Below are 461,373 nucleotides of genomic sequence, written 5' to 3'. Positions count from 1 at the left end.
CGCGTGACCTGGCTGGCAGTCAACGTTGCCGCCGGGCTGCTGCTGGCGCTGCTCCTGCATGGTCTATTCGGTCCAGTGTTGCGTGCCAGCGCCCTCCTGACGCAGAACCCGGCGACGGTCGGCGGCCTCTTGCGCGCTCTCCACTCTCCAACAACCTTGAGCGGCATGGTCTCGCTATTGCCAATGCTTCTGCTGACCAGTAGTAGTGTGGGTTCGCAGGCCCTCGGGGTGACCGGCTGGCAGCTGCGTTCACAGCGCGGACGCGATTTCTGGCGCGGCTTCTTCCGCGAGCTGCAGCTGGGCACCGCTGGCGGAGTACTGGCCAGTGTCTGCGTGGCCGCTCTAAGCTGGACCCTCTTCGGATCACCCCTGCTGGCGCTGGCAATGGGGATCGGTCTGGGCCTGACGCTTCTGCTGGCGGCAATCCTGGGCCTGGTGCTGCCTACGCTCTTCTATCGCCTCCATCTACGCGGTAGCTTGCTCAATGCACCGTTACTGGACCCGCTGATCGCCGTGCTGAGCGTGTGCGCCTTTCTGGGCATCACGCTGCCGTTGCTGACGGGTCCGCTCTATACAGGCTAAGCCCTGCTACAGGGATGGCGGGCCGCCAACGAGTAAGAGCGCGGCCCGTCCCTGCCCAACTGGTTGACCTGCCCTCCTTCCGACCTTCCTGGCTTGACATCTCGGCAATTCCTTCCCTATACTCAATTTGTGAATACTCAAAAATAGAGTTTTCACCGCTATTTCAAGAGCGCTCATCGCTAGAGAGCAGGGAGAAGAAGGAGGCCCACCATGTCCACTGTCCCCGCGCGAACAGCCTATTTCTCAACCTTGCCGCGCCACCAGGCCCGCTGGCGGCTCTGGCCCAGCGCCCTCATGCTGGTTCTGGCCCTGGCCCTGGGGCTGGCCGCCTGTGGCAACAGCAGTGGAAGCACCAGTAGCGGCGGGAGTGCCAGCGCCCCGGCGGTCACGCTCAACGTTTTCGCCGCCGCCTCCCTTAAGAATGCCTTTCAGGACATTGCCAACCAATACCACAAGGCCCACCCCAACGTCAGCTTCAAGTTCAACTTCGCCGGCTCGCAGGTCCTGGAGCAGCAACTGGCCAACGGCGCCCCAGCGGATGTCTTTGCCTCAGCCGACCTGGACAACATGAACAAAGCCAGTCAGGCTGGCCTGGTTAACAATTCCCAGGTCTTCGCCAAGAATCGGCTGGTCATCATTGTGCCCTCCTCCAATCCCGCGGGCATCAACGGGCTGCAAGATCTGTCCAAGAAGGGGCTGAAGTTTGACATCGCCGCCTCTACGGTGCCTGCGGGCAAATACTGCCGCCAGGCTTTCGACAAGATGGCGCAATCCTCGACCTACGGCCCCCAGTTTGAGAAGGCCCTGCTGAGCAACGTCATCTCTCAGGAGGACAATGTGACGGCGGTACTGCAGAAGGTTGAGCTGGGCGAGGCCGATGCCGGCTGCGTCTATCAGACGGATGCCGCCAGCGCTCAGGGCAAAGTCAAGATCATCCCTATCCCGGACGAGTTTAACGTCATCGCCCAATACCCGATTGCGGTTGTCAAGACCTCGGCGCACGCTTCCGAGGCCCAGAGCTTCGTCGACTATGTACTTGGGCCGCAAGGACAAGCGACCCTGGAGAAGTATCAGTTCATTCCGAAGAATGGTTGATGTACAGCAGGCGCCGGCCCCCCGCGCAACCAGGCCGCGAGGCCGGCGTCCCTGGCTTTCAGCCGCGCGGGGCCGTACCCTGATGGCGATCCTGGTCGGGTTGCTGGCCGCCAGTTTTCTGCTCTTTCTGGGCATTCCCCTGGCGGCCCTGCTATTGCACGAGCCACCACAGCAGCTATGGAACGCATTGACGCAGCCCGACACTTTTACGGCCCTGCAGTTGAGCCTGGTAACCACCACCGCCAGTACGGCGCTCAGCGTGCTCTTCGGTCTGCCAGTGGCCTGGGTGCTGGCGCGCGCGCGTCTGCCAGGCCGGCGGCTGCTAGAGACCCTGGTGACGATGCCAACGGTGCTGCCGCCGGTGGTGGCCGGCGTGGCGCTGCTGCTGACCTTCGGTCGCTTTGGGCTGCTAGGTCGCTATTTGAGCGCCCTGGGCATCAGCCTGCCCTTTACAACAGTGGCTGTGGTCATGGCCCAGACCTTTGTTTCGGCCCCTTTCTTCATCAACAGCGCCCGCGCCGGCCTGGAGCAACTCGATCCTCGCTATGAGCAAGCGGCCTACACGCTGCGCGCCTCCCCTTTCTATGCCTTTCGCCGCGTGGTGCTACCCCTGATCCGCCCGGCCCTCCTGAGCGGCATGGGTCTGACCTGGGCACGCGCCCTGGGCGAGTTTGGCGCTACCATCACCTTTGCAGGCAACTTCCCCGGCACCACGCAAACCATGCCGATCGCTATCTATATCGCGGCGGAAACCAACCTCGACGCAGCGGTAGCACTCTCGGTGCTGGTCCTGGCGGTCTCGTTCGCTCTGCTGCTGGCACTCCGCCTGGGGCGCGAGGGCTGAAGGAAGAGATACAGACGGGCAGGCGCCCCTCTCCCAGATCTCTCCCGGCCCTTGCTGATGCAGGGAGCGGAACAGCCCGAGGGCCGGCTCATCCTCCTGACGGGGCCAGCCCGGCCTGATCCGTTCCCTTTCTCAAGGAAGTAGCTAGCAGCGGCTCTGGCTCTTCGGGACCAGGACCAGCGACGGAGAGAGGCAGGGAGACAGACGGTCAGACAGGCAGCCGGTGAGTGGGGAGCCGGCAAGGGGCAGGAAAAGCTGTTCCTAGTTGCGTCAGCTCTTCCCATTTGTTACAATGTAGGTGCCACTTGCAACACGCGCGGTCATGCTGTCAGTACATCCTTTACACCCGCCCGGCGACGGATCGGTTCGATCAGAAAGGTACGGAAGTAACCAGTGTCGAAAGTCTACGCAATCGCCAACCAGAAGGGCGGTGTGGGCAAAACCACCACCGCTATCAACCTTGCAACCTATCTGGCAGCCGCGGGTCGCAAAGTGCTCCTGGTTGACATGGACCCGCAGGCCAATACGACCAGCGGCATTGGCGTTGCTCCGAAGGTGCGCGAACACACTGTCTATGACCTGCTGGTCAGGCAGGACGAAGGTGTCACGATTTTTGATGTCATCGTACCGACCAAGCGCCGCGAGCTAGTAGTGGCGCCCTGTACCGTCGATCTGGCCGCGGCGGAGATCGAGCTGGTCAGTGCCCTGGCCCGCGAGCAGCGCCTGCGCCAGGCACTTGAGCCTATTCGGCGCCGCTGTGACTATATCTTGATCGATTGTCCGCCCTCGCTCGGCCTGCTGACCGTCAATGCGCTGGTGGCTGCCGATGGTGTCATTATTCCGATCCAGTGCGAATATTTGGCCCTGGAGGGCCTCACCAAGTTACTGAATACGATCCAGCTCGTGAAGAATAAATTGAACCCCGACCTCTACATCGCTGGCGTCCTGTTGACGATGTACGATCCCCGTACGCGGCTGGCCGGCGAGATCGTCCGTGAGGTCCGCGGGCATTTTCCGAACGAGGTCTTTAATACGATCGTGAATCGCAATGTGCGCCTCAGCGAGGCCCCCAGCTTCGGGCAGCCGATTCTGGACTACGATCCTGATTCGCCCGGCGCCCTCGCCTATCGCGCGCTGGCAGAGGAGGTAATGGCCCGTGGTTAATAAGAAGTCTCCGATCGGGCGCGGTCTCGATGTTCTTTTCTCTGGCTCGGGCGCCTCTCCTGCCCCTGCCGTGGAGACCCCCGCCGCGCGCCAGCCGGTGCCGCGAGCGGATGCCGAGGGCGCAATTCAGTTGGTTCCTATTGAGAGTATCTTGCCGAACCCACGCCAGCCGCGGCGCATCTGCCGCGACGACGACCCTGCTCTACTGGAGCTGAGCGCCTCTATTAAAGAGCACGGTCTGCTCCAGCCCCTGATTGTGACGCGCCTGGAAGAGGAGAGCACTGCCTCCCCCGACCCCTGGGCCAGCGCTCCTGATGACGATCCCTGGGCCGCTCCCGCTCCTGCTTCGGAGGCGCGAGCCAGCACTTCTTACGTTCCTCCACTCCGCTATCAGCTGATCGCCGGTGAGCGTCGCTGGCGAGCTGCACGCCTGGCCGGCCTCGCACAGGTGCCGGTGATTGTCAAGGAGGCCAGCCCTCAGCAGATGCTGGAGCTGGCGTTGATCGAGAACGTTCAGCGGGCCGATCTCAATCCAATCGAGGAGGCTCTGGCTTACCAGACCCTGGCTCAGGAGTTTGGCCTGACCCATGAGCAGATCGCCGAGCGCGTCGGCAAGCAGCGAACAACGATCACGAATACGCTACGCTTGTTGAATCTGGCGCCCGCTGTCCGCGAGAGACTCCTTAACCCAGGCGAACACTTTACCGAAGGCCATGCGCGAGCAATCGCTGGTCTGTCGAGCTATGAAGACCAGGAGGAGGCGCTGCACCAGGTGCTCTCTCGCCGCCTGACGGTGCGCGAGACGGAGGAGCTGGTGCGCGGCTGGAAAAGCCTGGAGCAGCCCGCTCGCCCCACTCCCAGCCGCTCAACTCCTGTGCGCTCCCCCGACCTGGAGGAGTTAGAGACCCAGTTTCGCAATTCGCTGATGGTAAAGGTCGATCTGCGCTGCAATGCCAGGGGCAAGGGCACAATAGTGCTGCATTTCAATAATCAGGAGGAGCTGGAGCGACTCTACGCCCGCCTGGTCAAAAACGAAGTGGAGTAGTTGCGGGAGGCTGCGATGGCTACCCTGGAAGATCCTTTCGGGAAGGTGCGCCCGAAGTTAGTAGCGGCACGCACCGAGTTTCTGGCCGAGTTAGCTCGCTTTCAGGCCGCCGAGCTGGAGCGACGCCCCTCACCCGAGGACTGGTCGGCTCTGGAAGTGGCTTATCATCTCTATGTAGTCGATGGGCTGACGCTGCAGGAGATGCGACGCGTGCAGGAAGAGGACAATCCTGAGCTGCCGGCACTGGAAACAGAGGGGCCGCGGGTGACGCGCGAGACGGCTCGCGATCTCTCTCTGGACGCGGTGCTGGCCGGCATGGCAGCCCGCCGCGAGGAGATTCTGCAGTTCCTGGCTGAGCTGCCCCCGGCAGCCTGGGAGCGCCCCTGTCATCACCACGCCTGGGGCGCGTTGAAATTCTACCAGCTGGTGAATGTCCTGGCTCAGCATGATCGGCAGCACGCCCGCCAGTTGGTGGAGATCCGTGAGCGCCTTCGCCCCAGCGGTAGCGGGACGTCACCGGCCGCTTCGGCGAATTCCTCGCTTTCTTCCTCTTGAATTTCTACCAGCCGAGCCGCCCCTGTTCTTGTGCTGCGGTTCTGCCGCTGTGGTTCTACACAGATTAGCAGCGGCTCAGCCCCGCAACTCCGGTCGGACTCCCCCCCTTCCCCGCTCCGCCGACGGCCAGCGGCTCAGCTTGGCAGTTCAGAGAAAGAAAAAGAACAGGAAAGAGCAGGCAGGAAACCCTACCTGCTCTTGTTTCGTTTCTGTACTTCAGAACGTATAAACAAATAAGTAGGAAAGAACAGCTCACCGTCGATCGCGGCTTATCCGCTCAGCTTGACCTGACTGCTGGCCAGCGGAACCGACCCTGCTCCTGGCCTTGGGGAGGGCCGGCACTGCCTTCACCCAGGGCGGGTAGCGCACACAGTCCGGCTCAGGATAGCAGAGGGAACCAGACTGCGCTTGCTTGCGCCTGGCTCCCTGCCAATACCTACCCGCCGTCAATCAGTTCTGCTGCTCTGAGACCGAGTCGCGGGGCGACTCGCCCAGGAGCTTGTCAAGCGTCGTGCGCTTGATCCGGTAGCCATGCCGCTTGCTCTCCTTCTCGTGATGGGGGAGGAGAATGGCCTCTAGCATGCCGTTCTTAATCCAGCGCCTAACGGTGGTGGTCTCAACGCGCAAGAGGCGGGCAACTTCGCTGACGGTTAACAATTCTTCCATGTATGGTCACTCCTTTCCAGGTACAGAGGGATAGGAAACGGAAGACGGGCTTCACGCATCGTGACCGCCTCCCTCCTGAGCCATATAATTACTGATGACGGTATGAACGTATGTATGTATCTCATTGATATGTGCCTATCATATGCGATCACGTTTTCTTTTTCAAGGGTTTGCGACAGAAATAGCCATGAAGGGGAGTCTTCGCGCTGACAGCGAAGCTAAAAGTGTCGCACAGAGTGAACATGAGCTGACTCTCAAACACATCGCATGTTCGCTACAATGCAGAGCGCTATGTTAGTAGGAGAGCGCAGGAGAGCGCAGGGAGCACCGAAGAGCAAACAAGCAGACAAGAAGATGGCAGACAGGAGAAAGGACCAGTACCTAATAGCCAAGAGGAAGGAGAGCCTGGGACCTCAATCCGAGCCGCTCAGCGCAGCACCTCCCTCAGCAGACTGCACTGAGCCAGCCAGGAGCGCTGGCCCCACCCATCGCGAGCGAAGGCGATCGGATCAACCGCCCTATTAGAGTGGGGCCATGGCCACGCCAGGCCAGCGCTAGAGACGCAGAGAACGTGAAAGTAGATCAGCGGTTGCACCGGGCCCGCTCATTGCTCCACCTGGCGCTTGCAGCCGTCCTGACGGTTCGCTGCCGGCGCTCCCCGCCTCCACCGTTTCGAACTGGAAGCCAACCAGGCTGCTGCGCATCTCCTGGATCACTGCCGCTAGCTGTTGAGCCAGTGTACTGACTTCGCTGGCAAAGGCCAGAGAGAGACGCATCACCTCGCTACTCTCTCCCCCACCCGCTGTCCCCCCCGCACCGCCTATGGCCGCCCCGCCGGCGGCGTTGAGCACCACCCGCAGCCGGTTGATCTCTTGCCCAACGGCTAGCAGCTCTCGATCGACATCCTTCAATGAAGATTCCAGCTGGCGCTGGAGGGCACCTAGCCCCTGCTCCAGTTGCTGGAGCAGAGGAGAGGGGATATGCAGCTCGCGACGAATGCCCTGAGCGTTGGCCGTCCAGCGGGAAGGACGGGCGGCTTCCTCCTCAATCTGGCGCAGCAGCGCACTCAGGCGTTGCAGCTGTTCGACGGTCGTCGCATCGAGCAGCCCCTGCAGACGTTCACGGCTGCGTCGCAGGCGACCTTTCAGCTCACTTAGTTCGCGCTCCAACCTTTCCCCCAGGCCCTTGCTAGCAGCGGTGGATGTCGTCAACGCGCCCGAGGGAGCGCGCCCCCTCTCAGGGCCGCTTCCCAGGCCCGGCATCTGACTCTCGGGCCGCGCTGGGACCTGCAGGAGATGCAAACTCTGGGTGAGCGCTTCGGCATGCTCCTGCTCTTGGCGAGTGATTACTTCCAGTTGTTGAATTGCCACTTGCACACGCAAGACAAAGCGCCGGAAGCGCCCAACGGTGAAGTTGAAGGCGTTGGCGAGCAGGCCGATGGGATCATCGCTCACCGGGGCATTAATGCGCAGATCACCAGCGCTGACGACGCGCATGTCGCTGAAGAGATGCTCGGCAGCGTTGGTCAGGGCATCGCGCTGGCGGCGGGTTTCTTCCAGCAGGTTGAGCAGGGTCTCCAGCATGGCGTTAAAGGCCGCCGAGACCTCAGCAATCTCGTCACGCCCGATGACGGTGACGCGCGCCCCCAATTGCCCGCTTTCGATGGCACGCGTCACTTGCTGCAAGTGGCGCAGACGACGTACCAGCGTCCCTGAGATGAACCAGCCAACGAGGACGATGGCCAGCGAGGCGACAATGGCTCCGATGACACTGGTGATGAGCTGGTTCCGCTCCTCGACGGCTGCCGCCTGCTGCACGGCGGCGGCGAGGCGCTGGTTCAGCTGAATGAGCGCCCGCAGAGCGCTGAGCGCGTCAGCGTTGGTCGGCTCGGCCTGGAAGCGTAGCAGGTTCTGAGCATCGCTGAGATTACCCTGTGCAATGTCCTGTAAAACCTGGTCCTGGGCGGAGCGATAGAGGTGCCAGGTACGCAAGGCACTGGCCAGCAGCGTTTGTTGCTGGCCTTGCTGACCACTCTGACCGGCCTCGGCAAGCAGGGCCATCTCATCGGGATGATTATTCAACAGGTCCTGAGCGACGTAGGCCGATAGAATGTTATCATAGCGGGTCGCCAGTCCCGCGATGGCCTGACGGTCCAGAGTAATCGTTTCCTGGGATGGCGCCGGGGCACTGGCAGCGGCCAGGAGATTGTGCACCTCTGTGTTCATGAGTTGGAGATAGTCGGCGCCGGTGGTGAGCGAGGTATTGATGCTGAGCAGTTTCTGATAAAAGCTCGACTGCCGACTGAGGGATTGAGAGCGCAAGACCCCGATCAGGCCGGCGGCGATCGCCGCGATGAGAGCAGCCAGTAGAAAGCCTAGTGTGAGACGCTTGCCAATGGAGAGATTGAGAAGCAGGTTACCGCTGCGCCGTGAGCGGGGACGAATGCGAAGACTGGGGCTGTTGCTGGAGGCTGCACCTGTCTGCGGCAGCGACGGCGTCGCCAGCGAGGGTAGTTGCATCTGACCTCTTTTCCGAGCTGGCTGCTGCATCCTTTACCCCTCCTCTCCGCGGCTGAAGGCGCGATCTTGTTCTGGCCTAGTCACCATGGCCAGGGAGAGCACACTGGCACCCTCTCTGCTGCTCCCGTTGAGGTTCATGGCGGCAATAGGAATATAACCCATCTCCTGCGCCTTCTGTTGCACTGGTGCGCTGAGCATGAAGTCAAGAAAGGCGCTCAGCAAGGGATTGTCGTCGCCCAGCGTATACATATGTTCATAGCTCCAGAAAATATAGCGACCGGCCACAATGTCAGTGAGCGTGGGCCTGGCTCCTTCGATGGCCAGAACGCGCACAGCCGGGGTCAGCACAGAAAGCCCGAGATAGCCAATGGCCCCCGGCGTGTGAGCCACGGTCTCGCGCACAGTCACGGAAGAGTCAGTCTGCAGGAGCTTCCCCTTCTCGTCGCGCCCCCCCAAAATGTACTTGCGGAAGGTGTCGCGCGTGCCCGAGGTTTGGGGACGCACGACCGGCACAATGGGCAGGTCAGGGCCACCGACCTGGCTCCAGTTGCGGATGCTCCCGGTGGAAAAAATATCGATGATCTGCTGACGCGTTAGCGAGGTGACAGTGACATCGGGATTGACGACCATTGCAAAGGGGATGACGCAGACGATATGATCGGTCAAATTGGGATCGGGATAGATGGCCGGGTCGGCATAGATATCTGAGTCGCCAATGTCCGCCTGGTGACTGGTGACAGCCGCCAGGCCGGCTCGACTGCCCCCGCCATCCACTTGAATATGCACCTGGGGATGCTGGCGTTCAAAGAGGCTGGCAGCAGCGCTGACCAAGGGCTGCAAGGCGGTCGAGCCAGCAATGTGGAGCCGCCCACTGAGAACACTCTGCGAGTCTGCTACTTCCCCGCATCCCGCCAGGAGGATGAGCACAATCAGACCAAGACCGATCAGGACAGTGTTGATTTCTCTCCGTTTTTTTCTGCTGACCATTTTTATCAATCGCTACCAATGATTGAAAAATACGTGCTTGAAGAAGACAGCCAGATCTACATGTTCGCTCAGCACTCTGCACGCCTGGGCCAGTCAGCCTACAGGCCAGCAGAGCCTCGGATACCTCCCTCACATCTTATGCAAGACAATGTTTAAGCTGTCATTAATCGCCAGTGAAGGAAAGTTGATCACAATGTTAAATCTCCCCCAGCCTCATGGGGGGAGGACACCCACGACGGCAGGGAAAGAGCCGCTGCTCTGTTAAGCAAGGCAGCGTATTAAGGCGAAGGACAAAGCATCAGGCACGCTTTTTTGCTTGCTCGTTCGCTCTGGCTCCACTGCTTGACTGCCTGGTATAATCTAACCAGGAAGACACACCTTGAGAGGAGAGCAGGCTTTTCTCTCGAAAAGGAGTATGGAGCCGTCTGGCGAAAGGTAAGCAAGCTATGCCCCAGCAGCGTAAAAAGCAACGTTCCTCTAGCTATAGTAGTAATAGCCAATCACGTACTGCAGCGCCCATCTTGAGAATCGCCTCAGGAGCAGGAGCGACCAGCGTTCTACCACCCACGGCCTCAGCTCCTATCGCTACAGCTGAGGCAAGCGCTGTCTCGTCTTCCACCAGGCCAGCGGAGAAGGTGGCTGCGGAACATTCGGCGGAGCGGAGCGTGATCCGTATTGTGCTGGCCGATGACCATACGCTGATGCGCGAGGGTTTGCGCCATTTGCTCGAACTTGAGCCGGACCTGAAGGTTGTTGGCGAGGCCGCCGATGGCCAGGAGGCCCTGCGTGTCATTCGCCAACTCAGTCCTGATGTGGTCCTGCTCGACATCAGTATGCCGCAGCTGGATGGTTTGGCGCTGACACGCCAGCTGACCGAAGAGCAGCCCCAGGTTGCCATCATCATCCTGACCATGCACCGCCAGCATCCCCAGGTATTGCGAGCCATTAAGAACGGCGCCCGCGGCTACCTCCTCAAAAGTGCCTCTTCGCAGGAACTGATCCGCGCGATCCGTACAGTGCACGCTGGCGGGGCCTTGATTGAGCCGGAATTGACCGGCACCGTGCTCGCCGAACTGCGCCGCCTCTCTCAGCAACCAGGTGCGCCAGGCGCTCCAACCCTGAACGACCTGACGGAAAAGGAAATAGAGATCATCCGCTATGTGGCGCGGGGCATGAGCAACCGCGAAATTGCTACTCAGCTTTCCTACTCCGAGAAGACTGTCAAAAATTATCTCTCGGTCATCTTCCAGAAGCTCGGCATTCGCGATCGCACGCAGGCGGCCATCTTCGGTCTGCGTCAAGGCCTGTTGTCTGATGAGGGGCTGTGAGCTGAGAGTCAGCGAGCCAGGGCGCTGACGCTGGCCCACTAGTGAGAGTGCGGGCCGAGGCAGCGAAAGAGCCGGCCCCGCGCCCGACGATCGAGAGGGAGGCGAGAACGGGCACCATAGACCCTGCCGCGCCATTCGACGCCGCGCCCTGTTAGCCTGTACCAGCATGCCTGGGCTAGCATCCCCATGAAGAGCAGACCAGCCAGCGGGTGGGTCAGGGCCTGGTACCAGGGCAAGCCAAGAGACTTATCGAGCGAGCGGCGATAGGCAAGGAGGGGGAGCAGGGTAAGGCCCGTAACGAGCGCAGCCTCGCCCGTGCCGACCCCTTGCTGGCGCCACCAGCTCCGTCCCAACCAGAGCAGCAGGGGTAACAGGAAGGGTACGACTACGACGAGCGGCAGCCCGAGCAGGGCGGCCACCATAAAGGGGAGTCCTCCACTGCCGACAAAGATAGTCTTGCGCCAGCCACGCCAGAGAGCCGGCAGTCCCCGATACATCTGGACATGCACCAGCCCTCGTCCATCGCCGAGGGCGAGACGATAGCCAAGACGCTTCACAACGGCGGCCAGGTCGCGATCATCGAGCGGCGAGCCGCGCAGTTCAGGGCGGGCATAGCCACCGAGAGCCTCGTACACAGAACGGCGTAGCAGGATATACTGCCCATTGGCTGTAGCCAGAGGAGAGCAGGGGAGATTGACAAGGGGGGGAGGAAACTGGAGGCTCATGCCCATAAGGGCCAGGGGGAGCGTGAGCCGATTCCAGCCATCGACCAGCACCTGCTCGGGCACCAGGGAGAGCAGATCGAGATCGCGGGCCAGGGCTTCGCTCAGGGTCAGACGCAAAGTCTGCGGTGCCCAGAAGCTGTCAGCATCGGTAAAGACCAGCCAGGTGCCACGGGCTTGACAGGTGCCGGCGTGCAGAGCATGTGGCTTGCCCGCCCAGCCCGGGGGAAGTTCCTCTCTGAGAGAGACAAGGTGCAGACGGCCCGCCGCGGCTGGCTCCGACGCCAGGCGCTCCAGAATGGCCCGCGTATGGTCGGTCGAGCCATCGTCGACTACAATCACCTCGTAGTCTCCGGGATAGTCCTGGAGAAGAAGCGAACGCACACAGCGCCAGATATTGGCTTCTTCGTTGCGCGCCGGCACGATGATCGAGACGACAGGCAGCTCTTCGGCTCCTGCCCCGGGCTGCTGATGCCGCAGAGCAATGCTCCGTCGGTAAGGGTGAGCAATCCAGTGTAGAAAGAGATAGAAGGCCGCTGTCACGAAGGCGTAGCAGCGGAGCACCAGGCGCCCGGTCCGAGGGGGTTGCTCTGACGCCAGGACAACCTGTTTGAGCAGCTTCCGGCTCATAGTCTCATTATAGCAGCTCCGGGCAGAAGCTTGAAATATTGCGACCGCGCCCCCGCTGATGTACAATCACGAAGAGTGAAGCATTCTCGCTTGTTACAGGCCGAGCTGGCACAGAGGCGTGCCGTCCCGCTGCGGCGGTGTATGCTCCCGCGACAGCGGTCTGGCGCCCCACAAAGGCCGAAAGGCCCGAGTGCCCAGGACCGCATCCCCAGCACAGGCAGAAGAAGAGAGGAGGCTTATCCTATCCACCCCATCTTTTCGCCAGGCTGTGGAAAGGCGAGTTCGGCCAGAGAAGAGAGCAGAAAAGGGTACGGGCGCGAGCAGGGCTTGCCCCCAAGTGTGAAGAGATCAGCCAGCCCGCTCGCCTGTGAGTCGGTAGTATAGAGGAATAGCATGCGGTATGGACGGTATGGACGATACCCCAGGCTGGCACTGAGCGCGCTTTTCATCGCGGCGATCATCTTGCTTCATGCCTGGTCCCCCCTGACGCCGGCTCCGGCAGTACAGGCGCACGCTTTTGTGATCGGCTCAGAGCCGATCGACGGTTCAACGGTGACAACGCCGCCAAGGGTGGTGCGGATCTTCTTTAATGGCCCCATCAGCTCCGCCAGCAAGGCTCTGGTTTTTGATCCCAATGAGCGCGTTGTAAACGCCGCCGCCAGCTATATCCCGCCGAACCAGCCGCGGGAGCTGGATACGCCGCTGCAGCCAAATTTAAGCGAAGGGAGCTATCTGGTTCGCTGGATAGCACTGGCGGTCAATGACGGGCGCACGACGCAGGGGGCCATCGGCTTTAATATCGGCCACTCCAGTACTGGCCTGCCCGGGCAGACCATCCTTGGTCCGAGCACCAGTAATTACTTGCCAACGCTCGATCTGCTTGGCATCCTCTCAGTAGCCTGGGAATGGCTGGTCTTGACGGCCCTGACCTTCTGGGTCGGCTTGCTGGTTATGGAGCAGCTGGTTATGGAGCGCCGGGCACGTTCGCTGGACCTGCTCATGCGAGCGCGCGCTCGGGCCCGTCCCTTGCAATGGCTCTGCCTGACCGCCCTGCTGGTCGGCGAGGTGATTACCTTGATTCTGCGCTCGGCCAGCCTCAGCCAGGCTTCGGCAAGCGGCGGCATCGATTGGCAGGCTCTGCGGGCTGTCCTTGTCACAACTTCTTATGGCCCGCTCTGGCTGGCGCGTCTGGCACTGATCGGCCTGGCCCTGCTCTGGCTAGGGGTAACTGGCCGCCGACGCACGCCCAAAGCAGCCACCGCCGGCGTGGCTCGCGTGCTCCAGCGCGGCGGTGGATCACGCTTCGGGCAACTCAGGCGCCAGGTGACGCAGGAGTACCGCGTGACGAAGGATCTGGTAACAACTGAGGAAATGTCTCCCGGCAGCAGTAGCCTCCCGCTGTCGCCCTGGGATACGGTTCTCTGGCTGACCTTGGCCGCCCTCTACCTGCTCGCCTGGACATTGACCAGCGATGAGGTGCAACAAGCCTCGCTCCACGTCAGCGCTATCGTGCTCTCCTGGTTGGCCTTGCTGGCTCAGGCTGTCTGGCTCGGGGGCCTGGCTTACCTGGGCTACGTTTTGCTGCCTTTGCTCGCTGTCATCGAGCCGGATCACCACGCCGATCTGTTGGTGACCCTGACCCGCCGCCTGACCCCCCTGCTTCTGATGGCAATGGCCGTGCTGCTGGTCGGTCAGCTCTTCCTGGCGGAAAGCGTTTTCTCCGATCTCCAGGCGCTGCTGACCACCGCCTATGGCCGCACGCTGCTGGTGCGCCTGGTCTTAACTGCTCTGCTCCTGGTCCTGACGCTCTTCATGCTCTTCCGTATCACACCAAGGCTGGCGCGCCAGACGCTGCTCTTGCCAGTGGTCGATTCCGAGCTGCCCGCTCGCCGCACACGCCGCGAGGCCCTTCTGCAAACAGAGCGCCAGCTTGGACGCCTGCTGAAGGTGCAGTCCTGGGTTGGCATGGCAATCTTGCTCTGCGCCGCCCTGATGAGCTTCTTCGCTCCCCCTATCGCTTTCCCTCAGATCAACTACGCGCAGGCAGTCCAGAACCAGACCGGCCAGACAACGGCTCCCAATGCACCGCCGGCCACGGTGCAACAGGTCGGCGATCTGACGGTCTCGCTCCTGATAACACCAGGCCGTGTCAATAGGCCCAACACGGTCGTGATTCTGCTCACGGATAGCCACGGTCAGCCCGTGACCAACGCCCGCTTGAACCTGACCATCAATATGGTGCTGATGGATATGGGTACAGTCCAGCAGACGCTGAGTCAGGGGCAACCAGCCTATGTGGCGACCTTCCCTCCGCGCGCGACCTTCGATATGGAAGGGTTGTGGAAACTTGAGCTGACCATCGAGCGCCCCGGTCAGGCACCGCTGCAGACGACCTTTGAATTTACACTCAGCTGAGCCAATCGACGGCCATAGGCCCTGGCCTGGATAGCTGGTAGATCGCACAGTCCGCCAGCTATCCAGACATGCAGGCAGAAGTGCCAGCTACGCCTCTTTCTTTCTTCCCTGGCCTAGAGGTTGGGGAGCGGCTCCTCTCGATAGCCGGCCTCACGCAGCGCCTCGCGATGACGAGCCGCACGCTCAACATAGCGCTGAGCGCTGCCACGGATATGCTCGATCTCCTCCGGCGTAAGGCTGCGTACGACACGCGCCGGCAACCCAAAGGCAAGCACACCTCCCGGGATTACTTTGCCCTCGCCCACTAGAGCACAGGCCCCAATCATGGTCTCTTCTCCAATGCGCGCATGGTTGAGAACGACGGCTTTCATGCCCAGAAGGACGCGGTCGCCCAGGGTCGCACCGTGGATCACACAGCCATGACCAATGGTGCAGTCCTCGCCGATGGTCAGGGGAGCATCGGCATCCAGATGCAGCACACAGTTGTCTTGAATGTTGGTGCGCCTCCCAATAAGGATGGGTCCCGTGTCTCCGCGAATCACGCTGTTGTACCAGATGCTCGCGCCCTCACCAATAGTAACGTCGCCTATGACATAGGCTCCAGGGGCGATAAAGACATTGTTAGCAATACGCGGCCATATTCCATTAAAGGGTAAAACAGGCATGTGTTTCCTCTCAGCAGGACATCTTGAGCGGGCTGGTCTTCACAGCGTCGGCCAGTTCCCTGACCGGCACGCTTACCCGCTCCCTCACATAGTACTCGCAGCCACGCTCGCTCGACAATGCCTCCCTTGACTCTTGCCCGACTTCTTATATATACATATATCTATATTTTAGATATAAAAGACGTTTTTCCTTCTTGACGTGGTAGCTATCGTAGTTTACTATAGAAGCGTTATATTGACACACTGTCTGTCAGGCGGTAGCAGTGCAGGAAGGGTAGAAACGATGTCAGGTCTATCGACCGGTTGGAAGAGTGAGAGACCATCGCTACATGGCACAGGGCGCACCTTGCGTCATGGCGAATATCGCATTGAAGGAGCGTTAAGCTATGGAGGAGCCGGGCGTCTCTTCCTGGCGTCGCACGTGACCCTGGACACCCCGCTGGCCCTCAAGCAGCTGCCGGGCGACCGGCCTCTACCGGAGAGCGTTGTTGAGGAGCTGGACCTGGCCTTGACACACCGGCAGAAGAGAGCGCCGTTGTCTCGGGGGCAGGAAGAGTTTCCCCTCAGCGGCGGCTCATACACCGATCGCTTTGTGCGCGAAGCGCTGCTCCTGGTGCGCCTGCGTCACTCGGCCATACCGGTGCTCTACGATTATTTCTTCGAAGATGGCTACTGGTATCTCGTCTTGGAATACTGTGCTGGGCCAACGCTAGCCAGTTATCTGCGTCAGCAAGGGCCGCTGCCGCCGCTGGAGGCTCTCAGCTATGCCATGCAGATCTGCGATCTCTTCGACTATCTGCACTCTCAGACGCCTCCGGTGATCTACCGCGGTCTGCGCCCCGCCAGCGTGATTCTGACCTCGGGTGGGCGGCTGGTCTTCTTTGACTTCGGCTGCGCCTGCTACCTTCGCAACGGTCAGCTTTACGCCGACTTCGAGCCGGGCCTTCCGGGCTATGCTGCTCCCGAGCAGTACCAGCGCGGTGGCCAGTGCGACGAGCGCTCAGACCTTTTCAGCCTGGGTGTCCTGCTCCACGAAATGGTTACCGGCCAGAACCCGCTTGGCAAAAACGGGCGCCTGGAGCCGGTGGCGCGGCTCAATCCCGGTCTCTCTCCAGCGCTTAGCGCCTTGATTACCATCGCCACGCGGGCGGACCCACTCTATCGCTTCCAGTCGGCGCGGGCCTTCTTTCACGCACTCGAACGGATCGTCTCTCTGGAAGAGCGGCGGGCCTATCAGAGGCTGATGCGCCTGCACCTGAGCCGTGGATCGGCCCCTGCCGGCCCTGGCCCGATCCAGGCTTCGGCGGCGCCCGCCGCCATCACCCTCAAAGCGCTGGCACCCGGCGGCGCCCAGCCAGCTCCCCCAACCTGCTCGCCCGAAGAGTTCGCCGCTGAGCCAACGATGGCGATCCCCGCTGAGCAGATCAAAGTCGCCACCTCCCCATCTGAGCAGACCGCTCAGATGCCGGCGATTACTCCCCAGACCCAGGAGCGCCCTCTTCGTCCCTCACAGCAGTTCAAGCGCCGCCACAGGCGGCTTGTTTTTTTCCTCGTCTTGCTCGCGCTCCTGCTGCTGGGTATCTTCGGCCTGAGCCTTTACCTGCTCAGCCAGCTTCAGGATGCCCCTTTCTGGCTGGGCGTCAGAATCTCATAGATCAGCGGGCCGCTTTGGACTGGGTTCTCGCTCCAGCGATAACAGGCAAGCAGCTCTTGACGAAGAACTGCGCACTCCTCCTCGCTGCGCGCGTGAATCTCGACCAGAGGATCACCCGCCTGGAGATAGTCACCGACCTTGGCCTGGAGCAGCAGGCCGGTGCGGTGATCGATGGGATCGCCCTTCCTGAAGCGGCCCGCTCCCAGGCGCATCGCAGCCAGCCCGACGCGCTCAGCATGGATAGCGGCAATATAGCCGCTGCGTGGGGCAGTCAGCATACTGATCACTGGTGCTCGCGGCAGACGCTCTGGCTGCTCTATCTGCTGCGGGTCGCCCCCTTGGGCCTCGCAGACCTCCGCTAGCTTGGCCAGAGCGCGCCCACTCTTGATGGCCTCCTGCACCCGTCGCTCAGCCTCCTCGTGCGACGGTGCGGCCCCGGTCATGACCAGCAGCTCAGCAGCCTCGTGGCGACAGAGCTGGCTGACATCCGCCGGCCCCTCACCGCGCAGGATGGCAACGGCCTCGGCCACTTCCAGAGCATTGCCTACGGCCCTCCCTAGCGGCTGCTCCATGGCAGTGACCGCGGCTTCAGTGTAGAGGCCAGCACGCTGACCAATCTCCACCATGATACGCGCCAGCTCGTGGGCCGCCTCGCGCGTCTTCATGAAGGCACCCGCCCCGACCTTGACGTCCAGCAGCAGATGCGAGGCTCCCACGGCCAGCTTCTTGCTCATAATGCTGGCCGCGATCAGGGGAATGCTCTCGACCGTTGCCGTGACATCGCGCAGCGCATACATCTTGCCATCGGCTGGCGCCAGCTCTGCCGATTGACCCGCGAGCACCAGGCCATGCTCCTGCAAGATGCTCAGAAATTCCTCACGTGTCAGGGCCGTGCGCAGTCCGCTGATGGACTCCAGCTTGTCGACGGTGCCCCCAGTATGGCCCAGGCCGCGCCCGGTCATTTTGGCCACCGCCACGCCACAGGCGGCTACCAGTGGCGCTACCGCCAGGGTGACCTTGTCTCCTACGCCACCGGTACTGTGCTTGTCTACAACCGGCATCAACCGCTCGCATACATGCAGCTGCTCGCCCGAGCGCGCCATCGCCAGGGTCAGATCGCTCGTCTCGCGGTCATCCATCCCTCGCCAGCAGACCGCCATTAACCAGGCAGCCATCTGGTAGTCAGGAATGTCCTCGTGAGTGTACTGCTCCACTAACCAGTTAATTTCTTCAGTTGCGAGCGCTTCCCCGTTTCGCTTCTTCCTTATAATTTCAACGGCTTGCATGCTATTCTGCTCTTTCTTCGCCCAATTATCGTTGCTGGCTAAGTGCGCCGCTGCTCCGCGGGCCATTCCTCTGTGAGCACAATGCGCAGCGAGTCGACCTCGAAGCCGCGATGAGTCTCAATCAGATAGCGCCTGATGAGCTGTCCCCCCAGGCGCGCCCGCCGGTCAAAGGTAAGCCGCCCATTGTTGAAGGCAAGGCTCAGATCGCTCTCTTCGCGGAAGCCACGAATGACTACGCTATCGTAGCGCTCTTCATCGTGCTCAGAGAGAGCCTTGTAGAGCGTGGCAACCTGCTGCCAGGCGGGGCAAGAGGGATAAATGATGTCGACGACTTTTTTGTTGCCAGCCTCTCGTTTGCTGCTCCCCACCGTGTAGGCGAGGGCTGCCGTCGCCAATTCTTGCAATTGAGTCAGCGTCTTTGGCGGAAAGCCCGCTGGCGGGCCAGGGACGGCCACTGGCTCCCCCGGCGGTGCCGTGGCCGCGGGCTGAGCTGTAGCTTCAACGATGCCTGGACCTGGCAGACGGGCAGGCTGACCCCGCCCCCCTGGTCTAGACCCCGTCGGCGGCGGCGGGACGGCTGGCGCTATCTGGGGCCGCATCGACAGGGGTGGCTGCTGCACCGTGCCGATGGCTCGTCCACAGCGCAGGCAATAGCGTGTGGCGTCCGTATTGACCTGACCGCAATAGGGGCAACGCATAGCTCTCTCCCTTCCTCTGCTCCTTCAGAGTGGCCGGCTCCTGATCAGCAATCAGCCAGTTCAGTATATCACGGCAGGATCATCCGTCCGGCCCGGCTTTAGCATCCCTCCCATCACCCCATTTGTGACTTTTGTCATAGGCATAAACGCATGTGCAGCCGCAGTTCAAAATAGATCCTTCGATCCTTCCTTACCAGCCTGGCTGTTCTTTATACTACCCTCACAAGCCAAAACCAGGCAACGGTGACAGGGTACTGGAGACGCCAACCAGTAGCAATACAGGATAGAAGGCGTCCCATGCTCTCAGATCCATCAGGCTTATACATACAGGTACTACCTTTTTTTAAGCAAAGAGACATTGTTACCTCAGCAGAGAGGAGAGGAGGTATCAAGGAGTGACAGATGAGCAAGAGACACGTTCCAGGGCAGAGACGCGTACCACGCCTGCAGCGACAGCCGGCTCTGAGGCTGGTCCCCTTGTTGAGGTGCGCAACCTCGTCAAGCGCTTCGGCAAACTAGAGGCTGTCAAGGGCGTCTCCTTTAGTATCAAGGAAGGTGAGATTTTCGGTCTGCTCGGACCGAACGGGGCTGGCAAGAGCACGATCATCAATATCCTGTGTGGTTACCTGCCACCAGACGAGGGCGAGGTCGTGGTCTGTGGCTACTCTATAAGACGAGAGACCCAGGCCGTCAAGCGTCTGCTGGGGGTGGTACCCCAGGAGATCGCTCTCTATCGCGATCTCAATGCCTTGGAGAACCTCGATTTCTTCGCCTCGCTCTATGGCGTGCCGGCCCATGAGCACCAGGCCCGGGCCGAGGAAGTGCTTCAATTTGTCGGCCTCTACGAGCGCCGCAAGGAGCCATTGAAGAACTTTTCTGGTGGGATGCTGCGTCGACTCAACTTCGCCGTGGCCCTGATGAATCGCCCGCGGGTCTTGCTGCTGGATGAGCCAACCGTCGGCGTTGATCCTCAGTCGCGCGAGCACATCTTCGAGAACATCGAAAAGCTGGCCGCCAGCGGCACTACTGTCCTCTATACCACCCACTATATGGAGGAGGCCGAGCGACTCTGTCGGCGTATCGCCATCATGGACGAGGGGCGCATCATCGCATTGGGGACGCTGGAGCAGCTTCTGGCCATGCGCGATCAGACACGCGCCGTCTATCGTCCCCACGGACTACAAGAACTGTTCATCCAGTTGACCGGCAAAACCTTGCGCGATCTCTAGCCCGGTCGACCCAGCCTTGCCCAGGATGGCGCTCACCTGAGAGGCGCCATCCTCAGACCTCAGACATGCGGCCAGATTAGGAGATGGAGCGGCTATGCGAGCTATGTTCTCAATTATGAAAAAAGACTGCTTACAAATGATGAAGGACCGATGGTCCTTCATCTGGATGCTGCTGGTTCCACTGGTACTCGTTGCGACAGTCGGCTTCGCCCTCAACGGCGTCTATGGGACTGGCCAGAACACCATCACGATCCAGGTGGCAGTCAGCGACCAGGATCACGGTCTGGTTGGTCAGACGGTTTTGAAGGCCCTGGACCAGCATAGTCAGCAGCTCACGATCAATTTGACACGCTATGGCGACGCCGCTGGCGTCAAAAAAGCCGTCGCCGACGGACAGGGTGCCGTGACCGGCGTGGTCATTCCAGCGGGAACGACCGCTATGCTGCAACAGGCTGCCGCACGCGGTGAGCCAACGCAGAACCTGGTTCAGATCTATTCCATTCCGAGCAGCAACGACCCGAGCAGCGCTATCGTACAGAACCTGGTCTCGAGCGCCGTCGGGCAGCTCGCCACGGCCACCTTTGCCGGTAGCGCCGCCATTCAGGAGGTTGAACGTCTCTGTCAGCAGCCCGGCAATCATTGCGAGCCGGGCAGCGTTAACCCGCAGAGCATCGCCAGCACTGTGGGCGCAGCCAGCTTCCAGGAGCTGCCCGCTGCCCAGGTGGCCAGCCTCCACGCCGGCAATGTGCCGCCCCAGGTCAACGTTTTCGACGTGGCCTTGCCCGGTTACGCCATTCTTTTCGCTCTCTTTGGCCTGCAGTCGGTGGCGGGCAGCATTCTGGAGGAGCGCGAGAGCGGTACCTTGCGCCGCCTGCTGATCGCACCGGTGCAGCGCTATGCCCTGCTCGGCGGCAAGCTGCTCACACAGTTCCTGGTGACCATGTTACAGCTTCTGATCCTCTTCGCGATCGGCAGCTTCGTCTTCAAGCTGCACGTCAGCAACTGGCCTGGGGTGATCATCCTGCTGGTGGTTTCCAGCTTCGCCATGACCGGCTTCGGCATCCTGCTGGTCTCGCTGGTGCGAACGCGCCGCCAGCTCGCCCCGGTGCTGACCATCGTCACCCTGACGACCTCGGCCATCGGCGGGGCCTGGTGGCCACTCTGGCTGGAGCCTCAATGGCTGCAGGCCGTGGCCCACGTGGGTATTGTGGCCTGGGCTATGGAGGCGCTCAACGGCCTGATGATCAGCGGGCGCACGCTGGCCGAGGTGCTGCCGAACATCCTCGCTTTGGTCATCTACGGTCTTCTCTGCTTTGCTCTCGGCCTGGTCCTCTTCCGCTTCCAGCCGAGAACAGGGAACGCCTGACATAGCAACAGCAGGAAGCGAATGGCTCGTCCACACCTCCCTCAGCGGTGACGGGTCCAGGGACACCACAGTGTGGCTTACATCCCTGGACCCGCCGCGCTCAACTCAAGCCATGCCCGGCTCGCACCATCGAGCACGCCGGTCCAGCCGCCAGGAGCGCGTCGCCGGATTGAGCATTAGCAGATCAGACCAGCCCTGGCCTCTTGCCTCAAGAGCAGCTCAAAGAAACGATCCAGGCGCTGTAAAAATAGTTGCAAAGTTTCGTTATTGTCACAAATTTCTATAGTCTGATTCAAGGAAAAATCCTTTTTAATCAGAGAGAGCTGGTCGACAAAGCCATCATCGCGGTAATAGCTGCGGAGAATCTGCTCCGAGACAAGCTGACAACCAGTCTGGCAGTAGCGTTGACGCACGCGCTGAATGGCCGTCTCCACATCGATGCGAAAGTAGAGCAGCCGGGCATCGCGCAGAAAGCGGGGGCTGAACAGGTGGAGGGCATGGAGGTAATCGTCGCGCGCGAATTCGAGCATGGCCAGACCGTTGTCAGGATAGCGGGCAAGATGCTGCTCAACGCGGACCTCAGCCTCCAGAAGAACCTCATCCATGACTCTGAAGTCCAGCACATCGAAGCCACAGTAGCGACCATTCACGATCAATGGTCGAAAACGACGCTGCTCTGCATCGGCCTGGCATTTCTCTTCCAGCAGATCGTAGTCGTCGACATGCGTGGCCCGCAGACCGGCCACGGCAGCACGCTGGAGAAAATAGTGAGCGGCTGTCGTCTTGCCGCTTCCCGGCCTCCCGAGGAGCAATACTTTGAGCGCCATCATACCAACTCCTTTCCAACCTCACGGGGTTCCCGCGCCCTTTCCACAGTCGTCTTGTATAACGAAGTGAAGGATCAAGCACGGGCTTCTTGTGTTACAGCCTTTGCCTTTAAATAGCACTTTCACATGAGTATAACGTCTCAGGAGGAGAACTTTTCGCCGTCAATCGCAGCAGGAAGCGATTGCGGTACCGTTATCAGAGCGGGAAGCCAAAAAACTCGTTGTCGACGAGGGATAGATGGCAGGGGGGAGGGAGGACTGTAGGCAATGCTCGCGCGGGACGGCCAGAGAGAGCAAAGGAGCAGACGGGCGAGCCGGGATGAATGGGCAGCGTGGCCCGCCCGTCAGACAGAGGAGCCTGGCAGGTTACAAGCCGTTGGGGGAGGCCAGGCGGATAAAGCGTCGAACATGGGGGCCACGGTCCTCAGCCTGGGGGTCCCAGCTGATCACGCAATCGCCGCCCTCCTCCTGACCCAGATTGAGGGCCTGATCAAGGTCGCCGACAATCAGGCTGCGCACCTCAGCCAGGGTCGAGGTTGGAGCAGCGGCATAGCGCTGGAGCAGCTCGATCAGCTTCGTCCGCAGATAGAGCGTTACTCCGAGGCGCACGCTCACATCCAGCAGTTCCACGCTGGTCTCGGGCGGCTCCAACTGCCAGACCGACTGTTGCAGAAGTTCGACTCGATAGGGACGCCGCAGGGCCTGGCGTAGGGTTTGCGCGATCTGCCGCGCCCGTTCTAAAGAAATATTCTTGAGGAGCAGATAAAAGCGTCCACCATAGATATGGTAGAGGCGGCAATCGACGAGCTGCCGCTGAATGCGCTGGCCGATGGCCTGAGTCAGATTGCGCAGGGCCAGCTCCCCATAGCGACGGACTATCTGGCTCTGGTTGTCAATATCGAGGGCAATAATCGAAAGGGTCTCCAATTCGCCCGCTTCGCGTAGCGGAAAGAGATAGAGCAACTCAGCGGCTCCAGGGTCCACTGCGGATGGAGAACCCTTCGACACAGCAGTAGACAAGCGCTCTCCCTGTCGCTCATGATTCGCTTCCGCTCCGGCCCTCACGGCCCCATCCCCAGCCAGAGCACTCTCTTGCTGCAAGTGTGCCAGCAAGATCTCCAGATCACGGATAAACTCATTCTCAGAGAGGAAATTGATAAAGGAGTCATTCACGACCTCGGGCGCCTTCACCAGCTGCTCCAGACCTTGCATGGCATCGAGTCTGGCCCGATAGAGCAAGAGCAGGTCTTCCACGATCAAGCCCATGAGGCGCAGCAAGCGCAGATCATCCTCAGAAAAAGCCTCCTGAGTCATCGCGAAGACATAGAGGACCCCAAGAGCAGGTCCAGATTGACAGCCAATGGGGATGGCCACAGCAGAGCCACCGCCGCCAAAGTGCTCAGGCCATTGCGAGAGACCCGCGCTGTCGCGGATTGCCAGGTGAGGGCGATAGAGGAGATAGGGGCAGCGCAACGCGCGGAAATAAACATGGCTTTCATTGGGGAAGATACGCGATTGGCCTGCCCGATGGGGCGAATTGCGGCTGCAGGCCATTACCATCAGGACCTGCTGTCCTGGAGGGGCCGCTGGATCTTCAGGCATCATCAGGCAACAACAATGCCAGCGATCATCACCCGCAGGCGTCTGCCCTCCCAAGGCAATAATCAGATCCATCAGGCCATTGAGCACGGTATCAGAGGGATCTATGCCCCTGGGAAAGGCACGCGCGGGATAGAGCCAGTTGCGCAGATCAGGTGCGAAATAGGTTGTCCATTGAGCGGCACAGGCATAGAGCGGGGCTAGCAAGCGGCGCACAAGATGGACGACCGGGCGCTGCAGGTTCAACGAGTGCATCTGGCGTGGAACAACCAGCAGTGTAGGGTCGGCGGGCCAGGTTTCTCCCTCGGCGAGCAGGGGCTGAACGCGGAAATCGCTGGGATACTCGAAGGCGGGGGCTGCCTCAAGAAAGAGGTGCAGGGAGCGACCATGACTGAGCCAGCCGATCAGGGACTCACCCAGTCGAGCCAGCTCCTCGGGCAGGCGCGGTTGCCCAAGTCGACCATCGTCGGGAGCGTGACGCGGCAAAAGAATCGCCGCATGGCTGCGAGAGAGATCCTCACAGAGTAACAGCAAAGCATGATGAAGAGCCTGACTGGCAAAATAGCGCCAGAGGAGGGCGCTGTCCGTCTGAGCCACGCGCCGATCAAGCGGCACAGAGGCGGCAGCCGCTTGGCCACCAGCGCCAGCCCCGGCATTGCCTCCTCCATTGAAGCTGGCAGGCCCGAGCGAATGCCAGAGTTCCGCAATATTGAGGGGAATAGCCCCAGGCGGGTAGCCAGCATTGATCAGATCGCGAATGATCGCCAGCTTCTCCAGCTCGGTGGGCGGATAGCGCCGCTGGCCAGTATTCGGGCGAGAGCGCAGAGGACGAAGCAGACCTCGCTCTTCCCAGTCGCGCAGCTGGTTTTCTGTAAAATCGAAGAGCTGGGCTGCCTCACCGATCGTCACCGTCAACTTCTCGCTGACGAGCTGCAGATAGCCCCGAATCCTCTCCCAGGTCTCTGGCTGCTGCAGATGCTTGCGAATACTCTGGAGCACGCGATCATCCATCCTGTCCTCCTCTCCTGGTTCACCAGGCAAAGCGTCCTTCCTTCTCCAACAGCGGCAAGCGAGCTAGTAAGCAAGCAGAAGAGCAGATACGCCCGCTTGCACACGCTTGAACTGACAACGGGATACGCGCGAGGGCAACCACCTCGCCCCCTCTCCACCTACAATGCGCTGTGCAAGTGCTGCAAACGTCGTAACAATGACAAACATTCTACCGTCCCTATGCTCCCATGTCTCTATTATAACGAAACCTTAGCTCTATGTCAACTTTTATGACTTTTAAGGAAGACTCCTCTTGACAGAAAGAAGTTTTCTGCTGTATACTACTGATGCATACTAAGATTATCTTTGACCTTTCCCAGATTTCTTTATATTCAGCTCCTTCTCCTGGTTCAGGGAGCGTTGCTCGCTGGCGTGGCAGGGATCAAGAGGGGAAGGCGCTCAGCGCCTCCGGGTCACCGCGGCGCACTCGCCTGGCTCGCTTCGGCTTGCTCCAGAGCGGCTCGCTGGCTTCTCCCGGAGGCCCTCTTCGCGATTCTTGTGCGTAGACCAACCTCTGCTGGTCAGAGGCGAAAGGAAGCGCTTATGACTCTGCGTTCGGTTTCTTCCTGCCGCAGCTCTCCCGAGGTCTTTGGCAGCGACATGCCCTGGGAACAGCTCTACTGCATCCTACGCCCCAGAGTGGCTCACTGGGTCCACTCTTCCTCTCTCTCTTCCTGGTCAAGGCAGCGCGATGAGATCGTGACCGACATCGTCCAGGAGACAATGATGCGCCTGCTGAACTACGCACGACGAGCTGAACGAGGAGAGGTGGCACCTATCGATTCGCTAGAGCACCTGGGCCTGATCGTGGCCTACAATTGTTTCCGCGATCTCTGGCGCCGTGACCATTGTCTCATCTATATTATACAGCGAGATTACGCCGCTCAGCGCGCCAGTTCACTCTCCTCCGACCCCGATCAGTTCGAGGCTGTCCTCGATCATGTCTTCGAGGAATGGCTGTTCTCTTTCCTGGCGCACGAGATTGTCAACTTTCCTGAGAAGCAGCGCACCGCTCTTCTCATGGACCTGGCCAACCGCATGCATTTTGGTCCGCAGCCCACGGCGCTCCAGCGTGCCTTTCTGGAGGTCGGTATCGATCTGCGGCAGTACCAGCGCGAGCTGCCCGCCGACCCGGCGGAGCGCGGACGCCATGCTTCTCTGCTGAGTCTGGCCTATAAGCGCCTTGCTCGCATTGTTCAGGGCCAGCTGCGCGCTCAGGCCGCTTAAGGTGGTGCGGCGCTTCCACCTGCCTGCCTCGACTGACTGCTCTTGCTCCTGCCTGGCTGCCTGTATCTTCGCTCTTCTCCAGAAACAGGCCCGCCTGGACCCGGCCCAGGTAAGGTCTCCTCGCTCTCTTCTCTCTTCGCCTACCCCCTCGCACTCGTGGCTCGTGTCGATGCCCTCACCTCGGCATGACGCTCTCCCTGGCAACCGGTGCCCTCCCGGCGACGCCTCTTCCCCGCTCGATCTGACTCATCTGGCTTGCAGCCGCTCCGCTGTGGACGATACAATAAGAGCAACTGAACTGCGCGGCGCCTCTCGCGCTATTCTCTCTCGCTGCGGCCAGTTCGGTTCCCGTCTCTGGCCCTGGTTCACGTGAACAGGTACTATGTCAGTCACATTCTCGCAAGCCTACCTCACGGCCCTGCAGCACTATGAGGAGGAGATGCTGCAGCGGCTGGCCCTGCTGGTCAATATCGATTCGGGTACTGGCCAGGTCGAGGGGGTCACACGCATTATGGGCTACCTCCGCTCCTGGTTGGAAGCGCTCGGTTGTTCGGTGACTCTCCACGACGGTGGCCAGTATGGACCCCATCTGGTGGCCCGCCTCCGCGGAAGCCGCCCCGGCGAGGGTAGGCGCTTCCTGCTGGTGGGCCATGTCGACACTGTCTATGCTCCAGGCTCCGCGCTGGCCTGCCCTTTCCGCCGCGATGGCGAGCTGGCTTTCGGTCCCGGTGTGATTGATATGAAGTCGGGCGTCATCATGGCTCTCTATAGCCTGCGCGCTCTGCTGGAGTCGCACTTTGCGGACTTCGGGGAGATCTGCCTGGTCTTCAACGGCGATGAGGAGATGGGATCTCCATCGAGCGCTCCGCTCCTTCGGGAGCTGGCTCGCCAGGCTGACATCGGCCTGGTGCTGGAGCCTACACGCTCGCCAGAGATCATTACGGAGGCACGCAAGGGCGCTGACCGCTATCTGCTGGAGATCAGTGGCCGGGCAGCCCACTCGGGAGCTGAGCCACATCGGGGCCGCTCGGCGGTCATTGAGCTGGCCCATAAGATTGTGGCAATCGATCACCTGCATACGCTTCTACCAGGGGTGACCTTTAATGTAACGCGGCTCGGGAGCAGTGAGCTGCTCAATGTGGTGCCCGAGATGGCCCGTTGCTGGATTTCAGTGCGTGCCTATACTCAAGAGGGACTGGAGGCCGCCGCCGAGGCACTGGAGCAGATCGCTGCTTGCTCCAGTGTGCCAGGCACACGGGCTTACCTGACACGCACTCGGGGCCGGGTTCCTTACCAGGCAACTCCCCAGGTGCGGGCTTTGGTGGCAGTGGCACGTCTGGAGGCGCAGGCTCTCGGCCTGGAGCTGGTGGCTGAGGCCAAGGGGGGAGTCTCGGATGCCAATCTCTTGATGCAGACCGGCCTTCCAACCCTGGATAGCCTTGGACCAGTGGGAGGGAAGATGCATGTGTTGCGCGAGGAATTTTTGCGCGTTCCTTCGCTGGTGCTGCGCGGGGCCTTGTTGGCGGGCTTGATCCGTCAACTGGCGTTCCAGGCTCCAAACCCGCTAGGGGGCGAGGAGACACCCGCCAGATCCTGAGCGAGGGAACGTCTCCATCCGCTCCAGGATTGCTGAGCGCGGCACCCGCCTATGTTAGCTCGTTGAGGTGAGGGAGAGCATGCCTTTCTCTGCAGCAGCAGCTGCTGCTGATCGTTATCTATCGCTTGCGCCCACGGTGCGCGACGCTTTGGTCGAGGGTCGCCCGCTGGTGGCCCTGGAATCCACGGTCATTGCTCACGGTCTGCCATATCCCACCAACATAGAGACAGCCCTGGCTATGGAGGAGGCCGTTCGTGAGGAGGGGGCCGTGCCGGCGACAATTGCCATCCGCGCCGGACGGATTATGGTCGGCCTTGATAGAGCGGCCCTTGAGGAGCTGGCAACGGCTCAGGATGTGCTGAAGGTGAGTCGACGCGATCTGGCTTTTGCGCTGGCGAGTCGGCGGCTGGGGGCGACGACGGTCTCCGGGACGATGCTCTGCGCCCATCTGGCCGGTATCCGCTTTTTTGCCACTGGCGGTATCGGAGGCGTGCATCGCGGAGGTGAGAGTACGCTGGATATCTCCGCCGATCTGATGGAGCTGAGTCGAACGCCGGTGCTGGTGGTCTGCGCCGGGGCTAAGGCAATTCTGGACCTGCCCCGTACGTTGGAGTATTTGGAGACGCAAGGGGTGCCAGTCCTCGGTTGGCAAACGGATGAGTTTCCAGCTTTCTATACGCCGCGCAGCGGTCTGCGCTTGCAGCAGCGCGTCGACGATGAGGTGCAGGCGGCCACCATTGCCCGCACACATTGGGAGTGTGGCTTAGCTGGTTTGCTCGTCTGCTCGCCGGTGCCGGCGGAGGCAGCCCTGCCCGCCGAGCAGGTGGAGGCGGCTATCGCGGCGGCGCTGGCCAGGGCAGAGGCCCAGGGAATTAGCGGGGCCGCCCTGACGCCTTTCTTGCTGGGCCAGGTTGCTGAGACCACGGGAGGCGCTAGCCTGCGGGCTAATTGCGCGCTACTGCTCAATAATGCTCGTGTGGCTGCTCGCATTGCACGCGCTTACTGCGCCGTCAGTGGGCGGTCCTGAGTCTACCTGGATGGCAGGGTGGCCACCAGAGGTCGGTTCCTGTTGATTTCTCGTCGGCTAAGGACTACAATAGGAAGTCGGAAAGCACGTGCCAGAAAGGAGACGTGCCTTGAGATCCCGGGCAACGACGCTGTTCGCGTGGCAGGTCGGGCCTGATACTTGACCTCGCCGCGGACCCCCTGGGTACTCCGCGAAAGGAGCTTTGTCACGTGATTTCTGTTGCACCAAAGGGCAAAGTCATCGGCAGCATTATTCTGACGATCCTCTGGATCTGCTGCTTTCTTTTCATAAAGCCGACGCTGGTCTTCGACTTCGGCGGCGGGGTGATGATTAACCTGCTCCTGCTGGCGGCAATCATCGGTCTGCTGGTGCTGGTGCTCTATCATATTTTCTACCCGTCCCCGCCGATTATTACGAAGCTGAGCCTGACGGTTGTCCTGACACTGGTCTGGCTTGCCCTGATCATTTTCTATCCCTTCAAGGACCCGAACAATACAGCGGCGGGTGCCGTCGGCTTCTTTACGCTGATCGGTGGCCTCGCTGTGGCGATTCTTTGGGTCTACTTCTTCTGCGATGAGCTAATTTGAGGGTCTCGCTGTTGTCGGGACCGTACCTACCTTATGCCGCAGATACCTGGCAGCCGCTCCTCGAAAATGGGGAGCGGCTGCTCTTGTGTTTTGGCACTTCGGGAAGAAGATCTCCAGGCAGCTGGAGAGAGGATAGCGCCCGCTTAGTGACGGAAGTGTCGCCTGCCGGTGAAGATCATAGCGATGGCGTGCTGGTTGGCGACACGGATAGAGTCCTCGTCACGAATGGAGCCGCCAGGCTGGATGATGGCCGTCACCCCGGCCTTGGCGGCAGCTTCGACACCGTCAGCAAAGGGGAAGAAAGCGTCTGAAGCCAGAACAGCCCCGCGAGCACGCTCTCCCGCCTTCTCGACGGCCAGCTGCACGCTGGTGACGCGGTTCATCTGGCCAGCTCCCACGCCCACGACCGCCAGCTTATGCGCCAGAACGATGGCGTTCGATTTGACGTGGCGTACGACCTTCCAGGCGAACATGAGGTCGGTCATTTCTTCCAGCGTTGGTTTGCGCTCGGTGACAACGCGATATTCCAGTTCGTGCTCGCCAATGAAGTCGGCTGTCTGCAGGAGGAGACCGCCGCTGACGCTGCGGATGTCAAAGCGCCCGGATTTGAAGATCTGGGCGTTGAGGGTCGAAGGATCAATAGGGGCATGCGTGGCAAGCAGGCGGATGTTCTTTTTCTGGCGGAGGATGGCCAGGGCCTCGGGTGTGAACTCGGGCGCGATGACGGCCTCATAGAAGAGTTGGTGAATTTCTTGAGCCACGTCAGCCTCTACGGGCCGGTTGCAGCCGATGATACCGCCATAGGCCGAGACCGGATCACCGGCATGGGCTTTGCGATAGGCTTCAAGCAGGGTATCGCCGCAGGCCAGACCACAGGGGTTGGTATGCTTGATGATGGCGACTGTGGGAGCGGAGAAACTGCCAGCGGCAGCCAGGGCTGCGTCAAGGTCCAGCAGGTTGTTGAAAGAAAGCTCTTTGCCGTGCAGCACTTCGGCAGTGGCCACCGCCGGTCGATAGTCCTTGACGGTCGAGAGTCCTCCCCAGCGATAGAAGGCGGCACGCTGGTGGGGATTCTCGCCGTAGCGCAAGGTCTGAATGCGCTGCAACGGCAGGGTAAGTTCTTCGGGGAAGTAGTCGGTGTCCCGGCTGCGCAAATATTCGGCGATAGCGGTATCATAGCTGGCCGTATACTGGAAGGCGATGGCGGCCAGCCGTCGCCGCGTCTCCTGGCTGACCTCGCCGCGCTCCTGCCATTCCTGCAGGACAGGCTCGTAGTCCTGAGGACGCACCAGGACGAGGACATCCTGGAAATTCTTGGCGGCGGCGCGGATGAGGGCAACGCCTCCAATGTCGATCTGCTCCTGGGCTTCTTCCAGGCTCACGTCTTCACGGGCAACGGTTTCGATGAAAGGATAGAGATTGACAGCCACCAGATCGATGGGGGCAATGCCATGTGCTTCTAGTTCACGCATGTGGGCCGGATCAGAGCGCCGCGCCAGGATGCCCCCGTAAATGTGGGGGTGCAGCGTTTTGACACGCCCCCCCAGGATCTCGGGGAACTGGATGAGACTGCTGACCGGTTGAACCGCTACGCCAGCGCTTTCCAGAGCCGCCGCGGTTCCTCCAGTGGCAAAAATGGTCACCTGGCGCTCTGCCAGGGCATGGCCTAGCTCGTCTAGATGCTCGCGATTGGCTACGCTGATGATTGCTCGCATGCTGTTTCGTTCCTTTCGCTTGGCTGGGCTGCGAGTAGAGCCACTTTCCACGTTTGTTGCTGAGCAAGCATATTTGCTCGCCTTCGTACCTGCCCCGCCCGCGCTCACATGGCCTCACGAGCTGAGTGGCCGCCACGACACCCGCTCTCGGCGGGGCCAGCGCTCCGACCTGCGCCTCTTGCCGGGCGGAAGACGGTCCTTCCTCCCACTGTCTGCCTTGCCTCTTCTTCTTCTTCACTTATGCTTGCAAGAAGAGAAAGCCGCCGCAGACGGTTCACCTGCAGCGCTTCCTCTACTCCTCTGAAGGAGCTTCCTGACTGCCAGTGCATCAGGAAGGCAGAACAGCCCGCTACCTGGCTGGCCCGCTGGCCGGATGAGAAGAAATTTCAATGCATAGTATAGCAAAAAGGAGAGGCCCTTCGACTAGCACCCGGTCCTCCGCCCAAGGCTGGAGTCTGACCCTGCCTCTTTTCGGCATATTGCCGCTTCTCTGCTCGCGCTCGCCATCTTAACCGCCTGATGGTACTTTCCTGCCAACTTCTGGCAGAAGTCTCAGAATCGGCAGGGACTCAAGGTATTATCTCATCCAGATCGCATTGATCAACATGCATTATTCAATGCAGGATTCTTTCACCGCATTTCAGCAGGATGCAAGAGGGTACCAGTCAGCACGCCAGCAGACTGGCGCCCTCAAGGGGGTCTGAAATTCAATGAAGTCACTGCTCAAAGAGGCCGCCAAGCCGGCTGTCGCCGGCCTGGGGTCCGAACGCCGACGAAGGCGTCGACGTTTCTCTCCGCTGATGCTGGTGGGGATCGCGGTGCCGCTGGTTCTGGCTCTCACGGGCGGCGCTCTCTACCTGGCTCCACGACTCACCGGTTCACACGCCGCCGCGCCCGCCAATACCGATTGTACGCTGATTGTGCCGTTCCACCCGCTCACGGCGCGCGGTCTGGCCACGCCCTATCAGCTCGTGGCCACTGATCCGGCCCGCGGTCCCTGCCACGAGGCCAATCCTGATCAGGCGGCCTTTGTCCAGGCAGCGGTGATTGATCCAGCAACGGGACGAATCGCTATTTACAATCCCCTGGTGGTTGATCGGGGTCAGAAGCAGGCGCTTGTCCCTGTAGTGCCGCAACTGCCCGCAGGGGGTATTGTGGCACTTTGGTTCGGCTTCAACGGCGAGAATTTGACGCTGCGCAGCAGCGGTGGTAATAGTCTGGCCGAAGGCCACTGCGTGAATGGCATCCGTGGCTCGCTCTTTGGTCAGTTCGCCTATTGCAATGCGCCCGCTTTCTTTGCTGCCGCCAACCAGGCCATCCGTGCTGGTAAGCTGAAGCCGCCACCGCTAGGACGGGCACGCGACGGCCTTCCCTGCCCCAGCGTGCGTGATTTTGCGCTGGTAGACCAGGACCAGAGCGATAATGTGACGACGGCCTATCTGGTTACCAGGGATGGGCGCACGGCTCAGATGACACGCCATGCCATCGCCGTCCTACAGCATGCCCAGCCCCAGGTGAATGGCAGTGATAACCGTCTGCTGGCGCTCGGGCTGGATGGCGCTCTGGGCTGCACACCCTGGATGGCTCCCGATCTGGCTGATCCAGGCCAGATGACAACTGCCCTGCCACTCAACGAGTTACAGGCCGCTGTCTGGCAGCGGGCCCCCGTCGCCCTGGTTCCTAATGGTGACCCGATGGTGACCGTTGCCGGTCACCCTAACCTTGCCAAGCTCAACGCCTACCGCGCTGGCGTCGACCAGCCCCAGGTACGCGATCAGGTCTTTGCCAGCACAACCCTGTACTGCGCCAACCTGCTGGCCATCGCCCCGCTACGCCTGCTCGTCGATGCTTCGCTCACGAAAACACGCCCTTCGCCCGATCCAGCGGCGGCTAACTCACTCTTCACCTTCCTGGCACAGCGCTTCATTACAACCTTCGAAGCTGATGGCCTCAATTGTACCAGGCTGCTGCATGTCCCTGATCCCGTGCAGGTTCAGCGCACGCCACAGGGCGTAGCCATCGCTGCTACGATCAACGGTGAGGTCATCAACACACCGCTCGACTGTAACGTCAATGGCACGCTGGTAGTAGGCTGCAATGGCACAGCGACCATTAACGGCCAGACCTGTAGCCTGATGAGTGACCGGCGAACACATCAGATCGTGGTAACCTGTCCGGCCAATACTCGCCAGTGAGTGAGGCCCTGGCAGGCCACCAGCGAGCATAGTGGCCGGGTCGGGCCGGGCCGGCTATGGCATGGATGTCATAGCCTGGTCCCCGCAACAAAAGAGAGAGAGCAGGCAGACGATTGGCCTGACCTGCTCTCTCTGCGTCTGCTGAGTACTAACCTGTCCTGCCCTGGCAGCCCCTGGCTCGGGACAGCGATCGCCAAGCCGGCACTGGCCAGCGTAAGCGGTTGGAGTGCTGCGCTATCGCTATCTTTTGCTCCCCGCTCAGGTAGAGAAAGGCAGCTAGCTCCCAGCCTCAAGCTGAGCCTGAGCCTGAGCCACCAACTCCTCAACAGAGGGCCGCCCGGGGAAGGTTGGATAGACGCTAACCTTGCGCTGAGTGCGCGAGGCATGACCAAACTTCACATACCCATCGATGAGCGCAAACAGCGTGTAATCGCGCCCGACACCCACATTATCGCCGGGCTTGATCTTCGTACCGCGCTGGCGTACGATAATGGTCCCGGCGGATACAAGTTGACCATCGTAGCGCTTCACACCCAGGCGCTTCGCCTTGCTATCGCGACCATTGCGCGAGCTACCAACACCTTTTTTATGCGCCATAGCTGGTAAACCTCACGATCTCTACTCTACTCTTCACTTGAGGCTTGAGAAGCTTCACCCTCCTGGGGCCGTACGCGACGACGGCGACGAGTCCTGGCCTGCCCCTCCTCCTCGGAGGCGCCAGCAGGAGTCTCGGCGGCAGCTCCCTGCTCCTCAGCCGCGGGTTGCAGAGCCGCCCCCGACAGCGGCGTACCCTGCTCAGCTGCCGTGGAGGTCTGGCCGGTTACGAGGCTCACTCCGTCGAGCAGGATGTCATCGATGGTCAGGATGCTAATCTCCTGGCGATGACCTTGGCGACGACGATAGCGCTTCTTCGACTTATACTTGAAAACGACAATTTTATCACCCCGTGCATGCTTCCTGACGGTGGCCAGGACGCTGGCGTTTTCCACGAGTGGGCGCCCGATCACAGTGCGATTAGCGTCTGCGAGCAGCAGGACCTCGCTAATGTGGATCTGGGTGCCCTCCTGCACGGGGAGGCGATTGACCTCTAGGGTCTCGCCTACCTCAACTTTGAATTGTCTTCCACCACTTTTAATAACTGCGAACATCGCTTCTGTTCGGCTCCTTTACCTCTACCTCCGCTCATCAACGCTGTGCGGCAACCACCTTCTCCAGGCGTCAATCGCTACTCTGTCTCGCTGCCTGCTCTGAGCCACCAGCCAGGACGAGTCACTGCAGGCACGCAGATCTGCGAACGGGATACGTCGAAGGCGTGGGTGGAGGCCTTCGGCACAGTTCCCGGGCCGTGCACACAATGATACTCGCTTACCTCCATCGTTGATCGAGCGCTGGACAGCACCGAGCCGGTAAAGTGGCGCCTGCTGCTCCAAAGAGAAGGAGCGGCACGGCGCGTCCTCGCTCGGGGAGGAGCAGCCTCAGCCTGTTCTGCCTCTCTATCTGCCTGCCTGCCTGCAGCCCCTGAGCTGTCCCTCAGCGAGCAAGCCTGTCTGGCAGAACAGCTTGCACACGGCCAGTCGCAATCTGGTAAGGTCTCAGTTAGGGCCTGGAGAGGGGCGCGTCTCTTTCCTTGTACCAGGCCAGGCACGTTAATCTCAGCCGCGACCTTCGACCAGACAGACCGTCTGGTGCGGGGCAAATCCTGGCCTGATTGACCTGACACGCCCTGCCGTCACGGGCGGTCTTGCCGCCCACGCCTGGGCGGGAGCGGATGCTTCTTTGAAGTGCGCGGTCAGCGCGACATTTACAGGGCCAGACCGCGACACCTGAGAGCGATACTTTAGATGCTTTGTCATGATAGCAAGCCCACAAGCGCTTTGTCAAGCATGAGTCCGCTCGCTCCTTCCGCCTGACAAGCAGAGCGGGGAGGGAGTACTCTCTAGAGATAGACCCTATAGGCCATATGGTAGGCGGTGCCAGCCCGACCAAACATGTGGTCGGTTCGTGCTATGATATGCTATAGTTGTGGTAGTCAGCGGCATCGACCGCCCGGCCAAGCCGCTCGCCAGGCCAGATCGGAGCGCGTTGCAGTGATGGATAGAAAAAGCGGGCATATCGAACGGCCCGAGCTGGAGCGCTATTCAGACAGCCCCCTCTTCAATACCAAAGCCGTCGTCCAGCAGACTGGAGTGCCGGCGCCCACGCTGCGGGCCTGGGAGAGTCGCTACGCCATTCTCTCACCGGAGCGAGCTACTAACGCCTATCGTCTCTATTCTGAGCGTGATATTGCCCTCATTCGCTGGCTGAAAGAGCGCGTTGACAGCGGTATGGCCATCAGCCAGGCCGTGGCCCTCTGGCGCCACCTGGAGGAAGAATATCAGAAAGCGCGCCAGCTCCAGCAGATGGCCACCGAGTTGCCAGACGAGCGACGTCCGGCCTTTCACGTCGCCCTGCCGCTGGCAGCGCCAACCTGTCCCGAAGGAGGCAGCAGTCCCCAAACAACGACAGAGCCACAGCTCCTGAGCAGCGCCAGCCCGGCTGCCATCAGCAACCGCCCCTCCGGTCTCCCTTCCACCTTGTACAATATTCGCAGAGTACAGGAGGAGCTGATCGATGCCTTTAAGTGCCTGGATGACATCCGGGCCCAGCGTCTCCTGGCCTCGCTGCTGGCCCTCTATCCGGTTGAGCAGGTCTGTGCCGAGGTCGTGACGCCAGTGCTCTGGCAGGTCGGTCACCTCTGGGAGACAGGTCGGCTCAGCGTGGCCATCGAGCATTTTGCCAGTAACTTCCTGCGTGGCTTCCTCACAAACCTCCTCTATATTTCGGTGAACGAGAATCGTGGGCCGCTGATCATCTGCGGCTGCGCGCCGGGCGAACCTCACGAACTGGCCCCGCTGATGCTCGCCTTGCTCCTGCGCCGCGCCGGTATGCGTACAATCTATCTCGGCCAGAGCATCGAGACCAGCAGCCTGCTGGAAGTGGTGCGCGAGATGCAGCCGGTCATGCTCTGCATCTCGGTTACAATGCCGGCCTATGTGGCGACTCTGATCGACCTGGCGCGCCGTCTGCAGGAGCTGTCTGAGCCGCGTCCGCTGCTAGTTTTCGGGGGTCAGGCTTTTCTCTACCACAGCGAGCTAGCCCACCATGTGCCCGGAGGCCTCTACCTGAGCGGCCCTCTCCAGCAGATCGTTCACGAGCTGCGTCAGGTGCTCCAGGATTACCTGGCCGGTGGTTCCGCACACTCACGCGAGCCGCAGAGAACTCCCGACCCTGATGTTCAAGGCTCCCCGGGCGGCGCCTTGCCTTCCATCTCACCGCCATCCCATCCTGCCCCCTAGCACGATGACTTGACAGGCTCTTGCTCCTTCCGCTTAACTGTCTGTATGGCGATGGCGCGGGCTGGCGCAGACCTTCGCTTCGGCAGCGACGCGCCCTCGCTCGCTCTCTACCCGGCTGGATAGTTGCCAGCCAGGCCAGGCAGGAGCCTGCTCCCGCTATGCCAGCGCCCTCCCATGCCGCCGCACGCTATACAGGCAACAGGCAACGGGACAGCTTAGACAGGCTTAAAGCGAAAGGGAAGAATGATTATGGAAGCAGCTCTCTCCGATGTCCTCGTCATCGATCTCTCGCGCGTTTTGGCTGGCCCCTATTGCACAATGATTCTCGGCGATCTGGGGGCCACGGTGATCAAAGTTGAACAGCCAGGCAAAGGCGACGATACACGCCAGTTTGGTCCGCCCTACATCGCCGGCGAAAGCGCCTACTATTTGGGACTCAACCGCAACAAGCTGAGCATTACCCTGGATTTCACACGCGAAGACGACCGCCAACGCCTCTTAGAGCTGATTAAGAAGGCGACCGTTCTGGTGGAGAATTTCCGCCCCGGTACGCTAGCCCGCTACGGTCTGGGCTATGAGGATCTGCGCGCGCTCAATCCCGGCCTGATCTATTGCTCGATCAGCGGCTATGGCCAGACTGGCCCTTATGCCCAGCGCGCCGGCTATGACTTTGTTGCACAGGCTGAGTCAGGCATCATGGCGGTGACCGGCGAGGTCGATGGAGAGCCGATGCGTGTGGGCACACCCGTCGGCGACCTGACTGCCGGCACTTTCGCCTGTATCGCTATTCTGACGGCTTTGCGCGTGCGCGATCGCACAGGCCGCGGGCAGTATATCGATATCTCTCTGCTGGAAGCCACAATTACGCTGCTGGGTAATGTGGCCTCTAATCACCTGATCTCAGGCGAGGAAGCCCAGCGCTATGGCAATGGACACCCCAATATCGTGCCCTATCAGGCCTTCCGCACCCGCGATGGCTATATTGTGATCACCTGCGGCAACGATCGTCTCTTCCGCTCGCTGTGCCGCCTGCTCGGTCGCGAGGAGCTGGCCGATGACCCGCGCTTCGCTACGAATCCTCAGCGCGTACGCAACCGCGAGGCGCTGATTCCGATATTGCAGGAGCTGCTGCTCACGAAGGATAGCGAGAGCTGGCTGCATGAGCTGCGCGAGGCCGGCATCCCCTGCGGAGCGATCAACAAGGTAAGCGAAGTCTTCAGTGATCCACATATTCAGGCCCGCGGCTTCGTCTGGGAGTGCGAGCATCCAACGGCGGGTACGATCAAGCTGGTCGGCTCACCACTGCGCCTCTCTGAGACCCCGGCCCGGCTCTATAAGGCGCCCCCTCTGCTCGGCGAGGATAATGATAAGGTCTGATCTGCCCTGCATATGGCAGCCAGGAATGCCAGGAGTGCCACCAGGCTGCCACCTATCCACCTATCCGTTCCCTCGCTGGCCCCTGAGAATGATCAAAACAGAACCCATTGCAATGGACAGTGAATGGCAAGGGAGAGGGCTGGATGCTCTCTGCTCGCCACTCGCAAGGGCGGTCAGGAGCTTGAGGGCAGGCCTGTCCCCGAGCGGAACGTGCCAGGCCGCAAGCATAGCGACAAAAGGGCTTGACTGTTGTAGCCCTCGACCCCATAGGATATACTAATCGAGGACATAATGGTGTATCTGGAGGAAGAACGTGAAATTCACTTGTAAGCAGCAGGATTTGAGCCGTGGTCTCTCGGTGGTAAGCCACGCCGTCTCAAGCCGCAGCACCCTACCGATCCTGGCCAATGTGCTGCTGAGCGCAGAGCAGGGGCGGCTGAAGTTGGCAGCGACCAACTTGGAGATCGGTATCAATTGCTGGGTTGAGGCCCAGATCGACGAGGAGGGAACAACGACCGTTCCGGCCCGCCTCTTCACGGAGCTGGTCAATAGCCTGCCCCAGGGATCGGTCCAGGTGACGGCCCAGCCGGATACCCACGTGGTCAATCTGCAGTGTCTGGGCCTGGGCATCAATACTAACGTCAAGGGCATGGACCCCTCCGAGTTTCCGCTGATTCCAACTGCCGAGGGGGGCGAGCCGCCGATTCTGTTGGAGGCTCCCCTGCTCAAGGAGATGATCAGCCAGGTGGCCTTTGCTGCAGCGAAGGATGAGTCGCGTCCCGTCTTTACAGGCGTGCTGGTGCAGGTCCGTGAAGAGAAGGTGACCTTTGTGGCCGCCGATGCTTTCCGCCTGGCAACACGGACGGCCCCGCTACCAGGGGCGACCGAGCCGCGCGAGGATATCTTGATTCCAGCCCGCACGTTGACAGAGCTGGCGCGCATCTTGCCCAACGAGGGCCCGGTCGAGATGATCGTTACCCCCAACCATCGCCAGGTGCTCTTCCATACGGAGCAGATCGACCTGGTCTCTCGCCTGCTCGACGGGACCTTCCCGAACTATCGCGCCATTATCCCCCTGGAGTATAAGACGCGTGCGGTGCTGGAGACAAAGGCACTGACTGAGCGTGTGAAGGCCGCCGCTCTCTTCGCGCGCAATAGTTCGAATATTACGCGCCTGAAGATCTCGCCACAAGGCGCCAACGGCTCGGAGACTGGCACAGTGACGATTGAGGCGACCGCTGAGGATTTGGGTGATACGACCAGTACGCTCAATGCCGCCGTTGACGGCGAGGAGATCCAGATTATTTTCAATGTGGATTATCTGGTCGATGTGCTCAACGTCCTGGATGCGCCAGAGGTGGCTCTGGAGGTCACTTCGCCGATGCGCCCCGGAGTGCTGCGTCCGGTAGATGCCACCGAGTATACGTATGTCATTATGCCGATGCACACGAATCGCAGCTGATTGGCGGGCCTGCTCGCCCCGCTTGGGTCTCGCCTCGGACAGGTGAGGGCATCCGCTAGCTCTCCGAGCATGCTCATCAGAGGCCAGGCGGCGGCGGCACCTGGGAGCGGAGCGGGGCCAGGCAGGCCAGCCGGATTGTCTGTCTGCCCTGCCTGCCGCACGGCAAGGCAGCACCTCTTTTTATTGGAGACAGGTAGGTAGATGGAGCGTCGATGCACCTCGTACATCTCGCGCTGACCGATTTTCGCAACTATAGACAGCTGGATCTGTCGCTGGGGCCGGGCCTTTTTCTCTTCTGCGGAGAAAATGCTCAGGGCAAGACGAACTTGCTCGAAGCCGTTTCGATGATCGCAACCAGTACTTCTTTTCATGCCTCGGCAGATCGCGAGGTGGTCAACTGGTATGCGCCCGACCATCTGGCCCGCCTCGATGCGCGCATCCGGCGGCGCGACGGCGAGTTGCACGTGGAAATCGTCATTTTCGACCCGACCCCCCCACTGCTGGGCAGCGGCGAGCAGGCTACTCGCCCGCCTCACTGGCCCGGCGGCACGCAGCGCAAGCGCATCAAGATCAACGAGGTGCCACGTCGGGCACTCGACCTCATCGGCAGCATGACCAACGTGCTCTTTGCGCCCGCCGATCTCCATCTGGTCGATGGCTCGCCCGACGAGCGCCGACGCTTTATCGACCGCAGTCTATGTCAGGTGCGGCCCCGCTATTGCCAGGCGCTGCAGCAGTACCGGAAGATCATTATGCAGCGTGCCGCTCTGCTCAAGCGTATTCGCGACTACCATGAAGATCCCCGCCTGCTGGACTACCTCGATGAGCGCCTGACGCTGCTGGCGACGATGATTATGTTCGAGCGCGAGCGCATGCTGTCAGCTCTCAACGAGCTGGCGGCCCCATTTCAGGAGCAACTGAGCGGGGGACGCGAGCAGCTGCAGATTGTCTATCGCCCTTCCTTTCAGCCTCATCCGCAGCACTCGCTCACCGAGGCCCAGGAGCATTATCTGAGACAGCTCCACACCGTGCGCCAAAAGGAGATTCAACAGGGAGTCTGCTTACTGGGGCCACACCGCGACGATCTGGAGTTTTTGGTCAATGGTATGAGTGTGATCACCTACGGCTCGCGCGGGCAGCAACGGACGGTGGCCCTGGCAACGAAGTTCGCCGAGCTGGCCTATATGCGGGCCGCGACCGGCGATGAGCCGGTGCTCTTGCTGGACGATGTCTTCAGCGAGCTAGACCAGCGACGGCGGGAGCAACTCCTGCAGGCCATCCTCGACCATGAACAGGTGCTGCTGACTACCACCGATGCGAGCCATTTTCCTCCAGAGGTGCTGGAGCGAGCCTATAAGTTCCAGGTGGTCAACGGTCAGCTTCATCCCTGGTAAGGCTGCCAATTCGGTCACGGTGAACAGCCACGCTAGTCCGGGTTACCTGGCTACCTGGGTCTTCACTCGCGCCCTTTCCTCAGTACTCGCCCTCGGAGTCGGAGGAAGCCGTAGAACGCTCGTGAGCCTCGCCGGCGGTCCACAGCTCGGGGCCACCGCTGACGGCAGGACCCTGAGCGGCAGGAGAGCGTCCACCCAGGCCAGGTGCTGGAGGATTCAGGCCGAGGTGCTCATAGGCCAGGCGGGTGGCGACGCGCCCGCGCGGGGTACGGGCAATAAAGCCGAGCTGGAGCAGGTACGGCTCGTAGACATCCTCGATAGTCTCCGGGTCCTCGCTCGTGCTGGCCGCCAGCGTCTCGAGGCCGACAGGTCCTCCATCGAACTTGTGAATAATGGTTAGCAAGAGATGGCGGTCGGTCAGGTCCAGGCCAATGTGATCGATCTCCAGGGCATCGAGAGCGGCGCGGGCAATCTCGCGCGTGATGACGCCGTCGGCCTTGACCTGAGCATAATCGCGCACACGCCGCAACAAGCGATTCACGATGCGCGGCGTGCCCCGGGCACGGGCGGCAATTTCTTCGATGCCATCCTCATCGGCGGGCACGCGTAGGATGCGCGCCGAACGGCGTAGAATCTGCTTGAGAGCCTCGACACTGTAATACTCCAGGCGATAGATGGCCCCGAAACGATCACGCAGCGGGGCAGAGAGGGCCCCAACGCGCGTCGTTGCGCCGACTACTGTGAAAGGAGGCAAAGAGATCCGCAGCGAGCGTGCGCCCGGCCCCTTCCCAATGACGACATCGATGGCAAAATCCTCCATCGCCGAATAGAGGCGCTCCTCCACGGCCCGTGAGAGTCGATGAATCTCATCAATAAAGAGCACCTCGCCCTCCTGCAGCGAAGTCAGAATAGAGGCGAGATCGCCGGCATGCTCGATGGCCGGACCCGAGGTCGTTTTCAGATTGACCCCCATCTCGGCGGCAATAATGTTACAGAGCGTGGTCTTGCCCAGGCCAGGCGGCCCATATAACAGGACATGATCCACAGGCTCATTCCTGCGCCGGGCCGCTTCCAACAAAATAGCCAGATTCTCCTTAATTCGCTCCTGACCGATATATTCGGATAAGCGGCGCGGGCGCAGGCTGCTCTCGATAATCTCCTCTTCCTGACTCACGCGCGGCGAGACGAGCCGGTCGCTCATAGTTCTCTCCTGCTGCTGATCTCTCCTGATCTGATCAGGCAATGGTCGGGGCTGGCCTCACTTCCTCCCCATCTCAGCCGAGGAAGCCTCTCCTCGACTTGAGGTATCCCTACCCTTTCTTTTCTTTTCTTTCCCTACATTATAGCAGCGGAAGCTCCGAGGGAGAAAGCGCCAGGCTGGCGCTGATGGGGCCGCCCGCGGCAGGGCCCTGGTCACTGGGGGCTGGCGACAAGCTGAGCAGTGAGAAATGGCAGGGAACAAGGGAGCGAAGAGCATCTGGTCATGCAAAAGTACCATTCCAGCGAGGCACCTTGACACCGGTACGTTGCTCTCCTACAATCGATCCACGAAATACCCAGCGAGAGGATAAGGAAGGAAGGAAGAAGAGGATCGAGGATGATCAACCGCTCCAGCCGCTACGCCGTCGCTCAGCCTTCTCGCCCACCTTCACGAGTCTGGCTCTTCGCCCGAGCGAACGCAGCCGCCGCAACTGGCGGACACAGCGGCAATAGTGCAGCGACAGCGACAGCAGCAAAAGCAGCGACGGGGGTCCTGACCGTGCCCACACCTGGAACGACGCTTTATGTTTACCGCGACCATCGCAACTGGGTGCGTACTCTGGACTGGTCGCCCGATGGGACATGTATCGCTTCTGCCAGTATGGACGGCACTGTGCAGGTTTGGGAGGCCGCCACAGGCAGCGAGCGTTTTACCTATACTGGTCACCGGGGCCAGGTCCTGACTCTGGCCTGGTCGCCCAATGGGGCCTATGTGGCAACAGGTGGTAACGATCGGACCATGCAGATATGGAACGCCGCCGATGGTGAGCGGCTGCTCTCGCGCCGTGACCACGCGCGCTACATTCTGGCTCTGGCCTGGTCGCCGGTGGGGGCAAAGCTGGCCTCTGGCAGCGAAGATGGCCTGGTAGAAATTTGGAGTTTGAAGGACGGCGATATTATCTTCACCTATGGCGGTCACAGCCATAAGGTGCTGGCCCTGGCCTGGTCGCCAGAGGGACGGTCTATCGCCTCCGTCTCCTGGGACGGCACCCTCCAGGTCTGGGAGGCGAGCAACGGCCATCAGCTCTTTGCTCCTCTGCAGCATGACACTCCTTTGGGAGCCTTAGCCTGGTCGCCCGACGGTCAGTATGTGGCCTGCGGCGGCTTCGGCGGCCAGGTCTATTTATGGAATGCCTCCACGGGCGAGGCTGTCGCTAGCTACGCGGCCCATCCCGGCTGGGTTAACACCCTGGCCTGGTCCCCTGACGGGCGCTTTCTGGCCTCCGGCGGGGACGATGGCCAGGTGCATCTCTGGGAGCTGGCCGCACGCTCGATCACCTTTACTTATACGGGTCACAGCGATCAAGTCAACGCCCTGGCCTGGTCGCCCGACGGAAGCTGTATCGCCTCCGCGGGCGACGACCAGACCGTGCAAGTCTGGTTCACTCCCTGATCGCCTGCACAACGATCAGCGGCATTAAGCCGCCTCCTTCATCCCGTCTGGAGGCGACGCGCAGCCCGGCCTTGGCGAGCGTTGTGAGCGTGGGGCGATTCCAGTGACAGTTGCCCGCACAGCGTCTCATCAGGGGCGTCAGTAGGTCTTGCAGCCGCGCCGTCACGGGGCTGGCTGCGCGTACGTGCTCCACCAGGAGCAAGAGACCCCCCGGCTTGAGCACGCGCCGAATCTCGGCGAAGCCCAGCGCCGGCTCCTCAACCGAGCAAAAGACTAGCGTGGCAACCGCACTATCGAACGTTTCGTCGGCAAAGGGCAGCTTCTCTACACGCGCCTGATGGAGCAGAACCGGCACCGGAGCCTCCTGCTGGCGTCGCTGGGCATAGCGCAGCATAGCCGGGTCCGGTTCGACAGCATCGACCCCCTCAACCCGCTGAGGGTCATAATAGGCGAAATTTAGCCCCGTACCAGCCCCGACCTCCAGTACACGGCCCTGCGCCATCCCTACTACTTCCCTTCTCAGGGCCTTCTCCCACTCACCCCCGGCACGGCTCAGTCGCTCGTAAACGGCGGCAAAAAGCGGATGATGAATACTCTGCATGGTGTTTGACAGCTTTCTTTAGATAATGTTACTATAGCTGAGAGCGCGAGCCGACTCTCCTACACCGGCAACCTGCGCGCCTCAGCCAACGTGTAAAGCACTGAAGCACGCAACGCCATGCAAAGCAAGGCAACGACGACCGGAGACCGTGGCCCCAGTCTCTGTCTGCGTCCTGGCCGGCCCGGCTCCTCTCTCAACGGAGTAACGTAACGGATGTACAACGACGATGCTACTCCCATCTATTGCGATCGCTGCGGCCAGGCAAACCGCCCACAGGCCCGCTTCTGCTTCCACTGTGGGCAGCCCTTGCCAGAGCGCCCTCTCTCTGCAACACCCGGGATCGAGAGAGAAACCGCTTCCGATTTGAGCACCAGCACCGGCAAGCTTCCGATCAATCATTTGCTGCGGCAGCGCTACCGCATCGTGGCCCTGCTCGGCAAGGGCGGCATGGGAGCCGTCTATCGCGCCCAGGATACTCAGTTTGGTGACCGCACTGTGGCAATCAAAGAGATGAGCCAGAGCGGTCTCGGCCCGGAAGAGATCGCGGAAGCAACGGCGGCTTTCAAACAGGAGGCCCTGCTGCTAGCAAACCTGATGCATCCTAATCTGCCGCGCATCTACGACCACTTCTCGGAAGAAGGACAGTGGTATCTGGTGATGGATTTCATCGAAGGAGAGTCGCTGGAGCAGTATCTGCTGCACTGGCAGCGGGAACATCCAAACGGTCCGCCCGGACTCCCAATTGCCGAGGTGCTGGATATCGGCATTCAGCTCAGCTCGGTGCTCAGCTACCTCCATAGCCGCCAGCCTCCCATCATTTTCCGCGATCTGAAGCCGAGCAATGTGATGCGCACCGCCGAGGGTCATCTCTACCTGATTGACTTTGGCATCGCGCGCCACTTTAAGCCAGGTCAGGTACGCGATACCCGCGCCTTCGCCTCGTGGGGCTACGCCGCCCCCGAACAGTACGGCAAGGCACAGACGACGCCGCGCTCCGATGTCTACAGCCTGGGCGCAACCCTGCACCATCTACTGACCGGCCAGAGTCCTACGCAGTCCCCCTTCCGTTTTACGGCGATGCATTCGTACACACAGCCGCTGGAGTACGAGCTGGAGAAGCTGATTATGCTGATGGTGAGCCTCGATGAGCAGCAGCGCCCAGCCTCAATGGCGGCCATTAAGCAGGAGCTGCAGCGCATCGCCGCCATGCAGACGAGTAGCCAGCTCATTAATCAGTCGCAAACCTTGCCTTCGTTGACGGCGGCCTCCCCAGAGACGCCCGCCCTCGCTTCGCCAGTGACTCCCGTCGGAGCCGGAAGCACGCCCGAGATCATCTCGATGCCGACGCCAGCGCCAGGCGCTTCTTCTATTACTCCACGCCTGGAGGTGTCTCCGTCAACACCAATGCCTGGCAGGCGCCTCTATACCTACAGCGGCCACAACGAGCGCGTCTTTGCCCTGGCCTGGTCCCCTGACGGGCGCCGGGTGGTCTCTGGCGGCTACGATCACACTCTCCAGGTCTGGGACGCCACCACGGGACGGGAGATCTTTGCTTACCGCGGCCATCAAGAGCCGGTGCGCACCGCCGCCTGGTCGCCCGATGGCACCTACATTGCTTCAGGCAGCAACGACCACACGGCCCATGTCTGGGAGGCCGCCAGTGGACGCCGCGTGACAACCTTCCGCGGCCACCAGGATTCCGTGATCTCTCTGAGCTGGTCACCCGATGGTCGCCTGATCGTCTCCGCCAGTTTGAGCAAGCAGGCTCTCGTCTGGGAGGCCATGACGGGCAAGCGCGTGGCGACTTTGCGCGGTCATACGAGCCTGGTGAGCGCCGTGGCCTGGTCTCCCGATGGGTCCCGCATCGCCTCCGCTAGCCTGGATAAGACTGTTCGCATCTATGACATCAGCTCCTGGGAGGTCATTTTCGTCTATCAGGGCCACTCCGACAGCGTGACTACCCTGGTCTGGTCACCTGACAGCACACGCCTGGCCTCCGCCGGCGAAGATAAGACTGTCCAGGTCTGGGACGCCACCAATGGGCATCACATTCTGACTTATACCAATCACAGCGATGAGGTAACCACCCTGGCCTGGTCTCCCGATGGGGCACGCCTGGCCTCCGCCGGCGAAGACAAGACCGTCCAGGTCTGGGACGCCACCAGCGGCGACCACCTCCTGACCTACAGCGAGCATCCCGAGGACGTCAACGTCGTGGCCTGGTCCCCCGACAGCACGCGCCTGGCCTCCGCTGGCGACGACGGCCAGATCCACGTCTGGCAGGTAGTCTGATGAGCCAGGCACCCGGGCCGCCGGTCCAAGGCCAGTCACTCGCTTGCTCGTAGCAGCGCCCGTGTTCTTCCCCCCTTTCAGCGGCAGAGAAGACATGGGCGTTTCGTTTCTACTTGCTGACCGCTTTTCACTCACTCAGGCTTCCAGAAGTCGAGCAGATACTCGAAGGTGGTGCCCATTGTAATGTAATTGCTGGGCCAGCCGAAGATCCCTACACGATTGACAATATTCGTACGGTCCCAGATGATGATGTTGCGCAACTCGTAGCCGGCCAGGCGCAGGGCCTCGATCACGGCCAGGTGGATGGTGATGCGTTGGTTCTCCCACCACATGTCGGTGACGTTGACGACGCAATGAGCACGCTTCTTGAGCAGGGGTAGTAGCCCAGAGAAGATTTCACGCATAGCCTCGGCATAGGCTCCCAGCTCTAGCGTGCCCAGGTCTTCAGGCAGCTGGCTGTACTGCTCAACACGATGGTACTGATCGTTTTTACGCGCCTGACCGCGTCGGCTTTTGTTAAGGCGCGCACGGTTGAGCAGGTTAGCGTAGGGTGGCGAGGTGACGATACAGGCCACGCTCTCGGGGTCCAGATACAAAGGAATGTTGCGCGCATCATCCTGAAGGGCAAGCTGACGAGTCTGGGCCGCCAGGGGATCACTGGGCACTGGCTCACACCTGAGCCGTTCCTCCGCCAGGGCGACGTAGTCAGGATGGATGTCGAAGCCGACAGCATTGCGCCCGACGTCGCGGGCAGCGATCAGAGTGGTGCCGCTCCCCATGAAGGGATCAAGCACCAGCTCGCCACGATGGGTGAAGAGTTCAATGCAGCGCCGCGCCAGGGCAATGGGGAAGGCCGCCGGATGCCTCTGCTTGTCGCGAATGTCGCGTTTCTCGTAGGAGAACTGCCAGACGCCCAACTGGCATTTGATCCATTCTTTGGGCGTCAGGCAGTTGAGATGGGAGGGATCACAGTGGCAGGTACGCTGGCCACTAATCATGAGTTTCTTCGATTGGGCTTCCATGAGATGGCTGTCCCTCCCTTCCCGCACTCCCGCTCGCTTGGAGACAGGCAGGGTGGAGTTTGGCGATTGCAACAGAGACATGGACCAGGGACCAAGGACTAAGAGCCGTCAATCCGATTGGATTGCCTCTGGCTAACCAGATCGATCTATCTACCTACTCTATTATTCTACCCTCCTCATACTACGTTCTCTTGCGCCCAACAATAATCTGCCTGGTACCTTTACCAAAGGGCCGCCGCTCGTAATCACCATAGATGGCCTCTACGGCGAAACCGCTGGCGAGAAAGAGTAGCTGTAACTCACGCGGAAAGTATATGTGTAGATCGAGCTGGGTGAGATAGCGCTCGTTCTCCCCTTGCTCAGAGAAGCGCTCGTGAATCCAGACCATGTGCTCAAGCTGCTCACATGGATCGTAGCGACGGCTGCTGTAGATGAGCAGGGTACTTTCGCTGGCGGGGTCGCCGATTTCGTCTTCCAGATAGAGCTGTGTGGGACGATTAAGGGCGGCGCTCAGATAATCGAGGTTGGGAAGCAGCACATCGATAACAAAGCGCCCTCCAGGCGCCAGATGATCATATGTGCAATGGAAGGTCGCTAACTGCTCTTCTATAGTATAGAGATGGCCTGCCGAGTTGAAAGGCAAGAAAATCAAGTCAAAGTCGCCGCAGGCGGGCAAGTGATAGTTGCGCATGTCGCTCTCATGGAGGATGACCCGGCGCTGAACCTCCAGCGGCTCGCCACCGAGCTTGCGCCGGTAGGCGGCGAGCATCTGGGGCGAGCTATCCAGGCCCTCAATGAGGAGTTCGGGGAAACTGCGCGCCAGGGGCAGGCCAATGCGCCCGCTGCCGCAGGCCAGCTCCAGCACATGCCGAGGCCGATATTCTTCGATCAATCCATGCCAGAAAGGAACATCTTGTTCGCTCTGGCTTTGATATTCCAGATCGTAATCCTCAGCTCGCTCGTAATACTCACCAACACAATAGGTCATACTGGTCCTCACCAGCCAGACATCAACACAAGACGGTGCGTAGAGAGCAGGTCCGGTACCGGTCGCAGAACAGGCTTACTACGCACAAAGGCCCCTTTTACAGGGGCAGTAGCAGAGACAGGGGAAACGGTTAGAGAAGGAAAACGATGGAGGAGAACGGTAGAGGAACCGCTCTCACCATCTATAGTAGAGTTTAACATATGGCAGACCTGGTGCGCAAGGGCCTGTCTGGACCTTCCTCGGTTAGCGCCTTTATCCTCTTTGGCTGATCCCGCTCTCCCCCTCCTTCAGCCCACGTGATATATTACGGTTGACCCACGACTATGCCTGGCGACGTGGACGGCGCCGGCAGCAAACGGCTCCTATCAGGAGAGCAGCCGATGCTTCGCGCTGTCCTTTCCTGGTGGATAGCTGCAACCTATTCGTGAGCAAAACAACACTAAGTTTTTTCTAGTGAGTGACAGAGGGACATAAGGAGCATTCTTATGAAAATCAGTGGGAAAATTGTGGCGACCGGCCTCATTGCCAGTGGCGTGCTGGGGACGGTGGCGGTGGTCAACAAGGTTACCGAAGCACTGGCCGGCGAGCTGAGTCCCGGCCTTGCCGGAGAGGGGCGCCGCTATCCCTGGAAATATGGTGATGTCTTCTACACCATGCAGGGAGCGCGCGAAGCGAAGCCTCTGGTGCTCGTGCACGGCCTTGGGCCTGGCGCCTCGTCCTATGAGTGGCGACGCAATATTGAGGCTCTGGCCCAAGACTTTCGCATCTATGCCCTGGACCTGCTTGGCTTTGGCCTCTCCGACCGTCCGGCCATTGCCTATGAGCCGCAGATCTTCAGTGATCTGCTCAGCGATTTCCTGCGCGAGGCGGTGCGCGCACCGGCTCTCGTTGTGGCGCGCGGACTGAGTGGGGCCTACGCCATCGCCGACGCCTACCGCCATCCGGGCAGCTACGAGCGGCTGGTACTGGTTTCGCCCCCAGAGACGATGCTCGAAGAGCCTTCTCCAAGTCCGCTGCGAGTTGCCATGCGCTTCGGTTTGCGTCTGCCGCTCGCCGGTCAGTTTGCCTACAATTTACTGACGACCCGGCGCGCCATCCGTAATTACTACGAAGAGCGGGCCTACTACGACCCCTCTCTCATCAGCGATGAGCTGATCGAATATACCTATATCAGCGCTCATCAGCCCGATGCGCGCTTCCCGGTGGCCGATCTCCTGGCTGGCAAACTGCATGCCGACGTCAGTGAACCGCTTGCGCGCCTGACTGTACCGGTGATGGCGCTCTGGGGACGCAACGGCGCTGGCGTCAGCGCCGCCTTCAAACGCGTCAATCCTCAGCTTGAAACGCACGTCCTTGAACGCTGCGGTGAGCATCCGCACGAGGAACAGCCGGAGACCTTCCATTCGCTGCTCCGCTCCTTTGTTGGCAGCGCCGTCTAAGCGATCTTGTGAGATGTGAGACTCTCAGGCAGCCCCTGCGGGTATCTGAGTTTGAGAAGTAACGCACACAAGAAGCCGCAGCCTCGTCTGAGGCTGCGGCTTTGTTGTCTCTTGCCTGAGTCGGCTCGCGCCCTCTCCCTCTCGCAGGCTCATGAGCGATGGGGCGGCAGATGAGGCCGAAACTGCAGCTCCTGGGTTTTTCGGAGGCGACTGAGGGCCTGATCCACTGCCGCGGCCTGGCGATCCATCTGCAGGCGATAGAAGACACGTAGAGCCGCCCGGTAGCAGTTGCGCGCCTGCTCCAGGTAGCCACTCCTGCTGCGAGGATCGCGTCCCAGCTGGCTGTAGGTCTTGCCACGCTCAAATTGTAGCTGGGCCCATTCAACAGGGAAAGCCTCGCGCGTGTAGACCTGCAGGGCCTGATCGTAGCAGGCCAGGGCCTGGCGCAGCGCTACCTGACGGCTCCTGCCTCGGGCTGGCAGGCGACGGTAGGCCCCACCCAACGCCTGTACGGTGGCCGCCCAGAGGGTGGGAGTGCCGTCGGACCGGTAGACCTCCAGGGCCGCCGTATAGCAGGCTATGGCCTGCCGCAGATGACGGTAGCGATTGCCCTCGCGCAGGCTGCTCCAGGCATCGCCCAGAGCGCGCTGGAGCTGGGCCCATTCTTCGGGATGGCCTTCGCGTGTCAAGACCTGCAACGCTGCCTGATAACAGCGCATCGCCTGGCGCAGCAGACCAGGCTGGTGACCTGCCAGTTGCTGAAGAGCTACACCCAGGTTGTGCTGCACTCTGGCCCATTCATATGGGAAAGCTTCGCGTGTGTAGACCTGCAGCGCTGCCCGATAGGCCGCAATGGCCTTGTGCAAGAAGGTGTAGCGCGCCGGCCCCAGACAGTCGGCATAGGCGTTACCGAGATTGCTCTGCGTCAGCGCCCACTCGACGGGATGGCTGCTCCGGCTATAGATACGCAGGGCAGCCCGATAGCAGTCGATGGCCCGCGCCAGATATTCCTGACGCTTGCGCCCGGGCAGACTGCGGTAGACATTGCCCAGGTTGAGCTGCGTCGCCGCCCAGTCGAGCGGCGCCGTCTCAGACGTGCGTATCTCTAGCGCAGCCTGGAGGCAAATCAACGCCCGCTCCAAATAGGAATGCCGCTCCTGCTCCTCTCCTACGCTGGCCAGCTCGGCATAGGCAATGCCGAGATTGTTCTGGAGCCGCGCCCACTCCCACGGATAGGCATCGCGGGTAAAGACTCGTCGGGCGGCCTGGTAGCACATGATGGCGCGCTCGATAGTGACGCGACGTGGCTGACCAGGCAGCTGAAGATAGGCATTGCCGCGATTCTGTTGCACCGTCGCCCACTCGTAGGGATGGGTGACATGGGTATATATCTGCAGGGCGGCCTCGTAGCAGGCAATAGCGCGTTCCAGCTGCGGGCGACGATCGCGCGCGGGCAGGCTCAGATAGGCCGTGCCCAGATTGTTCTGGAGCCGTGCCCACTCCAGAGGATGCTCCTGGCGATCGCAGAGGCGGAGGGCCGCCTTGTAGCAGGCTATGGCTCTTTCCAGGTTACGATGACGCCCTCCAGTTGGCAGATCCCCCCAGGCATTACCCAGGTTCTGCAGGGTGATCGCACGCTGGAAGGCAAACTGTTCGCCGCGGAAGACGCTGAGGGCCGCTTTATAGCAGGCTATGGCCCGCCTCAGCTGCTCGCCTCGTTCTCTGCCCGGCAGCTGGCTGTAGACGGTGCCCAGATTGTGCTGAAGCTGCGCCCACTCGCGCGGATACTCCTCCCGCCTGTAGACCTGCAACGCCGCCTCGTAGCAAGCTATGGCTCGCCTCAGATTCGCTTCGCGCTCGCCTGCGGCCAGTTGGGCCAGAGCATCACCCAGCCCTTTCTGGGCACTGGCCCACTCACGCGGATACTCTTCCCGCCTGTAGACCTGTAACGCCGCCTCGTAGCAGGCTATGGCCTCACTCAGCTGTTGTTGCCGATCGCCAGTGGACAGCTTCGCGAGGAGATGGCCACGCTCAAGCTGTGCCGCGGCCCACTCGGCATCTTGTCGCATATCATGATGGTCAATCATACCAGAACTCAGCCCCCTGCTGGATTACTTCGTCCCTACTGGAACAATCGGCTTGTTCCAGCCTTCGCTTGAGATGCTCGTCCTCCAAAGCCGCTGGCCCTCTCTGACTGCCCTTACTCCTGGATGAGCAAGGCAACGGCTACCGACAAGTCAGCGGCGGACAACAGGGGCAGATTGGTTGATGAGTTATTGCGAGAGACGACGAGCGATGGGTTGATCTGGCTGACACTTTTAGCTTAGAAAACGAAGCCATTTCTGTCAAGCAGTCAAGCAGACAGGCCAGATCGGGGAACGGACCAGGTCGCCCCCGTGCAAACAGGCAGATAAAGACCTGCGGCTGGTCAACAAGCAAGGACGCGCTATCGTTGGTCTGCGCCCTCACCAGCATCTGTCAGCAGGGGCAGAGTAAACCAGAAGGTTGATCCAGCTCCAGGCTGGCTGGAGACACCGACGCTCCCCTGATGACGCTCAATAATGGTTTTGCAGATGTGCAGGCCCAGGCCAAGACCAGGGCTGGCGCTCCCTTGGGCCTGGACGCCAGGAACGCGATAGAAGCGCTCCCAGATGCGCCGCTGTTCGGCGAGAGGAAGACCCGGCCCCTGATCACGTACAGAGACGCGAGCCTGGCATGCTTCACGCTCAATTGAGACTTCGATCGGGCTCTCGCGCGGCGAGTACTTAATGGCGTTGGTGAGATAATTGGTGACAACGAGGCCGATGCTCTCAGCATCAGCCAGCACCATGATGGGCGCTGGCTCGTTCTCTAGCCCCAGCTCCTGGCCAGCCACCAGCAGACGAATACGCCGCTGAGTCGCTGTCGACTGCAGATCACTCACCGTCTGACGGACAATGGACAGCAGATTCTCAGGCCGACGCTGCACCACAAGGCGATCAGCCTGAGCCCGCGAGGATTCCAGTAAGTCGCGCACCAGGCGCGTGAGCAGACCGGTCTGGCGGTCTGTTCGCTCCAGCAGCTCCTGGACAATGGCCAGTTTTTCACGCAGCTCAGCGGTCAGGGGCAGGCGCTGCAGATGGCGCCGGGCAAGCTGGACATTGCCCTTGATGGTGGTCAGCGGGGTCCTGAATTCGTGACTGGCGATACTGAGAAACTCATCCATACGACGGTTGCTCTCACGGAGAGCCAGCTCATTGGCGCGCGCTTCCGCTCGCTCGTGCAAGAGACGCTCGTGCTCAGTGACCAGGGCCGCCAAACGGGCGACGGCCCTGACGAGTGCCATCTCTTCGGCACTATATTCGTGCTCACGCTCGGCCTGCTGAATGCGGATCAGACCAATTAGCTGCTGGTCAATGAGCATCGGGGCAATGACTGCCGCATAACGCTCACCAACCTCGATCGGGACAACCCTGCCGTCAGCGACGCACTGACCAAGCAAGCGATCGGCCCTTAAGGCGGCAACAGCCTCGGGGGAGAAACAGAGAGTGAGCTGGGGATCAGTGGAACAATCTCCAGGCAGCCAGTGTTGCCAGCGCTCGCCAGGACCTTCATCACCGGCATAGGCCAGCAGCTGGAGCATTTCGCTCTCCGGCGCCAGGTGCAGGATCACCACCTGATGGCAGTTCAAGACCTGACAGATCAGTCGCGCAAGGCGGTGCGTAATTTCGTGCCTCTGTTGCGTGCAGGACCCGTCTGCCTCGGCGGATGGGGCGCCTGCCTGTTGAGGCAGCGAGCCAGCCAGGTCGCGGGGGATCTCCACCAGGGCCTCGGCCAGAGCAAGCAAGGCCTCCAGAGCCTCGTGGGTACGGCGCTCTAGCAGATAGCGCTCGGTAACATCGCGCCCAATGGCCACAGCCCCGATGACACAGCCGCGGTCATCGCGTACCGGCGAGCCGCTCACGCTGATCCTTCGCTCGCAACCGCTGGGCAGATGCAAGAGGAGATCGCTCAGAGGGGCATCGGCCAGCACCTCACCCCGTAGCAGGCGCTGCGATGGCCACTGATCACGTGGCAGCGGCTGCCCTGTGGCATCGCGCAGGTCAAGCAGGGCCAGATAGTCATCGATGGTCATCTCTTTGTCAGGGAGCGGCGCCACACGGCTCAAGAAGCGGCGGGCCGCGGCATTAACGCTGAGAATCTGCCCTTCGCAGTCAAAGATAAAGACTGCATCGGTCATGGCCTCGAAGGTCGCCTCTAGCTGATTGGCGCGTAGAGTCGCCTCGTAGGCCGTCTGAACCAGCTCGTCTTCAAGCCGCTTGCGGTCAGTGATGTCCGTGCAGGTGCCCACCCATTCGCGAATGCTACCGTCAGCTTCACGGACGGGAACACCGCGTACCCAGAAGGTGCGATAGACACCGTCGTAGCGCCGAATGCGATACTCGATCTCGTAAAAGCCACCGCTGGCCAGTGCCTGTGACCAGACGTGCAGCGTCCCAGGCCGGTCGTCAGGGTGGACAGCCTCTAACCAACCCAACCCCAGGACCTCCTCAAAGCTCTGCCCGGTATAGGCTCGCCAGGACGGCGAGTCCTCTTCGACCAGTCCCTGGGCATTGGCCACCCAGACGATCTGAGCTGTGGCCGCTACCAGTGAGCGATAGCGCTCTTCACTGCGCCGAAGGCGCTCTTCAATGCCGGCGGCTTCACCCGGCAACGGAGGAAACGCTTCCCCAGAGGGAGCCGGTGGTAATTCTGGGAATGTGCTCATGGCGCTCCTGCTCTTTTCTTGATCGCCGTTCCCGCTTTCGGCTCAGAGACGCATTCGGGGAAGTTCCATCAATATGGGTATTTTCCTTGTAATTGATATATCAATATGTTTTGTGGCAACAGTCTAAGTGTAGCAGAGATAGCGGGAGTGCGTCAAGTTTTTGCAGGCAGGCTCGCATCCACCTCTACTGAGAGCCAGAAGATTACCACCAGCTTTACCGCCAGGTCGTAGAACAACGGCCCGCCGCCAGTTGAAGCCGGGCACGTACTCCCGACAACACCAGGAGGCAGGCCATTATAGAACAGCGGCAATACCGCTCGCTTGTTGATCAGCAAAGCTGCAGTGGCGGATTGCCCTTGCCAGCCGCTTAGCTAACCACCGCGCGGCGGAAGGTATAGATGCCCAGCCCGAGAAAGGCGACGAAGGTCACGCCCAAGCCCAGCAGCACCCAGCCGATGCCCAGCGTTGGCAAGGTGTAGCCGTGGACAGGAGGCACCATTGCATAGCGCAGTCCTTCACAGGCATAAGTCAAAGGATTGAAGAGGGTGATCACCTGGAACCAGCGAATCCCATCGAGCTGACTCCAGGGATAGTAGGTGCAGCCAGTGAAGATGAGAGGCGTAAAGATCAGGGCGAACATCAGACCGATTTGCTCAGGCTTCACCAGCGTGCCGATGGTCAGTCCAAGAGTAGCCCCAGCCAGAGCCGTCAGGACCATAATGCCGATGATGACCCCGATGGCATCGGTGCGCACACTATAATTGCTGCCCAGTACCCAATAGGCTAAGGGGAAGATGATGGCACCGGCGATCAGCCCGCGCAGGGCCGCAAACAGGATCTTTTCGAGCGCCACCAGGCTGACTGGCAGAGGTGCTAAGAGGCGATCATCAATCTCACGTCCAAAGCCCAGATCCAGGACCAGGGGCAGGGTCACACCCTGCAGGGCTGTCGTGACTACCGTGAGGCCGACGATGCCAGGCAGCAGCAGCGAGGCATAGCTCTGCTGGGCGGCCCCAATCGAGGGCAGCACCTTGCCAAAGATGAAGAGAAAGAAGAGAGGCTGAAGCAGCACCTGAATCAGGAAGGGGATAAACTCCCGTCCCGTCACCACCAGGTCGCGGCGTAAGATGGCCAGAAAAGCCACCAGGATCATTGCCAGCCGGTTGCGAGGTCGTCTTTCTCTCGCTCCCTTTTCAATAAAAATTGCATCTATCGATGTTTCAACGCTCATGAACGGAGATTCCTTCCTGTCAGGAAAATGAAGACATCTTCGAGGCTTGGGCGAGCCACATGGAGATCGCGCAGCTCGGCTCCGCTGGCGCTCACAACGCGCATGGCCTCGACCGCCAGCTCGCCCGCTTCCTCGCCATAGAGACGGAAGGAGCGTATGTCATGATGCTCCTGCCCGTCATCGGCGGGCAACTCTTCGACGCGCGGGCGTCCCGGTAACTGTTCTAGCAGAGCGCGCAGGTTATCGGATGAGACGGCCCCGTCTCCTCTGGAGGCCTCTACCTTCTGAGGAAGACGCAGGCGCAGCTCCAGGCGCGTCCCGCCAGGCACCAGCTTCTTCAGATTATCGGGAGTATCAAGCACCAGGATATGGCCATGATCCATAATAGCAATGCGCTCGCAGAGCTGTTCGGCCTCCTCCATATCGTGCGTTGTCAGGAGAATCGTCACGCCGCGCTCGTGCATCGCGCGAATACGGTCCCACAAGAAGAGCCGAGACTGTGGATCAAGGCTGTTCGTCGGCTCATCGAGGAAGAGGACATCAGGAGAATGCATGAGAGCACGCGCCAGCATCAACCGTTGTGCCATACCGCCCGAGTAGCGTCTGATCTTTTCGTGGCCACGCCCTTCCAGGCCCAGTTCTTTGAGCAGGGCCTCGGCTCGTGCCTCGCGCTCGGCGCGTGGTACGCCATGATAGGCAGCGTGAAAGGTCAGAATCTCGCGCGCACGCAGGCTCTGGTCGAGGTTGCTGCGCTGGGGCACTACCGAGATGTGCTGCTTGACCCCGATTGGATCGCCTACCACATCAACCCCCATGATCCGCACCATGCCGCTGGTGGGCAAGACACTAGTTGTAAGGATACCGATCGTCGTGGTCTTACCCGCCCCATTGGGGCCGAGTAGGCCGAAGATCTCGCCGCGTCGCACGCTGAAGGAAATGCCATCAACGGCGTTGATCTTGCTCCGCGGATAACGCTTGACCAGATCGCGCACCTCAATGGCCAGCTCTTCCGTCGTCTCTGTCTGCATCGATGTTCTTCTCTCCAGGTCTGTTTGAGTCATCTTCTACTCTCTTTGCTCACTTTCTACAGCTTCAGCAGCTGTGATAGACCTGCAAGCAGACGCAGCCCGGCAACAGTGAGGTCTCCGCTCAAGCTGGCGTGTTCGCCTGGACACCGTCCCACTCCTATCCACAGCAGCTGGTTACCCACGCCGTTGCCGATCAGGAGCAGACCGGCTCCTGACTAATCTCCCCCGGGTTCTGACAGCGCACCAGCGCAGCGATCCTTGCAGCGAGGCTCTCACGCCCACGGGCTACTTCCGTAAGGAAGTAAGCGCAGCCAGCAGCATGCTGGTCGCGCTTACTGTCCCTGCGGTGCGTCCTGGCACAGCATAATTCGCCATCAAGGTAGCTATTTATGCCATAGTCTTTGCCATTTTATCGCATAGCTATAAAAAAATCAATGTCTCTTAGTCCAGAATACCAAGACAGTGGAGAGATGCACTACTGCCCTGCCATGCTGCCTGCTAGATATCTAGAAACTCCACACCGTCTTCCTGCTGGTCGGCTTTCATGACCTGACAGACAGCCTCATAGAGTTCCACTGGTAGATGAGTGCGCAGCTCCTCCAGAGAGTCGTAGATCTCCAGCCGATAGTCGTAGTCCTGGGGCCAGCAGGCCCACTCACGGCGCAGCCAGGTCTGTTGTGACCAATACCGCCAGTCGCTCCAATCCGGTCCTTCTCGGAGGTGGACAGCAAACTTGCCTTTGGGTGTCTGATAGATGCGGTAGATCATTTCACGGCTTCTTTCTGGCTGGCGCGAGAGGCCGCGAGCCAGCAAGCGTCCCCAAAAGCGTTTATAGACGTGGGCTATCTTGCCTACCCTGACCGTCACTTCCTCAAAACCTGCGCGTCGTGCCTCCTCTCGCTCCACAAAACGGCGAAGGGCCGCCGCAATGGTAGCTGAAAGGTTGCCGCCTGCCAGCTGCTGAGCTTTCTCAAAGATTGGCAGATCAGCGTCTGCTACATAGATGGTGCGATTTGGCAAAGTCGGTACCTCCTGTACACGCTTCGCTGCACTTTGCTCTTCAGCCAGGCGCAAAGAGCGCTCAGCTTTAGCCTTGTCACACAGTCCCGCCTCGCCCTCTGCCTGGTTTCGGCGAGGCAGGCTATCCGTATATTTCTACGTATATGTAGCCTATGTATGGCAAGGGTAACATACATATACGTATATTGTCAAGGGAGAGAAAAAGACGCAGCTATCACAGCACTAGAGCGCTTCGCCGTGGCAGTGGAGTGACGGCCTGCCACGGCGCCAAGTCAAAGCCAGCTAGGAGCAGTCCCAGAGCACATCGACGTAGTTCGCCGGTCCGCTGAAGCGCAGGAGGTAGCTGCTGGGGCAACCTGTTCCCTGAGAGAAATCCCGCACGATCACGCGCACCTGCTGTACTCCCTGGGGATGAATCTGCCCGCTTGCCGGGAGCAGATAGATATCGCTGCGGCCACCTTCGCCTGCAGGGACCGGCCAGAGGTTGCTATTGCCGCCAGGGCCGGCGATGCTCGTGGACCAGGGCAGGTTTTGCTGAGCTGCGCCCCGGCTGCTCAGGGTCAGGCTGCAGGACCAGCCCGGGTAGCCGCTGTTATCAACCGCCGGCAATGTGTAGACGCAGTCGCTGCTGCTGGCGCCGGGGTGAGCTTGCAGGCTGGTTTTATCGGCCAACAGCAGAGGCTGAGCTGCCTGGGCTGTGGCGGTAGCAGCGAGCTGAGCCTGAGCCTGGGCTTGAGCAGCGGCAGTAGCCTGAACCTGGGCACGTTGCTGTGCCTGGACGGTAGCGGTGACCTCTTGTTGAGCGTGTGCCGTGGCGGTGGCATCTTGCAGAGCGCTCGTCGGCGCCGCGCTGACCCGCGTCTCGGTCCGGCTCTCTTCGCCGGGCCCCTGTGCTGCCCTGGCTGTGGCCATACGCTGTGCGGGGCTTTCGTTCTGGCTTCCTCCTTGTAGGACAGCAGGCTGACTAGTGATCAGGAAGTAGGCCAGGAGGCCGCTGCTAGCAAAGAGTAGGACCAGGACCAGGAGCACGGTCACGATCTGAGCGGCGCTGCGTCGCGGCGGGCGGGCCAGCCGGCGCAGTTCGGTCGTGCTCTGGCTCCTCGGCGGGGGCATCGCCATTGGACTCGATGCTGCCGGCGTTGGTAAGGCTTCAAAGGTGGCCCGGCACTCGCCCGTTGCCCCCGAGCGGCCTGATAGAGGATGAGGCTGCGTGGCACCGAAAGCTGGTGTCGGCGCTGGGGCAGTCATCGCAGGGAAGGTCCCGCTCAGGGCCGTTCCCTGTCCCAGCTCGCTTCGGCCTGGCCACTCTACCCAAGGCTCGCCCTGGAGCAGCGGTGAGGGCGGGGGAAAAGGTAACTGCGGTACCTCGAAGGCACCGGACGACAGCGGAGTGCTCGCTGCTACTGTGACAGGCATAGCCGCCGCCCCGGAGCCGCTGCCCTCCACTGCGCTGGCCAGCAGCTCGTCGGGCACCACATCAAGCTTGAGCAAGAGGTCCGGCAAGGCTTCCTCAGCCGACATCGACCAGTCTGCCCCGTGACGGCGCCAGCCAGTGACCCGCAGCGTCTGCCCATCGACCACACCCGGCCCAATCTCAACCTCGACCTCTTCGCCCGCTACGTTCAAACGCCGGCGTGTTCCATGCCGCGCTTCGCTCCGGCTAATGGCCAGTCGCACCTCGATCAGTCCATCCTCTCCCGGCCAACCAGATTCGTGCTCCGCTTGTTCAGAGTCCGACAGCAGGGCATTGCCGGTCACGGCCTGCTCCAGGGCTTTGGCAAAAGCGGCCACTGAGCCAAAACGCTCCTCGGGACGTTTGGCAAGAGCCTGCAGCAGCACACGATCGATGGCCGGAGAGAGAGCCGAATTCTGGCTGCTGGGCGGCGGCGGCGCCTTTTGCAAATGCTGGAACATCAGCGGCCCCGGCCCACCTTGAAAGGGAGGCTGACCGACAAGCATTTCATAGGCCATGATTGCCAGGGCGTACTGGTCGGTGGCGCAGGTCGGCTGGCCTTCCCATTGCTCGGGCGCCATGTAGATCGGTGTCCCGCGGATAATCTGACCCGTGGTCAGGCTGGCCTCTGCAATACGAGCAATGCTGAAGTCGCTCAGCAAGAGATGCAGACGCCGCGGTTGCCTCGGATGGAGCTGTATCAGCAGGTTGGAGGGTTTGACATTGCGATGAATGATCTGATGATCATGAGCATGCTGCAGAGCATCGGCGGCCTGACTGATGAGATCACAGACCTCCTGGGGACTTAACGGCCCAAACTGCGAGCGCAGGCGTAGCCAGCCCGCCAGCGAGCCTTCGGGTCGATAGGGCATGACCATGTAGAGTAGCAGCAAGCGCTGCCAGGACTCCTCACCGTAGTCGTACAGGTCCAGAATGTGAGGATGATCTAGCCGGGCAATGGCTTTCAGTTCACGCTCAATATATCGTCTCGCCTGCGAGGCGGCGCTGCCTTCGACGCAGGTCGTAGCTTCGGCGGTGATGATTTTGATGGCTACCCGGCGCCGCATATGGAGGTCATCGGCCAGGTAGACCTCGCCCAGGCTTCCGCTGCCTAGTGAGCGCACTAGACGATAGCGACCCTGAGCTAGCTGTGTACCCTCACGTAGCATTACCTTCCCCGCTTTCTCCAGCCCAGTATTTCTTCTGCTATTGCAAATATATATGGACATACACTACAAAAATGTACTATGTCGGCTATGCTTAACTATAGCATATTCTTGCAGCAAGAAGAAACAGCTGGGATATTGCTCCCGGGGGAATAGGGGACAAGAAGATCAGCAATGAGCGTTCCACTCTGTCCCCCATTCAGGTCAGGGAGAAGACGAGAAAGAGAAGAAGGTCGCCTTAGAAATGCTGTTCCTGATGCAACCAGCGCCAGAAACCAAAACTTGAAGCGAAGAAGTTCATGGTGAAGCTGCTAAGGAGCTCCTGATGGATGCCAGCTTCCAGATCGATGTGCTCCTCCAGGCACAATTCCCCGTAGGCTGCACCATTCTCTCCGAAGCTACGCAGATAGCTCTTGGGCCAGCGTCGCTCCCGATTCCAGGTATTGCTCAGCACCAGAGCGCGCTCCCACTCCTCCGTTCCAAAACGCCGGTCGGAACGGCAGAACAGGGTGTAGATCTCTTGCTTTTCTCCCTGAGCCATGAGATAGAAGGTTAGCTCACAGGCACAGTCGGGATCGTAACGAAACTGGACGACGATATCGTTCTCCTCATCACGGAGGAAGCGTATTTTATGATCACGAAGGCAAGTTTCTATCATAATATATGAAAATTTCTTCACTTCAGACATTTTGCTTCACTCCTCCCATTACAGGGACATAGATGCAGAGACAGAATCTTTCTGGTTCGCCGACTGAACCGGGACCGCCACTAGCCTGGCGAGTAAGAAAGAGACACCCGTCAGACCGCCGCTGCTTCAAGGCCACTGGAGAGAACCGCGCTCGCGGCGCGGTGGAGAGTGAGCGCGGAAGCAGACGCAGTACGGGCGCTCTCCATTTAGAAACGCCACGCCCTTCGACTTCTAGCGCATCTTTTTGCTGTCCTGCTTGCAGAGAGGGGCTGGGCCGCCTCTTTCCAGTCCCAGCGCTGCCTGCCGGCCCGCGGAGTTGTGCGACAGGAGCGTCTTTCATACTGACGATCGCCTCAGTGTCGCTAGAATATGCTATGATAGCAATAGTCAACCAGAGAGAGCCAGGCCGGCCCGCCCAGCTTTTTACCTGTGCCATTGAGCGCATGGATAAGTGAGCAAGGGATGCCTGCCCTGACCTGGACTCTGGTTTACTTTCCAGGGTAGCTCGGCTATCCGCGTTTCATCTAATCTATGGCAAGGCCCCCCGCGGAGGCCACCAGGCTGAGATTGACCATCAAACCGCCCGGTCGCTACAATAGGGCTGGACGCCAGGAGCAGGTAGACCGGAGCGCTTTCTTGCCAAGAATCAAGGAGGGTTAATGCGTATTCGCAAAGCCGTATTGCCAGTGGCGGGACTAGGCACGCGCATCCTGCCTGCAACGAAAGTTATCCCGAAAGAGATGTTGCCGCTGGTCGACAAGCCAACCTTGCAATATATCGTCGAAGAGGCCGTGGCCTGCGGCATCGAGGAGATCATTTTCGTCACCAGCAGGAGCAAGCGCAGCATTGAGGATCATTTCGATGCCTTTCCCGAGCTGGAGCAGCTGTTGGAGCAGCGTGGCAAGTTGCAGGAATTGGAGGAGCTACGGCGTGTACAGCAGATGGCGCATTACAGCGCTGTGCGTCAGCCGGAGCCACTGGGGCTCGGGCATGCCATTCTCTGTGCACGGACCCTGGTAGGAGATGAGCCGTTTGTGGTCATGCTGGGCGATGTGCTGGTCGCTGAGGAAACGCCTTGTTTGCCCCAACTGATGGCGATCCATGAGCGCTACGGCGGCTCGGTGGTCGCGCTTGCCCCCGTGCCAGATGAACTGATTCCTAGCTACGGCATCGCTGCTGTGGAGGAGCTAGGGGAGCAAGCCTTGCGGATCACCCACCTGGTGGAGAAACCGCCACGGGAACAAGCGCCCTCCAATTTGGCTGTGATGGGGCGCTATCTGTTGACTCCCGACATCTTTCCGCTGCTGGAAGAGACACCACCTGGCTCCGGTGGAGAAATTCAGGTAACTGATGCGCTCGAGCACCAGGCACGCGAGGGGCGCTGTTACGGTTTGCGTTTCACTGGCACCTACTATGATACTGGTACGCGTTTGGGTCTGCTGACCACGACGATCACCTATGCGCTCAAGCGCCCCGACCTGGCCCCCGATCTGCGAGCCTTTTTGCGTCAGGCCCTTCAGGAAGCGGAGGGCTAGCCTCGCCTCGCTTCGCCTCGCTCGCAACGGTCGTCCGTCAGTCAGTCAGGCAGAGAGAGCCGGGAATGAGGAAGAGCACCACAGGTCATCCAACGCTGTGTTCGCCTCTCCCCTCTCCCCGGCTCCTTGTTGATCACATCGCTGCCTTGTGCCAGAAGAGCAGCTTTATAATGAGATAAATTATTCCTGTGCCTCCGCTTTCTTCCGACGCCGGGCTGCCCCTCCCAACTTACCGATCCGGCTGTAAAAGTCAGGGTCTTGTCGCGCCTTGGTTGCATTGCCACCCTTCTTCCCCATCTCAGAAAAGTGGGCCGGACCATACTTCGTGACGTTGGCCTGGCCACCTTTCTGGGCAATCTGGCGGTAGTACTCGCTCCCGCGCTTCTCTTTGAGAGCTGTACCCCCCTTCTTGCCTATCTGGCGATAATACTCCCCACCATATTTGTCGCGGACAACACTCCCCCCTTTACGACCGGCCTCGACCGTTGACATCGGCGCCGGCTTCTCCTCTTCTCTGGTAGCCATCACCATTCCCTTTGCTCGGGCAAGCTCCCAAGCCAAAACAAAATATACAGGCTCCTCGCCTGTGGCGAAGAGTATACTGAAATCCCCCATTCTTGTCAATGAAACGGGCATCCTTAGTCATTCCGGTACCGGGCCGGCACGGGTCCCCGCTCCTCCGCTCTTCATACCCATTCCTGATAATCCTGGCTTGCCGCCAGCCTGGCCGCCCCGGCTTCAAGCTGGCTAACCCAAGGTGTTCATAGCGTTTGCCATTCCCTGGACAAATCCTTTTCCAGACACTATACTCTTCCTCAGAGTCCCTTACTCTGGTTATGAGTCTAGCTGGTACATACCTGTAAACATCGCAGTGCGTTGGTCTCGTCCATTTTGCCACGTGCTTGCTAGAGGGACACGTCAAGGAGCTACAGACCGCATGGAAGAGCGAAGGTTTGAGAAGCGCCCGCGATCTTTGATCCTGGCTCCGGTTTTTGTCCGCGTAGATGAGCGGTGCCGTGTGCCATCCCCTCTCTCTCGCCCAAGCTGGCAGGAGCTTGTTGCTGGCTGGTTGCGTTACCAGGCGACTCAGCTCCGCTGGGACATCGAGCGTAGCCTTGCTCGTCTATTCCACCGCTCCTGGATCGATCTGCGGCGCGCGCAAGGGGAGCGCCGTGGGGGCGAGAGTAATCACCAGCTGCGCTAGGAAGGTAGCGATGGACGTCTGAGACGCAAGGCTCGTCGAGCCTGCTCCCGCAGCTGACGCGCCAGTGCAAACTCTGAGGCCAGACGTTGATAGAGCGCTTCCCATTGACCAAGGACGCGCTCACGGTCGTGTTGTGCAATGATCTCCAGGCTCTTGTTGCCCATCTGTCTGCGCAGCTCAGGACGCTCCAGCAGATAGTCGATGGTCTGCGCTAATTCCGTGCTATTCCCCGGCTCAAATAGCAGGCCATTCTCGCCATGATGCACCAGCTCGGGAAGGGCATAGGCATTGGCCGCCACAACGGGTAAGCCACAGGCCATCGCCTCCATTGTGGCCAGGCTCTGCAGGTCAGCCTCCGACGGGATGACAAAAAGGTCGGCCATGCGACGAATCGCCAGGAGATCACGATCGGCTACGAAGCCAAGAAAAGCCACGCGCTCCTCAATCTGCAGACGTGTGGCCTGCGCCCGCAGCTCAGCCTCCGCCGGTCCTGTTCCCGCTAGCACAATGTAAGCCTGACTCCTTAGTTGGGCCACGGCCTCTAATAGGACATTGACTCGCTTTTCCTCGCTGAGGCGATTGACGTGCAACACCAGCGGACGATCAGCCGGCAGGTGATAGCGCAGACGCACTTCCTCATCGGCGGGCCCCGGCCTGAATTTCTTGAGATCAACCCCATTGGAGATGACCCCCGCTGGCGCGCGCAGCCCATGCTCATAAAGAAGGCGCAGAGCTGTATGGGTCGGGGTTGTCACATATTCACAGCGGTTGTAGAAGTGGATCAGATAGCTATAGCTGAGCGTATCGAAATGTCTGCTGAAGCGCTGATCACTGGCCAGGGTGCGGCTAATGTTGATCGGCAGATAGTGGTTAGTGGCAATGACCGGTTTGCGCAGCCCTCCGGCCAGCAGCTGGGCGATGTTCCCCAAGACGATCGGCGAGTGGATATGGATAATGTCAGGATTACCCTGCTTCAGCAGGCGCCGAATAGGCAGGATGGGCAGGAAGGGAATGCGCATGTCACGATAAGTGGGCCACTCGAAGGATGTAAAGCGATAGACATGTACTCCTTCTTCGATACGGTGGACGTCGCGTGCACCCTGGCAAGGAGCGACTACCCAGACCTGATGGCCACGGGCAGCCAGGCCGACGGCCAGATCGTGGGTGACGACAGGCACGCCCCCTACCATCGGCGGATACTGGTCAGTCACAATCATAATACGCATGTCTATCGCTCGCTTCTTGGCATAGTATTTGCAGGCAGCCAGGCACAGGAGATAGCGACCGGCAGGCACCGATGTTGGGACAGAGAGCTGCCACCACGTGGCCAGCGCCTGCGCGATCCGACTTCCTGGACAGGCAAGCAGGCAGACAGGCAGGAGTAGCGGCGCTCTCTGAGTGAGCCTTACCCCTGCCTGCGCTATAAGCACGCAGCTCAGCCTTCTTTTGCAGCACTCTCGCCAGTTTGCGACTGGGCAGACGTAGCAGCAGAAGCAGGTTGAGCCGCGGGAGTGGCCTCTCCGGCCTCCTCGACTTCGACGGTGGGCAGCTCCACCTTCACCACCGGCTCGTGTGGATCGGTCAGAAGGCGCACATTGGGCGGCAGCTTGATCTCACCGGCATGGAGAATCTGGTCTACCTCAACAAGCGGCGAGACGTCGACCTCGATCGTTTCGGGGATCTCGGTGGCACGGCAGGCCACTTCAAGCGCATCGAGGAGACGCAGCAACGTGCCACCGCTCTCCTTCACTGCCGGCGAGTCACCGACCAGATGCAGCGGCACTTTCACCTCGACCTCCTCCTCCTGACTCACGCGGTAGAAATCCACATGGAGAATCTTACCAGTGCAGGGATCGCGCTGAATGCTGTGGACCAGGGCCGTCTCCGTTAATGAGTCTCCCGGAATACGCAGGGTGACCAGGCTGGCGGCCTTATGCTGGCGGCGAAAGCGCTCGAAAGCCGCGGCCTCCAGCTGGATGGCCAGAGAGGGTTCCTTGTGGCCGAAGATATTGGCGGGGATGATCCCCTGGCGGCGTAGCCGCCTGGTCGCTTTGCCCAGGACCTGGCGGCGCTGAACCTCCAGTTCTGCCATTGGTGCCATAACAGGATACCTCCTTTAGCGTGATGCTTTCCTGCGCTGCAAGAGGGCTACCAGCTCCTCCAACGGGCGCGTGTTAAGCACATCGGCGGCGGAGAGCCAGCCCTTGCGGGCAATGCCGACGCCATAGTGCATGTCAGCGAGGCCCGCAATGGAGTGAGCATCGGGATCGATCGGGATCAGAATGCCTCGATCGCGCGCCTTGCGCACATAGCGCCAGTCGAGATCAAGGCGCTGCGGGCTGGCGTTGATCTCAATAAAGACGCCATGCCGCGCAGCGGCCTCGATCACCGCCTCTATATCCAGAGTATAGCCCGGGCGTTCAAGCAAGAGACGCCCTGTCGGATGCCCGATGATGGTGACATACGGGTTGGCGATGGCACGCAGCATACGCTCGGTCTGCTCCTGTGGAGAGAGCGTAAAATGGCTGTGAATGGAGGCTATGACAAAGTCGAAGCGCGCCAGGACCTCATCGGGATAGTCGAGCGAGCCATCTTTGAGGATGTCGCACTCGGTCCCTTTTAAAATGACGAGGCGACCGGCGAACTCGGCGTTGAGGCGGTCGATCTCTTCCCACTGGCGCTGCAGGTTCTCAACGCTGAGGCCGTTGGCGTAGCCGACACTCTGGCTGTGATCGGTAATGCCCAGATAGCTGAGGCCACGCTCACAGCAAGCCTCGGCCAGCTCACGAATAGTATTTTTTCCATCGCTCCAGACAGAATGGACGTGCAGGACCCCACGCAGGTCACGCTCTTCGACCAGGGTTGGCAGCTCACCACGCTCCGCAGCCTCGATCTCGCCCATGTCTTCGCGCAGCTCAGGCTCGATATAGGCCAGACCCAGGGCGGCGTAAAACTCAACCTCGTCTTTACAGGGCACCAGCTCTAGATCAGGCTCTTTGCCCCGGAAGAGACCATACTCGTTGATGGTCATGTTCATGCTAAGAGCCCGCCGCCGTAGGGGAATATGGTGCTCTTTGGCCCCAGTGAAGTGATGAAGGGCATAGGGAAACTGGCGGTCGGTCACGAGGCGCAGGTCCATCTGGATGCCGCTCGCTAGAATGATGCTGGAGCGCGTCTCCCCTTTGCTGACGATCTGCCGGACGCCCGGCTGACCGGTGAAGAAGTTCATGACGCGCTGACGAATGGCGCTGTCAGCGTCGTCAGCAACACTGGCCACGATATCGATGTCTTTGACGGTCTCGCGCCGCCGACGCAGACTACCCGCTACCTGGACGCGCACAATTTCGGGCCGGGAGGCCAGCGCCTCGCGCATGCGCAGCCCTTCAGCCTCCGCAACGGGGTAGAGATAGCGGTGACCATGCTCGGCCAGAAAGGCCAGCCCCTGCAAGATTTTCTCCTGTGTCTTCTTGCCAAAGCCGGGTAGGGCGGCAACGCGATCTTCTTTGCAGGCCCGTTCCAGATCTTCGAGGCTGGCGATGTGCAGCTGGTCCACAATGGCATTGATGCGCCGCGGCCCGAGACCTTGAATACGCAGCAGCTCTAGCTTGATGGAGGGCGTGGCCGCGCGCAGCTCCTCTAAGAAGGAAAGACGCCCGGAGGTCACCAGCTCCTCGATGCGCCGCGTGATGGTCGGCCCAAGGCCAGGAATGCCTTTGAGCCGTCCCTCCTTGACCAGCCGCTCAATGTCGTCATCCAGCGCGCTGATGGTGCGCGCGGCATTCTCGTAGGCCCGCACCTCAAACGGGCTGGCATCTTTCTTGAGTTGCAGTAAGGTGGCAACTTCTTCCAGGGCCTGAGCCACTTGATTCTTATCCATCGGCGTTGCCTCCCCTCTACTGACCTTCGCTCTCCGTCAGGCGGAGGTCGAACATTTCCGGCTCGCGTAATTCGACTTCGAAGGGGTTGCGCCCCTTGAGGTCGCGCCCCAGATAGCGCTTACAGTCGAAGTGGACCACAAGCCAGCAGTGCCAATCAGCACTGACGAAAACGGCATCCCAGGGATGGCCTGACGTATTGTCCAGCACTTTGTTACAGACGAAACAGCGCGCGCGCCCGGCAGCAACGGCCCCTTCGAACCAGCGCAGAATAAACCAGTGAAAATCGTCCAGCGTCATGAGTTCCAGACAGGACTCTGGATAGCCAAAGGCGACCGGATCAGGGCATTCGCGAAAGTCTTCGCGCCCATGCCCCAGGGCGACAATGGGCGCACGCACAATAACTTTGACTTCGTCGTGTTCAGGATCTTCTGAGCCAGTTGTAATATTTTGTAACAGTAGCCCTTCTTGTGCAAACCAGGCGAGTAATTCCTGTCTCATGATGCCTGCTGGCAGCACTGCATCGTCTCACGCATCGGGCACAGCGTCAGTCTGCTCTTTGGCGCGGCGCCAGAGGACGCGCAGCTCCTCCCGGCTGCGCTCCTCCAGGGGTCGCCCTTCGCTGCGCGCGAGTTCTTCCATACGGCGGAAGCGGCGGCGGAATTTGCGGTTGGCCTGCCGCAGGGCGGCCTCCGCATCGATGTTGAGTTCGCCGGCGGCGCGCGCAACCATAAAGAGTAGATCCCCCAGTTCTTCGCGACGCTCTTCATCGCTGCGGGCCTGAGCCAGCTCGCGCAGCTCCTCAGCCAATTTATCAAGCACGCCGTTCATATCAGCATAGGTGAAGCCCACTCTGGCGGCCCGCTTCTGGTATTCCTGGGCCACCGTGAGGGCCGGCGAGGCCAGCGGCACGCGATCAAGGACGCTTTCTTCGTGAACCGGCAGACCCGCCGCCTGGCGCTCGGCTCGCTTGATAGCCTCCCAGTTCTGGACAACCTGCCCCGCGCTGCTCACTTTGACGTCCCCAAAGACATGAGGGTGGCGCCGGATGAGCTTGGCATTGATCTGCTCGAAGACGTCGCCGAGGGCAAAGTGCCCCTCCTGACGGGCAATCTCGGCATGCAGATAAACCTGGAGAAGAAGATCGCCCAGTTCTTCGGCCAGCTTAGCCATGTCGTTCTCCTCCAGGGCCTCCACTACTTCGTACGTTTCTTCCAGAACAAAAGGGACGAGCGTCTGATGAGTCTGCTGGCGATCCCAGGGGCAGCCATCGGGATCGCGCCGCAGGCGTTTGGTAATATAGCGAAGGGTGTCAGGGTGGCGCAGAGCGGCCAGGGCTTCTACCGGCGGTACGTAGAGTGTCGTCAGATGGTCCACCAGCGGCTGGCGGTCCAGCTCGTAGAGGGCCAGGCGCTGCAACCGGGCCGCTTCCTGGGCCTGATCGCTGAGGCGAACCAGCGTTACCTGCCATTCGTCGGGATAGCATTCGCTAAGGGCCAGTTTCACGGCACTGGCCAGACGACGGTTATAGAGATGAGGCACCAGCAGGGGCGTGGTCGGTACGACTCTTCCGGCCACTTCGTCTCCAGGTAAGGCCGCCAGGGAAACGGCATCGATGATCTGGAGACCAGCCTCTAGCGGATCTAGCCCCAGAGCCGTGCAGACCGGCTCGATGAAGGAGAGGCCAGCGACGAGGCGCAGCTCCAGCCCGCGCTCCCTGGCCAGATGGAGCAGCAGCTGCACGCTGGTGTCTCCGACCAGAGGGTGACCCGGCACGGCGTAGAGTACAGGACCGCCCTCAGCAGTGGCAGCCGCACAGATGGTCTCCGCCATGCGCTGATAGAGAGTCTCCCAGTCCTGGGCAGCATCATAGAGTGCGTCAAACGATTGCAGCGCCAGACCAGGAAAAGCCTGACGCAGGGGTTCTACAATGGGATGAATCAGGGTACGGAAGTAGATCGGCTGCCCGCGCTCTACTGCCTTAGCCAACACTTCGTAGGCTTCGCGCGTCAGCAGCTCCCACGGTCCTGGCCCCAACCCCAGGATCGTAATTTGCGGCTCCGACATACTCTTTCTATCCTCTCTGCGGCGCTTTCGCTGTTCTTGGAACAGTGTAGCGTCTGATAGAAGCGCTGTCAAAGGGGGAGCAAAGGACCTCGAGGCCAGGCTGGGCCGGCTAGCTTGTTTGCCTGTTGCTCCACAGCAGGGATTGTCGCCGAGGACTGGAAAATGTTATGCTTTTCTGTAGTACTATTCAGGTTAGCTCTTCAGAGAATCGAGCGCTATCCAACAATGAGGAGGTTATAGACTCACAATGGCGTCCGATCAATCCCGGCAGCAGCAGGGACAGACCGCGAAACCGCTCTGCCCACGCTGCCATAAGGAAGATCTGGTCAAGACCTCGCTGGAGGCTTACCGCAGCGGCATTAGCCGGTTGGCGCCTCCCCCCATGCCTGGTCGGCAGATTCACATGATTAATCTGGTGGGGCCTGCCGTGGTCCTGGTTGGGCTAGCAATCTTCTTTATCTTTGTGGTGCTCGGAGAGGGCGTCTCCGGCTTGGGCGGCCCGGGCCTGGTTGCCCAGGTGATTATTACGTTGCTCATCATTGTCGCCGCCCTGGTCGTTTCCTTTATTGCTTTCCAACGCGTGGTCAAAAGCGATGCGGAGGCGACACTGCGCTACCCCGCCTGGGACCGCGCCCTGGAGAATTGGCGTCACCTGTATTATTGCTCGCGCGATGACCTGATCTTCGATGGCCAACAGGGCAAGGTGGTTTCAGAAGAGGCCCTCAAGGCCCTTCTGCGCGTCGAGGCTGAGCCTCAGCAGGTTGCCCAGCAGTCGCGCTCGGCGGCTGCCCCTTCCCACTCGTAAGCGAGCCAACGCGTGAGCGATGGCGAGGTCCGGCCTTTACCGCCCTGGAGTCAGCAAGTTGGTCTGCGGCACGGCACGATCCGCCTGCGACGCGCTCGGGGGAGGATTCTGTGCCTCGGCCCTCTCCGTCTTGCCCGCCAGCCACTGCCGCACGACGATCAGCGCCTGATTCCGCTCTGCTCTTCTTCACTATTTTTCGGTTCGCACGCTTTCTTTGTTGACCTGAAGGGGTATCGGGTGCTCTTCACGGTGAGCGGCGAGAGCGGTGAGCCAGCTCGATGGGCCTCGCCACCCTCTTGCCTGTCCTGACCCTCGCCCTCGCTGAGACGAGCACCTGTCTGTCTTCCCTCGTTATACCCCTCGATCTATTGTCGTTCTCTGATCCTTATGTCCGTATTGTCATTCTTTGGCTATTGTACCTCCTATTGAGTGCCCACCTATAATCCTCTTGCGACTGGGAAAGATTGCCGCTATCATAGGGCAAGAAGGTAGTGGACCAACCAATTAACCTGGCTAGCAGGGATCTGTCCGATTCCGCTCTTCCGGCGCGGCCTCAGTTGCCTCGCACAGGGCCAGCCTATTCTACCCCTACCATGCGGCTGGTTCAGGCGCTCCAACCAGGCGTCAGTCAGGAGAAGAGAGTGAGCAGTGGCAGTTCCTTGCGAGCGCAAGGAGAAGGAAGGGCAATGGGAAGTATCTGGCCCACGGTCGTGGCCGATCTGATCAATTGGGGCTGGCTGCGCATCGGTCCGCCCTATATCTATATCAATATCGATCCGGTCATTGTGCACCTTGGCCCGCTGGCGCTCCACTGGTATGGCCTGATGTACGTGGTGGCCATCGTAGTGGCTCTCTGGGGTATCCAGGGCTACATCCGGCGCAAGGGTCTCAACGAGGAGATCGTCTATCGTCTGCTCTGGTGGTGTATCATCGCCGGCTTAATCGGTGGCCGATTGTACTTTGTGATTCAGCAGCCGGATCTGGTTCAGGACTACTTGCTCCAGCCCTGGCGCATTCTGGCGACCTGGGAGGGCGGAATGGCCTTCTACGGGGCGATCTTCCTGGTGGTGCCAGTGCTCTTTTGGCGCGCGCGTGTCGAGGGGATCAATCCTTTCGTCGCCCTCGATGGCGGCGTGCTCTTCGCCTCGATCGGCCAGATCTTCGGTCGCATCGGCAATCTGATTAATGGCGATATTATCGGCTACCCCAGCACTTTACCCTGGTCGACGGTCTACCAGCATCCCGCCAGCTTCGCCTGCCTGCAGGGGTATTGCAATGTACCAGTGCAGCCTGCCGCGGCCTACGAGATGCTCTGCAACCTCGTGCTGCTGGCAGTGCTTTACCTCCTGTCACGTCGCCTGCGTCGCCCTGGCGTGCTGACACTTGTTTATCTCTATGGCTACGCGATTACGCAGTTTGTTGTTTTCTTCTGGCGTGCCAATGTCGTGGTCAGCTTTCTGGGCCTGAACTGGGGCCTGAAGCAGGCACAGTGGACCTCGCTGGTGGTGCTGATTCTGCTGCTGCCCGTGAGCTACCTGGTACTGCGCTCGCGTTACGCGCGCCCGGTGCCGCCCGGGGAGGCAGCGGCTTTCTATGGTATGCCCCCGCGTCCAGGAAGCCAGGCCACCGTGGCTGCAGCGAATCCTCCGGAGGGGACATCTGCGGAGCATGAGCAGGCAGTCGCCGCCTCTACACCACCTGCTCATGCTGAGCGACGGGTAGATGAGGAGCCAGCTGCCAGCCGCCGTGAGCCTCCTGCAGAGGGCCAGCCAGAACCGTCCTGAGAACGCTCGCCCCCCACTCAGCAGAGGAAGGCTCTACCTGGCTGCCTGCTATCGCCGGATAGTACTAATGATCAGGACGGCGCAACCGGCAGGACGGTGCAGTGATCCAGAGTAGTCTTCCGGTACCTATGGGAAGCCGTAGCGGGCGCAAGGCGCGCTCAGGAGAGGGAGATTCTGCCCTCTGCCGGGGCCTTATCTCAGCCAGGCCAGTCAGCCGCCCCAGGCCTGGCAATGTGCTATAATAAAGCAAATCTTTCCCCGCACTGTGGTGGAAACGAAGCGAAGTTCTTTGCTGGACGTGGGAGCCTCCCTGTTATGAGTGAACGAGCTGACGCCAGGCCACTGGTTGCAACGGTCGTCGTCGGATTCCTCGAAGAGAATTGCTATCTCTATGCCTGCCCGCAGACCCGCGAGGCAGTGATTATCGATCCTGGCGATGAGCCGGAACGCATTCTGAAGCGCATCGAAGAGCTGGCGCTGATCCCTCGCTATATCATCAATACGCATGGCCATTTCGACCACATCTGCGCCATCGATGCGGTTAGCGTCGTCTATCCTGTGCCGCTGGCGATTCACCCCGCCGACCTTCCTTACTATACCGACGCCAGCGCCGCCCGAGCCGCTGGACGCGAGCCACCCCTGGTGCGGCGCAAGCCCGATATCTTGCTCCAGGATGGACAGGTGATCACCTTCGGTACGCTGTCGCTGGAGGTACGGCATACACCCGGACATACGCCCGGCGGCGTTTGCCTGGTGAGCCGCCCATACTGCGTCTTCAGTGGCGATACGCTCTTTCAGCGCGGCATTGGACGCACTGACCTGCCCGGCGGCAATTATGAGCAGCTGGTGCACTCGATTCGCGAGAAGCTCTACACCCTGGAGGATGACCTGGTCGTCTTTCCCGGCCACGGCGCGCCCACAACCATCGGCGAAGAAAAATATGAAAATCCCTTCGTGAGCCTGGCCTGAGCAGAGCCAGCCAGCTAGCCAGCAGCAGCAAGAAGAAGAGACGTGTAGAGGAGCAGGAAAGAGCAATGTCGAAGATCTGCGTCATCGGCACAGGCTATGTCGGGCTGGTAACCGGCACCTGTTTCGCCGATATGGGGAATGATGTCACCTGTGTGGATATCGTCGAGGAGAAAATCGCCCGGCTGAAGCGTGGCGAGGTTCCGATTTATGAGCCGGGCCTGGCGGAAATGATCGCGCGCAATGTCCGCGCTGGACGTCTCCATTTCACAACCAGCTACCGTGAGGGCCTCGCTGACAGCGAGTTTATTTTCATTGCGGTCAATACTCCCACCGGCAGCACTCAGGGCAGTGCCGATATGCGCTACGTCGAGATGGCGGCGCGCATGATCGCTGAGGAGCTGGACCACTACGCCGTCATTATCAATAAGAGCACCGTGCCCGTCGGCAGCGGCGACGTGGTGACGCGCATCATTCGCACCCATCTGGCGCGCCCCGATGTTTCTTTCGCGGTGGTCTCGAACCCCGAGTTTCTGCGCGAAGGGGCCGCGATCCAGGATTTCTTGAACCCCGATCGTGTCGTACTTGGCTCGTCCGATATGGAGGCGGCCCACCGTGTGGCTGCTCTCTATCTGCCGCTGCGTGCCCCCATTATCATGACTGATATCTACACAGCGGAAATGATTAAGTACGCTTCTAACGCCTTCCTGGCAACGAAGATCTCCTTCATTAATGAGATCGCCCAGATCTGCGAGCGCCTGGGGGCCGATGTGAAAGAGGTGGCTGTCGGGATGGGCTACGATAAACGGATCGGGCGTGCCTTCCTCGATGCCGGCCTCGGCTACGGCGGCTCCTGCTTCCCCAAGGACGTGCGTGCCCTGGCCCACATGGCCGACGAGGCCGGACTGCATCCGCAGCTGCTACATGCGGTGATGGAGATCAATCAGGACCAGCGGCGCCTGGTGGTGGATAAGCTGGTTTCAATTCTAGGCTCGCTGCGCAATGCCACCATTGGTATTCTGGGCCTGGCTTTCAAGGCCAATACCGATGATATGCGCGAGGCCCCCTCTCTAGACATCATTCGCTGGGTCACCGGTCAGGGAGCACTGGTCCGCGCCTATGACCCGGTCGCCCGCGAGACAGCGCGCCAGGCAATGGAGCGCGAAGGCATCCGACTCGATCTGGTAACCTTCTGCTCCAACGCCTATGAAGTGGCCGAGCAGGCCGATGCCATCATTATTGTCACCGATTGGAATGAGTTTAAGTCGCTTGATATGGTCCAGATTCGCAATCTGATGCGCCGTCCCGTGCTGATCGATGGACGCAATATTTACGAACCGCGCGAGATGGTGAGCCTGGGCTTCACCTACCGCGGCATTGGACGGGGCACAGGGCCAGCTGCGACGGTCTTGCCGGCCAGCGATAGTACAACGCTGCCGCCAGCCCCAACCTGCGAGCGGACCTTGATTGGTGAGGGCGATGAGTATCGCTGACGATGAGGCCAGGAGAGGTTTGCCCTCCGCCTCTTCTGACTCGCCTGCAGATGGGGCGGAGGCTCCTCCGTTGCTGTTCACGCCCCTGGTGAGTCGACCAGATACGCCGCCACCCGCCTGGCTCTTTGGTCCAGGAGGCCTTGGCGCACTTCCGGCTCCGCTCCTGCCCACCCAAGGGGTCAATGTGGCTGTGGGCATCGATATCATTGAGGTGGCGCGTGTGGCTCACGCCTATGCCCACCATGGCGAGCGCTTCCTGCAGCGCGTCTTTACAGAGGCAGAGGTGCTGCAGTGCCGTGGTCGGCGCGCGCTCAGCGGCGTATCGCCTCTGCCAGAGCCAAAACCGGCCCGTTTGGCGGGGCGCTTCGCTGCCAAGGAAGCGATCAGTAAAGCCCTGGGCACGGGTCTGCGCGGCGTGGCCTGGCGTGAGATGGAAATTGTCCAGCTGCGCAGTGGCCGCCCTTCGGTGCGCCTGTATGGCCGCGCCCGCCGGCGAGCTGAGGAGCTGGGTCTCAGTGCCCTTGACGTCAGCATCGCCGATCTGCAGGGCTTCGCCATCGCTGTGGCCGTCGCAGTCCAAACAACCGGTCAGGGCGAGAATTCCCGCCAGAACCGCTGAGGGCCTGATCCGCTACTGCTACACCAGAGGGCTTTGCACGGCTTCATTCGTCTGCCCAGACTTGAGTGGCTGGCTGGTCCAGCTCTTTACTTTACTACTCGCTACTCGTTAGTCATGCGGCTACGACGATCGCCCGCTAGCCAGATGGCCCGATGCAGAAATCGGGAGAGAGTCGGCTGGCAGGACTATCTGCTGCGATGGTGGAGGAAGGTGCTGTCTGTCTGTCGTGATGTTGTCTTGCTCCTTGCTTGCAGCCCCGGCGGGCTAGAAAGGCTTTTCCCTCATGGAGACTGCTAACCCTGATCGTCTCTGCCCCATCTGTGGCAGGCACCTCGGGCCTTATGAGCTTTTCTGCAGCGACTGCGGCACGTATGTAGCTTCTGCCCCTGTATCAGCAGCTTCGCTGCTCTCTGGTCTGGGAGAGAGCAGCGGGGTTCCCACAGCTGTTTCTGTCTCTGAGCAGCCTGACCAGCAGCCTGTCTGGCCCGCCAGCTCGTGGTCAGCAGCGACCCCGTCCTCGCCCCCTTCCTGGCCAACCTCCTCCAGTGACGCTGGCGTTGGCGAAAGGGCAGGCCCTTTCCTTCCTTCTCCCCCGCCCTGGACCGCAGCGGCCCCACCGACCAGGCAGCCAGCTTCGCCGGGACAGCGACTCCCCGTGCTCGTGGTGGTCATCGGTAGCATACTCGCGCTGGTACTGGTCGGCAGCGCGCTGGTTCTCACTCTCAGCCTATACAGGCAGCCTGCAACCAGTCGCAGCCATGTGGCGGCCAGCGCCAGTCCCAGCCCTTCGCCCGACGTGCTGATACAGGCACACCCCGCAGTGACACCGCTATTCAGCGATAATTTTGCCAACAATAGCAAGGGCTGGGATACCACCGGTGGCCCCGGCTTCAGTAAGACGATCGCCAACCATGCTCTGACGATGACCGACCGCAACCATCGCATTCTGGTGGCCCCCCTGCCCGTGCAACGGACGTTCAGCGATTTCCAGATTACGGTAGATATGACCCTGGAGAGCGGCGATAGCAACGACAGCACGGGCATTTACATGCGCGGCGATGATCAGCTGGCCAACGATTATCGCGTGGACATCTTCGGCGACGCCACCTACGCGATCTCCAAGGAAGTGACTGGCCTCGACGGCAATACTCAGGTACGTATCCTGTCGGGGATACTTGCAAATAAGGCCATTAAGCCTCTGGGACAGCAGAACGAGGTGACAGTGATTATTAAGGGCAATCACATTGTTCTGGGAGTGAACGGCCACCTGATTGCGAGCGTGACCGATAGCTCCTATACCAGCGGCATGATCGCGCTCTTTGTGAGCAATGGCACCTCATCGCCCGCGGCCACAGCGGCTATCACCAGCGTGACAGTTTATCCAGCCCCCGCCCAACTCCCTTAAGTAAGCAAGAGAGAAAAACTATCGGCAGAAGGCAAAAAAAGTGCACAAGGCAGAGAGAAGGAAAACTTCAGGAGGCTTATGAGAGCACTACTGCAACGTGTCAGCTACGCCCGGGTTCGGGTAGCGAATGAAGTAGTAGCGGAAATCGGGCCTGGCCTGCTGGTCTTGTTGGGAGTGGCTCAGGGAGATGGTGAGGCCGAGGCTAAAATCCTGGCAGAGAAAATTGTTCACTTGCGAATCTTTGAGGATGAGGCCGGCAAGATGAACCGCTCATTGCTGGAATGCGGCGGGGAGATGCTGGTTGTTTCCCAGTTTACGCTCTATGCGGATGCCCGCAAGGGACGGCGCCCGAGCTTTACAGAGGCGGCCCCGCCAGCCCAGGCCGAGCCGCTGATTCACTCTCTTCAGGAGCTTGTGCGCAGCTATGGGGTGCGCGTTAGCAGCGGGGTCTTTGGCGCCCACATGGTGGTCGAGCTGGCTAACGATGGCCCGGTCACGATCTGGCTGGATAGCGCTGATTTACCACGCCGCTAGCCCCTAGCGCCTGAGGCCAGGGCCGGCTCAGGCACAGAGGCAGAAGCCGCCAAGCTGGCACCGCGGAGCGGTCGCTCCTGCGCACTCAACTGTTCGGCAAGGCGTTGATAATGACTGTCTGATTGTCAGAGACGTTCACCGCCGCTGAACCGCTGTATTGTTTGCCCTGGCTATCGCTACCAGTGGCTGTCAGGGTATAGCTGCCCAGTGGCACATTGTCAAAGCGGTAGTTGCCCATGCTATCGCAGGTAGTAGTAGCAATCTGTGCTGCGCCAGCATAGAGCGTTACACTGGCCCCCGCCAGCGGCACGGCGCTGCTACAGCTGCTATCGGCGCAGGCCTGGACGCTGCCACTGATAGTGTAGCCAGTGACGGTGAGACGCACGGGTACGACCTGTACGTTATTCTGAATACCTCCGCTGCTGCTGGCCGTGATGGTGATCTGACTATTGTAGACACCGGGGGCCAGACCTGCCGCATTGACTGCGACCTGCAGGCTGCCACCGCTGCCATTATCGCTGCCGCTGCTGACGGTCAGCCAGGCACTACCCGCGTCCGGCGAGGCGGAGACTGCGATGGGATAGCGGCAGGTACCAGTACTGCTGAAGGTAATGGCCTGCGTGGGTGGAGGCCCCTGGCCCTGAACAGTGCTGAAGAAGAGGCTAGAGGTGCCTACCTGGAAGACGCAGGGGGGCAGCACGGTCAGCGTTACACTGAAGAGCTGCGGGCTGCCCGCAATAGGAGCACCGCTACTGTCAAGGACCTTGACGATGACCTGGGTGCTGTAGCTGCCAACAGTCAGGCCCGCACTGCTGACAGCCAGCCTGATACTAGCTGTCTGACCGTTGACCAGGCTGGTACTGGAGTCGCTTAACCTGAGCCAGGAAGCGGCACTGGTCAGGCTCGTGCTCCAACTCAGGGGCCAACTGCAGGTTCCAGAGACCTCCAGCGTAATCGTCTGAGGACCAGGGTCTGCTCCACCAGCGATGGTACTGAAGGCCACAGAGTGCATCGACGGCTGGTCGAGAGTACAGGGTGGCAGCACCTGAAGTGTAATCTGCAGCGTCTGCGGCGTACCAGCGGCCCCAGCGCCATCGCTCCCCCGGCCCAAGAGGAGAATCTGGCCGCTATAGGTACCCGCAGTCAGGCCCCTGGTATTCACCCCAACAAGGATCTGACTACTGCTACCAGGGGCCAGGCTGCCGCTTGTCGGGCTAACCGCGAGCCAGTCACTGGTGAGGGCTGTGGCCTGCGTCTGCCAGTAAAGGGTACTACCGCCGGTATTAGTGATCACGACCGTTTGCGGCGGCGTGCCCTGCCCTTGGATAGCGCTGAAGTTGAGGCTGAGCGGTGTGATACTCATCACCGGCTGCTGGGGCGAAGGTGCAGGTTGCACGACCAGAAGCACAGGCAGGGTCTGCGATCCGTGCCCGGCGGTAAAGGTGATCAGGCTTGTATAGCGTCCTGGGGGCAGGCCCAGAGCATTGACCCCAATGGCGATTACGCTGCTGCCCGCGCCATGTAGCTCGCCGCTGCTTGGCGTTACGCTCACCCAGGAGGCATCACTGCTGGCCTGCCAGGTCAGATCATCCAGGCAGCCGGCGCGCTCGCTGAGAGTGACGGCCTGATTCGGCGGGTTGCTGCGCCCGGCCACCGTCACAAAGCTCAGGCTGGAGGCGTTGACCATGATGCCGCAACGTGGGAGCACAGTCAATGACACAACCACACTCTGCGGGGTATCGATGACGCTTTGCGGCGAGGCAAAGCTCAGCAGGGCGGTATAGACACCCGGCAGGAGGCTGCGGCTCTGGACGGCCACGGTCACGCTTTGGGTGCCGCCGGGGGCGACTGTGCTACCGCGCTGGTTGATCGAGAGCCAATCGGCCAGGGGTCCAAGGGAATGCGCGTAGGGCGTCTGATCAGGTGCCGTCAGCGATGTGCTGCCATTAAGCAGCCAGGCCAATGGCTTGTTGCCCGGATTACTGATCGTCAGGGTCTGGGGCACTGGGGTTGTCCCCCCATCGGTGGCAATGAAGGAGAGGGCCGCCGGCGTCACCTGCAGAACAGGCCCGGGATTCGCCGGTAGCGGGCGTACCACCATCTTGACCTGTACGCTTTGCTGGCCTCCTACATCGGAGGTAAAGGTCAGGAGGCCGCTATACTCGCCAGGTTTCAGATGGGCGCGCTGAACGGCCACCCAGACCGTCTGGCTGCCGCTAAAGAGACCCTGCGAGGGCGAAAGGAGCAGCCAGGGCTGATTGCTGCTGCCCTGCCAATTGATGATACCCCCGCCCGAGTTCCGCAGCGTCAAGGGCATAATCGTATTGGCCCCCTGGTAATCCTCGCCCATGAGCAGGGGACCGCTGCTATCGATGACCAGATGGGGAGGGCTGGTCAGACCCTGGCCCGCCACCTGTAGCGTGGCGCTGGCTGTATAGCGTGTCGTCACATCCTCGGCTTCGACCAAATGCAGGCCCGGCCCCCAGCTGGCGTCAATCTGGACGGTGAGCACGAGGCTGCCAGAGGCGCTGACTTGCACGAGCGAGGAGCCATTGCGGCCTACCGGCACCGGCTCCTGCAGATCGTGACTGAGCAGCACCTGGGTAGAAGGAGAGAAGCGCTCTAAGGTCAGCTTGACACGCTGACCTACTTCGATCACATTTGGCGTCAGCGTCAGGCGCGGCGGACCAGCAGCCGTCGTGGCTGGTGGCTGCTGACGCGTGAGCACCAGGAGCACCAGCAGGCTGTCGCCAAGCAGCGCTAACAGGGCCACGATCAACAAGGCGAGGAAGAGCAGTCGCAGACGCCTGGGATAGAGCGCTAGCCAGGAGAGCAGGCGACCTCGTGGCCGGCTCCAGGGCTGCGCCGGCAAAGGACTGGTTGCCCAGGCTGCCGCTTGAGCGCGTCTGATATCTTCAGCCTCGATGGCCGCCGCCTCAGCGCTTGTGGGAAGACGGCGCGAGAGGAGAGGATCGGTGCGCTGCAGCCAAATAGCATCTCCCTCATCCTCATCGGCATCCTGAATCCAGGGCCAGAGATCGGGCAGACGCTGCTGCAGGTCATCCAAAGCACCAGGCTCATTGTGGGCTGCCGGACCTCCCCCGGCCAGGGGTGAGATCTGACCGTGGCCCGACTGTGGTCTCACAAGGGGAGTATTCTGACGCTGGATCTCAAGGGAAGAGAGATCAGGCTCCACCAACGGGGTCAGACGTGAAGGGCGGGGGAGTCTGAGCGCGCCTGGATCGCTCTCGCTGATGAACTCCGCAGCTTCGCTCATCTCCAGCGCCGGATCGCCCACGACCTCGTTACTGCTGGAGGGGGGCATCAGCTGGGAGAGCAAGAAATCGGGCGGCACCTCCGGGGGTGGGGTTACTGGCCCTTGCTGGGTGGGCACTTGCGCCTCGGGATCAGTCTGGCGCTCCCGATGCGGAGGCTCTCCGTCCGCCTCCTCTTGACCGGCAGCAGCATCTCTCTCGGCGGCAGAAGCTACCGACGTACCGCTCCGTTCGCGCCCTGCGCCCCGGTCAGTGGGCTGTCCCGCCTGCAGCAGGCGCGCCCGGCATTCTTCACACAAGCTCGTATCTGCTGTGCATGGCTTGCCGCAACGCAAACACTGACTCATAGACTTACTCTGTTTTCCCCAGCCTTGCCGGTACTCAACGCACGGATGCGCCACCAACAAAAGCCACCACTTTTCACGACCCTCAGCACAAGACCTGCTCCCTACCACGTCAGTCGCAAAGTTACTGCCCTCGCTCCATGCTCATCCAGAAAGCGCTTTGTAAGCTTCAGCCCCCAGGTCGGTCGACACTCTTTCCTCCACCCGCTGGCTTCACACTCTAGACCCTCACCTCGCTCGGCCTGCTCGCTCACTGCTCTGACCAGGCGGTACGCGCCAGGAAGCGGTCAGGGTTTCAGAGCAAGCGGAGACAGCAGTTCTCTACCTGACCTGATGCCGGCAAGCCCCTTTCAGTGAGTCAGGTGCAGCCGGAAAAATGATCAGCCACGTTTACCTACTATATCACCTTTAAAGAAGGATTGCCAGAGGGAAGCGATCGGTACCAGAGAGCGCCTAACTGAGCGTCTGCCGTGGCAGCCAGAAAGCACGAGGCGGGTAAGAGCCACCGACTTTCAGACTGATGACTGCTTACCCGCCTCCTCTCTGCTGAAAGCAGGAAGAACGCGCTTCTTTGAGGTTGGCCGAGCAGCGGCCAGGCAACGGCTATCTGCCTCGCGCGCTAGCTCCGCAGGACAGCCCCGAATTCCTCGCCCAGGGCCGCCACAATGCGCTCCTGGAGAGCATTCGCCTCGGCATCAGTGAGGGTACGATCCCGAGCCTGGTAAAGCAATGTATAGGTCAGGCTTTTCTTGCCTGGCGGGATCGGTGTCCCAGTATAGACATCAAAGAGAGCCACCGTACGCAGCAGTTCACCGCCGTGGCGCTCGATCGCCTCTTGCACCGCACGCGCTGGTACCTGCTGATCAACTACCACGGCCAGGTCGCGAGTCAGTTCCTGATGACGTGAAATGGGAGCATAGTTCAGGCGCTCGGGAACCGCGGCGTAGAGGGTCTCCAGGTCCAGCTCGCATAGATAGGCGCGGTGAGGCAGATCGTAGCGCTGCTGCACCAGCGGGTGAACCTCGCCCAGGAAGCCAACCGGTGTGAAACGCTCGCCGTTGTCCATGCCTGGCCGCCCGACCTCCAGCACAGCGCAGCGCCCAGGGTGAAAGGTCGGATGCTGGGCCGCCGAGAAGCGATAGCGCCGGATGTGCAGGCGCTCCAGCAGCGTTTCGACAATACCCTTCAGATCGTAGAAGTCTGCCGGGCGCGCCAGCTCTGGCACCCAGGAAATGGCCGCCGGCCCACAGAGAGCAAGGCCTGCACAGCGTCGCTCCTCGGGCAGCTCACCCGCTCCACGCGGCAAGTAGCGCCGCCCAATCTCGAAGAGGCGCAAGCCCGCCCGATTGCGCTTGCTATTCTCCTGCAGTGTCTCCATCAAGCCGCTCAGCAGCGTCAGGCGCATGCACTCCAGTTCGTTGCTCAGCGGGTTAGCAATGGTGACTGCAGGCAGGGAGCGAGCATCGAAAGGTTTCCTGCCGTCTGAGGCAAGGTCATCCTCAGAGCCAGCCCTTTCCTGCGCGCTGGCAATGACCCAGCCCGCTTGACCATCATCCGCTGGCTTCTGCAGGAGCACCTGCGCCGTCTGGGCGTTGACCTCGGCGAGCAGATTGAGCATGCGCTGGCGGCTGGTCATCGCATAGGTAAGAATCTCATGCAGGCCAAGCCCGATCAGGATCTCGCGTATCTCATACTCGCGCTCAAACCAGTGGTCGCCCTGCGGCTCCGGCAGTGGTCCCTCGGGCACAGTCGCCGGCAATTGATCGTAGCCGATCATACGCAGGACTTCCTCGACCAGGTCGGCCCCTTCCTCGATATCGCCGCGGAACGTTGGTATGGTGACGCGCAGCAACTGCTCACCGCCAGCAGCGTCAGCAGCAGCGGAGACCTCTTCGACCTTGAATTCGAGGGCACTGAGGGCCTCGTGCACCTGACGTGAGGTCACCTTCAGGCCCGTCAGCCACTCCACCTCGGCAGGTGAGAAGAGAATGGAGCGCGCTTCTACGGGCTGCGGGTAGACATCGACGATGCCGGGATGCACCTGGCCGCCAGCCAGCTCGGCCATGAGCTGGGCTGCGCGGTTAGCCCCGAAGATGGTCAGCTCGGGATCAAGGCCCTTCTCAAAGCGGCTGGATGACTCTGTACGCAGACCCAGAGCCACCGCTGTCCGTCGGATGCTGGCCGGCTTGAAGTTCGCCGACTCCAGCAGGATGCGCGTGGTCCCTTCGTTGACCTCGCTAATGGCTGAACCCATCACGCCAGCGATGGCCGTCGGCCCCTGTGGATCAGTGATGAGCAGCATATCGTTGCGCAGGCGCCGCGGGACGCCGTCGAGCGTGGTAATTTCTTCACCGTCGCGGGAGCGGCGGACAATAATATGATGCTCACGCACCAGGTCGTAGTCGAAGGCATGCAGCGGCTGGCCTACCTCCAGCATGACATAGTTGGTGATGTCAACAATGAGATTGATTGGACGCATGCCGGCCATCAGCAGGCGCCGTGCCATCCAGTCGGGCGAGGGGCCAATTTTAACGCCGCTGATCACTCGCGCACTGTAGCGTGGGCACAGCTCCCTATCCTCGACCGTCACTTTGACCAGCTCCGCCGCAGGCTGCCCCTGCTCGTTGAAGCGCGGCTCCGGCAGGCGCAGGGGCTTGTGGGTCAGGGCCGCTACTTCGCGCGCAATGCCGATGATCGAAGAGAGGTCGCCGCGATGGGCTTTGATGGCGAACTCCAGCACCACATCGGAGAGCAGGTCAGCAAGCTTGACCCCCAGCGGCGTCTCCGGGTCGAGAATGTAGATGCCCGAGTGATCGCTGCCCAGACCCAGCTCGCGCGGCGAGCACAGCATACCTTCTGAGACATAGCCCATCTTGCGCGCGACCCCGATGGTGAGGTCGCCGATGCGCGCCCCCGGCAGGGCCAACGGCACCTTGTCCCCCTCTTTGATGTTAGGAGCGCCGCAGATAACCCCGATCTCTCCGCTCCCAGTGTTGATACGCGTGTAGCTCAGGTGATCAGAGCCAGGCACCTTCTCAAGATGCGTAATTTGAGCAGTGATAATGAGATCTCCCCAGTCGGCCCCGATGTAGTCCAGCGTCTCAACCTCTAGCCCTGCCATTGTCAAAGTATGAGCCAGCTCTTGTGGCGACTGGGTAATCTCGACATATTCCTTCAACCAGCTTAGTGGCACTCTCATCGCTGGTAACTCCTCACAGATTTCCTTCCTTCCTACTGACCTCTCGCCTCGCCCGTCTATCGTCTTGGCTCTCGCCCCAACCGTTATACGCTACTTCTGCTCTATGAGGCTATGAATCTGCGGAACAAGTGACGGGTATCATTAGAACTGGCGCAAAAAGCGCAGGTCATTGCCTGAGAAGAGGCGGATCTCGCCAATGGCGTACTTGAGCATGGCGATGCGCTCAACGCCCATGCCGAAGGCATAGCCCCGATATTTGCGGGGATCGTAGCCAACCTCGCGCAGCACGCGTGGATGCACCATGCCGGAGCCGAGGATCTCCAGCCAGCCACTGTACTTGCAGAGGCGGCAACCGCTGCCTTTGCACAGAATGCAGTCGATATCAACCTCTGCGCTGGGTTCGGTGAATGGGAAGTAGCTACCTCGGAAGCGAACACGCCGATCTTCACCGAACATCTCACGCGCAAAGCGGGCCAGACTTCCTTTGAGGTCGGCCATCGTGCAGCGCTCATCGACGAGCAGACCTTCGATCTGGTGAAACATGGCCTCATGGGAGGCGTCTATGGCTTCGTGACGGAAGACCTTGCCAGGCACGATGACGCGCACGGGTGGCCGTGTTGCCTGCATGACGCGAATCTGCATCGGCGAGGTCTGCGTGCGCAGCAAGATCTCGCCGGGCACGACCCAAAAGGTATCTTGCATATCGCGGGCCGGATGATCCACCGGGATATTGAGCGCCTGGAAGTTGTAGTAGTCGGTTTCGACCTCGGGTCCCTGCACAACCTGGAAGCCCATACGGGTGAAGATGCGCGCCACCTCCAGAATTGTGCGCGAAATGGGATGCATATGGCCGGCCGGCAAGGCTCGACCCGGCAGAGTCACATCGAGGCGCTCGCGCTCCAGTGCCTCGCGCAGCTCTCGGTCACGCAGCTCCTGACGGCGGGCCTCCAGTGCACTTTCAAGCTTCTCCTTGACTGCGTTGATCTTTTGCCCAATGACCGGGCGCTCCGCCTTGCCCAGCTTCGGAATGAGGGTTGAGAAGTTTTTTAGCTCGCCGCGATGGCGCCCCAGATAGCGAACATCCCAGTCTTCCAGTTCCGCCAGGCTATTGATCGCCTCTAGCTCACGGAGCGCCCGCTCCTGTAAAGCATCGAGCTGAGCCAACAATGCATCAAGCTGTTCAATCATTGCCGTCCATCCTTCTCTCAGCAGCACACACAAGGTCAGCGAGAGGAGGGCGAGCACCCTCCTTGCGGCAGACCAGCAGCTGGACCGCGCCCTGGCAGGCTGACAGGCCGGCGTGCTGGCCAGACCTGGAAAGCAGGCACGCCGGTCCTCGCATCTCCTTCCGCCGGCAGAGGGTCCAGACAGACAGATTGCCGAATCAAAAAAACCGGCACATTCGTCAACTGGGACGAAGCTTGCCGGTCTTGCCAGTCCTGCTGGTCTACCACGACAAGACCATGCTCTCATCTTCCGCTGCGCTGTAGCGCTTCTCCTGCTCTCTCTGCGAGAGATGTCGCGGCGTGACAGCCACAGCCGAGAGGAACATGCCTGCCGTGTTGCATGACTCCGCGGTACCACCCGTTTTGGATTGCCTTACTCCACTCCACCCGCTCGCCAACACCAGGCAGCAGCCCAGGTGCTTGCCTGGCGCGTCAGGCCGGGGCTGAATGTTTAGCAATCCCACTCGGTTCGTCCATTAACGGGGACGAGCCGGGACTGCCTACTGGGGCCGGGCTTGACTTGCTTGCCCTCCTCTGTAAGAGTGTCAGATGTAACAGCGTCAGACCCCTTCAGCAGCCAGCTCCGGGGTGAACTTCCGCGCAGCGGATCGGCGAAAAGGCTCGCAGCCACTGGCCTTTTCTCTCTGCCGCATCTCCGCCGCTTGTTTACCACGGCGGAGCGCTTCTCCTACCTTCCAGTGTGCGCGTACTCTCCCCTTCAACGCCTTTCTCTCTGACCTCGTCGCCTTTGTATAGGCTGATGCCTCCCAAACTGAAGGCAAGTTCACCTGGCTTCCCCCAGGCATGATCTCGCCATGCCCGGCAGCCAGAGCGAACCTTCCCTTGTAGTTCTTCTGCCTGTAAGTGCTCAAGCTATAGTATGCCAGATCTGGCGTCGAAAGTCTAGCCGGTAGTCTCGCCCCGCTCCCGGCTCCGCCTGTACTGTACTGTCAGCCGAGCCAGCTCGGTTGCCCCCCTCTATGGAGCGCGAGAGTCCAGGCAAGCTGGAGACGAGGAACGTAATATCCCCTACCTCTGAGTAGATTGCCTCACCCGCAGACGCCGACTTCCCCAAAGAAACCCCGCCGATGACCAGGATGTCAGCCATCGGCGGGTTCAAGAACAGCCAGCAGCTGCGATAGCTGAAGCTATAACTGGCAACTGAGCCGGACCCCCTCTGACCGCCTCTCAGGCACCGTCAGCAGAGCAAGAGGCCTGGCCAGATGAGCTGCGGCGATAGACAGAGAGGTAGCGAGCGGTGCACCGCCTAGAGCGAGCCGCCGCCGGTGACCTCCAGGACGTGACCAGAGACATAGTTAGAGAGCGGAGAGGCCAGGAAAAGCAAGGCTCCCGCCGCCTCCTCGGGCGTTCCCGGGCGGCCCAGCGGGATCAGCATCGTGGCCATCTGGCGCAACTGGCCAGGAATACCCAGCTCAACTTCATCACCCTCACGCTGAATCTTCTCACCACTCTCCTTGGGCGCCGTCAATCGCGTCTCAATGAAACCGAAACAGGCGCAATTGACCTGCACATTGTAGCGCCCCCACTCCTTGGCCAGCGTCTTCGTCAGACCGACAATGCCCGCCTTGGCCGTCGCATAATTCACCTGGCCTGCGTTGCCATGCAGCCCCGAGACCGAGCAGACATTGACCACCTTACGCGGATTGGCGCGCCCGTTGGCCTCCTGCTCACGCTTGGCCGCTTCCCGAATAAAATGGGCAGCCTCCCGCAGGATGCGGAAGGGAGCTGTATTGTGCACCTCAAGCATGGCGTACCACTGCTTATCGGTCATCTTGTGAATGACGCCATCCCAGGTGTAGCCGGCATTATTGACGATAATGTCGAGGCCGCCAAAGGTGTCGAGGGTGGTTTTGATCAGCTGAGCCGGGAAGGCTGGATCAGTCACGTCGCCGGCTACAGCGATAGCCTTGCCACCGGCATTGCGAATAGCTGCTACCGTCTCGTCAGCGGGACCCTGATCAAGATCGCTCACCACAACAGCGGCGCCCTCCGCCGCAAAGAGCTTCGCGGCAGCCGCTCCGATGCCGCGTCCAGAGCCGGTGATAATGGCGATTTTACCGTCAAGCAAACCCATTGCCTTGACTCTTCCTTTCTTCACTCACATCGTTATGGATATACAACCGAGCAGCGCCACCTTACGAGCGTCGCTGCTCGCCTTGATACTTGCGTTCGCTGTGCTCATTCCTGCTCTCTCATACGCTTCTCTGCGGAGCAGACAGGAACGGACAGGATGGAAGCAGCAGGAGAAGAGCAGGGCCAGTCTGCCCCGCCTACTCGCCACCGCGCTTGGGCAGGGCCGCCACAAAGGTCCCACTGGCCTTGACATCGCCGTTCTGATCCACCGCCTGGATCTTGCCAGCAATGCGCGCCTCGCCGTCTGCCTCGTATTTCTCAGTGATCGTTCCGCTGCAGGTAATCACGTCGTCAAGACGGGTCATGCTCTTGAAGCGCACGCCAAACTTGCGCAGGGCCGTCGGCCCCACATAGTCGCTGAGCAGCTGCCCGAGAAAGCCCATGATCAGCATGCCATGCGCAATAATGCCACCAATGCCGAGCATTTCACCGATTTTGGGATCGGTATGGAGCGGATTGAAGTCTCCTGACGCGCCAGCGTAGCGCACAAGCTGCAGATGCGTGACTGGAGCCTTGACCAGCCGGGGAATCTCATCGCCGACCTGGACATCTTCGAAATAGCGCTTCGTGGGAAGTTTGGCTTCCGTTGTCATCAATGAACTCCTTTGGTCGCTCTCTCGACTCTCGTCTCGCTAGCGAACGATCAGAACCTGACGCGCCTTTAGGACTTCCTGCCCGTTTTGATTGGTATAGCGAGTCTCCAGCGTCAGAATATCCATCGAAGAGCCATCCTTGCTCTGACGTGATTTGCCATCGACAAGTGTGGTCACACCGGTCAGGACATCTCCAGCGTAGATCGGCGCCAGATACTCGTATTCCTCTTCACCGTGGATGATACGCATCACATTGACACCGATCGCCACCAGATGCTTGACAAAGTCGGGATTACCCCAGAACTGGAAGGTCGTCGGCGTCGTCGGTGAGGCCGGGACATCAGGGTAGCCCGCTGCTTGGGCCGCCTCTTTGCTATGATAGATCGGGTTTTCATCACCGATCGCCAGATTCAGCTCATGAATCTTGCAGCGCTCCACCTGATAGGTGAACGAGGGGAAACTCTGCCCGATCTTGCTCTGGTCAAACATCAGACACCTCTTTTTCGGCAGTACGGCAGGTAGCCAGAAATAGTATATAATGATGGACGAAACGACGGCAACTGAGCTGCGGCCTCGCAGCACGTCGCCGAGGAGCAGATCGCAGCCGCACCCGGGGAGCGGTTCCCTCTTCATGCCACTTCACCGGCGGCACGGCGCGCTTTGCTGTTGACCTGCGGTTCTGGCCAACGCTGGCATTGCCTGCTTTGCAGGGTATTGTAATTGTACCCGCACCAGAGCTGCAAAAACAACGCACGTACAGAGGAAAGCCATAGATGGAACTGTCGAGCCAGGAAATCGTTGAGCGCCTCAATGGCACTCGGGCCGGTACCCTGTGGGAGGCCCTGGATATCTCGCTGGTCAGCGCCGACAAGGAGCGTGTCGTTCTGAGCATGCCGATTGGGCCGCGCCATAAGCAGCAGGCCGGTTACTTGCACGGCGGCATCTCGGTTCTGCTGGCCGAGACGGCGGCCTCCATCGGCACAGCCCTCAACATCAACATGGAGGAGCAGATGGCCCTGGGCCTGGAAATCAATGCCAATCACCTGCGTCCCAAGCGCGAAGGCCGTCTCACCGCCATCGCTACCCCCATTCACCGCGGACGCAGCACCCAGGTCTGGGACATCCGCATTCAGGACGAACAGGAGAAGCTGGTCTGTGTCTCGCGCTGTACCCTCGCCGTGGTACCGCGCCCGCCCGAGGCCATTAACCCACTCATGGCCTCATCCCAGACGTCTGAGTGATTCATCTACAGGTCTTGACAGCCTCTGCTCCAGCAGGTACCCTACCTACCAGTAAGGATACTGGCGTCTTTTATTCAGCACAGTGGGCCGTCTGGCCCCACTTCACAGGTATTGACAGGCAGGAAGGCTTGCTTGCATCGGCTGCGGGAACAGGAGAGCGGGCGGGCGCGAGGTGGACTGACAATCAGGCAGACAGAGAGGTCCTCTTCACGTCCCCGCCCCAGTTCTGTTCCTGCTAGTGTCCCCTAGGAGCAGACGCTATGGGCCTGACCACCGCTGGTCTCTCCCACTGGCAGGGCGAGCCTGCCGAAATTCCCCTCCTGAACATGACCATCGGCGACCTTCTGGATCATCGCGCCGAGGAGCTGCCCTCAAGTGAGGCCGTCGTCTATAGTGGCTATCCCGAGTATGGTGGAGCACTCGATCTGCGTTGGACTTATCGTGACCTACGCGAGCGCGCCGAGGCGGTGGCGCGCGGCCTCCTGGCTCTGGGCTTGCACAAGGGCGAGCATATCGCGGTCTGGGCGGCGAATCTCCCCGAGTGGCTGCTGCTAGAGATGGCGGCGGCCAAGGCCGGGCTGGTGCTCGTGACCGTGAATCCCGTTCTGCGCGCGCGTGAGTTGGAGTACGTGCTCCGCCAGGGCGACGTCGCAGCCCTCTTCTTTATGGCACGCATCCGCGATCACGACTGTCTGGAGACGGTACGTCGGCTGACGACTCCCGCCGGCCCTCCTGGTGTTGTGCGCAGTGAAGCTTTGCCCTGTCTGCGCTACGTTTGTCTGATTGGCCCACAGCCCGCAGCCCTGGCTCAGGAGCGCGACTGGCGGCCCGCCTTCTTCCGCGAGCTAGTGGCTGCCGGGACAGCGATCCCCCCAGAGGCCCTACGTGAGCGCCAGCGCAGTACTTCACCCGCTGATGTCGTCCAGATTCAGTACACCTCTGGCACAACTGGCTTCCCCAAAGGGGCCATGCTCACCCACCGTAATGTCCTCAACAACGCTATGCTCTTCGTGCGCCGCTCCAACGGCACACCCGCAGACCGCGTGTGTAACCCGATGCCCTTCTTCCATACCGCAGGTTGCGTGTTGGCAGTGCTGGGCTGCCTCTATATGGGCACTACGCTGGTGCCTATGCTAGCCTTCGATCCGCTCAAGACATTGCAGATCGTCAGCCGCGAGCGCTGCACGCTGTTAGGAGCCGTGCCGACCATGCTGCTGGCCCTGCTCCAGCACCCCGATTTTGGCCGCTACGACCTCTCGACGCTGCGGGCAGTGACCTCTGGAGGGGCGCCGGTACCGCTTACACTCATGCAGCAGGTCAAAGAGCAGATCGGGGCCGATATCACCATCGTCTATGGATTGACGGAATCGTCACCGGTGATCACTCAGACCTTGCCGGAGGACAGCTTCGAGCTGAAGGCCAGCACGGTCGGAGTACCGCTACCCTACACGGATGTCAAAATCGTGGACCCGGCCAGCGGTGCAGTGGTACCCTGCGGCACGCCCGGCGAACTCTGCTGTCGCGGCTACCTGGTGATGAAGGGCTACTACAAGATGCCGGAAAAGACGGCGGAGACGATCGACGGTGAGGGCTGGCTCCATACCGGTGACCTGGCAACGATGGACGACCAGGGCTATGTACGCATTGTGGGCCGCTTGAAGGAAATGATCATTCGCGGCGGGGAGAACATCTATCCAGCAGAAATTGAGGACTTCCTGCTGCAACATCCGCACGTGGCCGAAGCCCAGGTGATCGGCGTGCCGGACCCCTTTTTCGGCGAGGAGATCGCCGCCGTGATCCGCCCGCGTGAGGGCGCCCAGGTCAGCGCTGAGGAGCTGCGCGCTTTCTGCCAGGGTCAGATCAGCCACCAGAAGATACCGCGCTATTTCCTGTTCACAGAGAGCTTCCCGATGACGGCCAGCGGCAAGGTTCAGAAGTTCTTGCTCCGCGAGCAAGCCGTCAAAGAGCTGGGGCTACAGGAAGCCAGGCCCTAGTCAGCAAGCCAGAACAGCAGAACAGTCGGCGGAGTGCACTCTCAGCATGGCAGCCAGCGGATGCCGCCACCGCTGGGGGTGTACCCTCCTCGTCCCCAGCCTGACGCCCCCCCGGTCAAGGTCAAGGCCCGCGTCGGGTCCCCAGGCTCGAGCGGGAATCTTCCTCTTTGACGTTCCTCTCTCCGAGCGACAGGAAAAAAGTACCAGCCCAGGTGCGCGCCTGGCTCTCGCTCGTTCCCGCAGCCAGAAGAGGTATAGAGGGCGGGTCTCAGGACCGGCCTCGCGTACAAAGGCCAAGCCACATGAGAAAAAATCAACGCTATTGCGTGCTTGTACTGCTTCTCTTCTTGCTAAGCGGCAATGCCTGCAGCGCTGGTACCAGCATCAGCTCGACTGGTAGCGGGCAGATCACTCCCACAACCAGGGTTACGGCGACAGTCCGGCCTGGCCAGACCCTGCCCACCGTGGTCCCATCCACGGCCACTCCCACGATCGATGAGCTTGCCCGCGGTATCGTGCGCAACCTGACCCTCGACCAAAAGCTCGGCCAGATGATCATCGTCGAATTCTACGGCGCCACCTACAACGCCGACCTGCAGCAGATGATCGAGAAGAGCCAGATCTCAGGCGTGCTCATCGAGAACAACAACGGCAACGTCGAAAGCAGTACCCAACTCACCACCCTCAACGCCACCCTGCAAGCACACGCGCATATTCCCCTCTTCATCAGCACCGATTTTGAGGGTGGCTACGTCAACGAACTGCGCCGCATCACCGGCGAGCGTCCCTCAGAGGCCGCCATCGGCGCTAGTGGCAGCACCCAATACGCCTACGATCAAGGGCTGGCCGCCGCCCACACCCTCACAGCCCTCGGCCTCAATGTCAACTTCATGCCGATCGTTGACGTTCTCACCAATCCTAACAACCCTGGCCTGCCCCAGCGGACCTTCGGCTCCGACCCAACGCTGGTCACCAATATGGGACGCGCCTATCTCAAAGGTTTAACCGACGGTGGCGTCATTGGCTGCCTCAAGCACTTTCCGGGACTTGGCGCAGCCAGTGTCGACCCTCACCGCTCGCTGCCCACCGATAACCGCAGCCTGTCCCAACTGGCCAGTATCGACCTCGTTCCCTATCGCACTCTCATCAGCGAGGGCATCGTGCCGATGGTCATGACTACCCATCTGCTCAATCCTCAGCTTGACCCTCGCCTGCCTACCTCGCTCTCTCCAGCGGTGGTGACCGACCTCTTGCGCAATCGCCTCCATTTCGAGGGCGTGACCATCAGCGACACCCTCTGGATGGGTGGCATCAGCAATACCTACAGCCTCGCTCAGGCGGCGGTGCTGGCCGTCAAAGCCGGGGAGGACCTCCTGCTCGGTCCACGTGGGCTAAGCGAGACACGCAGCACACTGGCCGCACTGAAACAGGCTGTCCTCACAGGAGAACTGCCCGCCAGCCAGATCAATGCTGCCGTCGAGCGCATCCTGACCCTCAAGCTACGCTACGGCATCCTCAGCCAGACGCGCGCCCTGCAACTGCTGGCACCTCCTGGCAATGACCAGGCCCCCACAGCCCGGGCCCCCTTCTACGCCAGCGAGGTCATTGCGGACCTGCGCCGCCCACGCCCACTCTGGCAGAGAGCAGCCTGACTGCCGCTCTTGGCAACGCTGCCAGAGCCAGCAGTCAGCCTCTGCGTCTTGTCATCATTCTCCTCCGGGCCTGTCTCTAGCTACCTCCGGACCCTCCAAAGCAGCTCTGCCCGCCTCGGCTTTGAGACGCCGCAGCTCAGCCACAATCTCAGCACTCTTCATGATCGAGACGCCGATGGAGCGCAGCTCCTGCTTGCCTTGTTCATACAGACCGGAGACGGCATCTTCCACCAAGACCAGGCGGAAATCGCGCTCGCTTGCCTCGTAGAGAGTCGCCCGTGGACAGTTGGGAAAGTTGCAGCCACAGATGATCAGCGTCGAAACATGGGCACGATGCAGATAGTCCTCCAGCGGCGTGCAATAGAAGGCTCCCCAGCGCGGCTTGTAAATGACCACCTCATGGGGCCAGAGATACTGAATCTGACCAGCCAGCAGGCGAGCCGTTTCCAGGCGCGAGAAGCGATCAGGCAGCAGCTCTGGCACGATTTCGCAGCCCGGGGAATCAGCCAGGACCCAGCTAGCTCCACGCTCCACCGCTGCCCGGCGGCAGAGATCCACGTTTGAGCCATCAGCCAGGTAGATGCGCACAACATGGATAATCGGACGTTCCGCCTCCCGAAAGGCCTGCAGGAGGCGCACAATGCGCGGCACAATTGCCACGGTTCCTGCCACTCCCGCCGGCTGGCCATCGAGAAAGTCTCTTTGCATGTCAATTACAATGAGAGCAACAGCAGTAAAATCAGGAGCGATGTAGTGATCCATAAAGCTCACCAGAGACAGCTCTTGGCTCATACCAATCAGCACTTTGTGGCCATTGTATCACCATTGAGCCGCTGGAGTCGCAGAAAGCGAAGGAGAGAGCTGGTGAGCAAACACTGGTCCTGGCACTTTCTTACCAGGGAAAATCAAACCAGAGCCATCAAACGTTGTGAGATTTTTTTCCCTGGAGACGTAGTACTGAAGGGGTCAATGAGGAGAGAATCGCACCCGTGACAGGGTGCTGCTGGTGCCAGGATTCTCTTTCTTGCTCGTTGCTACCCCTAGTGCTGCATTACCAGCAAGTGTCACTGATCAAATATCCACCGAGGACGCTTCTCCTTCAGCCATCAGACAGCGAACTGTGGGAATGACATATTCGAATGGTGCGGGAAGGAGTTTCAGACACATGAGGAAGCAGAAGGTAACCACAGGCGTTTTTCACTTGCTGCTTCTGGTGGGACTGGCCCTCTTTGTTGCCGCCTGCGGCAGCGGCGGACAGAGCGGGACCACCACTAAGGCCAAAGCGCCGGCCAGTCAGCAGAAGTTTATCTTCACCAACGCCGGTGTACAGGACATCGAGACCTTCGACCCGGCGATGGTGACCGACCTACCCTCGTCGACCGCCATTAACCTGGTCTTCACCGGATTAGTGACGCTGGACGAGAACCTCAACGTACAGCCGGAGATTGCCTCTTCGTGGGACATCTCTTCGGACGGTCTCACCTATACTTTCCATCTGAAGACGAATGTCAAGTTCAGCGATGGCACACCTGTCACCTCGGCAGATGTGGCCTACAGTATTGACCGAGCCCTGCAGCCGGCCACGAAGTCGCCGGTCGCTGGTAGCTATTTGAGCTTGATCAAGGACTCCGACCAGCTGGGCGCCGGTAAGATCAAGACCATCATTGGCGACAGCCTGAAGACCCCTGATCCACAGACGATCAGCATCACGCTCAACAAGAAAGCTGCTTACTTCCTGGATGCTCTGGCTTACCCCACCTCCTACGTGGTGGAGAAGAGCCTCATTGAGAAGTACGGCAAGAGCTGGACCGACCATCTTGAGGAGGGGGGCGGTACCGGTCCCTTCAAGGTGCAGTCCTACCAGCACAACAAGCAGATCGTCTTTGTGCCCAACCCCTACTATTATGGGCCAAAGCCGCAGCTGCAGCAGATTATCATGCCCTTCTACCAGGACGTGAAGACGGCTTACCAGGTCTACGAGACTGGCCAGGTCGATATCACGCCGATCCCTATCACCAACATCCAGCAGGCGCGTGCTAAGACCGCCGAGTACAGCGAGACGCCGCAGCTCTCGATCGACTATCTGGGCATGAACTATCTGGTCAAGCCCTATGATAACATCCACTTCCGCCAGGCGCTCTCGCTGGCCATCAACCGTGACCAGATCATGGCGGCCATCTGGAAGAACACTCGCCTGCCGACATACCACATCGTGCCGAAGGGCATGCCGGGCTATAACGCCAGCCTGACTGGCCCGGCGGGCGTCACCTCAACAGCGGGCGACAAGACCAAGGCCAAGCAGCTCCTGCAGCAGGCCCTCCAGGAAATGGGCCTCTCCAGCCCATCCCAGTTGCCCCCCCTGCAGCTCTACTACCCCACTGGCTCACAGGACGTGACCAACGAGATCACGACTCTGACCAGCCAGTGGCAGAGCGTGCTCGGGATCACTGTGAAACCTGTGGCCACCGACTTTAACAAGCTGCTGGAGGACTTGAACGCGGCTCCGGGGAACCCCAAAGGTATCGGCTTCTGGTCGATCGCCTGGATCGCCGACTACCCCGATCCGCAGGACTGGCTGACCCTCCAGTTCGACAAGGGTTCTCCCAACAACCAGGTCAACTACGGCCAGAACAATTCCAGCGACGCTGCTCAGCAGCAGCAGGTTCAGCAGAACCTGGAGCAGGCTGACGCGATGGACAACGGCCCGGCCCGCTACCAGGCTTACAACCAGGCAGAGCAGCAGCTGGTTAACGACGTTGCCTGGCTCTCGCTTGATCAGCGCATCGGTGTGCGCCTGCTCAAGCCGTATGTGATCGGCATGAAGTTCAACGCTGAGGGTCTCTTCCCGCCTGAGCTGTGGGCTGATGTCTACATCGCTCAGCACTAGTCTGACCAGTCCCTGAGCACAGCACAGAAGCTCCCGGAGGAGGTCCAGGTAGACACGCGCTGGTAAAGCACCAAGCCGGCTGCCAGCCGCCGCGATCCCGCTCGATCGGATCGCTCGCTCAGCGGCTGCGCACGCCGGCTTTTTTCGCCTATTTCATTCGCTTCAGCAGGCGAGGCGGTGGCTCGGCAAACGGCCCTACGCCGTAGAAGGCATCGCGATTCCACAGTGCCTGAAAGATCGCCGCCGTGGAGGCCAGTAACAGCCAGAGAAAGAGCGTGGCGAGCGAAAGCGCGACGAGCGTATCGCGTAGACGGAGCAGGGCCACAAGCACGCTCGCCACCGTCAGACCCAGCATGCAGAGCGTCAACAAGAGCGCGTTCAGTGGTGAGCGCAGGCCAAAATAGGCCGCGCTGAAGATGATGTAATCGAGCCACGAGGCAGCCTGCAGGACCAGATAGGCTGTGCGCCCCTTGCTGTTGACCGGCTTGTTGAGAACACGTAGCAGCCCCCAGATGGCCGACAGGTTGTTGATCGTCCAGGCGGGACCAAAGACCCAGGCCGGGGGTGCAAAGATCGATTGCCTCAATGCTTCGAAATAGGAGACATCTCCGAGGAGCTGCCCCGGACTGCTGATTCTCCGCCCCTGCCAGCGATTGACAAGACCGCTCAGGGCAAAGGTTAGTCCCTGGACGAGCAAATAGAAGAGCAATCCATGATACCAGCGCCAGGGTCGGCCCGCTTCGCGCATCCATAGCTCTCTTCCCAGGCTCCACCAGCCTCCGCCTCTCTCCAGCCTGTCTTCGGCCCGTTTGAGCAGCCGCTCCATAGGCGTCTCCTCCTTCCTGGTCTGTTTGGGCAGGGGTGAGTTCTCCCAGCACCTTTGTATATCTGCCTCTGCCTGCTATTGTACCCCTGCAAGCAAGCGAGCAGCCATTGAAGGAAGCTCCACCCTTGCTTGCAGGGCAGCAGGCCCGGCAGGAGAGGCAGGGACCTGCCCCCGGCAAGGCAGGCAGAAGGAGGGGAGGGAGAGAGACAGACAGGCAGCGGTGGGCAGCCCAGCCGGCCACGGCCAGGCCAGGTGGAACAGCTCCAACGCCCGCGCATCTCCACCCTGGTTAGTGAGAGAGGGAGCTGAGGCTCGCACCAGGGAGAGGAGCGAGCACAGCAAAGCGGCAGGTGAGGAGCAGGCGGTCAGCGGGCGGGGAAACGGCCTGAGGTCAGACCGAAGGTGACAGACCGACCGACAGACAGACAGACAGGCAAGCAGCCCATCATCCGGCTGTCACAACGTCTGAACGAAGCTGGCAATGATGGTCTGCACTTCATCCAGCCGTCCCTGGAAGAAGTGGTCCGCTCCCTCAACCGCGATCATCGTCTTGGGAGCCGGCAACTGCTCAAACCAGCGAACTGTCAGAGCATAGGGTGCAACTTCGTCCCGCGTCCCGTGGATGATCAGCTTGGGCTTGGTACAGCCCTGCAATGTGTCGCCATCGAAACTGCGCGCAGGCACACCCAGGCCGATGAGTGCCCGCACCCTGCCATCGATGGCCCCCACCCGCAGGCCCACATAGGCGCCAAAAGAGAAACCAGCAAGAATGACGGGGAGGCCCGGATAGCGATGACTGAGGAAATCCAGCGCATAGCGCACATCATCCATTTCCCCCCTCCCTTCATCATAGCTACCCGAACTTCTCCCTACCCCCCGAAAGTTGAAGCGCAGCGCCGGTATCTGCAAGGCCTGAAGAATCTGGGCCACCTTGAAGACGACCTTGTTGTCCATCGTCCCCCCATACAACGGATGTGGGTGACAGACCAGGGAGACATAGTGCGGTTTGACACCCGCTTCCTCGGGCTTCAGAATGCCCTCAAGACGGCCCAGAGGTGACGGTATATCAACGTGTAAGATCTGTGCGATAACATCCCCCGCCTTTCTAGTCTGAAAATAAAGAGCTACCCATAGCAAGAGTCGTCACTCTCATAGTATAGCACGAATCTTTTGTCCGCTACAGATATGCTACTTTATGCACTGTGCAGATTGATAGTGCCAGTGCCGACATCGAGGCGCAAGAGCGCCGCTGGCATTGGCCCACTCCCTGGTACTAGAGGTCCATAGTAGGTAGCTGAGCCGGCATTAGTACTGACCTGGATTGGGAAGGCGCTCACGATCTTGCCGCTGTTCACATAGGCGTCCACCACGACAGCGGTAGAGGCAGGCAGGGTAACATTGAGTTGGCCAACCTCACTATGAATCTGAAAGAGCGGTCGCCCGCCCGCAACGGGACGGGTATCGAGCGTTCCATTGAAGGTGACCTGGCCATTGACCGTGCGCAGGCTACTGCCATTGGTCAAGGTCGTCCTCTCAACGGTGATATTGCCCGCCTCATTCTCGACCACCAGCATGCCATTGAGGCCCTGGATGTGGACATCGCCCACAGCCAGCTCGACATTCAGCTCGAAAGGGGTAGCTCCCTGATTGACCTGAGTCGGCAGTTTGAAGCGCAAATTGACGGTGTCGTTGGGGCCATTCAAGCCCTCACTCTGCGGCAACGTTGTCGTAACCTGCAAGCTGGTTAGTCCCGGCTGTATCTGAACGCTGATACGTTTGAACTCTTCATCGGCCTCGGCCTGGCCCCCCACTCTCACCTGTTTGATGACCGTCAGCTCCGGGGTAGACAGGCTGGAATCGACAGCGATGTCTACGCTGCCGATCTGGCTGCTAACCTTGAGCTGCTGCAAGTTGTTAATAGGGATCGTCTGCTGACTTGTCTGAGTATAGGTGTTGACAGCCGGCCCCAGGATCGGCAAAGGACTGCTGCCGGTGACGCTGCGCAGGGCAGCAAAGACGGCCACGACGATCCCGAGCAGTAGCAGAAGGATGGCCGCGCTGCATCCGCCGAGAAACCAGAGCCAGGGGTGGCCGTGGCGCTTGTGTCGTCGGCGGTAGTCTGCCTGGTGTCCTCTCCGATAGCTCGCAGGCTCCTCTTCCTCCTCGACAAACAGGAGATTCTCCCGTCCTCCTCCCATTGCAACCCCTTCCACCACCTCCTCCTCAGCGCCCTCCTCCTCCCACCGAGAGGCCCTTCTGCGCCTCAGCGGCTCCTCCGCTGGCTGCCAGCGAGCGGCCTCGGGGCCGCTGGGACGAGAGCGACGCTGCGCTCGGCGGCCCGGAGGAAGGAATTCTTCATAGGCAGGCCAACTGTCTTCTCCTGGCTCCTCGGACCAGCGAGGTCCTTTGCTCTCTCTGCTCATAGCTGCTCCCCTTCTCTTGGATCTGGTGCCGGAACGGCTTCGCCCTCGGTCTGGCTTGGCCGAACCACGCCAGTCACTACTGGGGCAGATTCCTGCTCCTCTTTTGGAATACGCTTGAAGAAGGCCACAGGTTGGCTCTCGCGAAAGGCTAAAGCTGGAATAACGGCCAGCAGACAGAGTACACCCGCTACCAGGAAGATCGTGGTATAGACGGTATGGGCAGCGGCGACCAGATAGGCTGTATAGGCGTCCAGGTAAGCAGAGCTGAAGGGAGTGACCCCAGGCGGGGGGACAAAAGCAGCAGCCAGAGCGCGAAAATAGCCCAGGCCCCAGGAAGTGAGCGCCGCCAGGCCGAGAATCATCCCTACCATGCGCAGCATCGTGACGAGAGCCGCCGCCAGGCCACCCCGCTGCTCACGTGCCGCATCCAGGGCAATCACCCCAATGGGGGCAATGACCAGGCCAAAGCCCCAGCCTCCCAGCATAGTGCTCAGCGTGATCTGATTCCAGTCCACGCGTAGCGGCCACCAATGCATCAACCAGAACGCCGCCGCGGCGCACAGTAGCCCGGCGATAGCCACTGGACGGCTTCCCAGACGCTCGCAGAGCCAGCCACCGACCAGCGCCCCGACGGGAATCATCGCCGTCAGCCGCAGCAAGGCAAGGCCACTGGAGATGGCCGTCTCGCCTAGCACAGTGGCGACGAAGATCGGAATGTCTACCATCGCAATGATCAGGGCCGCTCCCACGAGCAGGCTGACCACAGCCGCCGCTACAAAGGAGAGGCGGCGAAAGAGGCGCAGGTCGAGCACGGGCGCGCCGCGACCAGGCAACCTCAGGCGAGACCAGCGCCCTCGCCCACCAGGACCGGCCTCGCCTTCTTTTGGTGGCTCCCCCCGCTGTAGGCGCAGCTCCACTATGACGAGCAGGACGAGCAGAAGCAGTGCCAACCCGAGCAAGACGGGATTGCCGTGCGCGCTGGCACTCTCTAGCGCACCCCGAGCCTGGAGGTCGCCGGGTTGCCCTGCTGTCAAGAGCGCAGCCTCCTGCGCCAGACCGAGGCTGAGGCAGAGCAGGACAGCCCCCAACAGAGCAGCACCAACCAGATCGACGCCAGGCCGCTTCTCCTTCCTTGGCATTGAAACCTGCACTGACTCGCGCAGCGAGAAGGCCAGCGGCACCATGAGGGCGGCCACCAGAGGCAGGTTGAGCAGGAAGATCGCGCTCCAGCCTAACGTCTGCGTAATCCAGGCTCCGTAGAGGGGGCCGAGCACGCCCCCGGCCTCGGTGACCATCCCGATCAGCCCAAGAGCCGGGCCTAAACCGCGCGCTCCATAGTAGTCGCCAACAATCGCCATCGCGATCGGTACAACAGCGCCCCCGCCCGCCGCCTGCAGCACACGCGCCCCCACTAACCAGACCAGACCGGGCGATTGCACATCCACGCCAAGCATCTGCAAGAAACTCAAATCATTCTGCGACCCAAGCCAGGGAGCCAGTCCGCAAACCAGCGAGGCGCAGGCAAACAAGGCCAGACACAAAAGCAGCAGGCGCCGCCGCCCATAGCGATCAGCCAGCTGACCCAGCAGCGGCATGGCAATCACATACCCCAGCAAGTAGCCGCTGATAATCCAGGAGGCGCGGTCGAGCTGCAAGATCGGTATCTGCAGATCGGCAACGATCTGGGGTAGCGCCGTGACCACCACCGTTTGATCAAGGGCCGTTAAGAAGACTGCCGCACAGACAAAGATCAGGGCCAGGAGGGATCGCTGCCCACGTATCTCAGCCTGGCGACGCCCCGTGACATGAGCAAGAGAGCGCACCTCTCACCTCCAGCGGCAGAGAGACCAGCAGCTCTGGCAGGGATCAAACAGCTGGCGCACTAATCGTAATCGTTTCGTTGAACTTCGAGAGCTTCAACGTGCGGACCGTCTGGCTCGTATCGCCATCGGCAGCCACCCCCGTCAGGCGTATCTGGTGGGGCAGCTGATCGTTCTTGCCGATCCAGACAGCGGCATCGAGCAGCGAGCCAGCCCGCGTCTGATCGCCCAGCAAACCGCGTAGATAAGCGGCATCGAGCTTGCCGGTGATGTTCCAGCAGGCAACGCCATCGATGCTGCTCTCGCCGGGTGTAGACGGATTGCGAATCTGCCCCAAAAGGGCGGCGATCCCAGTGCGCGAGTCAGAGAGCACGCGGGGATCAGGCAGTCCGTTGATGGTCTGCCAGCGTCCCGTAATGGGATCGGTCATATATTGCTGTCCGCCCACCACAATGATCTTGACCTGCACCAGCGAGCCAAGGACCAGGGCCCCAGCATCGGCTTGCAAGCGATCGGGAACCAGCAGATCACCATCGGCGCTTTGGATGACCAGGGTGGCGCCGCTGCCAGGGTGCTCAACCTCGAGATTGAAATGATAGGAGTGAACCTTTTGCATGGCCGCCTGGGACGCGGCGAGCAATTGCCGCGCATCAGGGGCTGAGCTGCCGCCGCAGGCAGCCAGCATGAGCAGAGCGCTCAGGGCCACCACCGCCGATAACCATCCGCCTCGGCCCAACCCGGTATGCCTCGCTCTCCTTTCATACGACACGCTTCTTGCTGTATTCATATGTTTCAACACCTGCGTCTTCTGATGGTGCATGCTCCGCCTCGTCCTATGCTTCTGCTAAGGATTGTACCAGTTATGAGGGCTGAAGGTAAGGCAGCGGTCTCTCTCCTTCCCCAGGGTCCACGCGCGATCGATGGATGACTCCGGCCTGCTACCGCTGGCCTTGCTGGTTAAGCTGCCCTGCCGCTCGAGAAGAGCAGCCCTTTTCAAGGAGAGCAGCGCAAGCTATAATTACCATGCAACGACAGGCAATACGTCAGCAGGCACGAAGGAGCAACTGATGGCTGAGAAGCCGCGTTTCCGTGTTCGCTTCTGGGGCGTGCGCGGCAGCTACCCGGTACCAGGAACACAGACGCTGCGCTACGGTGGCAATACCGCTTGCGTCGAGGTGGATGCCAGCGGGCGTACGCTGGTGCTGGACGCCGGCAGCGGCATTATCGCCCTGGGCGATTCGCTGCTGCGGCGCAGCAACGGCAATGCGCTCCACATCGCTCTGCTGATCACTCACGCTCATGGCGACCACCTGCTCGGACTGCCTTTCTTTGCTCCTCTCTATGAACCAACGGTCAGCATCGACTTCTTTGGTCCCCGCCTTGCTGGACGTGATGTCGAAGGGCTTGTTGTACCCGTCATGTCGCCACCCTACTTTCCCGTCGATATTCGTCAGCTACCATCGCAGCGAGCCTTCTACACTCTGGAAGATAACATGTGGATCATCTGGAAACCAGGTTGCAAGCAGCCGCTCTTGCTGCAAGAAAATCAAGCTGCCTGGGAGCCGCCTCCTTTACCGACGGAGGTCCGCGTTCATGCCCGGTTTACGACCCTCCATCCACAGAACGGCTCGCTGCTTTACGCCATCGAACACGCCGGGCGGCGCTTGATTTACGCCACTGATCTAGAATGGGGAGAGGAGTACCAGAGCGAGATGCTGGCTTTCCTGGAACGGGCCGATCTCCTCATCCACGATGCTCAGTATACTCCCGAAGATTATCAGCAATCGCGGCGCGGCTTCGGCCATAGTACTTACGAGATGGCGGCGACAGTGGCGCAATTGGCCAGGGTACGCGAGCTGGTTCTCTTTCACCACGAGCCAACCTACGATGACCAGAAGCTGGAACGCATCGAGTCCGCTACTCGCCGGCAGTTCAGTCGGTCGCGCCTGGCCCGAGAAGCGATGGAGATCGACTTGCTGGTCAGCCCATAAAAGCCATGTCAGTCCGTCACCCGAGAGAGGCTGAGCACCTGAAGCAGATGCACCAGGCCGGCCACTCATCAACTCACAGGACGATCTCCCTGGCCAGAAGCGCCTGGAGTTAAACGCCAGCCTCTACGGAGCCTGCACAGAGATCCGATATCGACAACGAGGAAAGCGATGGAGACGAAAATCAATGTGGTTTTGGCGTTGATGATCGTCGTTTCATTTTTGATCGCCATCCTGCTGCACGAGTTTGCTCATGCCCAAATGGCGATCTGGCTCGGCGATCCAACGCCCCGGGTCGAGGGACGCTATACATTGCGCCTGCGCCGCCATCTCGATCCGCTTGGGACGCTGCTGTGCCTGATTCTGGCCTTTATGCCCATTGCCTTTGGGCCGGTTGGCCTGGGCTGGGGCCAGCCAGTGAAGACTGATCCCTGGAAGCTGCGCGGCGGACGTACCAGCGGTCCCTTGTTGGTTGCTCTGGCTGGCCCGATTTTTAGTCTGCTAGTGGGCCTGGTCTTTGCTGTAATCGCGCGCCTCGTCTACCCGCTGGTCTCGGAGAACGCAGTGCTGCTGCGCATACCGCAATTCCTGATGGTCTTCAGCTGCACTAATCTGGCCCTGACCATCCTGAATCTCCTGCCAGTCTACCCGCTTGACGGCTACCAGATTGTCTATATTCTGCTGCCAACACGCCAGGCCCTGCAGTTTGCACGCTCTGGCCCCTGGGGTCCCCTGATCATCCTGGCGCTTTTCTTCATCGTCCCCTTCATCGCCGAGCTTGCCCAGATGCCCGGCTTTTTCCTGGCCCATATTCCCGACTATATCCGTGAAGGGGCCTTTTTCCTGGCTGGCCTGGTGACCAATCTGAGCGCAACCAATGTCGCGCAAATCTACAGCTTCTGAGCAGAAAGATAAGATGGGTGTAGCGCCAATAGAGAAAGAAGAGCGCCAGGAGAGCGCGAGAGTCAGGCCACAGCGACCATATGCTCTGTCGCGATTTGGACGTATCAGCTATCGCCTCAAGCAGGTTTGGGCCCAGCTTGCTCCCAGTCGTCCTCTGAGCAGCGCCGAGCGCGCTGAGCTGGCAGCCATCCTGCCTCCTGCCGCGCTTGCTCTTTTTGAGAGCATGTCGCGCGCAGACCAGGCCCATTGCCTGCGCGTCTACCGCGGCCTGCTGGCGAGCGGCAGCCATGACCAGGAGCTGCTGATCGCCGCGCTCCTGCACGATGTGGGCAAGGGCGATGGGCGCGTGCCTTTCTGGACACGGCCCGTGATTGTGCTCGGTAAACACTTCGCTCCCCGCCTGCTGGCGCGTATGGCAGTCTATCCGCGGCCAGAGCTGCCTCGTTGGCGGCAGGCGCTCGGCTACGCCTGGTGGCATGCAGACATTGGGGCCACTCTTGCAGCTCAGGCTGGCCTCTCCGAACGCACGGTACTCTATATCCGTACGCACCACCAGCCCGATGGACCCGCCGCCGAGCTGCACCGGGTTGATGAGCAATCCTAGCCAGCCGGGCGAGATAGAATGCTGGCTAACTGGCCAGGAGAAGGAATTGACCGCCCTTCTCTCTCCTTCTATACTGACCTTGCCCAGGTCCCTGCGGGCCAGCACGCACAGTTCAACTCACTTTCTTTCGTCCCGCTGTGATCAGCCCTGGCGCTGCACAGTGCTGGACGTGGGCAGCCAGCTATACTATAGGCCACCCATCACAGACGAGGTTTGTCGGCATGACACAGGACAAGGAGCGCAACAGCCAGGCGCAGACGGCGGCCATTTCCTCTCTTCCTCTCTCCCACACAGCGGCGCCCAGGCCCCGCCATGCCCAGACCCAAAGCCAAGGGGAGGAGCCAGAGCAGGCAGGGGAGAGCGAGGAGAGGGCCACCCAGTTTCCTCTCCAGGGAGCCTCTGAACTGTGGGGATTGCCCCAGACCGGTTACATCGTGCGCCTGCCGGTCTTCGAGGGGCCCCTGGAGCTTCTGCTCTACCTGATCGAGAAACGCCAGATGGAGATCACCACCATCTCCCTGGTGGCCGTCACAGATCAATACCTGGCCTATCTGCGCCGCTGGCACGAGGAGGAGTTGCCCCTTGCGAACATGGCCGCCTTCGTCGCTATCGCCGCTCGTTTGCTCTTTATCAAATCGCAAAGCCTCTTGCCGCGTAACCCGCGCCAGGAGATCTCGGAGGAGACCCGCCAGGCCGAGGAAATGGCTGCCGAGCTGGAACGCCATCTGAAGGAATATAAGATCGCCAAAGAGATCGCCTCAGTCCTGCGCCAGCGAGCGGAGGCGGGCCTCCAGACGTACGGACGTTCCAGCCTGCTGGCTGGTATCGAGGCCCAATTGGCCTGGACTCCTCCAACCTTAGTCGGCCTGGAGGTCGAGGCGCTCGCTCGCAGCTTTCGCCGTCTGCTTGAGACTCGCAGCCGCGCCGAGGCAGAGGCCAACGGGGGCCTGGTGCTCCCCGTGGCACGCGTGCGCGTAAGCGAGCGCATAGCAGTCATCACCGCTCGTCTGCGTACGACCTCGCGCCTCTGGCTGAGTGACCTGCTAGAACCAGGCGCTTCGCGCTTGCTGATCGTGGTGACTTTTCTGGCCATGCTCGACCTGTGGAAACACGAGCGCATCAGCGTTCGCCAGGAAACCCTTTTTGGGCCGATTCTGCTCGAACGCGGACCACGCTGGCAGGAGAACGAGACAGAGCAGGAGGAAGCGACCCAGATGCTGGCAGAGAGCGACTAACCGCTCTTCCTGCCTCAGACTCGCCCCTGCCTCTGCTTTTTCTCGCCTCTCTCTGCCCCCTTAGCGGCCAAGTGACAATGGGACTGGTTGCTGGTTCGCTCTCGTCATAACTTGACAGGAGCAGGCTCAAAATTTATACTAAAACAATAGTAAATCCCCTGGAGAGAGCGCTTGCTCCAGAGCAAGCGTGCAAAACGAGAGAGGACCGCTGGCGGGGTGCGGCTTAGAGCTGCGCCCTGTGCCATTCTAGATAGACTCAAGACGTATGCACGAGGGGAGTGTTGTTATGACGGACGAACCCAGGGAAACTACCGAGAGGCCGCAGCCTGAGCCAACGCCCCAGGGCCAGGAACTGGCGGCTGAGACGCCCCAAAAGGAGCAGCCGGAAGCCACTGCCGCCGCAGCGCCAGCCGAGTCTGCAGAGACGCCCGCTGCCACCGCTGAGGAGCAGCCCAGCCCCACGCCAGAGGAGCGCATCGCTCAGCTGGAGGCCCAGCTTGCTGATCTGGCGGCCCAGCTCGCCCAGGCTCGCCAGGAAGCTCGTGAGAACTGGGACAAGTTTGTCCGCGAGCGTGCTGATCTGGAAAACTTCCGCAAGCGGCGTGAGCGCGAGATTGCCGATCGCGTCCTGCAGCAGAAGAAGGCTCTACTGAATAAGTTGCTTGAGGTGATGGATAACCTGGATCGCGCGCTGGCCTATCAGGATAGCCTGGATCGCCAGGGCCTGCAGCAAACTTTGCGCCTGGTGGCCTGGCAGATGAATGAGCTGATTCGCAGTGAGGGCCTGACCCCAGTGCCTACCGTGGGCGAGCAGTTCAACCCCTATATCCATGAGGCGGTCGAGGCCGTCGAGGACAGCGAGAAGCCGGAGGGCATCGTCGTGGAGGAGGTCCGTAAAGGCTATAAGTTGAGCGATGAAACGCTGCGCCCTGCCCGCGTTAAAGTGACGGTGGCCGCTAGCAATAAGGAGCGCGAACAACAGGGAGAGGCCTGAGTCGGCGACCACCAGGGGAAGGCTCAATCCAAAGCTATGCAACTCACGCCAGCCGAGCCTGACTATCAGGGTCCTCGGGACACGACGCAAGCAGCCAGCAGGCGAGCTGTCTCAGCACATATCGCTCCTTCTCGCCCAGGCAGGCAGGCAGGCAGACAGACAGACAGACAGGAGGCCTTTCCCTGCACTGCGGTTTCGACTACAGGCCGGCGATGGTCACAGGCCGGTGGCAACGTGGTAGGGTTCCCCAAAGCTGATAGACCCGTAGTGGCTCCGCAAGCAAGCGCGCTGGCAGAAGCTGGCAAGCTAGCCATCAGAGCCAGCAGCTCTCAACGTACAAAGGGGCGGGCAGATGGAATATAAAGACTACTACAAGATCCTCGGCGTTGCTCGCGGGGCCAGCGCCGATGAGATTAAGAAGGCATTTCGCAAGCTGGCCCGCAAATATCACCCCGACGTGAACCCGGGTGACCGCTTCGCCGAGGAGAAGTTTAAGGAGATTAATGAGGCGTACGAGGTGCTCTCTGACCCGGAGAAGCGGCGCAAGTACGATGCGCTCGGCCCCAATTGGCAGGATCAGTTCGCCGGTTTCTCGGGCTTTCGGCGTTCCTATCCCTATGGCAGTGGCCGCTCCTCAACGCTCGATTTCGAGAGCAACAGTGGCTTCTCCGACTTCTTCGAGGCGCTTTTCGGGCGTAGCGCCCGCACGCCACGCCAGGAGTTCCGGCGGCGCGCCGGGGACAATATCGAGCAGCCGGTCGAGGTGACACTGCGTGAAGCCTATACCGGTGGCACGCGCACCTTCAACATCCAGTCGACCGAGATTTGCCCTGTCTGCCAGGGCATCGGCGAGGTGCATGGACGGGCCTGCGCGACCTGCGGCGCCCAGGGCACGGTCGTGCGCAGCAAGAAAATCCAGGTCAAGATCCCTGCTGGCGTAGATAATGGCTCGCGCATCCGCGTTGCTGGTGAGGGCCAGCCCGGCATCGGCGGTGGGCCACGCGGCGATCTCTACCTGATCATTAGCGTCAAGCCCGATCCAGTCTTTGAACGCCGCGGTGATGATCTCTATCTGGATATCGATGTTGATCTCTATAAGGCCCTGCTGGGCGGAGAAGCGCTCGTTCCTCTCCCCGACGGGCGGAAGCTGATGCTGACCATTCCACCGGAGACCCAGAACGGGCGGCTTTTCCGCCTGGCGGGCAAAGGCATGCCCCGCCTGCGGAGCGAGGGTCAGGGCAATCTCTACGCGCGCGTGCGGGTAGTGCTGCCCATGCACCTCACTGATGAGGAGCGCCAGCTCTTCGAACAGCTGGCCCGCACGCGCAACGTCGAGGTTCGTTCGGCTACTTGATCAGCCGGTGCTCGCCCTGACTCATCTCGCCTGATCGCTCCAACCTATCAACCGGCAGTCAGCCAGCAGCTCTACAGATCGCTCGCTTACGGCCTGATGCGCCCGGAGCGGGGCGACACCTATCCGCCCGGTTTGATCGCTGGCCCCATAGGCTGACGATGACCTGATGATCATCCTGCTCGTCTGCAGTGATCGCTCGCAAGCTCGCGCGATCACCCGTCTGCACCGAGCGAGTTGACCGACACGCTCATGCGTTCACGTAGCATGGCAGGCTGGCCAGACAGCTTTGCTCGCCCGCCGCTCTCCTGTCTGCTCGGCTCATGCTCAAGTAGACTGAGAGAGAGCAGGCCGGGCAGCGGCCAGGCACGGCCTGAGCACTAGGAAGGAAGGAGGGAGGTACCGTGCCGGAGCGTGAGGATGGTGCCTGGTATATCATTAGCGTCGCCGCGGAGAAGGCCCAGGTGCATGAACAAACTCTACGCCACTATGAGCGCCTCGGGCTGATCTCTCCTGCCCGGAAAGGCAATAGCCCCCATAGCCCACGCCTCTATTCCGATAAGGATATCGAGCGCGTGATCCACATCCGCCGGCTCATGCGCGATCTGGGGGTCAACCTGGCTGGCGTAGAGGCGATCCTCCATATGAAAGATCGCATGGAGCAAATGCAGCAGGAGATGGAACAGGAGATCGCCCGGCTGCGTGAGCAGCACGAGGCAGAGACGCGTCGCCTCAAGGAGATTATTCAGCGTCTACAGCAGGGGCTGTCTTCGCCTTCTTCGTCGTCGTCCTCGTCTTCCTCATGAGGCGAGGCAGGCACCCCTGCTAGAGCCGCTCTCTTCCACCCAGGCCTGTGGGGCTTCCAGGGGTGGAGCAGGAACAGGCAAAGTCTGTCTGTCCGCCTGCCTCGCTGTGAGACTGCCGTGCCTCCGTTGTTCGCGGAGCGTCTCCCACGGCCTTCTCGCGCTCCTCCCTCCTGTCAGGCAGTGGGCGGCGTAGGCTGGGTCGGCTTCTTCATGAAGAGGCCCGCCAGGCGCTCCGCGTAATCCCCGACCACTGGCAACTTGAAGTAGGAGCCACGATAGGCCATCAGCATCAGCAAGAGCCAGGAGAGCCCTCCAACCACCACGATCACGCCAGTGGCACAGCTGATGGGCAGGGCAAGAATGAACGTACCCAGTACCGGGATAAGCCCGATAGCCTTCACCAGGGCGAAGAGGAGGGTTAGTCCTCCAAACCAGAGGATCGATTGCGCGGCGTGAAGACGCACAAAGCGATTCTTGCGCTCCACCAGAAAGATAATGATGCCAGTGAAAAACCAGAACAGGTAGCTCAGAAGCGCCTCACTTTTAGCATCCATCTTCAGCGTGGTGGGATCAAAGACACTGGCGGCACGTGTGACGCTGGAGGGCGGTTGATAGGTGTAATATTGCTGTTGCTGCTGTTGTTGTTGCTGCTGCTGACCGTAGGGAGTGTAGCTATAGGGAGGGCTGCCCGAGCCAGGCTGGTAACTACCGTATCCCCGATATCCCCCATAGCCGGGGCCTGGCTGCTGCGGTTGCGGTGATTCTGGCCCCTGCGCTGGCTGCTGGTTTGGATTCCAACTCATAGTCAATCATTACTCCTGCTCTCTGGCCTGCTCTGCATTCAGGGAAGCGGGTACATTCCTGGAGAGGGAAAACGGCAGATCCGCGCCCCTCCCCAGGAGGGCACCGCTCTCGATAGCGATAGAGAGAGGACGCCACGACCAGGCCAGGTGAGGTCTCTCTTTCCTCAGCCAAGCCCATCAACTCAGAGTCCTCTACCTGTCTTCCATATTACGTGGGACAGCAGAGAAGGGTTGTACTCCTGGCTGGGCTGGCGCGGTGCTCAACCGTCACGCTGCGGGCAGCCCCTCCGCCAGTCAGCAGATCGTGAAGAGGGCTGGCTGGCTGGCTGGTCATTGCTGCCCGTGAGCCGTTTCTGCCCCCACGCTCACCTCTCAAAAGCCGGGGCCAGCCGGGCCGCTGTAACGCTCGGCATAGTCGCCAATGATGGGCAAGCGTATATGGCGTCCCAGAAAGGTCAGGACGATTAACGCAGCCCAGCCAAGAGTAGCCAGCAGCTGAATCAGCGCGCTCAGAAAACCAGCCAGAGCGCCAATCACAGGAATGAAGCCTATAAACCGTAAGGCTAAGACGACAACAGTGACCAGTCCAAAGAGGATCAATGACTGCATGGCATGGAAGCGCACAAAGCGATTGCGCTTCTCGGTCGCAAAGACGATCAGCCCGCTCAGCCAGAAGAGCAGGTAGCCGAGAGCCGCTGCTACATTGGCAGGCAAGCCAGAGGAAGTCGGTGCATTGGCCTCGGCGGCAATGGCTGCGTTCTCGGTAAACGAGTAACCCGGTCTGCCCCACTGGCCATAGCGGTACTGCTGCTGTTGCTGCTGACCATACTGACTATATTGACCGTAGCCGCCACTATAGTGCTGACCATACTGGTAGCCCTGATAGGGCTGTTGAGGGTCTTCATAGGGAGGCGGTGTCGGTTCTTGTGGATTTGGATTCCAGCTCATCCCTCTGCACTCACTCTCTGATAATGACAATGCCTCTGTTTATTACTCTCCTTATGTTATTACGCACAGGGAACGGCCAGAGTTGTAGGGGGCTTAGAGAGGGCTGGATCAGAGAGCGAGCGGCATCTGACAGGAGAGCAGCCGCGCGGGAAGGAGAAAGCCAGTCAGCCAGCATCTCTTGAGAAGAGAGAGCGCTGTAACGGAGAGAAGGAAAGCGCCAGGGCGCTCTCCTTCTCCCTTGAAGGGTTCATCAGTGTAGCACTGAGCAGACTGGCTTAGAGACCGCTACCAGCGGGCACCGTATTAGCATAGCGCTCAGCGTAGTCGCCGATGATGGGCAACTTGAAGTACTTCCCCTGGAAGGCCATAATCAACAGAACGATCCAGGAAACAAAACCGACCAGGCCCACCAGCCCACTCAAGCAGAAGGTCAAGAGTCCTACGAAGGGGATCATCCCCAAGACGTCCAGGGCCACTATAAGGATGGTTAAAGCCGCGAACCAGATGATCGATTGCATGGCGTGGAAGCGCACAAAGCGATTCTGCTTTTCTGAGAGGTAGAAGATCAACCCAGTGATCCAACCCACCAGATAGCTAAGGCCGGCAGCCATGTTGGCCTCCATTCCCATTGAGGTGGGACCGAGAGTGCCTGCTGCTCCACTCATTCCATAAGGCTGCTGACCGTACTGGGCCTGCCCATAGCCGGCCCCAGAGGGCGAACCGCCATAGGAAGGATTATTGGGGGGGGGACCATAGGCCCCGCCCGGCTGCGAGGAGTATCCTTCGTACTGACCACTAGCCGGCTGATTGGGGTCCTGCCCAGGAGTAGGATTCCAGCTCATTGTCAATGCCCCTCTTTCTTCTCTCTTCAAGAGAGAACTGTAATCTCAGGAAACTCTGCGCTATCACCATAGGAGCGAGTGTGCAATCACAGGATCTTCGAATCCCCAGGAGATCAGGCAGCCCGGCCCACTGCAGCTCTGGCTAGTTGCTCGCCCTAGACGACTTCTTCACCTGTTTACTGGCCGGTTATTCCCCCTTCTGCTACTCTTCTCCTTCCACTCTCCCTTTACGGCACTTCACTCTTCACCTTGATCCGATTAGAGGTGAAGTGGCTCGCTAAACAGGCGCAGCAGGGTAATCAGGGCAATCTACATTCCAGTACAATCATCAGGATATGGGTGCAATAGGAACACGATGGGCAGCCATCCTTCTTTGCTCAGACGACTTAGCGTCGCACAGAGATCCTATATAGAGTAAACGTCCTACAGAGCGATTCCTCAAGGATGAAGATAAGGGCTGGTGGTCAGGTGGTCAGGTCAGGAAGTAGGGCGGGAAGAAGGGAGAGCAGCGCTCAAGCCTCCCCTTCAGGCCGTTCATCCAAAGCACGGGCCCCAAGCTGAGCCTGTGGCACATCGGCGGCCTGATCCTCCTGCACGGGGAGAATCAGCGCTGGCTGCTCCTGGGTCTCTTCTCCCTGATGGACCTGCTCTTCACCGCGCCGGTTCTCAATCGCTGCGTGACGCGAGCGCGAGCGTCCACGTGAAGCAGGTAGACGCTCATCGACATGTAAAGGACGCGGCTGCGGCTCGGCCAGCGTATGGCTGTCATTGTCGGCTTCAGCCTCGCCAGCGGAAGACTCGGCCAGAGCTGTGGCAATTACCTGGTCCATCGTCTCCACCAGCGTAAAGCGCATCTGCTGCCGGATACGGGCCGGGATCTCCATCAGGTCCTTTTTATTCTCCACAGGCACCACAATATGGCGTAGGCCGGCCTGGTGGGCAGCCAGGATCTTCTCTTTCAGGCCACCAACGCCAAGCACCCGGCCCCGGAGGGTAATCTCGCCGGTCATGGCCACATCGCCGCGTACCGGGCGGCGAGTCAGGGCCGAAATCAGAGCTGTGGCGATTGTGATCCCTGCAGATGGGCCATCCTTGGGGATGGCGTTCTCCGGCAGGTGAATATGCAAATCCGTGACGTCCTGGAAATTGGGATCGATGTTTAGCTCAGTGGCTCGGGAGCGGATGTACGAGAGGGCCGCAATGGCCGATTCGCGCATCACATCGCCAAGCTGGCCCGTAATCAGCAGGTCGCCCTTACCCGCCATCGTCACCACCTCCACTGGCAAGAGAATGCCCCCATTCTCGGTCACAGCCAGACCCATCGCCGCGCCAACCTGCATGCGCATACTCAGCGGCGGTGTCGAATAGCGGGGCATACCCAGGTAGTGCTCTAGCGAGGAAGTGGTCAGGCGCAGGTGAGTGGAGGGGCGAGCAATGATACGGCGCGCAGCTTTGCGACAGATCGTAGCCAGCTGTCGCTCCAGATTGCGCACACCAGCCTCGCGCGTATAGTCCGTCACGATGCGCTCCATTACCGAGCGCGGGATCTTGAGCTGCTCCGGAGTCAGGCCATGCTCTGCCAGGACCTTCGGCAGCAGGTGGCGCAGGCCGATATTGACCTTCTCCTCCAGCATGTAGCCGGGAACGTCAATAATATCCATGCGGTCAGCCAGCGGGCGCGGGATCTGGTACTTGACGTTGCCGGTACAGATAAAGAAGACTTCGGAGAGATCGTACGGGACCTCCAGATAATGGTCCACGAACTGTGAATTCTGCTCGGGATCAAGTACCTCTAGCAAGGCCGCCGCTGGGTCGCCGCGATACTCAGACGAGAGCTTGTCGATCTCATCGAGCAGAAAGACCGGATTGCGCACCCCTGCGGACTTCATCGACTGGATGATTCGCCCGGGCAGAGCGCCAACGTAGGTGCGGCGATGACCCCGGATCTCAGCCTCATCATGCACCCCTCCCAGGGCAATGCGCACGAACTTGCGTCCCAGGGCGCGGGCAATCGACTGCCCCAAGGAGGTCTTGCCGACGCCGGGAGGGCCAATGAAGCAGAGAATCTGCCCCTGGCTGCCACGCTGGGGCTGGCCCTGCTCACTGGCGCGCTGCAGGCGCAGCTGGCGCACCGCCAGAAACTCAATGATGCGCTCCTTAATGTTCTCCAGGCCGTAGTGGTCCTCATCCAGAATGCGGCGCGTGCGCTCCAGATCGAAGCTATCCACCGTGCGCTCGTTCCAGGGCAAGGCAAGCATCCAGTCGATATATGAGCGGACAACGGCGATCTCTGCCGACTGCGGAGGCATATGCTCCAATCGATCGATCTCCTTGCGCACCTTGGCCGCCGCCTCGGGAGGCAGATTCTTCTGGCGCAAGCGCTCACGCAGCTCGTCGGCCTCCGACGGCGTCTCCATGCCCAGCTCCTCTTGAATCGCCCGCAACTGCTCGCGCAGATAGAACTCCTTCTGCGAGCGGTCGACCTGGGAGCGCACGCGATTGCGGATCACCGACTCCAGCTCCAGAATCTCGATCTCGTTGCCGATAAAGACGCAGACCTTCTCTAAACGCGCCAGGGGATCGAAGGTCTCCAGAAGATCCTGCTGCTGGACTGCATCGCTCACCACATGGGCGGCCAGCATATCGGCAAGACGAGCCGGCGACTTAATAGCCACAATCGAATTGATATCTTCGACCGAGAAGCGGCGATTGAGCTGGGCATAATGCTCGAAGAGGTTAGTGGCATGACGCACCAGAGCATCAGCCTGGGGACCCTGCACCTGCGGCTCAGGAGGCACCTCCACGCTCACCCGCATGAACGGCTCCAGATCCTGAAACTCCAACAGGCGCACACGGCGCAGGCCATTGAGCAGCACCTGCAGGCTCCCATCGGCCTGACGATGAACGGTGACAATTTCAACCAGAGCACCACAGCCATAGAGGTCCGCAGGCTGGGGATCTTCAATCTCCGACGAACGCTGCGCAACCGTGACCAGCATGCGGTCAGCACGTAACAGCGCCTCCTCGACAGCCCGCACCGACTTCTCGCGCGCAATCGCCAGGGACATACGCGTGCGCGGGAAGACAACCATGTTTTTGAGCGCTACCAGCGGATAGACCTCTATCGTCTCTGGCTCCACCGATGGGCGTTGCTGCTCATTCATGAGTTCCGCCTATCTACTATCTATTATTTCTCTTCTCTATATAGACTATAACAGGATAATTGGTGATTTTTGCGAGAGCTTTCTCACAGAAGAGAAGCAAGCGGCTCAGTACTCAGACACATGGCAGCGAGCAGCAGGCGGGCAGGAATGGGCGGGCAGGCTGCGAGACATCCCCAGAGGGGTCTCTACCGCTTACCGGCTGCTTCCATTGCAGGCAGCCACTCCTGACAACTCCCACCATCGGCACAGCAGTCGGAGCGAGCGGGAGCGGCAACCAGAAGAGGCTACGCTCCAGCATCTCACCTCAGGCTTCAGGTCAGGGGTAGGCCTTTCTTCTCCTGCCGCTATCCCTTTCCACCGCTTCCCTACAATGCCACTCTGGCCTTCTCCCTGTGCTTGACCGAGCCACCGCTCACCATCAGGCAGACAGTTCGTCAAAGTTAGAGAAAAACAGATGAGTCTGCGTTATGCAGACTCATCCTCAGAATAGGCCGCAGAGCGCTCGCTGCGCGTCACCAGCAGCGGTTTATGCCGCTGGGCAATAACATCGCCGTTAATGATCACCTTTTTGACATCGGCGCGCGAAGGGATCTCGTACATCACATCAAGGAGTACATCCTCGATAATGCTGCGCAGGCCACGCGCACCGGTTTTACGCTTCAGTGCACACTCTGCGGCAGCTTCGAGCGCATCTGGAGTAAAGACCAACTCGACGCGGTCGAGCTGGAAGATCTTCTGATACTGCTTTACAATCGCATTCTTCGGCTCTGTCAGGATGCGGATCAGGGCCTCCTTATCCAGGTTATCGAGGGCCACCACCACGGGGAGGCGTCCGATAAACTCTGGGATCAGGCCGTACTTGAGCAGGTCTTCTGGAATGACCTGGGCAAGTACAGACTCCTGAGCGCGCTGCTCAGGCTCGGCCACCGTTTTCTTGAAGCCGATGGTGCGGTTGCTGCCCAGACGCTGCTCGACGATCTTGTCGAGGCCCTCGAAGGCGCCGCCGCAGATAAAGAGAATATTCGAAGTATTGATCTGAATAAAGTCCTGATGCGGGTGCTTACGGCCACCCTGGGGGGGCACATTAGCAATGGTGCCCTCGATAATCTTCAGGAGGGCCTGCTGCACACCTTCGCCGGAGACATCGCGCGTGATCGAGGGATTGTCAGACTTGCGGGCAATCTTGTCGATCTCATCGATGTAGACGATACCGCGTTCGGCCCGCGCTACATCGAAATCGGCAGCCTGGATCAGGCGCAGCAGAATGTTTTCCACATCCTCGCCCACGTAGCCAGCCTCTGTGAGGGCCGTGGCATCAGCGATGCAGAAGGGCACATCGAGGATTTTGGCCAGCGTCTGCGCCAGCAGGGTTTTACCGCAGCCGGTGGGGCCGATGAGCAGAATATTGCTCTTCCCCAGCTCCACGTCATCGATCTGCATGCCCACGCTAATGCGCTTATAGTGGTTATAGACGGCCACTGCCAGCGTCTTCTTGGCTCGTTCCTGCCCGATCACATACTGGCTCAATTGCTCATAGATCTTCTTCGGGGTAGGGATTTTCCCGGTCTGAAGACGCGGCTTGCTAAAGGTGGCCTGCTCCTCCTCGATGATCTCCCGGCACAGGTCAATGCATTCGTCGCAGATATAGACCCCTGACGGGCCGGCAATCAGCCGCTGAACCTGATCCTGGCTCTTGCCGCAAAAAGAGCAGCGATAGGTTGTACGAATATTCTTAGAGTTTGCCACGTCCGTTGTTACCTTTCCCTCAATTACGACGCTTGAGTCTTGGCTGGAGTCTTACGGCTGGCCCGCGGAGTCAGCCGGCGCCCCCGCGTCTTCTACTACTATTGTAGCAGGAGAGGAAGACGTCGCCTCGTCAGTCGGCCCAGCCTCCGGCTCCGACGCGGTGGCCTCTGCCTGAGCTGTGGTGGCCTCACTCTGCTGCGTCTCCTCTGACTGCTGCGCTTGCTCTCCACTCTCCCCACCTTGCTGCTGCTCCGTTTCTTCCGCCGGACGTGTCGCCAGCTCTACCAGGCGCGAAAGCGCTTTTTCGCGCCGCAGCGTGATGATCAGTGCCCGCACCTGGGCCTCGCTGCGCTGCAGCGGCTGCCCCGCCTGGGCATACATGCGGAAAACGCCCTCCACTTCTTCCGGCGTAACCTCGATCCCCTCCTGCCTGGCAATCTCATCCAGGACCAGCTGCTGCTTGACGCGTCTCTCCGCGTCCGGCTCCAGCTCCTTCATGTACTCCTCGCGGCTCTTGCGCATCAGCAGGAGATACTGATCGAGCGACATGCGCTGTCTCTCCAACATATGGGACAGCTCATGCAGCATGTCCTCGACCTCCTCCTTGACCAGGACTGGGTGGAGGACAATGTTGGACTGAGCCACAACGGCCTCCAGCACCTTATCGCGCAGCTCCTGGCGCTTCTGTCGCTCTTTGCGATCCTGGATGGCATCGCTAATGACCTTGCGCAGGTCCTCCAGGGTCTCGTACTGGCCGACGCGGGCGGCGAAGGCGTCGTCCAACTCGGGCAGCACCTTCTCCTCGACCTGATGAAGAGTCAGCTCATAGTGGGCCTCCTTGCCGGCCAGCTCCTCATTGCCATAGTCGGAGGGGATGGTCAGAGTGAAGCTCTTGCTCTCGCCGACCTGCATGCCAACAATTTGCTCATCCATGCCGGCAAAGAGACCGGGCCGATTCTCGGTCAACTCGAAGGGATTCTCCTTGTAGTCGGAGATGGTGCGCCCCTCGACCGTCAACTTGAGATCGACCGTGACGCGGTCCCCAATCTGGGCAGGGCGCTCGACCTTCTGCCAGCTAGCATACTGGTTGCGCAGCGCCTCCAGTTCCCGCTCAACCTCCTCCGATGTCACTATCACCTCTTCATCCTCAAAGTGCAACGAGCGGTAGTCACCCAACTCCACGGGAGTCAGGATGGGAACCTTCAGGCGGAAATGGTAAGGCTGCCCCATTTCAAACATGGGGGCATCCAGCTCCGGCTGCGCAAGCGGGGTAAGTTGGTGCTCCTGGAGCGCCTGGCGGTAGGCCTCGCTGATCAGGTCGTCAAGACCTTCCTGATAAATGTACTCCTTGCCCAACTTACGCTCAAGCAAGGAGCGGGGAGCTTTGCCCCGACGAAACCCTTGAATATCAACCTGCTGCACCAGCTTACGATAAGCCTTATCCGAAGCCTTCTCCACCTCTTCCCAGGTGAGATCTACATCGAGGATGGCTTCGCTGGTCGGTAATTTCTCAACTGTGACCTTCACTGTTCCTCCAACACAAGCATCATCATCGTACGTACGTGCCGCCTGGCATGTCGCCTACTTGCCTGCCTCATTGACTGGCTGAGCGGTGTGTTCTGATGTGACGACACAGGGCATAACAGAACAAGGCGCGTCAGACAAATCTGGTCTTACAACGATCGGCGCAGGACTATCCCGCTATGCCACTCCGCGTCTGCATCCAGCGGGCCGCTGAGCAGGCTACTTGCTCGACACGCTCGCTTCTCAAGCTTCGGCGAGCTGTGTTCTCTGACCAACCTGCCCCTTCTTCTTTCCGGCAACCTCCGCCCGCCACCTGGAATGCAGCCTGCTTCGCTTCTTCACCCCCCAGGACGACAAAACGGGAACCGCAGCGGGAAGTGGCGCTCAGGGGAGCCTGATGGTAGCTTGTTGTCTTGCGCGGGCCTGCTAAGTAGGCAAGCTCGTTGGACTGATCAGCCACCCGGCCTCTACTGAGAGAGTTCCCTCTCCTCTACCCTCGGGCCTGAGATAAAGCTTGCCTATCCGTCAGCCCTCATGCCGTTTGCTTGCTTTGCCTTGTCCTGTCCGTGCCACCGCAAGCAGGCGCTCCGCTCCGCTGGCGAATGGAAGGAGCCACCCCCGCTGCAGGTGACTCCGGGACCTTTGCGATGGTGGGCGGTGAGAGACTCGAACTCTCACGGTTTGCACCAACGGATCCTAAGTCCGTCCTGTCTACCAGTTTCAGCAACCGCCCATGTTGGCCTTGCAGCGTTTCCGCGCTGCCAGCCGTCGTGCTTCAGGGGTGCTGCTCCTCGCGCCCACACCCCTGCTGTCTGGTAAGGGGATGAAACGCTCTCACCTGAGTGATGATACATCAGGGGGGCTATCAGTGTCAAGGTGAGCACTCCCTCCGGCCAAAGAGGGGGAGCGCTGGGTTAGTCAGGGCAGGGGCGTGAAGGCCGTGGCACGTCAGGATCTTGCTCTCTCGCTGGACAATGCGTGCTATCATAAAGCTAAGGAGACGCCTGCCAGGCTAAGGTGCAGAGGTCAGCTGAAGAGAGCATGGAGCAGCCGCCGCATTCCCCATCTACCTCGTCCTCGATGGACCTGGAACGACCCGATCTCTATATCAATCGCGAGTTGAGTTGGATCGAGTTTAATCGTCGCGTCTTTGAGGAGGCCCAGGATAGTCGCCATCCTCTGCTGGAGCGGGTAAAGTTTTTGTCTATTTTTGATACGAATCTCGATGAGTTCATGATGATCCGCGTGGCAGGGCTGAAGGATAAGGTAGCCGCCCGCGCGACAACCCCCAGTCCCGACGGGCTGAGCGCTGAGGAGCAGCTGCGCGAGGTGCGTCGGCGTCTGGCCCCTCTGGTGCAGGAGGTGCGTCGCTACTGGCGTCAGGAGTTGCTGCCACGTCTGGCAGAGCAACATATCTATATTCTTGATTATGAGCAGCTCGACGAGGAGCAGCGCGCCGCCCTGGCCGAGTATTTCGAGTATGAGATCTTTCCGGTGCTGACGCCGCTGGCGGTCGATCCCGGCCATCCTTTCCCCCATATCTCGAACCGCAGTCTGAATCTGGCCGTGGTCATTAACGATGCCGTTCACGGCGAGCGCTTCGCGCGTGTAAAGGTCCCTCCGCGCCTCCCTCGCTTTATTCAGGTGCCGTTGCCGCTGCACGCCCGGACGGCGCCAGGGGTGCAACCGGTGGCCTTTGTCTGGATCGAGCAGGTCATTGCCGCTCACTTGAGCCGCCTCTTCCCTGGAATCGATGTCTGGGAGTCGTACCCGTTCCGCGTCTTGCGCGATGCCGATATCGAGCTGCAGGAGGACGAGGCCTCGGATTTGTTAGAGGATGTGGAGAAGAGTGTCCGTGAGCGCCGCTTTGGGTCGGTGGTCGATCTGGCGGTCAATCCGTCGATGCCGCCGCGCATCCGCAGCCTGTTGCTCGATAATCTGGAGATCGATGCCTCGGATCTGACGGTGATCGATGGCCCGCTCGGCATGGGCGATCTGATGGAGTTGCACGCACTCAATCGTCCCGACCTGAAAGATCCACCTTTTACTCCGCGTGTGCCTCGCTTGCTCTCGAAGTATTGTGGCGACCTTTTTGCGGCGATCCGTGAGCAGGATCTGCTGCTGCATCGCCCCTACGATAGCTTCGGAGTGGTGGTGGACTTTATCCGCGCCGCGGCCACTGATCCCCAGGTATTGGCCATTAAGCAGACGCTCTATCGCGTGGGGACGAATTCGCCTGTGGTGCATGCTTTGCTGGAGGCGGTTGAGCATGGGAAGCAGGTGGCCACGCTGGTGGAGCTGAAGGCGCGTTTCGATGAGGAGAATAATATTGAGTGGGCGCGGGCGCTGGAGCGGGCCGGTGTTCATGTGGTCTATGGCTTGATCGGTTTGAAGACGCATGCGAAGGTGGCGCTGGTGGTGCGCCGCGAACCCGATGGGCTGCGCCGCTATGTTCACCTGAGTACGGGAAACTATAACGCCCTGACGGCCCGTACTTACGAGGATTTCTGCTTGCTGACTTGCGACCCGGTGATTGGGGCCGATGTCTCGGATCTCTTCAATTCGTTGACGGGCTATTCGCGTCTGAATGCCTACCGTAAGTTACTGGTGGCGCCCGTCAGTCTGCGCCGCGGCATCCTGGAGCGCATCGAACGGGAGATTCGTCTGCGACGCGAGTACGGCTACGGCTTGCTGATCTTTAAGTTGAATGCCCTGGTCGATCCGGAGATCATTTACAAGCTCTATGAGGCTTCTCAGGCCGGGGTGCAGATAGAGCTGATTGTGCGGGGTATCTGCTGCCTGCGGCCTGGCATCCCGGGGATCAGCGAGAATATTCGTGTGCGCAGCATCGTAGGCCGCTTTCTGGAACATAGTCGGATCTTCTACTTCTACAATGGCGGGGCTGAGGAGTTGTTTCTCGGCAGCGCCGATATGATGCAGCGCAATTTGAATAATCGGGTAGAGACGCTCTTTCCTATTGAAGATCCCCATCTGCGTCAGGCCATTCGCGAGCGGGTACTGGAGATATTGCTGGCCGATACGGTCAATGCCCGCGAGCTGCTACCGGATGGGACCTACGCCCGGCTTCGCCCACAGCCGGGGGAGCCGCCGCTGGATTGTCAGGCCTGGTTTCTGCGCCATCCTCTGCTGGAGGAGGACGATAACGATGAGGCTGGCCCGACAATTAGTGCGCTGCCTTCGGGCGCGTAGCTCCGTTCTGCAGCGCCGGCGCTTCCATCTTCCCTTGCCTCTTTCCCGTTTCGCTGGCTTGTTCTTCCCCGCCACTGGATTCACTCCGCCTGACGCCTCCCATAGGCTGAGATGATGACGCCCCACCCGCAGAGGTCGGGGGCCTGCAGCTCACGCTCAGCCTGCTCAAGCAGGGTCGCCAGCTCTGGCGGGCTGATCAGTCCCTGTTGAATGATCAGCGGAGCCGCCAGGCGGACTTCGGTCAGGCTTTGTTGCAGGAAAAGAGCGCTGATCGTTCCAGCAGGATCGGCGCCTTCGGCCTCGCCGTCCTGCATTGTGCCTGGCTGCCGCCCCAGGTCAGCGATATGGACATCGTAGGCTACCTCCTGCAGGCCCGCCGCGAGGAGCATGCCATAGAGGCGGCTGGCAACGCCGAAGCTGAGTCCGCTTTCGTCCAGGGCATGGCCAAGCCGGTACCAGCAGCGGTTGAAGAGCTGACGCAGCTTGAGAAAAGCGCTGCTGCTACTGTCGCAGAGTTCAATCTCGACCAGGGTGAGCCAACCGCGGGGGCGCAGGACACGCCGACATTCCGCCAGGAGGGCCGGCCAGGCACTGGCAGTCACAAAGCGGGCACAGGCGCGCATGTGCAGGAAGTCAAAGGAGCTTTCGGCCAGAGGAAAGGGACGGGTGAAGTCCATCTGACGAAATTCAAGCTGGCTGAGACCAGCACGGTTGCGCCGGGCCTGCGCCCGCTGCAGCAGGCGCCGATCGAGATCAACTCCACAGATGAAGAGCTGCGGATAGCGCCGGGCCAGGGCAAAGACCCACTCACCGCTGCCACAGCCCAGATCAAGGACCCGCTCTACGCCCTCGATGTCAATACTCTCGGGAAAGAGACGTCCGCCTAGCATTTGCAGCAGATAGCGATGAAGAATGCTTTCTTCGTACACTTCCACAGGAAGGTCAGCAGGAACCGCGGGAGCGGATGCCCGCCGGCGCCTAGTACCGCTCTGCCGCGTCCGCCGCTCTTGGAGGCCACTTGGCTGGCCTTTGTCCATAAATGACTGGCTCATGACAGCTCTATCGCTTTCGCGCTGTCACCGAGATGAGGGCGCCAGAGGCACAGAAGGCTTCGGCGTCGAGATCGCGCTCCGCCTCGGTGAGGAGCATGGCATAGGTGACCTCATCACAGCCGCCCTGCGCCAGGACGAGGGCCTTTTGCAGGGCCAGATCTTGAAGCAGGCGCCGAGAGCAGGCCCGGCCCGTAGGATTGTTCCAGCCGCCGAGGTCCACAGGATAGAGCCGATAGCGCACCTGCCCAAATCCTTGCTGCCGCAGGAGATGGCACAGGTGAACGCCGCAGTCGACGAACAGACCCCCACCCCCTCCCTCGACGCTGGCAAAACTGTAGCCCAGCGCTTGCCAGGCGGCAGCGGCCAGGGAACGGAGCGACTGGTAGGCGGCGCTGGAAGAGGGGCCAATGAGAACGGCTACAATGTTGATCTGACCACGGGGGCGCAGCACGCGTCGACACTCGTGCAATAAGGCTGGCCAGGCTGCAGGATGCAACAGCGGCCCCATGAGGAAGAGATGCACCAGATCAAAGAAGTCGGCGGAGAAGGGAATGGCTCCGCCGAGATCAATCTCAGCGATGCTCAGCCGTCGCAGGGTGGCCAGATCAAGCTGTTGCCAGCAAGCGGCCAGCGCCTGGGGACTGGCAAAGAGGGCCACAACACTGATGGACGGGTGGGCACGCGCCAGCGCCGGCGCCCAGGCCAGATCACCGTAGCTCAGGTGCAGGACCCGCTTGAGACGCCTGACATCGATCTCCGGTGGCAAGAGACCGTGTTGTGCGCGATACAGATGCTGCAGCTCCTCCGGTTCTGGAATACTGTATGAGAGTTGTTCCCCAGCGTGGGTGCGATCCATCACGTACTGTCCTCTGCCCCAACCAGTGCGCACTCGGTAGCTTATCACGCCGTCCGTGAGCAAGTCCGGCCCGCTCGCCGTGACGTTACGCTCTCTTGCTTTCTTTGGTCTCTGGCACGAGTTCGGTCGCCTCTCAGGCCGCTTTCGGGCTGGCTGACGGCCCGAACAAGGGTCTGGTGGCGCAGCGCGCTCATCCCTGTTCAACCGGCAGCTGAACAATAATGTACTTTATAAATATGCATTGATAATGACGAGCGAGCCATTCCTCAGTAACAGGGGGTCAGCGCTGGAGGAGCGAGCGAATTTGCTGCTCGGCAGAGGTTGACAGGCTGGCTCACGGGGGCTATATGGTTAGAAGATGCACTTTCAATGAAGCTTCCGCATCGCTACCACGGGCAAGGACAAGGAGCATAGCCATGCAGATCATTCGTTACCGCGCCGCGGACGGTCGCGAGCGTGTGGGGCTGCTCACTGATGAGGGCACAGTGCGGGCCTTTCCCGATGTCGGGCAGCGTCTCTCTGACCTCTGGACCCTACGCACCACCGAGCTGCGCGCCCTCCTGAGCGCGGTAGCTGCGCGCGCTGAGCCAGTAGAGGCCAGGCCGCCCTGGCTCGCACCGATTGACGGGGAGAGCGAAGTCTGGGCGGCAGGGGTCACTTACAAACGCTCCGAGGAGGCGAGGCGCGAAGAGAGCGTCACGCCTGACATCTATGCGCGTGTCTACACAGCAGTGCGTCCCGAGTTATTCTTCAAGGCCAACCCGCGGCGGGTAGTTGGTCCCGAGGCGGCCATCGCCGTGCGCGCCGATTCCGAGTGGGATGTACCCGAGCCGGAGCTAACACTCGTCATCAATGCCCACGGAGAGATCGTCGGCTATACCATCGGCAACGATGTCAGTTCCCGCAGCATCGAAGGCGAGAACCCCCTTTATCTTCCCCAGGCCAAGGTCTATGCCGGCAGCTGTGCCCTTGGTCCGGCCATCGTCCCGGCCTGGGAGATCCCCGACCCTTACTCCTTGAGTATCGAGCTGACCATTGAGCGCAACGGTCAGCTCTGCTGGCAGGGACGCAGCTCGACCGCCGACCTGCGGCGCCGCCTGGAAGAGCTAGTTGCCTATCTTTTCCGCGAGGATGAGTTTCCCGCCGGCGTCTTTCTCTGCAGCGGCACTGCGCTGGTGCCAGAGCGACCATTTAGCTTGCAGGCCGGTGATGTGGTCAGCATCGCGATCACTGGTCTTGGAAGGCTGCGCAATCGGGTAGTGCGTGGCAAACTGGCCCTGAAAGCGGCGAGCGGAGGCCAGTGCTGCTGATCCTCCAGGAGTGCCTGGCAGTGAGGTGGGCGAGGGAGGCGCCGATCTCACTCCGGCCCTGGCCGTCGCTGCCCAGAGACCAGTGTTACTGGCGAAACAGGCCTAGGGTTCTGTGCTTGTCTTGATGAGCAGAGATAGAGGAAGGAGTGGACTTTCTATGACCGTTGAACTGCGCTCGTATATCGGCGGCGCCTGGCGCGATGGCGTGCGCTTGAGTGACGATCTTAACCCGGCCCACCCAAGCGAGGTGGTGGCGCGGACTTCGCTGGCAGGGGCAGAGCTGGCGGCTGAGGCGGTGCAGGCTGCGCGCTCGGCCTTTGCCGCCTGGCGGGCAACACCAGCGCCGGCGCGGGGCGACATCCTGCGCAAGGCCGCTGAGCTGCTGGAGGAGCGCGTCGAGAGCGTTGGGCGCGACCTGACACGCGAGGAGGGCAAGACGCTGGCTGAGGCCATTGGCGAAACCAGGCGCGCGGTCTCTATTCTGCGCTACTATGCGGGGCAGACCCTGGAGCCAGATGGTGAGACCTATCCGAGCAGCTCGCGCGTGACTTTTCTCTTCGCCCGCCGCGAGCCGGTCGGGGTGGTCAGCGTGATTACGCCCTGGAACTTCCCGATTGCCATCCCTGCCTGGAAGATCGCCCCGGCCCTGGCCTATGGCAACACCGTGGTTTGGAAGCCCGCCGAATTGGTACCCCTGACGGCGGTGCACCTGGTCCAGGCTTTGCTCGATGCTGGCCTGCCGCCTGGTGTGCTCAACCTGGTTCTTGGCAAAGGCTCAGAAGTGGGCGATATCCTGGTGACCCACCCAGAGGTCGATGCCATCACCTTCACCGGCTCTAATGTCGTTGGTCGAGCCTTGCAGCATAAGGCCATCGAGCACGGCAAAAAAGTACAACTGGAGATGGGTGGAAAGAATCCGGCGGTGGTGCTGGCAGACGCCAATCTCGACGTCGCTGTCGAGCAGGTCGCACGCGGCGCGTTTCTGAGCGCGGGACAAAAGTGCACGGCTACCAGCCGTGTGATCGTTGAGCGGGCCATCCTGCCAGAGTTTCAGGAGCGTCTTGCCGCCCTGGCCCAGAGCTGGAAACTTGGCGATCCGCTGGAGCCAGACACGCGCGTCGGTCCCCTGGTCTCCGAGGACCAGCTGCAGAAGGTCAGCAGCTATCTGCAGCTAGCACGCCGCGAAGGTGGGCGTTTCCTGGCTGGCGGCGAGGCCACAACGATCAACGGCGAGGGCTATTACGTGCGGCCCAGCATTGTCACCGACCTCGATCAGGGCAGTCATGTCGCCCAGGAGGAGATCTTCGGCCCTGTGGCCGCCCTCCTGCCCGCCGCCTCTTTCGAGGAGGCAGTGGCCCTGGCGAACGCCACGCCCTTCGGTCTATCGGCCAGTCTCTTTACTAACAACCTTTCGCTGGCGCTGCGCTTCGCCTCTGAGATCCAGGCCGGCGTTGTCAAGATCAATCAGGAGTCGGCGGGCCTGGAGTTCCAGGTGCCCTTCGGCGGAATGAAAGATAGCTCATCCGGTTCTCGTGAGCAGGGGAAAGCGGCACGCGAGTTCTTCACACAGTGGAAGACCGTCTATATCGACCAGCTGCCCTGAGCTTTCTCTCCTGAGCAGAGTGGGCCTCGACCGCCATCTCCAACCAGTCGGTATGGCCCGCTCGCTCAGGTTAGCGCCAGGAGGGATCACCCTGCAGGGTGATCAGGCCACGCTGAGCGGCCAGGGCCACAGCCTCGGTGCGATTGGTAGCCCCCAGCTTGTTCATAATCGAACTGACGTGAAACTTGGCGGTGCGTTCGCTAATAACGAGGCGGGCGGCGATCTCTTTGTTGGGCATGCCCTGGGCCAGCAAGCGCAAGACCTCCAACTCACGTTCGGTCAGCGGCTCGTAGGGATAAGAAGCTATCTGCGATCCACCACCTTGCTGGCCAATCTGACGCAGCAATTTTGAGGCGACCACTGGCTGTAGGAGAGAGCCGCCCTCCATTGTCACGCGAATGGCCTGGAAAATCTCCTCGCGCGGCGCCCCTTTGAGCAGATAGCCTCGGGCCCCGGCCCGCACGGCGTGCAGAATCCGCTCATCATTATCGAAAGCCGTAAAGACGATCACGCGCGGCTTCGGTTCTAACTCAAGCAAGTGGCGAATAGCCTCGACGCCGTCCAATACCGGCATTTCAAGATCAAGCAGGACGATGTCCGGGTGCGTTTCACGGGCCTGGGCGATTGTCTCCTCACCGTTGGCGGCTTCGGCCACCACAGTTAGATCCGGCTGTGTCTCCAGCACAGCCCGCAAGCCCTCACGCACAATCGGATGGTCATCAGCAAGCAAGATGCGAATCGTCATAGCCAGGGGGACCTTTCTTGCTCCTGCCCTTGGTAGGGGAGATAGACGCTAATGGAGGTGCCAGCGCCCGGCAGGCTTTCAATGGAGATCCGGGCCCCGAGTAAGCGAGCCCGCTCGCTCATGCCAGTCAGACCGAAATGACCCTCGCGCGTATACTCGCGGGCGCGGTCGGGATCAAAGCCGCACCCATCATCCTGTACCTGGAGCATAATCATCTTATCACGCACCGCCAGAGTGAGCGTAATCTGCTCAGCGGCGGCATGTCTCAGCGCGTTGGAGAGAGCCTCCTGAGCGATGCGATAGAGACCGGCCTCGCAATGAGGTGAGAGCGGAGGGAAGCGGCCAGGCTCCTCGCCTGGTCCCGACGGCGGCTCATAGCGATACTGCAGCCGGGTCTCGCTCTCGGCCTGCAAGCGCTTGACCAACAGAGCGAGAGCCTCGGGCAGGGTATGATCCTGCAGTGGGGCGGCCCGCAGATCCATTACCGAGCGGCGGGCCTCCTCCAGATTGCTGCGCGCCAGGGCCAGGGCGCGGCGAATGGCCGTCTGGGCCCGTTCGGGCTGCGTAGGGAGCAAAGCATCGGCAGTCTCTAACTGCAAAGCGATTGCCGCCAGGCCCTGAGCCAGCGTATCGTGAATCTCCCGTGCCAGGCGGTTACGTTCCTCGATAGTGGCCAGGCGGGCTGCGGCGCGCGTATGCTCGGCAGAGAGGCGTGCACGCTGAATAGCCAGACCAATCTGATCGCCGATAATATGTAACAATTGCAGCTCTGACGAATGCAGCTCGCGCCAGTCCTCGCTGGCCACATTCAGCACCCCCAGCGGCACCTCTCCAACATGGATTGGGACGCTGGCATGGAAGCGCAGGCCCCAGGAAGAGGGATCGCCCTCGCGCTCAGCGTTGCGCAAGCGACTGCAGCGCAGCACATTGATATTGGCCGCGCTGGCCAGATTGCCGCCTAGAAAGGTATCCAGACAGAGGCAGCGCCCGGTCATCCGCTCGGGATGGTCAGCCAGATAAGGGGGCAAGGACTGCGCAGCGGCAAGAAACGGTCGCCCCTCCCTGTCAAGCAGCCAGACCCAGCCTGTCTTAAGGCCCAGCAGACGAGTGACCTGACTTAAGACCTCCTGCAAAGCCTCACGCACGTCCACTTTGCGATTGAGCTGGCCAGCAATGGTGTAGAGGATTGCCAGCTCGCGGTTACTGCCAAGCAAAGAGGCAGCCTCTTCCTGGCCCTCATCCGCTGCGGCAAGATCTCCATTGGCTGGAGCGTGGTATCGTTCAGAATCCATCATGCTTTCACTTGACCGGCTGATGCAGCACAGACCACCGCCCTGTCCAGTCGCGAGCAGCGTGGGCCTGCCGCTGTACGGCGGCGTGCTTGGCCCCTCCATCCACAGACAAGCAAGTATAAATAAATCACTGAGGACCAGACGCTCTTTTTTAGTATAGCACACCACACCGCTTCAGCGCGGGGCAGATTGAGCAGCCGAGAGAGAAGGCTCACGCGCGCGTGCACGCCCGCAAAAGGCACGCCGGCCTGTTGCCACGTGCTCCTCTTCCAGGGGTAGGGAAAAGGGGCCGCAACAGCAGGCCGGCGTCGGGGTTGCCAGGGAAAGGTGTCTAGTGTCACGCGGCCCTGCTTCAAGCCGCCCCGACCGGTAAGGACAGGGCGCGCTGAGGCTGAGGCACTGCTTCGCGAAGACCACAAGCCTGGACGAAAGCCGAGAAAACACGCGCACAGGCCGGAACCTGACGATAGATCTCCTCGGGATGGCACTGCAAGGCCACGACGAAGCGCCTGGTCGGCACCTCAATCGCCTCTACCACACCATCCTCAGCGCGCGCAGCGACCTGCACTCCCTTGCCAGGCTCCTTGACCGCTTGATGGTGAATGCTATTGGCCCAAAACTCACGCTCACCCGTGATGGCCGCCAGGCAAGTACCCGGCTCGATGAGCACCCGATGGACCACCTGGCTGCGGGGCCGATCCTGATTCATATGACGCAGACTGCCTGCATATTGGCTCTCTAAATCCTGATAGAGCGTCCCCCCCAGAGCCACATTGAGCAATTGCATCCCGCGACAAATGCCCAAAATCGGCTTCTCCTCCTGCAGCGCCCAATGGGCCAGCGTCAGCTCAAACTCATCGAGGGAGGGATCAGTGTCGCCGAGGCGCGGATGCGGCTCCTCGCCATAGCGACGAGGCTGAATATCCTGTCCCCCGGGCAGGAGTAATCCGTCGAGGTGAGCCAGCAGCGCTTCCAGAGCGGAGAGATCATGAACAAGCGGGATAAGCACAGGAACGCCCCCGGCATCCTCAATGGCATGGACATATGCCCGGTTATTGCCGTAGATCGGGCGTTGAGAGCCATGCCGATAAGCCGGATGGCACGGAATGCCGATCAAAGGACGCATGGTCTTAACAGCCTTTCATATAAGATTTCGCGTATGAATAATGAGCGCTATAAAAACAGAAGAAGCGGAACGCTTGTGATGCGTTCCGCTTCAGAGGAGATGCCAGATACTACACAACGAAACGCATCGCTGCGCAACCAAGCTTACGAAGCCCCAGCGTTACACGCTGAAGCCCGCTAATAAGCATAAGCATCTCCATAAGGCCCATAAATGCACAAAAAGTCCGCGAAGCAAAAGCTAGAGAACGCGGACACTGCGGGTAGGAGACGCTCACGTGGTCGCCAGCGATAGCACGTTTCACGTTGTCTACCTCAAAAGACTAACAATGTTGTAGGCTTGTTACTGATGATAGTCTATTCTTATTATAGGCAAGACGTCAAGCCTGTTGCGTCATGCTATTACTTCTATGCTATCGGACTATGGCATCTGGTAGCCTGGACCGCAGAGGCAGCCCGGGCTACCAGATGCCCGCTTCGCTTGAGCCGCGCTTTTGCTGGACTCAGCTCGGGGGCAGCAGAGCGAGATTGAGCACCGCGCGCACCTCACCACTAACTGCCGAAGAGGATCGCCCACCACTGGGACCAGAAGCCGCCGCTGGAAGCGGGTGGCGCTGGACGTGGCCTGGTTGGCGGCTGGCTGGGCGGTGGACTGACAATCACCACACGATGTTCGCCGGGCCGCACATATCCCAGACTCTGACGCGCCTCGCTTTCAATGACGAAGGGGTCCTTGTAGTAGTCGACCAACTTCTGCAGCTGATCATGGCGGGCCAGCGTCTGCTCATACTGAGCGCGGGCGGCGGCCTCCTGCTCCAGCAAGCGACTATTCGACCAGGCCTGGGCGATCGAGCCGAGCAGGAGCGAGAGACTGATCAGGGCGGTGACCCAGATCAGACCACGCGTGAAGAGCACGTTTCGTCGCGCCCGGTTGGCTCCACTTCCCCCGCCGAAGCCAACCGCCGCTGTCACACTGGAACCGCTGCCATCTTGTCGGGGCATCAGTCGTCTTCTTCTCCTTGGTGTGTACTGCATGATTGCCTACCTTCTTTCCGGACGGCTGCCTGGAAAGTTGCTTATTGCCTCATAACGAGACGCATCTGCAGTGATGCTCTCTGGCAAAAAACTGCTGACGATGCTCGGGCCAGAAGGTATGCTATGTAGAAATAATACATGATCTTACGCTCACGCGCCTCCCAGGGAGGAAGAATCAGGAGACAGGCCACGCGAACATCCAGGCGAGCGGGTCTGGGATCTGACAGGCCGGCCCGGCCATTGGGAGTACCCTGCTATACTGGACACACAAGCAGAATCATATCGTCGAGGAGGATCAGCGGCCATGCTGCTATCTGCACTAGCCCCCGGAGAGCAGGCCCCCGCCCGCGCCCGTTCGCTTGCCGAAGTCTCGCCGCAGCGCGATCTGCCTCCTTGCCTGGACTACATCTGGCAGACCTACTTTGCCGATATTCCGCGCGTCAATGAAGTGCAGATCGCCTATTGCCAGCCCTGGAAGCGCCGCCTGGGGCTGATCCGTCTCTCGGAAGAGAGCGGCATCACCTTTATTGGCATCAATCTCCTCTTACAGCATGAGCTTGTCCCAGAGCAGGTCTTGCTCATTACCATCGCCCACGAGCTGGCTCACTACGCTCACGGCTTTGGTTCGCCCCTACCACGTCGCTATCGCCATCCACATGCCTATAATGTGGTAAACGATGAATTGGATCGGCGCGGCCTGCATGAAGCGCGTCGCCTCTGCGATGAGTGGATTGACAACCAGTGGTTTGCGTTTTATGATATGGTCCAACAATCGGGTTGGATAGAGGCCCGGGGCAGGCCTCAACGGCGCTAAGCCTCAGCGGGCCTGACTGCCCCCGCCGCCGACTCCGATCAAGCAATCGATCGATTAAGGGCATGTGAAGCGAGCCGGATCGCTCTGACCCACGAGGCGCTTGCCTTCGTGGGGGGTTAACCGTTCCTATCTGTTGGCTTTCTTTGCTTGCTTGCCCAGCTCACGCGTTGACGCACGCGCTCGCCAGTGAGCTAGCTAGCCAGCCAGCCAACGAACAGGTGCGCCTCGTCCGCTTCAGCGGCAGCTCTCACTGACTCACTTGCAGGCAGGCCCGTCCGCTACTCTGCTCTGATCCCGCCTCCGGTCGGCCCCCAGCCAGGAGAGGCAGGCCCCAGGCCAGCCAGGCGGGCAAAGAGGGACAGAAGCGGACTGCAGCGGGCAAAAACCAGGGTTAGGGCAGTTGACATTGCTTTGCGCCTGTGGTATAGTGAAGCTGACTCCCCGGACCAGAACCTCCCGGGTCGTCGATCCGTTTCCGGGTCCTGCAACCAAACCAAGCAAGCATTACTTCAGCACAGCAAGCGTACGGTCACCACCTGTTCACGGGTTTCAGAGACGGAAGCCTGTTATGTACCTGTTCCCACCAGCAGCCTTTATGAAATCTAGGTTCAACCAGAAAGGAGAGGGGGCGTGTTCTTTCCCAAAAGGACATAATTCGCCCAACGCAACGTGAACATCGCTGAGCTAGAGACCAAAACGATCGCAGAGTTGCGCGAGATCGCTCGCGACCTCGAACTTTCCGGCTACACAACCCTCAAAAAACAAGACCTCATTTTCCGGCTTCTTCAGCAGCATACCGAGCAGCAGGGCAACATCTTTAGCGCCGGCGTGCTCGAAATTGTGGAGGATGGCTTCGGCTTCCTGCGCCAGGAGCGCTTCCTGCCGGGAAACATGGACGTCTATGTTTCCCAGTCGCAGATCCGCCGCTTCGGCCTGCGCACCGGCGATATGGTGACCGGTCAGGTGCGCCCGCCGAAGGATAACGAGAAGTACTACGGCCTGCTGCGCGTGGAGGCGATCAATGGCATGAACCCGGAAGATGCGAAACGGCGTCCCCACTTCGATAACCTGACGCCCATCTTCCCCCGCGAGATGTTCGATCTGGAAACCGGTCCAACGAACATCGCCGGTCGCCTCATCAACCTGGTCGCCCCCATCGGTCGCGGTCAGCGTGGTCTGATCGTCTCTCCTCCCAAAGCCGGCAAAACGATGCTCCTGAAGGCCATCGCCAACTCGATCACCGAGAAGTACGACGATGTCCATCTGATGGTGGCCCTCATCGGTGAGCGCCCTGAAGAGGTAACGGATATGAAGCGCTCGGTGAAGGCCGAGGTGATCAGCTCAACCTTCGATGAGCCAACTGAGGCCCATACCCGCGTGGCCGAAATGGTTCTGGAGCGCGCTAAACGCCTGGTCGAGGGCGGGCGCGATGTGGTGGTCTTGCTCGACAGCATCACTCGCCTCAGCCGCGCCTATAACCTGGCTGTTCAGCCCAGTGGTCGTACGCTCACCGGCGGACTCGATCCCAGCGCCCTTTTCCCGCCCAAGCGCTTCTTCGGCGCCGCTCGTAAGGTCGAGGAGGGTGGTAGCCTGACAATTATCGCTACGGCTTTGATCGATACCGGCAGCCGCATGGACGATGTGATCTATGAGGAGTTCAAGGGCACCGGTAATATGGAGCTGATCCTCAATCGTAAACTGGCTGAGCGACGGGTCTTCCCAGCCATCGATATCAGTCTCTCCGGCACGCGCCGCGAGGATCTCCTGCTCGATGAGAAGACGCTGCGCGCCGTCGTGCTGATGCGCAGAATGTTCTCAACGTTGGCGGAGCAGCGCGGTCTGGAGGCGATGGAGGCTCTGCTACAGCATATGGCTAAGACGCAGAATAATATGGAGTTCCTGGCTACTCTGAATAAGAGTATCTTGTAGAGAAGCTCGATCAGAGATTGGCGTTCACGTTCCTGCTTCTCTCTGCCGGCTGGTCACTTCAGCTTCGTCGGCTTTCGTTCGCCTGTCCGCTTCGTTAGCGTCGCTACGGCGTTGCGCTGTGGCAGTGTGGGCAGTGTGGGCACTGTGGGCACTGTGGTGCTGTCGCATCGTCGCACGGCTTGGCTCCTGGCCCCCTCAACAGTGTCCCTTCTGTTCTGACTGGGCCGCCCGGTCGGTCTCTTTTCTCCACTCCTTTTCCTTCGCCCGCGACGAAGCGAGGCCGCTCGACAGCTAGGTTCGACCCCGGCAGGCAGGCTTCGGCTGGTAGTCGCAGCCCCTCGTAGGCGCTCACATCACGGGGCGGGGCCTTCTCTCGGCTCTCGATTGGCCCCTACCAGGGCCGCCTTTCCACCCATCGTCTCTTGCTCTCCGCTCGCCAGCAAGCGGGCGGCAGCAGAATGAGCAACGAAGGTGAGCGCAGATGCGGCTCCTAACGGAAGAAGACGTGAACAGGCCAGGTGCTCCTTCCGCTCGTCCGCTGACAGGTGGCTCCGGCTTCGAGACTAAGGGAGCGCAACTAAGAATCAGGCCAGTAAGGCTGCTCCCAGGTTGCCCGCGGTCTGTACCGCAGAATCAGGGCGCCGCTGGTTGCCGATTGAGCCGTTGAGGACGATGCTCGTGATGCCTCAGAGAGGAGGCTGGCCTCGCTTACTCAGGCGGGTTCGCCGCCGCGCCGGCTGTTCGCGGCTGCTACGCGCCAGTCCGGCTCGGTCAGCTCAACCCACGATCAGCCTGGCTTGCTCCAAGCAGTGAGCCAATAGGAGGCCCTCCTCTGCAGAAGATGGCCATCTTGTTCGAGGTCGCTGTGTCTGCTTGCTTTCTTTGCCTATGCTTTTGTTGGCTGATGGTGACAGGGAACCACCGACTCCTGGCCCTACAAGCGCAAGCGCTCCGCTCCTTCGGGAGGGCAGCGCTCCGAGCTGTTCGCGGGCGGTAGCGCCCTCTCTGTGGCAACGCTACCAGGGGCACCTGGCTCTCGGGCCTGCAACTGCTGACTACGACCAGCCAGCGAGTGCCAGGCCAGGATCAAGCAAGGGGTGGTTGTATCTCTCCTATGAACAGGGAGCTGACCGTGGCAGAAAAAAAGCGCGGCGGGCTGCTTTTCCCGCGCAGCGCTCTTTTTTTGTCCCCTCGTTTGGCGGCTGTGAGCGAGACCGGGGGTTCTCCTCTGGTCAAGCTGCGAGGGCATCTGTTCCCAGCACTTGCCAATAGTTTCCTGTACCTGGCTGCCGATCCTGCTCTGCTTCTGCCCTCGCCCGGCGCACGGGAATGGATGGGCGAGAGAGGAGCCGCTAGAGGGTTACCCGTCGACCACCCGCCGGCATTGTGAAGCGCAGGAAGCCGCCTTGAGCCAGGCGCGAGCAGACCACGGCGACGGTGTAGAGCGCCAGCAGGGCGACAGCGGTGCGCAGCTCATAGAGGCCGAACTCACTCAGGCTGAGATGCGCCTCACCGCTGGCGAAGAAGCGCCAGAGAGCTGGACCTTGCTGCACTCCTCCCAGAGCGTTGACGGCCAGCCCGAGCGTGAGCGAGATCACCAGGTCGATCAGGAAACAGAGGCCTGCCAGGAGCGGCCCAAGCAGCCAGAAACGCCGGCTCATACGCTCACGCCTGGTCGACTGGATGCGATAGGTTGCCCAGATAGGGCCACCCAGGTACTGCAGGAAGAGAAAGAGGAGGGGCAGCAGCACAAACAACCAGTCCGGGAAGACCTGCGGGCTGATCAAGGCCCCCAGGCGTCCAAGCGTGTAGATCACTACCGCTTCGATGATGCCGCGTCGATAGCTGGTCTTGAAGAAGAGACGCGACTCCTTCTTCTGCGGCCTCTGCTGAGTTGGAGAAGAGGTGTCAGTGGCAGCCACAGCTCCCACCACCACAGCTGCAGCTCCCGCCAGCGCCGGCGGAGAACTCCTCCAGGCCTACAGCCGATGCCGCCCCGACGCGCTGCGTGGCGAAGACCGAGAGCAGGCGCCTGACGTTCTCGCTCCCGCACTGGGCACAGGCCACGTCGTCGGCCCGCTCATGGCTGACCAGGAGTTCGAAGCGGGATTTGCAATCACTGCAGCGATATTCGTACAATGGCATGAGAAGCGACCTCCACGTTGTTGCACAAAGAGAGAGGAGCAATCAAGGATGCCACTCCTAATTGTAAGGGAGGGTTGAATAAGCGTCAAGAATAGCTGGTCAGGAGGGGTTTGTTCGCTATGGCTCTGAGAATAGGCATCGTCGGTCTGCCTCAGAGTGGCAAGACGTCGCTTTTTAACGCTCTGACGGGCGCCCAGGCGCCTATTAGTGGCTATGCGACCAGGACGGTGCAGGCCAATACGGCTGTGGTTCAGGTGCCCGATCCGCGTTTGAAGCCGCTGGCGGAGATTTTTAAGCCTAAGAAGGTAACCTATGCCACGGTGGAGTTTGTGGATGTGGCCGGTATGGGTCAGCAGGATGAGGAGGCCCGTAAGGGAGGTCTGAGCGCTGAATTTCTAGGACATATCCGCAATGCCGACGCACTGGCCATTGTGTTGCGCACCTTTGCTAATGAAAATGTGCCCCACCCGCTCGGAAGCATCGATCCGCTGCGCGATCTGGAGCAGCTCGATAACGAGCTGGCCCTGACCGATCTGGCGACTGTCGAGCGCCGCAGCGAGCGCACGGCCAAGGCGGCCAAATCAGGTGAGAAGAAATATCAGCAAGAGCTGGATCTGCTGGCTCGCTTGCAGGAGGCGCTGAGCAATGGGATACCGGTGCGCCGTCTGGAGCTGAATGCGCAGGAAGAGGCTCTGGTCAAGGAGTTGTTCCTGTTGACGATGAAGCCGCGCATGTATGTGCTGAACGTGAGCGAGGATGTGCTCGCCGAGGCTGCGACCTTGCTGGAGCAGATCCACCAGGGGGTTGAGCCAGCACTGGAAAGCCTGGCCGGCGAGCTGCATGGTGTGGCGGCAGTAGCGCTACGAGCACGCTCTGAGGAGGCTGAGACGGTGGCGGTCTCCGCCCGCCTGGAGGCGGAGCTAAGCGAGCTGGCGCCCGAGGAGGCTGCCGAGTATCTGGCTTCGCTCGGCCTGCCAAAGCTGGGAGCGGAGCGCGTGATTCAGGTCGGCTATCGCTTGTTGAATTTGATTACGTTCCTGACGGTCGGCGAGGATGAGGTGCGCGCCTGGACGGTGACGAAAGGGGCGAAGGCCCCCGAGGCCGCTGGCAAGATCCATTCGGATATCGAGCGCGGCTTTATTCGCGCCGAGATTACCCATTTCGATGACTTTATGGCCTGCGGTGGCTCTTTCGCCGCAGCGGCTCGTAAGGGCCTGCAGCGGCTCGAAGGCAAGGATTATGTGATACAGGACGGCGATATCGCTCACTTCCGCTTCAATGTGGGACGCTGAAGTGAGCGCTGGCCTGACCCGGCTCTGCTCCACCGCTCGCAGGCTCTATCAGTTCTTCTGCCTGGAGGAAGAGTATGGCTTCTGCTGAGCAAGATACTTTGAAATCGGAAATCGATGAGATGGTGCCGGATATCGTGGCCCTGCGGCGCGATCTGCACCAGCATCCTGAGCTGGCCTTTGAGGAGGTGCGCACCTCCGAGATTGTGGCAGGCCGCCTGCGCGCGCTCGGGTTGGAGGTGCAGACCGGTATTGCTCAGACCGGCGTGGTCGGCCTGCTACGCGGGACCGCCGGTGAAGGCGGGCGCACGCTGGCAATCCGCGCCGATATGGACGCGCTGCCTATTCATGAATTGAACGAGGTCGACTATCGCTCAACGGTCGACGGCAAGATGCACGCCTGCGGCCACGACGGGCATGTCTCGATTGCGCTGGCGGTGGCGACGCTCTTGAGCCGACACCGCGATCAACTGAAGGGAGCGGTCAAGTTTGTCTTTCAGCCGGCTGAGGAGGTAATCGGGGGGGCCGCGCCAATGGTGCAGGCCGGGGTGATGGAGGGCGTGGATGGGGTGATTGGTTTGCACCTCTTCAGCGGCCACCCGGTCGGGCGCGTGGGAGTGCGTAGCGGTCCGATCTTTGCCGCCGCCGACCGCCTGGAGCTGCGCGTCAAGGGCAAGGGCGGTCATGCCGCGATGCCCGAGGGAACGATCGATCCAGTGGTGACCGCCGCTCAGATTATTCTAGCGCTCCAGACCTTGATCAGCCGGGAGACCTCGCCCTTTGAGCGGGCGGTCTTGACCATTGCCAGTGTTCACGCTGGTTCGGCTTTCAATATCATTCCCGAGGAGGTGGTGTTACAGGGGACACTGCGTACCTTCGACGAGGGATATCGCCAGCACATCATTGCCCGCTTGCGCGAGATGGCGCAGAACATTGCCGCCGCTCATCGAGCAACCTGCGAGGTCGAGGTCGCCGATGGCTGCCTGGCCTGTGTCAACGATCCGGCGATGACCGAGGTGGTGCGCCGGGCAGCGGAGGCCGCCGCCGGACCGGAGCGCGTCGATAGCGACGAGCGCGTGATGACGACTGGCAGCGATGATATGGCCTATTTTCTGCATGCCGTGCCTGGCTGCTACTTTATCGTCGGAGCCCGCAATGAGGCTAAAGGCGCTGTCTACCCTCACCATCATCCGCGCTTCAACATCGATGAGGAGGCCCTGCCGGTGGCTGTGGAGGTACTGACACGTGCAGCACTCGACTATCTGCATCCCTGACACATTGAGGTGAGTCGCTCTCGGGAGCATCACCTTCACTCAACGTAGCGCTTTCAGTACCTGGTAGCGTGCAGGCAGCCGAGCGCTGGTCGAGCCGAGCAGGCTAGTGAGCTGGCTCGCCGCCGCTCAGCAGCTCTGCACGCTTCTCGCGCAGGTAGTGTGCCAGAACGACGGGGTCCTCTTTCTGCAAAGCGCGCTCCTTCAGCTCGGCCAGCACCTGCCCCCAGGCTTCTTTCGCCGGTAGATAGCGGCTGTCCTGCCCGAGTAGCTCGGCAAAGATGCGCCGTTCAAGTTCATGCCAGGTGGAGCGATCACGCCCGTCCAGTCCTTCGCCGTCGAGCAGATAGTCTCGGTCGCTGGTGTTGTTCTCGACGCGGGCATGCAGGGGCTGAAAAGAGGAGCGCAGCAGTTCCTCCAGGCGCTGAAGATCGAGGGCATCGGCGTCAAAAGCCAGGGTTCCCACAAGCTGGACTTGCACGACGGGGCGCTGGCGCTGGTCGGCCCCTGCGTAACGCGGCCCTTCGCGCTGACAAAACTCGGCGAGCCGGGCGTAGATGGCTTCGGGGGTCACCAGGCCGTCGACGCGCAGGTCATAGCGGACAAAGGGGCGGCGGCTGTTGACCAGATGAGTGGCCCGATGATAGCAGGGGCGCTCTGCTGTCCCGCCTGGCTGGGCCTTGCCAGTGTCGATTTCGACAAAGTAGTAGCCTCGTTCCTGCCACTGAGCCTCTTCGGCGCTCCAGGTCTCGGGTGAGCCGGGGTTATAGATCCAGCTTTCAAATTCGTAGGGCTTGTGGATGTGCCCCAGAGCCACGTAATCAATGTAGGGGCGCAGGCGCTGAAAGTGGCTCAGCGAGGGCAGTCCCTGCAGACGTGGTACTACTCCTTCGATGCCGGTGTGCATTACGAGCAGGCGATATTCAACGCCAGCAGCCTCTTCGTGGGCATGCTCGGCAGCCAGGGCTTCGGCCAGCCCCTCCAAACAGCGCAGGGTCGCAGAGCCTTGCCAGGGCAAACCGTAGACCCGCAGTCGTCCCTCTAGCAGATCGACATGCGAGCCAAGCATGGTTTGCCTGCTCCAGGGAGCAATGACCGGCGCGCCTCCACGCATCTGCGGCGCCAGCAGGGTTAAATAGCCTTGATGACAGAGGAATTGCAGCCAGGAGACACCATCGCGGTAGTAGCTGCGGTCGTGATTGCCTTCGACAGCAATCACCGGTATCTCGCGCTCGCGCAGACGCCGCAGCCCCTCGATGGCTTGGAGCAGGGTGCGGGCATCGATGGAGCGCTTATTGAAGAGATCGCCCGCAATCACGACAAAATCAACCTGACGCCGAACCGCCTCGTCCATGATCTCCCAAAAAGCTCGGGCAAAGTCGTTGAAGCGCTCGCCGACGCCGTATTGCTCGTATCCTAGATGAATATCGGCGACATGAATGAAAGATGCTCGCACGCTGATGACTCCTCCCCAGTCTGCTCGCTTTCTGTGTCGTTGCCCCTCCCTCACCAGGTGGTCCTGAAGAAACGCAGCCTCAGGCCAGATCAGGCAGGTCCGGTCATCATGGCTCGAATGGCCGCCGCGACGAGCACGAGGGTGGCAATGCTGAAGATGAGCACATCGCGCCGGACGTTTTTGCCGCTGGAGCTATAGGTGAGGGCCACAGGTAGGATGAAGACGACAATGGCTCCATAGACATAATGGAGCCAGTAGAGGCCCGTGCCAGTTCCAGGACGCAGCCCCATGATGACCATGATGATTCCGAGCAAGCCCTGCAGGGCCGCGATGCAGCCCGTCACAATCAGGGCAATACGCCAGGCCGGATTGAGGGTCTCGGTTCTCTTCGTGAAGAAGAGGATAAAGCCCCAGATGGTTGTGATAGCGCCTGTCGCCAGGACCAGAAACTGGTTCCAATAGTGGAGTGTGATGAAAACCTGTGCCATTGTATGCCTAGCGCAACCGTTGGGTCACCACACCAGGCTCTGCGGCGCCGGGGGTCGGGCCGGCCAGCCTGACGAAGCCACCGGTGGTTGCATCCTTTCAATAAGCTTCTTGTTGTGATAGTGCAAAGTGGATGGGGAGACTCAACTCGCCCTAACTATAGCGCGCCTGGCCCGGGAAAAACAAGAGCGAAGCTGAGTCTGAGCCGACGATGGGAACTTCTGAGTGGCGCCTGCGTCTCTTTGGTAGCAGGGACCCTGTCCCTCCCTGCCGACGAGCGACTAGGAAAAGATGGGGGGACCTCCCCCGAGGGGGCCATTTTATGTAAATAGGGTAGCCAAGGAGGTTATGGAGGATGGTAAGCGTCCAAAGCCCAAACAAGAGATCTTTGCCAGCCAGAGCCTGGTCAACCAGGCTCCGCCGTCTGGGCTGGGCCGTGTTGCTGCTGCTGCTCGCTGCTTGCACCAGCACGGCCCAGGCTACCGATGGGACTGCCAGCAATGGGCCACCCCAGAACCAGCCGGGCAGACCGGCAACTTCTGCCGCTTCGACTCCCCAGACATCACAGTCTCTCAATTGCGGCAGCATTCACGGCGTCGGCCCCCAGGGCAGCAGCCCGCGTGGCGAGAACCCGCTTCCCGCAGAGGCCTGCTTGCTCCAGGCTTTCCTTCACTGCCAGCCGGCCCGGCTGGACTATACCCGCATCGAGGTGGACAGCGGCTTCATCCATCATTTTCGCCTTGAGCGCCAGCAGGGGCACTGCCTGCTCAGCGACGCGACAGCCATTTTTATCGCTCCCTCGCCCCCACGCCCGGCGGCCAGCTATAGCTGCCGCGCGGTAACAATGGAGCGCGGTCGCTATCGCGTTGTCGGCTGCGGCGCTGAGGGGGATATTCTCCTGCCCATGCGCTCAGCCTCAGCGACGAGCGTAGAGAGCTGAAGCCGCTTCACTGCTGAGCGGGCAGCAGCGAGGCGAGCGCCCGGGCATAGGCTCTACAAGCCTCTTCTCCGTAGAGCACCAGCATGACGCGCTTGAGCGAGGTCGGCTTCAGCACATGAGTAATGATGGTGCGCAGGGCAATGGGCGCGGCCTCGTCCAGTGGATAGCCGTAGGCGCCGGTGCTGAGCGAGGGAAAGGCGATACTCTGCAGGCCATACTGTTCGGCCAGGTCGAGGCAGCGCTGATAAGCACTGGCTAACAGGCGAGGGGCCTCGCGATCGACTCCATAGATGGGGCCAACGGCGTGAAAGACGTATTTCGCGCGCAGTCGCCCTGCCGTGGTCACCACAGCGCTTCCGGTGGGGCAGCCGCCAATCTTGCGGCATTCCGCCATGATCTGTGGGCCACCGGCGCGATGAATGGCCCCATCGACTCCGCCGCCTCCGGCCAGGGCCGAGTTGGCAGCGTTCACAATGGCATCCGCTTCTACCTCGACGATATTGCCCTGCATCAGGGCAAGTGTCACTCCGTTGATGATCCGCGTTTCACGTTGCTCTAGCATGCGGTCACCCCTTCTCTTGTGCTGCCAGTGGACGAGAGTTTTGGTCGATCAGATCTGGTAACAGGCCGGCCTTGTCTTGCCAGGAGAGGAGCACGCTCCAACTCTGCATTGCGTCGCCTGGCCGGGCCTCCCTTATCCATTGTGGCGGATGCCAGCCAGCCTTGACAAGCACTGGTACAGTGGTCCGGCCAGGCAGCTAGAGCACTTACTGAAGCGGCCTGGAAGGGTCGACTGCCTGCGCTTCTCTCTTAGCCAGCGAGTCGAGGAGCTTACAAGACTGGCATCGGTCCAGGGCCGCCGGCCAGGAGCTGCAGACGCTCCTGGTTGAGAATGTGTACACGCCCCTGCCGAACGGAGATCGCCCCGGCAGCCTCTAGCTCTCTGAGGGCGCGCCCAACGACCTCGCGTGCCGTGCCCGCGATGGCGGCCATCTCCTGCTGGGTCAGGCGGCGTGCTTGACGGCCCTCAGCCAGGGCCTGCTCTTGTTCTAAGAGGATGCGCGCTACCCGTGCCGTGACGTGGCGGAACGAGAGGTCCTCAACCAGGCCCACCAGGTGGCGTAGAGCCAGCGCCAGGGCGGCAATTACCCCCTCTGCCACCGCAGGCCGCTCTCTGATCAGTCGACGTAGTTCTTCGCGGCTAATGCTATAGACGGTGCTCGGTTCCAGGGCGGCTACACTCGCGGGATTGGGACCGCCGTCCAGTGCTGGCACATCGTTGAAGGTAGAACCAGCGCTGATCAGGCGCAATACCTGCTCTTTGCCTTCGGGCGAGAGCTTGAAAACCTTAACCAGCCCGCTCTGTACATAATACAGCGCGCCGCCGCGCTCTCCTTCCATGATGATCAACTCACCGCGTTCGTAGCGCCGCTCTCTGGTGACCGTGGCCACGCGCTCCAGCTCCTCACTTCCCAACGCGGCGAACATTGGTATGCGGCGTACCGCCTCAATATCGATTGCCATCTTCTTCTCACCATTCGCTGCCAGCCAAAGAAAGCCAACTCTGTGCTGTGTTTGCCAGATGCGACAAAAGTTACGGTGACAGCCTATCCCGAGCTGTACACTCAGAATTGTAGCGCCGATTGACGAGGCAAGTAAATGTAAGATGCCCGGCAATCCTACCGGGCAGGAAAGGAGGCTTCTGGACATGGACCTGGAACAGGTCCAGATCTGGCGCGAGCAGGCGACAGCCCTGCTGGACGTGCGCCCTGATTTGGAACGCGGCGATGAACCTTTTGTGCGGATCATGGAGGCGGCTACGCCGCTGAAGAGAGGTGAAACGCTGGTGATTGTGGCCCCCTTTGAGCCAGTACCGCTCTACGGCGTGCTCGGCGGACGCGGCTTCAGCCACGAGACGCTCTGTCTGGCTCCCAATGAATGGGTGGTCCGCTTCACACGCCAGGAGATCCCCACAGGACAATAATAAGCACGTAGCAAGGCAGGTGATAACGATGATGCCAATGGCCGGCGGACCCCCTGGAGCAGATGCCCGCCTGCGCGCCTTCAGGATTACCGACCAGCAGGCCGGCGGGTTGTCCAGGATGATGGGACGGCGCGGTGTGCCGCTCGGAATACCCCTGCCCTTTCTGGTTACAGGTATCTGTCTGGCCGCTCTGGCCGGCCTCTTGTTGCCATTCGTATTGCCCGAGGCTCTCATCAACCGCGGTCAGCCCCACGTCCTGGCCCTTGTCCACACGATAACGCTCGGCTGGCTGACGATGACCATTCTGGGAGCCTCGCAGCAGCTCACGCCAGTGATTGCCGTCACGCCCCTGCGTATCAAAGCTCTGACTCCAGTGGTCTACCCCCTCTACCTGGCCGGGGTGTTGGCATTGCTGGGCGGCTTCTGGTTCTTTCTTCCCGGGCTGCTCGTGCTCGGGGGTTCACTGGTCATCATGGCAGTGCTCTGCTATGTGGCCATCCTGGCTACAACCTTGCTCCAGGCCAGCAAGCGCCCGCTGACAGTCTTCTACCTCTTCGCCGCCTTGCTCTACCTTGGCCTGGTCGTTGCGCTCGGCCTGACAGCAGCGCTCAATTTCATCTACGGTTTTCTAGGCCTGGGGGCGCTGCTGGTCCTGCCAATTCACGTCACCCTGGGTGTGGCCGGCTGGCTGACGAATATGCTGGTAGGTGTCTCCTACACGCTGGTGCCTCTCTTCGCGCTGGCGCACGATCACAATGATCGTTTGGGCTGGGTCGTGCTGGGGTTGTTGAATCTGGGGATCATTGGGCTGGCCCTCGGCCTGCTGGGGCAGGCGAGCTGGCTGACATTACTGGGGGCGATGCTGCTCACATTCAGCGTCTGGCTCTTTGGCTGGGATTACTGGCGCCTGCTGCGCCGGCGGCGGCGACGTCCACTGGACGTGACCCAGTATCACAGTAGTGCAGCCCTCTTCTGGCTGCTGGCTGCGGCAACAGCCCTGCCCATCTTGATCGCGATCGGGGGCGCATTGCCTGCCTGGCCCGTGGCCCTCGTGTTCTGCCTGCTCGTCGGCTGGAGCGGGCAGAGCATAGTCGGCTATCTCTACAAGATCGTTCCCTTTCTCGTCTGGCACAGTCGCTATGGACCACTGGTCGGCCATCAGAAGGTGCCGCTGATGCGCGAGCTGGTCCACGAGCGCCTGGCCTGGGTCTGCTTCTGGCTGCTCAACGGGGGGCTGGTATTGTTGTTGCCCGCTGTGTTCCTCGGCTGGGATGGCCTGCTGCGCCTGGGCGCAGTTCTGGTCGGGGTGAGCCTGGTGGGAGCAGCCGTCAATGTACTCGGCGTGGTGCGCCACCTGGAATGGAAGCTGAGTACGTTGCTCAGCTAGCCCTCGACAGGCACGCCTGTTGGAACCAGCCTGGCCCCTCAACCGGTCAGGCCAGTCCCAGCAGGCGTCTTCCTTCGGGGGTCAGGCGCTCGGGTGTCCAGCGCGGTTCCCAGACCAGTTCGATCTCGCCGCCTGTCAGCTCAGGAATATGGGCCAGCGCCGCCCCGACGCCGTCCGCCAGCGACTCATGCATGGGACAGCCGGGCGTGGTGAGCGTCATGCGGATCGTCACAAAGCCGTCCGGCGTCAACTGAATGCCGTAGATCAAACCGAGATCGACCAGATTGACCCCCAGCTCGGGATCATCCACGCTGCGCAGTGCTTCGTAAATCTCCCGCCTGACCCGTTCAATTGTCTTCTCATCAAGCATTGTTGCCATCAGCCCCTTTCTTGCTCAGCTCTGCTAGCAGGGAGAGCGTTTACAGAGAGGGCGCTGCTCTGCCTCCCCCACAGGACGAGGCCAGCCCAGGAAAGAGGCAGAGCAGCAGTGGCTCACCGTCACCTCACGGGCAAGTATAGCGTGCAGGAGGACAGCTAAGCTGCGACAAAAGTCACGGTATTTTCGTGGCCAGGCTGCCATACTTAGAGGCAGCAGAGAGAGGATAGCCTGTTCGGCCAGGGGGCATAGTCCCTCAGTCTGGATGATCCCGGCAGGACAGCTAGCCTTCTGTCTCCCAAGGACGAGCTTCTGCTACTGGCCGGACGAGTACCCCCGTCTCTGGCTCGTGATAGCGAGAGCGATTGTCGCCTTTTTGTAGATACATCAGGAGGAAGAAGTTCAAGCATGAGTGACAACGTTGCCGAAACGCTCGATGTGCGCACGATCATACCACGTGAGCGTCATCCGCTTATCTTCAACCGCCTGGAGGCGCTCCAACCAGGCAGCGCACTGCGCCTGATCAATGACCACGATCCCGCCCCTTTGCGCTATCAATTGATGGCGGAATATCCAGAGGCTTTCGACTGGATACCGGAGCAACAGGGGCCAGAGGAGTGGATCATTCGCATTGTCAAGCGTGCTGGCTGATCTCCCACTGAAAATTACCGATTGACAGCAGAGACGGTCACCGGGAGGATAGTTTAAGCAAGAGAAGGAGGCACCCAGACAGGATGGAGCAGCAGGAGCAGGCCAACACCAGCCAGGCCAGTCGCGCTGCCGAGGAGCCAGAGGCCGTCAGCCATTTCAGAGTCTTCGATCTGGCCTCCTCAGCAACTTTCCGCAGCGAGGGACCAGCGGTGCGAGTGCTCTGGGAAAGCACCACGGCGCGCCTGCTGCTGCTCGCCCTGCAGGAGGGGCAGCAGCTAGACGAGCACCGCACGAGCTATCAAGCCTTTATTCAGGTCATTAAAGGACATCTCATGTTCAAGCTGGAGCACGAGCGCATCAGTATGCGAGCGGGAACACTGCTCCATCTGGAGCCGCGCGTGGCTCATAGCGTTGAAGCGCTACAGGATAGCGTCTTCCTGATCACCCTGGTCGCGGCCAGCAGAGCAGGCACGACAGCCCAGGCCGTCGCACCTGCTGCCGAGGGGCCAGCCAGCGAGCCGCAGCGCAGGCCAGGAGGAGGTGAGGGCTGATGTCAGCGGCAGGGGCTACCTCTTCGGCGGGTGCAGCTAATGCCGGCAGAGAGCGCGAGCGAGCGCAGGAGCCGTTCAAACTTGTCTCTCCGGTGTTACGCGCCTCCCTCCTCATCGGCAGCGGCGGCGGGTTCTTGCTGGCTGCCGTACTCACGGTGACCCAGGCCCTGCATCTCGCAATCGCGACTTGGTGGAGCGCCCTGGTGCAGGCGCATGGCCATCTCCAGCTCTATGGCTGGGCGGCGCTCTTTGTCATCGGCGTCTCCTTCCACTTCCTGCCACGTCTGCGCGGCACGGCCCTCCCGCTACCGCGGCTGGTGCCCTGGATTCTCGGTCTGCAGATTGGTGGCCTGCTCCTGCGCGCTCTGGCTCAGCCGCTGCTTACCCTGACCGGTCCCGTCCCTCTCCTCTGGAGGCTGGCGCTTGTGGTGAGCGGCGGCAGCGAGGGACTGGCATTGTTGCTGGTCGCTGCTGAATACCTCCTACTCTTGCGGCATGGTCCGGCTTTGAGCACGCGCAAAGCCTTTTTAGGGATCGCTCCTTTTATCAGCCTGGCCGCGCTCGCCCTGGCGGTGGCGGCCATCCTGAATCTGGTCAATATGCTGCAGGCGGCCACCCAGAGCGGCCTCGCGCCCCAGCCTGGCGACGACCTTAACGTCAGCCTCGGCCTCTTTGGCTTCCTCATCTCCTTTGCCCTGGCCGTCTCTGCTCAGTCGCTTCCCATGTACGCCGGGTTGGAAGCATTTCCGCGACCTATCCTCTGGCCGCTGGCCGGCGGCTATGGGCTTGGCCTGCTCCTCTTCTGCCTGGGCCTGAGTCTCGCCAACGGAGCCGAGGTGACTGTCGCTTCGACCGCCTGGCCACTTCGTTTCCTCGAAGGGCCTGGCCTGTTGCTGCTGGGCGGCGTCATCGCCGGCTTTGTTACTATCTTTATCAGCATGATGCGCCGACGCGGACGGCTACCGGCCCACGTCGCGGCCCTTTCCCCGTCACCAGAAGCCCTGGCGCGCACCTATCGCCGCCACACCGCCCAGCAAAGCCAGGCTTACGGCCCCTTCGTCGTCCTGATCGCCAGTGCCTATCTATGGGCCTTCTTCTCTGCTCTCCTGCTGATCAGCGCGGGTCTCATCCTGCTCTGGGGCAGCCCGCTCCCCTTCAGCCTTGACGTGCCGCGCCACGGCCTGGCAATGGGCTTCATCACCCTGCTCATCTGCGGCATCGCTCCGCGCATGGTCCCGGGTTTCTCCGGCGGCACGATCACCTCGCCCCGGCTGGTGGCGGCCACTCTCTGGCTCGGCAACCTGGCCACCGCCCTGCGTGTTCTTCCCCTGCTCCTGGCCTCACCGTTGGGGAGCCTCTGGTCCGGTAGCACCCTGCTCCTGAACCTGCTCTTCGCCCTGTCGGGTCCATCAGGACTGGCTACAGTTGTCTGCCTGGCCTGCAACCTCTGGCCAGCTCTGCGCAGCAGGGGAGGGAAGAGTTGAACGCCGCTTGTCTAGCGACGATGAAGGGAAACAGGGGCGGAGAGAGCAAGATTAGCCAGCGGAGCAGGGAGCGAGTCAGGGCATAAGCCTGAGTTAGGCAAAGGGGATGGAAGGGGAGGCATGGCTCACAGCGGAGAAAGGTAGGGCCGCGAGCGAACGAGCGATCATCAGTCAAGTGAGTAAACAGCAGCCCCGTGGCCTGCACGAGGAGGAGCAAGGTCGATTGGGGCGATAGGCGCTCTCGCTCACCCCTCTCCCTGCTCCAGCGAGGGCGTGCCAGGGGCTAGGGACCCAGTGGCAGTGAGGAGAAGAGACGCACTACGAGCGACTACAGCTATTTCTTGCTCTGTACAGCTTCGTTCAGCTCCTTACCGGCGGAGAAGCGCACACGGTTCTTTGCAGGCACCTGAATGGTCTTACCATCGCGCGGATTGACGCCCTTGCGCGGCGCACTCTTGCGTACCTTAAAGGAGCCGAAGCCAACCAGGCGGACCTCATCGCCGGACTTGAGAGCGTCGCGAATCACGTCCAGCGTCGTTTCCAGAATGATACCCGCCTGCTTCTGAGAGATATCGGCCTTCTGAGCGATGCGCTTGGCCAATTCCTGACGGCCAATCGTCGCAACTTCCTTCTTCTTCGCTGTTGCCATGGAGACCTCCTTACAACACAACTGTCGATGCAAGGCCGCTCCCGGTCTCGGCCCCGAAGACGCCGGGCCAGTCAAGCGGCATGACAACCTCACTGCCAAATAGAATATAGCACGCACTTTTCCGAAATACAAGCGGCTCGTCAAGCTTCAGAGCTAGGTTGTGAGGCTGAATCAGCCTGGGAAGCCAATTCATAGCGAGCGAACAAGTAAAAAATTGGCTTCCCAGGCGGGTTGACAGCTCTACCATAGCCAAAATTTTTAAACAGCAGCGTACAGAATCAAGCCATCATCTGTACGCTCCTGCCTGACATATCCCCCAAGACGCAGGTGCTCTAAGTGAGAGAGGATCTCGGCCACCGCCATCCGACGCGACTCGTCGTTCTTCAGACGGGAGCCAAAAACCTGCTCGGCGAGCTGATAGGCGTGCTGGGGACGCCGACCGAGCAGCGACAAAATCTCCAGTTCGCGCTGAGCGTGATGCCTGATCAGCTCGCGTACGCGGCGTGCCAGATGGCGGAATGGCTCGCCATGACCCGGAAGTACCAGGCTCGCCGGGAGATGACGCACCTTCTCCAGCGACTGAATGTAGTCCCCCAGTGGATTGGCCCGATTGTACTCCGAATAGAGGCCGATATTGGGCGTGATGCGCGGCAGTACATGGTCGGCGGCCAGTAAGAGGCCATCGCGCTCGCGGAAGAGCACAATATGACCGTCCGAATGACCGGGCGTCCAGATGACGCGGTAGTGCTCCCCAACCAGGGTAATTTCAGCTCCATCTTCGACGTGGGTAATGGCCTCCGCCGGAGGGACGCGAATGACAAAGTTCATCACCTCCGGTGGCAGCTGCGAGCTGACTGTCGGTTCCAGCGGCGGCATTCCATGCGGCCTGAAAAACTGATTCGCCAGAGCGAAGGAGCGCTGATGGCCACTACGATCGCTCTGGCCATCCCGCCACATCGCCTGCATAATGGCGGCATCGATGGGATGCATATAGACGGCGGCGCCGCTCTGCTCCTGCAATTCTGCCGACAGGCCAATATGGTCGGGATGATGGTGCGAGAGCACTAAAGCCCGCAACTCCCGTAGCTGCAAGCCGGCACGCTCCAGCCCCTCAGTCAGGACGGCGCGGGCCTCGGGCGTTCCCATCGCTGCATCGACCAGGGCCCAGCCATCACGGCCCACCAGAGCATAGACATTGACCGTGCGCAGAGGAAAAGGAATGGGCAGAGTGATCTTCCAGACGCCACTCACAACCTCCTGGGCTCCCGGCGTTAGCTCGGCGGGATGCTTGGGGCGCTCATCAGCCGTGGCACGGTTCTTCTTATCGTCACTCAAGAGAGTCACCTTCACTCGCTACTCTCTCCAGCCGGGCAGATCGCTAGCAGCTTCACACCCTCGCTTGTCCTCCATAACCCTCCCCTGCTTCTTCTGGCCTCTGCCCCACGACCGGAGACTTGAATAGAGGGACAAACAGAGACAGAAACGCTCAATTCTCATGAGAAAGCGCCCACCGGCTGGCCAGGATCAGAGGCTCGCCGGAGCGCCAGTCTGCCTGGCGGGCCATTGCTCACGCCGGTGGCCTTATTTGTGATTGTAGGCGCCGCCTTACGGTTGTGTCAACCGAAAACCAGAGGCGTCTCGCCAGGAAGAGCGCGCACGTCCCTGCATTGCTCGCTAGATGTGCGTGCTCGGCGCTGCTCCATCAGAGCTGCCGTAGAGGTGTAGCAGTTCGGAGCGTGACATCCAGACCTCCTGGGGATAGCGGCCATAGGTGGTGCCGCGTGCGAGACGGGCTCGCCCCTGCGGATGATAGAGCAGCAACAGGCCGGTCATAAAAATGCGATCAGCCCGGCTCCACAGATTACGCGGTCTCTCTCGCAAGCTGAAGCCCAGGCGAGGGGCCGCCTGGCCTAAGAGAGTCACTCCATAGACCGCGCGTACCTCCGCACAGGCCGGCGTCTGCAACCAGGCTGCCAGGGCGCGCAGATCGGCGCGCATCATGCGCAGCAGCTCCCAGGGAGAACTCCGCAGAGCGGCATCGCGCAGGTGACGATTGGCCAAGTGTAGCTCCATCAGCCGATCGCCGCGGTCGATGCGCGTCCCATCAGACAGAACAAGGGGGCGCCGACCATGATAGCGCGTGAGACGGGCATGAAACAGACCATAGGGGGCAGCAGGCACTGGCTGAATCCTCAGCACAGCGAGCGACAGCTTCTCCCAAAATGTCCAGAAGCGCATGATTCCCCGCGCCTCGCCAGCGTGCGTCTCACGCGCCAGCGACCAGAGGGGATTGACACGCTTCCGTCGCCGCTGACCCTGCCGGATGGGATGCGTCCCCGCTGAGATGGCAGCCGTGGATAGAGCCGGCGTCGACGCCCTGAGCATTCTCTCTGCTCCGCCAGGTGCCCGCTCCTCAGCCCCTCCATCCTGCGGCTCCGCCAGGCGCCGCTGCTGACGCTGCTCGCGCACACGCAGCACCAGGATTGCCCCGAGCAGGAGAAAGACAGCGGCCAGAGCGAAGACCAGGCGATAGCCCAGGGCTGTCTGATCCTGACTAGCGGCCATACTGATGACCAGGCTACCAAGCAAGGGAGCCAGCGTCAAAGGCAGGTTCGATGAGGCGCCCCATAGACCCAGATCCTTGGCGGCCACCTCCAACGAAGGCAGGGCATCGATCGCCAGGGCCCAGTCAACGCTGGTATAGGCGCCATAGCCGAGACCAAAGAGCAGGCCCAACGGCCAGAGCGGCAGTGCTGCTGGCGCCACCACGAAGGCCAGGGCTGGCAGCCCCATTACCAATGTCGCCAGGCAAACGAGCGGCGCCCGGCGAAAGCGATCCGAGAGCATACCCAGACCCAGCGTACTGAGCAAGGCACCCACCAGAGCCAGCGTGGCCACAGCAGCCGTCTGCTGAACAAAATTGGAGACATGCGCCACATTCGCAAAATAGTACTCGATGAAGGTCATGAACAAGTACAGGCCCATCATGACGCAGAAGCGCGTCAAGAAGACAATGGTAAAATTGGAGCTGTGCCAGGGCGTGATCCAGTTGCTGACCAGCCAGTGGCGCAGCTCCTCCCAGGAGCGCAGTCGGCTTTTGGCCCGGGCCGCCGGATGATAGGACATCTCATGCACCCCAAAGGCAGTCACCAGAATACCAAGCAGCATAACCAGGTCGGTTACCACGTAATAAATCAGCGCTCCTCGCACAATCAGAGGAGCGCCGAGCGATCCCAGGCTCACCCCTCCGAGGAGCCAGGCCGCCAGACCCAGGCTGCCGACATTGCCCAAAATGGTCATCAGGCCCATGTAGCCAGATGCCTCGCCGCGCTGGTCCTCTGGCACCAGATCGGGCAGTAAGCCCTGATAGGCCGCCCAGACAACGTTGCTGGCGAACTGGAAGAGTGCCAGCCCAACCACCAACAGAGCCACATTTATGGCGCCCGCTAACAGGAGGGCACTCACCAGCGTCAACACCCCGCCGACCACGATATAGGGCCGCCGTCTGCCAAAGGGACTGCTGGTGTGATCAGAAAGCAGGCCCACAATGGGCGGCACAATCAACGAAAAAAAAGCCCCCATCGCCGACAGCCAGCCCAGAAAGGTCGCCTGCTCAGCGCTGCCAACCTGGCCCGGAGCGACAAACAGGAGAATCTGCGTCGGGATCACAATCGGCAAGAGGGCGGCTGATTGGATGTTGAGTCCGAGCCAGAGGAAGCTGAGGACCAGTTGCTCACGAACTGTCAGATGATGCTGAGAGATACGTGCATCCATACAGAAGACCGCCTTTATGTCCTGCTGCACCGCTGCGAGGAGAGCGGTTCGTGCTTTTATTATACTACCTGGCCGCCTGCCTGCGTTCAGCAAGGGACCCTCCCCCATCCCTACCGGGTTGAAGTTACGGACAATACTCTCAAGCTACTGATCAACGGCAGCCAGGACCTGGCGGTTACCAATAATCGCTATCTCGCCGCCTTACAAGCTGGCCTATGGTACTATGGCTTCCAGCTCATCATCACCAGTTTCAAGGTGCTCAGCCTGTGAATCAACCCGTGAACACTAAAGGGCCGGCAGCCAGCTCGACCTGCCCGGAGTGCCCGGAGGCGCCGGCCAGGCCGGGAGCAAAGACAGCAAGCAGGCAAGCAAGACTAGCTAGAGAGTGCCACAGCAGAGGACAGGCCCGTCTGGACCGAGTCACTCACTCATGGACTCTAGCGCTCTCCCAGCGGCAGTCAGCGGGCTTCAGCTGCTGTACAAGGGCCGCCAGCCCATCAAGATCATCAACGTCGTCGCGGTAGACCACCCAGGCCCGTACCGGCTGGCCGGCGTTCTCCCCCTGGCCGTCAGTGCTCGGACGGCGATAAAGCGCCAGGCTAATACGCGTTCCATTGGGGAAAAACTCCTCCTTGACGCGCGCCAGCTCCTCCCAGCGCAGCACCACCGTCTCGCCGCGCTGGCCGCGCTTCACGATCTCCTCCGCGCTCACGGTGATCGTAAAGGGCTGCGGAGCAATAATCCAGAGATAATAGATAAAACCAGCAATAAAGAGCAAAGCCGCAATAGTACTGCCGATTGCCGACAGGCCCTCGTGCAAAGCAATCAGCAGTACCGCCAGCGTAATCGCCAGCAAGGCCACGATTGTGACTGCTCGTTTCATAGGGCTGAGGCCTCGCCCAACAAAGGTGCGCGGCTCAGCCAGCGAAGATGAGACCATCGCCCTCCCTCGCAGATTGCCGAAATGCTGAGGCCGGCATCATCCCCCAGCCTTGCTGCTGGCAGCTGATGCCCATCCAGATTCTGGACCAATTGTAGCGGTCAGTCTCCCCCTGATGCAAGCAAGAGGTCAGGCAGCTGTCATAGTAAGCAGGCGTCTCAGAAGGCCAAGAAGGGCTGGCCAGCTGAGGTGAGACAGCCATCCTAACGTACTTTGCGTGAGGCATTTCTTATGATATACTGAAGCCGCTGTCTCGTTCATCTAGAGAGCACTGCCTGTAACAAGGGAGTAATCTAATCAGAATTCCTGGAATGGCCCACCCCGCTGGCGGGCAGGGCGAGGCAGCGCCAGGGCGTGAGTAGGAAAGCAACGGGAGCAGGACAGCAACAGTGCAGGTGATCTGCCCAGTGCGGTCTAGCCCAACCCAACCTGGGAGAGGCAAGCGCCGAAGTAGAAACCGACCAATCCTCTCTGTCTTGCTTTGTGCTGTTCTGTTTTGTGCTTGCCCTGCCCACACCGGCAGCACCAGGCAAGCCCGCAAGAGGAGACAGGAGCGTGTCTACAGAACGCAGCAGCCAGACGCCACGGTCCACCGGTAAGCTGTTGGCCACCCAGGGCTATGTAGTGGGTATTGAGATCAGCGGTAGCGGCACGCGACAATCAGTGGCCCTGGCCGATCTGGACGGCAACATTCTCTACCAGCTGCGCCGCCCTCTGGAGTATATTCCCGATACGACAACCCTGCTCCAGCTGCTGGAGGCCATGCTGGGAGAGGTGTTGGACCCCGAACATCTGCGCGATGGGCGCGTGCTGCGCGTAGGTGTCGCCGTTGGCGGGCCAGTCGACGCTTCACAAGGGATCGTGCGGACGCTCTACCATGCGCATGGTTGGGATAACTTTCCGCTGCAGGACTACCTGGCCGAACGCCTGAACGTCCCTTGCATCATCGACAATAACGCCAATGCTGCCGCTCTGGCAGAGGTGCTTTACGGGGCCGGCATTGGGGAGCGAGTGGCCCTCTACGTCGGGTTGGGTCGTGGAATTGGCGGTGGCCTCATCGTCAATGGCCGGATCTACCACGGCGTGACCTCGACGGCGGGCGAGATCGGCCATTTGCTCGTGATGCAGAATGGGCCGAAATGCTCGTGCGGCGGCTACGGCCACCTGGAAGCCATCGCCTCCGCTCAGGCGATCGTTCGCACGATGATCGGTCGTGCCGTCGAGCATCCTGCAACATTAGCGGCCATCCACCGCCTTACCGAGGGAAGGGCCGAGCGCATCACAGTGGGGCAGATCTTCCAACTGGCCACAGAGGGCGATGAGGTGGCTCGCTGCCTGATCGACGAGGTGCTGACCTACCTGGCCTTCGCTCTGGCCAATATCGTTCATCTTGTCAATCCCGGTATGATCATCTTAGGCGGGTCGGTTGCGCTCGTGGGGGAACCCCTGATCGCCCCCCTGCGCGAGCGTCTGCGCGCGCTCTGTCTGCCCGCAGCCAGCCAGCATCTGCGCATCGTTCAGGGCAAGCTGGGCCCCCAGGCGAGCCTTGTCGGAGCGGTGACGCTGGCTCTCCAGGATCTGTAATCGCTTTGATTGATAAAGAGGCATCGATTGTGGAAACAGGCCGGGTCATTTGCAGGCGTTACCTGCTGCGACGCTTGATTAAGCAGGGACCTTTTTGCACCGTCTATCAGGGCCTGGACCAGGTCCTGCAGCGCCCTGTCGCTGTCAAGGCGGTGCCCCCGTCGCAGGTGTCTGTCTATCGCACCGCCCTGCGCATGACAGCTCAGTTTTCCCACCCGCATATTGTGGGCCTCTATGATCTCGTTGGCGAGGGCGACCAGTTCTATGTGGTCCAGGAGTACGTCGAGGGTGAGGATTTCGCCGCCCTTCTGCAACGCCAGCTCTCTCCTCTTGAGGTGATCGAGCTTGGCAGCCAGCTCTGCCAGGCCCTGGTCTATGCTGCCAGCGGTACCCGCCGCGTCTGCCACGGCGACCTGACCCCCTCCGCCATTCTGCGCGATCGGCAGGGCTTTCTGCGCGTCAATAATTTCGCCCTTCCCAGCGATCTCGCCTATTTCAACGCCTGGAGCGTGGTCGGCGCTGCTGGCATCGTGCTCTCCGACCAGGAATTGCCTTGGGGCCAGGCAAGTGAGGGCCGCCTCGACGATGATACCCGCGCCGTCGGCCTCTTGCTTTATCAGTTGCTGGCAGGACGACCCGCCGGCGCTACCAGCGTCGAGCCGCCTCCCGATGGGCGCCTGCGCTTCCTGCGCGCCATTCCTCCAGAGCTGTGCGATCTCGTCGCCCGCGCAGTCATGCGTGACCATCCTCAGCATATCAATAGACCCGAAGCTCTCTATATGGAGCTGAAAGCACTGGGCGAGGCTCTGGAAACCGCCGTACCTGCCTCGGTCGCGGTAGGCGCACCGGCGGTGGAAGAGGGCGCCGTCGCCCGCCCCTTCACTCCCGCTCCGCTGCTGCCGGAAACTGACGGCCAGTCCCTCTCGTCGCTACCCGGCGGTGAAGGTGGGCGTCGCCTCTCCTCCTTTGCTTCCCCTACGCCTTCCGCTGGCCTCCAGCCGGGTTCTGCCCTGGAGCTGTCACCAGCTTCGCCAACCGTCGCCGACAGCTCGCTGAAGGTGACCCCTGCTCAGCCCCAAGCTCCCCTCTACCCTTACACCGGCACGCCACCTTCAACCCACTTCAGGCCAGAGGGGGAACCAGGCCAGGAACAACAACAGATCCCCTTCTTGCTGCTGCTGGTCTGCGGTCTGGTGATCTTTGCCTGCTTCTTTGCCCTGGGCTTCTTCTTAAGCACACTCCTGCTGCACTAGAGACGACCAAGAAAGCGCTCCTGACGGCGGGGCGAGCGGGCGAGCCAGGATTACGGGGAGAGTATGGAGAAGGCGAGGTGGTGTCCCAGGCTGCCGCCCTTTGGTCTCGCCCCGGCTGGTCAGCCAGCCGAGGCCGGCCAGCCGGCTCTGGAGAGGGCGAGACGTTTCGCGCGTTCGTCTACTCTTAACCTACTTGTTTGCTGGCTTAAACCCCACAAACTGGTTGATCCATCCCAGAACAGCGATAGGCATAGGCCATCTGCGGACTGTTGTGGGCCAGCCCAACCTGTCCCGCCGCATCGACAATGATTAAGCCCCCTTTACCGCTGGCTTTGGCACTCAAGACAGAGATGGCCGCCTGAGCTGCAGCCTCGGCGCTGGCCCCCAGGGCGACAAAGTCGGCAGCGCGCCGCGCCAGCAACAGGCGTACGAAGTCTTCACCCTGACCGGTGCAGGAGACCGCCGCATGCTCATCGGCGTAGAAGCCGCAGCCGACGAGGGGGGTATCACCGACGCGCCCGGGATACTTTTGAAAGATGCCACCCGTAGAGGTGGCCGCAGCCAACAGCCCTGACTCATCGAGAGCCACCGCTCCCACCGTTCCATGTCGCTCTTCGTCTACGTGGATGCTGGTCGCGCCGACCTGGAGGCGATAATAGGGAGGCTCCCCCTCGTCTGAGGCAAACATCGTTGTGGCTACTTCCAAACGGTAGAAAGGCGGCTCATCCTCGTCATCTTCAGCCGCCTGGCTCGCGACACCCCGTTGCCCCTCGCGCCAGCGGCGATACTGATAGTCAGTCAACAGCTCTTCAGTACGGCAGAGCGGAATTCCCTGTTCCAGCGCAAACTGCTGGGCTCCATGCCCAACAAGCAGAACATGCGGACTCTCCAGCACACGCCGCGCCAGCGTGATCGGATTCTTGACGCCTTCAACAGCAGCTACAGCTCCCACCTGCAGGGTGCGCCCTTCCATGATGCCCGCATCTAGCTCAATCCGGCCATCTTGCGTCAGGGTGGCTCCCGTGCCAGCATTGTAGACCGGATTATCTTCCAGGGCACGCACTGCCGCCTCAACCGCATCGAGAGCCGAGCCTCCTTGCTTCAGAATGCGCCATCCCAGCTCTGCTGCTTCCTGGCAGCCGGCTTGGGCGAGCGCTGCCCGCTCCTCGGGGATCGAGCCGGCTCCTCCATGAACAACAATGGCGATAGGCATCTACTCCTGTGCTCCTCATTTCCAACAGATTCATGGCTCTGAGTGCATTGTATCACGCAGCGCCCTTCAGCTTCGCATCCCCAGGCCGCAGGGGCTATGTATGTCACGGCTAGCCAGACAGCCACCGACAAAGGAAGAGGTAGAGGATTGACAGCACTGACTAATCCTGCTATAACATAGCGAACACTGTCGCTCATCAATCGTTCCCAGCCGACAGGACAGACAGCGTTTGTCAAGCAACCTGGACGGACCAGGAGTTCCCACACTGCAGTAAGGAGAGCAGGCATGACCCAGCCTCTGAGCGGCATCCGTGTACTTGACCTCTCCCGTCTCTTGCCTGGAGGCTACGCCTCGCAATTGTTGGCCGACTTTGGGGCCGATGTCATCAAGGTCGAAGAGCCAGGCAGCGGCGACTATGGACGGCACATGCCCCCCTACGGTCCCAGCGGTATGGGCCTGGCCTTTCTAGCGGTCAATCGCAACAAGCGCAGCCTGACACTTAATCTCAAATCCGAGGAGGGCCGGTCTATTTTCCTGCGCCTGGTACGCAGCGCCGATGTCCTGCTGGAGAGCTTCCGTCCCGGCGTTATGGCGCGTCTGGGCCTGGGCTACGAGCAGCTACGCGAGATCCGCCCCGAGCTGATCTACTGCGCCATTAGCGGCTACGGCCAGGACGGCCCCTATAGCCAGCGCGCTGGCCACGATCTGAATTATCTTGGCTATGCCGGGCTGCTGCACTACAACCGCGATCAGCAGGGAAGGCCGGTCATGCCCCCGACCCAGCTGGCTGATCTGGCCGGCGGTGGCCTGATGGCGGTGATCGGCATCCTCACAGCCCTCATCGGGCGCAGCCAGACCGGCCAGGGACGCCTGATCGATGTCTCCATGACAGAGGGAGCAATGGCGCTGCTGCCCCTGGCCATGAGCAGCTATCTGACAACGGGTCAGGCCCCCCAACCGGGACACTCTCCCCTCGACGGTGGCCTGCCCTGCTACAATATTTATGAGACAAGAGATGGTGGCTATATTACCCTGGCCGCCCTCGAACCGAAATTCTGGCACGCCTTCTGCACTCGCATCGGCCATCTGGAGCTACTGCCTTTCCATACTCCTGTCGGACCCGAGGAGCGCAAACAGGCGATCGCCATTCTACAAAGCATATTCAAAACCAGGACGCGCGATGAGTGGCTGGCTGAGCTGGCCGATCTCGACGCCTGCGTCGGGCCGGTCTACTCCCTAGAAGAGGCGCTCAGTGACCCCCACGCACAGGCTCGCGGCGTCGCCCACTTGAGCGCAATCGCCGGTGAAACGCTCGGCACCCTGCGCCCCTTCCCGCGTCTCTCCGACACGTCCCCGGAAGAGCGCTACCAGCCCCCACAACTGGGTGAGCACAGCGCCGCAATCCTGAGCGAACTGGGCTACAGCCAGGAAGAGATCGCTGCCTTCCGCGCACGGGGTATCATCTGAGGATCAACAGCTAGCACTCCCAGACCCTGGTTCCCCCGAAGGAGGCAATGAGCAGCCAGGAGAGAGACCGAGGCGGGCGGCAGTGAGTAAGCTACCAGACAGGCAAGCAGGCAGGCAGTGGACAGACAGCCCGGTCCATGTGATACAATAAGGGAGTCAGAGAACAGTAGATATGCAACAAGGGATCTCAGAGGGAAGAGAGGAGCCAGGCCAGCGCCTTTGGCAGCGCCTGCCGCCTAATCCCCTCGCCGAGCTACGCCAGGTCGCTGAGGAACAAGAGCGGGCAGGTCAGGCACTGCTCCGCCTAGAGATCGGCGAGCCGAGCTTCCGCACTCCGCCGCACATCATCGCAGCCGCCCTCGCCTCCCTGCAGGAAGAAGCCCAAACTTACGGGCCATCCTGCGGTTGGCCGTGGCTGCGCGAGCTACTGGCGGAGAAGATCAGGCGCGTCAATGGCTACGAGGTCTCACCGGCCAATATCGGAGTGACCGTCGGCGGAACGGGGGCGGTCCAGTTAGCCTTACTGGCGACCGTAGGCGAGGGTGACGAGGTACTGCTGCCCAATCCCGGCTGGCCCCACTACTATCGCCAGCTGGCCATTACAGGCGCCAGGCCCGTGCCCTACCCACTTGATCCGGCAAGCGGCTGGCTACCGGACTTGCCCGAGCTGGAGCGCCGAGTCAGCGCACGCACGCGCCTGCTGATTGTCAACAGCCCTGGCAACCCCACCGGGGCCGTCTTCCCCCGGGAAGTAGTGGCCGCTCTCCTGGACTTCGCCCGGCGTCATCGATTGTTGCTGCTCTCAGATGAATGCTACGATGAGCTTGTTTTTGAAGGAGAGCATGTCAGCCCCGCTACGCTGCTGACACCAGCGGAGCGCGAGCGGGAAATATTCATCGGCGTCTATAGCTTTTCAAAAACATATGCCATGACTGGCTGGCGCATCGGCTATCTGGTCGCGAGCCAGACTCTCATGCGCAGCCTCAGTCAGGTGCTTGACGCCAGCTATACCAGCCTGCCGCTGGCAACCCAGCGCGCCGCGGCAGCAGCCTTGAGTGGACCACAGGACTGCGTCGCTCAGATGCGCTCCGCCTACCGCCAGCGCCGCGATCGCGCGGTTGCTCTGCTCAAGCGCTACGGGCGCTACGAATACACGCCACATGGCGCCTTCTATATCCTGGTCAATATCGCCAGCAAGGGAAACGGCAGGCAGCACAGCAACAGCCGCGACAGCGCGCAGTCCAGCGCCTTCGCCCTGGAACTGCTCCGCCGCCGGAACGTGCTGGTCGTGCCAGGAGGCCTCTTCGGCACCAGGACCGTGAACCACGTACGCGTCTCACTGGGAGCAGAGGAGGAGACCATCGAGCAGGGCCTCAGCACCATCTGTGAGCTGTGCGAGGAGGAGGAGCACGCGCCAGGAGTCGGCGAGGCGCGCGAGCACAGCGAGGAGTTGGGACAACACTCAGCAAGAGAGAATCAGAGCGCATTGGGGTCCGGTGGGTAGCCTGCCTCCTCAGCCTTACTTATAGGCCACCACGCCAAACGCCTCCTGACGCGGCAACACCCGCGCAAAGCCAGCTTCCTGCAAACGGCGGGTCACTCCCCGTAAGGTGCTGCTACCCGCACGGCTCTGCAGGTCGCCAACATAGTGGAAGAGGCGCCCCCCTCCGCGGAGCACCCGATACAGCTCGCGATAAAAGGCACCCGAGTAGAGTTCGCCAGCCAGATCGAAGGCCGGCGGATCATGGATAATTCGCGAAAAATACTGATCGGGGAAGGTCGGCACCAGCTCGCTGGCATCGCCAAGCATGCGGCGGATCTTCGGATGATGGAAGAGATCCTGTGACCAGGGATTAAAGCGAGCCACCTCCTGAACCGCAGGATCAAGCTCGATGGTAATCACTTCGTCAGCATGGCGGGCCGCTTCGATGGCGGTATAACCCAGGCCAGTGGCTGTGTCCAGCACGCGCCCGCCGATGGGCGCCAGCGTGCGCATCTTGAGGCGCGTGTCCTCCAGCGGATCGACCTCCTTGACACGGTGCATGACAAAGCCAGCGATCAGCAGGCTGGGCGCCCCCTGCGTCGGATAGAGACTACAGGGGCGATTGGTCACCGACGAGAAGGTCTGGATGGCCCGCACGGAACCATGCTCCAGCAGAAAACAGCTATTGAGAGCAGATGCGATGCGCTCAACATCATCCCAACGCAACAGTTCGCCCGAAGGGAAAAGCACCCCCTCTTCGGTGAGGGCAACCGTCACTTGGGAGAGGCCCAGGTCCGGCGAGAGCTCCCACTGCCGCCTCCCCTCCCGACGAGCCTGCAAAAGAGGGGCAACCTGGACGTGTGATAAGACAACGTGTAGGCTGGTGACCACAGGTCGCAGTTCCTCGATTTTGAATGGTAGGTGTTAGCGCGAAGATTATATATGGGAGCAAGCTTCAATGCAAGGGGGCCATTTTGACTAACTAAGAGTCTTACTTCGAGGGGCATTTATTGCCATCCGGGTAGACAGCGAGTATAATATCTTTCAACATTTATTGTACCTGCATCGGTAATCGCCGTCTGCTAGCAGGCTCCCCACCAGGCCGTGCAGGTGGTAAATGCACAGCAATAAATCGATAAAAGATGGAAACATAACAAGGGAAAACGTATGAGTGGGCAACTCAGCATCATTCTGGTGCCACATACCCATTGGGACCGCGAGTGGTATCTGACCTTCCAGCAGTTTCGCATCCGACTGGTGCAAACCATAGACAAACTGCTGAATATCATGGAACATGACGCAGCATTCAAGCACTTCATGCTCGATGGGCAAACAATCGTGCTTGAAGACTACCTGGAAGTGCGACCGGAGCAGGAGGAGCGTCTCAAGCAATACATTGCCGAGGGGCGCATTCTCATCGGTCCCTGGTATCTCCAGCCCGATGAGTTTCTGGTCAGTGGCGAGTCGCTGATTCGCAATCTGCAGACGGGTCTTAAGCAAGCTGCGCGCTTTGGGGAGCCTATGCGCGTTGGCTACTTGCCTGATTGCTTCGGTCATATTGCCCAGATGCCACAGATTCTGCAGGGCTTCGGTATTGACAGCGCGGTTCTCTGGCGAGGTGTGGGCGATGAGGTCAGAGAAAGTGAATTCTACTGGGAGGCGCCAGATGGCACCAGGGTTCTGGTGATCTACCTGCCCGAAGGCTACGGCAATGCGCGCCTGATGCCCCTGACTCCTGATGCCTTCATCACGCGGCTGGAGATGGTGGTCTCGCAGCTACTCGACCGTACCCCGACCACGACGGACACGCTGCTCTTGATGAATGGCTCCGACCATTTGGAGCCGCAGCAGGGCCTGCCGGCAACCATTGAGGCAGCCAACAAGCTCCTGGGGAACGCCTCGCGCTCGGCTCACAGCAATCATCATCAGTATGAAGGTATTCATATTCAGATTGGGACGATTCCCCAGTACATCGAGCAGGTGCGTCGGCGCATCGAGCAGCAGCAGCGCCAGCTTCGCCTCCTCCAGGGTGAGCTGCGCAGCAGCCGCTATGCTCATCTGCTCCCTGCTGTCCTTTCGACACGTATGTGGATCAAGCAGCAGAACACCGCGCAGGAGCATCTGCTGCAGCACTGGGTTGAGCCACTGACGCTCTGGGCCTGGAAGCTCGGCGATGACTACCCGCGTGGTCTGGTGAACCTGGCCTGGAAATACCTGCTGCAGAACCAGCCGCACGATAGCATCTGTGGCTGCAGCATCGATCAGGTCCATCGCGAGAATAGTGTTCGCTTTGCGCAGTGTCAGCAGATCGGTGAGGCCCTGGTTAGCCGGGCCTTGCAGCGGGTCACTGAGAGCATGCGGACGCTGCCGCCGCAGCCGCTGGCTGGTCACGGGCAGACGTCTTTCCCGATCGTGGTCTTTAATATGGGGCCCGGGCCACGCAATGCGGCGGCCTCCGTCGAGATCCATATCGCTGAGTCGTTGCAGCGCGCAGTCCTCGTTGATGAGCACGGGCGGGCTTTGCCTTTCCGGGTGCTGGGCGAGCATCGTCGGCGCATCGGCAGCCAGACGATTCAACGTCAGGCGCTGGCCCGGATGCAAGCTGTGGGCACCTTTGACCGCCCTGGCCAGTTCCTGGCGCTGACCCATGATACTATCAGGATTGCGATGGGCATCCCCGACGACCCCGATGAGATCGTTGATCTGCGCGTGCTGCCTGCCGCTACTCCTGACCTGCGCCGCATCGAAATCGCCCTTGCGCCCTCCAATCTGCTCAAAGGCGACCGTGAGCGCTTGCTCGCCAGCGAGCAGGAGGTGCTGCAGCTGCTTCAGCGCGAAGAGATCAAGGCGCTGGAGTTCGAGGTCTTTGAGCTGGAACAGCAGAAGGTCGAGTTCCTGGCCAGCGAGCTGCCGCCTTACGGGGCGAAAACCTACTGGCTCTATCCGGCGGTCCAGCCCGACCAGGTTCCGCCGCTGGAGCATGCCACGCTGCACTGCTCTCCCCAGTCGATCGAGAATGAGTTTTATCGCGTCGAGGTGGATGGCGAGCTTGGTACGCTGACAGTGACCGACAAGGAGACGGGCGCTGTCTTCCGCGGCCTGCATCGCTTTGTCGACGGCGGCGACGTTGGTGACCTGTATACCTACTGCCCGCCCACACACGATACGCTGATCAGCACGCCGGCCCAGCCACCCCGTATTGAGTTGCTGAGCGCTGGTCCGGTGCGCGCCGCTCTGCGTATCAGCTCGATCTGGCGCCTGCCGGCGACCTGCAGCGATAGCCGCGATAGGCGCGGCGAGGGCTTCGTCGACTGCCCGATCACCAGCGAGATCTCGCTCTACCCCGGGGTGCGCCGCATCGATATCCACACGACAGTGGAGAACAATGCACGCGATCATCGTCTGCGAGTGCTATTCCCGATCCCTTATACAATAGAAAGGGTAGCCGCCGAGGGAACGTTTGAGGTGCGTCTGCGTCCGGTGACAGCTCCTCGCCCGGAGAACGTCAGCGAGTGGGCCGAGACACCCGTCAATACCTTCCCGCAGAAGCGCTTCGTCGACCTCAGCGATGGCCAGATTGGCCTGGCGGTCCTCAACCGCGGCCTGCCGGAATATGAGGTTGTGCAGGGGGGGCCGGGCCTGGCGCCGGGTCAGATGGCGCTGGCCCTGACCTTGCTGCGCTGCGTTGAGTGGCTCTCGCGCGACGATCTCTCAACGCGCCAGGGTCCCGCCGGCCCTATGTACTATACACCGGAGGCTCAGTGTCCTGGACGCCACGAATTCGACTACGCGCTGGTGCCCCATCGCGGCACGTGGGAAGCCGAGGATGGCCTGGTGGTACGCGAAGCCCAGGCCCTCAATCTGCCCGTCCGCGCCACGGTGACCAGCCAGCACGACGGCCAGCTTCCGGCCAGCACCTCGCTGGTCGAGGTCTCGCCCCCCGAGCTGGTGGTCAGCGCCATTAAACGCTCGCTCGATGACCAGGGCTGGGTGGTGCGCGTCTACAATCCGCTCGACCACGAGGTCGAGGCGACTTTCCAGCCCGGCCTTGCCGCCAGTCAGGCATTTGTGGCAAACTTACTGGAGGAACCGCACGAGCAGCTTGGATGGCAGGGGAGTCAGGATAGCTCATCGCTGCAGGACACACCTCCTATCCGGCGACAGCTGCGCGCCGGGGAGATCGTGACGCTGCTGTTCCGTTAGATCGTTCTTCTGTGAGTCTTTACTCAGCATCGATAACATGTTAGCTCTTCCAGACCCAGGCCCCGCTGAGGGTGAGGCTGCTTCTCGCTGGGGCCTCGTCTTGCTCAGGCTCCTATCCTGCCCTCTGCTCTTCTGAGGCAACGGTCGATGGCTGAGCAAGGCCTGTCAAGCTCCAAGGCAAGGTGTAACGGGAAAGACTGTGACGGGGCGGACCGGACCCGGAGACAGCGCCGCGCTGATCAGTGCACGCGCGACCACTTCCGCCCCGCCACGCCCCGCTACGCCACGGGAGCCTTGCCTCGCCGGCAGGCCAGCCAGGGGAGGGGGGTACTGGAAGTCCTGGAAGGAGCAACATTCAACCGGGGATGTCCGTTGTAATTGTGTGTACTGAGCTATGTCTATTCTGAAAGGGGCCTTCATCCTGTGAACGCGCAATCTCTTAGCCTTATTCTCGGAGCTACGCCCAGTGGGGGCGGCCTGCTAACAACCCTGCAGAACGCATTGGGGCTTATTATTAGTTTTTTTCTTGCTTTCTTCTTCGTTTTCTGGATAAGCTTGATCATCTGGACATTCCGCGATATTCGCTCCCGCTCCCAAGACCTGGCCACGCAGGTTATCGCCACTCTGTTGGTAGCGGTCTTTAACGTGGGCGGGTTGTTGATCTACCTGATCCTGCGCCCTCGCCAGACGCTGGCAGAGATCTACGAGCGCCAGCTGGAAGAGGAGTCGCTGCTGGCCGAGATGACAGAGCGTCAGACATGCACGAATTGCCACGCTCGCGTGGAGTCGGACTTTCAGATCTGTCCTTCCTGTGGACAGAAGCTTAAGCGGCCTTGTCCCAAGTGCGAGCGTCTCCTTGAGTTGCGCTGGTCGTTCTGCCCTTACTGCGCTACTAATCTGATGGGCATGCCGATGCAGGGTATGCCTAGCGTTCCCGGCGTCTCCGGTGTGCCCGGCGTTCCGTCGATGCCAGGCGTAGCCGGGATGCCCGCCAATCAGCCACCAGGCGTTCCGATGAGCGGGCCGCTCGGCGGTAATCGCTTCTAGCTAGCCTTGGCTCTTAGGCTCTTAGCTTCCGCAACTTGCTCACTCTGTCTTGCTGGCTGTTTTGGCTGACTGAGTGGGTGAGCCAGTGAATACGTGATAGAGCGCATGAGTAAGCAACTGGCCGACTGTAACAGCTGAGAAGACGATGGATTGGCCTGGCTTTGGCCGCCCGGCTATGTTATTCTGTCGTCTTTCTGCGCTGTCTGGCACCTTTCCCCTTGCACGGTGAGCGCTGCGCTGGCTCCCAGGCACTAGCTCGGTATTCTCTGCTCTGTTGCAGGACACAGTGACCGGCGATGAGCCGCCTGTCCGGTTCGCTGACCTGGTCAGACGGCTCTTGTCTTGTCTCTTTCAATCCTCTCTGAATCGCTGACCGGTCTGCTGCCTGGCTTGCACAAATAGCAGGGAGATATGAGCTGGCTGCTCGCTGTGTGCTTTTTCTCTTGTCGGATCGTTCGCTTCGCCCAAATGCATGCCTTCCTGCCCGGACCCGCAGATGCTGACTGTTGCCCGGTCCAGGCCAGGTATGGCGCTTGGAAAGAGGTGACGCCTCTCGTCACCGACGCCAGGCAATCTATATAGAGGATGAGCGTTTGAGCTGGCTGGCTGGTTGAGATGACAGGCCGATAGAGAGACAGGGCAGATCGGCGCAGCGACAGACGACACCCGCTCTAGCTCTACCAGTGGTCAATCTGTCCGTCTTTGATTGGCCCAAAGGTCTGCATGTGATATAATAAGAGAGACACCAAAGGGTAACTTCGTTACCACATTGGCTTCTCTCTTTCAGAAAGAATAGATAAGCAGCATAGCAGCTGAGACCTTTTCCTCACAGAGCCTGTCTCCTCGCCCTGGTCAGCACGAAGGTGCTTGAGACCGCCAGGCGCACGTATTCCAGACGATGCGCAATCGAGGGATGGATGGCACTGGCCGCGCCTTAGCCCGGTAGACCAGAGAGGAGCGGGAGTAAGGCAGCAAATCAAGCGAAGCGAGCAGTAAGGTTTTTGACGAGTGTTGCCTGTCCGTCTCTCTGTCCAGCCTGCGTGGAAACCGCCAGTCAGTCTGACTGCGGCTTTGGCGAGCGAGCAAGCGAGCAAGCAAGTGTCATGGCAAGGAGAGGCTGGGCGCCTTGGTTCTGAGGCTGTAGCCAGGCCGCTCAGGCAGACCGACAAGACTGACAGACAAGCAAGCGGACAGACGAAGAGACAGGCACAGGCCACGAGCATAGACCAGCCCGCCCTTGCGCTGGTGACCTGGGCTGAGGTGGTCAGGTCTGTCAGGGGAGAACTCGGCGCCGGCCAGCTACACGCCGGCTCGCGCGAGTCCACAGGCTGCGATAGCTACGAGGGCGAGAGCGGCCTCTTCGCTCTTTTTCTATAAATAGAAGGCTGTTAGCGCTAAAGGAACGTGCAGACCCTATGGCAAAAGCAAGAGAATCTCTGGCAGTAACGGCTGAGCAGGTAGCTGGTGATGGCGCTCTTCCGAAGGAGAAGCTCAACGGCTCCACGGTAGCGCCGCGTGGCAATGCCAGCAATGGGGAGTATAGCGAGCAGCATATCCAGATTCTGGAGGGCCTGGAGGCGGTGCGCGTCCGACCTGGCATGTACATCGGGTCGACAGATCAGCGCGGCCTTCACCACCTGATCTATGAGGTGGTCGACAACAGCGTCGATGAGGCAATGGCCGGCTTCGCCGATACGGTAACGGTCACGATCCACGCTGACCAGTCGGTGACGATCGAAGACAATGGGCGCGGTATTCCTGTGGAAAAACATCACCAGCGCCCGGATATGTCGACGCTGGAAGTGGTGATGACCATCCTGCACGCCGGAGGCAAGTTCGGCAGCGGAGTCTATCAGTTCAGCAGCGGCCTGCACGGCGTGGGTGTCTCGGTGGTCAATGCGCTTTCAGAATGGTGCGAGGTGGAGGTAAAGCGCGATGGACATCGCTATCGCCAGCGCTACGAGCGCGGCGTCGCTGTCACTCCTGTCGAGGACCTGGGACCGGCTGAGGGCCACGGCACCAAGACCACTTTCCTCCCCGATCTCCAGGTGATGGAGACTCGCGACTATAACTTCGATATCCTGGCCCAGCGCTTCCGCGAGATCGCTTATCTCAACCGCGGCCTGACGATCTCTCTCCGCGACGAGCGCAACGATCGCGAGGTCACTTTCTACTTCGAAGGAGGCCTCGTCTCGTTTGTTCGCTACCTCAATAAGAACCGCAACTGCCTGCAAAGCCGCCCCGTCAGCATCGTGCGCGAGGTCGACCAGGTGAAGGTCGAGATCGCGCTCCAGTACAACGATAGCTGGAATACAACGGAGTTCTCTTTCGCTAACGGCATCAACACGGTGGACGGGGGTATGCACATCACTGGCTTCCGCAGCGCCTTGACGCGCACGCTCAACGACTATGCCCGTAAGATGGGCTTCCTTAAGGAGAAGGAGAGCAATCTGACTGGCGAGGATGTGCGCCAGGGCCTGACAGCGGTGGTCAGCGTGAAGCTGCCGAACCCCCAGTTCGAGGCACAGACAAAGGCCAAGCTGAATAACGCTGAGGTGCGCCCGATCGTCGAAGCGGTGACCGCCGAAATGCTCTCGGTCTACCTGGAAGAGACACCCTCGGAGGCACGCGCGATCATCGAGAAGTGCTTGACCTCGGCGCGCGCCCGTGAGGCAGCTCGCGCAGCCCGCGAGCTGGTTCAGCGTAAGAATGCTCTCGATACGACTCTTCCCGGGAAACTGGCCGACTGTACTGAGCGCCGCCCCGATCGCTGTGAGCTGTACCTTGTGGAGGGCGATTCCGCCGGCGGCTCCGCTAAGCAAGGCCGCGATCGCCATTTCCAGGCCATCCTCCCCCTGCGCGGCAAAATTCTCAATGTGGAGCGTGCCCGCCTGCAGAAGATGCTCGAAAACGAGGAGGTGAAGAATATTATCACCGCCATCGGCGTGGGTATCGGCGAATCTTTCGATAAGTCGAAGCTGCGCTATGGACGCATTGTGATTATGTGCGATGCCGATGTCGATGGCGCCCATATTCGCACACTCCTCCTGACCTTCTTCTTCCGCTATATGGAACCGCTGATTACGGACGGTCATCTCTACATCGCTCAGCCACCTCTTTATCACGTGAAGATGGGTAAGGAGGTGCGTTACGCCTATTCCGACGAGGAGCGGGATGCTCTGATCGCTGAATATAAGGCAAAGCATAACGGGAAAGAGCCAGAGGTCGGGCGCTACAAAGGTTTGGGCGAGATGAATCCCGAGACGCTCTGGGAGACGACGATGGACCCGGCCCGCCGCACAATTCTGAAGGTGACGATCGAGGAGGCGGTGGAGGCCGATCGCGTCTTCAATATGCTGATGGGCGATGAAGTGGCTCCCCGTAAGCGCTTTATCGAAAGCCACGCGAAGAATGCTGAGCTGGATATCTAGCGTTTAGGAACCTACCGGACAGATGACACCCAATCGGTGCCTTGCTCTCTCCCTCGCTGACCAGCCTCTTCCGGCTGGCGAGGGAGAGGCATGAACTCGCAGCCCGCACTCCTGTTATTTTCCTCCCTCTTCTCCTGTCAACGCCTTGCCCTCTCTCCTTCCTCCTAGCCAGGCGCTCCTGAGCGTTTCTCCCTGTTGAGGCTGTCAGCAAGCTCAGCCGATGGCAGAGAAGCACCTGTCTCTCGTCCCCGAGTAAGCAGCGATTTCTAGCAGGCAGATCACCCGCCCCTCTCGTCTGGCGAGGGAGAGGCAGCAGCTCCAGCTCCACGGCGGTGCGGCCAGGCCAAAAAGAAAGAAAGAGGAGACCAGCGTCAGGCTGGTCTCCTCGCTTTAAGGTCTCTCTACTCTACCCCAGGCAGTGCTGTGCCTGGTGACTAGTGGGCGGCTATGGCCTCGGTGCGTTCGCCGCCTCCAGTGGTGGGCGGCGCTGGCCGCCTGGTGAAGTGCTCCTTGATATCCTCAACCAGTACATAGAGGGTAGGAACAAGGAGCAGGGTAAGCATAGTTGAGGAAGTCAGGCCGCCAATGACGACGATGGCAAGGTCGCCTGAGATGAGCAGGCTGTCGCCGCCTCCAATGCCCAGAGCCATCGGGATTAAGGCCATGATCGTGGCCAGCGCTGTCATCAAGATGGGACGCAGGCGTCGCCGTCCACCCTCCACGACTGCTGCGCGCGCATCCAGCCCTCGTGCCCGATATTGGTTCACCAAGTCGATCAAGACGATGGCGTTAGTGACCACGATACCGATCAGCATGAGGAAGCCAAAGAGGGAGGAGATACCGATCGGCGTGCGCGTAATGGCTGCTAGGATCAGCGAGCCAACGCCCGCAAAGGGAATGGAGATCAGCAGGATCAGCGGCTGCACCAGGCTGCGGAAGGTAGCCACCATGACGATGTAGACCAGAGGAATGGCTACCAGCAGGACAAAGTAGAACTGCTGCAGAGCCTGATTTTGCAGCGAGGTATTGGTGCCCAGGCTGGCACTGGCCCCATTCGGCAAATGGAGGCTGTTGATGCGCTGCTCGACATCGTGAGTCACGGCTCCCACATTATCGATGGTGGCGGTCAGGGTAATGGTGGCCGTGCGCGTGCCGTTCAGATGCGAGATCTGGGTCGGCCCATTGACCTGGCTGACGGTGGCAATATCCCCGAGACGAATGCTGCCCGAGCCGGTCGGCAGCTGGAGATCACGTAGCTGCTGCAGGCTAGTTGGCGCTGTCCCCAGCTTGAGGTCGACATCCTGTTGTACCCCGTTGAGCGTCACATGGGTGACCGTGGTGCCATTATAGACCATCTGCAACAGCTGCCCCACCTGGACCGCGGTGAGACCGTGAGCCAGAGCCTTCGTGGGATCGACATGAACGTCAATCAGGGGGACCGCCGAGGAGAGGTCGCTGCTGACATCGGTGGTGTTGGGCGTATTGGCGACTGCATCGTAGACCTGCTGGGCCGCCTGGCGCAGCGTGGTCTCGTCAGGAGCCTGGACGGTGATATCGACGATGTTACTGTTGCTGGTCTGCAGGAAGGTAAAGGTGCCAACCCCCTGCAGTGTCTTGAGACGGTCACGGACGGTCTGCTGCACCTGATTGAGATCAGCGCTCGATTTGACGGTGACGGTATAGGTGGCACTACTGCCATTGGAGGCCCCAGGACCGAGGTTGAGCAGGGGGTTGTCACCCCCGCCGATGGTCACCTGATAGGCCTGGATATCAGGGATGGTGCTGAGCATGTTTTCAACAGGCCGCGCCGCCGCATCGAGGCGGGCCAGGCTGGCTGTCGGCTCCAGCTTCTGGCTAAAGCGGAAGGAGGTCGCTCCCTGGTTACCGAAGACGTTGACCGGTAGCAGCGGGAAGAGCGCGCAGCTGCCAAGGAAGAGCAGCAGGGCCACCACGAGTGTAATGGCCCGGTGATGGGTGACCCAGCGCACCAGCGGGACATAGCCCCGCTCCAGGAAGCTCGGCTTTTCCTGGGGGAGTGCACGCTCGCTCTTAGCCTTCTCCGCGGGACTCTTGAGGAACCAGTAGGCCAGCACCGGGATAATGGTCAGGGCCACCAGCAGCGAGGCCAGGAGAGCCACAGTGACCGAGAAGGCCAGTGGGTGGGCATACTCGCCAACGATGTCACCGATAAAGGCCAGCGGCAGAAAAACACAGACGGTGGTCAGGGTCGAGGCCGTGACAGCAGTCGCAACCTCTTTGACTCCGGCGAGAACAGCCGTGCGCTTGTCTTCTCCTCCTCGCAGATGGCGATAGATATTTTCAAGAACAACAATGGAGTCGTCGACAACTCGCCCGACAGCAATGGTCAAGCCCGAGAGAGTCAGCAGGTTGAGCGAGTAGTTTCCCACCCAGAGGCCGATCAGAGCGATCACAATCGAGAGCGGGATCGAGATCGCCGTGACCAGGGTGGAGCGCACGGAGAGCAGGAAGATGAGAATGACGACGATGGCAAAGAGCGCACCGAGCAGCCCTTCGCGCGCCAGGTCGCGGACCGACTCCTGAATGTAGGGGGCCTGGTCGCTAACGACGGTAATACGAGCATTATAGCCTAGCTTGCGCTCCAGGTCAGGGATCTGGTTGTTGACTTCTTGCGAGATGGAGACCGCGTTGCCGTCGTTGGTCTTGGTGATCGAGATGCCCAGGCTGGGCTGGCCATTCGTACGCGTGAGGGTAGTCGAGGGCGCGAGATCTTCTTTGACCGTGGCCACATCGCCAAGCTTGATCGGCTTCAGGGTGACACCCGCCGCGGCGGCAGCGCTGGCACTGCTGCTGGCATTGATCTGTTGTTGCTGCAGAGCAGCGACACTGCTGGCGCTGGCCGCTGCAGAGCTGCTCGGGAACTGACCCTGTGGCAGGACCGCCTGCTCACCTACAACCAGGTTCTTGAGGTCATCTAGCGAGCCAAGGGTGTTCCCCACTCGCACTGCGAGCGTTTGATCGTTGGTGGTTTGCTGGCCCGCCGGCAGCGTGATGTTGTTGGCCTGCAGCACCTGCTCAACCTGATTGACGGTGAGATTGTGCTGCTGCAGCTTCTTGGGGTCGAGCGTGATGCTGACAATCTGCTGGCGTACACCAGTGATGCTGACATTCGCCACACCATTGATCCCCTGCAACGCTGGCACTACAATCTGTTTGAGGCGCACAGCAAGGTCCTGCTGGTTCTGATCCGAACTGACGGCCAGGATGATGATGGGCACATCAGCAAAGTCATACTGCTGGACCTGCGGGGTGACGTTGGATGGCAGACTGGACTGGGCCTTGTTGATCTCTTCGCTGATGGTCTGCTGGGCCCGGTCAAGGTCGGTCCCGAAGTTGTAGTAGATGGTGATGACAGATAGCCCCTGGCTGGATTGCGAGGTGATCCGCTGCACATTAGAGTTGCCCTGGAAGTTGCTCTCTAGCGGATCAGTGACGTCTTGCTCTACCTGCGCCGGGGCAGCGCCTGGATAGGCGGTGATAACCGAAATAGCTGGATAGACGAGTGGAGGAAGAAGCTCTTGTTTCAACAACGGGATGATATATCCTCCTAACAGGAGCACGGCAATAGTGGCTAAGGCCACTATGCTCCTGTTAGCCATGCTCAGTTTCGCAAGGCGATGCATACTGTTCTCTCGTACCCTTTCTGGTCTGGTTCTAGATAGATCTAGAACGGTGCAGTTTCGAAATGTTTTTACGAATGGCCCCGGCTATTGGTTACAATCAGGGGCGAAAAAACTGTCCGAGAGGGTGACCAGAAAGAAAAGGCTAGCCCAGGGCTTTTCTCTCACTCTTCTCTCTTACAATGAATGAAGCAAACGGCTTTTAGTATTAGTAGTAGCGAGGCAGAGGATGGAGGCAGAAAAGCTGGCGGCGAGAGATCGGCAGGGCAGGCGCTGGGGGATAGCCGTTGACCGACGCCAGCAGTTATCGACACTTCGCAATCCCTGGGAGTGCAAGGGCGAAGGAGGCAATCTTCATGCCCTGCACTTTCTGTGGCACAGCCCTGCTACCGGAGGCGCGTCGCTGTTTTCGCTGTGGCCAGATGGCCACCGCTGCAGAGGACGAGCGGTCTCGGTCTGGTGGACAGCCTGATCCAATGACTTCCAGCTGGCGGCTCAGCTCTCCTCTCTCTACTTCTCTTCCTGGATCATTGGTTTCTTCTCCTTCGACCCTGCCTCCTCCGGGCTTTACTACTCCACTGCCGCCTGCGACGAAGGCAAACATCAGAGGCCCGCGGCTCCTGGCCTGGCGCCGCTTCCTGGCCTGGTCTCCTGACAGCCAGCTCCTGGCCTCGGTTGGCAAGGACGGCACCGTTCAGCTCTGGGAGGCGGCCAGCGGGCAAGGGCTGCTGACTTATCACGGACACAGCGGTACCGTTCTGGCCAGCAGTTACTCCACTAACGCGTGATCAACCCTATTTTAGCAACGGGGCACTCCGCCGCAGGCCAGGAGCACCAGACTGGCCAGATCCGGCCAACTTATGCCAGACGCACGAGCAGCGCCATGCAGGCAGTAAAGCCGTGAAGGAAGGGACGGCCATCAACAGGTCCAATTTCGCCGCTGCAGAAGAGGCCAACGAGCGGGAGGGGACCAAGATAGTGTTCAACCGCCTCAGCATCGTGATTGGGGGTATCGAAAAGATTCATGCCACGTCCATTACAGGTGCAGAGGATGGCGGCCACCGGTTCGCGGTCATGCAGCTCCTCACGTGCCCGCTCTAACGCATCGCGCAGATCCATATCGGCAGTGCTAGCATCGCGCATCTGAAACTGAATCGTCTGGCCCACACGCGGCATCGCCCCAATAGCCAGCCCCCCACTGAGCCGATCGACTCCAATCAGGGGTCGCACCAGGAAACTACCACGTCCAAAGCTCTCACGGTACTCATTGGCCGCCAGACCCACTAGCAAGTTATGGCGAGCACGGCGCTGCATAAAGGGCGGTAGTTCCTGTAAGGTCTCTAGCAGAAGCTCATAGGCGGGACGATTAGAAATCGTTTCGACGAGATTGCCACGTACGCTGGTGATGGTCCAGGGTTCGCCGATCGGCTCACATCCCTGAGAGACAAGCGGCAGGATAGTGTAAGGGCCGCCGAGGGCCAGGCCGACGCCCCCCTCGCCAAAGACATTGCCATTGCGAAAGACAAAAGTCCGCTGCAGCAAGGGGTGAGCCGAGGCTAGGCCACCCACGATCGGGCAATGGGGGTAGGCCCGTGCCAGCCCTTCTAGCAGGGCCTCGCTATCCAGACGGAAAGGATCAGCCAGGATCAGCCAGGCGTTGACCTCTTCAGGCGACAGCCCCAGGCGCGTATGCCACTCCTCGGCACGCTCGCACTCTTCGACCAGGGCCTGCGTAAAGCGCACCACCCGCAGCCTTGCCCCCGGCAATTGCAGCGTCATCAAAGCCAGAGCTGCTGTCTCCTCCAGCTCTTCGCCCTGGCCGATCACTCCCTGGCCGGAGCAGCCGATGAGCAGCCGCACCCCACTTTCCTCATAAGCACGATGCACGAGTTCAGGCAGCGATTCTGCGTAGAGGCCACTGGCGAAGAGAATGGCCAGATCGGTGGGACCTTTGACGCGCGCCAGGGCGCGGGCCAGGGCCCGCTCCCAGCGTGCATCTTCGACCAGTGCCACCCGTACCAGGGGCTGCTCTTCAGCCGCATTCATACCTGTTTTTCGACGCTCTATCTCTTCTGCGCTTACCCGCTCGTTCTCCATGACAGGCCCTCAACTGGCACTGGCCCGGCAGATGAACTCCACTTCATTGCCATCAGGATCATCCACATACATGGTACGGCTGGCCAGCACGGGATGCTTGCCGCCGCGTGGCTGGTAGCCGGCCTGCACTAGAGCTGCGTACTGCGCATCAAAGGCTTCCTCGGGCAGCTCCAATGCCAGATGATGAAGCTGGTAGCCCGCAGGTTTGGCTTTGACTTCCTCAGTCTTGGGCACCAGGACAATCATCTGGGGGATACCGGCTTTCCCCTCGCCAACTTTTAAAAAGACGTTCGGCAGGCTCGGAGGAGAGATCACCTCTAAGCCCAGGAGGTCGCGATAGAAGTGGAGAGCCTTTTCCTTGTCCGCCGTCCAAAGCACAATCTCCGAAATCCCGACGATGTGTTTCATCTGGAACACCTGTGTATCGGCTGCTCCCCTTCTTGCTTCTCCTCTACCAAGCGCATAGAGTACGGAAGAGTTATCACCACGGCGCAGAGAGCCACAGAAGGGGTAGCGCTCTACTTTCTGCTCCTCATTATGATAGTATCGCACACGCAAGAAGGCTCTGGCAACAGCAAGAAAGGCACAGACGAGCAGAGAAGCAAGCCCTGCCCAGGCCGGCAGCCAAGGCAGGAACCCGCGGCGGCCCGCACTGCGGATCGGATCGCTGGCGGTTCCTGCCCTCGCTGCCAGGCAGACCTCACTCACCCTCTCATCAGGCCAGAGGGCGAGTCGCAGTGCTCCACTGCTCCGCTCCTGGTTCTCGTTCTAGGCGAGGAATGTGCAGGGATTGCTCGGCAGCACCTGACGAAAATCGTTATAGCGCTGCAAGGTTGCTCCACCGCCGCCGAAAGCCAGGTAAGTCAGCTTCAACAGAGAGCCAAACTCACTCGTCTTCCCGAAATCGTTGGTCGTCAGCCCCGGCACATCGTTTCCAATCAGCCAGAGGCAGCTTGGCCCGTGGTGGGCAATGCTGAAGAAAGGATAGAAGTCCGCTGGCACCCCATCATCCGTATTGGGCACAATGGCACAACCAGCGCCAGTATCCCGATTGCACTGTCCATTGAAGTCCGCCGCCTCAATCCGCGGCGTGTCTGATTCGAAGGCCACTCGACTGTAGTTCTGCTGATCACCCGGGCCCGTGCGAGGGCTGCTGAAGAGAATCGGCGTCGGATGGAGTCGCGTATTGCCGTCTGGCCAGACCGGCTTGTAAGAGGTGCCGTCGAAGCCCACATTGGTACCGTAGCAGCCCGAGACCTGGATGCGCAGCGAGGCTGTTGCCGCAAAGCAGGCAGTATCATCGCTATCAGCCGGCTCAAGATCGCTGCCTGTGCCCTCGCTGCCGCGACAGATACCGCTGGCGTCAATGGGGCCAGTACAATAGTCGAAATGGCCGATCTCGTCAGCAAAGGCAATATTATAGGAGTGAGCCGCCCAGATGACGCGCGTCGCCTCGGAGGAGGTGCTGTACATCGGGTGGAAATCGTAGGGAATGTTGGTGCATTCAGTCGAAGGGGCAGGCGCGAACTTGACCTGTCCAAAGCCGTTAGCGGCACTGGCCGTCATTGCTCCATGCTGGCCCGTTGTCAGATCAAAGAGATCGACCCGCAGCCCATGTGGCGTATCGCCCAGCTTGACCAGGACGAAGTCGCCGGAGTTCATAAAGAGATCGCGCCGCGGATCAGGGGTGAACGTGGCCAGTGTCGACTGCACCGGGTTGGCCGGCGCTTGCGCCCGCCCATCGCGTGTAATAAAGGCGAAGTTGACGTACTCCAGCCCAGTCTGCGCCGCACAGGTTGGGTTGAGCACTGTGCCATGTACAGGGTCCTCCGACAGGCTGTCTATGGTCAGGGCCGCACACCACTGGCGCGCGTCGCAGCTATTGCCCTGCGGCCAGGATACAAAGCCAGGCGGGTAAAATTGCAGCTCCATGTAGGCCGTGCCGGGATGATTGGGGCTGACCGCCGGATCAACGATGTTGCGATCGCTGTCCGGTGTACACGTGCTCACCTGGAGGGGATAGGACTGGGTGTCGCAGAGGGCCATGCCAAACCAGAAGGTGATATGTAACTGGAAGTTGAAGGCTTTGTTCCCTCCAGCGCTCAAACCCGGTGGGTCGGTTGGTAGACGGAGCAAATAGGTCATGTGGTTGCCCGATCCGGGCAAAGCGGAGTAGAACAAGACTGAAGGCTCGTCATGTCCCACATAGTAGCCTTCCCCAAAGACCTCTTCAGGGTCTTGTACCTCGGTGCAGGCTGTGCCTGGACGGGAACAGTCGATGTGCCAGTGCGTCTGTAAGAGCACGGCAGCCTGCGCTCGACTGGCACCCCCCAGGCTGAAGCCGGTTGCCAGCAGTAAGACCAAACCGAGGGTACCAGCAAGCAGACAGAGTCGATGGCTGAACAGTTTCATGGGGAGCCTCCCGCAAAATCCTTGCTCACAGGTGACCATCCGCGTTGATGCACGCTCCGCACTCCAGCGTGCAGAGGAAAGCTTGCACCCCGGAGATCTGATTATCTCATCACACTCTACCTCCTTCCTTTGTTAATACATTTTTACCTTCTTGATGTAAAGAAAGACTATATATCATCCTTCATTGGCTTGCTCCTCATATCTTCTGACACCCTTAGACTCCCTTATGCACCCTTATAAGGCGACTGCTTCCCCAGGCGAGTGGGACAAGGAGGCCACAAATCCATCTCATTGTGTACCATATTTTTTCAGCGGTGTGAAGTCTGTGTAGGGAAGAAGGTCAGCTTCTTCGGTCAAGCCCGGCAACGGGTGAGAGAGTGCCAGAGAAGCGGAATGAGGAGGGTCAGGGTGCCCCAGCGTGGGTCGCGGCCTCACGGGCACAGCTAGCTTAGCGAAACCCTCATGATAAGGGGGGTCAGACACAGAGGAGAGGGAGCAACAAGCTGTCAGGCGTTTCGAGAGGCCAGGAGCGCACCACAGCCGTGTCCTTCTTGTCTGGAGGAACAGGCTGCAGCACGCTCAGGTGATCAGGTCAGCATCGGCTCAATTCCGGCGAGGATTGCGTGGACGATAATCCAGCGCTCCCTCAAAGGTCACCATAGTCACAAGAGAGGCATCGGAGAGGCGCGAGCGAATGCGCTCATCGATGGCCTGTAGGCCGCGTGGATTGGCCGTGATTACCGTTGGATAGCGCAAATTATAACGATAGTTTAGCAACTGGAAGAGCTTCTCATTAGCCCAGGGAGAGCTTTGCTGTGCTCCCAGATCGTCGAGTACGAGCAGCTCCGCCTCGCGCATGCGTGCGAAGAGTTGATCATAGACCTCGGGTGCCTCGGGAGCGAAGGCGGCGCGCAGATGGTCGAGCAGATCGGGCACGGTAGCGAAGAGCACAAGCGAGCCATTTTCGAGGCAGAGATTGGCAATTGCCGCCGCCAAGTGAGTTTTGCCGCAGCCGTTAGGTCCCACCAGCAGCAGCCAGCCATCAGGCTCACGCGCATACTCCAGCGCTGCCTGGTAAGCCTGCCGCACACCAGGCACCGTATAGTTAAAGTTCTTGAAGCTCTTATCGCGGAAGGCTTCGAGGTTCGACATACTGCGGAGCTGTTGGCGCCGGCGCTCCTTGAGATCGGCCTCTTTGCACTCGCAGGGAATGGGTTTGCCGAAATGCGGATGGCCAAAGGGCACATCCAGGCGCAGGTAGCCTGCCCCCTTGCACTTTGGGCAGACAGGGCGCTGGGAGCCAAAGGGGGCCGGCAAGGTCGACTCGCTGGAGCCGATCGCTCCCAGCGGTCCCCCTCCTCCGGCTTGCCGCTCGTGTCCTGGCGTTTGGCGAGCCTGACGCTGCCGCAGGCCCTCCTGCAGCTGCGCGAAGGCGGGGTTGGCGAGAGCATTGGGGCGCAGGGGCTGAGTAACCCGTTGCTGGCGCGCAGGGCCAGGCACGCCAGTGGGCGGAAGAGCCAGTCGATCACGCGCTAGTCCTGGGGACGAGAGCGACCCCTCTGTCCGACGATGTAGTGCAACGCTCTCACTGGGCATAGGCGAGCGCCTCGGCGAGGGCAGTCTGCTGGCCACAGTCGAGCGGGATAGAGCCGGGCGGGAAGTGGCCTCCAGCAACTCCTGTTCGTCTTCCCAATCGCCGTAACGCATCCCGCCCTCATCGTCGTCATCGTCCTCCTCCCACTCGTCGTCGGAGAGGGTATCTCCTCGCAAGACTGGTAGATAATCATCGGCCCGATAGTAGTAGTCGCGCGCGCGCCGCGGCAGAGACGACGCCGGGACTTCCCGCTGCGCGCCATAGAGGTGATCGGTCTGCCGACCAGGCCGTCGGCTCGGGCGTGAGAGCGGCTCACCGCCCTCCAGTGTCAGCGTATCGGCCAAGACATCGGCCCCAGGCACCTCCGTCACTTCGACGCGCCCGCGGGGCGAGTGCCCAGGACGTGAGAAAGCCTGATCCAGACGAGCGGTTTGCTCGGGCAGAGGCAGGCGCGTCGTCTGCTCCCCGCGCGCTCGTGGCAGCGTTCCAGCCTGGCGAGCGCGCTGCTGAAGCAGTTGCTGCCGCCGTTGTTTGAGCATAATCTCATTCAAGCGTTCCATAGGTTATCTGCCTTCCGTTTCCCAGCGCCTCAAGATCGCGCGAATATAACGCCAGTTACGTTTATTATGTTCTACTGCCTCGCGAAAAGCTGCCTCGATCCACTCAGGAGGATAGCGTTCAGCGGCATCGCGCAGCTCATCGGCGATCAGCGGAGAAAGAAGCCCTATATTTTGTTCGTACAAGACAAATATATTCGGACGCTCAATCTCAATGTGTAAATGCTGAGTTTGGCTGCGCCCAACGCGCGCCAGCGCCGCGGCAGCGGGAGCGGGCGAAGAGACGCTCTCCTGGCTCTGGCTCTGGCTCTGGCGCAGTCCGTGCTCTGGTGCGGGACGCTGTTGCCCGACATCGAGCAGGCGGACCGGGATCAGCTCACTGCCCTGCAGCTCAGCCACGACGCGCCGGCTGCGGGCCGTATTGAAGAAATACCAGCCAATGACCTCATCTTCAGAGCCATCATCACCGAGCACCTTGAGGTAGACGCGGAGAATCGTGCCGCGTGCTACCGCCTTTTCCAGGCCCTGGCGTACTCGTTCTTCAGGAGGGCGCGGATCACCGCGCCGCTTCAGGCTCTTGAGCAACACGCGATCGCCCAACAGCTCCGGTTCGCTCACACAGCGCGGCTCACCGCGCTTCTGGGCCAGGAGCCAGAAGAGGTGCAGCGTCACTTTCAATTCCGCCACATCCTCTATCTCTGGCAGGAGCGACCTGAAGAAGACCTCCGGCACAGGGACATAGGGATTCTTGCCCGAAGGGAAGCCAGCAAAGGACGTCATAGCCATCCATCCAGAGATTACTCAGGAGGCGGAGAAAGCTCTAGATCACAGAAGCGGGTATGACTCGCCTGGAAGTAGAGGCTTACCTCGCCGACAGGACCATTGCGATGCTTGGCGACGATAATGTCCGCGATATTTTTACGCTCCGAGTCCGGGTTATAGACATCATCTCGATAAATAAACATCACCACATCGGCATCTTGCTCAATGCTGTTGTGGACGACGAGGTCAGCGGCCACAAAATTGTGCAGGCCAGCCACTGTCAGATCATAGACCTCAGCCTCACCGGCGGGCACAATGGCCTCCACGCGGTCCCAGATGACATCACCCTCACCGGCCTCCGCCGTTTGCAGAGCATGACCAGGGCCAGACCAGACTGCCGAGGGCAGGGCGCGCGGGAGAGCCACCGCCTGCCCGGCGCCCAGCCTATCCAGACGCAGCCAGCCGCTACGGGTCAGAAAGCGATGATTGGCCGTCGCACGCACCTGCTGGCCCCCCGCGGTCATGAGGCGATAGACAGGCCGGCGCCCCGTTGCAAAAGCGCGCGTTACTGGCGTGGCCTCCAGACGCTGGGTCACCGGATTCAGCGCCAGTACGCGGAAGCCCTGCCGCCCCATCAGTCGCTCGATCGGACAGCAGACCCCCTCGTCGGCCAGATAGACCGCGGTCTCCCCCGCCAGACAGCCACTCTCGCGCAGATCCGAGAGCTGGGGCACCTTCGACTGACGCGTTTCCACGGCTCGCGAGAGCTGGGCGAGCGCCAACACCGGCACATTCAGCTCGCGTGCCAGCGCTTTCAGCGTGCGGCTGATCTCCGAAATCTCCTGGACACGGTTCTCGTTGCGTCGGGCGCTGCCGCTGGTCGTCTGCATCAACTGCAGATAGTCGACAATAATCAGGTCGACGCCCTGCTCCGCCTGCAGGCGCCGTGCCTTACTGCGCATCTCTGCCGTGGAAATGCTGGCTGTATCATCGATCCAGATCGGCGCCTCTGCCAGACGCTGCGTCGCCAGCATAATGCGCTCCCACTCCTCATCATCGATCCAACCGGTGCGCAGGCGCTGCTGATCAACCCCAGCCTCCATTGAGAGCAAACGCTGCACTAGCTGCTCTTTGCTCATCTCCAGACTGAAGATGGCGACTGTCTGCTGGAAGCGCACAGCGGCGTTATGGGCCATGCTCAGGGCCAGCGAGGTCTTACCGAGCGAGGGGCGCGCTGCCAGAATGATCAGGTCCGAGCGCTGTAGTCCGCCGGTGAGGCGGTCGAGGTCGGAGAAGCCGGTAGGGACACCAACGATCGCCCCACGTCGCTCATGAAGCTGATCCAACTTGTTCAAATACTCGGAAAGGATTTCGCTCAGGAGCGAGAAGTCCGAGCGCAGGCGCCGCCGTCCGATTTCAAAGATCAGGCGTTCGGCCTTATCGAGCGCCACATCGGCATCGCCCTCTTCGTAGGCAATGGCGGCGATCTGCCCAGCGGCATGGATCAGACGACGCAGGACCGCCGTGCGCTCTACAATGCGCCCATAGTATTCGATATTGCCGCTGGTGGGCACCTGATTGACCAGAGACGTGATGTAACTGGCGCCGCCAACCTCCTCCAGCTTCCCCTGACGCTCCAGCTCATCACAGAGCGTAATAAAGTCCGCCGGCTCATGCCGCTCGTAGAGCTGGAGCATCACCTCATAGATGGCGCGATGGGCGTCGCGATAAAAGTCCTCCGGGCGCAAAAAGTCAGCGACCTGGATGATCGCCTCTGGATCAATCAGGATGCTGCCCAGGACGCCACACTCGGCCTCGATGTTCTGCGGTAAGAGCTTCTCCACGTCCTGTCTCCAGCGTTCTTACTGAATCTCAGCAGCCTGTCACCAGGCGGTTTATGAACAACAGCAAAAGCGAATTAACAGACTAAAAAGATTATATCATACAATTTCGACTTATCACGCGGTAGGCTCGATACATGCTCGGCGCGGCGGCTGGCCAGCCGGATCACAGACGCCTCCCCCTGATCTGCACTGCAGCAGAAGGACCAGCCAAGCAACTGACGCGCCCTGAACCGACGTCTGCCCCCACCCAGGGTCAAGATTAGCGGGAGGGGAATCCCGTGTGTCTAAACAGTGTAGCGAATCTTGTGCCCGAAAGCAAACAGCAGGCAGACAGTGGCTCTGTGGATATGTGGATATCCTCGGGGATATCTCACGCTTGCGATCTCCATATATAGCTGAGTTAATAAGCAGTTATCCCACAGTTATCCACCGTCCAAGGGGAGTTATCCACAGTTATCCACCGCTATCCACAAACTTATCCACAGACTTATCCACATGGCCAGGTGGGCGAATCTTCCTATTCCCCAGGGGAAAGCTCGCCCCGCGCTACCCTCCCTGGGGGAGGCTGGAAAGGGCTTGACCCACAAGGGCCTGCAGGGTATCATAGCACCCAGAAATCAGCGCTCTTTATCCTGGCTGGTTGCTTGTCCGTCAGACAGCCCTGCCTGCTCAAACCGGTACAGGACAGGGAAGTGCTACCCTGTCAGTCAGTCAGCCAGCCAGCCGCGTCCAGCGCTGCCGCCGTCAACAGAACAGCCCCACAGCAAGGAAGCAGCTGCGCTGTTGACTTGGGCCTCTGTGATTCTCAGCAAGCAAACAAGCAGCAAGATCTGAAAAAGGAGCAGTATTCAGACCCCATGCCAAAGACGAGCAAGCGCGCAGCCACGAGAAGAGCGGAAAAGATCGCCCGCGCGCACGCGACCAGGCTGCCAGAAGCGCCTGCCCCCAAGAAGAAGGAGAAGCGCGGCCCTGGCTATACGCCTCCCAAGCGGGGCCTGGCTCGCTACCCCTGGGCTATCACCCTGACGATCCTGATCATCGCTGCCGCCATCGGCGCTATGTACTATTACAAGGTTGGTCCCTTCGCCCCACCGAAGCCACAGCCGAAGACCGCCGCCGTCTCGCCCTGCCTGAAGGTGGTCAAGCAGCTGACCGATAGCTCACCGGCGCCGACCGGGGCGGCGTTTAACAAGATCCAGCATACGTATAAAGCTCCGCCGGCAATGTCGATCAATACCAACAAGATTTATTGCGCCGGTATCAATACCAATCGCGGCCTGATCGTGGTGGAGCTTGATCCGAAGCTGGCCCCCGAGACAGTCAATAACTTCGTCTTTTTGGCCCAGCACCACTTCTACGATGGGCTGAAGTTCCACCGCGTGGTGCCGAATTACATCATCCAGACCGGCGACCCCAAGGGCGATGGCAGCGGGGGACCAGGCTATACGCTGCCCGCAGAGCCGGTGAAAGGCAACTATACCGCCGGAGCGGTGGCCATGGCCAAGCCCGCCAGCGGCACCGCCAATAACGGCAGCCAGTTCTTTATCTGCGTCTCCGACCAACCGGCGAAGGAGCTGACGAAATCGTATAATCTCTTTGGCCATGTGGTCCAGGGCATGGATGTCGTGAAGAAGATCCAGGGTCCGGGCGATCAACCTTCTCAGAAGAATATCACGCCTGATGTCATCACCCATCTGATAGTGGTGACTGCTCCCTAAAGCAGGCTCTCCAAAGGCAGGCGGGCTGAGATGAGAGGGCTGGCCGTCTTTGAGGCGATCTGCCAGCCTCTGGCCAGCCCGCTTCGCTCTTGCACCACTCGCCAGGCGCTTTCTTTGCCCGGCACGGGCCAGGACTGCTGCGGCTGAGGGAGCGAGTTGGGAGCCTGGTGGCATGCTATGAGTAGCTGCCCGGTAGCCGGCAGCGGCTCCTTGAGCAAGTGAAAGTGAGGATCTGCCAACAATGCCAGCAAAACGACGCTATAGTGCTCCGCCCGCTATGCAGATCGATCCGCATAAGACCTACTATGCGACGATCAGCACGACCAAGGGCGATATCCGCCTCCAGCTCTTTGCTTCCGAGGCCCCTTTGACAGTGAATAACTTCGTGTCTCTGGCCCGCGATGGCTTCTACGATGGGTTGACTTTTCATCGCGTCGTGCCCGGGTTCGTCATTCAGGGGGGTGACCCCCTCGGCAATGGCACCGGCGGCCCAGGCTATATGTTCCCGGATGAGCCGGTACGTCGCCCCTATAAGGCCGGTACTCTGGCTATGGCGAACGCTGGCCCCAATACGAATGGAAGCCAGTTCTTTATCTGTCTGGAGGACCAGCCACGCCTCCCTCCAAACTACACGATTTTCGGAGAGACAATCGCCGGCCTCGACGTGGTTCGTCGTATCCAGGTGGGGGACATGATGCAGCGCGTGACGATCGAAGAGGCTTAGTCTCTCTCGCCTAGACACGCGCTCGCCTCTGCTTCGCCATCCATCCGTCTTCGTCCCCAGACAGACAGGGCTGGCCGAACTCCGATCCGCGAGCCTGTGGCCTGTGATCACCCTGGTATGGGACACCCCTCTCTACGGGTTGCCCAGGCTACGCTGTGCGGCTGGGTCAGCCCTCACTCTTGCTGCGACCGTGAGACGGCTGACTCCCTTCCCCCTTCACTACTTGCTGCCCGTTCTCCACCACCTCCGCCAGATCACGTTCCTCTCTTGATCAGTAGTTTTACCGATCTCTCAGATTCCAGCTCTATCTGGCCTTCTGCCTCTTGACAGCCAATGTTAGCATGCCCTAATATCTTAGCAACGTACTAGGATATTAGGCAGACCTAATATCAAAGGGACATGAGGGCGGGCGGGACGCTCTCCTCGCTTTCGCCGTTAGAGGAGTATGACCGGATGAGCAGACAGACTGAAGTGAGGCAGCCAGAACGAAGTTGGCTGGCGCTGCTGGCCTGGAACACACGCGATATTTTGATTTTGGCGGCGATCAGCGTTGTCTTCGGCATCTTGCTGGGCGCCTTGCTTTATCCATACATGCTATCGGTGGTGCTTGGCCCAATCGTGGCCTGGGCTTGGATTGGGCTCTACATTCTGCCGGGCTTCTTCATCGCCTATGCCCTGCGCAGGCCGGGAGCGGCCTTTTTGATCGCTCTGCTTTACTGCTTTGTGACGCTGCCCATCTCGCCCTATGGGCCATCGATCATGATTACAGGGATTCTCTACGCCTGTTCAGGCGAGATGAGCGTAGCACTTGGGACGCGCTACCGCCATTTCAGCCTGCCCTCGATGGCCCTGACAGGCTTTCTCGGCGGGCTTGTGATGCTGATTATCTATGCAATCTTCTATCCATCGTCCTTCCAGCTCGCGCTCCCTGTGCTGATGGGGGTGATCGCCATTACACTCGTGAGTAGCACGCTGAGTGGCATTCTGGCCAAGTATCTGGGTGATGCCTCAGCTCGCACCGGCGTGCTGGCCGACACGATCCGCCGGGGACAAGATGAAATCTGATGCTCCGCTCCGGCCCAGGTGGAAAGATTGTAGGTAGCCTTTGGCTCTCTCTGTTGCGCCCAATCAGCGCTACCTCAGCCTCTCGCAGGGGTTGGTCAATGTCGACCAGCCCCTGTCTCCACCCCAGTTGTGGCTGGTCGAAAAAGCCGCCAGAGAGGTAGGAGAGACGCTGAGAGAGGAGAACGGTAATAATGAGTGAGACAAGGACGGCTCTCATTGAGATCGAAGATCTGACGGTCAAGTATCCTGGACGGCGTGTGCCGGCTCTGGAGCACCTTCAGCTCCAACTGCGCGCCGGGGAGACGGCGCTGCTGCTGGGTCCCTCGGGTAGTGGCAAGAGCACACTGGCGCTCACGTTCAACGGACTGATTCCTCACAGTATCGGCAAGCTGCAGAGCGGTCACGTGCGTGTGACCGGCCTCGATACGCGGCAGACGACGGTTGCTACTCTGGCGCAGCGGGTGGGCATTCTTTTCCAGGACCCAGAGGCCCAGTTTGTGATGTTTACGGTGGAGGATGAGATCGCTTTCGGCCTGGAAAATCTTTGCTTCTCGCCCGACGAGATGGAGCGGCGTATCAGCGAGAGTCTGCGACTGGTAGGATTGACAGAGCTGCGCTATCGCCGCGTTGAGCAGCTCTCAGGTGGGGAGAAGCAGCGGGTAGCGCTGGCGGCTCTGCTGGCGCTTGAGCCGGAAATCCTGGTTTTCGATGAGCCGACGGCGAATCTTGATCCCCAGGGCACACGAGAGGTTTTTAATCTGCTGCGCCGCTGCAAGGAGACAGGTCGCTATACGATTGTATTGATTGAGCATCGCCTCGACGAGCTAATGGATCTGGTGGAGCGTATGGTCGTGCTGGGCAAACGAGGCGAGGTGATCATCAATGGGGAGCCGCGCGAGGTCTTGCGCACCCACCTGTCAACGCTCCAGGAGCTGGGGGTCTGGGTGCCCCAGGTAGCCAGGCTTGCCCATGCTCTCCAGCATCATGGCTGCTCACTTGAGCCGTTCCCGCTCACCTTGAGCGAGGCCGTCGAGGCCTTGAAGGGAAGGCGAGCGCTCAGCGCTGGCCAGCAGGAGCCATCGGCTCCCACAACCAGCACCGCCGTTCACAACGATGGCCACCAGAGATTCTCAGCCTCGCCTCCGACCAGGTCTGAGCCTGACCAGGGGGAGGCGGCAATCGAGGTCTGTTCCCTTTCCTACCGTGCCGCCGGACGACAGGTGCTGCAGGACATCTCGCTGGCGATTCCGCGTGGGGCCTTGCTGGCGCTGGTCGGGGCCAATGGCGCTGGCAAGACCACCCTGGCGCAGCACCTGATCGGGGTTCTGCAGCCACCTCGGGGCCGCGTCCGCTTGCTGGGCCGTGATATTACAACGATTTCCGCCCGCGAGCTGACGCGCCATGTTGGCTATGTCTTCCAGAATCCCGAACACCAGTTTATTACCGAGGCGGTCGAGGATGAGGTGGCCTATGGGCTGCGCGTTATGGGCCTGCCAGCGACGGAGGTTCAGGAGCGTACACGCGCGCTGCTGGAACGCTTCAACCTGCTCTCTCTGGCACGGGCCAGCCCTTTTACGCTGAGCCACGGCGAGAAGCGGCGTCTGAGCGTGGCCACCATGCTGGCAATGGGGCAGGAGATCTTGATTCTTGATGAGCCAACTTTCGGTCAGGACGAGTACAGCGCGACCGCCCTGCTGGAGTTGCTCTGGCAGCTTCATGATGATTACGCACGATATGTCCCTGGTAGCCACTTACGCCCAGTATGTGGCCGTCATGAATCATGGCAGGCTGCTCTTCTACGGGACGCCAGCAGTCCTCTTCGCTCACGAGGAGCTGCTGGCCGAGGCGCGTCTGATGCTGCCCCCGCTGGCTCAGCTAGCGCGCCGGCTTGGCTGGTCAGATCTGCTCACCCTGGAGGAGCTATGTGAGCGCTGTCTCCAGGACAGCGCTCGAGGACCGGCGGAGCCGTTGGCCCCTACCGATGGAGCAGCCCGCGTGGAAGGGGGTAGACCATGCAAGTGATCTATCAAGAGGGCGAGTCGCTGCTGCACCGCTTGAACCCGCTGAGTAAGGTTGTAGCTGTGGTGCCTGTGCTGCTTTTCGTGGCGCTCACCACCGATCCCTGGCTGCCGCTGGCCTTCACTGCGCTGGCCAGCGCAGTGATCGTGGGACCGGCACGTATCTCTCCAGGGACTTTCTGGCGCCTTCAGGCCCCTCTCACTATCAGTTTGCTGGTCTTTCTGATCCTTTATCCCTTTATGGTACGCGCCGAGCTGTTTGATCACACGCCAGTGGTGCTGCGGCTAGGTCCGCTGGCGCTTTACCAGGGGGCCGTGCTGGCCGGGATGGCTGCCGTCCTGCGTGTCTATGCCATGTTCTTGCTCTCGCTGATCTTCATGCTCACCACCGAGATCAGCGACTTTATCCGGGCAATGGTTCAGCAGTGGCGCTTTCCCTACCGGCTTGGCTACGGTATCCTGGCCGCCTTTCACTTTATGCCCCTCCTCCAGGAAGAATTTCGCCTGATTCAGGCGGCGCATCGCATCCGCGGAATCGAGACACACGGCGGGGTCAGGGTCCATATCGAGCGCCTGCGCCGCTATTTGATTCCGCTATTAACCAGCGCCATCCGGCGGGCAGAGCGGACCGCGCTAGCGATGGAGAGCCGGGCCTTTGGCGCACTGAAACAGCGCTCCTACTTCCGGCGTTTTCGCTTCAGTCGCGCCGACTACCTGTTCATTCTCTGCTTCTGGCTGCTCTGTCTGCTGGTCATCGCCCTGTTCTTGCTGAATGGCTGGATGGGGCCGCTCTCCTTTACGAAGGAGCTATAAGCCACGAGCAACATCAGGACAGTGAGGAGTATCAGGTGTGGTAGAACATATCTTCTGTGCCCAGCTCTCAGAGGAGCGCCAGGTACCCTTTCACGGTCTGGCGCCACTGGCAAGGATCTGGGTGCTGGTGGAATATACAGGAGCCTGGGAACGATCAGCAGTGCTCTTTAATGATCTGCCAGAGCCGGCCCGGCGCTGGCTGGCCGAGCTTGCCCTCAGCTATGACACCAGGCTGAGTATGGCGGTCTTTATCAGACGCGGACCACGCAGCAGCGGTCCGCTGCGCTGCTTCGTGGCGATTACCCGGCCCGAGCGCCAGGCGCTCTACGCTTTTCAGCTCACCAGCTACCAGGAGCTGCCACAGCTTCCGCTGGCCGAGCTAGAGCAGGGAGCGCCCGCCTACGACAGCTACCTGAGCGCCGAGCCGCTCTATCTGGTCTGCACCCACGGCAAACACGATCAATGCTGCGCCAAATTCGGCATGCCCATCTATCGGGAAGCGGCCCGTCTGGCCAGGGAACAGGTCTGGCAATGCAGCCACATCGGGGGCGACCAGTTTGCCGCCAATCTGGTCTGTCTGCCGCACGGCATCTACTATAGCCGCGTCAAGGTGCCCGAGGTGGCGGCCATTCTGGAGGCCGACCGCCAGGGAAAGCTCTACCTGGAGAAATGCCGAGGGCGCGTAGTCTATCCTCAACCTGCCCAGGCCGCCGAGCATTACCTGCGGCAGCGCACGGGCCACCAGGAGCTAGAGGCGTTTGTCCTTTTAAAGGCGCGTCAGGATGGAGCTTGTCATCGGGTGCTTTTCCGTTCACGCATTGATGGCACCTTGCATAGCCTGCGCCTGGTGGAGCAGAACCATCCACTCGCCGCCGTCGAGGGCTGCCGCTGCAATCTGAGCGGCAAACTGCAGCGGCAAGAGTACTGCCTGCTTGAGCACCGGATCTATGTGCCGCAGGCGTCGCAGGCAGTCGTCAGCTAATCAGCCAGACAACTGCACTCCCTCTCTCACTCAGCTCTCTCGGAACTCCTCCTTCCCTTCCCTCGCCACCGGCCTGGGACAGGCCCAGTGGCCGAGGGGAGAGAGGGAGGGGAGAGAACGCGAAGAGAGTACACGCCCACCTGGCGGAACCAAGCAATGAGGCTGGCCCTTTCCCTCTGACCTGACAGGGCCAGCCTCACAGCCTCTTTTTGGCCATTCAAACTGTTCTTCTCTTCCCAGGTCAGGCTTCAAGGCATCTTAGCTATAGCCCACGTAGTAAGGATGACGGCGCGTTGCCAACCAGGCGCCAAAGAGAGCGGCCAGTCCCTCCAGTAGGCCGAGCAAGAGCATAAAGACGATGGTGACCACAATTCCGCCAATGACGCCCCCAAGGGTCACATTGCCACTGGCGGGGGCATTGCTGGGGAAACCAGGAATATAGCGCGGCAAGAAGATCGCTCCTAGATAGTAGAGCACGCCAGCCACCAGACCCGCCAGAAAGCCCAGGCTTCGCTGGACTGCTAGCTTGCCAACGATAAAGCCCGCTACGGCGCAGATCACCAGGCTGATAAAAATGACCAGGCCGCAGAGCGTCGTGATCGAGATCGCCAGCTGATAGGCATTCTGACTGGCAAGTCGCTCCGCATTGGCGAAGAGCGGGGCATTCAACAGCACAAGGGCGATATTCGCGGCGGCACAGAGGATTCCGGCCACCACTCCCACGATCAGAGTTGGCAGCAGACGGCCCCTGGGCAGCTCCGGCTCGCTCGGCTCCTCGCGCTGGTGCAGGCGACGGCGCTCCTCACGCTCCTCATCATCTTCTTCACTCTGATCTGGCAAAGGTGCGATATGATGGCGACGCCGACTGTGACGCTCCCCTTCCTCATCCCGATCCCACTCATCACTCTCGTGTTGGTGTAAAGGATAGCGCTGCTCCGACTCGTTCATTGACGGCCTACTCCCTTTTTGACTGATCGATCCTCATTTGCTGGTTGTTTGAGGGCTGACATCGGGAATGTGGGCAAAGACTGCCGGATAGGTATTGATCACCTGCCACCTGTTCATGGGCCAGTAGACTGCAATGGCCTTGCCAACGATATAATTGCGTGGGACTACACCCCAATTGCGCGAATCGTCGCTGTCGGGGCGGTTATCGCCCATCACAAAGTACTGATCTTTGCCCAACCTCCAGATATTGGCGATGGTATTGTAGGGGGCCTTGATATACGGTTCATTGAGCAGGACGCCATTGACCCAGACATGGGTACTATCCGTCCGAATGACATCACCGGGAATGCCAATAATGCGCTTGATAAAGTCCTGGCGTGTATCCAGTGGCCAATGGAAGACAATCACATCCCCACGCTCGGGCGGATGAAAGAGATAGGCCAGCTTGTTGACAATGACATTTTCGCCATCAACCAGCGTAGGCTGCATGCTCACATTTTCCACGCGGTAGTTCTGGATGGCAAGGCGCGTTGCCAGGAAGAGGATCAGCGCCAGGGCAATGACCTCTAGAATATCTCGGGCAAGATGTGCTCGTTTCAAGACCGTTACCTCGCCTGTTCCGATCACTGCATGCAGGAGAAACCAGCGCCGGCTCTTGCGCTCGCTCGTCGCGCGCTTGCCTGGTCAGACGCCTCGGTCAGCTAAGCCGGCACCAGGCCAGGCCGGTTTGGTTCCCCGGCAGAAGCTGGCTCCTGTACTTTATCACTCTGTCTGGGCACATTATAGCGAAAGATCGGCAGCGGCCCTCACCTTACCCCTTGACCAGAGGAGAAAGCAGCCCAATGGTACCAGCTTGCTCGTCTGCCAGAAACCCACCAGGGCCGCCGACAGGCCACATCACCGTTGTACCCGCCTCACGCCTGCCCCCACACACCCAGGACCGGGCCTATCACTCAAACACACTGCAGCGCAGGGCAAGGAGCCTGACCTGACCTCTAAGCCTCACTCTGGCCTGACAGAGCCTCTATCCCGCTCTCTGCCGCAGACAGCGCCTCTGCCAAGATCTCGCTGGCCGGCTGCGCGAAGGAGAGAGCAGATAGACACGGCAGACTCCTCCCCTGCTCTTACTGAGAAGCGGGCTAAACTGGGATCAGCGAGGCGCCTCCACTGGCTCGACTATCCTCCCTGCCTGGTTAGCCTGCGCTCTTCAGCCTTCCTATGATAGCACGGGTTGCAGACTCTTACCAGCTGCGCACAATGAGGTGCCCGGCGGCTACAGCATGGACAATATCGGCGCGGCTCACAATACCAACCAGACGGCCATTTTCAACGACGGGGACACGCTTGATCTTGCGTTCGGAGAGCAAAGCGGCAATCTCTTCCAGGGGAGTTTCCTCGGAGACAACGATTAGCTCATGGCTCATGATGTCGGCGACGCGCAAGCCCTCGCGATTGACCTTGCTGATGATATCGGCTTCTGTGACCATACCAATCAGCCTGCCGTCTCCATCGACAACTGGTGCGCCACTGATGCGCTTCTGATCCAGCAGCCGGGCTGCTTCCTGAGCGCTCGCCTCGGGTCGAATGGTGTAGACCGTGCGAGTCATGATGTCTCTGGCGATCATTGAGCACTCTCCTCTGCTGCTCTGCTGACAAAACGATGCACACGAACGGGAAGACGCCCCCTCGCCTAACTCAGAAGGAGGGCGGCGATACCACAACGTATCAGCGTCTCCCCTCACTACCCTGTGATGACAAGCCGAGATGCTGACGCGATGCAAACAAAAGGCCGAGTAGCAGCAAGGTCCTTTTGCCCACCACACTGGCGGCAAGACAAACGAGCACCACACAACGGCTCCTGACAGGCAGGAAGCAGAGCTGAGACGGCCTGGCCAGACTCTCTTCCACGGCGAGCGTAGCCCAGGTCGACACGGACAGCGCCCTGAAGCCAGGCGAACGCCAGTGGCGGAGACAGCCCGCTCCCTCTGTCTCGCCTGGCTTGCTGGACGAATCATGAGGCTGAGGCCCAGGCCCAGACCGAATCTGTCGACCTGGCCGTTGGGCTTGATTGACAGCCCGCCATAGCTCGATGAGCCGGGTCAGTCGGCCTCGTTGTTGTCTGCGCCCTACCTGGACCTGGTTCCCCTGGCAGCTCCCCCGCTTGATACATTACCATACCAGGTGGCAGGGAAGCGAGGGTCTCTGCACCCACCCCCGGGCGGGCAGACCCTGATAGCTGTCAGGCGGCTACCAGCGAAAGCCCTCATAGAGCTTTACGAGACGCCGGGCGTAGTCGCTCCAGCCAGCGACAGCCTCCAGCTGCGGTTCGGCACAGGCAGCACGCAGCAGATCCTGGACCACGCCCGAACGTACCTCCCCCAGCGCCCGCTCCAGGTCAGCTTCATCAGCGGCATGGTAGAAAACCACGGCCTGTGAGGCCGGTAGATCGGCGAAAGAGGGGAGCGCGGGGGCTACGACAGCTCGACCATAGGAGAGGGCCAGCAGTGCCAACTCAACATTGCCGGCCCGCAAATGAGAGCGCTGTGGCAGAACCACGGCATCGGCAGCTCCCAGATAGAGCGGAATATCTTCATCGAGCGGTGGCCGGAGAAAGAGATGTAACATGGACATACGCGCCGCCAGCCGTAACAGGCGCGTGGGGCGAGAACGATCAGCCGGGGTTCCAACAAGGAGCAGGTGTGGCCCCTGAGAGACATCGCCTGGCACGGGCATGAGCTTTTCCCAGAGGCGGCGAAAGCTCTCACAGAGGCTGAGAACCTCCTCCTCACTGTGCCAGGCAGCAAAGCAGAGATAGACATAGGGAACGGAGGCCGGAATCCCAAGACGACGATAGGCTTCGACCCGCGGCAGAGGCGCGGCATAGTAGCCGCGAAAGCCAGCCGGGGGAAGGCCCTTGGTCCGCTCCTGGAGAGACCGCTCAGGATAGAAGTCTTCGATGCGCCGGGTGGGAACCAGGATGGCCTGAGCCTGATGCAGCAGATAGCGCTCCAGCCAGCGCCGCAGCAGCGGGCGGAGACCGCGCGCGCTATGCCACCAGCCCCCACTGTCAGCAATGACCAGCGGTAACCCCAGGCGGCGCGCGAGCCAGAGACGCAGCAGTAGATTGAGACCGCGCCGCAATGGCAGGCACCAGGCCCCTGGACGCTGCAACTGCACGATGCCACAAGCCTGGCCATCCAGGCCGCGGTGACGCCAGAGCCAGGTCAGAGAGAGATTGGCCCGCTCGACCTGACAGGCCAAACCCTCACGCCGCAGTGCCTGCGCTAACAAGAGGGTGGCCGCTTCATACTGCGGCGCCATGACCAGCAATACCGCCAGGCTGCCTTCTTGGGGTAGCGGACGCCAGAGCAAGCTCAGGCGCTGCAGGAAGCGCCCCCAGCAGCGCAGGCTCTCCATCGTCAGATACAGGTGCTGCGCCGATGTACCACGCGCGATCAGCAGATGGGGCTGCTCCCAAAGCCAGAGGCGCGCGAGATGCCTTAGATCAGTCAGCAAGGCCTTCCAGGAAAGACAGGCGTTGCGCTCCTCGGCCCGCTGCCCGAGAGCGGCGCTCAGTTCCATGAGCACCTCGGAACGACCTTGCCAGTAGGCATGGCCAATAAAAAAGGTGCGGCAGAGGCGCGCAGCATGGGCCCGGTGGGCCACCAGGGCCCGCGGCTCATACCAGAGCGCATAGCCGGCAGCATGGAGCCGCCGGCAGAGATCTTCTACGCCCAGTCGCGTCGGAACCGCCAGACGCTTGTCGAGCAGCGGCGAGAAGCCTCCAACCGCTCGCAGGGCGGCAACCTTCACAGAAAAGCTGCAGCTGCCCAAACTCTGGGGGTCCCTCAGCTGCTGGCGCTCGCCCGCAGGAGCAAAATAGCCGAGCACGGGCAGTAGCTCATCGGTCAGCCAGTAGGGACGAGGCGCCTCCCAATAGAGTTCAATCCGCCCGCCGACGGCATCGGCGCCGGTCTCGGCATAAGCCTGCAGCAGATACTCCAGGAAGCGCGGCGAGGCGAGGGCGTCGTCGTCAAGGAAAACGGCAATCTCTCCTCGCGCGACCTGGAGCCCCGCATTGCGCGCATAGGCCAGACCATTGCGCCGCTCGATCAGACAGCGCACCTGCCAGTCGCGCTCATCTGGCGCCCGCGCCTGCAGGTAGCGCTGCAACACAGCAGGTGTGCCATCCCGCGAGCCATTGTCGACCACAATCACCTCGTAGAGATGGCGCGCCAGCGTCTGACGCCGCAGGCTGGCCAGCGCCGAGAGCACGAGGTTGCATCGGTTATAGGTACAAAGAATGACGCTCAGCTGAGGGGAGCGACCCTTGCCACGCTCGTTCCCTCCCACTTGCTTATGCATAGCCTCCTCCCTCTTGCCTGGTCCTGGAGGCCAAGCCTCTGCGCTTGCCCTCTGCTCTGCTCACTTCAAGCTGAAGGAGAACAATGGAGAAGAGACAGCGATGGACCCACAACCAGCCAGGCACGGGCGATGCGCCGCTCGCCCGTCCGCCCAGCCCGGCATAGTCAGGCCCGCTCTCCTGCTCCTGCAATGATTGCCTCAATATGACAACAAACCTGCTCTATCCACTCCGGTTCCAGGGCAATCTCTCCCTCGCACGGCTCACCTGTTTCCCAGAGGCTGCTCACGAAGACAGGCTCAGCGCTCTCTTCGTTGCGCGCCAGGCTCTGAGCGGCCTCCTCGCTGATCACGGGCTCCGGCTGGCAGGTCGCCAGCTCGCCCTCTTCGACTCGCGCAAAGACGGTGGCATCGGGAACCATGCCCTGATCGGGGGCTAGCATTGGACTCCAGCGAATTCTCCACCCAATGAGATAATCATTCATGCTCCCTGCTACCTCCCAGCAGCATCTTCTCGCCTGCTTCCTTAGCTTTAACTTTGCTACCTGCCGGCCTCACGCTGGTTTGCCGCAGGCGCGGGCCTGGCTTAGGAAGGGGCGGCCATGATCAGCTCAGCCTGTGAGCGTTCGTTCGCACGCAAGGGGAGAAAGGGAAGCTCTGACCTGGCCGCCGTATACCTGCCACAGTATGGCATGCCCCCTGCAGTCTTGAGAAGAGAAGTTTAGTTGTGATCAGGTAATATCTTATGCTTCCCGGTTAACAATAGAAAACAGGAAATACATATTTTTCTTTACTTTAAGGAAATTATTTTAACTGCTCCTCTACCAGAATAGATAACCACTATTTTCACGAAAATAGTATACTACATACGCGGCATGTATCGCATGCTTAGCCCCGTCGTAGACGGGCAGGCGCGTGGCAGGAAGCTGGCGCCTGTAGAGGAGGATAATGTGAAGGACGAGGAGCACACAGGATCGCGAGATCGAGAGGCCACCCTCACATCGGCAGCGGCCAACCCAGGCGAGACGACGGAGGAAGAGCCATTTGCCCTGATCCATCTTCAGGCAAGCGAGCAGTCAGCAGCGGCACTGGAGCGAGCCGTGCGGCGTATCCGGCAGCAGATTCGCGCCCGAGACCAGATTTTCTCTCTAGAGGGCGAGTGTGTCCTGCTGCTACGTTCAGCCACGCTGGCGGGAGCGGAGGCTGTTATGCAGCGTCTGCGTCCGCTGCTGGCCGATGTCGAGCACAGCGCACGCTGTCTTGCCGGAGAGGCTGCGCGTCAATTTTTAGGCGAGCTACAACGGCGACAGCCACGCCTGATCGAAGGAGATCGAGACCCGCAGAGCTTCAGCCAGACCAGGCCGAGCGAGGAAGCGGCAGTACCCGAGGAGGATCAAGATCAGGCCGAAAGTCAGCTGCCTTACCTCGCCTTCCTCTCCAGCTATCCCTCGCTGCGCCTGCTCCATCTGCTGCCCTATGAGCTGGCGCAGCGGTACCGCTGTGTCCCCATTGGGGCCGAGCGAGGGACCCTGACCCTGGCCACGGCACGGCGGCTTGATCGTGCCATTCTGGATCATTTGCAAACAGTGACGCAGCGCGCCATTTTTCAGGTGCGTTGCGAGCCAGAGATGATCAGCGAGATTCTCCACTACTGGGAGCAACAGCAGCGGCGACTCTTAGCCGACCAGCCACAAGAGAACCCGGCCCGATGATGACCGGGCCAAGCATCTCGGCGAGAGAGAGAAGGTGAAAAGCTATGACACAAGTGGTTATCCTGGGATTCGATGGCCTGGACGCAGACCTGCTACGAGTCTATGGTCCAGCCCTGCCTCATCTGCGGCGCCTCATGCTGGAGTCGCCTTTCCTCGAACTCACCTCTAGTATCCCGCCGGACACTTATCCGGCCTGGGGCAGTCTCTACACCGGCCTGAACCCCGCCAACCACGGCCTGCTCTCTCTTCCTATCAGCGGCCTGGAGCCGGCAGGTCACGACGCCGAAGAGCCGCTCGCTCTCACCTGCGGCACCACCTTTTGGGATCTGGCCAGCGCCAGCGGCAAGCGGATCTGCGTGCTCAACCCCTATCTAGCTTATCCCGCCTGGCCTGTCAACGGTGTCATGCTGGCACTCTCGCCACACGATGGCAGCATGAGCATTACCCCCGAAGAGTACGAGCTAAGCCTTGCCTTTCCTGCCCTGCCACGGCTGGCTGAACAGGCTGCGCGGCGCGAGCAGTTGCGGACCTTTTACCACGAGCTGGTGAGCTGCACCCTCCAACAGGCCGCCCTTGGCCTGGAACTACTGCAACAGGAGCGCTGGGATCTCTTCTTTCTGCAGCTCAATGCGCTGGACGTGGTCCAGCACCTTTTCTGGCACTACAGCGATCTCAGTGATCCTGCCTACCCAGGGCAGAGTGAGCATCTAACACGCATCCAAAGCTTCTATCGTCTCTGTGATCACATCGTAGGCGAAGTACGGGCAGCGCTGCCAGCCGAGAGCATACTGCTCGTTGTCAGCGCCTATGGTCACGGGCGCCGCAGCCACCAACGGGTACATCTCAACGAGTGGCTACGGAGACAAGGCCTGCTCGTGGTCCAGCGCCGTAGCCCACGACTGCTAGAGCGCCCTCTTCCGGCACGCTTGCGCGGCTACCTGGCCTCCGACGAGTTGCTGACTCACGTCGGTCTTGCGGTGCGCGAACATCAGCCGCCAGCCCGCTCGCGGTCCCACCTCATCGATGAAGAGCACTCTCTGGCACGCGCCTTTAGCCTGGGAGGCGATGGGCCTTTCGGCGGTGTGACCCTCAATCGTCAGGGCCTCGAAGAACAAGGTCGAGACTACGAGGAGGTGCGCACGAGTTTGCAGAAAGAGATCCAGGATCTACGCTCGCGCGGTCGCCCGTTGCTCCGCTGGGTACGCAAACGCGAGGAAGTCTATCAGGGCAGATATTTGGAGCGGCTGCCGGATCTTCTGTTCGAACTCCAGAGCGATTTCGCGATCGGTGACGACTTATATGTGCCGCTGCTGACAACGCAGGCGGCGAGGCGTGCTATCTCGGGGACCCATCGCAAGGATGGCGTTTTACTCATCGGTAACCTCCTCCACCATGAGCCAAAAGTGAACGACATGCACGAGATTACTGTGATGGACGTCGCTCCTACGGTGCTCAGTCTGCTCGGGATCAACAACGCAGTACGCTTCGATGGCCAGCCGCTCCTTGCGCTCAGGACCGCCGAGTCGCTGTCGTGAAATAGCGCTCCGAGAGCGGACGAGAAGCGACCACATGGTCACTCGCATCGCTCACGAGGGCCTGACGCAGATTGGAGAGGGCGCTCTGGATACGCTTCTTCAGCGTATTCTCGGAGATGTGCAAGGCCCGAGCCATTTCCGGTAAGGTCATACCGCTATAGTAGTGCAAGACAATAGCGACGCGTTGCTTGGTAGGCAACTCCTCGACGGCCCGCGCCAGATCCCAACTGCGCTCAATCGAGCCTTTGTGCAGCTCGGCGGTGCGGGCCAGCAGGTCCGTCTCCAGATCGCAGAGTGCCTGGCGCAGGAAGGCGCTGGAGCGCGCCAGACGACGCTTGAAGCTGATGCATTGATTCACCACAATACGCACCAGCCAGGGGCGCAAAGCTCCGGCTTCACGCAGATCAGCGAGGTGATGCCATGCTTGAATGAGCGCGTCTTGTACGATGTCCTCAGCAGCGTCTCGATCACCCACGATCATGAAGGCCGTTCGCAACATCAGCGAGCTGTACTGCAGGGCAATGTCGCTGAAGGCGTCTCCATCACCACGCAGCACTCGTGTAATGAGTAGCTGCTGCTGGTCAGCCTGCTCCTCTCGCTCACTGCTTGCTGGCTCTTCTACGGGGAAACCTTGCGCGGGCGCAGACAACAGCGGCCCCACAGCGCGCCCCATCGCCGCAGGTCCCGCTGTGGCAAGCTGGCATTCTTGATACACCGTGAGTGAGAGCATGGTCTATTTAACCTCCTGCGTATGCAAACCACATACAGATATATAACATAGTATATACAATAAAGCAAGGGATGCATACCTATAATTGTCTGTATAGAAAACCTTTGTATAAAGTTGAGCATACTTTTTGTGTTCATCGTGTAGACAATCACCCGACAGCCCGCTCGGCGGTCCATCAGCATCCTTGACACACCAGGGAAACAAGAAGCGACAACAGACGCCATTCCCCGTCAGGCGTCAGTGCCCGCTCTCTCCGGTGAGCGCCAGAACCACCTCACGCGATGGCAGGTCACGCTGCGCTTCCCCGGAGTCGCTTTTATCGCCGACGGCGAGGAAAGCTGCTGAGCAGGGGAAACGACAACAGGCGGAGCAAAGTCTTGAGGAAGCCCAAAGGCAGGCAGCAGCGGCGACATGAGAGGTGATCTTACTAAGGAGGTTCGTTGTTCCTACAACGGGAGAGAGCCACGGGCGGCGGCCAGCACTGCCGCGCGGCCCTGTTGCTGTTCCAGCGTTAAAAAGCGTTGGAGACCTTGGCCATAGAGATCTCGACGACGCAGCAAGCGCCGGGCCATGCGCTCCTCACCGAGGGCTTGCAAGACATGGTAGGCCGTCCACTCAGCAAAGCCTTCACCTACCATCAGCGGCAGCCCCTCCAGGCCCTGCCAGGCTTGCCAGGCATGAGCCAGCTCATGGGCTACTACCGCTTGAAAGAGATCGCGCGGCAAATAGTGCTCGATGTAGATATCCTGCTCCCGGCCCTGTTGCAAAAAAATGCCAAGCAAGTGTGGGTCGCCGACCCCCCCTTCCTCACCAGGCTGCAAGCTGTTCTGACGCTGCTGATGCAGCTCCTGCAGCAGCGCGCGCTCGCACAGGTGAAGACGGGGGAGAGCAGGTAGCGTCAGCCCCGGTTCTTGCGGCAGCAGGAGAAAGATGCGCTGATAGAGTGGCGCCGCCTCATCCGGGCTATGCACAGCCTCAGCCCAACAGGCGGCGCAGCGGCGTGATGCGCCATGTCGCCCAGGCAGCAAGCGCCCCTGCTCATTTAAAGGCGCCTGGCAGACATCGCAGCGGGGGCGCTCCTCCAGGCAGCGCTGGCAATACCGGAGCGGCGAGTCTCCGATCACATAAGCGGCCTGCAGCAAGGCCCGACCGCAACAGGCACAGAAGGCTACCTGGGCACGGCACGTGGGGCAGAGGAGCGCTCCGCCCACCTGCTCCAGATGCCGCCCTGGTAGACCACAACGCTGACAGCGCGGCGCCGTGCCTTCGCAGGCCGGGCAGATGACCAGCCCGTTGGGATAAATCAGATATCGCCCTACCAGCGCCAGCGGGGTTCCACAGAGGTGGCAAAAGCGGGGGTACCTGCGGCTCATGACGCTTCGGTTTCACTGTATAGCACTTCAGAGTTAGAGCAGGTGATCCGAGGCTGAGGGAGTCGGTGGCACCTCCACAGAGTCTTGAATGCTGGTGGCCTGATGACGATCATCCTCTCTATCTTCTCCACCGCTGGTCCTCACCAGCCTTTCCATTGATTTCCCTCCATCGGCACCGCTGGCCCTGCTCGCCTCCCCGGGTCCCTCCGTCATCGACGGAGTTGGCGCGCCCGGCCCGGTCGCTTCCGCTTTCACGGGAAAGGAAGTCAGCGCTGGCAGCGGCACTGGCGGCTCCTCAAATTGCTCAGGATTCAGGCTGCGCCACTCTTGCCAGACAGCCACCAGCAGCGTCTGCAACACGCCCGCCAGGGGCGCAGCAAAAATGGCTCCGATCACTCCGAATAGCTCGGCCCCCGCCAATAGGGCAAAGAGCGAAACCACTGGGTGCAGACCAACGGCGCGCCCGACAATGCGCGGTCCGATGACATCCCCTTCGATGATATGCACCCCGATGAAGTAGGCCAGCACCAGCACCGCCGTTAGCCAGCCCTGGCTAAGGGCGATGAGCACACAGATCGCTCCCGAGGTGAGTGTCCCTAAGACCGGAATAAACTCCAGCAGGAAGGCCAGTACGCCTAATAAGACCGCATAGGGAACCTGCAGGATGAACATCCCCAGGCCGACCAGCACTCCGACCAGCGTCGAGAGCAGCAGCTGACCACGGATATAGCCCCCAACCACTCGCTCGACTGTATCCAGAAAGAAACGGGTCCGCGCCCGCTGCCGCGCCGGTACGCCGCGCCGCAACCAGCGCACCGCATGCTCGCCATCGATAAGCAGATAGATGCTCAGCACCATCACAATGACGATGTCGAGAACCCCTTCGAAGACGCCGGTGACAATTGGCAGGGCGCTGGTGGCCACGTTCTCTAGCTGGTTAAAGAGCTGCTGGCGCAAATCGCTCAATTGGCTGGTGCTAATGCCAAAGCGGTTGAGGATCTCCTCTAGCGGAGTTACTGAGCCACCAGGTCGAGGAGTCAGCATTTGCTGCACATAATGTGCTAGTGAGACGATCTGTTCAATAGTGGTTTCAATTACAAAGTAGAGGATAACACTTAGCCCGCCAAGCACTACAAGATACACTAGTAGAATAGCCACAAACCGAGGCACAAAGCGGTCCAATAAGCGCACCGCAGGAGCAATCGCATAGGCCAGTAAAGCGGCGATCACCAGCATGAGCAGCGAGTGCGCAATATGGCTGATGCCCCAGAGGGCCAGGGCGGCGAGGGCCATCCAGGCCAGAATCGCCAGCGGGATATCACGCCGGCGCGTCCAGCGCGCGGCGGAGCGCATTTCTTCTTCTAGCGATGTTTTGCCGGCTGGTTCGAACGTTGCTCTAGCGGTAGGATCACTGCTTGCGCCAGTCGACATCGATGGTGATGCCCCTTTCTTTACATTCTTGCTTGCTTGACAGGATCAGTCGACTACTCCCCCACCAATCTGAAGGCAGGAGCTTCTCGGAAACGCTCTCCGCTCTAGTCAGGCTCTGTGGATCTCAACCACAATCAGTCTTTCTAAGAGTATTCCAACTCTGTGGAGCTTGATACCACAATACAGGCTCGGGGAAGACTCACACCAGATAGAAAACGTATCTACTTGGTATACGACAGAGCCAGCCAATCGTTTCGGACGTTTTTCTCGCGGTAATCCACCACTTTCGGGTTGTGCGTTCTGCCTGCTCCTTCTCGTCTTCTGGAACCAGGTTCCTCAGTCTATTGTTCCTCACCGCCGGCCAGAAGGCAAACAAAAAAGGAGAGGCGATCTTGCCTCTCCGACTGGCTGGGGTGCAGGGATTCGAACCCCGATTGGCCGATCCAGAGTCGGCAGTCCTACCGTTGAACGACACCCCAACAGGCTGGTTTGCCAGGCAGCATCAGTACAGCGTTGACCGTGCTTGCGTATGCATATTACCGCAGCCACAAGGATTTGTCAAGCCCCTGGCGGAAGGCTGAGCAGCGCGCCGCGCTGCCAGGCACAGGCGAAGAGGGGCCGCGCCACCGCCGCGACTGCAGGCTCTTCCTCCAGACGTTGGGCCAGGGCGTGCTCCAAGGCGGCATAAGGGAGCAGGCCCGTGGCGCTGCAACAGACGGCTAGCATGAAGAGAGAGAGCAAGCCGGGAGGAACCTCCTCGCTCTTCGGTTCCTCTTCCCCGGCACGCGACCAACCACAACAGCGGGGTTCCACAAAGATTCCCGTCACTCCGCCTCTCCGCAAAGCGGCGGCAAGGGCTTCCTGATCGGGATAGGGCTGGCCTTGCAGGCCCGCCGCCAGCGGGGGTCGGCGCCAGGTAGAGATAAAGGCCAGGGCACCGGCACGCGCCAGGGGCAGTACGCGCAGCACTTCGCTCATCTCCAAGACGATCAGCAGGTCGGCCTGCCCGGGCGCGATGCGTGGTGTAGGGACCGGGCCGAAGCGCAGATGACAGCAAGCGCTGCCAGCCAGCCGGGCCAGGCTCAGGGGGGCAAAGGTCTGCAGCGTCAGGCCAACTTCGTCGGCAGCCAGCGCCAACACCTCCAGAGTAGTCTGCAACCCCTGGCCACCGACTCCGGCCAGAACCAGAGCTTGCCAGCGCAGATCACGCTCAGGAGACTCGGGCATAAGCACTTTACTCCTGCACCAGAAGAGATGGCCATGCAGAAGCCATCTCCTTCTGCTCATTGTGATCGCTCTCTGCCGCTGCTAGCGGTCTGATGGCCTTGAACGGGCAGGCAGCGGCACACAGTCCGCAGGCCACACAGCTCAGAGGATCAATGCGCACCCGTAGCTCACTCCTGGCCTTCAGTCCCTCCTTGGCGCCCTCCTCTGCTGGCATCAGTACTATTGAGGGACAACCGACTTCATAATAACAGGGCAGCTCGTCGCAACCACGTCCAGCACAACAGCGCGCCTCATCGATCTGAAACGGCGCCTCCTGGCCGGGTAACAAGCGACCTGGGACCGTACATGGTGCGCGCGCAATGACTACTGCCACTCCTGGGAAGGCCAGGGCTTCGCGCAGCGTCGCCACCGTTGCTTCCAGCTCATAAGGATTGACTTCGCGCACAAAGGTTACGCCGCAGCCGCGCACAATTGTCTCAATATCAGCCCGCGGCTTCGCCATTGGTCCGGTACCAGCCTGCCACGATCCCGGATTTGGCTGCTGCCCGGTCATCGCCGTCAGGCCATTATCCAGCAAAAGCAAGGTCAGGTGCACTCCCGCCTGAACAGCGTTCAGCAGCCCGGCGATGCCTCCATGAAAGAAGGTGCTATCGCCCATCGCCGCCAGCACTGGACGCTCGATGCCAGCGTACTTCAGCCCCTGAGCAATCCCCAGACTGGCCCCCATCGAGACCTCGGTCCAGCAGACCGAGAGCGGGGCATGCATGCCCAGGATAGTACAGCCGATGTCACCGGTTGTGATCACCTCATCGGGCTGGTAGCCAGCGGTCTGCAGTGCCCGTTTGAGCGCGTAATACGTCATCCGGTGTGGACAGCCGGGACAGAATTCCAGGGTACGCGGCAAAGGAGCCAAAAAGCCGCCCGGCTCGGGCAGAGCCGACAACTGTGCGGCCAGAGCCTGCGCTTCAGCGGCGCTCTCACGATAGCCAGCCGTCTCGAACAAGGCGGCCAGCGCCCGCGCTACCTGCGCCTGGTTGTACTCGCCTACGCGCGGCAGTAGCCCGCTACGCTTGCCCAGCAAGTGGACCCGTAGATTGTGCTCCGCGATCAGGGCCGCCATCTGGGTTTCGATCAGCGGCTCCAGCTCCTCCAGAACCAGCACCGCCTCCAGCGGAGCCAGGAAAGCTTCTAGTTCCTCGCGAGGCAGGGGATGAATCAGGCCCAGCTTGAAGACCGCCAGCGGGGGTGCCGCATGCAGACGAGCCTGTACCTCGGCCAGATAAGCCGCACTTACCCCGGCTACCACTACACCGATATTCCTCCCCCGAGGGAGAGGCGCCTGCGCTGAGGCGGTCGGTTCCTCTCGTCCATTGACCTCACTCAGCAGCGCGCCGGCCTGCTTCAGGCGCGCCAGGGCTGCGGCATGTTGCTCGCGACACCACTGAGGGACAGCCTTTGTAAAGCGTGCCACATCGCGCTGGAAGCTGGCTGGCTCCTCAACGGCGGGGCGCTTCAGAGGTGCCACCCTGATCCATGACTGAGAGGCCGCCACCACCGTCGTTCCAAGCAGCAGCACCGGCGCCCCAGTCTGGGCCGAAGCCCGGAAAGCCAGAAGAGTCATCGCATAGGCTTCCTCGGGGCTGGCTGGCATCAACAGCGGCACGCTCGCCAGGAGCGCATAGTAGCGCGAATCCTGCTCAACCATTCCATAGAAGACCCCGACATCATCCACAGCATAGATCACCAGCGCTCCATTGACGCCGCTGTGAGCGATTGAGAGCAACGAATCTGCCAGCACATTGAGGCCCGACATCTTCATCGTCACCAGGCTCTTTCTGCCAGCCCAGGCGGCTCCCGCGGCTACTTCCAGCGCCACCTTTTCATTGACGCTCCACTCGGCGGCCAGGCCAAAACGCGCCGCCAGCGGCAAGAGCGCCGCCAGCGCCCCCCCGCCAGGATTGCCTGGATAGCCAGTCACCACATGGACGCCAGCCTCCAGAGCGGCCCGCGCCACCGCCTCATCGCCGCTTAAAAACAGCCGCTTGCCCGGAGCAGTCAGACGATTCAACTCCAGACACACTCCTCTCGTTCTTGGCTCTCGTACCGTCGGCCTCATCCACAGCCGGCCAGGGATCAGGATCAGGATTGCAAGCCGTTGCAGCTCGCCAGGTTCGTTCGCAAGTCCATCGAGGTCACGACCAGAACGGGCCTGGCTCCCCAGACGATGACAGGATACATAGAAGTAAACGGCTCCCTTGGCGCCAGCCAGCGATCATAAGCGAGCAGGTGGTAGTCAGTCGGCAGCTCTCAGCCGCTCACCAGCGCCAGTGAGGGCCAGAGGGGAGGCGGTCCCGGTCCAGCCACACCCAGCCGGCTCACCATCTGAACAACAGCGCCGGCCTACCCGGTCACCATTTTCCGATACCGGGCGGAGGCTGTCAACAAACGCCTGTTAGAGCAGAGAGCCAGCCAGCGCCGCTGCAGCTGGCGCTCAAACCCAGGGTCCCGAGTGGAGGTCACACGGTTCTCGCTTAGACCATTGGAATATGCTCAGGAGGAGAGGAGCGCATCTGCTCCTGACTACGCTGCAGCAAGAGACGTTTCAGCACTATGCCAAGGCGACGGATGCCCTCCTCGATCTGCGCTTCCTGGGGATAGGCATAGCTCAGGCGGACATACTGCTGGCCACCCCCATCGACATGAAAAGGCTCGCCATTGAGGAGAGCCACCCCTTCAGCCGCCGCCTCACGCAGGAGGGTACGCGCCCGCAGACCGGCGGGGAGACGGCACCAGAGATGAAAGCCCCCTCCCGGCGGAGTCACCCGTATCTCACGGGGCCAGTAGTGCTCAATAGCCTGGAGCATAAGATCCCGCTTGCGTCGATAGGCAGCGCTGAGGCGCCGCAGATGCCCATCCAACCAGCCACGCCGCAATACCTCAGCAACCAGCCACTGACCAAAGGCGTTGGTATTCAGGTCAAAGACCTGCTTATGCAACGAGAGGCGTTCAATCATCGGCACCGGCCCGGCCAGCCAGGCCACCCGCAGGCCCGGCGCCAGCATTTTCGAGAAGGTGCTCAGGTAGATTACCTGCTCGTTGCTATCAAGGGCCTTCAGCGGCGGAGGCGGTGGCGTATCAAAATACAGCTCACCGTAGGCATCGTCCTCCAACACTGGTACCTGATAGCGCCGACAGAGCAGCAGCAAGCGCCGGCGACGCTCAGGCGACATCACCACGCCTGTCGGATTCTGAAAGGTCGGCAGCGTATAGATCAGTCGCGGGCGGTGGCGCCCCAGTACGCTCTCCAAAAGATCCAGGCGCAGTCCTTCGCTATCCAGCGGGATGCCAATGACTCGCGCCCCCAAGGCCCGAAAAGCCTGGATGGCCCCGATATAGGTTGGGACCTCGACCACGACCTCATCTCCGGGGCGCAGCAGAAAGCGCCCAACAAGGCCGATACCCTGTGTCGAGCCAGACAGAATCAAAATATGCCCGGCATCCACGGGCACGCCCCGCCGACGCATGCGCAGGGCCACCTGTTGACGCAGGCTCTGCAAGCCCTCCACCGGGCAATAACCAAGCGCCTCCTGACGGGCAGAGAGAAGCGAATCCTGACAGATCTCGCGGAACAGCTCTGCCGGCAGCAAGGCCGGCTCTGGCATGGCACTGGCAAAGGAGATCATCCCGCCATACTCAGCCAGCGCCATCAGCTCACTGAGCACGCGCGCGTCAGGCCCAAGCACCTCACTCTCACCGGCGGCCAGTCCCAGCAGCCAGGAAGGCATAGCAGGTTCGCACTCCTCGTCTTCCAGAGCGAGCAGGCTGCGCCGGACCAGCGTCCCACGCCCAACATGTCCCTCGATGAGGCCCTCGCTCGCCAACTCGTTGTAAGCATTCATGACCGTTGTACGATTGACTCCCAGCTCGCGCGCTAAAGCTCGCTCTGTGGGCAGGCGGGCCCCTTCGGGCAAGGCCCCGGAGAGTATCGCCTCACGCAACTGCTGATAGATCTGCCGATAGAGCGGCACACTGCTACTGCGATCGAGCCGAACAAAGACGGAGGCAGCAGGAGCAGCGGACCACGAGCGCGAGCGGTGCTCAAATGGGCGTGAGTGTCGCATGTTTTTCCCCCTCCAGCATTGGCTCATACCAATACACTAGCAGTGTAGTGCACCAGGCAGCGAATCACAAGAGCCAATGCAGACGGCAAAAACCGAACCAATCAGAGCTGACCTGGCCCAGAAACAGGACCATGAGAGGCCCTGAGAGGGACCTCGCCATGCAAAGCCAGTCCTTCTGACCCTTTGCACGTCTCGAGGGAGAGCGCGATAATAACTAGTAATGGCAGCGACCTGGCCCGAAAGCCAAGATCCAACTACGAAGGGAGAGAAGCATGAATAAGCTTCAGGAGCGCATTGAGGCTGTACGCAATGACCGCGAACATGGCTCACGTTGGCTGGTGGGCGAGACAATTGCCATCCTGGAAGAGCTGGCACGCGCTCCTCATGGCTCGTCAGAAGAAGAGAGACTGGCCCAGATCCGTGCCGCGGGTGAGGAGCTGAGGCAGGCCCGCCCGGCGATGGCCGCTATCGCCGGCGCGGTCCGGCGTATCCTCCAGGCCCCGGGGGGACTGGCTGGCATGGCTCAGGAGGCAGCGCGTTTGCGCGAAGAGTATGAGCGCGCGCCGCAAGCGATCATCGCTCATGCTCGCCCGCTGCTGGCCGGCACCTTGATGACGCATAGCCTCTCGGGGACTGTCCTGGAGGCCCTGCACGCCTGTGCTTCCCAGATTAAACGGGTTATCGTCCTGGAGGGTCGCCCCCGCTATGAAGGTCGAGAGGTGGCTCGCCGCCTGCAGAATCTGAACCTCGCCGTCACGCTCATTACTGACGCCGAGGCCGCCATCTTTCTTCCAGACTGCACCGCCGTAGTGGTCGGCGCCGACAGCGTCCTCGCCAACGGCGATGTCATCAATAAAGCCGGTACCGCACTCCTGGCCTGGGCCAGCCGTGGCTACGGCATCCCTTTCTACGTCCTATGCGAATCGCTGAAAATCTCCTCCCAGCCCTGGACCGGTGACCTCTCCCTACTGGAAGAGAAAGAGCCTGAAGAGGTGCTGGAAGAGCCAATCCCCGGCATCGAGGTGCGCAACTTCTATTTCGATCGCACCCCCGGCGAGCTGGTCACCGCTATTGTGACCGAGCGCGGCTTTTTCAATAAGGAGCCGCTCAGTGACTCTCACTAGCCACAGGTCCTGCAGACTTGGCGAAAGCGATTCAAATGTGTATCCTATCAATTGCAGTAGTGAAACCACCTCTTACAGCATCTCCGCATTATGCTCGCTTGCTTTGGGTAGAGCGCGTAGAGCCAGGCAGAGGGAGGCCAGGGCAGGGGCGCCACGGGGTGCATAGCATCACAGCGCAGAGTCGGGACTACCGGCCAGGGGAGGAGAAGACTGGGGCACCTCCGTCCGGCTCCCGGCCTCGTCTGCAGAGGGGACTGATGGCCTGGCAGGTAACGACGGGCAACGGCAGCGCAGGCCAGAGCAGAGCGGAGCAGCGGAGTGTAAGCAGGGAGGGAACGGCCAGCGGAGCGGGGCAGGCGTGGGACGGGACAATCTTGCGATCCGCCAGGCTGGCCGGGCACGGGCTGATGTGGAAATGAGGGTCGACGCCAGGTCATGACCAGGCATGATACGGAACGGCGCGGCGCACTGCCGCAGTCAGGGGCGATGGCAAGGTCTGGGGCGGGGGAGAAGGGTCAGGCACCGCGCCTGGAGTTGGAAGGGGGAAGTGATATGCACGGTGATGCTGAGCAGCCAGTTCAGGGAGAGCGGCAGGAGAGTCAGTCAGGCGAGGCACAGCCAGCACGCGAACACGAGAGGGAGCGCGAGGCTCCGATCGAGAGAGAGCGAAGGGAGAGAAGAGAGATGCGTGAGGGGCGTGAGGGACGCGAGGGACGTGGAGAGAAGCGCCGACGAGGCGACGACTTTGTGGCGCCAGGCGTGCCCATTGTGCGCAGCAGTACGCCACGCCCGCCTTCGCTGGCGCTGGGCGAGACGGGGAGCGTCTTTGGCCCCCGTCTGACGGATGGAGGTGCGCCGTTCCCCGAGGAGGCCCCGGCTGCGCCTCCTGTCCCCGAAGAATACAGTTCACTGGAAGAGACGCCACTTCCTGTTGCCAGCCAGGTAGCGGAGAAGGAGGAGGTGGTCGCCTCAACGCAGCTGGGACAGGAGCGCAATGAATTCCTCTGGCTGTTTGAGTACGGCCCAGAGATGGATACAGTGGTACTGAACAGTCCGCAATTGCTGGACGGGCTGGCCCTGCCTTACGGGCCGGGCATGCTCAAAGGCTATGAGCTAGGTTTCGGCACGGTGCGCACGGCTACGGGCGACGTTGTCGCCTCGATCTTGCCGAGTAGCGACCCGGCTGCCGCGGTCTGGGGCATGCTCTATCGCGTGCCACGCCGGTTGGCCTTGCCAGCCGAGGACGGCGTGGTTCCCCTCGATAAGGTCCATGATGCGGTCCCTCCAATCGGCCTCTTCGAGCCACTGACGGTGGTAGTCCATGAGCCTTTACGCCAGCGCGAGATTACCTGCACAACCTACATCGCTTCGGCAACGGTCCGCAAGTATTTCCACCTACGCCTACCCGAGCGCTACGCAGGTGATCCCTATGTGCGGCACCTGCTGGAAAGCGCCCGCCGCCAGAAGCTACCGGAGAGCTATCTGCTGGACCTGGAAGGCCGGGCCAGCACGTCCGCCGAGTCATCAGGGGAAAGGGCCAGGCAAGGTTCCGCCAGCGGGCCTGGAGGACTGGCAGGCTCGCACTCTCCAGCGGAGAGCGATGAGCTGGATACAGAGCCGATTGTGGCAGTCTCAGGCAAAGATGAACGGGAGCGCGCCAGTCCAGCTTCTCTCAGCCAGGCGCCGGTCGCCGCAACCTCACCCGAGCCAGTAGCGTCATCTCCTGCGCCATCGCCAGGCGCGCCAGAGCCATCTTCCACCCCTACTGCCATCCGTCCTGCTCCACAGGGCTGGCTATTGGCATTGGCCGTCTACCATGCCCTCCTCCTCCTGGCCGTGCTGGCCCTGGCCATTGGCGAGGGACTGGGCTTCGGGCAGGAGGTCTTTACACCAGATTTCGCCCCGTTCGGTGTGCCCTGGCTGGTCCTGGCCTACGGCCTGCTCGGGGGTTGCGTGAGTTGCCTGGTCTCTCTGCGCCAGTCCACCTCACGAGGCCAACCCCTCTTCTTGCTGATCACCTGGTTCGTGCGCCCCTATCTTGGGATGGTGTTGGCCATGCTGGCCTACCTCTTGCTCGATAGTGGCCTGGTTGTCCTTGGCTCGCTGCCTGGACACACCAATGCCCTCTTCTCGCTAGTGGGCATGCTGGCCGGCTACTGCGAACATCGCTTCTTCTTCCAGCGTCCCTCAGCCTGAAAGAGAGACAGCTGGAGAATTACTGGTTAAGAAAGGATTGACAGGCTGGCAGTAGAGCTTGTGAAAGTGCAACTGGGAATGTACAATTGCAACAGAAGGCTGACCCCGTAGCGCTCTATCTTGAGTTGAAGACCTGTCAAGGGCGAGGAGGTCCTTCAATGCCAACCTACATCAGTCTGGTCAATCTAACCGAGCAAGGGATCAGGGAAGCCAAGAATGCCCCCGAACGTCTTCAGATGTTCGAGAAGGCGCTCCAGGAAGCAGGAGGCAGGCTTATCGGCTTCTATCTTGTCATGGGCCAGTACGACTATGTCATCATTACCGAGGCTCCTGACGATCAGACTGCCGCGCGCTTGATTCTTGGCATCATCGCTCAAGGCAGCCTACGAAGCCAGACCATGCGAGCGTTCCCACGTGAGGAGTTCGAGCAGATCGCCCGCACCTTACCGTAGCAGGAAGAAGGCGCCAGCACGCGCTCAGCCGGCTGGTGAAGGATGGGAGACACGAGGAATCGAGCAGCAAGCCAGACCCCAGTAGTCGCAGCTCCTCGTTTTCTTCCTTCCCCAGTTGAGGGCGCAGGCGAGAGCGCTGGCCACCAGACGAGGCGAGGCCGCTCATCCGCTTGCAGCTGCCTGCAGCGCTGGCCTCGCTTCGCGTCTAAGGTAGGCTCCTCTGCTGGTGTTCTGGCGGGCGATCAGCTGATCTTACGGCAGACCGCTACACTACCGGCCCGCGCCTGACCGGCCCGGCCTTCAAAACGCGGCCCCAGCCCCAGCGGTGACCGACAGCCGCCGCTCGGCCCGAAGACAGAGAGAGGCCAACTGCAAGCAAAAGCGGCAAGGCCGGAAGAGAGAGCAAGGCAGGCTGGAGCTAGAAGGGATCAGATGGGAAAATAGCCCTCACCAGACGCTCGGGATCATGGCGAGCCAACATGTCATCTTCGAGATTGAAATGACCGATGACGACGTTTGGCACGAGCTTCGCTAAACGGGCGCGGTCGACGGCCACCGGCTCGCTCTTCTCCTCGGCATAGGTGCGGAGCACTTCGGGAGGGAATGGGCCATCATTGACGATCACCCGGTCGACACGGCCTCCCAGGTAGCGATGGATCTCGCTGACAAAATCGGAGGCTTTGTAGCCGTCAGTCTCTCCGTGCTTGGTCATGAGATTGCAGACATAGACCTTCTCAGCCTCGGACTCACGCACGGCGCGCGCAATGTCCTTGACGAGGAGATTAGGAATGAGACTCGTGTAGAGATCGCCCGGGCCAATGATGATGACATCAGCCCGGCGGATGGCGCGAATGGCCTGGGGACAGGCCGGAGCATCCTCGGGCACCATACGCAGGCGGACAATGGGCGATAGTGGCCCCAGGTTCTTTTTGCCACGCGTGTCAATCTCGGTTTCGCCACAAATAGTGGTGCCATCCTCCAGGTCGGCGCAGATGGTCGTCTGCGTCAGGGTGACTGGCAGCACCCGCCCGGCAGTATTGAGCAGCTCTTGCGCATCCTCAATGGCCAGCATGAGGTCGCCATTGTTGATATCCTGGAGACCCTTGAGAATGAGATTCCCCAGACTGTGGCCACCAACTCCTCCTTTCCCCTCTCCCTGTTCATCTGTGCTCTCAAAGCGGTGCATAAAGACCTCACGCCACAGCGCGCCATTGCGCGCCAGGGCCACAAGCGACATCCGCAGGTCCCCCAGCGGTAATTGACGCCGAAATTCATCCATGAGGCGACGCGAACTCCCTCCGCTGTCCGACATGGTGACGATGGCACTGATGTTATACGGGTACTTTTTGAGATGCGAAAGGAGGGCGAAGGTTCCAGAGCCTCCGCCAATGGTGACGACTCGCTTTCCGACGTGCCGCTCTCCTGGGCGATAATACTGTTCTGGCACCTCACATCTCCTGTGGCTGATTCCAGTCTTAACTGACAAACGACGTCTACCTCTCTTCAGATTTCCCTAACCTAAGAGAAACTATACACGGTCGGTGAATGCTGTCGACAAGTCTCTCGGCTCTCTACCGTCGCGGGGTATGTTTGGCTGCTGTCTACGCTGCACTGGCTGGTGAGCTGGCTCTCCCTCTGCTCCCTTTTCGTCAATTTATCCTATCACGCCTCCCTCCCTTCTGCAAGCAGGCAGCTTCGGGCCCTTGACATGGATACGATATATCGTTATACTGAGCACAGTGGTTTTCGATATATCGTTATCTCGGGCGCCGTAGTCAGCCCTGCGAGCGTAGAGATCCCTCGCAAAGGCCCAGCGCTGGAGATCGCGAAGAGAAAGGAGTACAGTTTCATGTTTGGCCGACGCTTTGCCTGGCAGTACTACGGCTGGGATGAAGGTGGCCCCTTCCCCTGGCAGCGCCCTCCTACCCCACCTTTTCCTCCTTTTTGGCAGGCGCGCCGCGGGCGGCCCCCATTCGGCCCCCATGGCCCCGGCCCACATGGCCGGGGCCCTCACGGCCCCGCTGCTTTCTTTGAGCGGCTGCGGGTCTTCGGACGCGGCGATCTGAAATATGTCTTGCTGGAGCTGCTCCAAGAGCGCCCCATGCACGGCTACGAGATGATGAAGGTGCTGGAAGAACGGGCCGGCGGCTTTTATACACCTAGTCCTGGCTCGATCTATCCAACTCTACAAATGCTGGAGGATCGCGGCTTCATTACCTCTAGCGAGGTCGAGGGGCGCAAGGTCTATACGATCACCGAAGCTGGACGCGCTTTTCTGGCCGAGCATCAGCGCGAGGCGGAACGTCCTGATCCAGGCTGGCCACTGCGTGCCCTGGGCCGCTCCTGGTCGCCGGAGCTGCAGGCACTGCGCCAGGAGGCCGGCGAGGTGGCCCGCCTCTTCATGATCGCCGGACGCTCCTCCGTAGGTGACCCTAACCGACTGGCGCGCCTGCGTAGCATCCTTGAGCGCACGCATAAGGATCTGACCGACCTGATCTACGGCGCCTCTTCGTCGACAGCCAGCAGTAGCCCCGCCAGTCCTTCCGGCGAGAGCAGCCACGAGGAGAAAGGCCCGTCTTCCTCGACAGGCGCCAGCGACGAGCCGCCCGCTTAAGCTTAGGTCCACGATCCGAGGCCGGCCCGCTGGGAGGCGACGCGAGAGACGCAGCAAACTGGCGGGTCGGTCCCACTTCGCTCCCTCCCCAGGAAACGCGAGACGGGAATGGGCGACAATTGCTCCTCAGCGAACCGGGACAGATCCCTGAGACCGCTGGACACTTTTGTGCAGTTACGCTCAAAAGCTCTGCCTTATTCACTCAGGCTCCCAAGGCTCTCGTGCCGAGTGTTGTGAGTGCAGCTCTTCCTTGCAACACGAGGGGCAGAGAACCAGGGGTACCTTATATCCAATCTCTCCTATATATCTTGTGTTACAAGAGGCATTTAGGTTATACTGTAGGGGACGGGAGTCGCTCTACCACTCTGTGGGCGCGGTGGTGGGGATTCAGATATCCCGTTTCTTTCTTTTTTTGGGGAGAGGCAGGGAGGAGAGCAGGAGAGCGAGAGGACTGCGTTAGCCTGAGCGGCGACCCGCCCTCCAGCGTCAGGAGGCAGGCGCGGGTCGCAGCCGTACCAGGATGAGGCCCAGCCATAAAGTCCAGAGAGCGAAGAGCAGGAAAGCCGGTGTCGTCAAAAACGCCTGACCGCTGGACGGTGCCAGAGCCACCTGCACGGCACTACCAATCAGGAAGAGCGCCAGCAGAATCGCCACATAGCCCAAGGCCACCCAGAGCGGCGGCCAGAGCTGCAGGCCACTACGCACAATAACGAACCCGAACAGCAGCGTTGCCAGCGCCAGGAGCAGCCCGCCAGCCGTATTGCTTACGAGCGTGCATATCTCCACCACCAGCGCAAAACTCGGAGTCAGTGCTGCCTCAGCCGTGAAAGTGCGCGCCACTCCTATCTGGTAGACCGTACTGGCCAGATTACCTAAGACCAGCAAGAGAATACCCAACATGCCGCTCCAGGCCGCGATGACCGCGAAGCCTTTCCCGCGCCAAGGCACGGCCAGCAGTTCCTCGGCTGTCTGCGGCAACGGCTTCTCGCCGGCAGCAACATCAGTCTGTGGGCCATCAGCGATCTCCATCTCTGCGGCAGGGAGGGCTTCCTCTTCCTCGCCTGTTGCCACACCGGCCCCCTCCTCGTCGCGTCCCAAGACCTCCTGGGCAACAATGATGCGAAAGAGCGTGAAAGGCAGGCTGAGAGTGAGAGCAAAGGCCACCATCTGGAGCAGGCGATAGAAAGCGAAAGACCACACATGGAGATGAAGCCAGAGGACATAGACCGCCAACTGACCACGGTTGGCGGCAGCCAGGGCCTCCCCATAGCCGTGCGGCAGCAGCCAGAGCCACTGATAGAGCGGTGCGCCGAGCAGCAACAGGAGTCCCCCAAGCACATAATAGGAGCCATTGATCCGCAGGCGTGTCAGAAACGTACGTCTCATCCGGGACCTCATTCGCCTAAAAACAAGCTGTCGTCTATATCATAGCAAGAGAAGCCGAGTCCCGGCACGGCCTGGGCCATCTGGCCTGCAGTTCAGCCTCCCGAGGTCAGTCCAAAGAGAGCGAGGCCGGTTGGAGGAGTCATCGGGAGGGACCGGCCTCGCCCACTGCCAACTCAATGCAGGAGAAAAGCTGGCAGGCCCTGCTCATGGAGGATGTGCAGCGGACCACTGGTATAGAAGTTGCCCAGAATGTTCAGCACCGTCACCAGCAGAAAGACGGTCATGGCCAGGGCCATCAGCAGGCGATCAACTGGGCGGGTCTGCAGCTCTGTCAGCCAGGTGCGTCTCCCCACGCCAAAGCAACGCAGCTCCATAGCATTAACAATATCTTCCGCCCCCACCACCGAGCCGATCACAATAGGCACTACCAGGGGGGCCAGGCGGGCAATCCTCCCAAAGATGCCGCCGCGCAGCTTATCCAGCTCGAAGCCCCGCGCGCGCTGAGCATCCAGCGTCACGCTGAAATCGCGCGCCAGCGTTGGCAGAAAGCGGAACGAAAGATCGATCGCGTAGGCGAACTGGTCCGGCAGGCCCAGCTGCTTGAAAGCCACCCCAATGTGGCCAGGATTAGTGGTATAGGGGATCGCCACCGCCAGGAAGGCAATGCTGAAGTTGCGCAGGCCCATCGTCAGCATGTAGGTTATGCTCTCCACGCTGAAGACCAGTGGCTTCGGGCCAATGTAGGGAGGATGGTTCAGAAAGCCGAGAAACGGCAGCGAGAACAACTGATGCTGATGGCTCAGGTCGATGCCCTGCACAATGGCCCCGCCGGAGAGAAAGTAGTTGCCAAAGACAAGGATCACATTGAGGAAAATAATGAAAAGCCAGGCTCGTCTTGTCTCTGACCACTTAAGACGCGCCAGTCCATAGTAGCAGGCAGCCCCCACAAAGCCGGCCAGAATCAGCCAGACATTCGACGTCTGAGCCGCCGCCAGGCCATAGGCCAGCAGCAAGAGCAGCTTGGCCCGAGGGTCAAGGCGGTGAATAGGCGTATCACGCTTGACATAAGGGAGTGTTATCAACATAGCACGTCCTTCCTTCTACCACACCTCAATCAGAGAGAACCAAGGAGAGGAGAGAGGCAGCGACAGGAGGCGAACCGAGGCGCATGGCCATCATCTCTGTCGCTGCTCCCTCCCTTGCCTCCTAGAACAGGACCCAACTGATCAGACCTCTGCCGAAAGCCAGGGTCTTCAGCTCTCCTCTCCTGACGATTACGGGAGTCTCTAAGCTGAGGCCGCCAGGTGGCAGACCACTAGCGCCCGAAGCGGGCCACCGCCGCCCGGTAGGCCAGCAGTAAAATAGGCAGGAGGATCAGGCCATTGATCAGGTCGGAAAGGCCCGCTGGCAGAAAATAGCCAGTCGTAGCGGTCACGAAAGTCAGCTTTGAGAGCCAGATCTCCGTATAGGAGGCGAAGCCAATCCCGATGATCACGCCCAGGGCGGCGAAGACCTCCGCCAGCACAATAGAGCGCGAATGGCGGTAGATGCCCCAGGTCAAGTAGACCACCAGGCCAGCGATGAAGCCGATCAGAGCATTGCCCACATCCCAGTTCCAGTAGACCCCATAGCCCGAGATGTAGTCGCCCAAGAGATTGCCCACCCCACCGGAGAAGAGGCCCACCCAGGGACCAAAGACGGCCCCGAAAAAGAGGGGGATGACGATGGCCGGGCGGAACGAGACATTGCCCGCGCTGGGCAGCTGGAGAATATTGGTGAAGTAGCTGAAAATGCCATAGAGCGCCGCCCCGAGCGCCATGTAGACAATGTGCCGGACTCCAATACCCCAGACCCGGCTTGTGACCTCGCGCTCACGCAGGTTCTCTTTCTCGGTCGTAGCCATAAAAACAATGAACTCCTTTCTGAATGATCGCGATGATCGCAGATCCTTGGGATCACACAGACATCACACAGACCAGGGACGACAGTCACAGGAAGAATCAAATCAGTGGAGAAGAGCGGACAGCTCTACTCACCTTCGCCCCTCACGCCAGGCTGCGGCTACCTTCCGTCAGCAGGTAGCGCAAGAGCGAAGTAGGGCGCAAGTTACAGCTTTCCAGCAGGGTCTGATCGGCCAGCACCTCTAGCGGTGCTCCATCAGCCACCAGATGGCCATCCTTGAGGAGAAGAACGCGCTGAGTATAACGCAGCGCCAGATCGAGATCATGCGTAATGAAGAGGAGAGCATCCAGCTCAGGAAGCTCCCGCAGATGCTCCATAAAGGAGATATAAGAACGATAATCCTGGCCCGCCGTCGGCTCGTCCAGCAACAGGATACGGCTCTCCATCGCCAGCACTGAAGCGATGCTGACCCGTTTCTGCTGTCCGAAGCTGAGCGAAAGAGGCGAGCGCTCAGCAAAACGGGCTACATCCAGGGCCTCGGCTGCCCGCTGAACAGCGCGTTGGAGCCGCTCAGGAGGGAAGCGTAGATTCTCGGGGCCGAAGCTCAGCTCCTTCTGAACTGTAGGGGCGAAGAGCATGGCGCTTGGACTTTGGAAGACGTAGCCGATACGCGCCGCCAGCTGCGCCACGCTGAGTTTGCGCGTATCCTCTCCATAGAGAAAGACCGCGCCTGCCGTCGGACGCAGCAATCCCAGTGCCTGCTTCACCAGGGTGGTCTTACCGGCCCCATTCGGCCCAAGCAGGGCAATCGTCTCGCCGCGGCGCACCTCAAACGAGATACCGTGCAGGATCTCCTCGCCGTCGGCCTCATAGCGATAGTGGACATCCTGGAAGACCAGCACCGGCCCGTCCGTACCAGCCTCCGTCGTCGCCGCGCGCCTGGTAACAATCGGGCGCACAAGCTGCTCTACCACCTGACGCGGCTCGGCGGCTCGGCGTAGCGTTGCCTCGATCGGCAGCTTCACCTGCTCCGGATCAGCCACTTCCAGGAAAGACTGCCCATCGCCCAGGAAGACCTGTCGCCCGTCCCGCATTAAGAGCACCTTATCGGGGCGCAGCTTGAGGGTCTCCTCCACGCGATGTTCCACAATAATGACGGCCCGCCCCTCGGCACGCAGTCCATTGATCAGCTCTTCCAGCTCATCGATAGCACGCGCATCCAGATTAGCAAACGGCTCATCAAAGAGAAAGATCGAAGGCTGCATCACCAGGACCCCAGCCGCTGCTACCTGTTGGCGCTGCCCGCCTGAGAGGGCAAAGGTCGCCTCTTGACGGTAGGCCTCCAGATGGAGACGCTGCAGGACAGCCTCGATTCGCCGACGAATCTCAGCGCGTGGCACATTCAGGTTTTCCAGGCCGAAAGCGACCTCCTGCTCAACCGTGCTGCCGACAATCTGCTTCTCAGGGTCCTGCAACATCGTGCCGATGTAACGCGCCCGCTCACGCAGGCTCATGCTCGCGGCAGAACGCCCTTCGATCAAAATCTCCCCACTCAGCTCACCACGGAAAGTATGGGGGATGAGACCATTGAGGCACTTGAGCAGCGTACTCTTGCCACAGCCACTCGGCCCGGCAATGAGCAAAAGCTCCCCATGCGCGAGCGAGAAGGAAATATCCCGAATGGCATACTGCGGCTCCACCTCCGCCCCGGCAGCAGAGGAGTCAGGGACAGCTCTTCTGGTCTTCTTCGCAGGGGGCGACTCTTCATCGAGGGCGCGATAACGAAAGCTCAATCCCTTGACAGCAACAGCCGGAGGTGCGTCCTGCGATGCATCTCTCGTGTTGTCGGGATGAGTAACCATCTATACCTGTTACCTGCTGCTTCCAGTGAACGCAGACGACTTCACGAACAGTGGAAGCCCTCTAATCAGATAGGATTGACTCTCTTCTAATTGTACCGAGCGACAGGAGAAGCTGTCAATCTTGTCGAGTCTTGCTGGAACAGCTACTACAGAGATACCGCAATTGCTGTAATCTCATCAATACCAAGGAAGGTACGCAAGCCGGGGTGAAGCTAGCTGTCATCTCACTGACTGGCATCTGCTTTCTATCTGCTCTGGCCATTGCCGCGACGTCTGCCTATACTGCTCTCAGGCAGACAGTGCAGAGCACCAGCCTTCCCCGGCAGAGGAAAGTGGAAGGAGCCAGATAAGGAGCGCAGGCCGGGCCTCGTTTACTCAGTACGGCGCGCTCGCCTCCAGGTGGTTGGTTACGCGCTGGCGATCTGCGCGCGTTGTGGTGATCGGCCTGTCTGTCTTCACCGTGAGCTGGCCAGCGACCAGCTAGCAAGCGGGCGGAAGGCAGCGCGCTGACTATACAGGACGAGACACGAGTGAGCGAGTCAAGGATGATACCCAGGAGAGTCTTGAAAGGAGTCAGACCGTGTCTACCCGCATCTCGCGGCGCGAACTGCTGCAGCAATCGCGCAATTTGCTGGTAGCGCTGCCGCTAGGTTCTCTGGGAGCAGCACTTGCGGGCGTTGACAGCAGCCTGAGAGCCAGCGCTGCTCCCACTCCCCAGTACAACCTGGCAGCAGCCTTGCAGATGTCGATCTACTTTTATGACGCCCAGAAATCCGGGCCAGGCGTTACTGGTGGTCTCCTACCCTGGCGTGGTGACTGTGATCTCTCCGACACCGCTGTCCCCCTGCAGCCCAAAAACAGCAACAACGTCGGGACCAACATGTCAGCCTCCTTTATCGCAGCCCATCAGCAAGTGCTTGATCCGGCAGGCAAAGGCACCGTCGATGTCAGCGGCGGCTTCCACGACGCTGGCGATCATGTCAAATTCGGCCTTCCCCAGGGCTATGCCATCTCGACGCTGGGCTGGGGCTTCTACGAATTCCGCCAGGCCTTCGTCTCCACCGGGCAGGACGCCCACATGATGGCCATCCTGCGCTGGGGCTGCGACTACCTGATGCGCTGCACCTTCCGTGACAGCAGCGGCAATGTGGTAGCATTCTGTTACCAGGTTGGTGAAGGCTCCATCGATCATACAGTCTGGGCGCCGCCCGAAGTCGAGAATCTGGCCCGTCCGGCCTACTTCGCCACCTCCGAGACACCTGCCAGCGACATGTGCGCGGAGGCCGCCGCCGCCTTGGCCATCATGTACCTCAACAGCCAGAGCAGCGACGCCACCTACGCCGCCAAGTGCTTGGACTACGCCCAGGCCCTCTACCGCTTTGCCGTTGCCAACCGCGGACTCGGCTACTCCGGCGGCTTCTACAATTCCAGCGGCGACAGCGACGACCTGGCCTGGGCCGCTATCTGGCTCTACATTGCTACCGGCCAGCAGTCCTATCTGAACGACATTATCGCCACCGACTCCAGCGGCCACTATACTGGCTACCTCAAGGCCATCATGAACAGCACCCAGGATAACTGGCAGAATACCTGGGTACACTGCTGGGATGCTGTCTGGGGGGGCATGTTCCTCAAGCTTGCGCCCATTACCAACGATCCCAAGCACTGGTACATCGCCCGTTGGAACCTCGAATACTGGTCCAACGTGCCGCATCAGGACCCCAACGATCAGAATTTCTTGAAGCCCACGCCCGGCGGCTTTATGGTCATCAATACCTGGGGGTCCTGCCGCTACAACGCCGCCGCCCAGCTCTGCGCTCTGGTCTATCGCAAATACACCGGTGACTCACGCTTCTCGGATTGGGCTTTGGGGCAGATGAACTATATCTTGGGCAGCAATCCCATGAACCGCTGCTACATGGTGGGCTTTGCCTCCAATTCGGCCAAACATCCCCACCATCGCGCGGCCCACGGCTCCTTCACTAACAGCATGTCTGATCCCCCCAACCACCGCCACACGCTGTGGGGCGGCCTGGTCGGCGGTCCAGACACCAGCGACTACCACGACGATGCCACCAACGACTTCGTCTACAACGAGGTGGCGGTCGATTACAGCGCGGCCTTCGTTGGGGCGCTGGCGGGCCACTACTACTACTATGGTTCCGGTCAACAACCCAATCCCAATTTCTCGACCGCAGAAACACCGGTCAATCCTTTCTTCGTCGAAGCGCTGGTCAATCAGGACAGCAACCAGAGCACGCAGATCACCCTGACGCTCCACAGCGACACCACCCAGCCGCCGCAGTTCGTCACCGGCCTCAAGGTGCGCTACTTCTTCAATATCAGCGAGTTGCTAGCCATCGGTCAGTCGATCAACTCGGTCTCAGTGGCCATCTACTACGACCAGAACCAGTACCTGCCCAATGGAGGCCCGGTCGCTGTACACGGCCCCTACGCCTGGGGGAACTCCACCACGGTCTACTACTACGAATTCGACTGGTCAGCTTACCCGCTCTGGTATACGCGCGATCTCGAATTCGCGCTGATCGTGGCCATCGGCAGTGACTACAAGTACCATTGGGACTCATCGAACGACTGGAGCCGCCAGGGTCTGACTTCGACCAAGGCCGTCACCCAGTACATACCCGTCTACCGCAACGGCACGCTGGTCTTTGGGCAGGAGCCGCCAAAGTCATAACTTCCGCGGCGGCCTCCTGCCCAATGGGGAGGCAAGACGGGCAGTCAGTCAAGTCATCAAGCAGACAAAGGCAGCAGGAACTGATGGGCCTGCTCTCAGGGATGAGATAGCCGCAACATATGAGGAGGGAACGCTCGTGAAGAAAGCCCTGTCCTGCGGTCTGCCAGCGCTCTTCGCCCTACTGGCACTAGCACTGGCAGGTCTGATCTGGTACGCGCCTCAGCATGCGCAACGTGCCCAGGCCGCCGTCTCCTACAGCGGCCTGCACGTTTCGGGCAACCAGCTCCTCAACGGCGCCGGCCAGCCGGTTCGCCCGCTGGGAGTGGATCGCTCTGGCACCGAGTATATGTGCGACGCCTCCGGCGATACCACCGTCTTCGACGGACCGAGCGACGCCGCTTCGGTGGCCGCCATGATGAGCTGGCACATTAACGCCGTGCGCCTCCCACTCAACGAGGATTGCTGGCTCGGGATCAATGGCTACCCCGCCGCCCAGTATACCGCGGCCCAGTACCGGCAGGCCATCATCGATTACGTCAATCTGCTGACCGCGAATAACCTGATCACGATTCTGGACCTGCACTGGAGCGCCCCCGGCACCCAGCAAGCTAACAAACAGCTTGCCATGCCCGACCTGGACCACGCTCCAGCCTTCTGGACCTCGGTGGCCAATACCTTCAAGAGCAATTCATCGGTGATCTTCGATCTATATAACGAGCCTTTCACCACGAGTTGGGATTGCTGGCTCAACGGCAGCACGGCAGCTAACGCCAGCCCCTGCACGGACGTGCCTTTTGCCGTGGCAGGCATGCAGACGCTGGTCAACACAGTGCGCGCCACCGGGGCCACCAATGTGATCATGCTCGGCGGCCTGGCCTATGCCAACGACCTGTCAGGCTGGCTCTCCCATAAGCCAAACGATCCGTTGAATAACCTGGCCGCCTCTTTCCACCTCTACAATTTCAATACATGTAACTACGTCAATTGCTGGGTTCTGACGGTAGCACCGGTTGCCGCCCAGGTGCCGGTGATTGCTGGCGAGATCGGCGAGAACGACTGTGCCCACGGCTTCATCGATATGGCGATGGCCTGGCTGGATCAGAACAACATCGGCTATCTGGCCTGGGCCTGGGACACCTACAACTGCTGGAGCTTCCCGTCGCTCATCAGCGACTACAACGGCACTCCCACGCCCTATGGGCAAGGACTCTTGAACCATCTGACGGACCTTGCTAATGGCGTCACGCCCACGCCGACGCCCACACCCGTGCCTGGCCACTATTGCGCGGTCCACTACAGCGCCAGCTACTGGACCGGTGGCATGACGGCCAATATTACGATCAGCAACATCAGCAACGCCTCCATTGTTGGCTGGACCCTGGTCTTTACCTTCCCTGGCGACCAGCAGATCACGGCAGGCTGGAGCGCCACCTGGAGTCAGCAGGGTCAGCAAGTCACGGCTCGCGATATCGGCTACAACGATGTCATTGCCGCCGGTAGCTCGGTCTCCATCGGTTTCAATGGCACCTGGACAAGCAACCACACTGATCCAACGGTCTTCACCCTCAACGGCGTAACCTGCAACACGGTCTAGCCGCGGGTTGGCCCACTGTGGAACTGTGCTGCGGACGGTGGTGACAAGCCATGACTTGCACTTCTTAACTTGCAGGTGACGAGCGCTGAGCTGGGACCAGGTCTGGTCTTCAACGCGCCAGCAGTGATGAAGGCCAGGTAGCCTGGCTCAGCCTGGCGCCCGTTCACATAAATCTCTTCACTCACACCAACTTACCTAAACAACTGACCAAACAACAAGGAGAGTCCTCAGGAGAAAGGAAGACAGGCTATGCTCAGGAAACAGCTCAAAACCCTGTGCGCTGGCCTGGCGCTTATGGCGCTGATCTGCGCCCTGACACTCAGCATTGCTGTCCAAGGGCGCCCGGCCTACGCAGCCTCAAGCGTCACCATTGACGGCGCCACGACCTATCAGACGATCGACGGCTTTGGCGCATCCGAAGCCTTCGGGCAGGCCGATGCCATTATCAACGCTGGTCCCACGCTGGAGAAGCAGATGCTGGACCTGCTCTTCAGCCCGACGACGGGAGCCGGGTTGACCATTCTGCGCAACCTGATCCCCTCCGACAGCAACCATACGATTGAGCCGAACAGCCCGGGCAGCCCGACGGCCACGCCTCAGTATGTGCCCATCGGGACCGACTGGGGCCAGTTGCCTCTGACCCAGCAAGTGGTTCAGAACTATGGCGTGACGCGCATCTATGCCGACGCCTGGAGCGCCCCGGGTTTCATGAAGACCAACGGCTCCGAGAGCAACGGTGGCACGCTGTGCGGTGCACCTGGTGCTGCTACTTGCAGCACGGGTGACTGGCGTCAGGCTTACGCCAATTACCTCGTGCAGTATATTAAGGATTATCAGGCGGCAGGCGTGACCATCACCAACATCGGCTTCGTCAACGAGCCGAATCTGTCCACCTCCTACTCCAGCATGGTGATGAACCCGACACAAACCGCCGACTTCGCCAAGGTCCTGGGGCCGACCCTGGCGAATGCTGGCCTGTCAACGCAGATTGTCTGCTGCGATGCCGAGGGCTGGGACCTGGCTCCGAGCTACACCAGCGCCATCGTCAACGATGCAACGGCCAATTCCTACGTCAAGGTCATCTCCAGCCACGGCTATACCGCCGCTCCGACTTCGCCGCTCAGCTCCAACGGCAAGCCGGTGTGGGAGACTGAGTGGTCGACCTTCGATAGCTTTGATGCTGCCTGGGATGATGGCAGCGATGCCTCCGGCCTGACCTGGGCTCAGCATATCCATGTCGGGTTGACTTCGGCCAACCTGAGCGCCTTCCTCTACTGGTGGGGCGTGGACAGCACCTCTGTCTCGACCGATAACCAGGGCCTGATCCAGCTTAATGGCTCGACTATCACGCCGTCGAAGCGCCTGTGGGCCTTCGCCAACTACAGCCGCTTCATCCGGCCCGGCGCGGTGCGCATTGGCGCCAGTAGCTCGGATAGCAACCTGCTGGTTTCGGCCTATCGCAACACCAACGGCACGCTGGCCATCGTGGTCATCAATCTGGCAACCAGCGATACAGCGACGACCTTCTCGCTGCAGAACACCAATGTGGCTAATGGGGCTACGGTGACCCCCTATCTGACCAACAATAACAACAACACAGCGGCTCAGGCGACGCTGTCGGTGAGCAACGGCTCCTTCAGTGCGACCGTGCCGGCGCGCTCGCTGGTGACCTACGTCATCCCGGCTGGCACCGGAGGCGGTACACCGACCCCCACACCAGCACCGACCAGCACACCGACACCGGCACCGTCTCCCAGCCCCAGCCCGACGGCGACCCCCTCACCAACACCGGCACCGACCAGCACGCCAACTCCGGGCGCTTCCTGTCAGGTGCACTATAGCGTTGTCAGCCAGTGGCCGGGTGGCTTCCAGGGGAGCATCACTATTACGAACACAGGCAGCAGCCCCATCAATGGCTGGACCTTGAGCTTCAGTTTCACGGCTGGTCAGCAGATCACCCAGCTCTGGAACGGAAGCTATACGCAGCAAGGGGCCCAGGTGACGATCACCAACGCCTCCTACAACGCCCAGATCCCGGCAGGCGCCACTCTGGGTGCATCACCAGGCTTCCTGGCTAGCTGGAACGGGAGCAATCCCGCGCCAACTTCGTTCACGCTCAATGGAGCGACCTGTAGCGTCGTCTAGACTGGGATGATCTGAGGGAGATCGGAGGAGCAGGGATCTTTCCCCTCCGATCTCCCTCAGCGACACCAGGCATTTCCCTTAAGGAAAGGAGGCAAGAACCGCCCACCGAGCTGAAGCTAGAGCAGCAGTGCTCGTCGGAGCTAGCGCCCTGTCCAATGCACGTGAGAGCGGCACGGCGAGAGGGTCGACGCTCCACGGGCCCCCGCTCCACGCATCTTCTCTGCTGACAACGTGAGGCCTTTTCTTCTAATAAAGAGACACCGGATAGGTCCTTCATCGACCTGCCCGGTGCCTCCTTCTTTTGGCTGCAGCACGGCACGAGGTCTTGACAAAGACCCACGCCTCTCCCATAGTTTCCCCAGAGGGCTATGAAACCCTCGATTGGCCCGTCCCGCAGCCAGGCAGCAAGAGAGAGCGCGAGCCAGGATCTCTGCCCGCCGAGCGCCAGGATCGGAGTAAGCGACAAAGAGTTTCTGTCAGCTACACAGCGAGGCCTATGCCCAACCTCGCCCTGCAAGGTATCATAGATGAGAAAAGACGAGGGAGGAGAAGCCTACAACCACTATGGAAACTCATCAATTATCTTGGTTCGGGGAGTCGTCGGCTCCTGATTGCGTTGAGCACTTCGACAGCCAGCAGCGGATCGTCGTTCATCTGGGCGATGCGCTGGGCTTCCTGAAGACGCTGCCCTCAGAAAGCATTGCCCTGGTCATTACTTCTCCACCTTACAACCTGGGCAAGGAGTATGAGACGCGCAAAGATGTCCTGGCATACTTGCAAGAGCAAGAAGCCGTCATCGATGAAATCGTTCGGGTGACCAGTCCAGAGGGCAGTATCTGCTGGCAGGTCGGGAACTTTGTTGAAGATGGTGAGGTATTTCCTCTAGATATCTTCTATTATGACATTTTTAAGAGAAAAGGCTTGAAGCTAAGGAACAGAATAATATGGCGTTATAGTCATGGAATGCACATGTCTCGTCGTTTTTCAGGGCGCTACGAAACGATTCTGTGGTTCACCAGAGGAGATCACTATACCTTTCATCTGGACCCCGTGCGTGTTCCATCCAAGTATCCCGGCAAGCGGCATTACAAGGGACCCCGTAAGGGGGCGCCATCGGGGAACCCTCTAGGGAAAAATCCCTCAGATTTTTGGGAGGTAGTGGCCCAGGATTGGGAAGAGGAGGTCTGGTATATCCCCAATGTGAAAGCGGCGCATCCCGAGAAGACGAGCCATCCATGCCAGTACCCTGTAGAGTTAGCCGAGCGCTGTGTGTTAGCACTCACGAATGAAGATGAATGGGTGCTTGATCCCTACTGCGGCGCTGGCTCGTCCCTCATTGCAGGGATCAAGCACGGTCGGCGCGTAGCAGGATGCGACAAGGAAGAAGCCTACATCAACATCACACGCGAGCGCATCCGAGCTTTTTTCGAGGGGCGCCTGCCGCTCAGGCCATTGGGACGCGAGCTTTATCGGCCAAGCGGCAAGGTCGCGCGCGTTCCCATCGAATGGGAACAGGGAGCCATCCCTCACGCCTATGGAAATGCCAGGGCAGAGCTTACATAAGTGCTCTGCCATCGGTTCCTTTCTCGATGCGCGGCACTGACTTGCTTACCGCATCTTGCTCAATGGCAACTACCCAGAGCACACCCCTCGCTACAAAAGTAGCAAGAGCTTCCCAGAGAGGGAAATAAGGCTCTACTTCTTCAAAATTGCCAATACGATCGGTCAGATAGCGATACATGTTCCGGGATGGTAAAATCAGCACGCCACCGATCAAAGCACCTTTGAGCATGGCCAGTACCATCTTGTTGAGCGCCCGATGAGTAGATGACACGTTCCCCGTCTCCCACTCCAGAGCGAAATGCTGCCCATCCACTGGAGCACATCCCTCTGAATGTGCCGCCATAGCTGGCTCGCTGAGACGCCGCCTTTGTCTATGAGCATCTTCGATCTCACGATCTTCATATCACTCTTATAGACGATGCTGCTCAGCTCACCTCAAAACTGTTCAGGAGCAAGCTGCTACCAGTAGCCCGGTGACCCCCTTGACATCTTTGCAACCTTGTAGTATCATGAAGACGCCGACGCGGGGTGGAGCAGCGGTAGCTCGTTGGGCTCATAACCCAAAGGTCGCAGGTTCGAATCCTGCCCCCGCAATCCAGCCAGTGTCTCCCCTGTCTCTCTTCCTTATGAGATGAGGTGCAGGCACGCTGGCAGGGTAAAATTCAGTGCTTTCAGCACTATGCCTTTCTCATTACTTGCCAACGACGCGGGGTGGAGCAGCGGTAGCTCGTTGGGCTCATAACCCAAAGGTCGCAGGTTCGAATCCTGCCCCCGCAATTCTTCTCTTGCCTCCGTTAAGGCACGCTCTAGTGACAACGCGTACTTCGCCTCACTCGTCTCTGCGAGTGAGGCTTTTTCTCGTCCATTTCCTGGTCCTCTCCCTGACCCTCGCTCTCGCGCGGCTTCTCCCAAAGATGGCCTTCTCCCTCTTGACAGGATGTGGTAAGATAAAAGTCGAAATCACTAGCAAGGCAGCTCTGCCAGCCGGAGCCGCAACCTCCGGCAAGGTGCTGGCTCCCCCCAGGAGCATCCTTTCTCAACAGCAGCGCTGCCCCTAGCCAGTCCGTTCGATGGCGGCGTAGCTCAGTCGGTAGAGCAGGGGACTCATAAGCCCTGGGTCGTAGGTTCGAGTCCTACCGCCGCTACCAGGTAGCGCCGAAGATAGAGGCGCTCGTCACAGACCAACAGGTAGACTGATTGAAAGAAGATAGGCCTCGTGTGGTCTATCTTTTCTTTTTGCGTAATGGCTTGGGGAACAAACGTGTAGTCAGGGAGATAACACTGACTCACAGAGGTTTCCAGCAGTCGATCGCTCGTGGCTGCCTGCGCAGCCAGTCAGAGAGGCCATCCTCGCGAGAGGGAGCAGTCTCATATCCACTGCGACAGCGCTCCCCTGCAACTCTGCTGCCTCAGCTACAGGGGAGGCCATCCACCAGCGCTCGCCTTAGTTAGAAACAGCTACCTTGTCGCCCCGTCGTCAGGCCAGCACCAGGTTCGCGCGAAGAAAGAAGGCTATTTTCCCAGCCTCTTACCTCTGCTCTCTACTGGAATAGCTCCGTCACCGAGCGGTTCTCATGGATACGGCTGATCGCTCCAGCGAACAGTTCCGCCACCGACAGAATCGTCATATTGGGTAAGCGCTTCTCTTCCGGCAGAGGAATGGTGTCCGTCACCACGATCTCCTTGATCTCGGCCTCGCGCAGCCGCTCAATCGCCGGACCCGAGAAGACGCCATGTGAGGCACAGCAATAGACCTCACGCGCTCCATGTTCACGCACGACCCGCACCGCCTGCGTGATTGAGCTGGCCGTGTCGATCTCCTCATCGACAATCAGGGCATGGCGTCCCTCCACATTGCCGATCACGTTCTTGGCCTCTGTCACCCCGTCATTGCCTAAACGGCGCTTCTCGACAATAGCCAGCGGAGCATTCAGGCGGTCGGCAAGTTGACGTGCTTTCTTGGCAAATCCTTCATCGGCAGAGACAACGGTAAAGTTCTCCAGCCCCTTATCCCGGAAATAGCGCGCCTGCAGGGTCTGAGCGGTCAGCTCATCAACTGGTATATTGAAGAAGCCCTGAATCTGACCAGCATGCAGGTCCATTGTTAACACACGATGGGCCCCGGCTACCGTGATGCAATCAGCTAGCAGTCTGGCCGTGATGGGGACCCGCGGCTGATCCTTCTTATCGGTGCGACCATAGGCATAGTAGGGAATGACCGCCGTGATGCGCTGCGCCGAGGCTCGCTTGAGGGCATCGATCATGATCAGCAGCTCCATGATCGAGCGATTGACCGGCGAGCTGAAAGGCTGGATGACGAAAACGTCGTTTCCCCGAACGTTTTCGTTGATCTTAACAAAAATGTTTTCGTTGCTAAACTGGAAGACTTCGGCCTTTCCCAGCTCGATCCCCAGGTGACGGCAGATGGCAGCAGCCAGCACGGGATTGGCGTTACCTGTGAAAACACTGAGCTTGTTCATAGCACCTCCGGCCTGCCTGCGCCCAGTATAGCACAAGGCTGTCTCCATGTAAACTATGGATGACTTAAAAAGAACCCACTCAGATTTTAGCGAGAAATAATGGCGCTACGTGCTTGGAGAAAGCAAGTTGGCAGGATAAGACCAGACAACAGCAGGAGTAAAGCAGGCTTAGCCGCCCCTCATTCAGACAACAACGCCCGATTCTGGCCAGGGCTGGAGCGATGGAGAGGCCAGGCCCAGCACCAGACCACATAAGAGATCATAGCCTGAACTGGCCCCCAGGGCAAGCACAGCCTGCGCTCGCGCAAGCAGGCGCTCCTCATCTTCCTCAGCCAGACTTTCCAGCAACTCAAGCAGTGGTAGAGCAAAGCAGCCACGCGCCGCCCACGAGAGCCAGGTGCGACTCAGCAGATGGGTCCGCGGTCCAGCCACCGCCACCAGCTGCGCGCAGGTCTCCAGGAAGGCTGCATCAGCGCCACGGAGCCACCAGCCAGCGGCCAGCCAGCCAGTAAGCAGATCATCGCCCGAGGGAGTAAGGCCCGGCCCGCGTCCGGCCAGCAGCTCAGCCAGCGCCTGCGGCTCCTCTGGCAGCCAGCGCTCCCCGTTGAGCGCAGCGCTCATGGCCGTCAGTAAGGGGTGACCCTCCTTCTGGCGCATCCGCAGCAGTTCAGGGGCCAGCAGCATCCTGCGCAGGCGCTCACGGTTCCGCTCCAACATCGTCGCATCAAGCCGCGGCGGGCGCCTGAGCTGTGTCCGCCAGCGCGGGCAACTACTCAGGTCAACTGACCAATGAAGATCTTCTATATAGAGACGCCAGGCCCCCAGCAGCACCGGCATACCGGGCCGCAGGGCGCTGAATGGAAAGGCTCCTCGTGCGGCTCTCAGACGAATACCATTCGGCACAGCTGGGCCATCTTGTGCATTCAGCGACAGGACGAACTCAGGCGGGAAGAGCAGATTAGCTGCTGCTGAGAAAACGCTGTGCACCTCTCCACGCTGCACCGCGCCGGCGATGGTCTCCGCAATCGCCTCGCTATAACCCAGCGCCGGGCAGATGAAAGCCACCAGAGGACCAGGGGCCAGGCCCGTCATTACTCAGCTGTCTCCTTCGGAGTCGAGATCAGCAGGCGCAGGAAACTGGTAATGGCCAGGAAAATCAGGGCGTAGACGGCCATAGCGATCAAAGTCGGCCACTCAAAGGCCCAATTATGCAGCGATGGGGTTTTGACAATGCCATTGAAGGGCAGCAGAATAATCCCGGTCAGAGCGTAGAGCAGGCCAGCAAAGGCATTGCTGGGGTCAGCCGCAATGAGGCGGAAGATAAAGCGGAGCAGCAAAGCCACCTCCAACACCGCCAGAAACCACCAGAGAAAGTCCTTAAACTTACCAATCGCAAAGACCAGCGTGCGAGCTTCGCTCTCCCGATTGACCATCTCTAGCTCAGCCATCGGCGGCGGGGGTGCCGCTGGAGCTGGCATCGGCTCGTACGGCGGCGGGGGCGCCTGCTTCGGCTGCAGCTCCTCCATCGGAGGTAATGCGCCTGGTGGCGGCACTCTGCCAGGTTCGACGCTGGTCGGATCGCTGTAAAATGGGTCCCCGTGCATAGCACCTCTCCTCTGTTCATCAACTGTCCACAGGAGCGAATAAAGCAGAGAGTCTCACCTGCAAGGATTATAACATACTATGTCCTACTGTGAACTATTGCGTTTGAGTAAAACGACCCCCTCGGCGCGCGCAATCAGACGAAACTGCCCGGAAGCCGTCAAGCGATTGAGAATCTCGATCGTGCTGGCACGATCCTCGGGGAAGACCGCGTTGAGATCAACAATGATGTAGTCAACCGTATACTGCTTACCATCAATTGTACCGGTAAACGATGGAAAGACCGCTAAACGCTGTCTCTCACTTAGATGAGGATTCAGATTATCTCCTGCAGAAACAGAGGCATCAGGTGGGATCATCGCCAGAAGCTGCTCGATGTGTTGCTCACGCGGCCCCGGCTCGTGATCAGCCCAGAAGCTATTGAGGACTGGTGCCTCAGCGACATAATTGACGCCTATGAGCAGCAATATCCATAGCATGGCGTACCACTGCAGACGCGTCAGGTTGATCTGCCGAGCCAGAGGTATCATACGCGCACAGAAGCGCTGCCAGTGCCTGCTCCACCAGGCCGGCTGGAGCAGGCGCAGCGCCAGCTTTCGCAGACGCAGGTACCAGTTTCGTCCCCAGGCTTGCAGCACCTGACCGCGCTCTGTCGACAAGAAGCGCGCCAACCAGACTGGCCAGGCGTGCTTCCCGGCTGCTGCGCTCTCCTCCTCAGATGTTCCGCTTTGCCCGTCTCGCACCGCTTCCTGTTTCCGCTCCGGCACCATCAGTTCCAGCGAGGGCAGCGGCTCCCCGCGCCACCCTGCCCAGAGGGCCAGAAAGCGTCGCAGACCGATGATCCCCGCCATCACCGCAAAAGGAATGATCGAGGCATTATAGTGGTAGACGCCGCTATAGAGGGCCGGATCGGTATTCAGAACATTGACCGCCAGGCTTGGCAAGGTCGGAATCAGCCATTCGGGAGCGAGCAGAGCGAGAAAGCCCGTGTTCCTGATCAGGCTGGCCAGATAGTAGAAGCGCTCCACCGTCAAAAAGGTGGTGAAGAGCAGCCAGGGATGCAGTAACAAATTAACTATAGCGGCGCCGGGCGAGCTGCCTAGCGTCTCGTAGCGGTACCAGAAGTTGTTGGCCTGCTGACCTGGGAAAAAGTGGGGAATGATCACCCCAAAAGCTAGAGCTGACCAGAGGAAGCCGCCAATGAAGAGCGCCAGGCCCAGGCGCGGCAGGCGATAGCGCCAGATCATCAAGAGGCCCAGCAAGCCGACCGCCAGCGGCACATCCTCCTTACAGGAAGCCGCCAGGAAACAACAGAGTACCAGCAGCACGTAGCGGCGATAGGTGAGGGCCAGCAAAGCGTAGAGCAGCAAGGGCGTGGCCAGACTCACAGCATGGAAATCAAAGATGTTGAGGCCCAGCAAGGCCGGTGCGAGCAGATAGGCTATCACGCAGAGGGCGGCCAACAATGGCCAGCGCGGCAGATAGTAGCGGGCTAGCAGAAAGACGGGGAAGGCCCCCAGAGCCAGCACCAGCGTCTGAAATACAAGCAGGGTGCGAGGATCGGAGCGAATCAGATAGAGGAGAGCGAGCAGCAACAGAATGGGTTCAAAATGCACCCCCAGGCGTGTAGGGGGACCATACCAATCGATCGCCTGGTTCGTGAACTGGAAAGGCCGGCCATGCAAGGTGTTCCAGATGGCCTGATCGTAGTTACCAAGGTCGAAGGCCGTCGCCTTGAACGTATCGTAGCGGAGCACGGCCTGATGACTCATCTCCAGGAAATATATCACTGTTGCCAGCACAACCAGGCCCCAGGCTAGCCATGTCTGGGCCCGCAGATTGAATAGCTTCATAGCTCCTCTGCGCTACTCTTTTTTCTCTTCAGGCCTTCCCCCCGGCGCCCTGCCACCTCACCTCGCTATCTCCCACGCCCGGCTCCGTTCCCCTTTCCTCCATCGGCCCCCTTATATATAAATGACATTCTGCCAGATACCGATGCCTACCAGGACGATAAAGGACCAGACAATGACATACTCCGGCCACGTGCCTGTGCGGAAGCGCCACTTCGGATTAGGTGGAAAGCCAAAGCGCTTCGGGTTAGGCCAGAGTAAGGGCACACCACCCTCGGTAAGGGCATCGCAGAGAATATGGACGACGCAGCCGAAGAGCACAGCAAAGAAGATCATATGGGTCGCATTCATGAGGTTGGCCGGCGCGCTCAGACCGCGCATCGCGAGCAAGGAGAGAGCCAGTTGCTGGGCCCCCAGCGCGAGCAGGGAGCCGAGCAGCAGACCAAGCAGACTGTGAAAAAGGGTACGATGGCCTGCTATGTGCTGGATCTCACGGCTGATCCAGCCGAATTTGCGCCCAAGTGTGCTATGAGCGTTATCGATATCCGGCAGTAACGCGCCAAAGCCCACAGCCACATAGTAGATTGCCTTAGCCACGACGAGCTTGAGCGGGACACTGGGAGCCAGGGTAATCGGGGGTCCACTCAGGTGAACCAGGCTGTCCAGAACAACACCTGCCGTGAGGCCAATAAGAAGATGTGACCTGCCTACCATAACAGCGTTTTCTCCATCCGCAGCAAAGATTGAGCTTCGTCCTTGAGCGAAGGTTTCACGCGGCTATTGTAGGGGGTCTTCAGTGACTGCGCAAGAGGATTTCCACGCAGAATCAGCATCCCAGGGCGATGCGATGGCCCGCTCCCCAGAGAAAAGACCAGCCTCTTTGGTCTCCCTCCTGCTCGCTCGCACCCGGCCATCTCTCTGCTGAGACCGGGGTTGGTCAAAAAGCTCTAAGCAAGTGAGTGTCGGACCAGCGCAAGAGGCGCCTGGCTCCAGCACGAACCTTCATGAACTGACCGGTCAGCTTATTGCCGAGATTGAAACTCAATCGGGAGGAAGAGCAACCTTAATCAGGCCGTCCTCAACACGCACGGGATAGAGCACCAGGTCCTGACGGGCAGGACCACGCAGGACTTTGCCCGTGCGAAGGTCGAACTGGGCTCCGTGGACAGGGCAGGTGAGCACGCTCCCCTGCAGCTCTCCCTCGTAAAGGCGCCCACCAACGTGGGTACATTCACCATTACAGGCATAGACCACACCGTCGATCTTAGCCAGACAGATCGGCTCACCATCGACCTCTACTCCCAGCAGCTCCCCCTCTCCCAGCTCATCCCAGCGTGCAACGGCGAGAAACTCACTCATGGCAGCTCCATTTCCCCTCGCGAGCTTCGATTTGTTTATACCCGTTGTAGCCACTGTAGCGCTTGCCCGGGCGCAGGACGCCGCTGCTGGCCTGTGTGTGGCAAGCCAGCAGATGGACTTCGCAGAGCGCTCAGCCTTCAGGCCGTTCAGATGCCGCGTCCCTGGACAGGGATAATGGCCCCAGTGACACCATCGCTGGCAGCGGTAGCTAGAAAGATGGCCACCTCGGCAATCTCACGCGGACTGACCCATCTGGCGCGCAGCTCCTCGGGAGAGGGATGCAGCTCGTCGAGGTTGGACTGCGTCGCAATCAGACCCGGGGCAATCGCGTTTACATAGATCCCGACCGCCTTGCCTGCCTGAGCAAAAGTGCGGGTCAGGGCATCCACCCCAGCCTTGGCACAGTTATAGGCCAACGTCTGCGCCCCCGCATTCTGAATGCTGTAGGCCCGACTAAAGTTGATAATCTTGCCCCCGCCCTGGGCCAGCATCACCGGCCAAACTGCGCGCGTGCAGAGAAAGGCCGTGCGCAGGTTATTATTCAGCTCCTTCTCCCAGTCCTGCAGTGAATACTCGTGAGGGGGACCATACTTCGTCAGCCCACCAGCCAGATTGACCAGCACATCGATGCGGCCCTGCCAGGCCACCGCCTCCTCAACCAGGCGCTGCGCTCCCTGCTCGCTGGTCAGATCGACAGCCACCCCCTTGACCCTGGCGCCTCGCGTCTGCAGCTCGGCAACCCGGGCCGCTACGCGTTCCGCACTGCGCGAGGCGATCACCAGCGTCGCCCCCTCCTCAGCAAAAAAGCCGGCCAGGGCGAAGCCCATCTGGCCCGGATGACTCACGCCGGTAATCACCGCAACTTTTCCTTCCAGGCGCATCGTTCAGGCGGCTCCTTTCCGTCACTACATGCATCCGCGACCTCACATCGCCAGGCCCCATCAACCAGACTCACAGCCCATCATCGTGCTCATCGGCATGCTCCGGGCGCTCCAGGCCAGCCAGGACCAGGCTTTTATGGAGAACACGCAGCCCTAAGAAGGCACACTTCATCCGCGCAGGACTGATTGGAATACCCAGCGCCTCCAGGATGTCATCTTTGCCCAGACGCACCACTTCCTGGACACTCTTGCCCTGCACCATCTCTGTCAGCATCGAAGTGGCCGCCTGGCTGATCGCACAGCCCCGGCCCTGAAAGCGCACCGCCGTAACATGATCGCCTTCCACCAGGAGATCCATGCTCACCTGATCGCCACAGAGCGGATTGGAATCCTCCACGTGCACCGTTGGATTCTCCAGCCGCCCATAGTTGCGCGGATCACGGTAATGGTCCAGAATATACTCGCGATAATCCATCGACATAGCGCTGCCTCCCAGGTAAGGAATCAACCAGGCGGCAAGATAGCCTGGAGAGACCTGCCACAGCCACCCTTCCCTCTTCTTTTGGCTTCTGCCTCTCTCTCCTCCCCTGTCTACCTCACCGCACCCGGTTCCCGTGCTTTATGGCCCGGCGCAGGCGCGGCCAGCCAGTCAGCGCAGCAGCGACAGTTTTGCAGGCAGCCAAGCAGGCAGCGTAAAGCGGCCAGGCACGGGATATAGTATAGACCTAGACTTGAAAAATCTCCAGCGCCCGCCGCAGTCCCTGCACCAGCACATCGATCTCCTCTGGCAGCGTATAGACATAGAAGCTGGCGCGGGCCGTGGCCACCAGGCCCAGCTGCTCCATCAGAGGCTGTGCGCAATGATGGCCAGCGCGAATCGCTACCCCGAACTCCTGATCGAGAATGGAGGCCAGATCGTGGGGATGGATATCAGCCAGCGAGAAAGAAACCACGCCGCCGCGCAGCTCATCCGTGAGCGGCCCATAGATCTGCAGCTGAGGAACCGACTGCAAGCGCTCCAGGGCATAGGCCGTAATCGAGCGCTCATGCTGGCGGACCCAATCCATACCGAGCGTGCTCAAATAATCGACAGCCGCCCCCAGACCCACAGCCTCGGCGATGGCCGGCGTTCCCGCCTCAAACTTCCAGGGCAGATCGTTCCAGGTTGAGGAGCACAGACTGACACTACGGATCATATCACCGCCGCCGAGAAAAGGCGGCATGGCCTCTAGCAGCTCGCGCTTGCCGTAGAGCACGCCGATCCCTGTCGGACCCAGCATCTTATGGCCACTGAAGCAAACAAAATCAGCATCCAGCTCCTGGACATCCAGCGGCAAATGAGGCGCGCTCTGAGCGGCATCTACCAGGGCCACGGCCCCAGCAGCGTGGGCCTGAGCGATCATCTCCTTCACAGGATTAATCGTCCCCAGGACATTGGACATTTGAGTAAAAGCCACCAGCTTCGGCCCTTGCTCCAGCAGCCGGGCGTAGACATCCAGCTGCAGCAGCCCCTCGGGCGTCAACGGCACAAACTCCAGCCGCGCCCCACTGCGCTGAGCCAGCAGCTGCCAGGGGACCAGATTGCTGTGATGCTCCATTGTTGTCAGCACGATCAGGTCGCCGGCCTTGACATTCGCCCAACCCCAGCTATAGGCCACCAGATTAATGCTCTCGGTCGTATTGCGCGTAAAAATGACCTGCTTGCTCTGGCGCGCGTTGATAAAGCGCGCCACCTTCGTCCGCGCGCGCTCCAGGGCCTCTGTGGCCTCCTCGCTGATCTCATAGACGCCACGGTGCACATTGGCATGAGAGCTGCGATAGTAGGCATTCATGGCCTCAATGACCGCCAGCGGCTTCTGCGAACTGGCCGCGCTATCCAGATAGACCAGCGGCTTGCCATGAACCTGCCGCGACAGGATCGGGAAATCGCCTCGGATCTCCTCCACACTGCGCGGCTCGCGGCGCACCTCAACAACGTCCTGCATAGTATTCCCTGATTTCTTTCTCTCAACAATGCGCTCGTCGGATGGGGCCACATCTCCCGTCCAGTATCAGGCAAGCAAGGAGGAAGGAAGAGCGATGGCCCAGATCCTTCCTCGCGCCCCCAGGCGAGCACAACAGCAGCCAACAGCCAGTCAGAAAGCAAAGAAAGAGAGGAGGAGCAGCGAGCAAGGCTCGCATCCTCCGCCCCTGGCCAGACGGGGGCAGTGGGCACCACTCCCCGGGCCTATTCTGGCAGCAGACGGATCTCCTCCTCTTCCGACGAAGGACGATCAAAGCTCACCGCGCCCTCATCGACGCCTTCGATCTCCCAGCGCTCTTGAGCCTCGATCCAGTCGGCTTCCGACTCATGGCCGCCCCGCATGCGGCGCACAATATTACGGCGCAGGCGCGAGCGCAGACTATCGAGCGTAATACGCTGCAGGACCGGCTCAAAGAAGCCCTGGACAATGATCCGCTCGGCCTCGTCCTTGGGAAGGCCCCGAGCCATCAAGTAGAAGAGCTGCTCCTCATCAACCTGGCCGGTCGTTGCGCCGTGGCTGGCGCTCACCTCGTTGGCGCCGATCTCCAGACCAGGAATGGCCTCCGCACGGCAATGCTTGCTCAACAGCAGATTATGCTCCGACAAGAAGGAAGCCGTCTGCTGAGCTCCTGGCTGCACGCGGATCATCCCATCGAACTCCACACGCGACTCATCGGCCAGCGCTCCATGCACCAGGGTCTCAGCGTTCGTCGACAGGCCCACGTGATTCGAGAGGCTCTTAATGACAAAGCGCTGATCCTGGTCGCTGAAGAAGACACCCACCAGCTCGGTGGCGCTGCCATTACCGATCAGATTCGAGCCGATATTGGAGAACGTCAGGCGGCTGCCCAGATCGGCCATTACCCACGAGACGCTGCTATCGGCCTCGTGGATCGAATTCTTATGCATCACGCTCCAGACATTGCGCCCCAGGTCCTGGAGGCTGGTGTACTCGATGCGGGCCCCATTCTTCGTAAAGACCTCGACCACCGCGCTTAGCAGGGAAGGCTGCTCGCCCTCGAAAGCCGAGGCATATTCCTCCACATAGCGAGCGCTGCTCAGCTCATCAGCGATAATCAAGGTGTGGGCGAAGGCCGCCGCCGCCGGGGCATCGAGCCAGATCTGAGCCAGGATCGGCTCCTCGATCTCCACGCCACTGGGAATGTAGAGAAAGATGCCACCACTCCAGAAGGCCGCGTGGAGAGCCGTATACTTATCGGTGGCCAAGGGCACAGCCTGGGTCATAAAGTAGCGCTGCACCAGATCGCCGTGCTCGCGCACCGCCGTATCAAGGTCGGTGAGAATCACGCCGCGGCTCTTCAGCTCCTCAGACAGCTCGACACGTACCACCGAGCTGTTGCGCTGCAGCACCAGGCCCGAGCGCTCAGCAGCGCCGACAAGAGCATCGCGCAGCCCTTCCTCGATGGAAGCCGGTAGCGCCCCATCGCCATCGGCAGGCAGATAGGGACGCAGCTCCTGGAAATGGAAGCGCGCCAGCCGCTGCAGCGTTCCAAGGTCGCCGCGCCGTCCCAGAGGAGCCGGCGTCTGCTCATAGATCTCCCAGGCCTCCAGCCGCTTCTGCAGCATCCACTCAGGCTCACCCTTGCGACGCGAGAGTGCGATCACCGCCTCACGAGAAAAGCCGGTTGTAGCCAGAGCCTCAGTCATTGACAGCCACCTCGCTCCCCTCGGGACGGAGCCACTCGTAACCCCTCTCCTCCAGCTCCAGGGCCAGCTCTTTGCCGCCGGAGCGCACAATACGACCGTCGAACATTACATGCACAAAGTCAGGTACAATGTAATTGAGGATGCGCTGATAGTGCGTAATCACCAGCAGGCCCAGTTTAGGACCGCGGAGGGCATTGACGCTATCGGAGACGATCTTAAGGGCGTCGATATCGAGGCCCGAGTCGGTCTCATCCATCATGGCGATCTCCGGCTCCAGCAAGGCCATCTGCAGGATCTCTGCACGCTTCTTCTCGCCGCCGGAGAAGCCATCGTTGATCGAGCGGTTAATGAAGCTGTTATCGACCTTCAGCAGCTTCATCTTTTCGCGCAGCAGATTGCGGAACTCAGAGGGAGGGATCGTCTTGCGCGGGGCAGGTCTGCCGCTGGGGTTCTCCTCACCAATGGGCCGGGGTCCCTCGCGTACAGCCTCCAGCGCGCGGCGCAGGAAGTTGGCCACACTCACTCCTGGGATTGCCATCGGATATTGGAACGCCAGGAAGAGGCCCATGCGAGCACGACGATCCGGCGAATATTCGAGAATATTCTCCCCCTTAAACCAGATTTCGCCGTCGGTGACCTCGTACTTGGGGTTGCCCATAATGACGTTAGCGAGCGTACTCTTGCCGGAGCCATTGGGACCCATCAGGGCATGAACCTCGCCCTGACGCACCACCAGGTCGACGCCACGCAAAATGGGTTTGCCCTCGATGCTGGCGTGAAGATTCTTAATGACCAATTCTGAAGCCATTAGCGAAAACCATCCTCCTTGGAAGAGCTTGAGATACGATTACACACTACCTCAGCCTGACAGCCATCGCTTCCCGTCCTCTGCGGCCTTGCACAGGCAGGACCGGAACAGAGCCGCAAACAGAGGCGGAGCGAGCTGGTTAGTTAGGTCGTTGACAGGCTGGCTGCCTGGGTGCTATACCGAGCTGAGCAGGAAAGCAAAGAGCTGTTCGCTCATCAGCCTGTCAGTCTGTCTGCCTGTCTATGTCACTATACCTAAAACCGGGAGTCTGCCGCGGCCCTTGAATCGAGCCGAGTCTTCAGCTCTCCTCGCGGTCATTTTGCGACTACTTTAGCCAACCAACGCCAACCCAACCATCCCTCGCCCCATCGGCAGGCCCCACCGGCCTCTCCCCGGCCCACCGGCCCCAGCCGTCTCGGCTCAGCTCAGTCCAGCTCACAGCGCCGAAGACGGAGCCACACGGATGTCCGAGATGGAGATAAAGTGCGTTGGAGCGTTCTGCGTCTCCTGCTCGGAGGCGCCCACCAGATCGGCGAGAGTGATCGAATCCAGCGTCTGAGCAACAGCATCGCGTACCCTGGCCCAGAGGAACTTGGTCTTGCAGGAGTCAAGCAGACTGCAGATCTGCGTCATCTCCCCCTCCGTCGCACAGATCATGGGTGCAATCGGCCCCTCCAGGACTCGCACAATCTCCCCCATCGTGATCTCCTCCGGCGGGCGGCTCAGCCGATAACCGCCGTGCGCCCCTCGTGTGCTGGCCACCAGCGGCGGCTCAGCCTCGCGTAGAAGCTTCACCAGCTGCTCCAGGTACGCTAGAGACAACTGCTCGGCCTGTGCAATATCGGTCAATGACCGCGGGCGCGAGCTGTAGTAGTGGCGAGCCAGATCAACCATGAGGCGTACACCATACTCGCCTTTTGTGGAGACTCTCAAAATCATGGCTCGCTCCTTTCTCGCCCCGTGGGGAATGCTGATTCCTCGCTTTCATCGCTCCTACGCAGGTTACTCTTAATCCGACCTGCTCACTAGGATATATTCTAGCACTTCCGGCGGGAGAGCGTCAACCTCGCTCTGTGGCGGCTCGCCGCCGCCAGGCTGCTCCGCCATAGTGATACACGCTACGACCAGCCTGGAAGCCACCAGAACTGGCCGCCGAGACCGACCGATCATTCCATTGGCATGATATCAATCCTATCTTCAAAGAAGAGCGAAAAACGGCTACTATAGAGGGAGAGCTGTAATGCGACTGAGAGGACTCCACAGCAAGGGGAGTAGACAGTGAACAGCAAGGAGCTAGATGATGGAAGAAGAAGGGAAGCTCATTAAGAAGAGCCTCTGGCTCTTTGAATACAACCGGGGCGACTCCGCCCTTTACCTCCAGCAATTTTATGCCATCGACGAGAACGACGTGCGCCGTCAGATCGAGGAGTTCATCCGCCGTGCCGACTTCCCGGTCTATTGGGAGCGGCTGCGCCACGTACCCGGCGGCTTTACCATCGGCTATTCCTCCCTCAAGGGGACCATCTATGAGCGACCCGACGGGAGCCTGATAGAGGAGGCCGAGGAGAAAGCCCAGCTTCAGCCGCCTGAAGCAGCGGTCACGGCTCCCGCGTCTGGCGAGAGCACGCCAGAGACAGCCAGCGACCCTTCCAGTGAGGCCGCACCCGGCTAACAGCTCAGCAACCTCTCCCTTTTCTCTCGTCTACCCTATTGCCAAGCCAAGACCGCCTGTGCTATACTATGCAACGACAAGAGGCATGCGAGAACGCCTGCGCCCGCAGGCCGCTCGTCAAGAGCCACAGGCGTAGCGACTGCCTGCAACGCAACGTTTTCGCCCAGCCTCACCACCAGCTCAGCCTGAGCTGGTGATGTTCTCGTAGGATGTTCGTTTCGCCTCATCGATTGCACAGAAGGGGAATAACTGAGCAGGGCAAACGAGCGAGACCGGCGAAGAACTTGCACGAGTCGGTTTAGCGGGGTGTAGCGCAGTGGCTAGCGCGCAGCGTTCGGGACGCTGAGGTCGGAGGTTCGAGTCCTCTCACCCCGACCAAGTTGGCACTTTCTCTTCCTGGAGCTCATCTCTCGTTGGTTTGTTACCTGGCCGGCCCACCAGCCGGCTAGCTTGACGGTCGGCTGAGGTTAGGTCAGGCTCGACTACCGGTCCGATCCGCTGGAGCAGGGAGCATTGGATTACGGTGCAGCACCGCTTGAGCAAAGTAGAAGGTATGATGGATAGAGTCTCGGCTTCTCACACCCTCTATCCACTTCTCAGCAGCTCACTGGCGGTTCACCAGCTCCTCAGCGCTCAGATCGGTGGTCTGTCCAACCCCTGCCTGATCGTGCAATGTCAACGCCCGTCTCCCTGGCCAATCGGTGAGCAACGCAGGCGGCGATGAGAAGCTGACGAGAGGTGAGGCCCCGGCCTCTCTCCTCCTCTAGCCCCAGTTCGGCTTCCTCCTCGCTGTCTGCCCGGTGGTTCAGCTCTGACAGAGAGGAAGGAAAGCCATTCATGCCTGTCTTAGTTCTGAACTCTTCCTTTCAGCCTCTCTCGGTCATCTCAGAGCGTCGTCTGGTCGTCCTGCTGTCGAAGAAAAAGGTGACTTTCCTGGACGACGAGGTTCGCAAGGCTATTGAGGAGAATATTCAGGCCCGCCGCCTCGACCACGAGCGGCCCGTGATCGTGCAATTGCTCGCCAACGTCCGTGTTCCGCGCGTCGCCCTCCAGCCCACGCGCGCCAATATCTTCCTGCGCGACGAGGAAACCTGTCAGTACTGCGGCAAGCGGACCCGCGAGCTAACGCTCGACCATGTGATCCCGCGCTCGCGTGGCGGCAAGAGCACCTGGGAAAACCTGGTGACTTCCTGCAAAGCCTGCAATAGCAAGAAGGGCAATCGCCTCCTTAAAGAGGCCAATATGCGTCTGATCCGCCAGCCTCGTCCGCTAACGCAGGAGTACGCCGGCGTCTTTCTGCTGCGTTACCCGAAGCTCCGTCAGGCTTACGAGGAGTTCTTGATGAGTACGCAGTCGCGCTCGGCCTGAGCCGGGCAAGCTACCGGGCCACCGGGCCACCGACCCTGCGCGACGACAGACACGCTAGCCAGCGACAGCTATAGCTGGGCCAGGGTCAGCTGGGTTACGGCTGCTGCGATACGCTGAGTGGAACGCGCTTCTCTCTGCGTGCGTATATCTTATATGCCACAGGTTGGCTGAGTTGTGCGCAGAGAGAAGCGCCGCAGGTAGAGGCCGGGGTTGGTTGCGCAGCAGCTAACTCTGTGAGCAGGTGAGAAGGTTCATTTGTCTATGCTTGAACAGCAAGCGGTGAGCGAGACTGCAACGCCCGGCGCTGCGCCTCTCTTCCTCTGCCTCCACGGGCACTTCTACCAGCCCCCGCGCGAGGACCCTTTCACTGGCGCTATTCCCGCCGAGGCCGAAGCCGCTCCCTTTGCCAATTTCAATGAGAAGATTACGGCGGAATGTTACCGCCCCAATGCCGAGGCCGGCAATTTCGAGCTGATCAGCTATGATCTGGGGCCAACGCTGGCCTCCTGGCTGGCCGATCATTATCCTGGCGTTCATCAGACCATCATTGAGGCTGACCGGCAACACCGCCTGCGCTACGGCAGCGGCAACGCCCTGGCTCATCCCTACCATCATGTGATCCTCCCCCTGGCCAATAGCCGCGATAAGTATACGCAGATCGTCTGGGGCCTGCAGGATTTCCGCCAGCGCTACGGTCGCGAGGCTGTAGGGATGTGGCTGCCGGAGACGGCGGTGGATATGGAGACGCTCGATCTGCTGGCGCGCTGTGGCGTCACCTTTACAGTGCTGGCTCCCTGGCAAGCCGCCACCCCGGTGGATGTGACGGAGCCGTATCTGGTGCGCCTGCCCGCCAATCGCAGCATGACGGTCTTCTTCTACCATGCTCCGCTCTCAGGAGCAGTCTCATTCGACGGCAACGTGACGGTGAACGCCGACCACTTTGCTTCGACGATCTTGCCCTCTCATCTGGTGCCGGAAAAATTGGAGCGAGGTGAGCCGCAGCTGATTGTGATCGCCACCGACGGCGAGCTGTACGGCCACCATTGGATCTGGCGCGATAAGTTCCTGACGCGCCTGGTGCGCTATAGCGCTGAGGCGGCAGGTTTCCAGCTCTGTACCCTGGAGCGCTATCTGCGCTTGCATCCACCGCGTCGTGAGGTGACGCTACGCACGCCAACATCCTGGAGCTGCTTTCATGGCATCGATCGCTGGGCCCGCGGCTGCGCCTGTACCGAAGGACGCAGCGACTGGAAAGGGGCCTTGCGCCAGGCCCTGAACCGTCTAGCTGCCCGCGGCGATCAACTCTTTGAACGCTTCGCAGCAGAGGTGCTATGCGACCCCTGGGCGGCCCGCAATGGCTATCTGGCTCTGCGCAATGGCTGGCGCTCGCCTGAAAGCTTCTGGGAGGAGTTCGCCAGACCCGTTGGTTTCACGGGGAAAGCCGCCCTCGCTGAGAAACGTCGGCGTGCCCTGTTGCTGTTGGAGGCCGAGTACTACCTGCTGTGCAGTTTCACCAGCTGCGCCTTTTTCTTCGAGGACCTGGACCGTATTGAGCCGCGCAACGCCCTGGCCTTCGCCCGACGCGCCATCAGCCTCTTCTGGCAGGCCCTGGGCGTTGATCTACAACGGGATTTTCTGCAGGACCTGCGTGCGGCCCGCAGTTGGCGTCGTCCCCTGAGTGGGGCAGATCTCTACCTGCACCTGCCACGGGTGCCTGCCGATCTGCTGCCTCCCTTGTCCACTCCCCAGGAGCTGGTACCGAACAGCAAAGGCGAGGATGTGGCCTGACTGCCCGGCCTGCCACCTTCCTCAGCCGATCACGCTCTCCGCCCCGCCCGGCCAGGCGCCAGCCCTCCTCTCCCACAAAGCGGGCGCTGCTCTGTGTGAGGGAGCAGCGCCCGTGCGCTTGTCGCGGCAACCATTACGGTCAGGTGCTCAGTAGATCACGATCACGGTGTTCCAGTCAGTGTGGCCATAGAGCCAGGCCATCTGATCCTCCTGAACGTTTACACAGCCGTGGCTGCCGTTTCCTGCAAAGCTCTCGTCGCCTCCACTGTCATAGTGGGGGAACTGAGTGCCAGGCCCAAAGTTGACACGCCACCAGGCATCATGGACGAAGAACCCACCCCAGTGATAGAGGATGGCATAGTTGATGTGGGTGGGAGGATAGTAGTAGGGGGAACCCGGAGGATCGCTCGACTTGAATTCCGTCGGCGATTCACGGTTCTGCGTCGGCCAGACGCCGGGCAGGGCCGGACGCTCGACCCGACCTGTGGTGACCTGGAAGGCGTTGACCAGCTTACCGTGATCGTAGACGCGCATGGCCTGCTCGGTGAAGGAGACCATCAGTACCTGAGAACTGCGCAAGTGATAGTGATCGAGGATTTGCAGGTCGGTCTGGTGGACCTTGTTATATGGCGTGTGGTCGTTGTAGTTCTGCTCCATCATATGGAGATTGAATAGCTCGTTCTGCTCCTCATCGACTACCGCCTGGTAGTCCTCCGTGGTATAGGTCCAGCTCAGCTCTCGATTGAGCCAGTAACCAATACCGTCAAGGGTATAGCCAGCATCGAGGATGTAATTGTTCCCATCAAATTTATCATGATAGAGATTGGCTTGGCCCCAGCTACGAGCCTGGCGATCGATCTCATTCACCAGCCAGTAGGCTTCTCCGCGGACGAGATCGGGATACATGGCGGCCATGTCGGCATCGATCTGACGCGAGACCGCCAGATACTGCTCCAGGGTCGTGGCCTTCTCCATTGCCGCCTTGTCAGCATTGTAGCGCTGCTGATAGCTACTGGCATCAACGCCATACTTCTTCAGATCGTCGAGCTGAGCCTTAAACATATTCAGCTTGGCGCTGCCAACATAGGGTACGGCCTGAATAGAATTGACCACCGCTAGCTCGTATTGGGCATTAATCAGGTTCTGCAAATGCTGAAAATCCGTGGGCTTGACGGCCTGGTTGAAGGTCTGCACATCATCTTGATATTGGGCCTGCATGGCCGTTACATCAATGTTAGCCTTCTGGAGCTGCTTGATCGTACTCTGCAAGGCCGTCAGACGATCATGCGTCGCTTTCATCAGATCTAAAGCCTGGGTGTTGGTCTGGGCCTCATTACTGATAGCAGCATAATCCCGCGGATAGCGCGCAGTTGCCATCAGATTCTGATCACGTTGATATTGCTGCGTAAAAAATTGCAGGTTGCCAAAACCATCGACGCGGCGCGCCGTCAAAGCATCTTGAAAATTCTGCATATCCTGCTGGACCCGCGCCTGAAATTGCTCAGTAGTCGTATTAATGACTTGTTTAGTTTGTTCTTGCAAATGCTTGTATTGATTGGTCAAATGAGTATAGTAGGTGGTGACTGGCCGATCGTCGAATGGGGAAAACGGAGGGGAGCCACTGCTGAGAGTCGTCTCCTGCTTTTGAATCGGTTGCAGTAGCGTAGCAGGCACACCAATAGAGAGCGCGTAGCGCAGCAGCTGATCGAGCTGATCTTTGCTCTGGCTGGCCTGCTGGCGGGCCTGGGAATCGCCGCCGCAGGCGCTCATGAGCAGTAAGAGCAGCATCAGACTCAGCAAGAGCAGCGCAGCAGGCGCGGGCGGGCGAGCGCGGGGCTGAGGTCTGGCCGGCATGGGGATTACCTCCTCTTTTTCTGCTTGGCCTTTTGCTTTTTTCGTTCTTTACGGGCAGCCTTGCCGGTCTTCTTAGGCTCTCCGCTGTTCAACTGAGGCAGGCTCGGAGCGGCTGGCATACCGGGCAGGCCAGTCGCCAGGCCGCCACCATCGCTGGCGTACTGGCGCAGCAAGCGGGCCCAGGGACCTTTGCCGCTGGCGAGTTGGCGCAGCATGGCGCGCGTCTCATTGAACTGGGTGAGGAGCTGATTGATCTCCTGCACGCTGGTGCCGCTGCCGCGTGCAATGCGCCGGCGTCGGCTGCCATTAATAATATCTGGATTGTGCCTCTCTTCGGGAGTCATCGAGAGAATGATCGCCTCGATATGCTTCAGAGGATCGCCCTCCAAGGCCTCATCCATCTCGGGCAGGGCGGCCAGCTTGTTAAAGCCAGGTAACATCTCCAGAATGGAGCGCAGCGGCCCCATGCGCTTGAGCTGGCGCATCGCCTTGAGGAAGTCCTCCAGATCAAACTGCCCCTGCTGCAGGCGGGCCTGCGTCTGGAGCGCCTCCTGCTGATCAATGGCTTCCTGCGCCCGCTCGATGAGGGTCAGGACATCGCCCATTCCCAGTATACGCGAGGCCAAACGGTCGGGATAAAACGGCTCCAGAGCATCCGTCTTTTCTCCGACGCCCAGGAACTTCACAGGCACTCCCGTGACCGCCCGGATCGAGAGCGCTGCGCCACCACGAGCATCGCCATCCATCTTGGTCAGAATCATCCCCGTTAGAGCCACGGCCTGGTTGAAGTCGCTGGCCACGCGTACCGCCTCCTGACCAGTCATAGCGTCGGCGACGAGGAGCACCTCGCGCGGCTGCACGCGCTTGCGAATGGCGATGACCTCCTGCATCATTTGCTCGTCTATGTTGAGACGCCCGGCAGTATCCAGAATAACGACAGAGGCAGCCTGCTCGCGAGCGTAGTCAACAGCATGGACGCAGATGTCGACTGGGTTGGCTCCCATCGGCTCAGCGTAAACAGGAATCGAGAGCTGCTTGCCCAGCGTCTGGAGCTGGCGCACAGCCGCTGGCCGATACATGTCGGCGGCCACGAGTAGCGGACGCTGGCCCTCCTTGCGCAGATAGTTGGCCAGCTTCGCCGCAGTGGTAGTCTTGCCTGAGCCTTGCAACCCAACCAGCATGATGACATTGGGTGGCGGGCCTCCCAGGTCCAGCCGGTTCTGACTCCCTTCGCCACCCAGCATGTCTATGAGTTCTTCATGCACGATCTGCAGCACTTGCTGAGCCGGCGAGAAGCTCCCCAAGACCTCGGCTCCAATGGCTTTGGCCCGCACGCGCTCGACAAACTGGCGCACAACGCGCAGGTTGACATCCGCTTCCAGCAGGGCCAGGCGCACCTCACGCATGGCCTCGTTGACGTCGGCCTCGGTCAGTTTCCCCTTGCCACTCAGCCCGCTGAAGATACCTTCAAGGCGCTTTGAGAGACTTTCAAACATAGCCATAGGAACAGGTTCCTCTCTCCACCAATCGCGTAATCAGTCGCCCTATTATACCATCTTTCCCGGCTCTGTTTGCACTCGTTGTAAGGATACTCCCTTTTCTGTATAACTCTCCGACGAAAAGCGACCATTCCTATTACTATATAATCGATGAGCATCGCTTATGGTCTCATTAGAGAGAGGACTGGTATGCTTATGATAAAACGCTGGCAAAAAAGGATTTTTGCCAATGTTCACTCTTCTCAGTGGCAAGCGCAGCTGACAATGGCGCGCTGTGATTATGTGGAGGCGGTTGTGGCGCGCCTTTATGGGGGCCCAGCTCTGGGACAAGAGGAGATCCTGATTGTGGGCTGTGGTCAAGGCCAGCTCTGTGAGGAGCTGGCGCGGCGTGGGGCCATCATCCTGGGCCTTGACGATTCACCACTGGTTCTGGAGCAGGCGCAGCGCCATGCGCGGGAGAGAGTCCTGGGCCACGTGATCGCCTATCTATGTGGGCAGGCTGAGGCCCTGCCCTTCGCCAGCGGCTCTTTCTCAATGGTAGTCTGTTTGCAGGAGTTGGCGCAGGTCAGGGATCTGCGGGCGGCTATTGCCGAGATGGCACGCGTGCTGGCGCCAGGCGGCCTGCTGGTCTTTGAGGCCCTCAATGGCAGCTGGCCGTCTCGCCTGCTGTTGAGCTGGCTGGGGGAGCGTCTGCCACTGGCCTTCGGATTGGAGGGCGCTGCCCGTCCTCGGAGCCTCATTCGTCCTCGCGAGCTGGCTTTCCTGCTGACCGCCTACGGCCTACAACCAGCAGAGATCGGTAGCTTGCCCTCCGGCGGCCCCACCAACGGCGGCATCCTCTGGAGCCTATGCCGCCTCACGAGGCTTCATTACCTCGGCTATGCGGTGCGCCTGCCTGCCCCGCAGCAAGGCAGCCCGCTCCGCTCAGAGTCTCGCTGGCGAGCAAGTCAGGGAAGTAAGAGGACAGGCTGAGAGCAAGGCGCCGAGGTCACTCCTCTAACCAGGCGCGCTTCTCCTGCTCGCTCATATCGCTGCGGGCAATAGCCTCGGCAAAGCTTTGTCTGACGGGTGTCTCCTGACGTTGTCGCCGAGCCGCCTCGCCAGTCTGCCGGCGATTGAGGGCGAGAGTTGGCTGACTATGGCGCAGCAGTTCGGCGAACTCTTGCGGACTAATGTCAAAGAAGCTGGCCAGCCGCTCAAGCTGGCGTGCGCTGAGACTGAGTAGATCGATCAGACCCTCTTCGAACTTTTTCCAGACATCGACGCCCAGGCGCAGGCCACGCGCCGCCTCAGTCAGACTGAGCCGACGTCGCTGGCGCAGCTCACGCAGCGTCTTAACGGTAGCAAGCGAGGCCGCCGAGGCTTCGGGCCGGGCCTGAGCACTGGCATCACTGCTTTGGCTGAGGCCGAAGACGCGCGCCAGTGCTCGCTGACGAGCGCGTTCCGTCAGGGGCAGCAGCTGGATTTCTTGAGGCGAGGCGAGCGCGCCATGTTCCTGTTCTAGCGCCGTAGCGTGGTAGGCGGCGATAAAGTCGATGAGAGCCTCCTGAGCTTCTGGATGCGCGCGCAAGAGTGCCATTTGAGCCTGCTTATCGCCGCGTTCCTCGGCGGCCAGCCAGGCCATCTTCAGCTGCTGGATTGTCTGGCTGTCGATGCTTGCCATGATTGACGCCTCCTCACCTTTGCTGGTTTTGCCCATGAGTGGTGGGCACATGCTGGGCTGGTTGTCGCTGATGCTGCTGACGCATCTGCGCGGCTTCCGACTCCTCTCGCTCGCGATCAAGGCAGGCGCGCAGATAAGCCCGGGCCTTTTCATAGCGTAGACGCACTGTGCGCTCGGTCCGCTGACAAAGCTGCGCGATATCGTCCCACTTCAACCCCTGGAAGACGCGCAGCACCATAATCTTGCGATCGAGTGGGTCCGAGAGATAGGTTAGAATGCGCCTGCTCTCTTCAAGAGCGTGCAGACGCTCATAGGCATCCTGGGGATCAGCCACGTCGGCGCCGGGCGATCCTTCTTCCTCGGAGAAGCCAGTCTGGAGCGATTCCATTAAAGATCGCGGGATGTGCTGCGGCTGCCCCGCTGGGCGCCCCTCGCTGTCACGTCGGTAGCGCAACCCCTCCTGACGCAGGACGCGCATGAACTCATCCGCGCAGAGACAGCGCAAATAGTGGGGGAAGTTTTGGGTCATGAACACCTCCTGCGGATTGAGAGCCTCGCGCAGAAGATGCTCGAACATGTTGGCAATCGCTTCCTCGCGCAGATCGGGTCGATGACGTAAGCCCTGAGTGCGCCGCTGAAATTCTGGCGCGCAGCGCTCGACCAGCACCTCGCCGATGAGCTGGACACGCTCGCTGTCTCCCTGTGCATCACAAGCACGGATCGCCAGCACCAGCTCGGCCTCGCTAACCAGATAGCGGCCTTCCGGGGTCTTGCGCCGTAGTTGCTCCCTGAGCGCGGGGTCCTGCAGGTTGATCATGCCTATGCTCTCCCCTTGTCTTGTTTCAGCTGATCCGGTTTCCCCAGGCATGGCAGTAAGCGCGTTTCCTTAAGGGTGACTCGCTATTATCTCTTTCTTGCTGCGGCTGGCCAAAACGGAAAAGCCAGCCTGGCCTGCGCCTTCACTCAGTGACAAATGGTCCCGTCCCTCTGTCTTTGCCCGGCAGCATAGCAGAAAGATCCTCCTTAAGCAAGCTGACAGCCTTGCTACCTTCGCCAGCCGGGGCGACCTGGTCTACTCACTCCTAGTAGCTAAATAGCTGAGCAAGACAGCGCGACAACGCTATGGACTAGGCGCCCGCTTTGCGTTATCATCTAGCTGGATGACCTGTTTCCTCTTCCTTAATACAGGTTTTCAGCTGTAGTGAGGACTGATCTTCAGCGTAGAGAGCGCACTCCGCTCATTATATCTTCCTACGCTGCTACGCTTTTTGAGACCGTGAGCCAAGAGAAAGAAGGTGGTCAATAGAGATGGAGCTGGAAAAGGTAACGCCGTCACAAGTACCGACCGTCGCACCGAAGTATCCACAGTGGCCAACGTCGCGCCCCGGGCCACAGGCCACGGAGCCGCCCCCGGGCTATCGTCCGGTTCCTGTGCGCAGCGACCAGGTCATTGAGCTGGCCGCTGGCGTCACGTGGAGTGAAACGGGGATTCGCTTCCTGGAGCAGATGGGGCTGAGGGCCCAGGGACAGAACAGCCAGGAAGAGCTGCCTAAAGAGAAGGGCTGGCTCCGGCTGCGCAAGTCACGCCCCGATCTTCCCCGCTGAGTGGGGGGCCAGCCTCAGTCTGGTCCGGTCTGGAGCCTGCCGGACTCAGGGCCAGGCTGGGCAGGAACGAAACTGGCGCGGCGGGGCCAAACAAATTCCACACGCCGCAATGAGCAGGTAGCCTGCTCGCGGCGGCGTTTCAGCAGTGCCAGGGCACGCTCAGCTGCCGGTTAGTCCAGGAGAAGATGAGTTTTCCCGAGGCCGGACAGGTTGCAGGGAGATAAATGATCACTTGTTGCTGTTGCCCTGGCTCAATGCTGCCATTGGCGGGGCTGAAGCGGGCGGCTACACCCTGGGACCAGGCTTGCCAGCGCACACTGCCCGCCGGCCCGCTAGCCATGAGTGTTGCTGTACAGCGATAACCGTTATCGGGAAGACAGTTGGCTGGGCTGAAGCTCTGGGGAAAGAGGGCCAGCTCGATGGCCGTGCTACCCTGTCCACGCTGCGCCCCCGTCAGCTTGCCGCTGGCAGTCGCCGGGAGAAGCGAGGCCGGAGAGAGACCCTCACGTGCCGCCAATACCCCTAAAAGATAGACCAGGAGACTGACGCTTACCAGGAGCAAAAGCAAAGAGGCGATGAGCGTTCCTATCCAGAGTTTCTTGAAAGAGGGGCCGCCCGCCCTTCCTTGAGCGGCTCGCTGGCGCGGTCCTGGCCAGGGTTGGCCCTGGCGGCCTTGGGGCCAGCGCTGGGACTGCCGAGCGGTATAGGGCGGCTCCTGTGGTAGTACTGGTAGCGTCGGCGCGCTATGGAAAGCAGCCTGCGGCCCTGCGCTGCCCTGGGCAGGGCGCTCTAACGGAAGAGTATCTTCACTGTGATCAGCTGTTGTAGCGCCCAGCGATGCTACCACCAGTGCCTCCTGCCCCTGCCGTGGAACAGCAACGGCCTGACGCTCCTGCGTGGCTTCAGCTGCAGCGACAGTTTCAACCGCCTCCATCTCAGCAGCGTCCACCTGTGGCCGCTGTCTATGAACCTTAGCAGCTGTCAAGGCTGTCCGCGATAGCACCTCTTCCTCTACCCTCTCTTTCTTCTCCGTAGGTGTCTCTCCCTCTCCGGCGGCGGCGAGGTTGCGCGGCCTCAGCCCGTCCGCACCTTCCTCGCCAGGTCGCGACTCCCGAAGCCACGGTTTTTCCAGTGAGCCTGTCATAGCACATCTCTCCTTCCTCATCTGGGTGAGGCAGCTGACCACCCACCCGCCTGCTGCTCTTCTTTTCCTCTTCCTTTTTCAGTATACGAGCGGCCTGGCAGGAAAGTGACGCAGTCACCGTGGTGGCGAGCCTTTCTCTTCGAGAGCGGCTTTACAGCAAGAGGAGAGCGCGAAGGAGGGCCGGTCTGCCGCTAACGATGATTCCACGCATAAGCAAGCGAGCAGACAAAGAAACGCCATATGTTTAGATTTCTTAAGCTAGATCTTTACTTTCTATCAACCTGTTCCTCTTTAAAAAAAGCAGGAAGACCATGTATACTATAAGCGGGTGCCATTCCTATTCCCCTCTATCCGCACCAGGCACGAGTTTTCTCTACTGTCTTAAGGCACTATGTTTTGAAAAAGGGGGTCAGACATTGATGAACGATCTAGCTCTCGTCCGTCGGCTCTCGCGCCTGCTCATCACCGCAGTAGCGGTCTGCGCTATGCTGGTGCTCAGTCTTGGCCTGAGCGGAGGAGCGAGCGCGGCGACACTGACGACTCGCGGCGTGCACGGCTTCGCCGTGGTGCGTCCGCAGTACGAGTACGTAGGTGTTGCTCGCAGCGATACAACCTTCCGCTGTCAGACGACCACGCCGCCCAACTGCTACGGCCCCAAGCAGATTCGCGAAGCATATGAGATCACACCGATCCTGAATAAAGGGATTACAGGAAAAGGACGCTCGATCGTTATTATTGACGCCTACCAGAGTCCCACTATCACCCACGACCTGCAGACGTTTGACTCTATCTTCGGGCTGCCCGATCCACCCTTCACCATCGTCGCACCGGACGGATTGACTCCCTTCGATCCAAACGATGCGAACCAGGTAAGCTGGGCGGGCGAGATTACGCTTGATGTAGAGTGGGCCCACGCCATCGCCCCTGATGCCCACATCGTGCTGGTGCTGGCCAAGTCCAATCAGGATACAGACATCCTCAGCGCGACCCGCTATGCGATTCGCCATAATCTGGGCGATGTGATCTCCCAGAGCTTTGGCGAGGGCGAGAGCTGCGTCGATCCAAAGCTGCTGCGCCAGGAGCACGAGCTGTTCCTGGAGGCCACGCTGAAGGGTATTACGCTCTTCGCTTCTTCGGGCGACCAGGGGGCGGCTCAGTATACCTGCGACGGCAATTCCTATTTCCTCAGCGTTAGCTCCCCGGCCAGTGACCCGCTGGTGACGGGCGTCGGAGGAACGAAGCTGATCGCCGATGGCCAGACTGGCGCCTACCAGAGTGAGACGGCCTGGAATGAGCCACAGTACGAAGCGGCCAGCGGTGGCGGCTTCAGCACCATCTATCCGAAGCCGTTCTACCAGTTCGGCACCGCCGGCATCGGTCGCTACCGTGGTGTGCCCGATGTGGCCTACAACGCTGCAGTCGACGGCGGCGTGCTGGCCGTGTGGAGTTCGTCTGGCCTGGGCCAGGACCTGGTCTTCCGCTTTGGCGGTACGAGCGCTGGCTCACCCCAGTGGGCTGGCATTACAGCCCTGGCCGATCAGTTGGGCCATCACCGCGTTGGCTTCCTCAATCCCGCCTTCTACCTGATCGGTCATTCGCCGCTCTATGCGCAGGCTTTCCACGACATTACGACGGGGAACAATACCTTTACGGGCACCGACGCCAATGGCAACTCGGTGACGATTAACGGCTACTCCGCCTCTAAGGGCTGGGACCCCGTGACCGGCTGGGGAACGCCTCGCGTGGCCCATCTTCTGCCGCTGCTGGTGGCTTTCGGCTGCGGTACGTCGGGCCGCGATTTGGCGCGCGCTCGCTCTCTGTAAGACAACTTCTGGCTAACCAGCTAGCAAACCAGAGATTTGACTGACCGCAAGTCAGGCTGGGAAGAGAAGAGGCAAGGTCGGCCCTCACCCGCGTCGCCCGGCCTCTCTCTCCCCAGTCTATTTCTCTAGTCGCCCCTTCCCCCTGCCTTAGCTTCTCTCCCCTATCTCCCATTCCTTCTATTTTTTCAGCATTTTAATCTATATATTCCTATTTCTGTACCTCTCAAACATTTACTGGATTATCGTTATCTTTAACCATGTTTTAACTGATTTTATCTATTCAAAAGCGGTTGTATCCTCCTACACTAAGATCGATGGGGTGCCGCAAGGTATCGATCGCGGCGCACATTGTCCCGTTTAGCTCACAAGGAGGTCACAATTCTCATGGAGAGAACCCCCATTACGCGCTGGCTGCCGCACCTGGTAGCCACCGCCATCGTCCTGTGTGGCTTACTGGTAGGGACACTGATCCACTTCTATGCCAATCAGATCGTCCAAGCGGCCAAACCGCACTACGTGATCAATCGGCCCGAGTACATCTACGCTGGCGCGGTCAACAAGGACCGCACCTTCCCATGCCAGACGACGAATCCGGCGACCTGCTTCGGGCCGAAGCAGATTCAGGCCGCCTATGAGATTGCCCCTGTCCTGGCCAAGGGGATCACCGGGAAGGGGCACACCATCGTGATCATCGATGCCTACCAGAGTCCGACGATCCGTCATGACCTGCACACCTTCGACACGCTCTTCGGTTTGCCAGACCCGCCCAGCTTCAATATTGTCGCACCCGATGGCCTGCCGCCATTCAATGCCTTCGACAGCAACCAGGTCGGCTGGGCTGCTGAGATCAGCCTTGATGTAGAATGGGCGCACGCCATCGCGCCGGATGCGGCCATCACTCTAGTGCTGGCCAAGTCCAACCAGGATATCGACGTGTTGAGCGCGATGCGCTACGCGGTCGAGCACAATCTGGGCGATATCATCTCACAGAGCTTTGGCGAGGGTGAGAGCTGTGTTGATCCCCAGTTGCTCAAGCAGGAGCATGAGCTGTTCGCCAAAGCGGTGGCACAAGGGATGACGCTCTTTGCCGCCTCGGGCGATCAGGGCGCGGCTCAGTATACCTGTGATGGCAACTCCTACTTCCTGAGTGTCTCTTCGCCGGCCAGCGATCCGCTGGTCACAGCAGTTGGCGGGACGCTGCTAGAGGCGAACGGCACGCAGGGAAGCTATCAGGGCGAGGAAGCCTGGGATGAGCCACAGTATCAGGCGGCCAGCGGTGGGGGCTTTAGTACCATCTATTCGCGGCCCGATTACCAGAATGGGGTGGCCCAGATCGGCGGCTACCGCGGTCTGCCGGACGTGGCCTTCAACGCCGGCATCGATAGCGGCGTGCTGGTGGTCTGGAGTTCATCAGGCGAGGGCGAGGATCTGGTCTTCCGCTTCGGCGGTACAAGCGCCGGCTCGCCTCAGTGGGCCGGGATCGCCGCTCTGGCCGATCAACTGGCCGGTCATCGCCTGGGCAACCTGAACCCCGCTCTCTATGCGATCGGACGCTCGAATCTCTATACGCAGGCTTTCCACGACATTACCTCGGGCGATAATACCTTTGTCGGCCAGGATGGGCTGGGCAACACCGTCGCCATCCAGGGCTACAGCGCCAGCCCCGGCTGGGACGCCGTGACCGGCCTGGGAACGCCACGGGTGGCCAAGCTGCTTCCTTTGCTGATCCAACCTCCTTCGTCCGCCCCAATGCGTCCCTTGCTTTCTCACTTCCGTTAAGGAACTCCCCCTTTTCTAGAGCCGGCGAGCAATAGGCCCGGCGATGCATCGATCCAGGCTGGTGCTGTTCCTGACGCCTGCCAGGAACAGCACCATTTTCTTATTTACTCTTGCTTTTCAATGGTAATTCAGCTGATCTTCTTCTTATTGATCAGATGACAAAGATATAGCTCCTCTCTATGCTATCCATAAGAATAGCGAATAGTTCCATTTAGCGGAATTATTTTGACAGAGAACAAACTAACAACTATCCTCTTTTCTAGGATGCAGAGAGGCCACGGGGTACAGGGTGCCCCAGCGCCTCCAGACGGAGTTGTCCCAGGACCATCCTTCTTCCTCCGACATACTCCTTGCAGCGTCGCGCACGAGCCTGCTGGTACAAGGTAGTAGAGCTTCTCAGGAGAGGGTTGAGGCTGTAGCCAGCGGCTCCCGGTCTGGGGCTTGGGCCAGCTTTGCATCCTCCTATCTTTGCCTCTCTTCCCCCTATGGTGGCGGGCGGCAAGAGAGGCTTGAGCGCAGAGCACTACCGCCTTGTTCTCTTCGCCCGCCACGCCAGCACCGGGGGGAAACGAAGGTGGTGATCTGTTCGATGTGCTTGATATTGACCAAGGCTTACTCCAGGCTCACAGTTCTCCGCTCGCGGCAGTCTGTATTCGCATGCAGCGCGCGCAAGCCAAGAAACGAGGACGGTATGTGTACCCGCTCTCTTCGTCTTCTGGCAACGATGGGCACAATGATTCTGGCCCAGACGCTCTTCGGCTGGGTTATCGTTGCTCCACGTGTGCTCTCCTCTGGCTGGCCTGAACAGCCAGTAGCCGCTCGAACGGCGCCAGGGCTGATGGTGATGGCTCTGCTCGCTGGCCCTCCCAGTAGCAGTGCATGGTGGGAAAATACACCGATCGTGGTGGCTTTCATCTCTCTGGTGGGGGCCGTGCTGGCCGCAGCCATCCCTGCCTCTGTTAATCTCTATCTGGGGCGCTTGCGCGCCTCCCAGAGCGAAGATGAGGCGAATGCCTGGCGTCAGCGCCTCTCCGTTCGCTGCCTGCGCCAGGCGCTTGAGCAGTATCAGGCAGGGCTGCGTGTCGATCCTCGCTTGACTCATCTTCAGATTCTTGATATGAATCTTCCTATCAATCTGCTCGATCTCTATATCCGTGTGCGTCTGCATGAGGAGACTCGCCCGGGCTACCAGCTCGATGAGGAGCGCTACGGACGACAGTTAAGCGGCGATCTCGTCGACCTCTGCCGCAGCGGCCATCGCTATTGCGATAGCCAGGCTGCCTCGACACTCGACCCGGATGAGGCCATTCGCCGCTATCGCCGCAGCGTGGTGCTGGGAGACCCGGGCGCCGGCAAGACAACCCTCCTGAAATATCTGGCGTTGCGCTCGCTCTCTGGCCAGCTAGAGGGCCTGCCTGACCTCCCTATCTTCGTTGAGCTGAATACCTTTGTCTCTGCCAGCCCTATCGCTACGCCTCATAACATCGATATTATTCAATTTGCCGCGCGGACATGGGAGGAGCGCTATCGCATCCCTCGGACTACGGCCCTGGCGCTGATGCACTCCCGTTTACAGGAGGGGCGCGCTCTCCTGCTGCTCGACGCGCTCGATGAGACACTGACCGGTGCCAGTAAGGATGAGGCTGAGTCAACCTATCGTTCTGTCGTCATGATGATTGTAGAGCTGGCAACGCGCTATCCCCAGGTGCCGATCGTGGTGACGGCGCGTAAGGCCGGCTACCATCAGCGCAGCCGCTTGACTGGCTTCCGCGAGCTGGAGGTCCTCGATTTCCGGCCCGAGGATATTCGTCAGTTCATCCAGCGCTGGCTGGCACTGACCGGCTCTCAGCTGGGTTCCGAGGCTGCGAACGATCTGATCTATCGTCTCGAGCGCAGCCCTCGTGTCCAGGCCCTGGCCGGCAATCCCCTGCTGCTCTCGCTGATCGTTCTTCTCTATGAAGAGCAGCTGGACCTGCCAGATCGACGTGTGGAACTCTATCGACGCTGCGTGGAGACGCTGCTGACACGTTGGGATAGCAGCCGTGACATTCATCGTCACAGTCAATTTTTGCCCCAGCACAAGCTCCAGTTGCTGGAGGCAATCGCCTGGCATTTCCACTTGCGCGGCCAGCGCTACTTTCCCGAGGATGAGGTGTTGCAGGAAATCGCTCGCTTCTTGCCCACTATCGGCCTCGATGCCGAGCAGAGTCAGGAGATCTTTAGCGAGATCATTGGGCAGCACACCCTCTTGAAGGAGCAGGCTCGTGGTTGGTATGGTTTCCTTCATTTGACGTTACAGGAGTATCTGACTGCTCTCTATGCTGTCGATCATGGAAAGTTACTAGAGTTGATTAAACGGCGTGGCAATCCCTGGTGGGAAGAGGTGATTCTGCTCTACGCGGGGCGAGTCAGCGATATCAGCCCACTGCTTCAGCACCTGCTTGGCAGTGGCGGGCGACGACGCTCCAGCGACGATCTCTTCCATACGAATCTGCTGTTGGCGGGACGCTGTCTGGCCATGCGTCCGACGATGCGCGAGAGCGGTCTGCGCCAGGAGGTCATCAGCCGTCTCTTTGCCCTGCTAACAGCGACGCCCTATCCTTTGGACCGGCGCAATAGTGCTGAGGTGTTGGCTGAGATCGGCGGCGAGTGGGTCAATATGGGCCTCTTGCATCTGCTGGCCGATGAGGGGGTTGACGTCCAGGTTCGCGATGCCATCGCTGATGCCCTGGGTCGTCTTGGGGAGCGTTCGCTAGCGCTGCCGCTTGTCCACCTTCTGGTCGATGAGCAGCTCGATGCCTCGGTGCGCTATGCCATTGCCAATGCCCTGGGTCGGATCGGGGAGCGCTCCATTGTGCCGCATCTACTGCGTTTGCTCTCCGATGAGGGAATCGATCCCTCGGTACGCTACGCCATTGCCCATGCTCTGGGCTACCTGGGGGAGCGCTCCATTGCGCCCCAGCTGCTGCGCCTGCTGACGGATGAAACGGTTGACCCCTCGGTACGTGATGCGATTGCGGCGACGCTGGGTCAACTCGGCGAGCGCTCCATCGTCCCCCAGTTACTGGCCCTGCTGATCGATGAGCGTCTCCCGTTGTCGCTGCGCCATACGCTAGCGGCGGCCCTGGGCCAGCTGGGCGAGCGCTCCGTCGCCCCTCAGCTGCTGCGCTTGCTCGCTGATGAGCGCTTGCCGCTGCCACTGCGCCATGCGATCGCGGCGGCTTTGGCCCGCTTGGGTGAGCGCAGCCTGATTCCGCAGCTCTTGGGCCTGCTTGACAACGAATATATTGATCGCTCGGTACGGTATGCCACCGCGGTGGCCTTGGGCTACCTGGGGGAGCGTTCGGTCATTCCCTTGCTGCTGGAGCTGCTGGCCGATGAAGAGGTCGAGCTGCCGGTGCGCGAGGCAATTGCGGGGGCTTTGGGCCATCTGGGCGAGCGCTGGGTGGTGCCGCAACTGTTGACGCTGCTGGCCGACCGGCGGCGCGGCTCCTGGATGCGGGAAGCGATTGCTCGTACGCTGGGCAATTTGGGCGAGCGCAGCGTGGGGCCATACTTACTGGCCCTGCTGAGCGACGAGGAGGTTGAGCTGCCGGTGCGCTGCACCATCGCCCATACCCTTGGTCAGCTCGGCGAGCGCTCGATTGTGCCTCAGCTGCTGCATCTGCTTTGTCGCGAGGAGGAAGACAAGTACTTGCGCCGTGCCCTGGCGGAGGCGCTCGGGCAGCTCGCTCAGGACCAGGAGACCCTGCAGACGTTGACGGGGCTGCTCCAGGACACGGATATCGCCGATGCCATCTATGAGGCGCTCTGGAGGATCAGCCGCCGTCTAGGCGTGCGCCTGATGCCTGGCCAGGGATGCGTACGGATTGAGGCTATCCCCTAGCGATTGACCTGGGTGGGATGGCTTTTCCATTTACATGGTGCTCACCGGGTCGATGTCGACGTGCCAGCCCGGGGGGATGGTGATGGCGCGTAGCAGAGGACGCAGATCGGGACCGCGTGCAATCATTTGCCAGCGGAATTCGTCGCGGATGCGTTCCATTACTGCCGGGGCCGGTCCCACGATGTCGGTCTCCTCTAACCCCAGCTCGGCAATAGCGCGATCGAGCTGCTCGCGCAGGAGAAGGGCCTCATTCTGGGCACGGCGCCGGTTGGTATGGCTATAGGTGAACTTGACAAATTGGCGGAAAGGGGGATAGCCGTAGCGCTGGCGCAGGGTGATCTCAGCAGCGTAGAACTCGTGGTAGGCGTGGCGCGAGGCGGTTTCAATGGCAAAGTGCTCCGGGTTGAAGGTTTGGATGATGACAAGCCCAGACTCGCTACCGCGCCCGGCTCGACCCGCCACCTGGGTGAGGAGCGTAAAGGCGCGCTCGGTGGCGGCGAAGTCCGGCAGCATGAGGGCGATGTCGGCGGCAACCACACCCACCAGGGTTACGCCGGGCAGATCGAGACCCTTGGCGATCATCTGGGTGCCGATCAGTATGTCGGCTTCATGATTGGCAAAGCGGTCCAGGAGCTGCTCATGGGCGCGCCGCGTGCGGGCCGTGTCGCGGTCCCAGCGCAGCAGCCGGGCGTTGGGGAAGGTCTGCTGGAGCGCCTGCTCGACTTTCTCGGTGCCGACGCCGAAGTAGCGCAGACTGTGATGGTCACAGTGGGGGCAGCGTGTCAAGACGGGACGCTGAAGATTGCAGTAGTGGCAGAGGAGGATGCGCTCGGTGGCGTGATAGGTCAACGGCACGTCGCAGTGTTCGCACATGGCTACATAGCCGCACTCGCGACAGAGGACGCAGCTGGCAGCTCCGCGGCGGTTGAGATAGAGAATGGCCTGCTGGCGCTGGGCGAGGACGCGCTCCAGCTCGCTACGCAGGCGACGACTGAGGATGCTGGTGTTACCGGCGTGCAGCTCGCTACGCAGGTCGACGATCTCCACCGGGGGCAGAGGGGCCCCAATGCGCTCGGGCAGCTCCACGAGCTGATAGGCCCCTTGCTGGGCACGATAGAAGCTGGTCACGGAAGGGGTTGCGCTGCCGAGAACGACGGGAATATAAAGGAGCCGCCCCAAGGTGCAGGCTACCTCACGAGCGTGGTAGGTGGGCCGGCGCTCCTCCTGCTTGTAGGCCGTCTCGTGCTCTTCGTCAAGGATGATGATGCCCAGGTCGGGTAAGGGGACAAAGAGGGCGGAGCGTGAGCCGAGGACGACATCAACCTGACCGGCCCGAATGCGCCGCCATTCATCGTAGCGCTCACCCGGGCTGAGGGCGCTGTGGATAATGGCTACCCGTCCCGGGAAGCGCCCAGCAACACGCTGGATGGCCTGGGCAGTGATGGCAATCTCAGGGACCAGCACGAGACCCTTCTTGCCGCGAGCAATGAGGGCCGCCAGGGCTTGCAGGTAGACCTCGGTTTTGCCACTACCGGTGACGCCATGCAGTAGCAAGGGACGCTGAGCGGCTTCGGGGGCAAGAATGGCGCGCAAGGCCGCCTCCTGAGCAGGCGTCAGCGGCAGTGGGGCGCCAGGCGCAATGCGCCGATCGCGCAGCGGGTCGCGCCGGACTTCCACGTTCTCGTCGATCGCCAGAACACCCTCAGCGATGAGCTGCTGCAGCTGAGCCTGGGTGAGTCCACTGGCGCGCGCCAGGCGGCTCGGCGTCCAGGTGACATCGGGCGGGCTGTGTTCCAGTAAGTCGACAGCAGCCAGGGCGCGCAGAGCGCGCAGGCCCTCCTGACCTGGGCCCCCATTGGCTGCCGCGGCAGGAGCTTTGACCGTAGGCCCTCCAGGCGACAAGGGGGCTGCCGAGGATGGACGTCGGCGCAGAGGAGGAGAGAAATGCAGCAGCTCGATGGTTGAGGCAGGAGCGACATCGGGCACCAGATTCTGCGGCAGGCTTTCTTGCAGGCGCCGCTTCCAGGCAGCCAGCTCCTCGCCGCTCAGACAGAGTCGCACAGCGCGCTGTAGCCGCGGACGCAGACGCGGCTCCGCCAGGCGTGGCACGCGCTCGATCAGGCCACTGGCCACGGCTTCCTTGAGCAGAAGGCGGGCGCGCGTAGGACCCAGCATGCTCCGCAGGCGGGCAACATCGATCTCGCCCTCATCCAGGAGCAGACCGATCAGAGCCTGGAGCGGTAGCGAGGCCGTCTCACGCGGCTCTGCATTGACGAGAGTCAGCACAGCGCGCGACCCCTGCAGCAAGCCTGGCGGGAGCATCAGCTGTACAACCAGAGCCAGCGAGGTCACATAGTAATCGGCCATCCACTCCGCCAGGGCACGTTGATGGGGTAGCAGCACCGGCTGTGGGTCAAGCAGAGCATGCAGGGGGCGCAGCGCTTCTGGCGCGCTGTGCTCGCAGGACTCCGCCAGCTGCCAGATGATACCTTCGACCAGCCGTTCGCCATAGGGGACGGCCACCAGCTGGCCCGGCTGAAGTTGTCCGGCCAGCTCCCCCGGTATTTGATAAGTCAACAGGGGTCGCTCGCCCTGCCAGCTAGCGGCCACGGTTAGCACCTCGGCAAACACTAGCGCCTCCCGAATTCGCGTTCTAGAGCCGCAGCGCTGAAATGGATCGTCGTCGGTCGACCATGACAACAGCTAAAAGGCGCGCGCGTGCGGGCCAGCTGATCGATCAGTTCGCGCATCTCGCTGCTGGTTAGAAAATAGTTGGCTTTAATGGCGGCCTTACAAGCGATGTTGGCGAGGGCATGCTCCTCCCAGGTCTGGCTGTAGCCATCGTGCTCGGGGGCCGTCAGCTCCCTGAGCAGCTCCTGCAGCGAACGCGCGCTGAGCTGCCTGGCAAGTACAGATGGGACGGCACGCGCCAGCACCTGGCCGTGATCAAGCATCTCCAGCTCGAAGCCCAAACTGCGCAGATCGTCGAGGCGCTCCTCGATGGCCTCCAACTCAGCAGGCGAGAGGTCAAGGCGCAAAGGGGTCAGAAGCATCTGGGCGAGCGAGGTCTGCCCCTGACGTGCGGCCAGCATACGCTCCAGGACAATGCGCTCGTGAGCAGCATGTTGATCAATCAAGTAAAGGCCATCGCGCCCCTCGGCCACGATATAGCTCTGAAGCAACTGTCCGATGACACGCAGCTCAGGAAAACGACTGTGCTCCTGACGAGGTCCGGGCTGCGCAGCGACCAAGACCTCCTCTGGAGTCAGTGGAGCAGCCAGAGAAGGCAGCTCTTCTTTCGCTGGAGCAGCCTGTCTCCGCTCTGCCTCTACTTCGCCCTGCACAGGTTCCACGGACGCGGGAGGAATGGCTTTCAGAGGACGGCGCCCGCGCGTGGGTTCACCTTGCTGCGGACGGAGATGACTCTGCCAAAGACGGGACTGCAGCGCAGCTCGCTCTCCACGTTCCTCCTCGCTGACTGTCAGCCAGGGATTATCAAGAGGGAAAGCATGCCGCAACCCGAGGCTACTGCCGCTCTCAGGACCTTTGCGCGGCGCAGGATCAGCCAGCGGGGTGGAAGCCTCCCTTGACTGCTCCTGTACAGTCGCGCCCGGGGCCAAGGCTGCCGCCTGCTCCTCTGCGACAGTCTCCTCGTCTAGGGGCTGGGGCGACGACGCAGCTTCCGGGGAAGCCAATACCGTATCGGTACTGGCAGTAGCCGCGGAGACCGACCGCTGGGCCGGCTGCCAGCTTGGCACCTCCGCCTCCTCCAGGACAGCGCGCCGTACCGCACGCATCAGTTCGGCATAGACCCGCCGCTCGCGCAGAAAGCGGATCTCCGTCTTGGCAGGGTGCACATTGACATCGATCTGGGATGGGTCTACCTGGATATTAATGACCGCCAGCGGATGACGTCCGCTGAGCAGCAGGGTTCGATAGGCCTCTTCAACAGCGGCAATCAGCAGGCGGCTGTGGACCCAACGGCGATTGACAAAGAACGAGAGATACTGGCGCGTACTCTTATAACAGGCAGGCCGGCTGACATAGCCACTGATCACTGGGCGTTCGGGATCATCGGCAGACTGGCCACTGAGCGGCACCATCTGCCTGGCCACCGCCGGGCCGTACATCTGCACCAGCACCGTAGCCAGTTGACCATCGCCAGGGGTCGCAAAGACCTCGCGCCCTTCGCTAGTGACCGTGAAGCGAATCTCAGGGTACGCCAGGGCGTACTGCTGGAGCAAATGCAAACAATGACTGACTTCTGTCTGACGGCTCTTCAGAAACTTCAGACGCGCCGGTACAGCGCTGAAGAGGTTGCGCACTGTGACAATGGTACCTTCGGGCGAAGCGGCTGGACTGACTGCTGAAATTTGCCCATTGCAAGCGCTGATCTGAGCACTATGCAAGGCGCCACGGGGACGGCTGATCAAGGCAACCTCCGCTACCGCAGCGATGCTCGCCAGCGCCTCCCCGCGAAAACCCAGCGAGCGAATGCTCTCCAGATCCTCAACAGTGCTGACTTTGCTCGTGGCATGGCGCGCCAGGGCTAACGGCAGTTCCTCCGCCGGAATACCGCAGCCATTGTCGCTCACCCGTATCAGCTGCAGGCCGCCGCGGATGAGGTCGACGCGGATCTGCGAGGCACCGGCATCAATGCTGTTCTCGATTAATTCTTTAACAACCGAGGCGGGGCGCTCCACCACCTCGCCAGCGGCGATTTTGGCTGCGACCTCCGGGGCCAGTTGGCGAATCGGCATAGGGCAGACTCTTCCTTCGCTGCTGAAGCGAGCAGGGAGAAACACGCTACTCCACGCTGCTCCCGCCCTCGCTCCACTCCTCAGATTAGCTTCGCTCGGCCTTGACCTCCTCCTCCTCAGCGGAACCAGGCAGGGCAAGAACGAGTGTTCGTACTGACTGATTATACCATAGAATGGTCCCTTGTGCGGCCTGCAATCCACGCTTCGCGCTCGACTGATAGCGGGTTCGCTCGCGAGGGCTTTTCCCGGGCAGGATGGGCCGCAGTAGCCTTTTTGGGGCCTCACATGCCACTTGCCCTCGGCCTGACTGCTCTCTACGAAGAGATATAACTATTTATCTATGCTGAGCGTAGATAAAAGATGTATTGCTCATAATTTTAACGGAATTTTAATGGCCGAGGTCGGAGGAGCGTGCTATAGTTAGGTGAGGAGCGGTGTGTAGCTATTGAGAGGGTCCAAGGAAGGAAGAATGTACGAGCCTCAACGATGGAATGAATTTCTAAGCAGCATCGAAGACAATCCTCAAGAGCAAATGCACTTGTTAGAAGCAGCAGGTATCTCCTCCACGACCCTGGCACGCTGGGCCGCCGGCGAAGAGTCTCCCTGTCCTTATGCACTCTATCGTCTCTTCTGTGCATTGCCACACCATCATCAAGGGCTGCTGGAGCTGGTAGCACAGGAATTTGCCCTACTGAGCCGGAGTGACCAGAGTGCCTCTCTCTGCAGTGAGGCTCAGGAGATCGCTCCTGTTTTCTATGACCGTGTCTTGAATGCTGCGCTGAGGGTGCCGATGCCGCTACGCACCTGGGCGATCAGCAATCTTGTGCTACAGCAAGCCACCATTCATCTTGATCCACGGCGGCAGGGGCTGAGCTTAATCATTGTGCGCTGTATGCCGCCCTCACGCGATGGATATGTGCGCAGTCTGCGTACGGCGCTGGTCAACGACAGTCGGCGCTGGCAGCTCAGTTCGCAGAGCGAAGCCTGCTTTTACGGCAGCGAGTCCCTGGCCGGTCACGCGGTCTCCATGGCCCGCACAGTCATCTTTCAGGTACCAGCGCGGGCTCCGCTGAGGTTTCCGACCCCTGGATTGGAGCCACTGGTGCAGGATGAGGCTCTGAGTGCTGTGGCCTGCCCGATTGTTCGTGCTCGCCGCGTTGCCGGCTGCCTGCTGGCGGTGAGTAGCCGGCTGCAGCTGCAGGCTCAGGAGTGGCTCTCTCTACTGCACAAATACAGGAATCTGCTGCTGCTCGCCTTTGAACCTGATGAATTCTATCCTATCGATCTGATTCGCCTTTACAGGTTGCCACCGCTGGAAGTGCAAAAGCCCTTACTTGCCAACCTGCGCCGTCATGTAGCCCAGATGATGAGCGAGGCCACGCGCCAGCACCAGCCGCTCGACGTCAGCCAGGCCGAAGCCCTGGCCTGGCGCCAATTGGAAGAGGAGCTACTCGCGCAGGTAGCTCCCACGAGCGAGTGCGACGAGTTGTAAGCCGCTCCCAGGGACCTGCGAGGGCTGTGGTGCCTATAGTGCATCCCTCGCATCCCCTGTTATCCTCATTCAGGGGCTGATCCTCTCTCACTCCTTGCGATACTCTCCCTGTTGTCTGCCCTTGCAGTGCACATTGTCTGCTCCCTTTCAGCGCCGCCAGTCTAGAGAGAGCCTGCCTTCAGCTACTGTTGTGCCCATGTTGAAAAATTATGATACACTATGATCGGTCCTGCTTCTCCCCTGGATGTCAGGCCAGGTCTGACGTCTATCTCAGAAGAGAGCATGCGAGCAGTTCCCTCCCCAACAGTCCGGCCTCAGTCTGGTTGAGAGCCGGAGTAACCAGCCATGAGGTGGGCTGGTCTAGCCGGTCAGGTCAGCCGTTCAGCCGTGCTCATGAGCAGCAAGGTCAGAGAGTGGGACACACCAATGCAGACCAAGCGTTGTCATTATTGTCATAAACCAGTGCCTGCTTATGCCCAGGTGTGCCGTCACTGTGGGCGTCCCCTTGGGCTTTCTTCTGTGCTGAAGAAAAAAGGTAGACCGCGGAGACGCTCTATTCCCCCGGCCTCGCCTCAGCCAATCGGCTATCATGCTGGACTGCACCCAGAGGACCAGCCTTATCTTTCCAGCCCGTTTTCGGTGCCGCCGTCCGCCATTTGGGAGGAACCTGCGCCTCAGCAGCCGGCTTCCCCTGCCGCCAGCGCTGACGCCGCAGAACCGCAGCCGATGCTCTTGCAGCGCCAGGAAGTTTTGCCCTCACCTGCGCATATCCAGCGTGGGGGGAGCGCCAGCGCCCACGAGATAGCGCCTTCAGGCTCTTTTTCTCAGCGACGCGATCTCTTGCTGCGCGCGCTGCTGGTACTGTTCCTGGTAGCGCTGGCCATGAGTGCAGCTCTTACCTATCTGTTCTTCACCCGCCGCTGGCCGGTCGCGACACTGGCGCCCTCGCTGACGGTAATTCCGCGCCAGCTGCATTTCAACGAGAGTCTAACCTTGGTCGGCAAAGGATTCGGGGCAGGAGACCTGCTCATTTTGCGGCGTGATGGAATGATCCCCTTACGAGATGCCCACGGTCAGCCGCTGCGCGTGCAGGCCAATGCGATTGGCGCCTTTGCTATTCAGGTGACTGTAACTCCGGACTGGCAGCCTGGCGAGCATCAGCTGCTGGTTGTCGATGAAACCCAGCTGCTGAGCATTGCGACGACCATCACGGTGCTGTCGTCGCCATCGACACCGGCGCAGCTGAGGCTCTCTGATTACACCGTTGATCTGGGGGCCGATCTTCCTGGGACAACGACGCGGCTGGCGATTACCCTGCTCAACGCTGGCGATGGTCAGCTAAACTGGCGGGCTAGCTGCGATCGTTCCTGGCTAGGAGTAGATCCGGCCAGCGGCAGCTTTATCGGGAGCGAGGTGGTTACCCTGGTGGCCCAGCGCGGGGATCTGGCAGCCGGCAGCTATACAGCCCATGTGACCTTCCTCCAGCAGGCAGGTGGACAGGGAAGACCTGCACAAGTCTTGACTGTCACCATGACAGTCCTGGGACCCTCGGCCACTTTGAGTATCGCGCCCGCCAGCTTGAGCTATACGGCGAGCAGCGACGCCCAGGCCCCACTGAGGCAGACGGTGGCTTTGCAGAACCATAGCCAGCAGGCGCTCGACTGGAGCAGTCATGTGACTACCAACGCCGGCGGGGACTGGCTCCAGGTCACGCCAAGCGCTGGTCACCTGGCGGCCGAAGCTAGTATCACGCTCAGCGTGACGGTTTCACCGGCTTCGCTCTCTGTGGGGGACTATCAAGGGACGGTGCACTTTGAGAGCGTCGGCGGGGCAGGAGAGGGACCGCAGTTGCTGGTTAGCTTGCATGTGGTGGCATCGGGTCAGCTTGTCTTGACACCGTCTGCTCTTAGCTTCACAACGACTCAGGGCCAGAATCCTCCGCCGCAGTCGCTGACATTGTATAACAATGGCGGCCTCACGGTGGGCTGGTCCTTGACAAGCAGCACCAGCGATAATGGACCCTGGCTAGGGGCCACGCCAACGTCAGGAACGCTGGCCCCCGGGGCGCGTGTCACGGTGAAGGTGCAGATCAATGTGGCTGGCCTGGCCCCAGGAAGTTATCAGGGGAGCCTGATCTTCAGCGCCGGCGCGCTCAAACAGGAAATCACTGTCACTTTAACAGTGCAGACGCTGGCTTTGCCTACGATTAGCGTTGAGCCAGCGATCCTCATCTTCGATGTGCCACACGGTACGACGCCGGCGGCTGAAACCGTGACCATTACCAATGGAGGCAATGCACCGCTCAACTGGATCATTACCGCAGATCAGAGCGACCCACCTCTGAAGATCACGCCCGAGAGTGGTGGCCCGCTGGCGCCTGGACAAGATGTGACTGTTAGCATTGTCCCCATGCTCTCTCAGGTGCCTGCCAATACGTCGCTGAGCCTGACGCTGACGGTAGCAGAGCGTGATCAGAACCTGGCTTCTCTGGTGTCCCCGCAGCAGGTGCTCGTTCTCATCGCTGTCATCTAAGGCTCAGGCCAGGCTAGACGGCTCTGTATCCCGGCTCCCCCTGCCCTTGCTAGCCCTGGTGCTCTATGCTACACTCTCACCAGGCACAGCAGCAACAGACCTCCGACGCGCCTGACACAGTATAGGTACAAGGTCAACTGGTTAGAGGTCAGCGTGTGGAGGAAACGAGGGGCCAGATCGAGGCCAGGTGAGACTGGGCCGGCGCTCTCTCACCAGCCTGGTCAGGTTCTGTCTGTTTTGCTGACTGGCTGGCTGGTCCCCGGCAAAGGAGCATTCAAAGAGAGCCAGCACCATTCCTGCGGAGGAATTCATCGTGCCAACGATTACGTTTGTACGTGAAAAGGTCAAGGTTGAGGTTCCTGAAGGCGACAACGTGCGCTATCCAGCGCTTGAGCATGATGTGCCTGTTTACTGCGGCATGTGGAAATTCGCCAACTGTCATGGCAATGGACTCTGTGGCACGGATCGCGTAGCGGTCTACCCCGCCAGCAATACGAATGAGCTGACCTTCATGGAAAAGTTCTGGCTGCGCAACGATCTCAAGAAGAATCCAAATGTGCGTCTGGCCTGCCAGGTCCGCGTCTACGGTGACGTGAACGTTGAGACGTTGTGCAAGAGGCGCGGGGAAGAAGCCTAGCCTCGGATAGAGGCAGAGAAGGAGCGGGGCAGTGCCTGCATCTGTGGCCGCCCTTGCCTCCTTCCTCCCTTTGTGTTTGGAGGGTCCCATTGACAGGGTCCGCTCCAGGCCACTAGCGCAGCACGGTGACCAGCCTTGCTTGCATATTGTCAGGTTGCCGGGCTAGGGACGCACAACGAAGTAGAGGCGAATGGCCAGCTGGGGCTGTTTCCCCGTATCGTTCCAGTAGAGTTCGATCATGCCTTCGAGCGGCTGAGTAAAGCGCATCATAGAAACGCCCGTCCAAGAGCCGCCTTTTGGGTCCGGAGTGGCTTTCGAGAGCACCTGGTAGAGCAGGCCATTGGTGTACCACTTGACGGTGACCGTGCCGGCTTTTTTGGCGTGGACGCTATAGGTCAGGTAAACGGTCTGGCCGGGTTTAAAGACCTGACTGGGCTGGAGCGCGATGCCGGTCTTGGGGTCGACGCTGGGCGCGGTTGTAGCCGAGCTAATGATCCCGTAGGCCGGGCCATTCTCGCTGGCTTTGGGGTCGGGCAGGTTAGGCACCGGTGTCGCCACCACGTTAGGCGGAGTGACGCCTACCAGTTGCCCCAGGAAGGCCAGCTTACCAGTCACTTTGGCGTAATAGGTTGCTCCGCTGCACAGTAAGAGAATAACGATCATGAAGCTGAGGAAGCCACTAATAGCGCGGTAACGTGGGATGATCGGCCTCGGCTTCGTATACATTGGCGGGATGTAGAGCGCCTCCTCTTCCGTCGGGATGCCGGCAATCGGAGGACCCGGCATCTGCTGGCCGAACGGCAAGAGGGCACCGGTGTTGATTCCCTGGCCCTGGGCCTGTGGAATGAGGATCAGCGACTGCGTAGAAGGATTGGCCGGGTCCTGATAGAGCACAGGCAGCATGGCCATCGTCTGCTGACCCTGGCCCTGAGACAGAGGCTGGGGACCAGTCTGTTGCTGGGCCAGCATCCCCTCGATGCCCGGGTAAGTACCAGGAAATTGCTGCTGGCCTGGCGGGAAAGGTTCCTGGGAAACGGCCTCGGTTGCCCCACCCGGTTGCGGCGGTTGATTCTGGCCCCAGAGGGGGGCAGAGAAACTTTCAGCTCCATTGACCGCCGGGGGGACACTGAAACCAGGAGTGCTCAAGGCTGGATAGCTGACATCGGGGCCGCCAGGACCGGCGGTCGGATAGTTGATCGCCGAGCTTCCCCCGCCCTCTCCATTGCCCAGCCCCTGCTGATAGCTCTGATACGGCTGATAGCTCGACAGTGATTGTGCCTGCCACTCTGTTCCTGTTCCAGCTCCTGCCCCAGAGCCAGCACCAAAGGAGGAACCCAGCGGTGGCATGGCGACTGTCGTGTGGCCACTGCCAGTGGAGAAGAAGCCGCTGCCGTCGCTGCCATTGGCGCCATGAGCCGGCCAGGCCGACGCAGGCCCGCCGCAATAGGGACAGGGACCCTCGCCCTCCGGTCGATACGTATTACAGTGGACACAGAGCATCATCACAATCACCTTCGCTATATACCGGAAGTTATCTATCAAGCATTGATCTCCTTTCTGACAGTAGCATTGTTGCCTGATGCGGTCAAGAGTGAGCGGGCGCTTTAGGGCAAAATGGCTATGTCCAACGTATACAAATCTGTTTCAGAGTGTATCTCTCCCACAGGCCCAGCCAGGCTACGGGCGCCCTTGCGCCGCCGGGAGCGGCCATGATAGCATTACCTTGATGAAGGGGTGCAAGGCCGACAGATGTAGCCCGGCCTACTTTTTCGCTGATTGGCTGGTTGGCTGCACCACCGGCGATTGCTCACTTGCAGCTTGTTGGTCTTGATCTGACTGCCTACTGAGCGGGTGCCTATGGCAGAGTCACAGGAGCAATGGTATCAGCGTCAGGCGGTAGAGCATCTGGCGCAGCATATTCCTTTTGAGCAGGATGTTGCTTCAAAGGCGGAGCAGATCGAGATGCTGCGCAGCCTGGTCCTCCGTCATGGCCGCGAGATGGACCCCGAGCAGTTCGGCTTTGAGGCCCGATGTGAGCTGATCCGCCTGGGCCTCTGGGATCGCATCGGGCCTGGTCCGCGCCCTGAAGATCAGGAGGGCGAGGAGCTTTTCTAATCTCTCGTCAGCGGCAGAGCGACAGAGAGGAAGGAGAGGAACAGAGAGCAACATGAGTAAGACGGCAGGGAATGCGACCATTGTAATTACAGGTTGTTCCAGCGGCTTCGGTCGGGTTACGACCCTCCACCTGGCGCGACGTGGCTGGCAGGTCTTTGCGACAGTGCGACGCGAAGCAGACGCGGAGCAGTTGCTGGCAGAGGCCAAGACACTCGGCCTCAATGGGAACCTGACGCCGCTCTTGTGTGATATTACAGATGCTGCTCAGGTGAAGGCCATGAGCGAGCAGGTGGCGGCAGCGACGCCAGCCTTAACCGCTCTCCTCAATAATGCGGGCACGGCTTTCGCCGGTCCCCTGGAACTGATCGACCTCGACGATCTGCGTGAGCAGTTTGAGATCAATACGATTGCCCATGTCGGGGTGACGCAGGCGCTGCTACCTCTGCTGAAGGAGGCGCGCGGGACGATTATTAATGTGAGCAGCGTGAATGGCCGTATTCCCTTGCCGGCTCTGGGTCCCTATGGAGCGAGCAAGTTCGCGTTGGAGGCTCTCAGCGATAGTTTGCGGGTGGAGCTGGCTCCCTTCGGTGTGCGGGTGGTGGTGATCGAGCCGACCTCTAGCCCGACAGGGATCTGGCGTACGAGTATGGAACGGGCGCGTGCTAAGTTGGAGCAGTATCGCGGCCAGGGGAGTCCATACGAACGCCTGCTGACAGTGATGGAGAAGAGTGCGACACGCCTGGCCGCTGGCAGGGGAGGGTTCCCGCCGGAGCTGTTTGCCCAGACAGTTGAGAAGATTCTGCAGAGTCCTCGCCCGCGCACGCGTTACGCCGTTCCACCCAGTATGGCCTGGGCGATGCGTCTGCGCTATTGGCTACCCGATCGCTTCTGGGACTGGCAGATTCGCCGCTCGCTGCGCTGGTAGCCTTGCGCTGACGCAAAGCGGCCCGAGCGAGCCGGTCAGAGCCAGGGAACAGGCGGTCTCTCTGGTATGACCATGCTCATTTGCTCACTCAGGTCGCTCTCTCTAGCGATCTGGCTCGACTGTTCTGAGGAGCGCTGGGCTGCTCTGGAACCCGCTGGCAAGGGGAGCCAGAGCGGCTATTTTTGTGCTATCATAGGGGCAGGAAAGCTTAGCAAGACAGGCCTATGCTAATGCTTCACCACTTCGATTTTCTCATCGGTCAGAGGGGGCGCTGATGCTCAGAGATACACTGCTGTATCTATCGCAGCATGATGGGCTGCGCAACTTTGCGCTGTCGAACCGGACAGCGCGCAATTTCTCTCATCGCTTCGTGGCTGGCGAGCAGCTGAGCGACAGTATCGAGGTAACTCGCACGCTCAATCAGCAGGGGCTGAGCGTGGCTCTGGACCACCTCGGGGAGAACGTCACTGACGCGCGCGAGGCGCGGGCGGCGACCGAGGATTACATCCGCGCTCTGGAGTGCATTAAGGAGAGCGGCCTGGATGCCAATATCTCGATCAAGTTGACGGCGCTGGGCCTGGATATTGCTCAGGAGCTGTGCGAGGAGAATCTCCGCCGCTTGTTGTCGGAGGCTGGTCGTCTGGGAATCTTTGTCTGCATCGATATGGAAAGCTCGGCCTATACCGAGCGGACGATCGATCTAACGCTGCGCCTGCACCGCGAGTTTGCCCAGGTTGGGACGGTGATCCAGGCTTATCTGTATCGCAGCAAGGATGATCTGGAGCGTCTGCTGCAAGAAGGGGTACGGGTGCGGCTGGTGAAGGGAGCCTACAAGGAGCCGCCGGATCTGGCTTTTCCGCAGAAGGCGGAGGTTGATGCGAATTATGTGCGCTTGATGGGGATGTTGCTGGCACGTGGGAACTTTCCAGCTATTGCCACGCATGATGAGGCGATGATTACCGCGGCCTGTCGCTTTGCGCGCGATCACGGCATTAGCCGCGATGCGTTCGAGTTTCAGATGCTGTATGGTATCCGGCGCGACCTTCAGGAGCGGCTGGCACGCGAGGGCTACCATGTGCGGGTCTATGTGCCCTATGGTTCACAGTGGTATCCGTATCTGATGCGCCGCCTGGCGGAGCGTCCGGCCAATCTGATGTTTGTCTTGAGTAATCTGTGGCGCTGAGCGTTCTTTAGCGCACGGGCGCCTGACGTTTCTCTCAGGCAATGGAGGAGTAAGCGCTGTGATGACGACGAAGCTGGTGGTGGCGGTGCCGGTGGCTGATGTGCGACGCGAGCCGGATGCGGCTTCAGAGCTGGTGACACAGGCGCTGCTGAACCGCGAGGTGGTAGTTGATGGGGAGCAGGGCGAGTGGCTACATGGGCAGCTTTCGGATTACAGTGGCTGGCTGCACGAGGCCAATCTGGAGGAGCCGATTGTGACGGGCTTCTGCCGAGTTGGGGAGGGCTGTGGAACGGCACTGCCGCTGGTGGCAGTGGTGCAGAGGCCGCGAACCTGGCTCTTTGCGGGGGCGGAGAACGATGAGACGCTGGAACCGGTCTATTTGTCGACAGTGCTGCCGGTGACCGATCTGCGTTTTGCCTCTCGGGTGGAGGTGGCTCTGCCAGGCGAGCGCCGTGGCTGGTTGGAGCGCGAGGCGGTGGCAGTACAGCTGGCCCACGAGGCTTTTCCGCGCCGCCCCGTGACGGTGGCTTTGGGGTATGCCCGCGAGCTGCTGGGTACGCCCTACCTATGGGGCGGGACAACCTGCGAGGGAATCGACTGTAGCGGCCTGGTGCAGTTGTGTTATCGGATGGCGGGCTATGTGTTGCCGCGCGATGCGGATCAGCAGTATGCTTTTCTGAGGCGCTCGGTGCCGCTGACGGAGCTGCGCGCCGGCGACTTGCTCTTTTTTGGGCGCGAGCGGATTACGCATGTGGCGCTGGCTCTGGATGGGCGGCGCTTTGTGCATGCGGAGGGGGTGGAGTATCATCGCGTGGTGATCAATAGTCTGGAGCCGGGCGACGAGGACTATAACGAGCGGCTGGCGGGTTGCGTGTGGGGGGTGAAGCGCGTGGCGACGGAGGATGAACAGGCGGAAGGCCGCCAGCCCAGGCTTGAGTGAGTGCGTGAGGCTGGGCCTGGCCAGCGGTCGCATCTGCTGCGTTATGAGGAGATGGAGACGGGGCCTAGGAGAGGTTAGGCAGGCCGTCGGCAGGACTGGAGCCGCGGCGCGGGAGCAGGACGTAGCGCTGGCTGCCGCGCGGGCGTTCGACGACCAGCAGGCCAGCCCGCCGCGTGACGTGCCAGAGCGCTTCGAAAAGGCAATCAACTACCCAGTAGCCGACCGGAAGGTTGGAATCTATCACTGCCTTTTGAAAGAGGGCGAGCAGGCGCCTGGCGACTTCGGGCGTTTCGCCGAGCTGGCTGATCACCTGTATAATGCTCTGGAGCTTTGCGCCTCTGAGGCTAATCAGTGCCGCCTTCATCGATGAGTGCTCCAAGACGTCGAGCAGCACAGGCACCAGGTCGCGACGTTCAGCGGCCTCTATTGCCTCTATCAACGAGAGTGAGAGCTGTCCCCTCGCAAACCTACTCCTCCTCAGCAAGTGCCCCAGCGTCTCCGCCCCGCTATGCCTTACCAGATACTCAGGTAAATGGGATTCCCATAGGGCACTCTCTGAAGAGGAAAGCCTATCAGGATGGCCCTGGAGAGCCAGCTCCTCAGCCTCTGCCAGAACGCTCAGATCCAGATCATCGAGGCATACCAGGGCCAACAGCAGGGTGCGTTTGAGTCTCTCATCTTGCTCACGCTGCCAACAGACGCGCAGGGGAGCAGCAAGGGTGCGATTTTCACTTTGCCCCAAAGCAAGAGCCAGAGCAGCACGCACTTCGCTGTGCAGACTGAGATTGGCCAGCGCAGCTAGCGCTTCCGTCTGCGCTAGCGGGACCTCTTTGGCCAGGTGGCCCAGCTCCTCGACACAGACCAGGCGTAACACTATCGCTAGCCGCTCGTCCCTCACCAATGACAGCAGAACCTCTATCGCCTCACCATCGCCACGACCGCCCAGTACCTTCGCCAAGCCTTCTACACATTTTTGACGCATATCTATAGACGCATTCCTATTTCTCACCAAAGAGATTATAAAATCTATCACTTTTTTATTATAACTTTTTCTTAATATACTAGTCAATGCTCCTATACAATTGCAGCGCATCTTTTCAGGTAACTTCTCATCCTTCACCAGCGACAGGAGGATCTTTATCGCCTTCTCATCGCCGTAGCTCCCTAGCATCCCAGCCAACAGCATGACACAATCAGAGCGAAACCTGGCAGTCAGCCCTTCAGTTCTTACTAATGTCAACAAAAACTCTATTTTCTTATTGATGTTATAAAGCTGTCTCATTTTACTTAACAAATTTATCATTACTTTCTCATCAATATTTTGCTTTTCTAGTCTTTGTATCAGAAGTTCCAGTTTTCTATCTTGAGATGGATGTCTTCCTATTCTTAGTTGTTTTACAGATTTATCATTAATGATCATATTATCATCGTCATCGATCTCTTCATGGCAATTATCAATAATATTACCAAGATAATCTGTCAGAGTGAAATTTCTAACTTTATTATCTTTCTGTCGGAAAAAATTTTTTACCATATTCATCAGAAACAAATTTCTATATTTTAGTATATCCAGTAATCTATTCTTAATAGTTTCATCACCTGACCCCAAGACAGGTTCGCCATAGACACGCCCCAGCATGGCTAATATCTCGACAAGTTTTTTCTCCATCAGCCTATAGGGAGTGCGCTCTAGCTCATCAAGGAGGCGCTTCGGCAATTCGTACCGCAGCTTTGGCCGGTCACGCAGCAGAGGCTGCGCCAGTAGGCAGCGTCCTGCCAGCAGCAGCTTGCTGTGAAAGAGATCCTCTGGTGGTGCCTTCTTGCTGCCATTAAGCAGTGCGCGAAAGAGCGGCGTCGCATCGTTGACTGCTCCCGCATAGAGCAGCGTCACCTCTTCCCACCACGGATCACCCAGGTAGGGAAGCAGCAGCTCAACGCTGCCGCTCTCACTGACGTAACAGGCTGCGCAATACTCCTGCAGCGTCAGATGCAGAAAACCATAGAGATCCTGACCTTGCTCCCGCAACAGCCCGCTATCATCGCTGAGTGCCTCCAGCACCTGCCTCGCCAGGTCTGGCCCGCCGGTCTGCCAGAGGCGCGGCAAAAACTCGGCGATCCACTCCTCCAGCGCCGCGCGTGGTGCATAGCGCCAGCCGCGAGCGTGCATATGCCAGGCCAGCTCATAGAGCAAATGGCGATGGTGATCGGGGCGCAGATGCACAGGACTGCCCATTCTTCGGATATCGCGCTCACGATCCCAGCGCTCCAACAGGAGCGTCACACACTCCCGATAGAGCGCCGCGCGCCGCGCCGGCAGCTCACCGCTCTCCTCATAGAGGAGGACGATCAGCGTCAGCAGTAGCGGATTGGCCGCCAGCGTCAACAGATGCGGCTGTTGGAGCAACTCATCCAGCAGGCGCTTACCCTCAGCTCGCGCTTCGGGCCTACCGTTCCCCTCCTGGGCAAACCAGCGCTGGACAAACTGCTCAATCTCCTGCTGGCGAAAATCGAGCACATCCAGCTCATCGAAGCCAGTCAGACGGCGATGCAAGCGATAGCCGGCGCGACGGGCCGTCACCACCACCGCCGAGCGATTGGCCAGCCGCTGCACCGCCTCCACCACCCGGCGATAGCTCTGCCCGGCCTCCTCTGGCGACTCACCAATCAGGGTCTCATCCAGCGCATCCAACAAAAAGAGCGTCTTGCCCTCCTCCAGGCGCGTGCGCAGATAGAGGGCTACCTCCTCCTCCTCAAGTCCGTAGTCTCGGTAATCGCGCGTCAGGCGCCAGACTGCATAAGTTAACAAATTCTCCTGACCCGAGGCCGCAAAAGCATTCAGGCTCAGATAGATTGGAACCGGAGGCAAAGCCGGAGCCTCGCCGCGCAGAATGCAGATCGCCAGATGGCGCAGCAGCGTCGTCTTACCAGCCCCTGGGTCGCCCAGTATCACGCAGCGCGAATGGCGGTGGACCGCCTCCTGTGGCTCCAAAGCCTCCCCGAAACGCCGCTCCAGCCGCCGTCGTTGGCGTCGCCGCACATGCAGATGATCAAACTGTTCCCCTTGCTCCTCGGGACCGAGATAGCGGATCTCCGGCTTCTCGTGCAGACGCAGACGGATATAAATCCGCTCGATCGGGAAAGCCGTACGCATCCCCAGCACCTGCAGCAGGGTCAGACTGCGGTCCCCCAGCAGCGCCCGTCGATAACGCTCCTCCACGCGGGTGCAGAGCGCCTCAAGCCCCTCCTTGCCCATCTCTCTGGCAGCTTCGGCCTGCCCTTCCTCGTCCGCCTCCAGCACCGCACAGATCGCTTTCACCACCCTGACCCAGAGCTGGTCGCGTTCAGCCCGCCTCAGCTCCGCGCAGCTCTTTTCATTCATAAATTTCAACTTTTCGAGAGGCGTCCCCTCTAGAGGACAGGCCCGTGCCCGCACGGGAATCAGAAGAAGTCCCCCCATCTGTCCCCGTCGCCAAAGCACATTAAGCTCCTTCTGCTCCTCGTTCCGCCCACTCAACAGCTCTGCACTCACCAGCACCACTGCCACCTGAGCCTGCCGGGCAGCCTGCCCCACCTCCTGGGAGGGCACCCGTCCGGCGGGCACATCGAGCGAGGCGAAGCAACGCAGGCGCGAGCGCAGAGCGGGTGTCTGCAAATGATTTCTCAATTCCTCCACGAAGCGCCTATCGCGAGCCGCAGCACACAGAAAGACCAGAGCCGTCTTCGTCTCAGCCGCCGTCATAGCCGATCGATCACCTGCCTCGAGTCTGGAGATTCATCCTATCAACTCCTCATCGCATGATACTCGTCTATTTTAGCATAAGAACGGCCAACATCAATGGATTGCTCTAGAAGAAACTGGCGGCCAATCCAGTACTCAACGGTCATCTTGATGATTATAGACAAGAGCAGCTATATTGGCGCCAGTCGGTGGGACCACCCAGAGAAGAGACGCCAGGAACAGGCGAAGAGATCGGAGCAGCTGAAAGAGAGAAGATAGGAAGCTGACACGAGCTATAATGAAGAAAGTGGGGCCGAGAGGAATCGAACCTCCGACACGCGACTTAGGAGGTCGCTGCTCTATCCACTGAGCTACGGCCCCTTCTTGCTTGATCGGTGATGTAGATGCAGGAACGGCAATGTAAGCCAACGGCCTGCGCTGGTCAGAGGCAAAGCGCACACGCTACCAGTCATAGGCCAGAGAACAGACTGGTTTCATCCTAGCATGCTCTTGGGGTCCTGTCAAGCGCCAGGCGCGGTGCCCGTAACAGCCTGAAAGCGGGGGATGGCAGAGCGCAATGAACCATTGCCAGCGCAGCCCGAGGGGCGAGGCCCCTCTCCCTCTATTTGACAGCCGCTCTTGGCAGGGGCTATCATGCTAGAAAAAAGAACATATGAGGCTCCTGTTCACGCGGAGGAAGAGAGCATGACAGATTCTATCACCGTTGGTCGGGACATCTTCCACACCCATCGCCTCAGCAACGGCCTGCAGATCGTGGGTCAAAGCATGCCCGACTTCGAATCGGTCTCCATTGCCTACTACGTGCGCACTGGCTCGCGCGACGAGCACGATCCCGCTATCGAGGGCGTCTCACACTTCCTCGAACACATGGTCTTTAAAGGCACCCAGCATCTCGACTGGCAGCAAATCACCCTTGAATTCAACAAAATCGGCGCCGAGTTAAACGCCTTCACCTCGCACGAAGCCACCATGTATTTCGCGCGTGTCCTCGGCGAATACAGCGAGCGCGCCCTCGAACTTCTCAGCGACATGATGTATCCACGTCTGGCCGAAAGCGACTTCGAAACCGAAAAAGAAGTGATCATCAACGAGATCGCCCGCTCCGAAGACCAGCCCTACAACCTGGCCTTTCGCCGCCTGGCCCAAACTTATTTCAACGGCCATCCCCTGGGCCACGACGTTCTTGGCTCGCGCGAAAGCATCCGCAACATGCGCATCGAGCAGATGCGCGACTACTGGCAGCGCCGCTACGGCGCCAACAACATGATCCTGGCTGTCGCCGGCAATTTCGACTGGGAGCGCTTCGTCGCGCGAGCCGAGCGGCTGTGCAGCGACTGGCGCACCGGTGAGAGTGGACGCGAGCCACAGCCCTATGCACCAGCGCACGCCATCAACAACGTCATCGTCGACCCGCGCCTCAGACAGCAAATCATCCTGTTGGCCATGCCCTGTGTTAGCATCCAGGACCCCGACTATTACGCCGCCGCTCTCGGGGGCAGCATCCTTGGCGATACCGACGGCTCGCGCATCTACTGGAACATCCATCAAAAGGGCCTGGCTGAATCGGCCAGCGCTGGCCTCTGGGCCCTCGAAGACACCGGCATGCTCCTGCTCGAAGCCAACTCTACCCCCGAAGAGGCCCCCCGTGTCCTGCGTCTCCTGCGCGCTGAGCTTGAGAGCCTGCTAGCGGACGGCATTTACGAGGATGAACTGCGCCGCGCCAAGGATAAATGGATCAGCAGCATCGTCCTCAGCAGCGAATCGACCTTCACTCGCATGCGCACCCTGGCCTCAGACTGGGTCACCGAAGGCCGACTGATCAGCATCGACGAAGAAATCGAGCGCGTTGAGCGCGTCACCACCGACGACATCATGCGCACCTTGCAGCGCTTCCCCCTGCGCGAAAAACAGGTCCTGGTCGCCCTCGGTCCCCTGAGCGAAGAGCAGCTTCTCAACTAAACAGGCTGGCGCCGGCTCACCCAGCGCGACGCCCGACGTCACCACCATCGGCCAGCGAGCAAGCGCAGGCGAGAGGGCAAGAAGCAGGAAAGGATAGAGAGAGCAGACAGAGCAAGACAAAAAACAGGCATCGCGGCCAAGTCACCTGAACCGCCCTAAGCACAAGCGAAGGCCAGGAGGGAGGAGAGAAGACAAGCAAGAGCAGGAGCAAGCAACGAGCCGGACTCAACCGGACAGGCGGGCCAGCTTATAGCCCACATCCGGCACCGTCAGAATATAGCGCGGATGGCGCGGGTCCGGCTCAATCTTGCGCCGCAAACGACTGATATAGACCCAAACAAAATCTATCTCGCGACTATACTCCGGTCCCCAAACCTTTTCGAGGAGCAGCTCATGCGTCATCACCATGCCGGCATGCTGCGCCAACGTACTCAACAGGCGATACTCTGTGCGACTCAACTGCACCGGCTGCCCATTGACAAAGACCTGATGCTGCGCATAATCGATCACCAAATCTCCGGTACGGAAGACACGCTGATACCTCGCCTCCGCAGCACTCTCCCGACCACGCCGACGCAGGCGACAGCGCACCCGAGCCAGTAGCTCTCGCAGATGAAAAGGCTTGTAGACTAGATCATCCGCGCCAGCATCGAGCAGACGAACCCCTTCCTCCTCATGACCAGCAGTACAGAGAGCAATCACCGGCGTCTCGGCGAACTCGCGCAGACGGCGCAGCAGCTCCAAAGCCGTAATATCAGCCAGATCAGCCAACAAGATCAGATCCGGCTCCTGCAGATCGAGCAAGCGGAAGAACTGAGCGCTATGGGTTGCCAGCTGTACCTGGCAGCCCTGCTCTTCCAAATGGGCACGCAGGTAACGAGCGATGCGCGCATCTTGCTCAGCCAGCAAGACGGACGCCAGACGCTCGCGGCGCAGGGTCGGCCCCTGACTGTGAGCCGGAGCATTCGCCGAAGTCAAGGCCGGCAGCGGCTCCGCTGTCGGACCAGGAGCCAGAAGCTCCCCCGTTGCCTGCAGTGGCAGCGTGAACGAGAACGTCGCCCCCTGGCCCGGGCCAGGCGAATCGGCCCAGATCCGCCCACCATGCGCCTCAATGGTCGCCCGCGCTACCGCCAGTCCGAGGCCGCTGCCCTCCTCTTCGCCCTCAGCCTCTTCGCGCGGCAAGCGATAGAAGCGCTGAAAGATATGCTCCAGATGCTCCCGCGGAATCCCCAAGCCCTGATCAGTAATACTCACGCGCAATTCAGCGCCCTCGGCCTCCACCTCCAGGCGAATCGTTCCCCCACCAGGCGAATAGCGAACTGCATTATCTAGTAAATGATTGAGTGTTTGCTCTATGCGCAATGGATCGCACGGCACTGGAGGTAAAGAAGGAGGCAGGCGCAGAATAAAGCGATGGCCGGGAGCTGAACGCTCGCGCTGTTCCACCAGGCGACGCAGCAACTCCTCAAACTGCACTTGCGCCAGATGCAGCGTCTGCGTTCCACTATCGAGCCGCCACACATCTACAAGAGTATTGAGAATCTCATACAAGCGATCGGCCTGGGTATCGATCATCTCCAGCATTTCACGTTGCACAGCCGCATCCCAGCGGCGCGACGAACCGAGCAGGGTTGTCGCACACCCCTTAATAATCGCCAGGGGAGTTTTCAGCTCATGAGCTGCCAGGGCCAGAGCCTCCGAGCGGGCCTGAGCAGCCTCACGTTCCAGGGTAATATCCTCTAGGAGGAGGCCCCGCCCCAGTAAGCGACCTTCAGCGCCGTGGATAGGAAAACTGTGCACACGCAGCCAGCGGATCGCCGCATCCACCAGAGCCAGATCTGTCGACATCTCCTGCTCAGAGTGTTCCCAGAGACGATCAAGGGCCTCCCGAGCGCGTTGGGGATCGGCCGCCCGCGCCAACAAACGTGCGCGTACATCCACTGTTGACTCGCCAACCAGCTCATGGGCTTCACAGCCTAGCAACTCGCCTGCCCGTCTATTCGCGCAGGCCAACCGCTCCTGCTGGTTCAAAAGCAGCAAGCCACTATGTAGATTTTCCGCCACTGCTGCCAGGATCGCCTGCGCGGTAGAGGGCATCAGCGCAGCGGTGGTCGATGCCCAAGGGAGAGCAGTATCAGAGGCCGTGCAGGCAAGGAACGTCATATACTCTGCAGAGCGACGGTCAACGCTGGCCATGTCCGCCCCATCTCTGGCGGCGCGCTCCATGAAACGAACACCTTTCCGCATTGCTGGCACGATCGATGAGTACTCATGAATATTCTAGCAAGGCGGTCAAGGTTCAAGACGGCCTGCCCACTTGAAGGGCAGCGTCGCTGCCAGAAGCGAGAGCACGAGCAGAGCAGACTAGTGCAGACTGGCCAGCCCCACAATCAATAGAAGATGCAAAAGCATGCCGATGATCAGCGTCCATGCAATAAACATAATGGCGCGATGATCATGGACAAAACGACGAATATGAGGAGCTGACGAAGCAGAAGGCGGGCGACGCTCAGCGGCGACCAGACCCAGCGCAATGCGCAGACGCAGGGGTGAACGCACCGGCGAGCGACTCATCTCAGCGAGCAGCGCACGATAGCAATCACGACACAACACCCAGGACTGGCGCGGCTCGGGCGCACCTTCGGGCTCCGTGACCGCAATGGCCTCCAGCGGAATGCGCTGAGTACAGACCGAGCAATTGCGGATAATGCGCTTTCTCGCCCGTGGTGACTGCGTACCCGCGTCGATGCTGTGCGAAGACAAGCTGCCGCTATGCTTAACCTCTCCCATGAGTGGCGATTCCTTTCCAAAGCTCGCCGGTCCAATCAGTACGTCGCTAACGATCGGGAGACGATCGTGGGCGGGCATCTTTCGCCCCACGTCTCTAATTGTATCACATCATCGGAAGGGTTACGCATCAAGCAAGCAAGGGCGTTCTCAGCGGGGTTCCCAAGTCGCCAGAACGCCCTTGCTCATCAGCCTGCTCAACGCTGCCGACGCCTCGCTCGGGTCGGCCTGGCCCGATCCCGCCATGAGCCAGCCAGCAAGCCAGCCCAGGCCGCGAGCATCATCGTCGCAGCTTGTCTGCCGTTCTCCGCTAACCGCGCAACAGTGGGAGCAGGTAGACTATGCTAAAGACAAAGATCCAGACCGCATCAACGAAGTGCCAGTACATCTCGCCGGCCTGGAAAGCGAAATGCCGCTCCTTCGTAAAGTGACCGTTCAAAGCCCGCACGAAGACGATCAGCAAGAAGATCAGCCCAACGGTCACGTGCAAGCCGTGGAAGCCAGTCAGCGTAAAGAAGGCCGATCCGAAGAGCTGGCTCTGCGGCGTGAAGCCCTGGCTGATGAGCGAGCTATACTCATAGACCTGGCCTCCCAGGAAAATAGCACCCATTACTATTGTTGCCAACAAGCCCCAGATCAGGCGTCGCTGGCTGCCCTTCTCGATGCCCCTGGCAGCGATATAGTGAATGGGCGCACTACTTCCCAGTAGAATGATCGTATTGATGAGCGGATACCAGATCTCACTAGGCAGGCGCCAGCCGTGGCCACCCTGGCGAATCTCCAGATAGAGATAGGCGGCTATCAGGTTAGCGAAAATCAGAGCCTCCGAGGCGATGAAAAACATCATGCCCCACCAGCCGAGGCTGCGCCCACCTTCATCATGCACTTGCTCTAGAGCAGGTATCCCCTCGCGATAGGCAACACTCATACCCCGAAATTCTCCTGACTGTTCTCTCTCCAAGAAGCTAAACAGAGGTGATCTTGCTGCCTGACAACCTCTCGGCATGCAGCCAACGCGAGCAAGATCGCCAGCGCCAGATACCAGCCAGCGATAGGTAGATAGACAGCGTGTCCAGCGCATGCCTGCACAGGCGTTACGCGAGAGCACATCAAGCAGCCGAAAGAAGAAGCCACGCTGCGCCGCGACTCTTCACCTAATAGCGCTCCAGGCCCCAACCGACGGCGGCCACCACGATCAGCAAAACGCCGATCACCAGCACCGCTGGATGAGTTACCACCCCCAAACAGACCAGCGCAATGGCCAGAGCAAGCACGAAGGGCCAGAGACTGGGATGAGGGCTGTGCGGAACCCTCGCGCGAGACGGACGACCCTGGGGCGGATCACCGGTCTTTTCGGCAGTCTCCGGTTGCGGCTTCTCCTCCCCCACCTGCATCGTCTCACCGCTCTCACTCTGCAGCTGTTGTTGCATCCCGGTGCTCCCAGGATTGCCTGATTCTCTCTTCTCCTCCTCCTGACCTTGCAGGCCCCCACCCTCAGTCGGAGGCCTATCCTTCTGCTCTTCCTCGTTAATCACAGTATGCCTCTCTCGTGCGATCGCCGGGCCGGCTCATCCAGAGACAGGCAAGATAGCCCTCCCCAGCGGGGGGCGCGCCGGCTTCCGCCATCAGGCCGGACCGCCAGAAGCACAGCCGGTCAGTCCGGACGCCAGTCGGAACCCGGCGCAGCTCACAGGCGTTCACCAGCGCCCCGCCCTCAATGGACGGCCACTTTCCAGTCCGCTGTCTCCGGATTCTTCTTATCGTAGAACGGGCGGCGGCTGCGCACCACCGGGATCGTCTTAAAGTTGTATGGCTCCGGAGGAGAAGCCGTATCCCACTCCAGCGTGAAGGCATCCCAGGGATCGCTGCCCGCTGGCTGACCCTGGCGGAGGCTTGTCACGAAGTTGAACAAGAAGACCAGGATCGCCGCCGCGATAATAAAGGCGCCGACCGTCTCCAGCAGATTCAGCTCATTCCAGCCCAGATCGGGAGCGTAGGTATAGATACGGCGTGGCATCCCGAGCAGACCCAGAATATGCATCGGGAAGAAGGTCACATTCACCCCGATCAACATGAGCCAGAACTGGATCTGGCCCAGGCGCTCATTCAGCAGCTTGCCCGTCATCTTCGGGAACCAGTAGAAGATGGCCGCGAAGATAGCGAAGACCGCCCCGCCGAAGAGCACATAGTGCAGGTGCGCAATCACAAAGTAGCTATCGGTCACCTGATAGTCGAACGGCACGATCGCCAGCGCCACCCCGTTAAGGCCGCCGATCAAGAACATCGCGACAAAGCCCAGGGCGAAAAGCATCGGCGTCTTGAACGAGAGCTTACCGCCGTAGAGCGTCGCCAACCAGTTGAAAATCTTGACCGCCGTCGGAATAGCGATCAGGGTCGTGCTCGTGGCAAAGAAAGCCTGAGCCACCACCGGTAGACCCACGGCGAACATATGGTGGGCCCAGACCGTAAAGCTTAGGAAACCAATGGCCACACCCGACCAGGCCACGAAGGTATAGCCAAAGATCGGCTTGCGCGAGAAGACGGGCAGTACCTCCGAGACAATGCCGAAAGCCGGAAGGATCAGAATATAGACCTCCGGGTGACCGAAGGACCAGAAGAGATGCTGCCACAGCAGTGGGTCACCATTGAAGGCCGCCTGATAGAAGTGCGTGCCGAGATGGCGATCCAGCAGCAGCAAGCCCGAGGCCGCCGTCAAGCTGGGCAGAGCAAAGAGCAGCAGGAAGGACGTTACCAGCGTCATCCAGACGAAGAGCGGCATGCGGTTAATCGTCATGCCAGGCGCGCGCAGCTTGAAGATCGTCACCACAAAGTTCAACGCGCCCGCAATTGAGGAGATGCCCAGCAGCAGCACGCCCAAAGCCCAGAAATCCATATTGATCGAGGGCGTCGCCGGGATACAGTTCACTCCCTGCACGCCGCACTCAGTCAAAGGTGCATAAGCGAACCAGCCGCCGTCTGGTGCCGCATGGAACAAGAAGCTGGACTGGAGAAAGAGGCCGCCGAAGAGTACAATCCAGTAGCCAAAGGCATTAAGGCGCGGGAAGGCCATATCACGCGCCCCGATCATCAGCGGCACCACATAGTTACCGAGACCCGTGAACATCGGCATCACGAAGAGGAAGATCATCGTGGTGCCATGCATAGTAAAGATCTCGTTATAGGTCTGGGGATCGAGCACCTTGCCGTCCGGCAGCGCTAGCTGGGTACGGATCAGCAACGCCTCCAGCCCGCCGACCACGAAGAAAAAGAAGGCCGTGACCATGTACATGATCCCGATCTTCTTATGATCGGTCGTCGTCAGCCACTGGCCAATATATGTCTCGCTAAAGCGCTTTTGTCGGACCAGAGCAGGACGCTCAACAATGGTACTGGTTGCCATGGAAAATCCTCCGAATATCCAATCAGCCCCTGCAGGCAAACCGGGGAGACCAGCCCTCTCCCTGACAGGCTCAGCGGTGGCAGACAGAGCCATCGCCCAGCGGCTGATCAGCTCGCTCCTGGCTGATAGCCTGACTGCCCCCCACGTGCTCGTCAGACCGATGGCCTTTCGAAAAAGCCATTCTCTATACTATTGTTTTACTTCAGGCTTTCTAGATAGGCCACCAGGTCATTAATCTCGGACTGGGACAGCCCGAGGTTGGGCATATCATTCCCCGGCTTCACCGCCTGCGGATCATGCAACCACTTCGCCAGATTTTCAGGCGTATTCTTGAGCACGCCGCCGGCGATCAAATCACGGCTTCCAAAGTGTGTCAGATTGGGGCCGACCAGCGTCTGCGGCTGCGTATTGAAATCGTTGAGGTTGACCCCTACGATCCCGTGGCAAGCCGTGCACCCCTTCGACTTGAAGAGCGCCAGCCCGCGCGCATACTGCGGATTATTAGCCGCCGCCTGCTGCTGGCCACTCACCCAGGTTGCAAACTGGTCCGGCGGCAGCGCAATCACATTAAAGGCCATGTTGGCATGCTGCAGGCCGCAGTACTCGGCGCACTGGCCGTGGTAGGTTCCGGGCTTATCGACGCTAAACCACTTCTCGTTGTCGTGGCCAGGCACGACGTCGGTCTTACCCGTCAGATTGGGAACCCAGAAGCTATGGATCACATTGTTCGAATAGAGCTTGACATGGACCACGGTCCCCGTCGGCACCACCAAATCATCAGCGGTAATGATCTTCTGGGTTGGATAGTCAAACTCCCACCACCACTGATGGCCGACTGCCGTGACCTCTAGCTGCTGCCCACCTGTGGGAATGGTATCGACCTGGAACATCGTGCGGATCGTAAAGACCAGCACCACGAAGAGGAAGATCGAGGGCGCCACGGTCCACACAATCTCCAGCGTCGTGTTCCCATGAATCTGACGCGGCGTCGGCATCCCCGGGCGCTCGCGGAAGCGAATGATCGACCAGATCAGAAGCCCCTCGACAACCACGAAGACAAAGGTGGCCACACCCAGGATAAACCAGAAGAGATTGGCCTCATCCTGGGCGACCGGCCCCGCCGGGTTGAGGATCGAGGGGTTGCCGCCACAGGCGGCGAACAGGAGCGAGGATAAGAGCAACGCCAGGGGCAGCAGCCCCCAACGTATTTTCCCTCGAAATAACGGTATCCTCACTGCTCGCACTCCTCAATTAGACACAGATTAGCGCTCTAGATAATTATAGGGCCGCCCCGCGGGAGCCTTCAACCAGAGCGCGGGCCTCTCCGCTCGCCTACCTTTCCTCCTCCTCATTTTCGACCCAGCCTGACCAGTCAGAGGCCGGCCTTATCTCGCACTGCCGCAGGCCCACTGGCCGGCGCACCAGCGACCCGACGACTTGCTCTCGCCCCTGCGCCCCGCGCGCAGCGGAAGTAAGGCGACAGAGCAGGCCCAGTCTGGCAGATCAGTCTAGCGTCCTTCCCTGACAGGAAACTTGCAGGACCGAAAGGGAACCTTACAGCCACCTGAATGCAGTTCTCCCCCAGGGCAGACGGCGCCCCGTCAGCTTTCGGTCGCTGTCAAGACGATTGCTCGCCAGGACGCTCGCGCCTGGTAGAAGATGACAGGCTGACATCCGTCCCTTGGCTCTCGTTCTCGCTCACACCCTCGCTGCGGGGGCCAGTACCAGCCTCACCACTACTCTGCTCAAGCGCTCGCAGCCGCTCCTCTTCCTCTTCTCGCTGCCAGGCCAAACGCTCGCGCTCCTCCTGACGCCGCTCCTGCTCCAGCATCCAGCGAATAAAGAGGACACTCATCAGCACAATCACCAGGATATTGGCCGGCACCCACATGATCAGCCCGCCGAGCTGCTGATCTGTGCTCGCTGAGATCCCCCAGATACGCGGCGCCGCCAGGTAGGGAGCATAGAGCGGTGGTACAAAGGTCAATCCAGCCCCCAGTAAAACCATCGGCATGCCACTGAGGAAGAGATAGAGCACCTGGCCTGGCAAAGGCAGCGGTCCCAGCTCGCCCTCCAGTGGACTCAAGACCGGCCACCAGAAGAGAAAACTGAAGGCAATAAAGGTTATATGCTCAAGAACATGGATACCTTCGTTCTCAAGAGTAGCGTCGTAGAGCGGTGGCGCGTGCCAGAGAAAGATATCTGCGTTGAAGAGAAAGAAAGTGACAACGGGTAAGGTCAGCACCCTGGCCAGTCTGAACAGCAGGCGGTTGCGCAGTAGTGGAGTGAGGAGCCAGCCAGGTATGCCCCACAACATCATCGGCGGAGCTACCAAGGTGATGAGCAAGTGCTGCACCATATGGGCGCTGAAGAGATAGTCATCCCCCAGCTCATCAAGTGGCGAGACCAGGGCCAGAAAGATGATCAGTACTCCCAGCAGAAAGACGATCACCCGGCTGCGCTGAACTGGCGGCCCCAGATCGTACTGTCTGCGCAGCGGCCCAATGGCGTAGAGATAGAGGACAGTAATCGCTACGCAGCCGACCACTACAGAAGGGATGAAATGCCAGGCTCTCAGCCAGAAGTCCATTGCCCCGCTCCATTGCGCAATGATTGCAGCCTCGAAGGGAACCAGAGTAGCGACTCTGCCTTCGGTACTCCGCCGCCCTGCCCTTCGTTCGACAATTCCGAACAGTGCTTGGCTCGCCTGCCGCCAAACTGCTCTTAAGATACTATAGCAAGGGAAAGCAGCGGCGACAACAGCGTTCAGGTAACTGTAAGGTACGCCTCTCTGCCTGTAAGGACGGTATCAGGTTCAGGTTTGACAATACTGATAGTGTTCTGAGCTGACTGGACGGAGCGGGCTATTATTTACCTGTAGAGACTCTTGATCAGGAGCCTGTAGCTGTTATGAAGATTATACGCCGTATCGCATGGGTCGCGGTTGGTTTCACATATTTTCTGGTAGCACTGGGGGGAACGGTGCGTGTCAACGACGCCGGCCTGAGCTGCCCAGACTGGCCACTCTGCTATGGCCGGCCTTTCGTCTTTCCCAATATCCGTACTTTGCTTGAGGAGTCGCACCGCTATACGGCTTCGATTGTGAGCATCTTGATCGTAGCCCTGGCCATCTGCGCCCTGCTCTGGGCACGGAAGGAGCGGCAGGTACTGATCCCTGCTTTGATTGCTCCCGTGCTGCTGGTAGTGCAGATTGTGCTGGGAGGGCTGACGGTGCTTTGGAAGCTGCCCCCCGAGATTATTACCGCCCACCTGGCGACAGCTCTGGCGATCTTCGCGACGGTGATTACGATCGCGGTGATGGCCGGCCAGCCCTCTCCCAGCCAGGAGCACCCGGCACAGACCCGTCGTTTCCTGCGCCTGGCGCTGACAACGGCCTTGCTGGTCTACGGGTTGATGCTGAGCGGTTCCTACGTGGTTGGCAGCGGGGCGACTTTTGCCTGCACGAGCTGGCCCCTGTGTGGCCAAACGCTTCCCGGCATGGCGCGGCTGGGAGATATTAACACACTCCACCGCCTGATCGCGACCATTGTGGGACTGGTGGTGGCCTGGACCCTCTATACGGCTTGGCGCCGGCGCCAGGTCGCTCCCGGCCAGGCTCGCGTGGCTGTGGCTGCTGCCTTGCTCTTTGTCTTGCAGTCCCTGATTGGCGGCACCATTCCCCTGCTCGGCAGCGGCTCGCTACATTTCGGTAGCATTTCCAATCAGGATGCCGCTACCTTTATGCGCGGCCTGCACCTGGCAGTGGCAAGCGCTGTCTGGGGCCTGTTGGTCCTCCTGGCCGTCTTGGCCGCTCGCCAGTTGCGCGCTGCTCCCCAGGGCGCCGAGCTGGAGCGGCTGGAGGCCACTGAGGCCGCTGCACGCGAGAGCGTCAGTCCCCTGCGCCAGACGATCTCGGGCTACATCGACCTGATGAAACCTCATGTGACGGTGCTGTTGCTGGGCACAACCGCGGCGGCGATGGCCATCGCCTACCAGGGCCTGCCTCCACTGGGCTTGACAGTGGCGACCTTACTGGGTGGCGCTCTGGCAGCGGGCAGCGCCAATGCCATCAACTGTTACTACGATCGCGATATCGACAGCATCATGTCTCGCACGTCGCGGCGCTCTCTTCCCGCCGGGCGCGTGCAGCCACGCCAGGCCCTGATCTTCGGTCTCGCGCTGGGCGTGGCCTCTTTCTTGATCCTGGCCCTCTTTGTGAACCTGCTAAGCGCAGTGTTGGCCTGTGGTGCCATTCTCTTCTATGTGGGCGTCTATACCATGTGGCTGAAACGCACCACGGCGCAGAATATCGTCATTGGGGGGGCCGCTGGTGCTGTTCCTGTCCTTGTCGGCTGGGCAGCGGTTACTGGTACGATCTCACTGCCAGCGATCTGGCTCTTCGCTATCATTTTCTACTGGACACCGCCCCACTTCTGGGCCCTCTCGCTCTTGATCGAGAAAGACTACGAGAAGGCCCACGTGCCTATGCTGCCGGTTCTCTTCGGCGAGCAGGAGACGCGTAAGCAGATCTTCCTCTACTCGCTCCTGCTGCTGGCAGTGACGCTGGTGCTCTTCGCCATGCGGGCGATGAGCTACCTCTACCTGGCGGCAGCACTGATACTGGGGGGCATCCTGGTTTATATGGCTCTGCGCCTGCTTTGGGAGAGACACTCTCGGCGCTGGGCCCGCACGTTGTTCTGGTATTCTAATTGCTATCTGGCGATGATCTTCGCTGCAATGGTGTTGGATCGCGTCATTTTCCATTAGGAGCTGAGCCGTGAGGTGGCTGAACTGGCGTCTTGCTTCACGCCTTTCGGTATTGACAATGGCTTTGCTGGTGGTTCTCGTGGTGGCTGTGCTGAACTTGCGGGCCGGCCAGGGAGGGAGCGCCAGCGGCCAGCCAGCAGCTCAGCCCACCGCCAGCAGCTCTGGGCTGCAGGGGACGCCGCTGGATGGCCGACCTGCCCCCGGTTTCCAGCTCACAGATCAGTTCGGCCATTCCGTCTCACTGGCAGAGTTCAAGGGGAAGCCGGTGGTGATCACTTTCCTCTATACTCATTGCCCAACGGTCTGCCCTTTGACTGCCGATAAGCTGCATACAGTCATGCAGCAGCTTGGCAGCGATGCCCAGCGCGTGGCAGTCCTGGCTGTGAGCGTCGACCCGGTAGGCGATACCCAGTCCGCTGCACTGGCCTTTTCGAATACTCACAAGATGACCGCCTACTGGCACTTCTTGATCGGCTCGCGCTCAGCTCTCTCGCCTATCTGGAGCGCCTATAGTATCGATGCCGAGGCGGCTACCGCCAATAGTAGCAGCGGTTCGGTGTCCCATACCGCCGTGCTCTATGTGCTGGATAAACAGGGGCGTGAGCGCGTCCTCCTGAGCGATGACTTCGACCCATCTCAGCTAACGAGCGATCTGAAAATACTGCTTAAGGAGTAGTGCCAGCGCAGCGAGCGCAGCCAGCCAGCCAGCCAGGCTCGCTCTTCGGGCAGGAGTCGAGGCCCGGGCAGGCAACAGGGCGGGACACGCATGAGCGAGGACGGGAGAGGTTGAGCGCTACTGGCGGTAGCACACAGGCCAGGACAGGCCAGGGCAGGGCACGATGCCACGCCCAATAGAAGAGCTACGGAGAGGATGGCGCCCCTGCCTGAAAACCTGAAGCTGTGGGGCCTGGCTTGCAAGAATGTTCCTCTCCTGCTATCCTTAGAAAAGGAGGGGACTCTTGCAATCTGTCCGCGCTCGTACGCTATTTATTCTGCAGTAGAAAGATTTCGCGGAGATGCGATAAGTATGGAAACTCACCTGCAAGGCATCAATCTCGCGACAGGTGACCTGACCGCCACGCTCCTCCCGGCCTATGAGGAGGAGCATGAGGGGGCAGGAGAGCATCACCTGCCTATTCCTAGCTACTGGCCGCTGATCGCCAGCGTGTCAATCTTTGTGACCTTCATCGGCCTGCTGATCATCGACCAGACGCCGGTGCTGGCCTTACTTGGTGCGCTGGGCACGCTCATCGGGATCGTCGGCTGGGGACTGGAAGACCCGCAGGCTCATGCTCATGCCGAGGCCTACCCCGGTTTCGGTGTCGGCACCGCCGAGGGCGAGGTCAGTCCGCTAGCCGAGGCGGTGCGCGAGCAGGCCCAGGAGATTGTCGATCGCCTGGTGGTGCGCGGAGATCTGGCCTGGAGCGCCCACCCGGTCAACGTGGAGGTAGAGCAGGAGGGTGTGGTCCTGGCCCTCTACGGTAAGGTGGAGCTGGAGGCTCAGAAGCAGGCTATTGAGGAAGAGATTCGTAAGCTGCCCCATGTGATCGATGTGCGCAACTTCATTATCGCTGAGGATGCCATCCTCAACGAGGCCAACCGCCGCATCGCTAAGCTACAAGAGGCGGGCAAGTTGGAGGGCGCCACAGACCTGCGGGTGCTGGTTGAAAACTATGTCCTTCACCTCTACGGCGAAGTGCCTACGCGCCAGATGAAGTACCTGCTGGAGGATGAGCTGATCCAGATTCCTGGCGTGCGCGTAGTGGTGAACCACATTGGCCTGAATGAGGATATCCCGGGCGAGCTGGGTCGCACAAAGGGAAAAGTCGGAAAGGGCTAGTCTCTTTTCTGGGGGCTGGGAGATGTCTCTTTGGCCGTTCAAAGGCTGTCCGACCCGATCCCCGCGCCAGCCCTTGCCTCCGGTTTAGTCTGGGTTGCGGTGATCAGCCTCCAATACTCTGGGTGCTGAATGCACCTGTCAGCTGATAGCAGGACCCGTCTATCTGGCGCGTGACTTTGCTGGCCAGTAAAATCAGTCGCTCATCCGGCCTGCGGGACGAGCGAGAACATGGCAGGGAGGGGTTTCTGTGCTTGATCGATAGCCCTAGCCCTGTTTTTCCCACACCAACGACTATGCCTGGCTGGCTAGACTGCCAGCCGTTTTGCAGATTCTTTTTGAACTGAGGCGACGCAAGCAAGGCGAGCAAAAGCGGTTGCTTTTGCTCGCCTCCTTTCTTGGTTTGCTAGGAGGAATAGACCAAGCGGCCTGCCAATGCTCCTTTTGCCCACCTGGCTGGCTCAGGCCATCTTGTTCTGCCGGAGGCAAAAACACCTGCGACCGCCAAGATAGAGATCGGCCTTCGCCTGTTGGAAGCAGGCCCCCTCTCAACTCAACATTCTGTAACCGCTCGCCAGAACGAAACGTATCCTTTAGGGGGATGGTAATAGCCCCAGGCAGGCAGGTCCACTTCTACTGGCCCGCGGCCATAGCCGAGGAGCAGAGACGGGCGCTGCTGAAGGCTCAGGTCTAGATCGCTTGGGATCATAGCCTAGTATCTTGACAGGGGAGATAATAGTCTACCCGTAGAGATGCTGCCACAGAGGACGCCACTCTGCAGGAAGGAAACCAGTCTCTCTCTGCTCATGACTGTCGATGACAAGCCGCCGCTGAGTAGGAGGCCAGAGAGCAATGGCAGATTCGTCCAGCCAAACCGTACTGTTGATCGAGGCAGAAGCCTCCCTACGGCGCCTGATCACCCTGGGCCTGCAACAACAAGGGATCTCGGTCATCGCGACCGATCCCCAGCACTGGCCCTCTCTCTCACCTGATTACCAGCCAGCACTCCTGGTCATAGACATCGATACCGGTCGCAGGCAAGACGCTTCCCTCCTGCAGATCCTGCGCGCTCAACCGCAGTTTGCCGGAGCGACAGCCATCGCCTTGTCTTGGGATTGGGAAACGCCTTGCCTTCCGCGAGATGAAACAACGTTTTACGTACGTAAGCCTTTCGATGCACGTTTTCTCTATGCATTAATCGAAGAGCGGCTCTCTGCCCAGTCTATGGTCGCAGAGGCCGTGATTCATCAGACGAGCTTTTGCCCGCTGGCAACGGCTGCAGGTCTGCTTCTGGTTATTGTCGGTCTGATGGGGCAATTGCTCCTTGCGGGAACAGGTCTGGCGATAGCGCTGGCTGCTCTTCTGTGGTGGACCCTGGGCCAGCAGCCGCGCTCCTACCTCTCCGCTCCCTGGCTACAACCTTCGCACCCATGCCACGTATAGACTAGTGTCAAGGCTAGATGATACAGTAATGAGAGTTTCCTGAACCCTTTTTAAATGACGTAGGTAGAGGCGGTCTGTGCCTTTCACCTCCCCCATAAATATGAGTTATGCTATAGTAAACAAACAGTGAAATACAGGCAGAAAAGCCCGCCTGCATGAGGTATTCGACCATGCCATTGAGACTGCTTGCCGCGGATAAAACCGATGTTGGTCGGCAACGAGAACAGAATGAAGACTGCGCCTATCGGCGGATTAGCCCAGAGGGGGATGTGGCTCTTTTCATCGTCGCCGATGGCATGGGTGGCTACCGCGCCGGGGAAGTTGCCAGCCGCCTGGCGGTAGAAACGATCAGCCAGGCCCTCGACAGCTTTTTCCAGCCGCTTAGTGAGCAACCAACCATTCAGCTTGCTCCCCCGATAGAAGAGCAGCCGACCGTGAAACTGGCTCCCCCAGCCGAGGAGGCACCCACGGTAAGGAGCAGCCAGGAAGCCGTTCCCCATTATTCACCCGCCCCGGAGCAACTGGCGCGACTGACAATCAAGCTACCTGAGACGCCGCTGTTGCGCTCCGTTGAAGAGCGGCTTGTGAACGCCATCAGGCAGGCCAACAGCGCCATCATCCACCACGGCGAGCAGCGAAGAGAGGCCCGGGGACTGGGCTGTACCGTCACCGCGACCCTGGTTTACCAGGGCACAGCCTACATCGCCAACGTCGGTGACAGCAGAACCTACCTGCTGCGTCATGGCCAGCTCAAGCCATTGACACGAGACCATTCGCTGGTGGCCAAGCTGGTCGAAGCTCACCAGATTTCGCCTGAAGAGATTTACACTCATCCTCAGCGCAATCTCATCTACCGCTCGCTAGGAGCGGGCCGCCGGCAGGTCGAGGTAGACATCTTTCAGGAGCGCTTGCAGCCCGGCGATATGTTGCTTCTCTGTAGTGATGGGCTTTGGGAAATGGTCCGCGATGATGAACTCTGCAAAACCTTAAGCGAACAGAAGTCCCTTCAGGACATCTGCGATCAGCTGATCGCTCTGGCCAACGCACACGGGGGCGAAGACAATATCACCGCCCTTGTCGTGCGCGTTGAGGCGGCCTGAAGGCGGTTGAGGAAGAAAGCGCTATGGCTCTCCCGATCGGCACAATTCTCGATGGTAAATTCCGCGTTGTTGAAGTGCTCGGCGAAGGCGGGATGGGCACCGTCTACAAGGTCGAGCAGGTTGATCGTCCCGGCTTTTATCGCGCTGTCAAGGAGCTGCTCATCAACCCGGCAATGCCAGAGGAGGAGCGCAAAGCCGCCATCGAGCGCTTCAATAAAGAGATTGATTTGATGTTCAATCTCAAGCATCCCAATATCCCCTCGCTGATTGTCAGCTTCCAGGAATGGGGCAATTACTACTTCGTCATGGAATTTGTGCCCGGCAAAAGCCTCGATAAGATCCTGGAAGAGAACAAGGGGCCGCTCGATGAGGAACAGGTTATTCGCTGGATGATGAAGGTCTGTGAGGCCCTCAGCTACATCCACTCGCGTAACCCGCCGATCATACTACGCGACCTCAAGCCCGGCAACATCATGATCACGCCGGAAGGCGATGTCCAGCTGATCGACTTTGGGATTGCACGCCGTTTCAACCCGAATAAGCGGACCAACACAGAGAACCTGGGCACCATTTCTTATGCCTCGCCCGAGCATCTTGGCTCAATTACTGCTCCGGGCCAGAAGCGCTCACCTCAGAACCCCGGTCGCCTCGTGCAAACCGATGCCCGCTCGGATATCTATTCGCTTGGGGCCACCATGTATCATCTGCTGACCAACCAGGAGCCGGAGCCGATGCAGACGCCGGCTCCGGGCAGCATTCGCGCCAGGAATCCGAAGTTGCGCACGATCCAGGTGGAAGGGCGCATCATCTGTCCGATCGAGCAGGTGATTATCAAAGCCATGCAGCAGGACCCGGCCCATCGTTTTCAGAGCGCCGAAGCCATGCGAGTAGCCTTGCAGCAGTGTCTACCTGGTCAGGCGGCGCCCGCTACCATTCACATTCCGGCGATCTCGCCCAACGCCACCATCGTGGTGCCGGCTATAGGTGGACAGGCAGCAACACCAGCGACGTCGCTGCCCCAGGCTCCCCAGGGCCAAGGGCCAATTTGTCCCCGCTGCGGCCTGCAGAACCGTCCGGGGGCCAAATTCTGCAAGCGTGATGGTCAGCCTCTGTTCCAGGGAGCGGCCACGGTCCCCCCGAATGTACGCATGCAGGCACAAGCTTACGCCTCACTGCCAGCAGGCGTCGTGCGCCAGCCGATCCGCGCCCGTCCCGTCTCCGTCGGCGCCCCGGTCAGCAACGACCCGCTGGCCTTCTATCGGCGCGGCTTGCAAGATCTCAACAACCGGCACTACGTCGAGGCGATTGAGGAATTCAAGCAAGCGCTGGCCCTGGGTCGCCCTACCTACGACGTACTCTACAGCCTGGCCCGGGCTTACCGTCAGTACGCTCAGTCCCTGCGCGATAAAGATGAGAAGCTTTTTCATGAAAACATGACGCATGCTGCTGAGTACTTCGCTCAGGCGGTCAATAACCGGCAGAACGCCCTGGATGCCTACTTCCAGCTCGGCCTCTGCTATCTCGACCTGGGCCTTTATCCCAAGGCCGAGGCCGCTTTCAAAGAGGCACAGCGCATTGCCCCCCAGGACGCAGCCATCTATTATCAGCTAGGGCAGGTGGCCATGAAACAGGGCTACCATCGCGAAGCCGAGGGCTACCTGCTCGAAGGTCTCAAGATTAATCCCGATCATGCCCTCATTCTGCTCGCCCTGGGCCGTCTTTACAGCGAGACACGCCAGTACAACTCGGCGATCCGCGTCCTCCAGGAGGCCACGCGTTGCGACCCCTCACACGTGGATGGCTGGTATGAGTTGGGTCGCGCTCACATGCGCGCCAACCAGTGGAATCAGGCCCTTAGCGCCCTTGAACAGGCGCGGCAACGTGATCCCGAGCGAGCCGAGATCTATAGCGCCATGGCCACGTGCTACCTGAAAATGCGTAAAAAGGTGGAAGCCAGACAAATGCTCCGCGAGGCTCTACAGCGCGATCCCAATAGCGCCGAGGCGCTGCGCCTGCAAAAACAGCTGTGATGAGCCTGATCTGGAGCATCAACAAGGCATCAATGAATGAAAGAATCGTCGCCAGCCACTTCTGAGCCGAATAGCAGGAGAAGAGAGGACCGAATCTGTCTCAGAGAGCGAGGAGAGCAGGTATGATCTGTCCAGTGTGCAGCACGCCCAACCGCGACGATGCAAAATTCTGCAAAAGCTGTGGGCGCTCGCTTCCGCGGGAAACCCCCGCCGGCGAAAGCTCCACCGCTTCCGAGCAGCCAATTGGGCAACCCCAAGGAGCGGAGCGCACCACCACCAGCCAGGAACCGGAAGACCCCAGCCTGGCACCGACCCTGATCCTTACTCCCGAGCGCATGATGGCCTACCATAGCCAGCGCTGGCAGCGCGAGCTAGAGGAGGCCGAACGTCAGCAAAAGCTGCAACAGCAAGCAAGCAGCAGATCGGAACAAGAGACCAGGGACGTTGCCGACTTACCAACCATTCTGCTTGCGCCGGGCATGGGCGAGAAGGTGGCCGAGACTCTGGGCGGCACCGTCGCCAGTGAGCAGTCCGCTGCTTCAGCAGCTGCGACCGGCGAGAGAAGTGGCCAGGCAGAGCCAGGCTCCGCGGCAGCTATTAGCAGTCCACCAGGCAGCGGCGAGTTGATGGGGACCTCAGCAGCTCAGTCTGTCGAGAGTGAGCAACCGGCCTCCGCTGCGGTCAGCGGGGCAGCTGACCGCCCAGCAGAGCCAGCCGTGCAAGGAGCAATAGAAGAACAATCACAAGAAGGGACAACAACCGCGGTGGAAGAGCAATCATCAGCAGATCAACCTGCTCAGCCAGAGGCTGCCGAGCAGGCCTCCGAAGCCAGTGCTGGATTGGATTCACAGAGCCAGCAAGCAGAGAATCTCGGCAGCGCAGTCATGGCAGGAGCGAGCAGCGGGCCGCTAGAGAGCGGCACCCTCCTTGGTGGGCGCTACCTGATCAACCAGCTCGTACGAGAAGAGGAACACGAGCGCATCTATCAGGTCACCGACCAGCAGGGCTACCAGCGCTGCTGGAACTGCGGCAGCCAGGAAAATGCCGAAGGTGACGAGTTCTGCATCAACTGCGGCGCCGAATTGCTGGGTATGCCCTACCTTTTGCATGAATTCAGCGGCGAGCGGACCAGCCCAGAGACTCAGGTCACCGGAGGTCACATCATCAACACTTTCATCGAAGGAGGGCGCACCTACGCCGTTGAGCAGCCGCAAGCCGAGCGCGATCCCTTCCCCGAGGGCGTGCATCTGATGGCGGCAGCCCTCTCCGACGCGGGCATCCTTCGCCGCGATCAGCCGAACGAGGACAGCACCCTGGTCCTCCTCCTGGAGCGCTCGCACGAATCCATCTCCCAACCAATGGGTATCTTCATCGTCGCCGACGGCATGGGAGGACACGCCAGCGGTCAGCTTGCTAGCCGCGTCGCCGTCAATACTATTGCCGAGCGCATTGTCCGCGACCTGCTGGCGGCCCCACTGAGCGCCGAAAGGGAGAGCCAGCAACCGCCGGCCCCCGCGGAGGAAGACCAACTTGTGCGCTTGCTTCAGGAAGCCGTCGAGGAGGCCAACAGCCGCCTCTGCCAGATCAACCAGCAGAACAAGACCGATATGGGTTGCACCCTGACCGGTTTTATGATTGTGGGGCGCCACTCGTATATCGTTAATGTGGGCGACAGTCGTACCTACATGGTCCGTGGCGGGCAACTCTATCAGCGGACGACCGATCACTCGCTCGTGGGGCAGCTTGTGGCCGGCGGTTTGCTCCAGCCTGACGAAGTATACACCCATCCGCAGCGTAGCCAGATCTTCCGCAGCCTGGGCGATCGCCCCAACGTGCAGATCGATCTCTTCAAGCAAGAGTTGTACCCGGGAGACATCCTGCTGAGTTGCTCGGACGGGCTTTGGGAGATGGTACGCGACCCACAGATCGAGAGCATTCTCAACGCAGCCCCAGATCCACAGACAGCCTGTGCCCAGTTGATAGAGGCAGCCAATGCAAATGGGGGAGAAGATAACATCAGCGCTGTTGTGGTCTTTGTACGTTGAACACTATGATATACTGAAGGCTGCCACCAATGAAAGGAGCTGATAGACTATGCCTGGTGAGGTAGTGCTGGCGTATCAGCTGGGGAAGGACTATATGCCGGTCACCGGTGGGAGCCAGCTCGCCTATGTCCTGTTGGAGGCCAAGCCCACCGAGATGATGGCCCAGGTCCGTCTGCCCCTGAATTTTGCCCTGGTTCTGGATCACTCTGGCTCCATGAAAGGGGCCAAGCTGCATAACGTCAAAGAGGCGGTCAAGATGGTCATTGACCACCTGGAGCCGACCGACTACGTTTCAGTCATTGTTTTCGACGACACGGCCCAGGTGATTATCCCCTCCATGCCCGCTCAGGACAAGGTAGGCATGAAGGCGGCCATCGACCGCATTCGCGACGGAGGCGGTACCACCATGTCGCTGGGCATGATCCAGGGCCTCAACGAACTGCGACGCTACAGCTTTCCTAATACCGTCAATCGCATGATTCTGCTGACGGATGGGGTCACCTACGGCGATTCAGATCGCTGTCGCCAGCTTGCCCGCGAAGCAGCAGCTGCGGGAATCGCCATCTATCCGCTGGGCATTGGACAGGACTGGGATGAGAATCTGCTAGACGACATTGGCCAGCTCAGTGGGGGCATGCCGGCGGAATTCATCAGGAATCCCGCCGACGCCATGAGCATCTTCCAGCAGCAGGTTCAGAGCGCCGTTGCCGTGGCCGTGCGCAACGCCGTCCTTACCCTGCGCCTGCCAACAGGCGTCACTCCGAAAAAGGCCGTCAAAGTCTTGCCCATCATCAGCGATCTCGGGCAGTCTGTCCTCTCGGACCGTCAGGTGGTGATTCCCCTGGGCGACCTGGAGAAGGAGACGCCCCAGGCCGTGCTGGTCGAACTGCTCATCGATCCACGCCCGGCGGGCCTCTTCCGCATCGCTCAGGCCGAGTTGTCCTACGATGTGCCCATCGCCAATCTAGTGGGCGAGCGCATCCGTGAAGATATTAAAGTCACATTCACCACCGATCCCAACCAGGCGGCTCAAGTGAACGCGCGAGTCATGAATTTCGCAGAGAAGGCTAACGCCCAGCGCCTCGTGACACGCATCCTTGATGAGTATAAGCGCACAGGCAAAGTAACAACCCGCCTGGCACCCAATGTGACGCGTATCCTCGATGAAGAGACTCAAGCGGCGCTTGAGCAGATTAGCAAAGGGCAGCAGATCTCTCAAGAGCAAGTCAAATCGATTGGTAACAAGACGAGGAAGCTGACACAACGCCTGGACGACATCCTGCCCTGACAGTACGCAACAGAGCAGAAAGAGCAGAACAGCACGGGAGGATTCACTGAAGGTGTCGGTCGCCTGCGCCACCGACGCGCGCAGAGGCGAGAAGGCGTGCTTCAGGGGTAACACCGGATTAGAGGAGGAGAGTAGAATTATGCCAGTTTATTGTTCACTGGGTCATGAGAACCCGGATGGTTCGGCATTTTGCGACGAATGCGGCGAGCCGTTGAGCGCGGCAGCACCAGCGGCTCCAGCGGCTCCAGCCCCGGCAGCGCCCGTTGCTCCCAGTGGAGCCGCACAGCCAGGCATGCAAACCTGCCCCTCATGTGGCGCGCAGAATCCCCAAGGCGAGGCTTTCTGTTCGAATTGCGGCGTGAGCCTGCTGGGGGCACCAGCGGCAGTGAGCGCCCCAAGTGTGGCGCCAGCCGCTCCCGTGGCCTCCCCAGCAGCATCCGCCCCTGCCCCCGCGGCGGCAGGTTCTGCCCTGCGCGCCCGACTGATCGTTGAGGCGGATAACCAGGAGTTCGACATTAGTGGGAAGGATAACATCCTGATTGGCCGTGAAGATGCGGTCAGCAACATCTTTCCCGACATCGATCTCACCCCCCACGGCGGTGAAGAGGGCGGTGTCTCGCGCATGCATGCCCGGATCTTTATCCAGAACGGCCAGTACATGATCGAGGATGAGAACAGCACCAATTACACCTTCCTGAATCGGCAGCGCCTGGCCCCCAAGACGCCAACGCCGCTGCACGATAACGACGAGATCAAGCTGGGGCGCGTGCTGTTGCGCTTTAAAACCTCGTAAGCCAGAGATAGGAGAGAAGAGTTCAAGCGGGGAGGCAGCTGCTGCCAGCAGAGCGCAGCCAGCTATGCCTCCCCCGTCATTGACAGCCAGGATCGCTACCCGCTATAATCTACAAGACATCCTTTAGTGGAGGAGAACGAGGGGTTTATGAAACGCACCTGGCAACCGAAGCGTATCCCCCGCAAGAGGGAACACGGCTTTTTGAAACGCATGGCGACGCGCGCCGGTCGGCGAGTGCTCAAGGCCCGCCGCCTGAAGGGCCGCTGGCGCTTGACAGTCTAGCGCCCCCCGCAGGCGGGCCATACTCACTTGGCCGACGGCGTCGACTCGCCGCCTGCGGTAGCTCCCTTCCTGGGGTGTCTCTTAAGGCGCTCTCTCTCACCTGTTGGTGAAGATGATAGATCAGAAGTTATCAAGACGGTGGCATTAAGACGCGAACTGCGCCTGCGCAGAAGCCGCGATTTTCAGCGGATCAGGCAGCAGGGAAGGAGTGTTGCCTCCAGGTTGTTGGTCCTCGCCTGGGCACCGACGGAGAGCGATCAGGTTCGTGTCGGCTTTGTAGTAAGTCGGCGCATCTTCAAACTGGCCACGCAGCGCAATCGTCTCAAACGCTTGCTCAGCGAGGCCATTCGGCCTTGTTTACCCCGGCTGCGCGGCGTGGATCTTGTGCTGATTCCCAGGCGCGAAGCGCTTGAGGCTGATCTACAGACGTTGAAGGCCGAGCTGCAGGTTTTGTTACGCCGAGCGCGATTGCTGCTGGCCAATGAGGCGTCTGGGCGGCAGCGCCCGGCAGGGAGTGTCCATAAAGGTCGATAGCCGTGAAGTACGTTGCAATGTTTCTGATTCGTGTCTACCAGCGTACCTTTTCCGTCATTCTACCCCCCTCGTGTCGCTTCGTTCCTTCATGCTCACAGTACGGGTACGAGGCAATCCAGCGCTTCGGGCTGATTCGTGGGGGCTGGCTGACGGTGAAACGCCTGGCACGCTGTCACCCGTTCTATCATGGAGATCTCTATGACCCAGTTCCTGAGCGCCTGGGCCAGTAGGCAAGATCGAGGAAGGCAGGAGAAATCCCGTGGGGATCAGTGATTTTATCAACGTCGTCTTTACGCAGCCCATCTTCAACGTTTTGATGCTGCTGTACCACCTCTTTGGCGATTTCGGCCTGTCGATCATCGTTTTGACGCTCACCATCCGCCTGATTCTCTTCCCGCTGACGCTGCAGCAGCTGAAGTCGGCTAAGGCGATGCAGGAGCTGCAGCCAGAGATCAGCCGCATCCGCGAGCGTTTCCGCGACGATCCACGCGCCCAGCTAGAGGCCACACAGGAGCTATACAAACGTTACAATATTAATCCCTACTCGGGCTGCCTGCCGTTGCTCCTGCAGCTGCCAGTGCTCTACGGGCTGTACTTTGCCTTCCGGGCGGTCATCGACGATGCCTCGTTGAAGGGAAATCAGGGGTTGGAGCGGCTCAATGGCTTTATCTATCCTTTCTTGCCAAAGTTTAGCCATTTCCCCAACGTCAACCTCGATTGGTTCACCTTCATTAACCCAGCCTGGCACCTGTCGCTGGCCCTACCTGACCCGACTCACATTCTGCCGATCCTGGCCGCTTTGGCCACCTTTGTCCAACTCTATCTGACTCAGTCCCGTAACAATCGCTCTCTCTCTGCAACGACTTCCTCCGGCACCAATACCCCTGATGCTCTGGCCGCTCAGCAGCAGACGATGAAGATCATGACCTGGCTGATGCCTCTGATCACCCTCTTCTTCGCCTGGAGCTTCCCCGCTGGCCTGGCCCTCTACTGGGCCGTTGGCTCCATTATCATGGCGGTCCAGTACTACCTGGTCACCGGTCCAGTCAGCCCCTTCTCCCCCTCCCGCAAAGAGGAGGAGAAGCAGCGTGAGCAACTGACCCAGACCCGTGTTCTTGAAGAGACAATTGAGTCACAGGAGGCGCGACCAGCTTTCTCGGAGGAACGCGCCTGGCGCAATGGTACAAGTGCATCACGCCGCCACCTGCGCAGCGCTTCGGCCCGTCGACGCGGCGTTGTACGAAGGAGGAATGCTACTCCCAGTTAGGAGGAGCTAGCATCGGTCAGGTTGTCTTGAGCCGGGCCGGGCCGGGCCAGGCCAGGCCGGACAGGACGGATACAGCACGGATAGAAGTTGTTATGCATTGGGCAGCGCTGGCCTCCTCCGGCAAATTCATAGTAGAGCTAATGAGCAGGCCTTGCCAGCCAGCAGAGGTTGGCTGCTGCCATACGATAACCGCCAAGGTCCAGTTCGGTTCGGTTGGTCTGCCCTATCCAGGTTAAACCACTGCCCCGGCTGGCAACCAACTGACCGATTTTCTTGCGCTCTCGCTTTCGCTTCTCGTTCTGCCCGGCATTGTGTGATACCTTCAAGGGAGGCAAGTAAGCAGTGGAAAGCATCGAGGCCAGTGGTAAAAGCGTTGAAGAAGCTGTCCAGCAGGCTCTGCTCCGTTTGGGCAGGCGCCGAGATGAGGTCGAGGTGACAGTCCTGCAAGAACCTGCACGCGGCGCCTTTGGGCTTGGCAGCCGCGAGGCACGAGTCCGGGTGACGGTTCGCCCCAGCCGCGGCGCGGTGATTACCCCTGAGATGGCCGACGCCATCCTAAGCCAGGTCGAAGCGGGGGAAGAGGATGAGGAGGATTTCTTCACAAGCGCCTCTCATGGCGCCTACGACAGTCAGGAAGAGTTTGCAGATTTCTCAGAGGATGAGGAGGAGCAGTATGGCGAGGAGCCTCTGCCGTTCTCCCAGGAAGTGCAGCCAACGGCTCGCCCTCAGCAGCTGCCTGGCGAGCAGATCACCTCTACGGCTCCCCCCGCCGTTAGCTCAGCCTCCGCTGGTGTAACATCCTCCTCGGCCCCCGTTGCTCCTTCTTCCGCCGAGACCTCCACTGGCTCACCCACCATTCAGGAGCCAGTGCAGCCTACACGCGAAGACATCGAACTGACTGTCGATGTGCTCCAGCAGATCTTGCGCTATATGAATATCCGCGCCTCGGTCCAGGTGCGCTCGACCGATCCGCTCACCCTCAATATCCAGGGCATTCATGAAAATCTGGGCCTGCTGATTGGCCGCCGCGGCGAAACGCTCTCTGCCCTCCAGCTGCTGGTGAACCTCATCGTCAGTCACCGCACGAAACGCCGCATGCGCATTATCGTCGATGCGGAGAACTATCGCCAGCGCCGCGAGGAGAATCTGCGCTCGCTGGCTCTGCGAGTGGCGCAGCAAGTGCGCAATTATCGCCGTTCGATTGCCCTGGAGGCCATGCCTCCCCATGAGCGGCGAATCGTGCACCTGGCTCTGGCCGACAGCCAGGATATCAGTACGGAGAGCATTGGTGAGGGAGATGCGCGCCGCGTGGTGATCTCTCTGAAGCGTCCCGGACGCTCTTAAACCAGGCCCATCCTCGACCGGCCAGCCCGGCTGACTGGCTCACTTCTCCTTCCCGCCCGAAGGGATCGTTGGCTCGCCACTATGCCGCTTGCTTGCTCTCATCTTCGCCATGAGGGACAGCGGCCAGGAGAAGTATAGCTTGTCCCAGGTGTAGGCGGGCAGATATAGGTGATCAAACTGTGCTGTGCAGCGCTGCGCACGCCAGAGGGGAGGTGTTCTTTTTATGCCTGCGACCGTCCTTCAGCCTGCTCGCGCTGAGCCACCAGCTTTCCTGAGTATCGGTCACATTACTCGCGATGTGCTTCCTGATGGCTCCTTCGCTCTCGGCGGTACAGTGACCTTCGCCACGTTGACCGTTGAGCGCCTCGGCCTGCCCGCAGCGCTTGTGACCTGTGCCTCTGCAGACATCTGCCAGCAGCTGCCTTCGCTGCTACCCGGTATTGGTCTGGCCGTTCGTATGGCAGCTAGGACGACAACCTTTGAGAATCGCTATCAGGATGGTTTCCGTATCCAGTATTTACGCGCACGCAGTGAGCCTCTGGAGATCGAGGATGTCCCCCTCCCCTGGCGTGCAGCTCCGATCGTGCTCCTGGCCCCCCTGGCTCAAGAGCTGACCCCTGAGATAGTCGCTCTTTTCCCGCGCAGCGAGGGGCGCATTCTGGCCGCAACTCCGCAGGGCTGGCTGCGGCGCTGGGATAGCGATGGTAGGGTCTGGCCCACACCCTGGGAGGCCGCTGAGCAGGTCCTTCCCCATCTGGATGCTCTCATCTTGAGCCATGACGACCTGCTGCCATTTGCCAACGGCAGCCGGGCGGAGGCCGAGGCGATTCTACGCCGCTGGAGCCAACTGGTACCTCTGCTGGTGGCAACGGCAGGCCGCGAGGGGGCCACGCTCTTCCGTAAAGGCCTGGCTCAACATTTCCCAGCCTATCCCGCACGCGAAGTTGACCCGACCGGGGCCGGCGATGTGTTCGCCGCCGCGTTTCTGGTGCAGCTGGCCCGCTCCGGCGATCCTGCTGCCGCAGTCGATTTTGCCAATTGCGTGGCGTCGTTCTCGGTGGAAGACGTGGGCACGCGCGGTATCCCCTCCCCTACCCAGGTGGAGAAGCGCCTGGCCCAGCGCCGAGGCTCAGAAGCTGGCTAACCCTCCCCTGCCCCAGTCGCCAACAGGTCCCTTTCGAGGAAGTCCGAGATAGGTAAGCAGACGGCAGAAAGAACAGAGACGCTGTACGCCAGCACCTCGCGCGTGGTAGAATGAAGAAACTGCTCATTACTCGGGAGGATATCGCGAGCGCCGACAAGGCCAAGCGCTATGATGGAGCAAGCATCGCTCTTTCCAGATCCAGCATCCAGCCAGAAGGACACACCACCGCGCACCAATACCACCGCCAGCGAAAACAGAGCTGCTGAGCCGCTGGCTTCCCGCCTGCGCCCCCGCACACTTGATGAGTTTGTAGGACAGGAACATCTGCTTGGAGAGGGGCGCTTGCTACGGCGCTGCCTGGAGGAGGACCGCGTCCCTTCACTGATCCTGTGGGGACCACCCGGCAGCGGCAAGACAACGCTGGCTAGCTTGATTGCCCAGCTGACTCGCGCTCACTTTGTGACGCTCAGCGCCGTTGCCGCCGGGGTGGCCGATTTGCGCCGTGTGACCGAGGAGGCCCGCAGGCTACGCCAGCTGCGAGGAGAGCGCACCATTCTCTTTATCGATGAGATTCATCGCTTGAATAAGGCCCAGCAGGACGCTATTTTACCCTACGTTGAGCAGGGCCTGCTGACCCTGATCGGGGCAACCACCGAGAATCCTTCTTTCGAGGTAAACGCCGCTCTGCTCTCGCGCTGCCGCGTCTTTACCTTGAATCCGCTCAGCGAGGAGGCCGTTATCCAGCTCCTGAGAAGAGCTTTACAAGATGAGGAGCGGGGCCTGGGCCGCTATCACCTGGAGATCGAAGACGAGGCTTTGCAACAGATCGCACGTTTCTCCAATGGCGATGCCCGCACGGCTCTCAATGTCTTGGAGCTGGCCGCCGCCGGCGCCAGAGAGGGACGGATCACCGCGGAAACGGTGGCCGAGGCCCAGCAACGGCGAGCCTTGCTCTACGATAAAAGTGGCGACCAACACTACGATACCATCTCGGCTCTGCATAAGGCCATCCGCGGCTCTGACCCCGATGCCAGCCTCTACTGGCTGGCGCGGATGCTGGAAGCGGGCGAGGACCCCCTCTTTATTGCCCGCCGCTTGATTCGGATCGCCACGGAAGACGTGGGCCTGGCCGACCCCCTGGCCTTACCTCTGTGCGTGGCCGCCCAACAGGCGGTCCAGTTCGTGGGCCTGCCCGAGGCTGATCTGGCCCTGGCAGAGGCCGTGGTCTACCTGGCTAGCGCTCCGAAAAGCAACGCCCTCTACCTGGCCTACGGGCGAGCGCGCGATGACGTACACCAGCAGCGTCAGGAGGCGGTACCTCTCTCACTCCGCAACGCTCCCACTACGCTGATGAAACAGCTGGGATACGGCAGAGATTATCAGTATGCCCATGATTATTACCACCAGCTTGAGGAGACAAGCGATGATCCTTCCCGACCACCAGCTGTGCAGTTGCAGGAGTACCTGCCAGCGAATCTGCAGGGAAGGCGCTACTATGAGCCTGGCCTCCAGGGCAACGAGGCCAGCATCAGACGCTGGCTGGAGCGACGCCGCACCTCTTCCACCCAAAGCCAGCCAGCATCGCCCGCGGCTCACTCTGATACCCACAGTGAGGGTTCTTCGTCCATTACTGGAGAGAGCCATTCTTCATGCTGATACAGATATCATCAAAAAGCAGGAAACTACCGTTTTCTTTTCAAAACACGTCTGCATTAAATTGATATACATCTATCCTTGACAACCTGGCAGGTTATCTTACATAATTATTGGGGCTTGCAATTTGTGCGTCTGGTGCTTTCGTCGAGCAACGTGCATTGACATTGTGCGCAGCGCCCAGGAAAAACTGATCGAGAAAGGGAGAGCTAATGTCTGGAGAAGAGAGGCAGCAATATACAGCAGCAAGGCGATCCGTCCGGCTTAGAAGAGACGAAATGCCCCTCCCTACAACGCAGACACGCCGTGGTGGCTATGTACCACCAGATCCGCTCGATTATCTTGCAGAAGACGATCCAGATGCATCACGACCACCGCGGCCCGGTAGTAGCGCCATTCGGCTCAACGACCCTCGTCTCACGGGGACGCAGCGAGCCATAAGCCCGCAGTCGACCACGCGCCAGATGCCGGTGCCCTACACCTACCGACGCAGCGCCCAGCAGCCGGTGACAACGACGGCCAGCCCGGCTATCACGGCGCGCATGCGAGCGACACCAGCGCCAGCTCTGCAGACCTCACAGAAAGCCCCTTACAAAAGTCCCCGCCCCGAGAGAGAGAAGGAAGCAAATCGGCGTATCCACTGGCTGCTCTTTATCGGCGTCGGCATGCTCGTCATGTTAGCCCTCTGGGTTCTTACTTCCTGGCTGATCTCCTGGGGCACCCAGCGCCTTGATGACATCCGCTATGGCTATCCGCGCACCTATCAGACTGACGCCGTCGTTGGTCACGGAGGCGACAGTCCTCAGCATCCGAGCCATTTTATCGCCATCAACCTGCACGGCCACATCATTGTTGTTGAACTGATGGCTGGCGATCCTGCGAAAGCCATCACCTACGGTGGCCCCTATCTCTATGGCACCAATTCGAATGTCGACCAGATTCCTCCAATCCTGGAGTTTAAGGACGTCAACGGTGACGGCAAGCCTGACATGATCATCCACCTCGGCGATCAGAACATTGTGTTCATTAATACAGGGACAAAGTTCAGGCCGTCTGATGCCAATGACAAAATCCATCTCTGAGCAGGGAAAGAGCCACGGACCAGCCACCGCTTTTCTCTGCCAGGGACCTGGGGGAGAAGAGTCCAGGCTGCCTCCCTAGCCAGGCAAGGCGACCACAGGTCGATTGAGGATCACAACAGGGAAACAGCAGAGATAAGATCAGCGCAAGAGTCAGGGTACTGCTCTGAGCAGGGGGATGACCACCACCGGCGCAGTATGGCCTTGCTGTTTTTTTTGATAATCTTTTCGGCCTTCTACCGTTCTGCACCGGCAGAGAAGCCGATAGGCGAGCGCCTCCCTCCGGTTATGCCGGTCAGGGCTGCGCCTTTTTTGGCTGAATGAAGATCCGGCGATAGCCCTCTTCTACCACCTCGGCGGGGAAGACGCGCAAGAGGGATACCAGGACAAGTACCAGCGTCAGCCAGTCGAATCCAGCATCCAGAGGCACCCCCAAGATAGTTCCCACTACAGGTAGCAGCATACTGCTTACCAGCTCACCAAAGGTATCGGGAAAGAAAAGTAAAAAGAGCAAGAGGCCACAGCCGCCCACAAAGAGCACCTTCCGCCCAATTCCGACACGCTCATGTCGCAGCAGGTAAGCAATCAAGCGAACGGTCTTGATGAGGTGAAAGAGTAGATCAAGGCGCCTCGGCCACAGTCGCCGCGGGCGCGTACCGGGCACAAGCAGTTCTCTCGACATAGCATTCCCTCCATTACTTAATACGTAGCAAGCGCTACCAGGGTTTTCCAGGCCGAGAGACCACGGGGAGTGATGGCAAGCGAGGCGGGCAGCTCTCCCAAATCCAGGCCCTCCAGACAGCAGGCAGGCAGATAGAGAGGAAGAGAGCCCGCCCTGCTGTCTGTGGTTGCTGCAGGATGAGCGCTCACTCTAATGGAACAACGTGGGAATCACCAGAGAGGCGGCATACTCTAAGTGCCAGATGACCAGGCCAGCAGTGACCAGGGCCAGGAGGATATGGAAAATGCGCCAGTAGCGAATGACATAGCGATAGAATTGCTCACGCCTCATGGCATGTTCGACCGCCTGCAAGGCAGCCATTTGCTCCTGGGCCCCGGGTAGCAAGGCCCCGGGACGGCTCAGGGGACTCTTACGATCGGGTACAAGGCGATAGCTCTGTTCATAGCGGCTCAGCTCCTGGGGCGTCTCCTCCAGTGTCAGATAGGCCAGGTCCCAGGGACCATGCAGGGTGCGCCCACGCCCAGCGCTTCCTCCGCGCTCCGGGGCAGCAGAGATAGCAGGTGAGGCCGAGGCCGGCGATGGGGTCAGGCCGCGCACACGCTGCATATTATGCTCGACGATGGCCTGCAGCTGCTGCGAAATGGCCTCAATGCGATCCTCTCCTTCCTGGGTCAGAGCCTTACTTGCCTCTTTCGCAATCAGGCGCGGCATGATTCGATCAAGACTGCGCCCGATGATACCACTGATGACCAGGGCAATGAGGCCATAGAGAGCATAAGTGCCGGAGCGCGGGTTAAAATTGCCAAAGGAGTGATAGAAGATCAGCGCCAGACCGGTCAGGCCAAAGAACATATGCCAGCCCAGGGCCGAGCGCAGTCCACCAATCACCTTTTTGCTCTTACGCGAGCGGCGATGCAAGCTATAGAGGAGGCCGGCCAAGAGGAGAAAAACGGTGCCCAGGACGGCATAGATCAGACCCACAAGGCTATCAGGGGTCGGATCGCTCCCATTACGACTATACCAGATACAGAATGCCAGCCCAGCCACAATGATGAGCAGCCCGAGCGCTACACGCAGTAAATTGCGTGGCTTGATATACATGAAAAAGAGTGGATAGCCTCTCGTGCCAGCCCACTCTCGATCAGAGGCATAATCATAGGGCGAGGAAGAACGCGAAGCCGGCATCAGTTCAATCCTCCTCTCCAGAACGGTACAGACGGATCTTCAGCCACATCATCATGGCGTCACGGTGAAGGCCCACCGGACAGGGAGGCACGCAAGCACCACACTGATAGCATGAGCGGGCAAAGCGCGCAACCGGAGCCGAGATCGGACCGCCGAAGGTCTCGCGATTGAGGACATCGATCGTCAGGGGTTCATCAAGAGCTGGGCAAGCAAGCAGACATTCGTTGCAGCCAATGCAGGCCTCAAGTTCCTGTTGAACCTGAGAAGCGGTTTTATGTAAAAGGACAGGATTACGCACTTAACGTCCTCCCTCCCGTTTCTCACTGTAGGATCGGCTGTGCTGCATCTGCGCTGGACTCTGGCGAGGGAATGCGGGCAGCACAGGATCGCTGTAAGCCCACAGATTGCGCCGTCCTCCGCGGCCCTGCTCTTGACGAGAGGGCAGGTTGCCAGAGTTCAAGCGTCTCCCTGCCTGTCCTTGCCCTTGCTCCGGCAGAGCAGGCAAGGTGCCGGTGAAAGGGCTGATCTCCTCTTCTTCGTGTAAGATAGGATAACGGGAGCCAGCATGCGCCGCAGGAGCGGAGGCCGGAGCATGCTGAGGGGTGGCGACTGGCCCGGTAGAGATTGGGGGTAGTTGCTCGGTTGTTGGTAGACGAGGCTCAAGCTGAGCTGCTGCTGTAGCCGGAGCAGGGCCACGAGCGGCGGGAGCTGGCTCGGGTGTGGTCTGAGCGGTCGCCTGAACAGGAGAGGGCTTCACACTAGCCAGGCGTCCGCTGGTCACCAGATCCTGGGCGGTGTAGGTGCGCTGGCGTGTCAAATACTGGCGGGCGTCGAACTCGCCTTTCAAGAGGCCCTTCAAAATATCGCGTACGGGCAGTTCTTCATCGATAATGCGCTTGATTGCCAGGCTATCGGGCTGCATCGGACCGAGCGAGAGATAGCCAATGAGGCGTTCGCCCTGCAGCAAGAGACGGCGATAGCCGCCGCGACCGGTATCAGTTAGCACATAGGACCCAGGAGGTGACTGCAGCGGATTACCTACGTAGAGCATCGACAGATCGCCCAGGTGCGTCGCATGCCAGGGAACACCGAACGGGCGCACGGCTTCACGGTGGCCAGTCATCATCGCTCCAGCCATGCGGCCTTGCTCCACAGCGGCGTACCATAGAGCGCGTGGCTCATACTGACCGGTGAGCGGGTTTTTGAGGGCCGCCACATCGCCGGCTACATAAATATCACGGACACTACTGCGCAGATGGTCGTCGACCAGGATGCCATTTTCGTGCTTGAGGGGCAGATCACAGTGTTTTGCTAGAGTCGTCACCGGCTTTGTGCCAGTGCAGGCCACGACCAGCTGGCAGGGGATAAACTGCTGATGATTGGTCACTACGCCAATGACACTGCCTACACGGCCCACAATGCCGATTACCTCTGTAGAAGTATAGACGGTCGCCCCGGCCTGCCTGATGCGCTCCAGCACCATCTCTGAAGCGGTCTCATCCAACATGCGCGGCAGCAGGACAGCGCTGCGGATCAACCAGTGGACATGGATGCCCCAGTGCAGCAGGCACATCACTGTTTCACAGGCATGGGCTCCGCCGCCAATCACCACGGCCTCCTCGACCTCGGGCAGACGGCGCCGCAGATCCAGGTAGTCCTGAAGACGGTGCAAGGTCAGGACGCCATCGAAATCGCGTCCCGGCAGGTGAGAGGGCAGGGCAGTAGGCGTACTGCCAGTGGCTAGAAGCAGCGCTCCGTAGCCAAAGGCACTGCCGTTGGCCAGGGTCACAGACTTGCTCTGGGCACTGATTTTTTCGACCCGCGCGTGGATCAGGTGGATACGCTCCTGTCGCTCTGTACCGGGGGGATAGGCTAAAAGCTGCTCACGGGTCAGTTTGCCAACGGCGAACTGTTTGAGCGCGGGCGTATTGATCGTGGGATGGTTCTGATCGCTGATAATAGCAATACGGGCATCAGGTTCGAAACTCCGCGCCTGGAGGGCCGCGGTCAAACCAGCGATGCCGTTGCCAACAATCACAATATCAGCCCGATCAATACTGGGCTGCTCAGTCCCTTTGAAAAAGGGCGCCCGGTGACCTGCATGATCCTGTCTCATATCTCCTCTATCTGTACTCACCCATCATCTTCGTTCATCACCTGAGTGTGACCAGCTTCTTGCCTTCCTGCACACTGGCCAGGCCCTCGCCTTTGACCGGCCCCGGCTCCAGCGATGAGGCCTCTGTTCCCCACTCGCGTAATTCACCCTCCCCACCTACCAGGCTGGAGGCTCACTGCTCTCGCTCCCTGCTCGTGCTCTGCCTGGTCTCCGTACTCACTGCCGCTGCAGACCAGCTCATTGGCTTTGAGCGCTCAGGCGTCAAGCCGGTGAGCCAACGGCGACAGTTAATCTACCTGAAAGGCAATCGGAGGCTTGCCCGTGGTCTGTGGATAATAATAGACATCGGTATGCGCTTTCTCACGCAGGTGCCGCTCCATATGCTGCAGCGCCAGACGACAGCGCTCTACGCAGAGAAAGCGCAGGCGTTGACCGCTGGCAGTCTGAAGCACAAAGCTCATATCGGCCTGCTGAATCGCCACAATTTTGCCATCGGCGTGCTCCACACCTGGCCCTTGGGTAACTGTTGGGTTGAACAGGGCGAGCGGGCTAATGCAGGCCAGCGATAAGATAGCTACCAGAAGCAGGACAAATATGACAGCTGTGCTACGCGGAGAAATCATAATCGCTAGCCCGGAAATTCATATCCATACATAGGAGTATTTTATATCAAGGTATTCCGCAGGGTACGGTACCGCCGTGAAATTAGCCAGAATGTCTTAGCATAGCGCGACTCGCATCCCGAAGAGTAGCCGCGTAGAGCAAGAGCAGGCGGGACAGGTTTCCCCAGGAACAGGGGCGCAGACAAAGCACCCCGTTGCTCCCCTACCAGCGTCACGTCCAGACGAAGCCACTCTTCAATTTGGGTATTAACAGATCGTGGAAGGTAGTCCCTCACAAACAGTAGCGCTGGCTGTCGCCCCCATGCCGGTGACTCGCCTTGCCTTGCCGGCACGCCGCCTGGCCTCACCTGGCTTAGCCTGGCCTGGCTTGTCGCTGAGCCTGAGCGCCTGTCTCCTCACCGCTGGTGGTGTGCGTGGTGTAGCGTGGAGTGATTTGGGGCCTGCTGAGCTTAGAACTGCGGCGGTATCCAACGCCCCTGCTCTGAGCGCACCGCGATGATGTGGTCATAGGCCACCCATTCGACATGCCCCTCATAGCCTTTGGTGGTGACGGTGACGCGGGCATAGCGGTAGCGGTCATTGGACAGGTCTACCACCCCTTCCCAATAGGGCTTGCGTGTCCCGTCAACGATATAGCGGATGCGCTTCCCTGTGAGCGCGCGTGACATGGTGACCTCCCCTTGCTGTCAGCGCCGACATTGTATGAGCAGCGCTAGAGACGTATGACCACGTCCCGACACACTGCCAGCCCTGTGGGGGTGCATAGTGATATCGACGGAAGACGACGCGGAATGCGTCCAGGTGAAATATGCGGTGCATCGTCATGGGATCTAGCGCCAGGCGAAGCATGCAACGTGTCGGTGGCAGCACGATCCGTCTCTTGCCTGAGACGATCTCTAGCGTGTAGCGTTCTAAGCCTTCCACATCCAACTTTTGCAAGCGTACCCGTTTCACCATAGCAATTCTCCTGACCTGCAACAGTGGGCTATGCTCTGTAGCACCAGCGTAGTTACGCGATGTAATTTTACCATCTTTCTATACGGACTGCAAGCATACTTACAGTGATACGATGCTGTTAGATCGCATAGAGCTTCGGTCTAGGCAGGCCATACGAAAGTGCGATATAGTGCTGCGTGCAAGAGACGGAATCAGCAGAGGAGAGACGCGGTGTATCGGCTACGAGTCAAGGAGCACCTGGAGGCTCTGGGAAAAAGTCAGCAATGGCTGGCGCTACAAGCGCGGGTGCCAGAGAGCCTCATTCGACGGATGGTCAAGGACCCTACGTATGCCCCGACATACATCACGCTGGCCAAGGTGGCGAAAGCCTTGCGCGTCTCTGTCGATGCTCTGATCGAAGAGCTTCCTGACGAAGACGAAGACCATCGCCCAACCTAGCTAGCCAGCCAGTTAGCTCGGCGACCTCACACCATGACCAACCTGCTCCACCACCCTCTTGACAACCAGCAAAAACGGTGTGTACAATAACACCAGCATCGCAAGGTTACACACCAGTACCTGTCACCTAAACAACATGCCATCGACCCGGGACTAAAGCGGGCCGAGACGCCAAGGTAGCTCAGTTGGTAGAGCACAGCACTGAAAATGCTGGTGTCGACGGTTCGATTCCGTCCCTTGGCACCTCCCTTTAACCACAAGACAGAGGCTAGCATGGGAAAGGGAATGTTCACCATGCTGGCCTCTGTCTTTTCTCTTTTCAGTCCAGCATAGTTGTTGGAACCTGGCCAGGCCCAAATCAGGGCGCTGTTAATTGACAGGTTGACCTGCCTGTGGCAGAATGGGGCTGCTCTCCTCGCCCGCGACAATCGTAGGGCCGTCGTCGCACCATTCCATCGATGGCGCTCTGGCTCCTCTCGCTCCGCAAGGACAACACAGCGAGGAGGAGAATTTCCGTCAGACGCGAGGAGACTCAAGGTCGTTGAGCAAGCAGCATGATGGATCAGAAATCGTCTCAGAGCCTCCTGGACGCGGCTATAGAGCAGAGTCTACCCAAGGATATCCTTTCGTCAAGCGCCAGGCTCCTAGAGCAGGCAACGCTCTCGCTGCAAGAAGGCAGGCGCACATCTGCAGGGCGCCTCGACTTGCAGAGGAGGGAGCGCACCAGTCTCTTTCCGTGGCGCGGCCAGTTCTCTCCACAACTGGTCGAGCTGCTTTTGCAGCACTATGCAGAGCAGGGGACTGTCGTCCTGGACCCCTTTGTGGGCAGCGGTACCACCCTTTTTGAAGCAGCCCGCCAGGGCCTGAGCTGCTACGCTGCAGACATCAATCCGGCAGCGGTGGCGTTGTCGCAGACAGTCTACTTTGTTCGTCTGACACCCTCTGAACGCCAAGATCTGATCCAGGAGGCGGAATCTCTTTTAAAGAAAGCGCTGCAGCTCGCCTTTATAGATCTTTTCTCCCTTAGTGATCTTGAACCTAGGATTGATGACTATTCCCACCCCAAAGAAGAAATCATGCTTTCTCTGATAAAAGATACGAATAACCATCTTTTTAAGAATTATACTAGTCAACACATTAATTAAATATTTTGAAAACAAAAACAAAAAGGGAAATAACTGGTATACATCTTTCCATGAGCTGGCTGCGATTATCAGAAATCTACCCTATAGCGTTGCCCAATATCATATCTTTCACAATGATGCTCGCTCCTTACCGCTGGCCAATACAAGCGTCCAGCTGATTGTGACCTCTCCACCCTACATCAATGTCTTCAACTACCATCAGAACAATAGATCTATCATGGAGAGATTAGGATGGAATCTTCTTACCATTGCCCAATCCGAGATTGGAGCCAACCGCAAACATCGTCAAAACAGATTTTTAACAGTGATTCAGTACGCTTTAGACATGCTAGCAGCCCTGCGAGAAATGCGCCGCTTGCTTGTCGAGGATGGGCATCTCATCATTGTCATTGGTCGAGAGTCAACCATCCGTGGTGTGCGGCTTGGCAACAGCAGGCTGATCACCGCGCTCGCGCTAGGAGGGGCGGGTCTAGAGCTGGCCTCGGTCGAAGAACGGAAGTTTCTCAATAAGTTCGGGGAGGTGATCTACGAGGATGTGCTTCATCTGACACCGACCTCTCTTCCTCCTGCCTTCAATGATGAATTTGCCCGTTCTTTAGCTCTTTGCCTCCTGAGAGATTCCTTCCAGCAAAATTATGCAGATGCACCTACGAACCAAGAGATCCTGGAAGCCATCAGCAAAGCCCGCTGCGTTGATCCATCGCCTCTTTTCAATCCCGAGCATGCCATCGGAGGGTTCCTGTGAAATTTCCCACCCCTCATTTTGATAAGCTGACAGCGACACTGCTTAATGAAAAGCTGCCTCATGATGATAAGCCACTGGTTGAGAAAGCTCTGTAAGATTACCATATCTGGATCTCCAACCTGGAATCAATTGCGATCCAGTATAGAGAGAAGCCACAAAAGCTTCTTCATTTCATGGTAAACGAGCTGAATGAATATAGACTGCGCCTGGATATCAACTTGATTTTTGACAGTCCTCACGACTGGCTCTATCGTCAGAAAGGCCAAACCAAGCTAGACAACTCAATCATTGAAGAGTTTCTCCCTCGCTTGGTACAGGCATTGCTTGGACACAAGCTTCCTGCCGGCATTCGCCTTGGGCCTGTAGAAAGCTTTTCGGCGATCTGGTTTGACTCCAGCCTTACCAGGAGAGAGCCAGCAGGTGGCCTCTCCCTCCGCCAGAAAGCTCAAGACTTCGCCCTCAGTTTACCTCTCTATATCCGTGCCTCCCACTCACCCACTTTCGAGGAAGCGCTTCAGCTGAAGACCAATTTAGCCTACATAGCAGCAGAATGTAAAACCAATCTGGACAAAACCATGTTTCAGGAAGCATGCGCTACAGCGCGGGATTTGAAATCAGCTCTTCCCCTGGCAAGATACCTTCTCCTTTGCGAGTGGCTGGATATGAAGCCTATTAACACGGGCACGACTCCTATTGATAAAGTCCTTATCCTGCGCAAAGCCAAAAGAATCAGTGCGCTCACACGCGAGAAATTCAGCACCTACCAGGGACGGCAAAGCCTCAAAGGAACCTACCTCGCTTTCTTGCAGAGCCATTCCTACCGCGAGGAGGTCTTTCAGCTGTTTGTCAACTATATAGATCAATTTCTCTCTCAAGAGACATTGGATGAGGCCACGGTCCTTGATCAGGGTTACTTCTAAGGGCGGGCAGCCAGCTCCACTCCTGCTTTTCGATCGCGCGGGGCGCTTGCACCTACGCCCTGGCATTCGCTAGAATGATCACAAAGTCAAAGAGCAGGATGAAGCGAGTCCGATGTCACGCATCCCACCGGTTGAAGACAGCCAGTTCTGGCCCGAGAACAAGGAGAGCGACGCCAGCCAGGCCTTTGCTACCATGCGCGACCTCTTCCGCGTCATGGCCCACCGGCCCGAGATAGCGCGCCAGACCATGCAGCTACTGCAAACAGTCATGCGCGGTGGCAGCGTTGAGCCGCGCCTGAAAGAGCTGCTGGCCATCCGCGTCTCCCAGGTTAACTACTGCCACTATTGAATGGCTGCCCATACTGCCCTGGCAGGGCAGCTAGGCGTTAGTGAGGAGCTGCTGGATGCGCTCTATCACATCGATACTCACCGCCATCTCTTTACGGCGCGTGAGCTGGTCGCTTTGCGCTTCGCCGAGATCATGACGACCTCGGCCCGCGACATCGATGAAGAGCTGTGGGATGAACTGCAGAGCCATTTTGATGACGGCGAGATCGTTGAGCTGGCGATGGTGATCGGCCTCTTCAACTGCTTCAATCGCTTCGCGGATGCACTCCATATTGAGCCACCCGCCCGCTCTCGGGGCAAGGAAGAGGCTCAACGGGGCAACGGCAGCGGAGAGAGGAAGGATACAGAAGCCTATGGCCACGAGTGAGGAGCAACTGAAGGCCCTGATCAAAGACCTGTATGAGCTATCACGCTACTTACACAGCCGCGGCGAGCGGTCTTTAAAGCTCGCTCGCCAGTTTGAGGAGCACGCCCAGAGCGATCCTGGCAACCGTGAGTTCGACCTGACCCAGGCGCGAATGCTCGACTATCAACACCATATCTGGCATGAGATTGGGAATCTGGTGGATCGTCTGCTGCGCCAGTACGATCGCCCAGGCGCTTCTTGAAGCGGCTAGAAGACGAGACGCTGAGACGAAGAAGAAGGTAGGCAGGCCCGCGCAAGCCTCTGTGATCAGCCTGCCAGCGGCACCTGCCTTCTTGCTTGCTACTAATCCAATCTACGCTTGAGCGGGCCAGAGGACACCCACGGGCTGCCTCGTGCTCCCACAGCCGAAGTGAGAGTCCCCAGGCACCCAGCAGGTCCCTTCAGCTGAACAAGACCTAGAGCTGGCCGCTCTTGGCCTTGCTATAGCGCTCGCTGAGTTCCTCCTTGGTACGCTCGTAGATCTCCCGTCCCTGGGACAGGGCCTCGTTCGCGCGCTGACGCAGCTCCTGACTCAGTCCCAGCGAGCGATCACGCAGTAGCAGTCCCTGCTCCGTGAGTTGCGCCCGAGTTGCCTCGCCCGACTGCGGCGCGAACAGCAGACCGGCGGCAAAACCCAGCCCAAAACCCAGGAGTAAGCCGGCAACAAATTTCATAGGTATCGTCCATCCTCTCTTTCTGTAGAAAGCTCTCTCACTTATTGCTTGCTTTGCTTGTCTTAGTACGCCACTGACGGGCAAAGGAATGGCGCTGGAGAGGTAGAAGTGGCATGAAAAAGACAAAAGACTAACTGGAGGCAGAACACGATCCGTATAGTCCTCTCCTGACGCCAGCTTGCCGCTGTAGCGGAGCGTTTCGACTCCTGAATATAGTACGCGCGGATCTGCCTGCCAGACTCTGGTGTGGACAACCAGTACCACGACAGGAGGAGAAAAGGCCAGGCATTGAGCGTCAGTCAGCAGGCGGTTCTCCTGCAAAAGAGAGTCAGCATGCTCAATGCGCCGGCTCATTGAGGACCTGCTGGACAAGCGCCAGCAGGTTGGTTAGCTCAAACGGCTTCTGCACCACATGCACCCCCTGGTAGTAGCCTGGCTGCTCTGCCACCAGCTTGCTCACCTGCTCCGCCTCTAACACGGCGGCAGTATAGACAATAACCGGGACCTCTCGAGTGAGAGGATCAGCACGCAGCTGCTTGAGGATCTCCTGACCGGAGACATCGCCCAGCCGCAGATCGAGGATGAGCAGGTCAGGCAGATCACGTTTGACACGCGCCAGCGTCTCACGCCCGTGCTGTAAAATGGAGACCTGGTACTCCTCGTCTTCCAGGACTCGCCGCATCAGATGCAGCAGCTCGTTTTTGTCATCAACAACGAGTATATGCTTGGTCACGTTCTTTCGGCGCAGCCCCCCATTCTGTCGCCTGGTCCCGTCCCCGCCAGGAGACGGGCCGGATCACGAACAGGGATAGACGCCGCCTCCTGTTAATAGCCGCCTAGCTGTCCTTCCGGTACGTTTCCCTATTGTTCAACTGAGGAAAAGGCAGGCCGTTCCTCACGGCGGCGTTTTCGCCAGGCCTTCCGCTGGTCCTCACGACTGGCCAGAGAGGAGAGCGGCACTAGCGCGGCCCTGACCGCCTTGACCTCGTGCTACCCTCTCCACTCCTCGCCTCCCTACCATGCTCTCCCCCGGCACAGCAAAGCTGTTGCTGCGGCCAGCGCGTCCACGCCGCTCAACACCGTGATTGCCTGCACTGCATCAGATAGCAGGTATGTGACTCATACAAGGTCCCCGGCCCTATCGTTGAGCTGGGTCGGGGCCGCTAGAGGCCTGTCCCCAGGGATAGCAGCCCCTAGACCGACATGAGGATATACACAAACCTGGTCCTTGTCAAGAGAGCGCCTCTGATCCCTTCGAGTGCCATCGAGACCTTGCCTTCCCCATAGGCGCTTATCGGTAAGTGTACCACGCCCCCTCTGACAAGACAAGGCCGCCAGCCGCCAGCCAGCGCCCTCTCCTTCCTCTGACAGCGGTTGAGCGAGCGTGGCCTGGGCCGCCTCCTCTCCTTCTCCCCGTCTCCATCTCCCCTTCATTATACACGCTGGTCTTAAGCCATTGGCCTCACCCTGGCGGCGAACCAGGCGCGCGGGCCCTGCCCCACGCAAGCCTGAACAGGGGAGGGATCGGCCCCCCTTAGTGACGCTCCTCTTCTTGACAGGCATGGTATCATTAGCCATGAGCCAGGGAGGCATGTCTCTTCCTTCCCCTTTCGGCGGTGACCTCCCTGCACCGACCGCGTAGCTCAGCGGTAGAGCAGGCGCCTTTTAAGCGTAAGGTCGTGGGTTCGAGTCCCACCGCGGTCATTGTTTTCTTCTGGCGTCTCCCCTGCGGTATCCTGATGTGATGCAGTACCCATCCGGACCGGATGCGGCAGCACTGCGGTGCTGGTTTTTTCTAGCCCGCATCCGGTCCGGCTTCGCTTTTCTGCCGCCTCTCGTCGCCACCGACTCGTTCCCGCGAGCAGGCCTCGGCGGCAGCGAGCGATGAGGCCAGCACGAGCATCCATCATCGCCAACCCAGTCAAGGCGTCACCTTACCTTACCTTCATTCAGCCAAGTCACGCGGGGGCTGTCTCGCTAGCGCCGAGAGCGCCAGTCTGGTATCTCGCGCTTAGGCGAGCAGCCAGCTCAGCAGGAGAAAAGGATCGGACCTATGGTGATTCAAGCGCAGGTCAGGCGACGTACCTACGTTGATTCGATCACCCTGATGCAGATCGCTACGGCCCTCAAGAGGCTGCCAGGCGTTGAGAACGCCGCCGCCGTGATGGCTACCGAGGCGAATCTCCAGCTCCTCGCCGAGGCCGGTCTTCATCCCGGCGGGGTAACAGCAGGAGCAGAAGACCTGCTGCTAGTGGTCAAAGCCACGATACCGGAGGCCGCCGAGCAGGCGTTGCAGGCTGCTGAGGAGTTGCTGACCGCCCGCCAGCCGAAGCAGACACTCCTCCACGACGGTGAGTTCTCGCTCGCTGCCTCCACGCAGCCGCCACACTCTCTGGAGGAGGCCGTTAGACGCCAGCCCGAGGCTCGCCTGGCCATGATCTCGGTTCCTGGTCCCTATGCGGCCCTGGAGGCCGAGCTGGCCTTGCGCACCGGCCTGCATGTCTTTTTATTCAGTGATAATGTGCCGCTCCAGGAAGAAATCGCTTTGAAGCAGCTGGCTCAGCAGCGTGGCCTGCTGCTGATGGGACCAGACTGCGGCACGGCCCTGCTTAATGGTGTTGGCCTGGGCTTTGTGAATGTCGTGCCACGCGGCCCCATCGGCATCGTCGGCGCTTCAGGCACCGGTATCCAGCAGGTGATGTCGTTGATCGCTCAGCAGGGCAGTGGCGTCTCCCAGGTCATCGGCAGCGGCGGGCGCGACCTGAGCCGCGAGGTGGGGGCCTTGACTACGCTGGCAGGTATCCGTCTGCTCCTGGAGGATGAAGACACGCGCGTGATCGTCCTGGTCTCCAAGCCGCCCGCGCCGGAGGTGGCGGCTCGCGTGATAGAGGAGGCGGCAAGCGGCTCAAAGGCAGTGGTGACCTGCTTTTTGGGCGCCGACCACGAGGCCCTGGAGCAGCGTTACGGTAGCCGGGTCGTGGTGGCCCGCACCCTGACCGATGCCGCTACCCTGGCCGTTCAACTTGCTGCCACACCCGCCTCCTACCATGCAGCTACCACGCCCGCCAGTGCCATTGCCGCACGCCTTGAGCGGCTCAGGCAAACTTGTGCCGTCTCCTCGGCCAGTGGGTACTTGGTCGGCCTTTTCGCCGGCGGTACCCTCTGCGACGAGGCGATGCAGCTCTGGAGCACTCTGCTGGGACCTGTTTATTCAAATATTCCGTTAGAGCCGGCCTGGCGCCTGCGTGAAAGCAGCCTGACAGCTCTCCCGGGTCACTGCGCCATCGACTTCGGAGCTGATGAATACACACGTGGGCGCCCCCATCCTATGATCGATCCCTCCCTGCGCCTGCAGGCCCTTGAGACCGTGGCCGACAATCCGCGCGTCTCCGTGGTGCTGCTCGACCTGGTGCTCGGCTACTGTGCCCATCCCGATCCGGCTGCCATCTATGCCCCCGTCATTGCTGGACTGCATCGGCGCGGCCCTCGTCCAGCAATCGTGGTCTCACTCTGCGGCACCGAGGGTGATCCGCAGCGTCTCTCGGCCCAGGCCGCACGCCTGCAAGAAGCCGGGGCCACCGTTCTTACGAGCAACGCCGAGGCAGCCTTGCACTGTGTCCAGTTACTCTACGAGCAGGAGGAAAGCGGTGGTCTCGCCTAGCACGCCAGAGCAACTCAGCCCTTCACCGTTCACTGTCATCAATGTGGGTGCCGAGCTTTTCGCCGAGGCCCTGCGCGCCCAGGGCGTTACTGTGACCAGCGTGGCCTGGCGCCCGCCCGCCGGCGATCCCGCAGCTTTAGCTCGCCTGCTGGCCGATCCAGCCATCGATCGCGCCAATGAGATTGCCGTAGGGCGCATGCTGGCCGCCGAGCCGGTGCTGGTCGACGTCCAGCCAGCCCGGACTCTCATTCCCCTCTTCCGCGAGGCCGAAGGAGGCTACGCCCTGCTCCACGCCGGTCCGCCAATTAGCTGGGAGCGGATGTGCGGACCCATGCGGGGCGCCATTATTGGTGCCTGCCTTTACGAAGGTTGGGCAGGCAACGAGGAGGAGGCCACGCAGCTGGCGGAGACAGGAAGGATTACCTTCGCTCCATGTCACCACTATCATGCCGTTGGTCCAATGGCCGGTATTGTCTCGCCCTCGATGCCTCTCCTCATTGTTGAGGATAGAGTGCATGGCAACCGTACCTTTGCTCCCTTGAATGAGGGACTGGGCAAGGTTCTGCGTTATGGGGCCTACGCACCAGAGGTCATCGAGCGCCTGCGCTGGATGCAGGAAGTGCTCGGGCCGGCGCTGAGCCGGGCCTTGCGCCATATCGGCGGCCTTGATCTGCGCTCGCTGCTGGCCCAGGCCCTGCAGATGGGCGATGAGGGCCATAACCGCAATAAAGCGGCTACCTCCCTCTTTCTGCGCCAGCTGGCTCCGGCACTGGTCGAAACAGGGACCTCCAGTGCGGAAACCGCCAGTGTGCTGCGCTTCATCGCCTCCAACGACCATTTTCATCTGAATCCTTCAATGGCTGCGGCCAAGGCCATGACGCTGGCGGGGTCGAATGTGCCTAACAGCAGCGTGGTGGTCACGATGGCGCGCAATGGGGTCGACTTCGGCATCCGCGTGAGCGGGCTGGGAGAGCGCTGGTTCGTGGGACCAGCCCAGTCGATTCAAGGCCTCTATTTCGCCGGCTTCGGCCCCGAGGATGCCAACCCTGATATCGGGGATAGCGCTATTACGGAGACCGCTGGGCTGGGAGCCTTCGCGATGGCTGGGGCCCCGGCCATCGTCCAGTTTATCGGAGGCACGCCCGCTGACGCTTTGCGTTATACCCGTGAGATGTACGCCTTGACTGTGACCACGAACCCACAGTTCAGTCTGCCCCCTCTCAATTTCCAGGGGACTCCGACCGGCATCGATATCCGTCAGGTTTGTCGCCTCAATCTGCCGCCAGTGATCAATACAGGCATTGCGCACCGCCTGCCCGGCATCGGTCAGGTCGGGGCCGGCATCGTTCATCCGCCGATGGAATGCTTTATCTCCGCCCTGCAGGCCCTGGCCGACAGCCGTCAGACCACCTGACACGACCCGAACCCGGTCAGATCGCCTGCAGCTAAGTCGTCTGCAAACGGCGAGGAGCCTGGGCACGTCGGTCAACGGCCCAGGCTCCTCGCTACCCGGCATTCACAGTCAATGACGCAGGAAGGGGAAGCATTGACGGCAAGCCATCCAGGCAGGGCAGGCGTGCAATGGCGCCCCACTGCTTAGAGGGGCGTGCCGCTCTCAGGATCGAGGAAGAGACGCGCTGCACGCGGGGCGGAGAAGTCGAACATCTGCGTCAAGGGGCCAGCCAGCTCGTCAAAAGACTGATCGCCAATGCGCCCCAGCTGCCAGTTATCTTCGATAAAGCGCAGAATCGAGGTCTGATCAGTCACTGTATGATCGACGAAGTTGACTCGCGCAAAGGGCGAGATCACCAGCAAGGGCAGACGCGGCCCATAGCCGCAGCGGCCCGAGTAGGCACCGGGCTGGGGCGTTCCGCACTGACCCGGCCCCGTGAGCGCATCGTAGGTCGAGTCAGCAGAATGGTTCACGATCGGCCCCATCACATGATCGTACCAGCCATCTGAGTCGTCGTAAGCGATAATGATGGCCATGCTCCCCCAGTACTCCGAGCGCTCCAGGCGATTGATCGTGTTGACTAGAAACTGTTGTTCATCGAGCGGGTCAGAGTAGCCAGCGTGGCCATCCTGATAGGCAGGGGGCTTCAGGAAGCTGACCGCTGGCAGGTTGCCAGCCTGCAGCGCCGCCCAGAAATCGCTGAGATCGTACTGATGGTTGGCCTGGTCGGTGCGCCCGATCATATGCACCGAGGAAGGCGGCAGATGATGGGGATTGGCTGTCGACTGATAGTACTGGAAAGGCTCATGGTGAGGGATATAGTCGGTGACAGTGGCCCCTCCAATGTTCTTGTGTGCCGCGCCACAGACCGCCTTGCCATTACTGACCGCCGTGGGGCGGAAACCACCCTGGAACCAGCCCCAGGTAATGCCCTTGGCATTGAGCAGATCCCCTATGTTCTTGCCGCTCAGCGAAGCCGTTGTTCCCACCGAGCAGTCATCGAAGGCGGGACGCACATCGCTGATGACCGTCCCGTTACTGATTAAACCGGGAACGTTGGCCGGTGTGGCGCCATGCGTCTGACCAGAGACCAGATTGAGCGCACCTGGCGTCGAGGGGCCAAACGTGGTGCCGAAAGAGTTATCGCTCATAGCGAAGTGCTGGGCGTAGTTCCAGAGCGCAGTGACAGTGTTGCCATCGTAGTAGTCCAGCACGATCGACTTATCGGTGCAGCTTGAGCCAGCCACCGACTGCACAAAGCTATCCATCAGGCCGTGATCAAAGGCCTTCTGCTCATCGGTATAGCCGTGATCCTGATCACAGGTCAGGGCCTGAGAGCGATCGAGCCGCTTGGGATTGGCAAGATTGGGGTTGTGATTCAACAGGCTCGGAGTCAGTCCATTAACGGTGGGCGTGCCAGGTCTGGCATGGAAAGCCGGCTCGCCCGGAGGATTCAGCGCAACGGGGTAGGTAGCGAAATAGTGATCGAAAGAGACGTTCTCATCAAAGATGACCACGAGATGCTGAATAGGAGTGACAGTCGAGCGCCGCGCTGCCGTTGCTCCTGTCCGCAGCTGGGCCGGTGCGCTTGCCGCGGCCACCGTTCCCAGTAGAATGACCATCAGCAACACAGCCAGTCCGACTTGAAAGACGCGCTTCATCGTTTGCTCCAACCTTTCCGCAAGCTCACGAGACCAGAAACTGGTCCTGCCTGGAATCGGTAAGCTCCTGATCATCCCGTATCGCGTCCGACAGCCGCCAGGCGTCGTCTGCCCGGCAGCGACTGTCTTCTTTGCAGCTCCATGAGGGATTGTATCACGCCTTGATTAAGCGGGCGCAAAGGTCAGGTTAAAGAATAGCGACTATGTTGAGTATAGCGGAGGCCGAAAAATTCACGTTCCCGCACACATCAACAAGATAACGAGTAAGAGCAGAGATAAATTTTTTCGTTTCTCAACGGTCTAGCCAGGTGCTCATTGAGGCGAGAAGGAGTAGAATCGAGACCTGAGCCGGTGAGAGATAGCTCATGGTCACCGGGCCGGGCCGAAAGCGTCGACCGCCGTCGAGCCGCCCAGGGCCATGGAAGGAAGGAAGGAAGGAAGGAAGGAAGGAAGGAAGGATCACCAATCGAGGAGAGAGAAGAGGGAGCCGGCGGCCAGAGCCACGAGCCTGATCACGCTCCTCGGCCATCTTCCCTGCATCGCTCACGCACGCTGGCCGTTGAGAGAGCTGGCGGTTCCGCTGCGATCAGTCAGGGGGTAGCCAGTGAAAGAGTGCCAGAGGGGCGGGCACGTCAGGAAGGCGGCCAGGCCATTCCTGAGTGCTCACCCCTCTGCTCAGACAGAGCGCAGTTGAGGGTATCAACGAAAGGATAACAGGCTCTCCTGCTTTGCAAAGAAGCTTACTCGGTGCGCAAGGCGACAATCGGATCAAGGCGTGCCGCCCGCTGTGCTGGATAGAAGCCGAAGATGATGCCGACCAGGGCAGAGACCCCGAAAGCCAGCAAGACCGAGAGTGGATCGAGCACAAAGGGCGTATTGGTAAAATGCATCAGCACCAAAGCTCCGACAGGACCCAGCACGATACCGATCAGTCCGCCCAGGACGCTCAGCACCAGAGCCTCGATCAAGAACTGCGTCATCACATCACGGGGACGAGCCCCGATAGCGATGCGAATACCGATCTCACGTGTCCGCTCAGTCACTGAGACCAGCATGATGTTCATGATGCCAATACCGCCGACCACCAGCGAGACCGAGGCCACACTGACCAGTAGGATCGTCAGGGCCTGATTGGTCCCCTGCACCGACTGCAAGACTTGGAGCTGATTAGAGATCTGGAAGTCATCGAGCTGCGGATTAGAAATGTTGTGCCGCTGCTCCAGCAATTGTTCGACCTCATTTTGCACCAGGCCAACATCGGAGGTGCTATCAGCGGTCAGCACGATCTGGCCCAGGGAGCGCCCACCGCTCAGACGCTGACGAGCGGTGGTATAGGGCACATAGACCACGTCATCGGCGTTGCGCCCACCGGTGGTTCCCTTGGGAGCCAGGACCCCGATCACCGTAAAGGGGACGCCATTGATCCGCACACTCTGCCCTACTGGATCGGCGCCCGGGCCAAAAAGGTTATCGACCACCGTCTGCCCGAGCACAGCTACGGTATGGCCACTATCCTCATCGTCCTGCGAGATGAAGCTGCCATCCTGAAGCTGCCAGCCGCCGATCTGCTGATACGGGGGAGCCACGCCGACCACCGAGGTTGACCAGTTCTGGTCACCGGCCACCAGCTGCCCCTGGGTATTAATCAAAGGACTGACAGCGGTCACATGGGGGAGCTGAGCGATCGCGTTGGCATCATCCAGCGTCAGCGACTGGGCGGACCCCAGGCCGGCGCTGACCCCTCCGGTGCCGCGGGCGCTACCAGGGAAGACCGTGAGCTGCGTTGGATTGAGAGAGGAGAGCCGCTGATTAATGGTAGCGGCGTTTCCCTCGCTGATCGAGATCATCATAATCACAGCGCCGACGCCGATAATGATCCCCAGCGAAGTCAGCAGGGAGCGCAGCGCGTTAGCCCGCAAGGCTCGCAGCGCGCTGCGAGTCCCCTGATAGACAGCAGAGAAGCCGCGGGCCCGCCGATATTTGTGAACGGGAGGCAGGAAAGCGCTGCGGTCCAGCGGCGCCGGCTGCGGCACCGTGGCATGCTGTGCACCAGTCTCGGGCCTCAGAAAGCTCATGAGGTCACCTTCCTTCCCTCCTGTTCCTGATTATTGTGATCATGGGTAAGCTGCAAGCGTGCCTCCAGCGGTTCGGGATTGAGCGTGTCGCTCACGACGCGCCCATCGCGGAAACGCACCTGGCGACGGCAATAGGAAGCGATATCGGCCTCGTGCGTCACCAGAATAATGGTCAGGCCACGGCGATTCAGCTCCTGCAGGATGCCCATGATCTGAATACTGGTCTGGCTATCCAGGTTCCCCGTTGGCTCGTCGGCCAGGAGCAGAGTCGGCGACGTTACCAGGGCGCGCGCAATGGCCACGCGCTGCTGCTGACCACCGGACATCTCTGTCGGACGATGGAGAGCGCGCGTGCGCAAGCCCACCAGCGTCAGAGCAATCTCCGCCCGTCTCCTACGCTCCTCGGCGGGCATCTGCATATAGGTCAGCGGCAGCTCGACGTTCTCCAGGGCAGACATCCAGGGCAAGAGGTTGAAATTCTGGAAGACGAAGCCGATCGAGCGATTGCGCACGTCGGCCAGCTCATTGGGGCTGAGTTCATCGACCGGCACCCCATTGAGCAGGTAACGGCCCGCCGTCGGCTGGTCCAGGCAGCCGAGCAGATTCATGAAGGTTGATTTGCCCGAGCCGGAGGGACCCATGAGGGCCACTAACTCCCCCGGCCAGACATCGAGATCAACCCCCCGCAGAGCTGGCACGACTGTGTGGCCCAGGTAATAGTTCTTGACAAGCTGACGGACTCGCACCAGTGGATAGGCGCGATGTCCATCAGCCTGCCACTGCTCACGCTGCTCCATTTAGCGGCCACCTCCTCCTCCGCCGAAGAAGCGCGCGCCACCGCCGCCGAAGCCATTCCCACCCAGGCCACTGCCACCAGTGGTCGTGGTAGTCGTGGAGAGGTTAGAGAAGACGCCACCAGTTGCACTGACTACCACCTGGTCGCCGTCCTGTAGGCCCGAGAGCACCTCGGTATAGGTGCCATTGGTCAGGCCCGTCTGAATCACCACCGGGACCAATTGCCCATTGCGCAGCGTCAGCACCACACGTGTGCTTCCACTGCTGCTGCTGCTAGAGTTGCTAGAGCTGCTGGCCCCGCTAGTATTGGCATTACCCTGACCGAAGGAGGCGCCGGCATTGCGATAGACCTGCGCCAGCGACTGCCGGCTGATGGCCCCAACCTGCACCGCCTCGTTGGTGAACGTCAGCGCCTGGTTTGGCACCAGCAGCACGCCGATGCGCTGCTGGGTTGTGATATTGACCGTGGCAGTCATGCCCGGATAAATGTGAGCCCCGTTGAGGCTGTTCTGATCGACCGTCAGATCAACGGTATAGCTCACCACATTGGAAGAGTTCTGGCCAAGAATATCGATCGAGGAAACGGTCGCATGGAAGGTCTGGTTGGGATAGGCCGCCACCGTGAAGGAGGCTGGCTGACCCACCCGGACATTGGCAATGTCAGCCTCATTGACAGCCGCGGCGATCGTCAGCGAGCTGGTATCAACAAGCACCATAAAGGCACTACTCCCGCTGCCACCAGAGGAACCGGAGCTGGAGCCTGTTGTACCGGGCGTCTGGCCGACCGTCCCATTAATGGCGACGATCGTTCCATTGGAGGGAGCTGTCAGCACAGTCTGGGCCAAATTGTGCTGGGCCGCCGTCAACTGATCCTCAGCGCTCTGGAGCTGGCCCTGGAGCTGATCAAGCTGCGATTGCGAAGCCCCGCTGTTGACCGCATCGTTGTAGGCCGTTTGCGCGTTGTTCACTGCTTGCTGGGCCTGCGTCACGGCGTCCTGCAGCGAGGGGGAATTGACCTTCGCCAGCACCTGGCCTTTGGTCACCTGCTGACCCACCTGCACATCGATCTCGCTGATCTGACCACCCACCGAGCTGGGGAAGTTCAGATTGTACTGGGCCCGCGGCATGATGGGACCGGTGCCCGAGACGGTCACTGAGAGGTTGCCGGTGGTCACCGTCGCCTCCGTATACTGAGGCTTCTGCTGCGCCGTCAGATGCATGTAGGACAGTACCCCCCCTGCGGCCAGCAGCAGAATGACCACCAGCACTGTGGCAATCACCCAACCGCGGCGGCGCCGGCGGCGCGGCGGCAAAGTGAGCTTGGTATCGAAACGCGCCGCTTCCTCTGTAGCGATCTCACTCCCTTCGTCCTCCAGTAACGGCTGGAGATTCGTCTCGACATCGGACATACTTACATCTCCTTTCAGAAGAAGGCTCCTTGTTCGCTTCTGCTATCAACCTGCCTTCATTCCTTACCTCCCCTGCATCTGGGGATTGATGGTGACACTGGAGGCGGTCAGCTGACCCTGGCTGCCGTTGGAACCAACGACCAGCACCGTCACCCCACTCTTGAGATCGCTCGCACTGGCGGCCTCAGTCTCAACGATGCGCGTGGTGCTGGTCAAGGTCAGCACGAAGTTGCTGCCGCTGCTATCGGTCACTGTCAGCTGATTGCCAGCGATCTGGGTGATGCTGCCGCGCACCGCACGTGAGTTTTGACTGCTCGTGCCGTTAGCGCCGGAAACACCCTGACTCTGGCGCCGGAAACAGGCTGCGTTGAAGCTGCCACGATTGCCACCGAAGCCCTGGCGTGAGCCTTGGCCATTGCGACCAGTGCCGTTGCCATTACTCGCAAAGCCCGCCTGACCGCTCCCCGCGGCAATAGAGACAGCGGAGTAGGTACCGTCCGAGTTCTGGCTTACAAAGACCGTGACCTGTTCCCCCTCCTTGAGGTCGCTAACCTTCTCCTGCACCTGCTTTGTAAAGCGCGTACTGCTGGTGTAGACGACCTGCTTGCTCTGACCCTGCCGATCCAGCACTGTAAAGGAGCCAGTACTCACGCTCTGCACCGTCCCGCTCACGCTCTGAAAGCGTGGGGTAGGGGGACAGGTGGGAGTCGCGGAAGCAGAGGCGCTGACGCCCCCGGCGGCACTGTTGCTGTTGGTGCCACAGGCCACCAACAACAGGAGAGCCGTCAGCGAGAGCAAGCCAGCGGCACAGCGCAGCAGCCGACGCGCTGCTTGCCTGACAATGATCATGGTGCGGTGACTCCCTTCGCTTAAACACTCTATGGGTCTCGTCACATGAGGAAATCTAGCTGATGGATAATAAAATCTCTGTTAAGATAGTCCGCCAGTCAGGTCTTAGTCAGTTTCTCCTGGTACTGATGCGGCTTTACCTGCCATCGAGCACTTGGCTTGCTCTCAACGGGTCGTGGGTTGAGTTGCTAGCCAGAAAATAGGTGGGCCGAGGGCAGGCTTGCCGGCTTGCCAGGAAGAAGAAAGCCTTCAGCTGAGATTCTGGCCGCTTTCCAGACCTGTTGGAACAGTTGTCCTGGCCAGTGAGCAAGGTCTCTCTCCTGCTGCCGAAAAGGCGAAAGTTATCTCCCGGCGAATACTGGCATTTCGGAACCAGCACGTCCGGCTGCCGGCGGTAGGGCGGCATGAGCACCGTCGGCCAGCTCACTCTGAACCAACGGCAAGGAAACAGTGAAGATACTGCCACGCCCCGGCTCGCTCCAGAGACTAATGTGACCATGATGCTGCTGCACAATGGCCGCGACAATGGAGAGGCCAAGCCCAGCTCCCCCACTGTGACGCGAGCGCGAGCTATCAACACGATAGAAGCGGTCGAAGATAAGCCCTTGCTCCTCGGGAGGAATACCAATCCCTGTGTCGGCGACGGTAATGCGTGCCTGCCCTTCGGCCTCCAGACCATTGACACGCACCTCACCACCCGGGCGATTGTAACAGATCGCGTTCTCAATCAGGTTGGAGAAGACGCGTGCCAGCAGGAGCTCGTCGCCGGTCACGACCAGATCGGGTAGATTCTCAAGCACGAGATTGACCCCATGTTCCTGAGCCAGCGGCTGCAGCTCCTGGAGGACCTCCTCCAGCAGCGGTCCCAGGCTGACCTCACAGCGGTTGCGCAGCGGCTGCTCGCTCTTGACAAGCAGCAGCATATTAGAGACGAGCGATTCGAGGCGGCTAAGCCCGCGCTCCTGAGCAGCAGCCATCTCCTGATAATCCTCCAGCGTCGCCTCTGGATCACTGGTCACGACCTCCAGGCTGGCACGCATGGCCGCCAGGGGCGTGCGCAGTTCGTGGGCCACATTGGCGACAAAGCGCCCCTGTTGAGCAAAGGTTTCGCCCAGCCGGGCCAGCATGGCATCAAAGGCGTCGGCCAGCTCCTTAATCTCATCACGCGGCCCCGTCAGCGCCAGACGGGTATCGAGCGTCTCCACACTAATGCGCCGCGCCGCATTGCTGACCTGACGCAGGGGGCGCAGAGCAGTGCCCGCCAGCCAGTAGGCCCCAAATCCGCCCAGTACCGCTACCAGGGCCAGGCCAATCAGCGAGATGCTCTGCAGCTCCAGCAAGAGGGCGCGCTCAACAGGATTGAGATGACCGCGGGCGAAGCTCTCGGCCAGGCGCTCCGCCAGCGGGGCCGGCAAGGGCGGCAACGTATTCCTGAGACGCGTACCATTTGGCAAAACCGTTGTGCGCGGCCAATCCAGTCCACTACTGTGAATAATGCGTGAGAAACCATTAATGGCAGCAATATTGATAAAGAAGAGAAGCGAGAAACTGAGTACGAAGACCAGCGCAGCGGAGCCGATGGCGATCCGTAAACGTAGTGGCAAAAAGCGCCTCCGCCCCTGACGTAGACGCGGGAGGCGCGGGAACGAGAAAGAGAATCTGGTCATGCTTTCTCCTCCGATGGGGCAGAGAGCGGACCGAGACGGTAGCCCTGGCCAACGACCGTTTCGATATAGCGCGGCGCCTCAGCAACGTCTCCCAGCTTGCGTCGCAGTGAATTGATGTGCACGCGCACCGTATTGGTAAATGGATTAGCCTGCGAATCCCAAACGTGCTCAAGGAGCGTTTCCTGACTGACGACCTCGCCCTGGTGGCGCATCAGATATTCCAAAATGCCGAACTCTTTGCCGGTCAGCGAGAGGCGCTGATTACCCCGCCAGACCACGCGCGCCACCGGGTCAAGTTTCAGATCGGCGTAGCAGAGGAGCGGCTCACGCCCGCGGAGATCGCGGCGCAGCAAGGCCCCAATACGAGCCACCAGCTCGGCGAAGTAGAAGGGCTTGACCAGATAATCATCAGCCCCTAGCTCTAAGCCGGCCACACGCTCATCCGGCTTACTGCGGGCAGTTAACATGAGGATGAGCAAAGCGGGACGAAGTGCGCGGAGGCGGCGACACACCTCCAGGCCATCGAGGCCGGGTAAATTGAGATCGAGAACAACCAGGTCGTAGTCATTGACTTCGGCCAGCATGCAACCGCGCTCCCCATCGTAGGCGACATCTACAGCATAGCCACGCTGGCGCAACCCCTTCGCGAGCGCGTGTGCGATATCAGGCTCGTCTTCAATGACCAGCAATCTCATATGCTCAGCTCTGGCATCTCCTCACAAGGCAGCCAGGGAAGGCGCTGCGCTTAGCGAGCGCATCGAGTACGCCTTACCATCTGCTTTCAGCGTCCCTTTGTCTCATCTACCCCGCCTTGTCTGCGCTTGAGGCTGTGAAGCCCGGTAATAGGTCATGGCAGGCTAGAACCAGACATTCACTAGAACCAGACATTCATTGGCAAGGCAGCAGGCCCCTCCTCCAGGCCAGGCCGGGCCGGACAAGACGCCCCCGACCACTACCACTACCTCTGGCAGCCAGGCTTATTGGTCGCAGCAGGGGAAGGTGGCCTGCCACCATGCAAGAACCACCGGTGGCAGGAGATTTGGCAGGCCACCTTCCCTACTGGAGGATACCCGGTCGCTGCTCAAGTATACAGAGAAGAGTTCAGAAAAGTATGACGGATATGTAAAGAAACTTTAAAGTAAGATACCATGCCACCTACCAGCTTCGTCGCCTGACCTGGCGACACTCCGACTGTCTCCGGCTTGCCTTTACACTTCGCGCAGCGTTACGCCCTCTTCCTCCTCCTCTCTTGCAATCTCAGCCCCATTGTGCTATAGTAGAGAGCACAGAAGAAAGTAACCAGAGGGTATCCCAGCGAGCAAAGCAGAGAGCGCTCAAGCGAGTGAGATGAGAGGCCGATGTAGCTCAGCTGGTAGAGCACTCGCCTTGTAAGCGAGTCGTCGTCGGTTCGAGTCCGACCATCGGCTCCGCTGCCCCGGCAGTCGTGGAACGCCGGGGCTTGCCGTATTGTGCAGGGCGTGACGCGACGCCCAGAGCGCAACAGTAAGGACAGTGGTGCTGCCTGGCTGTCTTGCGTGTCGAGATTGGTTCAGCAGAGTAGCCCGCATGTCTGGCCTGATCAGCTGCCCGGCTTAGCGTTCATGGCACCCTGGCTGGACCCAGCAGGAAACACGTCAGCCAGATGCCTGCGGCCCTGCGGTTACATACCCGCCCCGTCGCCCGCCGGCCTGTCAGTCTCTCCCTGCCCTCTGGCGCACTGCTCGCTGCCTGCGCAGAACGGATAGCTCGCCGGTGTCAAGCCTAGCGTTTTGGGCGAGCCTGGTGCTCGTCTTGCCCCGCTCCGTTCCTCGCGCCGGCAGCCACCAACGGCACCTGGTTGCAGGACTGCTATAATGATGAAGAGACCGGCAGAGGTTACCCGCCTGTCCGGTGCAGGCGATGCAGTGGCGCTTAGCCTGTCCGGCGCACTATACCTCGCCTGCCGCTTCACCCCGGCCTGCTCGTCTTTCTCTGCCCGGTCTGCGCCAGCCAGTGCCAGCTAGCAAGAGTAAGGGCGTTCGTTCGCTGGCTCCGGCTCTTCCCTGCCTATCGATGGCGAGCCGAAACCAGTAGTAGAACAGGAGCTAGCAGTGCAGTTCGATCTCAACGAGGAGCAACGAGCGATTCGCGACACCGTCCGTCGCTTTACAGAACAGGAGATTACGCCCCACGCCTCTACGTGGGACGAACAGGAGTATTTCCCGCGCGAAGTCTACCTGAAAATGGCCACCTTGGGCCTGCTGGGCATGACAATCCCTGAGACATACGGGGGCAGTGCCCTGAGCCGGACCGTGGCCGCCCTGGTCTATGAAGAACTGGCCAGGGGAGATATGGCTACCGCTGTCGGCCTATCGGTGCATAACATGGTAGCTGGCTCCATCGCTCGCTTTGGTAACGAGGAGCAGCGCGAGCGCTGGGTCCAGCGCCTGGCCCGCGGCGAGTTGCTCGGGGCCTTTGCTCTCAGCGAGGCCAGCGCCGGCTCGGATGCAGCCAGCCTTCAGTGTCGCGCCGAGCGTCGCGGCGATCACTATGTGCTCAATGGCACCAAGATGTGGGTCACCAACGGAGGCGAGGCTGACCTCTACCTGGTGATGGCCCGTACGAGTCCAGTACGCGGCTCACAGGGAATCAGCTGCTTTGTAGTCGAGAAAGGTACTTCCGGCTTCCGCTTCGGGAAAACTGAGCGCAAGATGGGCCTACGCTCCTCTCCCACGCGGGAGCTGATCTTCGAGCAGTGCCCCATTCCGCTCGGTCAGCGCCTGGGCGAGGAGGGCCAGGGCTTCAAAATCGCCCTCTCGTCGTTGGATGGAGGCCGCATCAATATCGGCGCTATTGCCGTGGGCGTGGCCCAGGCCGCCTTCGAGGTCGCTCGCTCCTACGCTTGCCAGCGAACGCAGTTCGGCCAGCCGATCGGCGCCTTCCAGGCTGTGCAGTTTATGCTGGCCGATATGGCCATGAAGATCGAGGCCGCTCGCCTGCTGGTCTATGAGGCTGCCTATAAGCTGGACCACGAGCAGAATGCCAGTATGTACGCCTCGATGGCCAAGTGCTTCGCCACCGATGTGGCAATGGAAGTCACAACGAATGCGGTCCAGGTCCTGGGCGGTGCCGGCTACGTGCGAGATTACCCGGTCGAGCGCTATATGCGCGATGTGAAGGTGGCCCAGATCTTTGAAGGCACTAACCAGATTCAGCGGGTGGTGATCGCCCGCGCCCTGCTAGGGAATATCCGTTAATAGACAAGTGTTCTAGTTTGCAGAAAAAGAAGAAAGTGGCCGATATAAGATCGTAGGGACGGGTTGGCTCAGTGGCTGGCTACCTCAAGAGACCGACAGGTTGGCCAGCGGTAGTGCGCAGATTCCTTCTTGTCTGCTCGCTAGCTGAGATAGCCACGGCGAGAAGCCCCTCCGGCCCGCCCCCACTCGACCTGACCCACTCCTAACGGAGCCTGGAACAGGAAACCGATGGCGGCGAAGGCAAGAGACGGCTGCCGAGCGTCAGTCGCTAGCGCGTAGCTCTTCCTTGTCTTTGCGCATCGAATATGCTAGACTTTTAATAGAATAAAAGATCCGAATAGTGTGTATTTTTGATAGTTCAACGTCGCCTGGACTTTTCTGTATTTGGCTATAACTCCTGTTGGCGGAGACAGGAGTCGACATATATCTCAAAAGCAAAGAGTGGGCATACTCATGCTTGAGTGTGGTTAGGAGGTTTTTGTTACCTTGACAATGGAAAAAATTCGACTTATCCCCCTGGGTGGGCTTGGGGAAGTCGGAAAGAACATGATGGTGATCGAGTATGGTGAGGACATCATCATCGTTGACGCGGGGTTGATGTTTCCTGACGATGAGATGTTTGGGGTTGATCTAGTGATACCGGACACGACCTATCTCCAGGACAAAAAGCAGCGTATCCGGGCTATTCTGATCACCCACGGCCATGAGGACCACATCGGTGGTCTCCCCTATGTCCTTCCCGCGCTCGACTTTCCTCCCGTCTATGCCACCCGTCTGACCCAGGGGCTGATCCAGGTGAAGCTGAAGGAGCATAAGTTGCAGGATCGCGCCATCGTTAAGATGGTAGCTCCGGGCGATAAGGTGAAACTGGGCAAGTGCACCGCGGAGTTCTTCCACGTTAATCACAGCATTCCTGATGCAGTGGGTATCGTGATTCACACGCCCGTCGGCACCGTGGTGCACACCGGTGACTATAAATTCGACCATACGCCAGTCGATGGGCAGCCGGCAGACTTTGGAACACTGGCGCGCATTGGTACGGAGGGCGTTCTGGTATTGCTGGGCGACAGCACGCGAGTGGAGTCGCCTGGCTATACCCCCTCGGAGCGTGTGGTCAGTGACTCGCTCGACAAGATCTTTGCCAATGCCCCCGGGCGTATCCTGATCGCCACCTTCGCTTCGCTGATCTCGCGCGTGCAGCAGGTGGTCGACACAGCCGTGCGCTACGGGCGTCAGGTGGCTCTGGTCGGGCGCAGTATGGTGAGCAACGTCCAGATGGCCATCGATCTGGGCTATCTGAACATCCCCAAGCACACGCTGATCCGCGCCGAGGATATCAACAAGCTGCCGCCTGAGCGCATCGTGATCATCTGTACCGGCAGCCAGGGCGAGCCGACCTCGGCTCTGACACGCATTGCCAATCAGGACCATCGTCTCGTGCGCATCCAGCCGGGCGACACCGTGATCCTCTCTGCCACGCCGGTACCAGGCAACGAGAAGATGGTCAATCGCACGATCAATAATCTCTTCCGTCAGGGAGCTGAGGTCTTCTATCAGGGCGTCTCGCCAGTGCATGTCTCTGGCCACGCCGCACAGGAAGAGCTGAAGCTAATGCTGAGCATGATCCGACCGAAGTTCTTCGTGCCGATCCACGGTGAGTATCGCCAGCTGATGCTCCATGCGAAGCTGGCCGCCTCGCTGGGCATCCCCGCAGATCACATTGTGATCGCCGAGGATGGAGATGTGATCGAGGTGACGAAGAACGCGATCCATGCGGTTGGCCATGTCTCCTGCGGCAATGTCTATGTCGATGGCCTGGGCGTAGGCGATGTCGGCCAGATCGTGCTGCGCGATCGCCAGGTCCTGGCTCAGGATGGCATCCTGATGGCTGTCCTGACAGTCGATAAGGAGACTGGGCGCCCGCTGGCGGGACCGGACATCATTTCGCGTGGCTTCGTCTATATGCGTGATGCTGAGGAGCTGCTGGCGAGTGCGCGCGAGCGAGTGCTGGAGTCGTTCATTGGCCTCAATGGCCACGCCTCCGATTGGTCCTTTGTAAAGGATAAGATCAAGCACACGCTCAGCGAGTTCCTCTACGAGAAGACCCATCGTCGGCCTATGGTCCTGCCAGTAGTGATGGAGGTCTAAGCCGGAACAAGCGCGGGGTGCGCGAGAGCCGCCGCACGATCTGCCGGTCGTCGGCCTCTGCCTCTCGCCTCTCCCGCGCCACCCCGCTCTCTGAATCCACGGCTCGCTCCGTAGTGGCTAGCTGCACTTTGTCCCCCTCTTCCTTCTTTGCGACAATTCTGTGACAGATCACCGATGCTCCTGCGACAGCTTCTGCTTATACTGAAGGGAGAGAGCGCACCACGAGGCGGCTCGTCAGCTTAGCATGGAGATGATAGCTTCGATCCCTTCTCTGCTCTGTGCTTCTACCTACCAGTTCTCGTCTGTGCGCTCTCTCTTTTTTTACCGCCATCGTGCCCGCCCGTGATTCTGGCTTGCTGCCGTGGTCGTGCCAGAGAATCAGCTCACCCCCTACCCAGCGTCAGTCGCAGAAGCCGCACAAACCGCGTTCTTCTTGTCCGCTGAGCGCCGATCCGGTCGCGCCGAGCCGCCATCTCCCCACTTGCGCCCTTGGAACATCTGCGCTATCATACTGGTGTTGCTTATAGAACTCTGGCACGCGCTATCTCGGCCCAAGCGCTGCTGGGGAGGAAGAAGAGTGCCCCTCTTTTAGCGAATGCATGAGAGAGGATCGCCTGTATAGCTCACGGGAGGAGCAGACGGAGCGGGAATGGCTGCCAGCGATCAGAAGAATCAGCGCAAGGAGCGCATTGTTCCGGGCGTAGAGGCGAGGCGGACCGCGCGGGCCAGCGCTGCCGCAGGCGCCGTCGGGTCCAGCCGCGTCCGCGTCGAGCAACGGACCCCCGGGCCTGCTAATGCCCGGCAGGCTCCAAAGCGCGCCTCGGCTGGTTCCCGGTCATCTGGACGCAAAGCTTCTTCAGCCCCGTCTTCCCCCCCCGCTGACCAGACGGGGGACGAGCGCTTTATTCACTGGCTCCGCGACCAGTGGCAGCGCCTTGAACCCCATCAGCAGCAGCAGTTTTACAGCTTGATCCTGCTCTTGCTCTCCCTGCTTCTGCTCAGTGCCTTGACGATCTTTCGTCAGGCCTTCATTCTGAAAGAGTTCCACGCCTTCTTTATAACCTTCTTTGGCTGGTCGGCCTACGTGCTGGCTCTCGGTTTGCTGGTACTGGCCGGGACCTTGCTGATCGAGGGCCTGCTCCGACGCAGTCTGCTGCGCTGGTCGCTGGTAGGCGGGCTGGCCCTACTCTGGCTGCTGGTCCTGGCCGAAAGCCAGCTCCTTTTTGGAGGGGAGACCGGTGGATTTGTTGGCGCTCTCCTGACCTGGCCCCTGCGCAATTGGCCAGCTGCTGTCGGTCACATTCTGATCCTGGGCCTGATGGTCCTGGTCAGCATTGTCACCTTCCGCATCACCTTCGGGCACATCTTGGCCGCCGCCCGCTTTGTGCGCCGGCTCTTCGCCGACCACGTGGAGCGTCCTGCTCGCGCCAGCAGTGGCGAGGGTGCCCGCGGCCCTTCGCCTTTTCTCGGCCAGCGCCCCCGCTATAGCCGCTATAGCGGTCAGGCCCAGGCCGGAGCTGACTCCAGAGGGGATGAAAGAGCCCCCAATGGGACACGCGCCGGGACGGCCCGCTCAGCCGCTGATGGATCAGAGCCAGCGATGAGCGGGGAAGATGAGGATATCATCGAGTTCGAGCCAGATTTCGAAAGCGACGATGATCGCCAGGATGACAGAGCGACCCACCGGCACCAGCCTGGCTCTCTTCTTCGCGGCCCGCATCCGCCGCCTAAGCCGCTGAATCGCCAGGAGTATCAGGCCGCCACACGTGGCGCGCAGCAGCAGCCGCTGCCCTTCAACAGCGAGCGGCCTCCCCAGCAGCCGCTGCACATCTCCGCGCAAGACGTTGTCCCTAATCTGCCAGAGATGGAGCCGCTCACACCCAATCCTCTGAAGCGTCAGCCAGCCGCGGAGGCGGGGAGGCGGTCGCAGCCGCGCAGCGGAGGCCAACCCTTGCCCTCGTCTCCCTGGAAGCTACCGGACCTGAGCCTGCTCAATCGGCCCGAAGATATGAAGCTGCAGATGTTGGGCGAAGATACAGTAGCCCTGGCCAAGCTGATCCAGGATACCTTGCGCAGCTTCCGCGTTGAGGCCGAGGTGCGACCTGAAGACATCAGTATCGGCCCTACGGTTATTCGTTTCGGGATTCGCCCCACGGGCAAGCCGGCCATGCAGCCTGACGAGAAAGGGCGCCTGGTTCCCGTGCGTGACGCCTCCGGCAATATTGTCTATGAATCGCGCACGCGCGTGAGCCGCATCATGGCCCTGCAGAACGATCTGGCGCTGGTACTGGAAGCGCGCTCGATTCGCATGGAGGCCCCAGTGCCGGGCCGGCCCTATGTCGGCGTCGAGATTCCTAATAAAAATAGCCGCCTGGTGACGCTGCGCGAGGTCTTGGAGAGCAAGGAATACCAGAGCGCGCGGGCCAAGTCCAAGCTGGCGGTGGCCCTGGGTAAAGATGTCGCTGGCGCGGTCCGCGTTGGCGATCTGGCGCGTATGCCCCACCTGTTGATCGCCGGGGCTACGGGCGCTGGCAAAAGCGTTTGCATCAATGCCATCATCGCCACCTTCCTGATGCAGGCCACGCCCGATGATCTGCGCCTGCTGCTCGTCGATCCTAAGATGGTTGAGCTGACTCACTACAACGGCGTTCCCCACCTGCTGATGCCAGTGGTGACGGAGGTCGATACGGTGGTGGGGCTGCTCAAGAACGCGATTCACGAGATGGAGCGTCGCTATCGCCTCTTCTCCCGACTGGGTGTACGCAATCTCGATAGCTATCGCAAGCTGCGCAACGAGCGGCTGGCCCGCGGAGATAACTCACTCCAGAACTTACCTTCCATCGTCATCATTATCGATGAGCTGGCCGATCTGATGATGACAGCCCCCGAGGAAGTCGAGAGCCTGATCTGTCGTCTGGCTCAGCTCGCCCGGGCTACGGGCATCCATCTCGTGGTGGCTACACAGCGTCCATCGGTCGACGTCATCACCGGTCTGATCAAGGCCAACATTCCAACGCGTATCTCCTTTATGGTCAGCTCAGCTATTGACTCACGGACCATTATCGACATGGGGGGAGCGGAGCGCCTGCTTGGACGGGGCGACATGCTCTATCTGCCCGCCGATGCCGGCAAGCCGGAGCGCATCCAGGGAGCCTTTGTCGCCGATGAAGAGATCGAGCGCCTGGTCACCTACTGGAAAGAGCAGGCGTCCCAGCATCGTCCAGCAGGCAGCCCAGAGGTTGAACCTGGCTGGGAGGTTCATGAACAGGAGGCCGAAGAATCCACGCTGGACGACGAGCTGCTGGAGCAGGCCGAACAGGTAGTACGCGAGTATGGCCGGGCCTCCATCTCTTTGCTGCAGCGACGTCTGCGTGTGGGCTATGCCCGAGCGGCCCGTCTGATCGACCTGCTGGAAGCTCACGGCATCATCGGCCCCCAAGAGAGCGGTGGGCGGGCGCGCGAGGTCCTGGAGAGCCGCCCGAGCGTCGGTGGAGGTCGCCACGAAGGCGAGGGACGCACGATGGCTGACGAGGTCGAAGAGATTATCGCCGAGGAGCGGGCCAGGCAAGAGGCCCTGCGACGCCAGCAAGAGCGCCAGCTACGCGAGCCGCGCGCAGCCGCCAACGAGGAGCAGGGCGCTGACGAGGAATAAGCAGCGGCGCCGGGGTGCCTCGTGCCAGACAGGAGAGGATCGGCGAAGGCCGGTGCTGAGCTGGCCAGGCGCAACTCACCAGCCTTCAGCTTCTAGCTCCTTAAGGAGCTTCTGATCTTCTTTGCTGCTCAGATCAAGCCTGGCAAAAAGATCAGGACGCCGGCGCTTCGTGCGTCTCAGGGCCTCCTTCCGTCGCCAGCGCGCGATTTGGGCGTGGTTGCCGGAGAGCAAGATCTCGGGGACCCGCCAGCCGCGGAACTCAGGCGGACGGGTGTATTGAGGATATTCCAGCAGATTGTCGCTGTGCGACTCTTCATGCGTTGAGGCATCGTCGCCCAGAACACCGGGAATAAGGCGGGCCACAGCATCCACCACTACCATGGCCGGCAGCTCGCCACCGGTGAGCACATAATCGCCAATCGAGAGTTCATCGGTAGCCAGATGCTCAGCTACGCGTTCGTCCACCCCCTCATAGTGGCCGCAGATCAGAGAAAGGCGCGGCTCGCGAGCCAGCTCGCGCGCAATCTGTTGGTTGAACAGGCGGCCCTGGGGTGTAAGCAGAATGATAGGCCCGCCCTGATAGACGGCCTCGACCGCGGCGAAAATCGGCTCGGGTTTCATGACCATGCCAACGCCGCCACCATAGGGATAATCGTCGACAACGTGATGCTTATCGGTCGTAAAATCCCGAATGTTGTGCAAGGCTATCGAGAGCAGACCACGCTCGCGTGCACGCTTGAGGATGCTTTCAGAAAACGGCCCCTCAAACATGGCCGGGAAGAGCGTGAAGATGTCGATGTGCATCTCTGTCCTACCTGAAGGCTTTGTGTTAAAATAGCACTGACACCGAACGTTGACAATCCCCGGCAGGGAGCTGCGCCAACCTGCCCCTGCCGGCCCCGCTCTGTACCCAGATACATGCCTTGTCTCTGTCTTTGTCGGAGCCTGCCATGTCCCGATCCCTGACGCAGCACTTCAAGGACTTGCATGGCCAACTTGTGATTCTTATCGGGAGCGCTATTCGCCTCCTGGGTGGGGAGGCCGGCCTCTTCGTAGTGGCCAACGAAGCCTTTGATCCCCAGAGCAGCGAAGAATATACCGTCTATCAGATCAATGAGGCAGCGGTGGGAAGCCTGCTGGAGCACATCCAACGCGGCTCGTTGCCCACACCAGCCCGACCGTTTGTAGTTGAGCGCCTGCCCTCCTCGCTGCTGGATGAGCTGGACCTCTTTGCCGATTTCATTGGCCCTGACACTGACCCCGAGAGCGTCACCTCCCAGGCCCGTAGCGGCCAGCGCCTCGACAGCTCCAACCCTGGCCAACGCCGCCAGACCCAGGAGTATGAGCGCTGCTCGCTGATTCTCCATGACCAGAGCGGCCTGGTGGGAATGCTGCACTACCTCCGCCCCACCGAAAGCAGCTCTTGCCTGGAGAACGATGAGATCCGCTTCGCGCTCTTCCGCGCCCAACTGGCCGCCAGTATGCGCTTCGCTCTCAAGGCGCAATCGCTGGTACGCGAGCAGGAGCGCCTGGCCGCTATTTTCCAGTACAGCACCGATGGCATCCTCACCGTCGACCATGCCTTCCGCATCATCGATTTCAATCCGGCGATGGAGCGCCTGACAGGATGGCGTGAAAGCGAGGTGCTGGGCCGCTTTTATTATGATGTGCTGCGCCCCAAGGATCGGCAAGGGAACGATCTGGGACTGGAGAACTCACCCATTCTCCAAGCCTTTGCCGGTAAGCCCGTGGTCAATCGCGAGATCCAGATCACCGCACGCGATGGCCAGCGCTTCAGCGTGAGCGTCTCGGCCTCCTGCGTCCACTCGGCGCGCGGCGAGCCGATGAACGGTATCCTGACCGTGCGCGACATCACCCGCGAGCGCGAGCAAGAAGAGCAGCGCTCAATGTTCATCTCGGTCATTTCCCATGAGCTGCAGACGCCGATTGCCATCATCAAGGGCTACGCCTCAACGCTGGCCCGTGCCGACGCTAGTTTTGATCGCGAGACACTGCGCGCGCGCCTCCTCGCGATCGAAGAGGAGGCCGATCGTCTCAATAAGTTGGTCGGGAATCTTCTCTACGCCTCGCGCATCGAAGCTGGTGGCCTGCATATGGAGATCGCTCCCCTGGATCTAGAGCCCCTGATTCAGGGCGTCGTGCGACGCTTCCAGGCCAGAAGTCCCGATCTCGACATCAAGGTGCAGCTCCCGCCCAACCTGCCGCTGGTTATGGCCGACCGCGACCGCATCGAGGAGGTACTGGAGAATCTGCTGGACAACGCGCTTAAATATTCACCTCGGCAGCGCACGGTCACGGTGAGCTGCTCCACTGTGGGCGATGAGGTGATCGTGAGCGTCAGCGATCAGGGCATGGGCATCTCCCTGCGCGATCAGGAGCGGCTTTTCCAGCGCTTTCAGCGCATCAATCACCCGTCGACGTCTGGACGCCCGGGCGCCGGCCTCGGCCTCTATATCTGCCGCGCTATCATTGAGGCTCACGGAGGAAGGATCTGGGTAGAAAGTGCGCTCCATCAAGGCTCGACATTCTCGTTCAGCCTGCCTCGCAAGGAGAAGGCGCAACTGCCTATGGTGGTGTTTTAAATATGGAGAAGGAAAATTTCGATCATCGTGATATCACCATTCTCATTGTTGACGATGAGCCACGTATCCGCGATCTTGTGCGTATGAATCTAGAGTTAGAGCACTATCACGTGTTGGAGGCAAGTAGTGGAGAGGAGGCCCTGGAGCAACTGCGCGAAAACCTGCCTGACCTCATTGTTCTTGATGTCATGATGCCAGACATGGATGGCTTTGAGACTCTGCGCCAGATCCGCGAGGTCTCGACCGTTCCGGTGATCATGCTGACAGTGCGCCAGGACGAACACGACCGCATCCGCGGCCTGGACCTGGGAGCCGATGACTATATCGCCAAGCCCTTCAGTCCACGCGAGCTGCTCTCGCGCATCCGGGCCTTGTTGCGCCGTGCATTCATGCCGCCGCCGGCGCGCAAGACCGAAATTGTTGTCGACAAGGACCTCAAGATCGACTTTGCCAGGCGCGAGGTGATTGTCCGTGGCCAGAAGGTCACCCTGCGTCCTACCGAATACCGTCTGCTCTACCATCTCGTCAACAACGCCGGGCGCCTTCTCACCCATGAGACGCTGCTCTCCAAAGTCTGGGGGCGTGAATACCGAGACGAGGCTCACTATCTTCGGCTTTACATTACCTATCTGCGGCAGAAGATCGAGAAAGACCCTGCTCACCCCCAATACATCTTGACGGAGCGGGGCGTCGGCTATCGCTTCAAGGAACTGGAGGGCTAAGCGACCATGTGCAAACGGGTTCGGGGTAGTCTCTTGCTTCTTCGCGAATGGCTGGGCTTACTGACTCTGCTACTTACGCTAGCGGTTACAGCGAGCGCCTGTGTTCCCTTTGGCAATGCCGCCGCAGTCAAGACACCGGCGTCCGGCGACGTCACCGTCGGTCTGAAGCCGTCGCCGACGCCCCAGAACCTGTCAGCGCTCCTGCAAGCCGAGCACTTGCTTACAACGGCAGCTCACCCGCCGCGTGATCTCTACAGCCTGGCGCAGCGTCTCAAGCTGCACAGCCCGCAGCCACTGTCGCAGCACGGGCGCAGCACACCGCTCAACGCGCACCTTGGCCAGGAAGACCAGTTCTGGCTTCTCAATCTGGACACGCACCGCTATCAACGCATTCGGGCCCGGCTGCTCTACCTCACTCCTCATGTGTACATGTACGTCGAGGACGACCAAAGCGCCAGTCTGACAGCCCTTAAAAGTTCCGCCGACCTCTTCGAAGAGCGCATCTATCCCAGCGAGCACGCCATCTTTGGCAGCGAGTGGCAGCCAGGCATCGACGATGATGTGCACCTGACCATCCTGAACGCCGCGGGCCTGGGCAACGGTGTCGGCGGCTACTTTTCATCCGCCGACGAGTACCCAACGGCCATCAATCCCTACAGCAATGAGCGCGAGATGATCTACATCGACCTCGATACCATGCTGCCGGGGACAGCTGATTACAACAGTACCCTGGCCCACGAATTTCAGCACATGATTCACTGGCATCTCCATCCCAGCGATCCAGCGTGGATCAATGAAGGAATGTCCTTGCTGGCTCAACACATCAACGGCTTCCCCGTAGACGGCGCCGACGGCGCTTTTCTCTCTCATCCCAATACGCAACTCACCGACTGGAGCGACGATATGCCAGCGGTCTTAGACCACTATGGAGCAGCCTACCTCTTCCTGGCCTACTTCGCCGAGCACTATGGTGGCTACCCCATTCTCAAAGAGCTGCTGAGCGACCCCGCTGATCCTCCCCTCAGCTTTGACCATGTCCTCGCCCGTCATGGTTATAAGGACCGTTTCGATGACGTAGTAAATAAGTGGTATCTCGCCAATGTCGTTCAGGACTATAGCATCGACAAGGGAGACTACGGCTATGCCACCATCCAGGTCGGAACCCCCGTGCCGTCGCAGCAAGTCAGCAGCTATCCCTTTACCATGCTCAACAGCATTCATCAGTACGCAGCAGAGTACTACACCTTCGAGCCGGCAGGGCAGACAGGCACCCTGACCCTGACCTTTAACGGCACACCCACAACTCCCATTATCGCGAACACGCCCTACCATTCACACTATGAGTGGTGGGGCAATCGATATGATAATATGGATAGTACCCTGACTCGCTCCTTCGACCTGAGCACACTCAAAGGCAAGCACGTCACCCTGCAATTTGCCGCCTGGTTTGATCTGGAACGTGACTACGATTATGCCTTTGTAGAAGCCTCGACCGACGGCATCAACTGGACAACGTTGCCCGGACGCTACACAACGGCCAGTAACCCCAATGGGGGAAACTGGGGTTACGGCTACACCGGAACCAGCGGCGGAAGCAGTCCACAATGGGTCGAGGAGCAGGTCGACCTGACCCCCTACGCCGGCCAGCGTATCCAGTTGCGCTTTGAGGAGGTCACCGATGATGCGGTTAATCGCCAGGGCTTTGCCCTAGCCTGGATACGTATCCCAGAGCTGCACTTCGAGGATAACCTGGTCAATGACAACGGCTGGGTCAGCCACGGCTTTATCCGCTCGGCAAACGTTCTACCGGAACACTATAGTGTGCAGGCCCTGGTCTATGAGGGCCAGGACTTCAGCGTTCGCCGTTTCCCAGTTGACCTAGCCAGTGGTCAGGCCAGTGTGACCATCCCGGACTTTGGCAGGAAGGTCAGCCGGGTCGTTCTGGTCATCTCCGCCTGGGCAGTTGCCACTTCGCTCCCAGTCCGCTATCAGCTGACGGCCCGGCTGGGGCTATAAGCCAGCAGCGTGGCCGCTGCGCAGCCCTGTGGTTATGGCCCGTGCACCGCACTACGACTCGCTCGGCAGTGAATGGAACGCATGGGTAGCGTACAAGCCGCTGCGCTGCCTATCCAGAACTGTCTGTCTGTAGGCATGGTTTATATCCAAGTTAGTGATCTTGTCTAGAGGGGATGGGAAAGACCTTGAATAAGAAGGAACGTGTTGACGCCGCCTTGCGCGGTAAGCCGGTCGATCGTGTACCGGTGAGTATGTGGGGGCATGACTACGAGCGCGAATGGAACGTGCAGACATTTGTGGAGGCGATGATTGAGAACTTCACGCGCTACGACTGGGACTTCCTGAAGGTGAATCCGCGTGCCTCCTACCACGTCGAAGGCTGGAAGGTCCGCGTGCGTCCCTCTGGCGACAAATACAAGCCGCCGGTCTTCGAGGATACTCCTATCAAAAGTACCGCAGACTGGAAGCGGCTGCGTCCGCTGGAGCCGACGCAGGGAGCCTTAGCTGAGCAGCTGCGTGCCTTGCAGCTCATTAAATACCATCTCGGGAACGATGCCTACTTTGTACAGACGATTTTCTGCCCACTGGGCGTGGCCAAGTATCTGGCCGGCAACAGCACCGAGGCGGTATTGCATAGCATGCGTGAAGATCGCAAGGCCCTTCATACCGGCCTGCGGACTATCCTGGAAACCTTTACCACCTTTGCCATCGCTTGTATGGAAGAGGGCGCCAGTGGCATCTTCTACGCCACCAATGGTTGGGCTCGTGAGGGTTTACTCACCCAGGACCAGTACCGCGAGTTTGGTGAGCAGTATGATCTGGAATTCCTGGATGCCATCAAGGGACGCAGCAAGTTTACGATTCTACACAACTGTGGCCCTCGCATCTACTTTGACCTGCTGGCGAACTACCCCGTCCACGCGATTAGCTGGGCCGCCACCCTGGAGGGGAATCCCGACCTGCGTGAGGGGAAACGCCGCTCGGGTAAAGCAGTGATGGGCGGCATCAGTGAAAAGACTGTCCTGCGCACCGGTACCCCCGATCAAGTGCAAGAGGAGGTACAACACGCTCTGGAGCTGACCAACGGCGAGCACTTTATCCTGGCTCCAGGCTGCGCTGTTCCCCCCGATGTACCTTCCGGAAATTTGGAGGCTGTCCGACGGATGCTGTCTTGACACATGTCAAGGCATTCGCTATACTGCCACGATAAGGAGCGGCGCAACCTGTTCCCTTTACAGGAAGAGGTTTCGCGCTGCGTCAATGCTCTGGCAGGTATCAGTACGCGGCGCGACTCTCTCAGGTCGCGCCCAATTCTTTTGTTGCTGGCTAGCTGGCCAGGATGCGCACGCGACAGTCAGCAGCAGTATTCGCAGTAAGGAGGAGTGGGGCGAAGTTGCGATGGCATAGAGAGGAAACAGCTCGGGGCTGGGACCGCTATCAGCACCATCGTACGCTGCGCGCGTACTCAGCCGGAGGCGTGGTCTTCCGCCTGGTTCCTGCACCAGCCCCGCTAGCTCAAAGGCAGCAGCAGCTACAGCAGCAACAACAGCACTACGCCAGACAGCGATCCGTTCAGGGGAAAGCGGTACGCAATTTCAGGGGGCTGGTTGGGAGCGAAGGCATGAGTATTGAAGTGGCCCTCGTTGGTCGTAGCCACCCGGGGATCTGGGTCCTGCCGAAAGGGACGCCGCACGCCGGCGAGACGATCGAGCAGGTAGCTTTGCGCGAAGTGCAGGAGGAGACGGGCCTGCAAGTGCGCCTGATCGCCTACATCGGCACGATCTCGTATCGCTTTGTGCGCGACCATATCCGCTATCATAAGCAGGTACGTCATTTCCTGCTAGAGGCCATTGGTGGCGATATCACGCTGCACGATCACGAGTACGACCGGGTGGGCTGGTTCTCCCTGGGTGAGGCCTGCCGTCTCCTGACGTACCAGAACGAGGTCAATATTCTCTACCAGGCGGAGGCTATTCTGCAACGCTGGCTACAACAGCGGCACCGGCAGGAAGGATCTTGTTAGCCCTATGCAACAGCAACAAGAGCACGTGCGCTATTCCCTGTTTCGGCGGATCTTCTTCCCCTACAGCGGCGGAGAGGCGCTGACGATCAAACAGAGCCTGCGCATCATCATCGCCTGGGCACTGGTTGTCCCCGTGTCCATGACGCTGCTGACGCTCGTCCTGTCCCTGCTCCTCGGTTTCTCTCCGCAGCATATCGTTCTACTGGTACTCATTACGTTCTTATCAGGTGTGATGGTCTTCGGCCTCTTAAGCCTGGTCGTCATCGCCACGAATAATCGAGCCGCACAGCTTCGCCAGGAGCGGCAGGCTCGTTTAAGTCAGAGACGCCAGACAGCAGAAGAAGGCCGTGGAGGTAGGTATGGATCTTAGTGTTGAGGGCAAATCTGAGCGCATTCCTCCCGGCTCGCACATTTGCCAGCTCTACCGCAAAGTGTCGGAGATTCCTGGTGTGACGGCGCGCCTCCTCCGAGTCGGTCTGACGGCCTCGGAAAAGTGCCTCTTCGCCGCCGCGCCCGCCCAGGTTCAGGAGCTGCGAGAGGAATTAGCCAGTCTGAACATCGATGTCAATGCCGCGCTCGCCAGCGGACAACTGGTCTTGCATGAGGAGCGGGAGAGCTTCCTCGCCAATGGCTCCCGCTTTGATCCCTATTTCCTGCTCTCCTCTCACCAGACTTTTATCGCCCAGGCGCTGCGCGAAGGCTGGAAGGCTGTACGCATCTCAATTGACATGAGCTGGCTCACCAGCGACGCGGCGACCCCGGAGCAGATCCTCAAGTATGAAGCAGCCTCTGACGCCGTTTTCACTTTCCAGAATGCGCCCATTATCGCCCTGATGCACTATGACCATAACAAGCTGATGCCCGGCCTGGTGGCCGAGCTGCTCAAGCTGCATCCTATCTCCGTGGTCGGGAAATATATCAAACGCAACCCCTACTATCTGAACTCGGAGCAATACATGCTCAAGGTACTGCGCATGAGCCGCGATAAGGACCAGGGACGAGCAAGCTCCTAGTTCTGAAGGTGCCACAGACGCTCAAGAGAGGAGATAACACAGAAGCAGAGAGATCGGCAGGAGGCTGCTCTGAGGCAGACGAGACAAGAAAGGGGGAGCCGGGCCAGGGAAGAAGGCCTTCAGCAGTGATCGGAAGAGATAGCAGCAGCCGGCATTGCTCCGCCCATCTATCCTTCCCCGCCCGGCTTGCTGGTGCGCAGCTCCCTGGCCCGACTCTCGCGCCGCGCACTTCAGTCAGGCAGCCCGGTCAGTTTAGCTGAAGAGGCTGCCCAGACCGCCAAAGTTGCTGGTGCCTCCAGCCTGGGGAGATCCCTCATACTGCGGTGGATGGTATGTCATGGACTGAATTCCCACCCGGCCCGGACCAATGAAGCGATTGAGCGTGATCGAGGCACCCGCCACAAACCCGCCAATGGCCCCTAGAATGCCCCCGCCGCGCTGCGAGCCAGCCACGGTCGTCACGGTCATCTGGACCGAAGGATCTTTCCAAAGCCAGGCTCCCGGCTCGATATCCAGCGCCTCACCTGGTGCGAGCATCTTCTCGAAGACATTGCCGTATCCGTGAAGCAACAAGATACCTTCACTACCAATAGCAGTAAAACGATCGATAAAGAACCCTGTACGACTAAACAGGATATTGGAGATCCCCTGAACAAAGGTAAAGTCGTACTCAATATTGCCGGTAGCGACCAGAAACTGATGCTCGCGCACCTCGACGGTTTGACCAGGCTGGAGGCGGAGCGCCACAATCTGGCCCACTGAGTCCCGCGAGAAGGCAATATTGCCTGGTCCATAAGCCTCAGTCAGGAAAATCTGCAGGCCGGCAAAGAAGCGACGGGCCGCCCCTTTGAGAGACTTGAAGCCAATTTGAACACCAGGATGCTTCCAGAGCAGAATATGGTGCTCGAAGTAGACGGGCATCTGGCTGCCGAGCATGATATCAACGACCGGAACCAGCTCGCCCTCAATGGAAATGCTCATGTCGGCTACTTGAAGGGGGCCGCGCGGGTTGTGCAACTCGGCTCGTGGTACAGCATTGCCAAAGGGGCTGCTGCCATACTCCTCGTACTGATTAGGAGGCACAAATCCCCCTTGAGGAGCACTATAGGGATCACCTGGTGCACCCGGCGGTACAGGGGAGCCGGGCGGTGCGGGCGTTCTTCCCGCCGGCTGTAGCGGCATTCCACAGGTACCGCAGAAACGGACCCCATCGGCGACTTGACTTTGACAACGGGGACAGATCATCACCAAATCCTCCCTGGTGGTAGGTTCAAAGAGGTCAGGCGAGAGATAACACGAGCCAGCTTAGCCCCGCGCAGGGGAGGGAGCACATTGCTCGTTCCTGCCCGGCCTCTCACAATTCACAAAGAGCATCGCAGCACAGCCGTCGCTGTCCTGCTCCCTTGCTTTCTCTCAGATTCGGGCCCTGGCTATACGCCTTCTGCCACACGCCTCTCTGTTAAGGTATCAGTAGCAGACCAGGCATCAGGCAAGGTATCAGCTCAGCCGACAGGCAGATAGGCAGAGAGACAAGCGAGCTGATCACTGACAGCAGGCTACTCACACACGGCTGGTCCTTTTCTTCGATAGCGCCCTCTCCCACTGTACCCACTCTCAGAGCAGTGTCACAGTAAACAAGTCCAGGAAGGCAGAGGACACCCCGAATCCACAAAATGGCATGCTCTCCTCTGAGAAATATAAACGCAAGAAAAGCCGTGGACTCAAGAACGCATTACCGGGCCGGGCCTGTGTGCCAGATGATAACATATCTATCCACCCAGCGCAGTTCTTCCCACCAGGCATAGAGTGAAGGGGGACCGAGTCAGGAGCAAGAAGGGGAGGCCAAGAAGAAGAACGAGAGGAGGAGGTGGAGGAGGAGAGATCGCACCAGCTTCATGGGTAACAGATCCCTCCTTTCTCCAGCTTGGCCTGCCATCAGAGCAGAGCCGAGTCAGAGTCGCACACAATGCCAGAGCATAGCAGGAAGCGGCGAGGTCAGGGCCAGCTCTGTCCAGCCTGGAGCCTGGCGTTGTTAGCGGCGCAAGCGTAAGAGGCGCAAACTGAGTCAGCGCCCACAAAACAAAGGCAAAGAGACCCTCAACCGCGGGCCAACGCGACGCGGGACCGAATAGACAACTGATCTACAGGACCACGAGAAGCCGCTGAGGGTCTCCGCCAGCGACCGCCTCTTCAACAGCGACCATCGGCGCGGCACACAGATGCAAGCCAGAGCAGGAAACAGTCCGCCTACCTGGCATGCGGACAGGCAGCGCGCGGCGTGCTTTCTTCTGACCGTCAACCACAGCTCACGAGCGCAGCGCCAGGTTCTTGTCAGAGTCTCACCGACGGTCAGCCAGCCAGCCAGTCAGCCAACTGACCAGGACAGTCAAGCTGGATAGAACCGGGCGAGCTAGAGAACGAAGCTATCAGCAAGCGGGCTGCGATTGTTCCCATTCTCCCGCTTCTCGTTCAGATTCACCGATTGCTGGCTACCAGTTTGGCGCATAGGCTGAGAGGGGTAACTGGCATTCTGAGCTGCACTCGGCGTCACAGGAGTGCTTTGGAGATTCTGCAAACTTTGCAGAGCGGCCTGAGACTGAGCCATTGGCTGATCAGTAGCCAGCTGAATTGTCTTTCCCTCGATCACCACGGCGATCCCGATGCCGCGGCGCAGATCGGCGAGCTGGCGGCGCAGCTCGCGGTTCTCGGCCTCCAGGGCCTCCATCAATTTCTTCTGCTCCAGCAGCAGCTGAGCGATGCCTTCGAAACCAGCACTAGCACTGCGTTCCATAGCGGACTCCTCCTGCGTACTCCGTGTACCCAACAATTCTAAGAGCAAAGCACCCATCACAAAGCCACGTCCTCCCAACTTAGTTCGTCCCTAGCAAAGGGACGATCCGATCCCAGATGGCAGCCGCGACCTCCTCCTTCGGCATGACTGGCAGCTCCTCCAAGCCGCCATCGGCGTGGAAGATATAGACCTTATTGGTATCGGAGCCGAAGCCACTATCGGGGCGAGTCACATCGTTGGCGACCAGGAGATCCAGGCTCTTCTGCGCCAGCTTCTGCCGGGCGTAGGAGAGCACGTCATGGGTCTCGGCGGCAAAGCCAACGCGGATCAGGCGGCGTGGGCGAGCAGGCGTTTCCGACGAGCGCGAGGGTGACGACCCAGACACCTCTGCCAGCGGGGCTGGCGCCGAGCGGGCCGCAGCAGCAGTATCCGTCTGTGCGGCAGAGAGGTGTGTGAGTTCCTGCAAGATATCGGGATTGCGCACCAGGCGCAGCGTCAGCACCTCCTCGGCCTCAGCCTGGGCATCAGCGCGCGCGCCCTCATCGGCCCTAAGCTCCTCCTTCTTGATCTTGCGCGGCGCTGGGGCAGCGGGACGGAAATCGGCCACTGCCGCATTCATCACCAATACATCGGCGGTTGCTACGGCCTGGCGGACAGCCTCCAGCATCTGGAGGGTTGTCTCCACCTCCACAAACTCCGCTCCATAGGGAGGAGTCAGCGCCGTTGGGGCGGAGATCAGCCGCACCTGAGCGCCGCGGGCCAGGGCCTCAGCGGCCAGAGCAAAGCCCATCTTCCCGGAAGAGCGATTCCCCAGGAAGCGGACCGGATCGACTGGCTCGCGGGTGCCGCCGGCAGTAACAACGACGCGCCGACCCGCCAGGTCGCCAGTACGGCCCAGCAGCCAGCGCACAGCCCCCAGCAGAACGGGCGTCTCTGGCAGTCGCCCGGGGCCGATCGCCCCGGAAGCCAGATGCCCCACCTCTGGTGGGACCACATGGGCTCCGCGCTCACGCAGCAGGGCTAGATTCGCCTGCGTCGCCGGATGCTCATACATCTCAGCATCCATCGCCGGAGCCAGCAAGAGCGGGGCCCGTGTGGCCAGGGCCACCGCCGTCAGCAAATTATCGGCGATTCCGTGAGCCAGTTTGGCAATCGTATTGGCCGTGGCCGGCACCACCGCCAGCAGCTCGGCAGCGCGCGCCAGCTCAATGTGCAACTCGGCGGCATGTTCTGCCGCCTGCCACAGATCGCTATAGACGGGCCGATGACTCAGAGCGGCGAACGTCAGCGGACGTACAAACTCTTCAGCGCGCTCCGTCATGATCACATCAACGAGCGCACCCGCCTGCTGCAACTTACTCACCAGATCAGCAGCCTTATAGCAGGCGATTCCTCCGCAAATGCCGACGATAATACGCCTGTTAAGTAACACTTTCCCTGTTGCCCGTCCGCTCGCTCGCTCACTCATTGTTCCCAGAACTGGCCCGGGTGTACCCGGATAAGAACATTGTTACAATAACATAAGGTGAAAAGTGCGATCAAGCAAGATGCCAAGAAGTACCATGCGCCCCTCTTCGCCTTTATGCCCGATATCCTGCCGTCGTTTCTCGCTGTTCCTTGCTATTCCTTCGCTCTCCGATCTGGTAGATGAGGAGAGCGAAGGGCGCCTCGCGTCATCTGGCGCGGGCTTTATGACGGTGGCGAATCAGTTGCCGCCCGATCAGCTAGCGCCGCACATCCTTGCGTCTCAGGAAGTAGGCGATCAGCAGGGCAAGAATGACGCTCATCAGCGCCAGGACAAACCAGGTCAAGAGCAAATGGAAGACTGCCTCAGCCTGGCTATGACCGTCGTAGGTCGGGAAGAGCGTCCCATGATAGGAGAAACCGTCGGCCCCCAACTTATCGCCATGCAGCCCGATCGAGGAGCCGAGAGCTGCCATCGCCCAGCGAGCGGCAAAGAAGGCCCCCAGAAATTGCAAGAGTGGTCCCTGAAGGGAGAAGATGATTCCCGAGAAAATGACCTGGGGAATGAGCACAATTGGGACGAAGCTCATCGCCCGGTCATTATTGGGGGCAATAGCCGAGATGGTCAGTCCCAGCATGAGGCCTGCCAGCGAGGTAAGGGCCATAGTAATGTAGATCTCCAGTCCGACAGGCAGGAAGATCCCCTGATGGAAGGGAGCCTTCAGATCGACCATCACCACCAGCACCAGGCTCTGTAGCAGACAGAGCAGGCCCAGCACGGCGATCTTGGAGAACATATAGGGGATGATGCCCAGGTTTACTGCCCGCTCGCGCCGATAGATGGGTGCCTCTTTGACGATCTCGCGCGCCCCATTGATGCAGCCGAACATGACAGCGGCAAAAGCCATGATGAAGAGGATCTTCTGCGCATCGCCGCCCGAGCCAGGAGTAATATAGTAGTTCAGCGCCTGGTCCTCGGTCAGCCCTTTTTGGGCGAGTAGTGCCTGACCCTGGGGCGTCTGCAAAGCATTCACGACGTTCTGACAGTCATATTTGTTGCCATTAGGCACCGTGATCGGAATAGCAGGCAGGCCCGACGGCGGCGGATTCGTCTGGCAATTGGCGATGCTGCTCGAATCAAAAGTGCCGTGCCCGGCCAGGAAGAAGAGGATCAGGCCGATCACTGGCGCCTGTAGGAGCAGAATGAGCAGGTTCCCAACGTCGTTCTTGAGCAATTCCAGGTAACGGAAGGAGAGCAGCCAGAACTGCCGCCAGGGATTGCCGCGCTTCGGCGGTTTGACAGCGGCAGTCTGAGTAACCGGCTGATTAAGGCGGCTCGCCGGGCCCGTGCTCAGCGGCATGGCCACATACTTCTGATAATCGGCTGACTGCTTAAAGCGCTCTGCCGCCTGCTGGGGCACGTTGGGATTTTCGTCGGTTGGTTCCAGGAGGCTGTAGATTTCCGCGAAGTCGCTGCGCCCAAAAAACTGTTTGGCCTCCTCGGGTGGCCCAAAGTAGGCCAGATAGCCGCCTGGGGCCAGAAAACAGATATAGTCACAGACATTGATATTGGTCGTCGCATGTGTCACCAGAATAATGGTGTGGCCCTTATCAGCCAGGCGACGCAGCAGCAGCATCATCTTGCGGTCCAGCCCGGGATCAAGCCCCGAGGTCGGCTCATCCAGGAAGAAGACGCTGGGATTCGCCAGCAGCTCCATAGCGATCGAGACGCGCTTGCGCTGGCCGCCGGAGAGCTTGCTCACCAGGAGATGGCGTCGGTGAGTCATCTCGACGTCTTCCAGCACCTCTTCGATGCGCTTCTGAATCTGCTCGTGAGTGAAATCTTCAGGCAGGCGCAATTTGGCGGCGTAGTAGAGCACACGCTCCACCGTCAGGTCACGATGGACAATGTCATCCTGGGGAACATAGCCCAGCTGCGTACTGAAGGCGGCCAGGTTCTTGTAGTAGTCCTGCCCGTTGTAGAGGACCAGCCCCTCTTCGGCTGGTCGCAACCCGTTAAGAGCATCCATCAGCGTCGATTTGCCGGCCCCCGAGCCGCCGACCACGGCGACAAATTTGCGCGGCGGAATCACCAGTGAGATGTCCTGCAGTAGCAGCATGTGATGTGTGCCGTAGCGCTTCAGATGCAGAGCATCAATGCGAATGCTGCGGCTCTCGTCGTGCTGCGTCAGTTCCGTACCGGTATAGACCAGTTTAAAGGGGCCGATGCGAATCTCGTCGCCGGGCATCAGGAGGCGCTGACCCACGCGCTGCCCGTTGACATAGACATGGTTGGTACTGCCAAGATCGACGATACGATAACTGCCGTCGGCAAGGCGCTCCAGACGAGCATGATGGCCCGAGACCTGGGGATGGCTGAGCACCAGCATGTTATCGCGATGGCGCCCGATCGTGATGACAGGCGCACCCAGGGGGACCGGATGGATCTCGGGCAGCATCTCCTGTACCTGGCCGCTGCCATCGTTGTAGGCCAGGGTGACCAGGGTACCATGCTCGTCACCAATGCGGAAAATATCACCTCGCTCTAGCGGCTTGCGAAACTGCTCGTCGCCGCGAATCCGTTGGCCACGATAGAGCAGGCCGTTGAGCGTTCGCCCGCGCGCCGGATGCGGATGGACAATATAGGGCTGGTTGCCGTCAAAGACGATCTGGGCATGGAAGGCCGAGATGATCGGCTCCGGAATGACAATATCGTTGGAGGGATCACGTCCAATGTTGATGACCGGCTTATTGAGTGGATAGACCCGCTTTTCCTGCCGTACGTTGCTGCTGATCTCCAGCGACGGCACGCCCTGGGCCTGGGGAGCCCCTGCACTCGCACTTGCCATCGCTGCCAGCTGAGCCTTGAAGAGTTCAGAATCAACACGCTCAGTTCCCTCTTCACCTGTCACCGGTACCGCTCCGGCAGGCACTGCGCCCGGCCCTGAGACTGGAATGGGCGTCGGCGCCACCACTGGCTGCGGCTGCGGCTGTGGCTGCCTGACCTCCCCAGCGACTGCTCTTCCCCCGCTGGCAACCGGCGAGACTCTCTCAGCACTTCCACCACTGCCACTGCTACCTCCCGCTTGCCCTGCCGTTAGTAGCAAGAGAAAGGTAGTTCCTGGCCCAAGCCCAATAGTGTCTCGATCATGTATGGTCTCCCGCTGCACCTGTCGCTGGTTGACGGTCAGCGTATTTTGAGGACTTAGCTTCTCGATGATCCAGGTCCCGTTCTCGCAGAGCAAACGAGCATGCTGGCGCGAAACCGTCGGGTCGGAAATCACGATATCATTGCTCGGTTCGCGTCCAAGGGTAGTGACCGTTTTGGCGATTTGCACCGTCGTGCCCGCCAAGGGGCCTGTCAGAAAACGCAGGGTGGCCAGGCCCGGCGAACTGTTGACAGCATCCATGATCTTTCTCCCCGGCTCCTTCTCTTAACTACTTGATCTCGCTGCAGTCTCTTGCTCATTTCTGGATGAACACTCGCCAGCCATTATAGCGGAGCAGACAAAGCATAGCAATTGGCTCCTCCATTAAGGGACTTCTCCTGGAATAGAGCCGGAAACTAGGACGAGAAGGATAAAGGTAGTGAACAAGACCACCCACGCCTTTGCCAGGTCCCTCACGATTGCTGCGCCAACGCTCCGCAGCCGACTTCCACCGATGGCCAGAATGCCCCTCCGACCACATTCATTCACAGGATTGAACGCGGCGCTCAGGGCATTCTGGAGGAGAATCTGCGCAGCGATGAGGAGAGGATGCCCAGCTACGACCAGCTCCAGAACAGTCGCCGATGCTGGCCTGGCCCAGGGACCAGCGATCAAACGGCAGCGCCACACGCACACGCCTGGCTCAATCCAGCGACTGCGCCTCTTCCACCACGTAGCCAGCAGCCCGCAGACGCTCTAGCAGCTGCTCACACTGCGCCCGATCGCGCGTCTCTAGCGTCAGCGTCTCTTCGCGCTGCATGATCGGAAGATGGCTTGATATGCGCTGATGGCGCACGTCGATCACATTGATGCGCATATCGGCGATGATACCCAGGAAGCGCATCAACTCGCCTGGACGATCTTCCAGACGGGTATGGATCACAAAATAGCGACCGGCGGCGGCCAGGCCATGCTCGATGAAGCGGCCCACGAGGTTGATGTCGATATTACCGCCCGTAAGAGGAACCAGCACCTTTTTGCCCGGCAGTTTGACGGTGCCACTCAGCAGAGCTGCCACGCCGGCAGCACCCGCTCCCTCGACCAGCATCTTGCAGCGCTCCATGAGGAAGAGGACCGCGCTGATAATCGCCTCATCGTCAACCAGGACCACGTCGTCGACCAAGCGCTGGATGACCGAGAAGGTCAGCTCGCCGGGCCGCTTGACCGCGATACCATCGGCCACCGTTGTAATGGCCGGCAGCTCCAGCGGCTTGCCCGCATCAAGCGAGCTGCGGCAGCTAGGGGCGCCCGCGGCCTGCACGCCGATAATCGTAATATTGGGACGCAAAGCGCGAGCAGCGATGGCAATGCCAGCAATCAAGCCCCCGCCGCCGATGGGGACCAGGATGGCATCGGCATCGGGGAGATCGCTGAGCATCTCCAGGCCAAGCGTTCCCTGACCGGCGATGATATCGGGGTCATCAAAGGCATGGATAAAGGTAGCCCCCGTCTGCTCCCGCAGCTCCAGGCAGCGCTGATAAGCATCATCGTAAGTAAAGCCATGCAGCACCACCTCGGCCCCATAGCCTTGGGTCGCCATCACCTTGGCCAGGGGGGCGGTCTCTGGCATCACAATCGTACAGGGGATCTTATGCTGGGCCGCGGCAATGGCCACGCCCTGAGCATGGTTGCCGGCAGAGGCCGCAATCACGCCGCGTTGATAATCCTGCTCGCTCAGACGTGAGAGCTTAAAGCTCGCCCCACGCACCTTAAACGAGCCAGAGCGCTGCATATTCTCGGCCTTCAAATAGACCTCGGCCCCGGTCATCTCCCGGAGCGTGCGCGAGGGGGTTAACGGAGTATGGTGCAGCAACGGTTTCAGGAGCTTATAGGCCTCCCAGATATCGGCGATCGTCACGGGGAGAGCTGTAGAGGACGACAGGACAGCAGCAGGAGTGGCCGAAGGCGTTCCTCCCCTATCTGCGGGCTCGCCGGTACCGGTGGCATGATCATCGTTCACAACACGCATAGGTAGCGCAGTTCCTTTCACAGAATGTTGGACCTGACCACAGCACTGTGGCTGGTTCCTTCCTTCTCTCCCTGGCCTCTCTCCTCTCTCGACCTTACCTCTGCCCTCAGCGCGGCGTTGCGCTGGAGCGCGAGCGACTGATCTTCTCCCTCACAAGCACGAGCCAACCGCAGCCTCGCCAGATTGACCGGTCTGCCTGCTTCCTATCAGCTGTTGACGGGTCAGGCTCGCCTGCCACTCATTTCTCCTCCTCCGAATTGGGGCTATTATAGCGCAGCGCTAGCGTGAAGCGCAAGAGGATAAGGGGAGAGAGGCGAGTCTGCCTCAAGGCCCGACGGCAGCCAGACAGAGTGCGGCGCGGCAGAGGGCCACTCATCGCCTTTTCACCAGGCTCCAGCCAGCATTGCGAGCGAGCCAGCGAATAAGCGAGACGAGTGGACCCGTGCCGCGCCGTGCTATAGCGTTGCGTTATCCCTTAACTGCGGAAGATCTTCACGCGCCGATTAGGCTCCTTGCCCCGACTACGCGAGAACAGATTATAGCGGCTGGCGAGCTGATGCTGTAGCCGGCGCACATAGGCATTAGCGGGGGCCAGTTCGGCGGCTGTCAGCCCATTGTTCAAGAGGCGATGAATAGCGTCCTCTGCCTCCAGGAGAGCGCGCCGAGTCTCCTCATCCTGAGCCAGTCCTGCTAGCGAGCCAGACGAGCCGGAGCCGCCCTCGTCATCCTCTTCCTCGGGGAGGGCGAAGATGCGCGCCAGGGCATGCTGCATTTGGGCCACCGTATTATTCTTCAGAATAATAATCGTCTTCTGATCATCGGCGGCTTGTTGCAAGCGCTCGGGCTGACGGCGATAGTAATTCTTGAGCGTGATAACGGCATTGGCCTCATTCTCATTCTTCGTAATGATCACAGGCACCCCGAGCTGGCGGGCAGCCTGTTCCAGGCGATCGCGATTGACCCCGAAGGGATAGATGCGGATCGGCTGGGGAGGAGAGGGAGCGACGGCTTGTTGAGCCTCCTCCTCGGTTGCCAGAACCTCCTCCGAGGTCAAAGCTGGCGCGGTATTGCTCAGGGTCACCAGGCCGGAGGGCGAGCGGCGCAGGTTGGCCGCCAGGCCGCTGGGGGCGAGCGCTGGCAGTAGCGACTGCCCGTTGCGGCGCAAAGGATCAGCCGTGGCGACGTCGCGCCAGGTCGCCTGACCGATTTGGCGCAGATTGTTCCAGCCGCCCGCCGAGCGTTCGAAAGGGAGGTAGCCCCCCTGGCGTCCGGCGAACGAGCCGGAGCCGCCGCCCCAGGCCGGCAGCTCCATGCCGCCGATCGTCACGCGGCGCACTGAAACCCGTCCTGTCTCCTCATCGCGTGTCCGCACTTCGGCAATCACCGGCTGGCCACGCAAGAGATTGTCCACCGTCTCCGCCACATCGCGATGAACGATCAGCTCCTGCCAGCTTTGCTGCTCCACGACCACATCGAAGGTTGGCGGAGCCTTACGCTCCAGGATGCTCTTCTGCGTATGGCGGCGGCGAGCCTCCTCATCACCGAGCGTCACCGTCTGGATACCACCCACCAGGTCGGAGAGCGTCGGATTGACCAGCAAGTTACTCAACGAATTGCCGTGCGCCGTGGCAATCAGCTGGACGCCACGCTCTGCAATCGTTCGCGCCGCCTGCGCTTCCAGCTCCGTACCAATTTCATCGATCACGATCACCTGGGGCATATGGTTTTCCACAGCCTCGATCATGACCGCATGCTGCATCGAGGTATGAGCCACCTGCATCCGTCGCGCGCGCCCAATGCCGGGATGAGGGATATCGCCATCGCCGGCAATCTCGTTGGAGGTATCGACCACCACCACTCGCTTATTGGCCTCATCGGCCAGCACGCGAGCGATCTCGCGCAGCAGCGTCGTTTTGCCTACGCCCGGGCGACCAAGGATCAGAATCGACTGGCCCTGCTCGACGATATCGCGGATCAGGGCAATGCTGCCTAACACCGCGCGGCCAATGCGGCAGGTCAGGCCGACTACACGCCCCTTCCGATTGCGCAAGGCACTGATGCGGTGGAGCGTGCGCTCGATGCCAGCGCGGTTATCATCGCCGAACTCGCCGATGCGTTCGACTACGTATTCGAGATCGGCATAGGTGATAGGCTGGTCGCTCAGGATCACCTCTCCATCCGGGAAGCGGGCCTCGGGCAAACGCCCCAGGTCCATTACGATCTCTAGCAGCTCACCGCGGTTCTCCAGGCGGTCGACCGCTTCGTGGATGCTGGGAGGAAGAGCCTCCAGCAGAGCCTCCAGATCGTCAGTGATCGCATTGTGCATAGACAGTTTAATCACCTCATAGTCTGGCGTGAGTTGGCCGTACCCAGACCCTTCACGCCATAGATTACTCGTTGTTCTAATGCAGGAACGACGCGCTGTCTCACAGCCAGATAGGCCATGTGGCGCACAAGCAAGACCCTGGTGGTTTTTGGAGCAAAGCCGCTGGCGCGCAGGGCATTGATAACGGCGCCCTCATACTCGCGCACCTGACAATAGATGGGGCGCCTGTCGCTCTCCAGCAGACGCTGGCAGGCGAAGCGAACGAGCGGCTCAGCCAGATCGGCATACTCTGGGTGAACAATCAGCGAGAGCTGATGCGGCCTTGTGCCACGCCCCCGGCGCAACTGAAGCCAGGCGCCCAGACGTACCCCCACGTCACAGACGTAGGTCTCGCACCTGCGTCCAAGCGGCAGGAGTCCTGAACGCTGCGAGCCGACGAGCAGGCGAGCATACTCTTCACTATTCTCCAGCAGCTCGGCCATCTGCACCCGTTGGGGCGTAGCGGCACGATAGAGCTGGTGCAGGCCCCAGACATGATGACGGCTCCAGCGCTGCAACGAGGCCAGCTCCTGCAGGCGCTCGGCTGGAGTGGGGCTGAGGATCAACCCGGGGGAGGGCTGCCTGGTTTTGGGCGAGGCGTTCACCTCTTCTTCGCCGGGCACAGCAGCCTCATTTTCCTCCTCCCACCCCCAGACATAGGTGAATTCGCGCGTATAGCGCTGGAAGCCGCTGCGAGCGAACAGCTCCAGCTCCGGCAGCGACTCCTCGACCCTGGCGAAGACGCGGAGGACGCCGTGGGAGGCAGCCATCTCCAGGACGTAGTCAAGCAGGGCAGTGAGGATGTCCTCGCCGGAGAAGGCGCTTTGGAGCATTGAGGCCAGATAGGTCAGCTCCCACATCGTTCCCGATGGGCGCTCGCGTACCTGGGCGAATCCTAAGATGCGCCAGCGATCTTCACACAGCCAGGTACGTGCTACCGGATCGAGAGGAAAGATATTGCGCAGGAGAGGAGGCCATGAAGCACGGTGCTCTACCGGTTCCAGCCAGCACACGAAGTTCGCCAGTGCGCGCTGTCGCATGCGGGCGCGCCGATCTAATGCGTAGATGATTCCCGGTAGGTCAACATAGGGTACCGGTCGTATCATCAGTGCTCCTGCGCCAAGCAGAGGCAGATCTCTATACTTCGTCCACGCTCAGTGGCGCGTGCCAAGCCCCGCACCCGTCTGTCCGGTCCCTGTTCTCTCGCCGTTGAGCGACCCTGCGTCTCTGGTTTTCCGTCGTCTGGCAAGGAACGGGTAACGGGGCCTACCGCCTGGTCGCGTCGCCACGCCTCTACTTCCGAACGCTCTGTACTAGGCGGAGAAAGTAATGATGGAATCGCGGATCTCTGGAAACCTCCGGGTGAAAAGCGGTACCCAGCCGGTTGCCTTCGCGGACAGCGACGATGGTTCCATCATCGAGCGTTGCCAGCACCTCTACACCCGGGCCGACTTCCGAAACGGCTGGCCCGCGAATGAAAAAGGCATGAAACGGTGCTTCACCCAGCACGGGTATCGACAGATCAGTTTCAAAACTTTCCCGCTGACTACCGAACGCATTACGACGGACAGTGATGTTCATCACAGCCAGCAAGGGCTGGCCTTCCAGAGCATTGTCCGTCTTTTTGGCCAGCAGAATCAAGCCGGCACAGGTTCCCCAGACGGGGAGACCCTGCTCAATCAAGGCTTTCAGCGGCCTATCGAGGCCATAATCAATCATCAGCTTGCCGATAGTGGTGCTCTCCCCACCGGGTATTATTATACCATCTAAATCGGTCAGATGCTCAGGGAGTTTCACGGCGCGTGTTGCCACGCCCAGCTTTGAAAGCGCCTTCAGATGCGCTTCAAAATCTCCCTGGAGAGCCAGCACACCGATCAGCGGTCGTTCCTGTCCATGGTGGATCATCGTCTACTTGCGCGGTGCCCGGTCACCACAATCTTCCGTTGCACCGCCCCCTCCTTCCTTCGTTGTGCTGCAGACACTCTCTGATGAGAGAGAACGCCTACGACCGTCGCTTTTCATCCCGCCCGCCGCAAAAAGAGACTCCGCCGACCCGCCTCGGTCTGCTGCGAGTGAGGCGATAAGCCGGCGGAGCGGGCGAGACAATCCAGGCCCAGGTAGCTCTCCCTTCAACAGCTACCAGCCGCGGCGGGCCATCAGCTCCTGCTCGGGCAAGGTATCGAGATTGATACCCACCATTGGCTCGCCCAGGTCGCGCGAGACCTCAGCCAGGATCTGGGGGTTATCGAAATGGGTGGTTGCACGTACAATGGCACGGGCTCGCTTGAGTGGATTGCCGGATTTGAAGATACCAGAGCCGACAAAAATGCCTTCGGCGCCCAGACGCATCATGAGCGCAGCGTCTGCCGGGGTAGCAATGCCGCCTGCCGAGAAGTTCACTACGGGCAGTTTGCCAGTGCGAGCGACCTGACAGACCAGCTCATAGGGGGCGCCCAGGCGCTTGGCCTCGGTCATCAGCTCTTCTTCGGGAAGCATCTGCAGGCGACGGATGCCATCCTGGATAGCGCGCATATGACGCACTGCCTCCACTACATTACCGGTGCCGGCCTCACCCTTGGTGCGGATCATGGCCGCTCCCTCCCCGATCCGGCGCAGGGCCTCGCCCAGGTCACGCGCGCCGCAGACGAAGGGCACCGAGAACAAATGCTTATTGACATGGAACTGCTCGTCGGCAGGTGTGAGCACTTCCGATTCATCAATGCAGTCAACGCCAATGGCCTGCAGGATCTCCGCCTCGACGAAGTGGCCGATGCGGCACTTGGCCATGACGGGAATGGTCACAGCTTCTTTGATACGAATGATCAATTCGGGGTCAGTCATGCGGGCGACGCCGCCTTGAGCGCGAATATCGGCAGGAACCCGCTCCAGGGCCATGACCGCGACGGCCCCGGCCTCCTCCGCGATCTTGGCCTGCTCGGGATTGACAACGTCACAAATGACGCCGCCTTTGAGCATCTCTGGGAAGCTGCGCTTCACATCAACCGTTCCGACCGTTCTCTGCTCCATAGCTGATCATCTCCTGCGGTCTTGTCTGAACATCTGGTCTCCATTGTAGCACATTGGCGGTTGGCTCACACCAGCCAATTCAAGCAAAGGAGGTCAGCCAGCAGGAAGAGGAGCGGATCGACGAGAAGAAGGAAAAGGCGCGGCCTCCATCGCTATCTCAATCTTGCTTGAGGGTTGCTTGAGAGCCGCAAGAGCCGCAGCCGTCACTGGTACGCGCGCCAATCCACCGACACCGACCCGACCGACTGGCAGCAAAGGGCGACGCGACCTCAATCAGTGCCGCAAGCGGTTAGCAGATGGGGATGCGCCTTTCAGACAAGCGGCCAGGCATAACACAGACGAGCAATCTCCAGCATGGAAGCCACCAGTGCCCACAGGAGGGAAGAGCAGATCGACCCACGTCAGGCTGCTCCCGCGGGGCCTCCTCTCTTCTGCCAGAGCTACCCTCCTTCCTTTCTTCCTTCCTGGTGATCAGGAGAGCAGATCAAGGCTGATTTTAAGCGCCATATCGACGCGCGCGAGTTCCTCCTTCGTAATGCTCCCGCGTTTACGGATCAGGCGCGACTTCTCGATGGTCATGAGCTGCTCACACTTTACATCAGTGAAGTCGGTCAATCCGTTTTCCGGCGTTGGCGCGATGCGCACGTGCAGGGGCAGTTCACGCTCTGTACGGCTCATCGAGGCAACAATCGTCAAGGGATAAGTGGGGGAAGCGTTACCTCGATCATTCTGGATGATCAAGGCAGGGCGGATACCCTGCTGCTCCGCGCCGCGCCCGGGAGACCAGTTAACATCCCAGATCTCGCCGCGCCTGGGACTAGGCATTTCGCGTATTCGATTGGCAGAATCCTCGCTATGGCTGGGGCTGGGCGATGTTTGCCTGGCCTCATTACTCATGCAACGATACCTTCGCGCCCGGCCTCAAAATAAAATCGGGCATCTTCGAGAGTTTCAGGGAGAGATCCTAGATAAGCATACGCCTCATCGAGGGAGTGAGTCAAGGAGGAAAGGGCCTGTTCGCGTTTCTGGAGGATCGCCTGACGCAGTTGCTGGTAGTTATCCCGGCGCATGAGTTCCATAATTGTCTCCACAACATCCCCGAGGGAGGAGTCCAGTTCCATCGCCAGCGCCTTCAGCTCCTGGTGCTGGGTCAACGGAATTTGAATTGACTTACGAACGAGGTGCTCATGACGATAGAAGTCGGGATGCACAACTGCCATGAATCTGCCTCCTGCTGATTACGTGAGCCGTCTCTATCAATACCATTGTAATGAGTCCCCTCTCACTTGTCAATCAATGTGCAGCGCTCTTAAGAGTTTTTTAAGACCGCTACCACTAACCAGGATAAGACAATGAGAAACACTTTGCCAAAACGCAAGACACTTCCGTTCTTTTACTGAAACTCTTCTATCGCCTTTTTCGTGGGAGGGATAGGTGGAAAACCTACGGTGGCGGCCAAAGCTGCTGAGCTTGATCGAGCCGGCAAGCACTGGGCACAGTGGAAGCTCCCTTGTGGCGAGTGTCCTGACTGGCTCCCTTTCTGGCGAATCGTGGTCAGGGTGCTGTGTGTGAGGCGAGGCGGCTGAGGCCCTTGGGCTCAAGACCGGGATAGATGGTCATACACACGGTGCAGCTGGTCACCGCTCTGGCAACCAGGCCGAGGTCTACTCAGATAACAGTAAGCGGAGAGACAGCCGACGGGTACAAAAGCCCAAAGTGTACCCTGCCTGTCTTGCTGAGCGCCCCTTGCTGGCTCACGCCTTGCACTGCTGCTGCGTGGTAACTATAATGAAAATTGAATCCCACACAGAAGGATGCAAGCCATGCCGCAAGCGGTTCACGAAGGCACCGATCAGGAGAAACGGCCCCTCAAGGCGCTGGTGATCGACGATGAGCAGTCGATTATCGAGTTTATCAAGCTGGGTCTCCACTACGAGGGCTTCGAGGTGGTGTCGGCCCCCGACGGCGAGCAGGGAGTGACGGCGGCACAGCGCTGTGATCCCGACATTGTGATTCTGGACCTGATGCTGCCGGATATGGATGGTCTGGAGGTCTGCCGTCGCTTACGCGAGAACCCGGTGACAAGCGATGTGCCAATCTTGATGCTGACGGCCAGAGATGATGTGCGCGATCGAGTGCTCGGTCTCGATAGCGGCGCCGACGACTACCTGACAAAGCCCTTCAGCTTCGAGGAGCTGGTCGCACGTATACGCGCCATCTTGCGCCGCTTGCGTCGCAGCGGACACGGCGAGCGGCCTGGCTCTCCTGACTCCGCGCACATTCTGCAGTTCGAGGACCTCTGGATGAACACGGCCACACGCGAGGTCCGTCGCGGCAACCGCCCTATCGAGCTGACCGCCACAGAGTATAATTTGTTACACCTTTTTATGACCCATCCGCGCCAGGTGCTGGATCGTCAGACGATCCTCAATCGCGTCTGGGGATATGATTTTCTTGGGGAGACGAATATTATTGAGGTGTATGTGCGCTACCTGCGCGAGAAGATTGAAGATACCCCCAGTTCTCCCCGCCTGATCCAGACGGTGCGCGGAGTCGGCTATATTCTGAAAGGCCAGGGATAGCTGTTATGCCAGCCGAGCGAGGAACGGTGAGGATACGCACGGAAGGAGCTCCCGATGGGTCCACAGATGACGAGAAGATGAATGAGTCATTAGCGGATGGAACTACAGTTCGAGAAGGGCAGGGCAGCAGCCACACGACTGATCGGGCTGAGGCCACGGCACTGACTGCTCTTCAGCGGCGTCACCTGACCGCCGGTCCGCTGGTGGCTGCTTCTGTGCGTCTGCCGCTAGACCGTCTGAGTCTGCGCCTGGCTCTCTGGCAGCTCGCGATTCTGGCCTTGGGCCTGGCGTTGATGACTCTGCTGATCTTCTTGCTGACTCATGTGAGGTCTCTGAATACGCCGCTCGCCTTCGTGTGCGCTTATGGGCTACTGGTACTGCTGCTTGGGAGCTTGAGCGTACTGACAACGGCGCTGCTGCTGCGTCCTTTGCAGGAGCTGGCTCGGATCGCTCAGGCACTGGCCAAGGGGGACTTCAGCCAGCGTGCATTGCTGCCCTCTTCAGCTTCTCCCCCAGCCCCCGACGAGCTGACTCGCCTGGGCCAGAGCCTCAACGCGCTCGCGGGACAGGTGGAGCTGGCGACAACCCACCAGCACGAGAGCGAGGCCCGCGTCCAGCGTCTCCTCAGCAGCGCCTCTCATGAGCTGCGTACTCCTCTTACATCGATCCGCGGCCTCTCGGAGGTGCTGCTACGCGGACCGGTGGAGAATCCTGAGCTACTTCAGCGTGTTCTGCGTCTGATTAAGAACGAGTCCGAGCGCATGACACGCCTGATCAATGATATGTTGACGCTGGTTCGCTTGGAGGAGGGTCGTCCACTCCAGGTGCGCACGGTGGATCTAGTGGAGCTGGCGGTCGAGAGCGTTGAGCAGGCCCGTCTCTTCTCTGGCGAGCAGGGTCCACGTATTCAATTGGAGCTGGCCACTCAGGAGAGGCTGGTTGTTCACGGCGATATGGACCGCCTGAAGCAGGCGCTGGCCGCCCTGCTGGACAATGCTGTGAAGTACGGACGTCCCTTTCCCGAGGGCCAGGTGATTGTCCGCCTTGATCGCCACGCCGATCGCGGTGAGATCCAGGTGATTGACAATGGGCCAGGCATTGCTCCCGAGGATCTGCCTTATATTTTTGAGCGTTTTTATCGCGGTCGCCATATTCCGCCAAGCCGCGCAGATGGCAGCGCGATCCCCGGGGCTGGCCTGGGTCTGGCGATTGCCCGGGCGATTGCTCACGCTCATCAAGGTGAGGTGAGCGTGCATAGCGAGCCGGATAAAGGGTCGGTATTCACCCTGACTTTGCCCTGCCTCTCCGGTTCGCCGACACGACCTCTGTCTCCGGCGCCTGGAACGGAGTCCTAGCACCATCGCCACTCTCAGCCCCGGCCTGATTCAGGCTTCGGCCAGTCCCGGATCTGCCTCGCTCTCCACCCGGTCCCCGTCCTCTTGCTGGTGGTCTCTGACGCCTTTTTGATCGGCAGCGGTAGCTCCTTTACAGGCCGCTCTGGGCCTCACACATTGCCTCATCCATGAGCCAGCTGGTTGACCCTTGTCAGGTGAACGGTCTGATGAGCATTGACCGCGCATTGTGCACATGGTACACTGCCTTCGATCGCTGCAACGCTGCTTATGACGGTAACTGCCACTCATTGGAGTGCACAGCAGCAGGCAGGCAACCGGTGAGCAAGAAGAGGCGCTCTCTCCTGTGTGTAGGAGTGGCCATGTGAGCTGAGCATGCGCGGTGGAGGGCTACCGCTATGTGGATGTCAACCCTGGATCTTGACCCCAAACGGGCGATTGTGACTTCGCTGCTAGGGCACTTCTGGCGGGGAGCGTATTTTTCATCGTTTGCTCCGCTGCAGGTCCAAAACCTGCCCCGGCGTCCTTTGCCAGCCCCCGACTGGGTGCGCGTGCGCAACCGACTGGCAGGGATCTGCGGCAGCGATCTGGCTTTGATTGCTGCTGATGTTGATCCGCGGGTGGCGGCAGCTCTGGCCGGCCAGCAGTTGTACCCGGGCCACGAGGTGGTGGGCGAGGTGATCGAGGTGGGTGATGCGGTTCAGACCTTGCAGGTGGGTGATACGGTAGTGCTGCAGTACGCTCCTCACTGCCTGACTTTGGGTGTGCAGCCGCCTTGCCAGGCCTGCGCTGCCGGTGACTATAACCTCTGCGAGCGGGCCTATCAGCCCGGCCCCGCACAGATCGGCTCGGGTTGGAGCGAGGAAATGCTCGTTCACGAGCGCCAGCTTTTCCAGCTACCTGAGTCGCCTGAGAAGCCGGGGGAGCCATTGCTAAGCGACGAACAGGCGGTGATGTTGGAGCCAACCGCGGTGGCCCTGCACGCGGTACTGCGCTGCCCGCCGCAGCCAGACGAGCGGGTGCTCATTATTGGGGCAGGCACGATTGGTCTGTTGGCGCTCCAGGTGGTGCGAGCCCTGGCACCCCAGGCAGTAGTGGGTGTGATGGCCCGTCACGCCTTCCAGGTAGAGCGAGCCACTCGTTTGGGCGCGAGCCATATTATCTACCCCCAGGACCGCTATCGCGAGGTGGCGCGCGTCACAGGCGCTGAGCTGGTTAGTGGACCTCTCGGCCAGCCGATCGTGATGGGCGGCTACGATGTGATCTATGATACTGTGGGTCAGAGCCAGACCATTCAAGATGCCCTGCGCTGGACACGCGCCGGCGGCACCGTCGTCCTGGTTGGTCGCAGTCTTCACCGCTTGCACCTGGACTTGACCCCCGTGTGGTCGCGCGAGGTGAATCTGCTCGGCTCACTGACGCACGGCCAGGAGTATTGGCCGCCAGAGCAGCCAGGCCGCCACTCAACTTTTGCGGTCGCCTGTGAGTTGATCGCCCAGGGATTGCTGGCCCCCGAGCAGTTGATTACCCACCGCTTCGCCCTGACTGACTATCGCCACGCTCTCAGTACAGCCATGCGGCGAGCCCAGACGCGCGCGATTAAGGTGATCTTTGACTACGCGCTGCAACCGGCTCTGGTAGTGCCTAATGTGCGCGCTTCCCGCATGCACCGTCGGCAGACCACCCCGGCACCGCTGCATCTGCCTCACGCCGCCTCGACCACGGTAACAACCAGCCCAGAGGCCCATATGGATATCGAAAGCGAGACCGAGGCCTTCGCACCGCCCCCGACCTCACGCCGCGCCTCTGCCCCCTCCCATGATGTAACAAATCGTTCTTCCCGCGCGTTAGAACTAGAGAGAGAGGAGGAGGAACCAACCCCAGGTCCCTGCTCAGAACGCGCTGACGATGCTTGATTCTAAACATTTGTTGATAACGTTTTTATAATAGATACACAGCATGGTTTCTATCAGGAGTCTTTATGTCTCTGTTCTCGAAAAAGTCTGTCAAAAGTGCTACCTTTTTAGCAGACACCCCAGCTGTGCTACCTGGGAAGAGCGAGATAGCGGGGAAGGTACCCTCCCGACGCCAGCGGCGCGCCAGTCGTCTACGGCTCTTTCTCGGGATTGTCATGCTTGTGCTGGCCTTCATCACCGCTGGGGGAGCGCTTTTCGCCTACTTTAACGCGGCCTATCTCTTCCCCGGACCGCTCCCCTCCTCGGTGATATCTGATCCCTTTGCCAGTAATTCTTCTGGCCCGTTTATCGCTGCCCCCTATAGCCCGGCTCAAATTAACGCCTTACGTCATCTGAGCGACCATATGTCCTACAAGCAGCTCGCGAGTCTCTATGTGGCGCGGATGTCCCTGGATGAGAAGCTGGGCCAGCTGATTATGGTGGAGTACGCTGACGATTACTACTCACCCGACCTGGACAATATGATTACAAATTTGCACGCAGGGGGCGTCATTCTCTATGAGTTTCAGATGCAGAGCTTTGCCCAGACTAAGCATGATATCGCCCTGATGCAGCAGCATGCCAAAATTCCTCTGTTGATCTCTACCGACGAAGAAGGTGGCCCCTACGTCCATCGCCTCTCTCATATCTATGGTTCGCGCCCATCGGCCTGGGACATCTACCAGTCGGGTAGCGTGGCTTATGCAGCTCAACAGGGCCATAAGATGGCCCACGATCTTCTGGCACTGGGCATCAACGTCGACCTGGCCCCCGATGTCGATGTGATGCTTGTACCAGGTTATGACACGGTGACACGAACATTCGGTACGACCGCCCAGGATGTGATTAAGTACGCCGGCCCTTTTATGGCCGCTATGCAGCAGGACGGCCTGATCGCCTGTATCAAACACTACCCCGGCGGCCTGGGCGATACCACGGAGGACGCGCATAAGACCCTCCCCTCCGATAACCGTAGCGTCAGCCAGATTTACTCGACCGAGCTGGCCCCTTATAAGTACTTCGTAAACGCCTCCAATCCGTATATGCGCCCGGGCATGATTATGTCTACCGATGTGCTGATGCCCGCGATCGATCCGCATTGGCCCGGCGAGCTGTCGTATCGCTTTATAACCCAGATTCTGCGCCAGGAGTTCGGCTACGATGGCGTGGTGATTACCGATGCCCTCTATATGCAGGGCATTGCCCAGCAATGGGACATGCCAGAGGCCGCCGTGCTGGCCCTGAATGCCGGTAACGATATGCTCCTCGGCCCTACCGGCAGCGCTCAAACGCTGGCGATGATTAACGGCCTCAAGGCGGCGCTCCAGGATGGACGGCTCTCGATCCTGCGGGTCAACGAGGCAGTGACGCGCATTCTGGCCCTGAAGATGCAGTATCATCTGATGCCCGCGGTTCCTCCCTCAGCCTAGGAGCTGCCTGAGTAATGTGTTTCTTCTCTCTCATTCATTCGCTCTCTTAGTACGCTGATTGGCACCTGTGAATTATATCACTTGTCTTACTTCTCTAGAGTAGAATAAGAGAAAATGCTAACCTGAATGCAGGAGTCTCCTGGCAATGTTCACTGACAGCAAACCTCCGATGGTGGCCCCTCGCCCGCAAGAGCATCCTGAAGCAGGAGCCAGCGCTGCTATGCCTGTTCGACAGCGGCCTCGTTGCCGTCGGCGCTCGCTCTCCACCCTGCGTTTCCTGCTGGTCAGCGGCGGGACTCTACTGCTTCTGGCGACGGCCCTGTTGGGCAAGGGCGATGTACCGTGGCAGCCGCGGCAGATGAGCCAGCTCCAGGAGACGCTTCTGGCCGGCCCCTTTATTAGCAATCCGTTGACCCCCGCCCAGGTTGAGGCTCTGCGTCATCGCGAGGCCGCCATGAACGAGCAGGCCCTGGCCCGTCTCTACCTGGCCCACATGACGCTCGACCAAAAGCTCGGCCAGCTCTTCATGGTTCAGTATTACGGAATAACCTACTCGGCGGATCTGGAGACGATGATTCACGATCTCTATGCAGGTGGCGTGATTATGTACGCGGCCCAGATGCGTACCTTCCAGCAGACACGGGCCGATATCCAGCATATGCAGGCACGGGCCTGGATGCCGCTCTTCATTTCAGCGGATGAAGAGGGCGGTTTTGTCGAGCGGATCAACAATATCTACGGCCATCGGCCCGGGGCCTTGGAAGTCTACCAGACGGGCAAGGTCAGCAATGCTGCTGCGCTTGGTCACGGGATCGCCCATGATTTGAAGGCACTGGGGTTGAACACCGACCTGGCCCCCGATGTCGATGTGCCGGTGGTCAATGGTCCCGATCAGTATCTACGCACGTGGGGCTATACGCCGCAGTCAGTAATCGACTACGGCGGGGCCTACCTGCGCGCTGTCCAAGGCGATGGGGTCATTGCCTGCCTCAAACATTTTCCGGGCCTGGGCGCCGCTCAAACTGATGCGCACACCGACCTCCCGGTGATCAAGCGCAGCCGCGAGCAGATCTACAGCACCGAGCTGGTGCCTTTCAAACACTTCATCCAGTCCCCCCAGTCGCTAGACCACCCAGGCATGATCATGACAACCGACCTGCTGATGCCGGCCCTTGACCCTGTCTGGCCGGCGGAGCTGTCGCCGACTATTGTGACGGGCATTCTGCGCCAGGAGCTGGGTTACGACGGTGTAGTGATCACCGACGCGCTCTATATGGAGGGTATCGCCAAGAAATGGAACCTGCCGGAGGCCGTGGTCCTGGCTCTGGCGGCGGGCAACGATATGATCCTGGGGGTGCGCAGCTCTTACGATCTGCGCAACGCTGTGGCTGCTATCAAGCAGGCCCTGGCCAGCGGACAGCTCTCGCAGAGCGCCATCGACGCTTCGGTCACGCGCATCATCGCTTTAAAGATCCACTACCATCTCTGGCCCATCCCCCGCTTCGTTTAGAGCCAGAGCAGGTGAGCAAACCAGCCAGCCGAGAGGACCTTGCGCTGCGGGCAATGGTCGGTCAGGACAGTGCCTTCTCGCCCTGCCAGTTGGAGCGGCAGGCCAGTAGGCAGAGATAGGCAGACAAAGAGGCAAGAACCTGAGTGCCAGCGCACGTGCACCCCTCTGGTCCTAGAGACCGACCCCGTGCGTTGTCGGCCTTGGGGGACTATGCTATACTGGACTGGCACTAGCCGATTGTGTCAGGATACTCAGCTCAGCGAAGAACAGGTCTAGCACGTTTCTCCTGCCCGCCACGCCACATCTCCTCAGAGCGTTAGCGCGCTCAACAGCAGGCGTGGCGCGCACCATTCTATCCCAGGAGTGAGAAGACGATGGCTGAAGAGACTGCCCAGCTCCAGAATCCGTTTCTCGTCGGCGAGCGCGTCTATTTGCGCCCGCTGGAACCCACCCAGGACAATCATCTCTACGCGACCTGGCTCAACGATGAGGAGATTCGCCGCTATTTTTCGATCTATCCGACAAGCGACTCTCGTGCTAAGGAGCGTCTGGAACAACTGTACAGGGATGGTAAGCACATTATCTTTGGAGTAGCGCTTAAAAGCAACAATCGCCTGATTGGTCTCGTTGGTTTAAAGGATATTAACTATATTAACCAGACAGCAGAATTCTATATTATCATCGGCGATCGCGCGGTCTGGGGCCAGGGCTACGGTACCGAGGCCACCAAACTGATGATCCGCTATGGTTTCATGGAGCTGAACCTGAACCGTATTCAGACACAGGACATGGAGGAGAATATCGGCGGCTGGCGGGCGGATGAGAAGGCTGGCTTTAAATACGAGGGGACCCTGCGTCAGGCGATTCTGCGCTTCGGCAAATACCATGATGTTCGTGTCTACAGCCTACTTAGAAGCGAATATCTTGAAAACTTACATCAAGACAATAAGGGAAGCTGAAGTTTGTTAGAGGACAGGCGTTTGCCATGACAGTTGTTGTGCAGGAAATCACAGATCGAGAGCAGTGGAACGCCTTTCTGAGGTCGCAGCCAGGTGGGCATCTGCTCCAGTCATATGAGTGGGGTGAGCTAACGAAGTACCTTGGTGGGCGCATTTACCGGTTGGGCGCACTGGAAGGAGGCCAGCTGATCGGCGCCATGATGGTCTCAGTCGCTCCGGTGCCGCTTCCCGTTCGCCTGCCCGGTCTGCAGCTCAACTGGCTCTACAGCTCCCGCGGTCCCACGGTCGAGGCTCCCGACTCGCCAGCCCTTGCCGCGTTGATCACAGAGGCCCACGCTATCGCCCGCCGCGAAGGCAGCGTGGTGCTGCGCCTCGAACCCAACATCGCCGATGATGACCCGCGTCTAGAGCAATGGCAGAGTGCTTACCGCGCGCTCGGCTTTCGTACTTACCCCTATGCTGTCCACCCACGGCGCAGCTGGGTGCTGGATATCCGGCCTCCTCTAGAAACCCTCTTTGCCAACTTCAAGATGACCTGGCGGCAGAACGTGCGCGTGGCCGGGCGCAAGGGTGTCATCGTGCGAGAAGCCAGCAGCGATGCTGATTTTGACGCCTATTATGCCTTGCTGAAGATCACCAGCGAGCGCGACGCTTTTTTTATCCACAGCAAAGACTACCATCGCGAGATCCTGCGTCAGTTCGCCACGCGCGGTGATGCGGTGCTCTTCCTGGCCGAACACGAAGGCGAGGCCCTGGCCGCCAAGATGCTGATCCGCTTTGGAAATTGGTGTTGGGACATGTTTGGGGCCACCGCCAACCATAAGCGCAACCTGAAGGCCGCTTATCTGCTGCAGTATCGCTGTATCCAGTGGGCCAAAGAGCAGGGCTGCACGCACTTCGATTTTCGCGCTATTCCCGAGGTGCTGGAGCCTGGAGAAGAGATGTGGGGCGTCTACGAATACAAGCAAGGCTTTGGCGGCTATTCGCGCCTCAACATGCCAACGCAGGACTATGTCTATCGCCCCCTGATGTATCGCCTCTGGAGCAAGCTGGTAGAGATTCGGCGCGAGCGCAGGCGAGCCGAGCGGCGGCGAGTCGAGCTAGAGCGGGCGGCGCGTGGCAGGCAGGGAGGCAAGCCTGGCTCAGCCGGTCAAACCGCTCGACCTGAGACCTCGGCGCAGGGCGACAGCCAAAAGGAGAAAGGCGCCCGACCAGCAGAGCCAGCCTCGTCCTCCGGCGCCAGCCAGTGAGCGCCCTCCTCGCTCACGCCTGTTCGCCACCAGCCTTGCGTAAGCAGCGATAACGTGGAGAGGAGAGGGGGCTGGCGCTTTTGCTCTAGCAGGCGGCTGGCTGGCCCTAGCAAATGAAGAAGAGGTCAGGCGCCGGTCATCGTCCTGAGCCAGGGGCGCGAAACTGTCTCTCCTGTGAGCGCTGATCTGCTATCGATCGCACTGATAAAGCGAGAGATAATGAACATTGGTTGCACCTGTCCATCTCTGAGGGAAAATTTATGGAAGCGCGCCTTATTAGCAACCGGCAGCAGTGGAACGACTTTGTAGCTGCCTCGGTTTGCTGCAATATTACCCAGTCCTATGAGTGGGGGCAGCTGGCCCCTCATCTTGGAGCCGAAGCTCTGTATACCGGAGTTGTCGACGATCGGGGACAGCTCTGCGCCGCCATGCTCGTCCTTGTCTCGCGCCTGCCGGTGCTGGGAACCTATTTTTACGCTCCGCGTGGGCCGGTCATTGACGATCCCAGCTCACCGGCCCTGGGCCAGCTTCTGGATTTTGTGCGCCGCGAGGCCCGGCGGCGTGGCGCCTTCATGCTCAAGGTAGAGCCGAGCGTGCCCGACGGCGATGAGAGCTGGCTGGCCGCCTTGCGCAGGCACGGTTTCCGCCGCACGCCCTACGCCATGCACATCCGTCACGAGTGGGTGTTGGACATCCGCCCCGACGAGCAGACCTTGCTGGCCAACATGAAAGAGAAGTGGCGCTATAACATTCGCCTGGCCACCCGCAAGGGAGTCAGTGTACGCAGGGGCGAAGGGCCAGCAGACCTGGATACCTTTTACCGCCTCTACCGCATCACCAGCGAGCGTGATCACTTCTTCATTCATGAGAAGGCTCACTACGAGGACGTCATGCGCCTCTACAGCGAAGGCGACCGTGCTGCACTCTTCCTGGCCGAATACGAAGGGCAAGCTATCGCTGGTCTACTCGCCTTGCGCTTTGGTCGCTGGAGCTGGTACATGTACGGAGCTTCCTCAAACGAACATCGCAATCGCATGCCCAATCACCTGCTCCAATGGACGGCCATCCGTTGGGCCAAAGAGCATGGTTGCTGGTATTACAACTTCCGTGGCATTCCCGACGTCCTCGAGGAAGGGCAAGAGCTATGGGGAGTCTACATTTTCAAGCAAGGCTTCGGCGGCTATCCTCTGCGCTTCCTGGAGACCCATGACCTGGCCTACAAGCCCCTCGTCTATCAGGCTTACCGTCGTCTACTGGACCTGAAGCGCTGGCGTGATCAGCAGCAGCGGAGCCGCTTGCAGCGTCAGCCCGAAGCCCAGCCAGCAGTGGGAAGGGAACGGCCAGCCCAGGCGCAGCGATCAGCTGATGCCCACCAGGCCGAGGTGGCTCTGCCTGGTGCCTCTCAGCAGGGCTAGAGAGGGCATCTCTTAGCGGGTCTTTTGAGATCTGGCCCAGCAAAAGCCAAAAGAGGGGATCGGCCCTACGGTCCTGCCGATCCCCATTTTCTTGAGTGCTGCTTTAGCTCATCAGAGCGAGCTGCCTGTCTCTCTCCCGCTGTAGAGGAGAGGTCAGCTCTGGTGTCTTGATCTCCCCCACGATCCGAGCGAGTCAGGATAAGTCTCCCCCTTATCCCAGCGCGAGTGATCTGAGCCATGCCAGAAGAGGCCTGGCTCAGGCTACTGACCAGAGCGCAGCGCCTGCAAAGCGGCCAGGCGCTCGCGGGCAATGGTGCTATCGGGCTTCACGCGTGCCAGGTTCTTATACACGCGGCTCGCCTGCTCATACTCGCCGACTGACTGATAGGTCTGGCCGAGCATATCGTAGGCTTCGTAGTTATGGCGATCGATGGCAATCAACTGCTGCAGAGCAGCCACAGCCTCCTTGACCTGATGGGTCTCGAAGTAGTAGCGAGCCACCACCGTCTGATACTCGGTGGCCTCGCGTGTGCGACCGATGCGCCAGCAAAAAGCCACGACCTCGCGCAAGAGGCTCATATCGTTAGGAGCGAGGTCGACAGCGCGGCGATAGCAGGTCAGAGCCTCCTCATTATTGCCCATTTCGGCGTAGATATCGGCAATGCGGCGCATAGCTTCAGAGGCTTCACCGCGCTGATTACGGCGTTCATAGATATCGGCCAGCAGGCGCAGTTCGGCAATGCCCTCCTCAAGCTGACCGCGATTAATATAGATTTCAGCCAGCTCGGCATGGGCGCGAGGGTCCTGGGGGGCCAGGCGCACCATCTCATTGAGCACATTGAGAGCGTTATCGCCCTGGCGTTTACTGAGATAGTAGCGAGCCAGCTCAGCGTACTCCTGGAGGGCGCTATCGATATCGCCCTGACGGGCCGAGATCTCGGCCAGAGCTGAAGCCACTTCATCCTGATAGGTGGTCATCTGCTTAATGCGGCGGAGCACCGCCTGCATCTGCTCCTCCTTGCCCGCGCGGCGGTAGGCCTTGGCCAGCAAGAGAGAGATTTCCACCTCGGGGGCCTGATGCTCCTCGTCATCCTCGCGAGGGCGAGCGGCCCAGATGGTCGGGTCCATAGCGGCTGGTGAGCGGCGGACCAACTGCAGGGCCTGCTCCAATTGCTGAATAGCCTCCTCGGGTTTCCCCTGGGAGAGCAAGCAATGGGCCATACTCACACGGGCCAGGACCTCTACCGCACTATCGCGCGTTGCCTGCTGATAGGAAGCCACGGCGCGATCGAAGTAGCCGGCCTGCTGGTGGATCTGGCCGAGCGAGAAATGGAGATCCGCGTTCCCCGGCTGCAATTCGAGGGCCTGCGTATACTCGCGTGCCACCACCTCATAATGACGCTGGCCCTGACCGCGCAATTGCCAGCGAATGCGGGTCAGCAGTTCCAGAGCCGAGGCGCGCCCCGAGGGGGCGGCCCCTGTAATCATCAGGAGATGCCAGCGAACCAGGGCCACGATATTACGCGGGTCGACCTGCAGCACGCGCTGGTACTCAGAGGCTGCCTGCTGAGAGCGACCGAGCTTTTGGAGAGCCAGAGCATAGTTCAAGCGAGTAGGCACACTTGTTGGGCTTTCCTGCAGCGCCTGCTCCAACTCACTGAGAGCACGATCCATGTAACCCAGGCGCAGATACGCCTCGGCGGCTTGAGTCCGCTCGCGTAGCAGATCCTCCTTGTTTCCGTGTGAGGAGAGCAGATTGATCAGGCGCATGCGATAGGTCAGATTATTCGGCTCCAGCTGCAGGATACGCCGATAGGTAGCGATCGCGTCGTCGATGCGTCCATTGGCGATATAGGTATCGACCAGGATGGCATATTTCGTGATCGCCTGCTCGATGCGGCCCTGGCGCACATAGATCTCGCAGAGTACTTGATGGACATCCAGATACTGGGGAGCAATCTCGATGACCTTCAAGCACTCATCGATGGCAGGATTCAGCAAGCCATGCTCGATGTAGCGCTGGATGTCCTGCATCGAGCGCACCACCTGCATACGGATGCCTTCGGGCAGCGAAGCCGTGCTGGCGAGCACGGCGCCAGCCACCTGCTGTAACGACTCATCACGGGCCGTATTACCGGCGATTTTACTCAGCAGCTCCTCAACATTATCCCTGGTAGAAGATGGAGGGGTCGGAGAAGCCGGGCTGAGCTGCTCCAGCGTCAAGGGGGCGGGAGCCGGAGCGGCGGCAACGGGCGGAGCCGCTGGTGGTGCCGGCACCTGGCCCTGAGCAGGGAATGGGTCTGGAGCCGGAGCCGGGACAGGAGCCGGAGCTGGCGGAGCCGCCGGGGCCGGGGGCTGGAGCTCCACCTGTCGGGTTGGGCTATCGGTCAGCCAGGAAGCCGACGAAGCCGGGGCCGGTGGATTAGGAGCCGTAGGCGACTGGGGCGGAGCTGCCGGAGTCGCTGGCTGCGGCGCGGGGGCAGCCGGAGCCGCGGCTGGAGCCGGCTGTGCTGGCGCAGGCTCATTGAGAATACCCGTCAGCCAGTCAGGTAACTCGCCGGCGGCAGACGCGGCAGAGGGTGCCGGCGCTGGAGCAGGAGCTGCTGGAGCCGCGGCTGGGGCCGGCGCAACAGGAGCGGCGGGAGGCTGAGGAGCCGCGGCTGGGCCGGGGCCGGGCACCGAGAACATCATGGTCGCCGCATCCTGGATGGATGGGGGCGCCGGCTGCTCAGGTGGCAGTCCTGGGGGAGCCTGCAGCTGTTGCTGTTGCAAGGAAGGTGGCGGCGTACTGGGCTGAGGAGAAGAAGGCGCACTCTGCATCTGCTTCAAGAGCAGCTCCACCTGAGCGACTTTGTCGCTCCAGCCACGGCTGCGCAGGAAGCCAAGCAGCGCGTTGTAGATTGTCAGGGCCTGCTCCTGCTCACCGAGCAAGCGATGGGCCTCTGCCGCTTCCTGACAGAGCTGGACCAGCTGATCTGCCTCCTCAATCGTCAGGGCATCGAGATTGACGCGGTCGACAGCCTCATCGAAATGGACGGTGGCCGTGCGCAGATCGCCGCGCGCGCGATAGCATTGTCCCAGGGCGTAGTAGCAAGAAAGCGCGTATTCAGGGTCATTGAGCAGCATCTGGAACTGGCGAATCGCGTCATCCCAACGCTTCTGCTCCTGATAAAGCCAGCCCAGAAAATAGCGAGCATCGGGACGATCGAAGCCGCTTTCGAGGATCTGCTCACAGAGATCGATGGCATCGTTGTAGCGACCCTGGGCCTGGAAAGCCTGCGCCTGACGCAAAATGCCCGTAACCTGGCTTGCCGTGATCCGTCTCTGCGGAGCTGCTCCTCCGCCAGCGGGGCCTGCAGGGGCGAGAGCCTGCCCCGGGTTCCCCATGCCGCCGAAATTGCCCGCGCTACCCATGTTACCCATGATGCCAGTATTACCTCCGCTTATGTTGCCCGGTGCGGCAGGGCCGGCGACCGGGCTACCAGTGAAAGAAGCCTCCTGACCTGCGTATCCATCCTCACCGGAGGGCGCGCCCGCCAGGGCCTCGCCGGCCAGCGAGCCTGCTGAGCCTGCGGGCCGCTGCGGCAGACCAGCGATCTGCTCCAGAAGCGACCGCGCCTCAGCGTTGGAGACATCGACACGCAGGACCTCTTCACATTGAGCGCGGGCTGCTGCCAGGTCATTTCGGAGCAGATAGCCCCTGGCGGCAGCCAGGCGCTCCTGTATCATCAACGACAGATCTTTCTTCTCTGCGTAGTAGTTTGCGAGCCGCTCGTGAGGTTCAGGGCTAGCAGGCGAGAACTGAAGCGCCTTCTGCCAGGCGGCCTCCGCCCGTGCTCCCTGGCCAGCTTGGGCGTAAAGATCAGCAAGCTGCAGATAGGCATTGTAAGCCTCCTCGCGCCTGCTCAACCAGCCATACAACTCGGCGACTTTGCTTAGCACAATGATATCATGAGGCTTGCGCTTCAGCAGATACTCATATTCATCCAGCGCCTGCTGCCACTGCTTGGTCTGCATATAGCAGAAGCCCAGGCCCTCATGCGCCGCTGTGTCGTCTGGGAACTCTGCCAGCGCCCGCTGATACTCGCGGGCTGCCTCCGTCCACTTGCTATCCCAACGGTAGCGGTCGGCGGCATCCATTGCTGTCTCGAAAACCTGTCTGTTCCCAGGCATGTGGGCTTCGCTTTCTTCCTTCTCTCTTCTCTACTCAGAATGGGCACCTGCCAACAAGTTCACCTTCATTTTGTCACTAGGTTACTACAATCCTGCATTGAAGCTCTCTTTTTGGTACTAAAGTACTTAGCCCTCCTCTCCCAGCCTCCGGCCCGGCTCACTGCTCATCTCCCCCTCCTCTCCCATACAAAAACAGGCCGCTTTCTATAAAAAGAGCAGATAATACTGCTAGCTTGTTACAGATAATAGCATATATTTGCATTTTATAGTATACTGAATAGTAGCAAGAAAATTCTAGCTACGAAGAATGCCTCACAGGAGCAACGGCGAAGGCCGACAGCGGTGCTGCACATCTGCGCTTGCCGCGCCCTACCAGCAAAGCCAGATCGCACGGCGCCCGCTTGTTGCCCGGAGCCAGACATGAAAGAAGGAGGTCTCATGCTCTTCACACGGGCCTTCTCGGGCCGCTCCTCCCTCTCACCTCTGCGCTTGACACTTTTTAGCATCACCCTGTTAGAGGAAATGCTCTCGGGCATTCCCACTATTGGCTTACCCCTCCTGCGCCACCAGGTACCGATGACCTATACGCAGATCGGCCTGCTTTTTACACTGGGGGCGGCGATGTCAATGGTGTTGGAGCCTTTGAGCAACGTGCTGAGTGACCTGGGGAAGTCGAAGAAGATCTGGGTCATTGGCGGCCTGCTGGTGCTCTCTGGCTCGTTCGTGCTGGCCGGCCTGGCCCGCTCGTTCGCCGTTATTCTGTTAGCGTTCGCCTTGCTTTATCCCTCTAACGATATCGCCCTGGGAGCGGCGCAGTCTTCGCTGATCGATGAGAATCCCCACCGCAGTACGCGTACGATGCTGCGTCTGGCCTTCATCGGCAATTTGGGTGATTTTCTGACCCCGCTGACGGTGACTATTATTGCGCTGCTGGCTCTGGGTTGGGCCAGTCTCTGCTGGCTGGCCGCGGCAATCTGGTTGGTGGTGGCCTTGTTTTCCTGCGCCCTGCGCTTCCCCCAGGTGGAGCGCAGCGAGGGGCGGCGCTCGCGTCTGGGTCTCCTGGCGGAGGGCTTTGTGGCGGCGCTGCGTAATCCTCTCCTGCTCGGCTGGGTCGTGATCGCCACGTTGCCCGTGATGCTTGACGAAGTCTATCGTTCATTCGTTTCACTCTATCTACAAGACACACTCCATTTATCTGACGATATGGTAGAGAGTCTGATTACATTTGAGAGCGCTTCCGGATTCGCTGGTCTGGTGATCTGTGAGCTGCTGCTGGCACTGGGACTGACAGTGCGCCAGGTCCTGGCTGGCTCAGCGCTGGTGGCCCTGATCGGAATGACAGCCTTGCTGCTGACGCATTCGTTCTGGCTGGCCGGTCTGCTGCTCTGCGTGGTGGGGGCCAGCTCGATCTCCTGGTTCCCGCTGGCCCGGGCCCAGGTCTATGAGCGCTTGCCGGGCCGCTCGGGCACGGGTCGAGCCTTGCTGAGCCTGGGCACACCTTTCTCTGTGGTCTTGCCCAGTATTGTAGGGCTCATCGCCGGTCGCCTGGGCATTACGGCAGGTGTGGCCTTCCTGGAGCTGGCGCCGCTTGGCATTCTCTTGCTGCTCCTGGTGCAGCGGGCAGAGCCGCGGGCGACGCTGGCCTGAAAGCGCCTTCCTCGCTCCCTTTCTCCTTCTCGACCATGCTTACTGGTCGTCGTTCTATCCTGGGCGCCGGACCACAGGGTAGAACGACGCAGCGCCGCATTCTCGGCTATGGTATGATGGACGCCAGGAGATTTCGCCTGTGGAGGAAGGAGGCTTCTTGATGTCTGCTACGATCTTCGACAGCCGCCCCCTGGCGGCACGCATGATGGCTGAGTTACAGCAGGAGGCAGCCGAGTTTCGCAAGCAGCACCGCCGCTCGGCGCGCCTGGCGCAAATTATCATTGGCCGTGATCCCGCCGCTGAGGTCTACAGCCGCCAGTTGGTCCGCTCCTGCCGCCACATTGGTCTGAGCTGCGTGACGCTGGCCTACCCATTCGAGGTAGATGAGGAGGAGATCCGCTCAGAGGTCGCCACGCTGAGCGAGGCCCCAACGACTGACGGGATCGTGCTACTGTTGCCTTTGCCGGACCATATTCGCCAGCGCGTGGTGACCGAGGTCCTGCGCCCCGAAAAGGATGTTGATGGCCTCGGGCCACGCAATGCCGGCAATCTCCTGCTCGGCTTTCCTAGCTTTATCCCCTCGACCGCTGATGTGGTGCTAACGGTGCTGCGCGAGGCTGGCATCCGCGTGGCCGGTCAGCATGCGGTCATCGTGGGTCGGAGCAATATCGGGGGGAAGCCGATCGCGCTGACGCTGATGCGTGAGGATGCTACGGTCACCATCTGCCACTCACAGACCCGCGACCTGGCTGAGATTACCCGCAGCGCGGATATTTTGGTAGTCAGCGCGGGCAAGCCAGGGCTGATCACCGGCGAGATGGTGAAGCCAGGGGCGGTGGTGCTGGACGCCGGCATTACCACGGTTGATGGGAAGGTGGTGGGCGACGTCGATCGCGAGAGCGTAGCCCGCGTGGCCTCATTTCTGACCCCAGTACCCGGTGGTCTTGGCCCTCTAACCCACCTGACGCTGATTCGCCATACGCTGCTTGGACCCCAGTGAAGCATGTCGCAGAGGAGGGAGCAAAGAGCAAGATGTCGCCTCCAGGACTGGCCGGCGGCGACTGGTCCGGGCCTGAGCCTCGTCGTTGAGGCCCGGACCTGGTCTTGTGCGGGGAGGACAAGACAGAGCGCAAAGGCGGCCTGGCGGTTGCCCCTCGAGCAGCGACTCAGCGCCGGCGCGAGAGCCGAGGCGAGAGGAGATGCTTCTTCCAAGCGAGGACAGGGGCCGGCAGCCCGTTTCACTCACTCAGCCTCATATGAGCCACACCCAAGGCAGACCAGGGCAGCTCTGCCGCGCTAGGGCTCTGGCTCGTATTGCTCAAGAAAACGGATCACTTCGCGCGTGATCTGACTGGGGGTCGAGGCTCCAGCTGTCACCGCGACGCGCCTCTTGCCTTTGAGCCATTCCGGTTTCAGCTCGGAGAGATCTTCGATGCGGACGGCAGGAACGCCGGCTAGCTCTTCTGAGACTTGCACAAGACGGTTGGTGTTGTTACTTCGGGGATCACCTACCACGATCGTAAGATCGGCCCCCTTCGCCTGCCGCACCACTGCCTCTTGTCTGAGCTGTGTGGCAGCACAGATGTCAATGTAGACCTTGACCTGGGGATAACGGGCCTTGATGTAGTCGATGATGCGCTGCGTGTCCCATTGCGAGAGCGTGGTCTGTGTCGAGATGGCCAGTTTCTTTTCCTGCTCGGGCGTGAGCTGCAGTGCATCGACGTCGGCCTCGCTCTCGATGAGGCTGATATGGCCCGGGACCTCTCCCATGACTCCCTCGGGCTCAGGGTGTCCTTTCTTGCCAATGTAGAGAATATAGTAGCCTTCCGCTACCAGCTCGCGCACCAGATCATGGGTCTTGGTCACATCAGGACAGGTAGCATCAATACAGTAGAGGCCGCGCTCACGTGCTCGCTCCTTGACCAGGGGCGAGACGCCATGCGCGGTAAAGATCACTGTTCCTTCTTTGACCTGCTCAAGGATCGCCGCACGGTTCGGCCCATCGAGGGTAATGATGCCGAGGGCGGTCAGCTCTTCAATGGCATGACGATTGTGAACGATCTGGCCAATGATATGGATTGGACGGGGCAGCATTGGATCTTTGGCAGCCCGACGAGCAATCTGCAAAGCGTCAACGACGCCATAGCAGTAGCCGCGGGGAGAGATCTTGATCACTTCCATAACGTCCTCATTCGTTCCCTGCACCTGGGAGCAGGCAGATGACAGCTTTCTCAACAGAAGAGCGGCCAGCTAGGACCTCAAGACAAGACTTTCTGTGGCCATTCTTATGGTACCATAGAATCAGCTCGCTTTAGCACAGCTGTTGCGGAGAATACGCTGGAGGTCGGCAGGGGTATAGAGGCAGACAAAGGGCAACAGGCCGACCATTTCTTCAACGGAAGGACTACGCGCTAGATCCAAAATGATTAAGGGAACCTGGCGACTGCCGCACCCCTGGGCAATGGCCGCCGCGGAAATAAGCGGCGTGGCAGGTGCTGCCGCCGGGATGCTGATAAGCAACTGTACTTGCGGCAGTAGCCTGTCCAGTTGATTTGCACTCTCTTCCTCATAGATAGACTGCATACCAGCTTGCTTCAGCAATTGCACAAAGGGCCGCCGTAGCTCCTCCGGTCCAATCAGCAGGGCGGAACGACCGTGCAAGCCACCCAGGCACGCATCAGCAATTGATACAACCTGTGGCGCGAGATTCTGCATGCGATTCTCTCTCCTCCAGAAACATCCTCTTGATCGCGAGTGCCAGATGCCATGCTCTGACAGCATGGCTCAAGATGTTCCTGCTTATCGTAGCGTATGGCAAAGTGCCAGGCATCAGGTAATCACCTGATTTTGCCTGGGGCCTCCCTGTGTATTTTTTTATAGGGTTCTGACCTGGCCTGACCTGAAGGCGGCCCAGCCCGCTGAAAACTCAGCCCGAGCTGGGACGCGTGTGCCCGGCCCGCCTACCATCACCGCCGTGTTGTTGACATCCATTTCAGCGATAGACTATACTAAAGAAAGCTCTTGAACAGACAAAGAACAAGCCAGCGTTGACCCTTCTTTTTTTTGCGTGTCTTCCTGTTCACAGAGGAAAGGATGCAGCGGTTGCTTGTTGATAGCCACGCCCATGTCGATGCTCCCCGTTTTCAGAAAGATCGCGATGCGGTGCTGCGCGCCGCATTCGCAGGGGGGATCGGCTGCATTGTTGATCCCGGCTGCGATCTGGAGTCGAGCCGTGCGGCACTAGCTCTGGCCCAGAGCTATCGGGGTCAGATCTTCGCCGCCGTTGGCGTGCATCCTCACGAGGCCACCTCTTACAACGAGGAGGTAGAGGCTCAACTGCGCAGTCTGGCAGGCGCGCCCGAGGTGGTGGCCATTGGCGAATTTGGGCTTGATTACTTTCGCATGCTTTCACCACGTGATGTGCAGAGGGCGGTCTTCTGTGCCCACCTGGAGCTTGCGCGCAGCTGCAACCTCCCCTGTATTATCCACGTGCGCGATGCTCACGAAGATGTGATTGAGCTGCTGCGTGCTCATGGCCGGGGGCTGCGTGGGGTCTTCCACTGCTTCTCGGGCGATGTAGCCCAGGCTGAGGAATGCCTTTCCTTCGAGGGCTTCATGCTCTCCTTCGCTGGCCCTTTGACCCGCCCGGGCAACGCCCTGCCCGCGGTCGCCAGCATGGTTCCCCTCGATCGCGTGCTGGTCGAGACCGATAGTCCCTATCTTGTCCCTTTGCCCCTGCGCGCCAGACGCAACGAGCCGCTCTTCGTGAAGCATGTGGCCCAGAAGCTAGCCGAGATCCGGGGCCTGACGCTGGACGAAATCGCTCAGATCACTACAGCGAACGCCACGCGCCTGTTCGGTCTTGGAGAACGCCATGAAGCTGTTTAATACGCTCACCCAGCGAGTGGAGACGTTTGTACCTCTCGAAGGGAACAATGTGCGTATCTACGTGTGTGGGGTGACTCCCTACGATACTACCCACCTGGGTCATGCCTTCACCTACGCTTCTTTCGATACGCTCATTCGCTATCTGGAATTCCGTGGTTACTCTGTGCGCTATGTGCAGAATGTCACGGACATCGATGACGATATTTTGCGCAAGGCGCGCGAACTGGGTGTGCCCTGGGACGAGCTGGGCAGGCGCGAGACCGAGAGGTTTCTGCGCGATATGGATGCGCTCAATGTCCGCCGCCCGACTTTCTACGTGCGCGCAACCGATGAGATTCCACACATTATCGAGATAGTGCAGCAACTGATCGAGCGCGGCTATGCCTACGTGAGCGATGGCTGCGTCTACTACGATGTGCGTCATGATCCCGACTTCGGTGTTCTGGGGCGCGCCATCGGCCTCAACGACTACAACGCCATGCTAGCGGTGGCCAACGAGCGCGGCAATTATCCTGATGACCGGCGCAAACGCGATCCACTGGATTTTGTTCTCTGGCAGGCACAGGCTCCCGGTGAGCCTGCCTGGCCCAGCCCCTGGGGACCGGGACGCCCGGGGTGGCATATTGAATGCAGTGCGATGGCACTCCACTACCTGGGGGAGCAGCTCGATATCCACGGCGGCGGGGCCGATCTGGCTTTCCCTCACCATACTTGCGAGATCGCCCAATCTGAGCACTACACGGGCAAGGCGCCTTTCGTCCGCTATTGGCTGCACACCGGCATGGTCTACCAGCAGGGAGAGAAGATGAGCAAGTCGCTGGGCAACCTGACCCTGGTCAGCGACCTGCTGAAGCAGTATAGCGCCAATGCGATCCGCCTCCTGCTGCTGAATCACCATTATCGCCAGCCCTGGGAATGCTTCCCTGCCGATCTGCAGCTGGCTAGCCGGCAAGCAGCCCTTTTCGAGGAGGTGGCTGCCCTGGCCGCTGGCTGCCCGGCGGAGACCACGGAGAGCAGCAGCGAGCTGCGCGCTCACTTCGAGTCCCTCTTAGATGATGACCTGAAGACGCCCGAGGCGGTGCAGCTACTACAGGAGACCGGGCAGGCCGCGCTGGCCAGCCACGATGTCTGCCTCGCCAGCGACGTTGCTCGTCTCTTGCGCGTGCTGGGCCTGCGCTACTAGGTCCTGTCCGCAGCCTCTCATCTCAGGCAGACCACGAGGAGGAGGTAGCCAGACCCTGGAACCGGCGCGGCAGAGCGGAGAAGCCTGCCCGCTCAGGTTAGACGGGATCGAGATCACAGCCAGGAGACACGGTCAAGAGCGGCGGGTCTTCCAGTTGAGCCGCGGCCTCTTTCCTGTTCCGCTCATGCTCCCAAGTCACCCGTCGTCTGCGCCTCTTCCTCTCGTGAGGCTCCCGACGGGCGCCCGCCTGTCATGAGCAGTCCCAGCTCCTCCTCGCTGGCCTCCGGCGTGACGATATCAACAATCCTCCCCTCGTACATTACAGCGATACGATCGGATAGCGAGCGGATCTCGTCCAGCTCGGCGGAGACGAGCAAGATGGCTTTACCAGCGTCACGCTGCTCAACCAGACGTCGATGAATAAACTCGATGGCGCCAATATCGACGCCACGTGTTGGCTGGGCCGCGATCAGCAGCTGTGGATCAGCGGCGAATTCGCGCGCCACAATTACTTTCTGCTGGTTACCGCCGGAGAGAGCGCGCACCGGCAGCCTGGTGCTCGGTGTGCGAACATCGAATTCACGCACCAGGCGTCGCGCCCACAGAGCAACCTCGCCTAGACGCAGGATGAAGCGCGCCCAGGCAAAGCGCGGCCAGCGCTCGCGTCCCAGGATAGTGTTGCTTTCAATAGTATCGCTGAGCACCAAACCACTGCCGCGCCGGTCCTCGGGAATGTGCGCCACCCCAACGAGACGCACCTCGCGCGCATTCATGCTGGTAATGTCGTAGGTTTTGCCAATCTGCTGACCGCTCGCATGGGTAACGGTAACGCGGCCCGCCGTGGCACGGCGCATCCCGCTCAGGACCTCGACCAGCTCGCTTTGGCCGTTGCCTTCCACGCCAGCGATACCCAGGATCTCGCCAGCATGCACCTCAAAGCTGACCCCCTGCAGCGCTTCCAGCCCCCGATCGGAGCTGGCATGCAGATTCTCCACGCGCAGCACCACTGGCCCTGGCCGCGCTGGACGTTTCTCAACGCGCAGAAGAACCTCGCGTCCTACCATCAGACGTGCAATCTCCGCCTGATTCGCCTCGCGAGTCACCAGCTCGCCGACGTTGCGCCCGCGACGCAGAACCGTCACCCGATCAGTGAGGTCGAGCACCTCACGCAGCTTATGAGTAATGAATATGACCGTTTTCCCCTGACGAGAAAGAGCGCGTAGCACATCGAACAGCTCATAAGTCTCCTGGGGCGTCAGCACACCGGTTGGCTCATCCAGAATGAGGATGTCAGCGGCCCGGTAGAGGGCTTTGAGAATCTCTACGCGTTGTTGCAGGCCAACAGAGAGCTTTTCGATGCGGGTATCGGGATCAATAGGCAGGCCATAACGAGCACTGAGCTGGAGCACCAGCTCACGGGCACGCCGTCGATCATAGACGGCCAAAGGACCACCCGGCTCCTGGCCCAGCACAATGTTCTCAGCCACCGTCAGCGGGGGAATGAGCATGAAATGCTGATGCACCATGCCGATATGGAGGCGAATAGCATCGCGGGGGCCGCTAATATGAACACGCTCACCGTTGATATAGATCTCCCCGCTATCGGGGCGCACCAGCCCGTAGAGAATGTTCATGAGGGTTGTCTTGCCAGCCCCATTCTCTCCGACCAGAGCATGAATCTCGCCTCGCCGGACGCGCAAGTTCACGTGATCGTTCGCCACCACGCCGGGCCAGGCTTTGCAGATATCGCGCATCTCCACTGCATAGGGTGAGGCAGCCAGGTCTGGACTTGCTGCCTGAGCGAGAGGCGCCTTGTCCTGTTCGTGCATGCTTCCTTGACCTCCTCGGGCGCTTGTGATGCCTGCTATTCGGCACTGCCCGGCTCGTAGGGCACGCCATCGGCAGCCGGAGCTACAGTGCGCCCGACCAGTCCGATCAGAGCAATAATGGTGAGAATGTAGGGCAACGTTGCCAGCAAATTGGAATCAATGCCCGTATCCTGCAGGCGTACGCTTAAGGCCAGGCCCAGGCCAAAAATCAGACAGGCCCCGGCGGCCCCCAGCGGCGTGTATTTCCCAAAGACCACCGCCGCCAGCGCAATGAAGCCACGCCCGGCAGTCATATTGGAATTAAAAGTGCCAGCCACGCCCAAGGCCAGGAAAGCCCCTGCCAGTCCCGAGAGCAGGCCGCTGGCGACAACACAGGCATAACGGATCAGACGTACGGAGACGCCGGCAGTGTCTGCGGCCTGCGGATGCTCTCCCACAGCCCGGATACGCAGGCCCAGATTCGTTCTGAATAGCAGGAACTGCAGACCGACCAGGATGACGATCGTCACGTAGAACACGACATTCTGCTGAAAGAGCACCTGACCAAGAAAGGGGAGCTGCGCCAGCGGCCCCCAGTTCAGCACGGGAAGGCGCAAATTAGAGGCGAGAGTGGGGATGCCCTGGCCACCGGTCTGCACAATATTGAGGTAGTTGGTCAGTCCCAGAGCGGCGACATTGATAGCAATACCACTGATAATCTGGTCGGCCTTGAGATGAATTGAGACTACACCGTGCACCAGAGCCAGCAAGCCGCCAGCAACGATGGCAGCCAGCAGCCCGACGAGGACACTATGGCTGGCCAGGGTGACCACCACCCCAACGTAGCAGCCGATCAACATCATGCCCTCCATCGCAATGTTCACCACGCCGCTGCGCTCCGAGATGACGCCACCCAGAGCTGGCAGCAACAGGAGAGCGGCAAACTGCAGAGAAGCCTGCCAGAGATCGCCAGAGGTAATTACCCGTAAAAAGATAGGCCAGAACACGCTTCACGCCTCCCCATTCTGCTGATGTTGACGCTCCTGAGCCGGAGTCTGAGCCTGTCCCTGCCCATCAGCCAGGGCGGCTCTCCCGGTCCCGGGCAGCAGCGGATCATTCATTGTTGGAGCCTCCGCCCCATTGGTTGGCTCCTGGTCCAGGTCGATCACGCCACCGGCGAGCGCAGCCACCACCGTCGGTCGACGTGCCGCCGAGAAGCGCTTAACGATAGTCTGCTGGATTACCGGGAGGAACTGGACAGCGATACTAAAGAGGACCAGCGCTTCGATAATATAGACCAGGTCGCCAGGGACATTGGCCTTCAACTGCATCAGAGAGCCACCCTGGCGCATACCTCCAAAGAGCAAGGCCCCCAGAAAGATGCCGATGGCGGTCATACGTCCCAGCAAGGCCACACCAATTGCATCGAAGCCAGTGGTATCATTACGGAATACCTGGCCGATAACCTCGTAAGGATACTGTCCCATCAGCTGCAGTGTCCCTCCCAGGCCGGCAAAGAGACCAGCCAGCGCCATCACCAGCACCACATTGCGCTTCACCGAGATCCCGGCATACTGAGCGGCACGAGGATTTTCCCCCACCACACGCGTCTCGTATCCGAAGGTCGTGCGTGTCATCAGGAACCAGTAGGCTACCAGAGCCACGAGCGCGAAGAGGAAACTAATGTCCACAATGTACTGCTCAGGCTGACTAATGGTGGGAAGGAAATGGCCAAGCGTCTGATTGTAGAGTACCGAGAGTTTCGGGAGATGCGTCTGCGGGGGCATAGAGAGCGTCTGATCAGCCTGGCCGGGGGCTTGCAGTGGACCCGAAACCAGCCAGTCACTGACATAGAAAATAATCCAGTTGAGCATGATCGTCGTCACCACTTCATGAGCGCCGCGCCAGGCTTTGAGCAGACCGACGATCCCTCCCCAGACCGCACCGGCCAAAGCCCCAGTCACGATCATCAGCGGCACCAGCAGCCAGCCAGGCCATGTCGAGCACTTGAGGCCGACGATCGCCGCCAGAATGGTTCCGGCAGCAAACTGGCCCTCGGCCCCGATATTAAAGAGGCGGGCCCGATAGGCAATGGCCACCGAGAGGCCCGTAAAAATGAGGGGGGTGACATTGACCAGCGAGAATGAGAGATTGGCGGCGTTGCCAAAGGCTCCCACGAAGAGGTAGCCGTAGGCCAGCAAGGAGGCATTGAAACGGTCGACGAGCGAGCCGGAAGCGGTAATCATGATTACAATCACGCCGGCGACCAGCGCCAGGAGCAGGGCTAGCAGCGGACGCCCTAGCCCGGCGCCAACCCTGCGCAGCCAGAGCAGCCAGGCGGTTGACCTGGTCTCCAACGCCGGGGGAGTAGGTGAGCGCGGTTGAGCAGTCTGCAAGGCCATAGAGCGAATCCTCCCAGATCAGCAGTCACCAGGCAGGAGGAAGAAGCGGCTAGCCTTCTGCCAGGCTCTGTGCTCGGTTACGACACATAAAAACTGACTTGTAATGATAGCATTGCCACAGGGCAGAGACAAGCAGCGTCTGAGGAAGACCAAAACCAGGCTGTGTGCCAGTAAGCCCTTGGCAGCCGGAGTGCAGCCACGATAGCTCACAACGGAGCAAGGCTAACAATGGAGCGGGGCTCCCGAGCGGAGCCGGTTGGATGGAGTCCATCGCAGCTCAGGGGCGAGGAGTGGAGCGGGAGTGGCCAACGGCGAGAGAAGAAAGGACCAGATCGAGCCGTTCGAGGGCGGCTCGATCTGGTCGTGCCCGGGCCACTCACGACGCAGGTCAGGAAGGAATCGTCTCAGGAACCACCAGCGTGCCGGCCCTGATCTGATCGGCGAACTGGTCAGCCTTGTTCTTCGCATCAGCGGGCACTACGCTGCTCAGCGTACCGTAGCCGACTCCATCATGGGCCAGATCAAAGCGCGGGGGATTGTTCGTGAACTTGCCATGAGCGTAATCACGGATCGTATCGTAGACGGCCACATCCACCTTCTTAAGGGCACTGGTAATGACGCTCTTCGGGTGGAGATAGTTCTGATCGGCATCAACGCCGATGCCAAAGACCCCTGCCTGATCGGCAGCATCGAGAGCACCCACGCCACAGCCACCGGCCACCTGGAAAATGATATCGGCATTGTGCTGATTGATCTGGCTGAGAGCAGCGTCCTTACACTTGTCGGTGGCAGCGAAATCCTGGGAATAATTAATCACCACCGTAATGCTCGGATCGACCTTTTGAGCGCAGAACTTGTAGCCAGCGATGTAGCGAGTGACAGGAGGAATGGGGAGTCCGCCGACGGCCCCAATCGTATTATGGCCGCGCAGCTGGGGGATCTTGGCCTTGCCGTCAACTTCCATCTGGGCGGCGATGGCCCCAACAAGACAGCCAGCCTCTTGTTCCTTAAAGAAGAGCGGAGCCACATTCGGCAGCGCCTCGCAATCCTGCTTACCCGCAGGAACGGCACAGCCATCGATGATAGCGAACTTCTTAGTGGGGAACTGATGGGCCACCTGGTCGACTGCGTTCTGCATCAGGAAGCCGACCGCGAAGACCAGGTCAGCGCTGCGAGCCGCCAGCGTCAAGTTCTTGACATAATCGGCCTGGTTTGTGGATTCGATCACCTGGCGCGTAAAATGGAACTCGTTCATGGCCTTGGTGTAGCCGACGTAGGCCAAGTGATTGAAGCCACGATCGTTCAAACCACCAATATCGGTGACGAGGGCCACCGAGATGGGCGTCTGAGCCGTAGGGGTGGTGGCGCCTCCGCCACCAGTGCTGCCTGTGTTGCTTCCCCCACAGGCAGCCAGCAGAATACTAAATAAGGTGAGCAGTGCCACGATGCGGGCTGATATGCCACCGTTTCGCATACGCGCGTTCCTTTCTTCTCTCCCCGGAGAACCTGGTGTGTCAGTAGAAAGGCTCTCTTCCTGTTATTGTAGTGGTGCTATACAAACAAATAAGACGCTCTGCTTCTGTCTTTGGCATCCCCAAAAGCAAGCTGCCGACCCACAGACAAGCAGAGCCTCAAGAAACCAGGACAGCACCGTCTGACTGTTCCGGTGGGATAGCACCCGGGCAAGGAACAGGCCTCGTAGCGGTTCCATGACAATTATACGCCGCTGGCTGGGGACATCTCACACACAGCAAGGTCCAGGCGCCGGGCCGCGGCAAGCAGGTTGAGGTTGTGCGCATGCTTAGTAGCCGATCCTCTTGTCTAAGCAGAGCGGAGAAGAGAAGAAAAGCGGCGAGGAGAGAGGATGGACAGCTGTAAGTCGTTCCTTCCCTTGCTCCTCGCCGCCTTGCTGGTGTGCTATGCTGTGCAAGTTAGCCGTAGTTGCAACGTTCTTCCAGAGGAAGCTGGCGGCCACAGCGGTGACCGCTCACCCAGTGCTTCCCGCAAAGGGATGTTCAGGCGCGGATCTCCTCCAGCACCGAGAGATTGATGAACAGGTCGCAGCTTTGGCGCAGGGTGGCCGACATTGCCTCGTCGAAGGCAGCCACCTCGACGCGCACGCCGTGATCCGAGCAGTAATCAAGCATCGGCATAAAATCGCTATCGCCGCTGACCAGCACAATACAGTCAACAGCCCGGCTTTCCACAAGCCGCACCACGTCCATACACAGATCTAGATCGAGATCAGCCTTCTTTGCACCGCTGGAGAACGTCTTATAGTTCTTCGTCGTAATGCGGTATCCCAGGCCCTTGACGGCCTGCAGGAACATCTGCTCATCGCCGGGCTGCGGGCTGGTCGGGCAGTAGGCATGGGCCCGCACCAGGCGGCGGTTGCCGCGCAGGAAGTCGAGCAGCTTGCCAAAGTCAATAGTCAGCCGCAGCGTACGCGCAGAGTAGAGCAGGTTGGCCACATCGACGAAGACTCCCACCCGCTCCGTCGAAGGCGGAGGGGGGATCGAGACCGACACATTGGTCGGCGACTGATGAGTGCGGCGCAGTTCGGCCACAATGCGGTCAGTTTGCGACTGGATAGCTTGCACGACCGTATTGGCGAACTGAGCCATCGGGTCATTCCCGCGATTATTCGGATAGACTACATTGTTCCGCTGCACATCGGAGCGTGAGGGGCGCACACCAGCTTCGCGCACAGCCACGCTGCCGCGTGCGGGCGAAGGTTCTGGCGCCATGAAAGGACCTCCGAACTCGTTGCCCAGATTCATCTGGTTCATAGTAGTGCCGGAGATAATATGGTAGAGTCCGGCAGGAGCTGTCGGCTGCGAGATCGATACCGACGCCGGCTGGGTCACGGGCGGCACAGTGACCGGAGAGACCGGCGTAGGCGGCGGAGCGATCGGGGGTGGCGTCGGCTCGCTGGCGGGCGCGGGCGCGGAGGCGGCTGCCGCCGACTTGGAACGACGGCGGCGGCGCCGGCGTGAGGTGGCCGCCTGAATCTCAGAGTACTCCAGGGGAGGCAGATCTTCAGGGGCAGGAACCTGGGTCTCCTGAGCCGCCGGCCTGGCGCCGTTGGCCGTCGGCTGCGCTGGCAATGCCACAGGGGCAGCCGGCTGCTCCTGTTCCTTTTCTTTCTCTTGTTGCCTGTTATCCTTGTTTTGCTGTTTTTCCCGCTGCTCCTCGACCGTCTGCTCGTTCAGCATCTCACGAGACGAGGGAGGATAAGCCTCTTCGGGGGGCTGGTTGGAAGCGGCAACCACCGGGGGCTGCTCAATCTCGGGCCGGCGCTCCTCCTGGACGGCAGAGGTGCCAGAAGCAGCGAGCTTCTCTCCCGTCTCGCGCTGCTGTTCAGGTGGCGTCGACTGCTGAGATGAATTCACCAGGAACATAGCGCTATTGACCGCTGTTGCTGGGCGATCGAAGCGATAGCGACGTGCGGGGCGGGTAACCTGTCCCTCCTCGCTGGCTGGTGTCGTGGTCTCAGTGCTGCCACTCTCGCCTGCCCCCGGGCTGGCAGAGGCAGGCTCGCCGCCAGCCTGAGTACTGGCGGCAGCGGCAGGCTGGCTCTCTTCCTCAGTGCTTTTCTCGCTCTCGGAGGGGAGGCGCTCCTCGACAAACGGCTCGCGCAGGCGCCCATAGCGGGGTAAACGAATGCGCGTAGCCGGGCGCAGCAGCGGCGAGGGCGGGCGTTCCGCTGGCTTCTCAGGTGCCGGTGGGGTCTGAGAAGTCTGGGATGTTTGGGCCGCTGACTGTGGGCCCTCCCCAGCCTTCGCCGAGCGCTCTTCGGCGGCAGGAGAGGCCGGCTCAGGCTGCTCCTGCGCAGCGCTGCCTTCTGCCCCTGGGGCGGCCTCGGTGGAAGGGGAAGGGGCCGGCGCCAGCGACTCAGCCTCCGTCTCACCAGCCGCAGGCGAGCTGGTCGTCATGCTGCCGCTCTCCACGAAGGAGAGGCGCCCGGGGATGGCCACCGTAGGGAGTGGCGAGAGCAGTCCAGAGGCCGACGACGTAGCAGAGGAACTGCTCTCATCTTCAGCAGGCGCAGTCAGATTGCCCAGGGTATTCAAGGTACTGAGGGCATCCAGAGCCTCGTGCACCGCTTCGAAGGTAGCGGCCTGGCGAGCTTCTTCAGCCTGACGGAACTCCTCAATGAACTCACTGAAGGGGCGAACATTCCCCTCGCTGAACGGCAGAAAGCCCTCCATGAGCGGGGAAGGCTCCTCATCCCGCGTCGCAAAGGCCTCCTGTGCAGGTGGTGTAGAGGGAGTGGAAAAGGCGGAAAGGGGTTCAGCGGGTGAGTAGGCAGTGACGCTTTCCTGGATGTGTTGGGAGGAAGCCCCCGTCTGAGACGGAAGCTCATAGCCAGGGGCCGCGTCCGCACTCTCCCGCGCAGGTGGTTGTTTCTGCCCTTCCACGGTACCCTCCGGCAGCTGCGCCCCGGGGGGCGCAGTAGGCTCTAGAGAAGCAGGAGTTGCTGCGTCTTCGGAGGCAAATGCTTCCTTTGCGACGGACACATCAACGTCGCTCTTCTCTGGCTGCGAATGTTCTCTTGTCACAAAAAGATCTCCAGTCTCACTAATTCGGGACCGGAGCGCAGGCGATCGTGTGGAGAGGTACTTGACGCACAGAACTGTCAGGGCGAATGGACGCCGTCATTGCTCGCCTATCGTCTGCTCTACCTCAACGGGTGCTCGGGAAAAGGCAAGACAACAAAGAGTAAGCATATAGGGTGCACGCCGTACTTTCACCGATCCGCGTTGCAAAGATGGGCGGATGCGCGCCGCCATCTATCCGCCCTGCCTGTCCTTCGCTTCTGGCGACAGGCACCTCACGCTACATACACGTCCGATCCCGATCTCCTCTACACCGTTCGCAAAGCTTGGATTCACTCTTGTTGCTGCATACCGCCACTGAGAGGCGGAACATGGCTGGGAACGGGGCGAGCGGGTGATTCTTGGGTCTCGCCGGCCCGGCCCCGGCCCCGGCCCAAGAACCGCGCGCGGCGCTCGCGATCGCGGTTGAGGCGGGCACTGCTCTTCTGATCACTGGCGAGCGTTGTGGGAGCAGGAGCCAGCTGAGGCGCGGGGCGCTCACGCTCCTGCCGGCGAGTGATGCGCCAAACGTAGAACATGCGCTCAAGGGCGGTCACCTGGGAGAAAACCGCCAGCAGAACCAGTGCCCAAATCTCAATGCCCGCAATCAGGCCAATGGCCAGAATGACGACACGTTCGGGGCGGGCAAGCAATCCTGTTTTACATTCCAGCCCCAGACCTTCGGCGCGCGCCTTAGTATAGCTAACCATCAGTGAGCCGACGACAGCGACAAACACCAGGACAATCATCCAGAGCTGCTCATGGCCAAAGGGCCAGAGCTGCTCATGGAGATCTGGACGCTGCAACACGTACCAGAGCAACCCAAAGAGAATGATGCTTTCCGAATAGCGGTCGAGAGTCGAGTCGAAGAAAGCGCCAAAGGTCGTAGCAGCCTGGCGAACGCGAGCCACGGCCCCATCGAACATGTCGAAAATGCCAGCAAACAACACCAGCAAACCGCCTGCCACCAGGTACCCCTGCGCAATCACCAGGGCTGTTAAGCCGCTAAGCAACAGCCCGACGAGCGTCAACATATTTGGAGTCACGCCAAGGTTGGCCAGCGGTCTGATAATGAAAGCCACCAGGAGTCGAACTTGCTGCTGGATGCGTCTGCTTAACATATCTTTATTGTACCATACCTGGCCCTCTTCGGACTAGCTCTTTTTTTTGCGGCGAGCCTGTCGCGGAGGGCCGCTCTCAATGATGTAGATACGCACTACCAGACGAAACGAAACGAGCAGCGATCCTGTCCCTGACCTTGCCTTTTGACAAAGGCCAGAGCGAAGCGAAGAGCACGAGAGAGGGCGACGCAGTGCAACCATCGCACAGCGCGGGTCATCCAGCGATGAGGAGCGTCGCCAATCAGCGAACAGTGCCGGCGCCGCAGAGGATCAGGCTAGAAGGCTAGACCGGCTCCCGCGCGCGCAGGGTATGGAGCAGCTGACGCTCCTCCAGCAGCTCCTGATAGTAATCCACCACGCGGCGGGCGATCCGCGGCCAGGCATATTGCTGGCTTGTTTGTAACCCAGCTTCAACCAGGCGGCGCCGCAACGGCTCATCTTCAAGCAGGCGGCAGATGGCCATGCTTAGCGCAAGGCTATCGCGAGGGGGTGCTAAGAGGCCATTGAGGCCATGTGTGATGACTGTGGCATAGCCCTCGATGTTGCTGGCCACCACGGGCACACCGGAGGCCATCGCCTCTAGCAAGACCACTCCCAGGCTCTCGCCGCCGATCGAGGGTGCGCAGAAGACGTGAGCGCTGGCGAAGTAACGTGGTAGTTCTTCCGCCGAGACGCGGCCTACAAAAACCACGTCCTGCCAGCCCTGCTTCTCAACAAAGCGTTCGAAACCGCGCTTCAATCCGCCTTCACCCACGAGAATAAACCGTGTGTCGGGATAGCGCTCGCGGATCGTGGGGATAGCGCGTAACAGGTACTTGGCGCCCTTGCGCTTCTCAAACCGCCCGACAAAGAGGATGTTCCGCTTCCCATCCATGAACCAGGGTAAAGGCTGGTTCCAGATGTTGAAACGCTCGAGATCGACCCCGTTCGGGATCAGGCGATAGTCCGCCGGAAAGTAGCGTGAGACAAACTGGTAGGCCGCCGGTGAAACGGCGATGCGCCCGGCCAGCCGGCGAAAGTAAGGGCGCAGGAAAGGATGTAGCGATGCATAGGCCAGATAGGGCGTGGAGGTGATCCTGGCAGCAGCAAAGGCGTGAAATGTTCCTATGTTGATTGCACGCGAGAAACGCAGCACAGTCAGCGGCAAACCGGGAATCAACGGCTCATGGAGGTGAATAATGTCAAAGCGCTCGTGCTGCAGTACAGAGCGCACGCGCCGTCCGAGATAGGGGTTCAGCGCCACACGCGCAATTGAACCATTAAAAGGAACGGGAGAAGCCCCGGCCATCTTATAGACTTGCTCCTCTGCCAGCCGCTCATCATCTCCCGAGACCGGGGCAAGGATGCGCACCTCCAGACCCATTTTGCGAAATTCATGCGCCAAATGGCGGACATGTTCACGCACTCCACCAGGATAGCTCCAGTCGTATGGAGTCACGAGACCTATTTTCACGAGTCGCTCCCTGCCTTACAATGTTGTAGAGACGCGACTATCCCCTGGACCTTACGCAAGCCCGGCCACGGTCCCCTCCTACTCAGCCAAAGGCGCCATACAACATTTTACCAGACTTTCGCAAGAGCTTGCCTCTTCCAAAAGGAAGACCCTGCGCACTTCACGCCGCAAAGACGCGACGGTTCCGCTGATTTCGCTTGTTAAAGTGATACTGAGCCAGCTGCAGATAATCGTACATCTGCCAGAGCTTTCCGCCAGGGGCCGTGGTCCCGGCCTGCAGCGATGCGCGCAGATCGTGGGCTGTCTTCCCCTCAAACCAGGTGCAGCCGCGCCCAATGGCGTTGAGCGTATGGGCATCGCTGTTGCCAACCTCGGGCAGGCGATAGACCCGGCGATTAGCGCGCATGGCGACCTGATTGGCATAGATGCCGCAGAAGCTGGCATTCCAGGTCTCGATACCGTCAAGTTGCACGCTATCTGAGCCGACCAGGCGATCAAGCACCTCACGCTGGCAGCTATGGCGGAAGAGGCGATGCAGGGGATGAGCGACAATAGCCAGGCCCCCTTGCTGATGGATCAGAGCGATACTCTCCTCCATACTCAGCCCGGGTGGAATGCGCTGCTCGATAAAGAGGGCCAGCAGGTGCCCCTCACGCGTACTGACCTCCTCGCCGACGATGTAGTCAAAGCGATAATGGCCCCTGGTCCACAGGTCGCGCGCACGTAGCGAGCCTTCAATGGAATCGTGATCGGTGATGGCGATCACGTCCAGGTCGCTAAAGCGCTCGGTGTAGGTCAGAATCTCCTCAATTGTAGCTGTACCATCGCTGTAGGTACTGTGAATATGGACATCGGCCCGACCCAGCTTTCCGGCCAGAGAGGCCTCGACAGCCGTCATTTGCCGATGACGGCCTAGCAAGCGCCTGGCCAGGCTGGCAGGTCGTAATTCCTCAGTCATCCTATTGCTCATATGTCTAGCCATACTACTCCTTCGGGATTGAGAAGGTGTGCTACTTGAGCGGAAGAGGAGCCGTGTGCGCTCCTCACCGCCACCCACTCAGCGGACGAACCTATTGGCAGCCGACCATGCCTTCTTCCTCCCCACTCTCCTCGGCCCCGATCTGGCGCCCTTGATCCTCTGCGCCCGCAGTAGCATGATCCAGCCAGACAGGAGCAAAGACAAGCCACTGCTCGGGATGGGCCCGGATGTAGCGTTCCATGACCTGCACGATTGAGCGCATGAGCGCCTCGGGATTCTGCTGCTCTTCTTCAGGAAGCGCCAGGGAAATCGGCGTAAATTCGCCCTGCATGCGCGTGCCCTCCAGGCGCCAGCCGAAGGCGCCAACGAGAGCCGCGCCTGTGCGCTGCGCCAACATGGCCGGCCCTCCCGGCAGGCGAGCCGTGGCGCCAAAGAAGGGCAGCTCGACACTCTGGCCCACCACGGCCCGGTCGGCGGTAATGAGCACCAGTTGATTCTGGCGCAGCGTGCGCAGAATCGCCCGCATGGCCGTGCCATTCCCTACGGGGAGATATTTGATGCCGTGGCTGCAGCGCAGGCTCAGCATCAGCTCGAGCATGCGTCGATCTTTGAGCTGCTCGACCGGAATCACCAGCTCGTAGCCTCTGGCAACCAGCCACTGGCTTAGATAGTCGAACGGGCCAAAGTGGGCGGAGACAATCAGCACGCCTTTGCCACGGGCCAGAGCGGCGGCCAGATGCTCCTCACCCCCGGGAATGATATTGCTGACTATCTCCTCGACGGGTACATAGGGCAAACAAAAGCCTTCGAGATAATTGCGTGCGTTGTTGATAAACATTCGGCGCACTGTGCGCCGGAGACGCCGGCGTCCAGGACGCGTAGCTTGTACCTCTGGCCCCAGCACGTGAAGCATATTGACGGTGGCCTGCCGACGCGCTTTGAAGGCAATCATCCAGGCAAGCCAGCCTAGTAGAACGCTGAGCGCAGGTAGCCAGCGACGCGGCAAGCGCGGAACAATGACAGCGGCAAGGCGAAATAGCAGATACATCGTCGTCGTTTTCTGGCTCAAGGAGCGCTTCTTTCATAAGATCGTGGCCTGTTGCCTTGCAGGACCTGACCCAACTTCCTGGCTGCCTGCAGTTGCCGAGAAGCGCCTGTCTCCTGAGAGTCACGCTGGCATCTGACCAGCCTGTTACCTGGGCTGGTGTGACGTTCTCTCTGCATTCCGTCGTCCCGTCTCTGGCGTAGGCGATCTCCGGCCCCACTACAGAAGCAGGACCTGGCAAGCCTCTGCGCCTTTGCTGTCGCGTCGCCCGAGCTGCCTTTCTCTCTCTGGCCGCTCTCGCACAATGCAGAGAGCAGTCAGGCGGTTTTCTCCGCCGCTAGGGATCAGCAGCAGGCCAGAAAGGGCGAAACATATACCACTGGTCGGGATAGCTACGGACCATCTCCTCTAGCGCATCAAAGATATATTGGGTCAGGCGCACGACTTCGGCCTCGCGGTCTCCCTCAGTCTGAGGGAAGACAGGGGGAAAGGCGCGCATATAGTGCTGCCCCCGTCTGCCGTACCAGACGAAACCAGACATAATCGCAGCGCCAGTCCTTACTGCCAGCCTTGCCGCACCAGCGGGCACATACGTTGTGCGCCCGAAGAATCTCACGGGAACGCCTTCGTTCTCCATCAAGGGGCGATCGATCACAATGGCCAACATCTGATTTTGCTGCAGAACACGCAACATCGGTCGGACCGAGCGCTCCATGGGGATAATGACGATCCCTTTATCCTGGCGTTGCTTTTGCACCAGGGCATTCAGCTGGGGATCGGCGAAGGTTTCGGCGATGGCCGAGAAGGGTACCTCGCGGGCGATAATGGCGCCGGCCAGGTCCCAGTTGCCAAAATGAGCGGTGGTGAGAATCACACCGCGACCGGGTTGGAGCGCTTGCTGAAGATATTCACGCCAGGAGGAGGCTCCCCGCGTCAGGTCGCGCCCCTGCCGCTCAATGGCTTCGATGTCGAGGTGGGCGAAGCTCAAGAAATCTGAGGCGTAGCGCCCGTAGTTGCTCCAGGAGGCGCGCGCCAACCGGCGCACAGCGCGATCGCTGGGAGGGCGGCCCAGGATCTGAGCCATATTGCGCTGCGTCACCCGGCGTTTCGAGCGCCAGGCCAGGTAACTTGCCGTTCCAACTGTCGCCCCGATGGCATGGCGCAAAGGCCGGGGTGTACGCCCCGCGAGCGCACTTGTGCCACGTGCCAGCCAGTAGATGACAGACACCGGTTACTCCTCCAGGTTGACTTCAGCCGCCGCCTCCACTCTGGAAACGCTCCCGACGGGCAGCGTTGCCAGCACGAACCCGGGATCGACCAGTTGCTGCAGCCGCTGCAGGCAATACTGAAAGCGCTCTTTATCCAGTGAACAGTAGACCTGGCGTCCGGCGCGACGCATGCGCGTCAGCCCAGCGCGCTGTAGCTTCCGCAAATGCCAGGAAACCAGGGGCTGGCTGATCTCCAGAGCGTCTGTGAGCGCAGTGACCGTCATCTCCGGCTTCCGCGCCAGGTGGTAAATGATGGTCAGGCGCACCACATCCGCCAGCGCTTTCATCATGGTTTTCAGTTCACGCCAGTCACTCGATCTGTCCAAGTCGATCCTTCTTTGCGTGCGCAGACGATTTTGTATAAATCTTTGTTTATATACTAACGCGTGTCGGCAAGGCTGTCAAGATGGGAATTGGGGCAGCAGAGCTGCAGGAGCGCTCCTTGAGCGCTCTCTCGCGGTAGAGATCGACCAGCTCTGCTGTAAACATAAACACACCGTCAGCGGAGGAGGGCAGACCCTCTGGAAAGAGCGGCCCTGGGAAAGTTTGCAGAGGCGAGGAGGGAGATCGACAGATCCAGGAGAGCAAAGCAGCCTGAGCAGGAGCGGGGAAGCAGATAAAAACAGCCGGAAGTGGAGCGCCTTCATAACCACTTCCGGCCTTCTCTATCCATGAGCATGCCTCCTGACGATCTTTGGCCAAGCAGGCCATGAGCCGATAAACCAGGCAGGCTCACGGACCGATACAGCAGACAATAATTAGTGGGTGACCAGGGACTCGAACCCTGAACCTAGCGAGTGAAGCAGACAGCCAGCCCTGCCTGACGGCAGAAGTCTCAAGCCGGGACTACACCAGGTCCGGCCTGGATCACGCTGGTTATCCCCTCCCGAACCGGACGTGCACCTTTCAATGCATCCGGCTCTCCAGAGAAGCGCCTGAAGACACTTCTCCTGCGCCCCTTCCCCATGTATCAGCCATTACGCTGATCGTTTGAGTACTATGGGCGCTCCGTCACCATGAGCCACAGGGGCTGAGAAAAACCCTGTAACTTTTAGGTGATCCCGTAGTTCCCACAACGCCCCGCTCCGTACGTAGGTCTCCCTTCATGGACAATCGCCTACCTGATGGGAGCATTTGCCAGCCCTCCTAATCACAGCTGACAACACCAGGGCAGGCTATCGAGGGATTCAACCCCTGGCGGGCTTGACCATATACGGCCTAGCTGCCGTTGAAGGAGCTGGCATCATGCGATCGGCTCTCTCCACCTCGGGGGCGAGTGAGCGCGACGCTGAGATGCTGGAGACTCCCAACAACGACTTTTCCATCATGCTGTTGTCCCCCGCTACCTTTCGGCGCGAGGTAAGATGGCGCTTTAGCCACGTCTGCTCCAGTGGCGTCGGGTCTCTCCCGACAGGGACGCTGTGAGCACAACGGCGCACTTAAGAGTCGCTTGCTCTACCGATTGAGCTAGTCACCCAGCTTTACAGTGAATCCGCAGCCCCGAGCTTGCTTCGGATGCTGCGGTGGCACTGCACAGTGAAGGATAGCATATCTGGCGCTTCCCGTCAAGTAGGGAAGAGGCTGTTGGCCAAAGTCAGTCAACGATGGCCTCTTCCTCTTGCCAGGAAAGAGGGGAGAACAAGCAGGGGCGGCTTGGCCTCCTCACTCTCTCGTCTCTGAGCGAGCAGCCTGCGCGCTAGAAGGCAGGGGATGGCCAGAGCCGTAACGGCTCAAGAGGCCGCTACCCGGGCCTGTGCTCCGTCCAGCGAGCAAAGGCACAGCTACTGGAGCTGGCTGGATAGGAGACGCAGGGGCGGGGCCTGCCGGTATTGGCTGCAGCTCTGGCAGGTGGGAGAAAGGGCCAGGCCAAGACCCGCTGTGGCTGGCGGCAGCCAAGAGAGCTTCGTGGGTTTCAGGCTGAGCTGGTAGATTCCAGAGCGGCAAAGCATCTGTATCGCGTCCTGGCAGCGAGCCAACCAGGCTGGTGAGAGATGTTTCTGCAGCAGTCTGGATAGGCACGGTGGCGAGTACCAGCGTATCGGTGACCGGCTCCGGCTTTGACCCCACTTCTGCCGATGCGCTGCCCAGCAAGGCGGTCAGGAGACGCTGGCGGCGGCGCAACCAGATGGCAGCGAGAGCCAAGGCCAGCGCAGAGCTTAGGCCGAGGACGACCACGACAGCGTTCTGTCCGCTCGGCTTGTTCAGCTCGTTCGCCGCAGAGGTCGCCGTTATCGCCGGAGCAGAGGAAGCAGTGGAGAAAGAGACAGTCGGCTGAGGCTGACTATCCTCTCGCTCCGCATCGGCCTGCTGCCCGCTCTTGTTCTGTAGGGTTGTGGCAATCTTATACTTCAACGTCGCCGGCGTTGGGGTTGGCGTTGGCGTTGGTGGCGGAGCCTCATTGCGATAGATGGTCATCAAATTCATGACCTTAGCTGCCCAAGAACCCGAGCTAGACGTCCCAACGTAGGGGCCGGCGATCAGATAAACGGTCGTCAGTCCGCGAGCGATATAGCGCTGCTGCACGATTGAAAACCAGTCCTGAATAGCCGCGGCATAGGAAGGATAGATAGTATAGCCACCGGCATCGCTTGGATAGCTTGCGCTGGCACGGACGCCGCCAGGATTATGGTCGCCCAGGCCAACCCCTGCCGCTCCCTGGTTCGTTTCGACGTACCAGACGGCCAGGGCAAAGGCATCGTCGATATTGGTCTGGCGGGCCGCTTCTTCAACTACCTGACCGGTGCCAGCCATAGGGGTCGACGCCAGAATAGTGTTGACGGTCTCCGCTGGCAACGTTGGCGGTCCCAGCACGCTGGCGCTGCTGGCCTGGCTGCCGGTGCTACCGTTCATGATTTGCCAGGTCAGAACCAGTGCCCCGACGAGTAACAGCGCCAGGCTGATCAGCATGGCCTGCAGCGAACGCCGGAGGTGTGGCTGTGGAAATGCCGGCTGAACAGTCTGAGTGATCAGCTTGCTCTTCATCATATTCCCGTTATCGCTGAAGCCAGCGAGGCGAGCCACTCCCTCACAACATCTCTGCCAGGCCACACTCACGCCTCACTGCAGATTCCAGCGTAGATCAGATCGCTGAGATCAGTCCCTTGCTCCCTATCCCCTGTTCTGAAAGCTTACCCATGACTTTGGGCCTGATCCTGGCCCTGTCCGTTATTGACGTTTTTCAGGATGATCTTCTTTACCAGATTTTGCAGCTCTCAAACGTTGTAGAGCAGGACAGACGCCCGGCGACTTTCTCCTTTCCTACGCAAGCAGGAGCGGTCGGAAGGCCGAGAGCATCTATGCTGATTGTACCATGCAGCGCGAATTTACTTGTATCAATAGCATCCAGCATAGGTAGTATCTCCCATAAATGGTATGCTATACTGGAATGCACGAGAGCCACGAAGGCGCTGCAGGCCCTCTACCTGGCCGGGTCTGGCCGGTCAAGAGCGGCCAGGAGGTTAAGCTGGCCCGGCGGCGCCGGCGATGGACCGAGGAGCATTGATGTCCGTGAGGAGAGACAGGGGGTTCGCCATCAGTCCCATCAGTCCACAGAACGGTCAGGGGAATGCCCAGACGGGACGCCTGGGACGCAATACCCTGCTCCACAAGCGCTACATCATCCTGCGTGTGATCGGCCAGGGGGGCATGGGAGCAGTGTACCAGGCGCGCGATACGAAGCGGGGCGAGATCTGCGCGGTGAAGGAGATGAGCCTCTCTTCCGTGCCGCCTAGCGAACAGGGTAAGGCTCTGGAGAATTTTCTGGCTGAGGCTACTATTTTATCGCGCCTCAGCCACCCTAACCTTCCCGCCTTTACCGACTTCTTCAGCGAGGGTGAGCGCCATTTTCTGGTGATGGAGTATATCGATGGGCAGACGCTGGAGGAGCTGCTGGAGGAGAACGGTGGGCCTTTCTCTGAGCGGCGCGTGTTGGGTTGGGCTCGTCAGCTCTGCGATGTCCTGGAATACCTACACAGCCAGCAGCCGCCGGTGATTTTCCGCGACTTGAAGCCGGGCAATATTATGCTGCGCCGCGACGGGCGCATCAAGCTGATCGACTTCGGTATCGCCCGGCTGGTGCGTCGCTCTTCCTCGCAAGATACCCAGCTGCTGGGCACGCCCGGTTTTGCTCCTCCAGAGCAGTATGGCAGCGCTCAAACAGATCAGCGCTCCGATATCTACTCACTGGCGGTGACGCTCTTCCAGCTTTTGACGGGCGCACTGCCCGAGAAGGGTTTTGGCCTGCCAGATGCGCGCACACTGAACCCAGCGGTCTCGTCAACAGTGGCGCGAGCGCTGGAGAAAGCGGCCTCTCTCGATCCCAACGATCGCTACCCAAGTGTGGCCGTTTTCCGTCGGGCTCTCTTCCGTGTGGGGACATTACCTTTTGAGAATGGTCAGGAGGCCACGACACCAGAAGAGCTGGCAGAGTTGTGCGCTCGCTTTCCCGAGGAGGGGGCTGACTACCTGTTCAATGGGGAGATCGAGTCATGGCTCGAGGAGATCGGCGAGAGCGATCTGGCCCGCAAGGTGCGCCGCTTACGGACGACGACCGGTGATCCCGAGCTGGGCGTTGAACGACTGGTCCAGCTGATTATGGGACCAGATGCCCACTTACGCACGAAATTCCAGAGATCCGTTAGTGCCACAGCGTCCGCGGCCTCTGAGGCAGCGCGTGGGCGTCCCCCTGCACGTCCGCGCAAGGCACCGCTGATGATTGTGCGCCCGGCCACGATTAATTTTGGCCAGGTTTACCCGGGCCTGTCTGCTCCTATGTTGCTCACGATCACGGGCAATCAGGGTTCGGTTGTTCAGGGTACCATCCAGCCGGTAGAGCCGTGGATTATCGTGGATCAGACGCGCTTTGATGGAATGAGTACATTGGTGCGTGTGCGGGTCGATAGCAGCCAGCTTGCCGGCTCGCAGCGCTATAGCGGTACCATTGTGATTACGCCTCTGGGCGAGACGGCGGGAAAGCCAGCGGAGGTGAAAGTGGAGGTGGAGGTTATGAATTATACCGTCACGGGGCCGGTGTCGGCTAGCGGGACAAGAACGGCCAGCGGTCAGGTCTCTGGCAGCGCTGGCGCCGGCGCTGGCCAACGCTTGTTACCTCCCAGCCAACGCTCTGGTTCGATGACCCCAGCGCTGCCAGCCTATATCAATCCCCAGGACGAGGCTTACAAGGCGAAGTATGGCCAACCCGGTGGCTGGGACCTGCTACGGGCAAGTCCCGCTGAGCGCCGCCGGCTCTATTGGCTGCAGGTCTTTGCTGCAGCTTTGCTTACCCCCTCTCTGTTTTATGAGCTATTCTCGCAGCTGCCTTTCTTTTCTCATGCTCCTCTGCCTCCTGATCCAGCTTTCCTGCCGGCGTTGCTCGCAACACTACCACTGGCCCCACTGGGGGCCTTATTGCTGAACGCCGATCACCGCTGGCAGATGTCAGCGCTGATGAACCGTTTCTGTACGGGACTGGCCACTACCCTGGCAGCCCTTGGTCTGCTGGAGCCTGCCTGGCACAGCGTTTTCCAGGATGGGGCACCTGCCCTTCATGCCCTGACCTTGCTTGCTCTGGCCGCTCTGGCCGGTACCCTGGGCAGTAGCCAGTTTATCAGCAGTCGCCTGCTGGCCGGGGCGACCTGGGCGATGAAGCGCTTCCGCTTGCCAACGCTGGCCCTGTTGATGGTTACTGGCGTCAGCCTGGGCCTGAGCCTGGCATTGGGGACCAGTCTGAGCTTGCTGACACCGCTGGCCGTAGCCACGGGGGCTGCTGTGGCCCTGGCGTTGATCTTCCGCATCGATCGACTGATCGGGCATCCGTAGCTGTGGATGGGAAAGAGACAATGAGCGCCGCTGAGAGGGAACAGTCGCAGCGGAAAGGGAAAGTGGTGGTAGTGCTGGGACCAACTGCCTCGGGCAAGAGCGCCCTGGGTATTCAGCTCGCCCAGCGCTTCAATGGAGAAATCGTCTCCGCCGATTCGCGCCAGGTCTACCGCGGTCTGGATATCGGCACGGCCAAAGTGACGCCAGAGGAGCGAGCGCTTGTCCCTCATCACTTGCTTGACGTGGCCGACCCAGGCGAAGTTTACAGCGCCGCTCGCTTTCGCGAGGAGGCCCTGGCAGCGGTTGAGGCGATCTTAGGCCGTGGCAAGCTGCCCTTGTTGGTTGGTGGCTCCCCCCACTATATCCAGTTGGTAGTTGACAATCTACAGGTGCCCCAGGTGCCACCTGACCCAGAGCTGCGCCGTCAGCTTGAGCAACGTCCCCTTGTAGAGCTGGTCGCTGAGCTAGAGAGACGTGATCCACGCGCCGCGGCTCGCATCGACCGCCGCAACCCACGTCGAGTGATCCGTGCTTTGGAGGTCTGCCTTCTCACAGGCCGGCCCTTCTCCGAGCAGCAGGGGGTACCGGCTCCACTCTACGAGAGCCTTCTGCTGGGTATTCACTGGCCGCGGGCGGAACTCTATCGCCGCATCGATCAGCGCGTCGATGAGCGCCTGCGCCAGGGGATGGTCGATGAGGTTCGTCGTTTGCTGGCCCAGGGCGTTAGCCACGAGCGCCTGGAAGCCCTGGGGCTGGAGTACCGTTTTATCAGTCGCTTGCTGCGAGGCGAATACGAGAACGAGGCAGAGATGGCAGAACATCTAAAGCACGCGATCCATGATTTTGCCCGCCGCCAGCTGAGCTGGTTTCGGCGTGATCAGCGCATTATCTGGCTGGAAGGTGCTGACCTGGCGCGGGCCGAAGTCGAGGTAGAGCGTTTTCTAGAGGAGGGAGGATGACGGGGGAGGCAAGGATAGTAGATAGAGTAAGCGGAGGATCAGGAAGAGTCGTCAACACAGACTTGCCGTCCATCCAGGAGGAGTCTGCTCGCTGGGAGCAGCTTCCTCCTGGCGTTGGTTTTCGCAGAGCATTGGTCAGCCAGGCGCCGATGCCTTGCCTCGTTCTGAAGGTTCCTCGCAGCACTAGGCCACCACCGAGGTTGCTTCCGAGCTGGTTTCAGGTCCTTCTTCAGATGAGGGGCGGCTGCCATTGCCGTTGAGCGAGCTGCGCAGTGTTATCACTGGCAGGTTGCTCTCGACCACCTGTCCACCGTCGATCAAGAGATAGTAGGGGAACTGAGCGGGATCGAAAGCGCCGCTGTGTGAGATAAAGAAGATTTGCTCGAAGTGCTGTCCCAGCATCTCACCGGTCACCACTTCGACCACCGCCTGCGCTCGCCGCTGGTCGAAGGAGCTGAGCGGCTCGTCGAGGAGCAAAAAGCCTGGAGCGGCATTGAGCTCGCGTGGGAGGGCGGCGATCGCAAAGGCCAGACGCAGGGCGAAGGAAATCTGATCCGCCGCCCCGCTGGAGAGCGCATCGCGAGGGATATACTCGCCAGCTGCCGAATCCCAGACTCGCCAGCGCAGCGGCCCGCCGCTGGCGCTGCCCTCCTCCGGCTCGGTCACCAGCTGCACATCGTGATAGCGACCGCTGGTCAAGAGCGGCAGAATTTGTTGCATGTAGTACTCGATACGCGGGACCATCTTGCGCATCAAGCGCTCGATGACCGCCGCGATTAGCATGCTTCCACGCTTCTTGGTCTGATAGCTGCGTTCCTGCTGCTCCATGCGCTTGCGAGTCTGCTCCAGATCCAGCTGCCCGCCGCCAGTGCCGAGCTGCTGGCTAAGCTCCAGCTCCTCCTTCTCACGCTGCTGCAGCTCTTGCTCCAGACGCTCCCGCTCCTCTTCCAAACGCTGGCGATCGGCGACGCCATACTCGCCGACGAGAGGCCAGACTGCCACAATCTCCTCGCGCTGATAGCCCTGGGGGGCAGGACGGCCACGCAGCTCGAGCAGAGCGCGGATCTGCTCGCGGATCTCCTCGATCTCTTGCCGACACAGTTCGATCTTGGCCCGCGCAGCTCCTTCTTGCATCTGCAGCTGCTCCAACTCCTGCAGAATGCTCTCCTCACTGGCTGCCTGCAGCTCCTCCTGACAGCGTGTACGCAGACCGTTGAGCGTCTCGGCAAAAGGATTGGGCGGGATAATCCAGCTACCAAGCACCGTGCTGAACTTTGCAAGCTGCTGATAGTAGCCAGAGAGCGACTGTTGGCGCTCCTTGAGGAGGGCGGCGTAGTGCTCGCGGCGCCCCTGCAGTTCGATGCGGCGCCCGAGAGTAATATGGAGGGCCTCCAGCTCGCGGCGAGCCGCGCTCTCGGCGCTGCTGACCTGGGCCTGGCCGAACTGCAGGCCGAGGGGCTTGACACGCTGGCGCAGGGAATCTGTCAACTTCTGCAAGGCCTCTCTGAGAGCAGCCTGCTGCTCGCGAGCACGCGCCAACTGCTGAGGGGGATCGCTCGTCTGAAAGCGTTCGAGGCGCCCGAGGAGCACCTGCTTGCGAGTCTGGAGGCTTTCCAGCTCCTGCTCATAAGTCTTAATCTGCTCTTGTAGCTCGGTGATCGCGTCGATCTTGCCGTCGAGCGCGGCAATCTCCAGCTCGGCAGTTTTGAGTGCCTCCTCAATGATTGCCTGCAGCTCGGCATGCTTTGCAGGGGAATTGAAGACGTTGGCCTCGAAGGTGGGGATTGGCAGGCCCTCGTGACCCATCAACGTTGCCAGCTCATGGCGAGCCTGCTCTACAGCTACCAGGTCGCTGCGGAGTTTGCTGTGGATATCATCCCAATCTTTAGCCTGTGCCTCCTCCTCCAACTCGCTCGCTTGCTTGCGCAGCGTGGCGACTCTCTCAGCAGCCTGAGTCACCTGTGTACGCAGGATAGCCAGGCGCTCGCGGGCCTCAGCCAGGGCCTGCTGCTCATTGACAGAGGAGCGCTCGGCCTGGGCCTGTTCGATCACGCGCCGTGCTTCATCAGGCGAAGCCGGAACCTCAGCCCCAAGGTTCCGAATCTCCTCTTCGACGCGAGCCAGAGCTTCCTGACCGCCGTTAGCCCGGGCTGCCGCCTCACGGGTAGCCACCATTGCGCGGACATGATTGAGGGCCTCCTGCTCGCGCTGCAGAGCTTGTTGGACAGAGACACGAGCGCGACTATAGCGGATAAAGATGACTACAAAAGCGGCAACGCAGGCAGCCGCCAGTACAATGCCGATCACCGCCGGGACCAGAAGTTGCGAGAGCGCCCATATGAAGCTCAGGAGCGCGGCGATCCCGAAGCCGATTCCGGCCACAATCAGAAAAGCAAACAAGCGGCGCATCACGCTAAGAGTGGCGGCGGCCTCCTGATGGCAGCGCTCATGTTGCTGGTAAGCAGCGCGTACCTGCCGTTCAGCCTCGGTCAAGCCACGTAACTTATCGCGCAGGCGCAGCCATTCCTCTAACTGGCGTGCCAGATTCTGACGGCGCCAGCGCTCCTCATAGGTTGTGACCAGCTGCTCGGTCTGGCGCACCTCCTGCTCATAGCGAGCCTGTTCCTGTTCGGCCTCGCGCAGGAGACGGCGCGCATCCTCGATGCGGTTCTCCAGCTGCTCCGCCTGCTCGCGCGCCGCCAGGCGCTGGGCGTAGCGCTCCTCCGCCTGACGCAGTGTTTCCAAACGAGAGGCCAGATGACGCAGGCGCCGTAGCCGCTCCTCCAGGGAGGGTCGCCCGGCGCGGCGGCGCTCTTCCAGCTCGCTGCGTGTCAAGCGCGCCTGATCGAGGCGAGCCTGAGCGCGACTGATTTGCGCCTCCAACTGCTCAAGGCTCTCCTCAAAGGTTGTGCGCTCCTGAACCTCCTGCTCCAATTCCTTAATCGTATTCACTGTGGCCAGGAGGTCAGTAGCCATACGCTCCAGAGTACCGAACGAGCGCGAAAGATCTTCCAGCTCGCGCACGCGCTTCTCCAGAACCGGTAGCTCTTCACGTTCGCGTAGTTCCAGATCAGCAATCTGTCGGTCCAGCTCAGGCAACTCGCGGCGGGCCTCAGCCATCTCATCGTAGGCAGTAATCAGCTCAGCGAGGATTGCCTCAGCCTTCTTCAACTGCTGCACGCGCGCCTGGCGACTCTTCAGCTCAGAACGTTTCTGCTGGATAGTAGAGAGAGCGCTCTCCTGCTCAGCAATTTCTGCCTCTTGCTGCTCGATCTCGGCCAGATGCTCATTCACTGTGACAGCATCCAGGGCCTCCTCGACCTGGCCCAGCCTGGCACTTAGCTCAGGAATGCGGGCCTGCAGCTCAGCCAGCCGCAGGCGAGCAGCGCACTCACGCAGCTGCTCCTCATCCTCGGGGGTCAGGCGGAACTGCTCAGCCAGGCGAGTCAGCTTCTCCAGGCCCAAGAGGCGGCGCAGGGCCACCTCGCGCTCGCGGCCAGTGATCTGCTCAAGACGTTGGAGGCCCTTCTGCTCGATCAAGCAGGAATTGCGCAGCGTCTCACCATCGAGGCGGCCCAACTCTGCAATGATGCGCTCATTAGCAGCTCGCAGCTGAGTGATTGGCTCGCTCTCGGGCATGCCGAGGCGGCGGACCAAGAGCGAAACGCGCTGGCCGCTGCCGCGTTCAATAGTGCGCGTGATGGCCAGTTCAGTGGCGCCGACGGAGAGCGTCAGCTTGACTGTGGCCTCCGTCTCTCCGTACATAATGAGGTCGTCCAGCGCCCGTTTCTCCCGATGGGTAGTGAGTGGCTCGCCAAAGAGAGCAAAGTAGATACATTCAAAGAGCGTCGATTTACCAGCCTCGTTCGGCCCCTGGATCAGGATACTTCCGCGCTGGGGAAAGTGCAGATCTATTTCTCGCAAGAGCCTGAAACGCTCGACTGTCAGGTGTTTCAGAATAATCATTTCTGCTTCACTCCGTTCACACTCCTCTCGGGAGATGCGACGCTCTCCGCCGGTTTCTTGAGAGAGTTGAGCAGAGAGGCCAGCATGCTCGCCGCGATCCGCCCTTACGCTACCACATCTCCTTCACATAGCTCAGCGGTGCAGATCCTCCGACCAGCGAGCGCACCGATCAGGCGTCACAGGAGCGGGCGCTCAGAGCACTTCGCGCTAATGGATCTCATCTAGAGCAGTCAACAACACTTCTTTTGTCACCAACAGAGCTTTTTTCTCTTGTTCATCAGAGGCGGCAGCGATCCACTCGTCGGCCAGAGCAGCCAGCTCCTCGCGAGGAGAGAAACGCTCAGTGGTCTCAGCTGGGCCAGAGCTGGCGGAAGCCTCATGGTCAGGCATCAGGGTCAAGGCTGTGTCGTCGATGGCCAGGGAGAAAGCATGCTGCTCGCCGTAACGGCGGATCTGGTTCAGGTCGAGCTGATGATATTGCTGGCGCGTCAGCTCGCCCTCCAGCTTCAGCTGGACCATCGTCTGTTGATCGCAGAGAGGGCGCAGGCGCTCCAGAATTACTGCAGTGGGAGAGCCAGCGGTAGCAGAAGCAGAAGCCGCGGCCTCGGTTTCGCCGCTGGGCGCTCCTGCCCCTGTTGGTGGGGCTGGCCAGAGCGCGCTGGTCGGCACAACCAGGCGACGCAGGCGCACAGCCTCGACAGTGATATGTTTACACCAGCGGACGCCATCGCTCGCCAGACCGAGAAAGACAAAGCCAGGCTCGGCATCGGGGTCATTGAAATCAATATGCTGAGTTGGACCAGCCACGATCAGCTCGCACTGGCCGAGGCGCAACTGCTGAAAGGCATGGTGGTAACCGGCCAGGATATACTGGAAAGCTGTTTGCCGTGCCAACGTCGAGCGGTTCACCAGGGCCTGGGCTTCAGCAGGGACGGGTTCGGTGCCCAGGCCTTCAATGGGGGCATGGAGGATCAAAATACGGATCTGGGCACGCTCAAGCTCAGCGGCGGGACGAACGTAGGCCAGAGGGTCGCCTTCCTGGCCTGCGCGCACACTCAGACCACAGAGGCCGACCCGTAGCTGCCCGATCTCACAGAAGGCCGGCGCTAACTCGACGAGAGGCTGCCCGCTTCCCAGACTGGCGCCCGTAGCCATCGCCACGGATGGGCGGGAAGGGGGCGAGAGCGGTTCAAAATAATGGAGGGCGCCGAGGCGAGCGAAGCTCAAGTGAGGTGCTGGCAGCGCTCCCTCGGCGAGGGCCCGGCCCAGCGGTGGCGTATCGTGCAAACCACCGACCATAAACGTGCGCACACCCGCCTGACGGAGCTGAACCAGACGCTCGGCCACGAAGCTACGTTCATGCTCAGCCGGATTCAACGAATCGAAAAGATCTCCGGCCTGGATGAACAGATCGACGCCCTGGCCAATCGCGAAATCCACCGCCTGTTGAAAGGCATGCCGTAGCTGGCGCGCTCGCTCCTCGCGCCGGCGCATCGGTTGGCCAGCGGCAGCGCCCAGATGGTTATCTGCCGTCAGAACCACCGTGATCACATCGCGCGGGCGCGACACCGCATCCTGCTCCTCATTCGCCTGCTGCTCAGGGTCCAGCCTCTTGTCTGAACCCTCCTCCACAAGTTCTTCTGTCATCGCAAGCTACTTCCAACTGAACTGAGAGACGATCTTACTGCCGTGCAACAAGTCGCAGTGATCTTTCCTGCACATAGAATGGATGGTAAGAGGAGTCTATCATAAATTATGACGATTAAAAAACAGGCGGCCCGGAAAGAGGGACCATTTGGGGGATGAGCAAGCGGCCCGCGTTCCCATAGGGAAGCGGGCCGGTCCCAGGCGACTGGCCAGGCTGGCTCGCGTGGCTTTCAGGAAGAGCAAAATAGCGGACGAGTGACACAAAAGTACTGCCTGAAAACAAGAGCTTGGGCAGACAGCAAGTGAAAACATTACTATATTATATGATTCATCGTCTTGCACTCATTCTCTTTACCGTTATCCATTGTGGGCTTAGAGGGAGTAGAGCAGAGTGGTGGCAGTCAAAACCCTGAAGGATGGCAGGGAGAGCAGAGAGATTCTGCTAGCCTTTGCCAGGAGCATAAAGGAGCGCGATCTCGTAACCTACGAGCACTCGCGCCGGGTTGCTGTCTATGCCTATCGATTGGCGAGCAAGCTGGGGTGGGAGCACGGCCAGGCCCGTGATCTGGCCCTGGCGGCTTTGGTCCATGATCTGGGAAAGACCTGGATCGCCAACGAGATTTTGCACAAGTCCGCCGCCCTCTCCGCCGAGGAACGGCGCAAGATGCAGCGCCATCCGGTCATCGGGGCTCGCATTTTGATCGGGTGCGATGTGGACCCGTTTTATGTTGAAACGGTCTTGTATCACCACGAGCGCTGGGACGGCCAGGGCTATCCATCAGGACTGCGCGGCGAGGCTATTCCCCTGAGTGCGCGTATTCTGACGGTGGCCGACGTTTACGATGTCTTGACCTCGCAGCGCCCCTACAAGGAGCCATTTTCGTCAGAGATGGCTCGCGAGCGTATTGGGCGTGATGCCGGTACCAGCTTTGATCCAACGGTGGTCGCAGCCTTTGTGGAGCTGCTGGATACTACTCCGAATTTCCTTCTTCCCTGTCAGCCAGCAGACCTGGATCAGCTCGCTGAGATCACCTTGTTACAGCTGCCCTGATTCCCCTATCGCTTCATTCGGTTGCTTCTGGCGGTCGGGCTGGGGGAGGAGCCGGGCGGAGGGGAAAGGGTCAGGCAGGTCGACAGCTGCACTGACCAGTGAGCCGGTGATCCACTAGCTCACTGGTCAGTGGTCCGCTGGCCGGTTTCTCCTCTCAGCCCTGCATAAGGATCTGCAGGTCAAAGATTGGCCCCTCCTGGCAGATGAGGCGCGGGCCTCGACTGGTCTCCAGAGCACAGGCCAGACAGGTACCAGTACCGCAGACAAGGGGTTGGAGCACGGCAACCTGGGCGAAGCCCGGGCGGCGCAGGCGTTCGAAGCGTCGACGGAGCTGCAGCGCCGTTTCACGTGAAACGCCCAGACAGACGGCATCGGCCCAGCTGAGATAGTCCCCCAGCACTGTCAAGAGCGTGCGCTGCTGACCCGCACCGCCGTCGCTCGTCACCAGATGGTACTCGACTTCTTCCGGTAACAGTGCAGCCGGATAGCCTTCTGGCAGCTGCGTTACTTCTTGAACAAGGGTCACTGCCAGCCCCTGCTCGCTGGCGCGCTGAGCCAGCAGCGCCAGTGTCACAACACCGAAGCCCTCAGCGACCAGTAGCAGCGTACTCAGGCGGGGCGGGAGCCGCCAGCCCTGGCCTAATGGGCCTAGCAGGTCCAGCTTCTCCCCTGTGGATCGCCTCGCCAGCCAGGCTGTACCACGCCCACGCACCTGGAGCAGAATACGACAGCGCTCGCCCTCGATGCTGTGCACAAAGAAAGGTCGGCGCAGCAGCGGGTCAAACGACCCTTCCTCAGCACAGCGTACCATGCAGTACTGGCCCGGACGCACCGCCTGAGCGAGCGCCGGCGCCTCTAGCTCTAGCAAGTGCAGCCCCTGCCGCAGCATCCGGTTTTCTGCCAGTGTCGCCCGGTAAAGACGCATACCTGCTGTGCTCCTCCTGCTCACCAGATAGTGCTTCTCCTAATCTGCGGCAATGAGGCCGAGAAAATTACGGGTACGCTCGTTCTGCGGATTATCGAAGATCTGCTCAGGTGGACCTTCCTCTACAATTACTCCGTGATCCATAAAGATCACGTGATCGGCTACATCGCGAGCAAAACCCATCTCATGGGTCACCACCACCATTGTCATGCCTTCCTCCGCCAGCTGGCGCATGACCTTCAGCACTTCGCCCACCAGCTCGGGATCAAGGGCCGAGGTTGCCTCGTCGAAGAGCATCAGCTTGGGTCGCATGGCCAAAGCCCGTGCAATGGCCACTCGCTGCTGTTGACCTCCCGAGAGCTTATGAGGATAGACGTGGGCTTTCTCTTCCAGGCCCACCTTGCGCAGCAACTCCATCGCCTGGGCAATCGCCTCGTCGCGTGGTATGCCCAGTACATGAACGGGAGCTTCGATAATGTTCTCCAGGGCTGTCATGTGGGCAAAGAGATTGAAGCGCTGGAAGACAAAGCCGATCTGAGCGCGCATCTTTGCAATCTCAGCTTCCCTGGCCTCGACCAGTCGTCCATTAACCAGACGGTAGCCGACAAGTTGCCCATCAACGTAGATGCGGCCACTGTCGATCTTCTCAAGGTGATTAATGCAGCGCAGCAAGGTTGTCTTGCCGGAGCCGCTGGGGCCGATGATCACCACGACCTGCCCACGCTTCACCGTCATACTGACATTATTGAGGACGAGCAGGTCGCCGAAGCGCTTTACTGCCTGCTCGACACGAACCATCTCCGCGCTCTCAGTGACTTGAGGCACAGCGGATGGGAGTGGTGGCTCTTGCTCCTGATAACCATTATAGCTTTGCTGCTGCGTCACTGGTAGGACCTCCTTTCAAGCACACACGCCTTAGCGCGCTCCTCCATGTCCACCAGCGATCAACTCGCCAGACTCCAACGGTGGATTGCCAAATCCCAGGACTCGCTGGGTCCAGCTCTTCTGCCCTGGGCGCCGACCTGGCCGTCCACCCTTGGCCGCGTACTCGGGGTCCAGCCGACGCTCGATCCAGCGCTGGAAGTAGTCCCACAAGGTAGTCAGCAGCAGGTAGTAGACGGTTGCCACGATCAGCAGCTCAAAAATCGAGAAAGTTGGTGCCCCAAGGATCTCGGCGGTACCAGTCAGCTCTTCCAGCCCAATGACTGAAGCGATCGAGGTGGTCTTGAGCATATTGTTGAATTCGTTGCCGAGCGGAGGGATGATGACCCGCGCTGCCTGCGGCAGAATAATGCGGCGCATAGCCAGCCAGTAGCGCATGCCCAGAGCACGCGCCGCCTCCATCTGCCCTGGGTCGACCGAGCTGATGCCCGCCCGGATGATCTCCGACATGTAGGCTGCCTCATTTAAAGAGAAGGCAATCAATATGCAGGTGATCTGACTGAAGAGCAGGCCGGGGACCAGCTTGGGCAACCCATCCCAGAGCAAGAGCACCTGGACAAGCAGCGGGCTGCCGCGGAAGAACCAGACATAAACTTGTACGGGGAAGGAGAGCCACTTGAAGCGTGACATGCGCATGAGCGCCAGAAACAGACCGAGGACCACGCCGGCAAGCTGGGCAACGACAGAGAGCCAGAGCGTGGTCCAGGCAGCCTGGAGAAAAAAGGGCGAAACAATGAATTTCCAGACGGCATCCCAATCGAACATGGCGGGGATCTCCTTGGGTCGTTAGATCCGGCAGGCAAGAGCCTAGCTAGCGCTGGACGCAGAGCGAGCCGAGCCAACTGAGCATGTCTTCCTACCTCTGGCAGCTGAGTCATCCTTGCTGGTCTGCTTGGACCAGCAGATTTCCTCACTTATGATAGTGTACTGCAGAAGCGGGGAGTCCCTGCCACCCTTTTTCCTATCAGGGCGGCGAGAGAGAGGCAGCCAGCTGTGGTAGCGGCGGCCCCGCTCCAGTCGGCAACAAGCTCACTCTGCCCAAGCCCTCAGCCTCCAGCACGAACCATAGGAGTGGGCCAACCAAACGCCAGGTGAGATGAAGGAGGCTGAAGTAACATGCGCGAAGAGCCTGCCAGTGAGGCTAGAGGAGGATACGCCGCTCCATTAGAGCAATAGCGCCGCTGGTCAGCCCCCACTTGTCGATGAGCTGCTTGTAGGTGCCATCGCTGCGCATGGCGTCAAAGGCGCCCTTGACAGCATTGTAGAGAGCTGTATCCCCTTTGCGGAACATAATCCCCTCGGGGGCCGCATTGACCACCGAGCCGCCCACCTCAAACTTGCCTGGATTCTGCTTTAAATAATAGTCAGTCACTGGCGAATCCTGATAGGTGGCAACCACACGATGGTTGGCCAGCAACTGGACGACTTCCGTTTGATCCTTGAGCACCGTCAGATGGATGGGAGGCTTGCCAGCCTTGGTGCAGTTCTGCGAGGCCGTCTGCAGATCAGTCTGCTCCACTGTACCAGTCTGAACGCCAACATTCTGGCCACAGAGTTGATCAACGCTCGTGATGTGTAGCGGATTGCCTTGCTCGACCAGGAGCGACTCGCCGGCATTGAAGTAGGGGATGAAATCAAACTTCTTCTGACGATCGGGATTGATCGTGACTGCCGAGATCACGAGGTCGAAGCGTCGGGCCGAGAGGTCATCAAAGATGGTGTCGAAGCCGTCAGTGACCACGTGAACCTGCAGCCCCAGGCGCTTGGCGATCTCCGTGATGAGATCGATATCGAAGCCCTTGGGCTGGTTGGTAGCTGGATCAATGAACTCCTGAGGTGGATAGGTTGTATCGCTACCGACCGTGAGAACGCCCGGTGTAATGAGGCCGTATTTGTTGCTCGCATTGCCCCCGCCGCTCGCGGGCGCTGACGAACCACCGCAGGCGGCCAGGGCCAGGGCGAAGATGAGCACAATGCCCAGCAAGATCCCACTTCGTAGCACTCGCCGGCTTCCTGCCCTGCGGACTGGAGAGGATACCATGCAGACACCTCCTCTGGTTAACAGAACGACATGGGGTGCAAAGGATATGCGCAGTGTAGCATAGCTCGACTGTTATTGACAAGCTCCCGGTTTGATCGCAGACCTGGACGCCCGTCGACATAATACAAGGTAGAAAGGAGGCCAAGACCGTTGCGCAGGATCAAGGTCAAGGCCCACCTCGGGAAGATGAGCAATCTGCACTCGCTCGGGGCTTTACACTGGCACTCTCTGCATTGTTATATACGCCCCGCCTGGGAGGATTGTCACCCGAGGCTCATTTGTGCAACGCCAGAAGAACAATCCTTTTACATTGTAGGAAGGACCGTGTGAAAAACGCTGCTTCCTGGCACTTATTATGCTACACTAAATAAGGGGTGCTGTGAGGCACAACGTACAGGCAGAGCATGATGCCCAGCGGGGAGAGCCGCGTATCATTGAAGAGGGCCTGGAGGGTCCACGATGCCCATCACATTTGATCGCCGTATCTGTTGTGACCTGAACGAGACCATTTCGCGCGAGTGGCTGATTACGAACGGGCTGGGAGGTTATGCCGCCGGCACTGTCTCCGGCGTGCTGACACGCATGCAGCATGGTCTGCTGGTCGTCCCAATTGAGCAGAAGGCCCCCCCCCAGCTATTGCTGGCTAAGATCGATGAGGAGGCCGTCTTTGATCAGCGCACCTACTATCTTGGGACGAACGAGTACCGTGATGGCACGCTCAGCCCCGCCGGCTTTGTTCATCTGGAGGCCTTTCGTTTAGAGGAAGGTTTCCCAGTCTTTCTCTATCGCATTGGCGGCCTCGATGGGGTGATGTTAGAGAAACGGATCTGGATGATTCCCGGCCAGCATACGACCTGCATCCAGTATCGCCTTTCGCGCAATCATGAGCAGCGCAGCCTCGGCTCGGAGAGCGAGCGCGTGCGTGTGGCGACCTCAGCCTCGGGTTCGACCAGCCCTCCTGTCTATCAGCGCACATATCTGCGCTATCGTGCTTTGGATCAGCATATTTTGGAACTGACCCTGCTGCCATTCTCTGCCTACCGTCCTTTCGACTGCCCCCAAATCGGTCACAACGACTGGCACTTTCAAGTAGAAGTACACCATAGCAGTGAGCAGCAGCCAGGGGCCGCGTCGGCCTCATGGTCAGGGGGCCAGCTGCTCTTTCCACGCGGCGTGACAGGCTGCACCATTCGGGCCTCCCAGGATGCTCAGCCCTATCACCTGTTCATCGTCGGCCATCCCGACAGTCAACCTCTGTTTATTCCGACAGGGGTATGGTACTGGCACTTCCTGCGTCGCGTTGACCGTGATGCCGGACGACCTGCAGTGGACGATCTCTACCTGCCGGGTGTCTTTCGTGCGCGTCTCTGGCCAGATGAGGAGGCGACGCTGACCATTGTGGCCACGACTGAGGACCCTGCTCTGTTGACGCTGACGCCCAACTATCTGGCCCTGGCCTACCGGCGGAGCATCGAGCAGCAGCGCGCTCTGCTCCAGCCACAACGCTACTTTGGCGAAGGCGGAGAAACCTCCCATCGCCTTCAGGTACTGCCTCTAACAGGAACCACCAATCCTCAGCGCGAGGGCGAGGAGTTTCTGCACCTGCTTGTGCAGGCAGGAGATCGTTTTCTAGTTCGTCAGCGGCCAGCTCGCCTGGTCAGCCTGGGCCACGGGCCTTACGGCAGGCCACTGGCGGATCAGGAAGCAGAGCGCTTCTCGATCCTGTCAACGTTCTATGGACTGGAGGAGTACACACGCGATGCGCTGATCGCTCTGCCCGGGTTGATGCTGGCCACCGGACGCTTCGACGAGTGCCGCCGCTTGCTCCGAGGACTGGCACGCCACTTTAAGCAGGGCTTGCTGCCGGATCGTTTACCACGCACTGGCCAACGCCTCAACGAGACAGACTACTGCAACGTTGATGTGACGCTCTGGTACCTTTATGCCCTCGACCACTATTTCCGCTTCAGTAGCGATGAAGAGCTGATTGCCGAGCTTTATCAGCGCCTGGCGGAAAGCCTGCTCTGGTACCTGGAGGGAACTCTGCATGGGATCCAGGTTGATCCACATGACGGCTTGTTGAGAAGCGCCAGCGCTCACCAGGCCCTGACCTGGATGAACGCTTATCTCAACGGAAGTCCGGTCACGCCTCGCACTGGCAAGGCGGTCGAGGTCAATGCCCTCTGGTATCATGCCCTGGCGCTAATGGAGGAGTGGTCGGCATTAGTCCGCGGACGCGGCGGGAACACGTATCTGAGCGGGCGCTTTCAGGAGCTGCGCCAGCGCTGCGAAGAGGGGTTTCAGCGTTTCTGGTATGCCGAGGGCCGCTATCTTTATGATGTGCTCGATGGACCCTCCGGCCATGACCCTAGCTTGCGCCCTAATCAGCTGCTGGCCATTTCCTTGCGCCATACGGCCCTCGTCCCTGTCCACCGTCTTGAAGTGCTAGAGCAGGTCACGCGCCATCTGTTGACCCCCTATGGGCTGCGTACGCTAGCCCCCCACGATCCTGCTTATCGCGGACGACTGGGCAGGAGCAGCGACGAGCAGCGCCAGGCCCTCTATCAGGGCAGCGTCTGGACATGGTTAATCGGCCCCTATATCGAGGCTCTCTTGAAGCTCGATGGTCGGAATAGAGGAGAGGAGCCAAACCACGGCAACGCTACCCCACTGGGGCAGGAGTACATCTGGCGCCAGGGCTTACGTGCGCTGGAACCATTTCTCCACGAGCTGGGTCAGAATATGCTCGGCATGATCAGCGGCGTTTTCGATGGCGATCCTCCTCACCACGCAGGCTATCAGGCCGCCAGCGCTAGCGGTGTCGCCGAGCTACTGCGGATCTATAGCTATTTAGCCCAGGCTGGAGCTGGTCACCTGGTTCCCGCTCTCTCGGTGTAAGAGTAGCGTTTCACCAGCGTTCTACCATTTTCACAGTTCCCTGCAGATAGTTTTATACACACTCCAGGCAGGTTATCCACAGGCAATGTGGATAACCTGTCGATAAAGTTTTCTCACTCCGCTCACTTTTCCACACAAGCTGGCAGCATTTCTGAGTTATCCACAGGTTTTGTGGATAAGTTTTCCACATCGGTCATCATAACCTGTTGTGTCAGGACATCCTTCTCTCCAGTTATCCACCGATTCTGTGGATAACTTTTCCACACTATCCACACAAGCTGGCGGCTTTCCAGGGTTTTCCACAGAATCGGTGGATAACTTTTCCACAAGTTATCCACAGCCTCCCATAAAACGTCTAGTTGGACCTCATACGTCCGACACATTCGGACAAGAGGACAGGCACTTATCCACCGATTCTGTGGATAAGTTTTCCACATCGGTCATCATAACCTGTTGTGTCAGGACATCCTTCTCTCCAGTTATCCACCGATTCTGTGGATAACTTTTCCACACTATCCACACAAGCTGGCGGCTTTCGCCAAGGCCATTGACCGCCTGTTTGCCTGCCGCGGGAAGTGACAAAGGAGGCCGCCAGCCTTCAAGTTAGATCGCCGCTTCACTATTCCACTTTTAAAGCAGAGATATCCACAGCATTGGTGGATAAGCTGGAGGGAACAGTGGATAAATAGCAGCAGCTCCTACTTTATCCACAGGTTTTGTGGATAACTTTTCCACATCGGTCATCCTGACCTGTTGTGTCAGGACATCCTTCTCTCCAGTTATTCACCGATTCTGTGGATAACTTTTCCACATTATCCACAGGGTATTTCCTGGCTCTCTGACTTCTCCACGCCACCTGTGGAAAACTTATCCACAGGCCCTGCGTGGTCTCCCTCGTCATCCACAGCCTGCTTGTCATTTATCCCCAAGTTTTCCACCACTTTTGCACAGAGCGAGCGGCGTTTCTCAGCAAAATAACATTCATGTCAAGTTGCGCGCCGCTCCGCTTCCAGAGCCATTTCAGCCAGCGACGTCTCTTAGAGAATCAGCCTCATCTGACCGGGGTTATCCACATTTCCACAGGCCCTATTACTACTGCTACCCATATCCATCTCTTTATGATAGATGGATATAACAGTAGTAGGGGCTGTGGAAATGTGGATAACTGCCACGGCGCCATTACCTCTGCCCGGCCACAGAAGAGCGAAGCGTTGCAGAAATGCAACCCGGCTCTGCTGGGGTTGCTCTCCGGGGTTGGCTGGGGGGACCTGGCTGGGCAGTCTGGCCACGCTCGCAGGGTGGGCGAGCTGCGGTGCTCCCTCCTTGCCCCGAGGTAATCCTGCGGTGTCTGCTTGTCGCCGGCGACCGTCGAACCCGGATGAAACCTTGTTCCCCAGGAGCGCGACTTTCCCGACAGTAGCTCGTTATATCTCTAGGGATGGCAGAGAGAGGGCGGACCTGACTGGCGAATGCTCTTGCTCTTTGTCAGCCGGAGCCTGGAGCGGCTGTGGCAAGGACGGATGTGGCACGTGCTTCCCTCCCTCCCTCAGTGCGATGTCTTCTGGCGGTACTCGCTTGCTTCCCTCGCAATGAAGCGATAGCGTAGGCGGGAGAGGGCATCGCCTGTCCGATCGGTGCCCTTGTGTAGGACGAAACTCTGAGCGTGACAACAGCAACGTCGTCGCTTGCTGAGGGCGGCCAATGTCTTCTTCGATCATCGAAACTATCAAAGCGCGCCTCGACCTGGTAGATGAAGTTGGCCAGGTTGTGAAGCTCCAAAAAACGGGCCGGGCCTTCAAGGCCCTTTGCCCTTTTCACAACGAGCGCACACCTTCCTTCTATGTCTTTCCAGAGTCGCAGCACTGGCACTGCTTTGGCTGCCACGAGAGCGGCGATATTTTCACCTTTGTACAGAAGGCCCAGGGCCTTGATTTTCCAGAGGCCCTGCGCTACCTGGCCGAGAAGGCCGGCGTCTCTCTCGATGAGCAGCCCGGCTATGATGCGGCCCAACAGCGCGAGCTGGCGGCTCAGCGCGAACGGCTGCGCCAGCTTAACGAGGACGCTCAGCTCTGGTTTCATCAGGCCCTGCTGCGCTTGCGCGAGGCGGCCCCAGCGCGGGCCTATCTCCAGAGTCGCGGCCTCACTGGGGAGACCGTCATAGCCTTTGGCCTGGGGTACGCTCCCGACAGCCGCGATGCTCTCTGTCGTTATCTTCTCTCCCAGGGCTATAGCGAGCAGGAGCTGGTCAGTGCCGGCCTGGCTCGTGAGCCGGAAGATGGGCAGGGTCTTTATGATTACTTCAGGAACCGCATTATTTTCCCGATTCGGGACCCGCGAGGTCAGGTGATTGGCTTTGGCGGGCGCGCCCTGGGCGACGGCCAGCCCAAGTATCTGAATACACCCCAGACGGCGCTCTTCGAGAAAAATAGCGTGCTCTATGCCTTCGACCGTGCCAAGGAGGCTATCAAGCAGGCCAACCAGGTGATCATTGTCGAGGGTTATATCGACGCCATTATGGCTCACCAGTACGGAACGCGGCAGACTGTGGCCTGCATTGGCAGTGCGATCACTGAAAAACACATTCAGCAGATCAAAAAGTTGGCGCGGCGCATTACTCTGGCCTTAGACCCCGATGCCGCCGGCATGGCTGCTACAGAGCATGGTATCCAGGAGGCGCTTCGCTCATTAGAGCGCACGATTGTTCCTGTCCCGCTGCCGGTTCCGCGCCAGGAGCGCCGTGGTCAGGCGGGGGGCGCCAGGGCCATTATTCGTCTGGAGGAAGAGGTAGATGCCCAGATCGATGTGCTCTTGCTGCCCGCAGGCCAGGACCCTGATGAGGTGATCCGCCAGAACCCGGCCCGGTGGGAGGAGGCCCTCGCTCATCCGTTACCTTTGGTCGATTATTACTTTGTAGCCAAGACCGCGGATCTGGATCTGCGCCAGCCGAGAGACCAGGCATTGGCGGCGCGACGCCTGCTCCCCATCATTGGCATGATCAGCGATCGCGTCAAACGCGATGCCTATGTGCGGAAGCTAGCAAGGATGATCCATGTCGATGAGCAGAGCCTGTATAATGAATTGCAGCGTAGCCTGCGTGGCAGACACCCGAGCGTGGCCGAGATCGTAGTGCCCGCTGAGTCAGGTAGGAGGGAGGTGGATGGCAGCAGGAAAGGGCGAGGACGGCAGCGTCAATCACCACAGGCTCCAGCTCCGCTACCCGCTCGGCCTGCGCTTGCGCAAACTGGCCTGGACCCCAGCGGGAAAGCTAAAACTGAGACGCTGTCCCCAGCCTCATCCGCCGAGGTAGAAGATGCCAGAGCGGGCGCCCTCGCCGGCGCCCGGGTCAGCGCTGGCCCCGACGGCAAAGGCCTGGCGCTTGACAGAGGAGGCCTGGATAGAGTAGAATGGGAAGACTACCTGATAGGGCTACTCCTCCAACATCCTGGTTTAAGTCAACATGTTTGTGGTATAATAAACGATGGTGACTTTATCGGGACGGACACGCGGGAGTTGTACCACTTTCTCAACTCTCTTTATCAACGTGGCTCTTCCTCTTTCCATCAACCCTTAGAGCAACTGTTACCTTCCGCGTTGCTGGAAACGGCGGCCCGAGCGCAAAGGCGCGTCGAGGCAGCGTCTCCGCTCGATGGAGCAGGACTGATCAAAGCGGCCACCCAATGCGCCACCCGCTTGAAGCGCATGCGGCTGATGCAGCTCAATACAGAGCTGCGCTATTTGATCCAGGAAGCCCGGGAAGCCGGGGACCTGGCCGCAGTGCACGAGCTGGAGCATCAGCTGCAGGAAATCCACCGGCAGATCCGCGAGATTCACTTGAGGACGAATCTGCAGGGATGAAAATCCTCAAGCCTGGATGTTATATGGGTGATGTGGAATAAGCCTGGGCAGGGTGGGAGGCGATGATCAGCATCGCATAGCGCTATTATCTTACTCTTTATTTTCAGAGAGCAGGGTCAGTCTCCTTATTCGTTATTCATTGCGGACCCGTTTTCTGAAGGGGGAGCCAGAATGGTGAATCAGAAGCAGGATGTCATGACAAGATCGCGGAATGAAGAGGTGCATACTGAACAATTGAGCGATGTATATGAGCCTTTCGAGGCAGACATGCTCCTCGAAGACTCGCACCGTGTTTTTGACGATATCGATTCACTAGGTCTGCGTGCTACCACCGCTGGTAGCCTTGTCACGGCTGCCGATGACGGTGAGTCATATGACCTGTTCTCCAAGCTACAGGACGAAGAAACCATGGATGCCCTGGATACCAAGGAGCCACCGGCAGACTGGGAACCTGGACCAGAGGATGAGGTCGACGTCGAGGCGATGACCGGTGCCAAGTGGGATGACCTCCAGGATGGCCTCGGAATCGTCGTGGCCGACCTCGAAAACAGTCTCGACGATCCGGTGCGCATGTACTTGCGCGAGATCGGTCGGGTTCCTTTGCTGACCGCTGAGGAGGAGGTCCGCCTGGCGCGGCTGATGGAGCGGGGCAAGGCTGAGGCTGCCAAGCCTAACCCGAATCGACGCATCATCGAGGAGGGCGAGGAGGCTCAGCGACGCCTGACCGAGGCTAATTTGCGCCTGGTGGTGAGCGTTGCTAAAAAGTACATTGGCCGGGGCATGAGCCTGCTGGACCTGATCCAGGAGGGCAACATTGGCCTGATTCGTGCCGTCGAGAAGTTCGACTACACCAAGGGCTACAAGTTCAGTACCTACGCCACCTGGTGGATTCGTCAGGCCATTACCCGTGCTATCGCCGATCAGGCGCGCACGATCCGTATCCCGGTTCACATGGTCGAGACCATTAACCGGCTGATCCGCATTAGTCGTCGCCTCTTGCAGGATCTCGGGCGTGAGCCAACTTCGGAGGAAATCGCCGAGCAAATGGACATCAGCCCCGAGAAGGTGCGTGAGATCATCAAGGTCAGCCAGGAGCCAGTGAGCCTGGAAACGCCGATCGGCGAGGAGGAGGATAGTCACCTGGGTGATTTCATCGAGGATCATACGGCCCTTGCTCCCGCTGATGCGGCCAGCCATCAGCTCCTGAAGGAGCAGGTTGAGGATGTGCTTGCCAGTCTGACTGAGCGCGAGCGCAAGGTTCTCCAGCTGCGCTTCGGTCTCGATGACGGTCGGAGCCGCACGCTCGAAGAGGTCGGCAAGGAGTTCCATGTAACGCGCGAGCGCATCCGCCAGATTGAGGCCAAGGCCCTGCGCAAGCTGCGCCATCCCAGCCGCAGTCGTAAGCTCAAGGATTACCTCGATTAGCTTATTCCCAAGGTAGCTATGGGGCGCGTTTAACGCGCCCCTACTTTTTGGGTTGGGTTGGAGTCTGAGGTCCGAGGCAAGTCAGAGCAGCCTGCCTGGTAACCCCGCTCCGCGCTGGCCAGGGCCGCAAACTTGCCCCTGTGGCGCGAGCTGACCAACCCGACTAGGCTTATTCCCTCTGTGCTCTTCCTCCCCTTGCCTGGCCTTAGCTGACGTAGATGCTTCCCTCGATCAAGCCTTCCATCTCCCCTTTGGGGTCGCGCATCATCAGTTCCAATACGGCCTTGTAGGGATCGTAGCCTTCGAACAAGACAAGGGCAAGCTGCTGAGTGATGGGCATTTCAACCCCGTAGCGCTGGGCTAGCTGGAGGGCAGCGCGGGTAGTATAGACGCCTTCGGCGACGCTGTGCATGGAGGCAAGGATCTCGTCTAGCTTTTCTCCTGTGGCTAAGCGGCGGCCCAGTTGATGGTTCCGGCTCAGTGGGCTGGAGCAGGTGGCCACAAGATCGCCTAAGCCTGCCAGACCGGCAAAGGTCAGCGGATGGGCCCCGGCGGCGGTACCGAGCCGCGTGATCTCGGCCAGACCGCGTGTGATGAAGGCGGCGCGGGCATTCTCGCCATAGCCCATGCCGTCATTAATGCCTGCTCCAATGGCAATGATGTTCTTCAAAGCTCCACCCAGCTCAATTCCGGTGATATCTTGGGTGGTGTATACGCGATAGCGAGCGGTGCTCAACAGGGTGCGCAGATAGATGGCGATGGCTTCATCTTGAGCAGCCACCACGGCAGCTGTGGGTTTCCCCTCGGCGACTTCACGCGCAAGGTTGGGACCGCTGAGGGCCGCCAGACGTGCGCGTGCCTCCGGTAGCTCTTCGGCCAGCACCTCCGACATACGCTGGAGCGTGCTTAGCTCGATGCCTTTGCTGGCGCTCACGACGATGGCGCCGCGCTCCAAATAGGGGGCCAGCTGCCGTGCGTTTTCACGCATGCGTTGTGAGGGTGTGACCAGGATGATGACTTCGCGACGGCGAACGGCTTCTTCCAGGTCGGCGGTGACTCCTAGATGCTCGGGAAAGCGAAAGCCGGGCAGGAAGAGTCTATTTTCACGCAGACGCGCCATGTCGGCGGCCCGCTCGGGTCGATGCTCCCAGAGGACCGTATCGATCCCTTTGTTGGCCAGCAAAAGCGCCAGCGTGGTTCCCCAGGCACCACTGCCAATCACTGCAACGGATGCCATTGTCCTCCTCTCCTATGCTCGGTTGCCCGCAGGCTCGCTCGCTGAAGGGCTATGGACTGCCTCTCATTGTAGCACAGGGGAGGTGACGGTCAACCTCGTGCCTCTACTGAGGGGCCTGGTTCCCCTCTCTTTCCCATCGCTTCCTCGGCCACGTCGGCCAGCGGCCCCTCTGTCTAGCGCTCGCGCTTCCTGGCCCGGCGACCCTCTGAAGCACGCTGCTCGCTTTCGCCGCGCAGAAATGGCCCAATGTCGGCAGAGTGACGATCACATGAATAATAGTGTTTGAAATAGTGACGCAGCTCTTTAAGTACTTTACTCGTCTCGTCAGGTGAGGCTCCGTGGCGGTAGAGGCAGGCTTTCCACTGCAGTCGCTGGATATATTTTTTCCCTGGCTCTCCACATTCTTTACATAGGAGATCTTCAATGCATTGGCGAGTGCGAATGAGCTGGTCGGCGGCCTCCTCGACGCGGCTATGCTTCAGCTCAACCAGGCAGATGGTGCGTTCTGGGGAGCCATCCCGGCTGTAGAAGATGATGCCATCGCAGCGACGATCGCCGTCTCTAATGCCCAGGCTGCGGAGCAGCTCACGGGCCTGCTCGCTACCGTCATCGAGCTGGAAACAGAGAATGACCTCGCCGGCGTAAGGGTCGTCCAGATGGCCAAGGTGCGCCTTCGCCTTCTGATTTTTAGGAGCGATAATGACCTTATCTCCCTTTTCGCCATTGATACATTTTGAAGAGGTCGCGCCGATCAGCAGCAGACGTGTGAACGGCATAGCTGCTCAGCTTCCTTCCTAAAGGGCGATCGCCCTCACCTTAATCGGCCAGTTCGAAGTGGATGCGCTCGACGAGGCGCGTCACTTCGCTAAAAGTGCGCCAGTGGATAATGCCCTCTTCATCGAGGATATTGACAGCCTCGCCATCGTCGCGGATGTGGTAGACGGCGACCTGATTCTGAGCGAGAAAGGCCTCTTTGCGCTGAAGGAAAAAGAGCGAGGCCAGCTCATCGTGCCGCTCCTGCGGGTGTCTGGCGGCGGCCAGCAGATTGATCAAGTGGTCAATCATATACGTGCTGTGGGTGGTCATCATGATATGCAGGCCGGCATTCACCAGCATAGCCAGCAGCTCGATCATTTTGACCTGAGCTTCCGGGTGGAGGTTCATTTCCGGCTCATCGATGACGAGCAGCTCGCCCGGGCGAGCCAGATAGCGCAGATAGAGGGCCAGCGAGGAAAGCTCTTTCACCATCGAGGAGGAGACGGATAATTCCAGCTCTGTTCGGGTCGTAGGCTCAGGAGAGGCGGCCATTGGTGTAGGGCAAAACAGAATCTCGCGCGCCGTTCCAGCTTCGGCGGGGGTAAAGTCGAGCGTTCCCTCCAGAATCTCCTCTTGCAGAAGAGCGCCCAACTCCACATAAGGGCTGCGACTGGCTGCAGCCTGGTTCTGTAGCTGGCTCGGACTCAGGCTACTCTGGCGATGGAAGCGCCAGACGATCTCGACGAAGTCGGCGATGGGCACAGGCACGAGACGCGGTGATTGCTCTGAGAGGGCTGTCAGCAAGCGCTCCAACAAACCTCTGGTATCGGTTGTCCGGTGGCCTCGTTTGTTCCTCGCTGAAGGAGGTAAAGAGATAAAGCGCTCGTAGATAATGCTGCTGCGCTCAGTCGGGAAATAGCTGATATTGCGCCAGAAAGCCTGGAGGATCTCGCGGAAGACGATGCCATTGACAAAGCCCGCGATTTCTCGACGGGGAAGGCGTTCGCTCACATTCTGGCCTGGGTAGAAGTAGAGGCGGGCCTCTCCACTCTCCTTCAAGGCTTTCAAAGGGGCATCCTCCTTGTCTCCCCCGATATAGTCGCTGACGCTGGCCTGGAGCAGCCGTCGGAGGAGCTCCGGCTTAAATGCTGCGATATCGATGCTCAGAGTCAGCTCCTCGAAGCGCGCGTGGTCGCTGCCCAAGAACAGTGGCAGCCATTCCCGTACGCCCAGGAGCAGGTCATTGAGGAAATGCTCGGCGTGCTCCTCGGCGAAGTCCAGCAGATCAAGGAACCCGCTGCTCTGCTCGGCAACGCGTCGTACCAGCTGATCAAGGGGGCGATACTTCTGGCGCGTCTGCCCACTCAAGTAGGCGCTGAGGTAGCGGCTCCAGCTATAGTGCCCGAGGGAGCCTGCGATCGTATAGGCCAGCCAGGTTTTGCCTGTATTGTTCTTCCCAACAAAGACCGTCAGGGGCTTCATGACGATCTCTGCCCGTCGCAATGGGCCGAGGTTACAAACAGTAATCTGCATCGCCTTCCTCCTCGGACGCCCTTCTGGTCCTATGAGGAATTATAACACAAAGCAAGCTCCCTCTGCACCAAGCGTGCGCTATTTTGCGATCGATCGCGATCTGGGAGAGAAAGGAAGCGCTAGCTGCTTTCTGCTGGACTTTTATGCTGGCGCTCTGGTTTCTGGTTGTTCTGGTAGACCTCGGGCTTCAGCACGCCGACGTAGGGCAAATTGCGATAGCGTTGGGCATAGTCGAGGCCGTAGCCGACCACAAACAGATTGGGGATACGGAAGCCGATGTAGGCCAGCTCCAGGGGCTTAGCGCGTTCGCGCTCCTTATATAGCAAGGTACAGACGCGCAGGCTCAGTGGATGCCGCTGGCGCAGGAGGTCCAGCATGTAATGCAGCGTCAGGCCGCTATCCACAATATCCTCGACGATCAACACATGCTTCTGATCGATTGGCCCTTCCAGATCCTTGAGGATGCGCACCACGCCACTAGACTGCGTGGCATTGCCGTAGCTAGAGACGGCCATATAGTCGATTTCGTGCAGCATATCAATCGCGCGCGAGAGATCGGCGATGAAGGGAATGGCCCCCTTCAGAATCCCCAGGAGCAGCAGGTTCTTGCCCTGATAATCCTGGGTGATCTGGTGCCCCAGTTCCTTGACCTTGGCCTTGATCTGCTCCTGTGTAACGAGAATCTCTTCAATATCCTCGTGCATAGTTTCCCCTTCCCGAAGAGTAGCAATGAAAAAGTGCCGCTCGCTCTAGCGGCTGATGCTGAGCTGAACAATGCGGCGGGTAGTACGGCTGAGGCGAACGGACTCAGCCAGGCAGTGGCCAGCGATCCAGATGCAGCGCGAGCCGGCGAAGAAGAGCGGGATGGTATCCCGTTCTGAGCGCGGAACGTGAGCATCGACGAGCACATCCTGGACCTTACGGCTCTGCTGCATACCCAGTGGTTGAATGCGATCGCCCGCCCGGCGCGTGCGCACCTGCAACAGCGGGCCAGCGGCTTCACCATCGATATATACAACATAGCGTGTCCGTGGCAGAAGGTGCCAGAGCGCCTCCCAGTCTTCACGCGCCAGAGCCTCCAGGGCTGCCTGCTCGACATCAGGAGCCAGGAGCGTTGCCCGAGCGCGCCAGGGGGTGCCAGGAACCTGGCCTTCCCCGGGGACAGGCAAGAGGAGCACCTCATCATCTAAAGCCGTGTCTCGCGCCTGTCGACTCTGAGGACCGTGGAAGAGGCGTAGCGTTGACCCACTTACCTGCAGCTGAATCCGACCAGGCAGATCTAACGAGCGCTCCGCCCGCGAGCGCTGCGCCTGCTGCAGGAAGGCCTCTAGCAGAGCATAGTGACGCGGCTCTAACGGAGACTGGCCTCCGCAGAGCAAAGCCGTGGCGCGGCGTAGCAGGTGTCGCTGCAAACTGAGCGGCTGTGCGAGCAACGCCGGCAGGGTCATGACTACCTCCTCCGCACTGGCGCCGGTTACCACCGCTGACCAACTCTGCGAGACGCAGCTTTCTATCCATTCTAGGTCGACGCGCAAGACCTCGGCACTGCGACGCAGCGTTTCGCGAATACCCGGATTGAGCTGCTCAAGGAGTGGCAGCAGCTCGTGACGCACACGATTACGCAAGAATCGCGGATCGCGATTGCTCTCGTCTTCCAGGGGCTTGAGACCCTGCTGCTGGCAGTAGGCGAGAATCTCCGCCCGACTCACTTCCAGTAAGGGACGGATAATATCCTGTTGACGCGGAGCCATGCCGACCAGGCCCGCCAGGCCACTGCCGCGCAGCAGATGGAGCAGAATCGTCTCCACCTGATCATCGGCCTGATGGGCGACAGCGATGAGGCGTCCCCGGGCCACATCGCGCAGAAAAGCATAGCGAGCTAGACGAGCGGCCTCCTCCAGGGAGCGTTTCTCGCGTCGCGCCAACGCCGGGACATCCACGCTGCCGATGGTGAGAGGAATGCCCCAGGCTGAAACCAGACGGGCGACATGGAGAGCATCCCGCTCGCTCGCCTGGCCGCGCAGGCGATGGTTCAGGTGAGCGGCAAACAGACGCACCGTGGGAAAGGGTCTACCCTCGCCACAGAGCGAGCGCAGCAGATGGAGCAGACAGAGCGAATCAGCCCCGCCCGAGACAGCAACGACAATCTCACTCTGAGGAGGAAGCAGGCCATGACGAGCAATGTAGGCGGCCACCCTGGCCGTGAGCCACTCACTGCTTGCTGGCGCAGATACCACGTCCCACCTCCGCCGTCTATGGATAATCGCATGCTCATGTGATAGGATATATACGCAAATTATATAACATTGACTGCCAGACTGTGGCTGTGTGGCAATTCATTCGGGATACATCTCGGGAAAAGAGCTATGGCGATTCGCAAGATCATCACGGCTGAAAACCCCATCTTGAGGCAAAAAGCCAAGAAGGTGCATCGCTTTGATGCCTCCATGAAGCGGCTGGTGGAGGACATGTTTGACACCATGCACGCCGCGCATGGGGTTGGCCTGGCCGCTCCCCAGATCGGCTTGTCGATCCGTGTCTTCGTCGCTGAGTACGAGGACCATAAAGTGGCGGTCTTCAACCCAGAGATCATTAAAGCCGAGGGGGAGACGCTGGGAACCGAGGGGTGCCTCAGCATTCCAGGTTATGTAGGAGATAACATCAGGCGAGCTGAAAAGGTGGTAGTCAGAGGCCAGAGCGTCGAGGGCAAGCCGATCAGGGTCCATGCTGAGGGCTGGTTTGCTCGTATTCTGCAGCACGAGATTGACCACCTGGATGGCATCCTCTTTTTGGACCGCCTCGATCGTCCTGAAGACCTGCGTCCGGCGCGCGAAGGGGAGATCGAAGAGCCGGAACCAGAGGTAGTCTAAGGCCGACGAGAGGACCTGCACCAGCAAGGGCAGAATGTCGATGCTGGCGCAGGTCCCCCTTTTGCTTACTCTTTGCACTCGTCCAAGGCAGAGCTGCCGGCTTAGATGGTGCGTATGGTGCGACCCGGCTGGCTGAACCGCTGTTGACTAGCCCTGTCGTTGCTGCTTGCGTAACATAGGCATCGGCTGCTGGCCTAGAAGGCGGTCGCATTCATGACAGATATAGAAGCCTTCTTCTCGCCAGCGCAGCTCGCTCAAGCGATAGTGCAGATAGCAGATGCCGCAACGCGTGCTATCGGGCAAGCTGGCTATCTGCCGGTCTCGCTCAAACAGGGCGCGTAGCTCTGCAATGAGGCCGTTGAGGTCAAACGAACCAGCAGATCCGCGTCCACTGGCGCTCTGTGACACTGACGCTGGTGTAGCGCCGTTCGTCGTGCGCCCTTCACGCCGATGTGAAAAAGAGCTGCCGCTGGCCGAAGCGCCGTTGCCTGAGCCTGGTATTGGATGGCTGCTCACTGCCAGTATTCTCCCCCTTTGTGCCGGCAATGCAAGACCAACTATTATCCGTCAATTATATACCTCGTCGAAGCTCTTCGTCTAGGGCCGCTGCCACGCGAGAGCTGCGCTCTGATGGGGCGCTGGACCAGCATACCGCTCTTCCTCGCTTCGCTCTATGCCTCTGAGGTGCTTTGCTTCCTCCTCACCAGACCTTTTCCGTCCTCTCATAGAATGAGGATCTCCTTCAGCAAGTATTAGCTCTATCCCTTTGTGTCCCTTTGTCTATCTATCTTGTATAATGCTCCTAAGAAAGATCTCGGTTGCCAAGAAGCAGGCAGCCGGAGCGTTCTATCTAGAGAGAAGGCGCGGTCCCTCTGCTTAAAGGCGCAAAGGGAAGGGTTGTCCCTGGACCGTGCAGGAAGACAAAAAATCGAGAGCCAGGCATATCTCTGTGCTATGATAGACCTTGTTATGGCAGTGCGATGATATTCAACTTGGGGACAGGATGCCTGCTATGAATTGCTATGCAACTATCTCTGTCGGACCCAGCGGCAGCCACAGGCGGGAGAGGAAGGCCAACTCACGAGGGTTACCTTCTCTGCTCGTTGTTATGTTCTGCTTCATCTGTGGGCCTGTGCTCCTGCTGATGGCCCTGGGAGGGTCGGCAGCGCAGGCCGATGGTGTGCCAGGGGGCAATGTCCAGGACCCTGTGGTGAGAGCGGTAGATATTGCCCGGCCTGCCGTCGTGCGCATCGTCACCCAAATAAACGGACGGCTCACGGTCCAATTCTCTGGTGGACGCAGTGTGACCTTTCCACTCGATGGAGGCAGCTATGGCCTGGCTGCCCTTGGAACGGGGACCTTTATCAGCGCCCACGGCGATATACTCACAGCTGATCATGTGATTAATCCTCCCCATAACGATGAACTCAATGCTGTGCTAATCAAGGCGGCTGCCTCCGACGTAGCGACCTACTACGACAGCACGCTGGCGCGCGGCAATCAGCTCAGCCCTGATCAGATGGAACAAGCCTTGCTCAGTGGTCAATTCCCCTCTGTGCCTAGCTATGATCCTCCACTCAGCGCCGTTTACCTCAGCACTGACTATAGTGGCCCGTTAAGTGCGACCCGTTTACGCGATGTGCCGGCCATCTATTTTGCCCGCGTTGACCGTGTTGAGCAAGAAAGCCCGCCGGATCAGAAGGACGTCGCCATCGTCCACGTGAATATGGAGGATACCCCAAGTGTCCAACTCGGTGACTCCTCGGCTGTTCAGGTCCAGGACAACCTGACCATTATCGGTTTTCCGGGCAATGCCGATGTCAGCATGCGTCCGACGGACTTTCTGACTTCATCGGTGAATCGCATCTTTGTCAGCTCGATCAAGACAACCGACAGTGGGGCGCAGGTCATCCAGGTAGGGGGCAATGTAGAACAAGGCGACAGCGGTGGGCCGGCCCTTGATAGTCAAGGCCAGGTGGTAGGTATTGTCAGCTTTGGCACTCCCGGAGGTACCAGCTTTCTGCAGGCCAGCAATAGCGCGCGAGCTTTGATCCAGAACCTCCAGCTGAATACCACGCCGGGACCGTTCCAGAGTGCCTGGAGCCAGGCCTTCAACGATTATGCCTCCACTGCTCCTGGCCATTGGCATCGCGCGGCTCAGGAATTTGCCGCTCTGGCAGCCCGCTATCCTGCTTTCAAGGCTGTGATACCCTACCTGAACTATGCCAGACAGCAGGCTGCTCACGAGCAGCTAGCGACGGCTACTGGCCAAGGGCTGGGTGTGCCCCCGCTTCTCGTAGTGGCTGGGGGCTTGGGAGCTGTAGTCATAGCGGCGCTGCTGGTGGGGGCCGTCTTCCAGCTCAGACGCCGGCGACGGCCTGCGGGCATGTCCCCAATGGTGAACGCCACGGGCAGCCAGAGCTATCCCTATGCAGCAGCCCCGGGTCAGAGCGCGCCGTCGGCATGGCCATCGGCCCCTGCACCCTATCCCTCGCTTCCGGCTGGAGCGCCGCTTCCACAAGCCCCGGGTAGGGCTCCAGTTCCCACGGGACCGTCTGCTGTTCCCGGCTCTCGAGCGCCGTGGCCAGCGGTTCCTGGCAGCCAGCCCGCTGGGCTTTCCCCGTCCGCTGCACTGCCGTCTGTCTCTGGGCTAGCCTCACAGCTTCCGCCAGCTGCGAGAGTGGCATCTGCCTCTGCCTCTGATCCTTCGCCAGACCCCGAGGATGAGAACACCCTGGTACCGTTCGGCGGCCCTCCACGAGACGCTGGCATCAGAGGACAGCCGTGGCTGTCCCCGGGAGGCCGAGCTGCCCCTCCAACAATTGCCGCAGGAAGTCAGTCGCCTACCGAGCAGCTGCGTCCCTGGCCCTGTGGTCACATGAATCGCCCCCACGCACGCTACTGCAGTACCTGCGGAGAGCCAGCACCGCCGCCGCCAACAGTGCGACGGATCGAGCAGTGAGGAGATTGAAAAGATAAGCAGACGGTAGATGAAAGAGGAGCAATAACGAAGCAAGAAGAACAAGGGCACTCCCCTCGCTGGGGAGTGCCTCTCTTGTCGCCTCTCTTGCGCCGTCGATTAGCGCCAGGCCAGCTAAGCCAGAGCTAGCAGGCTCCTGCATACTAGCAGGCCTCCTGCATAGGAGAACTCAAAGCTTCTGACGCGCCGCAAGCGAGGCTTGATCTATCCAGATCTCCGCGGGCGTCTAGGCTCCCATAATATGGTAGCCAGCGTCCACGAAGAGCACCTCGCCTGTGATACCTCGTGCCAGCGGACTGCAGAGAAAGAGCGAGGCATCGCCGATCTCGCTCTGCTCAATATTACGGCGTAGCGGAGCCACCTCCGTCATATGATCGCGCATCGTCGTAAAACCAGGAACACCGCGCGCTGCCAGAGTATTCACAGGTCCTGGGGAGACGGCGTTAACGCGAATATTGTAAGCGCCAAGCTCATAGGCCAAATAGCGCACGCTACACTCCAGAGCGGCTTTCGCCACGGCCATCACATTGTACTTGGGCATCACTCGCTCACTGGCAATGTAGGTAGCCGTCAGAATGCTTCCACCGCCGCGCGCCTGCATCAGAGGCACGGCACGCCGGGCCATAGCCACCAGCGAATAGGCACTGATATCCAGAGCGGTCAAAAAGCCCTGACGGCTGGTCTGCCAGAAAGGATTTTCCATATCCTCTTTAGGGGCAAAAGCGATTGAATGGATCAAAATATCGAGGCCGCCGTCAAAGACTTCTGCCGCCTTAGCAAAAGCGGCATCGAGCTGCTCATCGCTCTGCACATCGCAGGGGATCAGCGGTGTACCTGGTACCTTCTCGGCCAGCTCCCGCACAAACTTTTCCATGCGCTCCTGATAAGTCAAAGCCAGTCGGGCGCCCTCAGCAGCCAGAGCCTGAGCGATGGCCCAGGCGATCGAGCGGTGATTGGCCACACCGAAAATAAGCGCGTTCTTTCCTTCCAAGAGAGGCATAAGGTCTTACTCCTTCCTTATGGGTAGGGACTCACCCACAGTATGAGCTATGCACCAAGGATAATAGCGGCAGAGAGATGGCACCTCTTCGGTCAGGAAGAAGAGGTCTGCTCGACAGGATAGCCGGAAAGCAGCCAGCCATGCATGCCAGAAGCCAGATTATAGACCTGTTGGAAACCAAGCAGAGAGGCGATCTCTGCGGCAATGGCGCTGCGCTGGCCAACGGCGCAGACGAAGATCACCTCCTCCGAGGGGGAAAGAGGCAATTCCCGTAGGGCCTGGCCGAATGCATAGATACCACTGAGAGGGAGAAGTGTGGCACCGGGGATGTGGCCCTGCTGCCACTCAGTAGGCCAACGCACATCGATCACGCGGGCGCCGCGCGCCATCAGCTCTTTGGCCTCCGCGGGGCCGATCGTCTGATAGGGCTGAGAAGCCGCCATTTCATACTCGTCAGCGGACATTGTACTGCTCCTTTTCTCGCTGATCAGCTTCGTACTGCTCCAGCCAGATCTGGCCCAGCATCGTCTGACTAATCATATACTCATCTCCCACAAAGGTCATCGTCAGCAGCCCCTGATCCTCCATCTCACGGAAATCGTCCGTCACCAGAAAATACCTGCGCAGCATGCGAGAGAGATCGCTTTCTGGCAGATGCTTCCAGATGCGTAGCTCGCGCAGGATGGCGGCGTACTTCTCGCTGCTATCATCGATAGCCCGCATACTGCTTGCTCCTTCCTGCTGGCTGGGGCGCTCCACACTGTCCGTCCGAGCTAGTGGCAGCGGGAGCCGACGCGGTTTATCCACCCTCCACTACGAGTGGAGGGCCTTCGGCATTGCGGAACGGCAGAGCGACCTGCTTCCGAGGAGAGTGTAGCAAATGCAGGGACGAGCCGCAAGCCTCGACGTTGAGGAGCAACTATGCTATAAAAAACAGCATAGCGAGCCTCACTCACAGCCCTTACAAGGAGAAGCAACTCATGCAGGCCGAACCAGTGCAGCCTCCCATTCGAGCGAGCGCAGTCATTCGCAATATCAAACAGCTCGTAACAGTAGCCCAGCGGCCAATTGAAGGAGCCAGCGGAGCGCTGCAGGTACTGAACAACGCAGCGTTAGCGGTCTACCACGGCAGAATTGTCTGGATTGGGCCAGACAATGAAGCGGAGCCATTGTTCCTTTCAACGCGCCAGGATGGCATCACCATTGTCGATGCCCAGGGAGCAGTCGTTACTCCTGGCTTTGTCGACTCGCACACCCACCTTGTGTTTGCAGGTCAGCGTGCTGAAGAGTTTCACCTGCGGCGGGCGGGAGTCAGCTATGCTGAACTGCTGGCGCAGGGCAAAGGGATCTTAACGACCGTGGAAGCGACCCGCAAGGCCGATGCCGAAACCTTACTAGCGCTGGCGCAGAGGCGGCTCCATCTCATGCGGGATCATGGCACGACCACAGTCGAGATCAAGAGTGGCTATGGCCTTGACCGCATCAATGAAGAGGCCTGTTTGCACATCATCAACAATCTTAAGGCCCTGGAAGAAAGGGCCTCGTCTTCTGTGCCTCAGCAGGTGCGCGTTGTTCCTACCTTTCTAGCGGCGCATGTTCTGCCCCTGGAATACCGCGAGCGAAGAGCGGACTACCTCGATCTGGTTGTCGAGGAACTGCTGCCCTCCTTTGTGGGGTTGGCGCGCTTCTGTGACGTCTTCTGCGAAGCGGAGGCCTTCACGGTAGAGGAGTGTCGCAGGATTCTGAGTCGGGCCAGAGATCTGGGCTATCATCTGAAGATCCATGCGGATCAGCTCAGCCCTTCGGGTGGGGCGCGCTTGGCGGCAGAGTTAGGGGCGACCTCTGCCGATCACCTGGATCATGCCAGCGACGAAGATCTCAAAGCGCTGCGAGACGCCGGCGTGGTGGCGACGCTCCTGCCAGGCTGCTCTTACACGCTGCGCAGCCCATATCCATCAGCGCGGCGTCTGCTGGACCTGGGTCTCACCGTGGCCCTGGCTACCGATTGTAATCCGGGGACTTCCTATTGTGAAAACATGCAGATGATGATTGGCCTGGCGATGGCGGAGATGGGTATGTCCCTGGAGGAGGCGCTCATAGCAGCGACCATTAACGGGGCGAAGGCGCTGGCTCTGGAAGAGGAGATTGGCAGCATTGAGATCGGCAAGCGCTGCGAGCTTGCTCTCTGGCAGCTTGAGGACTATCGTGAGATCGGCTATCATTTTGGGGTCAATCTGGTACAGTCGACGCTCACGCTGCTCTAGCCACTGGCAAGATCGACTTAGATGTTCAATGAGGCGACATTGCGCCTGAGCCAGGCCCGCCAGCGTGCTGTGTGAGCTATCCTTAGTTACAGGCAGTGTTTCACGTGAAACACTGCCTCCTTTATCAGCCGCGAGGCTGGACTGGTGCTGAGGCCTGTGGCCTCTTCTGCCACTGTATCGGTGGCCCGGCCTGCCACCCCTGGCAAAGCAGAGAAAGACCTGGCGACCCGCTCAGCCGGGTCGTTTGCCTTTCCAGATCCCTTCTGCTACAATCCTGGCAGGAGGCGAAGTAGCCAGAAAGGACTTCAGCGATGAAGAATCACGCGACCCGTCATCAAACGGACTTCCACAGCGCCCCCCTGGTTCTCAATGGCCAGGCCCTCACGCCTGCCGAAGTCGTCGCCGTAGCTCGGCACCGGCTTCCGGTGCAGCTAGGACCAGAGGCCGAGGTCCGTATCCAGCGTGCACGGACTTTTATCGAGCGCATCGTAGCCGAAGATCGCAAAGTCTACGGTGTCACCACTGGCTTCGGTCATCTCAGCCGCGTGCGTATCAAGCATGAGCAAGTGCTCGATCTGCAGTACAATCTCCTGCGCAGCCACGCTGCTGGTCTGGGGGAACCACTGGATGAAGAAACCACGCGGGCCATGCTCCTGCTCCTCGCAGCCAGCCTGGCCCGTGGCCACTCTGGCGTGCGCGTGGAAGTTGTGCGCCTTCTCATAGACTTGCTCAACGTCCAACTCCATCCCATCGTGCCCTCGCGTGGCTCGGTGGGGGCCAGCGGGGATCTTGCTCCGTTGGCCCATCTGGCGCTGGTCCTTGTAGGAGAAGGTGAAGCCTGGTATCGTGGACGGCGCCTTCCGGGAGCAGAGGCGCTAGCCGAGGCCGGCCTGCGACCGCTCCGCCTCGAAGCGAAAGAGGGACTGGCCCTGATCAATGGCACCCATCTGATGGAGGCCAGTGCTATCCTTGCCTTGGAAGACGCCTGGAACTTGCTCCAGACGGCAGAAGTGGCCTGTGCCCTGAGCGTTGAGGCCCTGATGGGCAGCCATGTACCTTTCGATGAGCGCATTCAACGCCTGCGCAATCAGCATGGCCAACAGGAGAGCGCCAGGCACCTGCGCCGTCTGCTGGCCAACAGCGAAATTAAACGCAGTCATGAGGACTGTCCCCGGGTGCAGGACCCCTATACCCTGCGCTGTGCCCCCCAGGTCTTTGGGGCCGTCCGCGACGCTCTGGACTACTGTACAACGATCTTTGAGCGCGAACTGGGAGCGGTGACTGACAATCCGCTCATCTTCCCCGGCGAGGAAGAAGTGCTCACGGGAGGCAATTTCCATGGCCAGCCCCTGGCGCTAGCGCTTGATGTGCTGGCGCTGGCTCTGACTCAGCTCGCGAGCTTTGCGGAGCGACGGATCTATCTACTCATGGGACCGCACGACTGGGATGACCAGGGGGCTCCCCTCTTCCTGACGCCCGAGCCTGGTCTCAATTCGGGATTGATGCTGACCCAATATGTGGCAGCAGCTCTGGTCAATGAGATGAAGGTGCTGGCGCATCCGGCGAGCATCGACTCGCTCCCAACCTCAGCGGGGACGGAGGATTTTGTCAGTATGGGGGTGACGGCGGCCCATAAAGCTCGCCGTATCCTGGAGCTGGCGCAGCAGGTGGTGGCCATCGAACTGCTCTGTGGGGCTCAGCTTTTGGAGTTTCGCCGTCCTCTGCGCGCTGGCGAGGGCGTAGAGCAGGCTTTTGCGCTCGTGCGGACCTATGTGCCAAAACTGGAGCGCGATCGCCCGCCCGCTCCTGATATTGAGCAGCTGGCTCGCGCGGTGCGGGAAGGCGTGTTTGCCCAACTCTAGAACCCGGCGAAGGAAGCAGACCCTGCACCTCTGATCAGACGGAGGCCCTGTCTTCTGTTTCACGTGAAACCAGCGCCGCCTTCTCTTTCGAGAGGGCGCAACGTTTCACGTGAAACAGTGCCAGCGGGAGCAGTTGCTCCTTCCGCAGGGGACAAAGGTCGCCGTCTACTCCGGCACTAAAACGCACCGATGACCTCGCCGCCATCGATAATCAAGACTTGTCCCGTGATAAAAGAGGCGGCGGGCGAAGTCAGAAACAACGCTGCCGCCACGACATCGTCCGCCTGCCCCCAGCGTCTCAGCGGAATGCGCTCGGCCACACGCTCGCGAAAGCCTGCTGGACGCGACCGAGCCCAGTCGTTCTCAATCCATCCCGGAGCAATACAATTCACGCGCAGTTGGGGCGCCAGCTCACGTGCGAGGCAGCGGCTCAAAGCGATGACGGCCCCTTTGGCCGTGGCATAGACCTGACTAACGAAGCCAGGTGCCCCATCCAGCGCGTGATTCCAGGCAACATTGAGAATGCACCCGCCGCTGCTCATCAAAGGAACCGCAGCCCGACAACAGCGCCAGGTTCCCAAAACGTCAACTTGCAGCAGTCGCTCGAAACGCTCCTCCTCGCTCAGGCCGCCTGTCTCAGTTGTATTGGCGCTGGCTCCAGCATTATTGACCCAGACATCGAAGCGACCGAGGGCTGCGTGCGCCTGGGAGACCAGCCGCTCAACTTGTGCCGACGAGCGTAAGTCGGCCTGCAAGGCCAACGCCTGGCCGCCCTGCTGCTCGATCTCCCTGACTAGCTCCTGAGCGGCGGCCTCCGCGTGCCCATAGTGTACCAGCACTTTGGCTCCCTCTCTCGCAAAAGCCAGGGCTAAGGCCCTTCCCAGTCCTCGCGCGGCCCCGGTGATCACAACACTCCGTCCGTGGAATGGCCGCCCTTCGTGCATACGCTGCATCTCCCTTCCCTTGCTTATAACCTGCTTACCTACTCGCTCGTGACCTCTCCCAAAGGCCTCACGTAGGATCGACGAAACGAGGCCTTCGCTTGCTCTGTGATCTGGCGAGTAAGACCAGCATGCAGCCTATCTTTTCCTACCTGCCTGCTATTGTACCTGGACCTGGCAGCTGCTGTCAGTAAAGAGCGACGGCGCCACGACAGCTCTGCCAACTCGATCGCTGTGACAGAGTGGCAGGTCGTCCCCTTGAGACTGGTTCAGCTCACAGGACCTGTCACTCCTCCAGCGCCCTGGCGTGCGTCTGCCAGTGCCTTGGTTGCCTGGCATCAACGGCATATGTTATCCTGTCTGAGGAGCCGTTTCCTCTGAAGAAACGGCTGGCGACGATCAAGGTCGATCGTTCGCTCCAGCCATGTTGCGCCAGGACGGCGCAAGGAAGGGAGTAAACAGCGGTGATTACTCACGGGACACCTGCAGATTCATCTCGGGCAGATGATCAGCCGCACCTGCCCGTCCAGGAGCAGCGTGCCATCATCCAGCGCCTACGCCATGAACTCCTGCTGCAGTATCGACCTGTGCTACAACAGGGAGCGGGACCTATTCGCGTCATGGCGCGGATGGTCTCCGAATTAAGCAGGCGCTGTCGCGATCTCAAGCTCGATGAAGAGATCATCGCCAGCGAAATTGTCGATCGTACTATCGGCGATGTTGATCTCCGTCGGATTGTGGAATGCGAGGGAGAGCCTGGGGGACCAGGCGACTACCGTATGCTCGCCGATGAGCTGGGGATCGCTCTCCCCGGTGAGAATCTCAATGGCTATACGGCCACCGGTGAGGTTTACCTGTGGCTGCGCGATCGGATGCTTGACTACGAACGCTCGCTTCTGGACCAGAAGATCGATCTACGCATCTACGATATTATTGGCATTGGCAATCCGGTGCTGCGTGACTGGCTCGCCGCCAACTGGCAAGAGCAGTGGGGCCTGACGGTGAAGGGCGAGCAGGTTTATCTGAGCCTGGGGGCGATGGATGGAATTGATAAGACCTTACGCGGCTTTCGCCAGATGTGCGATGAACAAGGGATCAAGGAGAGAGCGGTGCTCTTCCCCGCCCCCGGCTTCGGCGTACCCGAGGCCCAGGCCCGGGCCTACGGTTACCGCTTGCATCGTGTCAACACGCGGCCTGAGCATCGCTTCAAGCTGACCGCTGAGGAGCTGGAGCAGGCGCTGCAAGAGGCGCCCGATATCCGCCTGATCTATCTGACGGTCACGAACAATCCAACAACCTTTGCCTTTACTCCACAGGAGCTGCTTGCTCTGCATACGGTCGTCCGGCGCCAGCGCGAGGCCGGGCGGCAGCTCTTCTTCCTGGCCGATCTGGCCTACGTGGGCACTGGGCGCCCGGAGGACGATCAGGCGCGCATGGCTACCTTTGCTGATCCCGCTCACCTGGAACAGACCATCTTTGTAAGCAGCCTCTCGAAAACGCTCTCGCTGACTGGCGATCGCTTCGGCTGGGTGACTATCGGCGATGCCCGTCTTGCTCCAGCACTGGCCCCCGGCTGGTCTAATAGCATGGCTTCACTGCCGGCGGAGTGGCAGCTACGCTTCATGGCTTACCTCCAGTTGTTGCGTGAGCGGCCCTACCTGATCGAGAAGTTGCGCAACCTCTATCGTCTGCGTCGTCGTCGCTTTATCGCCCAGCTACGGCAACTTGATCAAGAGCTGCAGCTCTTCGCGGAGATCTATCTGGATGACGATGCCACTGTCTATAACTGGAGCCAGCTACGCCCTGGCGAGGATGCCTTTTCTCTGTTTGAGAAGACCGGCATTGCTGGCGTACCAGGCTCCGGCTTCGGCTATACCGATGAGTATGTGCGCTTCTCTGTCGGGGTGATTCCTGTTCCTGTTGCTGCAACCTGGCAACGCTAGCCGGGATGGGCAGAGGCCCAGGCCGGATCAAGAGGCCAGGTCCAGGGGTCCAGGAACTGAGGAGCACTTGACCTCGGCCACATGGGCGGTGCGTGAGTGGTGAGTGGGCCTGACCCGGTGGTCGGTCCTTGCTCTCCTGGCACGCCGGCTGGAGACTATTCTTGTTCTTGAGTGCGGAGCGGAGCAGGTTGTGCGTGAGGCGCGCCTTTGCCTGGAGGCGACGCAGGCACGCGCTCACCTGCGTCGCCTCTGCTTGACCCTCACTGGAACTGGTGATACTCTTTTAGCTGAGTGTGGGCGCCCGCGGGACGCTTCCGCGGCGCCGAAGAAGTGGCCGCGTGGACTCTGGCAATGGCGTTCGTGCAAGCGCGATGCGGCGGGTGAGCCGCTGAAGAAACGAGCGGCGCCAGCTGAGAAAGTCAGCAGGAGGGCGTCTGGCGCCTGCAAGGCAACGCTGTGTCCAGCAGATAAGGTGCGGCGGTCGTTCCTCGATGAAGAGGTGTGAGGGGGCAGACAAGATTCTGTCCAGCGCTTCCCTGTGTTTCACGTGGAACACCTGGGGAGGGCGTCTTGTCTCAGGATTGTGGAGGCGCTTTATCCTCCCGCTCCAGCGCTTCTCAGTCATACGATCTATGACTAGTAGCAGCAAGTAGCAAGAAGGAGAAACATCCGCATGGTAACACGAGTAGGCATCAACGGTTTTGGCCGCATCGGACGGCAATCCTTCAAGGCGATGCTCGAACGTTATCCCCACGAGCTAGAGGTCGTCGCCGTCAACGATCTCACCGACACCTACACCAATGCCCACTTGCTCAAGTACGACTCCACCTATGGCCGTTTCCCGGGCCAGGTTGAGGCGACCCCCGAATCCCTCATCGTCAATGGCCACACCATCAAGGTCCTCGCTCAGCGTGATCCCGCGCAAATCCCCTGGGGCGACCTGGGTGTCGATATCGTGATTGAGTCCACCGGCCTCTTCACCGATGCCGATAAGGCAAAGGCCCACTTGCAGGGTGGGGCGAAAAAGGTGATCATCTCCGCTCCGGCCAAGGGCGAGGATATCACGATCGTGCTCGGCGTCAATGAGCACATGTATGACCCGGCCAAGCACCACATTATCTCTAACGCCTCCTGTACGACGAACTGTCTGGCCCCCGCCGCCAAGGTCCTCAACGACCGCTTCGGCATCGAGCATGGCCTCATGAATACGATCCACTCCTATACTAATGATCAGCGTATTCAGGATCTGGTGCACAAGGATCTGCGCCGAGCTCGTGCCGCCGCCCTCAATATTATTCCGACCACCACGGGCGCTGCCCGCGCCGTGGCGCTGGTAATCCCCGAGCTGAAAGGCCGCTTCGATGGCATGTCCCTCCGTGTACCTACTCCTACGGTCTCGGTCGTCGACTTCGTGGCAACCCTGCGCCAGCCTGCTACGCGTGAGGAGGTGAATGCGGCTTATAAGGAGGCGGCTGCCGGCCCCCTCAAGGGGATCTTGGATTACACCGAAGAGCCGCTGGTCTCCTCCGATTTCCGCGGCGATACCCATTCGGCTATTATCGATGGCCTCTCGACGATGGTCACCGGGGGCGGCTACATGGTCAAGGTGATTGCCTGGTATGACAATGAGTGGGGCTACTCAACGCGTGTGGCCGATCTGACTCACTTCATCGCCGAGAAGGGCTGGTAGGTAGCGCTTCGGCGTGGTCGCTCATAGCAAGGGCGGGGCAGGCCCCGCCCTTCTGGATGGAGGGTGCACTGGCATGAATAAGAAGACGGTTCGTGATATCGAGGTGGGGGGTAAACGGGTGCTGGTGCGCGTGGATTTCAATGTGCCTCTCGATGAGGAGGGTCACATTACTGACGATACGCGCATCCGGGCCGCGCTGCCGACGATTCAGTATCTGCTCGACCACGGGGCGGCGGTCATTCTGATGTCCCACCTGGGCCGACCTAAAGGCAAGGTGGTGGAGAAGCTGCGCATGGCTCCGGTAGCTGTGCGTCTGAGCGAGCTGTTGCAGCGTCCTGTCCAACTGGCCCCCGATTGCGTTGGTCCCCAGGTCGAGGAGTTGGCACGAGCACTACAGCCGGGCCAGGTGCTGCTACTGGAGAATCTGCGCTTCCATGCTGAGGAGGAGCAGAATGATGCCGGGTTCGCCCGCCGTCTGGCTGCGCTCGGCGATCTCTATGTGAACGATGCCTTTGGTACGGCTCACCGCGCTCATGCCTCCACAGAAGGCGTGACCCACTATCTGCCAGGCGTTGCCGGCTTCTTGATGGAGAAGGAGCTGAATTTCCTCGGCGCGGCCCTGGAGAATCCTCGTCGTCCTTTTGTGGCGGTAATCGGTGGGGCCAAAGTTTCCGATAAAATCGCTGTCCTGGAACGCCTGCTGACGCTGGCCGATGCCCTCTTAATTGGCGGCGGTATGGCTAATACGTTTCTGAAGGCGGAGGGCTATGAGGTTGGCGCTTCGCTGGTCGAGGAAGGCAAGCTCGATGTCGCTCGCGATCTGCTGATGCGCGCGCGCGAGCGCCAGCTAGAGTTGGTGCTGCCAGTGGATGTGGTGATTGCCGACCGCTTTGCTCCCGATGCTCAATGGCGTGTGGTGCCGCGCGATCAGGTGGAACCAGGCTGGCGTATTCTGGATATCGGACTCGAGACGGTGGCAGCTTTCCGCCAGGTGCTGGAGAAGGCCCAGACAATCGTTTGGAACGGCACCCTTGGAGTGGCTGAGATGCCGGCTTTCGCTCGCGGCACCAATGCGGTGATTGAGATTCTGGCAGCCTGCACTGCCCGTGGGGCTACCACTGTCATCGGCGGTGGTGATTCCGCCGCCGCGGTCGAGCAGGCAGGCGCTGCTGACAAGATGACGCATGTGTCAACCGGTGGAGGTGCTTCGCTGGAGTTCCTTGAGGGACGCGTCCTGCCTGGGGTCGCAGCCCTGCAGGATCGCTGAGGGTGAGGTGATTAGCGATGACAACAGCCCCGGCGCGCACTGCTATTATTGCTGGTAATTGGAAGATGCACTATGGCCCGCGCATGGCTTCTAGCTTTGCGCTGGAGATCACACCAGCTTTGGGCAAGTTGCTGAACGAGTATCCGTATTTGCTCTGCATTCTTTGCCCCCCAGCCATCTCACTCTCGGCGGTCCGCGAGGTGCTCGATGCTCTGCTCTTCGAACGTATTGAACTGGGCGCTCAGAATATGCATTTTGAGGAGAAGGGCGCGTTCACAGGCGAGATTTCTCCTCTGATGGTTCGTGAGCTGTGTACGACAGTCATCCTGGGTCATTCGGAGCGCCGCACCTATTTTGGCGAGAGCGATGAGCTGGTGAACCGCAAGGCTCAGGCAGCACTCAATCATGGCCTGCGTCCGATTGTGTGCGTGGGTGAGCGCCTGGAGGAGCACGAAGCTGGAAAAACAGAGGCCGTGATCCGGTCACAGGTGCAGAAGAGCCTGGCAAATTTCCGTAGCGAGCGGGCCTGTGATGTGGTGATCGCTTACGAACCGGTGTGGGCGATTGGCACGGGTAAGGCCTGCCCCGGCGAAGATGCTCAGCGGACTATCCACCTGATCCGCGAGCTGTATGCCGATATGTATGGTGGCGAAACGGCTAACGCTGTACGTATCCTCTATGGGGGAAGCGTGACCTCGGCCAATATCGCTGAGTATGTGGCTCAGGCCGATATTGATGGGGCACTCGTCGGCGGCGCCAGCCTCAAGTCCGATTTTGTGGAAATTGTCCGCAAAAGTATTGAGATACTGAGGCCGTCCTGATACTCCCTGAGCTGCCTCCTGGCGAGCTGACTTGCTCCTGGCCTGACGGTAAAATAGGTGGTTGCTCCTCTCTGCTCCAGCTTCCCTGACTGACCAGGCTGCGGCAGAGAGGAGCTTTTGCTTCAAATGGGATTACCCTCCGAGCCGCCTGGCGAGTTCGGCTGAATCTCTCAACCCTGGTGCTGAGACTCCGCTTAGACTGTCAAGATACTGTTACAGTTTAACTGTTGCAGTTAGCCCTGCTATCGTGTCAGCTCCTGCTTTGGATAAGAGGAGGTACGCTTGATGGTAGAGTTTGAGAAAGGGGATTTCCTGGCTTTTCTTCTGGAGGCAAAACGCCATACTTATGCCGCTCTGGGCGATGCGGCCTCAGTGAGATCTTTGCTTCCTGGTTCTCGACAGTTGGAGTGGCGCGATAGGGCCTGGCTCTATCGCGATATCTACTTTGGTATGGCCTTCTTTGTTGGACAGGAAGTGGTTTCCTGGCAGGCGCAGCCGGTTTGGTCAATGGCCTATGCCGGTGGTGTGATGGAGGAGCTTGGAGGCCAGGCGGAGAAAGTCGCCGCTATCTACGCATTTTTACGTCGCGCATTGCGTCAGGTGTCAGCAGAGTTACCGTTTCGTGGTCCTGCTTGCTGGGAAGAGCAGGATTGGCGCTATATCAACCGTGTGGAAGGTAACCTGGAGGTTTTTCAGGGAGAAGAAGAGATTACTGCTGCCGGGGTGGTACTCTATCGCCTGCGTTACTGTGGAGGCTTTTTGCGCTAGGTTCTGCGCCGGCTCCATGATTGCTGGCTCTGAGGCGACACAACGGAGATGCCAACCTGGAAGCGGACGAGCGGGGCCAACCAGGCTGCGATACTGGGAGCTGGCGGCTTTTGCTTCGCTCCTTTTGCTGGTTCTGCCTCGCTCGTCTCTGATCTGGCAGTGCCAGGCTGGGCTGGGCTGCCGGCTTAGCCCGCGGCAGGTCCGGCTTCCAGACCTGGCTGCGTCATGCGCTCCGGATTCAAAATGTGTGCCAATTCCTCTTCGCTCAGCTGCGTGCGCTCGCGAGCGACCTCACGCACTGTGCGCCCGGTGCGATGGGCCTCCTTGGCGATCTCTGCGGCGGCGTCGTAGCCAATGATCGGGGCCAGTGCTGTACAAATCGCCAGTCCGCGCTCGACCATCTCTGGCCCCTTCTCGGTGGCCTTAATGCCGCGCAGGCATTGCTCTGTGAAATTCCGCACAGCGGCGCTGAGTAGGCTGATCGACTGCAGGAGGTTGTAGGCCGTCACCGGCATCATTACGTTGATCTCGAAGTTGCCCGACTGACCGGCCACTGTGATGGTGGTGTGGTTGCCCATCACCTGGGCGCAGACCATGCACAGCGACTCGGCGATCACCGGGTTGACTTTGCCGGGCATGATGGAACTGCCGGGTTGGACGGCAGGTAGCTCAATTTCGCCAAAGCCAGCGCGTGGCCCCGATCCCATCCAGCGGATATCATTGGCAATCTTCATCAGGCTCACTGCCAGGGTATTGAGCGCTCCGCTGGCCTCGACGGCGTTATCCAACGTGCTCTGAGCCTGGAAATGATTGCTGGTCTCGCGCACGGTCACCCCGTTCATTTCAGTGAGTCGGCGGCAGACACGGGCGGCGAACTCAGGATGGGTGTTGATGCCTGTACCGACCGCGGTGCCTCCAAGCGCGACCTCGGAGAGTTCGTTTTCTGCGTGCCGCAAGCGGGCAATGCCGCGTTCGATCTGCCCGGCATAGCCGAGGAACTCCTGCCCCAGACGGATGGGCGTAGCGTCCTGCAGATGAGTACGCCCGGTCTTAATGATGGGCCAGAAGGCTTCGGCTTTTTCTTGCAGGACGCGCTGCATCTCCTCTAAAGCAGGGATCAGCTCTTTGTCGATACTCACCAGGGCAGAAAGATGAATAGCTGTGGGGATGACGTCGTTGGAGGATTGCCCGAAGTTTACGTGATCGTTGGGATGGACGAGTCGCGAACCGCGCGCTCCCCCCAGTAGCTCGCTGGCCCGGTTGGCAATAACCTCGTTAGCGTTCATGTTCGTCGAGGTCCCCGAGCCGGTCTGGAAGATATCGACTACGAAGTGCTCGTCGAGTTGGCCATCGATAACCTCCTGGGCCGCCTGGACAATGGCGGCGGCAAGGCGCTCGTCAAGCAGACCTAGCTCGGCATTGGTCTGAGCAGCTGCTTGCTTGATCTGGCCTAGGGCACGGATAAAAGCACGCGGGAAGCGGAGATCGCTGATGGGGAAGTTGAGAACGGCGCGCTGGGTACTGGCTCCGTAATAGGCGTTCGCTGGAACGCGCATCTCTCCCATGGAGTCGCGTTCAATGCGCGTTTCTTCTGCCAGGCTGCTCACAGCATCCTCCTCGATGGAATCCTGGTCATTCTCACTTACTAGCTTACTAGGGCTGGAACACGGCCTGCCGCCTCTCTCCTCTCGGGCCTTGCTTTCGAAGTGCGATGGAGATAAGGCAGGCCCAGCCCCAGGTGCTGCCTGTCCATTATATCACTGCCTCGTGGCGCGACAGCGGTGTTTGCGCTGGAACCCGCTCGCGAGGGCTGCCTCTGGCATGGCAGGCTACTCTTCGCTATAATGTAGTCTGAAGGCTGCGAAGCATGGGTCGATTCTTTCTGTAGGATGCTCGTCAGACATGTTACTTGAAGTTGAAATACAGAAGATGCTCGTGGATGGCAGTGAGTGGGGGGCATGGAAAGGCTACCAGCTTCCGCTGAGTGACGAGTACGTCTCGATCTGGACCCCGGTCGGCACCCCAATGCACTGGCGGCCAGGAACCTGGATTCTAGAGCGGCATTCGCTAACCTACTTCTGGCCCCATGCCTGGTATACCATTCATATCGGCTATGACCAGCAGGACGGGCACTTTGTGAGCGGCTACTGCGATGTGGTGCTGCCGACCGATCCCTATACGAGTACCTCTCAACGGCTGATCTATGTGGACCTCTATGTTGATGTGGTGATTCGTGAGGATTTCAGCGTCTATACCAAAGACCAGGAGGTCTTCGATCGAGCCGCTCAGCGCTATCCACTGGTTGAGCAGGTGCGCCAGCGCTCATTCGAGGTGCTGGCCTGGCTGGAGGAGCAGGCCAGGCAATGGAGCGGCCCCTTCGCGGTGGTCCCGCGCCGGCTGCCGCTGGTGAACTGGGAACAGTTGAGCGTCGAGGAGATGCGTGCGGCCTGGCGCGCCGCTCTTCAGTAGGCAACGCAGGCTGACCGTCTGGCTGGGCAACTAGCTCACGGCACAGATCACGAGTTGATCATGAGTGAGAAGGAAGGTGGCTGCGGATGCTCTCTGATGAGTTGCGTCAGGCCTTGCTGACGCATGGTATCAGCGCCTGTGATGAGGTGACTTTGCGCCAGACGCTGGAAACTTATGTCCCAACCTATACGCTGATCCGTCTGGCTCCCTGGCCTGCACGTCGCTGGAAATGTCGCTATCGACTCTTAATGCACGATCAGATCTACGATGCGCAAAGCGTCGCTGAGGCTTATGCCCGCGGCTTGCTGGCTGTGCTTGAAGGTCGCTCTCAACCAGAGCCGGAAACGCAATCGCCGTTGGCTCCCCAGGATGGGTGAGTCGCGACTGGCTGTGGCTCTGCAGGTGTCTGGTCTGGCTGGTTGGCTGGCGAGAGCACTGCCTTGCTGAAGCGAATCAATCGTCTGCTTCCGCTACCTCTCCCCGCCCAAAAGGCGAGTGAGCGCTCGGGCAGTGTTCCCTGGCCGGGCTTCGATCGTTTAGAAACAATGAGGGCGCTCCGCCTCTCTGGCGCCTTGACCGTCCGATCTGGCTACCAGCTACTCGATTGATGGGACCTTATGTATACTGGCGATAAGAGGGGGTGGCAAGGGCTTGCGTCTGGCTGGCTCAACCGTTGGCTGAATCGATGGGCAGTCAGCCGAGCAGCAAGCTGCAGAATACTAGGGCAGGGTCCTGGCCCGATGTTTCTCTGTGGCTCTGGCCTGGTAAGAAGCTGTCTGCTTGCTATAGGGGTCGGACGTGCTTAGCACCAGAGCAAACCTATCTGCATAGAGAGAAAGAGGTGTTCTGTATGCTGCGTACGATGTGCAAATCAAAGATCCATCGTGCCACAGTCACAATGGCTGATCTCAACTATGTCGGGAGCATCACTATTGATCAGGATCTATTGGAAGCTGCTAACATCTATCCTTATGAAAAGGTTCAGGTTGTCAATGTGACCAATGGCTCGCGCCTGGAGACCTATGCTATTCCCGGTGAGCGCGGCTCGGGGGTCATCTGCTTGAACGGCGCGGCTGCTCGTCTGAATGCCGTCGGCGATATTGTGATCGTGATGAGCTATGCGCACTTTACCGAGGAAGAAATCCGCTCGCTCAAGCCGCGCGTTGTCCTGGTCAATGAGCAGAACCAGATTACCGAGTTGCGTGAAGTTCCTCTGATCGAACTGCTGCCCGAGGCCGTGGCCGAAGAGACCTACGCGGAGGCCGCTCGCTAAACGCAGCGCAGTAATTCATGTCATGTAACCGCCCGGTTACATGAATTACTGCTTACGTAGGGTCTATCGAACGTTCGTAAGATTTCCCCTCGCCATACCAATCCTCTCTCAGATCCCAGCAGTTGTGACCCGTTGTTCCGATACCTGCCATAGACGTAATCCTGTTCTCCTCAGCTCATTGCCGCTCGCTTCCTGGCTGGGGCCAGCTGCGTGTATCGCCTCAGCGTACCCGGGTCACATAGCAGGCGCGCCGGAAGCGCGCGTAAGCTGCCGACTGTGACATTGCAGCATCCTCAGCGACGTGCTATAGTAGATCTATGCAGATTACCGCAATAGAGCCACAGGCGAATAAAAACGAGCAGGTGAACCTCTTTGTCGACGGTCAGCGTCTGCTTACGGTCAATGTCCTGGTAGTCGAACGCCTGGGTCTGGCTGTTGGTCAGGAGCTAAGCCCGGAGCTGCTGGCCCGGCTCCGACGAGAGGCCGCCCTACAGCAGGCTCTCGATCGGGCCTTAAACTATCTCTCTTTTCGTCCGCGCAGTCGCCAGGAAGTGCATCACTACTTGCGAAGGAGGGGAGTCGCTCCCGATCTGATCGAGGCGGTGCTGGAGCGGCTCACCGAGCTGGGTTTAGTCGACGATCGAGCCTTCGCGACCTTCTGGGTAGAATCGCGCGAGCGTTTCCATCCCGAGGGAGCCAGGGCCTTACAGAGCGAGCTGCGAGCACGGGGTGTAGCGCCCGAAATTGCTGCCGAGGTGGTGAAGCAGGAAGATGATGAAGAGCGAGCCTTACAGGCTGGGCGCAAGAAGGTGCGAGTGCTCTTGCGCGGCGGAGCCGCGAGGAATTATGAGGCCTTTCGCAATCAGTTGGGGGCCTTTCTTCTGCGCCGGGGTTTCAGCTACGAGACGGCCAAGCGGGTCGTCCGTCAGCTCTGGCATGAGAGCCGTGCCAGCGCCGCGGACGTCGACCCCGCTGATCCCACCGATGAGCCTATGGATTAGGAGAAGCGTGGACCGTTGGTGAGGCTGTGGCTGTGGCCGTCGCCGACGCCGAGCTGGAACCACTGGCCGAGGGCAGCTGGACATTGGGCAGGTTCGTGGGATTCACCGGAATGATCTGGATGCGTTGCGGATCATCTGGCAGCACATCATTGTTACCACCGGTAAGGTGAATGCTGACCGAAGCCGGATCGACACCCGGCAGCTTCTGCAGATACGTGCGTGCCTGACCGACCTTCAAGCCTTTGACATGGCTCTTCATGCTCTCCAACTCATCCTGAGAGAAAAGGTACTGCGCTAAGGCGGCGGCGGGCACCGTGAGCGTAGCGGTCCCCTGGTTATCGACGCTCTGCACCTTCACTTTGCCGATCTGGGTGGTCTTCAGCTGGGCATGGGCACCCAGTTGCTGCTGAGCCTGTCGCCCTAACAATTGCAACACGAGTGAGCGCACATCTCCCAGGAGAAAGTACTCGACGCTGCCCTGCTCGGTCAGGGTAACAGTCACGGTACTGCTTTCAACCCCAATCGGTGGATCGGTCTTCTCGTCCACATCGGAGAAGACGATGTCTCCCACCTGCTGTGCATTTTGCTGCTGGAGCTGACGCTGCAGATCTTGCGAGATCTGATTGACTAGAATCTGCTTCGCCTGGTTGGCCAACCTGATCTGATCGACGATATCGACCGATTGTTTGCAGTCGAGAACCAGTAAGGTGCACTTACGGCCTGTGGTAGCACCCTGCTGAGAAAGCGTCTTGCTTTCGCTGAGCACTCTCGCCGGGACGGTTTTGCCCGCCGCGTCAACCTGTTTGGTCTGAAGGCTGGCGGTGATCGTAAAGACCTGGGAGAGTGCGGCGGCGCGAGGTGTGATATTGATCGCGGCAGTCGACAGGCCGGGCGCTTCCAGAAAGAGCAGGCCGCCGATGAGCAAGAGCACCAGGGCGATGGTCACAAAGATTAGGGCCAGCAAAGGATTCTTACGCCGGCGGGGGGGACGACTGCCGAACCTGCCGCCTGGAGAGCTGGCACCGCCAAGGACTTCACGTCCCAGGTCCATCGTCGGCGCATCGTAGTCCTCCTGCGCAAAGCCACCCTGTCCTGAGATGGAAAAGGGCGGTCGCCCCGTGGAACGAAACGGTGGCCGTGCAGAAGGAGTATAGGAAGACTGATCGGAGGCATCTTCGGAACGCTGCAAGGTCATCACCTCGGGAGGAGTGTGGCCCGGCGAGGCCGGTGGTCGAGAGACAGCACGCTGGGTGGCAGCTGCTTGTTGACGTGAAGCAGGTTGGGCAGTCGCCTGCTGAACTGACTGGTGGTGCTTGCTATCCCCTGCCGCTGCCGCGACAGCCCGATAGGCCTGCTCGAAGGCTGCCAGCAGCTCCTCGGCGCTGCTGAAGCGCTCTTCGGGGCGCTCGGCGGTTGCGCGTTCTACAACGTAGGCCAGCGGCTTGGGGAGTTGGACGCGTGGCTGCTCCTGCGAGGGTAGCTGACCAGTGAGCATCTGGTAGAGAATGACACCGAGAGAATAGATGTCGTTACTGACAGCTGCGACACCCTGCAGACGCTCGGGAGCCATATAGGCCAGCGTGCCTACCTCGTTGCCCGGCAGGGTCAAAGGTGCATCGGCATGCTGCCCCTGGATCGTGGCGATGCCGAAATCGATGAGGCGCACGTAGACCTTGCCATCGTTGTTGCGATCCAACAGCACATTGCTCGGCTTTAGATCGCGATGAATGACGCCCCGTCGGTGGATGTAGGCCACGGCTTGCACCAGAGCAGTGAAAAGCGAGTAGACCTCGGATAACGGAAGAGGACCATGCTGGAGACGCTGGGCCAGTGTTCCCCCTTCAATATAAGGGGTGACGAAGAACAGTCGTCCCTGCTCCTCGCCAAACTCGATCAGTGAGAGAATATGCTCATGCTTCAGGTGGGCGTTCACCTCGGCCTCACGTAGAAAGCGCCGACGCGCGATCGGATCATGCACCAGATCGGGGCGCATGATCTTGATGGCTACCTCACGGCCAAAGGCGGTACGCTGGCGGGCCAGATAGACCTCGCCCATACCGCCCACGTCTATGCGACGCACCAATTCGTAGTTGCCGAAGCGCCGTCGATTGCTCCTACTTTGCTGGCTTCTCTGAGCGTTATTCTCTGGCTCTGGCATAGGAAGACCGAGTTGCTCCCTCATCTCCCACTCCCCTGGCCGCCGCTCCCTGTCTCTATACAGAGAGACGTGTATCCAAGCTAAAACACACACAGAACGTGGCAGGCATCGTCAGGCATCACGCGCCGTGCGGTGAGGATGGCTGCAATGCCTGCCTCTGCCGGTATTATACCCCGACAGCCGCCGGTCGCCCACTGGAAGAATCTGCCGCTCCCGCCGAGGCTGGCGTCGGTTCCTGATAATGTGCACGTAGCCAGCGCACGATCAGTATGAAGAGCACCAGGAAGATGATCGTGAGCAGCAGAATCAACAACTCATCGAGACCAAAGCTGATGAAACCCAGATCTAGCTGCCAGCTCTGGATCGCCGGCCCCACGGGCGCAGGTAGCAATGAGAGCGAGCCGCACGCGTTCCAGAGAGCATGCTGCAGTACCGCGTACAACCAGCAAGCAAAGCCGAGACGCAAGCGTCGCTGCTTGGTGCGGATCAGGTGGTACCAGCCCAGGGCCACCATGCCCGCCCCCAGACCGTGTAACAACCCTGCTCCTGACCGTACCAGAGCCACATGGGCCCAGTCGCTATAACCCATGCTGATATAGCCAATGGTCTCAACCAGGTCAAAGCCGATGCCGGCGCTCATTCCCAGGATGAAAGCCTCGATCCCGCTGGTGAGGCGCCCACTGAGCAAAGCTACGCCCAGCGGTTTTACCGTCTCTTCCACCAGTGGTGCTACCACCACCGCCAGAACGATGAGAAGCGTCTTCGTTCCTGCCTGACAGACAGGGTTCGATGGATCGTTCAAGCAGGCTGGGTTAAAGCTAGGACCTGTTGCCGCGAGGAGCAGCGTTGCCGATAGCTCCAGCAGTGAGGCAAAGAGAATGCCCATTGTCGCCCCACTGGTCAGGGCAAGCGTGAAGCGTCGCCAGGTAGTCGACCAGCGAGCCTGGCGCAGGAGATGCAGGCCCAGCGTGAGGAGAGTCAGGGCGGGAAAGATGGCCGTGAGGAAGATCAGGACGGTGGTCACCGGTAGAAATGCAACAGCCTGGTGGGTGGCCTGCAGAACCAGCCCGATGGCGAGCGTGACCACGTAGCCGATCAGAAAGATCCAAAACGGCGGCATCTTCAGGACATGGCTCGGCTTGCCCAACAGTGAGCGGATGCTGTGGTAGAGACAGAAACCGCCGCCGATCAGGCCGGCGCAGGTATAGACCAGCGATTGCACTGTCAGGGGATAAAAGGCCCCTGTTGACCTTGAAGTGCTTGTAACCAGCACCGTAATGCCGGCCAGGACCAGTGATCCCAGTCCGGCCAGCAGGGCAAGCCCTGAGCAGATGAGGCCAATGATCCCCAACGTCACCTGGTAATTGTCTCGTGGGCGCTGGGGAGCAGCGGCGGCGCCAGGCTGCCAGTGGGCGGAATAACCGGGCCAGGCTGGCCAGGCCGGGTAGCCTGGATAGGACGGGTAGCCTGGGTAGGGCGGGTAGCCTGGATACCAATAGCCTGGGCCTGGCCAGGTCGGCACCGGCGGCACACCAGCGTAGTTCGCATAGGGTGGGTAGCCCGGATAAAAAGGATAGGAGGGCGATCCACCGTAGGCTGGCGAGTAAGTGTACCCCGGCGTGGCTGGCGGCATCGGAGACGCTGGCGGTAAGGGCCAGGCGCCCCATCCTGGTCCCCTACCGCCAGGGAGCATCGGACCCGGGCCAGCATGCTCCCAATAAGTGAACTGCGCCGGGCCAGGGGCCATGTCATTGGCGGCCTGGCTCGCCGGGGGGACCCCCTGTTCTCTTGGAGCAGCAGACTGCCCTCTCTCGGCAGACGGAGCGGCCCCGGTCGCTAACGGCGTCTCCCCACTCGGCGGCTGCTGATCCGCTCTCTGCTCCCTCTGTGGGGGCGGCGGCTGCAGCTGAGCCCGCGTCTCTTCAGACGCCTGTGTGACTTTCTCGTGTTCTGAACTCACTGTCAATATGCCTTTTCCAGGACCTTCTACTGTTGAACGATTGATTGCTAGACTCGTTCAAAGCATATGACAAATGACGAAAAATGTGAAGAGCCAAAATCCGGTGCTTATGCCAGACCTGCCAGAAAGGAACGCTTTCTTCCATCGAGCTAGATCTGGCCGTCTTCCTGAGCGAGCGTACTCAGGCGATCACGTATCTCCCATAGCTCGGGATAGAGCATATCATGAATAGTACGTTCGAGAAGGGGCATAGGTGTGCCGCCAGTGCCAGTTGTCGCCGCGCCTATCATGCGCTCGGCAAGCTTATAGTGCCGGAAGCGGAAAGTCTGCATCACCTCATCGTAATCGATGAGGGCCTCAGCGAAAGCATGCAACAAAGGATAGCGCCCGGCCTGAAGATAGATATCGCTGAGCGAAGCGCCGGCGGTGGCCAGCAGGGTGCGGAAATCATCCCAGAGCAGTGGCGAGAGACGCTGCAGCTCACGATATCCTGGCGAATCGCTCCCCGCGCCGCCGGCCAGCAGCTTGCGAAAAGCATGAAAGTCCCAGGGAGACATCGTTTCGAGCATGCGCATATTCTCCAGTAGCAGGTACTGGATGCGAATCACGCGCTGCAGCAAGCGCAGAGCCTCGCTGAGATTAGCCTCCTTAAGCAGGCGGCTGATGCTGCGCAACTCGAAGGCTGTTTCCTTCCACCATAGCTCGAACACCTGATGAACGATCTGAAATTGCAATTCATCGTGATGGGCCAGCTCCTCCTCTGACTTCTGCAGAGATAACAATTCAGGCAGCCGCAGATAGCGGGCATAGACGCTCTCGCCGCGCGTGGGGCGCTGCACCTCAACGTGTTCGGATCGCTTGCTCATCGTGGCAACCTCCTTCACTGGAATGGGGGAAGGCCGGCGTCAATGCCGTCCCTCTCTTGCTGACTGCTCCCTCTAATCAGGTAGACAGCCTTTGTCATAAGAAGCATACCATTTCTGACGAAAGAACGCTCCACTGCAATGAACGAAGGCCAAAGCTCAAAGAAGGGCAATGGTGGAGCTGAGCCAGAGGGAGACAGGAAAGTCAAGGAGGGCCTGCCTTGCCGGGGAGCTATGGTATAATCTTAGCGACATTTGCAAGCCGACCGAAAGGCGCGGAAATCACATGGAGCAGGCGGAACGCATTGCCATTGATGGGCCAGCCGGCGCGGGTAAGAGCACGGTAGGAGAGCGCTTAGCGCGCTGTCTGGGCTATCTCTATATTGACACCGGGGCTATGTATCGGGCATTGACCTGGCTGGCCCTCCAGCGAGGTCTTGACCCACACGATGGGGAGGCCCTTGGACGCCTGGCGCGCGAGGCCAGCATCGTCATCGGCTATCCTCATATTGACGACGGACGTCAGTACACAGTGACCGTCAACGGCGAAGACGTCACCTGGGCTATTCGCAGTCCTGAAGTAACCCGCACCGTCTCGCTGGTCTCTTCTCATCCCGAAGTTCGCAGAGTCCTGATCGAAGCGCAGCGCGCGCTGGCCCGCGCTGGTCGCGTCGTCATGGTAGGGCGAGATATCGGCGCCGTTGTCCTGCCCGACGCTGAACTGAAGATCTATCTGACGGCCAGCCTGGAGGAGCGCGGGCGTCGACGCTATGCCGAGCTGCTTGAGCGCCTGGGCCGTGATCACCCAGCCCTCCCCTCGTTTGAGGAAGTGCTCGCCGACATTCGACGCCGCGATGAGATTGACCGCGATAACATGCAGCCGGCGCCCGATGCCATTGTCATCGAGACCGATCATCTCAGCGTAGCGCAAGTTCTAGAACGCATCTGTCACATTCGGGGAAAGCGATGAAACAGGAAGTCAGCCTCTCCTCCGAGCAGGAACAGCCGGAGAACCGGCCACCGCTGAAGCGCACGGCCTCCAGCCGGCGTGAAAAAGACCTCTATCAACCCTACGAGACACCAACGCTGATCTATGAGATCCTGCGAGTGCTGGCCGTGCTACTGCTGGCCGTGATCGCACGCATGCGCCCGCGTGGTCGTCACCACATTCCGCGTCAGGGCCCCTATATTGTCGCCTCCAATCACCTCGCCTGGACCGACATCCCCCTCATTCCCATCTACTTGCCCCAGAAGGTTGTCTACATGGCCAAAGAAGAGGTCTTCCAGGGGCGTTTGCGCTGGCTGGCGCGTTTCCTTGGCGCCTTCCCTGTGCGCCGTGGCGAGGGAGATCGTCAGGCTCTGCGAGCAGCAGAGACCGTGCTGAAAGCTGGGCGTGTGCTGGTGATCTTCCCCGAGGGCACACGCAGCCGCTCACGCACGCTGGCCCGCGCTCATGCTGGCCTGGGGATGATTGCTCTGCGCACCGGGGTGCCGGTTCTGCCCGTCGCTATCTGGGGAAGCGAGGACCTCTTCAAGAAGTTCCGTCCCGAAATCCATATTGTCTATGGTGAGCCGCTGCTCTTTAAGCCACAAGGCCCCAAAATCACTCGCGAGGAGATCGAAGAGGCCACCGAGCGCGTCATGCACAGCATCGCCGCACTCTTGCCAGCCTCCTACCGCGGCGTCTACGCCGACAGGCTCCCTCCTTTGGGCAGAGAGCAAAGAGGGCAAGAAAAGGCAGAAGAGCTGGTTGGTGGTAGTGATGAGTAACCTGGAAAGGGAAGGTCAATAGAGTGATAAGAGGTGATAGGAGTAAGAAAGGTAGGAAGGCTAGAAGCTGGCTGTCGTCTCTGATTGGCAGCCTAGGGGGCCAGGCTGCCAATCAGAAGCAGAAGCGGCAGGGCAGCGATCTGGACTCAGGACTCAGGCGCTAGCGACCAGTTGCCGGACGCGCAGAAGAGCTGCCAGGTAGTCACGCAGCATCATGGGGAGCAGGAAACGCTCCTGAACACTGCGATGGGCAGCCTCACCCATCTGGCGCCGCAGCTCGCGCTCCTCTAGCAAACGCAGTGTATAGCTTGCTGCGCTCTCGGCATCATCGGCAAGGAAGCCGTCATATCCATGCGTGATCTGGTAGCGTACCCCAGTCGCCGAGGTCCCCACTACCGGCTGATACTTCCACATCGCCTCAGTCACTGTCAGGCCAAACCCCTCACGACTGGAGCGCTGCAGGATCACCTGCGAAAAGCGCTGAAAGGCATTGACTACCGGGGCGGTCAGCTGAGCCGGGTCCCAAAGCAGATGAATATCGGGATCGTCGCCTGCGCACTGTTGCAAATCTGCCAGAATTGCCTGGGCACGGATGTCATCGCTGGCTTCCAGGGCGCCAACAAGCGCCACCTGGACCTCTGGATGGCGCTGCTTCACCAGGCGATAGATCTCGATCACCTGCCACGGGTTCTTCCAGCGCCCGAAGCGCGAGACCTGCGTGATCAGGGGACGGGTAGGGTCAATACCGCTGCCAGCCAGGAGGACCACCCCTTCGCTCTCACTCAGGGGGGCATGGCGCTCGCTAAAGGGATCGATGCCAAGGGTGATCACCGCGGTGCGCTCAGCAGGCAACTGTGGAAAGACCGAGAAAGGCGTATTGAATGTGCACAGCGCATAGGCGTCCAGGAATTGACTGATGTACTGGAGCGCCGCGGGATCAGGCCGGGCAGTATCGATATGGTTGAACCATAGGGCCGGGCGCATGTATGGAAACAGCTGCCCCAAAGGAGCGAGCTGGATATCGTGGACGTAGTAGAGATCAGCGCGTTCATCGACGAGCGGCTGCATGGCGGACCGGAGCGAATCCAGAAACTGACGCTGATCCTGGGGAGTGATCAGACCCGGCTCGCCTCCCTGCAGCATATCAGTCAGCCGCGCCATAAAGGTAGCGGCGAACTCGTCGAGCTGAACCACGCGCCAGGTATGAGGAATGCCTAGCTCCCTGGCCAGCGGCAGTAACACGCGCAGCAATGCAGCCACGCCACCACCCTGTGCCGT

Annotated in this window: 348 protein-coding genes, 10 tRNA genes and 1 pseudogene (2 of these 359 running past the window's edge); 175 read left to right on the top strand and 184 right to left on the bottom strand. The window is 60.1% G+C overall.

Annotated features, from left to right (window positions below; genetic code table 11):
- From mgtE to KTAU_RS17035, 6 genes are all read left to right on the top strand, one after another.
- A protein-coding gene (gene mgtE / locus KTAU_RS17060) for a magnesium transporter (protein ID WP_151729494.1) crosses the window boundary here: on the top strand, nucleotides 1-582 show its 3' end. 1,404 nt of this gene lie to the left of the window's left edge; the window shows 582 of its 1,986 coding nt (coding positions 1,405-1,986); its start codon lies off the left edge, out of view; its stop codon occupies nucleotides 580-582.
- A 210-nt stretch (nucleotides 583-792) separates the two neighbouring features.
- Nucleotides 793-1,677: a molybdate ABC transporter substrate-binding protein gene (gene modA / locus KTAU_RS17055; protein ID WP_228026509.1), complete on the top strand. Its 885-nt coding sequence runs from the start codon at nucleotides 793-795 to the stop codon at nucleotides 1,675-1,677.
- Between the two features lie 82 nt (nucleotides 1,678-1,759).
- Nucleotides 1,760-2,521, top strand: coding sequence for an ABC transporter permease (locus tag KTAU_RS17050; RefSeq protein ID WP_151729493.1), 762 nt, complete (start codon nucleotides 1,760-1,762; stop codon nucleotides 2,519-2,521).
- 393 nt (nucleotides 2,522-2,914) lie between these two features.
- Nucleotides 2,915-3,685 carry a ParA family protein gene (locus tag KTAU_RS17045; protein WP_052890922.1) on the top strand — a complete coding sequence of 257 codons (771 nt, stop codon included), beginning with the start codon at nucleotides 2,915-2,917 and terminating at the stop codon, nucleotides 3,683-3,685.
- The gene (locus KTAU_RS17040) at nucleotides 3,678-4,730 is read left to right on the top strand and encodes a ParB/RepB/Spo0J family partition protein (protein ID WP_151729492.1); all 1,053 of its coding nucleotides are present in this window, start codon (nucleotides 3,678-3,680) and stop codon (nucleotides 4,728-4,730) included. The genes KTAU_RS17045 and KTAU_RS17040 overlap by 8 nt, the downstream gene beginning before the upstream one ends.
- A gap of 15 nt (nucleotides 4,731-4,745) precedes the next feature.
- Complete coding sequence (locus tag KTAU_RS17035; protein ID WP_151729491.1) at nucleotides 4,746-5,285, top strand: DinB family protein; 540 nt, start codon at nucleotides 4,746-4,748, stop codon at nucleotides 5,283-5,285.
- A gap of 450 nt (nucleotides 5,286-5,735) precedes the next feature.
- Here KTAU_RS17035 and KTAU_RS17030 read toward each other — a convergent pair whose 3' ends face one another.
- The 3 genes from KTAU_RS17030 to KTAU_RS17020 all read right to left on the bottom strand — a co-directional run bounded on the left by KTAU_RS17030 (nucleotide 5,736) and on the right by KTAU_RS17020 (nucleotide 9,457).
- A complete protein-coding gene (locus tag KTAU_RS17030; protein WP_151729490.1) occupies nucleotides 5,736-5,951 on the bottom strand; it encodes a helix-turn-helix domain-containing protein in 216 nt (71 codons plus the stop codon).
- Nucleotides 5,952-6,505: 554 nt separating this feature from the next.
- The gene (locus tag KTAU_RS17025) at nucleotides 6,506-8,470 is read right to left on the bottom strand and encodes a methyl-accepting chemotaxis protein (protein WP_170293384.1); all 1,965 of its coding nucleotides are present in this window, start codon (nucleotides 8,468-8,470) and stop codon (nucleotides 6,506-6,508) included.
- Nucleotides 8,471-8,503: 33 nt separating this feature from the next.
- Nucleotides 8,504-9,457 carry a phosphate ABC transporter substrate-binding protein gene (locus KTAU_RS17020; RefSeq protein WP_151729488.1) on the bottom strand — a complete coding sequence of 318 codons (954 nt, stop codon included), beginning with the start codon at nucleotides 9,455-9,457 and terminating at the stop codon, nucleotides 8,504-8,506.
- A 635-nt stretch (nucleotides 9,458-10,092) separates the two neighbouring features.
- Here KTAU_RS17020 and KTAU_RS17015 point away from each other — a divergent pair.
- Nucleotides 10,093-10,785, top strand: coding sequence for a response regulator transcription factor (locus KTAU_RS17015; protein WP_228026508.1), 693 nt, complete (start codon nucleotides 10,093-10,095; stop codon nucleotides 10,783-10,785).
- A gap of 38 nt (nucleotides 10,786-10,823) precedes the next feature.
- On the opposite strand, the gene KTAU_RS17010 is transcribed toward KTAU_RS17015, so the two are convergent.
- Complete coding sequence (locus tag KTAU_RS17010) at nucleotides 10,824-12,137, bottom strand: glycosyltransferase (RefSeq protein WP_151729487.1); 1,314 nt, start codon at nucleotides 12,135-12,137, stop codon at nucleotides 10,824-10,826.
- 393 nt (nucleotides 12,138-12,530) lie between these two features.
- Here KTAU_RS17010 and KTAU_RS17005 point away from each other — a divergent pair, with 393 nt between their 5' ends.
- On the top strand, nucleotides 12,531-14,552 hold the full coding sequence (locus KTAU_RS17005; RefSeq protein WP_151729486.1) for a copper resistance protein CopC: 2,022 nt from the start codon (nucleotides 12,531-12,533) through the stop codon (nucleotides 14,550-14,552).
- Nucleotides 14,553-14,665: 113 nt separating this feature from the next.
- Here KTAU_RS17005 and KTAU_RS17000 read toward each other — a convergent pair whose 3' ends face one another.
- Nucleotides 14,666-15,217, bottom strand: a complete 552-nt coding sequence (locus KTAU_RS17000) for a gamma carbonic anhydrase family protein (protein ID WP_151729485.1) — start codon at nucleotides 15,215-15,217, stop codon at nucleotides 14,666-14,668.
- Between the two features lie 283 nt (nucleotides 15,218-15,500).
- On the opposite strand from KTAU_RS17000, the gene KTAU_RS16995 reads away from it, so the two are divergent.
- Nucleotides 15,501-16,871 carry a serine/threonine protein kinase gene (locus KTAU_RS16995; protein ID WP_151729484.1) on the top strand — a complete coding sequence of 457 codons (1,371 nt, stop codon included), beginning with the start codon at nucleotides 15,501-15,503 and terminating at the stop codon, nucleotides 16,869-16,871.
- Here KTAU_RS16995 and KTAU_RS16990 read toward each other — a convergent pair.
- Both KTAU_RS16990 and KTAU_RS16985 read right to left on the bottom strand, forming a co-directional pair.
- On the bottom strand, nucleotides 16,832-18,157 hold the full coding sequence (locus KTAU_RS16990) for a thymidine phosphorylase (RefSeq protein ID WP_151729483.1): 1,326 nt from the start codon (nucleotides 18,155-18,157) through the stop codon (nucleotides 16,832-16,834). The genes KTAU_RS16995 and KTAU_RS16990 overlap by 40 nt on opposite strands.
- A 38-nt stretch (nucleotides 18,158-18,195) precedes the next feature.
- The gene (locus KTAU_RS16985) at nucleotides 18,196-18,855 is read right to left on the bottom strand and encodes a hypothetical protein (RefSeq protein WP_151729482.1); all 660 of its coding nucleotides are present in this window, start codon (nucleotides 18,853-18,855) and stop codon (nucleotides 18,196-18,198) included.
- Nucleotides 18,856-19,250: 395 nt separating this feature from the next.
- Between KTAU_RS16985 and KTAU_RS16980 the strand changes: the two genes are divergently transcribed.
- Nucleotides 19,251-20,084: an ABC transporter ATP-binding protein gene (locus tag KTAU_RS16980; RefSeq protein WP_151729481.1), complete on the top strand. Its 834-nt coding sequence runs from the start codon at nucleotides 19,251-19,253 to the stop codon at nucleotides 20,082-20,084.
- Nucleotides 20,085-20,178: 94 nt separating this feature from the next.
- The gene (locus KTAU_RS16975; protein WP_151729480.1) at nucleotides 20,179-21,450 is read left to right on the top strand and encodes an ABC transporter permease; all 1,272 of its coding nucleotides are present in this window, start codon (nucleotides 20,179-20,181) and stop codon (nucleotides 21,448-21,450) included.
- Nucleotides 21,451-21,626: 176 nt separating this feature from the next.
- Here the strand turns inward: KTAU_RS16975 and KTAU_RS16970 are convergent, their stop codons facing one another.
- Together KTAU_RS16970 and KTAU_RS16965 are read right to left on the bottom strand one after the other, a co-directional pair.
- Entirely contained in the window at nucleotides 21,627-22,280 is a 654-nt protein-coding gene (locus KTAU_RS16970; protein ID WP_151729479.1) for an ATP-binding protein, read from the bottom strand.
- Nucleotides 22,281-22,643: 363 nt separating this feature from the next.
- On the bottom strand, nucleotides 22,644-24,887 hold the full coding sequence (locus KTAU_RS16965) for a MerR family transcriptional regulator (RefSeq protein ID WP_151729478.1): 2,244 nt from the start codon (nucleotides 24,885-24,887) through the stop codon (nucleotides 22,644-22,646).
- A gap of 582 nt (nucleotides 24,888-25,469) precedes the next feature.
- Between KTAU_RS16965 and KTAU_RS16960 the strand changes: the two genes are divergently transcribed.
- The 4 genes from KTAU_RS16960 to KTAU_RS16945 all read left to right on the top strand — a co-directional run bounded on the left by KTAU_RS16960 (nucleotide 25,470) and on the right by KTAU_RS16945 (nucleotide 29,364).
- Nucleotides 25,470-26,153 (top strand): sigma-70 RNA polymerase sigma factor region 4 domain-containing protein, encoded by a 684-nt coding sequence (locus tag KTAU_RS16960; protein WP_151729477.1) that lies wholly within the window; start codon nucleotides 25,470-25,472, stop codon nucleotides 26,151-26,153.
- A gap of 382 nt (nucleotides 26,154-26,535) precedes the next feature.
- Complete coding sequence (locus KTAU_RS16955) at nucleotides 26,536-27,750, top strand: M20 family metallopeptidase (RefSeq protein ID WP_151729476.1); 1,215 nt, start codon at nucleotides 26,536-26,538, stop codon at nucleotides 27,748-27,750.
- A gap of 79 nt (nucleotides 27,751-27,829) precedes the next feature.
- Nucleotides 27,830-28,777 carry a pseudouridine-5'-phosphate glycosidase gene (locus KTAU_RS16950; protein ID WP_151729475.1) on the top strand — a complete coding sequence of 316 codons (948 nt, stop codon included), beginning with the start codon at nucleotides 27,830-27,832 and terminating at the stop codon, nucleotides 28,775-28,777.
- A 209-nt stretch (nucleotides 28,778-28,986) separates the two neighbouring features.
- The gene (locus KTAU_RS16945; protein ID WP_112431009.1) at nucleotides 28,987-29,364 is read left to right on the top strand and encodes a hypothetical protein; all 378 of its coding nucleotides are present in this window, start codon (nucleotides 28,987-28,989) and stop codon (nucleotides 29,362-29,364) included.
- Between the two features lie 143 nt (nucleotides 29,365-29,507).
- On the opposite strand, the gene purH is transcribed toward KTAU_RS16945, so the two are convergent.
- On the bottom strand, nucleotides 29,508-31,079 hold the full coding sequence (purH, locus tag KTAU_RS16940) for a bifunctional phosphoribosylaminoimidazolecarboxamide formyltransferase/IMP cyclohydrolase (protein ID WP_151729474.1): 1,572 nt from the start codon (nucleotides 31,077-31,079) through the stop codon (nucleotides 29,508-29,510).
- A 710-nt stretch (nucleotides 31,080-31,789) separates the two neighbouring features.
- Between purH and KTAU_RS16935 the strand changes: the two genes are divergently transcribed.
- On the top strand, nucleotides 31,790-33,274 hold the full coding sequence (locus KTAU_RS16935) for a hypothetical protein (RefSeq protein WP_174844074.1): 1,485 nt from the start codon (nucleotides 31,790-31,792) through the stop codon (nucleotides 33,272-33,274).
- A 276-nt stretch (nucleotides 33,275-33,550) separates the two neighbouring features.
- Here KTAU_RS16935 and rpmA read toward each other — a convergent pair whose 3' ends face one another.
- Both rpmA and rplU read right to left on the bottom strand, forming a co-directional pair.
- Nucleotides 33,551-33,871 carry a 50S ribosomal protein L27 gene (gene rpmA, locus KTAU_RS16930; protein ID WP_112431005.1) on the bottom strand — a complete coding sequence of 107 codons (321 nt, stop codon included), beginning with the start codon at nucleotides 33,869-33,871 and terminating at the stop codon, nucleotides 33,551-33,553.
- Nucleotides 33,872-33,897: 26 nt separating this feature from the next.
- On the bottom strand, nucleotides 33,898-34,422 hold the full coding sequence (rplU, locus tag KTAU_RS16925) for a 50S ribosomal protein L21 (RefSeq protein ID WP_151729473.1): 525 nt from the start codon (nucleotides 34,420-34,422) through the stop codon (nucleotides 33,898-33,900).
- Between the two features lie 942 nt (nucleotides 34,423-35,364).
- Here rplU and KTAU_RS16920 point away from each other — a divergent pair.
- The 4 genes from KTAU_RS16920 to recF all read left to right on the top strand — a co-directional run bounded on the left by KTAU_RS16920 (nucleotide 35,365) and on the right by recF (nucleotide 40,842).
- Nucleotides 35,365-36,609: a MerR family transcriptional regulator gene (locus KTAU_RS16920; RefSeq protein ID WP_170293382.1), complete on the top strand. Its 1,245-nt coding sequence runs from the start codon at nucleotides 35,365-35,367 to the stop codon at nucleotides 36,607-36,609.
- A 249-nt stretch (nucleotides 36,610-36,858) separates the two neighbouring features.
- Nucleotides 36,859-37,986, top strand: a complete 1,128-nt coding sequence (locus KTAU_RS16915) for a CaiB/BaiF CoA transferase family protein (protein ID WP_151729471.1) — start codon at nucleotides 36,859-36,861, stop codon at nucleotides 37,984-37,986.
- A gap of 313 nt (nucleotides 37,987-38,299) precedes the next feature.
- A complete protein-coding gene (dnaN, locus tag KTAU_RS16910) occupies nucleotides 38,300-39,448 on the top strand; it encodes a DNA polymerase III subunit beta (RefSeq protein ID WP_170293381.1) in 1,149 nt (382 codons plus the stop codon).
- Between the two features lie 212 nt (nucleotides 39,449-39,660).
- Complete coding sequence (recF, locus tag KTAU_RS16905) at nucleotides 39,661-40,842, top strand: DNA replication/repair protein RecF (RefSeq protein WP_151729469.1); 1,182 nt, start codon at nucleotides 39,661-39,663, stop codon at nucleotides 40,840-40,842.
- 79 nt (nucleotides 40,843-40,921) lie between these two features.
- Here the strand turns inward: recF and ruvB are convergent, their stop codons facing one another.
- Nucleotides 40,922-42,043, bottom strand: a complete 1,122-nt coding sequence (ruvB, locus tag KTAU_RS16900; protein WP_151729468.1) for a Holliday junction branch migration DNA helicase RuvB — start codon at nucleotides 42,041-42,043, stop codon at nucleotides 40,922-40,924.
- Nucleotides 42,044-42,439: 396 nt separating this feature from the next.
- On the opposite strand from ruvB, the gene KTAU_RS16895 reads away from it, so the two are divergent.
- Nucleotides 42,440-43,495, top strand: coding sequence for a WD40 repeat domain-containing protein (locus KTAU_RS16895; RefSeq protein WP_151729467.1), 1,056 nt, complete (start codon nucleotides 42,440-42,442; stop codon nucleotides 43,493-43,495).
- Here the strand turns inward: KTAU_RS16895 and KTAU_RS16890 are convergent.
- Nucleotides 43,485-44,096 carry a class I SAM-dependent methyltransferase gene (locus tag KTAU_RS16890; RefSeq protein ID WP_151729466.1) on the bottom strand — a complete coding sequence of 204 codons (612 nt, stop codon included), beginning with the start codon at nucleotides 44,094-44,096 and terminating at the stop codon, nucleotides 43,485-43,487. The two genes, KTAU_RS16895 and KTAU_RS16890, sit on opposite strands and share 11 nt — an antisense overlap.
- A gap of 213 nt (nucleotides 44,097-44,309) precedes the next feature.
- Between KTAU_RS16890 and KTAU_RS16885 the strand changes: the two genes are divergently transcribed.
- Nucleotides 44,310-46,388: a WD40 repeat domain-containing serine/threonine-protein kinase gene (locus KTAU_RS16885; RefSeq protein WP_151729465.1), complete on the top strand. Its 2,079-nt coding sequence runs from the start codon at nucleotides 44,310-44,312 to the stop codon at nucleotides 46,386-46,388.
- A gap of 131 nt (nucleotides 46,389-46,519) precedes the next feature.
- Here the strand turns inward: KTAU_RS16885 and KTAU_RS16880 are convergent, their stop codons facing one another.
- Both KTAU_RS16880 and KTAU_RS16875 read right to left on the bottom strand, forming a co-directional pair.
- On the bottom strand, nucleotides 46,520-47,410 hold the full coding sequence (locus KTAU_RS16880) for a DNA methyltransferase (protein WP_151729464.1): 891 nt from the start codon (nucleotides 47,408-47,410) through the stop codon (nucleotides 46,520-46,522).
- A 181-nt stretch (nucleotides 47,411-47,591) separates the two neighbouring features.
- Complete coding sequence (locus tag KTAU_RS16875; RefSeq protein WP_151729463.1) at nucleotides 47,592-48,398, bottom strand: class I SAM-dependent methyltransferase; 807 nt, start codon at nucleotides 48,396-48,398, stop codon at nucleotides 47,592-47,594.
- A gap of 485 nt (nucleotides 48,399-48,883) precedes the next feature.
- Between KTAU_RS16875 and KTAU_RS16870 the strand changes: the two genes are divergently transcribed.
- A complete protein-coding gene (locus KTAU_RS16870; RefSeq protein ID WP_151729462.1) occupies nucleotides 48,884-49,837 on the top strand; it encodes an alpha/beta fold hydrolase in 954 nt (317 codons plus the stop codon).
- Between the two features lie 149 nt (nucleotides 49,838-49,986).
- On the opposite strand, the gene KTAU_RS16865 is transcribed toward KTAU_RS16870, so the two are convergent.
- The 7 genes from KTAU_RS16865 to KTAU_RS16835 all read right to left on the bottom strand — a co-directional run bounded on the left by KTAU_RS16865 (nucleotide 49,987) and on the right by KTAU_RS16835 (nucleotide 61,170).
- Nucleotides 49,987-51,924 (bottom strand): tetratricopeptide repeat protein, encoded by a 1,938-nt coding sequence (locus KTAU_RS16865; RefSeq protein WP_151729461.1) that lies wholly within the window; start codon nucleotides 51,922-51,924, stop codon nucleotides 49,987-49,989.
- Between the two features lie 359 nt (nucleotides 51,925-52,283).
- On the bottom strand, nucleotides 52,284-54,584 hold the full coding sequence (locus tag KTAU_RS16860) for a sensor histidine kinase (RefSeq protein ID WP_151729460.1): 2,301 nt from the start codon (nucleotides 54,582-54,584) through the stop codon (nucleotides 52,284-52,286).
- 367 nt (nucleotides 54,585-54,951) lie between these two features.
- The gene (locus KTAU_RS16855; RefSeq protein ID WP_223258359.1) at nucleotides 54,952-55,815 is read right to left on the bottom strand and encodes an ABC transporter permease; all 864 of its coding nucleotides are present in this window, start codon (nucleotides 55,813-55,815) and stop codon (nucleotides 54,952-54,954) included.
- Nucleotides 55,812-56,876: an ABC transporter ATP-binding protein gene (locus KTAU_RS16850; RefSeq protein ID WP_228026506.1), complete on the bottom strand. Its 1,065-nt coding sequence runs from the start codon at nucleotides 56,874-56,876 to the stop codon at nucleotides 55,812-55,814. The genes KTAU_RS16855 and KTAU_RS16850 overlap by 4 nt, the downstream gene beginning before the upstream one ends.
- Before the next feature lie 465 nt (nucleotides 56,877-57,341).
- Nucleotides 57,342-57,863 (bottom strand): EXLDI protein, encoded by a 522-nt coding sequence (locus KTAU_RS16845; protein ID WP_151729459.1) that lies wholly within the window; start codon nucleotides 57,861-57,863, stop codon nucleotides 57,342-57,344.
- 282 nt (nucleotides 57,864-58,145) lie between these two features.
- Complete coding sequence (locus KTAU_RS16840) at nucleotides 58,146-60,485, bottom strand: serine/threonine-protein kinase (RefSeq protein ID WP_170293380.1); 2,340 nt, start codon at nucleotides 60,483-60,485, stop codon at nucleotides 58,146-58,148.
- Between the two features lie 235 nt (nucleotides 60,486-60,720).
- Complete coding sequence (locus KTAU_RS16835; RefSeq protein ID WP_151729457.1) at nucleotides 60,721-61,170, bottom strand: YbjN domain-containing protein; 450 nt, start codon at nucleotides 61,168-61,170, stop codon at nucleotides 60,721-60,723.
- A gap of 659 nt (nucleotides 61,171-61,829) precedes the next feature.
- Here KTAU_RS16835 and galU point away from each other — a divergent pair.
- A complete protein-coding gene (gene galU, locus KTAU_RS16830) occupies nucleotides 61,830-62,705 on the top strand; it encodes a UTP--glucose-1-phosphate uridylyltransferase GalU (protein WP_151729456.1) in 876 nt (291 codons plus the stop codon).
- A gap of 180 nt (nucleotides 62,706-62,885) precedes the next feature.
- On the opposite strand, the gene KTAU_RS16825 is transcribed toward galU, so the two are convergent.
- Entirely contained in the window at nucleotides 62,886-63,230 is a 345-nt protein-coding gene (locus KTAU_RS16825) for a hypothetical protein (protein ID WP_069804776.1), read from the bottom strand.
- A gap of 412 nt (nucleotides 63,231-63,642) precedes the next feature.
- On the opposite strand from KTAU_RS16825, the gene KTAU_RS16820 reads away from it, so the two are divergent.
- Nucleotides 63,643-63,909, top strand: a complete 267-nt coding sequence (locus tag KTAU_RS16820; RefSeq protein ID WP_151729455.1) for a hypothetical protein — start codon at nucleotides 63,643-63,645, stop codon at nucleotides 63,907-63,909.
- Here KTAU_RS16820 and KTAU_RS16815 read toward each other — a convergent pair.
- From KTAU_RS16815 to mazG, 5 genes are all read right to left on the bottom strand, one after another.
- Entirely contained in the window at nucleotides 63,906-65,135 is a 1,230-nt protein-coding gene (locus tag KTAU_RS16815; protein ID WP_151729454.1) for a glycosyltransferase, read from the bottom strand. The two genes, KTAU_RS16820 and KTAU_RS16815, sit on opposite strands and share 4 nt — an antisense overlap.
- 209 nt (nucleotides 65,136-65,344) lie before the next feature.
- Entirely contained in the window at nucleotides 65,345-66,010 is a 666-nt protein-coding gene (locus KTAU_RS16810; RefSeq protein ID WP_151729453.1) for a 50S ribosomal protein L25, read from the bottom strand.
- A gap of 15 nt (nucleotides 66,011-66,025) precedes the next feature.
- Complete coding sequence (gene polX / locus KTAU_RS16805; RefSeq protein ID WP_151729452.1) at nucleotides 66,026-67,786, bottom strand: DNA polymerase/3'-5' exonuclease PolX; 1,761 nt, start codon at nucleotides 67,784-67,786, stop codon at nucleotides 66,026-66,028.
- Between the two features lie 16 nt (nucleotides 67,787-67,802).
- Complete coding sequence (locus tag KTAU_RS16800) at nucleotides 67,803-68,285, bottom strand: hypothetical protein (protein ID WP_146747234.1); 483 nt, start codon at nucleotides 68,283-68,285, stop codon at nucleotides 67,803-67,805.
- Nucleotides 68,286-68,312: 27 nt separating this feature from the next.
- Entirely contained in the window at nucleotides 68,313-69,851 is a 1,539-nt protein-coding gene (gene mazG / locus KTAU_RS16795; protein WP_151729451.1) for a nucleoside triphosphate pyrophosphohydrolase, read from the bottom strand.
- A 247-nt stretch (nucleotides 69,852-70,098) separates the two neighbouring features.
- Here mazG and KTAU_RS16790 point away from each other — a divergent pair, with 247 nt between their 5' ends.
- The 7 genes from KTAU_RS16790 (at nucleotide 70,099) to dtd (ending at nucleotide 77,457) form a co-directional block, all read left to right on the top strand.
- Nucleotides 70,099-70,656 (top strand): hypothetical protein, encoded by a 558-nt coding sequence (locus tag KTAU_RS16790; protein WP_151729450.1) that lies wholly within the window; start codon nucleotides 70,099-70,101, stop codon nucleotides 70,654-70,656.
- Between the two features lie 686 nt (nucleotides 70,657-71,342).
- A complete protein-coding gene (gene lgt, locus KTAU_RS16785) occupies nucleotides 71,343-72,440 on the top strand; it encodes a prolipoprotein diacylglyceryl transferase (RefSeq protein WP_151729449.1) in 1,098 nt (365 codons plus the stop codon).
- Between the two features lie 315 nt (nucleotides 72,441-72,755).
- Nucleotides 72,756-73,409, top strand: coding sequence for an MBL fold metallo-hydrolase (locus KTAU_RS16780; RefSeq protein WP_151729448.1), 654 nt, complete (start codon nucleotides 72,756-72,758; stop codon nucleotides 73,407-73,409).
- Between the two features lie 65 nt (nucleotides 73,410-73,474).
- Nucleotides 73,475-74,899 carry a UDP-glucose dehydrogenase family protein gene (locus tag KTAU_RS16775; RefSeq protein WP_151729447.1) on the top strand — a complete coding sequence of 475 codons (1,425 nt, stop codon included), beginning with the start codon at nucleotides 73,475-73,477 and terminating at the stop codon, nucleotides 74,897-74,899.
- A gap of 70 nt (nucleotides 74,900-74,969) precedes the next feature.
- Nucleotides 74,970-75,518: a holo-ACP synthase gene (acpS, locus tag KTAU_RS16770; RefSeq protein WP_228026505.1), complete on the top strand. Its 549-nt coding sequence runs from the start codon at nucleotides 74,970-74,972 to the stop codon at nucleotides 75,516-75,518.
- 655 nt (nucleotides 75,519-76,173) lie between these two features.
- A complete protein-coding gene (locus KTAU_RS16765) occupies nucleotides 76,174-76,923 on the top strand; it encodes a 3-keto-alpha-glucoside-1,2-lyase-like domain-containing protein (RefSeq protein ID WP_170293379.1) in 750 nt (249 codons plus the stop codon).
- A gap of 78 nt (nucleotides 76,924-77,001) precedes the next feature.
- Nucleotides 77,002-77,457 carry a D-aminoacyl-tRNA deacylase gene (gene dtd / locus KTAU_RS16760; RefSeq protein WP_151729444.1) on the top strand — a complete coding sequence of 152 codons (456 nt, stop codon included), beginning with the start codon at nucleotides 77,002-77,004 and terminating at the stop codon, nucleotides 77,455-77,457.
- An 85-nt stretch (nucleotides 77,458-77,542) separates the two neighbouring features.
- Here dtd and KTAU_RS16755 read toward each other — a convergent pair whose 3' ends face one another.
- The 6 genes from KTAU_RS16755 to KTAU_RS16730 all read right to left on the bottom strand — a co-directional run bounded on the left by KTAU_RS16755 (nucleotide 77,543) and on the right by KTAU_RS16730 (nucleotide 88,737).
- A complete protein-coding gene (locus tag KTAU_RS16755; protein ID WP_170293378.1) occupies nucleotides 77,543-81,031 on the bottom strand; it encodes a BACON domain-containing protein in 3,489 nt (1,162 codons plus the stop codon).
- 664 nt (nucleotides 81,032-81,695) lie between these two features.
- A complete protein-coding gene (gene pheT, locus KTAU_RS16750; RefSeq protein WP_151729442.1) occupies nucleotides 81,696-84,275 on the bottom strand; it encodes a phenylalanine--tRNA ligase subunit beta in 2,580 nt (859 codons plus the stop codon).
- A gap of 141 nt (nucleotides 84,276-84,416) precedes the next feature.
- Entirely contained in the window at nucleotides 84,417-85,463 is a 1,047-nt protein-coding gene (gene pheS / locus KTAU_RS16745) for a phenylalanine--tRNA ligase subunit alpha (protein ID WP_151729441.1), read from the bottom strand.
- 1,305 nt (nucleotides 85,464-86,768) lie between these two features.
- A complete protein-coding gene (locus KTAU_RS16740) occupies nucleotides 86,769-87,596 on the bottom strand; it encodes an SDR family NAD(P)-dependent oxidoreductase (protein ID WP_151729440.1) in 828 nt (275 codons plus the stop codon).
- Nucleotides 87,597-87,792: 196 nt separating this feature from the next.
- Entirely contained in the window at nucleotides 87,793-88,248 is a 456-nt protein-coding gene (locus tag KTAU_RS16735) for a MaoC/PaaZ C-terminal domain-containing protein (protein WP_151729439.1), read from the bottom strand.
- A 39-nt stretch (nucleotides 88,249-88,287) separates the two neighbouring features.
- The gene (locus KTAU_RS16730) at nucleotides 88,288-88,737 is read right to left on the bottom strand and encodes an FAS1-like dehydratase domain-containing protein (protein WP_151729438.1); all 450 of its coding nucleotides are present in this window, start codon (nucleotides 88,735-88,737) and stop codon (nucleotides 88,288-88,290) included.
- A gap of 284 nt (nucleotides 88,738-89,021) precedes the next feature.
- Between KTAU_RS16730 and KTAU_RS16725 the strand changes: the two genes are divergently transcribed.
- From KTAU_RS16725 to KTAU_RS16715, 3 genes are all read left to right on the top strand, one after another.
- The gene (locus tag KTAU_RS16725; RefSeq protein WP_151729437.1) at nucleotides 89,022-89,489 is read left to right on the top strand and encodes a hotdog fold thioesterase; all 468 of its coding nucleotides are present in this window, start codon (nucleotides 89,022-89,024) and stop codon (nucleotides 89,487-89,489) included.
- 260 nt (nucleotides 89,490-89,749) lie between these two features.
- Entirely contained in the window at nucleotides 89,750-91,483 is a 1,734-nt protein-coding gene (locus KTAU_RS16720; RefSeq protein ID WP_151729436.1) for an AMP-binding protein, read from the top strand.
- Nucleotides 91,484-91,785: 302 nt separating this feature from the next.
- Nucleotides 91,786-93,135: a glycoside hydrolase family 3 N-terminal domain-containing protein gene (locus KTAU_RS16715; protein ID WP_151729435.1), complete on the top strand. Its 1,350-nt coding sequence runs from the start codon at nucleotides 91,786-91,788 to the stop codon at nucleotides 93,133-93,135.
- 54 nt (nucleotides 93,136-93,189) lie between these two features.
- Here KTAU_RS16715 and KTAU_RS16710 read toward each other — a convergent pair whose 3' ends face one another.
- Nucleotides 93,190-93,927 carry a cysteine hydrolase family protein gene (locus KTAU_RS16710; RefSeq protein ID WP_228026504.1) on the bottom strand — a complete coding sequence of 246 codons (738 nt, stop codon included), beginning with the start codon at nucleotides 93,925-93,927 and terminating at the stop codon, nucleotides 93,190-93,192.
- Between the two features lie 373 nt (nucleotides 93,928-94,300).
- Here KTAU_RS16710 and KTAU_RS16705 point away from each other — a divergent pair, with 373 nt between their 5' ends.
- Nucleotides 94,301-96,022 (top strand): peptide ABC transporter substrate-binding protein, encoded by a 1,722-nt coding sequence (locus tag KTAU_RS16705; protein ID WP_151729434.1) that lies wholly within the window; start codon nucleotides 94,301-94,303, stop codon nucleotides 96,020-96,022.
- A gap of 148 nt (nucleotides 96,023-96,170) precedes the next feature.
- Here the strand turns inward: KTAU_RS16705 and KTAU_RS16700 are convergent, their stop codons facing one another.
- From KTAU_RS16700 to KTAU_RS16680, 5 genes are all read right to left on the bottom strand, one after another.
- Nucleotides 96,171-96,848 (bottom strand): tryptophan-rich sensory protein, encoded by a 678-nt coding sequence (locus tag KTAU_RS16700; protein WP_151729433.1) that lies wholly within the window; start codon nucleotides 96,846-96,848, stop codon nucleotides 96,171-96,173.
- A gap of 456 nt (nucleotides 96,849-97,304) precedes the next feature.
- Nucleotides 97,305-97,802: an alpha/beta hydrolase gene (locus KTAU_RS16695; protein WP_228026503.1), complete on the bottom strand. Its 498-nt coding sequence runs from the start codon at nucleotides 97,800-97,802 to the stop codon at nucleotides 97,305-97,307.
- A gap of 239 nt (nucleotides 97,803-98,041) precedes the next feature.
- Complete coding sequence (locus KTAU_RS16690) at nucleotides 98,042-99,271, bottom strand: DUF4097 family beta strand repeat-containing protein (RefSeq protein WP_151729431.1); 1,230 nt, start codon at nucleotides 99,269-99,271, stop codon at nucleotides 98,042-98,044.
- Entirely contained in the window at nucleotides 99,268-101,094 is a 1,827-nt protein-coding gene (locus KTAU_RS16685) for an MFS transporter (protein ID WP_151729430.1), read from the bottom strand. Before KTAU_RS16685 ends, KTAU_RS16690 begins: the two co-directional genes overlap by 4 nt.
- A 43-nt stretch (nucleotides 101,095-101,137) precedes the next feature.
- Nucleotides 101,138-101,878, bottom strand: a complete 741-nt coding sequence (locus KTAU_RS16680) for an LppX_LprAFG lipoprotein (protein ID WP_170293377.1) — start codon at nucleotides 101,876-101,878, stop codon at nucleotides 101,138-101,140.
- A gap of 280 nt (nucleotides 101,879-102,158) precedes the next feature.
- On the opposite strand from KTAU_RS16680, the gene KTAU_RS16675 reads away from it, so the two are divergent.
- The 7 genes from KTAU_RS16675 (at nucleotide 102,159) to KTAU_RS16645 (ending at nucleotide 108,972) form a co-directional block, all read left to right on the top strand.
- Nucleotides 102,159-103,082 carry an MBL fold metallo-hydrolase gene (locus KTAU_RS16675; protein WP_170293376.1) on the top strand — a complete coding sequence of 308 codons (924 nt, stop codon included), beginning with the start codon at nucleotides 102,159-102,161 and terminating at the stop codon, nucleotides 103,080-103,082.
- Between the two features lie 168 nt (nucleotides 103,083-103,250).
- Complete coding sequence (locus tag KTAU_RS16670) at nucleotides 103,251-103,982, top strand: site-2 protease family protein (protein WP_151729427.1); 732 nt, start codon at nucleotides 103,251-103,253, stop codon at nucleotides 103,980-103,982.
- 13 nt (nucleotides 103,983-103,995) lie between these two features.
- The gene (locus tag KTAU_RS16665; protein ID WP_151729426.1) at nucleotides 103,996-104,586 is read left to right on the top strand and encodes a hypothetical protein; all 591 of its coding nucleotides are present in this window, start codon (nucleotides 103,996-103,998) and stop codon (nucleotides 104,584-104,586) included.
- Between the two features lie 221 nt (nucleotides 104,587-104,807).
- Complete coding sequence (locus KTAU_RS16660) at nucleotides 104,808-105,821, top strand: segregation and condensation protein A (RefSeq protein ID WP_151729425.1); 1,014 nt, start codon at nucleotides 104,808-104,810, stop codon at nucleotides 105,819-105,821.
- 286 nt (nucleotides 105,822-106,107) lie between these two features.
- Nucleotides 106,108-106,815, top strand: a complete 708-nt coding sequence (locus KTAU_RS16655; RefSeq protein WP_170293375.1) for a nucleotide exchange factor GrpE — start codon at nucleotides 106,108-106,110, stop codon at nucleotides 106,813-106,815.
- Between the two features lie 352 nt (nucleotides 106,816-107,167).
- Nucleotides 107,168-108,169 (top strand): DnaJ C-terminal domain-containing protein, encoded by a 1,002-nt coding sequence (locus tag KTAU_RS16650; protein WP_112430895.1) that lies wholly within the window; start codon nucleotides 107,168-107,170, stop codon nucleotides 108,167-108,169.
- A gap of 401 nt (nucleotides 108,170-108,570) precedes the next feature.
- Nucleotides 108,571-108,972, top strand: a complete 402-nt coding sequence (locus tag KTAU_RS16645; RefSeq protein WP_151729423.1) for a MerR family transcriptional regulator — start codon at nucleotides 108,571-108,573, stop codon at nucleotides 108,970-108,972.
- 173 nt (nucleotides 108,973-109,145) lie between these two features.
- Here the strand turns inward: KTAU_RS16645 and KTAU_RS16640 are convergent, their stop codons facing one another.
- From KTAU_RS16640 to KTAU_RS16610, 7 genes are all read right to left on the bottom strand, one after another.
- Entirely contained in the window at nucleotides 109,146-109,775 is a 630-nt protein-coding gene (locus KTAU_RS16640; protein ID WP_151729422.1) for a DUF4870 domain-containing protein, read from the bottom strand.
- Nucleotides 109,776-110,147: 372 nt separating this feature from the next.
- The gene (locus tag KTAU_RS16635; protein ID WP_151729421.1) at nucleotides 110,148-110,723 is read right to left on the bottom strand and encodes a DUF4870 domain-containing protein; all 576 of its coding nucleotides are present in this window, start codon (nucleotides 110,721-110,723) and stop codon (nucleotides 110,148-110,150) included.
- Between the two features lie 275 nt (nucleotides 110,724-110,998).
- Nucleotides 110,999-111,565 carry a magnetosome magnetite crystal formation protein family gene (locus KTAU_RS22050; protein ID WP_228026502.1) on the bottom strand — a complete coding sequence of 189 codons (567 nt, stop codon included), beginning with the start codon at nucleotides 111,563-111,565 and terminating at the stop codon, nucleotides 110,999-111,001.
- Nucleotides 111,566-112,077: 512 nt separating this feature from the next.
- Nucleotides 112,078-114,729 (bottom strand): endopeptidase La, encoded by a 2,652-nt coding sequence (gene lon, locus KTAU_RS16625; RefSeq protein WP_151729420.1) that lies wholly within the window; start codon nucleotides 114,727-114,729, stop codon nucleotides 112,078-112,080.
- A 465-nt stretch (nucleotides 114,730-115,194) separates the two neighbouring features.
- On the bottom strand, nucleotides 115,195-116,475 hold the full coding sequence (clpX, locus tag KTAU_RS16620; RefSeq protein WP_112430883.1) for an ATP-dependent Clp protease ATP-binding subunit ClpX: 1,281 nt from the start codon (nucleotides 116,473-116,475) through the stop codon (nucleotides 115,195-115,197).
- A gap of 51 nt (nucleotides 116,476-116,526) precedes the next feature.
- On the bottom strand, nucleotides 116,527-118,002 hold the full coding sequence (gene tig / locus KTAU_RS16615; protein WP_151729419.1) for a trigger factor: 1,476 nt from the start codon (nucleotides 118,000-118,002) through the stop codon (nucleotides 116,527-116,529).
- Nucleotides 118,003-118,647: 645 nt separating this feature from the next.
- Nucleotides 118,648-118,732, bottom strand: a tRNA-Leu gene (locus tag KTAU_RS16610).
- A gap of 308 nt (nucleotides 118,733-119,040) precedes the next feature.
- On the opposite strand from KTAU_RS16610, the gene ppk1 reads away from it, so the two are divergent.
- Nucleotides 119,041-121,209: a polyphosphate kinase 1 gene (gene ppk1 / locus KTAU_RS16605; protein WP_151729418.1), complete on the top strand. Its 2,169-nt coding sequence runs from the start codon at nucleotides 119,041-119,043 to the stop codon at nucleotides 121,207-121,209.
- A gap of 80 nt (nucleotides 121,210-121,289) precedes the next feature.
- Here the strand turns inward: ppk1 and KTAU_RS16600 are convergent, their stop codons facing one another.
- Both KTAU_RS16600 and KTAU_RS16595 read right to left on the bottom strand, forming a co-directional pair.
- On the bottom strand, nucleotides 121,290-122,144 hold the full coding sequence (locus KTAU_RS16600) for a class I SAM-dependent methyltransferase (RefSeq protein ID WP_170293374.1): 855 nt from the start codon (nucleotides 122,142-122,144) through the stop codon (nucleotides 121,290-121,292).
- A 124-nt stretch (nucleotides 122,145-122,268) separates the two neighbouring features.
- On the bottom strand, nucleotides 122,269-123,117 hold the full coding sequence (locus KTAU_RS16595) for a class I SAM-dependent methyltransferase (RefSeq protein WP_151729416.1): 849 nt from the start codon (nucleotides 123,115-123,117) through the stop codon (nucleotides 122,269-122,271).
- 416 nt (nucleotides 123,118-123,533) lie between these two features.
- Here KTAU_RS16595 and KTAU_RS16590 point away from each other — a divergent pair, with 416 nt between their 5' ends.
- Both KTAU_RS16590 and KTAU_RS16585 read left to right on the top strand, forming a co-directional pair.
- Complete coding sequence (locus KTAU_RS16590) at nucleotides 123,534-124,427, top strand: fumarylacetoacetate hydrolase family protein (RefSeq protein ID WP_151729415.1); 894 nt, start codon at nucleotides 123,534-123,536, stop codon at nucleotides 124,425-124,427.
- A gap of 157 nt (nucleotides 124,428-124,584) precedes the next feature.
- Entirely contained in the window at nucleotides 124,585-126,030 is a 1,446-nt protein-coding gene (locus KTAU_RS16585) for an aldehyde dehydrogenase family protein (RefSeq protein ID WP_151729414.1), read from the top strand.
- A gap of 70 nt (nucleotides 126,031-126,100) precedes the next feature.
- On the opposite strand, the gene KTAU_RS16580 is transcribed toward KTAU_RS16585, so the two are convergent.
- The 4 genes from KTAU_RS16580 to KTAU_RS16565 form a co-directional block, all read right to left on the bottom strand.
- Nucleotides 126,101-126,775, bottom strand: coding sequence for a response regulator (locus tag KTAU_RS16580; protein WP_151729413.1), 675 nt, complete (start codon nucleotides 126,773-126,775; stop codon nucleotides 126,101-126,103).
- On the bottom strand, nucleotides 126,772-128,070 hold the full coding sequence (locus KTAU_RS16575; RefSeq protein ID WP_170293373.1) for a GAF domain-containing sensor histidine kinase: 1,299 nt from the start codon (nucleotides 128,068-128,070) through the stop codon (nucleotides 126,772-126,774). The genes KTAU_RS16580 and KTAU_RS16575 overlap by 4 nt, the downstream gene beginning before the upstream one ends.
- Before the next feature lie 349 nt (nucleotides 128,071-128,419).
- Nucleotides 128,420-129,193 (bottom strand): gamma-glutamyl-gamma-aminobutyrate hydrolase family protein, encoded by a 774-nt coding sequence (locus tag KTAU_RS16570; protein ID WP_151729411.1) that lies wholly within the window; start codon nucleotides 129,191-129,193, stop codon nucleotides 128,420-128,422.
- Between the two features lie 548 nt (nucleotides 129,194-129,741).
- Nucleotides 129,742-130,191: an FtsB family cell division protein gene (locus KTAU_RS16565; protein ID WP_170293372.1), complete on the bottom strand. Its 450-nt coding sequence runs from the start codon at nucleotides 130,189-130,191 to the stop codon at nucleotides 129,742-129,744.
- Between the two features lie 337 nt (nucleotides 130,192-130,528).
- Here KTAU_RS16565 and KTAU_RS16560 point away from each other — a divergent pair, with 337 nt between their 5' ends.
- Entirely contained in the window at nucleotides 130,529-131,038 is a 510-nt protein-coding gene (locus KTAU_RS16560; protein WP_151729409.1) for a hypothetical protein, read from the top strand.
- A 669-nt stretch (nucleotides 131,039-131,707) separates the two neighbouring features.
- Nucleotides 131,708-132,967 (top strand): transcription termination factor Rho, encoded by a 1,260-nt coding sequence (rho, locus tag KTAU_RS16555; protein WP_112430863.1) that lies wholly within the window; start codon nucleotides 131,708-131,710, stop codon nucleotides 132,965-132,967.
- Nucleotides 132,968-134,319: 1,352 nt separating this feature from the next.
- Here the strand turns inward: rho and KTAU_RS16550 are convergent.
- The gene (locus KTAU_RS16550) at nucleotides 134,320-134,904 is read right to left on the bottom strand and encodes a hypothetical protein (RefSeq protein WP_151729408.1); all 585 of its coding nucleotides are present in this window, start codon (nucleotides 134,902-134,904) and stop codon (nucleotides 134,320-134,322) included.
- Nucleotides 134,876-135,112 carry an FmdB family zinc ribbon protein gene (locus KTAU_RS16545; protein WP_151729407.1) on the bottom strand — a complete coding sequence of 79 codons (237 nt, stop codon included), beginning with the start codon at nucleotides 135,110-135,112 and terminating at the stop codon, nucleotides 134,876-134,878. Before KTAU_RS16545 ends, KTAU_RS16550 begins: the two co-directional genes overlap by 29 nt.
- 119 nt (nucleotides 135,113-135,231) lie before the next feature.
- On the opposite strand from KTAU_RS16545, the gene ychF reads away from it, so the two are divergent.
- Both ychF and KTAU_RS16535 read left to right on the top strand, forming a co-directional pair.
- The gene (gene ychF / locus KTAU_RS16540; RefSeq protein ID WP_174844073.1) at nucleotides 135,232-136,404 is read left to right on the top strand and encodes a redox-regulated ATPase YchF; all 1,173 of its coding nucleotides are present in this window, start codon (nucleotides 135,232-135,234) and stop codon (nucleotides 136,402-136,404) included.
- A 74-nt stretch (nucleotides 136,405-136,478) separates the two neighbouring features.
- Nucleotides 136,479-137,675 carry a M20 metallopeptidase family protein gene (locus tag KTAU_RS16535; RefSeq protein WP_151729406.1) on the top strand — a complete coding sequence of 399 codons (1,197 nt, stop codon included), beginning with the start codon at nucleotides 136,479-136,481 and terminating at the stop codon, nucleotides 137,673-137,675.
- Between the two features lie 103 nt (nucleotides 137,676-137,778).
- Here the strand turns inward: KTAU_RS16535 and KTAU_RS16530 are convergent, their stop codons facing one another.
- A complete protein-coding gene (locus KTAU_RS16530; protein ID WP_170293370.1) occupies nucleotides 137,779-139,128 on the bottom strand; it encodes a metallophosphoesterase family protein in 1,350 nt (449 codons plus the stop codon).
- Between the two features lie 89 nt (nucleotides 139,129-139,217).
- Nucleotides 139,218-139,616, bottom strand: coding sequence for a hypothetical protein (locus KTAU_RS16525; RefSeq protein ID WP_151729404.1), 399 nt, complete (start codon nucleotides 139,614-139,616; stop codon nucleotides 139,218-139,220).
- Nucleotides 139,617-139,969: 353 nt separating this feature from the next.
- On the opposite strand from KTAU_RS16525, the gene KTAU_RS16520 reads away from it, so the two are divergent.
- Entirely contained in the window at nucleotides 139,970-140,554 is a 585-nt protein-coding gene (locus tag KTAU_RS16520) for a hypothetical protein (protein WP_151729403.1), read from the top strand.
- A gap of 7 nt (nucleotides 140,555-140,561) precedes the next feature.
- On the opposite strand, the gene KTAU_RS16515 is transcribed toward KTAU_RS16520, so the two are convergent.
- Together KTAU_RS16515 and KTAU_RS16510 are read right to left on the bottom strand one after the other, a co-directional pair.
- Nucleotides 140,562-141,116 carry an O-acetyl-ADP-ribose deacetylase gene (locus KTAU_RS16515; protein ID WP_151729402.1) on the bottom strand — a complete coding sequence of 185 codons (555 nt, stop codon included), beginning with the start codon at nucleotides 141,114-141,116 and terminating at the stop codon, nucleotides 140,562-140,564.
- 269 nt (nucleotides 141,117-141,385) lie between these two features.
- On the bottom strand, nucleotides 141,386-142,078 hold the full coding sequence (locus tag KTAU_RS16510; RefSeq protein ID WP_170293369.1) for a Crp/Fnr family transcriptional regulator: 693 nt from the start codon (nucleotides 142,076-142,078) through the stop codon (nucleotides 141,386-141,388).
- A 184-nt stretch (nucleotides 142,079-142,262) separates the two neighbouring features.
- Here KTAU_RS16510 and KTAU_RS16505 point away from each other — a divergent pair, with 184 nt between their 5' ends.
- Both KTAU_RS16505 and KTAU_RS16500 read left to right on the top strand, forming a co-directional pair.
- Complete coding sequence (locus KTAU_RS16505) at nucleotides 142,263-142,538, top strand: DUF2249 domain-containing protein (protein WP_228026501.1); 276 nt, start codon at nucleotides 142,263-142,265, stop codon at nucleotides 142,536-142,538.
- A gap of 28 nt (nucleotides 142,539-142,566) precedes the next feature.
- The gene (locus KTAU_RS16500) at nucleotides 142,567-143,925 is read left to right on the top strand and encodes a heme-copper oxidase family protein (RefSeq protein WP_151729399.1); all 1,359 of its coding nucleotides are present in this window, start codon (nucleotides 142,567-142,569) and stop codon (nucleotides 143,923-143,925) included.
- 46 nt (nucleotides 143,926-143,971) lie between these two features.
- On the opposite strand, the gene KTAU_RS16495 is transcribed toward KTAU_RS16500, so the two are convergent.
- Nucleotides 143,972-144,304 (bottom strand): metal-sulfur cluster assembly factor, encoded by a 333-nt coding sequence (locus KTAU_RS16495; RefSeq protein WP_228026500.1) that lies wholly within the window; start codon nucleotides 144,302-144,304, stop codon nucleotides 143,972-143,974.
- Between the two features lie 405 nt (nucleotides 144,305-144,709).
- Between KTAU_RS16495 and KTAU_RS16490 the strand changes: the two genes are divergently transcribed.
- From KTAU_RS16490 to KTAU_RS16480, 3 genes are all read left to right on the top strand, one after another.
- Nucleotides 144,710-144,952, top strand: a complete 243-nt coding sequence (locus KTAU_RS16490) for a DUF2249 domain-containing protein (RefSeq protein WP_151729398.1) — start codon at nucleotides 144,710-144,712, stop codon at nucleotides 144,950-144,952.
- An 83-nt stretch (nucleotides 144,953-145,035) separates the two neighbouring features.
- Nucleotides 145,036-145,503: a cupin domain-containing protein gene (locus tag KTAU_RS16485; RefSeq protein WP_151729397.1), complete on the top strand. Its 468-nt coding sequence runs from the start codon at nucleotides 145,036-145,038 to the stop codon at nucleotides 145,501-145,503.
- Complete coding sequence (locus KTAU_RS16480) at nucleotides 145,503-146,987, top strand: hypothetical protein (RefSeq protein ID WP_151729396.1); 1,485 nt, start codon at nucleotides 145,503-145,505, stop codon at nucleotides 146,985-146,987. Before KTAU_RS16485 ends, KTAU_RS16480 begins: the two co-directional genes overlap by 1 nt.
- Nucleotides 146,988-147,321: 334 nt before the next feature.
- On the opposite strand, the gene KTAU_RS16475 is transcribed toward KTAU_RS16480, so the two are convergent.
- The 3 genes from KTAU_RS16475 to KTAU_RS16465 form a co-directional block, all read right to left on the bottom strand.
- Nucleotides 147,322-147,636: an HU family DNA-binding protein gene (locus KTAU_RS16475; protein ID WP_112430834.1), complete on the bottom strand. Its 315-nt coding sequence runs from the start codon at nucleotides 147,634-147,636 to the stop codon at nucleotides 147,322-147,324.
- 258 nt (nucleotides 147,637-147,894) lie between these two features.
- Complete coding sequence (locus tag KTAU_RS16470; RefSeq protein WP_170293368.1) at nucleotides 147,895-148,971, bottom strand: MBL fold metallo-hydrolase; 1,077 nt, start codon at nucleotides 148,969-148,971, stop codon at nucleotides 147,895-147,897.
- A 339-nt stretch (nucleotides 148,972-149,310) separates the two neighbouring features.
- Nucleotides 149,311-151,410 (bottom strand): MFS transporter, encoded by a 2,100-nt coding sequence (locus tag KTAU_RS16465; RefSeq protein WP_170293367.1) that lies wholly within the window; start codon nucleotides 151,408-151,410, stop codon nucleotides 149,311-149,313.
- On the opposite strand from KTAU_RS16465, the gene KTAU_RS21680 reads away from it, so the two are divergent.
- Nucleotides 151,384-151,680 (top strand): hypothetical protein, encoded by a 297-nt coding sequence (locus KTAU_RS21680; protein WP_170293366.1) that lies wholly within the window; start codon nucleotides 151,384-151,386, stop codon nucleotides 151,678-151,680. The genes KTAU_RS16465 and KTAU_RS21680 overlap by 27 nt on opposite strands.
- Nucleotides 151,681-151,834: 154 nt before the next feature.
- Here KTAU_RS21680 and KTAU_RS16460 read toward each other — a convergent pair whose 3' ends face one another.
- Nucleotides 151,835-152,350 carry a hypothetical protein gene (locus KTAU_RS16460; RefSeq protein WP_151729393.1) on the bottom strand — a complete coding sequence of 172 codons (516 nt, stop codon included), beginning with the start codon at nucleotides 152,348-152,350 and terminating at the stop codon, nucleotides 151,835-151,837.
- A 555-nt stretch (nucleotides 152,351-152,905) separates the two neighbouring features.
- Here KTAU_RS16460 and KTAU_RS16455 point away from each other — a divergent pair.
- Both KTAU_RS16455 and KTAU_RS16450 read left to right on the top strand, forming a co-directional pair.
- Nucleotides 152,906-153,934 carry an ROK family protein gene (locus KTAU_RS16455; protein WP_170293365.1) on the top strand — a complete coding sequence of 343 codons (1,029 nt, stop codon included), beginning with the start codon at nucleotides 152,906-152,908 and terminating at the stop codon, nucleotides 153,932-153,934.
- Between the two features lie 5 nt (nucleotides 153,935-153,939).
- The gene (locus tag KTAU_RS16450; RefSeq protein WP_170293364.1) at nucleotides 153,940-155,187 is read left to right on the top strand and encodes a protein kinase domain-containing protein; all 1,248 of its coding nucleotides are present in this window, start codon (nucleotides 153,940-153,942) and stop codon (nucleotides 155,185-155,187) included.
- A 205-nt stretch (nucleotides 155,188-155,392) separates the two neighbouring features.
- Here KTAU_RS16450 and KTAU_RS16445 read toward each other — a convergent pair whose 3' ends face one another.
- Nucleotides 155,393-156,400: an isoaspartyl peptidase/L-asparaginase family protein gene (locus KTAU_RS16445; protein ID WP_151729390.1), complete on the bottom strand. Its 1,008-nt coding sequence runs from the start codon at nucleotides 156,398-156,400 to the stop codon at nucleotides 155,393-155,395.
- Nucleotides 156,401-156,685: 285 nt separating this feature from the next.
- Here KTAU_RS16445 and KTAU_RS16440 point away from each other — a divergent pair, with 285 nt between their 5' ends.
- The gene (locus KTAU_RS16440) at nucleotides 156,686-157,867 is read left to right on the top strand and encodes a CaiB/BaiF CoA transferase family protein (protein WP_151729389.1); all 1,182 of its coding nucleotides are present in this window, start codon (nucleotides 156,686-156,688) and stop codon (nucleotides 157,865-157,867) included.
- Nucleotides 157,868-158,039: 172 nt separating this feature from the next.
- On the top strand, nucleotides 158,040-159,371 hold the full coding sequence (locus KTAU_RS16435; RefSeq protein WP_151729388.1) for a pyridoxal phosphate-dependent aminotransferase: 1,332 nt from the start codon (nucleotides 158,040-158,042) through the stop codon (nucleotides 159,369-159,371).
- A 15-nt stretch (nucleotides 159,372-159,386) separates the two neighbouring features.
- Here the strand turns inward: KTAU_RS16435 and KTAU_RS16430 are convergent, their stop codons facing one another.
- A complete protein-coding gene (locus KTAU_RS16430) occupies nucleotides 159,387-160,241 on the bottom strand; it encodes a class I SAM-dependent methyltransferase (RefSeq protein ID WP_151729387.1) in 855 nt (284 codons plus the stop codon).
- Between the two features lie 276 nt (nucleotides 160,242-160,517).
- Between KTAU_RS16430 and KTAU_RS16425 the strand changes: the two genes are divergently transcribed.
- The 3 genes from KTAU_RS16425 to gyrB all read left to right on the top strand — a co-directional run bounded on the left by KTAU_RS16425 (nucleotide 160,518) and on the right by gyrB (nucleotide 168,031).
- Nucleotides 160,518-163,553 (top strand): alpha-mannosidase, encoded by a 3,036-nt coding sequence (locus KTAU_RS16425; protein WP_151729386.1) that lies wholly within the window; start codon nucleotides 160,518-160,520, stop codon nucleotides 163,551-163,553.
- 423 nt (nucleotides 163,554-163,976) lie between these two features.
- Complete coding sequence (locus tag KTAU_RS16420) at nucleotides 163,977-164,600, top strand: zinc ribbon domain-containing protein (protein ID WP_151729385.1); 624 nt, start codon at nucleotides 163,977-163,979, stop codon at nucleotides 164,598-164,600.
- Nucleotides 164,601-166,015: 1,415 nt separating this feature from the next.
- A complete protein-coding gene (gene gyrB, locus KTAU_RS16415) occupies nucleotides 166,016-168,031 on the top strand; it encodes a DNA topoisomerase (ATP-hydrolyzing) subunit B (RefSeq protein ID WP_151729384.1) in 2,016 nt (671 codons plus the stop codon).
- A 434-nt stretch (nucleotides 168,032-168,465) separates the two neighbouring features.
- Here gyrB and KTAU_RS16410 read toward each other — a convergent pair whose 3' ends face one another.
- Nucleotides 168,466-171,669 carry an efflux RND transporter permease subunit gene (locus KTAU_RS16410; RefSeq protein WP_228026514.1) on the bottom strand — a complete coding sequence of 1,068 codons (3,204 nt, stop codon included), beginning with the start codon at nucleotides 171,667-171,669 and terminating at the stop codon, nucleotides 168,466-168,468.
- A 377-nt stretch (nucleotides 171,670-172,046) separates the two neighbouring features.
- On the opposite strand from KTAU_RS16410, the gene KTAU_RS16405 reads away from it, so the two are divergent.
- Nucleotides 172,047-172,478 carry a WD40 repeat domain-containing protein gene (locus KTAU_RS16405; RefSeq protein WP_151729382.1) on the top strand — a complete coding sequence of 144 codons (432 nt, stop codon included), beginning with the start codon at nucleotides 172,047-172,049 and terminating at the stop codon, nucleotides 172,476-172,478.
- 70 nt (nucleotides 172,479-172,548) lie between these two features.
- On the opposite strand, the gene KTAU_RS16400 is transcribed toward KTAU_RS16405, so the two are convergent.
- The 6 genes from KTAU_RS16400 to dnaB form a co-directional block, all read right to left on the bottom strand.
- Complete coding sequence (locus KTAU_RS16400; RefSeq protein WP_170293362.1) at nucleotides 172,549-173,736, bottom strand: FIST signal transduction protein; 1,188 nt, start codon at nucleotides 173,734-173,736, stop codon at nucleotides 172,549-172,551.
- Nucleotides 173,737-173,796: 60 nt separating this feature from the next.
- The gene (locus KTAU_RS16395; RefSeq protein WP_151729380.1) at nucleotides 173,797-174,195 is read right to left on the bottom strand and encodes a VOC family protein; all 399 of its coding nucleotides are present in this window, start codon (nucleotides 174,193-174,195) and stop codon (nucleotides 173,797-173,799) included.
- 360 nt (nucleotides 174,196-174,555) lie between these two features.
- Nucleotides 174,556-176,199, bottom strand: a complete 1,644-nt coding sequence (locus tag KTAU_RS16390) for a hypothetical protein (RefSeq protein WP_151729379.1) — start codon at nucleotides 176,197-176,199, stop codon at nucleotides 174,556-174,558.
- A gap of 603 nt (nucleotides 176,200-176,802) precedes the next feature.
- The gene (locus tag KTAU_RS16385) at nucleotides 176,803-178,353 is read right to left on the bottom strand and encodes an ATP-binding protein (RefSeq protein ID WP_151729378.1); all 1,551 of its coding nucleotides are present in this window, start codon (nucleotides 178,351-178,353) and stop codon (nucleotides 176,803-176,805) included.
- A 3-nt stretch (nucleotides 178,354-178,356) separates the two neighbouring features.
- On the bottom strand, nucleotides 178,357-179,130 hold the full coding sequence (locus KTAU_RS16380) for a DnaD domain-containing protein (RefSeq protein WP_151729377.1): 774 nt from the start codon (nucleotides 179,128-179,130) through the stop codon (nucleotides 178,357-178,359).
- A 17-nt stretch (nucleotides 179,131-179,147) separates the two neighbouring features.
- The gene (gene dnaB / locus KTAU_RS16375) at nucleotides 179,148-180,956 is read right to left on the bottom strand and encodes a replicative DNA helicase (protein WP_151729376.1); all 1,809 of its coding nucleotides are present in this window, start codon (nucleotides 180,954-180,956) and stop codon (nucleotides 179,148-179,150) included.
- 857 nt (nucleotides 180,957-181,813) lie between these two features.
- Between dnaB and KTAU_RS22045 the strand changes: the two genes are divergently transcribed.
- The 7 genes from KTAU_RS22045 (at nucleotide 181,814) to KTAU_RS16345 (ending at nucleotide 188,276) form a co-directional block, all read left to right on the top strand.
- The gene (locus KTAU_RS22045) at nucleotides 181,814-182,674 is read left to right on the top strand and encodes a peptidylprolyl isomerase (RefSeq protein WP_228026499.1); all 861 of its coding nucleotides are present in this window, start codon (nucleotides 181,814-181,816) and stop codon (nucleotides 182,672-182,674) included.
- Between the two features lie 241 nt (nucleotides 182,675-182,915).
- Entirely contained in the window at nucleotides 182,916-183,398 is a 483-nt protein-coding gene (locus KTAU_RS16365) for a peptidylprolyl isomerase (protein ID WP_371875107.1), read from the top strand.
- 453 nt (nucleotides 183,399-183,851) lie between these two features.
- A complete protein-coding gene (locus KTAU_RS16360) occupies nucleotides 183,852-184,463 on the top strand; it encodes an ECF transporter S component (protein ID WP_170293361.1) in 612 nt (203 codons plus the stop codon).
- Nucleotides 184,464-184,503: 40 nt separating this feature from the next.
- Nucleotides 184,504-184,662 (top strand): hypothetical protein, encoded by a 159-nt coding sequence (locus KTAU_RS21675; protein WP_170293360.1) that lies wholly within the window; start codon nucleotides 184,504-184,506, stop codon nucleotides 184,660-184,662.
- A complete protein-coding gene (locus tag KTAU_RS16355) occupies nucleotides 184,655-186,391 on the top strand; it encodes an ABC transporter ATP-binding protein (RefSeq protein WP_151729374.1) in 1,737 nt (578 codons plus the stop codon). Before KTAU_RS21675 ends, KTAU_RS16355 begins: the two co-directional genes overlap by 8 nt.
- An 84-nt stretch (nucleotides 186,392-186,475) precedes the next feature.
- Nucleotides 186,476-187,294: an energy-coupling factor transporter transmembrane component T family protein gene (locus KTAU_RS16350; protein ID WP_151729373.1), complete on the top strand. Its 819-nt coding sequence runs from the start codon at nucleotides 186,476-186,478 to the stop codon at nucleotides 187,292-187,294.
- Between the two features lie 37 nt (nucleotides 187,295-187,331).
- Nucleotides 187,332-188,276, top strand: coding sequence for a ferredoxin family protein (locus KTAU_RS16345; protein WP_151729372.1), 945 nt, complete (start codon nucleotides 187,332-187,334; stop codon nucleotides 188,274-188,276).
- A 258-nt stretch (nucleotides 188,277-188,534) separates the two neighbouring features.
- Here the strand turns inward: KTAU_RS16345 and KTAU_RS16340 are convergent, their stop codons facing one another.
- The 5 genes from KTAU_RS16340 to KTAU_RS16320 all read right to left on the bottom strand — a co-directional run bounded on the left by KTAU_RS16340 (nucleotide 188,535) and on the right by KTAU_RS16320 (nucleotide 194,071).
- The gene (locus KTAU_RS16340) at nucleotides 188,535-189,224 is read right to left on the bottom strand and encodes a YrzE family protein (RefSeq protein ID WP_151729371.1); all 690 of its coding nucleotides are present in this window, start codon (nucleotides 189,222-189,224) and stop codon (nucleotides 188,535-188,537) included.
- A gap of 33 nt (nucleotides 189,225-189,257) precedes the next feature.
- Nucleotides 189,258-189,824, bottom strand: coding sequence for a signal peptidase I (gene lepB, locus KTAU_RS16335; RefSeq protein ID WP_151729370.1), 567 nt, complete (start codon nucleotides 189,822-189,824; stop codon nucleotides 189,258-189,260).
- A 641-nt stretch (nucleotides 189,825-190,465) separates the two neighbouring features.
- A complete protein-coding gene (locus KTAU_RS16330) occupies nucleotides 190,466-190,849 on the bottom strand; it encodes a CBS domain-containing protein (RefSeq protein WP_112430777.1) in 384 nt (127 codons plus the stop codon).
- A gap of 622 nt (nucleotides 190,850-191,471) precedes the next feature.
- Nucleotides 191,472-193,589 carry a glycosyltransferase gene (locus KTAU_RS16325; protein WP_151729369.1) on the bottom strand — a complete coding sequence of 706 codons (2,118 nt, stop codon included), beginning with the start codon at nucleotides 193,587-193,589 and terminating at the stop codon, nucleotides 191,472-191,474.
- A 164-nt stretch (nucleotides 193,590-193,753) separates the two neighbouring features.
- Complete coding sequence (locus tag KTAU_RS16320) at nucleotides 193,754-194,071, bottom strand: hypothetical protein (RefSeq protein ID WP_151729368.1); 318 nt, start codon at nucleotides 194,069-194,071, stop codon at nucleotides 193,754-193,756.
- A gap of 465 nt (nucleotides 194,072-194,536) precedes the next feature.
- On the opposite strand from KTAU_RS16320, the gene KTAU_RS16315 reads away from it, so the two are divergent.
- Nucleotides 194,537-195,298 (top strand): GspE/PulE/PilB domain-containing protein, encoded by a 762-nt coding sequence (locus KTAU_RS16315; protein WP_170293359.1) that lies wholly within the window; start codon nucleotides 194,537-194,539, stop codon nucleotides 195,296-195,298.
- Between the two features lie 44 nt (nucleotides 195,299-195,342).
- On the top strand, nucleotides 195,343-196,833 hold the full coding sequence (locus KTAU_RS16310) for an alkaline phosphatase family protein (protein WP_151729366.1): 1,491 nt from the start codon (nucleotides 195,343-195,345) through the stop codon (nucleotides 196,831-196,833).
- On the opposite strand, the gene KTAU_RS16305 is transcribed toward KTAU_RS16310, so the two are convergent.
- From KTAU_RS16305 to pdxR, 7 genes are all read right to left on the bottom strand, one after another.
- Nucleotides 196,808-197,563 (bottom strand): RNA polymerase sigma factor, encoded by a 756-nt coding sequence (locus KTAU_RS16305; RefSeq protein WP_151729365.1) that lies wholly within the window; start codon nucleotides 197,561-197,563, stop codon nucleotides 196,808-196,810. The two genes, KTAU_RS16310 and KTAU_RS16305, sit on opposite strands and share 26 nt — an antisense overlap.
- Before the next feature lie 446 nt (nucleotides 197,564-198,009).
- The gene (locus KTAU_RS16300; protein WP_151729364.1) at nucleotides 198,010-198,936 is read right to left on the bottom strand and encodes a hypothetical protein; all 927 of its coding nucleotides are present in this window, start codon (nucleotides 198,934-198,936) and stop codon (nucleotides 198,010-198,012) included.
- 33 nt (nucleotides 198,937-198,969) lie between these two features.
- Nucleotides 198,970-200,367, bottom strand: coding sequence for an AI-2E family transporter (locus KTAU_RS16295; RefSeq protein WP_228026498.1), 1,398 nt, complete (start codon nucleotides 200,365-200,367; stop codon nucleotides 198,970-198,972).
- A gap of 405 nt (nucleotides 200,368-200,772) precedes the next feature.
- A tRNA-Gln gene (locus tag KTAU_RS16290) sits at nucleotides 200,773-200,846 on the bottom strand.
- A gap of 79 nt (nucleotides 200,847-200,925) precedes the next feature.
- Nucleotides 200,926-201,594, bottom strand: a complete 669-nt coding sequence (locus KTAU_RS16285; RefSeq protein WP_170293358.1) for a 2-oxoacid:acceptor oxidoreductase family protein — start codon at nucleotides 201,592-201,594, stop codon at nucleotides 200,926-200,928.
- 7 nt (nucleotides 201,595-201,601) lie between these two features.
- The gene (locus KTAU_RS16280; RefSeq protein WP_170293357.1) at nucleotides 201,602-203,662 is read right to left on the bottom strand and encodes a thiamine pyrophosphate-dependent enzyme; all 2,061 of its coding nucleotides are present in this window, start codon (nucleotides 203,660-203,662) and stop codon (nucleotides 201,602-201,604) included.
- Nucleotides 203,663-204,125: 463 nt separating this feature from the next.
- Nucleotides 204,126-205,715 carry a MocR-like pyridoxine biosynthesis transcription factor PdxR gene (gene pdxR, locus KTAU_RS16275; protein ID WP_170293356.1) on the bottom strand — a complete coding sequence of 530 codons (1,590 nt, stop codon included), beginning with the start codon at nucleotides 205,713-205,715 and terminating at the stop codon, nucleotides 204,126-204,128.
- A 272-nt stretch (nucleotides 205,716-205,987) separates the two neighbouring features.
- On the opposite strand from pdxR, the gene KTAU_RS16270 reads away from it, so the two are divergent.
- The 3 genes from KTAU_RS16270 to KTAU_RS16260 all read left to right on the top strand — a co-directional run bounded on the left by KTAU_RS16270 (nucleotide 205,988) and on the right by KTAU_RS16260 (nucleotide 209,487).
- A complete protein-coding gene (locus KTAU_RS16270) occupies nucleotides 205,988-206,839 on the top strand; it encodes an eIF2B alpha/beta/delta subunit family protein (protein ID WP_151729360.1) in 852 nt (283 codons plus the stop codon).
- A gap of 435 nt (nucleotides 206,840-207,274) precedes the next feature.
- Nucleotides 207,275-209,035, top strand: a complete 1,761-nt coding sequence (locus KTAU_RS16265) for a gamma-glutamylcyclotransferase family protein (protein ID WP_151729359.1) — start codon at nucleotides 207,275-207,277, stop codon at nucleotides 209,033-209,035.
- 158 nt (nucleotides 209,036-209,193) lie between these two features.
- Nucleotides 209,194-209,487 carry a GYD domain-containing protein gene (locus KTAU_RS16260; protein WP_112430752.1) on the top strand — a complete coding sequence of 98 codons (294 nt, stop codon included), beginning with the start codon at nucleotides 209,194-209,196 and terminating at the stop codon, nucleotides 209,485-209,487.
- A gap of 418 nt (nucleotides 209,488-209,905) precedes the next feature.
- Here the strand turns inward: KTAU_RS16260 and KTAU_RS16255 are convergent, their stop codons facing one another.
- Complete coding sequence (locus KTAU_RS16255) at nucleotides 209,906-210,934, bottom strand: gluconeogenesis factor YvcK family protein (protein ID WP_112430750.1); 1,029 nt, start codon at nucleotides 210,932-210,934, stop codon at nucleotides 209,906-209,908.
- A gap of 402 nt (nucleotides 210,935-211,336) precedes the next feature.
- Here KTAU_RS16255 and KTAU_RS16250 point away from each other — a divergent pair, with 402 nt between their 5' ends.
- Nucleotides 211,337-212,101 carry a PadR family transcriptional regulator gene (locus KTAU_RS16250; RefSeq protein WP_151729358.1) on the top strand — a complete coding sequence of 255 codons (765 nt, stop codon included), beginning with the start codon at nucleotides 211,337-211,339 and terminating at the stop codon, nucleotides 212,099-212,101.
- Nucleotides 212,102-212,587: 486 nt separating this feature from the next.
- Here the strand turns inward: KTAU_RS16250 and KTAU_RS16245 are convergent, their stop codons facing one another.
- The 4 genes from KTAU_RS16245 to KTAU_RS16230 form a co-directional block, all read right to left on the bottom strand.
- Entirely contained in the window at nucleotides 212,588-213,487 is a 900-nt protein-coding gene (locus KTAU_RS16245; protein WP_151729357.1) for a hypothetical protein, read from the bottom strand.
- Between the two features lie 173 nt (nucleotides 213,488-213,660).
- Nucleotides 213,661-214,572 carry an energy-coupling factor transporter transmembrane component T family protein gene (locus KTAU_RS16240; protein WP_151729356.1) on the bottom strand — a complete coding sequence of 304 codons (912 nt, stop codon included), beginning with the start codon at nucleotides 214,570-214,572 and terminating at the stop codon, nucleotides 213,661-213,663.
- Between the two features lie 230 nt (nucleotides 214,573-214,802).
- On the bottom strand, nucleotides 214,803-215,390 hold the full coding sequence (locus tag KTAU_RS16235) for an ECF transporter S component (RefSeq protein WP_151729355.1): 588 nt from the start codon (nucleotides 215,388-215,390) through the stop codon (nucleotides 214,803-214,805).
- A gap of 142 nt (nucleotides 215,391-215,532) precedes the next feature.
- The gene (locus tag KTAU_RS16230; RefSeq protein WP_151729354.1) at nucleotides 215,533-217,251 is read right to left on the bottom strand and encodes an ABC transporter ATP-binding protein; all 1,719 of its coding nucleotides are present in this window, start codon (nucleotides 217,249-217,251) and stop codon (nucleotides 215,533-215,535) included.
- 580 nt (nucleotides 217,252-217,831) lie between these two features.
- On the opposite strand from KTAU_RS16230, the gene KTAU_RS16225 reads away from it, so the two are divergent.
- From KTAU_RS16225 to KTAU_RS16210, 4 genes are all read left to right on the top strand, one after another.
- Nucleotides 217,832-219,949, top strand: coding sequence for a glycoside hydrolase family 9 protein (locus KTAU_RS16225; RefSeq protein ID WP_228026497.1), 2,118 nt, complete (start codon nucleotides 217,832-217,834; stop codon nucleotides 219,947-219,949).
- A gap of 136 nt (nucleotides 219,950-220,085) precedes the next feature.
- On the top strand, nucleotides 220,086-221,543 hold the full coding sequence (locus KTAU_RS16220) for a cellulase family glycosylhydrolase (RefSeq protein WP_151729353.1): 1,458 nt from the start codon (nucleotides 220,086-220,088) through the stop codon (nucleotides 221,541-221,543).
- 249 nt (nucleotides 221,544-221,792) lie between these two features.
- Nucleotides 221,793-223,688: a cellulose binding domain-containing protein gene (locus KTAU_RS16215; RefSeq protein WP_151729352.1), complete on the top strand. Its 1,896-nt coding sequence runs from the start codon at nucleotides 221,793-221,795 to the stop codon at nucleotides 223,686-223,688.
- 564 nt (nucleotides 223,689-224,252) lie between these two features.
- Nucleotides 224,253-225,251, top strand: a complete 999-nt coding sequence (locus KTAU_RS16210) for a DNA-methyltransferase (protein ID WP_151729351.1) — start codon at nucleotides 224,253-224,255, stop codon at nucleotides 225,249-225,251.
- Here KTAU_RS16210 and KTAU_RS16205 read toward each other — a convergent pair.
- Nucleotides 225,244-225,594, bottom strand: coding sequence for a PDDEXK family nuclease (locus KTAU_RS16205; RefSeq protein WP_151729350.1), 351 nt, complete (start codon nucleotides 225,592-225,594; stop codon nucleotides 225,244-225,246). The two genes, KTAU_RS16210 and KTAU_RS16205, sit on opposite strands and share 8 nt — an antisense overlap.
- Nucleotides 225,595-225,773: 179 nt before the next feature.
- Between KTAU_RS16205 and KTAU_RS16200 the strand changes: the two genes are divergently transcribed.
- The 3 genes from KTAU_RS16200 to KTAU_RS16190 all read left to right on the top strand — a co-directional run bounded on the left by KTAU_RS16200 (nucleotide 225,774) and on the right by KTAU_RS16190 (nucleotide 226,399).
- Nucleotides 225,774-225,845, top strand: a tRNA-Met gene (locus tag KTAU_RS16200).
- 111 nt (nucleotides 225,846-225,956) lie between these two features.
- A tRNA-Met gene (locus KTAU_RS16195) sits at nucleotides 225,957-226,028 on the top strand.
- Between the two features lie 295 nt (nucleotides 226,029-226,323).
- Nucleotides 226,324-226,399, top strand: a tRNA-Met gene (locus tag KTAU_RS16190).
- Between the two features lie 393 nt (nucleotides 226,400-226,792).
- Here KTAU_RS16190 and KTAU_RS16185 read toward each other — a convergent pair.
- From KTAU_RS16185 to KTAU_RS16130, 12 genes are all read right to left on the bottom strand, one after another.
- Nucleotides 226,793-227,731, bottom strand: coding sequence for a ribose-phosphate diphosphokinase (locus KTAU_RS16185; protein WP_112430730.1), 939 nt, complete (start codon nucleotides 227,729-227,731; stop codon nucleotides 226,793-226,795).
- Between the two features lie 183 nt (nucleotides 227,732-227,914).
- The gene (locus KTAU_RS16180) at nucleotides 227,915-228,823 is read right to left on the bottom strand and encodes an oxamate carbamoyltransferase subunit AllH family protein (RefSeq protein ID WP_151729349.1); all 909 of its coding nucleotides are present in this window, start codon (nucleotides 228,821-228,823) and stop codon (nucleotides 227,915-227,917) included.
- A complete protein-coding gene (locus KTAU_RS16175) occupies nucleotides 228,823-229,335 on the bottom strand; it encodes a YggT family protein (protein ID WP_112430726.1) in 513 nt (170 codons plus the stop codon). The genes KTAU_RS16180 and KTAU_RS16175 overlap by 1 nt, the downstream gene beginning before the upstream one ends.
- Nucleotides 229,336-229,419: 84 nt before the next feature.
- Complete coding sequence (locus KTAU_RS16170) at nucleotides 229,420-231,186, bottom strand: DUF2079 domain-containing protein (protein WP_151729348.1); 1,767 nt, start codon at nucleotides 231,184-231,186, stop codon at nucleotides 229,420-229,422.
- Nucleotides 231,187-231,297: 111 nt separating this feature from the next.
- Nucleotides 231,298-231,897, bottom strand: a complete 600-nt coding sequence (locus tag KTAU_RS16165; protein WP_151729347.1) for a metal-dependent hydrolase — start codon at nucleotides 231,895-231,897, stop codon at nucleotides 231,298-231,300.
- Nucleotides 231,898-232,224: 327 nt separating this feature from the next.
- A complete protein-coding gene (locus KTAU_RS16160) occupies nucleotides 232,225-232,542 on the bottom strand; it encodes a Rieske (2Fe-2S) protein (RefSeq protein ID WP_151729346.1) in 318 nt (105 codons plus the stop codon).
- A gap of 146 nt (nucleotides 232,543-232,688) precedes the next feature.
- Nucleotides 232,689-233,423 carry an SDR family NAD(P)-dependent oxidoreductase gene (locus KTAU_RS16155; protein WP_151729345.1) on the bottom strand — a complete coding sequence of 245 codons (735 nt, stop codon included), beginning with the start codon at nucleotides 233,421-233,423 and terminating at the stop codon, nucleotides 232,689-232,691.
- Nucleotides 233,424-233,493: 70 nt separating this feature from the next.
- Nucleotides 233,494-233,904, bottom strand: a complete 411-nt coding sequence (sufU, locus tag KTAU_RS16150; protein ID WP_151729344.1) for a Fe-S cluster assembly sulfur transfer protein SufU — start codon at nucleotides 233,902-233,904, stop codon at nucleotides 233,494-233,496.
- Nucleotides 233,905-234,148: 244 nt separating this feature from the next.
- On the bottom strand, nucleotides 234,149-235,408 hold the full coding sequence (locus tag KTAU_RS16145; RefSeq protein ID WP_151729343.1) for a cysteine desulfurase: 1,260 nt from the start codon (nucleotides 235,406-235,408) through the stop codon (nucleotides 234,149-234,151).
- Between the two features lie 242 nt (nucleotides 235,409-235,650).
- Nucleotides 235,651-237,114, bottom strand: coding sequence for a Fe-S cluster assembly protein SufD (sufD, locus tag KTAU_RS16140; RefSeq protein ID WP_151729342.1), 1,464 nt, complete (start codon nucleotides 237,112-237,114; stop codon nucleotides 235,651-235,653).
- Nucleotides 237,107-237,922: a Fe-S cluster assembly ATPase SufC gene (sufC, locus tag KTAU_RS16135; protein ID WP_151729341.1), complete on the bottom strand. Its 816-nt coding sequence runs from the start codon at nucleotides 237,920-237,922 to the stop codon at nucleotides 237,107-237,109. Before sufC ends, sufD begins: the two co-directional genes overlap by 8 nt.
- Before the next feature lie 435 nt (nucleotides 237,923-238,357).
- The gene (locus tag KTAU_RS16130; protein WP_353739828.1) at nucleotides 238,358-238,861 is read right to left on the bottom strand and encodes an RrF2 family transcriptional regulator; all 504 of its coding nucleotides are present in this window, start codon (nucleotides 238,859-238,861) and stop codon (nucleotides 238,358-238,360) included.
- A 358-nt stretch (nucleotides 238,862-239,219) separates the two neighbouring features.
- Between KTAU_RS16130 and KTAU_RS16125 the strand changes: the two genes are divergently transcribed.
- The 4 genes from KTAU_RS16125 (at nucleotide 239,220) to KTAU_RS16110 (ending at nucleotide 242,750) form a co-directional block, all read left to right on the top strand.
- Nucleotides 239,220-239,594 carry a hypothetical protein gene (locus tag KTAU_RS16125; protein WP_151729340.1) on the top strand — a complete coding sequence of 125 codons (375 nt, stop codon included), beginning with the start codon at nucleotides 239,220-239,222 and terminating at the stop codon, nucleotides 239,592-239,594.
- Between the two features lie 302 nt (nucleotides 239,595-239,896).
- Nucleotides 239,897-239,972, top strand: a tRNA-Pro gene (locus KTAU_RS16120).
- 459 nt (nucleotides 239,973-240,431) lie between these two features.
- Nucleotides 240,432-240,962 carry an HNH endonuclease gene (locus KTAU_RS16115; protein ID WP_069803347.1) on the top strand — a complete coding sequence of 177 codons (531 nt, stop codon included), beginning with the start codon at nucleotides 240,432-240,434 and terminating at the stop codon, nucleotides 240,960-240,962.
- A 261-nt stretch (nucleotides 240,963-241,223) separates the two neighbouring features.
- Complete coding sequence (locus tag KTAU_RS16110) at nucleotides 241,224-242,750, top strand: DUF3536 domain-containing protein (protein ID WP_151729339.1); 1,527 nt, start codon at nucleotides 241,224-241,226, stop codon at nucleotides 242,748-242,750.
- A gap of 147 nt (nucleotides 242,751-242,897) precedes the next feature.
- On the opposite strand, the gene KTAU_RS16105 is transcribed toward KTAU_RS16110, so the two are convergent.
- Both KTAU_RS16105 and ffh read right to left on the bottom strand, forming a co-directional pair.
- On the bottom strand, nucleotides 242,898-244,604 hold the full coding sequence (locus KTAU_RS16105; protein ID WP_151729338.1) for a L,D-transpeptidase: 1,707 nt from the start codon (nucleotides 244,602-244,604) through the stop codon (nucleotides 242,898-242,900).
- A 5-nt stretch (nucleotides 244,605-244,609) separates the two neighbouring features.
- Nucleotides 244,610-246,100 carry a signal recognition particle protein gene (gene ffh / locus KTAU_RS16100; RefSeq protein WP_151729532.1) on the bottom strand — a complete coding sequence of 497 codons (1,491 nt, stop codon included), beginning with the start codon at nucleotides 246,098-246,100 and terminating at the stop codon, nucleotides 244,610-244,612.
- A 192-nt stretch (nucleotides 246,101-246,292) separates the two neighbouring features.
- Between ffh and KTAU_RS16095 the strand changes: the two genes are divergently transcribed.
- A complete protein-coding gene (locus tag KTAU_RS16095) occupies nucleotides 246,293-247,075 on the top strand; it encodes a class I SAM-dependent methyltransferase (RefSeq protein WP_170293355.1) in 783 nt (260 codons plus the stop codon).
- A 16-nt stretch (nucleotides 247,076-247,091) separates the two neighbouring features.
- Here the strand turns inward: KTAU_RS16095 and KTAU_RS16090 are convergent, their stop codons facing one another.
- Nucleotides 247,092-247,766 carry a helix-turn-helix domain-containing protein gene (locus KTAU_RS16090; protein WP_170293354.1) on the bottom strand — a complete coding sequence of 225 codons (675 nt, stop codon included), beginning with the start codon at nucleotides 247,764-247,766 and terminating at the stop codon, nucleotides 247,092-247,094.
- A gap of 13 nt (nucleotides 247,767-247,779) precedes the next feature.
- Nucleotides 247,780-248,583, bottom strand: a complete 804-nt coding sequence (locus KTAU_RS16085) for an RNA polymerase sigma factor (protein ID WP_170293353.1) — start codon at nucleotides 248,581-248,583, stop codon at nucleotides 247,780-247,782.
- A gap of 491 nt (nucleotides 248,584-249,074) precedes the next feature.
- On the opposite strand from KTAU_RS16085, the gene KTAU_RS16080 reads away from it, so the two are divergent.
- Nucleotides 249,075-249,371: a hypothetical protein gene (locus tag KTAU_RS16080; RefSeq protein WP_151729334.1), complete on the top strand. Its 297-nt coding sequence runs from the start codon at nucleotides 249,075-249,077 to the stop codon at nucleotides 249,369-249,371.
- Nucleotides 249,372-249,510: 139 nt separating this feature from the next.
- Here the strand turns inward: KTAU_RS16080 and KTAU_RS16075 are convergent, their stop codons facing one another.
- Entirely contained in the window at nucleotides 249,511-250,305 is a 795-nt protein-coding gene (locus tag KTAU_RS16075) for a hypothetical protein (RefSeq protein ID WP_151729333.1), read from the bottom strand.
- 629 nt (nucleotides 250,306-250,934) lie between these two features.
- On the opposite strand from KTAU_RS16075, the gene KTAU_RS16070 reads away from it, so the two are divergent.
- The 3 genes from KTAU_RS16070 to KTAU_RS16060 all read left to right on the top strand — a co-directional run bounded on the left by KTAU_RS16070 (nucleotide 250,935) and on the right by KTAU_RS16060 (nucleotide 258,003).
- Complete coding sequence (locus tag KTAU_RS16070; protein WP_170293352.1) at nucleotides 250,935-252,338, top strand: S53 family peptidase; 1,404 nt, start codon at nucleotides 250,935-250,937, stop codon at nucleotides 252,336-252,338.
- A 384-nt stretch (nucleotides 252,339-252,722) separates the two neighbouring features.
- Entirely contained in the window at nucleotides 252,723-254,117 is a 1,395-nt protein-coding gene (locus KTAU_RS16065) for a S53 family peptidase (protein ID WP_151729331.1), read from the top strand.
- 691 nt (nucleotides 254,118-254,808) lie between these two features.
- Nucleotides 254,809-258,003: a HEAT repeat domain-containing protein gene (locus tag KTAU_RS16060; protein ID WP_170293351.1), complete on the top strand. Its 3,195-nt coding sequence runs from the start codon at nucleotides 254,809-254,811 to the stop codon at nucleotides 258,001-258,003.
- Nucleotides 258,004-258,033: 30 nt separating this feature from the next.
- Here KTAU_RS16060 and priA read toward each other — a convergent pair whose 3' ends face one another.
- Nucleotides 258,034-260,634 (bottom strand): replication restart helicase PriA, encoded by a 2,601-nt coding sequence (gene priA, locus KTAU_RS16055; RefSeq protein WP_151729329.1) that lies wholly within the window; start codon nucleotides 260,632-260,634, stop codon nucleotides 258,034-258,036.
- Nucleotides 260,634-262,763, bottom strand: a complete 2,130-nt coding sequence (gene mutL / locus KTAU_RS16050; protein ID WP_151729328.1) for a DNA mismatch repair endonuclease MutL — start codon at nucleotides 262,761-262,763, stop codon at nucleotides 260,634-260,636. Before mutL ends, priA begins: the two co-directional genes overlap by 1 nt.
- Before the next feature lie 469 nt (nucleotides 262,764-263,232).
- On the opposite strand from mutL, the gene KTAU_RS16045 reads away from it, so the two are divergent.
- The 3 genes from KTAU_RS16045 to KTAU_RS16035 all read left to right on the top strand — a co-directional run bounded on the left by KTAU_RS16045 (nucleotide 263,233) and on the right by KTAU_RS16035 (nucleotide 267,424).
- Nucleotides 263,233-264,255, top strand: a complete 1,023-nt coding sequence (locus KTAU_RS16045; RefSeq protein ID WP_151729327.1) for a hypothetical protein — start codon at nucleotides 263,233-263,235, stop codon at nucleotides 264,253-264,255.
- A gap of 726 nt (nucleotides 264,256-264,981) precedes the next feature.
- On the top strand, nucleotides 264,982-266,787 hold the full coding sequence (locus KTAU_RS16040) for a BACON domain-containing protein (RefSeq protein ID WP_170293350.1): 1,806 nt from the start codon (nucleotides 264,982-264,984) through the stop codon (nucleotides 266,785-266,787).
- 313 nt (nucleotides 266,788-267,100) lie between these two features.
- Entirely contained in the window at nucleotides 267,101-267,424 is a 324-nt protein-coding gene (locus KTAU_RS16035; protein ID WP_170293349.1) for a 2Fe-2S iron-sulfur cluster-binding protein, read from the top strand.
- A gap of 162 nt (nucleotides 267,425-267,586) precedes the next feature.
- On the opposite strand, the gene KTAU_RS16030 is transcribed toward KTAU_RS16035, so the two are convergent.
- Nucleotides 267,587-268,966: a hypothetical protein gene (locus KTAU_RS16030; RefSeq protein WP_151729325.1), complete on the bottom strand. Its 1,380-nt coding sequence runs from the start codon at nucleotides 268,964-268,966 to the stop codon at nucleotides 267,587-267,589.
- 315 nt (nucleotides 268,967-269,281) lie between these two features.
- On the opposite strand from KTAU_RS16030, the gene KTAU_RS16025 reads away from it, so the two are divergent.
- From KTAU_RS16025 to KTAU_RS16010, 4 genes are all read left to right on the top strand, one after another.
- Nucleotides 269,282-269,539 carry a hypothetical protein gene (locus KTAU_RS16025; RefSeq protein ID WP_112430672.1) on the top strand — a complete coding sequence of 86 codons (258 nt, stop codon included), beginning with the start codon at nucleotides 269,282-269,284 and terminating at the stop codon, nucleotides 269,537-269,539.
- A gap of 52 nt (nucleotides 269,540-269,591) precedes the next feature.
- The gene (locus KTAU_RS16020; protein WP_151729324.1) at nucleotides 269,592-270,464 is read left to right on the top strand and encodes an SDR family NAD(P)-dependent oxidoreductase; all 873 of its coding nucleotides are present in this window, start codon (nucleotides 269,592-269,594) and stop codon (nucleotides 270,462-270,464) included.
- Nucleotides 270,465-270,738: 274 nt separating this feature from the next.
- The gene (locus tag KTAU_RS16015) at nucleotides 270,739-271,647 is read left to right on the top strand and encodes a proline dehydrogenase family protein (protein WP_151729323.1); all 909 of its coding nucleotides are present in this window, start codon (nucleotides 270,739-270,741) and stop codon (nucleotides 271,645-271,647) included.
- 61 nt (nucleotides 271,648-271,708) lie between these two features.
- Complete coding sequence (locus tag KTAU_RS16010) at nucleotides 271,709-272,587, top strand: C40 family peptidase (protein ID WP_151729322.1); 879 nt, start codon at nucleotides 271,709-271,711, stop codon at nucleotides 272,585-272,587.
- Nucleotides 272,588-272,651: 64 nt separating this feature from the next.
- Here KTAU_RS16010 and KTAU_RS16005 read toward each other — a convergent pair whose 3' ends face one another.
- Both KTAU_RS16005 and KTAU_RS16000 read right to left on the bottom strand, forming a co-directional pair.
- Nucleotides 272,652-276,326: a TIR domain-containing protein gene (locus KTAU_RS16005; RefSeq protein WP_151729321.1), complete on the bottom strand. Its 3,675-nt coding sequence runs from the start codon at nucleotides 276,324-276,326 to the stop codon at nucleotides 272,652-272,654.
- Between the two features lie 287 nt (nucleotides 276,327-276,613).
- A tRNA-Arg gene (locus tag KTAU_RS16000) sits at nucleotides 276,614-276,686 on the bottom strand.
- Between the two features lie 324 nt (nucleotides 276,687-277,010).
- Here KTAU_RS16000 and KTAU_RS15995 point away from each other — a divergent pair.
- Nucleotides 277,011-278,285, top strand: a complete 1,275-nt coding sequence (locus tag KTAU_RS15995) for a M16 family metallopeptidase (protein ID WP_170293348.1) — start codon at nucleotides 277,011-277,013, stop codon at nucleotides 278,283-278,285.
- A gap of 225 nt (nucleotides 278,286-278,510) precedes the next feature.
- Here KTAU_RS15995 and KTAU_RS15990 read toward each other — a convergent pair whose 3' ends face one another.
- The 7 genes from KTAU_RS15990 to KTAU_RS15960 all read right to left on the bottom strand — a co-directional run bounded on the left by KTAU_RS15990 (nucleotide 278,511) and on the right by KTAU_RS15960 (nucleotide 287,062).
- The gene (locus tag KTAU_RS15990; RefSeq protein ID WP_170293347.1) at nucleotides 278,511-280,511 is read right to left on the bottom strand and encodes an ATP-binding protein; all 2,001 of its coding nucleotides are present in this window, start codon (nucleotides 280,509-280,511) and stop codon (nucleotides 278,511-278,513) included.
- A 138-nt stretch (nucleotides 280,512-280,649) separates the two neighbouring features.
- Nucleotides 280,650-281,075, bottom strand: coding sequence for a hypothetical protein (locus KTAU_RS15985; protein WP_112430658.1), 426 nt, complete (start codon nucleotides 281,073-281,075; stop codon nucleotides 280,650-280,652).
- A gap of 307 nt (nucleotides 281,076-281,382) precedes the next feature.
- Nucleotides 281,383-282,000: a cytochrome c oxidase subunit 3 gene (locus KTAU_RS15980; protein ID WP_170293346.1), complete on the bottom strand. Its 618-nt coding sequence runs from the start codon at nucleotides 281,998-282,000 to the stop codon at nucleotides 281,383-281,385.
- Between the two features lie 226 nt (nucleotides 282,001-282,226).
- Entirely contained in the window at nucleotides 282,227-282,502 is a 276-nt protein-coding gene (gene ctaF / locus KTAU_RS15975) for an aa3-type cytochrome oxidase subunit IV (RefSeq protein WP_151729317.1), read from the bottom strand.
- 284 nt (nucleotides 282,503-282,786) lie between these two features.
- Nucleotides 282,787-284,472 (bottom strand): cytochrome c oxidase subunit I, encoded by a 1,686-nt coding sequence (ctaD, locus tag KTAU_RS15970; protein WP_151729316.1) that lies wholly within the window; start codon nucleotides 284,470-284,472, stop codon nucleotides 282,787-282,789.
- A 197-nt stretch (nucleotides 284,473-284,669) separates the two neighbouring features.
- Entirely contained in the window at nucleotides 284,670-285,707 is a 1,038-nt protein-coding gene (gene coxB / locus KTAU_RS15965) for a cytochrome c oxidase subunit II (protein ID WP_170293345.1), read from the bottom strand.
- 383 nt (nucleotides 285,708-286,090) lie between these two features.
- The gene (locus tag KTAU_RS15960; protein WP_151729314.1) at nucleotides 286,091-287,062 is read right to left on the bottom strand and encodes a cytochrome c oxidase assembly protein; all 972 of its coding nucleotides are present in this window, start codon (nucleotides 287,060-287,062) and stop codon (nucleotides 286,091-286,093) included.
- A gap of 320 nt (nucleotides 287,063-287,382) precedes the next feature.
- Between KTAU_RS15960 and KTAU_RS15955 the strand changes: the two genes are divergently transcribed.
- From KTAU_RS15955 to KTAU_RS15875, 17 genes are all read left to right on the top strand, one after another.
- The gene (locus KTAU_RS15955) at nucleotides 287,383-289,239 is read left to right on the top strand and encodes a heme o synthase (RefSeq protein WP_151729313.1); all 1,857 of its coding nucleotides are present in this window, start codon (nucleotides 287,383-287,385) and stop codon (nucleotides 289,237-289,239) included.
- A 10-nt stretch (nucleotides 289,240-289,249) separates the two neighbouring features.
- Nucleotides 289,250-289,915 (top strand): SCO family protein, encoded by a 666-nt coding sequence (locus KTAU_RS15950; protein WP_151729312.1) that lies wholly within the window; start codon nucleotides 289,250-289,252, stop codon nucleotides 289,913-289,915.
- Nucleotides 289,916-290,266: 351 nt separating this feature from the next.
- On the top strand, nucleotides 290,267-291,079 hold the full coding sequence (locus KTAU_RS15945; RefSeq protein WP_170293344.1) for a BON domain-containing protein: 813 nt from the start codon (nucleotides 290,267-290,269) through the stop codon (nucleotides 291,077-291,079).
- An 849-nt stretch (nucleotides 291,080-291,928) separates the two neighbouring features.
- The gene (locus tag KTAU_RS15940; RefSeq protein ID WP_151729310.1) at nucleotides 291,929-292,519 is read left to right on the top strand and encodes a hypothetical protein; all 591 of its coding nucleotides are present in this window, start codon (nucleotides 291,929-291,931) and stop codon (nucleotides 292,517-292,519) included.
- 170 nt (nucleotides 292,520-292,689) lie between these two features.
- Nucleotides 292,690-293,619, top strand: coding sequence for a protein phosphatase 2C domain-containing protein (locus tag KTAU_RS15935; protein WP_174844072.1), 930 nt, complete (start codon nucleotides 292,690-292,692; stop codon nucleotides 293,617-293,619).
- A gap of 23 nt (nucleotides 293,620-293,642) precedes the next feature.
- Nucleotides 293,643-295,649 carry a serine/threonine-protein kinase gene (locus KTAU_RS15930; protein ID WP_151729308.1) on the top strand — a complete coding sequence of 669 codons (2,007 nt, stop codon included), beginning with the start codon at nucleotides 293,643-293,645 and terminating at the stop codon, nucleotides 295,647-295,649.
- 122 nt (nucleotides 295,650-295,771) lie between these two features.
- Nucleotides 295,772-297,694, top strand: a complete 1,923-nt coding sequence (locus KTAU_RS15925; protein ID WP_151729307.1) for a protein phosphatase 2C domain-containing protein — start codon at nucleotides 295,772-295,774, stop codon at nucleotides 297,692-297,694.
- A gap of 49 nt (nucleotides 297,695-297,743) precedes the next feature.
- The gene (locus KTAU_RS15920; protein WP_112430635.1) at nucleotides 297,744-298,982 is read left to right on the top strand and encodes a vWA domain-containing protein; all 1,239 of its coding nucleotides are present in this window, start codon (nucleotides 297,744-297,746) and stop codon (nucleotides 298,980-298,982) included.
- Nucleotides 298,983-299,121: 139 nt separating this feature from the next.
- The gene (locus KTAU_RS15915; RefSeq protein ID WP_151729306.1) at nucleotides 299,122-299,775 is read left to right on the top strand and encodes a double zinc ribbon and FHA domain-containing protein; all 654 of its coding nucleotides are present in this window, start codon (nucleotides 299,122-299,124) and stop codon (nucleotides 299,773-299,775) included.
- A gap of 147 nt (nucleotides 299,776-299,922) precedes the next feature.
- Entirely contained in the window at nucleotides 299,923-300,057 is a 135-nt protein-coding gene (gene rpmH / locus KTAU_RS15910; protein WP_069805928.1) for a 50S ribosomal protein L34, read from the top strand.
- 138 nt (nucleotides 300,058-300,195) lie between these two features.
- Nucleotides 300,196-300,591, top strand: coding sequence for a ribonuclease P protein component (rnpA, locus tag KTAU_RS15905; RefSeq protein WP_170293343.1), 396 nt, complete (start codon nucleotides 300,196-300,198; stop codon nucleotides 300,589-300,591).
- Nucleotides 300,592-300,608: 17 nt separating this feature from the next.
- Nucleotides 300,609-300,821, top strand: coding sequence for a membrane protein insertion efficiency factor YidD (gene yidD / locus KTAU_RS15900; protein WP_228026495.1), 213 nt, complete (start codon nucleotides 300,609-300,611; stop codon nucleotides 300,819-300,821).
- Nucleotides 300,822-300,850: 29 nt separating this feature from the next.
- Nucleotides 300,851-301,858 (top strand): YidC/Oxa1 family membrane protein insertase, encoded by a 1,008-nt coding sequence (locus KTAU_RS15895; RefSeq protein WP_151729304.1) that lies wholly within the window; start codon nucleotides 300,851-300,853, stop codon nucleotides 301,856-301,858.
- A 342-nt stretch (nucleotides 301,859-302,200) separates the two neighbouring features.
- Nucleotides 302,201-303,202 (top strand): RNA-binding cell elongation regulator Jag/EloR, encoded by a 1,002-nt coding sequence (jag, locus tag KTAU_RS15890; protein ID WP_151729303.1) that lies wholly within the window; start codon nucleotides 302,201-302,203, stop codon nucleotides 303,200-303,202.
- A gap of 223 nt (nucleotides 303,203-303,425) precedes the next feature.
- The gene (locus tag KTAU_RS15885) at nucleotides 303,426-304,346 is read left to right on the top strand and encodes a PfkB family carbohydrate kinase (RefSeq protein WP_151729302.1); all 921 of its coding nucleotides are present in this window, start codon (nucleotides 303,426-303,428) and stop codon (nucleotides 304,344-304,346) included.
- Between the two features lie 168 nt (nucleotides 304,347-304,514).
- Nucleotides 304,515-306,002 (top strand): replication-associated recombination protein A, encoded by a 1,488-nt coding sequence (locus KTAU_RS15880; RefSeq protein ID WP_151729301.1) that lies wholly within the window; start codon nucleotides 304,515-304,517, stop codon nucleotides 306,000-306,002.
- A 275-nt stretch (nucleotides 306,003-306,277) separates the two neighbouring features.
- Nucleotides 306,278-307,081, top strand: a complete 804-nt coding sequence (locus KTAU_RS15875) for a hypothetical protein (protein WP_151729300.1) — start codon at nucleotides 306,278-306,280, stop codon at nucleotides 307,079-307,081.
- Between the two features lie 292 nt (nucleotides 307,082-307,373).
- Here the strand turns inward: KTAU_RS15875 and KTAU_RS15870 are convergent, their stop codons facing one another.
- The 6 genes from KTAU_RS15870 to KTAU_RS15845 all read right to left on the bottom strand — a co-directional run bounded on the left by KTAU_RS15870 (nucleotide 307,374) and on the right by KTAU_RS15845 (nucleotide 312,352).
- Nucleotides 307,374-307,760 carry a hypothetical protein gene (locus KTAU_RS15870; RefSeq protein ID WP_151729299.1) on the bottom strand — a complete coding sequence of 129 codons (387 nt, stop codon included), beginning with the start codon at nucleotides 307,758-307,760 and terminating at the stop codon, nucleotides 307,374-307,376.
- A gap of 189 nt (nucleotides 307,761-307,949) precedes the next feature.
- Nucleotides 307,950-308,945: a hypothetical protein gene (locus KTAU_RS15865; RefSeq protein WP_151729298.1), complete on the bottom strand. Its 996-nt coding sequence runs from the start codon at nucleotides 308,943-308,945 to the stop codon at nucleotides 307,950-307,952.
- 4 nt (nucleotides 308,946-308,949) lie between these two features.
- Nucleotides 308,950-309,243, bottom strand: coding sequence for a 4Fe-4S dicluster domain-containing protein (locus KTAU_RS15860; RefSeq protein ID WP_052891136.1), 294 nt, complete (start codon nucleotides 309,241-309,243; stop codon nucleotides 308,950-308,952).
- Nucleotides 309,244-311,061, bottom strand: a complete 1,818-nt coding sequence (locus KTAU_RS15855; RefSeq protein ID WP_151729297.1) for an NAD(P)/FAD-dependent oxidoreductase — start codon at nucleotides 311,059-311,061, stop codon at nucleotides 309,244-309,246. It lies immediately after the preceding gene.
- Between the two features lie 287 nt (nucleotides 311,062-311,348).
- Nucleotides 311,349-311,684: a hypothetical protein gene (locus KTAU_RS15850; RefSeq protein WP_112430609.1), complete on the bottom strand. Its 336-nt coding sequence runs from the start codon at nucleotides 311,682-311,684 to the stop codon at nucleotides 311,349-311,351.
- 449 nt (nucleotides 311,685-312,133) lie between these two features.
- Nucleotides 312,134-312,352 carry a hypothetical protein gene (locus KTAU_RS15845; RefSeq protein WP_151729296.1) on the bottom strand — a complete coding sequence of 73 codons (219 nt, stop codon included), beginning with the start codon at nucleotides 312,350-312,352 and terminating at the stop codon, nucleotides 312,134-312,136.
- A gap of 499 nt (nucleotides 312,353-312,851) precedes the next feature.
- Here KTAU_RS15845 and KTAU_RS15840 point away from each other — a divergent pair, with 499 nt between their 5' ends.
- From KTAU_RS15840 to KTAU_RS15805, 8 genes are all read left to right on the top strand, one after another.
- Complete coding sequence (locus tag KTAU_RS15840) at nucleotides 312,852-313,079, top strand: helix-turn-helix domain-containing protein (RefSeq protein WP_069804777.1); 228 nt, start codon at nucleotides 312,852-312,854, stop codon at nucleotides 313,077-313,079.
- Nucleotides 313,080-313,249: 170 nt separating this feature from the next.
- Nucleotides 313,250-313,322 (top strand) — tRNA-Phe (locus KTAU_RS15835).
- 461 nt (nucleotides 313,323-313,783) lie between these two features.
- Entirely contained in the window at nucleotides 313,784-314,224 is a 441-nt protein-coding gene (locus KTAU_RS15830) for a DNA methyltransferase (protein ID WP_170293342.1), read from the top strand.
- A gap of 217 nt (nucleotides 314,225-314,441) precedes the next feature.
- Complete coding sequence (locus tag KTAU_RS15825; RefSeq protein WP_170293341.1) at nucleotides 314,442-314,969, top strand: hypothetical protein; 528 nt, start codon at nucleotides 314,442-314,444, stop codon at nucleotides 314,967-314,969.
- A 173-nt stretch (nucleotides 314,970-315,142) separates the two neighbouring features.
- Nucleotides 315,143-315,889 (top strand): Bpu10I family restriction endonuclease, encoded by a 747-nt coding sequence (locus tag KTAU_RS15820; RefSeq protein WP_151729293.1) that lies wholly within the window; start codon nucleotides 315,143-315,145, stop codon nucleotides 315,887-315,889.
- A gap of 112 nt (nucleotides 315,890-316,001) precedes the next feature.
- Nucleotides 316,002-316,238: a carboxymuconolactone decarboxylase family protein gene (locus KTAU_RS15815; protein ID WP_151729292.1), complete on the top strand. Its 237-nt coding sequence runs from the start codon at nucleotides 316,002-316,004 to the stop codon at nucleotides 316,236-316,238.
- The gene (locus KTAU_RS15810; RefSeq protein ID WP_151729291.1) at nucleotides 316,239-316,604 is read left to right on the top strand and encodes a carboxymuconolactone decarboxylase family protein; all 366 of its coding nucleotides are present in this window, start codon (nucleotides 316,239-316,241) and stop codon (nucleotides 316,602-316,604) included.
- Nucleotides 316,591-316,845: a hypothetical protein gene (locus KTAU_RS15805; protein ID WP_112430600.1), complete on the top strand. Its 255-nt coding sequence runs from the start codon at nucleotides 316,591-316,593 to the stop codon at nucleotides 316,843-316,845. Before KTAU_RS15810 ends, KTAU_RS15805 begins: the two co-directional genes overlap by 14 nt.
- 214 nt (nucleotides 316,846-317,059) lie before the next feature.
- Here KTAU_RS15805 and KTAU_RS21670 read toward each other — a convergent pair whose 3' ends face one another.
- Together KTAU_RS21670 and KTAU_RS15795 are read right to left on the bottom strand one after the other, a co-directional pair.
- Nucleotides 317,060-317,317 (bottom strand): YtxH domain-containing protein, encoded by a 258-nt coding sequence (locus KTAU_RS21670; protein ID WP_170293340.1) that lies wholly within the window; start codon nucleotides 317,315-317,317, stop codon nucleotides 317,060-317,062.
- A gap of 337 nt (nucleotides 317,318-317,654) precedes the next feature.
- Nucleotides 317,655-318,050 (bottom strand): response regulator, encoded by a 396-nt coding sequence (locus KTAU_RS15795; protein WP_112430596.1) that lies wholly within the window; start codon nucleotides 318,048-318,050, stop codon nucleotides 317,655-317,657.
- Nucleotides 318,051-318,949: 899 nt separating this feature from the next.
- Here KTAU_RS15795 and KTAU_RS15790 point away from each other — a divergent pair.
- The 3 genes from KTAU_RS15790 (at nucleotide 318,950) to KTAU_RS15780 (ending at nucleotide 322,392) form a co-directional block, all read left to right on the top strand.
- A tRNA-Lys gene (locus tag KTAU_RS15790) sits at nucleotides 318,950-319,021 on the top strand.
- A gap of 349 nt (nucleotides 319,022-319,370) precedes the next feature.
- Nucleotides 319,371-320,978 (top strand): acyl-CoA synthetase FdrA, encoded by a 1,608-nt coding sequence (gene fdrA, locus KTAU_RS15785; protein WP_151729289.1) that lies wholly within the window; start codon nucleotides 319,371-319,373, stop codon nucleotides 320,976-320,978.
- Nucleotides 320,965-322,392: a YlbE family protein gene (locus tag KTAU_RS15780; RefSeq protein ID WP_151729288.1), complete on the top strand. Its 1,428-nt coding sequence runs from the start codon at nucleotides 320,965-320,967 to the stop codon at nucleotides 322,390-322,392. Before fdrA ends, KTAU_RS15780 begins: the two co-directional genes overlap by 14 nt.
- Nucleotides 322,393-322,574: 182 nt before the next feature.
- Here KTAU_RS15780 and KTAU_RS15775 read toward each other — a convergent pair whose 3' ends face one another.
- The 7 genes from KTAU_RS15775 to KTAU_RS15745 form a co-directional block, all read right to left on the bottom strand.
- Nucleotides 322,575-324,092, bottom strand: a complete 1,518-nt coding sequence (locus KTAU_RS15775; protein WP_151729287.1) for a phospholipase C — start codon at nucleotides 324,090-324,092, stop codon at nucleotides 322,575-322,577.
- A 740-nt stretch (nucleotides 324,093-324,832) separates the two neighbouring features.
- A complete protein-coding gene (locus KTAU_RS15770; protein WP_151729286.1) occupies nucleotides 324,833-326,167 on the bottom strand; it encodes an ABC transporter permease in 1,335 nt (444 codons plus the stop codon).
- Nucleotides 326,164-326,964: an ABC transporter ATP-binding protein gene (locus KTAU_RS15765; RefSeq protein WP_151729285.1), complete on the bottom strand. Its 801-nt coding sequence runs from the start codon at nucleotides 326,962-326,964 to the stop codon at nucleotides 326,164-326,166. The genes KTAU_RS15770 and KTAU_RS15765 overlap by 4 nt, the downstream gene beginning before the upstream one ends.
- Nucleotides 326,965-328,371, bottom strand: a complete 1,407-nt coding sequence (locus KTAU_RS15760; RefSeq protein ID WP_151729284.1) for an efflux RND transporter periplasmic adaptor subunit — start codon at nucleotides 328,369-328,371, stop codon at nucleotides 326,965-326,967.
- 63 nt (nucleotides 328,372-328,434) lie between these two features.
- The gene (locus tag KTAU_RS15755; RefSeq protein WP_151729283.1) at nucleotides 328,435-329,220 is read right to left on the bottom strand and encodes a DUF5666 domain-containing protein; all 786 of its coding nucleotides are present in this window, start codon (nucleotides 329,218-329,220) and stop codon (nucleotides 328,435-328,437) included.
- A gap of 341 nt (nucleotides 329,221-329,561) precedes the next feature.
- Nucleotides 329,562-330,887 carry a sensor histidine kinase gene (locus KTAU_RS15750; RefSeq protein WP_151729282.1) on the bottom strand — a complete coding sequence of 442 codons (1,326 nt, stop codon included), beginning with the start codon at nucleotides 330,885-330,887 and terminating at the stop codon, nucleotides 329,562-329,564.
- Nucleotides 330,884-331,582 (bottom strand): response regulator transcription factor, encoded by a 699-nt coding sequence (locus KTAU_RS15745; RefSeq protein ID WP_112430579.1) that lies wholly within the window; start codon nucleotides 331,580-331,582, stop codon nucleotides 330,884-330,886. Before KTAU_RS15745 ends, KTAU_RS15750 begins: the two co-directional genes overlap by 4 nt.
- 659 nt (nucleotides 331,583-332,241) lie before the next feature.
- On the opposite strand from KTAU_RS15745, the gene KTAU_RS15740 reads away from it, so the two are divergent.
- From KTAU_RS15740 to KTAU_RS15725, 4 genes are all read left to right on the top strand, one after another.
- A tRNA-Thr gene (locus KTAU_RS15740) sits at nucleotides 332,242-332,314 on the top strand.
- A gap of 663 nt (nucleotides 332,315-332,977) precedes the next feature.
- Nucleotides 332,978-334,123, top strand: coding sequence for an acyl-CoA dehydrogenase family protein (locus KTAU_RS15735; protein ID WP_151729281.1), 1,146 nt, complete (start codon nucleotides 332,978-332,980; stop codon nucleotides 334,121-334,123).
- 492 nt (nucleotides 334,124-334,615) lie between these two features.
- Nucleotides 334,616-336,271 carry a ribonuclease J gene (locus tag KTAU_RS15730; protein ID WP_223258506.1) on the top strand — a complete coding sequence of 552 codons (1,656 nt, stop codon included), beginning with the start codon at nucleotides 334,616-334,618 and terminating at the stop codon, nucleotides 336,269-336,271.
- Between the two features lie 649 nt (nucleotides 336,272-336,920).
- Nucleotides 336,921-339,923: a DNA translocase FtsK gene (locus KTAU_RS15725; RefSeq protein ID WP_228026494.1), complete on the top strand. Its 3,003-nt coding sequence runs from the start codon at nucleotides 336,921-336,923 to the stop codon at nucleotides 339,921-339,923.
- Nucleotides 339,924-339,998: 75 nt separating this feature from the next.
- Here KTAU_RS15725 and trmD read toward each other — a convergent pair whose 3' ends face one another.
- The gene (gene trmD / locus KTAU_RS15720; protein ID WP_151729280.1) at nucleotides 339,999-340,727 is read right to left on the bottom strand and encodes a tRNA (guanosine(37)-N1)-methyltransferase TrmD; all 729 of its coding nucleotides are present in this window, start codon (nucleotides 340,725-340,727) and stop codon (nucleotides 339,999-340,001) included.
- 146 nt (nucleotides 340,728-340,873) lie between these two features.
- Between trmD and KTAU_RS15715 the strand changes: the two genes are divergently transcribed.
- From KTAU_RS15715 to KTAU_RS15685, 7 genes are all read left to right on the top strand, one after another.
- Nucleotides 340,874-342,526 carry a sensor histidine kinase gene (locus tag KTAU_RS15715; protein ID WP_151729279.1) on the top strand — a complete coding sequence of 551 codons (1,653 nt, stop codon included), beginning with the start codon at nucleotides 340,874-340,876 and terminating at the stop codon, nucleotides 342,524-342,526.
- A 2-nt stretch (nucleotides 342,527-342,528) separates the two neighbouring features.
- Nucleotides 342,529-343,248 (top strand): response regulator transcription factor, encoded by a 720-nt coding sequence (locus KTAU_RS15710; RefSeq protein WP_069804796.1) that lies wholly within the window; start codon nucleotides 342,529-342,531, stop codon nucleotides 343,246-343,248.
- Nucleotides 343,249-343,254: 6 nt separating this feature from the next.
- Nucleotides 343,255-345,264, top strand: coding sequence for a M6 family metallopeptidase (locus tag KTAU_RS15705; protein WP_151729278.1), 2,010 nt, complete (start codon nucleotides 343,255-343,257; stop codon nucleotides 345,262-345,264).
- Between the two features lie 185 nt (nucleotides 345,265-345,449).
- Nucleotides 345,450-346,439, top strand: coding sequence for a uroporphyrinogen decarboxylase family protein (locus KTAU_RS15700; protein WP_170293339.1), 990 nt, complete (start codon nucleotides 345,450-345,452; stop codon nucleotides 346,437-346,439).
- A 218-nt stretch (nucleotides 346,440-346,657) separates the two neighbouring features.
- Nucleotides 346,658-347,287, top strand: a complete 630-nt coding sequence (locus tag KTAU_RS15695; protein ID WP_170293338.1) for an NUDIX hydrolase — start codon at nucleotides 346,658-346,660, stop codon at nucleotides 347,285-347,287.
- A 4-nt stretch (nucleotides 347,288-347,291) separates the two neighbouring features.
- On the top strand, nucleotides 347,292-347,657 hold the full coding sequence (locus tag KTAU_RS15690; protein WP_151729275.1) for a hypothetical protein: 366 nt from the start codon (nucleotides 347,292-347,294) through the stop codon (nucleotides 347,655-347,657).
- Complete coding sequence (locus tag KTAU_RS15685) at nucleotides 347,647-348,300, top strand: MEDS domain-containing protein (protein ID WP_151729274.1); 654 nt, start codon at nucleotides 347,647-347,649, stop codon at nucleotides 348,298-348,300. Before KTAU_RS15690 ends, KTAU_RS15685 begins: the two co-directional genes overlap by 11 nt.
- Nucleotides 348,301-348,552: 252 nt before the next feature.
- Here the strand turns inward: KTAU_RS15685 and KTAU_RS15680 are convergent, their stop codons facing one another.
- The 11 genes from KTAU_RS15680 to KTAU_RS15630 all read right to left on the bottom strand — a co-directional run bounded on the left by KTAU_RS15680 (nucleotide 348,553) and on the right by KTAU_RS15630 (nucleotide 364,345).
- Nucleotides 348,553-349,545, bottom strand: coding sequence for an AIM24 family protein (locus KTAU_RS15680; RefSeq protein WP_151729273.1), 993 nt, complete (start codon nucleotides 349,543-349,545; stop codon nucleotides 348,553-348,555).
- A 1,165-nt stretch (nucleotides 349,546-350,710) separates the two neighbouring features.
- A complete protein-coding gene (locus KTAU_RS15675; protein ID WP_112430557.1) occupies nucleotides 350,711-351,091 on the bottom strand; it encodes a hypothetical protein in 381 nt (126 codons plus the stop codon).
- A gap of 79 nt (nucleotides 351,092-351,170) precedes the next feature.
- Nucleotides 351,171-352,559: a bifunctional phosphopantothenoylcysteine decarboxylase/phosphopantothenate--cysteine ligase CoaBC gene (coaBC, locus tag KTAU_RS15670; protein ID WP_151729272.1), complete on the bottom strand. Its 1,389-nt coding sequence runs from the start codon at nucleotides 352,557-352,559 to the stop codon at nucleotides 351,171-351,173.
- A gap of 256 nt (nucleotides 352,560-352,815) precedes the next feature.
- A complete protein-coding gene (locus tag KTAU_RS15665) occupies nucleotides 352,816-355,965 on the bottom strand; it encodes an FHA domain-containing protein (RefSeq protein WP_151729271.1) in 3,150 nt (1,049 codons plus the stop codon).
- 442 nt (nucleotides 355,966-356,407) lie between these two features.
- Nucleotides 356,408-357,733 (bottom strand): threonine ammonia-lyase, encoded by a 1,326-nt coding sequence (ilvA, locus tag KTAU_RS15660; RefSeq protein ID WP_112430551.1) that lies wholly within the window; start codon nucleotides 357,731-357,733, stop codon nucleotides 356,408-356,410.
- A gap of 475 nt (nucleotides 357,734-358,208) precedes the next feature.
- The gene (locus KTAU_RS15655) at nucleotides 358,209-360,059 is read right to left on the bottom strand and encodes an AAA ATPase domain-containing protein (RefSeq protein WP_151729270.1); all 1,851 of its coding nucleotides are present in this window, start codon (nucleotides 360,057-360,059) and stop codon (nucleotides 358,209-358,211) included.
- Nucleotides 360,060-360,070: 11 nt separating this feature from the next.
- Nucleotides 360,071-361,204 (bottom strand): hypothetical protein, encoded by a 1,134-nt coding sequence (locus KTAU_RS15650; RefSeq protein ID WP_151729269.1) that lies wholly within the window; start codon nucleotides 361,202-361,204, stop codon nucleotides 360,071-360,073.
- Nucleotides 361,205-361,391: 187 nt separating this feature from the next.
- Nucleotides 361,392-362,003, bottom strand: coding sequence for a pyridoxal 5'-phosphate synthase glutaminase subunit PdxT (gene pdxT, locus KTAU_RS15645; protein WP_151729268.1), 612 nt, complete (start codon nucleotides 362,001-362,003; stop codon nucleotides 361,392-361,394).
- 231 nt (nucleotides 362,004-362,234) lie between these two features.
- Entirely contained in the window at nucleotides 362,235-363,125 is an 891-nt protein-coding gene (pdxS, locus tag KTAU_RS15640) for a pyridoxal 5'-phosphate synthase lyase subunit PdxS (RefSeq protein WP_112430543.1), read from the bottom strand.
- A gap of 471 nt (nucleotides 363,126-363,596) precedes the next feature.
- Nucleotides 363,597-363,950, bottom strand: a complete 354-nt coding sequence (locus tag KTAU_RS15635) for a type II toxin-antitoxin system PemK/MazF family toxin (RefSeq protein ID WP_170293337.1) — start codon at nucleotides 363,948-363,950, stop codon at nucleotides 363,597-363,599.
- A gap of 68 nt (nucleotides 363,951-364,018) precedes the next feature.
- Nucleotides 364,019-364,345, bottom strand: a complete 327-nt coding sequence (locus KTAU_RS15630; RefSeq protein WP_112430539.1) for a hypothetical protein — start codon at nucleotides 364,343-364,345, stop codon at nucleotides 364,019-364,021.
- Between the two features lie 603 nt (nucleotides 364,346-364,948).
- Between KTAU_RS15630 and KTAU_RS15625 the strand changes: the two genes are divergently transcribed.
- The 8 genes from KTAU_RS15625 (at nucleotide 364,949) to KTAU_RS15590 (ending at nucleotide 375,578) form a co-directional block, all read left to right on the top strand.
- Nucleotides 364,949-365,707, top strand: coding sequence for a response regulator transcription factor (locus KTAU_RS15625; RefSeq protein ID WP_151729266.1), 759 nt, complete (start codon nucleotides 364,949-364,951; stop codon nucleotides 365,705-365,707).
- Between the two features lie 5 nt (nucleotides 365,708-365,712).
- Nucleotides 365,713-367,062, top strand: coding sequence for a sensor histidine kinase (locus KTAU_RS15620; protein ID WP_151729265.1), 1,350 nt, complete (start codon nucleotides 365,713-365,715; stop codon nucleotides 367,060-367,062).
- Between the two features lie 395 nt (nucleotides 367,063-367,457).
- Nucleotides 367,458-368,975 carry a zinc-dependent alcohol dehydrogenase gene (locus KTAU_RS15615; RefSeq protein WP_151729264.1) on the top strand — a complete coding sequence of 506 codons (1,518 nt, stop codon included), beginning with the start codon at nucleotides 367,458-367,460 and terminating at the stop codon, nucleotides 368,973-368,975.
- Nucleotides 368,976-369,040: 65 nt separating this feature from the next.
- The gene (locus KTAU_RS15610; RefSeq protein ID WP_151729263.1) at nucleotides 369,041-370,444 is read left to right on the top strand and encodes a glycoside hydrolase family 3 N-terminal domain-containing protein; all 1,404 of its coding nucleotides are present in this window, start codon (nucleotides 369,041-369,043) and stop codon (nucleotides 370,442-370,444) included.
- Between the two features lie 220 nt (nucleotides 370,445-370,664).
- Nucleotides 370,665-371,954, top strand: coding sequence for a glycoside hydrolase family 3 N-terminal domain-containing protein (locus KTAU_RS15605; protein ID WP_170293336.1), 1,290 nt, complete (start codon nucleotides 370,665-370,667; stop codon nucleotides 371,952-371,954).
- A gap of 374 nt (nucleotides 371,955-372,328) precedes the next feature.
- Complete coding sequence (locus tag KTAU_RS15600; RefSeq protein ID WP_112430527.1) at nucleotides 372,329-372,913, top strand: GNAT family N-acetyltransferase; 585 nt, start codon at nucleotides 372,329-372,331, stop codon at nucleotides 372,911-372,913.
- A 26-nt stretch (nucleotides 372,914-372,939) separates the two neighbouring features.
- Nucleotides 372,940-374,163, top strand: coding sequence for a lipid II:glycine glycyltransferase FemX (locus tag KTAU_RS15595; RefSeq protein WP_151729261.1), 1,224 nt, complete (start codon nucleotides 372,940-372,942; stop codon nucleotides 374,161-374,163).
- Nucleotides 374,164-374,423: 260 nt separating this feature from the next.
- Nucleotides 374,424-375,578 (top strand): lipid II:glycine glycyltransferase FemX, encoded by a 1,155-nt coding sequence (locus KTAU_RS15590; RefSeq protein ID WP_151729260.1) that lies wholly within the window; start codon nucleotides 374,424-374,426, stop codon nucleotides 375,576-375,578.
- A gap of 261 nt (nucleotides 375,579-375,839) precedes the next feature.
- Here the strand turns inward: KTAU_RS15590 and KTAU_RS15585 are convergent, their stop codons facing one another.
- Nucleotides 375,840-379,751: a tetratricopeptide repeat protein gene (locus KTAU_RS15585; RefSeq protein WP_151729259.1), complete on the bottom strand. Its 3,912-nt coding sequence runs from the start codon at nucleotides 379,749-379,751 to the stop codon at nucleotides 375,840-375,842.
- 438 nt (nucleotides 379,752-380,189) lie between these two features.
- Here KTAU_RS15585 and KTAU_RS15580 point away from each other — a divergent pair, with 438 nt between their 5' ends.
- Nucleotides 380,190-381,398: an MFS transporter gene (locus tag KTAU_RS15580; RefSeq protein ID WP_170293335.1), complete on the top strand. Its 1,209-nt coding sequence runs from the start codon at nucleotides 380,190-380,192 to the stop codon at nucleotides 381,396-381,398.
- Between the two features lie 160 nt (nucleotides 381,399-381,558).
- Nucleotides 381,559-382,398 (top strand): bifunctional 5,10-methylenetetrahydrofolate dehydrogenase/5,10-methenyltetrahydrofolate cyclohydrolase, encoded by an 840-nt coding sequence (locus tag KTAU_RS15575; RefSeq protein WP_151729257.1) that lies wholly within the window; start codon nucleotides 381,559-381,561, stop codon nucleotides 382,396-382,398.
- Between the two features lie 296 nt (nucleotides 382,399-382,694).
- Here the strand turns inward: KTAU_RS15575 and KTAU_RS15570 are convergent, their stop codons facing one another.
- Both KTAU_RS15570 and KTAU_RS15565 read right to left on the bottom strand, forming a co-directional pair.
- On the bottom strand, nucleotides 382,695-383,579 hold the full coding sequence (locus KTAU_RS15570; protein ID WP_151729256.1) for a 4-hydroxy-3-methylbut-2-enyl diphosphate reductase: 885 nt from the start codon (nucleotides 383,577-383,579) through the stop codon (nucleotides 382,695-382,697).
- 120 nt (nucleotides 383,580-383,699) lie between these two features.
- Nucleotides 383,700-384,113, bottom strand: coding sequence for a glutamyl-tRNA reductase (locus tag KTAU_RS15565; RefSeq protein WP_151729255.1), 414 nt, complete (start codon nucleotides 384,111-384,113; stop codon nucleotides 383,700-383,702).
- A 378-nt stretch (nucleotides 384,114-384,491) separates the two neighbouring features.
- On the opposite strand from KTAU_RS15565, the gene KTAU_RS15560 reads away from it, so the two are divergent.
- Nucleotides 384,492-385,286, top strand: a complete 795-nt coding sequence (locus KTAU_RS15560; RefSeq protein ID WP_228026493.1) for a TatD family hydrolase — start codon at nucleotides 384,492-384,494, stop codon at nucleotides 385,284-385,286.
- Nucleotides 385,273-386,469, top strand: a complete 1,197-nt coding sequence (gene cysS, locus KTAU_RS15555; protein ID WP_151729254.1) for a cysteine--tRNA ligase — start codon at nucleotides 385,273-385,275, stop codon at nucleotides 386,467-386,469. The genes KTAU_RS15560 and cysS overlap by 14 nt, the downstream gene beginning before the upstream one ends.
- 182 nt (nucleotides 386,470-386,651) lie before the next feature.
- Here the strand turns inward: cysS and KTAU_RS15550 are convergent, their stop codons facing one another.
- The 11 genes and pseudogenes from KTAU_RS15550 to KTAU_RS15500 form a co-directional block, all read right to left on the bottom strand.
- Nucleotides 386,652-388,298, bottom strand: a complete 1,647-nt coding sequence (locus KTAU_RS15550; protein ID WP_151729253.1) for an ABC transporter ATP-binding protein — start codon at nucleotides 388,296-388,298, stop codon at nucleotides 386,652-386,654.
- 35 nt (nucleotides 388,299-388,333) lie between these two features.
- Nucleotides 388,334-389,284: an ABC transporter permease gene (locus KTAU_RS15545; protein WP_228026492.1), complete on the bottom strand. Its 951-nt coding sequence runs from the start codon at nucleotides 389,282-389,284 to the stop codon at nucleotides 388,334-388,336.
- A gap of 3 nt (nucleotides 389,285-389,287) precedes the next feature.
- On the bottom strand, nucleotides 389,288-390,679 hold the full coding sequence (locus tag KTAU_RS15540; RefSeq protein ID WP_151729252.1) for an ABC transporter permease: 1,392 nt from the start codon (nucleotides 390,677-390,679) through the stop codon (nucleotides 389,288-389,290).
- 388 nt (nucleotides 390,680-391,067) lie between these two features.
- A complete protein-coding gene (locus KTAU_RS15535) occupies nucleotides 391,068-392,153 on the bottom strand; it encodes a BMP family lipoprotein (RefSeq protein ID WP_151729251.1) in 1,086 nt (361 codons plus the stop codon).
- Between the two features lie 541 nt (nucleotides 392,154-392,694).
- Nucleotides 392,695-394,890, bottom strand: coding sequence for a LabA-like NYN domain-containing protein (locus KTAU_RS15530; RefSeq protein WP_151729250.1), 2,196 nt, complete (start codon nucleotides 394,888-394,890; stop codon nucleotides 392,695-392,697).
- Between the two features lie 1,009 nt (nucleotides 394,891-395,899).
- Nucleotides 395,900-396,398, bottom strand: a pseudogene (locus KTAU_RS22460) (CDP-alcohol phosphatidyltransferase family protein); the annotation flags it as partial.
- A 283-nt stretch (nucleotides 396,399-396,681) separates the two neighbouring features.
- Nucleotides 396,682-397,851, bottom strand: a complete 1,170-nt coding sequence (locus tag KTAU_RS15520; RefSeq protein ID WP_151729248.1) for a glycosyltransferase family 4 protein — start codon at nucleotides 397,849-397,851, stop codon at nucleotides 396,682-396,684.
- 160 nt (nucleotides 397,852-398,011) lie between these two features.
- Nucleotides 398,012-398,833: a PHP domain-containing protein gene (locus tag KTAU_RS15515; protein ID WP_151729247.1), complete on the bottom strand. Its 822-nt coding sequence runs from the start codon at nucleotides 398,831-398,833 to the stop codon at nucleotides 398,012-398,014.
- An 88-nt stretch (nucleotides 398,834-398,921) separates the two neighbouring features.
- Nucleotides 398,922-399,899, bottom strand: coding sequence for a lysophospholipid acyltransferase family protein (locus KTAU_RS15510; protein ID WP_151729246.1), 978 nt, complete (start codon nucleotides 399,897-399,899; stop codon nucleotides 398,922-398,924).
- 313 nt (nucleotides 399,900-400,212) lie between these two features.
- Nucleotides 400,213-401,103, bottom strand: coding sequence for a lysophospholipid acyltransferase family protein (locus KTAU_RS15505; RefSeq protein ID WP_151729245.1), 891 nt, complete (start codon nucleotides 401,101-401,103; stop codon nucleotides 400,213-400,215).
- Nucleotides 401,104-401,106: 3 nt separating this feature from the next.
- Nucleotides 401,107-401,469 (bottom strand): ArsR/SmtB family transcription factor, encoded by a 363-nt coding sequence (locus KTAU_RS15500; RefSeq protein WP_151729244.1) that lies wholly within the window; start codon nucleotides 401,467-401,469, stop codon nucleotides 401,107-401,109.
- Between the two features lie 919 nt (nucleotides 401,470-402,388).
- Here KTAU_RS15500 and KTAU_RS15495 point away from each other — a divergent pair.
- Nucleotides 402,389-402,568 carry a hypothetical protein gene (locus tag KTAU_RS15495; protein WP_151729243.1) on the top strand — a complete coding sequence of 60 codons (180 nt, stop codon included), beginning with the start codon at nucleotides 402,389-402,391 and terminating at the stop codon, nucleotides 402,566-402,568.
- Nucleotides 402,569-402,805: 237 nt separating this feature from the next.
- Here KTAU_RS15495 and KTAU_RS15490 read toward each other — a convergent pair whose 3' ends face one another.
- Nucleotides 402,806-404,191, bottom strand: coding sequence for a glucosaminidase domain-containing protein (locus tag KTAU_RS15490; protein ID WP_151729242.1), 1,386 nt, complete (start codon nucleotides 404,189-404,191; stop codon nucleotides 402,806-402,808).
- 453 nt (nucleotides 404,192-404,644) lie between these two features.
- Between KTAU_RS15490 and KTAU_RS15485 the strand changes: the two genes are divergently transcribed.
- Together KTAU_RS15485 and miaA are read left to right on the top strand one after the other, a co-directional pair.
- Nucleotides 404,645-406,960 carry a serine/threonine-protein kinase gene (locus KTAU_RS15485; RefSeq protein ID WP_170293334.1) on the top strand — a complete coding sequence of 772 codons (2,316 nt, stop codon included), beginning with the start codon at nucleotides 404,645-404,647 and terminating at the stop codon, nucleotides 406,958-406,960.
- A gap of 20 nt (nucleotides 406,961-406,980) precedes the next feature.
- Nucleotides 406,981-407,919: a tRNA (adenosine(37)-N6)-dimethylallyltransferase MiaA gene (gene miaA / locus KTAU_RS15480; RefSeq protein WP_151729240.1), complete on the top strand. Its 939-nt coding sequence runs from the start codon at nucleotides 406,981-406,983 to the stop codon at nucleotides 407,917-407,919.
- 183 nt (nucleotides 407,920-408,102) lie between these two features.
- On the opposite strand, the gene KTAU_RS15475 is transcribed toward miaA, so the two are convergent.
- Nucleotides 408,103-411,885, bottom strand: coding sequence for an AAA family ATPase (locus tag KTAU_RS15475; RefSeq protein ID WP_151729239.1), 3,783 nt, complete (start codon nucleotides 411,883-411,885; stop codon nucleotides 408,103-408,105).
- Between the two features lie 207 nt (nucleotides 411,886-412,092).
- Nucleotides 412,093-413,532 carry a metallophosphoesterase family protein gene (locus KTAU_RS15470; RefSeq protein WP_151729238.1) on the bottom strand — a complete coding sequence of 480 codons (1,440 nt, stop codon included), beginning with the start codon at nucleotides 413,530-413,532 and terminating at the stop codon, nucleotides 412,093-412,095.
- A gap of 394 nt (nucleotides 413,533-413,926) precedes the next feature.
- Here KTAU_RS15470 and KTAU_RS15465 point away from each other — a divergent pair, with 394 nt between their 5' ends.
- Nucleotides 413,927-414,583 carry an HD-GYP domain-containing protein gene (locus KTAU_RS15465; RefSeq protein ID WP_170293333.1) on the top strand — a complete coding sequence of 219 codons (657 nt, stop codon included), beginning with the start codon at nucleotides 413,927-413,929 and terminating at the stop codon, nucleotides 414,581-414,583.
- Nucleotides 414,584-414,737: 154 nt separating this feature from the next.
- Here the strand turns inward: KTAU_RS15465 and KTAU_RS15460 are convergent, their stop codons facing one another.
- From KTAU_RS15460 to KTAU_RS15445, 4 genes are all read right to left on the bottom strand, one after another.
- Complete coding sequence (locus KTAU_RS15460; RefSeq protein WP_151729237.1) at nucleotides 414,738-415,508, bottom strand: iron-sulfur cluster-binding protein; 771 nt, start codon at nucleotides 415,506-415,508, stop codon at nucleotides 414,738-414,740.
- A gap of 39 nt (nucleotides 415,509-415,547) precedes the next feature.
- Entirely contained in the window at nucleotides 415,548-416,306 is a 759-nt protein-coding gene (locus KTAU_RS15455; RefSeq protein WP_151729528.1) for an amino acid ABC transporter ATP-binding protein, read from the bottom strand.
- Nucleotides 416,307-416,423: 117 nt separating this feature from the next.
- A complete protein-coding gene (locus tag KTAU_RS15450) occupies nucleotides 416,424-417,215 on the bottom strand; it encodes an amino acid ABC transporter permease (protein WP_151729236.1) in 792 nt (263 codons plus the stop codon).
- A 376-nt stretch (nucleotides 417,216-417,591) separates the two neighbouring features.
- Nucleotides 417,592-418,452: an ABC transporter substrate-binding protein gene (locus tag KTAU_RS15445; protein ID WP_228026491.1), complete on the bottom strand. Its 861-nt coding sequence runs from the start codon at nucleotides 418,450-418,452 to the stop codon at nucleotides 417,592-417,594.
- Between the two features lie 498 nt (nucleotides 418,453-418,950).
- Between KTAU_RS15445 and KTAU_RS15440 the strand changes: the two genes are divergently transcribed.
- The 3 genes from KTAU_RS15440 to rpoD all read left to right on the top strand — a co-directional run bounded on the left by KTAU_RS15440 (nucleotide 418,951) and on the right by rpoD (nucleotide 426,669).
- Entirely contained in the window at nucleotides 418,951-421,389 is a 2,439-nt protein-coding gene (locus KTAU_RS15440; protein ID WP_151729234.1) for an amylo-alpha-1,6-glucosidase, read from the top strand.
- Nucleotides 421,390-423,090: 1,701 nt separating this feature from the next.
- Nucleotides 423,091-425,244 (top strand): DNA primase, encoded by a 2,154-nt coding sequence (gene dnaG, locus KTAU_RS15435; protein ID WP_151729233.1) that lies wholly within the window; start codon nucleotides 423,091-423,093, stop codon nucleotides 425,242-425,244.
- 195 nt (nucleotides 425,245-425,439) lie between these two features.
- Nucleotides 425,440-426,669, top strand: coding sequence for an RNA polymerase sigma factor RpoD (rpoD, locus tag KTAU_RS15430; protein WP_084659122.1), 1,230 nt, complete (start codon nucleotides 425,440-425,442; stop codon nucleotides 426,667-426,669).
- Nucleotides 426,670-426,874: 205 nt separating this feature from the next.
- Here the strand turns inward: rpoD and KTAU_RS15425 are convergent, their stop codons facing one another.
- The 5 genes from KTAU_RS15425 to tilS all read right to left on the bottom strand — a co-directional run bounded on the left by KTAU_RS15425 (nucleotide 426,875) and on the right by tilS (nucleotide 432,432).
- The gene (locus KTAU_RS15425; RefSeq protein ID WP_151729232.1) at nucleotides 426,875-427,906 is read right to left on the bottom strand and encodes an NAD(P)H-dependent glycerol-3-phosphate dehydrogenase; all 1,032 of its coding nucleotides are present in this window, start codon (nucleotides 427,904-427,906) and stop codon (nucleotides 426,875-426,877) included.
- Nucleotides 427,907-428,079: 173 nt separating this feature from the next.
- Complete coding sequence (locus tag KTAU_RS15420) at nucleotides 428,080-428,682, bottom strand: hypothetical protein (RefSeq protein ID WP_151729231.1); 603 nt, start codon at nucleotides 428,680-428,682, stop codon at nucleotides 428,080-428,082.
- Between the two features lie 40 nt (nucleotides 428,683-428,722).
- Nucleotides 428,723-430,195: an AAA family ATPase gene (locus KTAU_RS15415; RefSeq protein ID WP_151729230.1), complete on the bottom strand. Its 1,473-nt coding sequence runs from the start codon at nucleotides 430,193-430,195 to the stop codon at nucleotides 428,723-428,725.
- Nucleotides 430,196-430,314: 119 nt separating this feature from the next.
- A complete protein-coding gene (gene hpt / locus KTAU_RS15410; protein ID WP_151729229.1) occupies nucleotides 430,315-430,899 on the bottom strand; it encodes a hypoxanthine phosphoribosyltransferase in 585 nt (194 codons plus the stop codon).
- A gap of 45 nt (nucleotides 430,900-430,944) precedes the next feature.
- Complete coding sequence (tilS, locus tag KTAU_RS15405) at nucleotides 430,945-432,432, bottom strand: tRNA lysidine(34) synthetase TilS (RefSeq protein WP_151729228.1); 1,488 nt, start codon at nucleotides 432,430-432,432, stop codon at nucleotides 430,945-430,947.
- Between the two features lie 129 nt (nucleotides 432,433-432,561).
- On the opposite strand from tilS, the gene def reads away from it, so the two are divergent.
- Nucleotides 432,562-433,065 (top strand): peptide deformylase, encoded by a 504-nt coding sequence (gene def, locus KTAU_RS15400; RefSeq protein WP_151729227.1) that lies wholly within the window; start codon nucleotides 432,562-432,564, stop codon nucleotides 433,063-433,065.
- A 147-nt stretch (nucleotides 433,066-433,212) separates the two neighbouring features.
- On the opposite strand, the gene KTAU_RS15395 is transcribed toward def, so the two are convergent.
- A complete protein-coding gene (locus KTAU_RS15395) occupies nucleotides 433,213-433,581 on the bottom strand; it encodes a hypothetical protein (RefSeq protein WP_151729226.1) in 369 nt (122 codons plus the stop codon).
- Between the two features lie 496 nt (nucleotides 433,582-434,077).
- On the opposite strand from KTAU_RS15395, the gene KTAU_RS15390 reads away from it, so the two are divergent.
- Nucleotides 434,078-436,027 carry a S1 family peptidase gene (locus KTAU_RS15390; protein ID WP_170293332.1) on the top strand — a complete coding sequence of 650 codons (1,950 nt, stop codon included), beginning with the start codon at nucleotides 434,078-434,080 and terminating at the stop codon, nucleotides 436,025-436,027.
- Between the two features lie 244 nt (nucleotides 436,028-436,271).
- On the opposite strand, the gene KTAU_RS15385 is transcribed toward KTAU_RS15390, so the two are convergent.
- The 3 genes from KTAU_RS15385 to KTAU_RS15375 all read right to left on the bottom strand — a co-directional run bounded on the left by KTAU_RS15385 (nucleotide 436,272) and on the right by KTAU_RS15375 (nucleotide 437,768).
- Entirely contained in the window at nucleotides 436,272-437,045 is a 774-nt protein-coding gene (locus KTAU_RS15385) for an enoyl-ACP reductase FabI (protein ID WP_151729224.1), read from the bottom strand.
- A 92-nt stretch (nucleotides 437,046-437,137) separates the two neighbouring features.
- Complete coding sequence (locus tag KTAU_RS15380; RefSeq protein WP_151729223.1) at nucleotides 437,138-437,509, bottom strand: rhodanese-like domain-containing protein; 372 nt, start codon at nucleotides 437,507-437,509, stop codon at nucleotides 437,138-437,140.
- A complete protein-coding gene (locus tag KTAU_RS15375) occupies nucleotides 437,499-437,768 on the bottom strand; it encodes a hypothetical protein (RefSeq protein WP_112430448.1) in 270 nt (89 codons plus the stop codon). Before KTAU_RS15375 ends, KTAU_RS15380 begins: the two co-directional genes overlap by 11 nt.
- Before the next feature lie 257 nt (nucleotides 437,769-438,025).
- Here KTAU_RS15375 and hutI point away from each other — a divergent pair, with 257 nt between their 5' ends.
- Nucleotides 438,026-439,309 (top strand): imidazolonepropionase, encoded by a 1,284-nt coding sequence (gene hutI, locus KTAU_RS15370; RefSeq protein WP_151729222.1) that lies wholly within the window; start codon nucleotides 438,026-438,028, stop codon nucleotides 439,307-439,309.
- A gap of 311 nt (nucleotides 439,310-439,620) precedes the next feature.
- The gene (gene hutH, locus KTAU_RS15365; protein WP_151729221.1) at nucleotides 439,621-441,171 is read left to right on the top strand and encodes a histidine ammonia-lyase; all 1,551 of its coding nucleotides are present in this window, start codon (nucleotides 439,621-439,623) and stop codon (nucleotides 441,169-441,171) included.
- Nucleotides 441,172-441,347: 176 nt separating this feature from the next.
- Here hutH and KTAU_RS15360 read toward each other — a convergent pair whose 3' ends face one another.
- Entirely contained in the window at nucleotides 441,348-442,115 is a 768-nt protein-coding gene (locus tag KTAU_RS15360) for an SDR family NAD(P)-dependent oxidoreductase (protein ID WP_170293331.1), read from the bottom strand.
- 461 nt (nucleotides 442,116-442,576) lie between these two features.
- Here KTAU_RS15360 and KTAU_RS15355 point away from each other — a divergent pair, with 461 nt between their 5' ends.
- The 5 genes from KTAU_RS15355 (at nucleotide 442,577) to KTAU_RS15335 (ending at nucleotide 448,601) form a co-directional block, all read left to right on the top strand.
- Nucleotides 442,577-444,055, top strand: coding sequence for a pyridoxal phosphate-dependent aminotransferase (locus KTAU_RS15355; protein ID WP_151729219.1), 1,479 nt, complete (start codon nucleotides 442,577-442,579; stop codon nucleotides 444,053-444,055).
- A gap of 673 nt (nucleotides 444,056-444,728) precedes the next feature.
- Nucleotides 444,729-445,745 carry a type I glyceraldehyde-3-phosphate dehydrogenase gene (gene gap, locus KTAU_RS15350; RefSeq protein WP_151729218.1) on the top strand — a complete coding sequence of 339 codons (1,017 nt, stop codon included), beginning with the start codon at nucleotides 444,729-444,731 and terminating at the stop codon, nucleotides 445,743-445,745.
- A gap of 73 nt (nucleotides 445,746-445,818) precedes the next feature.
- Nucleotides 445,819-447,012: a phosphoglycerate kinase gene (locus tag KTAU_RS15345; RefSeq protein ID WP_151729217.1), complete on the top strand. Its 1,194-nt coding sequence runs from the start codon at nucleotides 445,819-445,821 to the stop codon at nucleotides 447,010-447,012.
- Nucleotides 447,013-447,029: 17 nt separating this feature from the next.
- Nucleotides 447,030-447,833, top strand: a complete 804-nt coding sequence (gene tpiA, locus KTAU_RS15340; protein WP_151729216.1) for a triose-phosphate isomerase — start codon at nucleotides 447,030-447,032, stop codon at nucleotides 447,831-447,833.
- 285 nt (nucleotides 447,834-448,118) lie between these two features.
- Complete coding sequence (locus KTAU_RS15335; protein ID WP_151729215.1) at nucleotides 448,119-448,601, top strand: DUF5680 domain-containing protein; 483 nt, start codon at nucleotides 448,119-448,121, stop codon at nucleotides 448,599-448,601.
- 185 nt (nucleotides 448,602-448,786) lie between these two features.
- On the opposite strand, the gene KTAU_RS15330 is transcribed toward KTAU_RS15335, so the two are convergent.
- Complete coding sequence (locus KTAU_RS15330; protein WP_151729527.1) at nucleotides 448,787-450,199, bottom strand: class II fumarate hydratase; 1,413 nt, start codon at nucleotides 450,197-450,199, stop codon at nucleotides 448,787-448,789.
- A gap of 304 nt (nucleotides 450,200-450,503) precedes the next feature.
- Between KTAU_RS15330 and KTAU_RS15325 the strand changes: the two genes are divergently transcribed.
- The 4 genes from KTAU_RS15325 to KTAU_RS15310 all read left to right on the top strand — a co-directional run bounded on the left by KTAU_RS15325 (nucleotide 450,504) and on the right by KTAU_RS15310 (nucleotide 453,344).
- Nucleotides 450,504-451,070: a ribonuclease FAU-1 family protein gene (locus tag KTAU_RS15325; RefSeq protein WP_112430430.1), complete on the top strand. Its 567-nt coding sequence runs from the start codon at nucleotides 450,504-450,506 to the stop codon at nucleotides 451,068-451,070.
- Nucleotides 451,071-451,156: 86 nt separating this feature from the next.
- Complete coding sequence (locus KTAU_RS15320; RefSeq protein ID WP_151729214.1) at nucleotides 451,157-451,447, top strand: hypothetical protein; 291 nt, start codon at nucleotides 451,157-451,159, stop codon at nucleotides 451,445-451,447.
- A gap of 473 nt (nucleotides 451,448-451,920) precedes the next feature.
- Entirely contained in the window at nucleotides 451,921-452,343 is a 423-nt protein-coding gene (gene panD / locus KTAU_RS15315) for an aspartate 1-decarboxylase (protein ID WP_151729213.1), read from the top strand.
- A 317-nt stretch (nucleotides 452,344-452,660) separates the two neighbouring features.
- Complete coding sequence (locus tag KTAU_RS15310) at nucleotides 452,661-453,344, top strand: regulatory protein RecX (RefSeq protein ID WP_151729212.1); 684 nt, start codon at nucleotides 452,661-452,663, stop codon at nucleotides 453,342-453,344.
- Here the strand turns inward: KTAU_RS15310 and KTAU_RS15305 are convergent.
- The 3 genes from KTAU_RS15305 to KTAU_RS15295 all read right to left on the bottom strand — a co-directional run bounded on the left by KTAU_RS15305 (nucleotide 453,334) and on the right by KTAU_RS15295 (nucleotide 458,328).
- A complete protein-coding gene (locus tag KTAU_RS15305) occupies nucleotides 453,334-455,526 on the bottom strand; it encodes a serine/threonine-protein kinase (RefSeq protein ID WP_151729211.1) in 2,193 nt (730 codons plus the stop codon). The genes KTAU_RS15310 and KTAU_RS15305 overlap by 11 nt on opposite strands.
- Nucleotides 455,527-455,668: 142 nt before the next feature.
- Entirely contained in the window at nucleotides 455,669-457,462 is a 1,794-nt protein-coding gene (locus KTAU_RS15300) for a PrsW family glutamic-type intramembrane protease (RefSeq protein ID WP_151729210.1), read from the bottom strand.
- A gap of 149 nt (nucleotides 457,463-457,611) precedes the next feature.
- Nucleotides 457,612-458,328, bottom strand: a complete 717-nt coding sequence (locus tag KTAU_RS15295; RefSeq protein ID WP_151729209.1) for a tryptophan 2,3-dioxygenase family protein — start codon at nucleotides 458,326-458,328, stop codon at nucleotides 457,612-457,614.
- A gap of 283 nt (nucleotides 458,329-458,611) precedes the next feature.
- Here KTAU_RS15295 and cmk point away from each other — a divergent pair, with 283 nt between their 5' ends.
- Nucleotides 458,612-459,295 (top strand): (d)CMP kinase, encoded by a 684-nt coding sequence (cmk, locus tag KTAU_RS15290; RefSeq protein ID WP_151729208.1) that lies wholly within the window; start codon nucleotides 458,612-458,614, stop codon nucleotides 459,293-459,295.
- The gene (locus KTAU_RS15285) at nucleotides 459,292-460,095 is read left to right on the top strand and encodes a lysophospholipid acyltransferase family protein (RefSeq protein ID WP_151729207.1); all 804 of its coding nucleotides are present in this window, start codon (nucleotides 459,292-459,294) and stop codon (nucleotides 460,093-460,095) included. Before cmk ends, KTAU_RS15285 begins: the two co-directional genes overlap by 4 nt.
- Before the next feature lie 153 nt (nucleotides 460,096-460,248).
- On the opposite strand, the gene KTAU_RS15280 is transcribed toward KTAU_RS15285, so the two are convergent.
- Nucleotides 460,249-461,373 carry the 3' portion of a glycosyltransferase gene (locus KTAU_RS15280; RefSeq protein ID WP_151729206.1) on the bottom strand. 123 nt of this gene lie beyond the right edge of the window, so 1,125 of the gene's 1,248 nt are visible here — the last part of the coding sequence; its start codon lies off the right edge, out of view; its stop codon occupies nucleotides 460,249-460,251.

Source organism: Thermogemmatispora aurantia, from assembly GCF_008974285.1.
Classification (GTDB): domain Bacteria; phylum Chloroflexota; class Ktedonobacteria; order Ktedonobacterales; family Ktedonobacteraceae; genus Thermogemmatispora; species Thermogemmatispora aurantia.
The sequence above is the reverse complement of the archived record's forward strand: the minus strand, read 5'-3'. Positions and strand labels throughout refer to the sequence as shown.

Bases quoted from the DNA above. Each gene is read 5' to 3' on its own strand.
- modA (WP_228026509.1), top strand. From the start codon at position 793: ATGTCCACTGTCCCCGCGCGAACAGCCTATTTCTCAACCTTGCCGCGC.
- KTAU_RS17050 (WP_151729493.1), top strand. From the start codon at position 1,760: ATGGCGATCCTGGTCGGGTTGCTGGCCGCCAGTTTTCTGCTCTTTCTG.
- KTAU_RS17035 (WP_151729491.1), top strand. From the start codon at position 4,746: ATGGCTACCCTGGAAGATCCTTTCGGGAAGGTGCGCCCGAAGTTAGTA.
- KTAU_RS17030 (WP_151729490.1), bottom strand. From the start codon at position 5,951: ATGGAAGAATTGTTAACCGTCAGCGAAGTTGCCCGCCTCTTGCGCGTT.
- KTAU_RS17025 (WP_170293384.1), bottom strand. From the start codon at position 8,470: ATGCAACTACCCTCGCTGGCGACGCCGTCGCTGCCGCAGACAGGTGCA.
- KTAU_RS17020 (WP_151729488.1), bottom strand. From the start codon at position 9,457: ATGGTCAGCAGAAAAAAACGGAGAGAAATCAACACTGTCCTGATCGGT.
- KTAU_RS17010 (WP_151729487.1), bottom strand. From the start codon at position 12,137: ATGAGCCGGAAGCTGCTCAAACAGGTTGTCCTGGCGTCAGAGCAACCC.
- KTAU_RS17005 (WP_151729486.1), top strand. From the start codon at position 12,531: ATGCGGTATGGACGGTATGGACGATACCCCAGGCTGGCACTGAGCGCG.
- KTAU_RS17000 (WP_151729485.1), bottom strand. From the start codon at position 15,217: ATGCCTGTTTTACCCTTTAATGGAATATGGCCGCGTATTGCTAACAAT.
- KTAU_RS16995 (WP_151729484.1), top strand. From the start codon at position 15,501: ATGTCAGGTCTATCGACCGGTTGGAAGAGTGAGAGACCATCGCTACAT.
- KTAU_RS16990 (WP_151729483.1), bottom strand. From the start codon at position 18,157: ATGCAAGCCGTTGAAATTATAAGGAAGAAGCGAAACGGGGAAGCGCTC.
- KTAU_RS16985 (WP_151729482.1), bottom strand. From the start codon at position 18,855: ATGCGTTGCCCCTATTGCGGTCAGGTCAATACGGACGCCACACGCTAT.
- KTAU_RS16975 (WP_151729480.1), top strand. From the start codon at position 20,179: ATGCGAGCTATGTTCTCAATTATGAAAAAAGACTGCTTACAAATGATG.
- KTAU_RS16970 (WP_151729479.1), bottom strand. From the start codon at position 22,280: ATGATGGCGCTCAAAGTATTGCTCCTCGGGAGGCCGGGAAGCGGCAAG.
- KTAU_RS16965 (WP_151729478.1), bottom strand. From the start codon at position 24,887: ATGGATGATCGCGTGCTCCAGAGTATTCGCAAGCATCTGCAGCAGCCA.
- KTAU_RS16960 (WP_151729477.1), top strand. From the start codon at position 25,470: ATGACTCTGCGTTCGGTTTCTTCCTGCCGCAGCTCTCCCGAGGTCTTT.
- KTAU_RS16955 (WP_151729476.1), top strand. From the start codon at position 26,536: ATGTCAGTCACATTCTCGCAAGCCTACCTCACGGCCCTGCAGCACTAT.
- KTAU_RS16950 (WP_151729475.1), top strand. From the start codon at position 27,830: ATGCCTTTCTCTGCAGCAGCAGCTGCTGCTGATCGTTATCTATCGCTT.
- purH (WP_151729474.1), bottom strand. From the start codon at position 31,079: ATGCGAGCAATCATCAGCGTAGCCAATCGCGAGCATCTAGACGAGCTA.
- KTAU_RS16935 (WP_174844074.1), top strand. From the start codon at position 31,790: ATGAAGTCACTGCTCAAAGAGGCCGCCAAGCCGGCTGTCGCCGGCCTG.
- rpmA (WP_112431005.1), bottom strand. From the start codon at position 33,871: ATGGCGCATAAAAAAGGTGTTGGTAGCTCGCGCAATGGTCGCGATAGC.
- rplU (WP_151729473.1), bottom strand. From the start codon at position 34,422: ATGTTCGCAGTTATTAAAAGTGGTGGAAGACAATTCAAAGTTGAGGTA.
- KTAU_RS16920 (WP_170293382.1), top strand. From the start codon at position 35,365: ATGGATAGAAAAAGCGGGCATATCGAACGGCCCGAGCTGGAGCGCTAT.
- KTAU_RS16915 (WP_151729471.1), top strand. From the start codon at position 36,859: ATGGAAGCAGCTCTCTCCGATGTCCTCGTCATCGATCTCTCGCGCGTT.
- recF (WP_151729469.1), top strand. From the start codon at position 39,661: ATGCACCTCGTACATCTCGCGCTGACCGATTTTCGCAACTATAGACAG.
- ruvB (WP_151729468.1), bottom strand. From the start codon at position 42,043: ATGAGCGACCGGCTCGTCTCGCCGCGCGTGAGTCAGGAAGAGGAGATT.
- KTAU_RS16895 (WP_151729467.1), top strand. From the start codon at position 42,440: ATGATCAACCGCTCCAGCCGCTACGCCGTCGCTCAGCCTTCTCGCCCA.
- KTAU_RS16890 (WP_151729466.1), bottom strand. From the start codon at position 44,096: ATGCAGAGTATTCATCATCCGCTTTTTGCCGCCGTTTACGAGCGACTG.
- KTAU_RS16885 (WP_151729465.1), top strand. From the start codon at position 44,310: ATGTACAACGACGATGCTACTCCCATCTATTGCGATCGCTGCGGCCAG.
- KTAU_RS16880 (WP_151729464.1), bottom strand. From the start codon at position 47,410: ATGGAAGCCCAATCGAAGAAACTCATGATTAGTGGCCAGCGTACCTGC.
- KTAU_RS16875 (WP_151729463.1), bottom strand. From the start codon at position 48,398: ATGACCTATTGTGTTGGTGAGTATTACGAGCGAGCTGAGGATTACGAT.
- KTAU_RS16870 (WP_151729462.1), top strand. From the start codon at position 48,884: ATGAAAATCAGTGGGAAAATTGTGGCGACCGGCCTCATTGCCAGTGGC.
- KTAU_RS16865 (WP_151729461.1), bottom strand. From the start codon at position 51,924: ATGATTGACCATCATGATATGCGACAAGATGCCGAGTGGGCCGCGGCA.
- KTAU_RS16860 (WP_151729460.1), bottom strand. From the start codon at position 54,584: ATGAGCACATTCCCAGAATTACCACCGGCTCCCTCTGGGGAAGCGTTT.
- KTAU_RS16855 (WP_223258359.1), bottom strand. From the start codon at position 55,815: ATGAGCGTTGAAACATCGATAGATGCAATTTTTATTGAAAAGGGAGCG.
- KTAU_RS16850 (WP_228026506.1), bottom strand. From the start codon at position 56,876: ATGACTCAAACAGACCTGGAGAGAAGAACATCGATGCAGACAGAGACG.
- KTAU_RS16840 (WP_170293380.1), bottom strand. From the start codon at position 60,485: ATGCTACGTGAGGGTACACAGCTAGCTCAGGGTCGCTATCGTCTAGTG.
- KTAU_RS16835 (WP_151729457.1), bottom strand. From the start codon at position 61,170: ATGTCTGAAGTGAAGAAATTTTCATATATTATGATAGAAACTTGCCTT.
- galU (WP_151729456.1), top strand. From the start codon at position 61,830: ATGCGTATTCGCAAAGCCGTATTGCCAGTGGCGGGACTAGGCACGCGC.
- KTAU_RS16825 (WP_069804776.1), bottom strand. From the start codon at position 63,230: ATGGCTACCAGAGAAGAGGAGAAGCCGGCGCCGATGTCAACGGTCGAG.
- KTAU_RS16820 (WP_151729455.1), top strand. From the start codon at position 63,643: ATGGAAGAGCGAAGGTTTGAGAAGCGCCCGCGATCTTTGATCCTGGCT.
- KTAU_RS16815 (WP_151729454.1), bottom strand. From the start codon at position 65,135: ATGCGTATTATGATTGTGACTGACCAGTATCCGCCGATGGTAGGGGGC.
- KTAU_RS16810 (WP_151729453.1), bottom strand. From the start codon at position 66,010: ATGGCACCAATGGCAGAACTGGAGGTTCAGCGCCGCCAGGTCCTGGGC.
- polX (WP_151729452.1), bottom strand. From the start codon at position 67,786: ATGGATAAGAATCAAGTGGCTCAGGCCCTGGAAGAAGTTGCCACCTTA.
- KTAU_RS16800 (WP_146747234.1), bottom strand. From the start codon at position 68,285: ATGAGACAGGAATTACTCGCCTGGTTTGCACAAGAAGGGCTACTGTTA.
- mazG (WP_151729451.1), bottom strand. From the start codon at position 69,851: ATGTCGGAGCCGCAAATTACGATCCTGGGGTTGGGGCCAGGACCGTGG.
- KTAU_RS16790 (WP_151729450.1), top strand. From the start codon at position 70,099: ATGGCGTCCGATCAATCCCGGCAGCAGCAGGGACAGACCGCGAAACCG.
- lgt (WP_151729449.1), top strand. From the start codon at position 71,343: ATGGGAAGTATCTGGCCCACGGTCGTGGCCGATCTGATCAATTGGGGC.
- KTAU_RS16780 (WP_151729448.1), top strand. From the start codon at position 72,756: ATGAGTGAACGAGCTGACGCCAGGCCACTGGTTGCAACGGTCGTCGTC.
- KTAU_RS16775 (WP_151729447.1), top strand. From the start codon at position 73,475: ATGTCGAAGATCTGCGTCATCGGCACAGGCTATGTCGGGCTGGTAACC.
- dtd (WP_151729444.1), top strand. From the start codon at position 77,002: ATGAGAGCACTACTGCAACGTGTCAGCTACGCCCGGGTTCGGGTAGCG.
- pheT (WP_151729442.1), bottom strand. From the start codon at position 84,275: ATGAGAGTGCCACTAAGCTGGTTGAAGGAATATGTCGAGATTACCCAG.
- pheS (WP_151729441.1), bottom strand. From the start codon at position 85,463: ATGATTGAACAGCTTGATGCATTGTTGGCTCAGCTCGATGCTTTACAG.
- KTAU_RS16740 (WP_151729440.1), bottom strand. From the start codon at position 87,596: ATGGGTTTGCTTGACGGTAAAATCGCCATTATCACCGGCTCTGGACGC.
- KTAU_RS16735 (WP_151729439.1), bottom strand. From the start codon at position 88,248: ATGACAACGGAAGCCAAACTTCCCACGAAGCGCTATTTCGAAGATGTC.
- KTAU_RS16730 (WP_151729438.1), bottom strand. From the start codon at position 88,737: ATGTTTGACCAGAGCAAGATCGGGCAGAGTTTCCCCTCGTTCACCTAT.
- KTAU_RS16725 (WP_151729437.1), top strand. From the start codon at position 89,022: ATGGAACTGTCGAGCCAGGAAATCGTTGAGCGCCTCAATGGCACTCGG.
- KTAU_RS16720 (WP_151729436.1), top strand. From the start codon at position 89,750: ATGGGCCTGACCACCGCTGGTCTCTCCCACTGGCAGGGCGAGCCTGCC.
- KTAU_RS16715 (WP_151729435.1), top strand. From the start codon at position 91,786: ATGAGAAAAAATCAACGCTATTGCGTGCTTGTACTGCTTCTCTTCTTG.
- KTAU_RS16710 (WP_228026504.1), bottom strand. From the start codon at position 93,927: ATGAGCCAAGAGCTGTCTCTGGTGAGCTTTATGGATCACTACATCGCT.
- KTAU_RS16705 (WP_151729434.1), top strand. From the start codon at position 94,301: ATGAGGAAGCAGAAGGTAACCACAGGCGTTTTTCACTTGCTGCTTCTG.
- KTAU_RS16700 (WP_151729433.1), bottom strand. From the start codon at position 96,848: ATGGAGCGGCTGCTCAAACGGGCCGAAGACAGGCTGGAGAGAGGCGGA.
- KTAU_RS16695 (WP_228026503.1), bottom strand. From the start codon at position 97,802: ATGGACAACAAGGTCGTCTTCAAGGTGGCCCAGATTCTTCAGGCCTTG.
- KTAU_RS16690 (WP_151729431.1), bottom strand. From the start codon at position 99,271: ATGAGCAGAGAGAGCAAAGGACCTCGCTGGTCCGAGGAGCCAGGAGAA.
- KTAU_RS16680 (WP_170293377.1), bottom strand. From the start codon at position 101,878: ATGAATACAGCAAGAAGCGTGTCGTATGAAAGGAGAGCGAGGCATACC.
- KTAU_RS16675 (WP_170293376.1), top strand. From the start codon at position 102,159: ATGGCTGAGAAGCCGCGTTTCCGTGTTCGCTTCTGGGGCGTGCGCGGC.
- KTAU_RS16670 (WP_151729427.1), top strand. From the start codon at position 103,251: ATGGAGACGAAAATCAATGTGGTTTTGGCGTTGATGATCGTCGTTTCA.
- KTAU_RS16665 (WP_151729426.1), top strand. From the start codon at position 103,996: ATGGGTGTAGCGCCAATAGAGAAAGAAGAGCGCCAGGAGAGCGCGAGA.
- KTAU_RS16660 (WP_151729425.1), top strand. From the start codon at position 104,808: ATGACACAGGACAAGGAGCGCAACAGCCAGGCGCAGACGGCGGCCATT.
- KTAU_RS16655 (WP_170293375.1), top strand. From the start codon at position 106,108: ATGACGGACGAACCCAGGGAAACTACCGAGAGGCCGCAGCCTGAGCCA.
- KTAU_RS16650 (WP_112430895.1), top strand. From the start codon at position 107,168: ATGGAATATAAAGACTACTACAAGATCCTCGGCGTTGCTCGCGGGGCC.
- KTAU_RS16640 (WP_151729422.1), bottom strand. From the start codon at position 109,775: ATGAGTTGGAATCCAAACCAGCAGCCAGCGCAGGGGCCAGAATCACCG.
- KTAU_RS16635 (WP_151729421.1), bottom strand. From the start codon at position 110,723: ATGAGCTGGAATCCAAATCCACAAGAACCGACACCGCCTCCCTATGAA.
- KTAU_RS22050 (WP_228026502.1), bottom strand. From the start codon at position 111,565: ATGAGCTGGAATCCTACTCCTGGGCAGGACCCCAATCAGCCGGCTAGT.
- lon (WP_151729420.1), bottom strand. From the start codon at position 114,729: ATGAATGAGCAGCAACGCCCATCGGTGGAGCCAGAGACGATAGAGGTC.
- ppk1 (WP_151729418.1), top strand. From the start codon at position 119,041: ATGGAGCAGCCGCCGCATTCCCCATCTACCTCGTCCTCGATGGACCTG.
- KTAU_RS16595 (WP_151729416.1), bottom strand. From the start codon at position 123,117: ATGGATCGCACCCACGCTGGGGAACAACTCTCATACAGTATTCCAGAA.
- KTAU_RS16590 (WP_151729415.1), top strand. From the start codon at position 123,534: ATGCAGATCATTCGTTACCGCGCCGCGGACGGTCGCGAGCGTGTGGGG.
- KTAU_RS16585 (WP_151729414.1), top strand. From the start codon at position 124,585: ATGACCGTTGAACTGCGCTCGTATATCGGCGGCGCCTGGCGCGATGGC.
- KTAU_RS16580 (WP_151729413.1), bottom strand. From the start codon at position 126,775: ATGACGATTCGCATCTTGCTTGCTGATGACCATCCGATTGTGCGTGAG.
- KTAU_RS16575 (WP_170293373.1), bottom strand. From the start codon at position 128,070: ATGATGGATTCTGAACGATACCACGCTCCAGCCAATGGAGATCTTGCC.
- KTAU_RS16570 (WP_151729411.1), bottom strand. From the start codon at position 129,193: ATGCGTCCTTTGATCGGCATTCCGTGCCATCCGGCTTATCGGCATGGC.
- KTAU_RS16565 (WP_170293372.1), bottom strand. From the start codon at position 130,191: ATGCCCCGACAAGATGGCAGCGGTTCCAGTGTGACAGCGGCGGTTGGC.
- KTAU_RS16560 (WP_151729409.1), top strand. From the start codon at position 130,529: ATGCTGCTATCTGCACTAGCCCCCGGAGAGCAGGCCCCCGCCCGCGCC.
- KTAU_RS16545 (WP_151729407.1), bottom strand. From the start codon at position 135,112: ATGCCATTGTACGAATATCGCTGCAGTGATTGCAAATCCCGCTTCGAA.
- ychF (WP_174844073.1), top strand. From the start codon at position 135,232: ATGGCTCTGAGAATAGGCATCGTCGGTCTGCCTCAGAGTGGCAAGACG.
- KTAU_RS16535 (WP_151729406.1), top strand. From the start codon at position 136,479: ATGGCTTCTGCTGAGCAAGATACTTTGAAATCGGAAATCGATGAGATG.
- KTAU_RS16525 (WP_151729404.1), bottom strand. From the start codon at position 139,616: ATGGCACAGGTTTTCATCACACTCCACTATTGGAACCAGTTTCTGGTC.
- KTAU_RS16520 (WP_151729403.1), top strand. From the start codon at position 139,970: ATGGTAAGCGTCCAAAGCCCAAACAAGAGATCTTTGCCAGCCAGAGCC.
- KTAU_RS16515 (WP_151729402.1), bottom strand. From the start codon at position 141,116: ATGCTAGAGCAACGTGAAACGCGGATCATCAACGGAGTGACACTTGCC.
- KTAU_RS16510 (WP_170293369.1), bottom strand. From the start codon at position 142,078: ATGGCAATCGATATTGAGGCGGTACGCCGCATACCAATGTTCGCCGCG.
- KTAU_RS16505 (WP_228026501.1), top strand. From the start codon at position 142,263: ATGGACCTGGAACAGGTCCAGATCTGGCGCGAGCAGGCGACAGCCCTG.
- KTAU_RS16500 (WP_151729399.1), top strand. From the start codon at position 142,567: ATGATGCCAATGGCCGGCGGACCCCCTGGAGCAGATGCCCGCCTGCGC.
- KTAU_RS16495 (WP_228026500.1), bottom strand. From the start codon at position 144,304: ATGGCAACAATGCTTGATGAGAAGACAATTGAACGGGTCAGGCGGGAG.
- KTAU_RS16490 (WP_151729398.1), top strand. From the start codon at position 144,710: ATGAGTGACAACGTTGCCGAAACGCTCGATGTGCGCACGATCATACCA.
- KTAU_RS16485 (WP_151729397.1), top strand. From the start codon at position 145,036: ATGGAGCAGCAGGAGCAGGCCAACACCAGCCAGGCCAGTCGCGCTGCC.
- KTAU_RS16480 (WP_151729396.1), top strand. From the start codon at position 145,503: ATGTCAGCGGCAGGGGCTACCTCTTCGGCGGGTGCAGCTAATGCCGGC.
- KTAU_RS16475 (WP_112430834.1), bottom strand. From the start codon at position 147,636: ATGGCAACAGCGAAGAAGAAGGAAGTTGCGACGATTGGCCGTCAGGAA.
- KTAU_RS21680 (WP_170293366.1), top strand. From the start codon at position 151,384: ATGATGCTGAGAGATACGTGCATCCATACAGAAGACCGCCTTTATGTC.
- KTAU_RS16465 (WP_170293367.1), bottom strand. From the start codon at position 151,410: ATGGATGCACGTATCTCTCAGCATCATCTGACAGTTCGTGAGCAACTG.
- KTAU_RS16460 (WP_151729393.1), bottom strand. From the start codon at position 152,350: ATGGTCTCATCTTCGCTGGCTGAGCCGCGCACCTTTGTTGGGCGAGGC.
- KTAU_RS16445 (WP_151729390.1), bottom strand. From the start codon at position 156,400: ATGCCTATCGCCATTGTTGTTCATGGAGGAGCCGGCTCGATCCCCGAG.
- KTAU_RS16440 (WP_151729389.1), top strand. From the start codon at position 156,686: ATGACCCAGCCTCTGAGCGGCATCCGTGTACTTGACCTCTCCCGTCTC.
- KTAU_RS16435 (WP_151729388.1), top strand. From the start codon at position 158,040: ATGCAACAAGGGATCTCAGAGGGAAGAGAGGAGCCAGGCCAGCGCCTT.
- KTAU_RS16425 (WP_151729386.1), top strand. From the start codon at position 160,518: ATGAGTGGGCAACTCAGCATCATTCTGGTGCCACATACCCATTGGGAC.
- gyrB (WP_151729384.1), top strand. From the start codon at position 166,016: ATGGCAAAAGCAAGAGAATCTCTGGCAGTAACGGCTGAGCAGGTAGCT.
- KTAU_RS16410 (WP_228026514.1), bottom strand. From the start codon at position 171,669: ATGGCTAACAGGAGCATAGTGGCCTTAGCCACTATTGCCGTGCTCCTG.
- KTAU_RS16405 (WP_151729382.1), top strand. From the start codon at position 172,047: ATGCCCTGCACTTTCTGTGGCACAGCCCTGCTACCGGAGGCGCGTCGC.
- KTAU_RS16400 (WP_170293362.1), bottom strand. From the start codon at position 173,736: ATGAATGCGGCTGAAGAGCAGCCCCTGGTACGGGTGGCACTGGTCGAA.
- KTAU_RS16395 (WP_151729380.1), bottom strand. From the start codon at position 174,195: ATGAAACACATCGTCGGGATTTCGGAGATTGTGCTTTGGACGGCGGAC.
- KTAU_RS16390 (WP_151729379.1), bottom strand. From the start codon at position 176,199: ATGAAACTGTTCAGCCATCGACTCTGTCTGCTTGCTGGTACCCTCGGT.
- KTAU_RS16385 (WP_151729378.1), bottom strand. From the start codon at position 178,353: ATGGAACGCTTGAATGAGATTATGCTCAAACAACGGCGGCAGCAACTG.
- KTAU_RS16380 (WP_151729377.1), bottom strand. From the start codon at position 179,130: ATGACGTCCTTTGCTGGCTTCCCTTCGGGCAAGAATCCCTATGTCCCT.
- KTAU_RS22045 (WP_228026499.1), top strand. From the start codon at position 181,814: ATGCCAAAGACGAGCAAGCGCGCAGCCACGAGAAGAGCGGAAAAGATC.
- KTAU_RS16365 (WP_371875107.1), top strand. From the start codon at position 182,916: ATGCCAGCAAAACGACGCTATAGTGCTCCGCCCGCTATGCAGATCGAT.
- KTAU_RS16360 (WP_170293361.1), top strand. From the start codon at position 183,852: ATGAGCAGACAGACTGAAGTGAGGCAGCCAGAACGAAGTTGGCTGGCG.
- KTAU_RS16355 (WP_151729374.1), top strand. From the start codon at position 184,655: ATGAGTGAGACAAGGACGGCTCTCATTGAGATCGAAGATCTGACGGTC.
- KTAU_RS16350 (WP_151729373.1), top strand. From the start codon at position 186,476: ATGCAAGTGATCTATCAAGAGGGCGAGTCGCTGCTGCACCGCTTGAAC.
- KTAU_RS16340 (WP_151729371.1), bottom strand. From the start codon at position 189,224: ATGAACGAGTCGGAGCAGCGCTATCCTTTACACCAACACGAGAGTGAT.
- KTAU_RS16330 (WP_112430777.1), bottom strand. From the start codon at position 190,849: ATGATCGCCAGAGACATCATGACTCGCACGGTCTACACCATTCGACCC.
- KTAU_RS16325 (WP_151729369.1), bottom strand. From the start codon at position 193,589: ATGCATAAGCAAGTGGGAGGGAACGAGCGTGGCAAGGGTCGCTCCCCT.
- KTAU_RS16320 (WP_151729368.1), bottom strand. From the start codon at position 194,071: ATGAATGATTATCTCATTGGGTGGAGAATTCGCTGGAGTCCAATGCTA.
- KTAU_RS16310 (WP_151729366.1), top strand. From the start codon at position 195,343: ATGACACAAGTGGTTATCCTGGGATTCGATGGCCTGGACGCAGACCTG.
- KTAU_RS16305 (WP_151729365.1), bottom strand. From the start codon at position 197,563: ATGCTCTCACTCACGGTGTATCAAGAATGCCAGCTTGCCACAGCGGGA.
- KTAU_RS16300 (WP_151729364.1), bottom strand. From the start codon at position 198,936: ATGAGCCGCAGGTACCCCCGCTTTTGCCACCTCTGTGGAACCCCGCTG.
- KTAU_RS16295 (WP_228026498.1), bottom strand. From the start codon at position 200,367: ATGTCGACTGGCGCAAGCAGTGATCCTACCGCTAGAGCAACGTTCGAA.
- KTAU_RS16285 (WP_170293358.1), bottom strand. From the start codon at position 201,594: ATGCCCGAGTCTCCTGAGCGTGATCTGCGCTGGCAAGCTCTGGTTCTG.
- pdxR (WP_170293356.1), bottom strand. From the start codon at position 205,715: ATGCGACACTCACGCCCATTTGAGCACCGCTCGCGCTCGTGGTCCGCT.
- KTAU_RS16270 (WP_151729360.1), top strand. From the start codon at position 205,988: ATGAATAAGCTTCAGGAGCGCATTGAGGCTGTACGCAATGACCGCGAA.
- KTAU_RS16265 (WP_151729359.1), top strand. From the start codon at position 207,275: ATGACCAGGCATGATACGGAACGGCGCGGCGCACTGCCGCAGTCAGGG.
- KTAU_RS16260 (WP_112430752.1), top strand. From the start codon at position 209,194: ATGCCAACCTACATCAGTCTGGTCAATCTAACCGAGCAAGGGATCAGG.
- KTAU_RS16250 (WP_151729358.1), top strand. From the start codon at position 211,337: ATGTTTGGCCGACGCTTTGCCTGGCAGTACTACGGCTGGGATGAAGGT.
- KTAU_RS16245 (WP_151729357.1), bottom strand. From the start codon at position 213,487: ATGAGACGTACGTTTCTGACACGCCTGCGGATCAATGGCTCCTATTAT.
- KTAU_RS16240 (WP_151729356.1), bottom strand. From the start codon at position 214,572: ATGTTGATAACACTCCCTTATGTCAAGCGTGATACGCCTATTCACCGC.
- KTAU_RS16235 (WP_151729355.1), bottom strand. From the start codon at position 215,390: ATGGCTACGACCGAGAAAGAGAACCTGCGTGAGCGCGAGGTCACAAGC.
- KTAU_RS16230 (WP_151729354.1), bottom strand. From the start codon at position 217,251: ATGGTTACTCATCCCGACAACACGAGAGATGCATCGCAGGACGCACCT.
- KTAU_RS16215 (WP_151729352.1), top strand. From the start codon at position 221,793: ATGCTCAGGAAACAGCTCAAAACCCTGTGCGCTGGCCTGGCGCTTATG.
- KTAU_RS16210 (WP_151729351.1), top strand. From the start codon at position 224,253: ATGGAAACTCATCAATTATCTTGGTTCGGGGAGTCGTCGGCTCCTGAT.
- KTAU_RS16205 (WP_151729350.1), bottom strand. From the start codon at position 225,594: ATGGCGGCACATTCAGAGGGATGTGCTCCAGTGGATGGGCAGCATTTC.
- KTAU_RS16185 (WP_112430730.1), bottom strand. From the start codon at position 227,731: ATGAACAAGCTCAGTGTTTTCACAGGTAACGCCAATCCCGTGCTGGCT.
- KTAU_RS16180 (WP_151729349.1), bottom strand. From the start codon at position 228,823: ATGACGGGCCTGGCCCCTGGTCCTCTGGTGGCTTTCATCTGCCCGGCG.
- KTAU_RS16175 (WP_112430726.1), bottom strand. From the start codon at position 229,335: ATGCACGGGGACCCATTTTACAGCGATCCGACCAGCGTCGAACCTGGC.
- KTAU_RS16170 (WP_151729348.1), bottom strand. From the start codon at position 231,186: ATGAAGCTATTCAATCTGCGGGCCCAGACATGGCTAGCCTGGGGCCTG.
- KTAU_RS16165 (WP_151729347.1), bottom strand. From the start codon at position 231,897: ATGGTAGGCAGGTCACATCTTCTTATTGGCCTCACGGCAGGTGTTGTT.
- KTAU_RS16160 (WP_151729346.1), bottom strand. From the start codon at position 232,542: ATGAGTGAGTTTCTCGCCGTTGCACGCTGGGATGAGCTGGGAGAGGGG.
- KTAU_RS16155 (WP_151729345.1), bottom strand. From the start codon at position 233,423: ATGCGCCTGGAAGGAAAAGTTGCGGTGATTACCGGCGTGAGTCATCCG.
- sufU (WP_151729344.1), bottom strand. From the start codon at position 233,904: ATGTCGATGGATTATCGCGAGTATATTCTGGACCATTACCGTGATCCG.
- KTAU_RS16145 (WP_151729343.1), bottom strand. From the start codon at position 235,408: ATGCAGGACGTTGTTGAGGTGCGCCGCGAGCCGCGCAGTGTGGAGGAG.
- sufD (WP_151729342.1), bottom strand. From the start codon at position 237,114: ATGACTGAGGCTCTGGCTACAACCGGCTTTTCTCGTGAGGCGGTGATC.
- sufC (WP_151729341.1), bottom strand. From the start codon at position 237,922: ATGGCTTCAGAATTGGTCATTAAGAATCTTCACGCCAGCATCGAGGGC.
- KTAU_RS16130 (WP_353739828.1), bottom strand. From the start codon at position 238,861: ATGATTTTGAGAGTCTCCACAAAAGGCGAGTATGGTGTACGCCTCATG.
- KTAU_RS16125 (WP_151729340.1), top strand. From the start codon at position 239,220: ATGATGGAAGAAGAAGGGAAGCTCATTAAGAAGAGCCTCTGGCTCTTT.
- KTAU_RS16115 (WP_069803347.1), top strand. From the start codon at position 240,432: ATGCCTGTCTTAGTTCTGAACTCTTCCTTTCAGCCTCTCTCGGTCATC.
- KTAU_RS16110 (WP_151729339.1), top strand. From the start codon at position 241,224: ATGCTTGAACAGCAAGCGGTGAGCGAGACTGCAACGCCCGGCGCTGCG.
- KTAU_RS16105 (WP_151729338.1), bottom strand. From the start codon at position 244,604: ATGCCGGCCAGACCTCAGCCCCGCGCTCGCCCGCCCGCGCCTGCTGCG.
- ffh (WP_151729532.1), bottom strand. From the start codon at position 246,100: ATGTTTGAAAGTCTCTCAAAGCGCCTTGAAGGTATCTTCAGCGGGCTG.
- KTAU_RS16095 (WP_170293355.1), top strand. From the start codon at position 246,293: ATGCTTATGATAAAACGCTGGCAAAAAAGGATTTTTGCCAATGTTCAC.
- KTAU_RS16090 (WP_170293354.1), bottom strand. From the start codon at position 247,766: ATGGCAAGCATCGACAGCCAGACAATCCAGCAGCTGAAGATGGCCTGG.
- KTAU_RS16085 (WP_170293353.1), bottom strand. From the start codon at position 248,583: ATGATCAACCTGCAGGACCCCGCGCTCAGGGAGCAACTACGGCGCAAG.
- KTAU_RS16080 (WP_151729334.1), top strand. From the start codon at position 249,075: ATGGAGCTGGAAAAGGTAACGCCGTCACAAGTACCGACCGTCGCACCG.
- KTAU_RS16075 (WP_151729333.1), bottom strand. From the start codon at position 250,305: ATGGAGGCGGTTGAAACTGTCGCTGCAGCTGAAGCCACGCAGGAGCGT.
- KTAU_RS16070 (WP_170293352.1), top strand. From the start codon at position 250,935: ATGAACGATCTAGCTCTCGTCCGTCGGCTCTCGCGCCTGCTCATCACC.
- KTAU_RS16065 (WP_151729331.1), top strand. From the start codon at position 252,723: ATGGAGAGAACCCCCATTACGCGCTGGCTGCCGCACCTGGTAGCCACC.
- KTAU_RS16060 (WP_170293351.1), top strand. From the start codon at position 254,809: ATGTGTACCCGCTCTCTTCGTCTTCTGGCAACGATGGGCACAATGATT.
- mutL (WP_151729328.1), bottom strand. From the start codon at position 262,763: ATGCCGATTCGCCAACTGGCCCCGGAGGTCGCAGCCAAAATCGCCGCT.
- KTAU_RS16045 (WP_151729327.1), top strand. From the start codon at position 263,233: ATGTACGAGCCTCAACGATGGAATGAATTTCTAAGCAGCATCGAAGAC.
- KTAU_RS16040 (WP_170293350.1), top strand. From the start codon at position 264,982: ATGCTCTTGCAGCGCCAGGAAGTTTTGCCCTCACCTGCGCATATCCAG.
- KTAU_RS16025 (WP_112430672.1), top strand. From the start codon at position 269,282: ATGGCAGAGTCACAGGAGCAATGGTATCAGCGTCAGGCGGTAGAGCAT.
- KTAU_RS16020 (WP_151729324.1), top strand. From the start codon at position 269,592: ATGAGTAAGACGGCAGGGAATGCGACCATTGTAATTACAGGTTGTTCC.
- KTAU_RS16015 (WP_151729323.1), top strand. From the start codon at position 270,739: ATGCTCAGAGATACACTGCTGTATCTATCGCAGCATGATGGGCTGCGC.
- KTAU_RS16010 (WP_151729322.1), top strand. From the start codon at position 271,709: ATGACGACGAAGCTGGTGGTGGCGGTGCCGGTGGCTGATGTGCGACGC.
- KTAU_RS16005 (WP_151729321.1), bottom strand. From the start codon at position 276,326: ATGACGGCGGCTGAGACGAAGACGGCTCTGGTCTTTCTGTGTGCTGCG.
- KTAU_RS15995 (WP_170293348.1), top strand. From the start codon at position 277,011: ATGACAGATTCTATCACCGTTGGTCGGGACATCTTCCACACCCATCGC.
- KTAU_RS15990 (WP_170293347.1), bottom strand. From the start codon at position 280,511: ATGGAGCGCGCCGCCAGAGATGGGGCGGACATGGCCAGCGTTGACCGT.
- KTAU_RS15985 (WP_112430658.1), bottom strand. From the start codon at position 281,075: ATGGGAGAGGTTAAGCATAGCGGCAGCTTGTCTTCGCACAGCATCGAC.
- KTAU_RS15980 (WP_170293346.1), bottom strand. From the start codon at position 282,000: ATGAGTGTTGCCTATCGCGAGGGGATACCTGCTCTAGAGCAAGTGCAT.
- ctaF (WP_151729317.1), bottom strand. From the start codon at position 282,502: ATGCAACAACAGCTGCAGAGTGAGAGCGGTGAGACGATGCAGGTGGGG.
- ctaD (WP_151729316.1), bottom strand. From the start codon at position 284,472: ATGGCAACCAGTACCATTGTTGAGCGTCCTGCTCTGGTCCGACAAAAG.
- KTAU_RS15960 (WP_151729314.1), bottom strand. From the start codon at position 287,062: ATGGACTTCTGGCTGAGAGCCTGGCATTTCATCCCTTCTGTAGTGGTC.
- KTAU_RS15955 (WP_151729313.1), top strand. From the start codon at position 287,383: ATGAAGATTATACGCCGTATCGCATGGGTCGCGGTTGGTTTCACATAT.
- KTAU_RS15945 (WP_170293344.1), top strand. From the start codon at position 290,267: ATGGAAACTCACCTGCAAGGCATCAATCTCGCGACAGGTGACCTGACC.
- KTAU_RS15940 (WP_151729310.1), top strand. From the start codon at position 291,929: ATGGCAGATTCGTCCAGCCAAACCGTACTGTTGATCGAGGCAGAAGCC.
- KTAU_RS15935 (WP_174844072.1), top strand. From the start codon at position 292,690: ATGCCATTGAGACTGCTTGCCGCGGATAAAACCGATGTTGGTCGGCAA.
- KTAU_RS15930 (WP_151729308.1), top strand. From the start codon at position 293,643: ATGGCTCTCCCGATCGGCACAATTCTCGATGGTAAATTCCGCGTTGTT.
- KTAU_RS15925 (WP_151729307.1), top strand. From the start codon at position 295,772: ATGATCTGTCCAGTGTGCAGCACGCCCAACCGCGACGATGCAAAATTC.
- KTAU_RS15920 (WP_112430635.1), top strand. From the start codon at position 297,744: ATGCCTGGTGAGGTAGTGCTGGCGTATCAGCTGGGGAAGGACTATATG.
- KTAU_RS15915 (WP_151729306.1), top strand. From the start codon at position 299,122: ATGCCAGTTTATTGTTCACTGGGTCATGAGAACCCGGATGGTTCGGCA.
- rpmH (WP_069805928.1), top strand. From the start codon at position 299,923: ATGAAACGCACCTGGCAACCGAAGCGTATCCCCCGCAAGAGGGAACAC.
- yidD (WP_228026495.1), top strand. From the start codon at position 300,609: ATGTTTCTGATTCGTGTCTACCAGCGTACCTTTTCCGTCATTCTACCC.
- KTAU_RS15885 (WP_151729302.1), top strand. From the start codon at position 303,426: ATGCCTGCGACCGTCCTTCAGCCTGCTCGCGCTGAGCCACCAGCTTTC.
- KTAU_RS15880 (WP_151729301.1), top strand. From the start codon at position 304,515: ATGATGGAGCAAGCATCGCTCTTTCCAGATCCAGCATCCAGCCAGAAG.
- KTAU_RS15875 (WP_151729300.1), top strand. From the start codon at position 306,278: ATGCCCCTCCCTACAACGCAGACACGCCGTGGTGGCTATGTACCACCA.
- KTAU_RS15870 (WP_151729299.1), bottom strand. From the start codon at position 307,760: ATGTCGAGAGAACTGCTTGTGCCCGGTACGCGCCCGCGGCGACTGTGG.
- KTAU_RS15865 (WP_151729298.1), bottom strand. From the start codon at position 308,945: ATGCCGGCTTCGCGTTCTTCCTCGCCCTATGATTATGCCTCTGATCGA.
- KTAU_RS15855 (WP_151729297.1), bottom strand. From the start codon at position 311,061: ATGAGACAGGATCATGCAGGTCACCGGGCGCCCTTTTTCAAAGGGACT.
- KTAU_RS15850 (WP_112430609.1), bottom strand. From the start codon at position 311,684: ATGATTTCTCCGCGTAGCACAGCTGTCATATTTGTCCTGCTTCTGGTA.
- KTAU_RS15845 (WP_151729296.1), bottom strand. From the start codon at position 312,352: ATGTCACGCGCGCTCACAGGGAAGCGCATCCGCTATATCGTTGACGGG.
- KTAU_RS15825 (WP_170293341.1), top strand. From the start codon at position 314,442: ATGGAGAGATTAGGATGGAATCTTCTTACCATTGCCCAATCCGAGATT.
- KTAU_RS15820 (WP_151729293.1), top strand. From the start codon at position 315,143: ATGGTAAACGAGCTGAATGAATATAGACTGCGCCTGGATATCAACTTG.
- KTAU_RS15815 (WP_151729292.1), top strand. From the start codon at position 316,002: ATGTCACGCATCCCACCGGTTGAAGACAGCCAGTTCTGGCCCGAGAAC.
- KTAU_RS15810 (WP_151729291.1), top strand. From the start codon at position 316,239: ATGGCTGCCCATACTGCCCTGGCAGGGCAGCTAGGCGTTAGTGAGGAG.
- KTAU_RS15805 (WP_112430600.1), top strand. From the start codon at position 316,591: ATGGCCACGAGTGAGGAGCAACTGAAGGCCCTGATCAAAGACCTGTAT.
- KTAU_RS21670 (WP_170293340.1), bottom strand. From the start codon at position 317,317: ATGAAATTTGTTGCCGGCTTACTCCTGGGTTTTGGGCTGGGTTTTGCC.
- fdrA (WP_151729289.1), top strand. From the start codon at position 319,371: ATGGTGATTCAAGCGCAGGTCAGGCGACGTACCTACGTTGATTCGATC.
- KTAU_RS15775 (WP_151729287.1), bottom strand. From the start codon at position 324,092: ATGAAGCGCGTCTTTCAAGTCGGACTGGCTGTGTTGCTGATGGTCATT.
- KTAU_RS15770 (WP_151729286.1), bottom strand. From the start codon at position 326,167: ATGAGCTTTCTGAGGCCCGAGACTGGTGCACAGCATGCCACGGTGCCG.
- KTAU_RS15765 (WP_151729285.1), bottom strand. From the start codon at position 326,964: ATGGAGCAGCGTGAGCAGTGGCAGGCTGATGGACATCGCGCCTATCCA.
- KTAU_RS15760 (WP_151729284.1), bottom strand. From the start codon at position 328,371: ATGTCCGATGTCGAGACGAATCTCCAGCCGTTACTGGAGGACGAAGGG.
- KTAU_RS15755 (WP_151729283.1), bottom strand. From the start codon at position 329,220: ATGATCATTGTCAGGCAAGCAGCGCGTCGGCTGCTGCGCTGTGCCGCT.
- KTAU_RS15750 (WP_151729282.1), bottom strand. From the start codon at position 330,887: ATGACCAGATTCTCTTTCTCGTTCCCGCGCCTCCCGCGTCTACGTCAG.
- KTAU_RS15745 (WP_112430579.1), bottom strand. From the start codon at position 331,582: ATGAGATTGCTGGTCATTGAAGACGAGCCTGATATCGCACACGCGCTC.
- KTAU_RS15730 (WP_223258506.1), top strand. From the start codon at position 334,616: ATGGAAAAAATTCGACTTATCCCCCTGGGTGGGCTTGGGGAAGTCGGA.
- KTAU_RS15725 (WP_228026494.1), top strand. From the start codon at position 336,921: ATGGCTGCCAGCGATCAGAAGAATCAGCGCAAGGAGCGCATTGTTCCG.
- trmD (WP_151729280.1), bottom strand. From the start codon at position 340,727: ATGCACATCGACATCTTCACGCTCTTCCCGGCCATGTTTGAGGGGCCG.
- KTAU_RS15715 (WP_151729279.1), top strand. From the start codon at position 340,874: ATGTCCCGATCCCTGACGCAGCACTTCAAGGACTTGCATGGCCAACTT.
- KTAU_RS15710 (WP_069804796.1), top strand. From the start codon at position 342,529: ATGGAGAAGGAAAATTTCGATCATCGTGATATCACCATTCTCATTGTT.
- KTAU_RS15705 (WP_151729278.1), top strand. From the start codon at position 343,255: ATGTGCAAACGGGTTCGGGGTAGTCTCTTGCTTCTTCGCGAATGGCTG.
- KTAU_RS15690 (WP_151729275.1), top strand. From the start codon at position 347,292: ATGCAACAGCAACAAGAGCACGTGCGCTATTCCCTGTTTCGGCGGATC.
- KTAU_RS15685 (WP_151729274.1), top strand. From the start codon at position 347,647: ATGGATCTTAGTGTTGAGGGCAAATCTGAGCGCATTCCTCCCGGCTCG.
- KTAU_RS15680 (WP_151729273.1), bottom strand. From the start codon at position 349,545: ATGATCTGTCCCCGTTGTCAAAGTCAAGTCGCCGATGGGGTCCGTTTC.
- KTAU_RS15675 (WP_112430557.1), bottom strand. From the start codon at position 351,091: ATGGAACGCAGTGCTAGTGCTGGTTTCGAAGGCATCGCTCAGCTGCTG.
- coaBC (WP_151729272.1), bottom strand. From the start codon at position 352,559: ATGAGTGAGCGAGCGAGCGGACGGGCAACAGGGAAAGTGTTACTTAAC.
- KTAU_RS15665 (WP_151729271.1), bottom strand. From the start codon at position 355,965: ATGGATGCTGTCAACAGTTCGCCGGGCCTGGCCACCCTGCGTTTTCTG.
- ilvA (WP_112430551.1), bottom strand. From the start codon at position 357,733: ATGCGTGTTGTGAACGATGATCATGCCACCGGTACCGGCGAGCCCGCA.
- KTAU_RS15655 (WP_151729270.1), bottom strand. From the start codon at position 360,059: ATGCACAATGCGATCACTGACGATCTGGAGGCTCTGCTGGAGGCTCTT.
- KTAU_RS15650 (WP_151729269.1), bottom strand. From the start codon at position 361,204: ATGATACGACCGGTACCCTATGTTGACCTACCGGGAATCATCTACGCA.
- pdxT (WP_151729268.1), bottom strand. From the start codon at position 362,003: ATGATCCACCATGGACAGGAACGACCGCTGATCGGTGTGCTGGCTCTC.
- pdxS (WP_112430543.1), bottom strand. From the start codon at position 363,125: ATGGAGCAGAGAACGGTCGGAACGGTTGATGTGAAGCGCAGCTTCCCA.
- KTAU_RS15635 (WP_170293337.1), bottom strand. From the start codon at position 363,950: ATGCCTAGTCCCAGGCGCGGCGAGATCTGGGATGTTAACTGGTCTCCC.
- KTAU_RS15630 (WP_112430539.1), bottom strand. From the start codon at position 364,345: ATGGCAGTTGTGCATCCCGACTTCTATCGTCATGAGCACCTCGTTCGT.
- KTAU_RS15625 (WP_151729266.1), top strand. From the start codon at position 364,949: ATGCCGCAAGCGGTTCACGAAGGCACCGATCAGGAGAAACGGCCCCTC.
- KTAU_RS15620 (WP_151729265.1), top strand. From the start codon at position 365,713: ATGCCAGCCGAGCGAGGAACGGTGAGGATACGCACGGAAGGAGCTCCC.
- KTAU_RS15615 (WP_151729264.1), top strand. From the start codon at position 367,458: ATGTGGATGTCAACCCTGGATCTTGACCCCAAACGGGCGATTGTGACT.
- KTAU_RS15610 (WP_151729263.1), top strand. From the start codon at position 369,041: ATGTCTCTGTTCTCGAAAAAGTCTGTCAAAAGTGCTACCTTTTTAGCA.
- KTAU_RS15605 (WP_170293336.1), top strand. From the start codon at position 370,665: ATGCCTGTTCGACAGCGGCCTCGTTGCCGTCGGCGCTCGCTCTCCACC.
- KTAU_RS15600 (WP_112430527.1), top strand. From the start codon at position 372,329: ATGGCTGAAGAGACTGCCCAGCTCCAGAATCCGTTTCTCGTCGGCGAG.
- KTAU_RS15595 (WP_151729261.1), top strand. From the start codon at position 372,940: ATGACAGTTGTTGTGCAGGAAATCACAGATCGAGAGCAGTGGAACGCC.
- KTAU_RS15590 (WP_151729260.1), top strand. From the start codon at position 374,424: ATGGAAGCGCGCCTTATTAGCAACCGGCAGCAGTGGAACGACTTTGTA.
- KTAU_RS15585 (WP_151729259.1), bottom strand. From the start codon at position 379,751: ATGCCTGGGAACAGACAGGTTTTCGAGACAGCAATGGATGCCGCCGAC.
- KTAU_RS15580 (WP_170293335.1), top strand. From the start codon at position 380,190: ATGCTCTTCACACGGGCCTTCTCGGGCCGCTCCTCCCTCTCACCTCTG.
- KTAU_RS15575 (WP_151729257.1), top strand. From the start codon at position 381,559: ATGTCTGCTACGATCTTCGACAGCCGCCCCCTGGCGGCACGCATGATG.
- KTAU_RS15570 (WP_151729256.1), bottom strand. From the start codon at position 383,579: ATGGAAGTGATCAAGATCTCTCCCCGCGGCTACTGCTATGGCGTCGTT.
- KTAU_RS15565 (WP_151729255.1), bottom strand. From the start codon at position 384,113: ATGCAGAATCTCGCGCCACAGGTTGTATCAATTGCTGATGCGTGCCTG.
- KTAU_RS15560 (WP_228026493.1), top strand. From the start codon at position 384,492: ATGCAGCGGTTGCTTGTTGATAGCCACGCCCATGTCGATGCTCCCCGT.
- cysS (WP_151729254.1), top strand. From the start codon at position 385,273: ATGAAGCTGTTTAATACGCTCACCCAGCGAGTGGAGACGTTTGTACCT.
- KTAU_RS15550 (WP_151729253.1), bottom strand. From the start codon at position 388,298: ATGCACGAACAGGACAAGGCGCCTCTCGCTCAGGCAGCAAGTCCAGAC.
- KTAU_RS15540 (WP_151729252.1), bottom strand. From the start codon at position 390,679: ATGGCCTTGCAGACTGCTCAACCGCGCTCACCTACTCCCCCGGCGTTG.
- KTAU_RS15535 (WP_151729251.1), bottom strand. From the start codon at position 392,153: ATGCGAAACGGTGGCATATCAGCCCGCATCGTGGCACTGCTCACCTTA.
- KTAU_RS15530 (WP_151729250.1), bottom strand. From the start codon at position 394,890: ATGGAGGGCTTTCTGCCGTTCAGCGAGGGGAATGTTCGCCCCTTCAGT.
- KTAU_RS15515 (WP_151729247.1), bottom strand. From the start codon at position 398,833: ATGGCTAGACATATGAGCAATAGGATGACTGAGGAATTACGACCTGCC.
- KTAU_RS15495 (WP_151729243.1), top strand. From the start codon at position 402,389: ATGCGATCGGCTCTCTCCACCTCGGGGGCGAGTGAGCGCGACGCTGAG.
- KTAU_RS15485 (WP_170293334.1), top strand. From the start codon at position 404,645: ATGTCCGTGAGGAGAGACAGGGGGTTCGCCATCAGTCCCATCAGTCCA.
- miaA (WP_151729240.1), top strand. From the start codon at position 406,981: ATGAGCGCCGCTGAGAGGGAACAGTCGCAGCGGAAAGGGAAAGTGGTG.
- KTAU_RS15475 (WP_151729239.1), bottom strand. From the start codon at position 411,885: ATGATTATTCTGAAACACCTGACAGTCGAGCGTTTCAGGCTCTTGCGA.
- KTAU_RS15470 (WP_151729238.1), bottom strand. From the start codon at position 413,532: ATGACAGAAGAACTTGTGGAGGAGGGTTCAGACAAGAGGCTGGACCCT.
- KTAU_RS15460 (WP_151729237.1), bottom strand. From the start codon at position 415,508: ATGCGTCTTTACCGGGCGACACTGGCAGAAAACCGGATGCTGCGGCAG.
- KTAU_RS15455 (WP_151729528.1), bottom strand. From the start codon at position 416,306: ATGGTTCGTGTCGAGCAGGCAGTAAAGCGCTTCGGCGACCTGCTCGTC.
- KTAU_RS15450 (WP_151729236.1), bottom strand. From the start codon at position 417,215: ATGTTCGATTGGGATGCCGTCTGGAAATTCATTGTTTCGCCCTTTTTT.
- KTAU_RS15440 (WP_151729234.1), top strand. From the start codon at position 418,951: ATGCCCATCACATTTGATCGCCGTATCTGTTGTGACCTGAACGAGACC.
- dnaG (WP_151729233.1), top strand. From the start codon at position 423,091: ATGTCTTCTTCGATCATCGAAACTATCAAAGCGCGCCTCGACCTGGTA.
- rpoD (WP_084659122.1), top strand. From the start codon at position 425,440: ATGACAAGATCGCGGAATGAAGAGGTGCATACTGAACAATTGAGCGAT.
- KTAU_RS15425 (WP_151729232.1), bottom strand. From the start codon at position 427,906: ATGGCATCCGTTGCAGTGATTGGCAGTGGTGCCTGGGGAACCACGCTG.
- KTAU_RS15420 (WP_151729231.1), bottom strand. From the start codon at position 428,682: ATGCCGTTCACACGTCTGCTGCTGATCGGCGCGACCTCTTCAAAATGT.
- KTAU_RS15415 (WP_151729230.1), bottom strand. From the start codon at position 430,195: ATGCAGATTACTGTTTGTAACCTCGGCCCATTGCGACGGGCAGAGATC.
- hpt (WP_151729229.1), bottom strand. From the start codon at position 430,899: ATGCACGAGGATATTGAAGAGATTCTCGTTACACAGGAGCAGATCAAG.
- def (WP_151729227.1), top strand. From the start codon at position 432,562: ATGGCGATTCGCAAGATCATCACGGCTGAAAACCCCATCTTGAGGCAA.
- KTAU_RS15390 (WP_170293332.1), top strand. From the start codon at position 434,078: ATGAATTGCTATGCAACTATCTCTGTCGGACCCAGCGGCAGCCACAGG.
- KTAU_RS15385 (WP_151729224.1), bottom strand. From the start codon at position 437,045: ATGCCTCTCTTGGAAGGAAAGAACGCGCTTATTTTCGGTGTGGCCAAT.
- KTAU_RS15380 (WP_151729223.1), bottom strand. From the start codon at position 437,509: ATGTCCGCTGACGAGTATGAAATGGCGGCTTCTCAGCCCTATCAGACG.
- KTAU_RS15375 (WP_112430448.1), bottom strand. From the start codon at position 437,768: ATGCGGGCTATCGATGATAGCAGCGAGAAGTACGCCGCCATCCTGCGC.
- hutI (WP_151729222.1), top strand. From the start codon at position 438,026: ATGCAGGCCGAACCAGTGCAGCCTCCCATTCGAGCGAGCGCAGTCATT.
- hutH (WP_151729221.1), top strand. From the start codon at position 439,621: ATGAAGAATCACGCGACCCGTCATCAAACGGACTTCCACAGCGCCCCC.
- KTAU_RS15360 (WP_170293331.1), bottom strand. From the start codon at position 442,115: ATGCACGAAGGGCGGCCATTCCACGGACGGAGTGTTGTGATCACCGGG.
- gap (WP_151729218.1), top strand. From the start codon at position 444,729: ATGGTAACACGAGTAGGCATCAACGGTTTTGGCCGCATCGGACGGCAA.
- KTAU_RS15345 (WP_151729217.1), top strand. From the start codon at position 445,819: ATGAATAAGAAGACGGTTCGTGATATCGAGGTGGGGGGTAAACGGGTG.
- tpiA (WP_151729216.1), top strand. From the start codon at position 447,030: ATGACAACAGCCCCGGCGCGCACTGCTATTATTGCTGGTAATTGGAAG.
- KTAU_RS15335 (WP_151729215.1), top strand. From the start codon at position 448,119: ATGGTAGAGTTTGAGAAAGGGGATTTCCTGGCTTTTCTTCTGGAGGCA.
- KTAU_RS15325 (WP_112430430.1), top strand. From the start codon at position 450,504: ATGTTACTTGAAGTTGAAATACAGAAGATGCTCGTGGATGGCAGTGAG.
- KTAU_RS15320 (WP_151729214.1), top strand. From the start codon at position 451,157: ATGCTCTCTGATGAGTTGCGTCAGGCCTTGCTGACGCATGGTATCAGC.
- panD (WP_151729213.1), top strand. From the start codon at position 451,921: ATGCTGCGTACGATGTGCAAATCAAAGATCCATCGTGCCACAGTCACA.
- KTAU_RS15310 (WP_151729212.1), top strand. From the start codon at position 452,661: ATGCAGATTACCGCAATAGAGCCACAGGCGAATAAAAACGAGCAGGTG.
- KTAU_RS15305 (WP_151729211.1), bottom strand. From the start codon at position 455,526: ATGAGGGAGCAACTCGGTCTTCCTATGCCAGAGCCAGAGAATAACGCT.
- KTAU_RS15295 (WP_151729209.1), bottom strand. From the start codon at position 458,328: ATGAGCAAGCGATCCGAACACGTTGAGGTGCAGCGCCCCACGCGCGGC.
- cmk (WP_151729208.1), top strand. From the start codon at position 458,612: ATGGAGCAGGCGGAACGCATTGCCATTGATGGGCCAGCCGGCGCGGGT.
- KTAU_RS15285 (WP_151729207.1), top strand. From the start codon at position 459,292: ATGAAACAGGAAGTCAGCCTCTCCTCCGAGCAGGAACAGCCGGAGAAC.